This is a genomic window from Chryseobacterium piperi (genome assembly GCF_002285635.2).
In the GTDB taxonomy this organism is placed as follows: Bacteria; Bacteroidota; Bacteroidia; order Flavobacteriales; family Weeksellaceae; genus Chryseobacterium; species Chryseobacterium piperi.
Map to the genome: position 1 here is coordinate 2,652,881 of NZ_CP023049.2, position 461,373 is coordinate 3,114,253.

Consider the following 461,373-nt stretch of genomic DNA (forward strand, 5'->3'; position numbering starts at 1 on the left):
AATTTTATTGATAATTCTGAATTTGACGAATGTAATGAGTGTCAGAGAACTCAGTTTGCAGATCCGGATGAGAAAATATTGATTCATGTTTCCAACCTTCGACCGGTAAAACGTGTTGAAGAAGTTCTACAGATTTTTAAAAATGTCAATAAGAAGGTAAAATCTAAATTGATTATTATCGGAGAAGGACCTGATATGGAAAAAGTGAATCAATTCTTAGAGGAAAACCCTGAACTCATCTCGAAAATACGTTTGCTTGGAAAAGTAAATGACCTGTACAGAATTCTTCAGCTTTCCGACGTCTTCTTACTCCCTTCCGAACAAGAAAGCTTTGGTTTGGCAGCACTGGAAGCTATGGCAGCATATACTCCGGTGATCAGCTCTAATGCAGGTGGAATTCCGGAAGTAAATATCCAGGGAGAAACAGGATATCTTGCGGAGATAGGAAATGTAGAGGCGATGAGCAATTACACCATTAAATTACTGAGCAATGATGAACTTTTAGCCAAAATGAAAATAAATGCGAAAGAACAGGCTATAAAATTCGATTTGAAAAACATTCTTCCTATATATGAAGAAATGTATAAAACAACCATAGAAAATTTTAAAAACGAGTTGTCACGGGTATAATAGTTCTATTATATTTGTGATACACTCATGACGGAAAAATTACTTCAATATCTTTGGAACTTTAAGGTTTTCAAAAATTTTGACTTCAAGGATATTGAAGGAAATCCCGTTGATATCATAAATTTCGGACAATGGAATACCAATGCCGGACCGGATTTCCTACACGCAACCATCAAAGTTAATTCTATTACTTTAAATGGTCATATTGAGCTCCATACCAGGGCTTCCGATTGGATTTTCCATCATCATTCCCACGATCCCAATTATCAAAATATAATTCTGCATGTTGTTTATGAAAATGATATGGAGATTGAAGAGCTTAATTCCAGAAATATTCCAACACTGGAGTTAAAGAATTTTATTGATGAAAAGATCCTATGGAAATATGAAAAGCTAGTCGATGAAAGCCAGTTTATTCCATGTGAAAGCATATTTATTAAAGATAATATTCCAATCAACTTTCACGAAGAAAATGTTTTAAAAAAGCTGGATGCTAAATCGATGGAGCTGGAACAAAGTTTAGAACAGTCTAAAAATAATTTTGAAGCAGTTTTATTCCACAGTCTCGCCTACTCTTTTGGACTTAAAGTCAATGCATTGCTTTTTAAACAGATTGCAGAAAGTATTGATTTTACAATCATCAATAAACTCCGGCAAAACAGAACCCAGCTTGAAAGTTTACTCTTTGGGATCTGCGATTGGTTGGAAGATCCGCAGGATGAACAAATGGTACTTTGGAAAAGGGAATTTGATTTTGTAAGAAGAAAATATAACATCCCGGATTTAAAATTTCATCCTAAGTTTTCAAGATTAAGACCTCCTAATTTTCCAACCATCCGTATTTCTCAACTGGCCGGTCTGTATCATGAGCATCAGAATTTATTTTCAAAAATTATTCTTTCAAAAAAAATTGAAGAGATCTTTGATCTATTCCGGGAGATAAAAGCTTCAGACTATTGGAATGATCATTTTAATTTCGGAAAGATATCAGCTGTCAGCCAGCCTAAAATGTTCAGTAAGGAATTTATTGAATTGCTTATTTTAAATACTGTTCTCCCTTTCAAATACACCTACCATAAATATCATAACGAAGAAATAGCTGATGAGATTCTGGAGTTTTATAGAGGACTTACTCCCGAAAAAAATTCGATTATTTCTTCCTGGAAAAAACTTGGAGTAGAGATAACCGATTCACTAACCACACAAAGTCTTATTTATCATTTCAAAAACTGCTGTGAAGAAAAAAATTGCTTAAATTGCGGGATTGGATTTAAACTTTTAAAAGATTCTTCAAATGCTTGATAATATCCGTCATAAAATGGAAAGAGAATGGTTTGGTGTTCTTACAAGAATGGGAGCCAAATTGGGAATTCCCGTCTCTAAACTTAGAGTATTTTTCATCTACTCTACTTTTGCTACAGCCGGCTTTTTCTTTCTGATCTATCTTGGCTTAGCTTTTACATTATGGATTAAGGATATTTTCATCACCAGAAGACCCAGCGTTTTTGATTTATAATTATGGAATTTTTACTTATTACCTCACCTGAGGACTATAGAATAAAAGATATTTATCATTCCTACTCCTCTACTTTTCCTGAAGAAGAAATAAGGGATTGGGATCAGTTTATTAAATTATTTACAAACCCACATGCAAAGGTGATTTCTGTATTACATGAATCAAAACCCATTGGCTACCTCATCATTTGGGAACTGAGCCATTATATTTTCGTAGAGCATTTTGAAGTTTTCGCCGAATTCAGAAACCAGAAACTGGGATCTCATATTACCGGCTATCTCTTTAAAAATTATTCAAGAATAATTTTGGAAATTGAACCGGCTGATGCAGGAGAAGATGCTAAAAGACGGTATTCTTTTTATCAGAAAAATGGGTTCAGCTTAGTCGATGAAATGTATGTACAGCCTAGCTATGGCGAAGGAAAGAAATCTCTAAACCTCTGGCTATTGGCTAATTATTCGCCAGAAAACATCAAAGAGATTAAAGATGAAATTTATAACATTGTCTACCATTAAAATAACAAAAAAGCTGTCTTATTTTGAGACAGCTTTTTTGTTATTTTAGCTTACGAATACGTGAATGTTTTTTATAAGTTTTTCGCCTTTGATACGGACACTTCTTTAGTTATTATCAAACTAATTAGTTAACCTCATATTCCAGTTTTATGGTAATACTCGCTTCTTTCTCTTTGGAAGAGGTATTGAAAGTTCCTCCATATGAATAATCTTCATTAGAGTTGGGTGCAGTGATCTGAATAACACCCATGGTTGCCTTTTTAAGGTTTCCAAGACTACTTCCTGAATTTTCTGCAATTTTTTCTGCACGCTCCTTAGCATCTTTAGTAGCACTGGCAATCATTTCCTGTTTTACGGTAGCTAACTTTGTATAAAAATAAGAAGGCGAAGATGACGTGAACTCAATTCCCCTGTTAATAATCTCCGTTATATTCCTTGAAAGATCTTCAATTTTAGCCACCTCCTTACTTTCAATAGAAACCTTTTGAGTTAGGTTATAGCCTGAAAACTCACCCTGAACATAATTCCCATTAGAATCATTATAGCTCCTAAACTGTTTTTGAATATCTACTGAAGAAAATACAATTTCATTTTGCTTAGAGTCTGTTTAAATTTTATTCAGTAATAATTTTATGGCGGATAATTTGACCATGTTTTCAGAGGATTCCATTAAGAGTTCATAATTTCTGCATAATCTTCTATCGTTATCAAACCAAGCAAATGTACGCTCTATAATCCATCGTTTATGAATTGGCTCAAACCCTTTTACTTTTTTGTCACTCCGCATTACGATCTGAATGATATAATTAAACTTAATTCTTATTTCCTCAATAATCTCTCCTCTATAACCTCCGTCCGCCAGGATTACCTGAAGCGGAATTAGTAAATATCGCAGTGTTTTGATCAGTAACAATGCAGCCTTACTCTCATGAACATTGGCTACACTTACCATTACGGCTAACAAAAAACCATTTTTGTCTACCACAACGTGTCTCTTGATTCCTTTTATTTTTTTACCTCCGTCAAAGCCATTGAGTGAACGGTTATTTCCCCAACGAACACTTTGACTGTCAATAATTCCTAAACTTGCCTGCGCTTTCTGACCCCTGTTTCGTCGTACTTCCTCTCTCAATTTTGATAATAATAAATCGAAAATCTCCAGATTTGACCATTTTGAATAATAGTAATAAACCAATTGCCATTTGGGAAAATCATGAGGTAAAAGTCTCCATTGACAGCCTGTTTTTACTAAATAACTGATAGCATTCCAAATGACAACCAAATCATATTTTCGTTTTCTGTCATCAAAATCTAATGCTTTTTTTATAAATTGCCACTGAGTTTGGGTTAAGTCCGTTGGATACATTGATGTTTTTTTCTTTTGCAACTCTAAAATGACAATTTTTATGCAACTTTTAACCCTTACTATTTTTTATTATTACTTTTTTAAACAGGCTCTTACAATCATATTCCTCAAACTTCAGAAGAAAGATTCTCCAATAGACTATTTGTAAGTTTAATATTTATAATTTTTTAAATATATCCAATATTTATGATTTAATTATTAAATAATACACGTATTAATAAAATATATTTTTAAATCAACGTAGTATATATTTATTTTATTAATTAAAAACAAACATAAAACCCTGAAAACGTAAATGTTAAAGTTCATCTTATTATATTTTCATATTCCTATTTTTATTAATTTCATATTCTTAAAAAACAGACCAAATGACTAAAAAAATTTTACTTTTTATGGTATTACCGTTGGCAATATCCGCACAGGTAGGTATTAATACTTTAGAACCTACAAAGACATTTGACATCAATGGGGAGTTAAGAGTGCGCACTTTAAATCAGGGAGAACCGACTGATGAAATACTATCAGTAGACTCTGATGGAAATGTTAGAAGAATCTCCAGAGATGAATTTGGTGGTGGAACTTCCGGGTTTAATTCTACCATTTTAGGATATGATCCACAACCCTCTGCTAACAGGCCACAACCTCCTGGAGCTGTTCCTGGTGGAGGAACAGCTACTGAATTAGGCTGTAAACAAAGGCCTGAAAATAATCATATCTATTGTGCTTATCAGCTTACCCAACCCATTAATTGGTTTAATGCATTTGATTTTGCCAAACAAATGGGCGGCTATCTGGTAACAATGCCAGGGGATGCCGAAAGAATATGGGTCAACACCAATATTGTAGCTTCGGGAACAGGTTATGACCTGAACAATAGTATTTGGATAGGTTTCAATAAAATCAGAAGACCAGGAAATCCTGATCAATTACAATGGATTACCGGAGAAGAATTTAGAATAAACTGGTCTACCAATCCGGCTACAACGGAAAACTGGTTTGCACCAGGAGAACCCAATAACTCTGGTCAAAACGAAGGAGCTACCCATATACTATCAGGGGGAGAAAGAAGATGGAATGATTTAGCAGGAACAGTAACCAGTTCCAACAACCGTGCAATGGACCAACTCATTGTTGAGTTTAATGAATAATTGAAACGCCATCCAATATATAAAGCTCAGAAATTTCTGAGCTTTTATTTTAATCGAAAGCTTAATCCTTTTCAACGTCAAGGATAAGACTTTTTAAAATATCACTCGTAGAATCTTCACTATAATGATGAATCGATTGCCCCACCCAGATGTTGACAAAATCATCATTCTCATTCACTTTCGCAGCCTTTCTTAATTCACCGGTTAATTTATTATGGTAAGGATAAGGCAAAATATAGTCCGAATCTTCTATAGCCTCAATAAACCTATTTTTGATCCCTCTGGCATAACGTCCGGAAAAGCTTTTGGTTAAAAGTATATCTTCTTCCTGTACTCTTTCCAGTCTGCCTTTTTCAAATGGTTTCATCGCACTTTCCTGAGATGCGAGTAAAACACTTCCTACCTGAAAACCTTGCGCACCCAATTTCTTTGAAGCCAATAATGTTTTAGCGTTATAAAGGCCACCGGCATACATTAATGGAACGCTCACGGCATCATATACCTGTGATAACAAAGATAGCCCTCCGATTTGTGGAATAGATTCAGTATCGAAAGTTCCTCTGTGTCCTCCTGCTTCAATTCCTTGTACACAGATCATATCAATTCCTGACTTTTCAAGCAGTAGCGCTTCTTTTACAGACGTGCAAGTCCCGATAAGCACGACTCCATTTTCTTTTAGTTTCTGAATACTCTGACCATCCAGATTTCCAAAAGTAAAGCTTAGTATTTTACAACCTTCCTCAATAATAATATCAATTTGCTCATGATAAGTATTGATCTTAAGATCTTCAAAATTCGGAAGATGAACTTCAAGAGAGTTCTCTTTGGCAAGCTCTTCAATAAACTCTTTGACTTCAATGAATTTTTCTTTTAAAGAATCTGTAACCTCAGGAATCTGATGAACAAAAATATTGACTGCGAATGGTCGATCTGTTAGTTGTTTCGTATTCCTGATCAATTGTGCAGATTGGTCTGGCGATAAATCGGCTAATGCCAAAGACCCTAAGCATCCTCGGTTGGATGCTGCAGAAGTCATAGCTGGTGTACTTATCCCAAACATCGGAGCCTGTATAATAGGATATTCTATACAAAGTCTTTCACTTATCGCATTTGCCCAAAACATAATACCATTTTTGATTTAAAATTTACAAAAAATGGAGTAAATACTACCACGATATTTGAAATACATTTTATTGATGTAGTCAATTAAATCAAGCAAAATATTATTCTTTCAATTAATTATACTGAGTTATCCAAATAAATTCTGTATATTGTTACCAGAACCTGAGCTATATGGAAATATTTAAAGGTCAAAATCTTATCAACTTTGGAAAAGTCTTCCCAGATGACGATTCATGTCTGGGTTATTTGTTTGACTTGAAATGGAAAGACGGCTTTGTTTGTACGAAGTGCGGTAATACCTCAGGCTGTGAAAAATCAGGCCATAAATATCATTGTTATAGCTGCAATCATGTAGAAAGTGGCACAGCAGGGACGTTATTTCATAGGGTTCGATTCGGTTTACACAAAGCCTTTCATATTGTTTTTGAAATGGTAAACAGTAGTAAAGGGATCTCGAGCATTCAGGTAGGCCTTCGCTATGGCATCCGCCAACCCACGGCATGGACATTTATGCATAAGGTAAGAAAAGCCATGGAAAGCAGTAAGAAATATCCGATGTCTGATTGGGTTCATGTAGACGAATTTGTGGTAGGGGGAATGGAAGAGGGTAAAAAAGGCAGAAGCTATAACACACAAAAAACCAAAGCTGTTGTGGCGGTTGAACTTAGCGAAAAGCATCAGGTGAAACGTGTTTACATCAAAGCCATTGATGATTATTCTGCTAAATCCTTAACGCCTATTTTTGAGCAGCACATCAGTGAATCAGCCAAAGTGGTGACCGATAAGTGGAAAGGATATCTTCCCTTGAGTAAAAAGTATAACATTGAGCAAATCTCTTCAGATCAAGGAAAGTATTTTAAACAATTACACCTGATTATCCACCAGATAAAGTCTTGGATTCGAACCATACCCACTCATGTAAGTAAAAAACATGTAGAAAGTTATTTTAATGAATTTTCATACCGTATTAACCGTTCACAAAATAGAAATACCATCTTTCATAACATTATCCAAAGAATGCTTAATGCAAAACCTTTGAATTACGATAAATTAATACGGAAATTAAGCGTATAACTCGATAATTATAATTTCAATGAAAATTAAAATTTGTCAATAAAAAAAGTTAAAAAAAACTTATTACCTTAGAGTCTGTTTAAATTTTATTCAGTAATAATTTTATGGCGGATAATTTGACCATGTTTTCAGAGGATTCCATTAAGAGTTCATAATTTCTGCATAATCTTCTATCGTTATCAAACCAAGCAAATGTACGCTCTATAATCCATCGTTTATGAATTGGCTCAAACCCTTTTACTTTTTTGTCACTCCGCATTACGATCTGAATGATATAATTAAACTTAATTCTTATTTCCTCAATAATCTCTCCTCTATAACCTCCGTCCGCCAGGATTACCTGAAGCGGAATTAGTAAATATCGCAGTGTTTTGATCAGTAACAATGCAGCCTTACTCTCATGAACATTGGCTACACTTACCATTACGGCTAACAAAAAACCATTTTTGTCTACCACAACGTGTCTCTTGATTCCTTTTATTTTTTTACCTCCGTCAAAGCCATTGAGTGAACGGTTATTTCCCCAACGAACACTTTGACTGTCAATAATTCCTAAACTTGCCTGCGCTTTCTGACCCCTGTTTCGTCGTACTTCCTCTCTCAATTTTGATAATAATAAATCGAAAATCTCCAGATTTGACCATTTTGAATAATAGTAATAAACCAATTGCCATTTGGGAAAATCATGAGGTAAAAGTCTCCATTGACAGCCTGTTTTTACTAAATAACTGATAGCATTCCAAATGACAACCAAATCATATTTTCGTTTTCTGTCATCAAAATCTAATGCTTTTTTTATAAATTGCCACTGAGTTTGGGTTAAGTCCGTTGGATACATTGATGTTTTTTTCTTTTGCAACTCTAAAATGACAATTTTTATGCAACTTTTAACCCTTACTATTTTTTATTATTACTTTTTTAAACAGGCTCTTAATTCCTTTTGAAATAAGATAATCATTAATAACTTTCCGGTCTAATGCAAGCTCATCATAAGCCGATTTTAAATCAGAATTATTTTTAGAAAAGCTTCCCGACCATGTAATAAGATCAGAAGCAAACTGCTTCGTTCCTAATCCAGTTACTGAAATTGTATTTTCAGATTTATTCCTGTTTTTAATGGCACTTCCCAAAAGACCAAGGCCAATAATGAAGCCTACTGCTGCAATGGCAATGACTATAATATTTTTATTCATAAAATTTGGTGAATTTGATTAATTTATCATTTAAAAATTGAGTGTTAATGAAATTATTATATCAATTTTCATTCCGAAATTTTAAGATTTTTTTAACAAAACTAGGGCTTAGATATTTTCAGTCTTTCTCTGAATACAGGTATTATTTCTTCGAGTTTCAACAAAACTCCCGATAAGTTTTTTGCTCTCACATAAGTTCGTACCTGAGGCTTGAAGGAAAAAGAAAACTCAATAAATTCTGAGATTCTTTCTGAAGGAATTCCTGCATCCGTAAAGTAATCATCTTCTACCCTTTTTCGCACCCATGCAATATGCTCCTGCAAATCATCGTACCTATATTCACGCTTTTGCCTTCTTGCTCTTCCACTAATCAAATCATATGTTCCCTGAACGTCCAGAGAGCCTAAAAGTACCGGAAGTAAAACTTTCTTTACTTCTGCCGGCTTTGCTCTCATTTTTCCTATAGGTTGTGGAAGTCCGACAGCCTGCTTAACAAGTTCTCCTTTATCTAATGTTGCCACACTTCTGGAATCTTTTGTCAGATCACCAGATAGCTTTTTTACGGTAACTTCTTCTATATCTTCAGGTATTTTCACCAGAATAACAAATAATAGAGGATTATTATTTCCTAGCAGCACTCTTTTCGAGGCCCTTTCGTAGCCTGATCTTACAAATCTCAATTCATCATTTTCTGAGGCTTCAATAGAGAATTCACCTAAAGAGTTAGTGTATGTTTTCTTATCTGTAGACATATTCACTACTGTAACCGCAGGCAAATTAATATCATTATCATCTGTGATTCTTCCTCTTACCATTTGTTGAGAATAAAAAGCCTCTCCTACCAATAATAAAATCAATAACAGAACCCCTTTCATAGCTTACTTTGTATCTTTAAACACCAATGATTAATACGTTGCTTTCTAATAAGATGAATTCTCATAAGCATTATCTTTGAGTCTGTGGTGCACGATAGGATGAAATTCTGGCAAGAACTGCCCTTTGAAACCTCATTAAGTCTGCATCACTACAATATCCGTATTTTAGGATTTTCTTCCTTTCAAAACCACCTCTTAAAACATAATAAATAAAATGCTGAATTTGTGATTTCTCTATTTTCAGGTCTGCAAAATATTGTTCTCCTAAACTGGCACTCAGGTAATTCATAAGGTCAACATCATCCCATTGGTCTTTTACCTTACCTATGCTAAACCCCTCTCCTTTGGGTTGTACAAATTCACCTCCTTTTGCCGCTAGAACCCTTGGATCAGATTTTTGACGCATATACTTAGCGAGACCTTCTGTGAACTTATCTACTTTTTTAGGCCTGTCCAGATTTTTGGAATCTATTTTTAAATCTCCGGTAATTCCCTTTTTGATTTCTACTTCAGGAATCAATGTTGCCTGACGTACGAGAACCATATTAATAGGGGCTCCTACATTCTCTTTTGTGATTTTCTTATTCATCCTTTCATAGCCGTTTTTGACAAAACGGAGCTCATCTCCCTGACGACCGGAAATCATAAAGTGTCCATCTGAATTAGTCAGAACACGTTCATCTGTCCGAATATTGATTACGGTGACCTCAGGTACTTCAATACGTTCTTCAGAAGCAACTTTACCAAAGAGATACTCCTGCGCATGAACCTGAATAAAGAAGACAAAAGATAAAAGAAAGAATAGTCTTAATTTCACGGATAGATATTATAAAGCAAATCTAAAATTATTTTTAATGTATACCACAAGTTTAACCACAGTTAACGCGTTTTAGCATTTTTTTTGGAATTTCCATTTCCCATTTGTTAAATAGCGAATTACAATTGTTAAAATTTCACTTAAATTTTAGCTAACTTGCAATCTCAATTCATTTTAAAAATGCAAAATTCTTATACAGTAATCAATGCTTCTGCTGGTTCAGGGAAAACCTATGCTCTGGTTCAGAGGCTTTTGATGATCTGTCTTCGTTATCCTAATCAGCAGCAGGCCATCAGAAATATTTTAGCACTCACTTTCACCAATAAGGCGGCCAATGAAATGAAGGAGAGAATTTTGTCATGGCTGGGCAATTTCTCAGCAAGCAATTTTGCTGATAACAATGATCTGAAAAACATCCAGAAAGTCTTCAAAGAAGAAGGCATAAAAATTACCATTGACGAGTTACATGTTCGGTCTAAAAAACTATTGGATTACGTTCTTCACAACTACTCCACTTTAAACATAGGAACCATTGACCGTTTCAATTCTCGTCTGGTACGAAGCTTTTCTTATGAACTGGGACTGGCAAAAAATTTCAATCTTGAAATTGAAGCTGAGCCTTTCCTGATAGAAGCCGTAGATAAAATGCTGGATCAGATTGGAGAAAATGACACTATTTCCAATTCCTTTATGGATTATGTGGATTATAGTCTTGAAAATAATGAGCGGATTAACCTCAATAAGAACCTGTATGATTCAGCGAAAGAATTTGTAAAAGATATTCATTACGAGCAACTGAAAAGCAATCATAACTTTGATGATACCAATTACGAGGATATAAAAAATACGATCCGTAAAGAGATTGTACTGAATAAAAAAAGTTCTGTAGAAATTGCTTCTGCATCGGTTGAATTATTCAAATCCAGAAATATTGAGATTGAAGATTTTGCGCAGGGAAAAAATGGAATTGGTGGCTTTTTCACCAAAGTCCTGGATTTTTATCACCAAAAAAGAGCAGGATTTCCTTTTCCGACTACACAGGAGGAGTCTGTCGTAAATAACTACAGAAAAGGATCCTCTTCGAAAGCTAAAAGTAAAGAAACAGATATTTTTGAAATTCTTGAAACTCTTTTAGAGAATCGAATGCAGCTTATTCTTCTCTACATTGAAACTCAGAAAAAAGAGAAGATTCTATCTGCATTGCTTCCCCTCAAAGTCAATAAAGATATTCAGAATGAATTAAAGAAAATTGAAGAGGAAAATGATCTGGTCTTGCTTTCAAAATTCAATATTCTGATCAATGAAAATTTAAGAAATGAACCTTCAGCCTTTATTTATGAAAAAGTAGGCTCTCAGTTTCAGCACTATTTCTTTGATGAATTTCAGGACACCTCTGAATTACAGTGGCAAAATTTTATTCCTCTGAGAAATCACAGCGTATCCACAGAAAATACGTCTTTTACTTTGGTTGGCGATCCTAAACAAAGTATTTACCGTTTTCGGGGTGGAGAAAGCAAATTGATGCTGGATATCATTAACAAAAAAGAAATTTCACCCAAAGAAGCAGAGCTGCTTGTATTAAAAGATAACTGGAGAAGTGCAAAGAACATCGTTTTATTTAATAATGAGCTCTATCAATATCATTCCAGAGATCTGGAGGAAGAGCATAAGAATATCTTTGGGACCGATGCTGAACAAAGTCCAAAATCAGCAATTGATGGCCGGGTAAAGGTGAATCTTATTGAAAACCTTACCAATGAAGATTTCTATAATGATACTTCGGAAAGAATGCAAAAAGATATTCAGGAAGCGCTGGACAACGGATTTAAATTTTCCGATATTACGATACTTTGCCGGGGCAATTTTGACATTTTCAGCTATTCTCAAAAGCTGGGAAATCTAAAGGTTAATTACCGAAGTGAAGAAACCAATATCAAAACGATTTCCGATAAAGGTTTAACATTAGAACTTTCTAATACATTACAAGCTGTCATTGAATTTTTAAAGTGGGAAACCAATCCTAAAAATAAACCTAATTTAATCATGATGATGTATTATCTGAATAAGTTAGGAAGAGTGATCATGCCGGACTTCACATTAGAAATGAAAGAAATCCTGGAAATCGAATCTCATGAGGAAATCCTTCAATTTATTCAGCATAAATATGCATTACAACTCAGACAAGATCATTTCCCAAGATTCAATCTATACAATTTTGTAGAATATTATGTCAATGAGTTTTCTTTTGAGAATAAGGAAACCGATTTTTTACTCAACTTTCTGGAAATGCTTTTCAACTTTACCCAAAATGCAGGAGCAAGTACAAAGGAATTTTTGAAATATTGGGATGAAGAGGCGTCTACCTACACCATTCAGGCTTCGGAAAACATTGATGCTATCCAGATTATGACGATTCACAAAGCAAAAGGGCTGGAATTCCCTATTGTCTTTATTCCAATGATGAATAAAAATCGTGATGCAGAATTTACCAATTGGTTTGAGACCAATAACAACGAGGCTTTAAAGTCTGTTAACATCAACCAGTTCAATAAAAACTTAGAGGCTTACGACAAGGAAATTGAGAAATTCAATAAACAAAATTCTTACAAAAACCTAATTGATAGATTATGCCTGCAATACGTTGCTACAACACGACCTGTAGAGCAACTATATTTTTATCTCCAAAAGCCCAATAAAACATCCAATAATCTTGAACTTTTAGAATTTATCCAAACCAAAAATACAGAACAAGCAGACGAGTTCGATCTGTATGAAGTCCATCCTGAAATGCTAAAAAAGCATTCCAAAGATAAAACCTCATCTTTTAAGACAAAAGATATCCGAAACCTAAAAAACATCAACGAAAAAAGTACTTCCATTAAAATTGCAACTCCTTCTAAAAACTATCAGGTTCGAAATGAGAAAGTAAGAATAGGGCTTTTCGTTCACGAGCTCCTTTCAAAGATCAATACTGAAAAAGACATTAAAAAAATACTCGAAAGTTATGTTCTGGAAGGGCAGATTACGCTTACTGAAAAGAATGAAATTCATGAAACTTTACAACAAATTGTCAATACCTATTCTGAATTTTTTGATGAAAAATGGGAAGTAATCAATGAAAAAGACATTATGATTTCAGAAAAAGGAGAAAGCCGGATTTACAGGCCTGACAGAATTTTAAAGAATGATGAAGGCTATATTATTGTAGATTTCAAAACCGGAGAGGTCTCTGAAAAGAATGACAAACAAATAGAAACATACCGAAAAGTATTGGAAAGTCTGGGAAGAAAGGTATTGAAGACACAACTTATTTATTTGTAATCATAAGCTCAACAACTTTATTTATTTTTTCTTATCTTCAGTCTCTAAACTAATTTTAATATGAATCGTATTGTAAGCTTTATGAGCATTGGAGCCTTGCTACTTGCCAGTTGCAGCTCCCCAAAAAAGACCTCTATGGACAAGACACAAGACACAAAAAATGTTAAGATCGAGTTCACAGGTACGGATAATTTTATGATAAAAAACTCTAAGCTAAAAGTAAGCTTGTACGGAGTTCCAGCTAACATCGCTGATGTTCCGGCTACATTAATTACTGAAAAGGAATTTACTCAGGAAAAGGTTCCCTTCAGTGTTGAACTTCCTTTGCCTGAAAATCCAGAAAGCCTTATAGAACCTAAAGTAGATAAGGGGGCTGCAGTAAAATACTACGTTACTATCAATTGGGATGCTAACGGAAGTGGCGTGGAAGATAAAGGGGATATCGTTATCGATTATGATAAGAAGTTTCCTACCGTTACTATTGATGGAAATTCACAACAGATTTATTTGAAGGAATCAAAATAAATTTGTCAAGGTATATTAATTAAATAAGCGATCTCACTTTTGAGATCGTTTATTTTTTTATTTAGCTACTAGTTCATTAATATGCAGACTATCCCCATTATTAATATAGTAAAACTACTACAAGATATCGTAGAATTACTACATAAAATAGTAGAAACACTACAAAAAATGAAACTTATAGCCAAAAGTTTTTATGGATTTTTAAAGAGGTATATATTTGCTGTACAATCACTGAACATAAAATATTAACGATTAAAATTCATCAATTATGGCAGCAAACTCAAGAGGAATCTTAAAATTCAACGGAAGCGAAGGCCAGAAGCTTTTAAAGCTTAACTACAGCGTATCAAGGTCCACCGACGTTTCAGGGCGGGTAGCTTCAGATCCATCCAACGCAATTATCAAATTAACGATTGAAGCTACAGAAAAATCTGAAATTCTGGAAAGCTTATTGAACGGAAAATACAAACCCACAACAGGAGAAATTACTTTTAACAAATCCCACGAAGAAGGAACACTAATTACTTTAAACTGGGAAAACGGATATGTGATCCAACATCAGGTAAATTTCGATGCAATAGATGACAACAGTATGTTGATCAGCTTTGTGGTAAGCGCAGAGAAAATTAACTATGGTAGTGCAGCCTATGAAGGTGTATGGCCAGGTAAATAAATTCCATTTGCTAAAATTTATTGAAGGTCACCTTTATGGTGATCTTTTTGTTGTTAAGATCATATAAGAAGTAAGAAGACAGCATAAAAAAAACTCCAAAATATGATTACAATATTTTGGAGTTTTTAATTCAGGGTACGTTGATCCTGAATTAGTAATCAGGAAAACCTTAAGCTGTCGTATCTGGAGTAAATACTCTTTGCGACAATTCCTGATCAAAAAGATATAATGCTGATGGATTATCACAAACCATTCTGATTTTAGTAACCAATTGAGATGCACTTGCTTCTTCTTCTACCTGCTCATTAATGAACCATTGTAAGAAAGAAGTTGTAGCAAAGTCTCCTTCATCATTAGCATTTTTTACGATATTAAAAATACTTTTTGTTACTTTTTTTTCGTGTTCCAATGCCTTTTCAAAAATGTCAGTAGCATTTTCGAATTCGTGAGGTGGTTTTGCAATTTCACTGATAATGATCTCTCCTCCTACATCATTTAAATAGTCAAACATTTTATCTGCATGCATTAACTCTTCTTTGCTTTGCACTCTGAAATAGTTAGCTATTCCGTCAAGATCCTTACTTGAAAACCAAGCAGACATTGAAAGATAATATTGTGCAGCATATTGTTCGTGACCTATTTGTTCGTTAATTAATTTTGCAATTTTTTCGCTTACCATAATAAAAAGATTATATTCAAAAATACGGAATTAAACCCCGAATTCAAAAGATTTAATAAAATTTAATACAAAAAGGGCGGAATTACTTCCACCCTCAATACATTAAAAAATCAAAATTACAAACTATTAATTTGCAGCAGGAGCCATAGTATGCATAGGTTTCTTCATCATTTTTTTATCTTTCATCATCGCCTTTCTCTGCTCCATTTTCGCTTGTCTGTCAGCTTGCCACTTAGTATACTGCTCAGGGGTCAGGATATTTTTCATATCTGCATCCATCTGTGCTCTCTTAGCCTTCATCTGCTCCATCTTTGCTTGCCTGTTACCTTTACTCTTTTCAAAGCTAGCCATCATTTCAGCTCTTCTCTTAGCATGAAGATCTTTGATTTGGGCAACCTGCGTCTGATTTAGATTCAAATCCTTCTGCATCTTTTCCAAATGTTCCTGTTCCTTTTGCTGCATCTTCTGTTGCATCTCTGCTCTTGTAGCTTGTTTCTCTTGAGGAGTAGTCTGTTGTGCCATGGCAAAACTTCCCATTCCTATAAATGCTATTGCTAAAACTAATTTTTTCATGTTTTTAAATCTTTAATTAATTGTTATACATCTTTTTGATTATCAATTAAAAACAATGTTAAATACGATCATTCATAAAAAATGTTAAATTATATTATTAAAAACACAATATTAAATCAAAAAAAAAGGACAGGTCATAAAAACCTGCCCTTCACACCACTTAAATATAATATATGAAAATTAATTATTCGCTAATTTTTGTCTGAATCCGGAATTGCTACGGTTTTCATTTCCGTTGTTATTCTGTTGTCTTGGAGCTAAGTTCTCAGTTCTTTGTTGTCTGAATCCACTATTTCCATTATTCCTGAATCCTCCATTATCTTCTCTGCGAGGTGTCACTTCTCTTCGAACATCACGACTCCCGCTATTTCTAAATCCTTCATTTCTGGGTCTTTCCACATTTCCATTACTTCTGAACCCACCATTATTATTTCTTACCCCATTATTATTGTTTTCAGAATTCCTGAAACCACCTTGATTTCTAAATCCATTATTACTTTGACCTCTGTTATCGGAATTTCTGAACCCTGAATAATTTCTGGTAGAAACCACTCTTAAAGTAGGATTATCCTGACGGCGGAATCTGCTTCTGTCTACTCTGTAAATATTGACATTTACACTTCTATAACGAGGCATTACCCTATATCTTGGAACATAGTATGTTCTTCTGTAATTCTGAAAATAAACTATAGGACTCGATCCATGATAATAATTATTCTGGAACACAACAAACACTCTTGGTCCTAGTATTCTTTGCATAGCATAAAACCTGTCATAATACCATCTGTCCGGGTTATATCTATAGAAATTATTCCATGCTGAAAAACTTGAATATAAATTGTTCAGATATAAAATCTGGTCTATCTGCCAACGGTTTAATCTGTTTTGTGCAAAGAAAGAATTCCAATTGATATTTACGATACTGTTTCTATAATCATTATAATAGCTTTGATAATATCCGGTAGGATAATAATCCTGAGGGTAGTCATAATAGTAATCATCGGGAAAATAATTTTGATCGTCCTGATCATAATATCCATTATTATTTCCATACCCATCATCTCCCCAACCATTATTCGGGTACTGCTGAGCAAACGACAATGTCGCAAAACCCAGTACTAATCCTAAAAATATTTTTTTCATCTGATAATCGTTAATTGGTTAGTATATAGCAGAATATCGCTATTCTTATTCTTTGATATCAATAAAAAAAAGAAGTTAAATCCTTCGATAAAACTTCTTTTAAAATATTATTAATTCATTGATAATCAAATGTTAAATTATTATAAACGACCGCTTCCTCTGACCCAGTCACTTATTTTCTGATTGAAAACCTTCTTTTCTTTTAAATCTTCTAAGTTCAGATGCATTCTGTACCTCCAGTAATGAGGAAAAACAGCTGGATTATTGATTCTCTCATTATCTATTTTTGGATTAACAAGTTCTCTATCGGTTGCCAAAAATTCCTGTATGGGAAACACAGCCAACATGGCGTCATTATAGAGATGCTGTTTCATAATGATTTCCGCTAAATCCTCATTCAGCTCTTCAGGAGCTGACCCGTACTGACCCAATTGCTGATTAAAATACTTCTGAGTGAGAGCTGGATCTTCTTTCCACCATTGCCTTAACGTTGAACTATCATGTGAAGATGCCGTAACAACATTGAGGTAGCTTGCATTTTTAGGATTGTAGAATGGAATATTTTCAGCAGGCATACGCTGAACTTTCAATGCAACAATAGCCAGCTCATCCATCACCACAGGAACACAAGCAGGAACCATTCCTAAATCTTCACCACAGATAAGCATTTTGGTCGCATTCAGAATAACCGGAAGCTTTTCCATTGCTCCTTCATACCAAAGCTGATCCTGTCTTCTGAAGAAATAATCATGGTATAAATCGTAAATCGCTTTTTTCTCCCAGTCTGATAAATAATGATATGAATCCGTACTATACACATTAAACCTCAGATGATAAACTACTTCTCCATTTATCTCTTCCGTTACAAAGAGAACATTCGCGCAGAGTGAAATCAGTTTTTCTTCCAGAGCACCCTGCGGGTTTTTCTTGAAATAATCTGAAAGTTTTCTTTGGGAATCAAATTCCTCTTTAAATGAATAAGTTCCGTCAAAGTTATTATTAAGAAATTCTAATGCCTTACTGCTTTCTTCTCCAAAATAATTCCAGAGAATCTGATCATTGATAAAAGGCTTGCAATACCTGTCAAAATTAAAAGGAATATTCCACGCTTTAAATTCGTCTGCAACGATAGGAACAGCAGGATAAAAATATCCCAGAATACCCTGGGTTGCTGAAATAGGCATTCTCCATATTCTGAAAAAACCTAGAATATGATCGATTCGCATAGCATCAAAATATTGCTCTAGTGCCTTGAACCTGTTTTTCCACCATCTGTAGTCATCCTCTTTCATCGCCTCCCAGTTATAAGTTGGAAACTCCCAATTTTGGCCTAATTCAGTGAATTGATCCGGCGGTGCCCCAGCCTGGAAGTCCATCCCAAATAATTCAGGCTCTGCCCATGCTTCAACAGAATACCGGTAAATACCAATCGGAAGATCCCCTTTAAGAGAAACACCTAAACTATGAGTATAATCAACAGCTTCTTTTAATTGTTTATGAAGTTGGAACTGAATCCACGCATGAAGCATTGAGCTATCATACTCTTTATTTTTTACAGAAAAGAATGGAGAGATTTTTCCAGCAATATATTTTTTATGAGTTTTCCAATCATTAAAATTGGGCGTTTTATACTTATCTCTTAATACACAAAATGCACAATATGGAATGAGCCAGCTATCATTATCTTTTATAAACTTTTTGAAATTTCTATCTTTATAGATCTTATCTTTTTCAAGATTAAAAACGGCTTTCAGATATTTCCATTTCCCAGAAATCATTTTTTCATAATCAATGAGATCCAAAGCATTTAATGCATTTTTTTCTACGCGATACTCTTCAACTAAATCCTTAGGCAATGGATAATCAAGATTTTCAAGTGATAGGTATTGTGGATGCAGAGCGTATACAGAAACTGCAGCATAAGGATAAGAATCTGTCCAGGAATAATTAGCTGTAGTATCATTGATTGGAAGAATCTGAATAATGCCAAGATCAGTCTCTTTCGCCCAATCTGCCAGGAGTTTTATATCCGAAAATTCACCAACACCAAACCCATTTTCACTTCTTAAGGAAAATACGGGAACTGCTACTCCAGCATCGTGGTACATCTGATACAATTTGAACTTAAAATAGTGGTTGGAAACAATTTGTAAAACATCTTGCTGTAGATTCGGTACCGTAAATCTGTTTTCCCCTGTTTCTACGTCAACAACCTTATCTACACTGGTATCATAAAGGCAGTATTTAAATTGTATAAATTCATTTTCCGGGATCTCAACTGATGCTTCCCAAATTCCAAAATCAATCTGAGATAAGTGAATCACTTTTTCATAATCCCAATTCCCTAGCGATGCTGTACTTCCAAAGAGAACCACCTTCCAGTCGGAGTTATAAACCGGAGCCTCTATTCTGAATACATGCGTATGCTTCTTTAAAACTGTTACCTTTTCAGGAACAAATTGATTAAGTTTATGATGTAGAATTTTATTGTTAAGATAATTTTCCGGAAAATTTTTATTGTTCCACTCATCGAAAATTAAAAACTCTTTATAGTTATGAGGAAAATTAAGATGATGGGAAACAAATTCTTCCCTTAAAACAAGTCCTCTTTCATCGACCAACTGATATTGATAAGAAATAATTTTTGAAAAATAATCTACCTCACATTTCCACAAACCATTCTCTGCATAAAGCATTGTATGAGTTTTAGGTGCAGCCCCTTCTTCATTGATCACCACCTGTAAACATTCTCCAATTTTTGCGCTGTAACCTATATTAAAGTATAATTTCATCTTTAATTTTTTATAAAAATACATTTTAATCTCGAAAAACAAAACTTAATGAATGTCAAATATTCATTAAAAAAACCTTCTCAATATACTTGAAAAGGTTTTTATGTTTTGATAATTTGAGGGTATTAATCATTCACAATAATCTTCTTACTCAATATTGCTTTTCCTGAATGGTCAGTAATATTTACTATATAGGTGCCATTTACGAGATTACCTAAGTTTATCTGCTGACTGACACTACCATCTTTTACTGCTAAATTCTGTTTTAACACATTTTTACCTGACATATCCAATATCATTAGAGAAAGATTTCCCTTTATCGTTTTATCATTGCCCATGATATTGATTACCCCATCATCAACTCTTGTCGGGAAAACATCCAGCTTTGATAAGACATTTCCTTTTACTCCCTTATCATTCGCAAAATATTGACTCGCCAAATCATAGATGGGAAGATTCAAATTCCCCGGAAGCTGTTTTGCGATCAGAGTCTTTAAGTCCACTTCATATAAAGGAGCTCCTTTTGCACTGGCAACAACAACCCTTCCGGCAGCATTGACAGCTGAACCATTAACAGAATAATTTTCAGGAATACCAGTAACCTTTCCAACAAACTTCGCTTTGAGTTCTTTTGTCATTACTTTAAAAACATTTCCGGATGCTGAAAACACATAGAAATTATTTTCTGCGTCAGATATCATATCACTATCATATCACCGCCAAAACCCGTTTCCAGAGTAGTGAATGAATTCTTTCCATTGGAAATATCATCTTTTATGATGCCAAGGTCATTAACAACATATTGATTATTTTTTTTGCTGATTTGCAAAAATTGTGTTCCGGCATTATTGATCGCATAGATATTTCCGTCATATCCTGCGGTCATTCTTGTCATGTGCGAATTGATGTCGCAGGAAGTTGCTTTTGCAATATTGTTTTCAATTAAAGTAATGGTTTTAGTCTTAGGGTTTAAGACATAGATATTGGAAGAAAACATAGGCATATAAACCAGGCTGTGATCACGTACATCATAAGCCATTGCTGCCATTGTCGCTGCCTGAGCATGATTGTAAGAATTTCTATCCTCTGTAACAGAACCATTTCTTGACTGTGAAAACACTTTTGCCGAAGCGTCTGCAGTAAGAACAGTTTCACCGGAAGTTCCGTTGATAACATCAATTGCACGGAAATCATTAAAAATAATACTAGGTGTATCCTTTCCTGTAAGTGCAAAAAAATCCTGCTGTGCATAAGCTTCAACACCTATAAGCAGAAAGAATAAAGGGAATAAATGTTTTTTCATAAATATTGGATTTAGATCGTAATAGGTTTATTACTACTAAGTTAATTAATTTTCACATTGAATAATCAAAATCCTATTATTAAATTCATGAAACCTAGAACTCCATTTTTGATGTTTAAAAAATTTTTGCAGCTTGGGCTTTTAACCACAGGCTACTATGATTTACACAAATGTTTATGATTATTTTCACTCTTGCAGATTCGGCAGATTACTGAGTTCTGAATAATCAATTCAAATACAAAAAAATCTCGCAGATTTTAAAGATCCAACAGATAATTTTATTTTAAAAATCTGTGTAATCTGTAAAATCTACGAGAGATTATTATTTAAAAAGTTTGAACTTTATTTTAATTTAAAACATAAGTTGTTCCATCCCTTCCATCTTTTAATTCAATACCTTCAGCAAGCAGCTTATCTCTGATCTGATCTGAAAGATCAAAGTTTTTAGATTTACGGGCCTGATTTCTCAGCTCGATTAAAACCTGTAAAGTCTGATCCAATTTTTCGTTATTATTTTCTTCAATAGCCTGTAATCCCAGCACCTCAAAAATAAAAGCATTTAAAAGTGACTTTAACTCTTCTAAATCTTTTGTTGAGATGGTTTCTTTACCATCATTTAAAGCAAAAATAAACTTCACAGCCTCAAATAAATGAGCAATTAAAATCGGAGAGTTAAAATCGTCCGTTAAGGCATCATAACATTTTGCCTTCCAATCCTGAAGGTTAAAGTCTGATTTTTTATCATCGTTTGGCGTGATAGAATTCAAGATCTTCACAGCTTCCATTAATCTGAGAAAGCCTTTTTCACTTGCAATCATAGCATCATTGGAAATATCCAACACGCTTCTGTAATGAGCCTGTAGGAAGCAAAAACGCACAATAGTCGGATGAAACGGTTTCTCGAAAAAATCATTTTCGCCTGTTACCAACTGCATTGGCAAAATATAATTTCCGGTTGATTTACTCATACGCTGACCGTTCATAGTCAACATATTGGCATGCATCCAATAATTTACAGGTTCTGTATCATTGCAAGCTTTTCCCTGAGCAATTTCACACTCGTGGTGTGGGAATTTTAAATCCATTCCTCCTCCATGAATATCAAACTTTTCGCCCAGATATTTAGTACTCATTGCTGTACACTCCAGATGCCATCCGGGAAAACCTTCTCCCCAAGGCGAATTCCAACGCATGATATGAGCCGGGGAAGCTTTTTTCCATAAGGCAAAATCCTGTGGATTCTTCTTTTCTCCCTGTCCATCCAAATCACGGGTATTCGCAAAAAGTTCTTCTATATTACGTTTTGAAAGTTCTCCGTAATTCAATCCTCTTTTGTTGTATTCAAGAACATCAAAATATACAGAACCATTACTTTCATAAGCAAAACCTCTTTCAATGAGCTTTTGAGTTAATTCAATTTGTTCAACAATATGTCCTGTCGCTGTAGGTTCAATATTGGGAGGCAGTAAATTAAACAGGTCCAAAACCTTATGGAAGTCAACTGTATATTTCTGTACGATTTCCATGGGTTCCAGTTTTTCAAGACGAGTCTGTTTTACAAACCTGTCATTTTCAACATTTCCATCATCTGTAAGGTGACCTGCATCAGTGATATTTCTCACATATCGTACCTTATATCCCAAATGCATTAGGGTACGGTAGATAAAGTCGAAAGAAAGGAAGGTTCTTACATTTCCCAAATGTACATTACTGTATACTGTAGGGCCACAAACGTACATTCCTACATTTCCTTCTAAGATGGGCTTAAATATTTCTTTTTCCGCTGTAAGCGAGTTATATATTTTTAATTGCATTGATGTTAAATTAAAAAATTTAATGATTAAAAGATTCAAAAATTAGTTAAAAAATTTTATCCCAACAAATAATGGTCATGATGAAAATCGTATATGAAGCTTTTTTAAATTTTATCATAAGTAAATTACTTTTAAATACTTCCAGATTACCCCAATGTCGTATGAGTTCCCACATAATGCAAGAATTCCTGTCTTGTAATTGGATTCGTTCTGAAAATACCACTCAATTCAGCCGTAATCGTAGAACTTGCGGTATCTTTGATCCCTCTGCAGTTGACACAAAGATGCTTCGCATCAATGATACATGCAACATCTTTTGTTCCCAAAGCTTCTTTCAAAGCATTTACAATCTGCATGGTCAGCCTTTCCTGTACCTGAGGTCTTTTGGCATAATAATCAACAATCCTGTTAATCTTTGAAAGCCCAATCACCTCACCATTCGAAATATAGGCAACATGTGCTTTTCCAATAATCGGTAAAAAGTGATGCTCACAAAATGAATATACTGTGATATCTTTTTCTACCAACATTTGTCGGTATTTATACTTATTAGAAAAGGTAGAAATTCCCGGCTTATTCTCAGGGAGTAACCCTCCGAAAATTTCATTGACGTACATCTTTGCAACACGCTTAGGAGAATCCTTTAATGAATCATCGGTCATATCCATTCCCAATGTTTCCATAATCTCCCCAAAAAGCTGAGTAATCTTTTCTATTTTTTCCTGTGGCGATTTATCAAAAGCATCTTCCCTTATAGGCGTATGTTCTTTTCCTGTGAAAATATCATCGTCGTTATCAGTAAAATCAACCATTTTTATTTAATTTGCAACAAAAATACGGATAATATCTATTCGTTTATTTCAATTGAAACTAAAAACATTATCTTTCACCCCCTATTTTTATAAATTTTATGGTTATTGTTGAAGAAGTACAGAATGAAAAACAGAAAAAGGAATTTTTAGATTTCCCTACCCAACTTTACCAACACGACAAAAATTTTATCAGACCTTTGGATAAAGACATCGAAGAGGTATTTGATCCTGCTAAAAATAAAGTTTTTAAAAATGGGGAATGCACCCGGTTCCTATTTAAAAATAAAAAAAGAGAGATTGTCGGAAAAGTAGCTGTTTTTGTAAATAAGCTTTATCATCAGGATCAACCTACAGGAGGGTTTGGTTTTTTTGATTGTATACAAGATCAGCCGACTGCTAATTTCATTTTTGATCATTGTAAAAAATGGCTTCAGGAAAGAGGAATGGAAGCTATGGACGGACCCATTAATTTCGGGGAAAGAGACAAATTCTGGGGCCTGCTTATCGAGGGATACTCTTCTCCCCTGTATGGAATGAATTACAATCCTTCTTATTATAAAGAGCTTTTTGAGAATTATGGTTTCCAGATATATTTTGAACAACTCTGTTTTTCAAGACCCATTTTCGCAGAAGTTTCCAGAGTCTTTACTGTGATGCATGCCAAGCATAAAAGAAATCCTGCAATTTCTGCCCAACCCATGAAAAAAAATAACCTCCCAAAGTTTGCTAAAGATTTTACCGAGGTTTACAATAAAGCATGGGCAACACACGGTGAAGGAAAACGAATGGAGGAGGCAAAAGTTCTGAAAATGTTCAATACCATGAAGCCTATCATCAATGAACACATTTCATGGTTCGTCTATGAAAATGAAAATCCTATCGCCATGTGGATGAATATTCCGGATCTGAATCAGTGGGTTAAATACCTCAACGGAAAATTAGGCTGTATTGGAAAATTGAAATTTTTATGGTACAAAACGTTCAAGAAGAATGAAAAAATGGTTGGGTTGGTTTTTGGCGTTGTTCCTGAATGGCAGAAAAAAGGTATTGACGGCTACATGATCTGGGAAGGTACCCAACACCTGAGAAAGCATACCGATTTCAAAGTTACTGAACTCCAATGGATTGGTGACTTCAATCCTAAAATGATCAAAATTGCAGAAAATCTTGATACTACTGTCACAAGAAAGTTAGCCACTTACAGGTATTTGTTTGATAGGGATAAGACTTTTGAAAGGCATCCTATGCTTTAATCACTGGTATAACACTTTTAATTTTAAAGAATACCGATTGAATACTCTCCATAGTTATTTGGGGAAATAAACCACGTATTTACGACTCCTTACATCACAAATAGTCTGACCCTATTAGAATATTTTCAAATAAATTGAAAATTTAGATTATTTTTTTTCTTTACTTTTTCATCAAAATCACAAATACAGCTCAGAAAATCAATTTATTACATCTTTTAATTCTACTTACAGTGAACATTTGATATGTTTGTAAAAACACAAATAAAATTTGATCACTGTATGAAAAAATAATTATTCTCTATACATTTTACATCCCGTAACACATTATATATTTTTCAATGTAAGAAAAATGTATTCTTGATGACTTCCAGATTTATTCTTTCATTTTTAAAAGAATCCTGATTCAAAGTTTCAGAAGTGTCTATTAAACACTATAACTAAAAACATATTCAGACTTGGTGAATATTCTATCATAATAAAAAATAAACCTAATAATGAAAAAAATTTTACTCACTGGTATTATTCTATCCACTCATCTAAGTTTTGCCCAACAGGCAGCCAATTTAACGGTCCATGATACTAGAAATACTAATGACTTACCTTCTGCATATACAAGAGAGCTTAAAATTGAGTTTAAAAGAAGAAATGCCATTGATGTCCCGGGAATTGGTAATCATTCAAGTACATTAACAATTGCTCCGTGGGCCAGGACTGATAATTCTGGAAATAAGAATCATCAACTCAACTTTAATGATGGAGGTATCTTCTACAGAAATGCTTTCCCCACTGACAACCAATGGGGGAATTGGGGCAAGCTTCTTATGGAATCAAGTGAGGGAACAGTAGCCATTGGGGGGCCAACAGATCCTAAGATTTCTTTTAAAAACTATGGCAGGGCCCAATTTTATACCAATGTTAATAGTGATGCCATTCAGGTAAGGAGTATGGTTCAAAATGTCAGTTCAGGAATGGATATGATGTGGCTTGTTTATGATCATTATCAACCTAATGATGTGGGATTACTTACTCTTTCTTCTCCCCATTCACAAGGCGATTGGGCAAAGCCCGTATTCACGGTACGAGCAAATGGTAAAGTCCTTATTGGAACTTCATGGAATAATACAGCGCTTTCCACTTGTAATGACTGTAATGAGTATCGATTGTTTGTCAAAGACGGAATAAAAACAGAAAAAGTAAAAATCGAAGTCCCTTCTACCAACGGATGGGCAGATTATGTTTTCAAAAAAGGATACCAACTCAAATCATTAGAAGAAGTAGAACAACATATTGAAGAAAAAGGACATTTGCCTAATATTCCTTCTGCAGAAGAAGTCGTAAAGAATGGAATCAATGTAGCAGAAATGGACGCAAAACTTCTGGAAAAGATTGAAGAGCTAACTCTTTATTCGATCGAACAAAATAAACAACTAAAATCCCAATCTGAAAAAATAGAGAAATTAGAAACGCAATTGGAATCTCTTCTTTCAGAAAAAACTAAATAAAACACAATGAAACCCGATAGGGTTACATCTGTCAGATAACAACAATAAAAAATATCCAGATGAAAAGAAAATTACTTTCTCTATCCTCATTATTAATAGGATTCTTTGGTTTTTCTCAAACCGTAGTTTATTTCAAATATGATGAAGCTGGAAATCAACGATACAGGGGTCCTAATATCAATGCTAAAAAAGCTCCGGAAGAACTAAAAAAGGAAGCTCAACCTGAAACTCAGGAGAAACCAGTTGCTTCTATACAACAGAATACAGCGATGGATGAAAAAACATTCTGGAAACAAGTCAGACTCTACCCTGTTCCGGTTAATGATTTTCTTACCATAGACTGGACTGACGAAGCAAATGAATTGATAGAATCTGTTTCGCTTTACCAGCATAGTACGGTCCACTGGAAATTTCAGCAGCAAAACATTCCAAGCTTAAATAAACAATTAAAAATCAATATGTCTGGTTTTGAATGGGGTGTTTATGTTCTTCGTTTCACCTTGAAGGACGGAAGGATATTCAGCAGAAATATTACGAAGAGATAGCAGATGTCAGGTTGCAGGTTGTAGGTAACAGGCAGCAGGAATATTGAGACCTACCGTCAGATCGAGTGAAATTTTCGCAGCGTAGCGAAGAATAATTTTGTATCGAGATCTGATTGTATTACCAAAGGACACCATTATCATACCATCATAATTATCAAAAAACTTATGAAATTTTTATATTCATTCATCATATCATTAAGCTCAGTTTTAAGCTTTTCACAAACCATACTCTACCAGCAGGAAAGTACGTCACGAACAGTACAAGACCCACAGGCAGTAGTATTGGCACAAGGATTCAAAGCTACAGCCAGTACTTCCAACCCATTTATAGCTAAGATTGGTACTGCCACAGAAAATCAGGGAGGGGGCCCTACAAATTCTAATGCAGGAGCAACTAACCCATCGGGAACAACAGCGCCGGATGGACAAAGCTTTCATGATACCCAAGGAAATATTGAGGTTTCCGAAGCAGGTCAATTACAATTTACCTTACCAATTGCCTTACCTCCGGGGATAAAAAGCGTGGCTCCTCAAATCAATCTTGTCTATGCCAGTGGAACAGGCAATGGTATTGCTGGATATGGATGGAACCTTTCTGGGATTACAGCCATTTCAAGAATAGGAAAAACGATTGAAAAAAATGGTGAAACAAAAGGAGTTCAATTAGATTACTCAGATTATTATAGTTTTAATGGACAACGACTTATTTTAAAATCAGGAGAATATGGCAAAGACGGAGCGGAGTATGTGACCGAGAAATATTCTAATGTAAAAATAAAGTCTGTAGGTATCGGACTGTTTTCAGGGCCAGCGCAATTCGAAGTTACTTTCGAAGACGGTTCACAGGCATGGTATGGAGCTACTGATGCGGGGCTAAATAATGCCAAAACTCCTATCGAATATAATATTGTAAAGTGGAAAGATGTACAAGGAAATTATATCACGTATAACTATTTACAATCAGGCCTTTCAAATGTTGCTGTGATTTCAAGTATCCAATGGGGAGGTAATGAAACACTTAATAAAGCGAATTTCAATGAGATTTTGTTTACTTATATTTCGAGAGATTTAGTCGAACAATCTTACGTTGCTGGTGCCGGGTTTATACAAAATAGTTTACTAAAGGAAATAAAAGTAAGTTCAAGTGGTAATCTATTCAAAAAGTATGTGATTGAATATGCTAATAATGATATAAAATATAAATTTGTTGAAAGGATAACAGAATATAACGCTAATAATGAAGCGGCTAATCCTATAGTTTTTAAAAATGAATCTAGTCCTGTTGGAACAAATATTATCAATTCGAACTCAAGATACGATGATATTTATGGAGATAATATAATTACAGGTGATTTCAATGGTGATGGTAAATTGGATTTCTTAAAAGGAAATACATTAATGCTTGGAAGACTGGATGGAAATAGTAATTTTATTAATGTTTCTTATGAAGGCAGTTTTTTATCTGTAATCAATACTCCTAAAAATAATGTTCTTCTAGATAGGCAATCATTTGCAACTTCTGTATATGATTATCAGAATAAAAAAATTATAATAAACTATTATGCGTTAAACTCGAGTAATATACTTGAAAAGTATAATTCTTTTGTATTAGATAATATCCCTCAAAGTATATTTGCTGAGGCACCATGTTATCCTGCTTATAATCAAAACATGTGTAATTCTGGTTTTTCAGTTGGAGTCTCAGCAAAAGAAGGCGATTTTAATGGAGATGGAGTTTCTGAATTGCTCCTTCTAGTATATGGTTCAACAAGCTGTGATTGCGAAGATTATTATGGATCTAATCAAACACGCACAAATACAAGTAGTGGAGAAGCTTATTTTTATGTTGATACAAAAACCAATTTCAACAAAAAATCTACATATGATCCTATATTATATACTGTAGGTGATTTTGACGGGGATGGAAAATCCGATTTGATAAACTTATCCGGTGGAAGCAACATATATTCATTTAATGAAACTTCAAAAGATTTTGAATTAAAAGTACAGTCTTCTGTCCAAATTAAATCTGAAGGAAGAAAATTTGGAGATTTTAACGGGGATGGGAAAATGGACATTTTAGCACCTGTAGGAGTTGGCTCTTCAGATTGGAAAATGTATATTTCAACAGGAAAGGGTTTCAAAGAGTTTTATTATTCTAATTTATATTTATATCAGCCTAGAACACAAGGAGCACTAACAAAAAGAAGAGTCACATTAAGGACATATTCTACATCTGATTTTAATAAAGACGGAAAAAGTGACTTAATGATCTTTGAATCACAAGTTTGGTTTAGAGAATGGGCTATCAACAATCCAGATTCAAGTTATGGTTTTAATTATTTAAGAAATGAAGGCGTTGATACAGCTGGAAAGCCTATTTTTTTAAATGTTTATAATATTGCACCAAAAGAGGCCACTGCATGGGGGGATCAAAATTCTGAAGACATCAATTATTCTAACTATGGAGAACATTATATTCCTTTATTCGGATCATTTCGTATAGCCCAACTCAATACAGAATTTGTTATTATTCATAAAACCAAACTCATCACTTGGGATCTTGGAAGTAAGATAGATAAAATTTCAAGGATAAATTCTATCACTCAAGGAGGCATAAAAACAGATATAGAATATTCCCCTTTAGTCAACGAAGGAAATATCTACAGATCTTACCTGGATGCAAACCCTCTAATGTACCCTTATGTCAATGTAAGGGAAAATTTGAATTATTATGTTGTTTCTAAATTGATTCAGGATCAAAGAAAGCAGGAGTTCAGATATAGGGATTTAGTGGCTCACCTTCATGGAAAAGGAACTATTGGATTCAGGCAAACAGCCAGATCTACCTTCTTTGCCAATGGTCTTGAAAATACGAAGATATGGACAGGATCGGAAATAAATCCTTTAAATGAAGGGCTTCCCTATAAAGACTGGTCGATCAGAACAAATGATGAAAATAAAGTATTTCCTGCAGATATTTCTTTAAATAATACGCAGTTATTATCATTTAAACAAAATGAATATAAAATTGATCGACTTTTAAATGGAAGTATTGTTTCTTCTACAGTAGCCAATACAAATAAATCAAAAATAGTCACCTCAATTAGCCCTGACACGACTACTTCTAAAGATTTTTTAAAAAACATAACAACTGTTCATAAAGTTGAGGCTTATGATAATCTGTATTTACCTAAAAAGTCTGTTACCAAAATTAATGATGGATTTGCAGTTTTAACCTCTGAATTAGAATACTATCCCCCTAATCTTACTCCAGGAACTAACTATAGTATTGGTAAGCCTAAGATCAAAACAGAAGTAATACAAGCATATGGCGATACTAAGTCATCTAAACAAGAGTATATCTATGAAAACAACCTGGTAAAAACTCAGATTACCTGGAACAGAAACAATTCCGGATCTATAACGGAAACTTATAATTATGATGGTTTTGGAAATATCACCAAAAAAGTAACCCGTAATAGTGTAGATGCTCAAACCCAAACTTCCGATGCTTTATATGACTCTAAAGGACGTTTTGTCGTAAAGAAAAAAAATAATCTGGGTCTTGAAACCAATATCATTTATAATGACTGGGGACAAATTGAAAAACAAACCGATCCGTTAGGTAATACATTAGATAATAAATATGATGAATGGGGTAAACTCTTAACCTCCAAAACCAACCTCAGCGGAACGACTTCTTACCAGTACGAAAGGGATAGTAATGCCAACCTTATTATAACTCAAAATGATCCGGATGGGAATATTTCTAAAAAATATACCAATAAACTTGGACAGGAATATAAAACCTCTACCAAAGCATTCGGACAGGGTCAATATATTTCTAAGCAAACCCAGTATGATGTACTCGGTAGAAAGATCAAAGAAAGTGAACCTTATTTTGAGGGACAAACTGCCAATCAATGGAATAGTATTGAGTATACGGATACCGTATTTCCTACTAAAATAACAGTCTCCTCATTCAACGGTCACAAAGCCGAAACTACAGTTTCAGGCCTGACAACCACTGTAAAAGAACTGAATGGTTATGCAAGAACTACTTCCAAGAGAACTGATGCTCTGGACAATGTAATTGCATCCACAGATAAAGGGGGAACGATTAACTTTTCCTATAATGCAGCGGGTGAACAAATCAAAGCCCAGTATGCTGAGAATAGTGTAACTACAAAATATGATGTATGGGGGAGAAAGTCAGAATTTAATGATCCGTCGAATGGAATCTATAAATACGAGTACGATGGTTTTGGGCAACCTAAAAAGATCATTAGCCCTAAAGGAACCAAAGAATATATTTATAATACTAAGGGACAACTTATCTCTCAAAGGGAACTATCCACTACGGATGCTGGAGAAGCCACCAACAAAACTATTTCTTTTTCTTATGATGATAAAGGAAGAGTCATTTCAAAATCAGGAACCTCAAAAGGACAAGCCTACAGTTCAAGTATCACTTATGATCCACAAGGAAGAGTTTTATCTTCATCTGAAAGCAGTAACGGAAAGTACTTTATCCAAAAAGGAATTACTTATGATGATAAAGCCAGGGTAACTACATACGAAAAGCAGTTGTATTCTTCAGGAACTTTAACTAAAGTACAGATAGAAAACCTGTACAGCAATTGGAGTGGAGAACTGTTCCAGGTGAAGGATAAAAATACAGGGAGAGTATTATGGCAGCTTCAGGAAACCAACGCTAAAGGACAGGTACTGAAAGCAAGATTGGGTACAGCCAATATTACCAATACCTATGCTCCTGATGGTTTCTTAACAAGTGTGAACCACTCTTCTACTGCCAAGCCAAGTATATTGCAGTTATCCTACTCTTTTGATGCCATTAAAAATGAGCTGAAAAGCAGAACTACCGGTGGTGATTTTAACATCATTGAGTCTTTTGATTATGATGATAACAACCGTCTGGTGAACTGGACCAATCCGGTTACAGGGGTCAAACCTAATGCTAACAGGAATGTATATGATGTGAAGGGAAGAATCCTGGAAAATGACCAGGTAGGAAGCATCAAGTTCCAAAACAACCAGAAAATCTACCAACCGACCAGTATGGTTCTTAATGCAACCGGAACACAGAATTACAATAATGACCTGATTCAAAGTATTGTCTACAATGAAAACAATGATCCAATATTCATTGATGGTGAAAAAGGAGATGTAGCGTTCCAGTACGGACTGACCAGTATGAGACAAAGGGTTTCTTATGGAGGAAATTTTGCAACTGATGGAGAAGGAAAGTTCACGAAGTTTTATAGTGAGGACGGAAGCTTTGAAGTAATTAAAGATAATATTACAGGAAGAGAGAAACACATCTTGTACATTGGTGGTAATCCATATGACAGCAATATTGTATATTTGAAAGACTATACCCAGAGTAGCGGTTCTTTTAGGTTTTTACATAAGGATTATATTGGAAGTGTATTAGCGATTAGTGATGAAGCAGGAAATAAACTGGAGCAAAGGCATTTTGATGCATGGGGGAATTTTACGCATTTAAAGATTGGAAATGCAGCTACTCTCACAGGAAATGCGCTCAACCAGCAACTTTCAGCCAATAATTTACTGATCGATAGGGGTTACACCAGTCATGAACATTTTGCTGAAGTAGGAATTATCCATATGAATGGCAGGTTGTATGATCCATTACTCAGAAGGTTCTTAAATGCTGATGAGAATATCCAGGATCCCACCAATACCCAGAATTATAATAAGTATGGATATGTAATGAATAATCCACTGATGTATAATGATCCGAGTGGGGAGCTGATCTGGTTTGTACCTTTAATTGCAGCTGCGGTTTCTGAGTTTTTTACAATGTATTATACTCAGACCCCTTTTGATCCGCTACGCTTAGCAGGAAATGCTGTAATTTCATACATAAGTGCAGGAATAACTGGAGTCATAGGGGGGGGTGTTTAAAATATCTCCGGGAGCAACAACCCTTGTTAAACTGGGAACCCTTGCAGCAAAAGCTGGGGCACACTCTTTCACCCAAGGTGTTGTTTCCACAGTACTGGGAGGAAATTTCTGGTCTGGAGTATTAAGTGCTGCATTTACTAGCGTATCTAATGATTTATTAGGGCTAGCCGGGGAAGGAAGTATATTAGCAAGCAATGGATTTGCATTATTTAGCGGAGCTGTGACTGGGGGTGTTGGTTCGGTACTCGGAGGAGGAAACTTCTGGATGGGGGCTGGACAAGGGCTAATTGTAACTGCTTTCAATTTCCTTGCTCATAAAGAAACTACTGTTGTTGAGGAAAATAATACCGATGGAGATTGTTCTACTTGTCCAAAAAATGCAAAAAATGGACAGTTCTATACAGAGGATTATACGATATTCGACAAAGAATTCTGGACTTGGGATAACATTAGTAATGGACGCAGATCTTATTCCTATTGGAATGATGAATGGAAGGAAATTAAACCTTTCGCAGGTACAGTTCCAATTGGTCCTGCAGGTTCATTTAATATATTAAAATTAAAGTCTTTGAAATCTGCATTATCATTATTCAAAGGAGGAAAATTAACTAATGCTGGACGCGCAGTAACAAAACATCCTGAATATTTTGGATTTGAATCTACAGAAGCTTTAATGAAAGTATTTAGAAGTCCAAGTGCTATAAATAATTTAGGAGCAACTACGGTAAAAAATATTTTACGTAATGGTGTTAGAACTACTGGGTCAGGAGGAAGGTATCCTCAAGGTTGGGTTACTTATACTTTACCAAATGGAAATGCCGCAAGTTGGACTGTAGACGGTATATTTATTGGATTTAGGGGATTAAAATAAATTAAATATGAAAAAGAATATTAGAATAGAAGAAGTCGGAGATATTAATTCAGACTATCCTTATTTAGAAGTCTTTTTAGAAGGAGATACATCACCTTTTTTAGAAATAGCAATTAATAATAAAGAATTATTATTTAAAATTTACACTCTTAAACAAAATATTCTATTAAGTTATGAAGAATGGGAATATATTCAAAAAGTCGCTAATGATTTTTTGCCACGAGCTTTAAAGGATGAGGATGATTACCTTAAGTGGTAATATCTCATTTATGATGATTTCAGATCTTAAAGCTATACCCGGTATTCCCCAGCTACCGCACGAATCTTTTCGTGTGGTGAGAAAATAATAAGCAAAACGGTTGCATACTGCAGCCGTTTTGTTATTTAAAAGACTTCCAATAGAACTACAGATTCGTGCAATAGATGTTCTTTATAGACAGCTAAATTCCTCTCAAAAGAATATTTTTAATATTCTGTTTAAATATATTAACCCAGCTACCGCACGAATCCTTTCGTGTGGTGAGAATAATAAGCAAAACAATTGTAGTCTGCTACAGTTTTTTAAGACCCCAAGCTGGTGCGAGCATCTTGCTCGTACCGTTCTTGAGAATGCACCCCATTTCTCAAGGAACTTTACCTACTCTCCAAAGTTTATAATGAAAACAATGATCCAATCCAATATTCATTGATGGTGAAAAAGGAGATGTAGCGTTTCAGTATGGATTGACCAGCATGAGACAAAGGGTTTCTTATGGAGGAAATTTTGCTGCTAGTGGGGAAGGAAAGTTCACGAAGTTTTATAGTGAAGATGGAAGCTTTGAAGTAATTAAGGATAATACCACAGGGAGAGAAAAACATATCTTGTATATTGGTGGTAATCCATATGACAGCAATATTGTATATTTGAAAGACTATACCCAGAGCAGTGGTTCTTTTAGGTTTTTACATAAAGATTATATAGGAAGTATCTTAGCCATTAGTGATGAAGCAGGAAATAAACTGGAGCAAAGGCATTTTGATGCATGGGGGAATTTTACGCATTTAAAGATTGGAAATGCGGCTACCCTCACCGGAAATGCTCTCAACCAGCAACTCTTAACTATGAGCCTAGTAATAGATAGGGGCTACACCAGTCATGAACATTTTGCAGAAGTCGGGATTATTCATATGAATGGAAGGTTATATGATCCACTTTTAAGAAGATTCTTAAACGCAGATGAGAATATCCAGGATCCTTCCAATACCCAGAATTATAATAAGTATGGGTATGTATTGAATAATCCACTCATGTATAATGATCCGAGTGGGGAGTTTGCTTTTTCAGTTTTTGTAGCATTATTATCTAAAGCCGTATTCTCTGCTACAATAATAAAAGCCTTTACCTATACAACAACTTCTTTGATTAATAAGAATTTTAGTGTCAACGGCTTTTTCAGGTCTGTTTCATATTCTGCAGCATGGTCGATACCAAGCTTTATTCTTACTTTTGGAATAGGAGAACTTTTACAGATTTCCAGCATTGTAAGTGCTTTGGGGCCTGACGGAGTGAGCATAGCCAGAGCAGGACTACATGCAGTAAGCATGGGAACGTTATCTACTTTTAATGGGGGCAATTTTTTCAATAACGCATTAAGTTCTGTTTTTGCCAGCCTTACAGGAGATCTTTTAAAAGGAACAGGAGGTTTCTTAGGAAGTGATTTAGGGCAGATGTTAAGCGGCATAACAACAGGAGGTGTAGGAAGTGTATTAGGGGGTGGCAATTTTTGGGAAGGGGCAATGAATGGATTTTTTATTATAGCTTTTAATCACTTGGCTCACTCAGAAGACATGCAACCTGATAATGGCTACGATAAAAATGGCAAGAAAATAAATGATAATGGAGGAGATACGACGGATTATCTATATGATGATCAAGGTAAAGTAATAGGATCAACAAGTGTAAAAATAAGTAACTTCCAGGGTGGAGAAGTAAGCTCCAATATGGAAGGTTACGGATACAGGATGAGAACTAGTGGAACCGGGGGAGCTTTATATGATCCGAGTTTTGACATGTTTACCGAATATTATCTTCCAGGCAAAATTGTTGGTAGAATTTGGTCAGGAGCAAAATTCATTTTTAGCACAAAGGTAGGAGGACAGTTTAGTCTGGGATGGCTTGACAAGCCTACTAAATTTATGATTAGATTTGAAAAACATAGCTTACCCAAAATAGGAGGAGGAAGAGGATATCCTATACATTTTAATATTGAAAAGATGGGTAAATTCAATAAACACATTTTTCCAAATCCTAAAGATTGGGGAAAATATAAAGTTCGTTAATTATGAAAGTTATACTATTACATATAATCGAATATCTTAATAAGAGAAATTACATATTTGATAAAACATCAATTGTTAACAATTCAAATATATACATAGAAAAGGAAATAGATGGAAAATTACTTTCTATAGATTTAAGGAAAGATTTGATAAAAATACAATTTAATCTTATTGAGAACTATTTTTTTGAAGATATTGAAGAAATTTTCACTAGTTTTTTTGAAGGAAAATATGTTATAAAATATTATTACTCTAAAGAGAAAATAATTTTTTCTAAATTAAAGTGGTTAAAAAAATCGAGCATATTGCAACAAAATAATATAAAAACAAAATATAAACTGTTTGATTGCTCATCTGTCAATAAAATAGAAAAAGATATTGGCATAGACTGGATGCAAAAAGATAATTCGATCTCTTAAATTCCCCCAGCTACCGTACGAATCCTTTCGTATGGTGAGAATAATAAGCAAAACGGTTGCAGACTGCAGCCGTTTTGTTATTTAAAAGACTTCCAATAGAACTACAGATTCGTGCAATAGATGTTCTTTATAGACAGCTAAATTCCTCTCAAAAGAATATTTTTAATATTCTTTTTAAATATATTAACCCAATGTTTTCTAAAAAAATTGTTAAATGAAAAACATAATATACTTGATTTTATTATGGAGCTGTAATCAGAATAATAAGGTTACCTCAATTTCATATGAAATTGAGGTAACTAAAAAACAATCTATTGAAATAAAAATATCAAACAATACAGACAAAAATTATTTTTTTACTCATCCTAAATTATTTTTTATAAAAACAAACAATAGAAGTAAGAACATATTAACGGAAGATATAATTACTGAGGCTAAATATAATTATGATGATTTTATATTTTTAGGAACCAAAAAATCCAATTCATTTATAACCGTCCATAATACCTTCCATAATTGTAATTCAATCTTTTTTCTATTAAAAAAAGGAGAAAATATAAAATTAAAGTACAACATTAAAAACAGTGAAGATTTATCATTTGGAAGATACTCTGTTATTATAAATGATTTAAATTGCAATACAGATCTGATAAAAAAGAAAATTCCAGCAGATTTTATCTACTACAAAGATTCATTATCAATTCCTCACGAAATAAATATTAAATAACAAGACTTTAGGCTTTTCTATTCTAGCAAGACTTAAAAAGTCGAGCTTTTTTAAAATACTTTGTTGATGTAAAACAATAATAACACAGAATTTACTCACCAAAGAAATTTTCTAGAAAAAGCCCCAGCTACCGCATGAATCCTTTCGTGCGATGAGAATAATAATATAAACCGAGGATTATGTGTAAATTACACCTATGAAAAGGCATCATGCTTCTTTTTAAATAGAACCATACGAAAGGATTCGTGCGGTAGAAAGAGGCTCGCGCTTTACACACATTATGGTATGGTTTTAATCTATATCCTTCTAATCAGATATTGGCTATGCCTATTTATAGTATTGAATATAAAAATAGATATAAATGGTTAAAAAAATAAAAATTTTCAAAAGTTTTCTATTGATTATAATAATTCTCGTAAGCTGTGTTTCCAATGAGACAAAGTTTCAGATAACTATCTCATCATTGCAAGAGGCAGATAAACCTTACCCTATAATTATTTTAACAAATAAGAGGAAAAATGACGAACCGAAATTTCCCGAACATTATTACCAGATACATCAAAGAGATTTAAAAAAAATTGAAAAAAAATGTTCAGTTAAAAGAAAATTGGGAGAACAAAAATTATTATTAATTGAAATAAATAAGAATAACAAAAAAGAAAAATATTTTTTTAATAAGAAAGAAAGTATTGACATTCTTAAAGATATCCAAAAGTTTACTTCTGGTTATGATAATGAAAGCCTAACAGAAGATCTTTTATACCTTCAAAAAGTGACTGAAAATTTATCTTCTCTATCATCCTCGAACAATGAATAATATGAAGTACTTATTAATTATTTTATTACTTCTTCTTTCAAATAAAGAAATTAACGAGGTAAACACTATCACAGATATTGCAATTTATTATGAAGGAGATATGGATAAACCATTTCCTAAAATAATTTTTTGTAAAAGTTGTAATGATAATATTGATTTTAGAATTTATCAATTTAAAATGGATGATGATTTTTTTAAAACCGTAAATATTTTTTTATTATCAAGCAAACATACTGAAAAGAAAGAGGGGAATACTGTCTTATCAGTAACTATCAATAATAATGGTAAACGGTTTTTAAAGAAAAATGATGCAAGTTCACTTATAAAGATTATAGAACCATTTGTGTATTCTAAAAACAGCAAATTATTAAATAGTCAACTTAATAAGTATGATAAAATACTCAATTAATAAAATAATTTTGAACTCCCCAGCTACCACACAAATCCTTTCGTGTGATGAGAATAATAAGCAAAACGGTCGCAGACTGCAGCCGTTTTATTATTTAAAAGACTTCGAAGTATTAATGATAACCATTATACTTTAAATTTCAAATATATTTTGTCAGTCTTACAGTTGTAGGCTGGCTTGATATTTTTACAAGAAACATCAAAGACTTCTAAGGAACTATACGAAAGGATTTGCGCGGTAACGAAGGGGGATTAAAACTTTTAGATTGGGCGGCAAGTAGAATTTCACCTTTTTTAATGACACCAATAATGCAAATAAATCAATAATCTACTTATCAAAAGAAGAACATAGTTATGGGACTAGCAAGAGTTATTCAAGAATTTAGTAAAGAAGAAGAAGAAGAAGTTCTTCATAAAGAATATGAATTAGAAATTACATCAACACAGCTACTAGAAGAACTAGGCAATTTAATTCTTAACGAAGATGATTATAAAGATGAAATTTATGATCAATATAGTTTAACACAGCTACAAGTTCAAAAACTAAAACCTTTTTTAAAGGAATTACTAAAGGAAGATTTTGAAAAATATACGTACGAGCTAGGTTGTTATGAAGAAGAATAAAGTTTAACAATGTATTTCCCATATCGTCTCAGAGAGTGTCATGTTGTACAAATTTTATGACTCTGTGCTGAGGAATATTAGACTATGGTAATTTTATAGTAAAAATTAATAGAACAATAGGCCAGCGACAAGCAGTCTTTTTTGAAGACGTTAGATCCTGTATACTATATCCAAACTGAAAAAGGATTTATCAAAAACCTAAAAATCAAAAAGATATTGTACAACAATTTCCTTCTTAATCAATCATAAAAAAAGCTTTGTAAACCTACAAAGCTTTTTTTATTTTTAGAACAGCTCACCTGCCACTTTCTTTATATTATCACTTTTTCCCATTGAATAGAAATGTAAAACAGGAACTCCGAAATCAAGCAATTCTCTGCATTGATTAATCGCCCACTCTATTCCTATCTGTCTCACCACCTCATTGTTTTTAGCACTTTCAACTTCATTAATCAATTCTTCAGGTAAATCAATTTTAAATACTTGTGGTAAAAGCTTTAAATGTTTCTTCGTAGCAATAGGTTTAATCCCGGGAATGATAGGTATGGTGATTCCCATCTCTCTTGCCTTTTGAACAAATTCAATAAATTTTTTATTATCGAAAAACATCTGGGTTACAATATAATCTGCTCCGGCATCTACTTTCTGTTTCAGCCATTTTAAATCGTAATTCATGGAAGGGGCTTCTATATGTTTCTCCGGATATCCGGCTACTCCAATGCAGAATTTGTTGAGTTCATCACAAATCTGATCTTCATTATGAAGATATTTTCCACGTCCGAGATCGTTGATTTGATGCACCAGATCCATCGCACTTTCATGTCCTCCGGGAGTTGCCTCAAAATATTGATGCCCTTTCATAGCATCTCCACGAAGTGCCATAATATTTTCAATTCCCAAATACATACAATCTACAAGAAGGTATTCAGTCTCTTCTTTTGTAAAGCCTCCACAAAGCAAATGGGGTACTGTATCTACATTATATTTATGCTGAATCGCGGCACATATCCCAAGCGTTCCGGGACGCATTCTCGTGATTCTGCGTTCCATTAAACCATTTCCTTTATCCAGATAGATATACTCTTCCCGTGAGGTGGTTACGTCAATAAAAGGTGGTTTAAATTCCATTAAGGGATCTATATTCTTATACAGGTCTTCAATTCCGATCCCTTTTTGTGGCGGAACAACCTCTAAAGAGAATAAAGTTTTTCCATTTGCCTTTCTGATATGTTCTGTAATCTTCATGTTTATTAATCTGCTAAATTAGGTGATAGCCATTTCCTGGCTTCCTGGATGCTACAACCTCTTCTTCCGGCATAGTCTTTCAATTGATCTTCTGTTATTTTTCCCAGCCCGAAATATTTTGCATGTGGACTTCCAAAATAATATCCTGATACGGATGCTGTTGGAAACATGGCTAAACTTTCTGTAAGATAAACTCCAATATTTTCTTCCACTTTTAAAAGATCCCAGATCGTTTTCTTTTCTAAATGATCTGGGCAGGCCGGATATCCTGGCGCTGGACGTACTCCTTTATATTTTTCTGCAATGAGGTCTTCGTTGGTCAAGTCTTCCTGCTTGGCATATCCCCAATATTCCGTTCTTACTTTTTTATGCAAAAATTCGGCGTAAGCTTCTGCAAATCTGTCTGCAAGTGCTTTTACCATAATGGCATTATAATCATCATTGGCTTTTTCATATTCTTCTGCTAGTTCATCAGTTCCAAAACCTGTCGTAACACAGAAAGCCCCCATATAATCTGTTTTACCGGATTTTTGAGGAGCAATAAAATCACTCAATGCCAGGTATTCCTTTCCTTTGGATTTCTGAAGCTGTTGTCTTAAGGTCAAAAACTTAGCTTGTTCCTGGTTGTTCTCATCAAGGATGATAATATCATCACTTTCATTAGCATTAGCTTTAAAAACACCAAAAATAGCTTTGGCTGTCAATAGCTTTTCATCAAGAATTTTTTTCAAAATCACCTGGGCATCTTTAAAAAGCTCTTTGGCTTGTACGCCTACTACCTCATCTTCAAGAATGTTTGGGTACTTTCCATGGAGATCCCAGCTTCTGAAAAAAGGAGACCAATCGATAAAAGGTACCAGTTCATATAAATCCTGATCCTGAAAAACCTGTACTCCGATGTTGTTCGGAGTAAAAATCTCTTCGTTCTCCCAATCTATTTTAAAATGGTTTTTTCGGGCCTCTTCAATAGAAACATATTCTTTATCTACCTGTCTGTTCAGGAATTTTTCACGGAAATCAGAATATTCGCTTTTTAGGTCGTCTACGTATTCTTTATTACGATCTCCAAGCAAAGAACTTACTACATTTACAGCTCGGGAAGCATCATTAACGTGAACGACAGCATTTTTGTATTTTAAATCTATTTTCACAGCAGTATGGGCTTTAGATGTCGTTGCTCCTCCTATCAATAGAGGAAAGTCCAGGTTTTGTCTTTCAAGTTCTGCAGCGATATAAACCATTTCGTCCAGACTCGGCGTAATCAAGCCACTTAATCCGATAACATCCACTTTTTGTTCAATAGCTGTCTGAATAATTTTTTCAGCCGGAACCATTACCCCCAGATCTACAATTTCATAATTATTACAACCCAGTACAACACTCACAATATTTTTACCAATATCATGAACATCCCCTTTAACTGTGGCCATAAGTATTTTACCATTCGCCGGCCTGGATCCGTCTTTTTCAGCTTCGATATAAGGCTGTAAATAGGCAACGGCTTTTTTCATAACCCTTGCAGATTTTACTACTTGCGGAAGAAACATCTTTCCGCTTCCAAATAAATCTCCTACCACTCCCATCCCCGTCATCAAATTGATTTCAATAACGTGCAATGGCTTCGCCGCTTCTTTTCGTGCTTCTTCAACATCTTCTTCAATAAAACGGTCAATTCCTTTTACTAAAGCATGAGTGATTCTTTCCTGTAAAGTTTTTTTTCTCCACTCTAAATCTTCAACTTTTTCCTTTTTTACAGATCTATGTTTTTCAGAATAATCGAGAAGTCGCTCTGTTGCATCTTCTCTCTTATCAAGAATAACATTTTCTACAAGCTCTAACAGCTCTTTATTAATCTCATCATATACCTCCAACATAGCAGGGTTTACAATCCCCATATTCATTCCGGCCTGGATTGCGTGATATAAGAAAACAGAGTGCATCGCTTCCCTCACTGTATCATTTCCACGGAAAGAAAAAGAAACATTACTGACTCCGCCACTCACAGAGGCATAAGGTAAATTCTGTCTCACCCACCTGGTAGCATCAATAAAGTCCAGAGCATTTCTTCTATGCTCATCCATTCCCGTAGCTACCGGAAAAATATTTAAATCGAAAATAATATCTTCAGCCGGGAACTGGAGCTGGTTGACAAGGATATCATAAGATCTTTTTGAAATTTCTATTCTTCGATCTAATGTATCCGCTTGTCCCAACTCATCAAAAGCCATCACAATAACGGCAGCACCATATCTCTTAATCGCTTTGGCTTGTTTTATAAATTCTTCTTCCCCACCTTTTAAACTGATGGAATTTACAACACACTTTCCTTGTGCAACCTGAAGTCCGGCTTCAAGAATTTCCCATTTGGAAGAGTCTACCATAATTGGAATTCTTGCAATATCGGGCTCAGAAGCGATCAGGTTAAGAAATTTAATCATGGAAGCCTTTCCATCGATTAACCCATCATCAAAATTAACATCAAGAATCTGTGCACCACCTTCAACCTGATGACGTGCAATATCCAATGCTTCAGAGAATTTCTCCTCTTTAATTAATCTTAAAAATTTTTTAGACCCCGCAACATTAGTTCTTTCACCAACGTTGATGAAATTACTCTCCGGTGTTATGATAAGAGGCTCAAGGCCTGACAATCTTAAATATTTCATCAATTTTTTATTCTTCTAAAATGTAATATGCATTATTTGCATTCTGCCTCAGCAAGTCCACATGCTTGCCCAAGGCTGTAAAAATTGGAAATCTTTTATATGCTAACCCATGTTCTTTCGCAAACTCTTCTATTTCCTCCGTAATCTCATTATAGTACATATAACTGTAATTGGGGAATAGATGATGCGCTACATGAAAATTGAAATTTCCCAGTACATTTCTGATCAGCCAATTGTTATTGGACAAATCATTGGTGACTTCCAATTGGTGTCTGATCCAACTGAATGGAAGCCCATTTTCCTTATCTAATTTAGGGAAGGCATTATCCGGAAGCGGATGTAATGGTAATAAAACAAATAATGCAAAAATACTTGCAGTGATTATCTGCAAAAACCACGCTCCCAACGCCAGGCCTATCGATACTTTAAAAAACAGAACAGGAACGACAATCTGGTAAAAGAAATAAAACAGTTTATAAGCCACCATTTTCACTTTTTCAACTACCGGAATGGCACCCTGGGTTTTTAAAATCACCCTATTATTATCAAAAAAATCCCTGAAATCTCTGATAAACATCCAATTAAATAAGTATAACGGATATACCAAAAAGAAAAACAAATGCTGGTATTTTTGAATCCCTTTTGCTTTAATCCATGGAATAATCAGCAACAATCCACTCTGTTCAATATCCGTATCCCATCCGTCTACATTAGGGTATGCGTGATGGCTTGCAATATGTCTTTTTTTCCAGATATAAGAATTAGCTCCCACAAAATCAAAAATTTGCAGAACCATCCCATTTAGTTTTTTATTTTTGAATATGTTATTATGTGCCGCTTCGTGAATTAAATTCAGATAAATCAAAACTAAAGTGATTCCCATTAGAATGAAACTTAAAATGTAAATCCATGATTTTTCAGAATTAATTAAGGCAAAAGCGTAAAGCCCAATGTAAACAAGGGGCAATAAAACAGCTTTAATCTGAACATAAATATCTCTGTTCTCAGAAATATTTTCAACTCGTTGGTTCACCTTTTTTCTCAATTCGTTAAAAAGCTTTGTATCTTCTGTACTCTTTAAATAACTAGGCTTTTCCATATGATCAATTTTAGTTTAACTTAAAATTAACAATACCGGCCCATTTTTTTATAACTGATTCAATAAAAAAAATCTATTAAATCATACAAATTCTCTCAATTTTCTTGGCTCATACTTGTCTACCAGATCAGCGATGGCATTGATATGATCAGGGGTTGTTCCGCAACATCCACCAATAATATTGATCAATCCTTTTTCTACATATTCCCTTATTTGTTCCGCCATAAATTCAGGAGTTTCATCGTATTTACCAAACGCATTCGGTAATCCTGCATTCGGATAAGCTGAAACATAAAAATTCGAATTATGAGCAAGCGTTTCCAAATACGGCGTCAATTGATTAGCTCCTAAAGCGCAATTGAAACCTACGCTCAATAAGTTCAGGTGTGAAACTGAAATTAAAAAAGCTTCTGCGGTTTGTCCGCTTAACGTTCTTCCTGAGGCATCCGTAATCGTTCCTGACACCATTATTGGTATTTTAATTCCTCTCTCATCCTGAATTTCATCAATCGCAAATAAAGCAGCTTTTGCGTTCAAGGTATCGAAGATAGTTTCCACCAGCAAAATATCTGAACCTCCATCTAAAAGAGCCTCCGATTGTTGCTTATAAGCAATTCTTAACTCATCAAAAGTAATCGCACGGTATCCCGGATCATTAACATCCGGACTCAGGCTGGCTGTTCTGTTCGTAGGACCAATAGATCCTGCTACAAACCTTGGTTTATCAGGATTTTTTGCTGTGAATTCATCACATGCTTTTCTCGCAATTCTTGCAGATTCATAGTTCAGCTCATAGACCAAATCCTCCATATGGTAATCTGCCATAGCTATTGTCGTCCCGGAAAATGTATTCGTTTCAATAATATCCGCCCCTGCTTCAAGGTATTTTTTATGAACTTCTTCAATAGCCTGTGGCTGGGTCAGGGAAAGTAAATCATTATTTCCTTTTACCAAATGAGGATAATCTTTGAAACGTTCACCACGGTAATCCTCTTCTTCAAACTTATATCGCTGAAGCATTGTTCCCATTGCTCCGTCAAGAACTAAAATTCTTTTCTGAAGTGCTTTATGTAATTGTTCTAAACTTTTCATTTTATAGGTTTTGGCTAAAGCCCTTATAATTATTTTTGATAAAATGGGCTAAAGCCCATTCCAATTGAATCAATCCAAAGCCTGCTTCAGATCGGCAATGACATCTTCGACGTTTTCCAACCCTACGGAACAACGAACAAGACCTGCAGTAATTCCCACTTCATTTCTTTCGTCATCAGTCAGTTTTGAATGCGTTGTAGAAGCCGGATGGGTCACAATAGTTCTGGTATCTCCAAGGTTTGCAGAAAGAGAACACATTTTTATTTTATCTAAAAAATTTCTGCCTCCTTCTATTCCTCCTTTTATTTCAAAGGCTACAATATTCCCTCCTAGTTTCATTTGTTTTTTAGCTACCTCATAGCTTGGATGAGAAGGTAAAAAAGGATATTTGACTAAGTCTACATTAGGATGGCTTTCCAAAAATTCAGCAACCTTTAGAGCATTTTCACAGTGCTTTTCTACTCGTATCGCCAAAGTCTCCAGACTTTTTGATAGTACCCACGCATTAAAAGGAGACATTGCCGGTCCGGTATTTCTGGCAAAAAGATAAATTTCTCTGATCAGATCTTCTCTTCCTACTGCCACACCTCCTAAAACTCTTCCCTGACCATCAATTAACTTTGTTGCGGAATGCACCACAACATCCGCTCCATATTTAATAGGCTGCTGAAGATAAGGTGTTGCAAAGCAATTATCTACAATAAAGATAAGATTATGTTTTTTAGCAATATTCCCAAAAAATTCCAGATCTAAAATTTCGATCGCAGGATTTGTCGGAGTTTCCAGATATAGAATTTTGGTATTAGGCTGAATGAGTTTTTCTACGTTTTCAGCATCTTCAGCTTTAAAATAAGTAGTCTCAATATTCCATTTAGGAAAATACTTCGTAAATAAAGTATGGGTAGATCCAAAAACCGACTGACAGCTCACAATATGATCTCCTGCATTTAATAAGGTTGCAAACGTAGAGTAAATCGCTGCCATTCCGGTTGCAAAAGCATATCCTGCTTCTGCTCCTTCCATTTTTACAATCTTATCCGTGAATTCCGTAACATTTGGGTTAGAGAACCTGCTGTACAAATTCTTAGGCTTCTCTTCCGCAAAGCTAGCTCTCATATCTTCAGCATCCTGAAAAATAAAGCTGGATGTCAGATACAAGGGAGTTGAATGCTCATCAAACTGGGTTCTCTCAGTCTGGGTTCTTATAGCATAGGTTTCAAAATTTTCCATATAGTTTTAATTCGTTAATCTAACAATCTATCAGTTTAACAATGTACCAATTGCTAGACTGTTACATTGTTAAACTGTTACATTATTAATATTATTTAGTTTCACTTACTCTTAAAATATCACCGAAAACTCCTCTAGCTGTCACCTGCGCTCCGGCTCCGGCTCCCATGATAACAATTGGATTTTCACCATAGCTTTCCGTATAGATCTCAAAAATTGAATCTGATCCTTTCAATTGTCCCAATGCAGAGCTGGCAGGAACAGAGACTAGTTTTACATCAAGCTGCCCTTTTTCTTCCTGTAAATCACCATGTAAATCACCTACATAACGTAATACATGATCCGGTTCCTGATTATCCTTTATCTTCTGGTATTCTGCATCAAGCTCTTCCAATCTTGAAATAAATTCATTTTTATCTACTGCCAAAAGGTCTTCCGGAATAAGATTTTGGATATTAATATCACTGAACTCATTGATAAGATCCAGTTCTCTTGCCAGAATCAAGAGTTTTCTTGCCACATCATTTCCAGAAAGATCTTCACGTGGATCCGGTTCCGTAAAACCTTTTTCCATAGCCTCGCCGATGATGGTTGAAAACTGATCATTTCTCACAGAAAAATTATTAAAAATATAGCTCAAAGAACCGGAGAACACTCCTTTTATTCTTGTAATATTCTCTCCTGAAAGGTGTAATAATTTGATGGTATCAATCAAAGGCAATCCTGCTCCAACGTTAGTTTCATACAGGTAACGTCTGTTGTTTTTATTCAACGTATATCTTAGTTTACGGTATTCTTCAATCGGGAGAGTATTGAAAATTTTATTGGAAGACACCAGATCGAATCCGTTTTCAGCCAAGGCATGATAGTTTTTAACAAAATCTTTACTTGCTGTATTATCCACTACAATTAGATTTTCCAACTGGTTTTCTTTTGAAAAACTAATCAGCTCTTCTACATTGGATGGATGCTCTGCTACAGAGACCTCATCATTCCAATTGTTATCAAAACCTTTTTTATTAAATGCAATCTTTCTCGAGTTAGCCACTGCTACCACTTTAAGATCAATTTTCTTACGTCGCTTAATTTCTTCTGAAGATTCTAACACCTGGTCAATTAATGTTTTTCCAACATTTCCGTGCCCAATAATGGCTAAATGAACTGTTTTAGGTTTCTTAGAAATTTCAGATTCAATGATATTTTTAGTTTTTTCATCCTGAGATGAAGTCACCACAATATTGACCCGCTTTTCACTCGCTATCTGGTTAAGCAGCAAAGGAAAAACATTATTTCTCGCCAGCTCAGTAAGTACTTTATTAAGATCTTCAGCGACAAATCCTAAAACAGAAACATTGTTAATACTGTAAATCTGGGATACTTTCCCTGACTTTCTTTCTGCTTCAAATTCATCGATCAGACAATTCACTGCTTTTTCAGAATCATTTTCGTGGACAAGAATCGAAAGTCCGTTTTCGATTGCTTGCTGGGAAATTACCCCAACACTGATTCTCGCCAAAGTAAGTGCTTTAAAAATTCTTCCGTCAATACCGATTTCTCCTAAGAAATCTTCTCCTTCAAATTTGATGATTGATCTGTTTTTTAAAAATTTTATTTCGTTAGCATTTTTCATCTGTTCATTCTTTATTGTTTAGTTTTTTATAAAATGGGATTTCATTTAAGTTCCATTTCATAAAATGTTTTTAATGATGTTATTTAATTGTTTATATTCCATTAGAAAGGCATCGTGCCCATGAATTGATTTGATCTCGTGATAGAAGATATCTTCTTTGCTCTCCCGTAATTTTTCAAAACACATTCGTATTTCAGAAGCCGGGAAGAATAAATCTGTATCAACGGAGATCAAGTGCATTCGTGCTTTAATTTTTCCCAGTTCTTTTTCTTCTCCGCTAATGTTCATCAGCAAATGATTCATTAACTTATAAGACTCTAAACTAAATCTTTCATTAAGGGCTTTACCATGATAGGTTAACCAATCTTCCGATTCAAGCTTTTGTTTTTCCGAATTATATTTATTTTGAAATCTGTCGTTTAAGGACTGAGGTGTTCTATAGCATAACATGGCATGTATCCTTGCTTTTTGTAAAGGTTCATCATTTCCGTTGAGCAAAAATTTCTGAATAAGACATTGTGCATGCAGCCAGTCATGGGTTTTAAAATCACAGGCAATAGGAATGAACACCTCGGCGAGTGAAGGCTTTTTAATCAGCATCTCCCATCCTATTCCTCCTCCAAGAGAGCCTCCGATAATCGCATGTAAGCGTTCAATATGAAGGCTTTCAAGTCCTTTTAAAAATATATTGGCAATATCTGAGGGAGTAAAATCCTCATATTCATCAATTAAAAAGTCATCATATCCGTTTCCGGGGATATTGAAACATAAAACAGTAAAGGCATTAATATCAATCACCCCATTTTCGCCAACCAATTGTTGCCACCAGCCATTTTCTCCTGAAACATTAGAGTTTCCGGTTAAGGCATGATTAATTAAAATAATGGGGCTCGTAAACAGGTCTTTCCCAAAGATCTGATAGCTCAATGGGATATGATATTCCTTTCCGGAATTCGTTTGATAAAAAAGTTTAATATGTTTTAGTTCTGTTTTCAATTCTATTATATATTTTATAACACAATTGAAAATGCCATGAGAAATGGCTGAAGAACTTCAGTAAGTTATCTGTCCAAAATAAATTATTTGGTAGAACGTAGCACCTTCTTCGCTTGCACAAAGGGTTGCTAAGGTTTCATAGGGTCTAATCCCTCAACCTTTCTTGATAACATTTTCAATATTTGAATGATCGAATGGTGCAAAGATAGCTATTTTAATTTTAACTTTTTAATAAAAAAATAATTTAATGTCAAATTTCCCGTAAACAAAAGAGTTACAATGATATGTTAAGAATTATTCAGATAGAAAAAATTGGAATTATTTTTCAAAAAAATTACCTTCGTATAGAAACGTATAGAAAAATGATGAATTATGAATGTTGAAAAACAAAGATTACAAGATAAAGACTGGAAAAACTGGGGCCCATATGTAAGCAACAGGCAGTGGGGAAACGTTCGTGAAGATTATAGTCCCGATGGTAATGCCTGGGGCTCAACGACGCATAATAAAGCGGAAAGCTATGCTTACCGTTGGGCAGAGGAAGGGATTGCCGGAATCTCCGATCAAAAGCAGCTTTTTTGTTTTGCTCTATCTTTCTGGAACAAGAAAGATAAAATGGTAAAAGAGCGATTTTTCGGATTAAGCAACCATCAGGGAAACCATGGTGAAGATATCAAAGAAATCTTTTACTATTTAGATAATACGCCTACCCATAGTTATATGAAAATGGTGTATAAATATCCTATCAATGAATTTCCTTACGATCACTTGTTGGAAGAAAATGGAAGACGGAGTAAGAAAGAAGATGAATATGAGATTATTGACACCGGCATTTTTGACAATAACGAGTATTTCGATATTTTCATTGAGTATTGTAAGGCTGATTACAATGATATTTTAGTGAGGGTTACCGTATGTAATAGAAGCCAGCACGAAGCACCTATCGTCGTTATTCCAACAGCATGGTTCAGAAATAACTGGAAATGGGGCTACAATAACTACAAAGGACAATTAAGCGCTTCAGGAGAAGATTCTATTGATGTTATTCATGATAGTATTCCTATCAAGAAGTTCTACGCCAGAAATGCAAATGCAAAAAGTGCTTTTTGTGAAAATGAAACCAATACTCCCAAATTATACGATGCTCCTTATATTGAAAATACCTACTTCAAAGATGGTATCAATAATCATGTCATATATAACAGCAACACCGTTAACCCGGAAAAGAGGGGATCAAAGGCTTCTTTTATCATTGATGAAGTGATTGGAGCAGGACAGTGTAAAACTTTTGATTTTAGACTGTCTCCCCATGAAACAAACGAACCTTTTGATCAATTTGATGAAATTTTCAATACGAGAATTGCCGAGGCTAATGAATTTTACAACGAAGTACAACAGGACGTAACCCAGGAAGATGAAAGAAATGTTCAAAGACAGGCTTTTGCAGGACTGCTTTGGAATAAACAATTTTATCACTACAACGTCGGAAAATGGTTAAAAGGAGATCCTAATTTTGAGGCTCCAAGAAATTTTAATCATTATGTAAGAAATACGGAGTGGAATCATATGCACAATAAGGATATTATTTCCATGCCGGATAAATGGGAGTATCCGTGGTATGCTACCTGGGATCTGGCATTCCATTGTGTTCCCTTTGCACTGATTGATGCTGAGTTTGCTAAAAACCAACTTCTTTTATTAACCAAAGAGTGGTATATGCATCCTAACGGACAGCTTCCGGCCTATGAATGGAACCTGAGTGATGTGAATCCTCCTGTACATGCCTGGTCATGTTTCAGGGTTTTTAAAATCGATGAAAAAACCAATGGAAAACCGGATTTGTTATTTCTGGAAAAAGTTTTCCAAAAACTGCTTCTGAACTTTACATGGTGGGTAAACCGTAAGGATAAAAATGGTAAAAATATTTTTGGTGGTGGTTTCTTAGGACTCGATAATATTGGTGCTTTTGACCGGAATATGGAACTGAAAGATGGAGAGCATCTGGAACAGGCAGACGGAACGAGCTGGATGGCCATGTATGCTTTAAATATGATGCGAATTGCGATGGAACTCGCTCAATATTATCAGGTTTATGAAGATATGGCCATTAAGTTTTTTGAACATTACCTTTATATTGCAGAGGCGATGGAAAATATGGGAGATGGCAAGGAAGGTTTATGGAACGAAGAGGATGGCTTTTTCTATGATGTACTACAATTAGGAAACGGAGAGAGTGTGACCCTCAGACTAAGAAGTATTGTTGGGCTTATCCCTTTATTTGCCGTAGAAATTATTGACCACAGCTTATTGGAAAAAATGCCTAATTTCCAAAGAAGAATGGAATGGGTCTTGAAAAACAAACCTGAGCTTACTAAACTGGTTTCTCATTGGGATGAAGAAGGCCAAGGCAGAAAACATTTGATGAGTATCCTGCGTAAAAACAGACTGACAAAAGTACTTACTAGAATGCTTGATGAAAAAGAGTTCTTAAGCTCTTACGGAATTAGAGCTATGTCTAAAGTTTATGAAGAAAACCCTTTTGTTTTCTCTGTTCATGGTACTGAAAATGTAGTTTATTATACTCCTGCAGAAAGTGACAGCAGGATGTTCGGAGGAAACAGTAACTGGAGAGGTCCAATATGGTTCCCAATCAACTTCCTGATTGTGGAAAGCCTTCAGCGTTTTCATTTTTACTATGGAAACAGTTTAAAAGTAGAGCTTCCAACCGGAAGCGGAGATAAGAGAAATCTCGATGAAGTAGCTCAAAATATAAGCAATAGGCTTTGTTCTATATTTTTAAAGGATGAGAACGGGCAAAGGGCTTTCAACGGCGGAAATAATAAATTCAATTATGATGAGCACTTTAAAGATTATATTACGTTCTATGAATATTTTCATGGAGATAATGGTCGGGGTGTAGGAGCCTCTCATCAAACCGGATGGACAGCAACCGTAGCCAAACTGATTAAACCAAGGCTTACGTTTTAATGAGTAATGAGTAATCAGCAATAAGTAATAAGTAATAAAAAAAACCGGATATATCATCCGGTTTTTTGTTTTTAAATACTCTATATCTTCTATAGATTTATATTTTTTCTCCGTTCACATATACTTCGTAGCCAATTTCCACATTGGGTTCTAATGTTTTAGAAACGGAACAGTACTTTTCAAAAGACAGATCCGCTGCTTTTAATGCTTTTTTAGGATCTATATTTCCTTCTAAAAGGAATTTAACCATAATTGATTTAAAAGGCTTGGCATCTTCTACAGCAATTCTCTCGCCCTCTACCTCAGCTTTAAAACCTGTAATCTCTTGTCTTTGTTTTTTCAATATTGAAACTACATCTATCCCACTGCAACCTGCTACAGCCATCAAAACACTTTCCATAGGAGACACTCCTTTAGCTCCGGGCTGTGAAGTATTATCCAAAAGGATTGAATTTCCCTGGGCATTCGTACATTCAAATAAGAAGTCGTCGTTTATTCTGTTTAGTGTTATTTTCATTGTCGTATTTATATTTTTTAAGATTATTAGGACGAACCTTTGGTTTAAAGGTTTTCAGTACGCTTGTGAATACAAAATTATAAAATTCCCCGCGCTTTTATCTCTAGGTATTTATTGATAACGTCGATATTTAAATTTTCAGGAAGAGTATATACTGTATAAATACCATATTTGCGGAGTTCCTGTATAATTAATTTCTTTTCAAACTCAAATTTCTCAGCGATAATTTCATCATAAATCTCCTGCATACTTTCCGGGTTTTTATGAATCAAATGCTGAAGCTCTGAGTTTTTGAAAAATACCACCACCAATAAATGATTTTTTGCAATTCCACGCAGGTATTTCAATTGCCTGTTGAGTCCGTCTAAAGTTTCAAAATTAGTAAAAAGCAGAATAAGAGTCCTCTGATTGATTGAATATTTCACATCCTGATACAATCTATTGAAATCACTTTCAAAAAAATTGGTTTTGATATTATAAAGAGATTCGGAAATCTTCTTTAACTGTCCTGACTTATTTTCAGCAGCTATTTTATTTTCCGTTTTCTTTGAAAAGGTCAACATGCCTGCCCGGTCTCCTTTTTTTAAAATAATATGGGATAAGGCCATGGTTGCATTAATAGAATAATCCAGAAGGCTCAATTCTTTAAAAGGCATTTTCATTGTTCTGCCGGTATCAATCAACATAAAAATACGCTGTGATTTTTCATCCTGAAACTGATTCACCATTAAACGATTGGTCTTTGAGGTCGCCTTCCAATTGATAGTCCGTATATCATCTCCCGGAACATAGTCCTTGATTTGTTCAAATTCCATGGTATGTCCCAGTTTTCTTATTTTTTTAATCCCACCTAACAAGAATTCACTCTGAAGTGCCATCAATTCATACTTCCGAAGATGAATAAAAGATGGGTAAGAAGGTAAGGCCGCGTCTTTTTGGAACCTGAACCGTTTGGAAACAAAACCTATTGGAGAAGACACATAGATATTTAAACTCCCAAAATGATACTCCCCTCTTTCTTTAGGCTCCAACGTATATTGAAAATAGGTATTTCTTCCCGGTTCTATTTCTTTACGAATTAAAAAATCTCTTTTTTGAAACTGAAATGGAATTTCATCAATAATTTTAGTATTAATTTTGAAACTGTAATTATTCCTAATATCTATTTTTATCGGATTTTCATCTCCATTTGATAATTTCTCCGGCAGGATTCTCTGCGCGAAAACCCCATCTTTCTGATTAAATACTAAAAGGTAATCAACCATGATTGCTAAAAAGCACAGTAACATTACCAAATGGGCAACCATCATTAAGAATGGAAAGAAAAATGCCAGGACATAAAGCATTCCCACTCCAATGAGTGTTAAGAAAAAACGGGTATTGATGTATAGGTTTTTCATTTTCAGGTTGCAGAAGATGACAGGTTATAGGTTGTAGCTCTATAAGTTTACTGCAAAGAATTAATTAATCCGTTCAACATTTTTGAAATTTCTATAATAGCATTATTTAATTTCATGTATTCATTTTCCTTTAGAAAATTTAGATTTTTAGAAATAAGCAATTGGGTTTCAATTTCCGAGCAACTTCCTCCGGATATTTTTAAAAACTGAAGATAGTCTGGTTTGCTTCTTCTTGAGTTTCCTTCTGCAATATTTGATGGTACCGAAACAGAAGCTCTTCTGATCTGTGAAGTCAATCCATACATTTCATGCATAGAAAACGTATCTGAAACTCTATAAATTTCAGTAACAAAATCAATAGATTTCTGCCAAACTAGTAATTCTTTAAAATTCGCCATACTAATATTTACTTTTCATTACCTGCTACCTATCACCTATTATCTGCTACTTATCTAGGTATCTCTATTCCTTCTAAAATCTGACGAATAATTTCATCAGCCGTTAGACCTTCCATTTCTCTTTCAGGCGATACAATCACTCTGTGTCTTAAGACTGCATAACTTGCTTCTTTAATATCTTCAGGAGTGACAAAATCTCTGCCTCTTAAAGCAGCAAAAGCCTTTGAAGCCGTTAGAAGTGCTAAGCTCGCTCTTGGAGAAGCTCCCAGATATAAAAACTGATTTTCTCTTGTATTTACTATGATTTTAGCAATATACTCCATCAGCTGCCCCTCAACAATGATCTCTTTTACCAATTGCTGGTAATTTTTGAGCTGCTGCGCTGTAATTACTTTATTTACAACTTCTGTTTTATCTTCTTTTCTGCTTTCATGCTGATTTTTAATAATACTGATTTCCTGTTCCAGATTAGGGTATCCTACATTAATCTTAAAGAGAAAACGGTCTAATTGGGCTTCAGGAAGTCTGTAGGTTCCTTCATGCTCTATTGGATTCTGTGTAGCTACCACCAAAAACGGCTCTTCCATTGTGTAACGGTTTCCGTCCATGGTAATCTGTCTTTCCTCCATCACTTCAAATAAGGCAGCCTGGGTTTTGGCAGGTGATCTGTTGATTTCATCAATCAAAATAAAATTGGAGAAAATAGGCCCCTTTTTAAATTCAAATTCAGAGTTTTTAACATTGAAAATAGAGGTTCCTAAAATGTCTGAAGGCATTAAATCCGGAGTAAACTGAATTCTGCTGAAACCTACATCAATAGTTTTTGCCAACAACTTGGCAGTAATGGTCTTTGCAACTCCCGGAACTCCTTCAATCAAAACATGTCCATTGGATAAAAGTGCCGCCAGAAGATGTTCTACCATACTTTCCTGACCTACAATTACCTTAGCAATTTCAGATTTCACTTTTTCAAGGCTCACCCTAAGCTCAATCATATCAATTCTCGATTGAAAATCACCTTCTTTTTTATCAAGGTTTACAGAACTTTGATCGTCTATATTTTCATTTTCAAGGTTTTCCATAAATTTTAATTTATCAATTTACCAGATAACAATGTACCAATTTAACAATGGATTATACAACTATCATTCTTCACTTCGTTCAGAATCTCATACTGGTACATTGCTACATTATTAGATTGTTACATTATTTTAATATTATCTCATCTAAGATTTTATTCATCCTTGCCAGGTCTTCCTTCATTACACTTGCATATGGATCCTGTGCTTTTCGGATGAGTTGTATCGCTTCCTGAATCAACTCAACAGGCTTTCCTGTCTTTAATTGCAATTTTTTAGCAAAATCATGATCTAAATTCTGCGTATCAATAAGAAGGTCCATTCTTACCCTATTCAGAAAATACTGGGCTTTTTTAGCCATCATATCATGAAAGTCTCCTTCCTGAAGATAAAGGTTTCCTATACTTTTCACGAAATCTACAGAAGTATTTTTAAGAGGTTCAATGATGGGAACAATCCGCTGCTTTCTCTTTGCATTGAAGAAAATAAACAAAATAAGACCTCCTAAAAATATCCACCATGCATATTTTAATGCAGGTTTGGATAAAATAAATCTCATGAAAAATTTGGAAGATGCTTTTGTATCATCAGCTTCAACAAACCAAAGTGTTTCTCTGTCATTAAGATATGAAAAAACATCTTGTGTATATTTTATATTCTCCGGCTTTAATAAATAATAGTTGGTTAAGAAAAGAGGCTCACTGTGAACATAAATATTCCCTTTCCCGAATTTCGCTTTTATAAAATTAGCCTGATCAGCATTATCCTTCTCAATTGTTTTTCCCAGTATTTCAATACCAGGTTTAAGATAAGAAAAACCTCTTCCTGATGGAAATTTATCTAAGTTAATAAAATCATTCTTATATTTTTGATCAGTAAGTTTTAAAACATTCTGTTCGTTAAAAGAGATTTGTGAATCATAATAACCAATACTGTCCGAAATTTCTTTTGGAATCCTGCTTACAATCAGCATTGCATCTGAGCCTTTGGAAACTTCAGTCAATATTTTCCGCCATGACTCTTTATCAACCTGCTTCTCAATAATCAATATATTATGAACCTCCTTTTTATTTTGATTATAATAATCATAAGGTGTTTTGTCTATTTTCTTTAACTGACTTTTAAAAAGGTCTTTTGATTCTTTATTAAATACAAATAACCCAAAAGGTGATTTTTCATTGGGATCAAAATTCTTACGCCAATCTGTAACCTCTTTTTTATTAACTTCAAGCAATGCCAGGATCACCATGATAATGATGAAAATAATAGCATATATTTTGAAAGTTTTATTCATTCGTAGAAAATTAATTAAGGTTTAAATGCCTGATATTGGTTTTTAAATTTCAGATAATCCTGTTCATTAATTTCAAATTCCCCGTACCAGACATAATCAAAAATATGAGATAAATTAGAAAATTCATTTTTCAAATGGGATGATTTTAACTCTGCCACATAGTCTTTGTTTGTCTTTTCCGGATTCCAAATGATAATTTTTTTATCACTGGCTTTCTTAAGGGTATATAAAAACTGATACCGAACAGCTGATCGATAATCTTTAGCCTGTTCAAACTTGGCGATGCTTTCAGGAAAATTGATCTCATGAATATTTTCATGGAGTTCCTCGTCTTTAATAATTACTTTTTTATTCTTTTTCCCAAAAAAGAAACTTCCATCTTTTTCGATCAGATATTTAACGATAAAATATAATAAAAAGCCAACAAGAAGAATTGCAAATATGCGCATCACAATTGTTGTAATTTGGGCAGAAGTCCCAAAACTGTTTTCACCGAAAATACTCGCTATAATCTTAGCTATTTTTCTTTGCAGTTTCTGCCAGAAAGACTCTCTTGGCTTTATTGTGGTATAATCAAATTCATTTCCTTTATATCTCGACTTAAGGTTCTGTTTGAATTGTTTTGGATAAACAACATTATCAGAAACAGGATTTTTCATCAGCACAGAATCAGCACGGTACATATTTTTGTAATGTCCCATACTCAACGAATCTTCCAGATACTCTTCAGAAATAGGCGTATTATCGTCATTCTGTGCATAGGTGGATCCGATAGAGAAAAAAATCAGTAAGAAAAAAAGAATTTTATTCATTAATACCGATGGTTTCTATTTCTTCAAGTTCTACTTTTTGATGCAGGTCTGTTCTGCTATCATAATACATCAATCCGGAATTTATATATAGAATATTCGAAAGGAAAAATGACAATAGCATAGATATTCCATAGATCACAAAAAACAATACTCCCATAGTCCCTGTAAAAGGGTTTTGTTCAAACTGCCCATCAGGTGCTGACGTAAGAAGTGATCCGTAAAAAAAGATCATAGGGATAAATGTAAAAACTGTTGTGATCACATACATGATAAGGAAAACAATTGTGGTAGCCCCCCAATATTTCCAATACGGAGATTTCTCTCTTCCATTAGGATAAGAAAACTGAGATCTTATAGCATAGCTTAGGCTTTCAAAAAAACCTCTTTTACTGTTAAAGTAATCATACATTAAAAAGGTAACCACGTTAAATAATGTAGGGTATACCAGTAACATGATAAACAATCCAATAATGATCAATATCAACGCATATGATATTCCTGCAATAATAAAAGCTAAAGGGGTAACGATAAAGATCATTCCTAAACAAAGGATACCTATCCTTCCTGCATTTGTTTTAAAATCACTTAAAATATCATCTGTCTTTATCTTAATCTCACCCTGGGAAAGCCTTTTCATATAAAACACTGGATAAAGATAATTAATGATCATAAGCAGTAAGAAAAGTAAAAATGTAATGATCCCTACCACAAACAGCTTCCCAAAATTATCACTAAAGTATTGTTGAAAATAATAACTTTCTCCATTGATATTAGATCCAAACAACTGTGAAAAGAGTTCTCTATATCCAAAAACAACAATAGTAACCATTAAGATTAACAATAATCCGTTGAGCAGAATATAATTTTTTAAATAATTTTTACCGTATAATTTAAAGAAATTGAAACTGTCACTTATAAACGTTCCAAAATCTCTTTTTTTATAAAATTGCATCATGTATGTGTTTATTAATTTTTTTATTGACAATAGATGGATAAATAAAATAATAATACCCGATTACTGCTAGTGATCCCAAAATAATGATAAAATTTAAGATAATGGGCATTTCTAAAGCATGTCTCGTAATATACCCTTCTATAATTCCGGCACAAACCGTAAAAGGAATCGTACTTAAAAATATTTTAAATGAATCTTTAAAACCATTTTTAAAAGAATTAAATCTGGATAATGTTTTAGGAAATAAGATGGATGCTCCTAAAATAAGACCACACATAGCTTCTACAACCATTGCAAAAATTTCAAAAACCCCATGGAGCCAGATTCCTCTTGCGCTGTCTTTCAAAGCACCGTAATCATAGAAAAAATACTGAAATGCACCAAGCATTATACTATTGGAAAGTAAAGCGTATAAAGTCCCTACTCCTCCAAAAACACCATAAATATACAGTTTTGTTCCTACTCCTATATTATTAAAAATAATTCCTACCGTACTTCCCCAGGTAGATCCGCTCTGGTATACACCTACAGCATTTCCTTTTTTAATATTCTCTATTGTTTCGTTCACGTAATTCTCACCCAAAATAATGTTTACAAAATCCTTATCATAAATCGCGGAAAGAACACCTATTGAAGTAAACAGGATAAAAAATAAAAAAAGCATACATAAGATAGCGTCTGTATTGGTACACCAGCAAAGGAACTTCTGTTTTAAAAAAAATAGAAAATTCTATTTTCTTCTACCCTTTTGGTCTTATAAATTTTTTGAAATATCTGTGAAGACAGATGATTCAGATAGATGGTTGTATTGCTTTTAGGGTAATATGTCTGCGCAAAAGAAAGGTCATTGATGAGGTTAACATATAGTGAAGACAGGTCATCCGGATTTTTTTTTATTTTCCCTTGAATAACCTGTTCAATTCCCAACCATTTTTCTTTATTTTGTTTTATGAAATAAACTTCTCTCATACGCTAAGGCTAAAATAATAAAAATTATGTCTCAAATTGCGATTAATACCTCACAAAATGTAAATATTAACTTCAACATTGCCAGTGTTGGAGAAAGGATGCTTGCATTTATAATTGATCTCCTGATCAAGGTAGCTTATGCCGTGATTATTTTCTATATTTTTTTCAATTTCTTTGATTTGGGATATTTATTAAATGGTCTGGATCAATGGTCTCAAATGGCTATTTATATCGCGATCACTTTTCCCATTTATATTTATCCTGTTGTTTTAGAGAGCTTAATGGAAGGTCAGACGCCAGGTAAAAAAGTAATGAAAATTCGTGTTGTAAAAATTGATGGCTACCAGGCAAGTTTCGGGGATTATATGATTCGGTGGGTATTCAGGTTAATCGATACTTCTTTTGCAGGAGTAATAGGACTGGTTTCTATGATTGTTTCTAAAAATAATCAGCGTCTGGGTGATATCGCTTCTGGTACAGCAGTTATCTCGTTAAAAAATAGTATTAATATCTCCCATACTATTCTTGAAAATATTCATGAAGATTATATTCCGTCTTTCCCACAGGTCATCGCCTTAAGCGATAATGATATGAGAATCATTAAAGACAATTATACGAAAGCATTGAGAGTGGATGACCGGCAGATTATCAATAGACTTTCTGACAAGATCAAAAATATACTGAAGGTAGAAGTAGACCCTACAAAAATGACGGAAAGACAGTTTATCAATATTGTGATCAAAGATTATAATTATTACACGGGAAAAGATAATTAAGAGCTTACTCTAGATCGTAACTACCAAACTTCTTCACAAACAAACATCAGGTCGGTGCAGTTTTTGCAGACTTATTAATCTTAAGCTTTTAATTATGAAATTTGAAAACAATAAATCCGGAAACGGCGGGGTTCTTACATTAAATAACGAAGTAAAAGAGATTGGCAGACTAACTTATACTATTTTCCCCGAAGATCATAAATTTATCATATCATTTGTATTGGTTCACCCTGAATTTGAAGGCCGTGGAATGGGAAAATATTTGGTAGAAGAAGCCATTAAATTTGCCAGAGAAAATAACTGGAAAGTATACCCACACTGTTCTTACGCAAGATCTGTTATGATGAGAATGAGCGATGTCGATGACATTTTTCTAAAGAACTAATACTTCATTCAATAATATCTCCTCAATATCATCCGGATAGCTGACCTTCAGATGTTGGTCAGAAGCTACCCATGTCATGATCTCTTCCAGCTTTAATATTTTAGAATTGGGAATTCCCATTGCATCCAGGGCACAAGCGTTGCATTCTTGTTCGTATTGGTTATGGATAGGAATAACAAATAGTTTTTTATCCATAAATAATGCTTCAGCTGGTGCTTCAAATCCTGCATTGCATAAAATCCCATCACAATTCTCAAAATATTTCAGATACTGAACCTCATCCACAGGGAAAACTTCAACATTCTTAATTTTAACCTGGACTTTACTGTATTTTGAAAAAACTTTCCATTGAACCGGAATTTGTCTTAAGACCTTAATGATGTTCTCATCTGAAAAGCTAGGTAAATACACAAGGTAATATCCTTTCTTATCCGGATTAAGGTTTCTGATTTTATGCCGTATCACCGGCTTTTTTATTTGAGGATGATAATTCTCGAAATGAAAACCTATTTTTCTTTTACTGGGCACATAATATTTGAGAATAAGCTCTCCCAAAAAATCTTTTTTTTCAGGCTTTGGCGTTTCAGGAAAGCTCATAGATGCCTGATGGCTTAATTCGATCATGGGCAAGCTCTTCAACCTGGAAGCCCAACCTGTTAAAGGTTCGTAATCATTGATGATTAGATCATACTGCTCTAGCTCTAATTCCCTGATTGTTTTTACAGCATCAAAAAATTTATTTTCCGTAAATGTTTTTCGATAGGATAAACCGCCTGTTTTATTGTAAAGCAAGGAAATACCCCTATATTGAAAGTTAACATCAAAATCAGCCTTTAATTGAGATTGGTGACCACTTATCAAAGTATCCACTGAGGCATATTTTTTAAGAATAGGAATAATCTCCTGTGCCCTTGCAACATGTCCGTTTCCAGTACCCTGGAATGCATACAAAATTTTCATTCGGAAAAATTGGTTACTATTTTCAAAAGCTCGGATGTATTGATATCCAGAATCTCTTCCGCTTCATCATCTTTAAGCAAATCTTTATGATCATCATAATAAAAAATTTTCCATTCTTTATTGTGATACTCCAGAGCAGATAGGTTTTCTATCCAGTCTCCGGAATTAAGATAAGTACAAGAGCCTTTTTTATTAACAACTTTTCGGATTTGAGGCTGGTGGATATGTCCGCAGATTACATAATCGTAGTGGTTGTCAATGGCTAGTTCAGAAGCTGTCAGTTCAAAATCGCCAATATATTTAACCGCTTTTTTCACATTATTTTTGATCTTTTTAGAAAACGAGTACTTTTCTCTTCCCATCTTCTCCAAAGCCCAGTTTACAATATTGTTGATTACAATAAGTAAATCATACCCCTTCCCTCCAAGTTTAGCAATCCACTTGGAATGTTGAACAGATGCATCAAATACATCCCCGTGAAAAATCCATGTTTTTTTATGATCGATATCGAGACAGATTTTGTTACAGACTTTAAGTTTACCTAACTCAAAATCAGTAAACTTTCTGAACATTTCGTCATGATTACCTGTGATGTAGTACACATCCGTATTTTTAGTAGCAAATGAAAGAATCTTTTTGATTACTTTCAAATGAGGTTTAGGGAAGTAAGACTTTTTGAATTGCCAGATATCGATAATATCCCCATTCAAAACAAGAGTTCTTGGTTGAATTGAATTCAAATATCTCAATAACTCTTTAGCCTTACATCCATAAGTTCCCAAATGAACATCCGAAATAACAACTAACTCAATGTCTCTTTTCATTCGTATCTTTTTCAGCTTTTTTAAATTTGGCCGAATGGAACGCCAATGCGTTTCATAGTTTATACAAAGAAACTAATTGAAAGTTAACTATATATGAATGTTATATTATTTTTTATAACGAGTTCATCAACTCGTCAGTGATTTCCATGTTATGATAGACGTTTTGCACGTCATCGTCCTCTTCAAAACGGTCAAGCATTTTCATGTTGGCTTTGAATTGTTCTTCAGTAACTTCTTTTGTATTGTTTGGAATCCTTTGAAGTTCCGCACTTGTAACCTCTATTCCCAACTCGTCTAATTTATGCGATAATGATCCAAAATCTTCAAAAGCCGTCGTGATCATTACTTCTTCTTCGTCTTTATCAATATCTTCAGCACCACCGTCAATCATTTCCATTTCAAAATCATCCCACTCCATTTTAATTTTAGAAAGATCGATATTGAAAATACCTTTTCTATCGAAAATAAATGCCAACTCTCCATTTTTACCAAGGTTACCGTCAAACTTATTAAAAACAGCTCTCACATTGGCAACAGTTCTTGTGGTATTGTTGGTTGTACATTCAATAAAAAATGCAACACCCCCTTGTCCATATCCTTCATATGTAACTTCTTCGTAGTTTTCGGCATCAGCTCCGCTAGCCTTTTTAATTGCTCTTTCTACGTTATCTTTAGGCATGTTTGCACCTTTTGCATTCTGAATACATCTCCTTAAAGCAGGATTGGATTCAGGATCAGGGCCACCTGCTTTTACCGCTAAGGCAATGTCTTTACCAATTTTAGAAAAAGTTTTGGCCATTTTATCCCAACGGGCCATTTTAGAAGCTTTTCTATATTCAAACGCTCTTCCCATTTTATTTTTAAATTTTCAACAAAATTACTTAAAAGTCAACGAAAAAAAAATACCTCCAAAAAATTTGGAGGTATTAATTATTTAGAAAATTAAATTATTTTCTTCTTTTTTTAGCTGGAGCTTTTCTCTTAGCTGGAGCTTTTCCTTTCTTGATTACAGTTTTCTTCTGTACTACTTCAAGATCAGATTTTTTAAGTGCATCCCAAGCAGCACCGTTGATAGCTTCTACTTCAACTTTTCTGTCTACCATTCTTTCAGCATCAGATGCTTTTACAGAAACTTTAGCGTCTCTAGAACCAACACCTACTGATTTCAATTGGCTTCCGTTAACTCCTCTAGCTTCAAGGGCAGCAACTACAGAAGCAGCTCTTTCTCTTGAAAGTTTCAAGTTGTAAGCAGCAGCACCTTTAGCATCAGTATGACCAGTTACTAAGAATGTACCGTCGTTAGACTGCTTAATGATTGTTGCAGCTTGATCTAATTTACCATTAGATTCAGGTCTGATTGTAGCTTTGTTGAAGTTGAACAAGATATCTTTAAGAGCACCTGTAGCTTCTTTAGCGATTACGTCTTTTGGCTTAGGACATCCGTTGTACTCTGGAAGACCTGGAACAGTAGGACAAGCATCATCTTTATCTAAGATACCGTCACCGTCTGTGTCTGGCCAAGGACAACCGTTGTTTTCAGCTGGACCTGCTACTGTAGGACAAGCATCATCTTTATCGATAACACCATCACCGTCAGTATCTGGCCAAGGACAACCGTTGTTTTCAACTGGTCCTGCTACGTCTGGACATTGATCGTCTTTATCTGGAACTCCATCACCGTCAGTATCAGGACATCCTTGGAATTCTGGTAAACCTGGTGTATCAGGACAAAGATCGTCTTTATCTAAGATACCATCCTTATCTCTATCTCTGTTACCAAATCTAAAGTTCAAAGATGCAGAAGCTTGCCAGAAGTTAGCAACTGTAGATTTATCACCTGGAGTTGAAACATAATCTCCTTGAACTCCTAAACCGAAGTTTTTAGTTACCCAGAAGTTAATACCAGCACCAGTAGAAACTGTAAAGAAGTTAGCTTTACCATTTTCGTTACCGTTGCTACCATTAGTAACAACTTCACCATTAACATCAGTTCTTGGGAAAGCAAGAGCTGTATAATCGTGTCTAAGGTAGTTTGCACCTACTCTTAAGTATGGGTCAAACCAAGACTCTTCGTTCCATAAAAGACCCGCCGCCTTAGCTTGGAAACCAAGACCAGTCATTAGGAAAAATTCTTTTCCTGATTCGAATCTTTTATTACCAACATTCCCTACTGAAGTCTGCCAGTCAATTACTAAACCTTTACCGATATTTCTAGCAACAGTAAGTTTAGATAAAGGAGGAGTGATAGAGAAGTTGTTCACATTGAACAAAGTCTTCGTTAAATTTCTTGCAGCAAAAGTATTACTAAAGTTGTTTCTCTGAGCTGTATGGTTCTCCGCGTGAGCACCAACCCCGATCATCCACGGATTGTTGGTAGTCTGAGCGAATACAGTAGAAGCAACCGTAAGTGCCAATGCTGAAATTCCTAATTTTAGATTTTTCATAGAATTAAATGATTAAATAATTGATAATGCAAAATAAATATAATTTTTCTTTATATACAAAGTTTTTTAAATGATTTTTAACTTTTCTTTAATATTCTATCCAGGGTACGTTTATTTTCTCTATCTTTTATCGCTTCCCTTTTATCAAAAAGCTTTTTCCCTCTAGCCAACGCTATCAGCACCTTTGCTTTTCCCTTGTCATTGATATATAACTTTAAAGGTATGATAGTGTTCCCTGCGTCTTTTAACTTTTTCTCGAATTTCTGTAATTCTTTTTTGTGCAAGAGCAATTTCCGTTCCCTTTTTGTCTTATGATTGTAAAAAGTTCCTAATTTATACTCATCAATCATCATATTAATGATATATAATTCCCCATCAATAAACTGACAGAAGGATTCTGCGATAGATGCTTTAGAGGAACGTAAAGATTTTATCTCGGTACCGGTTAAAACCATTCCTGCCTCTACTTCTTCTATAATTTCATACTCGAAACGGGCTCTCCTATTTAATATATTGACTGTTTTCTCGATCTTCATTATTTTAAAATTTCATTAATGAAATATACAAAAATACCTTTCATTTAAAAACTTGACTATTACATTATTATAAAATACCCAAATTCTTTTCGTATTTTTGCGCCAAATTTACAAAACTATATGTTAACAGTATCTAACTTATCTTTACAATTCGGGAAAAGAGTTCTTTTTGACGAGGTAAACATCATGTTTGCCAAAGGAAATTGTTACGGGATTATCGGAGCTAATGGAGCAGGAAAATCAACATTCCTTAAAATATTAACTGGAAAACAAGACCCAACGACAGGAAGTGTATCATTAGAGCCTGGAAAAAGAATGTCTGTTTTAGAGCAGGATCACTTTGCATACGATCAATATAATGTTCTGGAAACAGTACTAAGAGGTAACAAAAAGTTATTTGAGATAAAGGCGGAAATGGATGCGTTATACGCAAAAGAAGATTTCTCTGATGAAGACGGTATTAAAGCCGGAGAACTAGGCGTTATTTATGATGAGATGGGAGGATGGAACTCAGAATCTGATGCACAGACCATGCTTTCTAACGTAGGGATCAAGGATGATATGCACTGGCAGATGATGAGCGAACTTGAGAACAAGGACAAGGTAAAGGTTCTTTTAGCTCAAGCTCTTTTCGGAAATCCTGATGTATTGATTCTGGATGAGCCTACCAATGACCTGGACATTGAAACGATTGCATGGCTAGAAAATTTCCTTGCAGATTATGAAAACACAGTAATTGTTGTTTCTCACGACCGTCACTTCCTGGATACCGTTTGTACCCACATTGGTGACCTTGATTATGCGAAACTTAACCTTTATACAGGTAATTACTCTTTCTGGTATCAGGCATCTCAATTAGCAACAAGACAAAGAGCTCAGGCTAATAAAAAAGCTGAAGAAAAGAAAAAAGAACTTCAGGACTTCATTGCAAGGTTTAGTTCTAACGTTGCAAAAGCTAAGCAGGCAACTGCAAGAAAGAAAATGATCGACAAGTTGAATATCGATGATATTAAACCTTCTTCAAGAAGATACCCGGCAATTATTTTCGAAATGGAAAGAGAGGCTGGTGATCAGATTTTAGATGTAAAAGGTCTTGAAAAAACGAAGGATGGAGAATTGCTTTTCTCTAATATTGACTTAAACCTTAAAAAAGGGGATAAAGTTGCTGTACTTTCAAAAAACTCTTTGGCTATTACAGAATTTTTTGAAATCTTAGCAGGAAACGTTGAAGCGGACAAAGGAACTGTTGCCTGGGGTGTTACTACTACTCAGTCTCATATGCCTTTAGATAACACTGATTTCTTCCAGGAAGACATCAATCTGGTTGACTGGCTAAGACAATTTACCAAGAATGATGAGGAGCGTCATGAAGAGTTTATGAGAGGATTCTTAGGAAGAATGTTATTCTCAGGAGATGAAGCTCTAAAATCTTGTAAAGTACTTTCCGGAGGTGAAAAAATGAGATGTATGTTCAGTAGAATGATGCTTCAAAAAGCGAACGTTTTACTTCTTGATGAACCGACTAACCACCTAGATCTTGAAAGTATCACCACATTAAACAACTCTTTATCTAACTTTAAAGGAAATCTTTTATTAGCGTCTCATGACCACGAAATGCTTCAAACGGTTTGTAACAGAATCATAGAATTGACTCCTAAAGGAATTATCGACAGAGAAATGAGCTACGATGATTATCTTGCAGACAAAAAGGTAAAAGAATTAAGAGAAAAAATGTACTCATAATTTTTGAGCTTATACCATATTAACAAAAAATCCTCAAATATTTTGAGGATTTTTTGTTTTTCGCCAACTCTATTCTGGTTGTAAATCAACGAGATATCATTTTAACTAAAAAGTCCTTTTCCGGAAAAATCACAGAAAAGGACCTACACTTAGTATTTAAAAACCACATTATACAATAAACAAAGATGCAATTGCAGTTGCATCACTGCCACTTAAAATTTCATCATATGCAGCAGAGCCTGCAGCAGCTCCAAATGCGTTAGCCGTATTAAATCCAGCCTGATTGATATTATCTTCTCCTTTGTATACAGGATCAGTAGCAGACGGCATATTTCCTCCATTTGCCAGCTCGATCCATCCTTTATTGGCTCTCATTCTCCTTACCTGAGAAGCATGACGTGCTTCTACCGAGTGAATTTGTAAGGCAGCCTGTAAAACTACTTTATTAGACATCACATTACCTGCCTGTCCCTTATATGCCCTCACACCAGTATCTTCAAAGGCTTGTGCAAGCACAAGAAATTGATTATAATCTGTAAAAGGCGCAAAATTACCATTTGCTGTAAAGTCAAAATTAGGTTTTGCCCCAGGTGTCACTCCCAATGATGTTAATGTGTTTTTTAAGAAACTAACGTGGGCAGACTCGTGTTTGGAGATCTGCATAAAAACAGTACGGTCTGCATTAGGGATCAGACCAGCTTTACCAAGTCCGATGCTATAATATTCGCTTTCCAGATATTCCAATGTCAGAGCTAATTGTAAAGCATCTGTCAAAGCACTTTTTAAAAAGCTTCCCGGAACCGCAGCCCTTGTAGTTTCAGCCTTTGCAGGAGTTGACATAGCTACTCCTAGTCCTAAAGGTACAGCGGCAACCGCTGCTTTTTTCCCCAACAATGAAATATTGGTGAGTGTTTCTAATCTCGAAGCTTCTGATGTAAAAAATTTATCATCAGAAAATTTATCTAATAATTTAAGAATGTTCATAATAATACGTTTTAAAAGTGAATAATTTAGTTGATACCTCTTTCTTTCCAGGTAAATGAAGTTTTTATAAACCCTCCTGCGGCCATCACCACATCCTTAGGTTCTTTGGCTACATCCAATCCATTGGCATCAACCACATCATCTCCGGAAAAATCTGCCGATCCCGGATTAATCAGATTTCTGATTGCAGAAGCGTGTCTTGCTTCTACCGAAACTATTTTCCCGGCAATAACTAAATAATCGGGATTGGTTATATATTTTCCCGCAGCATTATAAGCAGCAACACCGGTATCTTCCAAAGCTTTTGCTGTTGCTAAAACAGAGCTTCTGTTGCTAAAATTCACATTCGGGTATTGAAACTCAAGCTTGGGTAATACGTTTGAGGTCACACCAGTTATAGCAGCTTTAAAAAAATCACGATGAATTACTTCATGATGATATAAATCTGTAAATAATTCTTTTTCAGCATTTGAAATGCCTGTATAAAAATTATTAACCACTTTTGTATAGAAATCTGCTTCAAGTTGTTCCAGAGCATAGGCATAATTAAGAACGCCTACATCACCTGTTCCCAAGTCAAATACCTGATTATCCACTGTTTGGAAATCATCATTATCATCACACCCGACCAATGCAAGCCCTGCCATCGCAAGACCAATGCCGCCGAGTTTTAAGAAATTTCTTCTTCCTGTATCCAGAGATGCTCCCTGGCTGTTAACATTGATTGTCTTTTTCATAATATTAATCTTTTAGAGTGTTTAGTTATTTAATATCATTTACGACAATCTATTTCGTTTGGTTTTACAAAATCAAAATTTTTATTAATTTTTATTAAAATTTCATTACAATCACCACTAAACAGTTAAAAACCAACACAATAAATATTTAACTTAAAATTAAGAACAATTATCTTTTTTCATTTCTCAAATACTTTGTTTTATATGATTATATTAATATTTTATCATTACTTTTTAAAATATATTTTCCCTATTTTTGTGAAATGAGTCAAAAATGGATTTACAAGCCCGAACCCGACGAGGAAGTTGTGGACAGATTAAGTTCGTCACTTGGTTTTGGAACATTTGAATCTAAACTTCTCGTTCTAAGAGGAATTGACAATTATCAGAAGGCCCGGGAATTTTTCAAACCTAATCTTACTGATATTCACAGTCCGTTTTTAATGGCGGATATGCAAAAAGCCGTAGAGCGAATTGCAACAGCCATTGAAAATGGAGAAAAAATATTAGTATACGGGGATTACGACGTAGATGGTACGACTGCCGTTGCATTAATGTATCTCTACCTCAGCAAAATAGTCGAAAAAAAATATCTGGATTATTATATTCCGGACAGAAATTCTGAAGGGTATGGAATTTCAACTGAAGGAATTGATTTCGCCAAAGAGAATGGCTTTTCATTAATTGTTGCTCTGGATTGTGGAATCAAGGCTATTGATATGATTAATTATGCTAAAGATTTAGACATTGATTTTATCATTTGCGACCACCATTTACCTGGAGAAGAAATACCCAATGCTGTTGCTGTTCTGGATCCTAAAAGAAATGACTGCAGATATCCGTTCAAAGAACTTTCCGGATGTGGAGTCGGCTTTAAATTATGTCAAGGTCTTAACACTATCTATAAACTTCCGGAAGCTGAATTATTTGAATTAACAGATTTGCTGGCCATTTCTATTGCTGCAGATATTGTTTCTATGACCGGAGAAAACAGAGTTTTAGCCAAAATGGGATTAAAAACTCTTAGAAAAACAAGAAATTTAGGATTAAGATTATTAATTCCTGAAGATAAGCTATCTCATTTCGAAATTTCAAATATTGTTTTTGAAATTGCGCCCAAAATTAATGCTGCAGGGAGAATTTCCCATGGAAAAGCCGCTGTAGAGCTTATGGTTTCTGATAACTTAAAGCATGCACATCAGATTGTCAGTGATATAATGGGGCTGAATGATGAGAGACGTGAACTGGATATGAACTCTACCCTTTCTGCCTTAAATCAGATTATCGAATCCCAGCAGGAAACAAAATTGACAACTATCGTCTACCATCCGGAGTGGAATAAAGGAGTTATTGGAATCGTTGCATCAAGACTTATAGAAACTTACTATAAGCCTACTTTGGTTTTTACAGATGGTAATAACGGGGAAATGGTTGCTTCAGCAAGATCCGTTTCCGATTTTGATGTACATGAAGCATTGGATCTTTGTTCTGAATATTTTCTGAAATTTGGAGGACATCATGCTGCTGCCGGACTTTCTATGGAGAAGGAAAAATTTGATGCTTTTAAAGAAAAGTTTGAAAAGATCGTTGCTGAAAAAATTAAGGAACACCAAAAGGAACCTTCTATCACAATAGATTCTGAAATCGAAATTGACGAGATCAATAGAGAGTTTATCAATTTTCACAGGAAACTTGCTCCTTTCGGTCCGCATAATATGAAGCCTATTCTGGCATTAAAAAATCAAAAGCTTTCCGGTTATATAAAAACAATGGGAAAAGACAACAACCACGTTAAGTTTTATATCAAACAGGAATCAACAGGCAGAAATATTGAATGCGTTGGTTTTAAGCTTGGACAGTTTTCCGAGGATTTCAGAAACAAACATTTCGATTTGGTATTTACTTTAGAGGAGAATCACTGGAAAGGTAATGTAACGCATTATCTGAATATCAAAGATGTTAAGTTTAGGGATTAGAAATGAGGGCTTAGGATTTAGGGCTTAGAAACTAGAGAATAGGAAATATGGGAAACTATAAGGAATTAATTGTTTGGCAGAAATCTGTTGATCTTGTGACAGAAGTATATTCTTATACCAAAAATTTCCCTAAAGAAGAAATGTATGGTCTTACAAACCAAATCCGACGTTCTTCAATTTCAATTCCATCAAATATTGCTGAAGGCCATTCAAGAAGATCACAAGCCGACTATATCCAATTTTTAAAGATAGCAAGAGGAAGCTGTGCTGAACTGGACACTCAACTCATTATTTCTAAAAATCTAAGAGCCTGTTTAAAAAAGTAATAATAAAAAATAGTAAGGGTTAAAAGTTGCATAAAAATTGTCATTTTAGAGTTGCAAAAGAAAAAAACATCAATGTATCCAACAGACTTAACCCAAACTCAGTGGCAATTTATAAAAAAAGCATTAGATTTTGATGACAGAAAACGAAAATATGATTTGGTTGTCATTTGGAATGCTATCAGTTATTTAGTAAAAACAGGCTGTCAATGGAGACTTTTACCTCATGATTTTCCCAAATGGCAATTGGTTTATTACTATTATTCAAAATGGTCAAATCTGGAGATTTTCGATTTATTATTATCAAAATTGAGAGAGGAAGTACGACGAAACAGGGGTCAGAAAGCGCAGGCAAGTTTAGGAATTATTGACAGTCAAAGTGTTCGTTGGGGAAATAACCGTTCACTCAATGGCTTTGACGGAGGTAAAAAAATAAAAGGAATCAAGAGACACGTTGTGGTAGACAAAAATGGTTTTTTGTTAGCCGTAATGGTAAGTGTAGCCAATGTTCATGACAGTAAGGCTGCATTGTTACTGATCAAAACACTGCGATATTTACTAATTCCGCTTCAGGTAATCCTGGCGGACGGAGGTTATAGAGGAGAGATTATTGAGGAAATAAGAATTAAGTTTAATTATATCATTCAGATCGTAATGCGGAGTGACAAAAAAGTAAAAGGGTTTGAGCCAATTCATAAACGATGGATTATAGAGCGTACATTTGCTTGGTTTGATAACGATAGAAGATTATGCAGAAATTATGAACTCTTAATGGAATCCTCTGAAAACATGGTCAAATTATCCGCCATAAAATTATTACTGAATAAAATTTAAACAGACTCTAAATTACTTGAGCATTAACGAATTCGAGACTTTAGCTAAAACAACATCTGAAATTTCAAAAATGCTCAATGCTATTATTACAAAGCTTCAGACCAACCCTAATCCCTAAAGCCTAATTGCTAATCCCTCATTATGAAAAAAATCGGTTTATTTTTCGGTTCCTTTAATCCAATTCATATTGGACATCTTATTTTGGCCAATTATATTTTAGAGAATTCGGATATGGATGAGCTTTGGTTTGTTGTAAGCCCTCAAAATCCATTTAAAGATAAAAAATCACTACTGAAGGACCATAACAGGTTGGATATGGTACAGCTCGCTGTAAAGAACTATCCTAATATGAGAGCTTCTAATGTTGAATTCTCTCTGCCGAAACCTAGTTATACCATTGATACCCTCACTTATCTTAATGAAAAATACCCTGAGTATTCTTTCAGTTTGATAATGGGAGAAGATAATTTAGTCAGTCTTCATAAATGGAAAAATTCGGAAACATTGATTAAGAACTACCATATCATTGTTTATCCAAGAGTTTTTGAAGGAGAGAAAAAAGATTCAGACTATTTACAACATGAAAATATTTCTCTGATAAAAGCACCGGTTATCGAAATATCTGCTACAGAAATTCGTAATATGATTAAAGAAGGCAAAAATGTGAGACCGATGCTTCCTCCAGAAGTTTTTGAATATTTGGACGGAAGTAGTTTTTATAAGTAATTTTGCAAACTAGAAATGAGAGGTTAGAAACTAAAAGTTAGAAAAAGGACTCTTACCTTTTAACCCTCAACTTACAACTAAAGAAATGAACTTCATCGAAAAATTTTTCTCAAAATATCCCCAGGAAAAAATCATTAAATGGTTTAAGCAAATCTGTGTAGCGGAAGCAATTTCCTGTTTTCTTCTTTATGGAGTAGCAATGATCTGGAAAAGATATGATGATGAAGGTTTACTTCCTACCATTTTTATTATAGTTGTTGGAAATATTCATGGTCTTTTCTTTACGCTCTATCTTTTACTGTGTTTACCTGTAAGAAAAATCTTTAAATGGGACGATGAAGATTTTGTCTTTGCATTACTTTCCGCTTTTTTCCCTTTTGCAACCATCTGGGTTGATAAAAAGCTAGCCCGCTTCGACCGGGAATAAGTATCTTTCTTTTTTGTACTAGTCTATATCCTATTTTACTTATAGGATATACATACTTGTGTTCAAAATAAACCAAAACTTTTACAAAAGTAACTTCAATACGGCTCCAAAATTTTAAATTTTTATGTTAAATTTTTAGAATTTTAAGTTTCAATGTAACAACTTAGACTGTCCAGTTGTCTAATTAAATAGCAAACCAAAGTAATAAGAAAATTTTTAATTAAAATTTTAATACCTGATAATCAGTCAATTAAAATTATGAAAGAAACATTTTAAGTACTTTGTATTGCATAATACTAAATTTATTATATATCTTTGCTATGTTAAATAATAACAAATACAAGCTATTAACAGATTAAGAAACTAAAATCATGAAAACTCATATACTTTTTGCAGCTTTATTTTTCAGTGGATTTGCTTTTTCTCAACAGAAATCAGATACTTTGAAAACTAAAAATATAGAGGGAATTAATTTAAAGAAACAAGTCTTTAAAAAACAAAGTGATCGATTCATCTACGATGTGGCTTCTTCTCCAATTGCTAAAGGAACCAATACATTCAATTTATTAAAACAAACTCCGATGATTTCGAGTATTGATGGCAAGACCTTAAAAATCATGGGGAAATCAGAAGTGGTTATCTACATCAATAACAAAAAAACGAATATGGATTCGGAAGCATTAATTGAAATGCTGAAGAATACTCCATCAGAAGATATTCAGAAAATTGAGGTGATTACCGTTCCAGGAAGTGAATTTCAGGTTGAATCCAATGACGGAGTGATCAACATTGTCATGAAGAAAAGCAGAAATAATGGTTATAATGGAACTCTTAAAATGCAAAATGAACAGAGCTACTATAATAATCCTTCTGCCGGAGCATCCTTTAATTTCAGAAAAGATAAGCTGGCTGTTAATACCAATTTCAATACAGGAAGCTGGACAGAAAGAGAAAAATACAGACTTTCAAATGGAGATTCTACTTTCAGAAATGAGTCTTATGGCTTCAATGATGATCCTAATAAAAATTTCGGAGGTAGTGTCAATATCGATTATGAAATCAATAAAAAGCAAAGCTTAGGCTTTACTTACAATATGAGATATAACAAAAGTTTCAATTCGATCCTGGATATCACAAACATTCAGAATGGTGTATTGAAAAACAGAACAGTAAATGATGAGGATGCACAGACAAGGAATCACTCTTTCAACTTAAACTATGAGATAAAAACGGATTCATTGGGAAGCAAGTTGACATCTAACATTTCTTACCTATGGTTTAACAGAGATAAATCAAGCATCAATGAAACGTTTCCTTTCATCGTTGATGAGAATAATAAATATGGAGCTTTTAAACAATGGGTTCCGCAAATCATCAACAATTACGCCGCGAATATTGATTATATCAAAAAGACCACATCAGGAAATTCCTGGTTAATGGGAGCCAGCTATAACAATACCAAAACTGATAATGATACCAGACAAGAAATTTATACTCCTAATGGATTCATTAATGATTTCGCTCAGACCAACCACTTTATTTATAAGGAAAACATTCTGGGACTTTATCTGACTTACGAAAGAAAACTGAATGAGAAACTATCAGGTAAAATAGGAGCACGTTATGAGATGACCAAAAGTAATGGTGAAATTTTAGGAAAAACCAGTTTTGAGAGAAACTATAACAACCTGCTCCCTTTTGTTAATTTAAACTACACCATTAATCCGGACAACAATATCACTTATACTTTTTCAAGCAGGGTGAGAAGACCTAGATTCTGGGAGCTTAATCCGGCAAGAACCTATTTCACCCCTGACAACTATACTCAGAATAATCCTTTTGTACTGGCCTCAAAGTATTACAATCAGGAGATCAATTATATGTTTAAAAATGCTTTCTATGCTAACCTTAGTTTTAATTATGTAGAAGATGCATCAAGCCAGCTGCCATTGCAAGGATCTTTGACAAAGCCTGTAAAAGACAAAAATGGAAATATAATTATAGGCAGTGACGGAAAGCCTCAAATGGCCACTACTAAGTTTCTGAGATATATAAGAACGAATTATGGTAATAATAAGCAATTGGGATTAACCTTGGGAATGAACAAATCATGGTTTAAAGAAATCTGGACAACCAACTACTCTATTAATTTAGCTTACGCCATGTACTCGGGTAAGGTTAGTGAAGACCCTACTTCAATGCCTGTTCCCGGACAAACAGAAGTCCTGTCCCCTTATATTGTAGATGTAAAAAATTTCAATTTTTCGGCACAGTTCAATAACAGCATTCGCCTTTCTTCTAAAAAAGACTGGTTTCTGGGAATCAACTACTTCTATGCAAGTAAAAGTAAAATGGAAATCGGAGAACTGGGAACAAGACAAAGCTTGGACCTTAGTGTAAAAAAGATAATGGGTAGCTGGACCTTCTTAGTAGAACTCTATGATGTGTTTAATCAGAATTTCAACCAGATCAACGGAGTTCAGCCTGATGGAAGCTTTAATAATGTAACCAATTTTGGATATCCCAGAATCTTTAGTGTAGGAGTTACTTATAATTTTGGAAATCAAAAACTAAAAAAGACACGAGAAATGAAATCAGCGAATGATGCTGTAAAATCAAGAACGTAATAAAAACATACCCACTTAAGAATTATTAAATCAATAATATCATGAAAACGCCACTACTTATCGCAGCCCTATTCTTTAGCGGATTAGCTCTCGCACAGGAAAAGAAATCTGACACTGTAAAAACTAAAAATATAGAAGGGATAACTTTAACCAAACAAGTATTCAAAAAACAAAGTGACCGCTTCGTTTATGATGTTGCAGCATCTCCTGTTGCCAAAGGAAATACGACATTTGATATTTTAAAGCAGACTCCGCTTCTTTCAACTACTGATGATAAAACACTGAAAATTGCAGGAAAGAATAATGCTCTTATCTATATTAATGGCAGAAAAACAAATATGGACGCTGAGTCCCTTGTACAATTTCTTAAAAATACTCCTGCAGAAAATATTCAAAAAATTGAAGTAATCACTGTTCCCGGAAGTGAATTCCAGGTTGAATCTTCTGACGGAATCATTAATATCGTTTTAAAGAAAAAAATGAGTGATGGTCTTAATGGAAACATGAGAATGGCCAACACTCAAAATAAATACAATGCAAGTTCAGCCAGTTTCTCTGCCAATTACAGAAAAGATAAATTAGGAATCAGCGCCAATCTTAATGGCGGAGAAAACATCCAACCTCAATCTTATATTCTAAGAAACGGAACAGATCAGCTAAAGAATGAGTCGGTAGGTGATATTGATGATCCTAATAAAAACCTTGGTGGATATCTAAACATTGATTATCAGCTAACCGATAAAAGTAACCTGGCATTATCATGGAATTCCTGGGCGAACAGAAGCTATAATTCTACTATAGACCTATTCAATACCATGACACAGCCTGATGATACAGGAGCAATGGTTACATCATTTACCAGAACAAAAAACAGAGAAGACGCAAGAAATTACAATAATTCCGTAAACTTAAACTATGAAATAAAACTTGACTCCCTTGGCAGTAAATTTAATGCTAATGCAGCATATCTCATCTACAAAAGATTTCAGTTTTCACGAAACAATACCATGCTTCCAGACAAAGTAGGCGGTTATTCCAGATTTGGAAAAACAATTACCCAGAACATCCCACAAGTCATCAATAATTTTTCCGGAACAGTCGACTATATTCAGAAATTTAAAAACGATTTTACCATTTCTCTTGGTGGAAATTTTAATAGAACTAAAACAGATAACGATACCAAGAACTTTACTTATCAATTCGTAGACAAAAATGGCAATGATATTAAAGATCCTCAGCCTACACCGGACTTCAACCATTTCATATATGATGAAAATATATATGGAATGTATCTGACCCTTGAAAAGAAATTTTCAGATAAGTTCTCAGGAAAAGTAGGAGCTAGATACGAGATTACCAATAGTCTGGGGACAGCAGATAGCCCGACCAATCCAATAGAAAGCCAAAGACAGCAGAGAATTGAGAGAAATTACAATAATTTCCTGCCCTATCTAAGTTTCAATTATGCGATTAATGATAAAAATAATATTTCTTATTCATTTTCCAGTAGAATGAGACGTCCAAGTTTTTGGGAACTTAATCCGGTAAGGAATTATATTACAGAGTTTAATTATACCCAAAACAATCCATTTGTAAAGGCCTCTTCCACCTATAATCAGGAATTGACCTACATGTATAAAAATTCTTATTTCCTTATTTTAAATCACTCTTATTTCAAAGACCAGATCACTCAGGTTCCTTTACAGGGTTTTATAAAATCAGCTGACGGTAAGATTGGGACTCAAAATGTATTACGCTATATCAGAACAAATTTTGGAGATAAACAGGAAATGTCTGCAATGATTGGAATTCAAAGAAGTTTCTTCAAACAGTATCTAACCTTGAATTTTAATGCCGGAGTCCAGCACAATATCAATAACGGTTCTTTGGCTGAAGATCCAACCACAGGAGATACTTTCGTAGATAAAGACGGAAAACCTCTTGTATATACAAACACAGTAAAGTCAACTAGTATAGTAATTACAAGTAATAATACAATTCGTTTGGATAAGAAAAAGACATGGTTTTTAGGAGTTAATTATTTCTTTGTTGATAAGCAGCAAATCGAACTGGGAATGTTAAAAAACCTCATGAGCTTAGATCTAAGTATAAAGAAAAACTGGAACGACTGGACCTTTGCACTGAACGTCAATGATGTTTTAAGAACCAATATTGTAGAGATCGAAGATTATCAGGCTAACGGAAACTATAACTATATCAGAAATGATCAATACAGAAGGGGGATGACGTTAAGTATCACTTACAATTTTGGAAATCAAAAACTGAAAAAAGTAAGAGACATTGAGGGTGCTTCCGATGCTATTAAGAGTAGAACAAAATAAAAACAATCATTCTTCATATCAATTATTTTTAGCAAGCTCACTGATTTCTCAGCGGGCTTTTTATTTTAATATTAATGAATGAATGAATGTGTAATTACCCCATTCAACTGTTGGTTTATGGGAATTCTAAAAGATATTTATAGTATTTTTTTAATTAAAAGACCCGTTACAGGATGTGTAACGAGTCTTATATTAAATATTAAGTTCTAATTAATTACAGGTAATTCTGAAACATCTTCCAAAACGATTCATACATTCAAGCCATTTACAACCTCCACCATAAATTGGCATATCACTTCAATAAATGTTTTTTAATAAATCTATGTTTAATTTCATTTAATTTATAGTTTCATAATAATTAAAGAAATAACAAAATTTATTTCTTAGGCAAAAAAACTTCCGCCAGCATACAACGTGCACTTCCCCCGCCATTTACCTCGATTGTATTAAGATCGGAATAAATAATCTCGCAATATTTTTCAATCGCAGAAATTTGTTCTGATGTTAAAGACTCATAAGCCGTCTGACTCATTACCAGAAACTTTTCACCTTGCTTATTTTGAACCTGAAGCATATTTCCAGCAAACTGATGCATTTGTTCTTCGGAAATTTCAATAATTTCTTTTCCGGAGTTTTTAATGGTTTCGATTACTTTACTTCTCTCCAATTCATTATCAATACAGTCTAAACAGATCACTACAAAACGATCCGCTACACACATCATTACATTGGTATGGTATATTGGAAGTCTTTCAGAGCCTACTGTTTGAAATGAGTGAAAAACAATCGGAGTAAAACCGTATTTTTCACAAAAATCTCTGAATAATTTTTCATCCAGCCTTAAAGAAACAGAACCATAAGCAATTTTATTGTCATGATCGAAGATCATACTTCCGGTTCCTTCCAAAAAATGTCCCTGGATTTCCGGAAATGACCAGTCGTCAATTTCGGTTATTTCAAAACCTTTATCTTTTATCTTCTCCAGAATATCTTCTCTTCTTTCTACTCTTCTATTTGAGGCAAACATAGGATATAAAACTACTTTACCATCATTATGAAAACTTACCCAGTTATTGGGAAAAATAGAATCAGGAGTATGAGGATCTAATGTATCTTTAATCGCGATGACATTGATTCCTTTGTTTCTTAATTTCTCAACGAAAATATTGAACTCTCCTAAAGCTTTAGCCTGAACATCAGAATCTTTCTGTTCAACCTGAAAGTAATTATTTTCTGCGGTTTCCGCATTATAGCCGAAAGCGATCGGCTCTATCATTAATACTGTATCTGTTGTTTGCATTATTTTAAGTTTGAGAATATTAGGGTTTGAGAGTTTGAGTGTCTTAGCCTGCTTGAAACTAGAAATTATTTTCTTCTTGATTAAAAGATGAAAATGAACACCATTTTTCTGACTGATTGATCATACTAACTAACATTCCAATTATTTGATTATACTGATTATTTAAATTATTAAATTGCTCTTCATTAATGTATTTACATGCTAAGGAAAATTGCAACCAGGTTTGAGTTTCTCTAGCCTCGCCTTCTGAGTCTGTAAGCTTTGCTACAAAAGACTTTTCATATTTTCTTTTTCCCCACGCTTCACTAATATTAGCAGAGACTGATCTTGATGACCTTCTGATTTGGTCTGTAAGCGAGTAAAGTTCTTCCTTTGGAAAAGATTTTGAAAGTTCATAAATAGTCATCGCCATTTCAAAAGATCTTTGAAAAACTTTTAAATCCTGATGAAACTTAACTGTTGACATAATTTAAAATTACACATTATAAGTAAAATCTTTCTCACTCTCCTACCCTGAAACACGCCCACTCTCTTACTCAGAATTACTCTCTTACTAATGGCATTGTAGAGCAACGTAGAAGCCCACCCATTTTAGATATTTCACGGTATGGAATTTCTTCTACTGTCATTCCCCACTCATTTCTTAAGTGATTATTCATTCTCGTAAATGCTTTGTCTGAAACAATTATCTCAGGAGAAATTGAGAAGATATTAGGAAACATTTCAAACATTTCTTCATCAGTAACGTGGAAGCAGTTTTCTTCTCCGAAAATATCAATGATCAAACGATAATCACTTTCATCTACAAAACCTTTTTCATAAATGATGCATTTATCATTTCCAACGGGATTAAATGTACAGTCCAAATGCAGAATACCTTCAAAAGGATTCTTGTCATTTTTCTTTAGCTCAAGATCAATAATTCTCTTTTTAGGAAAATATTCCTTGAGAATTTCGATGGCATATTCATTGGTTCTTGCTGTTTTATAGTTTCTGTAGTCTTCACTGAAGCAGGTCCCTATAAAGAGAAAGTCACCCCAAACAATCACATCTCCGCCTTCAATATGAGCTGTTTCCGGAAGATTGATAATTTTTCTCCAGGCTACTTTTTCAAAAACTTTTTTATATGCATCCTGCTCATCTGCTCTGTCAGCAATAACATTTGAAATAATCATTTTATCGTCGATTACAAAAGCAACATCTCTTGCAAAAACCTGGTTGTAGTCTTTAATAATGCTGGGACGCAAAACTTCTACATCATGTTTTTTCAGAACAGCCTCAAAAGCGTTCATTTCGTCGATAATATCCTCTTCTGTAGGATATATATTATTTTCGATTGAGTAGTATGATTTGGCATCATAACTTTCCTCAAGTGTAGGAACCGGTCCCAGGGAATTAGGTTGGCCGAGAACAACTGATTTTAGCCTTCCTGTTTCATTTTTAATATTTAGTTTCATAAAGATTTATGCAATATACAAATATAAGTAAAGGTCTCTATTTGGAAAACTTTTGAATTACTTTATACAAAGAATTAATAGTACTATTCCATCTTCTATAGTTATAAAGACAAAATCGCTGATTTTAAGAGCTTGTCATTTAGACGGTAAGAGAATACTCAGATTGGAACAGATAAATTGAGCTGATTTAACGACTCTCATGTCATTGTACTATAAACAACATCAACACAAAATAAGAATCTATAAACCATTGGTTATTATATTATTTATTTCAAAAAAAAAAACAAAATTTAAAATAAACTTCATAATTTAGTGATATAATTTTCAAAGAAAATTAAAACTTAACCATTAACATCAAATACCAAAAACATGAAAAAAACCAATTCTGTGCTAAAACATGCACAAAAATTAGGAAGAGACCAACAAAAATCAATTATCGGAGGTGCAGGCCCAACTAAGCCAAGATACTGCTGTGAATGGAATGACGACGGAAGCTGTAGAATCTGGACATGCGGAAACTGTGTCTGCCCATAATACTAAAAACAAAAACCTGCTAACTTTATAGCAGGTTTTATTTTTTTAATAATCTCATAAATTTATATTTTATGAATTGTTTCCTATAAAAAATCCCAAAGTAAACTTTGGGATTTAATTTATATTAAGCAGATATTATCTGTTTACCATAGCAATATAGTCTCTTTGCTGAGCGCCTTGGTATACTTGTCTTGGTCTTCCGATAGGATCTCCTTTCAATCTCATTTCTTTCCACTGAGAAATCCATCCCGGTAGTCTTCCTAACGCAAACATTACGGTAAACATTTCAGTAGGAATACCTAATGCTCTGTAAATAATACCTGAATAGAAGTCTACGTTTGGATATAGTTTTCTTTCGATGAAGTATTCATCTTCAAGAGCAACTTTTTCTAATTGCATTGCAATGTCTAGAGCTTTATCCTGAATTCCTAATGCAGTAAGGATATCATCAGCAGCCTTTTTAATAATTTTCGCTCTTGGGTCGAAGTTTTTGTAAACTCTGTGTCCGAATCCCATTAGACGGAAGTTATCATTTTTATCTTTTGCTTTAGCAACGTATTTAGATACATCACCGCCATCTTTTTCAATTAACTCAAGCATTTCGATTACTGCCTGGTTAGCTCCACCATGAAGTGGTCCCCAAAGAGCAGAAACACCTGCAGAAATTGAAGCAAAAAGTCCTGTGTGAGCTGATCCTACCATTCTTACTGTAGAAGTAGAACAGTTTTGTTCGTGATCAGCGTGAAGAATCAATAATTTATCTAAAGCATTAACTACTACTGGATTCATTACAAACTCTTCATTTGGTAATCTGAACGCCATTTTGTAGAAATTCTCTACATAGTTAAGGCTGTTATCTCCATGGTTAAGAGATAAACCTTGTGTTTTTCTATAGGTCCATGCACAAAGGTGAGAGAATTTAGCAATCATCATTTCTGCTGCATGATCCATTTCTTCTTTAGAATTTACATTTACTGCTCTAGGGTTAAATGCAGTTAATGCAGATGTTAAAGATGATAAAACGCCCATAGGGTGAGCAGAACGAGGAAAAGCATCGATGATCTTTTTCATCTCTTCTGCAATGAAGTTATATTGTTTAATGTTTCCTTCAAAAGCTGTGTACTGACTTTGGGTAGGTAATTCTCCATTTAACAAAAGATACATTACTTCTGTAAAATTAGACTTCTCAGCAATTTGTTCGATAGGATATCCTCTATAAAGCAATTCTCCCTGATCTCCATCTAAGTAAGTGATGTCGCTGATAGTTGCACCCGTATTTTTATAACCTAAATCTAGGGTGATAAGACCTGTTTGGTCTCTTAGTTTTGAAATATCTATCCCTCTGTCTCCGATAGTACTATCCACGATTGGATATTCATATGAATTACCGTCGTAATTCAATATAACTTTGTTGTCTGACATTATTTATTTTTTTATAAATTTACTAAAATTCCATAAAAAAACAGCAAACAAAATATCGTTTGCCGTCATTTATATTTTCAATTATCTTTTAATCTTAAATGCTTCCATTCCTGGAAAAATTGCAGTTTCACCCAACGCTTCTTCAATTCTTAATAGCTGATTGTATTTAGCCATTCTATCTGATCTTGAAGCTGATCCTGTTTTAATCTGTCCACAGTTCATAGCTACTGCTAAATCTGCAATGGTAGAGTCTTCAGTTTCTCCTGATCTGTGGGACATTACAGAAGTATATTTATTATGCTGAGCCATTTGTACTGCTGCCATTGTTTCAGAAAGAGATCCAATCTGATTTACTTTAACAAGAATTGAGTTGGCGATACCTTCTCTTACCCCTCTTGCTAATCTTTCAACATTGGTTACGAATAAATCGTCTCCTACAAGCTGAACTCTGTCTCCAATTTTATCTGTCAACATTTTCCAACCTTCCCAGTCATTTTCCTGCATACCATCTTCAATAGAGATAATTGGATATTTAGAAGCCAATTCTGCTAAATAAGATACTTGTTCACTACTTGTAAATTGTGCAGAATCCTGAGTCTGGAATTTTCTGTAATCATAGATTCCATCTTTATAGAATTCCGATGCAGCACAGTCAAGTGCCAACATGATATCATCTCCTGGCTTATATCCTGCTTTTTCGATAGCCTGAAGTAATGTATCCAAAGCATCTTCCGTTCCTGCAAAAGTAGGAGCAAAACCTCCTTCGTCACCTACTGCTGTAGATAAACCTCTTGAATGAAGAATAGATTTTAAGCTGTGGAAGATTTCAGTTCCTTTTCTCAATGCGTGAGAGAAAGAATCTGCTTTTACCGGCATAATCATAAATTCCTGAAACGCGATAGGTGCATCAGAATGTGAACCACCATTAATTACGTTCATCATCGGAACCGGTAATGTGTTAGCATTAACCCCTCCAACATATTTATATAAAGGCATTCTCAATTCAGTAGCTGCCGCTTTCGCTGCTGCTAAAGAAACTCCAAGAATAGCATTTGCCCCAAGGTTTCCCTTATTATTACTTCCGTCAAGGTCGATCATGATCTGATCTAAAAGATTCTGATCAAAAACTGGAAGCCCTACTAATTCAGGTGCAATCACCTCTCTTACATTTTCAACAGCCTTAAGAACTCCTTTCCCCATATATTCCGAACCTCCATCACGTAATTCTACTGCTTCATGTTCTCCTGTAGAAGCTCCGGATGGTACCGCAGCACGTCCCATTGCACCACTCTCCGTAAATACATCTACTTCAACTGTAGGATTCCCTCTTGAATCCAAAATTTGTCTCGCTTCTATGTAAGAAATGTAACTCATTTTTTGCTTATTTATAGTTTATACAAATTTAATCAAAACAAAACGGATAAGGAAAAATCTCATCTATTATTTTATCCGTTGAGCAATAATATTTATGGTTTTACTAGTTGATCCAAGACAGGAATTTTAACAGTTGAAACAGTAGTTTGCACCTTCTGATTCAGCTGATCAAAAATAATAATCTCATTTTTTCCTTTCTTAAGCCATACACCAGGAATATAAAGGGTTTGTTGTGGCCCCACTTTCCAAAAGCGACCAATATTTTTTCCGTTGATGAAAATCACTCCTTTACCCCAGTCCTTCATATCAATGAAAGTATCTCCAACTTCGCTTAATTCAAACTCACCCTGATAAAGTGTTGGTACATCTTTCAACTGAGCCAGCTTTCCTGTATCTACTGGTTTCGTCTTAATAGTTGATGAGAACTGATCAGGGAAGGGCAGCTTAGTCATTTCCCAATTTCCTGTAATCTCAGTATCTCCTATTTTTACAGGTGAGATAATACCTTTGGTATTTTCATTAATACGGGCTCCATAATTAATCCTTCCCCAATTCTCAACTAAAATTTCTAATGTAGAATTGAAAGGAATATCAATTGGCATTGTATACTGATTATAGTATCTGTTCAGCTCGCCTACTTTTTCACCATTAATATAAATCGTTGCAAAATCACGAAGACCACTCAGGTCTAATGTTCCGCTTGCCGGCTGATTAAAATGGCGACGATAAAGCACATAGCCATGTCCTTGATTCAAATCCTCGAAAGATTTAGGTGTATCACTTTTCACGACCTCTTGTCCTTCAGCATAATTGAAAAAGTTATAAAGCTTATTCAACTTAATATTTTTGATATCAATTACTTTGATCGGTGCAGGTACTTCAGGAAGCTTTGCTTTTGTATGCTTTGAAATAACAGTACGCAACGAGTCATATTTTGGAGTTCTCCAGCCTGCTTCAGTTATTGGAGCGTCATAATCATAAGAGGTTAAATCAGGTTGGATGTCATGATTTTTGTCGTAGTTGGCTCCACTGGTAAATCCAAAATTAGTTCCTCCATGTACCATATAATAGTTAAAAGAAACATTATTCTTCAGATACTTATCGGTTTGTCTGGCTACTGCTCCTGCATCCACTCTTGGAAATTTCTCTGCCCAATGCGAAAGCCAACCAGGGTAAAATTCAGCGACCATATAAGGTCCCTGATTATTGTTATATTTATTAACAGCTTTTTTCAAATTCTCAATATTATCTTCACCATTGGCAGTAGGCAGTGCCCCTTCAACACTTCCTCCTTCGAATAACGATGACCCGTCAGAAGTAAACATGGGTACCTTAAGCCCTGTTTCTTTAAGTTGTTTAACAATTTTAGCATTATAATTACGGTGGCTAGCGAGTGGAATATCTTTACGCTGCACTACGAATGATCCGAATTCATTTTCTGCCTGAACCATAATAACAGGGCCTCCATCGTTAATTTGCAAATCTTTTATCTGATCGTATAGCTGTGTAATATATTTTTTGGTCTCAGCCAGAAATGGTTCATTATCCTCTCGAATCTTTAACCCTTTAATATTCTGTAACCACCATGGATATCCACCAAATTCCCATTCTGCACACACATAAGGGCCAGGGCGAATAATAACATACAATCCAACTTCTTGTGCTGTTTTTATAAACTTTCGTAAATCTTTTTCTCCTGAAAAGTTCCATTTTCCAGGCGATTCTTCATGATAATTCCAGAAAACATAAGTCGTAACGGTGTTTAGCCCCATAGCTTTCATCATTTGTAAACGATGCTTCCAATATTCCGAAGGCACTCTGGGGTAATGAAGTTCACCTGAATGAATCATAAATTCTTTCCCATTCAGTAAAAAATGTCCGTCTTTAATTTCAAATTTCCCTTTTTGGATCTGTGAAAAGATTGAATTAATGGACAATACAAAAATAATAACGTACAAATACTTAGAATAAATTTTCATATGATAAGGCATGATTTTTGTAAAAATAAACAATAAAATCAAAGCTTAACATTAAACGGAAAGAATCATGAAAAAAAGTATCATTTTACTAAATACTATACTTATATTAACAGCAATTAGCTGTAAAAAATCAACTGACAGAAACAAAAGTGTTTTAAAATCTGATAGTACGGAGACTACCATTGTTGATAATAATGGCAAGATCGACTCTTCAACAGTTCATTCATCTACTGTTGAGGTTAATGGCCAAAAAACGGAAAAAACAGATTTTGTTTATAAAGCAACTGATGGATCTTTGGTAAAAGTTGTTTTTAAACATGATCCAAAAGAAAGTACCGTAGCCATTACCAGCAATAAAAAAACCTTTACTTTACCCAAAGCAGAAACTAAGGGTGATGAAACCATCTATAAAAAAGATGATATGACAGCCAGAGTAAAGGGCGACAGTTTGCATCTGGAGCAGGGAAATAATGTTATAGAATTGAAGAGAACAAAGATCTAAAATGAGATACGGGGTCACGAGATTCGAGATTGATTGTAATCAATAACCTATTGATCTCTCTATAAAAGCAAAAAACCATCCAGAATTTGGATGGTTTTTTTTATATATCTGAATGAATATTATTCTTCAGTTTTTTCCTCTGTAGAATCAGCTGCTTCAGCCTTTGGAGCTTCAACTTTTTCTTCTACTGCAGGAGCTTCAGCAACTACAGTTTCTGCTTTTTTAGCAGTTGTAGCTCTTCTGCTTCTTCTTGTAGTCTTTTTCTCTTCAGCATTAGGATTGTAAAGCTCATTGAAGTCTACTAACTCGATAAGAGCCATATCAGCAGCATCACCTTGTCTGAAACCAGTCTTGATGATTCTTGTATAACCGCCGTTTCTCTCAGCGATTTTTGGAGCTACTGTTCTGAATAATTCAGTTACTGCTTCTTTATTTTGAAGATATGAAAAAACAATTCTTCTATTGTGTGTAGTATCTTCTTTTGCTTTTGTTAATAGGGGCTCAACATATACTCTTAAAGCTTTCGCTTTAGCTACAGTAGTGTTGATTCTTTTATGCTCAATTAGAGAACAAGCCATATTAGAAAGTAAAGCACTTCTGTGAGAAGCTGTTCTTCCTAAGTGATTGAATTTTTTACCGTGTCTCATTATTAATTATTTATCAGCGTCTAACTTATATTTTGCAACGTCGAAACCGAAGTTAAGACCTTTTGAATGCACTAATTCTTCTAGTTCTGTCAAAGATTTTTTACCAAAATTTCTGAATTTCATCAAATCAGACTTACTGTAAGAAACTAATTCTCCTAACGTTTCAACTTCTGCAGCCTTCAAACAGTTTAGAGCTCTCACTGAAAGATCCATATCTGCTAATTTAGACTTAAGGAGTTGTCTTGTATGAAGAGTTTCTTCATCATATTGGATAGATGCTTTTACAGCTTCTGTTTCAAGCGTGATTCTCTCATCAGAGAATAACATGAAGTGATAAATTAATATCTTAGAAGCTTCTGTTAAAGCATTTTGAGGACTGATGGAACCATCAGTTTCTATATCTAATACAAGTTTTTCGTAGTCTGTCTTTTGCTCTACACGATAATTTTCAATGCTGTATTGTACTTTCTTAATTGGCGTGAAAATAGAGTCAATAGCAATAGTACCTACAGGTGCATTGTTTGACTTATTTTGTTCAGAAGGAACATACCCTCTACCCTTTTCTACATTGAAAGTAATTTCGAAAGTTACATCACTGTTTAGGTTACAAATAATCAACTCAGGATTTAAAATTTCAAATCCGTTGATTGATTTACCTAAATCTCCAGCAGTAATAATCGTTTGACCCGAAACTTTGGCAACAACCTGCTCATTAGACTGGTTTTCTGCCGTAGCTTTTAATCTTACCTGCTTAAGGTTAAGAATAATTTCGGTAACATCTTCGATTACTCCTGGAATAGTTGAAAATTCGTGCTCTACACCTTCTATTTTGATAGATGAAATAGCGTATCCTTCCAGAGAAGAAAGCAACACTCTTCTCAAAGCATTACCGATTGTAAGCCCGAAACCTGGTTCTAAAGGTCTGAATTCAAATTGACCTTTAAATTCATCAGAGTTAAGTAAAATTACTTTATCGGGTTTTATGAATTGTAAAATTGCCATATTATTGGGTTGAGCAAAAATTTGATTAAAAAATTATTTAGAGTAAAGTTCGACGATAAGCTGTTCCTTGATTTCCTCCGGAATTTGGATTCTTTCAGGTGCAGATACGAAAGTACCTTCTTTTTTCTCATCGTTGAATTGTAACCACTCATAGTTTGCTTTAGAAGCTAATGCATCAGTAACAACTTCAAGAGATTTAGATTTCTCTCTTACAGCGATTACATCACCAGCTTTTACTAAATAAGAAGGAATGTTAAGGATCTCACCATTCACAGTAATGTGTCTGTGAGAAGTTAACTGTCTTGCACCAGCTCTGGTTTTAGCAAACCCTAATCTGTATACAACGTTATCCAATCTTGATTCACAAAGCTGTAATAGAACTTCACCTGTTACACCTTTACTTCTGTGTGCTTTCTCGAATAAGTTTGCAAACTGTCTTTCTAAAATACCATAAGTATATTTAGCTTTTTGTTTTTCAGCTAACTGAACTGCATATTCTGATTTTTTAGCACCTCTTCTCTTGTTAGGACCATGTTGTCCTGGCGGTTGGTTTTTTCTTTTCTCGAAGTTTTTATCATCTCCGTAGATTGCAGCACCAAACTTTCTAGCAATCTTAGTTTTAGGTCCAATATATCTTGCCATAATGGGTAAATTCTAAAAATTAAACTCTTCTTCTTTTTGGTGGTCTACATCCATTGTGTGGCATAGGAGTCACATCAATGATTTCGCTAACTTCAATTCCTGAATTGTGAATAGTTCTGATCGCAGATTCTCTACCTGCACCTGGACCTTTCACAAACACCTTTACTCTTCTTAACCCAGCTTCATGAGCAACGTTAGAGCAATTTTCAGCTGCCATTTGAGCAGCAAATGGAGTATTCTTTTTAGAACCTCTGAAACCCATTTTACCGGCAGATGCCCAAGAGATAACTTCTCCGCTTTTATTTGTTAAAGAAATGATGATGTTATTGAAAGAAGCTTGAATATGTGCTTCACCAATAGCTTCAACTTTTACTTTTCTTTTTTTAACTACTTTACTTTGTTTTGCCATAATTCCTAACGATTATTTACTTGCCTTTTTCTTGTTAGCAACAGTTTTTCTCTTTCCTTTACGGGTTCTAGAGTTGTTTTTCGTTCTCTGGCCTCTTAAAGGTAGTCCTAGTCTGTGACGTATTCCTCGTTGGCATCCTATGTCCATCAATCTCTTGATGTTCAATTGCACTTCAGAACGTAATTCTCCTTCTACTTTAACGTTTTCAGAGATATAAGTTCTAATTGCAGCCAATTCATCGTCATTCCATTCGTTGACTTTCTTGTCTTCGCTGATACCGGCATTTTTCAGGATTTCAGAAGAAGTATTTCTTCCTACTCCATAAATATAAGTTAAACCGATAACGCCTCTTTTGTTTTTTGGTAAATCAATACCTGCAATTCTCGCCATAATTTAATATTAGCCTTGTCTTTGTTTAAATTTTGGGTTCTTCTTGTTGATTACAAACAGTACACCCTTTCTGCGTACAATCTTGCAATCAGCACTTCTTTTTTTAATTGATGCTCTAACTTTCATTTGATAGTATTTATTTTTTAACAACAGCCAAATGGAGATCCGAAGATTCCATTTGGCAGTTTGTTTAATATCTAAATGTAATTCTCCCTTTTGTTAAATCATAGGGAGACATTTCTAGTTTTACCTTATCACCAGGTAAAAGTTTAATATAATGCATTCTCATTTTCCCAGAAATATGAGCAATAAGTATATGCCCATTTTCTAGTTCTACACGGAACTGGGCGTTCGAAAGTGCTTCCGTAATCACGCCGTCTTGTTCAATATGTTTTTGTTTTGCCATAAATTAATATCCAGTCGTTCTTGACAATTTAGACTGCATTAAGCCATCATAATGATGGTTCAGCAGATATGTATTAATCTGTTGAACAGTATCTAAAATAACTCCCACCATAATTAATAGTGATGTTCCCCCGAAAAATAGGGCGAACGCATCCGTCTGAACGAAGCTTCCATGCACAATTGCCGGAAGGATTGCAAAGATAGACAAAAATATTGCACCTGGCAAGGTTATTTTTGATAAAATATCATCTAAATAATCAGCAGTTTCTTTTCCGGGTCTTACTTTCGGTACTAAACCTCCGTTTCTCTTCAAATCATCAGCCATTTGGTTCACCGGAATTGTAATTGCAGTATAGAAAAATGAAAAGATTATAATCAGCAAAGCGAACAATACATTGTACTGCCAGCTAAAAACATTCTTGAAACCTGCAAGAAAAGTATTAGACTCATCGAATTTTGTTAATAAACCAGGTACGAACATCAATGCCTGAGCAAAGATAATTGGCATAACTCCGGCAGCATTAACTTTCAATGGGATCCATTGTCTTGCTCCTTGCATAAGATTTCTATTTACACCTCCTCTTGCTTGAGCTCTGCTTACATATTGAATTGGAATCTTCCTTACAGCAACAGATAATACTACTGCTAAAAGAACAACCAACATCCAGAATATCACTTCAATAAGGATCATAATAGATCCCATTCCTCCTTTTCCGTTCTGCACGGCCATCTCCTGTACGAATGCCTCAGGTAATCTTGAAAGGATCCCCACCATAATAAGGATAGAGATACCATTTCCGATTCCCTTGTCGGTAATCTTTTCACCTAGCCACATTGCAAATACTGAACCGGCAACCAAAATCACAATACTTGGTAACCAGAACATAATAGAATTTGGCTCTACATAGTATGCAGACTGGAATTGAGCATACGGTAAGAATAATTGAGTAATAGAAGTTAAATAAGAAGGTGCTTGTACTAAACAAACTCCGATAGTCAACCATCTAGTAATTTGATTCAACGTATTTCTACCTGACTCTCCATCTTTCTGAAGTTTCTGAAGATAAGGAATAGCCATTCCCATCAACTGAACAATAATAGAAGCTGAAATATAAGGCATTATACCTAGTGCCATAACGGAAGCGTGACTGAAAGCCCCCCCCGTAAACGACGAAAGCAAGCCAAGGAGACCTGCTCCTTGCTTGTTACCGCCTTGACTTTTATAATGCTCTAAGAGATCTCCTACTTGTGCAAGGTTAATTGCAGGTAGAGAGATATAAGATGCGAATCTATACACAAGGATAATTCCTAAAGTGAAGATAATTTTATCTCTAAGTTCTTTAAGACTCCAAATATTTTTAAGTGTTTGTATAAATTCTTTCATTAGTTACTATTATAATGTAATTGCTTTTCCACCTGCTTTAGCAATAAGCTCTTCAGCAGATTTAGTAAATTTATCAGCAGAGATTGAAACCGCAGATTTCAATTCTCCTCTACCCATAATTTTTACTAATTCGTTTTTAGTAGCTAGCCCGTTTTGTACTAAAACTTCTTTTGTAATATCTCCTGTAATAGATTTATTTTCAATTAAAATTTGAATACTGTCTAGGTTGATCGCTCTAAATTCTTTTCTGTTTACATTTTTGAAACCGAATTTAGGTAATCTTCTTTGTAAAGGCATCTGTCCACCTTCGAAACCGATTTTCTGAGAATAACCAGCTCTTGCTTTTTGACCTTTATGTCCTTTCGTAGCAGTACCTCCTTTTCCACTACCTTGCCCTCTACCAATTCTTTTAGAATTATGAGTTGCACCTGCAGCAGGTTTTATGTTATTTAAATTCATTTTAATTTTTTTTTAAAATTATTTTTGAACTTCAAGTAAATGACTAACTGCAGCTATCATCCCTAAAATAGAAGGTGTAGCTTCATGTTCTACAACTTGGTGAAGTTTCTTAAATCCTAATGCTTCAAGCGTTCTCTTTTGGGTTTTTGTTCTACCAATAGCGCTTCTTACTTGCTTTACTTTAATTGTTGCCATTGTTTATTTATTAACCGTTAAACACTTTAGTTAGAGAAACTCCTCTCATTCTTGCAATTTCTTCAGGTCTTCTGATATCTAACAATGCTTTGAAAGTAGCTTTCACAACGTTGTGAGGGTTAGAAGATCCTTTAGATTTTGAAAGGATATCGTGAATACCAGCAGATTCCAATACTGCTCTAACCGCACCACCTGCGATCAATCCTGTACCGTGAGAAGCAGGTCTTAAGAAGATATCTGCACCACCGTATCTAGCAGTAGTTTGGTGAGGAATTGTATGGTTCATTACAGGAACTTTCACAAGATTTTTCTTAGCATCTTCAACTGCTTTAGCAATTGCAGAAGCAACCTCTTTAGATTTTCCTAAACCGTAACCAATAACTCCTTCTTCATTTCCAACAACTACGATAGCAGAAAAACCGAATGCTCTACCACCTTTAGTTACTTTTGTTACTCTGTTTACAGCTACGAGACGATCTTTTAATTCTAATCCTCCCGGTTTTACTCTTTCTATATTATCTAGTCCTAACATATTTTCCGAAATTTAATGATTAGAATTTAAGTCCTCCTTCTCTCGCACCATCAGCTAGAGCTTTCACTCTTCCATGATATACGAATCCGTTTCTATCAAACACAATAGTTTCAATTCCTGCAGCAACTGCCTTAGCAGCAATAGCCTTACCAACAGCAGCAGAAACTTCAATCTTTGTTCCTTTAGCATCAACACCTTTCTCTCTTGAAGAGGCAGATACTAAAGTTTTACCGTCTTTATCGTCGATTAACTGAGCGTAAATTTCCTTATTACTCTTATATACCGATAATCTTGGCAATTCAGAAGATCCAGAGATTTTTCCTCTTACTCTTCTTTTTATTCTTATTCTTTTTTCTAATTTACTTAATGCCATAATTCTTATAATTTATTAAGCAGATTTACCAGCTTTACGTCTAACATTTTCACCAACGAATCTCACACCTTTTCCTTTGTACGGTTCAGGCTTTCTGAATGAACGGATCTTTGCAGCCACCATTCCAAGAAGTTGCTTGTCGTAAGACGTTAAAGTAATAATTGGATTTTTACCTTTTTCAGTCAATGTATCAATTTTAACTTCACTTGGAAGTTCTAATACGATACCGTGAGAGAATCCTAAAGCCAACTCAAGTTTTTGACCTGAGTGAGAAGCTCTGTACCCTACCCCTACTAGTTCTAGTTTCTTTTCGAAACCTTCATTTACACCAACAATCATGTTGTTGATTAACGCTCGGTATAAACCATGTAACGCTCTGTGTTGTTTAGAATCAGACGGTCTGCTAAATGTAAGCTCACCATCTTTTTGTTCTAAAGTAATTCCATCTGTAAGTTCCTGAGAAAGTTCTCCTTTAGGACCTTTTGCAGTTACCACACCGTCTTTTTCAGTGATAGTAACCCCAGCTGGAATTGTTATAATTGCTTTACCAATTCTTGACATTTTCCTTTGATTAAAAATTAATAAACATAGCAGATTACTTCTCCACCTACCTTTTCTTCTCTAGCTTTTTTATCTGTCATTACCCCTCTAGAAGTAGAGATAATAGCGATACCCAAACCGTTCAATACTCTTGGAAGTTCAGTAGAACCTTTGTATTGTCTTAGACCTGGTCTTGAAGCTCTTTGGATAGACTTGATTGCAGGCTTGCTAGTTTGCTTGTCATACTTCAAAGCTATTTTAATCGTTCCTTGAACAGCGCTATCTTCAAACTTGAAGTTTAAGATATACCCTTGATCAAATAAGATTTTCGTAAGCTCCTTTTTGATTTTCGATGCAGGAATTTCCACCACTTTGTGGCCTGCGCTTTGTGCGTTCCTTACTCTTGTTAGGAAATCTGAAATTGGATCTGTTACCATTTTTCTATTTTAAATTATTGGTTGAAGAACAATCAGTATTGAAAAGACTTGAAGATTAAAATATCAGACTTCAGAAAATCTTAGGTCTGATATTTTGTTCTTTAGTATCTAGACAACTTAATTGTCCCGATTAATTATTAATTGTTACCAACTAGCTTTTTTAACTCCCGGGATAAGTCCGTTGTTTGCCATTTCTCTGAAAGTTACTCTGGAAATACCAAACGTTCTCATATATCCTCTTGGTCTACCTGTTAGTTTACATCTGTTGTGTAATCTTACAGGAGAAGCATTTTTAGGTAATTTCTGAAGTCCTTCATGATCACCTGCTTCTTTTAAAGCTTTTCTTTTGTCAGCGTATTTAGCAACTAGTGCTTCTCTTTTGCGCTCACGCGCTTTCATTGATTCTTTAGCCATTTCTTAGTTCTTTTTAAATGGTAAACCGAAGTGAGTTAATAATGCTTTCGCTTCTTTATCTGTTTTTGCAGTTGTAACGAAAGTAATGTCCATTCCTTGAATTTTCTTCACTTTGTCAATTACGATTTCAGGGAAGATAATTTGCTCAGTAATACCTAAGTTATAATTACCTCTACCATCGAAACCATCAGCTTTGATACCAGAGAAATCTCTAATACGTGGTAAAGCAGAAGAAGTAAGTCTATCTAAGAATTCGTACATTTTAGCAGCTCTTAGAGTTACTTTAGCACCTACAGGCATACCTTTTCTTAGTTTGAAGGCAGCTTCATCTTTCTTAGAGATTGTACCTACAGCCTTTTGACCAGTAATGTTTGTAAGTTCTTCTACAGCATAATCAATGATTTTTTTGTCTGCAGTAGCATCACCTAATCCTTGAGATAAGATGATTTTTTCTAATTTAGGCACCTGCATTACAGATTTGTACCCAAATTCTTCCATCATTGCAGGAACAATTGTTTCTTTATATGCTTTCTTGGGTCTTGCTATATATTCCATGTGTTATTTAAAATTATAAAGTTTCACCCGTTTTTTTGTCGATTCTTACTTTCTTATCTCCTTCAGTTTTGTAACCTACTTTTGCAGCTTTACCGTCTTTACCAACTAAAGCTATGTTTGAGATATGAATAGAAGCTTCCTTTTCAGTAATTCCTCCTTGAGGATTTGAAGCTGAAGGCTTAACGTGTTTTTTAACGATGTTAAGTCCTGCAACGATTACTCTAGGGTCTTTTCCTTCTTTTTTGATCACTTCAATAACTTCACCAGTTTTACCTTTGATATCTTTCTTACCAGTAGTAATGATTACGTTATCTCCTCTTTTTATTTTTAACTTTGACATTTTCTTATAAAAATTTTAAAAATTAAAGTACTTCAGGAGCTAATGAAATGATTTTCATATATTCTTTGTCTCTCAACTCACGAGCAACTGGTCCGAAAACACGCGTTCCTCTCATTTCTCCTCCAGCGTTAAGTAAAACACAAGCATTGTCTTCGAATTTGATGTATGAACCATCTTTTCTTCTTACTGCTTTTTTAGTTCTTACTACAACTGCTTTAGATACCTGACCTTTTTTTGCGTTTCCTGATGGTGTAGAATCTTTAATAGTAACTACGATTTTATCACCAACTGAAGCATATCTTCTTCTGGTTCCTCCCAGAACTCTGATAACCAATACTTCTTTAGCACCTGTGTTATCAGCAACTTTTAATCTTGATTCTGTTTGTAACATTACTTAGCTTTTTCAATGATTCTTACTAATCTCCATCTTTTACTCTTGCTTAAAGGTCTAGTTTCTTGGATAAGAACTGTATCTCCTTCTGTGCATTCGTTGTTCTCGTCGTGTGCAGTATATTTTTTCGTTTTTAATACGAATTTACCGTACATCGGGTGTTTCACTCTAGTAGTCTCACTTACAACAATGGTCTTTTCCATTTTATTGCTGGAAACTATTCCGATTCTTTCTTTTCTTAAGTTTCTTTCCATAATGTATGAAAATCTTATTGTTGTTTAGTGGTTAACTCAGTATTCAGTCTTGCAATTGTCTTTCTCAAATCTCTGATTTGAATTGGATTTTCAAGCGGGCTAATTCTGTGAGCCAATTTCATTTTAGTGAACTCAGCTTTAGCTTCAGCCAATTTAGCTTGAATATCTTCTGCGCTTAGATTTTTAATTTCAGCTTTTTTCATTGTATTCAAAGATTATAGAGGTTTAACAAAATCATTAGCAACTACAAAATTGGTAACTACCGGTAATTTTTGTGCAGCAAGTCTTAATGCTTCTTTAGCGATTTCGTAAGATACTCCTCCGATTTCGAATAAAATTTTACCTGGTTTTACTACAGCTACCCAATATTCCACAGCACCTTTACCTTTACCCATCCTTACTTCGGCTGGTTTTTTAGTAATCGGCTTATCCGGGAATATTTTGATCCATAGTTGACCTTCTCTCTTCATATATCTTGTCGCAGCGATACGAGCAGCTTCAATTTGTCTTGCAGTGATCCAAGCTCCTTCCGTAGCTTTGATTCCGAAAGTTCCGTAAGCAAGTTGATTACCTCTCTGAGCAATCCCCTTCATCTTCATCTTATGAACTTTACGAAATTTGGTTCTTTTTGGTTGTAACATAATTTCTTAAATTTTAGATTTTAGAATTTAGATTTTAAAAAAGTAACGGTCATTTAAAAACTATCCTCTAAAATTTTATTAATTATTTTTTTTATCTCTTGAAGGTCTTCTGTTATCTCTGTCTCCTCTATTTCCACCTCCTGAAGGTCCTTTTTTCTGTTGTCCCACTAGTGGAGAAAGTTCTCTTTTACCGTAAACTTCACCTTTCATGATCCAAACTTTTACTCCAAGTTTACCATATTGAGTCAATGCTTCACCAATATGATAGTCGATATCAGCTCTGAAAGTAGACAATGGAATTCTTCCGTCTTTGAAAGATTCGCTTCTTGCCATTTCAGCACCGTTCAATCTACCAGAGATTTGAACTTTGATACCTTCTGCACCCATTCTCATTGTGCTTGCGATCGCCATTTTAACAGCTCTTCTGTAAGAAATTCTGTTTTCAATTTGCTTAGCAATGCTATCAGCTACTAATACTGCATCAAGTTCAGGTCTTTTGATTTCAAAGATGTTGATTTGAATATCCTTTTTAGTCAATTTCTTCAACTCTTCTTTTAATTTATCAACTTCCTGACCTCCTTTACCGATGATAAGTCCCGGTCTAGCAGTAGTAATTGTAACTGTTACTAATTTTAGTGTTCTTTCAATATAAATTTTTGAAATACCACCTTTAGATAATCTAGCTTCAAGGTATCTTCTGATTTTGTAGTCTTCAGCGATTCTGTCTCCATAATCGTTTCCACCAAACCAGTTAGAATCCCATCCTCTGATGATACCTAATCTGTTACCAATTGGATTTGTCTTCTGTCCCATACCTTGATTAATTTTCTTTATTACCTAAGATTAATGTAACGTGGTTAGATCTTTTTCTGATTCTATGACCTCTACCTTGTGGAGCTGGTCTTAGTCTCTTCAATTGTCTTGCGCTATCCACGAATATTTCTTTAACGATAAGGTTTGCTTCTTCAATATCTGCACCTTCGTTTTTAGTCTGCCAGTTTGCCATAGCAGAAAGAAGTAATTTCTCTAACTTGTTAGATGCTTCTTTTTTAGAATATTTTAAGATATAAAGAGCTTTATCTACCTGCTCTCCTCTAATGATATCAGCAACTAATCTCATTTTTCTTGGAGATGATGGGCAGTCATTTAATGAAGCTTTTACTACGTCTTTGTTAGCTTCTTTTCTTGCGATTGAACTATCTTGTTTTCTTGATCCCATGATTATCTGCTTCCTTTGTTTTTGTTACCACCATGACCTCTAAAAGATCTTGTTGGAGAAAATTCGCCTAACTTGTGACCAACCATGTTTTCAGTAACATATACAGGGATAAAAGATTTCCCGTTGTGTACTGCAATAGTTTGTCCTACAAAGTCCGGAGAGATCATCGATGCTCTAGACCAAGTTTTAATAACTGTCTTCTTACCAGACTCTATGTTTGCCTGAACCTTCTTATCTAAAGTATATGCGATGAACGGTCCTTTTTTAAGTGATCTTGCCATAATTATTTTCTTTTAGATACGATGTAACGGTTAGACACTTTGTTTTTCTTTCTAGTTTTGTATCCTTTAGCCGGCATACCATTTCTAGATCTTGGGTGACCTCCAGAAGAACGTCCTTCCCCACCACCCATTGGGTGATCTACTGGGTTCATTACAACCGCTCTTGTTCTTGGTCTTCTACCTAACCATCTGCTTCTACCAGCCTTACCTGATACAGTTAATTGGTGATCAGAGTTAGAAACAGATCCAATCATTGCATAACATTCAGTAAGGATCATTCTAGATTCTCCTGAAGGCAATTTGATGATTGCATATTTTCCATCTCTTGAAGTTAATTGAGCTGAAGAACCAGCACTTCTTGCTAAAATTGCACCTTGACCAGGCTTCATTTCAACACAAGAAATTACAGTACCCAATGGAATATTTTTCAATTTCATTGCGTTACCTACATTAGGTTCTACGCTTTCTCCTGAAACCACTTTTTGATCAACTTTGATACCGTTTGGAGCGATGATGTATCTCTTCTCTCCATCTGCGTACTCTAATAAAGCGATAAATGCAGTTCTGTTTGGATCGTATTCTACAGATTTTACAGTTGCTTCAACGTTTGCTTTGTTTCTTTTGAAGTCAATAATTCTGTATTTCTTTTTGTGTCCACCTCCGGTGTAACGCATGGTCATTTTACCTGTTTGGTTACGTCCACCTGACTTTTTAATACCAACTGTTAGAGACTTCTCTGGTTTGTTGGTAGTAATTTCCTCAAAATTGTTTACAATTCTGAATCTCTGTCCCGGGGTGATAGGTTTTAATTTTCTAACAGACATTACTATTATTTATAATTAATAATTAATTTACAGCGAAAATATCGATTACTTCTCCTTCAGCAAGAGTAATAATCGCCTTTTTCAATTTGTTTGTCTTTCCTACTTGAAGACCTTTTTTAGTGTATTTCGAAGAAACTTTAGGCGCATAAATCATGGTTCTAACGTCTGCTACTTTTACACCATAAGTCGCCTCTACAGCTTTCTTAATCTGGATTTTATTCGCCTTAGTATCTACCAAGAAAGAATAAGCACCTCTTAAATCTGTAAGATAGTTTGCTTTTTCTGAAATAACTGGTTTAATAATAACTGACATGATCTATTTCTTTAAATTTTCCTGGAATTTTTCAACTGCACCTTCTAAGAATACGATCTCACCTGCGTTGATTAAGTCATATGAACTAATTTCATTGAACTTCATCACTTTAGTTTTAGGTAAGTTTCTTGAAGATAAATACACATTCTTATTAGTGTCAGGAAGAATGAATAAAGACTTCTTGTCATTCAATGCTAGTGCATTCAAGATCGTGATGAAATCTTTAGTTTTAGGAGCAGAAATGCTCAATCCTTCCACAATTCTAATGCTGTTATCTCTCATTTTCTGAGAAAGAACAGATTTCTTAGCTAATCTCTTAAGAGCTTTGTTCAATTTGAATCTGTAATCTCTTGGTTTTGGTCCGAATACTCTACCTCCACCTCTAAATGTAGGAGATTTAATATCACCATATCTAGCAGATCCTGATCCTTTTTGCTTCTTAAGCTTTTTAGTAGAAGCAGTAATTTCGCTTCTTTCTTTTGCTTTATGAGTCCCTTGTCTTTGTGCAGCAAGGTACTGTTTAACTTCTAAGTAAACCGCGTGCTTATTTGGCTCAATTCCGAATACTGATTCGTCTAGAGTTACTTTTTTTCCGGTCTCCTTTCCTGATGTATTTAATACTACTAGTTCCATTTTCTGATAATTACATAAGAATTTTTAGCTCCCGGAACAGCACCTTTTACTACTAAAAGATTTTGTTCTTGATCCACTTTTAATACTTGAAGGTTTTGAACAGTTACCTGCTTACCTCCCATTCTACCCGCCATTCTCATTCCTTTGAATACTCTCGAAGGATCCGATCCAGCACCGATAGAACCTGGAGCTCTAAGTCTGTTGTGCTGACCATGAGTAGCTTGCATTACACCTCCAAATCCGTGTCTTTTAACAACACCTTGGAAACCTTTACCTTTTGAAGTTCCTGTTACGTCAACATATTCACCTTCAGCGAATAAATCAACTTTTACTTCTTCTCCTACTTTTACTTCATCAACGAATTCTCTGTAGAATTCTACTAATTTAGCTTTAGGAGCAGAACCAGCCTTTTTAAAATGGCCAGCTAACGCTTTACCAACGTTCTTCTCACTCTTGTCATCGAAACCTAACTGAACTGACTTGTAGCCGTCCTTTTCTACGGTTCTGACCTGTAAAACCGAGCACGGACCGGCTTGAATAACTGTACAAGGAATGTTTTTTCCTTCTTCGTTAAACAAAGACGTCATACCGATTTTTTTACCAATAATACCTGACATTGTTTATGTTATAATAAAATTTATCCTTTATTTATTTCCCATTTTTAGGAGGTCTAAAGTAATTTCTACTTCTGATATAGGCATACTACGCCCCTAAAATGAGTGTGCAAATTTATGAATATTTTTATAACTGACAAATATTTTAGACAAAATATTTTGATTTCTAGAAAGTTAAAGCGAATCAAAGATTGAAAAGCTTTTATTTTTTTTAAATGATCAATCCTGTTTGAAGAATTAAAAGAGATTGATTTAGATTGTATCCCTACTTCATTTTCTCCTTTGCATAAGGCTCCAGCCCGCATTAACCCACAACAAATCCATCTGTCGTTGAGCTTTGTTCCTGAAAATGAATCAGATTATTTTGTAATAACATTCACTCCAGCTTCTTCCAGCTTTTGTTTATCTTCATCCAAAATACTTTCATCTGTGATCAGATAATCTATTTTTTCTAGAGACGCAATTTTCCCAAAGCCCTTTTTATTTAGCTTTGAAGAGTCAGCCAATATCATTACCTTATCAGAGCATTCAATCATCAACTGGTTTAAATGAGCTTCCGCAGCATTGGAAGTACTAATCCCAAACTCCATATCGATTCCATCTACTCCCAGAAATAATTTATTGCATGAAAATTGACTAAGAATCGTTTCAGATATAGATCCCACTATTGAAGTTGAACTTTTTCTTACTTCTCCACCCAGTTGTATAATATTTATATTAGGATTATTACACAGCTCCAGTGCCACTCTCAATGAGGAGGTAAGGACGGTTAAATGTCCAAAATTCACCAGCATACGGGCAAGATAGTGCATAGTTGTTCCGGAGGCCAGAATAATGCAGTCATTTTCCTGAATAAGCTTCAAAGCAGCTTTAGCAATGCTTTGCTTCGCCTCTACATTGATGTTCTCTTTTTCATCTACGTTTTTTTCATAGGCATATCTCACATGCTTGCTGGCACCGCCGTGATTCCGAAAAAGCAAACCTAAACCTTCTAAATAATTCAGATCCTTTCGGATCGTAACCGAAGAAACATTAAGCCTTTCACACAATTCCTGTACCAGAACATAGCCCTTTTTATCCAGCTCATGCAGTATCTCATTATGCCTTGGTATTAACTTTTCCATTCTATTTCTTTCCCCAAAGTTATTATTTTTTTTCATGACATTAAAATTTCACTTATTTTCTTTTTAGTTTCATTTTTAATTATTAGCTTTGAATTCGAAACATAACGAAACATTATGAAACGGATTGAAGAATTAAATAAATTAGCCAGCACCCGTGAATGGGACTTTATTATTATAGGAGGTGGTGCCAGTGGCTTAGGTTCTGCTCTAGATGCAACGACCAGAGGATTCAAAACATTGCTTTTAGAATCTCATGACTTTGCAAAAGCAACATCCAGCAGAAGTACAAAACTTGTACATGGTGGAGTGCGATATCTTGCGCAGGGAGATGTAGGATTAGTAAAAGAGGCTTTAAAAGAAAGAGGATTACTTGCTAAGAATGCAGCTCATATTGTAAAAAATCAATCATTCATTATCCCTAATTATACATGGTGGGGAGGTATCTATTATAAAATAGGATTATCTGTTTATGATTTTCTTGCCGGTAAACTAAGTTTAGGTAAAACACAATATATCAGTAAATCTAAAACTGTTGCCAAGCTTCCAACTATAGAACAAAATCATCTGGTAAGTGGAGTTGTTTACCAGGATGGACAGTTTGATGATTCCCGTTTGGCGATCAATTTAGCACAAACCATTATTGAAAAAGGAGGATGTGCAATCAACTATATTAAGGTAGTTAACCTACTTAAGAACGAGTCCGATACCGTGATCGGTGTTGTAGCTGAAGATCAACTGACTAAGAAACAGTACGAAATCAATGCAAAAGTCGTGATCAATGCAACCGGTGTATTTACCAATGATATTCTTAATATGAATAATCCAAAACATGGTAAACTGGTTGTTCCAAGTCAAGGGATTCATCTGGTATTGGATAAATCTTTCCTTAAGAGTGATGACGCTATTATGATTCCTAAAACTTCAGATGGCAGGGTTCTGTTTGTTGTGCCTTGGCACGACAGAGCTTTAGTAGGAACAACGGATACACTCTTGAAGGATGAAAGTTTTGAACCTCGTGCTTTAGAAGAAGAGATCAATTTTGTTTTAAATACAGCCAGACAATATTTAGCTAAGAAACCAACCCGCGAAGATGTAAAATCAGTATTCGCAGGACTCCGTCCTCTTGCAGCTCCTAAAGATGGCAGCAAAAGCACAAAAGAGGTTTCCCGAAGCCATAAGGTGATCGCTTCCGAGACTGGATTAATTTCTATCATTGGAGGAAAATGGACTACCTACCGTAAAATGGCAGAGGACACTGTGGATGAAGCCATGAAAGTACACAGATTAGGGAACACCCCTTCTAAAACAGAGCATCTTTCTATCCATGGAAATGTAAAGCCTGACCAGGTAGACAGAAGTAATCATCTATACGTTTACGGATCTGATATTCCAGCCATAAAAGCTTTGCAGGAAAGCAACCCTGAATATGCGAAAAGGATTCATCCTGATCACGCATTTACGGTAGCAGAAGTGATATGGGCTGTAAGAAATGAAATGGCAGAAACCATAGAGGATGTTCTGGCCAGAAGAGTGCGTTTATTATTTTTAGATGCGAGAGCTGCAATAGACAGCGCACATAAAATAGCATCTATTATTGCAGAAGAAAAAGGATTTAATGAAGAATGGGCGAATCAACACGAAAAAGAATTTATTGAATTAGCAAAAGGGTATTTACTTGCCCCTTACTCACCTAAAACAATCAACCCTTAATTATAAAATCCACATCATGAGTGAAAAATTAATTTTAGCTCTGGATCAGGGGACTACTTCCTCAAGAGCTATCCTATTCAATCACAGCGGAGAAATTAAATACATATCTCAAAAGAATTTTGAACAAATATACCCGACCCCAGGCTGGGTAGAACACAACCCTAATGAGATATGGTCTTCCCAAATTTCAGTTGCTGCAGAAGTTATTGCAAAGGCAGGTATATCCGGATTAGAAGTTGCAGCGATCGGTATCACCAATCAACGTGAAACAACCATCGTATGGGATAAAGAAACTGGTGAACCTATTTACAACGCTATTGTATGGCAGGACAGAAGAACCTCCAAATATTGCGATTCTCTGAAAGAGCAAGGCTATACGGACATGATTAAAGAGAAAACAGGCCTTGTTTTAGATGCCTACTTCTCAGCTACCAAACTGAAATGGATCCTGGATAATGTGGAAGGAGCCAGAGAAAAAGCAGAAGCTGGAAAACTATGTTTCGGAACAGTAGACACCTGGCTTGTATGGAAACTTACGCGCGGAAAAATGTTCATAACAGATGTTTCTAACGCCAGCAGAACCATGCTTCTCAACATCCAGACATTGGAATGGGATCAGGACCTTTTGAAATTATTCAATATTCCGGAGTCTATTCTTCCTCAGGTTAAACAAAGCAGTGAGGTTTATGGAGAAACAGCTACTACACTATTTTCTACCAAGATTCCTATCGCCGGTATAGCAGGAGACCAGCAAGCTGCTCTTTTCGGACAAATGTGTACATCTCCGGGAATGGTAAAAAACACATATGGAACAGGATGTTTCTTACTAATGAATACTGGAACAGAAGCCGTTCATTCTAAAAACAACCTTTTAACTACTGTAGCCTGGAAAATAAATGGCGAAGTGAACTACGCTCTGGAAGGAAGTGTTTTTGTTGGAGGTGCTGCAATTCAATGGCTAAGAGACGGACTTAAATTAATTAATTCAGCCGAAGAAGTGAATAGCCTGGCTGAGACCGTAGAGGATAATGGAGGAGTTTATTTCGTCCCTGCCCTTACTGGTCTGGGAGCTCCATATTGGGATCAATATGCAAGAGGTACTATTGTAGGTGTTACCCGCGGAACGACCAACGGACATATTGCCAGAGCAACATTAGAAGGAATTGCATTCCAGGTATATGATATTGTAAAAGCTATGGAGGCCGATTCCGGAACAGACAGTCTTGAATTAAGAGTAGATGGCGGAGCTTCTACAAGTGATCTATTAATGCAAATCCAATCTGATTTATTCGGCTTTAAAATAACAAGACCTAAAACACTTGAGACAACAGCACTTGGTGCTGCCTATCTTGCAGGGCTTGCTGTCGGATACTGGAAAAATATTGACGAAATCCAGTCACAATGGATTATAGACAAAGAATTCCATCCGAAAGTGGATAGAGAAAAAGTTGATAAAATGGTCCATTTCTGGAACAAAGCTGTGACACGTGCTCAGCACTGGATAGAAGATTAATCTCCAACATAAAAAAATAAACTTATGACTCCATTTATAGCAGAAGTAATTGGTACCATGCTTCTTATATTATTAGGTAATGGTGTGGTAGCCAATGTTGTTTTAAAAGGCACAAAAGGTAATAATTCCGGATGGATTGTTATTACGACAGCCTGGGCATTGGCCGTTTTTGTAGGTGTTACTGTTGCCGGCCCGGTAAGCGGAGCCCATTTAAACCCCGCAGTAACTATCGGATTAGCTGCCGCAGGAAAATTTTCCTGGGACATTGTTCCTTCTTATATTGCCGCACAAATGATAGGAGCCTTGTTAGGAGCCTTTTTAGTATGGCTGTTTAATAAAGATCATTTTGCCATTACGGAAGATGAGGGAGCAAAATTAGCATGCTTTAGTACAACACCAGCGATTAGAAATACTTTTTCAAATCTTATCAGTGAAATCATCGGAACTTTTGTTCTTGTATTTGTTATATTTTATTTTGCTGGCGCGAGTATTTCTTTAAACAATGATCCTACTGCCAAAATAGGATTAGGTACTGTAGGTGCATTACCCGTAACACTATTGGTTTGGGTTATCGGTCTGTCTTTAGGAGGTACCACCGGATACGCAATCAATCCCGCCAGAGATTTAGGTCCACGGATCATGCATGCACTTCTTCCTATAAAAGGGAGCAGTGATTGGGGGTATGCCTGGATTCCCGTTATCGGGCCGATCCTTGGGGCTCTAATAGCCGCTGTTTTATTTGTAGCCTTAAATTAATTACAAATGAAGAATATTGTAACAGGAATCTGTATCCTGGTTTTTGGACTGGGAAAGCTTTTCGCTCAGGAAAGCACAGAAATCAAAGATGACAGTCGTCTAGACTTCACAGCAAATATTCAAAACAACCACCTATGGAGAGGATTAATTATTACAGATAAGCCTGTAGTAATGGGAAATCTATCTTATGCTTTAGATAAAGAAAAGAAATGGAAAGTGGGAATTTGGGGAGCTTCCGCCTTAGCCGATGACAAGGATGGCACCCACTACAAAGAGATCAATTATTATGTTCAATATTCCGACGGACGTCTTTATATTGCATTATGGGATCTTTTCAATGCCCGCAATATCAATACCGCTGTTGCTTCTGATGATATTTTCAATTACTCAAACAGAAGAACAGCCCATATTATTGATCTGCGTACCAATTATACTTTCGGACCGGCTTTTCCTTTAAATATTGAAGCAGACATTATGCTTTATGGAGGTGCTAATGCAGGAGAAGTAATATTGGAGCCTGATGGAAGCTATAAGAAAAACAGGTATTCTACCTATGTACAGGTAAGTTACCCTGTAATTGCCCACAAAAAAGTAAATCTGGATGCTTTTGTCGGCGGAGGATTTGCACTTAATTCCAGTAGTTTCTTATATGGAAATGGGAAAAACAGCTTTGACATTGTCAATGTTGGCATAAGAGCCAGTAAAGCCCTTAAAATTACGGAACATTATACGCTCCCCGTTTCTATGATGGCGATGTGGAATCCTTCTAATAAATTTGCGAGAATCCAGCTCGCTGCAACTGTATTTTAACATTCAATTTTTATATTTAACAAAAGACCATTCCAAGCAGGAATGGTTTTTTACTTAAAAGACAAAAAAACTTAAAAAAAAATATAATTACCGGGTTTTTACGGTTTAATTTTTGTATCAATAATTTTAATTTTGAGAAAAAAAATATGAAAAAAGCGCTCTGCTTGTTTATTTTATGCATCAGCATTCTCTTTTTCGCTCAAGTTAAAGCTCCTTTTACAGGTAAAAGAAGCTTTACTATTATTGAGGGATATAGCGGCACCGGTACGCCAGCCTACTATCTTGACATCAAAAAAAACGGGGATGTGCACTTTGGCTATGTTCAGGTTAATCAGGCAAATGGTGAAGAAACTACCGAAGAAATGAATGCCGGAAAATATAATTCCAAAGCAATGAAAGTACAATTCAAGAAATTTAATGAGACTTTTCTTGTAAAGTTCGATAAGGAAAATATTTATCTTACCGACGAGAACGGCACTATTCAAAAATCAGAAGACTGTTGTTCCGTTTTGGAATCGGATAAAGAAAGTTGTAATTGTGATAGCACACTGTACCTATGATAAAGTATCTTAACATATTATTCCTCCTTCTTATTGTTTCTTCGTGTCACAAAAAAGAGGTTCATCCCTATACGTTTTATTATTGGAAGACGAAGCTTTCTTTAAATTGGGAAGAGAAAAAAGCTTTGAGCCAGGCGACAGCTCCTTATTTATATACCCGGTTTTTTGATGTTGATAAGATCAATGGAAAATTTCAGCCTGTTGCTGTAACTACTAAAGACAAAAACTTTCAGGCGGGCAAAGCTATTATCCCTGTTGTCTTTATTACCAATCAGGCCTTAGTAGGTATTTCAAAAGATGAAATTACATTTCTGGCTGAGAGCATTAGCCATCTGATCCAAAAGAAAATCACAGAATTTCAATTAAAGGCCAATACCGAAATTCAGATTGACTGCGATTGGACCGCAGGAACAAGGGATGATTATTTTAAATTTTTAAAAGAATTAAAAAAAATCTCCGGAAAAGAAATAAGCTGTACACTACGACTCCATCAGGTAAAAGACAAAGCCCAAACAGGGATCCCACCTGTACAAAGAGTATATTTGATGTGCTACTCTACTTCATCTCCATTGGAAACATCTGACAAGAATTCAATTTTAGATGTCAATATTCTGAAAAGCTATCTTTCGAAACTAGAAGACTACCCTATCAAGAAAATCGAAGTAGCATTACCTATTTATTCCTGGGGAATTATTACCAACCATCTGGGAAAACATAAGCTCATTAATGCTTTATCAAGAAAAGATCTGGAAAATGAAAATTTTAAAAAACTTTCGGAAAACGAAGCTGAAGTTTTAAAAGACGGTTTCTATTTTGGAAGCTACCTAAGCAAAGGCTTCAAAATAAAGGTTGAAGAAATTTCAGATGATCAACTTAAAGATGTCATCACTTTTTTAGATAAAAAAATACCTCAGTACAGTATTATTTATTATCAATTAGACAGTAAATTTGTTAGTAATCAAGACTTTAAACTCATTTCTAAATTCCAAGGTGATTTTTAAAATCACAGGACAATATCAATATCACACCCCCTCTATGAAAAAGTATATCCTTTCTCTTGCCGTTGCTTCTCTTTTTTACACGAAGTATGATGCATGCGCATGGTCTGATCCCGATTATGAATACTTTAATCTATTTACTCAAAGTATCATAAAAGATAAAGCTTACCTTCCTTTTCTTCACAGCTATTCGACAAGATTTTATACTGACTTTAAACCATCGCAGGTTCCGGATGAAAATATCGGAGCCTGGAAAAAATACTTCAATAATCAGCTTAACTATGCCGAGACAGAATACCTGGTGAATAAGGTAAGCATGAACGATCTTAATGAACTGAAAAAGGGGACCCCCAACAACCAGCTATTAAAAAAATTAGGCCCCGGCTTTTATCAAAAATACCATGAAGGAATTGACTACCTCATAGAAGCTAAATATCTTGAACCCTATATGCGAATCAATTTTGTCGCTAATCCGGATTCTTATTTTTATGAAAGAGCGGAGGGAGATAAAAATGCAATGAAGCTAGATTATAATAAAACCATTGCTGCTTTAACGTCTTTATACCATGCAGCTAAAAATCCTGAAATCAAACAACGTTATGGCTATCAGCTGGTACGCTTCAATCATTATACAAGAAATTATGACGCTGCTCTTCAGACATTTAAAACTTACGTAGAGCCTGTCAGAATGAAAAGTGTTCCATACTTTATGGCTTTGGACCAGTTGGCAGGAGCACAACGGGGACTTCATATGAATAGCGATGCCAACTGGAACTTTTTCCAGGTATTTATGAACAGCAGCAGTCGAAAAGAGTCAGCTTTTGTATCTATGAAACTTTCAGATACCGCTTCTTTCAATAATATCCTTAAAAGAGCCGGTACAAGTGATGAAAAGAATATGGCCTATTTTCTTTTAGGGTATGAGGATTTCACGAATCCTATTCCCATCATGGAAAAGATGTATGACATCAATCCTGATTCTGAAATACTGAAAGTAATGGCCGTAAGGAGTATTAATGAGTTAGAAAGAAATTATCTCCCAACCTATTATTATAATTCAGATGATATTGATAATACAGCAACCGCTCAAACTGCAGACTCTAAAGCATCTTCATCGGATAAAATCAAAACAGAGACACCAGCAGTAAAAGAAAAGGAGTTATCATTCTGGCAAAAGATTGTAAGGTTTTTTAAAAATCTTTTCGGCGGATCAAAATCAGATAAAACAGCAAATGGAGATAAGGCAGACCAAAGTGATGATGAACTGCTTGACAACCCAAACAGGCTTCCTTTCTTCTCAAAAAACCATAGTTACTATTGGTATGGAGATGAAAAGCAAAAAAACTTCATCGATGATCTGGAAAAATTCACTGAAAAGACAAAAGAAAAATCTAAAGATGAATACTGGCAAATTGCAGATGCTTATCTAAAATTTTTGAAAAAAGACTATAAGACAAGTACTAAAATTTTAGAGGATATTAAAACAACCAATCCGGAGTATCTTGAGGAAATAAAGAGAATGAAAGTCCTTAATGATATTGTATCCCAGCCCAAAATTACTTCTGAATATGAAGGTCATTTAATGAAGGATTACCCTGAGTATTTTATTGAAAAAGAAGTAAAAAAAGACAGTATCGCCAGTGATTATGATAACTATTATGGACCTGTTCCTTCTACAGCATCATTCCTTAAAGATGTTTTGGCTAACCGTTACTTCTTACAGGGTGAGGATGGAAAATCGTTCTTGATGAGCAATAAGCTTTCCGATCTTCAATACAACCCTAACTCTAGCTTGGTCAAAAGTGTTGAAGATTTTTATAGAAAACCCAACAAGAATCAGTTTGAGCAGCAAATCATCGCCAAAAACATGGATGATGTGGGGAATATTGAAGCTTTCTTCAGCCTTATTTATGGTGATCGTGCGATGAGATTAGCGGACTTCGAAAAAGCCAGATCATACTACCAAAAAGCACAGGATTTTGTTGGAATTCCAAGAATTAATTATGACTGGGTTTCCGAACAACAACCTAAGGTCCCTCATCAATATAAGGCAAATGAATATAATGGCTTCAGAAATATTCCAAGCTATGTTTTCGGACATAACGTTTGGGAGAGCTATCAAAGCGATCCTGCGACCAGTATGAAAAATGAAGATTATTCCCAATTCCCATTCATTAAACCCAATATGAATAAACTGGAATTAGCAGACGCTCTTATTCAGCTCAAGAAAGCAGGCAACGGGAAAGACGAGAAAGCGGCAAAGGCCAACCAACTTATTGGAAATGCATTGTATAATACTTCTATTCTCGGATATTACAGACAGTTATTTGTAATGGATGTCGATAATAGCAATGGTGGAAAATATGATTTCTGGAATACGGATAAAAAGACCCCTTATCAATATTATTATAAAAATTTCCTCGATCGCTCTTATATGGAGCCGGATAATTTTGACCTCGCCATTAATTATTACAAGAAAGCATTAGACCTTTCAACCCAAAAAGAGGAGAAAGCCAGAATACTATTCCAGATGGCAAGTGCTGAACAAGGAAAATATTATCAGTATGAAGCTAAGCATCCTTCTCATATCAGCTATTCTGATCCTAAATATTCAGAGAAAAGTGATGCTTATCAAAAGCAACTGGACGAAACTAAAAACCAAAAATTCCGTACTTATTTTGCTTTGCTGAAAACACAGTACGCGGATACTGAAACGACTAAAAGCTTAATGGGAAGCTGTTCTTATTTCAGTTACTTTATGAAGTAATTATCATGCTTAAATAATAAAAAAGGAATCATAATGATTCCTTTTTTTGTTGTTGCTTCCCTAGCCACTCTTCATGTTTTCTTTTGAAGAACTCATGCTTATAATCCTGATTTCTTTTAGCAGCATCAATAGAATGAGAGGTATGAATATCAACATCATCTTGTGCAAAGTCAGCCAGTTTCTCATAATAAATATGCAATTGATCTAATTCTTTTTCGGATAGATCTTCTATATCTACAATCCGGTTACTTGCTTTTTCATGTGCTGCAATCAGTTCATTAAGCTTAATTTGGATTGCTTTTGAGTCCTTATTTTGAGCTTTTTGGATAAGGAAAACCATTAAAAAAGTGATAATAGTAGTTCCCGTATTAATCACAAGCTGCCATGTTTCTGAATAATGAAAAACGGGACCCGACAGTGCCCAAATGACAACAATTGCAGTGGCTCCAATAAAAGCATACGAACTTCCTGTGAATTTTGTTGCCCAATCCGAAAATTTTTCGAAAAGATTATTTTTCTTATGACTCATTGTTAATCGTATTTTTAATGAATAAATTTATTAAAATAAATAGTTATCCAGATAAATAAAACAACAAATACCAATATTACTTTATTTTTTTCACTCGATGCCACCAAATTAAAAATCCGGTAATGGGTAGAGAGCATCCGATGAGACATACCACAAAATACAGAATAATACTTGGTAGTCCCATTATTTCTCCGGTATGAAGTGGTTTCACTAAAGCAGTAAACTGTTTATTAAGTGGCTTTTCCGAAAATAATTCTTTGGTTTTGAACACCCCTGTCTTATCGAAACTTATTTCATCGGGAAGCATCATTCCCAATAAATTATGAGTATTGGTTTTAATAACAACATATCTGGGATTATCTTTATTGGGCATTTCAATACGGGTTGTTGCATGGTATGGAAGATACTTATCAGACGATACTAAAATCCGATCGATAGATGCTACTTGTGAATTCCTCAAATTCTTTTTTTCATTCTGCTTCTCCAGCATATCCTCAAGAAGGCTTCCAAAAGCATCATTACCATCTTCTTTTTCATTGGCAACAGCTTCTATTGATGAACCGCCTAACGAAATAATCAGTGCATTTTTCACCCAGGGATAAGTCACATAAAGACCGGTTATCGAAATGAAGAAAAGTATTAAAAAAGTGTAAAACCCAAGGGTATTATGGAGATCATAATTCAGTCGCTGAAATTTCGCATTCAGTTTTACCGTTAATCCCTGTTTTAAAAATTTGAGTTTCTTAGGCAGCCAAAGGATCAATCCGGAAATCAATAAAATACAAAACATCAAAACTGAGGCGCCTACAATTTGTCTTCCAACATTTCCCATCATTAGATTTCTATGGATATCAAGAACCATATCAAAAAATCGATTCGCTCCAACATCAGCCTCCCCCAATATCTTTCCGGTATACTGATCATAATAACCGCTTTTATCAAGCTGATTTTCTTTATAAGAAATTACATAACTCCGGCCTTGATGATCCGGGATCAATAAAGAAGTAAGCTCTTTATTATTTCTCAGTAACTCTGCTTTGATCTGATCAGGCTTTATGGGAGACTTTCCATTTGAGTGGATATATACTTTATCTCTATTTGAAAAATCGATGACCTGATTTTTGAAAGCATATAAACATCCTGTTAAGCACATAACAAAAACAATGATACAGGATAAAAGTCCGAGCCACATATGGATGAGCCACATCAGATATTTAAGAATGGACTCCTTCTTTCTTCTTTTTCTATACAGGCTTTTTATTAATGGGGTCATGGTATGAAATAACAAAAACATTAAGACAGTAGTGCTGCCTTAATGTTTTCTAGCTAAAATTAATATGAATGTGTATTTTATTATTTTCGCCCTTTAAACTGAACGTCTTTTACAATTTCTTCAAACTTCGCATAATGCTCCGGACTTAATGCATTTTGAATAGCAGATTTTCTTTGAGTATCAAACTTCTCCCAGTACTCTTTAGCAAGATCATTATTCCCATGATACACATCATGAGCATCACTAAATGTTTTTTCAAACGCATCATTTGCAGCATTAACCACCTTAAACTCTTCTTCAGATAAACCTGCTTCCACTTTAATCTTTTCAAGTAAAGCATTATCATATCTTGGTCTCTTTCTTGAGTTTTCGTTCACAAAAGTTTTAAACTTTTCCATTTGTCCGGCATCTAAAATTTTTGCCATATCAATAGACTGCTGGTTTCTCAATTCTTCATTTTTGATTCCTAAGCCCACTCGATCCATATTTCCTCCCTGCGCTTTTGCTGCCTGGAAATTCTGTTCCTGTAGTTTTTGATATTTAGCCGTGATTTCATCAAAGTTTTTCTCCTGGTCCGGGGTCAATGTCACCTCTTTTTTAAATTGATTATAATCAACTCCCTTTTTCTTATCTCCTGAACATGACATCACCAACAAAGTGGCCAACGCTACTACAACAGTTTTTAAATAATTGTGATTCATTTTTATTTGTATTAAAGTTTTTAAATTTTAGAAGAAATAATTGGCTCCAAACTGATATCTGATCCCATCAATTCTGAAACCGAAATTTGTGGAAGGGTCAGTATTATCATTTCTTATATTCTTATCTAGTAGATTATATACTCCAAATGTGAAACGGACATTCTTATTCAGCTTGTACACCGTTCCTAAATCCCATAAAAAGTATGCTGGTATCGGATATTCTTGCGCTCTTCCTCTGGAAACTCCTGGCTGACTCTCGCTTCTATAATTTCCTCTGGACCAAAATTCAAAACGATCGGTTGCTTTCCATGAAAGGTTGGCGTTAACCATGTGTTTAGGGATTCTGGCATAAGGTTTTTTGTAGAGTTGAGGAATTTCATTGGAGGTGATTTTTGTATCGGTATAAGTATAGTTTGTTCTCAATACGATATCTTTAGAAACATTTATTCCAAGGTTCGCTTCCATACCTATACTGTTTGCCTTACCCAAGTTTTCCCTTGTTGAAATGAAGTCATAGACGTGGTTATATAAACTTTCAAATGGTGCACATTCTTCACTATTATTACATTTTCTGATTTCTACCAATTTGTTTCTAAAATCAGTATTAAAACCAGTAACGCTTACGTTGATTATTTTTTTATCATCTTCAAACATCACAGTAACTTCCTGGTTAAAACTTTTCTCTGGTTGAAGATCTTTATTACCGATAATAACTCCATCTTGAGATCCTCCACCCGTTACTTGTCCCCAAAAAGGATTTACAGCTCTCAATCCAGGTGCTTTATATCCCCATGAAGCTCCTCCTTTTAGGGTAAAATTATTGGTAACATTCCACACCAGATATCCTCTTGGTGTAAAATTAGCTCCGTAATTCTGATCATTATCTAAACGCGCTCCTGTAACTAAGTGAAGTCTTTCAATTAATCTCCAGTTCCCCTCAGCAAAGGCTGACCAGTTCCAACGGGTTAACTCGCTTACCACATCATTTTCTGATTTCAGTTTATTTCCCAAATCATTCAGCCTTTCATATCTATATTCCGCTCCAAAACTGATCACATGTTGTTTTATATTGAAATTGTTAAGACTATAGGCCACAAAAGTCTCATACCTCATATCCCTGTTAGGGTTATTGGTATTATCGTATTGTAAATAAGAATTGGTATGAAAATTAGAATAGTCTCCTCTATGGCTTAATGACAGTACATTTCTTTCATAATTATTTCGTGAACTCTTAGCATTGGCAGCTAATGAATATCCTGGATTCTGATTTCTCTCCTGACGGTTATAATCATAATTTAATTTGAATATATCTTTTTTACCAGGAGTAAGGCTAATCTCCGTACCAAAAGCTTTAATAACTCTTTCTGTAAATCCACCTACGAATTTATCTTCATTTCTATCAGAGTAACTTCCGGTAATCTTCATCTGAAGCATATCTTTTACCAGTGCCCCTGCAGTATAGCCATCAATTTGGTAGGTATTCCCTGATTCTTTGTGAACTTGTTGTATTAAGCTGGTACCTACGGACCCTCTCCAATTACTTGTGAGTTTTTTAGTAATAATATTGATCACTCCTCCCATAGCATCTGAACCATATAAAGAAGACATAGGACCTTTAACCACTTCAATTCTCTCGATCGTTTCTAATGGCGGCATCCACCCCTGTTCAATTCCGGGGCCATCAGAGTTTGGTCTTGTTTCTCTTGTATTAATTCTTTTTCCGTCAATTAAGACTAATGTCTGGCCTGATTCAGCTCCTCTTATTGAAAAATCACTAGTACTTCCTCCTCCTGTAATAAAAACTCCCGGAACATCTTGCAATGCGTCGGTAATATCTCTATAAGCTCTCTTTTTAAGGTCCGCCTGAGTAATAACTGAGATTGTTGCTGGGGTATCTCTGATTTTCTGAGCATATCCCGATCCTGTTATCACCACCTCGTCAATATCATTACTCTTTAAAGTATCTTTAATTTTTTGAGCATTTATTAAAGTCGTTCCTAAAACGAGTAAAGAAAAAGATACGATTCTATTCATCAATAATTTTTTTGCAAAACTATTATTTTTAATAATTCTAAATAAATAATAGAATGTGATATATCTCATTGCCAAGAATTACCAATTATAAAATTCTTTCATCCCTTCCGGATTAATAAAGAAAATTATAATCATAAATCCTTTGAACTAATAAATAAAAAATAAGCAACTAGTTAGTTACTTATTTTAAAATTCCAATCTGTATTTTTTTCTCAAAGAGAGATCATCAATCATTTTATATTGATTCAAACTGAATAAATATATTCATTATAGCATGGCATTATGAAAATTTTATTCCTGAATAGAGATGTTCGTCTTTGAGATTCATTTCTAGTAAAACCCGTTTTGTAGAGGATATTAAATATTTCTTGTCATTTACTACATTAAAATTTATAATTAACCTGAACCGAAAAATTCCTAGGTTGAATCTGATCTATATAACCTCCTCTGAAATATGAATTATAGCCTACCGCATCAAAAATATTATTGAAAAATACTCTCAGTCCAAGTCCTCTTTTGAAAGTATAACCTACTTGTGCATCTACTGTTGTATAGTCAGGCATATTAAACGGTTTTTCGCCAAGCTGAGTGCCGTTAACATAAGCATTTGCAGCAGCAGCATATTTATAGTCATCAACAGGTCTTGTCCCTACATAATAGATTCCTGCACCAACATCCAATCCACTTAAAGCATCTGTATCAAATCTGTAATTTAGCCAAGCATTAGCCGTATTCTTAGGGGTATTAAGCGGAGCTGACCCGCTAACAAATGAAGGACTGTTCCTATATTGCGCATCCACATAAGCCCATCCTGTCATAACTTGAAGGTTTGGAAGTATTTTTCCTATCAATTCCACTTCTACTCCTTTTCTTTTTAGCTCTCCTGCTATAGCATATTTTCCAGTTCTGGTTCCTGCCCCTGCCCCGGTTCCTCCAGCTAATATTTCATATGATAAATTATCCGTGTTAATATTGAATAACGTAACATTGAATCTTAATTTTTCATTCAGCCAATCCGATTTGATCCCGGCTTCCCATTGCTTAGTAGTAGAAGGACCTACTGTCCCACCATCGAATAACGGATTATTAGCAAGTCTTAAAGAAGTAGTACTGGTGTAAGAACCAAAAACATTCATGTTCTCAATCGGTGAAATCATAATTCCCAAGGATGGATTCCAAGCATAAGTAGCCTCCTTATCCGACCCTATTAATCTGCTGTATCGTATCCCTAAGTGAGCTTTGATATATTTATTAAAAGTAATAACATCCTGAGCCATTAAACCCATTGTTGGGGTAACAGCAACTACTGGCTGTCTATTATTTAATAACTCAAAGTTTTTCCTATCAATCGTAGACGGAAGGATATTATTAATTTCATTCAAAACATTAATATCATCAACCGTTTTAGCTCTATAAGCAGTTGTTGTAACATTAGACTCTCTCCAATCAAATCCAACCTGAAAGGTATGTTTCATAAACCCGGTCATTACATCCGCGCCAATAAAATCAAACTGAAGTACTTTGTTTAAATCCTCCCTATCAGATCTAGCCAATGTTCTTTTACGGAATTCATTTGGATTCTTTATATCTATTGGCGCCAGAGCAGCACCTATAATTTCTGACTGATAAGAAGAGCTCATGAAAGCAGCTCGTAATTTTAATTTATCAGTTAACTTTCTTGTTGCTGTGGTAGAAAAGTTAAATGTCTCAATCCTTGCATTATCAGTAGAAAAACCAAGAAATTTTCTGCCTGGCATTCTGTATATAGCCTCAGTATCACCTTTTGCCAAGTTTACAGTTCCCCTATCCGGCGTTGTATTGTTAAGCATATAATCCATCTCCATCACAATCTCAGTTTTATCATCAGGACGAATCGCAATAGACGGATTTACATAAATACGATCTGTATGAACAAATCTTCTGAAACTATTGTTGTCCTGATAAGCTGCATTCAATCTTACCGCTACTTTTCCTTGAGCATCTAAAACCCTTTGGAAGTCTATTGTTGGTCTATAAAAATCCCAACTTCCATATCTAAATCCTACATTAGTCTGATCAATGAATTTTGGAACCTTAGTTACTACATTAATCACTCCTCCTGCTGCTCCCAGTCCGTCTCCGATCCCCTGTGTCACAGCAGCCGAACCTTTAATTACCTGAATACTTTCCACTCCTTGCATATCGGTCAACATGGAACCTGTACGGAAATCAGAATCCACCTGAACACCATTCTTTAGAACTGGGACTCCTCTATATCCACGTATTGACATACTTTCTCTTATCCCTCCATAACTTCCGAACTGAGTAACCCCAGGAATATTTTTGGCAACATCAGTAACCGTCAATCCCCCTAACTCTTCTATTACTTTATAAGAGATTACAGAAATACTCTGGATCTGATCCCTCGTTTTAAGCGGCAATCTTGTGATCGCTTCTAAACCTTTAGGTTGTTGTTTTCTTTCACCAAACAATTCTATCTCTTCAATTTTACTTTCTTTTTTAATCGAATCATTCACTCGCTGCGCGTTTGCTAAAGCCCCGCCCAATGCAAGCAGTGAAAAGGATACAATTTTTTTCATCAAATATAAGTTTTGATAAAAATATTATTTTTATTAATTCTAAATAACAAATAATCAATGACATATCTCATCAGATAAAATTATCATTTGTGAAATTTAAATAAAACACCATCATAAAAAATAAATGAATAAACATAATTTATTTTATGCCTTAAATACTCTAAATAACAATCAACATTTTGTTGATCTATTAATAAAAACATCTACTATATCCTTTTTAAGATCTTTTATAAACTTATTAAATTCAACCCATTAATATGAAAATATATAATTTTATACTTTACATTAAATCAATTGAATATATCTCTGTGTAAAAACATTAATCTTTATTTACAAACATTTAATCAATCCTATAGTATCTGACAAATAATAAAAAATCCGCTCCTTAAAAAGGAACGGATTTTTATATAATCACGGCTTAAGTGCACGTTATCACACTTTAATTTCTACGTCAACACCGCTTGGTAACTCTAATTTCATTAGAGCATCCACAGTTTTAGAAGAAGAAGAATAGATATCCATCAATCTCTTGTGAGCAGATAATTGGAACTGTTCTCTAGCTTTTTTGTTAACGTGTGGAGATCTCAACACAGTGAAGATTCTCTTATTTGTAGGTAATGGAATTGGTCCGTTTACAACAGCACCAGTAGCCTTTACCGTTTTTACGATTTTCTCAGCAGACTTGTCTACCAAGTTGTAATCGTAAGATTTTAGTTTTATTCTGATTCTTTGTGACATTTCTTTAATTTAAAAATTAACCTTTTGCTTTAGCAATGATTTCTTCAGCAACGTTTTGTGGAGTTGGTAAATACTTCTCTAATTCCATAGAAGAAGTAGCTCTTCCTGATGAAAGTGTTCTTAGAGTTGTTACATAACCAAACATTTCAGAAAGTGGAACAGAACCTTTGATTACAACAGCTCCATTTTTCTCTTCCTGACCACTGATTGTACCTCTTCTCTTGTTAAGGTCACCAATAATGTTACCCATATATTCTTCCGGAGTTACAACCTCCAATTTCATAATAGGCTCCATGATTACTGGTTTCGCAGCTTTACCAGCTTCCTTGAAACCAAGCTTAGCAGCTAATTCGAAAGAAAGTGCATCAGAATCCACCGCGTGGAAAGATCCATCTTTAAGAGTAACTTTAATACCTTCAACTTCGAAACCAGCCAAAGGACCGTTCTTCATTGCAGCTTTAAAGCCTTTTTCAATTGCAGGAACAAATTCTCTAGGAACGTTACCACCTTTGATCTCATTGACGAATTCTAAACCAATTTTACCTTCGTCCGCAGGTCCAAGTTCAAATACAATATCAGCAAATTTACCTTTACCACCAGATTGCTTTTTGTAAACTTCTCTGTGGCTTGCAACTTTTGTTAAGTTTTCTTTGTACTCTACCTGAGGCTGTCCTTGGTTTACTTCAACTTTGAATTCTCTTCTCATACGATCTACAATGATATCCAAGTGAAGCTCACCCATACCAGAGATAATCGTTTGTCCAGAAGCTTCGTCAGTTCTTACAGTAAACGTTGGATCTTCTTCAGCCAATTTAGCTAAAGCGTTACCCATTTTATCCTGGTCAGCTTTAGTTTTAGGCTCAACAGCGATACCAATTACCGGATCAGGGAAAACCATCGATTCAAGAACGATTGGGTTTTTCTCGTCACACATAGTATCACCAGTTTTGATAGATTTGAATCCTACCGCTGCACCAATATCACCAGCTTCAATATATTCTACTGGATTTTGCTTGTTAGCGTGCATTTGGTAAATTCTAGAGATTCTTTCTTTATCTCCTGAACGAGTGTTCAAGATATAAGAACCTGCATCTAGTCTTCCAGAGTATGCTCTGAAGAATGCTAATCTTCCCACGAATGGGTCAGTAGCAATCTTAAATGCTAAAGCCGAGAAAGGCTCATTTACGTCTGGTTTTCTTGTAATCTCAGCGTCTGTTCTTGGATCAGTACCTTTGATATCATCTTTATCCAATGGAGAAGGCAAGTATTTACATACTGCATCCAACATAAACTGTACTCCTTTATTTTTGAATGAAGAACCACAAGTCATTGGGATAATAGATAAATCGATAGTAGCTTTTCTAAGCGCTTCGTTGATTTCTTCTTCAGAGATTGAATCCGGATCTTCGAAGAATTTCTCCATCAAAGTATCATCGTAGTCAGCAACAGCTTCTACTAATTTCTCTCTATATTCAAGAACTTCAGCCTTCATGTCTTCAGGAATTGGCACTACTTCGAAAGTAGCTCCTTGTCCCGCTTCATCCCAGATGATAGCTCTGTTTTTAATTAAGTCAACAACACCTTTAAAGTCTTCTTCAGCACCGATAGGTAAAACGATTGGAACTGCATTAGATCCTAACATAGTCTTAACCTGGTTTACCACGTTAAGGAAGTCAGCACCTTGTCTGTCCATTTTGTTTACAAATCCCATTCTCGCTACTTTGTAGTTGTCAGCAAGTCTCCAGTTTGTTTCAGACTGAGGCTCTACTCCATCTACCGCAGAGAATAAGAATACCAATCCATCTAATACTCTTAAAGATCTGTTTACTTCTACTGTGAAGTCAACGTGTCCCGGTGTATCGATGATGTTGAAGTGATAAGGTTTAGTATCTGCAACAGGTTTTCCTTGATCCGTTGGAAAGTTCCAAGAACAAGTAGTAGCAGCAGAAGTAATAGTAATACCTCTTTCAGCTTCCTGCTCCATCCAGTCCATTGTAGAAGCACCATCATGAACTTCTCCAATTTTGTGGTTTACTCCTGTATAGAATAAAATCCTTTCCGTAGTGGTAGTTTTACCAGCATCAATATGCGCAGCAATACCAATATTTCTTGTAAATTTAAGATCTCTTCCCATTTCAGATTAGAATTTAAAGTGTGAAAACGCTTTGTTAGCTTCCGCCATTTTGTGAGTATCACTCTTTTTCTTGTAAGCAGCACCTTCTTCTCTTGAAGCAGCTACTACTTCGTTAGCTAATTTCAAAGCCATAGACTTATCATTTCTAGCTTTAGAATATTTAATTAACCATTTCATTGCCATAGAAATTTTTCTGTCAGCTCTGATTGGCATAGGAATTTGGAAGTTAGCTCCACCTACTCTTCTAGAACGTACTTCTACGTGAGGCATTACATTTGTAAGTGCATCTTTCCAGATTTCAAGGGCAGTCTTTTCAGTTTCTCCTTTTTTATTTTCTACGATTTCTAATGCATCATAGAAAATTTTGAATGCGATAGACTTTTTACCGTCTAGCATTAAGTTGTTTACAAATCTTGTTACCAATTGATCATTAAATTTTGGATCTGGTAACAACGGTCTTTTTTTCGCTTTTGTCTTTCTCATTGTTTCTGTACCTTATTTAATGATTATTTTTTCTTTCCTTTAGCTGGTGCAGCTGCTGCTTGACCTGGTTTAGGTCTCTTAGCTCCGTACTTAGATCTTCTCTGCGTTCTTCCATTTACACCTGCTGTGTCTAATGCACCTCTTACGATGTGGTAACGTACTCCCGGTAGGTCTTTCACCCTTCCGCCTCTTACCAATACTATCGAGTGCTCTTGAAGATTATGTCCTTCGCCCGGGATGTAGGCGTTGACTTCTTTACCATTAGAAAGTCTTACCCTTGCAACTTTTCTAAGTGCAGAGTTAGGTTTCTTAGGAGTGGTAGTATATACTCTCGTACATACACCTCGTCTTTGTGGACAAGAATCAAGGGCAGCCGATTTGCTCTTCTTGGCAAGCGTGGCTCTTCCTTTTCTTACTAATTGTTGAATAGTAGGCATTTAATTGCTTTTTATTTTAAGCTGCAAAAATAAGAATATTTTTTTAATTAGCAAGCAGTTATATATTTATTTGTATCAATTTAGGAAACTCAAAACGATTATTTGAAGATTTCCCGAATCACTTTTCCTTTTGCATATTGCAGTTGAAAGCCCAAAAGTTCAGCCATTGTACTTGTGATATCAATTTGTCCGTAATCACCTGTACTCAATGTCATATTTTTTTTAAAATCAGGTCCCATGGCAAAAAATTCAATATGTCTGCATCCCTCACAACTATCTCCGTGATTAGCAAACCCTCCTCTTGAATCTATGTGTCTGCCGTGATCATTGGATACAATAAGTGTTGTTTTGTCTTTATAAGCAGGAAGCGACTGAACATGATCCCAGATTTCCTTAATGGATGCATCTGTAGTTTTTATAGCATTAATATACCCGTTCCAGTCATTTGCGTGCCCTCTGGAGTCTACATCTTTCAAATTAATGACAATGATATTCGGTGAATAGGTCGTCATCACAGATTTTACATTCGATACAGTTACTGCATCCTCGCGATACCCTGAACCATTTCCACTAATACCACAATCAGCACTAGGTTGAAATTTATTTTTCCAGTCTGCCTGTTTGCAGTTATTAAGTACCTCAAGTTTATCTTTGGAAGAGATAATCCATGCTTTTGTTTTAGCAGCCCCTGAATATTTTAGCCACTGCTGCATAACAGAAGGAAAGCCCGGTAGCTCTGTCCCATCATTTTTAATACTCTCATATACTCCGCTACACATCGCACTGTGTCCCGGATTCGTGTTGGTAGTTCCGTTATTTTTAAAGTTATCAATAAATACTCCTTCTTTCAAAAGGCTCACCCTGTTCGGAATATTTGCTCTCGAAGCCGAATTCCAGGTTTCGGACATACGCGGTCCGTCTACGACTAATAAAATAACATTTTTGGTTTGATATTTTTCAACATTCGGGGTTGTGCTTTCGCTGTCATTACCCGCACATGAAAAAATCAAAAATAAAAACATACAATAAGATACAATTTTTCTCATCTTTTAAAAATTTGTGGATTAGAGCGTAAAGCTAGGGAAAGGGAGGGTGAAGTAATATTAATAGAACATTACTTATTTCTTAAGAATTATTTAAATAGGCTTATTTAAGAAAACAACCTGGTTACAGCTATTGTATACAATTAATTATTACTCAATGATGCTTACCTGAACATTCTTGTTCCAGTTAAATCTTTTGATATTTCGTTTCAGCTCTTCCAGACCGGCTGGGTTAACAGCATATATAGTAACTTCTTCTTTTGCCACTGTTACTCTATTATTTATTTTAAGTATGGCTGCCTTTCTCCATGTTTCAGGAGCAAATCCCTGAAGCCAGTTCTCATACACTATAGCAACTTCATAGTTATGTTCAGAACCATATTGTGTTAGAAAATCTTTGAACTTCTGATCAAAAAGCTTTTTATTTTCATTAAAAGGAATCATTTCTGTCGAGCCCAACCCTGCAATATCTAATAAATGTATATCTGTATAATAAGTAATCGCTCCGATATCATTAGCCACTACTTTGGAGTCATTATAATAAGTATGTAAAAATCGAGCAGATTGTATTTGTTGCTCATAGATATTTTTACCCCCATCACTTAAGACAGTATGCGCCATGAAACCTTTATAAAAGAAAAGCAAAATATTCATAGCCACTAACAGACTAATAAGCTTCTCCCTCCTTATATAATTATTAAAATCAAAGATCAGCCTTGTTATTTTTGGAATAAGTACCATCGAAAATCCCGTAAGTATATAAGCTTCATAACGGAACATTCCTTTCAGATCAGCAAACATGCTATGACATATCATCAACAATGAAAAAACAATGAGAAAAAAATTATCATGAACAACTTCTATGAAGTTCTTAGTTTTCAAATCTCTATAAATAAAAACGGCACATAATATAATGGGGAAAAAACCAATTTTATAAAAGCTTATATTGAATATGAAATTATCTACCAAGATCATTTTAAGTTGTGAAAAGATATTGGAATCTAAACTTAATTTGGTACCCTTTACCTCTACCGAGTTAGGAAAAAAATAGCCATCCTGTTGATAATTAAAATAACAAAAAATCAAAATCGGAATAAAGCCAAGAACCAAAACGCCGATAGCATCTTTCCATTTTTTTATCAACATCAAAACAAAAGCAAGGATGACAAAATAAAACATGCTCTCAAAGCGAACCAACCCCATTAATAACAGGCTAAAATAAAACCCGAAAGCCACTAATCTATTTTTATCCCGACGATAAAAGCAGAAAATATTAACAACAAAGAGAAACACTTGAAAAATATGTTCCATACCAGACAACAATTGTACGTGCAAAACAGCAAAGAACAAAGTGAACAACACTACTAAAACCGTCTTCTTCACATCTTTAAAAGTTTCAGCGAAGTATATTGACAGGAAATACACAATTCCTAAACTAAAGAATATATTAAAGTACAGCGGTATTTGATCATTGTTTCCAAACATTTTAATGAGGCAACTCAATAGAAAAGTAAATAATGGTGAAGAGGAAGTAGAGGAAAATTGATATTTTGTAATTCCCCACAGATCATACAATGCAAAGTTTTTAGCCATAGCAAGATGAATGTAAGTATCGTCGATAGGATATACATAATGACCATCGGTTTTTAAAACTGAACCTATATAATACAGGAGACAGATTCCAAAAAATACGATGAAGCAAGAAAAAAAACTCTTTAAACCAATATTCCGGGATGACACCATTTTAAGATAAATTATAAAAATACCAAAGATAAGTATCATCAATCATGAATAGGTAATTTCGGCACAATATTTACTGCATTTACAACATAAAAAATAAACTTATGAAAAATGCGAGTATTATCGGTTTAAAGGAAGCCGACTGTAAAAACATTTCAGAAAAACTTAATGTACTGTTAGCTAATTATTCAGTATTCTACCAGAACACAAGAGGTTCTCACTGGAATATTAAGGGAGATCAGTTCTTTACATTACATCCTAAATTTGAAGAACTATATAATAGCCTGGTATTGAAAATTGATGAGATTGCAGAAAGAATCCTAACATTAGGAGCAACACCGGCACATAATTATTCTGAGTATTTAAAAGTAGCCACTATAAAAGAAACGAAAGAAGTAAGCGACGGAACGAAAAGTGTAGAAAACATTTTAAGCTCTTTTAAAGTCGTGTTAGATTTGCAGAGAGAGCTTTTAGATATTACTGATGCAGCAGGTGATGAGGGAACGAATTCTCAAATGAGCGACTATATTACCGAACAGGAAAAAGAAGTTTGGATGTATAATTCCTATTTAGGAAAATAACCAAACAAAAATCATCGATATTTTTGAAAAATCGTCTTACATTTAGACGATTTTTATTTTTATTTATTTAAATTGCGTTAAAATTACACAATATGTACGATGTTCGTTTGAAGTCTATTCTCGATAATGATTTCTACAAGATAACCATGCAAAATGCTGTAGTCAAATTATGTTCTGACTCAGTTGTAAAATATGAATTTATCAATAGAGGGAAACACCACTTCCCCGAAGGATTTGGTGCTGCATTAAGAGAAGCGGTGGCTAAAATGGCAGAACTCAAACTTACCAAGGATGAGAAAAAGTTTTTAGCAATAACGTGCCCTTATTTAGGTTTGCCTTATCTGGACTTTCTGGAAGGATATCATTATGATCCGTCTGAAGTAAAGATCCATCAGGAAGGAGCAGATCTTTCTGTAACCGTTGAAGGGCTTTGGTACAGAACAATCCTTTGGGAAGTACCTTTATTGGCATTGATCAGCGAATTGCACTATGAGATGAATCATATGGAGAGGGATTCGAATGAAATTGTAATGGGTAGAACGATTGAAAAAGCAGACTCACTCAACAAGCTCGGAGTTACTTTTGCAGAATTTGGTACAAGGAGAAGACATTCTTATAAAGTTCAGAATCTGGTTATGGAAGCGCTAACCCAAAGAAAAGATTCTACATTTATAGGAAGTTCTAATGTTCATTTTGCCATGAAATACGGAGTAAAACCAATAGGCACCCACGCTCATGAGTGGTTTATGTTTCATGGTGCTGAATATGGTTTCAAAATGGCCAATGAATTGGCTTTAGAACATTGGGTAGATGTATACAGAGGAGATCTTGGGGTAGCTCTTTCCGATACTTATACAACCGATGTATTCTTCCAGCAGTTCGACAAAAAGTTCGCAAAGCTTTTCGATGGAGTGCGCCATGACAGTGGTGATGCCCTCGAATTTGCAGACAAGACTATCGCCCATTACAAAAGCAACGGAATCAACCCATTATTTAAATATATCATTTTCTCTGATGCCCTCAATCTTGAGAAAGTTGCAGAAATCACCAATTATTGCAAAGGGAAGATCGGCGTTTCATTTGGAATTGGCACCAATCTCACAAACGACGTTGGACTAAAACCAATGAACATCGTGATGAAATTAATAGGAGTACAAGCCCCTAACAAGGAATGGATTCCTACCGTAAAACTTTCTGACGAACGCGGAAAATATACCGGTGATCCGAAAATGATTGAATTGGCAAAAGAGTTTTTAAGGATAAAAGATTAGCTTTTAGATGTTAGATATAAGACTTTGGCTTATCACTTAATAAATCATTATTATGAAATTAAAAATTTATTTTTCTCTTAGTCTTTTGGCAGCAATTCTATCTTTTGCTCAGGAAAAAAAAGTAGAAAAACCAAAATTCAATCAGGAATTGGCAACTTCTCTGGGAGCAGATCAATATGGCATGAAAGCTTATACTATGGTAATGCTGATGACTGGCCCCGTTAAGATTGAAGATAAAGTAAAAATGGGAGAACTTATGAAAGGCCATTTAGCCAACATCGGTAAGCTGGCAGACGAAGGTAAAATTATTGTAGCAGGACCTTTTTTAGAAAAGAATAAAGAAAACTATCGAGGTATGTTTATTTTTAATACCCGTTCTAAAGAAGAAGCTGAGCAATGGGTAAAAACTGATCCGGCTGTAGAGGCTGGTGTTTTCAGTTATGAACTTCTACCCTGGTACGGTTCCGCAGCTCTGCCTTTATATTTAAAACATCATAAAGAAATTACAAAGGAAAACCCATAACCATAAAGATTAATAAAAAATCCCTCAGCTGAGGGATTTTTTTTATTAATCAATACAAAAATAAGGTCTCTTCGGTGAAAAACAACAATAGGGATTACTACAGAATATGTAACCAGCGCTACAACCACCATCTATTGGCGGTTCACAGGTACCTACAGTACCTCCCAAAAAGTGTTTCAATTCTTTTCTGTTTAAGCTTTTTAAATTTTTCATAGTTATTTTGTTTAGTATTAGCTTCCTACTCTTTAAGATTTTCGGATATCTCTATATTAATATTAAGGAGAATTAAATATACTACTTAATTGTAAAAGAATAAATTACAAAAAAAACTTACATCAAAATAAAGCAAATCTTTTCCGGTCATTTAAATTAATTAGTAATTATCATTTACCCTATTTATAATGTATATTTATACTATACCTTAATAAATAACATTCTGTCATTTCGAACGTAGTGAGAAATCTCTTAATAGCCTTAATAACTTATTATTTCTTAATGTTTTAATATTAAGATTTTTCACTACGCTGTACCAGCTACCTTCTGAAATCGAAGATTAGATGTAGTCAATGACAAATGACTGTGGTAATTATCGTAATTATCTTTGGCTAAGTGAAACGACTTTGCGCCTTAAAACACACTTTACTTTTAAAATTCTTTGTGTTTATTGCGATTGACTACATTCTAGTTGTTTTTTTTACTCTCGCAGATTAGGCTGATTTAGCAGATACCAAAGATTATCTCTTTTCAGTCGATGAATTCCATTTTAGATAGTCAATGATAACCCTATATTGTATTGGAGCTTTTCTGAATTAAAAAATTCTTACGTAAAATAAAAATTGCCGGAATCCTCATTTCCGGCAATCAAAACTAACACATAAAAATTGAAAGAATTATAGTGTTGCTTTATATTTTTTACGATAAGCATAATAGAAAATCACAGGCAGGACGGTAAACGATAATATCATACAGATAATCAGTCCCCCTACAATCATAATAGCTAAAGGCTTTTGAATCTCTGATCCCATTCCATGAGATATTGCTGCTGGAAAAAGTCCCATGGAACCCATTAAAGCAATCATGACAACAGGACGGATTCTGCTTTGAACTCCCTGCGAAATGGCTTCTTTAAGAGGTATTTTATTCTGCAAATTTTCTTTCATTACTCCAATAAGTACAATACCGTCAATCGTAGCTACTCCAAAGAGAATAATAAACCCTATTCCTGCTGAGATCCCGAAAATAGTTCCTGTGAACCAAAGGGATAAAAATCCGCCGATGAATGCAAATGCCAATGTAATGGAGGAAATCAATGTATCCTTGATATTTCCAAAATTGAAATATAGCAACATCAGAATAAGTACCAATGAGATAGGAACTACCATAGCTAACTGCTTTGCAGCCCTTTCCTTACTTTCAAATTCACCAGCCCACGTCATTTTATGATTCTTCGGAATGTGTACTTCTTTTTCAACTTTAGCTTTAGCGTCTTTAATCGTACTTCCCAAATCCCGTCCTTCAATATTAAAACCGACACCAATATATCTGCTGTTTCCCTCCCGATAAATAAATGAAGGTCCCGTATGATAATCAATCGTTGCAATTTCTTTTAATGGCACTTTTTTATTATCCTGAGTAGGAATCAGGATGTTCCCTATTTTCTCAGGATTATCACGGTATTGCTTTTCAAATCTCAGCATCACGTCAAACATTCTTTCTTCTTCATAGAATTTTGTTGCGGCCTGTCCTCCGATCGTCATTTCGATCACAGCTTGCGCATCAGCAGTTGAAACTCCATATTTAGCCATTTTAGAATCGTGAAGTTGTATTCTTAATTCTGGTAGCCCAATATTTTTAAAAACATTGACGTCGGAAATTCCCGGAACTGTTTTAATAGATTTAGCTACCTGGTTTGCATAGTCCTCAAGTTGGAATAAATCATTTCCAAAGATCTTGATCACTAAAGGAGCTTTTACTCCGGCCACATATTCTTCCACATTATCCTGAATCGGCTGACTGAAACCAAAATTAATTCCCGGATATTTTTCCAGAGAAACCCTCATCTCTTCAAGAAGCTCCTCTTTCGATATTTTTTTCTTCCATTCATTTTCAGGCTTTAGCTGGATGTTAAACTCTATATTAAAAAAACCTGTAGGGTCTGTTCCATCATTAGGACGGCCCGTCTGCGTCATAACAAAATCTACTTCATCATATTTCGTCAGAATCTGTTTCATCTCTTTAGTCAACCTGACAGACTCATCAAGGTTTACACTATTGGGCAGGGTTGCACGAACATAAATCGCTCCTTCATTAAGTTTCGGCAAAAATTCTGATCCGTAATTTGAAAACCTCCATCCACAAACAGCCAACAACACAACAAAACCAATCATAAATCCTTTTTTATGTCTTGCACTCAGCTGATATAATTTAAAGATATTAACTCTGAAAAATCTGGAAATAAAATTTTCTTTTTCTTCTATATTTTTTGTCAGTAAAAGTTTACACATTGCCGGAACATAGGTTAAACTCAAAATCAAAGAGCCTAACAAAGCATATCCTAGCGTAAATGCCAGAGGAGAAAACATCTTTCCTTCTACTTTCTGGAAAGAGAAAATAGGCATTAAAGCAACAATCAGAATCAGTAATGCAAAGAATATATAGCTCGCTACACTACCTGCACTCTTTTTGATGATTCCCAGTTTGGACATTTTATTGAATCGCCTCAATCCTACTTTTTTAGCTTTCTGCTCGAGGGCCACAAAGACATGCTCTACGATCACTAATGTTCCTTCCAGGAGTAAACCAAAGTCAAGCGCTCCCATAGAAATCAAATTGGCAGGTAATCCCTGAATTCTCAGCATAATAATTGCGAAGAGGAAAGCCAGAGGAATAACAGACGCTACGATAAAAGTCGTTCTCCAGTTGTATAAAAAGATAAATACAATAATAGAAACCAGGATTACTCCTTCTACCAGGTTTTTAGACACTGTATGAACCGTCGTATTAACCAATTCAGTACGGTCAATAATCGGAACAATTTTAACATCACCCGGCAGTTCACCACCGTTAAGCTCAGTAATTCGATCTTTTAACCTAGCAATAACATCACTCGGATTTTCTCCACGAAGCATGATAACGATTCCTTCTACAACATCATCTTCTTTATTATAGCCAACCTGTCCTAGTCTTGGCTTTGCAGAAACTTTTACCTCTGCAACGTGTTTTACCAAAATAGATGTTGATCCTTTTACTTCAATCTTGATATTTTCAATATCATCTTTACTTTCCAAAAGACCTATACCCCGGACGACATACGCCTGATCTCCTTTTGAGACCACATCTCCTCCTACATTAATATTACTTTTAGAAACGGCTTCGTAAACATCTAATGGAGACAGATCGTAATTATGCAACTCTGTAGGATTGATTCTTATTTCGTAGATCTTTTCTTCTCCTCCAAAACTTACAACATCTGCTACTCCGGGAACTGCAAGAAGCTCCCTCTCAATAACCCAATCCTGGATAGAGGTAATTTCTTTAATAGGTAGTTTGCTTTTAATAATATACCGGTAAATTTCACCGGTTGCCCCGGAAGGAGGCTCTATACTATAATCAGCACCCTCGGGAAGCTTAACATTCCCCAACCTGTTGGATGCATATTGCTGAGCATAAAAATCATCTACATGATCATCAAAAATAACCGTTACTACCGATAAGCCAAATAGAGAAATCGACCGCACTGAAGTTTTATTCGGTATCGTATTCATCTCCCTGGATATAGGTAAAGTAACAAACTTTTCAATCTCCTCCGCACTTCTTCCCGGCCATTGTGTAATTACCCTTACTCTGGTGTTGGTAACATCAGGAAAAGCCTCAATCGGAGTATGGACATAAGAATAAATTCCCCCTGCTAATAATAGGAAGGTTCCCAAGAGAACAATCAAGGAATTTTTTAAAGAAAACGAAACAATACTCTGGACAAACTTTCTCATTACTTAGCAGAATTAGAGGATTGGTTTTTCATATTTTCATAAATCAGCAGCCCGTTAGAAGCAACGACACTTTCCCCCTGTTTCAGATCTCCTTCTACATAAATATATTGACTATTAGAAGCCACTTCAGTTACAGCTCTCACTTCGAGATCACAATCTTTTTTATAGACAATCACATAGCTCTGGTTATTATCAAAAATCACAGCTTTTGCAGGAATTGCCAGCGCAGTTTTATCCTGAGCATTAATTGGCAATACAATATCCGCCGACATTCCAGGTCTCAATTTCATATTATTGTTATCCATGATAATTTTAGCCTTCAAAACCCTTTCATTTTCATTAAAAACCTGAGAGATGGAATTAATTTTTCCGGAAAAACTTTCATCCGGATAAGCCAACGTTTTTACTACAACAGGCTGATTAACGTATACATTTCTCATATTGGTAGCATATACATTAGCCATTACCCAAACCTTATCCAGATTGGAAATCGTAAAAAGCTGATCACCTCCTGCGGTAACAGGCATTCCGTTTGAAATATTTTTACTGATCACATATCCATCCGCAGGTGATTTGATTTGAATGTTATTACTGCCGGCTGAGTACAGCTGCATATTCTTTTTTGTTTTCGAAATATTCGACTGTAGAATCTGAACCTCTGATCTTGCTTCTTGTAAGTCTTTTTGAGAAGCGATATCGTCTTTATACATCGCTTCTACTGACGACAATTTTCTTTTTGCCACCACAAGCTGAGCCTGTAGTGTTTGCGTATCATCCTGCATTTCATTTAATGAAACACTTTTTACACTTGCCAGAACCTGCCCTCTTTTTACATAATCTCCCAGTGAGAAAAATGTTTCTGTAACGACTCCATCTACAAGACTTACAAAAGGAACCGTTTTATCAGAATTACTTTCGACTTCACCGGTAAGTGTAATGCTTTCTTCTACAGAAAGTAATTCTGCTTTAGCCAACTTCAAATCTTTTCTCAATTCTTTGCTGATACAGTAGGTTTTCGATTCCGTATTTTCATTCTGTTTTTTATCGGAACATCCCGTTAATGCCAATGCTACAGAAAAATAAAGGGCTGCAATATATTTAGTCGTATTCATTTTCATATTTATAAGTCTTGTCCTACAACATATTGCAGGTTTTCATAATATTGATTAAGTTCTTTTTTGGTATCCAGAATGATCATTTTATTCCCAATATAGGTTTCCAGAAAATCCATATACTCCAGCATACTGATATTTCTCAATCTGAAGTTTTTCTCATGGCTCGTCAGTAGGCCATCTAAAGTAGTTTCATAAGATTCATCAAGCTCCTGGGAAATCTGCTGGGTTCTGGTGTAGTTATGAAATACCGAAACAATTTCGTTTTCGGACTTCAGGATACTCTTACGGGTTTCGTAGTTTGTTTTTGTAATTTCAAGCTTAGCTTCCTGAATATTCCCTTTATTGCGATCGAAAACCGGAAGGTCAAATGACACTCCCAATCCTACGAAGTCCCTCATGATATTTCCACCCCGGTCATATCCCAGGGAAAGAGCAATATCAGGAGTTTTCAATGCATTCTGCAGCTCCAGATTTTTCTGAGCATATTTTTCTTTATTCTTTGTGGTTAAAATATCAGGACGATTTTCTTTAGCGATCTCCAGCCACTTGGGCAGTTCCAATTCTGAAAGCTGCTTTTCAGGCATTTCCAAAGGATCTGAAATTACTACATAAGACTTTGAAGGAACCATTAATAAGGCCTTCAGCTCAACCTGTTGTTCTTCGATCTCCTGATGTAATGAAATAAGCTTTTTCTTGAATTCTATTTCCTGTGCCTTCAGACGGACATACTCAGATTTACTGATATTACCAAGGCTTAATTGATTGCTATAGGACTTTGTCAATTTCTCAATAGAAGAAATTTGTCCTTTATATAGTTTCTGTTGTTCCTGATTATATACCATTTCGGTAATGGTATTTCGTAAGAGCTTCTTTAATTCCCGCAACACTTCCTGCAGTTCATATTTTTCTCCATCTACTTCTATCTTCTGAAGCTCAATGTTCTTACGTCTTTTTCCTGCAGTCTGAATCACCTGTTCAATTTCAGCGGAAATCTGGGTGCTCTTTCCCCAATTGCCGATAAGAGTAGGTTGTTCTTCTATACCGGAGGTACGCCATAAATTAACTTCACTAATACTTAATTTGGGATTAGGCCAAAACTTAGCTTGAACCACCCGTGCTTCAGCCTGGGAAATTTCTAATTTCTGGGCAATAATGTCCAAATTATTGGTAAGGAAAATAGATTCGGCTTCCTTTCTGTTGATATGTAATGTATCTACAGTTTGTGCCGAAAACAAGCCAAAAAGATGAATATAAAATAAAGCGAAAATAATTTTCTGCATGGTCCCACATTTAAGACCACAAAGCTATTTTCTAAACATTAAAGCCAATTTCAAATTAAATTAAGATTCAGTTAGCCCAACATTAGAATTCGATTAGAACAGTTTTTTTGACACACAAATATCATTATGTTTTCACAATTATCACAACAACGTTTTACAAATGAATCATGCTCAATGATGACATCTGTGCAAATCTGTGAGAAAAATAATTAACCACAGATGAACACGGGTCCACATAGATATTTTAATATAAGCTATAGCTAATCCTGCTAGACAGAATAATAGATATGATTATAAATTGTTTGAAAACACGAGAAGAACTTTAGTTCCGATATTTACTTCGGAATCTATTTGCATTTGAATATGATGATGATCAAAGATACTCTTAGATAAAGAAAGCCCAATCCCGCTTCCTTTGACATTGTCAACATTTTTCCCTCTGTAGAATGTTTCTGTAACTTTTTCAAGATCATCTCTGGAAATACCTTTTCCGTAATCTTTCACCTCGATAAGTAGCTGCTCATCTTTTTCAGACAGCGTAATTTCAATAGGATTTCGATGGGAATATTTAATGGCATTTTCCACAATATTATACAGCGCCAGGTATAACAAGGTTTCATTTCCGGGAAATTCTAATAAACCCGGTCGTGTAACCTGTAAATTTATTTTAATAGACGATTCTGCTTCCTGAGCTTTGGCATTTAATTTTTCATAGATTTTCCAGATAAGTTCATCCACTCTTATCTGTTTATGGGACTCCTCTAGTTTAGCAAAGCCAGACATCAACAGAAGGTTATTCAGAATATTTTCAATTTCATAGACATTTTCCAACGACTCTTTAACCACCTTCTTATATTCGTCCGGGGTTCTGTCTTTTTGTGCAAATACTTCTAAATTCCCGGAAATCGCAGCCAAAGGAGTTTTAAACTCATGGGAAACATAATTGATAAAGTTCTGCTGTAATAAAATACTTTCAGAAAGCCTGCCTAACAGTTTATTATAAGATTTGATAAGCTCTTCAATCTCATCATGAGTATTGGTTGAAGTTATTGCACTGGAGATATTCGTATAATCTACATTATTGATTCGTTCAACCACATTGGAAATGGGTTTGTATACAATTTTTGACAGGTATCGGCTTAAGAAATAAATAGCAAGCAGTCCCAGAATTAAGACGAAGAGCATAATAACAGAAAGCCGGATGATCTGGGATTGAAACGAATCACTGGAAGATTTCACAAATACAACAAAATCACCTTGATTATCGGGATAAAAAATGCCATAATAAAAGTTATTATCAGACATAAACTGTACACTCTTATTATTTCTGGCTGTTTTTAAATGTAATGCCTTGATGTTTTTATCATCCAGATTCTGCCCAAAAGTAACTTCATTATATTTATTATATACTGCTACTTTCTTATTTTCAATAACATGATTGTACTCTTCTTTGATCTGAGCATGCCTGTTTTTGGGAAGCTCATCTTTTTCCAGATAGTAGATAGCAGAGATAAGAGCCGTATTCTGAAGCTTTTCAAAATATGAAATTTTTGTACTGTCATAATAAGCAAAAAATATCACCGCAAAAGTAATGATAGAAACAATGCCAAATGAAAGGCTGGAAATTAATGTAAATCTGTTTCTTAAAGTCATTTTAATCCTTGATCAGATATCCTGTTCCTTTAATAGTATGGATAATTTTTTGTTCACTTTCATCAATTTTATTTCTTACATATGAAATATAGACATCCACTACATTCGTGGTACTGTCAAAATTAATTCCCCAAACATTATGTAAGATCTGAGTTCTGCTGAGAACTTTATTTTTATTTTCCATCAGGAAAGTGAGAAGCTTATATTCTGTAGGAGAAAGCTCTATTTCTTTATTGTTCTGACATACCTTATGAAGATCCGTATTAATGGTAATATTTCCACATGACAAAAGCTCATTTTCTTCCTGGTAGCTTAGTTTGTTTCGTCTCGTAAGAGCTTTGATTCTTGAAATTAATTCTTCAAAATGAAAGGGTTTAGAAAGATAATCGTCTGCTCCCAAATCAAGCATTTTTATTTTGTCATCAGGGCTGTTTAATGCACTCAGAACCAGAATCGGTGTATAATTTTTTTTGAATCGGATAATTTGTGTCAGCTGCATTCCGTCAAGACCGGGAAGCATAATATCCATTAAAATAATATCAAATTCATAGGTATTAATAAGATCACGTGCTTTTTCGCCAGAATCTGCAAGAACCATATGATATCCGGCTTCACCAAGCCCTTTTACCAGGAATTTACTTATCCTTTCATTATCTTCTACTAACAAAATATTCATCTGTTCTGAAATTTCCCATAAATATAAGTATTCTTATTCATAAAGGATACTGGAAGAGAGAAGTGATTGAGCTTCATGGAGCAATTTCAGGCCATTTACTTTTTGTTAAAGCAGATTTTAAGAAAATGATCCATTCTTATCTATCCAAGGATATTCCCTATTCCAGCTTCCAGCCTTTTTTCATAATTTTGAAGAATGGAGATGACATATTTAGTTATTGGCTTTATTTCTGGCGGCATGTTAGGTGCGGTTATTTTATTTTTCATCCTGAAGTCTTCTATGATTTCAAGATCTTCTTATGATGAAATGAATACCAGATATATTAAAAGTAATGCCGATCTGGAAAATTCTTATCAGAAGATCAGGGAATTACAGCAAGGTATGGAGCATGAAAAAGAAACAACCCAACAACAAGCGGATCTTCTCAATGATCTTAAAAATGAATATGCAAAAATATCTGCCGAATATTCTTCTTTAAATATCCAGTTTCAGGAACAAAAAAGTACGATAACCAAACTGACTTCTCAGATTGAAAATCTCTTAGCGGAAAAACAGCATATTTTTGCCCGTAATTCAGAACTCTCCGCGATTAATGAAAGTTTACAGAAATCGCTTGAAACTCAGAAGGAGGAAATCATTAAAATTCAGGAAGATTCGAAGAATCAGTTTGAAAACCTAGCGAATAAGATCCTTGAGGAGAAAACAGAAAAGTTCACAACGCTGAATCAGAATAATCTTAAAAATATCCTGGAACCCTTTCAGGAGAAAATCACAGATTTAAAAAACAGGGTGAATGAGGCCTATGAAAAAGAAAATAAGGAGCGTTTTTCTTTAGCCGAAAAGGTAAAAGAACTTGCCGAATTGAATCAACAAATATCTGAAGATGCCAAAAAATTAACCCGAGCTTTAAAAGGAGAGAGTAAAACACAAGGAAACTGGGGTGAAATGATTTTAGAAAGCATTCTTGAAAAATCAGGTTTGGTAAAAGGAAGGGAATATTTTCTTGAACATGAATTGCGGGATGAAGATAATAAAGCTTTATTTTCAGAATTCTCCGGAAAGAAAATGCGCCCTGATGCCGTTGTTAAATATCCGGACGAAAGAAATGTTATCATTGATTCTAAAGTATCCCTTACTGCATTTACGGAACTCGTAGATGAAACAGACTCAGAAATTTATGCCATCAAGCTACATCAGCATTTATCTTCTATAAAAAATCATATCAATCAGCTTAGCCAGAAGGCTTATGATGATTATGGCAAATCTTTGGATTTTGTCATGATGTTCATTCCAAGTGAACCGGCTTATATAGCAGCCATGCAAGCCGATCAAAATCTCTGGAATTTCGCGTATGAAAAAAGAATTTTACTTCTCAATCCAAGTAATCTGATCACTTCCTTAAAGCTTATTGCCGACCTATGGAAACGTGAATATCAGAACAGAAATTCAATGGAGATCGCAGAGCGTGGTGCCAGATTGTATGATAAGTTCGTAGGTTTTGTAGAAAATCTTGAAAAAGTTGGAAAGAATCTGGATCAGGCCAAAAACGTATATAATGATGCTTATAAACAGTTATCAACAGGTAATGATAATTTAGTAATCCAAACACAGAAACTGAAATCACTCGGAATTAAAAATAAAAAAGAGCTTCCTCAAAGCTTAATTGATCAGTCTCAAACATTACCTATCCCTGAAGAATAGCCCTTTTCCTGAAAAGTAGATAAATTCAATCATTAATTTTGTATAATTTTGCAGCATGCTAATAGAAAGTTTCCAAAACGATAAAATTAAACACGTTACCAAACTCCTTTCTGACAACCGGTTTCGAAAAAAATCTAATGTTTTTGTAGTCGAAGGTCAACAGGAGAATGAAAGAGCGCTGAAATTTGATTTCGAACCTGTAGAATTTTTCATTTGTGAGAATATTTTCAAAGGAAATATTCCCCAGGGAAGAATTCATTATGTGAGCGAAAAGATCTATGAGAAAATTGCTTACCGTGGAAGCAGTGAGGGAATTATTGGAATTTACAAAACCAAAGAATCTGATCTTTCTTCTTTCAAAGCTAAAGAAAACTCCACTATCATTATTGTAGAAAGCATTGAGAAACCTGGTAATTTAGGCGCAATTCTGAGAAGCTGTGAGGCATTTGGAATAGACGCTTTAATTATTACGGATGTAAGAGCCGACTTTTATAACCCTAATGTGATAAGGTCAAGCGTTGGCTGTCTTTTCGGGATGAAGGTATTTCAGGCTGAAAATAAGGAAACACTGGATTTCCTGAGCCAAAATCAGTTCAACATCTATACAACAATAATGGATGAAAGTTCCGAAGACCTTTATAAAAGAGATTTCACAAATAAGTCAGCGATCCTTTTTGGAACTGAGCATTCGGGCTTAAGTGAATTCTGGAGTGGTAAAGGGCAAAATACGTTAATTCCTATGACTGGAAGTATTGATTCTCTAAACCTGAGTAATGCTGTAGCGATTACTTGCTATGAATCTTTGAGACAAAAAAAGCTTAAATAGCCTGATAGAACTTATAATCTAATGATCCCTGAATTCCCATAATTATATAGCATATTATATTCAGGTAAAGACATAAAAAAACCGTTTCGCTGGGCGAAACGGTTCTTTTATTTAGTAACGTACTAATTATTTTTTAGCAGCGTCTACAGCGTCTTTAGCATCTTTAGCAGCACCTTTAGCAGCATCAGCAGCACCTTTAGCAGCGTCAGCAGCAGTAGTAGCAGCTCCTTTAGCAGCGTCAGCAGCAGCAGCAGTAGTTGCAGCAGCAGCATCTTTAGCAGCACCTACAGTAGCAGTAGCAGCAGAATCAACAACTTGAGCAGCAGAATCAGCTACAACAGCAGCAGAATCAGTAGCAGCGATAGCAGCAGAATCAGCAGTACCTTCAGTAGAAGTAGCTTCAGTTTTTTTACAAGCAACTAGAGAGATTGCAGCGATAGCAGCTACGAATAATGACTTTTTCATAATAAATTAAATTTAATTTTGTTAATATTGTTATCTAAAATTTTCTTCTGTTCTGTTATTTGAACAAGACAAAGGTAGAGCAGTTAGAAAATTTGTCTATGAAAAATAATTGTAATAACTTTGTAAAACAGTTTTACAAATAAATATAACTGATAACCAGTAATTTAATCACTTTATATCAACTTGACAGATTTAGACCTATTACACTTTGAGCAGCTAAAAAAGGATGTACAGGCTCAATATTTAAAAGAATACACCCCTTCCTTTGATGATATTTCAAAATGGAAAGGAATTGACATTATATATTTTCAGGAAGATCTTCGCAAAAAGGCTAAAGGAAACATTAGCGAAAAATCGTTTTATACTTATTTCAAAAATGCTCCGGTTACCAAACTCCCAAGAATCGACATGCTCAATTTATTAAGTATTTATGCAGGTTACGACTCATGGTATGAGTTTAAAAAACAACATCTTTTTGCCGGAGAATTATTACAGGATGAAAAAGATCTCAGCGAGGAAGAAATAAAAGAATTAGAAGAATCACTGGCTCATTTACCAGAAAGCATCAATTCTGAAATTCAGCCACAAAAAACGCTGAATCCTGAGCACAAAAACGCTAATTTACAAAAAACAAATACTGAAAATCAAGAATTTACAAAAAATAACAACAATAATACTTCTCTAGAAAAAACACCATCCGAACCTAAGAAAAAATTCCTGCAAAAGAATGCCTGGGCAATTGTCACTACTATTTTAATTATGATTACCGGTGTTTTAGGTTTTAAAGATGAAATTTTTTCTAAAGAATACAAATATTGCTTTACAGATGCAGACCGCGGAGTTGCTGTAATCAATACACTTGAAATAAAAGTGTTTAAAGAAAATGAATCTCCAATCTTATTTAAGATAAATCCGGGGGAATGTTTTAGATACTCTACCAAAGATAAAATTCTTAAAATGCAGATCAGTGCTCCATTCTACGAGCCCTTAACGGTCAACAGAAGCCTTGAAAATGCCCCTAAAGAAGAAATGATAGAAATGAAGCCTGATGATTATAAAATGGCGGCTTACTATTTCTCTATAAAAGATGTAAAAGGAGGAAACCCTGAGGAACAATTTGCTCTCATCAAACAAAAGAGAAAACAATTAGAGAATTTAATCAGCAATAATGCTATCATTTATCAGGTATATGATAACAATACCTACGGAATTGAAACATTAGACAAACAAAAATACATTACACTCGTAACAACACCTACAACATCCCTGAAGAATTTACGGGTGATTGAAATGAAAAAAGACGATAAAGGTAAAATAATATCTATAAAATTTAAAATTGCAAATACTGATGAAAAGAATAAGTAATTTTTTTGTTGCCCTATTACTGCTCATTGCTTTTGTTTCCTGCAATAACAAAAAGACTGAAGTAAGTGATTTGGACAAATTAAGAAATAGTAACAACACAAAAACCTACCCTGCTGTACAAATGGATAGCATGCAGGCGATCAATTCTATAACAAAACAAAAAGTACAGGAATTATTGGATCTTTCTACGCTTTACTTATCCGGAAACCGAAATACGGAAATAGATACTGTAATCTACTCGCAAATGGAAAGCTACTTCCATAAACCAGACAGCCTAACATTTAAAAGGCTATTCAAAGAATTAGATAGTTTAAAGGTAAAATCTGTGAAAGTCAACAGCCTGGCAGTACATAAAGATTATTATAAAAAAGACACGCTGGATTACGCTAAATTCAATGTAGAATATTTTGATGACAAAAACAGATCTCTCGGAACTTTTGAAAAGAGTGCCCAATATACCCTGCTTTCAAAACCAATCAAATTTAAGAAAGAGTTTAAATTTTATTTTTTGAATTTTTATACACCTTCACCTGTAAAAAAAGACAGTACTTCTGCAGGAGTTACTAAATAATCTAAAGCGATATCATTTTCCCAGGTATCGTCAATCAACTCATCGGGGCTGAAGTAATTCACTCCGATTTTTTTTGTGACCAAAGGAAGACTTTGAAAAAAACCGTCATAGAATCCTTTACCATATCCTACTCTATTACCCATGGGATCACAATATAATACGGGAGTTATCACAAAATTAAAATCTTGCTCTCCGGAGTCCTGATTAGAAACAGGCTCTGAAATTCCCCAGGAACTGGTCTCAAACTTTGTATCCGGAAATATTTCAACAGAAATAAGCCTCTCCCCGACCACTTTCGGAACAAAAATACGGATACCTTGTTCCAGACAGTACTGAACAAATGTACGGGTATCAATCTCCTTAAACTTTTCAATAGGAAGAAAAATATGAATTTTCTGACCTATTGAAGGCTTAAAGTATTTAATCAAATTTTCGAAAATTCTTTCAGATAAGAAGAAAGCCTCATCAGTCGACAAGGCTTTTCTTTTTTGCATATATTTTTTTCTAAGGTCAGCTTTTAACATAATCGTTACGCGTTTTCAGCCTGAAGAACTTTATATAATTTGTCTGACAAACGTACTCTGAACGGAAGCTCAAAAGTAATTTGATCTCCTTTTCTGGCCTTTTCACTAGGTGCTCCATTTACAAAGATTTCAGTAATTGCCACCTCTTGCTCACCTGTTGTAGGTCCTGAAATCAACACTTTATCTCCTACTGAAAGTTCTTTGTTTTCAATTAAGAACTGGGCAATTTTTGATTTGGTATAATAATGCTCTGCTTTTCCAAGCAATACTTTTTTAACTGTTATTTTTTGACGAATATTCTTTGTTTCAGCTTTTGCTAAGGGTTTAGCTGGTAAATCACCTGAATTTTTAAATTTCAAAGCATCAGATTTTCCTTTTCTAAAAACCTTATTTCCAACCTGTAATCCTTTTCTTAATTTTATTTGCTCATCCCAAGGTAAATGTATTGTTTCTAAACACTCAGTAGAACAACAGTTCTCCATCGTGGCCTTACATTCATCACATTGAATAAATAACAAATGGCAGGCATCATTAGAACAATTGGTATGATTATCACATGGTTTACCACACTGATGGCATTGTGATATGATATCATCGGTAATCCGCTCCCCTAATCGGTGATCGAACACAAAGTTTTTACCAATAAATTTACTCTTTATCCCTTCTTCTTTTATTTGACGGGTATATTCAATAATTCCGCCTTCTAACTGATAAACATTTTTAAAACCCTGATGTTTGAAGTAAGCACTGGCTTTTTCACAACGGATTCCTCCTGTACAGTACATTAAAAGGTTCTTATCTTCCTTAAAATCCTGTAATTGTTCGTTGATAATCGGTAAGCTTTCTCTAAAATTTTCTACATCAGGAGTAATAGCTCCTTCAAAATGACCAACCTCACTTTCGTAGTGATTTCTAAAATCGACAACAATCGTATTAGGATCTTCCAATAAATTATTAAATTCCTGAGCTTTTAAGTGAATTCCTTTATTCGTCACATCAAAAGACTCATCATTTAAACCATCTGCAACAATCTTATGTCTGACTTTGATAGTCAATTTTAAAAAGGAGTGATTGTCTTGCTCAACCGCAACATTCAAACGAATTCCTCTCATAAACTCGTAGTCTTCCAGGGTAGTACGAAAAGCTTCAAAATTGTCCGCAGGAACACTCATCTGAGCATTGATTCCTTCATGTGCAACATAAATACGGCCTAAGGCATCAAGTGCATTCCAGGCAATAAATAATTCGTCGCGAAATTTTTTGGGATCTTCAATTTTGGCATACGCATAGAAAGACAACGTAAGGCGTTCCTTACCAGCTTCATCAATAAGTTGAGCTCTTTCTTCTGCGCTTAAGGTGTTATACAGTTGCATGCTATAAACGTTTTAAGTGAGAAAAATTTTTTGCAAATATAGTGATTTTTCAATTGAGTCTATTTTTAGAGGAGAAAGGTAATCTCAATAACGGCAAAAACAAACACAGCCAAAACGTGATTATTTCTTATTGTTAATCGTTAATTACGCTTAATAATTGAAGGAAATATTTTTTATTTTAATAATTAGACTTAACTTTAATGACAATACAACCATCTATATGTCATAATATGACATATTGTCTTTAATAATTTTTTAAGATCCGTTAATTGAGGATACGTAAATTATAGTATAATATATAAATTATCGCAATTGCTGTTAAATTTTAGTTAAAATTGAAACATTCCATTTCAATCGCACACCTATTTAGCATTAAATTTGTTTACTGTAAAACGAATTAATTTTAATCATAAAAATAAAGAAGATATACAATGAAGAGTACTTTAAAAAAACTATTACCATTTGCTGTAGTAGGAGTTATTTCAGGAGCTACTACCGTTGGCACAATACAATACTTTGGTCATACCTCTAACAATGGGGACCAATCTTATTTTACTTCTGCAGCCAAAACTTCATTCGTAGGAATGAATACGGCTTCTACAGGAGATGATTTTGTCAAAGCTGCGAAAACAACGGTTCCTGCAGTAGTTACGATCAAAAACTACCAGACCAGAACATCAAGCAGAGCTTCAGAGCAGGATTTGTTTGACTTTTTCTTCGGAGATCCTTTCGGGGGCAGAGGAGGCCAACAAAGGCAAAAACAGCAACCTCCTGAAAACATGCCTTCAGGAATGGGATCGGGAGTGATCATTTCTCCGGATGGATATATTATTTCCAATAACCATGTGGTAGCTGGTGCTAATAAACTGGAAGTAGTCTTAAGCAATAAAAAATCATATATCGCTACATTGATAGGAACAGATCCAAATACCGACATTTCCTTATTAAAAATAGAGGAAAAAGGATTGCCTTATCTGAACTTTGCCAATTCAGACAATATTGAAGTAGGTCAATGGGTACTTGCAGTCGGAAATCCGCTTGGACTGAACTCAACGGTAACAGCAGGTATCATTTCTGCTAAAGGAAGAGGAATTGGCATTCTAGGATCTCAAGGAAAAGCAAGCAATCCAATTGAAAGCTTTATCCAAACAGATGCTGCCATTAACCCTGGAAATTCAGGAGGAGCATTAGTGAATGCTAATGGAGATTTGATCGGTATCAACTCAGCAATTCAATCTACTACAGGTTATTATCAGGGATATGGATTTGCCATTCCGTCTAACCTGGCAAGAAAAATCATTGAAGACATTAAGAAGTTTGGAATTGTACAAAGAGGATTTCTAGGAGTAGCTTCTTTAGACCTTTCGGACGACCAACAGGTTGCTATGTACAACAGACAGAAGAAAGCCAATATTAAAGTAGGTTCCGGAGTTTATGTTACGGAAGTTACAGACAATAGTGGTGCAGAAAATGCAGGAATTAAAAACGGTGACATCATTACTAAAATTGATGGAACATCTATTACTGATTTTGCCGACTTATCTATGGCTGTAGGAAGCAAACGCCCTGGTGATAAAGTTCAGGTTACTTATCTAAGAAATGGTAAGGAAAACACAACAACTGTTACTTTAAAAGATCAGAAGGGAGGCACTTCAACAAGAACAAAAGCTGATCTGAGTGTCACTGAAAAAATCGGAGCTGATTTCGAACCATTGAGCGATTCATTCAAAACAAGCTATGGATTAAATAGCGGTGTTATTGCAAAAAATGTTTCAGAAGGAAGTGAAATGGCTAAGATCGGAGTAGTAGACAACTATATCATTATAGAAATAAATGGTAAGCCGGTCAACTCCCAAAAAGACGTAGAGAAAATTTTAGACAAGTACCAAGGAAATGTACAAGTGAAATTTGTAGATGAATACGGAAGAATTTATACAAAAGGATTTAAAATGCCTTAGTAGAATTTTTCTAAAACATAAAAAACGCTGCATCGTATGCAGCGTTTTTTTATTTAGCGTTGTTCATTTTTTCAGCAATTCTCTTTTTCTTATTCCTTTCATAAATTATCTCTACTATTTTACCTCCAATCCATGAAAAAGGGAAAAAGGTAAGAAAGATAGATATTTTATAGAATGTAGGATGATAAGGAAATATAATAACATCAAGCATCGCTATGAATAGCATGATGAAACCGATAAGAATAGCATAAGCTACTTTTGCATACTTTACAATAATAGCTGTCGCAACTCCACCTATCGTTGTTCCTAATCCGGAAATAAATAATAAAAAACCAAAGAAAGCCTCATCATTTCTCATACTGTAGAGGAATCTTTGCCAATGCTCAAACGGAGCAAAAGCCTCAAAAGTAACCCACTGCGGAAAAACTCTAATTCCAAGAGTAATAATAAGCCCGGCAATACCCAGACCTACCAAAACCGCAAATGTATTTCTTATAAAACTCATTAATCCTGGTGTGCAATCATCGAAATTTCAATATCAACATTCTTAGGCAGGCAAGAAACCTGTACCGTTTCACGAGCAGGATAGCTCTCAGCACTCAGATATGATGCGTAAATATCATTCATAACAGCAAAATCATCCATACTTTTAAGGAAAATACTTGCCTTTACAACATTTTTAAAAGTCATTCCAGCTTCTGTAAGGATCGCTTCAAGATTCTTCATCACCTGATGCGTTTCTTTTTCAATTCCCTCTACCAATTTACCTGTTGCCGGATCTACAGGAATCTGACCTGATATGTATAAAACCCCGTTTGCGAGATTAGCTTGTGCATAAGGTCCGATTGCTGCAGGAGCATTAACTGTGTTGATTATTTGTTTCATATGTGGATATTTATTTTTTTCTGAGGTCATATGCAATCACCTCTACTCTATTCATCTTTTAAAAGATTTCGTTAGCAGTGATTTCATTAAATTTATTTCGGGTGCAAATATAAATTTATATTTTCAAATGTCAACCAATCTTAGAAAGGTGCATTAGGCTGGGTAAAACTTCTGTCTTTATACTTCAGTGCATCACTTAAAATATTAGCTTTTATCCCTATAAAAAAGTCATATACCTTGTATTGTCCAAAAGGTACCCAGTTAAAATTAATAGTAAAACTTCGCTGATCTCTTGAAAAACCAATTCTCGTATATGCCAATTGTTTAGTTACCATATCATAATGGGTACTCCCATTGATATTCCAGTACGGAGTAAGTTTAATACTTCCGTCTAATCCCAAAGATGCAATTTTATTACCAAAACGTGATAAACTTTTTGAATAAGCATAATTCGCATTAACATTTAATGTCCATGCCTGATCAAAATGAGCATAATTATCATCATCAAAATAATAATTTTCATTTCTGATCTCTCCTTTAGACTGATATTTTTTTCCGTAATCTGTTTTTTCTCCAAAAATTTCACTGCTTAAAGGATACGATAGCTGGATATTGAATCCCTGTACACTAAAACCTCCAAACTGCTCAGTTCTGATACCAGTATCAGATCCGGGAACAAAAAGAATTTTATATGGATCAAGTGATAAGCTCGTATTTACGCTCAGCTTATTCTCGAAGAATGACGATTGACCATTAATGGTAAAGATTGACCATGGATGACTTGGAGCTGCAAAATTATAGCTTCCATTAAGACTTAAAGATTCAAATATCTTAATTTTTTTAACTCCTGTAGAATCCTTCTTGGATTTTACTTTCATTTCAATATTGTTTCCAATATTAAATCCTAAAGACCCTTGCATTCCGCTTGGAGGTGAACCAACAATTCCTTTTTCAAAAATAGAGTAAGGTGTTAAAGCTCCATTGGCATCATAATAGTTTCTATAATAGCCAAAGTTAGAACCTCCAAAGTCTGGTGAATATGTAAATGAAAGACTTGGCATCATCATATGCCTGATCGCTTCTACGGTAGATCCTTTTTTGAAATTAAGCATTCCATAAAGCGTAGTCTGCAAGCTAGCAGTACTTGAAAACGTCGAATATCCTGCTACCTTTTTATTTACCTGATCTACAATTTTATTGGGGTTATTGCTCAAAGGGTCGTAAAATCGAGTCAGAGTTTTTGTAGTTAGTGCATTATTTATTGTCGTTCCCAAACTGAATGTGAAATATTTAGCAACTGTAGTATTGGTAGCTAGTGCAATATTATTTGTCAAACCTGTTTGAAGCTTATCCCACATGGCTTTTGTAAAAAGCTCTCCTTCGTTGGTATTCACAAAGTTCGTCAAGTTCAACGCCGTATTTACCGTAATATTTTCCAACAAGCCCTGTCTTACTCCCGTTTTCGATTTAAACAGATAAAACTGATTAATGGCAACGTTCATCTGAGGAAGACGAAGATCAGATAACCCCGTAGCAAAATTCTGAGAATAAGACGCCGTTCCTGTGATTGTAGCAGGTAGCTTCAGGAATCTTTTAGTAACAGTTACCGTTGAATTCTGCTGAGTGTTTAATACATTCTGATTAAATATATAATTGTTATTGATCGTATTATTATAGAATCTGTTGCTTACAATATCTACGGAAGCCGAGAAAGTAAGGAACGGATTTGCCTTTGCATCTTGTGTATGCCTCCATGCAATTCTGTAAGTACTGTTTTTAGAGTAGTCGTCCAGTCCTTTAATTCCCCTTATAGTAGTTCCGATATCTGCGGCAAAATTCCCGGAATAACGATACTTTTTAACATAATTCATTTCAGGTCTTAAGTTCCAGCTTCCTTTAGTATAAATATCTGCAAGTACCTTCACATCAAAGTGTTCTCCTATCGGCTGATAGTATCCTATTCCATTTAGAAAGAATCCTACATCTTGTCTTTCCCCGAAGCTGGGGATCAGAATACCTGCTGATCTTTTACTTGAAAAAGGAAGAATGGCAAACGGCATAATAAGAGGTGTTGGCACCTGCTCAATATACATTTGAATAGGTCCGGTAATGATCTGAGATTTTTCTTTAGTCTTTACCAATTTGATATTGGAAGCTAGCATATGGTAATCTGCAAGGGTGTCCTTTTTCTTAAGAAAATACTCATCTGTTGTATACAGGGCATTTCTCATCGCGAAAACGGAGTCGCTATATTTCTTCGTTTTGCTGGCAATAATTACCCCTTCACTTTCCTCAGTTCTGGCATTATAGGCAATAGCCTGTCTTGTTTTATAATTATAATTAAACTGATCGGTTTCATATTTTTTACCGGCCTGCGTCGTCACCACCGGTTCAATAAATTTTTTACCCAAGGAGTCTTGCTTTCCCCGTGCATAAATTAAATTTTTCTGCTCGTCAATGGAAATATAATCTGCATCAATCTGCATATCCTGATACTTCACCTGAGCCTTTTGGTTCAGATAGATCATTTTTTTCGGGAAATCTCTACGGATATTATCTGCCTTTGTTTGAAGAATATCATCTAATGCCTCTTTCTTTGCAACAATGGTATCCTTTTTGGAAATAGTATCATTAATTACCGCATCTTTAGGCAATTTTTCAGGAGTTTTCTGTGCTAAAAAATTGTTAAAAATTAGGATAATTAAAATTTGTAATATATTTTTGAGGACGGTTTTGGCCAATTTTATTATATATAATTAAGGCTCAAAATTAATATAATTTTTAAAACTGTAAGATGTACAAACAAAAATTTAAAATAATTTTATCATTTCTTCTCATCCTTTTGGGTAATTTTATTCTTTCACAAAAAAAATTTACTATCGTTTTAGATGCTGGACATGGGGGAAGTGATTCAGGAGCCAAGAGGACTTATAGTGATATTGGTCTTCTCGCAGAAAAAGACGTAACCCTCTCGGTTGTGTTAAAATTAGGAAGAATGCTCGAAAAAAATAAAGACTATAAAGTAATTTATACCCGAAAATTTGACGAATACCCATCTCTTTCAGATAGAACCAATCTTGCCAACAGGAGCAAAGCGGATCTTTTTGTTTCTGTACACTGTAATTCTGCACAAAGATCTACAGCCTACGGAACTGAGACCTATGTGCAGGGACCTGATCAGAATAACACCAATCTTGAGGTTGCAAAAAGGGAAAATGATGTAATTTTTCTGGACGAAAAAGATAGACAAACTTTTGGTTCTTACGATGCCAACTCACCGGAATCTCTGATCGCCTTAAAATTGCAGCAAAGCAAATACCTGGAATCAAGTCTTTTATTAGGAGGCTTGGTAGAAGACAATTTTGTGAATAAAGACAAAAGATTCTCTAGAGGGGTTTTCCAAAAAAACTTACACGTTCTTCGTATGAATGCTATGCCCTCGGTTCTTATCGAAACCGGATTCATCAACCATGCAGAGGAAAGTCATTATCTGGCTTCTGACAGAGGACAGGGTGAAATTGCGGAAAGTATCTATCAGGCTATTATCGACTATAAGAAAGCGATCGACCGAAGATCTGGAGGGGCATCCATAATAGCTAAAAAACCTGAACCTGAAAAACCAACAGAAGTTGCCTTAAAGAATGATTTCAGAATTCTCTTAATGAGCTCTCCTACTAAATACAATGATGGAGATCCTGCTTTAAAAGGATTGAATTATATCCTACCAATCAAAGAAAACGGACTGTACAAATACTACTACGGAGTTGCGAATATGGCATCTGTAAGAGACATCAATCTTCGAACGGCTAAAGATGCAGGATTCAAAAATGCATTCGCCGTAGGATTCATGCCTAATCAAAAATTAAGTACCGGATATTATACCATAGAGTTGTATACCGGTGATAAATTGAATGGTAATTCTTTCATCCTTCAAACCCTGAAAGATGTAGATAGGAACAAAGAAAATGGAGTTTTCTATTATACTCATGGAAAAGTATACACTTTGGAAGATGCTGTAAAACTTCAGAAAAGCATTGAAGCTAAAGGCATTAAGAATACCACCATCCAAAAAGTTTACAGATAGTATAAAAAATAATTTTGAAGTTAAGAAGTTAATTATTACTTTTGCGACCTCAAAATTTGGCCTATTCGTCTAGTGGTTAGGACTCAAGATTTTCATTCTTGCAACAGGGGTTCGATTCCCCTATAGGCTACCAAATTTGATATCATGCCGGATTTAAAAATTCAAGAAGCGACATTGCTTTTTAAGAAGATCCACTCTAACCCAAAAGGTTACGACTTAAAGGTCAATGAAGATGGGATAACAGGCAGAGATGATAAAATAAGTTTCAGGCTTTACAGGTACGGAGAAAGGGTAGCCTTTGAAGTAACCATAGATGAACTTACCTTCACCAATACCACTGGAGAATGGAACAATGCAATGATAATGTTGGGAAATATTATCAAGAAAATAGATAAAGAACAAGAAAATTTAAAAATAGAACAAGCAATAGACAAACTAAGAAAATATTTATCTGAAGAAAATTGATTTTTTTTGAAAATAAATTTGGCAGATAAAAAAAAAGTTTTTACTTTTGCACTCACATTTGAACGATATGGCAAATCATAAATCAGCACTAAAAAGAATTAGACAAAACGAAGTTAGAAAAGTTCGTAACAGATACTACCACAAGACTGCTAGAACAGCAATGAAGGTATTGAGAAATGAAGAAGATAAAGCTGTAGCTGCAGAGCAATTGCCAAAGGTTATCTCTTTGTTGGATAGATTAGCTAAGAAAAACATCATCCACAAAAACAAAGCGGCTAACTTAAAAAGCAAATTAACTAAGCACGTTAATAAATTAGCGTAAGGGATATAGTTGGCCCGTTCGTCTATCGGTTAGGACCTCAGATTTTCATTCTGGTAAGAGGGGTTCGATTCCCCTACGGGCTACTAATAAGAGTTGTAAACTTATAAAAACAAAAATCTAACACATTAAGAAATTAATGTAATGGTAGATGGCCCGTTCGTCTATCGGTTAGGACCTCAGATTTTCATTCTGGTAAGAGGGGTTCGATTCCCCTACGGGCTACTTGACAGGAGTTATAAAGATTTTCTTTATGGCTCCTTTCTTTTTTTCTTCTTAATTGTCTGTTAATCAAAAAAATATAATCAGCTACAATATTCCTTTTTGTCGTTCGATATGTCGTTCCATCAAATTCAAGTTTTTGGGGATATATCGAACGAATAATTTTACGTTTCACCTCTGTATCTCCTTGGTGATAGAGCATTGAGATGTTTGTTATGGCATCTAAGTGTAGAATCCTTCAAAATTGACCATCTCAATCCTGTGAAAATGATCAGTTGATTCCTGAGCAAATTGACCATGGTATTCCTGAGCAAATTGACCACCAAAAAAAAGTCAGAAAACGTGTCTTGAATAACTTAGCCAAAAAATACCAAATGGCTAACAAAAGAATAGACATGTTGAACATTAAACAATTATTACGATTATACACCCAGGGGGTAAGTAAATTGCGGATAAGCAAACAACTGGGTATCTCACGCAATACTGCTAAAAAGTATATCAGCCTGTTCCATGAACACCAGCTTACATATGACGAGCTGATAGAGCTGAGTGATGAAGATTTAGATGATTTATTCGAGACTCCGCCAACCGATATAAGGGATAAGGCCAATATTAAAAAACAACTTGAATCGTTGTTTCCTTACATATCCAAAGAACTAAAACGTGTTGGGGTCACCCGTTATCTGCTATGGGAAGAATACATAGATAAATACCCTTCAGGCTACCAATATTCCCGCTTTTGCCATCATTACCGGGAATGGTGTAAAAAGGTGAACCCTTCCATGCATATTGAACATAAGGCTGGGGATAAACTTTTTGTGGATTATACAGGAAAAAAACTTCACATTATTAATAAAGAAACAGGAGAACAACAGGAAGTTGAGGTCTTCGTATCCATACTTGGAGCCAGTGGCATGACCTTCGTAGAAGCTACAAGAACCCAGGGGAAAGAAGATTTTCTTGGAAGTCTTACCAAAACCCTGCATTATTATGGAGGAGTTCCCGCAGCTATTGTTACCGATAACCTGCGTACAGCCGTAAAAAAGAGCCATAAGTACGAACCTGTCATCACTGATTCTCTTCTGGATTTTGCTTCCCACTATAGCACTACAATACTTCCTACGCGTACCTATCATCCCAAGGATAAGGCTTTGGTTGAAAATGCGGTACGCATTGTGTATACCCGCATTTTTGCTCCATTGCGTAAAGATCACTTCTTTAGCCTGGAAGCATTGAACAAAGCTATAGAAAACCTGCTGGAAGGATATAATGAAGCTCCCATGAAAAGAAAGAAGTATTCCAGGGCTGATGTTTTCCGTGAGGTTGAAAGACATGCATTATCCCCACTACCAGCTATGATGTACCAGCTCAAGCATTCTGCACGTGCTACCGTTCATAAGACCAGCCATGTATATTTAAGTAAAGACCAGCATTATTACAGTGTTCCGTTCAGCTATATTGGTAAAAAAGTAAACATTATTTTTAGTAAAAATACAGTCGAGATTTACTATGACCAGCGCAGAATAGCATTCCATAACAGAATCCTGGCTAAATATCAGTATACGACTGTAAAAGAACATATGCCTTCATCTTATCAGTTTATGACTGAATGGAATCCCTCCCGGTTTATCTCTTGGGGAAGGTCTGTCGGGGAATATTGTGAGCAGTACATCATCAAAATCCTGGAAAAGAAACAGCATCCTGAGCAGTCCTATAAAACCTGCCTGGGAATCCTTTCATTATCAAAAAAGATCGGCAACATAAGACTTGACAATGCCTGTAAAAGAGCGTTGGGATATGAAAAATACAGCCTTGCCATGATTAAAAGTATTCTGGAAAGAGGGCTGGATAATCTAACCGATGACGATGCATTTTTTGAAGAAAAGAAACTGCCTAAACACAAAAACATAAGGGGCGGAAAATACTATCAGTAACATCTACAATCATTAACAATTAAATCATTAATACAAAACCTATGAATCAGGCAACATTAGAAAAAATGAAACATTTAAAGCTCCACGGGATGCACAGGGCGTTTTCCACAACAATGGAAACAGGAAGTATCTCCTATACCAATGATGAACTTATAGCCTACTTGATTGAATCCGAGTATGACGACAGGGAAAGCAGAAAGGTAGAAAGATTGATTACCACAGCTAAGTTCAGATACAGGACATTTATGGAAGAGATTACGGCCTCTTCTTCCAGAAATATTGATAAGAATACTATTGGAAGATTATCTTCCTGCGATTTTATATCACAGAAACAGAATATTCTTATTACAGGCAGTACAGGAGTTGGAAAAAGTTTTATCGCAACTGCCATTGGATACAAAGCCTGTACAATGGGATATAAAGTCATGTACTTCAGCATCAACAAACTCTTCTCAAAGCTTAAGATGGCTAAGGCAGACGGATCTTACCTTAAAGAGATAGACCGAATAGAAAAGCAGGATCTTATTATCCTTGATGATTTTGGATTACAATCCCTGGATAATCTTAAACGTCAGGATTTTATGGAGATTATAGAAGACAGACACGGAAAACGTTCCACTATTATTGCTTCGCAACTGCCTGTAAGTGCCTGGCATGAAGTCATTGCGGAACAAACAATAGCCGATGCAATACTTGACAGAATGGTTCACAACTCCCTGAGAATAGACCTTAAAGGAGAATCGATGAGAAGAAAAAAAGCTGATCAGAAAATCAGCTCAGAGTAAAGATTTATTTTATATTTTTAAACCATCTTTTAGACACCTTTTTTGACTTCATTCTTAGTGGTCAATTTAATCAGGAATTAGGTGGTCAATATCACTGGAATTTACAGTACTGTCGTTCTTTTGCACCAAATTAAGTACAATATCATTAAAATTATATAGTATCGCTGTATCAGGACTGTAATGATCTTTGCGTCGGTATTGGGTATTACTAAACCGAAGGCTATCGGCTTCAAGCGACGCTTGTACTGCTACGCTATCCGTCCCTTCCTCTGTCCAGGTACCTGTTAAGATACCATTATTATCTGCAAGGTGGAGGTTGAGTGATTTACTATCAACAATGTTCTGACCACTCCAGTCGTATTGCAAGAGATAACCATTGTAATCACCCGTAATAATGGATTGACCAGGTAACTTGTGTTCTATTCTTACATAGTGATCAAGTATGGCATTTGCTGGTAAGGCAGCATTTTGGATTTGGGCAGCAAGGGCTTTGGCAGCAACATTGCTATTTTCACCCACTTGCATCTTTAGCTCCTCTATCGCTTGTTTATAACCCATGTCGGCAGCTTTTTGGAGCCAATATTTTGCACTGTCTTCATTAGCCGGTATTCCGTAGCCGTTTCTGTAAATAAGCCCAAGAAAGTACATACTATTATCTCTACCTGCAAGAGCACCTTGTTTAAAAAGGCCAGCTGCCTTGACATAATCCTGCTGGCAACTAAGACCTTTAAAGTGCATATAAGCTAGCGAGTAAACGCCTTGGGGATAATTTAGTTGTGCAGCTTGGCTAAAATAATCGTAGGCTTTTGCGAAGTCAATGTTTTTACCGTCGGTTCCATTTTTATAACTAAGTCCCTGTTTATATAATACATCAGCGGAACTATCTTGTTGGGCGCTAAGATTAGGCACGCCCGATAGGGCTAATAAAATAGCCAGTAAAGCAGTGAGATAATGTTGATTCATGTAAAATTATTTATCGATAAAAACAGTTTTTGGGTAATGAAATGATTTCCATGCTCGCTTACCTGTCGTTAACATTTGGTCTCGTCTACATCAGTCTTTTAGTCACTTTCTTAATGGTAAGATGCAATGTTAGATAATATTCCATAATTTCTTAAATTATTTTTTAATATTTATGATTTCTTAATCATCACAAAGCTAAAATCAATAATTTTGAGTGTATTTGCTTTAAACGCAAAGTTTTTGCCTTAAAGGAAAAATTTTTGCATTTAATGAAACTTTATGAACTAATAGTTAATAATGACCATTATGACCCAAATCGGCCAAAATATTAAAGTAATCCGGGAGCTCAAGAACCTCACACAGGAATATGTTGCTGAACGGCTGGATATGCCCGTAGGAAATTATTCCAAAATTGAGAATGGGAAGACAGATATTACGCTCTCTAAACTAGAAAAGATTGCTGAAGTGCTACAAGTAGATTACCAACAGATATTAAGCCTTAACCCAACTCAATTTTTTAATAATTGTATTACAAATGGTTATAATGGTATCAATAATCATAATATGTATGCTAGCGTAAAAGATAAGGAAATTGAAGCCAAGAATGAGCAGATTAAAAGTCTGACTTTGCTTTTGGAAAAGGCACTTAAAAGCTAGAGCTGTTGGAAGACGTAAATGCATTAAACTCTACTTTGACTTATCAGCTTGTATGAAAACCGGCTTACATCTTTAATTAATTATAACACTAAAGTGATTTTTAGTTATCAAAACATGATAACAATTTATTTTTCAACTAGTTAATCTAGTTAACAACTCTAAATCTTTTAAAAAATCGTTCGAGTTTGCTCCTGTTAAGACTACGGAAGCTTAAAATCAGAGCTTACTAAAACTGCAAACTTGGTTTGCAGTTTTTTTATTTTAATATACCTCTCCTTTTCTATATGTGTCTTATTCTTAAAGAGATTATTTTTCTTATATAATTGCTTTTATCTTTTTCAAACAATAAGAATCACATTTATTCCTGAAATATTTACAAAAAAATAATACCTTTGCAATCATCAGATGATAAGATGTATATGGCACAAATACAAAAAAAAACATTAGCTGAAGAAGTTGCAGAAAGGCTTACGGAAGGAATACTTAATGGTCAATATGAGATTGGTGAAAAGCTCCCGACAGAGCCTGAGCTGATGAAGATCTATGGGGTGGGCCGCTCCAGTATCCGTGAAGCGATTAAAATATTATCGATTAAACGAATTTTGAGTGTACAACAGGGTGTCGGAACTTTTGTTGTATCTCATAATGTTCAGGAATCTCTGGAAGCCCAGATGAACAAAGCAGAAATAGAGGAAGTGATTGAAGTACGATCGCTCCTGGAATCAAAAATAGCTGCCAGAGCAGCTTTACACCATACAAAAGCTGAACTGAAAACAATCAAAACTTATCTGGACCTGAGAGGCCAATATGCTGAAGAAAATTTAGCCCTAGAGTGCTATCAGGCAGATATTAATTTTCATGTATCTATTGCTGAAGCATGTGGCAATAAGCTTTTGAAAGAAATTTATAAAATAGCGAGCGGGCAGGTCCTGGGGGTTTTTGAAAGCAGTCATAAGAATAGCACGGATACTTTTAAAGCTTCACAGAAAATACATGCAGAACTTTATGATTATATAAAAAGCAGAGATGCAGAGAGTGCAGCTGCTACCGCATTAAAGATTGTTCAAAGACAGTTTTACATATAATAAAAATAAACGCATCATAAAATTCATCAGATGATACGATGAATCACAAACTCTTATACTATGGAAAATATACAGACTAAAACAATTGACACGACTAAAATTGTTTATCCTATCCTGTTCATGATCAGCTTTTCCCATTTTCTGAATGACCTGATCCAATCTACAATTCCTTCACTCTATCCTATCTTAAAAGGAGAATTTAAATTATCATTTGCTCAGATCGGAATGATTACCTTGGTATTTCAGCTTACCGCTTCGATCTTACAGCCATTTGTAGGTATTTATACCGACAAGAAACCTAACCCCAGGTCACTTGCTGTAGGAATGACTTTATCCATGGCTGGCTTACTGCTTCTCGCAGCAGCGCATCAATACTATGTAATTCTTATGGCAGTGGCATTAATCGGAATGGGTTCTTCTATATTCCACCCTGAAGCTTCAAGGGTTGCACAGCTCGCCTCAGGAGGGCAAAAGGGATTAGCTCAATCTATTTTCCAGGTGGGTGGTAATTCCGGAAGCGCCATCGGGCCTTTACTGGTAGCACTCATTGTACTTCCTTTAGGACAAGGATATGTTGGATTGTTTGCAATAGCTGCCTTTATCGGAATTATTCTGTTATGGAGAATTGGGAACTGGTATGCAGAAAGGCTATCCATCAGGAAGGCAGCAAAGCATAAGGACATCGTGGTGAATATACAGCTTTCCCGAAAAAAGGTATTATTTTCCATCACCATTCTCCTGGCTTTAGTATTTTCTAAATACATTTATTTAGCATCGATGACGAATTATTTCACATTCTTTCTGATTGATAAATTCCACATTTCCGTAAAAGATTCACAGCTGTATTTATTTATGTTTCTTGCTGCTGTTGCCATAGGAACTATTCTAGGAGGAAAATTAGGTGACAAATACGGAAGAAAAAAAATCATCTGGATTTCTATTTTAGGAGCTGCACCGTTTACCCTATGTCTCCCTTATCTTTCACTGGTCTGGACCATTATATTTGCCGTTTTGATCGGGCTGATTATTGCTTCTGCATTTTCTGCCATATTAGTATACGCAACAGATCTTATGCCTGATAAAATCGGTCTAGTAGCCGGATTATTTTTCGGCTTTATGTTTGGAATGGGAGGAATTGGTTCCGCAGTATTAGGAGCATTAGCCGATGATACCAGTATAGAATTTGTATTCAGAATTTGTGCTTTTTTACCTTTGATAGGAATCATTACTGCATTCTTACCGAATATCAAAGCAAATAAGAAGGCGTAACTATTTTATTAATCTTATTGTTATATATCCTTTGCTATTATGGAATAGCAAAGGATTTTATTTTACCGTTGATTAGCAAATCAAAAAATATCAAAAGTTTTTACTTTATTCAGATATTTTTTGATTTGCTATAAATGATAAAATTTTTTATTTGAAAGCCTTAAAATTAAAATCATATTATCAAAATCACTTAAAAAACTGATATTAAATTAATTGGAAAAAACATTTTCTATTATTTCTTGTTTATTTAGATTAAATAAAAATAATATATTTTTGCTTCACAAAAAACACATAACATATGAGGAAGACTATATTTCCGCTTATCTTACTAAGTTTCTCATCGTATAGTAATGCACAAGATTCCATTCAGGCATCGGGTCAAATTCACCATTTGGAAGAAGTTATTGTATCACCTGACGCTACAGTAGGAAGTAAATTCAAAGCAAAGAATATAGCGGGATCCACCTACTATATTTCACCTAAAGAACTGAAACAATTTAATTACGGAGATATCAACAGAATTCTTCAATCTGTACCTGGCGTTACGGTAGTTGATGAAGAAGGCTTCGGACATCGTCCTAATATAGGACTGAGGGGAACAAGTCCTACCAATACGGCAAAAATCACTCTGATGGAAGACGGCGTATTAATTGCTCCAGCACCCTATACTGCTCCTGCAGCCTATTATTTCCCAACGGTAAATAGAATTCAAGCTTTTGAAATATTAAAGGGCAGCAGCCAGATCCAGTATGGCCCATTTACTACAGGTGGTGCCATCAATATGATTTCAACACAAATTCCTGATGATTTTAAAGGAAGAATACGACTGAATTATGGAAGCTTCAATACCAGAAATGCCTATATGAATGTTGGAGATTCCGGTGAAAACTTTGGATATGTGGTAGAATATAATAACCGCGCTTCTGATGGGTTTAAAAGAATTGATCATAGTTCTAAAAAAACAGGTTTTGAAGGAAGTGATTATATGGCAAAATTCAGAATCAATACGAATGCTAATGCCAAAGTATACCAATCTCTTACATTAAAAGCACAATATTCAAAGGAAAATGCCGACGAAACCTATCTGGGACTGACGGATACTGATTTTAAAAATAATTACAGAAGAAGGTATCTTGCATCAGAAGCGGATAATATCGGCACGGAACATTTTCAGCTCATGTTGACTCATTTCATTAAACCCGCTCAAAATATTACGATAACCACCAAAGCTTACAATAATAATTTCAGACGAAACTGGTACAAACTCAATGATGTCCGATATGAAGGAAAAAACTATTCTCTAAAAGAAATTCTGAATGATCCGCTTAAAAATAGTGCTGCCTATGAATTACTAACCGGCGACATGGATGGCAGTGACAACTCTCTTCGTTATAGAGCTAATAACAGAAAGTATAATGCAAAGGGAATTCAGACCGTAGCTAATATTAAGTTTAACGGACAGAATACCACCCACGATCTGGATGTTGGGATTCGCTATCATAAAGACTCCGAGGATCGTTTTCAATGGAATGACGGATATGCTATCAGAAATAATAATTTATACAAAACGTCCAGCGGTGCTCCCGGTTCACAAGATAACAGAGTTGCTGAAACCAATGCTTTTGCAGCACATGTTTTATATAATTTCGGGTATAAAAATCTTAGGATAACTCCGGGGATACGCTATGAAAATATCAATATAAAAAATACCAACTATGGAACCAGTGATCTTGGAAGAAATGGTAGTGATGCCTTAAGGTTATCTGAAAATAAAGTTGATGTATTCATCCCTGGTATCAGTGCATTATATGCTTTCTCAAAAGATTTATCTGTTTTCTCAAGCTTACATAAAGGTTTTTCTCCTCCTGGAACTTCTCCGGGCCAGAAAGCTGAAGAGAGTTTAAATTTTGAGGTGGGAACAAGAGGTTCCATCAAAGGATTATCCGGGGAAGTCATTTATTTTAATAACAATTACAGGAATATGCTGGGGTCCGATGCCAATGCTGCCGGAGGTACCGGGCAAGGGGATTTATTTAATGCAGGCAAGGCCTCAGTTTCCGGGCTAGAAGTATTATTATCTTATAACCCATTGTTCGAAAACAGCACAACTAAACTTCCTATATCTTTTAGCTATACTTATACTTCTACCGAACTAAAAAGTAATTTTAGTAGCCGTGTAGAAGCATGGGGTAATGTAAGCGTGGGAGATGAGATTCCCTATATCCCAAAAAATCAATGGGCAATGAGTGTAGGTTTGGAGCATAAGAGATTGAGCATTTATGTGAACTCAAGATATAACGGCCAGTTCAGAACACAAGCCGGACAGGGAGCGATCCCGGAGCAGGATTTGGTTAAGAGATTCTTTGTAATGGATTTTGCCACAAATTATCAAATAAGCAGACGTTTCACCCTAAGCTGTAATCTACTCAACGTGTTGAATAATAAGTATGCTGTATCCCGCGTTCCTTCAGGACTGCGTCCGGGATTACCTTTTGCAGCCAATGCCGGTGCTTCGTTTGACTTTTAAATACGGAACTTCACCAGTTCAATTTTTCTAAAGCCCTTTTTTAACATTGTAAATAAATCCAAGATTGTCTATTCTCAGTCAATACATATTATTTCGATGAAGGTTTAATTGGTTTTTTCAATTGTATTTATGTTGATAATTGAATCGATGAATCAACATTCTCAATTGGTTCACATAAAATTCAAATTCAAATATAACTCCCCTATTTTTTATTATTTTAATAAGTCCCATAAAAGTCTATTTTTTCATGATGAATAGGGTATTATTTTAAATATATCTTTTATTCATCGATATTTTTCTTTTATTTTAAATAAAATTAACATTAATTAATCACACAAATATGAAATAAATACCATAACATAATCTTTTTATGTGTAAATTTATAAAAACTAAAAACCTAATATTCAATATATGAAAACTAATCTATTAGCGGGCCTTTTGACAAAAACAATAGTCGGGGCTTCTTTAATGTTCATGATGAACACGATGTCTTTTGCACAAATCGTTAAAACGTATGCAAGCAGCCAAACCAACCGAGCTTATGGTATTTGCGTAGCTTGTTTTGTACAAAACCCAGAAAATGCAGTGGGTAGTAACGAAGATGACTATTCCACCCTACTTGTCCCTGTAGGTCTACTAGGAAGAACGGAACAGACTCTGATATTCTCTTTAACAAACATTGCAGCTGATACTAACAAGCTTGTTATTGGTATTGGTACAGACCAATCTATCCTAACTGCCCAATTAATAGGCGGTGTATCTGTAGAGACATTCCTTGGAGATGTTTCTAATAATGATTATACAAGTATCAATAATGACATTCTTAAACTTGGTGGTACAGATGCAAGCAGAGGAGCTCTTGAGCTTACTATGAATAAACCTTATGACCGCGTTAAAATAAGCCTTAATTCCGGTCTGCTTAACCTTAACGGAGGATTCCGTATTTATTACGCATACCAATACAAAGATCCATTCATTTCTTTCATGGCTCATAACGAAGACGGACAGATTACCCTTAGCGGAAACATTCCTGTAGAAGGATCGGAAGTTACCTTAGTGAATACTTCAGGAAAAGAAGTTTATCGTACTAAGCTGAGATCAAAAACGTTTGAAGCGAATCAACCAACAGGAGTTTACATTATGACCCTTCAGACTAAAGAAGGAAAAATTTACTCTAAAAAAATTATGATTAAATAAAAGTCACACATTTCCTAATGGAATCCGGCAGGCTATTAGCCTGCCGGATTTATTTTATAACCTATCCAACATCTGCATTATTTAACATGAACCCGGATTAGGAATACTTGAATGTAATACCTCATCTTGGGTAGGTATTTGTAAAAACCACATCGGGAAGTCTATTGTTTTAACAGATCGCGATCCATCTTTCTTCTGAATTAGTTTACAGACATTCAGTCTGTATTGTGAAAAACAATCCATGTAACGACTGAGTCTCTTTTCCGAAACCCTGGTTGTTTACAATCCTTCAGTATTGACCTATACACTATAAAAAACAAACCCCTTCCGTTATGGAAGAGGCCTGCATCTAATTATTAAAAATGATTGGAGAAATTAATTTTTAATAAACTTCTGTTGATAAACTACTTTATCCGTAACCACTTTTAGAATGTACATTCCTTTAGGAAGCATACTCACATTCAATTGTCCACCGTTTAACTGAGCATTAACCGATTTTCCGGAAATATCATAAATAGTAGTATTCAATACTTTATCCTGAGTTTTAATGTTAAGGATATCAGTAGTTGGGTTTGGATAGATTCCCAGTTCAAGCTTTTTAACCTCAGCAGTTCCTAAAGTAGCCATACTTGCATTTACGATAAGTGATTTTTCTACCAGTTTTCCATTTGAATTGAAACTGATCACTACAGTAGCTGTTCCTGTACCTTGTGGCGTTAAAACCAAAACATCATTCGCATTAATTACTGCTTTAACAATACTAGAATTACTATTAGACTTTACCGATTTAACAATAGCTACTGATAAATTATCCATATCGGAAACTACCGTTTTTAGATCAATAGTAGTGGTATTATTCACTGTAGTCTGCGAAGGAAATGCATTACTTACAACAGGAGCGTTGTTATCCGGGAAAACTGTTATTGCCGGGAACCAATAATAGTCATTTAATGTCTTGGTATTGGTTAATGCTCCTGCGTTACTGAAAGTGTGTATCCAGTTTTTCTGGTAATGAGCACCATATCCGCTCTCTGTTGTGTTTAGAATCAGTTCATCAGTTACAGGGTTCACACGTAATGCAGCTCCGTAAGGAATTTGTTTATATGTGCCATCCTGGCCCGGTAATGTTGCAAAGTTTTCATTAAATGTCTTAGAGGTCGCATCAAATTTTACAATCTTGGTTCCCGAAGCAAATGAACTTATAGAGTTGATCCAATATAAAGCATTCTGCTGAGTACTGTAGGTAAGCCTTCCTGCATACCACGCTCCCCAGTCACCGATATATTTCGTTGTAGGAATCGCGTATTCTGTCGTGGCAAAAGTCGCAGGATCGATATTAACCAATTTCTGCTGCTGAATTGCCCAAATGCTACCGTCTTTCGCCTGTACAATAGAATAGAAAGCCCCTGCAATTGTCTGAACTATCGCATTAGTGTTAGGATTAATAACCAGAATTCCTCCATTCTGTGTTACGGCATATACATGCTGAGAAGTGCGAATCATATTTCCGATCTGTCCTTTTCCATTAGTACCTGCAACCAAGCTTCCCACTTGTAAGTTATCGATATCAAATAAGAAAATTCCGGTAGTAGTTCCTATATATCCTTTATGTTCATTAACCCCAAGAAAGGATCTTCCGTCTCCGCCGCCGATCGCGTTAAATCCGGCAATTTTCTGCATCGTTGTAGCATTAGCTACGACAAGTCTTCCTCCAGGTGTATATTGAGTATCCCCGCCGTCAGCAGCTTGTTTTGAAATAAAATAAAACTTATCCCCATAGATCGTACCATACTGTGTTGTTGCTCCAAAAGCCTGATTATTATTAGCGTTACTATATACACGATAGTTAATCTGTCCATTGTTATTTATAAAATTCACAGAACCATTGGTATGCCCAAACCATTCTTCATTCACCATAAAATAACCGTTGGTAAAACTAGTCGGTGCTGAATAAGCTGATACTGGTGTTAATGTTGTTGAAATAGGATGATCTGCCATTCCCGGAGAAAAATTCCAAACATCCCATGAACCATTTTCCAAAACACGGTTGCTGGCTCCTAAACTCGAATATGCAAAATCAGTATCTGTAGGGTTCTTTACCCAATAAGACCAGTATCCGGTTGTCCAGCCTGATTGCCAGTGGTCACTAGCAGCATCCGCAGCTGTGTAGCTGTCAAAATCATAGGCTGTCGTATTGATAATACCATTCACAGGATACAAAGGATAGGTAGCATTTGCATTTTTATAAAGAGCATTTGTACCCTGACCGTTCAGGTCAAAGCCAAGCCCTCCGACAGCAGTTCCGAACGAAGTTCCCTGGTAAAGCAAGGAAAAAAAACGGTGATCTGCCTGCGCAATAGCTTTCAGCATATCTTCTCCGGTAGCAGTTCCGTTCCACCTGAATCCCCAAACCAGGGCATCGGGGGTTTTGCTATCATTCCACTGTACCACAAAAGCTGCTTTATTAGTTCCTGTTCCTACCCAATACTGGATAGCAGAAAAATCAGTCACTGCTGCTGTTGTAGTTTTAAGTTGGTTTTTTAATACCGTACCCTGTTTAATATCATTTCGGGGTACTCCCTGAACCGTTATTTGTGCATTGGTGAAAAATGCAAAAAATAAGAGAAGGGTTAAAAGATAGATCTTTTTCATTTCTAAATAATTTAATACGTTTATTGTTGAATTTTATTTTAAGTACAGATCGTAAGCTCCGGCGACTTCCGTAGAAACCTCACCTAGCCAGCCGGCTTCCTGATTAATCCCCGTGTAAACTTTTATAAAATCTACTCCCGGAAGTTTTACATAATTTCCACTCCTGTCAACCGCCCAAGAAATATCAATATTGGAAGCATCATCATTGTTAGGCGCATTATCAGCATATCCGAAATCGTAGGACTTTCCTATCCAGTAAGATCCAGTTCCACTCTGGTCAATGAAATTATTTTGAATTTTTGTTCCCGTAAAAGCATAAGAAGTATCCGGTATCCATAAAGGAAAGAAACTATGATCATGAAAAGCATTTTTTGTTTTAAATCCTGTATTTCCAAGATTATCCTGCCATTTGATATATTCAATATCTGCCTGCCAAGGATCAGCTCCCGGAACAGGAATTTTATTTTTATTAGGCTTGAAATAAGTAATCGTATAGTTTTTAACAGTCGTGTTTTTAAAATACTCGCTCCCAGCGATTTCATACCATTCATTATCGTCCGGTTTTCCATTTTTATTCCGGTCATAAGCCACCATAATAATTCCCGGCTCACAAGATCCTGATCGGGGCTCATTGGCATTATTTCCCCAAAATGCATTTCCAAGGATTTTAAAATCTCTTCCATTCATATTAGGAATCGTATGATCAAAACCAAAAACCACATAGCCTCCAAAACCACCTAAGCTTATCATTGTAGGATTTGAGCCAATCAAAGATTCTCTTGCTTTTTGTAGCATATTGGCTGCTGTATTACCAGCTTCATATTCCGGAATTTCATTGGTAAACTGTCCTACGGCCGGCCGAAAATCCAATACCGTGGATATGTATTTACTGTAAGATCCGGCTTCTTTATCGACTATAATTTTAGATTGGTATGTTTTCACCTTTCCATTTTGGTCAATCTTTAAAGTCAGGGGATAGGTTTTAGCATAAGGACTGATAAAGTCCAGTTCCGAACTTTCAGAGATAATAGAGTCATTAACACTCCAGGTCATTTTCCCGGAACTATTCGCTGCAATATTTAATACTTTAAAGCGACTGATGGTATATGACTCTTCCAGCCCTTTAAATGGGACTTCTTCATCTCTGTCGCTTTTACATCCTGTTATTCCTATCAGAAGAAAAAGAACAAGTACAGCTTGTGAAATTTTTAAATTACTTCTTTCCATATCATGAATTCAATTATTTATATAAAAAAGCAAAATGAGCCGGGATATTCCCGCCCTCAGTTTTCCACTTAAAGCGTCCATTTTTATTGAAACAATAGACGTAGCCTGTGGATACATAATTCCGGGCATCAGTAAGGTAAATGTCTTCCGTTATAGGATTTACAGCAATACCATAAGGAGCCTTAATAGCATCTACATATTCCTGGTCAATAATTTTATTGGAAATAACCTGTTCGGTTTTTACATCAATAATCCCGAAAGTCTTGGTGTAAGAATGGGTGTTATAATTAAACTCATTTCCATAATAGTACAGCTTGTCATTAACAATGGTCATTTCACTCACTGCCACATGAAAATCTTTTTTCACGGTTCCCGTAGCAGCATCCACCAAATACAAGCTTGACGGAACATTGTAGTAATCTCCTCTGGAGCTGACATACAAGTCTCCATAATTATCCTTTTTAAGACGGTGGAGATTGATCGCTACATTGATTTTCTTCGTCTCCGTAAAGTTGGTAAGATCTATTACAGAAACAGTCTTATCATAGTTCGGAACCATATATCCCCCGGAATTGGCAACAAATAATTGGTTTCCTACGATCTCCATTTCTTCGGGCTGATACCCTACAGTAACCTCTCTTTGTATGGAAAGTGATGTAGTATCGATTTCTACGACTTTCCCTTTAGGTGCATTGGGATTAATATCAACAGGACCGGCATAACTGCTTGCATAAGCCTTTCCCCCTTTGAATTTAATATACCTGCAATTCTGTAACTGAATCGTTTTAATACGTTTAGCTGTTTTAGCGTCCAATACTTCGATTTTATTGGATACATTCACAACTACATACAGCTTGCTTCCATAGATTTGCAGATCATTGCCGACATCTCCCAGCTCCTTTACCACATTCGGGTTTATCTCAGCATAGATATTTCTCCGGTAGCTTCCCGTGGTATAATCAAAAAAGTCCAGGGTGCATTTATTGCTTCCCATATTCCCTTCATTCAGAATATAAAAGCCTTTAATGGCAGTATTTTCCGGCAGTGCAATACCGGTTTCCGTTTCTTCTTTCGGGACGTACTCATCTGTTCTGCATGAAAACAGAAAAAATAAGACAAAAGCAAGAAGGTAAAAGTTTATTTTTTTCATAATGTATAGCTTACAATAAGTTTAAAATTTCTTCCAGGCATAGGATAGTTTCTTACCACATCATAGTGTTGATTCAGAGTATTATTGACTTCCAGGCTTGCTTTCAGCTGATGTGATCGCCAATAAAATGTTCTCTGAACGGATAGATCATGAGTATACCAGGGCCTAACAGCATTGTATTCAATATTGTTTTGTTGAGCATCATATCGTTTCCCGGTATACATGAAACTATAATTAAAACTCCAATCCTTATAATCCGCCATCATCGTAAAGGTTCCTGAATGCCATGGTACATAAGGGATCTGATCCCCGTAATAAGATTCCCCCTTTTCTGTAAAATCCCGCGCACTCTGGTATGTATAACTTACCAAAGGCTTTAATTGCACCTGCCCTAGCTGCAGTTGTGCCTGTACGTTGACATCAGCACCTATAATCTGTACATCCCCCAGGTTCGTCATCATCCATCTGAAAAGATTGGTAGTGGGTACGGCGATAATCTTATTTTCAACCTTGTTATAGTAACCGTCTACTTTTACATAAATATTTTTTAAAACAGGTTGGTTAAAAGATTTCTGATAAGTAAAACCCAAATCATATTGGTTGGTAAATTCCGGTTTAAGAAAAACATTTCCAATCATTGTATAATACAAATCATTAAAGGTTGGCATCCTGAAGATCCTTTTATAAAAAGCCCTTATCATAAAATCTTTGGAAGCCAATGGCTGGTAGCTTAAAAATGCTGAAGGAGTCCATTCTCTTTTATCCGGGGATTTCGAATTACGCTCTACTTTCTCCTGAATAAAGGTTCCTAATACACTTCCTAAAAATTTAAACCGTTTCCATTGGTATGTTGTTGCAAAGGCAACCAACGAAGTATAGCGCGTAGGAAAAGAAAACAGTTTTAAATTCGAATCCAGGTTATTATATTGAAAATCAACATTCGCGCTCACATCCCAATTGGATGTAATGGAATACATATTTGATGATGACAGGTAAACTTCCCTCTGGATGTACTTATTATCTGTCTTTAAAGCTGTTTCTGCTACATTTACCGTGTCCAGATACCTGGTATAGTCATAGGCAAATTTGGCTTTAATCTGTGTTTCCAGCTTTGGAAATATTCTCTTTCTAAAACTGGTCTGCACAAAATAATTCTTATCCAACAGCTTCTGCCCTTTTGGTCCAAAACCATTATTGACGATAGCTGAAGGAATTCCACGATCAGAAATATATCCATATCCCCGGATATTCCAGCTTCCGTTATTCAACAAACCCTGCAAACTGGTTTCAAAACGCTTTGCCGTAATATAAGAATCATATCTTGTGGCCACAGTATCGTTGGCAATGGAACCATCAGGATGTTTTTTCTGATACGTATATTTATATCTCCCATCACTTTGTATAAATTCGGAACTGAAACTGGCAGAGACTTTATTCGAAATTTTTTGCTCCAGGCGAAAAGACGGATTAAAGAGATCTATAGAACTGTTTTTTATCCTGAGAACAAGATTGGTTTTCTTTTTTCCATAAAAGACCGGAGTTTTGGGCTGCAGGTAAATAGAACCCGAAGACCCAAAGTCCTTAGCAGGCTGGAAAATTTCACTTTTCTGACCGTTATACAATGAAATCTCCTCAATATCATCCAATGAAAACTTTCCCAGGTCAATGACTCCATTTTGAGCATTTCCCAACTGGATTCCATCATAAAAAACGCCTACATGCTGGCTTCCCATACTTCGGATATTCACTGTTTTCAATCCACCAATTCCTCCGTAATCTTTGATCTGCACTCCTGAAAAATACCGCAGTGCATCAGCAACAGACTGGCTGTTAAGCCGTTCCAACTGCTCTCCGGAAAGCGTTTGTGCAGGCAGAATTTCTTTAAAATCTTTTTTATAAATATGAACCGGAAGAATAGCTTTTTCCTTTATACTATCTTTTGATTGAGAAAAATACAATTGAGTAACCAGCACAAGAATTGTGATTATTATGTTTCTGGTTGTATTAGTATATTTTGATTCCATTAGCTCCCTGAGAATAATTGTAACGCTAATGGATATAAGAAAGCAGCAACGGTATAGCACAGCAATATACTGTACAAAATCGTTGTTGTCCTAAGCTTTATTCCACGAAAGCGTCAAACTTTAATATTTCCGGCAGGTCTTCTGACTTACTCCATTTTTGAAATCCTTCCCATTAAAAAAACAGTGGATGTATTCTTCAAAAACTTTGGTTTGGAGCTTACAGCAGCGGGTCTGTTCCGGATTTACACCGGATTCCCTTTTAAGAGCCTTTTACAGCTCACCAGATTGCGGCAAAGATAGAAAATTCCCGTAAGAAACAATACTCCATCTAACAAAATGATAATCAACCTGATAAAACAAAACATCCCGTTACAATGTAACAGGATGCTTGCTGATATACCCTTTAAATTCTACAATGGGTAAATTGGATTTACTTTCCTACAAACTTACGGTCACTCAATGTCTTCATAAATAAGATAAGATTAACCTTTTCCTGCTCCGTCAGGGGAATTCTGTTTCCATTGCTCTTAAGGATCGGATCAAGGTTATTGGCATCTAAAACTCCATTATCCAAATAGTCAAGAACAGCTCTCAATGTCGCGAACTGTCCGAAGCTTCCGTAAGGAGCAGTATATTCTACATTTCTTAGAGAAGGAACACGGAAACTCATATAATCTACCGGAAGACCTGTAACCCTGCCGCGCCCAGCTTCATTAGTATCAGGATTCAATGGGAATCCAATATTTCTAAAGCTCTGATCTGTAAATAAAGCAGTACTATGACAGCTGGAACATTTTTGCTGAAAAGTCTGATATCCTTGTGCTTCATTTTCTGTGAAAGAAATCCCTTCATTCCGTTTTACCTGATCATATTTACTATCGGCAGAAATAAGCGTATACTCATATTGAGCAATACTTTTATATATCCTTTCGGGGGTCATCACTTCATCTCCAAATGCTTTTCTGAATAAATCTTTATATGTGGAATCGCCTTTAATTTTACCAATAACTTCCAGAATAGATGACCCCATTTCTTCATGCGTGATAATAGGAACCAATGGTTGTTTTTCAAGCTGGAGTATATTCCCATCCCAGTTATAAAACTTCATAAACAACATGTTTTGGATAGGAGGTGTATTCCGGATTCCTTTTCTCCCCAAAATACCTATTGCTTGTGCATTGGTATCAGCAAAAGCATTAGCCTGAATATGGCAACTGGAGCATGAAACCGTATTATCTGCACTGAGTCTTTTTTCGTTGAATAGCTTCTCTCCCAACTCAACACCATATTTTGTAGGCCTGTTTGAGTTCACCGAATTATTTAGTTCGGGAAAACCTGATGGAATATTCAAAGAGATGTTGGGGTTATCATAAGCAATCGGTTCATAATAGTCATTATTGCATGATATCAACAGTATGACAACCGATAAAATACTTAATATTCTTTTCATTTTAAATGAATTTATTTATACCAACCTGAAAAAGCTTTTTCTTTAGTCCTAAGTTTCAGCTGATGTGGAGATATATTTAGTTTTCTACTTTACTGATCGAAAATATTCCGGTAATATCGCTTGCTCCATTTCCGCCCAGATTATCCACAAATTTGACCATCTGAGCGGCCGTATGAATATTAGGAGTAGCATTTCCATCCATCCCGGTTCCTGTTTTCAGTGTAATCGTATTCGTCTTCCCGCTCAGCAGTTTATCAAAATCTGCTTTAATGATAATTTTAGGAGCTTTATCTCCTACGATTGCATTGGTAGAAAGGCTAAGTGTAATATCTCTATATGCATCGACGCCTTGTGTATAATTACCTTCAGTACCTTTTATGGTGCTTCCTGTATGAATAGACATCTGCTTGTTATCAGTATCAAAGAAGCCTTCGAGTTTTGTAAAGCGATAGCCAGCTCCCCACTCCCACATCATTTGTGTATCATTGGCGCCGGCCTTTGCATAGAATCCTGGAAACCTCACTTGGTCTAAGGTGTTAAGCTCTTTCTTAATTCCTAAACCAAATTTGATGGCCTTATACCCCCCAACAGGTATATCATTGAGAATATAGGCCAGACTTTCCGGTTTTGATTGGTCTATCACTGTTGCCCCTTTATCCAGATCGTTTACTTTATATGGAACCTCATTTCCGTCTGCTTTGATAAGTCGAATATTACTGATGACATATTTCAGTTCTGAAAAATGGTGAACCTGCCCCATTGCTGAAGTGTTTGTTGTTGCTGAAGCAGAAGCTGCACCTCCAAGAACAATAGGAGTATTTTTGAATGTATTATTGAATTCCAACGTCACATTGTTAGCAACAGAATTACGATCACTCCCCTGACAGGAAAAGAGGAACAGTGAAAAAACAGATCCTAGTGACCATAATAAATATTTGTTTAAATTTTTCATTTTAGTTAAATTTTAGTTTGTTATAATAATGTATTGAATAGTAGAGCACCTCATCATCGCATTAAAAACTGAATTTTAAAGACGTAAAGATGTTCCGCCCCATCCTGGGGATATTTCCCCAGTCGGCATAAGTGATGTAGTATTTGTTTAAAAGATTTTCTGCACCAATCTGTAGAACAGTTTTAAATTTGTTGATTTTGAAGGTATAATCTGCGGACAGATTCCATATGGTATAGGCAGCTGTCTGGTCTTCTCCATATTCAGGACTGTAATTGATCTGCATAAAATCACCATTCACGGAAGTCTGGAATCCAAAATCTCCATGTGTAAGATGTACGGAAGTTTGATAACTTAACGGGCGAATGAAAGGTAAATTTCCACCTTTATCATCGGTTCCCCTTGCATAGGTAACAACTCCTTTCCAGTGCAGATTTTGCAAAATATGGTACTCCGCATTCAGAGACATGTTGAAGAGTGTTGCGTAATCCAATGAAGTATATCCCTTCACTCCCACCGACTGATAATTCATCGGACTTCCCATACTTAGAATTCTGCCAATGATATAATTTTGAATATAGAAATAATTTACTTTTGCCTCAATTCCTAACTTCTCATTTTTAAAACCCGCACTCGCGTTGGTTTCATATGAAATTTCATTTTTTAAATTAGGATTTCCTATATAATCGTACCGGTCAAAGCTATTGTAAATGTAATATCCGTAACCTTCCGAAACAGAAGGTGCCCTATGACCATAGCCCGTTCCTATTGAAAAATTAAAATGATCAATATTCAATTGATATCCTGCATGAAGGTTTGGCAGAAATCTCGTTTTTTCCTGAGGTGCTCCTGGATGAAAGATCCAATTGAACTCCACATATTTGGACTTATTGTAATTTAAACCTAAGGATCCTCCGAAATTGAATCGGCTGTGATCTGAAATATCCCATGAATTATTCATAGAAAGGCCGGCATAACGAGTAGTAACCCAAGGCCAGCTATAGGCAAACATGGTCCTCTTACTTCGGTCTTGGGGATACATCCGCATTTCTGCTATAGATAAATTATTATACACATTAAGCTGGATTTCCGAAGAATACTTCTCATTTTTCAAATTCATTTTAGAAAGCAAACCATAAGTTGTACTCCAGCCCGGCATATCCATATGAACCAAATTTTCAGGACGTGCCGTATCATCCATATAGTGCTCAATAGCGTTGTAATAGATCTTTGTATCCCAGGATTTTACCAATCCATTTTCAAATAGCTGCTTATAGGAAGCTGAAGTAATCACTGCCCTGGAAAGCCATAAATCCATCGGCAATGCAGGAAAGCCAACATTTTTCGCCATATCAAAAATAGCATCTACCCTTACAGATGATAATCGGCTTGTTTTATACGCTGCTCCTAATGAAGTATTGAATTTATTATATTGTGAGTGACGTACTTCATCGTTATTCCCATCATAATAATTTCCTGCTTTTCGGAAAGAAATACTTCCATCAGCCACAAGTTTGCTCCCTGAATACGATACATTACCCAAATTGAAAAACTGTTTGTTATTAAACTCAAAACCGGTTTGATATGCCCCACCCCATTTCTTCTGAAGACCAAATGGAGTATTCTTTCTTTTCAGATCAATACTTCCGGCAACGGTTGCTCCATTCAAACTGCCTGCTTGCCCGGATTTTATATCAATCGCAGAAAGGTTATTACTTTCCATATACGAGGTAACGGGATCCATTTTATCTGTACATGCTCCGAAAATATGCATCCCATCAATGGTAACAGTAGAACGCTCTGTACCCATATTATTGAGAAGTGGTTCCCATGCATAAGCGCCCCGTTTTATGAAACTTATCTGATCGGAAGATGCAAGAAACTCATCCACTGAAACGGTTTGTTTCATATTAGTTTCTATCCCCTTTTTGACACTCCCCACTTCTAATTCATCCAGCGTCGTAATACTCTCTCTGGATACCTTTCTGTGTTGAGCATTACCCAAGACTCCCCAAAAAGCCAATGTTATTGCAATCTTTTTCATGGGTTAGAATAGGATGTCAATATACAGTTCACTTTTTGTCCCTTCAACTCCAGGAGTAAAATCAGTTGAAACTTTGGTACCCTTTACAATTTTCCCGTTTTGGTTCTGCATGATAAAGTTTAAAGTCCAACCTCCTGTCATCGTATAATTGACAACGCCATGATACAACCCGTCACTTTTTTGTATCAGATCCTGATTATTAGGTGAGGAATGGTTTCCCATTGAAGGTTCGGGCATTCTGGGATCCAGCAATAAGGTATAACCGCTTACTTCAGCGTAAGAAAACTGTGAAGGATCAGGAAAAGCTCCAGCTGGTCCTGTGGGTTGATTATATTTGTAGATTCCCGCCACCAATTGATTTTCTGCAACTTTTGGTCTTTGTGGTGACACTAATGCAATAAAGTATTGTTCACCGTCATTCCCTTTAAATGCAGTCATATTCAGATTTTTGTTGCTTTGCACTTGTACGGAAATATCTTTATTTACCTTATAAGTTTGATTGTTAGCCGTGAAACTGATATAGAGTTTCCAACTGGACATGGTGTTACTTTCGTTTGTAAATACAGAATAGCCCGAGTAATATTGACTCGTAGGTTTATATTCCAAGTTATATTTGTGAGGGCCTGATGTTTTACTGCCATCGGAATGAGTCATGACAGGCAAAAAGGTCACTTTCGATGAACTTACCTTTTCATTGGTCTGGGTATTGATAATTTTCAGACGGATTTCGTTATAGCCTTTATAAAAGGTTCCGTTTAATGTTTCAATACTTATTGTATAATTCCCGCTATTAATAACGACTACCTCTTTAAAATCATAATGTTCCGTAACTACTGTGCTTATTTCAGCTTCGTAATCCGTCTTATCAAGAGTACAGGAAATAGCCGTGAAAAATATTCCAATTATAAAAAAATTAAAAATTTTCATTGTTGATTTTTTAAGTTGAATAAAGATTGGGACACAGAAATTCAGTCTGAACTTCTGTATATCCAAGTTTTTGAGCCTCAAAAGCAATCGTTTTTTACCACTTTAAAAAACTAAAGTGAATAACAAAGCACGATAAGAACTTTAAATGTATTTAAAGCCTTACCTCTTTTCAGGTCAAGATTTATAGAAAACTTAAAAAACCGGGGGTCTGAAAATATGTTTCAGAAACAAAAAAGAATAATTTGTTTCATAGATAAAACTGAAACGGGTATGATATTTTGTATTTGTGTTCTTTATCTCAGTGATTTCGGGAAGTATGTAGATATCCAGAACCTTCTGTCCTGAACTTTTCCCCTTAGAAAATGGAGTAGATTCTGTATCATTGGTCTTGGCCAATTCTTTACTCAGATAGCATTTACCATTACAGTGAATCTCGGGTTTATCTTTATTGATACATAAAGTCTCAACGATATAATTATAATTTGCAACATACTCCATAATGGGGATCAGAGGCCTGAACACCATATAAAAAGTAAGGAATATGCTGCAAATTAAATTCATGAATTATTTCTTGCTTACAGCATTTTCATATCTTTTGCTTACTTCTTTCCAGTTCAATACATTCCAGATAGCAGTAAGATAGTCAGCTCTCTTATTTTGATACTTCAAATAATAAGCATGCTCCCAAACATCAATTCCTAGAATCGGAGTTCCTTTTTCTTCTACTACATCCATCAAAGGGTTGTCCTGATTCGGAGTTGAAGAAACAAATAATTTTCCGTTCTTATCTACAGAAAGCCATGCCCATCCGGAACCGAAACGATCTGCTCCTGCCTTGCTCATCTTTTCTTTAAAAGCATCCATGCTACCGAAAGTTCCAGTAATAGCTTTTGACAGTTTTGCAGAAGGCTGTGTATTTTTTTCCGGCGTCAACATTGTCCAGAAAAGCTCATGATTGTAGTGCCCACCTGCATTATTTCTAATGGTAGGACTCAGGGTAGAAACTTTAGAAAGAATTTGGAATAAAGTCTCTTTTTCCTGAGGAGTTCCTGCAATAGCCTTATTCAAATTACTGACATATCCTGCTGCATGTTTTGTGTAATGAATTTCCATTGTCTGCGCATCAATAGAGCCTTCTAAAGCATTGTACGCATAAGACAGTGGAGTCTGTTTAAATTGCGCAAAAGCAAATTGCGCCGCTAGTACTGCACTTAAAGCAGCTATTTTCATAATCTTCATAATGTTTTGTATTTATGGTTTAACAATGTTTTTTTATTCGGTTGGAAGAGGGAAGATGGATGCTGGAAGTCATTTGCATCAAAGTATCAGTTCTTCAACTTCTATTTACTTTTACATCTAAATCAAAAAAACTCTAGAGCTTCATAATCCGGAATCACTTCCTGCCTCTCTCCTCCTTATTTCAATAATTTCTTAATATCTTCAACCAGTTTTTCTCTGTCGGGGTGGTATTTCCCCGTAAGCTGGGCTATTTTTCCTTCAGGATCCTGATAATTAAGCCCTGAGTAATACAGAATCGGCATATTATCTTTATTGTATCTGCATCGGATATTTCCATCCTGGTCTACCAGTGCAATCATTCCGCTATGGTTAAGACTTTCTCCTTTATCTTCTTTATCTCCTACGTAAATATTAAATTGATCCGCCAGATTTCCTATATAGGTTCTGTCTCCTGTAAGAAAATGCCAGTTGGGAGACTTCACTCCAATTCTTTTAGCATGTTGTTTTAAAGTTTCAGGAGTATCGTTTTCAGGATCGATACTTATTGATACAATCCCAAATTCAGGATTGTTGATTTCTTCTTCAATGGCCTTCATATTGCTGTTCATTACAGGACATATAGTAGGACATTTACTAAAGAAAAATTCTACGAGGTACACTTTTCCCAACATATCTTTGTTGGTTATTTTTTTATTGTTCTGATCCGTCAGTTCGAAATCAGGAACCTTCATTACCGTATAAAGGTTATTTTTAAAGTAGCTCATCCCAAATCCAACTCCCAGAAAGATCAATGCAATTACAGCAATTGGAATTATAATTTTACTTTTAGTATTTTTTGTTGGTTTTTTATTCTTGGACATACTTTTCAGGATTTTTATTGAACTCGTCCTTACAGTAAGCACTGCAAAAACCATACTCCTTATTTTTATACGTTGCAGTAAACTTTAAATAATCTGCAGTCTTCATGTGGCATACAGGATCTTCAGCGTTCACCACTTTTACGTTTTTCAGATTTTCCTTTGGGGTGACCATACTTTTACTATGCTTTACTTTAGGGGTTTCCTTAGCACAAGAGAATAATGATATAGACAGAAGAACTGCCAAAATGAGTTGATGTTTCATCGGATTGAAATGAAATTAATAATGATACGAAATACATCGGGGCAAAATTAAACGATAGAAAATCACTGAATCATCTTATAAACATTCAATAATGAATGCAATAAAAAGTCAGTAAGGGCTATCGTTTTATCGTCATTATCCTAAAGGAGGGTGGAATACTCTTGAAAAATATTCTGAAGGGTAAGAATTACAATAGTTTGAATTGAAAGTCTTTTTTAAAAAGTCAAATCCTCTTCCCCCTGAAAATGAAAGAATTTCATTGGAAAGAAAAACATCCAGGACAGAGATCTTAATTGTCTGCGGACCAGACTGTTTTTCGGTCTTTGCCAGTTCTTTTTCAACGTAGCATTTTCCTTTACAGGTAGATTGAAGATTAGCTCTGTTTTCACATAAATTCTTCACAATGTAGTCATAATTGACTGCATAATTAATCAACGGCAATACCGGACGTATTGCTATTGTAAAAATAATGAATATGGATATGAAAAATTTCAATTCTTAAATCTCTCCCACAAATATACTACTCAAAATGATCATTTGCTTAATTTATGATGAAAGTCATTGATAATTTTTTGAAAAAATAAAGACTCTGCTAAAATTAGCAGAGCCTCTATTTTGAAATTGTATAGTTAGCTTTAAAGTTAATTAATGGCAGTTAACTTTTTTGCTTAAGCTATTAAAATTTCATCCTTTGTATTCTTACGGCATTTAAAATCGCTATTAAAGAAACCCCTACATCTGCAAATACTGCCTCCCACATCGTTGCCAAACCACCTGCTCCAAGAATTAAAACAATTCCTTTTACCACAAATGCTAGAATGATATTCTGCCATACAATCTGCTTAGTTTTTTTCCCAATATTGATTGCCATTGGAATTTTACTTGGCATATCATCCTGGATTACCACATCGGCAGTTTCAATCGTTGCATCACTTCCTAGTCCACCCATTGCAATTCCTACATCACTCAGTGCTACCACCGGTGCATCATTTACTCCATCTCCAACAAAAGCAACGGTTTCGTTTTTTGCTTTGATTTCTTTTACTTTATTTACCTTATCTTCAGGAAGCAAATCTCCGTAGGCATTCTGAATTCCCAAAGTGTCTGCTACGTATTTTACTACTGAACTTTTATCACCACTCAACATCGTGGTTTTTATATTTAACGCTTTTAACTTGTTGATTGTTATTTGCGCATCTTCCTTAATAGTATCTGCGATAGTAATGTATCCGACAAACTTATTATCATAACCCACAGCAATCAGGGTATAAACAATATTATCAGGATTGATATCGTATTGGATATTAAACTTATCCATTAGTTTAAAGTTTCCAACCAGCAATTCTTTTCCGTTAATCGTTGCTTTCAATCCATGCCCTGCAATCTCTTCTACATTTTCCAACGGAACCGAGTGATCTATTTCTCCCACATATTCATGAATAGCAGTAGCTACCGGGTGGGTACTCTGACTTTCCAGAACATTAACAAGTCTCAATATTTCAGGCTTATCAAATTCAGGCTTAAAGTCTACTTCCTGTACCTGGAAGACTCCTTCTGTCATCGTCCCTGTTTTATCCATTACCACGTTCTGAATACTGGCAAGGGCATCTAAGAAATTACTTCCTTTAAACAAGATCCCATTTCGGCTTCCTGCTCCGATTCCTCCAAAATATCCTAATGGGATAGAGATCACCAAAGCACATGGACAAGAAATTACCAGGAATACCAAAGCTCTGTATAACCAGTCTTTAAATTGATAATCTGCTACAAAAAAGTATGGCAGTAAGGCGATCGCTATAGCAAGTACTACAACAATCGGAGTATATACTTTTGCGAATTTTCTAATGAATAACTCTGTAGGCGCTTTCTGAGCTGTTGCATTCTGAACCAGCTCTAAAATTTTACTCAGTTTACTATCCTGATAAGCTGTAGTCACCTTTACCTGACTTACAGTGTTCAGATTAATCATCCCTGCCAGAACAGTATCTCCTTTTGCTTTGGTATCAGGCTTACTTTCTCCGGTAAGTGCAGCTGTATTAAATGAAGCTGATTCTGATAGCAGTTCACCATCCAAACCTAGTTTTTCACCGGATTTCAACTGAATGATTTCTCCAATTCCTACTTTTTCTGCTTTTATCGTTTGGGGTTGACCATCTTTTATAATGGTAACCTCATCAGGACGCTGATCAAGCAAAGATTTGATGTTACTTTTTGCTCTTGTAACCGCCAGGGTCTGAAAAACTTCTCCGACTGCATAAAACAACATTACTGCTACTCCTTCAGGATATTGGGCAATAATAAATGCACCTATCGTTGCAATTCCCATCAAAAAAAACTCTGAGAATACATCACCTTTGGTAATGCTTTCGTATGCTTCTCTTAATACGGGAAGTCCTACCGGTGCGTATGCCGCGGAATACCAGACAATACGAGCCCATCCTGTAAACCATTCCGTTTTTATGTAATTATCTAAAATAACTCCTATAATCAATAAAACAAAGGAAATAATAGCAGGAAGAAACAACTGGAACATTGTTTTATCTGAAGAATCATGAGAGTGACCATGGTCATGACCATCTCCTTCAAAGTGGGCCTTCTCTATTTCCTGAGATTTTATATTACTATTTTTTTCCATAACTTATAATTTTCATCAAAAATAAACTTAAAATACATGCAACACTATTGCAAATTCTCGAGACAGCTTTCACAAATACCCTTTGCAAAAAGTCTTACCTCATCAATCCTGAAATTGGTCTTGATATTTGAAGGAAATGAGATATCTTCTTTGCAAGTCGTTTGCTTACAGATTTTACAATAAAAGTGCAAATGCCAGTCTTTATGTGTTTTTTCATCGCAATCATCATCACAAAGCCTATACTTGGTTGTCGTATTTTCCTGTATGCTGTGAACAATTCCTTTCTCCTCGAAGGTTTTCAGCGTTCGGTAAATTGTAGTACGATCTGCATTCTCAAAATAATCTTCAATTTCAGATAATGACAATGCCACTTCCTGGGAGCTTAAAAAGTCATACACCAGGATCCTCATACTTGTAGGCTTGGTATTCTTATCAATGAGTTTATCTTCGATGTGTTTCTTCATTTATATTTATATATTGTATTTAAAAGTGCACTTCACCTTCTTTATATCCTTCTTCTTCGATCTGAAAAGTAGTATGGGTGATTTTAAAATTGTTGACTGCCTCATCGGTCAAATTTTTCAACAATTCATTATGAGCAGAGGAATTGTCTCTGACAACATGTGCACTCATTGCATTAACCCCGGATGTAAGTGACCAGACATGCAGATCATGTAATCCTTTCACCCCTGGAACCTGTTCTAATGATTGACGTAATTTATTAATATCCACATCTTTGGGTGTACTCTCGAGTAAAACATCGATTGCTTCCCTCAGAAGACGCCATGTCCTTGGAAAAATCAACAATCCGATTGCAGCTGAAATCAGTGGATCTGCATAATACCAATTAGTAGTGAGCATAATAACCCCGGCAATCATTACCCCAACCGAGGTAAGCATATCTGAAAGCACCTCGAAATAAGCTCCTTTCATATTAAGACTCGCTTCTGAGTCTTTCCTAAGGATCAGCATTCCTACAACATTTACCAACAGACCTATACCTGCTACAATCAGCATTGATTTGCTTTGTACTTCCGGTGGATTCTGGAATCGTTGATAAGCTTCATACAACACATATAAGGAAATACCTAACAATACTACAGCATTAATGACTGCAGCTAATATTTCCGTCCGGTAATAGCCATACGTTTTTTTAGGATTTGCTTTCCGTTCTCCAATCTTTATTGCAATAAACGCCAAAAGCAAACCGACAACATCAGTAAGCATGTGCGCAGCATCGGCCAGTAAAGCGAGGCTATTGGTAAGGATCCCACCGACAACCTCAGCAATAAGATAGGTTCCGCTTAGCACAACTACAATCAAAAGATTCTTCTTGTGCTTACTTGCTGCAGAAAGGGTTTGAGTGTTTTTTTCGTTCATCATTCACAGTTATTTGTATTATATTACATTTCGTAGTATAAAGGATTTTCCGGCTTCATCGGGACATTTTGTTCCCCTATCATTTGTCTTAAATTAATTTCTATCGTTTGTGCCAATGAAGTCATCGGTGTATCTACAGGACTATTTTCAAATGGATCCTGCATGATAATAGAGGTTCTTTCTATAGCAATAAACATAGTAGGAACCAAAAATGTGATCACCACTTCTACAATCAGTTGACGATCGTCTAATCCAAAAGGCAGGATCGCAGCAAACACATAGATTAAAATGTGTACCAAAATACTGTATGATCTAGGGAAAACCGTATTTTTTAATCTTTCACATTTCCCCATACTATCGCATAATTTTGTAACCGCCTCGTTTAACTGCAATTGTTGAAATTCCGTAATTGATTTTGAAGCCGTAATTTCTCTAATCTGTTTGGAGTGTTCATCCAGCAATGCATTGGGAATATTTAATGCTGAAATTTTATGAGTATCCAAATATTCCTGTACCCGTGGCGAAAAAGGAAGCCTCCTTAACGATTCGCCGAGAGCATAATTCCAAATGATCTGTCTTTCCGCGAATTCTTTTACCGCTTTGCCATCCCCATCCGGAAGAAATTGTGTGACTAATCTCACAAGAGTCCGCGAATCATTGACGATCGCTCCCCATACAATTCTTGCTTCCCACCATCTTTCATAAGATTGCGAGGTCCGGAAGGCTAATAGTAAAGACACTGCTGTTCCTATAAGTGCCGGAATATTTAACGGAAGTGATATTTTACGAAATCCGGGAAGTAAATCTAAAAGTCCTATACATACGGCAAATAAACCAACAAATAAAACCTGCGATTTTATCTCATTGATGAAATACCAAATGGATACCTTTTTATTTAATAACATAAATTTCTTTTTTTAAATTTTTAAACTATTAAGATCTGTTGTTTTCTGAAAATTTAGTTTGCATTTTAAGAACTACATTCATCATCATTGTTATGATGCTTCCGAAAAATTATAGCAACTCTAAGTTAGGAATAAAAATGATCCCTTATCCGTCAAGGTTATATATTTTCTCAAAAAAATCCTTTCCGGAAGTTGCTCTTTGCATCTATAATCCTCTCATAATAATATAGTTGTTACAACAGTCTTTAATTTGGTTTGTATAGAAACAACTCAACCGATAAATAAGATACCTATCGGTAAAGTGCTTCTATATTTGAATAGCCGTTTCCCTGTTTTTCAAGTTCTTCTTTTTAAGCCATTTTACCAAATATTAAAATATACTGACGCTTTTGTGTTTCTTTTTATTGGCCCTGTTTACTAATCATGTTCTCCTCCATTGACCAATTTAGCATTAATAAAGAATGCACTCTTTACTACTATTTTTGTGCCTGGTGCAATGTTAGTAACCGGTGTTATTGCCGTATATCCCATATCTGAAGATCCTTTTACCACTTCTGTTTTTTCAAAATTTATGGTTTTAACCTCCTTTTTGGGTTGGGCTGGTTTGGCTTCTTCTTCGTCATGATCTTCTTCCGGCTTTTTATCAGTCTCTACGAAAACATAAAACTTCCCGTCCGCCTCTACAATAGCTTCATTCGGAACGGCAGGAGTAGTTGTTTGTTCAAGACTCACAATTCCGGTAATGCTCATTCCGTCTATTAAGCCTGCTCTATTTCCTATCACATTGCAGTGTACGGAAATTGTTTTACTTTCATTTTCAAAAGATGAGCCTATGCTGTACACTTTTGCATCATATTCTGTTTCAGGATTGTTGGTCAGATTAAAATGAACAATTTGTCCTACTCTCATTTTCGGAAGATCTTTTTCATACACCTGTAAATCCAAATGGATGGATTGATTATCAATTACTTCAGCCACAGGGGATGAAACATCTACATAACTTCCTATTTGTGCAGAAATGCTGCTGACAGTTCCATTGATCGGAGATGTTATCACCAAACCGGATCTCATGTTCGTATTGTTAACAGCACCGGGGCTTATTCCCATCATTTGAAGTTGTCTCAATAACGAAGCTCTTCTCGTTCTTAATGCTTTTAGCTCGGCATCAGAACTCTGTAAATTCTTCTTTGCTCCGGCATCATTATCAAAGAGTTCTCTTTGTCTTCTGTATTCCTGTTCTGCAAAAGTAATTCTGCTATTGGTCGTAAGATAGTCTTCCTGCAACCTAATAAATTCCGGATTGGCAATAGTAGCAATCACCTGCCCTTTCCTTACCTCACTTCCTACCTGCACGGTAAGCGTCTTAATAATCCCCCCGTACAAAGAGGTGATCCTGGCTTTACTATTATTGGGAACACTTAGGGTACCATTGGCTTTAACCGTAGAAGTTAAATCCTTCATTTCAACGGTTCCCATCATAATTCCAACGGCTTTTATTTGTTCCTCCGTTAATGAAGCGATCATTTGAGGAGCATCTGCCGGTTTCTCGGCTTTTTGCACTGTTTTCTCCGGAGTTTTTTCAGCGGTCTCTTCTTTTTTCCCACAGCTAATGGCTAATAAAGAAAGAGTGATACAATATATGATGATATGTTTTTTTCTCATTTTATTTATTAATTATTGAATTAATAGTTACTACAGATTGGTTTACCTGCTGGATAGATTCCAGGTATTTTAATTGAATGTTTGTCGCAGTTTGTAAGGCAAAAAGATATTCTACGTAAGTAATCTCTCCTGTTCTATATCCTAATTGAGCTGCTTTTACAATTTTCTCAGCATTCGGAATAGCCTGTCCTACATAATAGTTATATTGTTGGGTATCCTGTTGGTACTGAGTCAATGCATTTTGTAACTGAGTAGACAACTGATCTTTTTGATATCTCGCATTGGTTTCTGCTACCTGCTTTTGGTATTCCAAAGACTTTATTCTTGCCTTTGTAGCTCCAAAAGTGAGTGGGATAGCAACACCAAGGTTTACAAAACTAAAACGATTACCTGAATTATAGAACACCTCTCGCCCACCTACAGGATAAGACCCCGTTAAAGACTGATTGGTATATCCTAAACTAAATTCCGGAAGCCCCTGTGCCTTTTCCACCTTCATATTCCTTTCTGCAATCTCCATTTCCTGATAAAAAGCCCTGATTGTAGGATTATTATCTACCACTTTATTATCCAATATATTTCCGGCTTTGAGCGGCTCGTAATTTCCGTTAAACGGAACTTCAAGATCCTCAGCAGTGTTTAAAAGTGTTTTCAGGTTTTTATACGCATTATCCAGAAATACCTGATTTTGATTAAGCAAAAGATTAATTTCTCCTTGTTGCGTTTCAGCAGTACTGATCTCAATTTTTTTGATATCACCTGCCTTAAATCTCACTGTTGCAATACGGATAAAGTCACGGTAAAGGCTATCCAGATTCTTTAGCTGCGCTCTATTATATTGCAGATATTCAATCTGATAATAATAGGAACGAACCTGTTTTACCAATTCATTAGCCGAAACTTCTTTATCGATCTGTCTACTCTTTATGGTTTCAGTAATCAATTCTTTTCTTGCCTTAAATATGGTAGGAAAAGGAATACTTTGCGAAATTGCAAAAGACTGATCAAAAGTAGGACTGTTATATTGCCCAAGTTGAGCATTAAAATTCATTTTCGGAAGTTCTTTAGCAGTAGGCTTTAAGGCTACTGCAGACTCAATACTCAGGTCTTTGGATTTTAGGGCAAGGTTATTCGCTACAGCAGTTTCTACCGCTTGTTCCACAGTCAATGTTTTAGATTGAGCATTAGCCAGCTGTCCCATCATTAAAAATCCAAGAATAATCACAGGAGTCAATGGTTTCACTTTTATCTTCTTCAATGGAATTTTTGTATTAAAGATAATATATAACATCGGCAATACAAATAGTGTTAAAAATGTAGCACTAATTAATCCTCCAATAACCACTGTCGCCAAAGGTTTTTGAACCTCAGCTCCGGCTCCTGTAGATATTGCCATCGGTAAGAATCCTAAAGAGGCTACGGTAGCTGTCATCAATACAGGACGAAGTCTTGTTTTCGTTCCTTCTATTACTCTTTTAAAAATATCTTTTTCTCCTTCTTTTTCTAATTCATTAAAGGTTCCAATCAATACAATTCCATTAAGAACGGCTACCCCAAATAAGGCAATAAATCCAATTCCGGCACTAATACTGAAAGGCATTCCCCTTATCAGAAGGGCAAATATCCCTCCAATAGCACTCATAGGAATCGCTGTAAAAATCAAAGCAGCCTGTTTCAGAGAGTGGAAAGTAAAATATAATAATAAGAAAATCAACAATAATGATATTGGTACTGCAACCGTAAGACGCTGTGTTGCTTCCTGCAGATTTTCAAATTGTCCACCATAGGTAAAATAATATCCGGCGGGTAATTTAATATCTTTTTCAAGTTTCGCCTGAATATCTTTAACCACACTTTGCACATCACGCCCTTTTACATTAAATCCGACTACAATTCTACGCTTTGCCTGTTCCCGGCTGATTTGTGCCGGTCCTAATTTATAACTAACATTGGCTACCTGCGAAAGTGGAATCTGCGCTCCTGTTTTGGTGTTAATCATCAGATTATTCACATCATCAATATTAGTTCTGTTCAGACTATCTAAACGAACGACCAAATCAAAACGTCTTTCGTTCTCAAAAACCTGCCCGGTGCTTTTCCCTGCAAAGGCAGTACTTAAAGCATTATTGATATCTTCGATATTCATTCCGTAATTAGCAATCCTCGTTCTGTCATAAGTCACATTGATCTGAGGAAGCCCACTTACTCTTTCGATTTGTGGAGCGTTCGCCCCATCAACAGTTTGGATTACTTTTCCCACTTTCTCTGCATAAATTGCAAGAGAATCAAGGTTTTCTCCAAAAATTTTAACGGCAACATCTTGTCTGATCCCAGTCATCAATTCGTTGAAACGCATTTGAATCGGCTGATTTCTTTCAAAATATACCCCCGGAATAGCTTCCAGTTTTGCGCTGATTTCATCTCCTAATTCCTCATATGATTTCTTTGTCTTCCATTCACTTTGTGGTTTTAGCACAACAATGATATCAGATGCTTCAGGAGGCATTGGGTCAGTAGGTACTTCCGCTGATCCTGTTTTGCCCACGACCAATTTCACCTCATCGAATGACTTAATGATCCTGGAAGCCTGCATGGAAGTTTCCAAACTCTGGCTTAATGAGCTTTGCTGTGGCAAAATACATTGAAATGCATAATCTCCTTCCTGTAATTGTGGAATAAACTCTCCTCCCATTCCTCTGAATATAAGAACGGCAATAATAAAAATAGAGATCGTTATAGAGACAATCAAAAACTTCAAACGAAGGGCTTTTTGTAACAAAGGTTGATAAACTCCTTGAAGGAAGTCCATGATTTTGTCACTGATTGTTTTTTTATGGCTAATATTTTTTGACAGGAACAATGAGCTTACCATTGGAATATAAGTAACAGATAAAATGGTAGCTCCGATAATAGCAAATCCTACGGTTTTTGCCATCGGCGTAAACATTTTACCTTCTACTCCTGCCAAAGAAAGAATCGGAATATAAACGATAAGAATAATGACTTGTCCAAAAATAGCACTATTCATCATTTTGGATGCCGCAGTTCCTACTTCTTTATCCATCTGGACTTGAGTAAGCCTTCCTTTATTCTTATCATGCAATAAATGCAATGTTGCTTCTACAATAATAACCGCCCCATCGACAATAAGCCCAAAGTCAATTGCACCCAAACTCATAAGATTGGCGCTTACTCCGAAAACATTCATCATTCCCAACGCAAATAATAAAGAAAGTGGAATCGCTGACGCCACAATAAGTCCGGCTCTAAGATTCCCAAGAAAAACAACAAGGACGAAAATCACAATTAATGCCCCCTCTACCAGGTTCTTTTCTACCGTTTTCATAGCTCTTCCAACGAGATCAGTCCGGTCAATGAAAGGCTCAATCACCACATCATCCGGAAGAGATTTTTGAATCGTTGGTATTTTAGCTTTCACATTGTTCACTACCTCGTTACTGTTGGCTCCTTTCAACATCATCACTACTCCACCCACAGCATCTACTTTTCCGTTATAGGTCATCGCGCCATATCGAACGGCACTTCCAAAACGAACATCTGCTACATCTTTTATATAAACAGGAATACTTCCGGTTTCATTTTTCACCGCAATATTCCTGATATCTTCTAATGACGTGACCATCCCGACTCCCCGAATAAAGTAAGCATTCGGCTTTTTATCGATATAGGCTCCTCCGGTATTCTGATTATTTTTCTCTAATGCGGTAAAAATATCAGAAATACTAACTCCCATCCCTTTCAAACGGTTGGGATTAATCGCTACTTCATACTGCTTTAACTCACCTCCAAAACTGTTGATTTCTGCAACACCCGGAGTTCCGTTAAGCTGTCTTCGAACAATCCAGTCCTGCATCGTACGCAGATCTTTGGTACTGTATTTTTTCTCACTCCCTTTTTTCGGGTGCAAAATATATTGATAGATTTCTCCTAATCCTGTACTTACAGGAGCCAGTTCCGGAATTCCCACTCCTTTCGGAATTTCTTCCACAGCCTGTTTTAACTTTTCACTAATAAGCTGCCGGGCAAAATAGACATCTACATCTTCTTTAAAAACTACGGTAATAACGGAAAGTCCAAATCTTGAAATACTTCTCATATCCTGAATATCAGGAACATTGGCAATACTCTGCTCAATGGGAAAAGTAACCAATTGCTCTACTTCCTGGCCAGCAAGCGTAGGGCACACTGTAATAATCTGCACCTGATTATTTGTAATATCAGGCACTGCGTCTATGGGTAGTCTGGTAGCACTCCACACTCCCCAAATAATCAACAACAAGGTCATGATACCTACAATGAACTTGTTTTTGATACTGAATTTTATGATTTTATCTAACACAAATAAGATTTATTTTTATTGAAAATACATGCACTGGGGCATTTTAAATGTCATGTGCAAAAATATCATGAAGTTCCTTGCAATGGAATTGCAAAGTTTCACGTAAGCTCAGAAAGCATTACTTTCTAACGTCAACAAAAATTAAATTTTAGGGGGCTGCCAGATATGGTTGTATACCTGATAAGCAAAATCGTGTTTCTGGAAAAGGATCTTTTTTGAAAAATATGCGTGAACCTGCTCCGGAATACTTATCGTCGGTTCCATTTTAAAAGCTGTAACTGCTATTTGACAGCAGTTGCAAATACATAATGGAGAGCATACATCACCTTCATCTTTTGAATGAGACTTTTCAATACTTAATGAAAAGCTCGTTTTAGACGACCCCGATTGTTTATGCGCATCTTCGCATGGCACCATCGTTAATGCCATAAAGTAAAATGCTAAAATCAATCTTAAAAAGTTCATTTTGACAAAGGTAGAGTTTTTTTATTAAAAAAATATTAAATCAAATGGTTCTAAACCAGTTTGGGGAATAAGTATTCCCACATCTTACCTGTTCTCCTTACAAATACCACTCCATTATCAGAATATTTTAAAATAAAATTAATTTTTTTCTATCTTTTTTAGATAACAACACAAATACAGCTCAGAAAATCAGCTTAATATATATTTCTAATTCAATTATCTTCCTAAGCATTTAAATTATTTATTATCATAAAATATGATCTCTTTATTATTAAGTTTCAATAATTTTACATTTGAAAACATCATGATGATTCTCTTTTGAATATGAATAATAAATCCACGTTCCAATTAGTACTAAGTATTTTATTTTTAGCAATAATCTACATCTTGTCAGTTGCCAGCGATCCCTCTTTAGGGGATAGTCTCATTTTCACCATACAAGGCTACCATGGATTCAGCTTTGATTCAAATGCAACGAATCATTTACTATTTTCTAATTTTTTAGCATTCATTCATATACTGCTTCCTTTTATTAATGTTCATTTCCTTTTTGTTGGGGTCAGTATATTATCTGGTTTATTATTCCTTTTCTATTTGCAAAAACTATTAGAGATTTCAGAGGTTTCATCAAGGTCTTCTATCCTATGTATTTTACTCATGGGATTGTCATTTACCTTTTGGAGACAATCAATAATTACTGAAGTCTATACCTTTTATCTGCTATTTGTTGTTTTATTTCTTATTCACGTATTCAAATTCATTCAGGAAAAGAAATCAAAACATTTTTATAGAGTCTCTTTTTTCTTTGGTCTTCTTTTTTTAATACACATTCAAACCATTCTTTTTATACCATTGTACTGTTATTTAATTTTTAAGAATTCAAAAACTCTTAAAAATCATCTTTTATATGGGCTATTGATCACCATAGGTTTATTTTTAGTTTTATTAATCCCTCCATTATTAGGGCATCATTCGTTTATTGCTATATTCACTAATCCCGACTATACAGAATCTATTTTTAATCTTGATTTAAAAGTCATCTCTAAAAGCATCCTAAAAAATTCAGGTATTCTAATATATAACTTCCTATTTTTCATCATCTTTATATTTTGGGGATTTAAAAATAAAAAACTTCTGGATTATTTCATTGTAGGCGCTTTACCTTTTATTGCCTTCTGCATAAAACATAATGTATCAGACATTTATGTATTCCACTTGGTTCTCTATATTTTCATTCTCATCTTAATAGGAAGAGGATTAGATCGATTCCCCAAAATATACGTAGTAGCTCCATTAATACTACCGTTAATATATTTCCTCTCTTATAAAATCGTAAAAGAAACTCCTACTGGTGAACAATTAGAAAAAGAAAAAGAATATAAAGGAGGAGTCAGATATATGCTATTTCCTCCTCTTAATAAAAATCCCGACTTGAATTACTTTATTATTAAATACAAAGAAGATTCATTATATAAAGACCCTTTCTTAAAAAGCCTATACTCAGATGTTATTGAATGGGAGAAAATTAAAAATAACTATAGCAAAAAGTAGGGCGTTTGATTTACTTTTCTAAAAGTGAAGTATAATATAAGTAGTATTTTCTATATCAATATCTGCTTTTTATATATCATGTTATAAACTCAATTTGGGAATAATCGGCCTACATCCTCTTTCTTTTTCCATATCGAATAAACCCTACTAGAATATTTTTCAAAAAGAATAAGATTAATGTTGATTTTTTTCTTTTTTAGTTAAAAAAAACACAAATACTATCAGAAAATCAAATTATTACACATTTTAATTCCACTTACAGTGAACATTTAATATTTTTGCAAAAAACACAAATAAAATTTGATCACTGTATGCAAAATAATTATTCTCTATTTATAACCCTTAATACATTCTCATTGTAATACTTTGTATATTCCTGATGGGGGGGGGATTTATTCTTTTCATTTCTATTAAGATCTAATCTTTTTGATCATCCTAATCCAAAACTTCAGGACTACAATACTTTATCCATATAAATAATTAAAAATATAAATCTATATAAATGAAACAAATTTTACTCACTGCTCTTATTCTATCTGCTAATCTAAGTTTTGCTCAAGTAGCTACCTCCTTAAGAGTCCAAGATGCCAGAGACACGAATAATCTGCCATCTACTTATAATTTTGAGGTCAAAGCAGAATTTAAAAGTAGAGATGCTATCAATGCACCAGGAGCTGGTAGATTTTCAGGTCTGTTAACTATTGCTCCATGGAAAGATAATACCGGAAATAAGCATCATCAATTAAATTTTAATGATGGTGGAATATTTTACAGGAATGCTCTACCGAATGACCCACAATGGGGGAATTGGGGTAAATTGCTTATTGAATCAAGTGAAGGACAAGTAAGAATAGGGCAAAATGATACTGATACGAATAACAATTCTATTGCTGCATTGAGAATTTATAGAACTGAAGGTGCTGCGTTAGAAGTTGCTAATTCTTTGGGAGTATTTCAGATTGGGAAGTCCTCTTGTAATGGATGTTTCTCTCCTCATGCAGAGCCTGGTGATACTGTATTGAGAAATTTAGGAAATACTCATAATATCATTATTGCTATGCCCAATAATAGAAACGATGGAAGTTCATACATAGGACTTAATGATGGAGCGAACGGAACATGGATTAAATTTTTCAATAACGGAATTGCCAGATTTAATGGTAAAATATTAGCTAAAGAAGTTGAAGTAAAAGCCAATGTGTGGGCAGATTATGTTTTCAAAAAAGGATATCAACTTCGCTCTCTGGAAGAAGTAGAACAGCATATTGAAGAAAAAGGACATTTACCCAATATTCCATCTGCGGATGAAGTCGTAAAAAATGGGATCAATGTAGCAGAAATGGACGCAAAACTCCTGGAAAAGATTGAAGAACTTACGTTATATTCTATTGAACAGAATAAACAGCTGAAGTCCCAGTCTGAAGAAATTAAAGAACTTAAAAAACAAGTTCAGCAGCTTATTTCCATTCAAAAATAATCTACCCCGACATGAAAAGAAAATTACTTTCCCTATCCTCATTGTTAATAGGATTCTTTGGTTTTTCTCAAACTGTAGTTTATTTCAAATATGATGAAGCAGGAAACCAAACATACAGAGGGCCTAATATCAATGCTAAAAAAGCTACGGAAGAACTAAAACCTGAAATACAAGAAAAACCAGCTTCTATACAACAGAGTACTGCAATGGATGAAAAGACATTTTGGAAACAGATCAGGCTCTACCCTGTTCCGGTTAATGATGTTCTTACCATAGACTGGACTGACCAAGCAGATGAATTGATAGAATCTGTTTCACTTTACCAGCATAGTACTGTTCACTGGAAATTCCAGCAACAAAATATACCAAGCTTAAATAAGCAATTAAAAATCAATATGTCCGGTTTTGAATGGGGGGTCTATGTTCTTCGCTTTACCTTGAAGGACGGAAGGGTATTCAGTAAAAATATTACGAAGAGATAGCAGATGTCAGGTCGCAGGTTATAGATAACAGGCAGCAGGAATATTGAGATCTACCGTCAGATCGAGTGAAATTTTCGCAGCGTAGCGAAGAATAATTTTGCATTGAGATCTGATTGTATTACCAAATGACACCACCGTCACACAATCATAATTATCAAAAAACTTATGAAATTTTTATATTCATTCATTATATCATTAAGCTCAGTTTTAAGCTTTTCACAAACCATACTCTACCAACAGGAAAGTACATCACGAACAGTACAGGACCCACAGGCAGTAGTATTGGCACAAGGATTCAGAGCTGCAGCCAGTACTTCCAACCCATTTATAGCTAAGATTGGTCCTGCTACAGAAAACCCAGGAGGAGGGCCTACAGATTCTAATGCGGGAGCAAATAATCCATCGGGAACAACCACACCTCCAAACCAGAGTTTTCATGATACGAAAGGAAATATCGAAGTTAATGGAGCTGGGCAATTACAATTTACTTTACCTATTGCTTTACCGCCCGGTGTAAAAAGTGCAGCTCCACAGATTAATCTTGTTTATTCAAGTGATTCTGGAAACGGGGTTGCGGGATATGGTTGGAATTTATCTGGGATAACTTCTATTTCCAGAACTGGAAAAAATATAGAAAAAGATGGAGAGGTAAAAAGCATCCAGATTGATTATTCCGACTATTACAGCTTCAATGGTCAAAGATTGATTTTAAAGTCTGGAGAATATGGAAAAGATGGTGCAGAATATGTTACAGAGAAGTATTCCAACATCAAGATTAAGTCCCTGGGCAACATGCCAAACTGGAAGCAGCCAGAATATTGGGAGGTAACCTTCGAAGATGGCTCTCAGGCCTGGTATGGGGGAACCGCTCCCGGTTTGAATAATGCCACTAACCGTTTAGGGTTTAGTATAGTAAAGTGGAAAGATGCACAGGGAAACATCATCAATTATAGCTATGATCAGGAAAATAATGTCAACATAATAAAATCTATAACCTGGGGTGGAAATGAAAACCTAGGAACTGCTTCTTTTAATGAAATCATATTCAATTATAGTGATAGAAATATTTCTGAAGGAGCGTACATCAATGGCCCCGGAACTTTGTTTACCCAAACAAAGATTTTAAAAGACATTATTGTAAAAACAAATGGACAGCTCTTCAAGAAATATGTACCAGAATATATAACGGATTCTATAGGATACCAGTACGTTAAAAAGATTACTGAATCTAACTCAACAGGCGAGTCGGCAAATCCAATTGTATTTGATTATCCCACTCAAAACCCAGCTTCCATCAGCGGTTGGAATATAGATAGCCAGGCTTTGTTTGATAAAATTAAATTTACGGGAGACTTTAATGGAGATGCCTACCTGGATTTTGTCATGACTGACGGGACTATAAAACTGGGGGTTTTTAATGATGATTTTAATGTTGTTCAAACCAATAAAACATTCAATTCCAGCTCGATAGTTGTTAACACATTCCTAGATGAAACAAAAAAAGTAGTTAATGGTAACGGGATTGCAGAATATGAAGACGGTAAGATTTCTGTATATACTTTTAGAAACAATACTTTTATCAAAGTATTCGAAAAACTGATTTATCAAACAACATGTACAACATGTGAAGCTACATTAAATGAGGGAGATCTAAATGGTGACGGTATATCTGATGTCTTTCTTACTTTATCAGGATCTGGGGTTGTAGAAAACTATATCATAGATCTGAGCAACCCAAGGAACACTGCTTCTACTTATACTTTGGATAATGGGATTAATGAAAGCTCATATACAGATCAAAAATATATGGATATTGACAGTGATGGAAAGGTAGACATAATTAATGTATCCAACACTGCATATACTATATTTGAATTTGTAAAGACAGCACCCGATGAATACCTAAAGAAGGTTAAGTTTTTCGGAAATTTAGAAGAAACCAAAGGGAATGAGTTCCCTGTATTATTCGGAGATTTCAATGGGGATGGAAAGCTTGATTTTGCCCTTCCTATCACAGAAGGTAAAATTGGTAAAGATGACTGGAAATTTTACATAGGAACAGGAAAAAGTTTTAATACAGCTTTCAAACCTAACTTTTTAATGTATAAAAATGAAAGTACACAAAATAATGGAGCTTGGTTAAGATTTAGCAGAACCATGTATTCCATTTCCGATCTTAATGCAGATGGGAAATCAGATATTGTTCAGGTTCATTCCTATTCCAACTTATTAAACTCAAATTCGAGAACAATAGGCGTTGTTGTGAATGGCTTGATTTCGAAAGGATCTCCTGTATTAGGATCCATAGATTTTGAAACCAAGAATATTTATACTTTTCCTACCCCACCTCAATTTACCATGGTTCGACCTTATGATGATCTTTCCATCTATCAGCCGATAACCAATGTGATAAGATCCAATAATAATTATTATAACGTTTTCTTATTCAGAAAAAATAATGTCCTTAAAATTAAGGCACCTACAGGGGTAGATGAATTAAAAAGAATACAGTCTGTTACTCAAGGTGCAATTACCACATCTGCTACATATTTGGAAATTGTTCCTGATAACGTATCTACTCCTAATTTTTATAAAAATACAAAAAGTGAGTTGTATCCCTATTTCTCCTTAAATAGAATAGACAGAGGGTATGCTGTTTCACAACTTCAGCAGGCAGATAGAAAACAAGATTTCCGATACAGAGGGATGACTATACACATGCAGGGAAAAGGGATGATAGGGTATCATCAGACCGCACGCTCTTCTTGGTATGCTGATGGCTTGGAAAACACAAAGATATGGTCTGGAACAGAAGTAGACCTTCAGAATGAAAGCGTTCCCGTAAAAGAATGGAGTATCAGAACTAATGATGAATCAAACATTTTTCCGGCTAATCTTTCTGAAAATAATACTCAACTTTTAAGCCTCAAATCTACTGTTTACGAAAGACATCAACTTGTAGACGGACAGATTACGGCATATACTACCACTTTAAATCGACATAAAGCAGTGGTCGCAATTATGCCGACCAGCAGCAGAACGAAAGATTTCCTAACGAATACTACGACGTCCAACACGATCACCTATAATAATTATTATCTACCCGAAAAGAGCGAGTCCAGAATTAATAATAACTACGCTGTAACTACTTCAACGGTTGACTATTATCATAATCCATCAGGAACCGGATCCAATTACTATATCGGTCGCCCGAAAATTAAAGAAGATGTTGTACAGTCCTATGGTGACACAAAATCTGGCAAAGTAGAATATACCTATGAAAATAACCTGTTAAAAAAACAGATCACCTGGAACAGAAACAATTCCGGATCTATAACGGAAACTTATAATTATGATGGTTTCGGAAATATCACCAAAAAAGTAACCAGTAATAGTGTAGATGCTCAAACCCAAACTTCCGATGCCATCTATGACCCTAAAGGACGTTTTGTCGTAAAGAAAAAAGATAACCTGGGGCTTGAAACCAATATCATTTATAATGACTGGGGACAAATTGAAAAACAAACCGATCCGTTAGGCAATACCTTAGATAATAAATATGATGGATGGGGTAAACTCTTAACCTCCAAAACCAACCTCAGCGGAATCACTTCTTACCAGTACGAAAGGGATAGTAATGATAATATTACCATTACTCAAAATGATCCGGACGGAAATATTTCTAAAAAATACACCAATAAACTTGGACAGGAATATAAAACTTCTACCAAAGCATTCGGACAGGGACAATATATTTCTAAGCAAACCCAGTATGATGTACTCGGTAGAAAGATAAAAGAAAGTGAGCCTTATTTTGAGGGACAAGCTGCTAATCAATGGAATAGTACTGAGTATACGGATAGCGTATTTCCAGCTAAAGTTACAGTCTCCTCATTCAACGGTCACAAAACAGAAACTACAGTTTCAGGGTTAATAACCACTGTAAAAGAGCTCAATGGCAATACAAGAACCACTTCCAAAAGGGGCGATGCTCTAGGAAATGTAATGGCATCCACAGATAAAGGAGGAACAATCAATTTTTCTTACAATGCAGCGGGTGAACAAATCAAAGCCCAATATGCTGAAAATAGTGTAACCACTTCTTATGATGTATGGGGAAGAAAGTCAGAATTTAATGATCCGTCGAATGGAATCTATAAATACGAATATAATGTTTTTGGGCAACCTAAAAAGATCATTAGTCCTAAAGGAACCAAAGAATATATTTATAATGCTAAGGGACAACTTATCTCTCAAAGGGAGCTATCCACTACGGATGCTGGAGAAGCCACCAACAAAACCATTTCTTTTTCTTATGATGATAAAGGAAGAGTCATTTCAAAATCAGGAACTTCAAAAGGACAGGCTTATAGTTCAAGTATCACTTATGATCCACAAGGAAGAGTTTTATCTTCATCTGAAAGCAGTAACGGAAAATACTTTATCCAAAAAGGGATTACTTATGATGATAAAGCCAGGGTAACTACATACGAGAAACAGTTATACTCTTCAGGAACTTTAACCAAAGTGCAGATAGAAAATCTATATAGCAATTGGAGTGGAGAACTCTTCCAGGTGAAGGATAAAAATACAGGGAGAGTATTATGGCAACTTCAGGAAACCAACGCTAAAGGACAGGTATTGAAAGCAAGATTGGGTGCAGCCAATATTACCAACAACTATGCTCCTGATGGTTTCTTAACAAGTGTGAACCACTCTTCTACTGCAAAGCCAAGTATTTTACAACTTTCCTACTCTTTTGATGCCATTAAAAATGAGCTGAAAAGCAGAACTACGGGTGGTGATTTTAACATCATTGAGTCTTTTGATTATGATGACAACAATCGTCTGGTGAACTGGACCAATCCGGTTACAGGGGTCAAACCTAATGCTAACAGAAATGTGTATGATGTGAAGGGACGAATCCTGGAAAATGACCAGGTAGGAAGCTTCAAATTCCAAAACAACCAGAAAATCTACCAACCGACTAGTATGGTTCTTAATACAGCAGGAACACAGAATTACAATAATGACCTGATTCAAAGTATTGCTTATAATGAAAACAATGATCCAATATTCATTGATGGTGAAAAAGGAGATGTAGCGTTCCAGTATGGGCTTACCAGCATGAGACAAAGGGTGTCTTATGGAGGGAATTTTGCTACTGATGGAGAAGGAAAGTTCACGAAGTTTTATAGTGAGGACGGAAGCTTCGAAGTGATTAAAGATAATACTACAGGAAGAGAGAAGCATATCTTGTACATTGGTGGTAATCCATATGACACCAATATTGTATATTTGAAAGACTATACCCAGAGCAGTGGTTCTTTTAGGTTTTTACATAAGGATTATATTGGAAGTATCTTAGCCATTAGTAATGAAGCTGGAAATAAACTGGAGCAGAGGCATTTTGATGCATGGGGGAATTTTACGCATTTGAAAATTGGAAATGCAGCGACCCTCACCGGAAATGCGCTCAACCAGCAACTCTCAGCCAATAATTTACTAATCGATAGAGGCTACACCAGTCATGAGCATTTTGCAGAAGTCGGGATTATCCATATGAATGGAAGATTGTATGATCCACTTTTAAGAAGATTCTTAAATGCAGATGAGAATATCCAGGATCCAACCAATACCCAGAATTATAATAAGTATGGGTATGTATTGAATAATCCATTGATGTACAATGACCCAAGTGGGGAGTTTGCATTTGCAGCTTTGGTAGCGGTAATGGCTAAAGCAGCTTTTTCTGCAGTCGCAATAACTGCTGCTACTTATACTGCCACAGCATTAATAAAAGGTAATTGGACAGTTAGCGGATTTTTCAGGTCTATTTCTTCATCTGCAATAACCGGAATGGTCAGCGGAGCACTGTCTTTTGGGATAGGAACCTTATTTCAGGTTGCACGTATTGCCAATTCTTTAGGAACGACAGGTGTCGTACTTGCAAGAACAGGATTACATGCCGTAAGTATGGGCGTTCTCTCATCTGTTACCGGAGGTAGCTTTTGGAGCGGAGCTGCAAGTGGTGCATTTGCAAGTTTAACGGTGGATTTGTTGAAAGCTCCTAGTAATGGTCTTTTTGATTTTAGTCCTCTCAGGAGTGATGTTGGAAAGTTAATCACTGGATCTATGTCGGGAGGGATAGGAAGTGTATTAGCTGGAGGCAACTTTTGGCAGGGAGCGATGAATGGATTTTTTGTGACAGCTTTTAATCATTTGGAGCATCAGATTCAAAGAATGTCTCGACAGCAATCAATACAGGCTATTAAGAAACAATATCCGAGGCTTTATGAAGTATTATCAAAATTACCTCAATTTTTAAGCGAAAATCCTCAAATTTTGAATACTTTATCTGAAGATACAGGACTTACAACTGGACAAATCCTTAAATTTATGGATATCAATAGCTCTGAAGGACAGATTATTAAACTCGGACAAATGAAAAAACTTGGACTTTCTATTTCTCCTATAAGCTATATACAAGAAGATTTGGTTAAAACATTTGAAGGACTACAAAATGCTGCATTTATACAAGGTACTTCATTTTTGTTGGCCATTACTGTTTTACATGAGTTTGTGCATTGGGGAAGAGTATATAATATTTTGCCTTCTGATTCTCCAAAAGGATCGAGATATTCAGATTATGGAACACAATGGGAGTATAAAACCTTTGGGACAGTTACAGGAATAAATCAAGAAACAATTAATTTATCTTATAAATATGGCTGGAAATTTTAAAATATTATATCAAATTTTGTTATTTGGATTCTTGTTTTCATGTTCATCAAATAAGAATGAAAGTGTTGGTAAAGAAATAATAAACCAAAACTTTAACTCCTTTTTGACCGATTTACCTATATTTCCGTCAAAAGAGAATCCTGATGGTGTTCTTCCAATAATCGTTTCGGATAGTATCAAAATAAATTATTTTATCAACAATTATTGTAGAGAAGATTGCTTTGATAAGATTAATAAGGAAGGATTTAATATTAATGAAAAAACGAATTATCTTATTTTTCGAATTACAAAGCTTCCTCAAAATATTGAATATCAAAAAATATACTTAAAGCACTCCAATAAAAAATTAAAAATCAATGATTATATAGAGATTAATTTTTCTAACTTCTATTTTAATAAAGAAAATAATAAAGCATTTATAATTGTTGAAAAAGATGAACACGGAAGTAAGGGAGGTAAAACAGAAGTTTACTTTTTTGAGAAGAAAGTTGATGGGTGGAAACTTTACAAGAAAGAACTATTAATGATTGGATAAAAGGTCTCAACCCATTTCCTAGCTACCGCACGAATCTTTTCGTGTGGCGAGAATAATAAAACGGTTGCAGACTGCAGCTGTTTTATTTTATTTGAAAAAGAAATTATAGGAAAACTCATAAATTGTTAAACGCATGGAAATTTTGAGGGAGCATTAATCCTAAAATAAAAATGAAATAATTGATGAACGAGGTAGGCAGTATCGATTTGGAGGGGCTTATGTTGGCTGGGGAAATTATCGAGTGCGAATAAATTCCGATAGATATGTAAGACATGCAATACAAAATAGATTAGCCCACACATTCATTTCCCCTCAACCAGGTTTTAGAGTTTTGTCTAATACTATAAGTCCTTATTTACAATATCAAACGCGTAATAAATTCACATCATGGTAAGAAAAATTATTTTATCAATAATATTGTTATTGGTATATTCTTGTGCAAATACTCAAACTTTGGGAGATGGTAGTAAAACCCTTACAAAGAAATATAAAAATCGGGGGAAATTTAATTCTAAAATATTTGAATTAATTGATAATAATTTCTTTTATAAGGAAATTGATTCTTATCTAGTAGATAAAGATTATGTAAAAACAAGACAAATTGGAAGCAGCAACATATTAAACTTTCTTCAGTTTTATGATGATGGAAGTATTCGATTTTTGTTATATAAAGAGCCTAATCCAGAAATTACAGGTAGAAGAGGTATAATTTATTTAAAAAATAATAATCTAAAAATAGATACGCAATTTACAAATCAAGGGGGAGCTATTTCAAAAGGGACATATAGTGTCAAAGTAGATGGAAATAAATTATATCTTTTTGATGATAACTCATTAGTGCCTAGATCGGAATATATTTGTTTGGTATTCGAAAAATCCGAAAAAATCCCTGAAGACTGGAAGAAGTATAAAACGGATTGGTAAAAGAAAATCATAAAAAATTTTTGAGGATAAAATAATTGTAAAATTATCGTTAACACAATAGAAATAATACAACAGCCATTGCTTATGCAATGGCTGTTGTTCGGTTAAAAAACTGGAATTATAGATTGGGATTATTTTCTATTTCCTTCTGCGGAATTGTAAATAAATAATACTTACTATTCGGAGCAAACGCTGACTGGTCAGGAAAAGAGAATATAGAATGTCCTCTTCCTCCAACTGTTTTTACGGTTCCATCAGGTGTTGTTATCTGAACCTGTATCGGTTGTCCATTGGCAGTAGTATATGGTTTTCTTGCCACCGTTCCCTGAGTACGGATGATATCAGATAATGAAAACCCCTCACCGAATAACTCTTTTCTTCTTTCGATCAGGACTTCTTTAATAACTTCATTTTGTGATAAAGATCCATTATAAGCATTAGCATTTCTTGCTGTCTTCAATTGATTTAAAACCGCCACAGCATTCGCTTCATTTCCATTTCTTGCTTCAGCCTCAGCTTCGATCAGATACATTTCTGCTGATCTCATGAAGACAATGTCTGCAATAAGATTCGCTTTAAACTTAAACTTCGCATACCTCAAAAGCCCCTCTCTTCCCGGAAGTCCATCCCACTGAAACAACTGATATCGAATATCGTGAGTGTCGAATAAATCTTTAAAATAAGGATCGGCCATAAAACTGTAATAATAGCTTCCCGAAGAAGAAACATCTAAGTAATGAAATGCATAACTTTCTCCTGATTGTTCCTGTGTCTGACCATGACCCCAAATCCATTCCCCATTACCAATATCATTAAATCCATCCTTATATTTTTCGGGAGCCATTAAAGGAAAACCTGTTTTGGCTATTTTTGCAGCTGTAATAGCTTTGGCCCATTCACCCGTATTTAAATAAGTCCTTGCCAACAATCCATTAACCACAGAACGGTCAATCTTATCTTTAATATTTCTTGTATAGTTTTGTAATAAATGGTCGGCTTCAGATAAATCATTTTTAATCAGCGTATACATTTCTTCAAGGCTTGCCCTTTTCTTCCCTACCGAATTCGTTGTCGTTGGTTCAGTATAAATAGGAGCTACTAAGGCATTCTTATCTTTTAAATAGCTAAACTGATAAAAGCTGGCCAGATTTAAATAACAAAAAGCCCGTAAAGCTTTTGCCTGACCTTTAACCTGATCTTTTTTCGATTGGCTTCCCTCTACTCTATCAATACGGCTGATGACATTATTCATATTATTTATTGTGGAATACAACATACTCCAGATAAACTGTGAGCGTCCACCTGTATTATTAACCAGATCAGTAAATGCATAGGCTGAAGCAAAACCATATTTATTGGTTAAGACTGCGACATCACTTCCCATTGCATCACTTGTTCTAAGTACGGTAGAATAACCAATATTAGCATAGTTAGTTCCATCATCATTGAATTTCGCCCAAGCTCCGTTGATCACCGTTTCTGTACTTTCTGCAGTTTTGAACACTTCATCTTCATTGGCCTGATTTGTAGGAGCAGTATCCAAATCATTGGTACACCCTGTAAAAGATAATGCCGCAATCATGACAAGGGATATATATTTTAATTTTTTCATTGTTTAAATTTTAAATGATTAAAGAGTTGCCTGAAGACCAAAAGTTATCGTTCTCATCGCAGGATACCTGTAGTAAGTTGTTCCATCTATACTTTGTTCAGGATCCATTCCTTTGTGTCCATAGAACGTAAGGAGGTTTTCTGCCTGTAAGTAAATTCTAAATTTCTTTAAACCTAATTTTCCAAAATAATCGGAAGGCAACGTATACCCAATACTTACATTCTTTACTCTCGCATACGTTCCCGAATACAAAAATCTTGAAGACACTGAGGTCCAGTTATTTGTTTTCGTACTTAAAGCCGGGACGTCGGTATTTGGATTTTCAGGAGTCCATCTATTGAGCATCTCAGCACTCCATGATGCTCCTGCATTATTTCCGTTAGACATCAGCATCGTATAGTCTGTATCAAGGATTTTTCCTCCAATACTAAACGTGACCAATCCTGAAAAATCAAAATTTTTATAGTTGATACTCGTAGTAACTCCACCGGAAACTTTAGGTAAAGAAGAGCCTTGCAATGTTTTTGTTGCTTTAGCATATTCCGAAGTGGTACCTTCTACTGTATTTCCACTGGCATCCTGGTAAATATACTTCCACAAAGGAGCTCCATTACTCGGATCTACTCCCATCCATTCAGGAATGAAAAAGTCATATACCGAACCTCCGACCTGCAGTAATTTACTTCCGGTAACGATCGACCCTTTAGGAAGCTTGGTAATTCTGTTTTTTAAAGTACTTAAGTTAACATCTACATCCCAGTGAAAATTATCTGTTCTGACCGGAGTTGTAAATAATGAGAATTCAAATCCTGTATTTTTAAGCTCTCCGATATTGGCAGAATAACCACTGAAACCTAAAGATGGAGCTAATGGCATCTCAAATAAAAGGTCCTGACTTGTGCGCTGAAAATACTCTATATTTCCTTTGATCCGGTTGTTAAGGATCGCGAATTCCAGTCCTACATTCAAATTAAGATTAGTCTCCCATTTCAGATCCTCTGTAGGCAGTCTGTTAGCAACAGTTCCACCTTCTCCAAGGTTATTATAAAAGGCATATAAGCTTTGGTAAGCATAATAGATATTTTGATTTCCTTTCATTATTTTATCATTTCCTTGCCCACCATAACTTGCCCGAAGGGTAAGCTGATTAAAGAAATTTAAATCTTTGATAAAGGCTTCGTTAGATGCTTTCCAGGATCCTCCTACGGACCAAAAAGTTCCCCATCTGTTTTGAGGTGAGAACCTTGAAGAACCATCAGCTCTTACTGATCCGGAAATAAAATAAGTATTTTTAAAATCATACTCCGCTTTTCCTAAGAAACTCAGCAATCCTACCCTGTCACTATTTCCACTAAATCCGCCTAATAAAGCAGCTGCATCCGGTTCATAATAATAAGGAAGCGAAAATTGGCTCCTATTTCCCGATATGGTCTGATATTCATAATGATAAAATTCTTGCCCGCCCAAAATATTAAAATGATGTTGGTTGAACTTTTTGTCATAAGTCAGGATATTACTGGTAGTGTATGAAAGCATTCTTGAATTTGTTTTTGTCACTGAACCACCAATCTCACTTCCTTGCCCTAGTAAAGGATTAGAATAATAGTGCCCATTATAATTTACCAAATCGACAGAGAAGCTGGATTTGAATTTTAATTCAGGCAAGAAAGTAAAATCCAAATATCCTTTTCCGGAAAAGTTATCTTCCCTGTTTTCATTTTTATCTAATGGTAAAGTTGCAGCGGCATTCTGATTCTGTAAAGCACTTGTTGGCCTGTATTTTCCAAAATCATAAATTGTATTTCCATTAGCATCAAGTCTGTAACTTCCATCTGCATTTCGCTCATAATAAGGATAAAAAGAAGGAATTACTCTTGCTGCATTAATGATATTATCCTGTCTTGAATCAGAAGAAGGTGGGGCTTCCTGAAGACTATTGGTATAACTTAAGTTAGCTCCTATCGTCAACCACTTTTTGACCTCATTGTTGATCTTTAGTCTTGTACTGTATTTCTTAAAGCCTGAACCGATAGCAATTCCTTTATCATCAAGATATCCCAGTGAGAAAAAGTAATTCCCTTTTTCATTTCCACCACTGAAATCAAGATCTACCTGATTTCTTGAAGCCACTCTCTGCAGAATATCCCTCCAGTCATCATTCCATAAAGCTCTTGCCCCTGGTATTAGTTTGCCATCTGTTCCTACAGGCTTTGCATAATTAAGTCCATAGGGGTTAATTCCTAAAATATTCACCAGATTATCTGTAGCCATTTGAGCGGCCTGTTGCGAGGAAACCTGACCTGATCTATATCCATTTCTCATGGCTTCCCAATATAATTGAAAATACTGATCAGTATTCACCTGCTCATAATCTTTTACCGCTCTGCTGGAAAAACCCTGGCTGATATTAAAATTAATTCTTGATTCCCCTTTTTTTCCTGATTTCGTAGTTACCATGATAATCCCATTGGCACCTCTGGATCCATATAAAGAGCTTGCTGTAGCATCTTTCAGCACACTGATCGATTCAATATCATTGGGACTGATGGAATTAATATTTCCGTCAAAAGGAATTCCATCTACCACAAATAAAGGGCTGCTTGAAGCACTTACCGATCCGATCCCTCTGATACGAATTGTTGCCGTAGCTCCCGGTTGTCCGGATGCGCTCACTGCTTGTAAACCTGCAACCTGACCTTCCAATGCTTTCGTAATATTAGTAACAGGTCTATTGTTAATTTTTTCACTAGAGATTGTTGCTACAGATCCAGTATAACTTGTCCTTTTAGCTTTACCGTATGCTACAACCACAACCTCATCAATATCCTTTTCACGAAGTGTATCTTTTTTTGATTGGATTTCCTGCCCATGAACCGTCACTAATCCTAATAAGAATACAGCGCCAGTAGGAATCCAAATTTTGGCATTAAATAGTTTTTTATTAGCCATAATCAATTTTGTTTATCAAATATTAAAAAATAACCCTTTGCAGAAAAGTCAGCAAAGGGCATCAAGAAATTTGATTAACCAAATGCTTATTTTTCCTTAAAAGGCTGAATGTAACACCTTACTTTACGCAGGTTGTCAAGACTTCACAGGGTCAGTTCCCTCCATCTTTCTTTATAAGCCGATCGAAATATGGTTGCAAATCTAAAAACAAATAGTCTATAAAACAAGTAGACTATTTGTTTTTTTATTTTAAATTCTCAAAATTTAACTTAATTTTTACATAAAAAACCGATAAATAGGCTTTTATGAAAATTACTAAATCATTAAACATGACAAATATCATTATCAATTATTCAAAACTACTATCCAATTATGAACAAAAAAAATGACGCTTAAAAGCGTCATTTTCAACTATTTTGATTCCTACCTATTCCAATTTTATTTGTAAACAAAAATTTTCTGTAGAAATGATGGTATTTAAATTTATAACATCCCAAACGGCCTATCTTACATATTCGATCGCAATACTAAATAGGTTACAAAAGAATTTCGCGTTAGGACTTTCTGTACAGCTACTTCCTTCGCTATAAAATTTATCTGTGGATTCATAATTGTAAAATAAATTTACATCAGTATAAACTAGTACATTACCATCTAAAGTTCCCGCAGCTCCACCTGCACTGTCTTTCATAAATAATTTGGCAGTAGCTGGATATTGTGTTAGTCTACCCATATAACGGTTGGTTTGTAGCTTCGTATTTTCTGGTAAATTCCCAAATATCCCACTGTTTGGCCCCTGAGAGCCCGTGGTAAAAAATGATCCCGGCCTTTGAGAATTAATATACTGTGTAGTATAACCTATATTCAACTTATTGATTGGGCTAAGATTTTGATGCTCTGCATCAATAACAAAGAACTTCTTCTTTTCCTGAATTTTCTGCTTCAAAACAGCGATAGACTGATCAGAAAAATAACTGGTATATACGTAACCAATCCAAATAATATCAGCATTATCTATTGCCGTTGCTAATTCAGAAGGAGTCGCAGTTCGGATATTAACTGTTTCAAAAATAAAATTAGACATTACCACACTTCCATTCGGTCCGAAATTGCTAGGGTTAGTTAATTTAGAGCGGGCAACAGATGAATACGTCCCATTGGAGTCTGTTGATAAAGTTCCATTCCATGCATCAGGAATTACTGAAAGGATCTTAATTACCCTTCCAGACGGTTGATTTGTTACTGTAACATTAAAAGTACAACTTTCATTTCCTCCTGGATTAATAATAGAGTAAGTATAAGTTCCTGTTTGTGCTGGAGTCCCTTCTGCTGAAAGAATGACATATTGCTCTCCTGTATTCTCAAAATTCCCTTCTCCATTAAAACTCATTCCATTAATGGTAGCTGTATTAATTTTATATTTACCTGGGCTGCTCACTGTAACTTTAATTCTTACAGATCCTGCAGCAGGGGAACCGGCATAAAAATTTCCATTAACAACAGGTTCACAGTCGATGGCATATACCGCAGCATTTCCCTGGCACATATTAATCCATTCCATGCTATTCCAAAACTCAAGACAGTGAACTGTTTTATTGTAGATCACCATACCCTCGGAACTTTCATCCGGAGCACCCGAAGTAATAAGAGCATCTCTCTGAGAAGTTGTTAAACGCGGTGGAAGGAAGCCTTTGTCATTAGAAAAAACTTCTAGCGCTGATTTAGAATGCGGGCTAGGAGTATTAATCCCTACTTGTCCATATATTAATAAAAATGGAGCTAGAAAAGATACTAGCCTTAGTAAGTTTTGTTTAATCATCATGTATTGTGTTTTAAAATTATTTACTATGAATATTTGTGTTAGTTAATGGTGAATTTAATGAGCTATATAATTATTTCAACTTTTATATTCTCTTAAACTATTTTATATTTTTAAATAAGGTTTTGTAAGCATTACTATAATATTTAGAATAGAAATGTCTTCTTCCATTTCGCTACAGTATTTCTACTTATCTTAAATTGATTAGATATTTCGGTATTACTATAACCATTTTTCTGCTGAAGCTCTAAAATTCTTGTGATCGTAAGCTTATCATAAGATCTATGTCTTTGATTAAACCGCTCTGTTTCCATATCTTTTAAACCAAAAATAATTTGGTTCAGTTCAAGCACATCCAGTACTGCTAATCTTTTTTTCTGTAAGATCGTTCTACAATTTTCAAATTTATCCGGGTACTTCATCTGAATCATATCCATATAAATTTGTTTATAATCAGGACCTTGTTCTTTCATAAACTCTTAATTATTATTTGAACTTACTAGTATTTAAAAAATTTTGGCTCAATACCAAAATTTAATTAAGATTTCCATTATACCTACTAATCCATTTATAGAGTGTTGTCCTCGGAATTCTATATTCTTCTATTATCTGAAGTTTTGTTTTTTGCCCTGTGTTTATAAGTTCCAAAATAAAATCGATTAGCTCTTTTGTATATATGTTTTTTCGGAATTGTGGCAAAACAAACTTTTGCTTACTATCCACAGTATTAAATTGAGCATTACCCAGAGGAGCAAAAATAATCAGATGCTGGGTATAAATTCTAAAAAAATCATACTCTAAAAGCTTGCTATACTTAAGAAGAAGCTCGGTAGGGAGCTCCTTTTGTCCCAATACTTTATATACCTCATCTTCGCTAGTATTAAGAAATTTACAGATACGAACAATAGAAATATCTATTTCTTCAATTCTTTTCTTAATACATTCTCCTATGTGGATATCTTTAAAATCAAAATTCATTCTTAAAACCTTAACATAAGTTAGATAGATCTTCAATCAAAAAATTTGCTTTATTTTCTATCAAAAACAACAACGCCCCTCATTTGTCTTTCAAAATCAATCCGGACATAGATACCAAATACAATAGCAGATTAAAAAATATTCTTTTTTAAACAAAATATTAATCATCATTTGTGTTCTTTACTCTAATAATAACATCGTATGAATATTTAGTTATATTAGAAATATCTTGCATTCTTAATTTCCTCATACAAAACATTCAAGATCAACTAAACACACAACAATAACTCCACAAAAAAGATTTGGCATTTTTTAACCTGCCATACATTTTTTTTATATAATTTAGCCAACGAAAATAAACTATTGATGGAAGATGTTTTACTTAGTTTTCACTTTTTTTGAAGTTCTGTTGCAAAGTTATTATTTATAAGTGCAGAAAAAATTAAATTGTAAATGAGAATCCATAAAATGACTTACAATCAGTATACAACTGTAAAACAGATAATTAAATAAGTGAATTACCAAAAATCAATTATTTAACCTGTCTAAAACAATTTAAACAGCTGCATTGAATGCAAAAAAAAGAACAAATAAAAAAATTAAAGCTAGAGTTGATGGATAGATATGTTGCTATCATGACTTTCATATTAGCTGCTTATGTTATCATCTTTACATTTTTGACTCCAGACAAAATAATGTCATGGTATATAGCACTCGGTTTAATTCTTTTAGGTGGTCCTTATTTATTTACGCGAAAAAGATTTTCACCTGATTTCCTTGTACACTTCTTTCTAATTTCTGTTCCTATATATAGCTTTTATATTATACTAGCCTTTTGGGAAAACTCTGTAGCATGTTTTTCTATATTGCTACCCATTCCATTAGGTGCTTATATATTCTTTTCTAAAAAAGAAGTCTTATTATACACATTGTATGTTGTATTGACCATCATTACCATTAGCATAGTAGCCAACAATTTCAATTTCAATTTTCCTAAGCATACACAAGAAGAGATTAAATTTAATGATACGCTTCTCTTTATTTCAAATATTTCAATTGTCTTTTTATTGATTTATTATAAAGATAAAATTAAAAGACCGGAAGCATTAGACCACCCTACCCCACCAGATTCCCTTGTATTGTCCAAAAATGAAAATGTAAGTAAGGTGGTCATCAAAACAACACCTGATCCTATAGATGCTGAGGCCTTTGAAAAGTTATTTGAAAAAATAGAAACGATAATGAGCCAGGACATGCTTTTTAAAGATCCTAAGTTTAATCTTTCAAGACTAAGTGTAGTTTTAGAGGTTAACAGTTCTTATATTTCCAAAGCTATCCGCTATAAAGGGTATCCAAACTTCAATACCTTTCTTAATAATTATAGGATTAATTATGTGAAAAAATTATTCACAGAAATTGATTTCCAAAAAGCTACCTTAATGTACATTTATACTGAATCCGGCTTTTCAAATCAATCAACATTTAACAGAGTCTTTAAACAAATCGAAGGAATAACCCCGTCAGAATATATTCAACAGAATCTATAATTCATAACAATTTATATGAATTATATGCAGGTCTGTAAAAGACGGATTTCTGTCTGTTTATCAATTGAACAATTTTGAAATCCTAACACTATTCGATATATTGACCGATAAACAAGCACTGAATGAAAGAGGTGCTATTAAAATATTTACTTCTTAAATAGCCTCCCCTTCTTCTTCATTGCCGGATATTCCAAAAATTGTGTTTTTTTAGGCCTCAATTCAGAATTTACTAGAATCTGTTTTTCTTTTTTAAAGTCCTATTGCAAAGTTATTCTTTACAATTTCAGAAAAAAATTAATCATAAATGAGAATCTAGAAAATGGCTTACAATTAGTATACAACTGTCAAACAGCTAATTAAATGATTGATTTTTGATAATTCATTTATTTAACCCATTAAAACAATTTAAATAACCACATTGAATGCAAAAAGAAAAACAAATAACATTCTCTTTCCGTTCCATCAATATTTAACAGAAATCTCCATACGAAATGTATTCGTCAGAATCTATAATTTATAGCAGTAATAGTCTAAAGAAATATTTATCTTTGAGTAAATATTTTCTATGAAAGTTTTGATTATAAATGGGCCTAATCTTAATCTCTTAGGTACCAGGGAACCTGAAATTTACGGTTCTATATCGATGGAAGAGTATTTAGAAAAATTAAAATCTGAATTTCCTTCTTATGAATTGGGGTATTATCAATCTAATATTGAAGGTGAATTGATTAATAGGTTACAAGAAGATAATTTTGATGCTGTAGTAATTAACCCGGGAGCCTTTACACATTATTCTTATGCAATCGCTGACTGCTTAAAAAACATTCAGAAACCTAAAATAGAAGTGCACATCAGCAATATCTACAAAAGAGAAGAATTTCGCCAGAAGTCTGTGACAGCTACTTATACAGATGCAGTACTATCAGGGTTTGGATTACAAGGATACAGATTAGCATTGCTCAGTTTTTAAATTACAATTGATATACACATAAGAAAAGCCTCATCAATGATGAGGCTTTTTTTATCTTTATATTGTTTGTTCTTGTAGTTGAGGACCTGAAGGAATTAGTTTTTTCCCTTCCTCAGTATTACAATACTGTTCAAAGTTTTTGATGTATCTTGAAGCTAAATCTTTAGCTTTTTCTTCCCATTCAGAAACTTCATTATAGGTATTTCTAGGATCTAAAATCCCTTCAGAAACATTCGGTAATGAAGTTGGAATTTCTAAATTCATGATCGGAACTTTTGTTTTAGGAGCCTTTTCTATTGATCCATCAATGATGGCATCGATAATTGCTCTTGTATCCTTCAAAGAAATTCTTTTTCCGGTACCATTCCAACCTGTATTCACTAAATAAGCTTTAGCACCGTGTTCTTTCATTTTACCAATTAATGTTTTTGAATACATTGTTGGATGTAATGTAAGGAAAGCTTCACCAAATGCTGGCGAGAATGATGGTTGAGGAGAAGTAATTCCTCTTTCAGTTCCTGCCAATTTAGAAGTATATCCACATAAGAAATGGTATTGAGCCTGATTTTCATCTAAAATAGAAACCGGAGGCAATACGCCGAAGGCATCCGCAGAAAGATAAACAATCTTCTTAGCATGTCCTGCTTTTGAAGGCAAAACAATTTTATTAATATGATAGATTGGATAAGAAACTCTGGTATTTTCAGTGATAGATCCGTCTGTATAATCAGCAATTCCATCATTCACAACAACATTTTCAAGAAGTGCATCTCTTTTTATTGCTCTGAAGATATCTGGTTCTTTTTCTTCTGATAAATCAATTACTTTAGCGTAACATCCTCCTTCATAGTTGAATACCCCGTTATGGTCCCAACCGTGCTCGTCATCACCAATAAGATATCTTTTCGGATCTGCAGACAATGTTGTTTTTCCTGTTCCGGAAAGGCCGAAGAATAGAGCAACATCTCCTTCTTCACCCACGTTAGCAGAACAGTGCATTGATGCCATACCTTTCAATGGAAGGTAGTAATTCATCATTGCAAACATTCCTTTTTTCATTTCTCCTCCATACCAGGTACCACCAATAATTTGCAATTTCTCAGTAAGATTAAACATTACAAAATTTTCAGAATGCAATCCTTGTGCTTCCCAATTTGGATTCGTCGTTTTAGAACCATTCACTACAGTGAAATCTGGTTCTCCAAAGTGTTCCAGCTCGTAATGAGATGGACGGATGAACATATTAGTAACGAAATGCGCCTGCCATGCAACTTCTACAATGAATCTTACTTTAAGTCTGGTATCTGCATTTGTCCCACAAAAAGCATCTACAACATAAATTTTCTTAGAAGAAGAAAGTTGGTCTAGCACTAATTCTTTACAAGACTGGAAGATTTCCGGTGTCGTAGGTAGGTTTACTTTACCATCCCAGAAAATTGTGTCTCTTGTAACATCATCCTGAACTATATACCTGTCTTTAGGAGAACGGCCAGTAAAAATTCCCGTTTTTACTGATACTGCACCTGATTCTGTAAGTTCAGCTCTCTCAAAACCCTGATTTTCAGGAGAAACTTCGGCTTGATATAATTCTTCGTAAGAAGGATTATAAATTACTTCATAGTTTCCTTTAATCCCTAATTTTTGTAAATCCTGGATGATTTTAGCGTGTTTCATTTTACTTATATTTTCTATTTCTTTATTTAGTCCAACAAAATTAAATATTAATTAATTGTTAAAGGTGATTAAATATAATGATATAAGTCAGAATGACAAAGAAAAATGAAGAGTTGTAAATTACTGTTTATGAATTAATTATATCATCCCATTCGAAAATAGTAGTAAAACCTTTTCCCCAAAAATAGTCCCTAAAGCCCCTGAATTTGGTACTCATCACAAAATCTCCACCCCAGGCACCCAAACTTTTTACAAAAACTGGACAGTCAGTGAAAATTTTTTCCTTAACTGTAGGAATTTCTAAAAAATCAGAGATTTTTTGTTCATGAAAGGTCATTAATTGCGAAAAATTATCCAATTCATTACATAATAAAATTTTTCTTGTAAGATTCGAAAACTCTTCTATAAGATATGGAGACTTTATTTTTGACTTGTACAGACTTATCGCTTCTCTACTGTTTTGCTTTTGGTTTAAATGGATAAAAATCAATTCATTTTTGAATTCAGGATTAAAATTTATCTTTTCATACTGAATTTCCGGTTTGCTTTGATAGAGAATTGCTGACTTTTCTTTTGCGACAGCAATATCATACCCACTTCCTCCTAAACTGATATTATTTAAATGAAAAGGATCTATTCCAGACCATTCCGCCAGATTATTCATCAAGGTAGAACTACTGCCAAGTCCATAGTCGGCAGGAAACTGAAGATTTGTTTTTAAATGATATGAAGAAGAGGATTTGAATCTGGTCTCCGAAAGGGACTGAACGTTTTTTAAAGTTTTTAAAATAAATTCAGCACTTGCCTGGATATTGGTTTCCAAAATTTGCCAGTGATGATAGTCAATGACAGCCTTCAGCCATAATTGATTTTGATGATAGGCTTCCCAGTAAACCAGAGATCGCCCATCTTTTGATTCTTCAAAGAAAAACTCTTGTCCCAGCCTGGTAGATACCGCTAAGACAAGAGCTCCATCGATAGCGAAATATTCTGAAGTAAGCATCAGCTTTCCCGGTGAAAATATCTCGCCCATATTTTTTTATTAGATTGCAGAAGCTACAGCTACAGAACTATCAATTTTTTTGATTAATCCTTGTAATGTTTTTCCAGGTCCAACTTCTACGAAATTGGAAGCTCCATCTTTGATCATATTCTGAACAGATTGTGTCCATTTTACAGGACCTGTCAACTGTGCAATCAGATTTTTCTTAATTTCATCTGGATTGGTAACCGCTGTTGTTGTAATATTCTGGTAAACCGGAATAGTTGCTTTTCGGAATTTAGTAACCTCAATAGCCGCTGCCAGTTTCTCTTGTGCCGGCTGCATCAAAGGCGAATGAAATGCTCCATTAACCGGTAACAATAAAGCTCTTTTAGCTCCAGCTTCTTTTAGTTTTACGCAAGCTTCTTCTACAGCTGCTGTTTCTCCGGAAATCACTAATTGCCCAGGGCAGTTATAGTTTGCCGGAACTACAATTCCGTTGATTTGAGCACAAATCTCTTCAACCTTAGCATCTTCAAGACCTAAAATTGCTGCCATTGAGCTTGGATTGGCATCACAAGCTTCTTGCATTGCTTTGGCTCTTTCGGATACTAACTTCAGCCCATCATCGAAAGATAAAACACCGTTAGCCACCAATGCTGAAAATTCTCCTAAAGAGTGCCCTGCAACCATTTCAGCTCCAAGACCATTTACTGCTTTCAAAGCAGCCACTGAATGTATAAAAATAGAAGGTTGGGTAACCTCTGTTTTCTTAAGATCATCATCCGTCCCATTAAACATAAGGGACAAAATATCAAAACCTAAAATTTCATTGGCAGATTCCATCAAATCCTTTATGTCTTTTCGAGAATCATATAATTCTTTTCCCATCCCAACGAATTGAGAACCCTGCCCAGGAAATACAAGTGCTTTCATGTATTAATTTAAAATATTATGCAAATATAAGTATAATGATAAGATATTCTTTGGTTCAGCCAGTCCCTAATTCTAAGGGACTAGTCTGATTACGCGGTACCCTGTATTAACATAGGCACCGTTTGCTTTAGATTTTACAAATTCAAATTTCGTAGCAAGTTGAGTCTGCACTTTATTCATCTGCTTAAAGATCTCCCCTCTTCGGTTTTCTCTTGTCAACATATCGTTAACTACATCAAACCCAATAATTGCATATTTTGGAGGAGTCTTACAGTACTTACTTTTATAAGCCGCTAAAATTTCTTTTTCAAAGCTTCCATCAGTATTTATCTTTCTATCCATCAGATAAACTAAACTTGCCTGACTAAGGTCATCCACTTTTTTCTCAAAACTTGGGGCATAGTACATACTGAACGCTTTAATACCCTGTACTTCTTTTGACAATGCAATAACCTTATTTGAAAAAGCATCTCCTGCAGCAGCGTCACCACTTGCTAAAATTGCAATCACAGGTGCAGACTGACCGGTCATCAGATTTTCATCAGATTTGATATCTGCAGGTGAATTAACAATAATTATATTCGGATTTTTAACTGCTTTCTCAAGACTGTTCTTAATGTAATTGGCATTTTCTTTCTTGCTATCCGCAACAATATAAATCTTTTGATCTGAATATACCGCTTTTACTTCGTCTACAATTTTATCTGCATATGCCTGATCATTGGTTTCAATGATGACCAGATTACTGTAGTTATATAGTTCCGGAGAATTGGCAAATGGTGCCACAACCGGAATTTTCTGAGCTTTTGTAAAGTCTAAAACATCAATAACGTTAGACTTAAAGAATGGACCAATGATAAGGTCCGTATTATTAGGGTTGATTTGAGTCAATGAGTTTCTAAATGAAGCTTCATTTCCTGAGTCAACAATTTTAATATCTAGTTTTTGTCCATTTCTGGCATTTCTTTCAACAGCTAATTTTGCTCCTGTAAGGAAATCCATTGCCATTGATCTATATTGAGTCTCATTAGTGCTATATCCAAAAGGAAGCATCAATACAACACTTAACGCATCACCACTTTTCTTCACATAAGCAGGATCCAGTTTTTTGATTTTTAAAACCATTCCTGTTTTTAAACCATGTGACAAATCCGGGTTCAAAGCAATTAAGTCATCAATAGAAATTCCATATCGGTTAACAATAGAGAAAACCGTATCTCCTTGTTGTACAGTATACGTTACATATTCATCAGTCGCTTCATTAGCCCCATTTGATGAACTTACAGAAGATTTTTCATTTCCGGAATCCATCTTCGTTTTAGAATTAACCTGCTCTGTCACCACAGCAGATCCCATCTTCTTAACTTTTATAGACTCACCAGGTTTTAATCCTTTTTCTTCCAATCCAGGATTTAAAGCAAAAAGCTCCTGCTGGCTGATTCCGAATTGTTTTGCAATTCTGTAATAATTATCTTTCGGCTGTATGGTATAGTTTTCCGCGTTTTCTGTAACAGTAGACTTCGTGGATACTTCAGCCGGCACTTCAGTTGGCTTTGTAGCAATTACTTGTTGCTGATCTCCACCATATTTTTTAATGCTATCAAGAGGCAACGTAATTTCATCTCCGATTTTCATATTCGAATCCAGTTCAGGATTAAGCTTTCTTAAATCGGTTTCAGAAATACGGTATTGTTTTGTGATGCCATAAATAGTTTGTTTAGGCTGCAAAACAATTTTTCCAACTTGTGCGTTTGATTTAGCTTTTTCTATAATAGCTGCTTTGGAAACTGAAGTAGTTGCAGTCGTTTTATCAGATTTCACAGTTAAAACATCTCCAATTGCCAACTTCCCATCTTTAAACTTTGGATTGAGTTTCAGCAATTCATCTACAGTCATGCCGTATTTTCTAGCAATATTATACGGATTGTCACCTTTTATTACGGTGTGCGATTGCTGAGCGGAAACACCCAAAATCATACATAAACTGGATAGAATAAAAAACCTCTTTATCATAGTCGATAATTATAATTTACAAAAATACTCCTTTAAAATTAAATGGCAACAATTATTAATTTTGATTCTTGAACCACCATCTCTTCTAAACAAGTTTCAAGCCATGAATATCCATAATCTGCAAAGAATACGCTAAAATTATAAACCCTTTCCTGCCAGGTTTTAGAAGGGTGTACTTCTAAAAACAATTTTTCTAATCTTTCAAGCAATTCACTTTGTTTTATTTTTTCTGCATGCAACAGACGTTTTTTCATTCTTTTAAAAGATTTAAGCTGTCTTACTTCTTCAGCTTTAACCATATTTCCAAAAGATTTCTCTGTCGTTTCAGCGATCGTCTGCAGCTCCGAAAAATTGTTTATTAAAAGCTGCTCTTTCTCTTCAAGCAGTCTAAGAATAGTGTGATCTTCTAAAATCTTACTATTGGTGATGCTGGTAAAGTTTTTAAAGAAATCTTCAATTTTTAAATGAAGCTTCTCCATCTTCCTCATTGTCTTTTCTTTTAAAAAGAGCATAGAGTTCCTTGGTATTAAAATAGGAAAAGGAATATTAATTTTTGAAAAATAATCTTTAAGCTCCAGCCAATACATAATCTCAGCATTTCCTCCAATATAAGCCAGATTAGGCAATACCTTTTCCTGATAAACCGGACGCATTAAAGCATTAGGACTAAACTTTTCAGGAGCATTTTCCAATTCATTTAAAATTTCCTCCTTAGTAAATTGAATTGGTGTATCTACAATAGTATACTTCGTTCCGTCAAACTCTATTCTGTCTCTCGTCTCCGAAAGATAGAACAGGTTAATCTCACGAGGGTTCACCTGCACTTTACCGTATTTTTCTGTAAGAAAATCTACTTTTTCTTTGGATACCTTGAATAATTCGGAGTGAAGCAATTCCTCTTTAAAAATATCTTTTACCTGATTCTTTAATTCTTTAGAATCCCCGTCAATAATTAATAACCCAAAATTGGAAAAGAGTCTGTTGACTAAGATTTTAATGGCTTCCGTAAGAGTATTTCCAAGCTTGTATGCTTCTTTTAGCATCAGGATAAGCTCCGTCCCAAAAACAGAATCCTTAAACTCCCGCTCAAATTCAGATATGAAAAAAGTATCAGTTACAGGTATTCTTCCAACAGGGCCGCCCGACTTTTCATTGATCTCATAATAATTGCATTCAGTTTTAAAATGATTAATTTCCGCAAAATCATGATCTTCTGAAGCCATCCAATATACCGGAACAAAATTAAAATCAGGAAAATTGGATTTTAAATAAGAGCAGGTTTTAATTGTCTGTAAAATTTTATAAACAAAAAAAACAGGTCCGGAAAACAAATTCAACTGATGCCCAGTTGTAATTGTAAATGTATCCGGAAGCTTTAAATTATTTAAGTTTTCTTTTTGTTTTGTTGACAATACGAGACCTGAAAGCTGATGTTCAAATGCCTCAAAGAGAACAGTTCTTTGTTCTGATGTAAAAGACTCCTGTTTTAAGTGAATCTGTTTTGTAAAATGATCTAAAGAAAATGTATTTTCTTCAAAACCCTCAATTTTATGATCTAAAAAATCTTTGATCAACTGAGGGATACTTTCTATATCGTTAAATGATATTTTATTAATTGTTTTCAACTGTCATTACGCTTTTAGTTGAACAAATACCAAACAATTCCAAGATTCAGTCTAAAGTCATAAACCGGATAGTGTGGAAAAGCATAGGCTTTATTTGATGAAATAAGAGTCCCTATCTGCTGTCCTTCAATAAAGAAGAACATTTTTTTCACTTTCATATTAATATAAATATCGGCAATAGGCTGTCCACCGATTGAAAATGAATTGGCATTAGGTAATATATATTCGTTAAGAATCGGGAAATATTCTCTGGAAGCAAATTTCGAGAAATAATATACTTTTAACCCCGCCTGTATTTCAGCTGCATTTTTAAATGCTTTGGTCTGATAAAAGAAGTTAGCTCTACCAATAAAACCAGGCATTGGATACAATTCTTTATTCGTCAATGCATTCTGAAACTGCACTCTCGTATTTAAATGATATTTTCCAAAGCTGAACGTTGCATCACCTCCTATCTGAGAAATATTCAATGAGCTTTGGCTTTGTCTAGGCATTGCCGCAGCATCTAAATAAGTATAATTATCAATTCTGAAATAGTTTACAAATAATTCGGTCTTAAACCATTTTAAATTGATATTCCCACCAATTTCAGTAATAGACTGATTTTTGGCATCCCCAAGGTAATAATTAAAATTATTGTATACCGATGTATTTAAAATGTAATTAAATGATGGATAAGCACTTTGAAAGTTTACTTTAGCATTCACAAAATAATCTTTAATCGGCTCGAACTTTAAATTATTGGTTGTTTTTATATAACTTCCAAACTGGCTCCCATTTGAAAATTCAAGAAATGAGTTTAGCTGGATCTTATTTAAAAGTTTTACCTGGAGATTTCCTACTGCCCCTATCCTGTTCTCTTTAATTTCATTAGGAATTGCTAAAATAGGTAAGTTAATTTGTGTCGCTCCAAATTTTATCATCTGATAGCGCACACCAACATCTAGTTTGAATTTTTCATTATCCCAGACCAGACTTACGGTATTGCTTAAATTATTGGAGTACTTTTTGGTTGAAAGGGGAAAGTTACCCACAATTTCAGCAGGTGAATCAAACCAATAATTCTCTAAACCTCCCTGAGCATAAAAATATTTATTTCCTTGATTAGAAATTGTATGACGTATTCTAAAAGGAAATTTTTCTGAATTGAATGGAGTAAACTGATGGCTTAAATAATACCTCCTATACGCAAACTGCGAGCTTGATCCTGCAAGATTCACCTGCATATTTTGCCTGTTTCTGGAGTTGCTGTCTCCGTTTTGAAAAAGACTATCAACTGCTATCCCTCCATTTTCCTGATTGTTTACATTTTGATGCAGGTAGTGGGCAAATAATTCGTAATTTCCACTTTTACTGACATAATGCCCGGAGAATAAAGTATTATTATTAGCGGCCAATGAATTTCTGTAAAGGCCTTGTGAACGAAGTCCCATATATTCTAAAGCAAAATTAAATCTCTTCCCAATATTTTGGGTATAGGTCGATTTTAGCGCAGCACCATTTCTCATTGAATTATGATAAACGAATGTCGCTGTCGGTGTTTTTACATCATAATACTTAATATCATCAATCCCCAGAATTCCGTAGGATTTATTAGAAGGAAGTAAAGATAAATTTTGTTCTGCATTGACTTCGTAAGAAAGAGGATTAAATCCTGCTCCTATATTCGGAAGCTGGGCTCTCCCAAAATTATCCCTGTTATTATATTGCGTGAAGACATAAGTCTTATCAACAGTCATGACCGTATCAAATATCTTTTTCTCAGAAAATTGAGTCTGATACAAATAGTCATTGATTGTAGGCTTAAATATCTTTAAAGAATCTTTTTTCCCTGAGTCGATCACTAATGTATCTTCCGGTTTTTTCTCAAGCGTATTAGCGTCCGTTTTATTAACTACCTGTGCTTTAGAAAGACTACCAAAGAAAAGGATTATAAGAAATATGTATTTCATTATCTGATTTTGTGAGACAAAAATAAGAAATAAAAGGAAATAAAAAGCCCTGCTTCGAGCAGGGCTTTTAGATTATATTTTTATGGATAATTAATATCCGGGGTTTTGCTGAATGACTTTATTTACATTAATTTCATCCTGAGGAATTGGAAGTGTCCACTTATAGCTACTCATCGGAAGGTTGGAAGGGTTACCCGCCGGATAGTTTGCAGAACTGGAAGAATAATCAGCAGGATCCCGATCAATTCCAACTCCAGCCAAAGTACCAAGTCTTTTCAAATCGATGTACCTGTATCCCTCATATGCAAACTCAATTCTTCTTTGCTTAAGAATTTCTCTCCAGGCTTGTGTCGCATTTGTAAATGCAGGCACCATCTGAGGAGTTGAAAAACGAGCATCCAACAAAGTCTTGACAGCTAAAGCCGCTCCTGCTAAATCTCCTGCTGCCGTTCTGGCTTCTGCTTTAATCATATACATTTCTGACAATCTCATTACTTTGATGTCATTATTAAAACCATTATTAGCAGTAGTTGCAGCAGTTTGAGTTCCTGATTCTACCCCGCCGTGCTTGTTGATAATTAATCGATCACTATTTCTGTAATCCGGGGAAGTTGCATAATTTGGATCTACAACTGATGACGGAGCAATAATAACATTTGCTCGAACATCAGGCAAGGTTCTTATTAAAGAATCCCGTAAATTATTGGGATTTAATAAATTATGTAAGGATCGACCCACTTCATAAAAAGGAGAACCTGCCAAATTGGGTCTTATGGAGCACCATCCATTATGAAGATTATTGGCCTGAGAATTTTGATTATTTGTTCTTTTAAATTTAAAAATCACCTCAGAGTTTTCGGGTTGCGTATCGTTAAAAAATAGTTTTCGGTACTCATCTTGAGTCGCTAAAGTAAGCCCCGAGCTTGTGATTACCGTATCAGCCCAAATCTCAGCATTCGTATAGTCTCCCTTATAAGCAAAAGCTCTTGCTTTTAATCCTCTTGCAAAGTTGATATTGGCATAAATATTTACAAAAGCAATACTATTATTTGTAAATATAGAAATCGCATTGTTTAAATCTTCGTGAATAAATGAATAAAACTCACCATTCGTTGCTCTTGGATTTTGCTTTTCTTCTAACAAAAATACCCGATTGGCTAAAACAGCAGCAGGTGCATTCTCATCTTTAAGGTTCGTAGAAAAATATGACATCAACTTTAAATGACAATATGCCCTCACCGTTAATGCCTGAGCCTTCAAGTTAGCAATTCTCCTTGCATCTGTAGTATTTACCGGAGTAATTTTATCTACATATGAAAGAACTCTATTAATCCTTGCAAGTGCAAAATAAGTTTCATTCCATAGCCTTATGGGACTTGATTGTCCGGAATTCATAAAGAAAATATATTCAGTGGTAATGCCCTGACCTCCATTGGCATAACCTATCCCTACTTCATCCGTAAAAACAGATGCGAAAACAGACTCTGTTCTGTCAGTAAGCAACAGATAGGCTGAGTTCATAACCAGACTAATATCATTACTTGTGGTTAATGCTTCTTCTTCCTCTAGAGAGCCTGGTGTATATGGTTCCAACAAATCGTTTCTACAAGAAACTAAAAATAGGCTACTCACTAAAATTACTGCATTTATTATTTTTTTCATTTTTTTATTATTAGAATTTGACATTAACACCTAAGGTGTACGTTCTTGGGGTTGGGTACTGATAGAGATCAGCATTCCTGCTGCTTTCAGGATCAAAACCTCTCCATTTTGTCCATGTGTAAATATTTTCACCTTGTAAGATGATAGAAAGATCTTTGATAAAAGTACCCTGAATAACACTTTTAGGAAGCCTATATCCCAATTGAGCATTTCTCAATCTTACATATGATGCATTGACCAGGAATCGATCTGAATTAACATCAGCCGCTAGATTGGCTGCATTCAGCGCCGGCACATCCGTATTTCTGTTATTGGGAGTCCAGGCATTCAGCAAATCTCTTGATACATTGAATGTTCCTAAATTTGAAGGATCCATAGCATTAGCTAAATCATCATCAAATCTCGATACATTGGAAACAAATGTAAAGGTTGTACTAAGAAAGAACCCTTTCCAATCAAAATCAAATCCGAACCCTCCTTGGTATTTTGGAAAATAATTATATTTCGCCAGTTTTCTATCGGCATCAGTAGGGTTTTCAGTAGGATTTCCATTAATATCTTCAAATAAAAGATTTCCGTTTTCAGGATTTACACCCAGGTAACGATATACATAAGGCAAATAAGGCAAACTTCCATTTTGAGAACGGTAAATTGGGTTAGCTCTATCATTTAGCCTTGTATCTATTAATCCCAGCGGATAATTATCAAATGTTTGTTCGTTCATTGCAGCATTAGCCCTTACTGTTAAAGTAATATTCTCATTTTTTAGGATATCAAAAGCTAAATTAAGTTCTAATCCCTTGTTGAGCATAGTAGCATCTGTGTTTCGGATTATAGACCGAACGCCTAAAATCGGTGCAGTTGGATCTGGCATAAATAAATCAATCGTTTTTTTATTGTAATAATCAAAAGATCCCCTAAACCGTCTCTTATACAATTCCCAATCCAATCCAATATTATAGGTTTTAGTCGTCTCCCATCTTAATTGAGGATCTCCGAACGAAATATTATAAGTTTGTGAACCATTATAAGTACTGCTAGCTGCTGAAGGGATTGAATATATATCGGTATATCTTGGTGGATTTAACCCTGCGAAAACAGTTCCCTCAACAATCCTCTGATTTCCAACTGTTCCAATAGACCCCCTGATCTTTAATTCATTAATAAATGAAACATTTTTCAGAAAATTCTCTTCACTTATATTCCATCTTCCCCCTAGAGACCAGAATGTTCCCCATTGCAAATCCCCAATAAACCTGCTTGTTCCATCTCTTCTTACCGTAGCAACAAACCCATACTTCTTTTTGTAATCATAATCAAAATTCCCAAAATAAGAAATCAGATTATATCTAATCTGTCCTGAAGAAATTATAGGAACATAAAAATCATTAGTAGACATATCGCCAACATAGCCTGAACCTGAACCTGGAACAAATGTTTTTGGATTGAGTCCTCTTTGCCTCATATTATCAGTCTGTAAATTGGCAAAATTATACTCTAAATTTCCTGATACATTGAAAGTATGATTTCCAAATACTTTAGAATAATCTAAACCTACCAAATTATTATATGTAAATTCTCTTCTATTATTAATATCCTCAAACCCTGTAAATTCTTGACCAGATGCCTGAAATAATAAAGCGTTAAAAGAGTTTGGAAACTCAGATTGGGTGAACCTTGTACTTAATAGTTGAGCATTGACTCTCATTTTAGCGGTAAGGTCTTTCACTATTTTATAAGAAACTTCCGATGTAAAATCCAGCCTTGTCTCATCAGTTAAATTATAATATTGGGTTAATTTATCTACCAACATTAAAGGCGTATACAGCAAAGTCCCGTTAGCCTGATATAACTGGTGCAACTGTCGCGAATTCTGATATTGGGAAGGAGAGACATAAGGAGCCCCTAAATAAGCTCCTGTAACGTAATTCCTATTAATGGCTCCAGTTCCCAGGCTAGTTGCTTCATTATTTTTTGAAAAACCAGCTGCAATACCAAGATAATACTTAAACTTATTATTTTCTGATCTTCCGTTAATATTAGATCTCACATTAAACCTTTGCAAACCTGTGGTTTCCAAAAGACCATCTTGATTAAGATAGCCCACAGAAGTATATGAGTTGAAATTTTGACCTCCCGTTTCAACTCCCAATGTATGGCTTGATAAAATAGCAGGTCTAAAGAAGTAATCTACCCAGTTCGTATTAATCCCAAAATTGGCAATAGCATCATCTGACATGGTTGACCCCTGACCAATTCCATATCTCTTTTCTAATGTCAACAACTGCTTGGAATCAGCATAATTATATCTTTGATTTTGTAGAAAGGACACTCCAAGCTGACTTGAATAATTAAAATTTAATCTTCCTGCTCCATATCTTCCTTGCTTGGTTTTAATCACTATAACACCATTGGATCCTCTATTTCCATATTCAGCAATTGAAGTGGCATCTTTAAGCACCTGCATGCTTTCAATATCATTCGGATTTAAAGATCTGAAAGAATCACTATTCGATGGAAAGCCATCAATAACATATAACGGATCTGTATTTGCTCCGTACGTACCTACTCCTCTAATAACTACCTGAGGCCTTGCTCCAGGTTGCCCCGAACTTGCTGTAATATTAACCCCTGCAAGCTGCCCTTGAACAACATTCATGACATTTGCATTGGGCCTGTTTTCTATTGTCTCGCTACTAATAGATGCGGTCGAGGTTACAGCCGTTTTTTTAGTAACCGTTCTGTACCCCTGCACAACAACTTCTTCAATCTTAGCCTCCCTTTGGAGGGTATCATTTTTTGCCCTTTGGGCAAATAGTGTTGAGCCGGTAAAAAATAAAGCTGCAACACTAAACACATGTAGTTTTACATTCATATTAACAATTTTTAGGTTATTTATGAAAATAAATATATTAATAACAATTAACATATACATAATATAAATAACTAAAAACCAATACATTAAATAATTATCTATATCACAATTTCAGAAAAATATAAATATATATACGCTGAAATTGTTAATAAAATATTTAAAAAAATAAAAAATACAATATATAATTACCAAAACTTCGTTAATAAAAAAAACGAGATATTTAGAACCATTCTAAATTAAAGACTCCTTTTAAATCCTAATTATTACCCCTATCTAATTAAACACAAAAAAAAGCCCTGCTTATAGCAGGGCTTCATTATTATATGATTATCGTTAATTAATAACCAGGGTTTTGCTGAGCATTTGGATTTGCAGAAGTCTCCTTAACTGGAATAGGTAAGGTATACTTATAGCTATTATTCGGAAGGTTGGTAACCGGAACCGTATCATCAATAGCATTTCTATCCATAGTTACACCTGCAATTGTCGCAAGTCTTTTCAAGTCGATATAACGGTGACCTTCTAAAGCCAACTCTATTCTACGCTCTTTTAAAATATCAGCGTATGCAAATTGTGCACTTGAATAAGCAGGGGTTGTTGCAGTTCCCGCATAATTTCTTGCAACTCTTACTTTCTGAATTAAATCGTGAGCTACTGAAAGGTTACCCTCAGCAGTTTCAGCCTCAGCTAAGATAAAATACATTTCAGACAATCTGAATACTTTAAGGTCATTTCTTGTAGCCGTACTCGTTTTACCTGGGTATTTATCAATAATTATAGCATCATCTAAAGGATCCTGATTTGGATCTTGGTAGTTCGGATTCGGCTCTGAACTTGGATCTACATAAGTGTATTTTCTTATATCTCCTGGAATATTCTGGAATAAATTATATAAATTTCTTCCCCAAACCCACATTGGCACTCCATTTATATTAGATTGATTCGTATTCCATCTTGATCCAATAGTTTGACCAGCTCCTAATGGAAGTCTGTTAAGTGAGAATATAATTTCACCTCTTGAAGAATCATTCCATAGGTTTCTATACGGGTTAAAAGAAGACGCAGTAGCATAAAATGCAGAATTCCATGCAGCAGATCCAATTGCAGGAGGATTATCACCTGCAGGTTGAGCCGGATTAGCCTCAGTAAGAGCTAAACCTGAGTTATCAATTACATCTTTAGCATATTGTTTTGCCAAAGCATTATTCCCCCTGTATAAATTGAAACGAGCAGAAAGCGCATTTACAAATCCTTTACTTACAGAATACCTTGAAGCAGCAGAAGTATTATATGATAATATTCCTCTTGCATAATCTAAATCAGCATTGATAAAATCATACACATCCTGATTTTTAGACCTTGGTAATTTCGCATCAGTAGCAGGTACATCTTTCAACAAAATAACTCCTAAAGCATTAGCATCTTTCATATTCGTTGAAAAATAAGTTTCCAACTGAACATAACAGAAAGCTCTGATTGCTCTTGCCTGAGCAAGGATACCGTTATACGTTGCCTGTTCTGCAGGAGAAGTTGGCGTCACATTTTTTGCACCTTCCAACAATCTGTTTACTCTATTAATAACTCTATAGTTATTCAACCAGATCCCATCACTTGAACCAGTACTTACTGTACCCCCTCCAACAACAGCCGTAGCTGGATCTAGAAAGTACCTGTGCAATTCAAACTCCTGACCTCCACTTCCAAAACCAGGCTTTACTTCGTCAGTAAATACACCTGTAAAATATATTTCGTCAATTGGATCTAGCTGTCCATAAATAGACCCATTTAAAACTTCATTTAAGTTTGAAACACTTGTATAAACTCCATCCTCCTGTAATTCTCCAGGCTGTGTTATATCAAGCGCATCCTGACAACTGTTCAAAGCAAATCCTGCTACTGATAAAGTTGACACAATTAAAACTGTATTTATAATTCTTTTCATAATTCTTTAATATTAAAAATCAACATTTACCCCCACAGATACTGTCCTAGGGTTAGGATATACATTTAATGAATAGTTAGTAACCGGTTCTGGATCAAATCCTTTCCAATCGCTCCATGTGTATAAATTTTCTGCCTGAACAAATAATTTAATTCCTCTTACAGGCAATTTACCTAACTGCTCTTTCGTAAAGCTATAACCTAAAGAAACATTCTTAAGTCTTATGAAATCTGATTTATATAAAAATCTATCCGAAGATCCATCCAACCCAGCGTTTGCAGCTCTTAATGCAGGAATATCAGTTCCTGTATTTTGTGGCGTCCAAGCATTTAACAAATCCGAAGATACATTAATATTATTAAGCGCATAGTTAGGATTCATCACCCAAGAATACAAGTTGTCATAGATATATCCACCTTGCTGGAATGAGAATAAAGTATCCAAGAACCATCCTTTATGTTGGAAATTAAATCCAAAACCTCCTGTAAACTTAGCATAAGGAGACTTACCTGTCAATCTTCTATCTGCTGATGTTGGAGTTTCTGTTGTATTTCCATTTTTATCAAGGAATAACATATTTCCATTCGCTGAATTTACCCCAACATACTGATACAAGTGATATTGGCTAGCAGGTCCTCCAATTGCATTAACGATGTCATCTGATAAGTCCTCATTACTCATAGAAACAATTTTGTTGGAATTGTATGCTCCGTTAACGAAAATGGATAATTTAGTATTCTCTGTTTTAATAGCGTTATATCGGATTAAACCTTCAACCCCTTTATTGTCAAGAACACCGTCATTACCTCTGATAGAATACGTTCCCGTAACCGCAGATCTTTGCAAATCATTGAACATTCTTGTAGTTCTCTTTTGGTAATAATCCAAACTACCTTCTATTATCCCCTTAAAATTAAAGTCAACTCCTACGTTTGTTTGCTTCACTTGCTCCCATCTTAAATATGGATTTGATAAGTTTACAAAGTTATATCCTAACAAATTCTGATATCCTGAAATACCGGAATATAAATCAAGGAAGTTATTTGGAAGCAAAGCCAATGGGTTTTGGTTATTAAGTGCAATTCCTAAGTTTTGATTACCCGTAGTACCAATCGAAGCTCTTAGCTTAAGTAATCTGAATCCAGAATCAGCCATGAAATCTTCTTTGTCGATATTCCATCTTGCAGCCGCTGACCAGAAAGTTTCCCATCTGTTAGTAGGCAAGAAACGATATGAACCATCTCTTCTTACAACTCCACTTACTCCATACTTATCTTTGTAATCATAATCCAATGTTCCAAAATATGCCAGAGTACCCGCAGTCACTTTTGAAGCACTTACCGTAGGTCTGTAGATATTTGGTGTATCCGGATTAAATGGAATATACCCTGTTCCTGCACCGAATGACCACTGTAAAGGATTCAATCCATTTTGCTGCTGCTGGTTAGTCATTACATGAGCTTTAATATAATCCATGTAAGCTGCTGCTGAAATGGTATGATCTCCAAACGTTTTGTTAAATGTAATATTTGTAATATTATTAAACGTCAAATCTTGAGTAGTAGTAAACTGTTCAAAACCTCCATATTTAGCACCTTGTCCTGTAGCTACAGAAATAGCTAAATAACCTAGCGGAGATCTAGCAAAGATTCTTTCATACTCTTTATATTCAATACCCGTTCTATTTCCAACGCTTAACCAGTCTGTTAGCTTATAATTAACGTTAGCATTAGCAGAAATACTTAGCTCCGTGAACCTGTTTCTAATACCACCGTTGATATTATCCTGAAGAATATAAGCTCTGTTTCCAGCACTATTTTGGCCAATAGCATTAAACAACTGCTGTCCATTAGAATATGGAGAAGGAGCTACATAAGAAGGAGAAAGCACTCCTCCAAACAATGGATTCTGTAATACGTTTCCAGCAATACCGGTATTAGTTTCATCATCTAATTGATTTCTTTTAGAATACCCTAAACCAATAATAGAACCGAACGTTAATTTACCATCTTTAGATTTTCCGTTTAAGTTATTTCTTAGTGTAAATCTTTTAAAATCAGTAGACTTCACAGTCCCTTCACTATCTAAATATCCTAAAGACAAATAGTTATTAATATTTTCCCCTCCACCAGTAATAGCTAAATTATGTTGTTGAGAAATACCAACCTGAGTAAATTGTTTAGTCCAGTCTGTATTTATACCCCAATTATCAATCTGATCTTGTGTCAGGGTATTTCCAAAACCACTCTTCAAGTTCTTTTGAACTTGTAACATCTGTCTTCCGCTAGACATATTATAGTCAGGCTTAGGCATTGTAGAGAACGACGTTAAAGCATCATAAGACACTCTTAATCCAGAATTGAATCTACCTCCTTTTGTTGTAATAACAACAACTCCATTCGCAGCTCTGTTACCATAGATCGCAGTCGCTTGTGCATCTTTCAAAATACTGAAAGTTTCAATATCGTAAGAGTTAAGGTTTCTGAATTGAGAACCAGAAGTGATAACACCATCTACTACATATAATGGGTCTGTAGAACCATTTAATGAGCTCATCCCTCTAATCAAAATATTGAATTTTCCTGAACCAGGAGAACCAGACGCTGAGTTAACAACGATACCTGGAGCAGTACCCTGGATTGAGTTCAAAACAGAAATATTGGGTCTATTCTCCAATGTTTCTGCCCCTACAGTTACTGATGAGGTTGTAGACTTAGCTTTTGTAGAAGTCTTACTATACCCCAAGACTACTACTTCCTCGATTTTAGTTTCTCGATTAGTAGTATCCTTTGTTTTTTTCTGAGCAAACACAGCCTGTCCTGTAAAAAACAAAACACCAGCTGTTAATACACGCAATTTCACATTCATATTAACAAATTTTAATATATTTAAGAGAGCAAATATGTTAATAATTATTAATACTGGCAACTTTTTTTAATGAAAAATTATAACATTTACAATCAATTACGATTAATAAAACAATATAATAATTAGAATTTGATAAAAAATTAACAATCAACATTTTAATAAAACAAAATACATAAATATGAAATATTTTAACAAAACTTTATTAACTTAAAAAATATTATTTAGAATCAATATAAATTAATTTAATTAAAAAATCACTTTATATTGAATTTTTAAAACCAAACTATCAAATTATCTTAAAGTTTATCAACTACTCTTAAATAATATTTATACTTTTGAAAATAAAATTATCAATCATATAACGTTAAAACAATGAAAAAAATAATCGCAAGTATTTTACTATTGACAAACATATCTTTTGTCTTCGCTCAACAAACTTTATCAGTTAATCAGGTTCTTGGAGATCATTCCGTATTTGATGGTTTTAAATCTCCATCTGGTAAAGCATTAAAGTATGAAGAGATTTCAGGGACTCCTTATCTTACTAAAAATTTTAGTAATGCAAAAATAGCGGACAGCTATGAACAGGTACCTGTAAGATACAATAGCTACAGTGATGAAGTAGAGTTTCAAAAAAACGGTCAAATTTCAGCATTACTCAAAGATTCCAAATTTTCCAGAATAGAAGTACTTTCCCCTAAACAGACTATTGTATTACTCGATACATCCGATGATTTGAGCGGGTATTTTTTTGAGATTGTAAATAGCAAAAATGCTCTTTATAAAAAAATTAAAACGAAATTTACCGATGCTGTTCCAGCAGCTAACTCCTACGCAAGCGATAAACCTGCTGCTTTTAGAACATTGGATCCTGTTTACTATATCAAAACAGATACAGGCTTTATAAAAAAACCAAAAAATCAGAAAGACATTATAGCACAGTTTCCCGATAAAAAAGAAAGCCTAAACACTTTCTTTAAGTCTAACAAAATTAAATTTGACAAAGAAGAAGACCTAATAAAGTTAGTAACTTTCCTCAACCAGAACTAACAAAAAAATCCACTTTTTACAAAGTGGATTTTTTTAATTATATAAGAAAGAAATTTATTTCAATTTCTTCTTCACTGCAACTTCTTCGTAAACTTCAAGAATATCGCCAATTTCAATATCATTATATCCTTTTAAATTCAGTCCACATTCGTAACCTTTAGTTACTTCCTTCACATCATCTTTAAAACGTTTCAAACTTTCAAGTTCTCCATCAAATTTAACGATTCCATCTCTCAAAACTCTTACTTTTGAGTTTCTTGTTACTTTTCCTGAAAGAACCATACATCCGGCAATACTTCCGACTTTAGAAATTTTGAATACTTCTCTAATCTCAACATTACCAATAACCTGTTCTTTAATTTCAGGAGAAAGCATTCCCTCCATTGCTTCTTTCACTTCTTCGATAGCAGCATAGATGACAGAATACGTTCTGATTTCAATCTCTTCTTTATCTGCAAGTTCTTTTGCATTACCACCAGCTCTTACATTAAATCCTATAATAATAGCATCTGAAGCAGTAGCAAGGTTAACATCAGATTCTGTAATCTGACCTACCCCTTTATGCAAGATATTTACGTTGATTTCTTCAGTAGAAAGTCTTTGTAACTGATCTGATAATGCCTCAACAGAACCATCCACATCTCCTTTAAGGATAATGTTTAATTCTCTAAACTCACCAAGAGCAATCCTTCTACCCAATTCTTCAAGAGTAGTATGCTTTTTAGTTCTTATCGAAAGTTCTCTCTGAAGCTGCTCTCTCTTATTAGCAATAGTTTTCGCTTCACTTTCATCTTCATATACTTTAAACTTATCACCTGCCGTAGGCGCTCCATCAAGACCTAAAATAGTTACCGGAATCGAAGGACCAGCTTCTGTAAGATTTCTGCCTCTTTCATCAAGCATTGCTTTAACCTTACCGTGGTTTTTACCTGCAAGTACATAATCTCCAACTTTCAAAGTTCCTGATTGTACTAACATGGTAGCAACATATCCTCTTCCTTTATCTAACGAAGCTTCAATAACAACCCCTTGTGCATTTCTATCTGGATTAGCCTTTAAGTCAAGCATTTCAGCCTGAAGTAATACTTTTTCCAATAAAACATCCATATTATTACCAAACTTAGCTGAAATTTCCTGTGACTGAACATTTCCTCCCCATTCTTCTACTAAGATATTCATCCCAGAAAGTTGTTGACGAACGTTATCAGGATTTGCTGACGGTCTATCAACTTTATTCAACGCAATAATCATTGGTACACCTGCAGCCTGCGCGTGAGAAATTGCTTCTCTTGTTTGAGGCATTACATCATCGTCTGCAGCAATTACAATAATTGCAATATCCGTGATCTGAGCACCTCTGGCTCTCATCGCTGTAAACGCTTCGTGACCTGGTGTATCTAAGAATGTTATTCTTTGTCCGTTTTCTAATTTTACATTGTATGCTCCAATATGCTGTGTAATACCTCCTGACTCACCAGCAATAACATTTGTTTTTCTGATGTAGTCAAGTAAAGACGTTTTACCGTGATCTACGTGACCCATTACCGTTACAATAGGTGCTCTTGGAGAAAGATCCTCCTCTGTATCCATATCCTCTTCAGCCTCTATTTCTTCAAGATCAGCATCTGAGAATTCTATTTTATAACCAAATTCATCTGCAACCAATAATAAAGTATCAGCTTCCAATCTTTGGTTCATGGTAACCATAACACCTAATGAGAAACAAGCAGAAATAACCTCTGTAGGGGAAACATTCATTAAACTAGCCAACTCACCTACAGTAATGAACTCAGTAACCTTTAATGTTCTGTCTTGAGCATCGATCTCTTGCTGACGTTCATCCTGCTCTCTACGGAATGTTCTTTTATCTTTTCTGTGTTTAGCAGATTTAGATTTACCTCCTTTATTGGTTAACTTTTCAAGAGTTTCCTTAATTTGGTTTTTAACTTGTTCATCTGTTAACTCAACAGGCATTGTTCTTTGACCTGGTCTGTTATTAGGACCTTTTTTAAAGCCACCACCCTGACCTGGCGGACGATTTCCTTGATTGTTACCATATGGACGGTTTCCTCCAGGACCACCCTGACCTTGAGGACGGTTTCCTTGTCCACCTTGCCCCTGAGGACGGTTTCCTCCAGGACCACCTTGACCTTGAGGGCGGTTTCCTTGTCCACCTTGGTTATTATTTCCAGATTGTTGATTATTACCAGAGTTTTGTTGGTTAGGACCACCCCCTGGTTTTTCAATTCTCTTTCTTTTCTTTTTTGCACCAGAATTAGGCTTCGGAGCAAATTGAGTTAAATCAATTTTTTCTCCGACAATTTTAGGACCATCTAATTTTTGATAAACTGTCTCAATTTTCTGAGGCTCTTGAGGTTGATCATCATTTTTCTGAGGTTCTTCTTTTACCTCAACAACTGGTTTAGTTTCAGTTTCAACAACTGGTTTTGGAGTTTCTTTCACAACTTCAATTGGTTTTTCTTCAGCTTTTTTCTCCTCCACTTTTGGTTTATCTTTTTTAACTGGTCTATTTCTCGATTCTATTTGAGATAGATCTATTTTATCCAAAACTTTAAATTCCTGTTTTTCGGGAGTTGATTTAACTTCAGGTTCCGGTATGATCTCTTCTTTCTTCTCTTCAATCGGTGCCACAGGAACTACAGGTACCTCAGGAGTTTCCTCAACTTCAGGTTTTTTAGAATCCAAATCTATTTTACCTAAGATTTTAGTTTCTGGTTTATTAGCTTTAGCTCTTATTACTTCAGGGGTTTTCTTTTCTTCAATCTCCAGCTTTTCTTCCGGAACCTTTGTGATCACCACCTCATGGGAAGCTTTACGTTGTTCGCCATCCTTAGCAAACTCAGCTTCCAATGCAGAATATGCCGCTTCTTCTAATTGAGCGTTAGGATTGCTTTCAACTTCGAAACCCCTTGACTGTAAAAACTCTACTAATCTGGACATCGAAATGTTGAATTCCTTAACCGCTTTATTTAATCTTATTTTTGGCATTTATATTATTTACTATTTTTTAATTCTTAAAATTAAAGTATTTCTTTTTTACTTTTTATTAAAATTTATTTAAAATCTTAATCTTCAAATTCTTCTCTCAGAATGCGCTTTACATCTTCAATAGTTTCCTCTTCCAAGTCTACCATGTTTAAAAGACTTTCAGTATCTTTATCTAATACCGATTTCGCAGTAGTAAGACCTACTTTCTTAAATTCATCCAAAATCCACTGCTCGATATCGTCATTAAATTCTCTTAATTCAACATCGTCATCCTCGCTAGATTCTCTATACACATCGATTTCATATCCTGTCAACCAAGAAGCGAGTCTGATATTCTGACCTTGCTTTCCAATTACTTTAGAAATCTCTTCTACAGGTGTATAAACTAATGCATAACTACTGTTCTCGTTGATGTCAATTTTATTGATCGTAACATTTCCTAATGCTCTTTTCACTAAAATTTCAGGATTTTTAGACCACTGAATAACATCAATATTTTCATTTTTCAACTCTCTGACAACACCATGAATTCTGGATCCTTTAACTCCCACACAAGCTCCTACAGGATCAATTCTGTCATCATAAGCATCTACTGCAATTTTTGCTTTCTCTCCAGGAATTCTTACTACTTTTTTCAGCATAATCGTTCCATCCTGGATTTCAGGAATTTCAAGTTCTAATAATTTCTCCAGAAATTTAGGTGCAGTTCTTGAAATAATAATTTGTGGCTTAGAGCCTTTAAAGTCTACTGTTTCCACAATAGCTCTGATGTTCTCTCCTTTTTTAAAGAAGTCTGAAGGAATCTGATTTTCTTTTGGCAATATAAATTCATTACCTTCATCATCCAGCAAAATTACATGCTTGTGACGAATATGGTGAATCTCTCCTACAACAATTTCTCCAATTCTATCTCTAAACTGCTCATACAACATTGCATTGTTATGCTCTTGTAATTTTGTAGCTAAAATCTGTTTCAAAGTTAAGATATTTCTTCTTCCTAACTGCGCAACAGGAATTTCCATTGTGAAATCTTCTCCTACTTCAAAAGTCGGGTCGATTTTCTTTGCTTCAGAAATTTCAATTTCCAAATCATCATCTTCCGACATTTCATCTTCTACAATTGTTTTATTTAAAAATATCTGAAAATCTCCTTTATCAGGATTCACAATCACATCAAAATGATCATCTGAATCAAATCTTTTTCTCAAAAGAGTTTTCAGTGAGTCTTCAATAATTGCCATAAGATCAATCTTACTGATCCCTTTTTCGTCTTTAAAATCACCAAAGGATTCAATCAACGCTATATTATCCATTTATTCTTTTTTCTTTTTAAAATTTAATTGCTACTAATGCTTTTTTAATCTCAGAGTAAGGAATTTCCTTTTCCTCTTCCACATCTACTTTACCCTTTCCAATATCTTTTGGTTTTCGGTAACGTAAAATAAGTGTGATTTTCTCTTCATCTACTTTTGACAATTCACCTTCTATTTTAGAAGAGTCTTCAAGTACAACCTCAATATCTCTTCCCAAATTTTTATTAAATTGTCTTGGAGTTGACAATGGTTCACTTAATCCGGCAGACATTACCTGAAGGCTAAAATCATGCTCTTCACGATCCATATTGAATTCTATAGCACGACTTGCATCAAGACAGTCTTGCAAAGAAACTCCATTATCCCCATCTAAAATCACTGTAATATCATCCCCTGCAGAAAACTTTAAATCAATAAGAAATAAATCTTTTCTGGTCTCAAGGAATTCATTTAATAATTCTTCAATTTGCTTTCTAAACTCCATAAATTTTATCTTGGTCTACCCGTACGAAAAAAGGCTTTCTTCCGAAGCCTTCCCATTTTTTTCCGTAAATCCTTTGCAAATATAATATTTTTTTTCTAAAAAAGCAAAATCATCTTATTATCAGGTCAATAACCTTACAATCTATTAACAATAATTTAGAGAGACATGAAAGTATTTTTATTATTTTTGTCCTGAATTTTAAAAACATACATTTTGAATATAACAATTGTAGGAACAGGTTATGTAGGACTGGTTACAGGAACCACCCTGGCGGAACTTGGCAATTCAGTATACTGTGTTGATATTGATGAAAAAAAAGTAGAAGGAATGAAAAATGGCATTGTTCCCATTTACGAGCCGAATCTTGAGGAAATGTTCCATAGAAACATTCAATCTCAAAGATTATTTTTCACCACTAATTTAAAAGAAGCTCTGGACAAGAGCGAAGTAGTCTATCTTGCACTACCTACTCCTCCCGGAGAAGATGGCTCAGCAGATCTTTCCTATGTATTGAAGGTGGCTAATGACATTGGAGAAATGATGACTGAATACAAGGTCTTTGTTAATAAAAGTACAGTCCCTGTAGGAACAGCAGATAAAGTAAAAGAAGTAATATCTTCAAAAACAAGTATCCCATTTGACGTAGTTTCTAATCCCGAATTTTTGAGAGAAGGTTTTGCAGTAGAAGACTCCATGAATCCTGCAAGAGTAGTAGTCGGATCAGGTTCAGAGAGAGCAAAGGAAATCATGTCTAAAATTTACCAGCCCTTTACCAATACAGGAATCCCTATCATTTTTATGGATGAAAAATCCTCTGAACTTACTAAATATGCAGCCAATTCTTTTTTAGCAGTGAAAATCACATTTATGAATGAGATTGCCAACTACTGTGAAAAAGTTGGAGCAGATGTAGACAAGGTAAGACTGGGAATGGGAAGTGATGACAGAATAGGACACCGTTTCTTATTTCCGGGAATAGGATATGGAGGAAGCTGTTTCCCAAAAGATGTAAAAGCTTTAATAAAATCCGGAAAACAGGAAGACTTTAATTTCCAGATCCTAGAAGCAACTGAAAATGTAAATATTGCTCAAAAAGTAATTCTCGTTTCAGAAATTGAAAAATATTTTAATGGGAATCTAAAAGGAAAAAAAATCGCTATATGGGGATTGGCTTTTAAAGCTAACACCGATGATATAAGAGAAGCATCTTCTTTAGACAATATTAATTTATTACTGAAGAAAGGAGCAGAGATTATTGCTTACGACCTGGTTGCGGAAGCCAATGTTCAAAAATTAATGGGAGACCAGATTCAATATGCAAAAACAATGTACGAAGCTTTAGAAGGAGCAGATGCATTATTTATTGCAACAGAATGGCCAGAATTTAAAAACCCGAATTTCGAATTAATGGCTAAAAAAATGAACAATAAAGCTATTTTCGACGGAAGAAATATGTACCCATTAGAAATACCTGAGCAAAATGGATTTTACTATAAGAGTATAGGAAGAAAAACAATCTCCAAATAACTGATCTACAATTATCAAATCATAGAAATTAAATTACTCTGATCTGTTTATATTATATTTTATTAATAAAAAATGTAAATACAAAAACAAACAGAATCCTTTATTTTAATATAGAGTATTTCTTTTTATTATGAATACTTTTAATATCTTTAACACTAACTTCTTTTTCAAAATATTAAAATGAAAAATATAATTATTACAGGAGGAGCCGGTTTCATCGGCTCACATGTTGTAAGAGAATTCGTAAAAAATAATCCGGATGTTAAGATCATCAACCTAGATGCTCTTACTTATGCCGGAAATTTAGAAAACTTAAAGGATATCGAAAACGAGCCTAATTATGTTTTCGAAAAAGCTGACATCACAAAACCTGAAGAATTAAGACCGGTTTTTGAAAAGTACAGACCAGACGCAGTAATACATTTAGCAGCAGAAAGCCATGTTGATAGAAGTATAACAGATCCCATGGCATTTATCAATACCAATGTCAATGGTACAGCTAATCTTCTTAATCTATGCAAAGAGTTCTGGACATTAAATCCAGATCACACTCATGGAAGATTTCCAAATGAGCCTCGAAAAAATTTGTTCTATCATGTATCAACTGATGAAGTTTACGGAAGCTTAGGCGAGACAGGTTTTTTTCTAGAAACAACATCATATGATCCGCAGTCTCCATATTCTGCTTCTAAAGCAGCCTCTGATCATTTAGTAAGATCATATGGAAATACCTATGGAATGCCTTTTATTGTATCAAACTGTTCCAACAATTACGGCCCTAATCACTTTCCGGAAAAATTGATTCCACTTTGTATTTCTAATATCATTAATGAAAGACCATTACCAATTTATGGTGATGGAAAATATACAAGAGACTGGCTATTTGTCATTGATCACGCCAAAGCAATTCATCAAATATTTAACGAAGCAAAAACAGGGGAAACTTACAATATAGGAGGTTTTAACGAATGGCAGAATATTGATTTAGTGAAAGAACTTATCACGCAAATGGATGCAAAACTTGGTAAACCTGCAGGCTATTCTGAAAAATTAATCACTTTTGTAAAAGACAGACCAGGACACGACAAGCGCTACGCTATTGATGCAACCAAACTTAATCACGATTTAGGATGGAAGCCATCTGTAACATTTGAGGAAGGTTTAGGAAAAACAATTGAATGGTATCTTGATAATAAAGAGTGGCTAGAAAATGTCACAAGTGGAGATTATCAGAAGTATTACGAAACACAATATAATTAAAACTAATATCCAATAAAAAAATAAACAGATGAAAGGTATCATACTTGCCGGAGGTTCCGGAACAAGACTCTATCCCCTTACCATTGCTGTAAGTAAGCAGTTGATGCCGGTTTATGATAAACCGATGATCTACTACCCTCTTTCAACATTATTATTAGCGGGAATAAAAGATATACTTATTATTACAACTCCTCATGATCAGGAAGGCTTTATTAAGCTTTTAGGTGATGGCTCCCAAATTGGATGCAATATAGAATATGTTGTACAGCCAATTCCGGATGGTCTTGCACAAGCATTTATTTTAGGAGATTCATTCATTGGGAACAATTCGGCAGCCCTGGTATTAGGTGATAATATTTTCTATGGGTCAGAAATGGGAACATTACTGAAAAATAAAACCAATCCAAACGGTGGTGTTGTTTTTGCTTATCACGTTTCTGATCCTGAAAGATATGGTGTTGTTGAATTTGATCAAGAGCTTAAAGCTGTATCTATTGAAGAGAAGCCTACTCATCCAAAATCAAATTATGCTGTTCCAGGTCTATATTTTTATGATAATGAAGTAGTTGAAATTGCTAAAAACATACAACCTTCCGCACGAGGTGAGCTTGAAATCACAGATGTTAATAATGTTTATCTAAAAAAAGGTAAACTTGAAGTGGGTGTTTTAGATAGAGGAACTGCCTGGTTGGACACCGGAACATTTGATTCTCTTCACGATGCATCAGAGTTTGTAAGCGTTATTGAAAAAAGACAAGGCTTTAAAATTGGATGTATCGAGGAAATTGCTTTCAGGAATAAGTTCATTAATGAAGAAAAACTATTGGAAACTGCGCTAAAGTATGGAAAAAGCGGATATGGTGAGTATTTAAAAAAACTCGTCGGCAAATAACAATGTAATTTATAAATTTCATACACTAGCAATATTTCAACTAATAATTTTTATGTATAATATCAAATATATTGATATTTATTATTATTTTACTGTTTATATGAATAATATTTCACAACACCCAAAACCAGGAATCAAATTAATTATTATAAATTTGAAAAAAATCTACTTTGAAAACCGTAGTTTACACATCTGATAAAAAAACACATTTTTTCCAAGAGCTCAAATCAATTTACAGAGATATTAAATCCTCTAATTTTTTAGCCTATCAAATGACTAAAAGAGATATACAATCTCAACATAGGCAATCTTTATTAGGGTTCTTTTGGATATTAGCACCGGTAATTATCAATTCTCTAATCTGGCTATTTTTAAATGGCTCTGGAGTAGTAAATGTAAATATACCAGGAGGAATACCTTATCCTGTTTTTGTTATTTTAGGCACCACAATATGGAATATCTTTGCCGAAGCAGTCCAGACTCCGATAAACTCAGTAAATGCAGGAAGAGCAATTATTTCCAAAATAAACTTCCCAAAAGAAGCCTTATTAATGAAAGGGTTGTACACTACTCTTTTCAATTTAGCGATAAAAATGATACCTGTTATTGGCGTTTTAATTGTATACCAGATTGTACCTTCATGGAATTTGCTTCTTTTTCCTTTTTATATTATAGCCTTAATAATTTTTGCTTTTGCTATTGGAATAATTATTACTCCTTTAGGATTAATCTATACAGATATAAGTAAAGTACTCACTACTGGAGTTCCTTTTTTAATGTATCTGACACCCGTTGTATTTGCCACACCTAGAGTAGGATTTTTTAAAGTCTTGTTCAAACTAAATCCTTTAACCTATCTGATTAATGATACTAGAAATACATTAGTGGGAGTAGAAGTACAATCTTTGGTATTCGCAATCATTTTAACAGCTATCAGCTTTATTGTTTTATTAATCGGCTTGGTTATTTTCAGAAAATCAATGCCGATAGTTATTGAGAAAATTGGAGGATAATGAAAAAAGATAAAGAAATATTAGTATCAGTACAAAATGTATCTAAAAAATTCAGTAAAAACCTGAAAAAGTCACTTAAATATGGAGCTTCGGATATTATCCGTAGTACACTGGGATTATCAATAAATAAAGAACTCCGTCCACAAGAATTTTGGGCAGTAAGCGACGTCAGCTTTGAGCTAAGAAGAGGGGAATGTATTGGTCTGATTGGTCATAATGGAGCTGGAAAATCTACACTTTTAAAAGTTCTTAACGGCTTATATACACCTGATAAAGGACAGATTATAATGAAAGGAAAAATAGGAGCCCTAATAGAATTAGGCGCTGGCTTTAATCCAATACTTACAGGTAGGGAAAATATATATAACAATGCCTCTATTTTAGGATTTACTAAAAAAGAAGTTGAGGATAAAATGCAGTCTATAATCGATTTTTCAGAGATAAGAGATTTTATAGACACATCTGTACAAAATTACTCTTCAGGAATGAAAGTACGTTTGGGATTTGCTGTTGCAGCCCATCTTGAACCGGATATATTGATCATCGATGAGGTATTAGCAGTTGGGGATCTAGGCTTTGTTTTAAAATGTTTTAGTAAAATTGATGAATTACTCCCCCATACCGCTGTTATCTTTGTATCTCATAGCATGCCAATGATATCAAGGATATGTAATGAAATAATCCTAATGGATCATGGTAAAGTTGAATACCAAGGAAAAGAAATAGGAAAAGGAATACAACTTTATTACAATAAATTTTCAAACAATAGTCAAAATAAAGTGTATGATGATGAAACTTTTGCATTAAGTGCTGTGCAAACAGATCTTTTAAATAACCAAATACATCGTCATCAGGACTTCAGCCTCACTTTCGAATTCAAAATTAACAAGCCTTTCACAGAATTACCTATGTTATATATGGAGTTCAAGGATAAAGAACAAAAACCAATTGCAGGAATTTTTGTAAAAGAATATAAAGAGAATATAGATCAAGCCACAAAAATCACTTACAAAACTGTGATTAAAAATCCTCTTTTTACACTTGGAAAATATATCCTGGATGTAGGATTATATGAACCCACTACAGAATCACCTTATCTTCGGATTAACAACATTCTTGAATTTATGGTAAGTGGAGAAAAAGAGCAATGGATACCATTTGAGCTCGATAGTGAAAATATCATAACTTTACACTAAAAAATTTATTATGATTCCTATTACCCAACCCTTTCTTCCGCCGAAAGAAGAATATAATCAATATTTAGAAGGTATCTGGAAAAGGAACTGGCTTACCAATATGGGGCCTTTGGCCAGCCAACTGGAAATGGAGCTTAAAGATCATCTCAAATTAAATCATTTATTATTTGTTACCAACGGTACAGTTGCAATACAAATGGCTATCAAAGCTCTCGAAATTACAGGAGAAGTAATCACAACACCATTTTCATTTATAGCGACTACCAGTTCTATTGTATGGGAAGGTTGCACTCCGGTCTTTGTAGATATAGATCCTAAAAGCTTATGTATAGATCCTTTAAAAATTGAAGCTGCAATTACAGAAAAAACAACTGCAATTCTTGCCACTCATGTATACGGAAATCCTTGTGATGTTGAAGCAATAGATATTATTGCCAGAAAACATAATTTAAAAGTAATTTATGACGCTGCTCATGCTTTTGGGATAGAAATAAATGGGAAGTCTATTTTTGAATATGGTGATATTTCCACTTGTTCTCTTCACGCAACTAAACTTTATCACAGTATTGAAGGTGGCTTAATTGTTACAAAAAATCCCAAGTTATTAAAAAAACTGGCACATATCAGAAACTTTGGAATTTCTGGATTCGATTCTTTTTCCGAATTAGGATTGAATGGTAAAAACTCTGAATTTCATGCTGCTATGGGTTTAGCTAATCTAAAATATATCAGCCAAATACATAAAAAAAGAAAAGCTCTTACTGCTTTGTATGATGAAAAGCTTAAGACTCTAAAGGCTGTCAAGCCTCTTTGGCATTCTAAAGCTACAGAGAATTATTCTTATTACCCTATTGTTTTAGAGAGTGAGGAACTTTTATTAAAACTAAAAAAAGAAATGGATAGTCAGGAAATCTTTACGCGAAGATATTTTTATCCCAGTTTGGCATCTGCTTTACCTTATCTTCCAAAATTAGAATTACCTATTACTGAAGATATTGCTAAAAGGGCTTTATGTCTTCCTCTTTATTATGATATGACTTTTGAAGAGGTTGAACTTATTGCTAGACTGCTGTTAAGAATCCAAAATAATTAAGATTATGTTTAACAATATTTTAGTGATTTCAGATAATGCATTTCTGTGTAAAAAACTAGAAAATATACTTATAGAAAAACTAAACGATGAACAAAATGTAAATTTCGCCATCAGCCCTTTTTCTACAATTAATGACTTTAAGGGCTTTATTAAGTCTGAGGTATTTATTTTGGATTTAAAAAATGAAAATGACATTCATCATATTACAGACAAATATGATCTTGTACTATCAATCCATTGTAAACAGTTTTTCCCCAACAATCTGATCGATCGAGTTAAGTGTATTAATATTCATCCAGGATATAATCCCATAAATAGAGGCTGGTATCCACAAGTTTTTTCTATTCTTCATAATCTTCCTATAGGAGCCACAATTCATGAAATAGACAATAAACTTGATCATGGCCCTATTATTGACAGAGCATTTGTAGAGAAAAGTATTGATGATACATCCGGAAGTTTATATGATAAGATTCTGGAAAAAGAGATTGAATTGTTTAATAAGAATGTAGAAGCTATATTAAATAATACGTACGAAACTTTTTTTCCAGAAAACGAAGGAAACATTTTTTTAAAGAAAGACTTTAACAATCTCTGTAAGATTGACTTACAAGAACAGACAACTACCGGGCAATTTATAAATAAACTGAGAGCTCTTTCTCATAAAAGCTTTAAAAATGCTTACTTTATTGATCCTAAAAGCGGAAAAAAAGTTTTCATATCAATTAATATTGAAGCTTCTAAAGATTAAATACAAAATGAAAAAAGATTTTCTAGTTACTGTCTCAATGCCCAACTATGGCCAAGAAAAATTTATTTCAGAAGCTATATTAGGGGTTTTATCTCAAAAAGCAAATTTTGAAATAGAACTCATTGTAACTGATGATTGTTCTCCGGATAATACTAAAGATGTTGTTCAGAACATTATAGAAACACACCCTAATGGACACTGGATCAAATATATAAGACACACTAAAAATAAAGGTGCTATTCCCAACTTTGCATGGACTATCTCTCAAGCAAAAGGCAAGTATATAGCAGTTTGCGAAGGGGATGATTATTGGACAAACCCTTTAAAGCTTCAAAAGCAAGTTGATTTTTTAGAGCAAAATCCTACATATAGTATCACATTCCATAAAGTACAAGAAACAGGTGGTTCTGAAAATGAAATAATAAGCAGTCCTTCAAAAGAAGAAACATATACAATATTGGATTTAGCAAAAGGTAATTTTATACATACTCCTTCAGTTGTTTTCAGGAAAAATTTTGAAGAACTTCCTGAATGGTTTAAGTACTCTCCCATCGGAGACTATCCTCTGCACCTACTTAATGCTGCTTATGGTCTGATAAAATATTTCCCAGATGAAATGGCTGTGTACAGAGTTGGAAGCGGAATTTGGAGCTCTAAAAGCACAGTCTATAAACTTATAAATACTATTTTTTCCTTAAAATTCCTTTTGGAGTACTTCAAAGAAAACAAACCAGTTTTTGAAAGCCTAAAAAAACAATATGACAATTATTATGCTGCTATTATAAAACCTATTGAGGCAAAAGAAATACTAGAATCTAATATAAAAGACTATAGATTTTTGGAAAAGATAATTAGTTTTAGTAGCATTTTAAAAATATTGAAAATCAAGCTTTGCAAAAAGATAGGAATAGCAAACTCAAGATAAATTATCATGAAATTATCCGTAGCATTATGCACATATAATGGCTCTCGCTATATAGAAAAACAATTACTAAGCATTATCAATCAGACTATTGTTCCTGATGAAATTATTATTTGTGATGATCGGTCAAGCGATAATACAGTACAAATTATAGAAAATTTCATTAAAACACATCCTGATATAAATATTAAAATTTTTATTAATGAGAGCAGCCTTCGCACCATTAAAAATTTTGAAAAAGCAGTATCTCTTTGCAGTGGTGATTGGCTTTTTTTATCTGATCAAGATGATATGTGGAAAAAAAACAAAGTAGAAAAAATGCTGAATTTTATAGCTCAAAATTCTGAAACACTACTACTTTTTACAGATGGACAGTTAGTTGATGAAAATGATTCCAATCTAGAAAGCTCTTTGTGGGAAAAATGGAAATTTAATCCCGAAATAAGAAAAAAGTGGCTGAATAATGAAAATGCTTTTGAAGATTTGGTACATAACAAAAACTACGTAACGGGAGCCACTGTAATGATCTCTCGAAAACTATTAAAAGATACTTTACCATTTGATATACCTAAAGGTTATTATCATGATTGCTGGCTTGCAGTAAATGCTGCAGGATTAAATGGGCTTAGATATATGAATGAATGTCTAATTGATTACAGAATACACCAGCAACAACAGGTAGGAATTACATCAGGAGGCAATGATATTTCAAATATTATGATAGAAACAAATATTTCTCAAAAACAGTACATAAAAAAACTATATAGAAAATACACTCCTAAAAAACTGAATTTATTTCAACGACTTATTTCAAATTTATATAAATAAACGCAATATGAAATTAAGACCAATTGCCATACACTTACCTCAATTTCATCCATTCCCGGAAAATGATAATTGGTGGGGAAAAGGCTTTACAGAATGGACTAATGTAACCAAAGCTCGTCCTCTTTATGAAGGGCATTACCAGCCGCATCTTCCTACAGATCTGGGATTCTATGACCTTCGTCTCGCAGATTGTAGATTGGAGCAAGAAAAACTGGCAAAAGAATATGGTTTTTATGGTTTCTGTTATTATCATTATTGGTTTAATGGGAAACTCCTAATGGAAAGACCTATAGAAGAAAAATTAAAAAATCTGGAAGAAGACTTTCCCTTCATGTTATGCTGGGCTAATGAAAACTGGACAAGAGTATGGGATGGTGGTGAAAAAAATGTATTGATGGAACAAGATTACAATATGGAAGATCATATTGCTCATATTCGATACCTTATCCCTTTCTTTAAAGATAAAAGATATATAAAAATTGACGGAAAGGCTGCTTTTGCAGTTTATAGAACTACTAAAATTCCCAATTTTGATAAAGTGGCAGAAATCTGGAGAGAAGAAGCAAGAAAGCATGATGTAGAACTTTATATTACCAGATTTGAAAGCTTTGGTGAAAGAGGCGAAAAATATATGTCAGAAAATATTGACGCAAGTATTGAGTTTCAACCTCATTCCGGAGTTAAAATTTTAAGTGACTCTAGGCGTCAAGAGTATTTAATTAAAAAGCAGAATTATAAAACTTTAAGAAATGAAATCAGTCTTGCTACAATTAAACAAAGTTACGACCATTGGTCTAAAAAATTAAAATTCAAAAAAACAGTAGGACAGGAAAAACCGAGTGGGGATATTATAGAATACTCAGATTTTATTGAAACAGATATTACTTATGACAAAGCTGACAAAATAAATTACAAATTCTATAGATGTGCTTGTCCAGGCTTTGACAATACAGCCAGAAGGTCTAAAGATTATCTCATATTAAAAGACTCAACACCTGAATTATTTAAACATTGGATTAAAGAAAAATTAAAGTTATTCAAGCCTTACAGTAAAGAAGAAAACCTATTCTTTATAAATGCGTGGAATGAATGGGCAGAGGGTAATTATCTGGAACCTAGTAGAAAATGGGGAAGAGCTTATTTAGAAGTGATCAAAGACATTTTTAAATAACAGAAATTGTACTTTCTAAAACCGAATAGAGTATTAAAGATTATAAAACTTTAAAAATACATAACATTTTACCCAAAGGAGAGTATTATTTCAAATAGCCATAACAATACAATATATAAAAGTGAAAATTTTCTTGTCATTACATTAAATTATACATTATGAAGAATGTTATTGTTATTCCAATTTACAAAGTCAGATTAACTGAGTATGAAATTACCTCACTCAAACAGTGTTTCAAGATATTAGGGAAACACCCTATAAAATTTGTAGCTCCGAATAACTTAGACCTTTCTGTTTATAATAATGTATTGGAAAAACCTATTGAGGTAGAATATTTTAATTCTCATTTTTTTAAGAATATTTCTGGTTATAATCAATTGATGCTTTCTAAAGAGTTTTATGAAAGATTTAGTCATTATAATTATATGTTGGTCTACCAATTAGATTGTTATGTTTTTCGTGATGAATTAGACTTTTGGTGTCTTAAAGGTTATGATTATATCGGAGCTCCCTGGCTAGATTATCGTTTTTATAGTATGCGTAAAACCGAAAAATTGAAATTTTTAATTAAAAGATTAGCCAATAATAAAGTTTTAGGAAAAAAATATGTTAATAAAGATACCTTAGTATATAATGTTGGTAATGGGGGCTTTTCGTTAAGAAAGATATCAAAATTTTTAGAAACCTTACGATTTACTTCAAAAGATATTATTGAAGATTTCAGCAAAAGTAATGAGCCTTCAGAAATTAAGAATGAAGACATTTTTTGGAGTTTCGAAGCCAAGAATATCAAGAAACCTAACTACAAAATAGCAGCAAAATTTTCACTAGAGCAACATCCTTTTTTAGGTATGAGACTCAATAGCAACCAATTACCATTTGGCTGTCATGCGTGGGATAAAAAATACAGTTTCTGGAAAGATTATATAGATTTAGCACAATGAAAAAAATTTTATATGCCTACGATCTTGTAGAGAATGATAATGAATATATGGAACGTATGGTTGAGATTTCTAAAACAATAGAGAACTTAGAAGTAGTCTCCTCTTTAAATGAGTTTTGGAAACCAACCACACACTACAATGCTATTGTAATCAATTGGCCAGACTATTTATTTAGATGGAAACGTAACATTTCTGATTCAGAGGTAGAAAAACTACAAAGCCTTCTTGAATATTATAAAAAATGTGGAACTAAAATAATCACAGTGTTACACGATGAATATGCACATCGTTCCAGATCAGAAAATAGAAATCTTATTTTTGATATTTGTTTCCAAAATTCCAATATTTTAGCTCATTTGGGTGAGTTTTCCCAAAAAGAATATTCTGAAAAATTTAAAAACTTAAATATTAAACATAAACTATTATATCATCCAAAATATAAATATTTTAATTTTGATTTAAATAAAGAAAATGTACGTAAAGCTTTTGGCTTCAAACCAAAAGACTTCATCATCATTGTCCCGGGAGGCATACGGCATCAATATGAAGAAGATTATGTCAACAAAATTTTCAATAATATAAAAATCAAACATAAAAAACTAATTTACTTAAGAGCAACACATATAGATAAGCCTATAAAAAAAATAACATCTCGTCGTTTCATCTTTTTCAAACTCAAGGAGCGATACATTCAGTTATTTCATAAAAGAGTTTATAAATACAAATTTTTAGACTCCAAAATATTGTCAGAATATTTTACAGCTGCTGATTTGGTTATTTTACCAAGAATTGATATCCTAAACAGTGGTAATGTTATTTTAGGAAGCCAATTCAACAAGCTTATTATTGGTCCAAAAATTGGAAATATTAATGAATGGCTTTTAAAATTTAATCATATTTCTATTCTCCCTAGCTCTGTAGATAATAAAAGCTTCTCAGAAACAATAACAACAGAGATCAAACATCATTTGGAAAATCAATCTAAACATACTGAGATCTCATACATTACTGATCAATTGATAGCACAACAGCTCTCAGATATTTTATTCAACTAAATTTAATTTAGCATTTTAATTATCTTAATGATTGCTATATTCTATCCAGCAAAAAAGAGCACATAGCTATAATGTTTGATTGCTTAACTCAGTAGACTTATTAATCAAAACTAAGCCTTAAGTTTTTGAAAAAAACGTAATTTAAAATAAGAATAATTTAGTGAAAATGGAAAATTAAAAAAAGTTTTTATCTTCGACTGCTTAGTTTTTAAGGCAATATCCCAATAATTTTTAGTGATCATTTTTTTTTCATCACGAGATTTTGCCATTATAAGTTTTGTTTTTAAAGCCAGCATTGCATAGTTGGGGTTGTCTAGAAGTCGTTGATATAAATTCTGGCTCAAACCATCTTCCAAATATTCGCCAAAAGCTAAAATATGATCAGTGTAAAGAATTTTGTAATTTTTAATAATAGGGATAAGCTGAACACTTTCCTGACAAAATTTTTCATTTTCAAATACAGGAAACGGGTATTTTCGGATGATTTCCATTTTAAATGCATACACCATTTCCCCTGCAAAATCCCATTCATAATTACTATCAACCCGTTTATTTGTATTATTTATTTTATCTTTTCCATACATTTCTTCAGGTGCATGAATAAAAGTGAAACCACCAAATTCTTTGTTTTCTGCCTCTAATGCCAAGTTTTGGCAAATTTCTAGGGCATTTCCCCCAAGAAAATCATCACTATCAATTGGTAAATACCATTTTCCCTGGGCATTTTTTATTCCAGTATTAATTGCAATGTGCTTACCTTGGTTTTTTTGTTTAATATATCGAATAGGAAAATCCGCACTTTTCGTAAAATTAGTAATTACTTCTTCTGTATCATCGGTTGAACCATCATCAACAATTAACCATTCGAAATTACGAATAGTTTGATTGCACAAACTTTTAAAAAGACGATCTAACAAGATACTTCGATTGTAAGTAGGTGTGAAAATGGTAAATAATTTCATTTAAATTTTTTATTTGCACAAATATAAAGCATCTTTAATTATTTTCTAATCTATACATAAGTGAAAAATAATATATTTGAGCTAAAATACTTTGCAAATAAAATCAACCCATTAAACCATTAGAAGAGAATATATACATAGTTTTTTTATTTTAAATTAAATGTGAATTCATTGAAATATTTTAAAATCTAATTTGCTATTTTTACAGTTATAATTTGACATAGAAACTATTCTCTGATTTTAAAAAACACACTAATGAAAAACGGGTGATTTTTTAGTATGTGTCGTATAAAATAATTTTTTTAAAGAAGTTAAAATGCTAGGAACTTTACTATGGAGATTGCAAGAAGCTTTTGCGGTAATCACGGGAAAAAAGAAAACCCAAGAAACAAAAACAAACAAACAGCCAATCAAGGAGTGGCAATCTCCTGAACAATATTTAATTGAAAATAGGGATTTGCAAAATTTGATTGATTCTGTGTCAATAGAGTTTCTTTTTAGTGAGTTTGGTGAAAACAGAATTAATTCTGGCGGAAATAATTTCTCATCAATCTCCAGATTAGACCCAACGCTTTCCTCTCTTAAGAAATATTTTCCGAATGCAAAATATACCGTTTACTCTGACTTCGAAATTAATATTCCTGGTGTTAATGTAATAAAAGTTACATCACCAATTAATGATCATAATCATCCTCGCCATTTATACAGAACTGCGGATTATTTTAAATTTATAAGTCTCATTAGCTCAGATGCAGATTTTAAATGTGTTATAGACTCTGATATGTTCATAACCTCACCAGAAGTATACACATTAGTGTACCTCACTAAAACATTTGGTTTTTGTGCGCCTTCCAACCCAAGGAATTTACTGAAAAAAGACATGAAGGTTTCTATGGATACTTTCAAGATAAATGATCTGAGTGGAGGATTAGGACATTCATACAATCAAAGTCCGATGACCTTGTGGAAAAATGACAAAAACGGAATTTCTTTTTTTAAAAAATGTGCAGGGATCATGGAAAAAGAACCCTCTAGAGCGTCTTTAGTGATGTGGAAAGTAGCAAGAGATCTTGGTATTTCTCCTTATTTATTACCAAAAGAGTGGTGTGTATGCGGCGAAGATGTAGGAATTGGAGATGAAGTTATTTTACACAAGGGCCACTCCAAAGTTGAACAGTATTATAATACTTTATAATGAAAATTTTACCTATCGTCTTCACATGTGATGATCATTATTTTAAATATGCAAGTGTTGTTATTAGCTCTATTATTAAAAATAGTAATAAAAACACGAAATATGAAATTAATATTTTATCTGAATTTATTTCAGAGGAAAATAAGATTTTAGCAAATAAAATCATAAAAGCACATTCTAATTTCTCTATATCATATCATATTCTAAAAATTGAAGATCCCGAAAAGTACCACTTAAATTCTTACATGTCTTTAAGTACTTACTATCGTTTTTTCATATTTGATTTACTGAAAAATTATGAAAGAGTACTTTATTTAGATAGTGATTTGATTGTTGATAATGACATCTCTTTTTATGCCACTCTAGATTTTGAAAATAAACTGGCCATAGCTAGCCCTAGTATATATGTTCAAAATTTACTGACGAAAGATTTGGAAAATGCTTTCAACAGGGATTATTTTTCAAATGTATTATTAATGACGGATTATAGTGATTACTTTAATGCTGGTGTTATTTTATTTAACATTAAATTAATCAGAGAACAGAACATAGATCAAAAGTTTTTTGAAGCAATCAACACTATTAAAAATCCAATATTTCAAGACCAAGACATTCTCAATTCTGTTATAAGTAATAATGGTGGTGTCAAATTAATTTCCAATGAATACAATTTTACAAAAGGAATAAAAATCACTTTGATGAGATTGTTTTACAATGCTTTTTTATATAAATTAGGAAATAAAAAAAGAAATAAATGGTTTACAATTTATCATTATGTTGGTAAAATAAAGCCTTGGCAACATTACGACATAGATTCTTCTTTATTTTTCTATTATGCATATAAAACTCCTTTTACGAAGCATATACTTCAGTCAAATAATATTCACATTAATAATTTTCAAAAAATAATGCTTTGGTTTATTAGTAAGTTTTAATAAACGACCCATTAAAAAATGAAATTAAAAAAGACTTAATGAATACCGGACAGCTCACTTTTACCAGGTTTATTGCAGCTAGCTTTATCGTTTTTTACCATTTTGCTAGTAATTTATTTCCTAGTAATTCTGAATTTGTACAAGTCATTCGAGAAAATTTTTCTTTGGGTGTAAGCTATTTTTATGCCTTGAGTGGTTTTGTAATGGTTCTAGCCTACGGTAACCAAAATCGCGTAGAGCCAAAAAGATATTTTATAAATCGATTAGCAAGGTTATATCCCTTACATCTTTTTACATTGGGCTTAACAATTATTGTTTCTATTTTCGTTGCGATTAATTATTTGGGAGATTACAAAATAGACCCTATTAGCCTTATCCTAAACCTTACTTTGATACAAGCTTGGTTTCCTGCTTATAGCTTAACATTTAATGTGCCCTCTTGGTCAATTTCTGTAGAATTATTTTTCTATTTGGTATTTCCTTTTATTTTTAACCAAGTCTATAAAAAATTAAAACTTTCCACCTTTGCGGTGATTGTTGTGCTCTTTTGGATAATTTGCCAGGTTGCAATGAATTTATTTTATACTTCTACTTCTTATGGAGGAGAAAATTCTTTGGATAGATATTTTCTTCATTATAATCCTTTTTTTCATTTAAATACTTTTTTGGTTGGGTTGCTTTTTGCGGGTATTTTTAAAAGATATGAATATAAATTATCTAAAAACTTTGATTTTTTAATAATCTTAATGATTCCAACTATAGCTATCATGATTTATCTTTTCAGAGATTATCTTTTGCATAATGGACTTTTAGCATTTAACTTTGGGGCTTTAATATTGCTTATTGCCGCAAACAAAGGGCGAATCACTACCCTTTTTAATCATAGAATATTAATTCATCTAGGTAATATCAGTTTTGCAATGTATCTTTTACAGAATCCTATTTTTATTTTTTCCAGAAAAATATCCAGTGTATTAAATGTACAAAATGAATATCTGCTTTTCATTATTACTTTTCCCATATTATTAATAGCTAGTCACATCACTTATCGATTAATTGAAATCCCCTGGCAAAAAAAAATACGTGGAATGTACGCTTAATCGAGAGTCTAAAGAAAATAAATGTTATTACAGACAACCTTTACTTGAGATATTTCCTAAAAAATTAATGTATATGAAAGAAAGCGAATATCACAGATCCAAGAACTGGTTTTAAACAATTTTGGTTATAGACATTCACATTTGTATAACTGAATCTAAAAAATGGCTTATAGAAATCTCTTTTTCTTTTTTGTAACCACACCCAATAATTTTTTAAATTATTATCTTTGTTATATTGGAAAATTCAAAATATAAATGATTATAGGTAATGGATTAATCGCATCGTTGTTTGCAAATAATGACAAAGAAAATTGTATTTTCTTTGCTTCAGGAGTATCAAATTCCCTTGAGACAAGTGACGAAGCATTTCTAAGAGAAGAATATCTAATTAAATCTACTATTACTAAAGCACCAGACAAGATATTCATTTACTTCTCTACTTGTAGCATTTATGATTCTTCTAAAACTGAAAGCCAGTATGTCCTCCATAAGTTAAAAATGGAACAGCTAATTAAAAGCTCCTGCGAAAAATTTCTTATCTTAAGAGTAAGCAACGCTGTAGGAAATGGAGGCAACCCCAATCTACTCATGAATTATCTGATACGTTCAGTGAATAACAATGAAACTATTAATGTTCACACAAAGGCAACCAGAAATCTCATTGATGCAGAAGATATTAGAAATATTACATTCCAGCTCATAGAGAGACATGAACGAAACAAAATTATCAATGTTGCTTATATTCAAAATTATGCAATTATTGAAATCTTAGAAATTATAGAACGGTTTTATAACAAAAAAATTAAATTAAATCTCATTAAGGATGGTTCTGGCTATGACATTAATGTTCCAGACGTAGAAGAATATTTCAAAAAAAATAGACTGGCCGACAAAGAGTCATATCTTTGCAGAATACTAGAAAAATACTATCCCTTAAGGGACACTATTATAGAGTAATTGATCTGACTATATATGTTTCCGCTTGTTAAAGCCAATCTTTATCGGATTTTCAATTTACTGTAAAAAAATCATTGCCAAAAATTGTACAATCTATCTACCTATTAAATCTCCATCGAAAAAATGGATATCCAATAAACAAAGGTAAGCGATAAAAAAAGTCTTGCTTTTTTAATTTTAAAGAATATTCGGAAGAAAAATAATCTAAAATATCTAGCATTTTCATTGTAGAATAAGCTTTATAACTTTTCTTCCATAGCACTTCATTTTTCTGAGCTTTCCAGTTCATTTCCAGAGTTGAGGCTTTGAAACTAACAAGGTATTCAGTGATCATCTTTTTCTTATAATCATCTTTTTCTTCATGATAAGCCTTGTCCATAAAAGAAGCAATCGTAATCCAGTTTCCAAAATGTTTTTCTCCTCTGTTATGGATGATAGATGCTCCGTGAAAGTAATAGAAATAGGTATCTTCTCTCAGGAAAGCAATCTTTTCAAATTTCAGCATACTCTGGAAGCTCCACAAAACATCCTGAGAAAATAGATCTTTTACAAAATAAAGTTTGTGTTTCATCAGAAAGTCCAATCTCACAAGCTTATCACAGGCCATCACTGGATATTGTTCCTTTACAAAATTCCAGACTATATTTTTATTTCCTTCAAGAACATCTTTTTTAGAACGAATAGGAAAATAATTTCTTCTCCAGTTCTCTTCTTCATTAATGCACACACTTTGTCCTAAAACCATTTCTGCATTGGTTTCTTCAGCCAATTTCACCAAATGATCAATGGCATAATCTGTTATTTCATCATCACTATCAAGAAAATAAATATATTTTCCTTTAGCTAGGTCTATCCCGGCATTTCTTGCCATAGAAAGCCCTTGATTCGTGGGTTGATTAAAAACAATAAAATTGAAATCTGGATTATTAAGAATAAAATTTTCTGCAACTTCCATTGATGAATCCGGAGATACATCATTGATTAAAATACATTCAATATTTTTGTATGTTTGCTTTATAACAGAACTTAAACATCTTTCGATGAATTTTTCTACCTTAAATACTGGGATGACAATACTAACTAAAGGATTCATTTTCAAAATTTATTTAATAACAAAAGAGGGTTTCTATTAAAATATTTTCACAAACGTCCTACCTAGTCTAAATACATTTGTTATCTTGAAAGGCAAGCTACAGGCCTCTTAAAAATATTCAAAATTTCACTCATTCATTTATATTTTCCAAAAATAAGGAATTTGCTTTGAATGTTTATATTTGTAATATTATAATAATGGAATTTAGCCCACAAATATTACCCTCATACAGTCTATTATAAAAAAACAACATCAATCTATAAAACTAGGAGAGTTAGGAAACCAATCTGATATAAATAAACTTTTCAACTTTGTAATACGAGTAACCACACTTATTAATCACTTCATAGAAAATATTAAAGTTTCCACAAAAAAATTGGAATAAAAGCTAAAATTTTATCTTTGTATCAAAATGATGTAAAAAAAAGAAGACATGAAATCAACATTAGGACTATTGTTTATTAAAATAAAAAGTTTTACTAACCTATGTATTGTAGCCAACCAGCGCAGCCTCTTTTTCAATAAGAATAGTTTTGTACATAAGAGCTTCCGGATAGGATCTAATAACTTTTTTGATATATCTCCAAATGCACAATTTCATATTGAAGAAAACGTAGTGATTAATCAATCTAATTATATTACTGTAAAACCTAATGCTAAACTGAGTATAGGCAAGAATACTTATATAACAAGGGCTACCATATCATGTCTTGGCGAAATTACTATTGGTGAAAACTGTATTTTAGGGGAAGGAATGAAAATATTTGACCATAATCATCAATATACAAAAAAACCTTTTTCTGTCTCTCAAACAGCATTCAACATAGGTAGAGTAACCATTGGAAATAATGTTTGGACAGGTGCTAACGTTATTATTTTAAAAGATGTAACGATTGGAGATAATGTTATTTTGGGTGCCGGCTGCGTTATTCACAAAGACGTACCAGATAATACGATTATTGTAAATAAACAAGAATGGGCTATCAAATAAACTCCTAATTATATAGTCTAATTAATTAGAAAAAAGGAACAAACAACTTAAAAAACCTTCAAAGAAAATTTTAGTAATGGATATTTTAATCAAGTCATTCAATCGCCCTTTTTACTTAGACCGATGTATTGCATCGATTTACCAAAATATTTCGGGCAATTTCAAAATTAAAATTTTAGATGATGGCACTCCAAAAAAATATCTTGATAAAATCAAAACAAAATATCCTGAAATAGAAATATACCTTTCCGACAATTACGAAAAAAAGACAAAAGCAATTAATGAAAACTTAGCTTCAGGAAAAAATATTAATGGTTTCGAGATTCCAACAAAATTCTGGCATAAAATGGTTGAAAATTCTTCGAAATATGTCATTGTTACAGAAGATGATGTATGGTTTACTTCTCCTGTTAATACAGACAACTTAATAAAAGATGCAGAAAAGCACAACATCAATCTTGTAAAATTAGGATGGCTTGGTAATCAATCTGATCTAAAAAATCTTACTATCCAATCCATATCCGAAAATCTAGAATCTTCGAAGCCCCAAAAATTATTGTTACTCAATGAAAAACTAATGACTGCATTTTTCTATAATAAATACAAATTCTTTAGTATTTTATATAAATTAGGAAAAGTTGACAACTATACTCAAGGGAAATACTGGGCACTCAACTCTATATTAATGGGTTTTTTTAACAAGGAATATTGGTTAGCAATCTGGAAAGGTATGGAAGGTAGAGTCGATGAAAAAAAACAACTAATCAACGCCTCTGTTTACTATAAAAAGCATCAGAGTAATCCCTTTTTCATTTCCAAACTAAAAGTAGAATCCATGAAAACTACTTTTCAATCTTCAGCTACTAATTCTTACCACAAATATGGATTTGATTTTGATGTTAACCTATTTAATCATATAATTAATGAAGCTTGGTTTAAGAACGACTTTGATTCAATGGAAAATTATCCAAAAGATTTTTCTTTAGATTACTTTAAAAACTTTATTTCAGAAAAAATTAATGTATCTGAATTTGAAAAATGGACCACCAGATTCCGCAAACAGTATGAAGAAATAGGATGTATTATAGAATAAGTATTTTATTTTATGAAAACACCTACATATTTACCTTCAAATTCAACAACTATACTTTCTATATTATTTTTTTCACAAAAATCCTGATACGCAGAGTTATCACCAATATCATCACTAATAAACACTCCTCCACTTCTTAAATGTTTGTGTAACTCACTATACGCCCACATTCTGCCATCATAGCTTTTATCAGAGTCATAATGAATAACATCGAAAACCTGGTTTTCATTAAAAATTTTAGGTAAAGATTCTTTATCAGCAAAACGGAATAACTTCCAAGATTGTTTTAACCCCTCAGGCACTACATACCCTACATATTGATCTCCGTTCTGACCTAAATAAGGCATATCAGAACTATATAACGTACCTCCTCTTTTTTCAAGTGACAGCAATGAGGCTAACGAAGACCATCCATAAGCGACTCCAGTTTCTATTACACTTTTTGCCTGTGAAAATTCACATGCATAATATATTAGCTCCAGTGCACCAGGTCCTCCCATCTTTATAGGACATTCTTTTTCATTTTGTTCTGCAATGCTTAAAACTTGATGATATTCCTTTCTAAACGAATCTATATTTGTTCCAAAAAGTTGAGCAACAGCCTCTTTTTGAGAGATCGCCTTTGATTCTGCCCAAGAATTTGTTTTTTCTTTTCCTTTAAAAGCATTATTTCTATTGATGATATTCTTCAAAATCTTCCTCCCCAGCTCAGGATAAAGATCAGGCCTTTTCAGATATCCCATAAACGTTTTAAATACTCTTCCTAATTCATTCATTGTGCTTATTTTGTTACAAAAATATATATTTTTTTTGACTACATTTGTTTAAAAGTAATATCTTTTTAAGTGTTTAATATAAAAATATGATTAAATAAGCATTTTCCAATTTATATAAGAATATTAAAAAATGAAATTCTCAGTTCTCATCGCACATTATAACAATGCAACCTATTTTAAAGACTGCTATGAAAGCCTTCAAAAACAAACATACACAGATTGGGAAGCAATTATCATAGATGATTGTTCTAGTGATGCTGAAAAAGAAATGGTGAAATCTATAATAGCCAATAATAGCAGATTTAAATTCTTCGAAAATCAAGTAAATAAGGGAGTTGGATATACAAAAAGAAGGTGTATTGAACTTGCAACCGGAGAGATCTGCGGATTTGTAGATCCTGATGATGCAATTCTTCCTACAGCAATTGAAGAAACAATAAATGTATTTAATTCTAAAAAAGATATAGTCCTTACCTATTCCCGGCTTTCAATCTGCGATCAAAATTTGAAGCCACTTTACCCTTTTAAGGCTTCCAGCCAGGTACTCAATAACGATCCTCTTTTTTTTAATTATCCAATTCAAATCGCACATTTTGTTGCATTTAGACGAGATACTTACATGAAAACCATAAAAATAAATCCAGAACTAAAAATTGCTGAAGATCAGGATTTATATTATAAATTATATGAGGTAGGAAAAGTTTACTTTATAAATAAGACGAATTATTTATATAGAACTCATTCTGGAGGAATCTCCCAAAATAATAACAAAAAAAAATCTCGCGAATATTATGCTCTTGTAATCTGGCAAGCCATGCAGCGAAGAAACTTAAAAAAAATCAATGGGATAGAAATTCCTGAGACTTTTAGTAACGCACAGGAAATTTTTAATTTATTGGAGTATCAAAATAAAATATCCTATAGAATCAAGAAAAAGATATTAATCATTTTACAAAAATTTTCACAACAATGAGCCATAACAAAAAAGTAAAAGTTCTTTTCAGGCATCGTTCAATGGAAATGGGAGGTGTGGAAAAAGTGATTCTAAGTATGCTTAATCATCTCAACAAAGATCAGTTTGAAATAACAATATGCCTCAATATGAATCAAGGTGAGTTGCGTAATGAATTTCCAAATCATGTAAGAAAAGTATATCTTACTAAGGGAAAAGAAGATTTCTCTAAAAATCCTATTATTCATAAAGCACAGTTGTTGAGCAGAAGATTCAAACTTCGAAAAGCTCAAATAGATTCTAAAGTTGCAGATAACCTATTAAATGAAAATTATGATGTGGAAATTGCAGCAACTTATTCAGATTTCAGCCCTGTTTTAAACTCCTCAAATAAAAAATCAAAAAAAATAGGCTGGTTCCATTCAGACATTACAGTTCCAAAACTTCAGCCGATAGTCCCCCGAATTCTACGTCAAATTCCACAATTTGATTATTTTATTTTCGGGTCCCAGCAGACTAAAGATATATTAGTCGAGACTTATCCTGATTTGAAAATACCTGAAAATCAAGTTATTTTAAATGCCATTCCTATTGAAGAATTAAAGCAAAAAGCAATAGAATTTACTCCAGAATTTCCTAAAAAACCTGTTTTTGCTTCAGTAGCTAGACTGCATACCCGAAAAGGATTTCATAAGCTTATGGAGGCACATGCTCAATTATTGAAGGACGGTTTTGATCATCACATCATCATCATTGGTGATGGAGAAGAGCGCGCAAACTTAAGCAAACAGGCAGAAAATCTTGGAGTAACTAATAGTTTCCAGCTTTTAGGATCCATGATAAACCCTTACCCTTTTGTAAAAAACTCAGATTTTTTCATTCTTCCTTCTGAGTCTGAAGGGTGGCCATTAATTATTGCGGATGCATTAATACTACAAAAACCTATAATAGCAACCAATGTAGGAGGAATTCCCGAAATGATTACTCATAAGGAGAATGGTTATCTTATCAATTACGAAGTTGATGATATGTACGAATCGATGAAGGCATTTCTTACGCAACCGGAATTAGTTTCTGAAATAAAGATAAATTTAAAGGATATTGAAAAACAATTTGACAACCAAAAGATTTTCGATAGTGTAGAAGCAATTATCACCGATTTGGTGAAGTAGAAACTTTAATCAATAACAATGAATCTATTATACAGACTTATCCTAAAAATACATACAATCTGGAAAAGCATTTATGACAGGGCATACATTGAAATTTGCAAATCCAGAGGTATGAAGGTAGGAAAAGATGTAATTTTTATTGAAGCTCCTGCTTTCGGTTCGGAACCTTATCTTATTGAAATAGGTACTAGAACTAAAATTACAGCAGGATGTACTTTCATTAACCACGATGGTGCAATGTATGTCATCCGAAGTATGGAAAAATACAAAGACGCCAGAAACTTTGGCAGGATAAGGATTGGTGAAAACTGCTTCGTAGGAAATAACTGTACTTTTTTACCAGGATCACAAATGGGAAATAATTGTATTTTAGGAGCAGGTTCGGTTCTGAATTCTTCAATGCCCGATAACTCAGTCTATGCGGGAGTTCCTGCAAAGTTTATATGCACCATTGAACAATACGGAGATAAATCATTGGAAAACAACACCATGTACCCTCGCGAATTAGAAACAATTCGTCCACACCTTGATGAGTATATTTCAAAAAATTTACCTTATACTTATAAACCTGTAAAGAAAACGAATGACTGATAAGAAGAAAATCCTTATCCGAATCGGCTCTCTTCGCCATGGAGGAGCCGAAAAAGTACTCGCTACTTTTTTAAAGAACCTTCCCTCTGATCAATATGAAATTGACCTGCTTTTAAATCTGTATTCAGGAAAATATTTATCTGAGATTCCGGACTGGATCAATATCATCTATCTTAACAAAGGGGAAATGATTACCACAAACCGTATTCAGGACATTCTTCCAAAAGCAAAAAGAGTTATCTATCAGAATATCTTAAAAAGATTTCCCACTCTACTTTATAAGGGTAAATTAAAGAACAAAAAATACGACATAGAGTTTGCAGCCATTCATGGAATGCGCGACGAGATTTTGAACTCACCTTTGCAATCTTCAAAAAAAGTTGTCTGGATTCACAATGACTTATCTGAAGTAAAAGGATATTCAGATGAGGAAATCAAAAAATTTTTCAACTTTGATAGAATACTGGTTATTTCTAAAAAAATTGAAGATCTATTTTATGATCTCGCTGAAAATGATTTTGAAAAAAGAAAGGTGATAAGAATTTACAATCCTTTGGATACACAAGAAATTGTAAGCAAAGCTGAAAAACCTGTTATAAATTATCATTTTGAAGAAACTGTACCGACATTTGTTTCAGTAGGAACCGTCTTCCCTCAAAAGGGCTTTGACAGGCTTTTAAGAACTCATAAAAAGCTACTTGATGAAGGCTTAAAGCATAAAGTTCTGATTATAGGAGATGGCTATGATTTTGAAAATATCAAAAAATTAAAATCCGAGCTAGGTATTGATGAATCGGCTACCATGTTAGGATTCACAGACAATCCGTATCCTTATTTCAAAAATGCTTCATTCTATATATTGAGTTCGAGATATGAAGGCTTTCCCACAGTTCTTTTTGAAGCTATTACTTTAAAGAAAAAAATCATTGCTACAGAAGTTTCCGGCGTAAAGGAAATGTTGGATAATGGAGAATTGGGACTGATTGTTGAAAATTCAGAAGATGGCATTTATGAAGGAATGAAAAAGGCTTTAGAAGAACCAATCTTTTTTTTAAAATACCAGGAAAATCTCAAAAATTACGAGATGCCTTTTAATCTTGAAAATTCAGTAAATAAAATAAGTCGTATTTTAGACGAGCTGTAATTACATCCGTCATTTTTAAACCGGTTCAAATCAAGATATGTCAGAAAAACGCACTACCATTCAAAAAGATTTCCATAGAGAAAATGGGAAATGGCTTTCCACCCTTGAGATTTGGGCAAAATGTGTTAATCCTAATCTTCATTTTATTTACCTTCTAAGAAAAGCTCAGGAACATAAGAAAAAATCAATATTAGGGATTTTCTGGAGATTCATTTTAAGGCATCACCAGATAAAATATGGTTTTCAGATTTATCCGGAAACTCAGATTGGGGAAGGACTTTATTTAGGACATTGGGGAAGTCTGGTAATCAATCCCAATACTCAAATCGGAAAAAATTGTAATATCGCGCAAGGTGTTACTATAGGCCAGCAAAATCGTGGAAAAAATACAGGAATCCCTACCATTGGTAATGAAGTATGGATCGGTGCAAATGCAGTAATTGTAGGAGGTATTACTGTAGGAAATAATGTTTTGATTGCTCCTAATTCTTATGTCAATTTCGATATCCCGTCCGATTCCGTTGTAGTTGGAAATCCTGGCAAAATCTATCCGAAAGAAGATGCTACAGAAGGCTACATCAATAATAAAATATAAACAAAACCTTTAGATCCGTTTATTTATTTTAAGAATATTTTAATTATTATATTATTCCTTTATAATTAAATAGTTTGTAATTTTATCCCGTTATTTATGAGCTAAAATTACCACACCGCCCTTGATTTTACAATAAAAAACAATATCATTGACAAGTTTTAAAAGTAAAATATGATTTTATGTATATTTCAATATTAAACTTTGTTAAAAGAGATCAACCTTTCATCAAAAATTATATTTTTGCATGATTATTGATTTAATCTATTAGATTTGAAAATAATTTAAACGAAATAAATAATTATAAACCCTTAAATTTATTTTATGTCTCAATCGTATGAAGTTATTTTCGAAAACAATAGAAAATGGGTAGAATCCAAAATTTCTCAGGATCCAGCCTATTTTGAAGAATTAGCGAAGACTCAGCATCCTGACTATCTGTATATCGGATGTTCAGACAGCAGAGCTACAGCTGAAGAATTAATGGGGGCTAAACCTGGAGAAGTTTTTGTTCACAGAAACATCGCTAATGTAGTTAATACTTTAGATATGAGTTCGACAGCTGTTATCCAATACGCTGTAGAACACTTAAAAGTAAAACACATTATTGTTTGTGGGCATTACAACTGTGGTGGTGTAAAAGCAGCGATGACTCCTCAGGATTTAGGATTGTTAAATCCTTGGTTGAGAAACATTCGGGATGTTTACAGATTACACCAGGGTGAGCTTGATTCTATTCAGGATGAAGGTAAACGTTATGACAGACTTGTTGAACTGAATGTTCAGGAGCAATGCATTAACGTTATTAAAATGGCTTGTGTACAAGAAAGATACATTTTAGAAGAGTATCCTATTGTTCACGGCTGGGTATTCGATCTTAGAACCGGGAAAATTATTGATTTAGAGATAGATTTCGAAAAAGTTTTGAAAGATATCCAGAAAATCTATAACCTTACGGAATCTGATTGGGTAATGAACAGAAAAACAACGTAGTTTTTCTAAAAAGAATGTGAGATGAAATTCTGGAGTATTATTGTTTTAACGGTTTTCCTCAACTTTACAGCACTGCCAAGCATTGCTGTCATAGCTGGTTGGGATTTACTGAGAACAAATATAATAGTAAATGAAGAAGAGCCACATTCTCATCCTACCACTTTTACTGTTTACGAAAAGACACTTCCAAAAACTTTGGATGTATTCGATTTTCTTAAATTTTTCGAACCTGATCCAAAAGACAGGTCTTTTGTTCTGATAGATGATTCCTTTCATCTGTCGCCTCTATTAACGATATTCTCTCCTCCTCCGGAAGCCTAATCCTGATAGTTAGATTTTTTTGATAGTTTACACACTACTGTATCATTTTTTGATATGGAACACACACGCCTTTTAAAAATTAAATTTTTAATCTTTTACAACTGATTAGACAGATAAATCGATTGTATTTCACAGCTTACATCATGAAAAAGACATCATTAATAGGAGGAATCAAGGAAAATTTCCCTTCAGGACTCGTTGTATTTTTAGTAGCTCTTCCCTTATGTTTAGGGATTGCTTTAGCCTCAGGTGCTCCGCCCTTATCCGGAATTATTGCGGGTATTGTAGGAGGGCTCGTAGTAGGAACAATTAGTAATTCAAACATTTCGGTTTCTGGTCCTGCCGCAGGATTGACAGCAATAGTTTTAACAGCTATTACAGACCTTGGCGCATTTGAACTTTTCCTTTGTGCGGGGATTGTTGCTGGATTTATTCAGCTTGTCCTTGGATTTGTCAGAGCTGGGAGTATTTCTAATTATTTTCCTAATAATGTTATTGAAGGGATGCTTGCAGCCATTGGTATCATTATTATTTTAAAGCAAATCCCCCATGCATTAGGATTTGACAAGGACTACGAGGGACACGAGTCGATCTTTGATAATGGGCTAAATTTTAATTATTTCACCGAGCTATTTGATGCTATACATCCGGGAGCTATTATTGTAACTATTGTTTCAATAAGCCTTTTGTTAATCTGGGACAAAGCTCCTACTCTAAGAAGGATGAAAATGCTTCCCGGAGCATTGGTTGCCGTAGTTGCAGGAATCTTATTGAATGAAGTCTTTAAAGCGACAGGAAGCTCATTGGCAATAAAAACAGAACACTTGGTTTCTTTACCTGTTCCAAAATCTATTGAGGATTTTAAAAATTTAATTACATTTCCTGACTTCGGTGGATTTACAAACACGAAGGTTTGGATAGCAGGAGCAACAATTGCGATTGTAGCTTCTATTGAAACGCTACTTTGTATTGAAGCATCGGATAGATTAGACAGACAAAGAAGGATAACAGATACCAACCTGGAACTTAAAGCACAGGGAATTGGAAATCTTGTAAGCTCATTTATTGGAGGACTCCCGATGACTTCTGTAGTTGTAAGAAGTTCAGCCAATGCAAATGCAGGAGCAACCTCTAAGCTTTCGGCTATGATCCACGGTGTCCTGCTCTTGGTGTGTGTACTTACAATTCCGTTTTTACTCAATCTAATCCCTCTCGCTACATTAGCAGCGGTATTGATTTTAGTCGGATATAAACTTGCGAAACCTGCCACTTTTAAACATTTCTGGCGTTTAGGAAAATTTCAGTTTATACCATTTGTAGCAACCGTTGTAGCCATTGTGGCAACAGATTTACTAAAAGGAGTTGGAATAGGGCTTGCTATCTCTATTTTCTATATTCTTCAGGGAAATATGAAAAGAGCTTATTATTTAAGCAGAGAAAAGTTGGATGATGCAGATGGAATCACGATTAAACTGGCAGAAGAAGTTTCATTTTTAAATAAAGCAGCCATCAAAAAAACACTTAAAAATATTAAACCTAATTCTATGTTAACCATTGATGCCAGAGATACTTCATACATTGCGACGGATGTTCTGGAAATGATTCAGGATTTTGCTAATATCCGGGCAAAGGAAGAAGATATCAATGTAGAACTATTAGGTTTTAAAACATCATATAGAGATTATGAGAAAGATGAAAATTCACATATCATAATTACTCATAAAAGAGCAATGTAAGCTCATTCAAAATAAAATTTTTTTTTAACTTTAAATTTGTAAAACAATTAAATTATATGAAAGCACATACGTATGAAACACAGTCTACGATTACTCCTGAAAAAGCATTAGACTTTTTAAAAGAAGGAAATCAAAGATTTGTAAATAACCTTAAAGCCAACAGAGACCTTCTGGAGCAGGTAAATGACACACGTGAAGGACAATGGCCTTTTGCAGTGGTTTTAAGCTGTATCGACAGTCGTACATCTGCGGAGCTTATATTCGATCAGGGATTAGGAGATGTTTTCAGTATCAGAATCGCTGGTAACTTTGTCAATCAGGATATCCTTGGCTCAATGGAATTTGGCTGTAACGTTGCCGGTTCCAAACTTGTTGTTGTTTTAGGACACACTAAATGTGGAGCTTTAAAGGGAGGGCTTGACGCAGCACAAATTGAAGGCATGGGAATGGATAACCTTAACCACCTTATCAATCATTTTGATCCAATCATCAATGACATAATTGAAGAAAATGAAGAACGCTCATCAAAAAACAGCGCACTTCTGGAAAGGCTTAATCAGCAAAATGTGAAAAAAGCGATCGAAGATATCCGTAAACAAAGTTCAACGCTTAGAAACCTTGAAGCCGAAGGTAAAATTAAAATCGTTGGAGCTAACTATGATGTTGAAACAGGTGCTGTAACCTGGTTATAATAAATGATTAGTTGCATATTTTAGATCAAAAGGAACTATTCAATACTCCAAAGACCATCGAAATTCGATGGTCTTCTTTATTTAAACCATCATTAAGATCTTGTTTTAGCAAAGTTTTAACAAAGTGCCTGACATTACAGGTTTAGAAAAATACTTACATTTGATACTCGAAATGATGTTACCAATATACTTATGAAAATACAAATAAACATTCTTCTGATTGGAGCTCTACTCTTCTTAAATGGTTTTTTAAAAGCTCAAAAAACAGTCAGTGATACTCTTGCCTATGCCAAAAAGTTTGAGACCAATAAAGAAAAATATATTGGAAAAGCTTTTTCTCTTTTGCTAAAGGATATGGTTCAACTACAACCCAAAACAGCAAAATCTGATATTCAAGAAAATGTCAACAATCCTTTGCCAAGTACATTATTTAGATTTTCGGACAAGGATATGAATTCCGGTAATGAAGTCACTTTAGTCATCAGGTGGAAGCCCGATAACTCACCAACCACTCCAATAGAGTTTTTTGAGCAGGAGCACAATTATCGATTTACCGTAAGTGAAAAAAACTTCTTTGAAAAGAAAATAATAAAAGACATTACAGTCTACAAATAACAAAGCCTCCATTTCAGGGGGCTTTAATTTATATGAAACTCAAGTTTATTTACCATTAAAAGCAGACATTGTATTATTAATACCAGCAAAGACAAATGACAAACATGCTTTTGAAAACTTGTCAATTCTTTCGGGCAGCTTCTCTCGCTCCTCTTCATTCCATGTCCCTAAAACATAGTCAACCTGTCGGCCTTCTGAAAAGTCTGCAGATATTCCAAACCGGAGTCTTGCGTAATTCTGAGTTTGTAATACTTCATTAATATTTTTAAGCCCGTTGTGTCCGGCGTCAGATCCTTTCATTTTCATCCTAAGGGTTCCAAAAGGCAATACCAGATCATCGGTTACAATCATTATATTTTCCAAAGGAATATTTTCTTTCTGCATCCAATACTTTACGGCATTTCCGGAAAGGTTCATATACGTGTCCGGCTTTAAGATTAATACTTTTCTTCCTTTATATTTACCCTCTGCCATCCATCCAAAATTAGTGGTATTGAAAGAAGCGTCAAGTGTTTCCGCAATTTTTTCCGCAACTTTAAAACCTATATTATGGCGTGTATTTTCATATTCGGAACCTTTATTACCAAGACCGACAATTAAATATTTCATGTAGAAAATTTTTGCAAAATTAGAGATAAAAAATAAAAAACTCAATCCGATAAAGAATTGAGTTGTATGTATTGTTTAAAAACTTTTTTATAAAGGCTTATAAATATAGTTGATTCCAAATCCTTTGGTCACATAAGTCTGAGGATCATAATGATAATCTGTACTGAATATAGCAGGCATCGGAATAGGTGTTGTAAGATCTGTAATTGCCATTCTCTTAGGGCTATTCGGAGACAATGTCAAGCTTCTTCTATCATTGTATTTGGTTGATAAAATCATAGATACTTTATACGCAAATGGTAATAAAGAATAAGCACTTATCTGGCTATCGAAATTAGTATAATCATAGCCCAGTTTTTCAGTAGGAGCTCCATGCACATTGTTAGTCATCGGCCCATAGTGCCTTACTACCCTGGCTACATTATCTCCCAGATAAGTATACCCTGTATTTGAATATTCTGTATAAGCAAATGCCCCTGGTATATCATCTCCTGTTTCCATAAGAATAGAATCAAGTTTGCTTGTAGCAGCAGCATATTTTAAATTATAAAGAGTTTTTGTTTTTTTCAAAAGAGTTTGTGGTCCCGGAGTCGTAGCGGGAGGTACAGGATCCGGTCTTCTGTAAATAGACCGGTTTTCAGAAATTTTTTCTAATCTGCCTGATACACCATAGGTGAAGATCTGAGAGTAAGATATACTGTCTTTATCAAGTTTCCCATTATTATCTAAATCCAGAAAACCTCTAAAATCAATTTTACTTACTTTATCTCCACTATACATTACGTCTGTAATAGAAGCACTATCTGTAAGTACTCTCGATAGAAGCAGACCATTATAATGATACTCTGCAATAGTATCCGCATCAGTAATTTCTCTGTATAGCGCTCTCGGGCCAATTAATCCTGTATTATTATTTAGGTCGATAAGAGGGTTACCATCCTCATCAATAAGGTCTTTACAAGAATGGATGGAAGAAAAACCAGCAAACAGTAAAATAAAATAGAAAAGTTGTTTCATTTCTAAAGGGGATTATTTATTTTTTCACAAATATAATTTTTTTTTAAATAAAAAGTATATATTTATTTATATTATAATAAAAACGACAATTCAACTGAACAGTTCTAAAAATTTCCAAATACACGTCTCAGCAAATCCAAACCCACGACATATACAATTAAAAATCAGATACATAAAATAATAAACAGCAGCTTCTTCTAAAAAAATAAAAAAGCATACATCAGACATTTAACTCGATCGTAATTCCGAAAGTGATAAGCTATCTCCATAAAAAAAATCTAAAAGTTTCACTTTTAGATTTTTTTTATTTTGGGTTAATCTTGTAAATTAATAAGGCTGTAGTACCTGAGTTGTCAATACAGACTGCGCCATATCATCATTTAAAAAAGTAGTGTTTACAGCTTTTCCGGTTCCTAAAGTTCCTGAGTTCAAATTTCTCTTTGTACATGCAACTTTTACACTATAGTTATTCTGAGGTGTAAGGTTAGTCAGTGTGGCATTAAGATTAAAAACCTTATTAGTTCCGTCACCGCCTACTAAAACGTCAGTTCTCACGGCCTTAAGCATATTATTTACGAAAATACCACATGCATAACTTATAGAAGAGTTAGCATTAGTTGTTTTTTGAGTTGTGGTTTGGAAGGTAAATACCACTTTGTTAGTTGCATTTGTAGTAGAGAAAGTATCTACAGCTCCTGCCAGTACAGTCCATGTCGCATCCAGAGCAGCATTTTCAGCATACGGAGCTGTTGAACCATTTGCCCCGCTAAAAGTAGCTCCCGTTTTATCGGAAACCGTATTCATAGAAAACAAAGCCATACTCCCCTGCCCATCAGCTATTTTTATACTTTTCCAATCATTCACTGACAAATCAGAATTGTTATGCAAAATATCCCCTGCATTTCCGGCAACTCCTTTTACATTATTAGTTCCTCCTGTTCTCAACTCCTTATTGATATTCAAATCTCCATTAATATCCAACATATTTACCGGAGTCGAAGTATTTATACCCACCTGAGCCTTAGCTAGACCAACACCCAATAATAGTATTATTAAAAATATTTTTTTCATGACTTAATTTAAAATTGGGTTAAACACTTGCGGCACTTCATACACATCGATTTTCAAAGAAGACTGAGCAATAAAGCTATCAATGTTGGTAGCAACATTAATCCCAATTCCCAAAGTAGCATTATTGGTGTTATACGACTTTAGTCTTGAGCAAGCAACACTAATGTTATGGGTTCCCTTAGTAAGGTTTTCTGCAATTCCTATCTGATTATGCGTTAAGAATGTGCTAGCGGCACTACTTGCCTTTATATTCCCTTGTCGAAGGTTCACTAATTTATCATCTACAAAAATTCCGCAGGCGTAGTCGATTGCCGTATCCGGATTACCGTTTGCCGGAAAGTTAGTATGAATTACCGTTTCAAACTGAAAATAGGTTTTACTATCTGTACTGTATACCTGGAAAGGCTGTGATAAAGCAGTAATTTTCTTAAAATTATTAAAGGTGCTGAATGCAGCTCCTTTCACAAAGCTGGTAGATCTGGTAGATGCTGTACTGGATTCTTCAGAACCTGTAAAAGTAACACCCGTTCTGTCTGAGAAAGAGTTATTAAAAATCAAATAAAATTTATTCACTTCATATTCAGGAATTCTAAGCGTTTTCCATACCGGAGGGTATCCTTCGCCCTGAGAAACTAAAACCTGATCATTAGTTCCTTGAGAAAGGCTGTTATTTGTAGTGCTTAGTAAAACAAGCTTATTGCGGAGATTAATATCTCCATTAACGTCTAATTTTGCTCTGGGAGTTACTGTTCTTATTCCTATCTGCGCAGATAAAGACAGCCCTACTGATAAAAACAGGATAGATAAAATATTTTTCATGGATTAATTGCCTTTGTAGGTTATATATTCAATAATATCAATCTTTAGATCTGACTCTAAAGTGAATGCATTGGATGCTGTATTCGTATTCGAAATATTACGCCCAATGGCAAATTGACTATTAACATCTGATGTTGTAATTTTCCTACAAGCCACTTCTAGTTTCTGATTACCCAGAGGAACATTCTGCTCGGTATAATTAAGGGTAAAAATATATTCTTGGATTCCGCCTTTATCGGAATTATTGTTTGAAGAGATTTTATCAGGGCGGATAGCAACAAGTTTCCCTCCTCTAAATACGCCACATGTAAAACTAATATTCTGTGAGGTTGTTGCTACAGGAGCCTTCATTTCAACTCCTGTCTGAAATTGATAGGTGACCCTGTTTCTCGCGTTTTTTATTTTAAAACTGTTTTCAAGACCTTCAATCTTTACCCACTTTCCTTTTCCGGTATCCGTAATATTATCTCCAACACTATTGGTGTAAACATTATCACCCGCAACTCCATTCGATAAGCTAGTAATTCCTTTTTGATCTAATGATAAATACGAATTAATCAATTTATACTGTCCTTCCTCCATAAAGGACACATTGATCGATTTCCAAATTGGAGGTAAGTTTGGGCCTTGAGAAACCAAAACCTGGCCGTTTAATCCGGCATTTCCGACTTGCGACGAAGTACCGCCTACTCTTAGCTCTTTTCTTAAGGTAGTTTTCCCGTTAACGTCGAGAGCAGCATTGGGTGTACTTATCCCAATTCCCACCTGGGCGTGCGCATAGATTGAGCAAAATCCGATAACGCAGCAGTAAATAGTTTTTTTCATAATAAGGGCTGCAAAGGTACATTTTTTTTATATAAAACACTATTGTTTAATTATTTATACTATAGAAATATATCTAATAACTAATAGAATTCTTTATACAAAAAAGTAGAATTATTTTTACAGCCAGCAAAAACTCCTTCTATAAAGCCAAAATCGACTTTAATAAAAGATTAACCTCATCTACATTTTTTACTTTATCTTTTCGCATCATCAGGTTATTTCCTTCTTTCCCTATTTTTTCCTTAAGCTGTGCTTCTGAAGGGTTTTGGGTTAAATAACTAATAATATGCTTAAACTTATCGGTCTGATAAAACTTATCCTGTGGATTACTTGGAAAATATCCTAAAAAGACTCCATTTTTCATAACAATCTTTTCAAAACCAATATCAGCAGCCAGCCACTTCAAGGATACACTTTTTAAAAGATTAACAGCCTCTTTTGGCAAATCACCAAAACGATCAATCAGTTCATTTTCAAATTTTTGAAGATCTTTTTCATTATCTATTTCAGCAATTTTCTGATAGAGTGATAACCTTTCTTCCGTATTAGAAATATAAAAATCAGGAAGCATAAGCTCCAGGTCGGTATCTATATTTACATCTTTTACCGATTTAAAGAGTTTTTGTCTATCCTCTTCATTATCAAATAAATTCTCAAAATCCTCATCATCTTTTAACTCTTCCAAAGCTTCCTGCATCAGTTTTTGATAGGTCTCAAACCCCATTTCGTTGATAAAACCACTTTGTTCCGCTCCTAGCAAGTCACCTGCTCCGCGGATCTCAAGATCTTTCATGGCAATTTGAAAACCACTTCCTAAATCTGAAAACTGCTCAATAGCTTCCAATCTTTTTCTTGCATCAGAAGTCATCATATCATAAGGTGGTGTGATCAGATAACAAAAAGCTTTTCTATTGCTTCGTCCTACTCTCCCTCTCATCTGGTGAAGATCTGCCATCCCAAATCTCTGGGCATCATTAATAAAAATGGTATTCGCATTAGGAACATCAACACCACTTTCAACAATTGTCGTAGAAACCAGAACATCATATTTACCCTCCATAAAGTCAAGTACATTTTTCTCCAGCTGCTTCCCTTCCATCTGACCATGCCCGGTAATCACCCTTGCATCAGGAACTAATCTCTGAATCAGCCCGGCAATATCTTTCAGGTTTTCTATCCTGTTATTAATGAAATAAACTTGCCCATCCCTCTGTAGTTCATAGGATACAGCATCACGAATAATCTCTTCATTGAATCCTACAATCTGTGTATCAACAGGCTGCCTGTTGGGAGGTGGTGTTTTTATAACCGAAAGATCCCTTGCCGCCATTAAAGAAAACTGCAAAGTTCTCGGAATTGGCGTCGCTGTTAAAGTCAGTGTATCTACATTACTTTTAAGGGTTTTTAATTTATCTTTTACAGAAACTCCGAATTTATGTTCTTCATCAATAATCAGTAAACCTAAATCTTTAAATTTCACACTGGCGCTAGCCAGCTGATGTGTTCCTATAATAATATCTACCTTTCCATTTTTCAAGCCCTCTAAAGCTTCAGATTTTTGTTTTGCTGTTCTGAACCTATTTACATAAGATACATTAACTGGGAAATCCTTTAGTCTTTCTTTGAAACTTCTGTAGTGCTGAAATGCAAGAATAGTAGTCGGAACCAGAACAGCTACTTGTTTACCGTCAGTCGCGGCTTTGAATGCCGCCCGAATAGCAACCTCTGTTTTACCGAACCCCACATCACCGCAAACCAATCGGTCCATTACGGTACTGGATTCCATATCCTTTTTCACGTCAATCGTTGCTTTTTCCTGATCTGGAGTATCTTCATAAATGAAACTTGCCTCCAGCTCATTTTGCAAATAAGAATCCGGAGTAAAAGCAAAGCCTTGTGCTGTTTTTCTTTGAGCATATAATTTGATCAGGTCAAAAGCAATCTGTTTTACCTTTGCTTTTGTTTTCTGCTTCAAGGATTTCCATGCCGGTGAACCCAGCTTACTCAGAACAATCTCTTTTCCATCCGGCCCGTTATACTTGGATATTTTATGCAGTGAATGAATACTTACATACAACAGATCTCCATTTTTATAAGTCAGTTTAAAACATTCCTGGATTTTCCCATCATTATTCACTTTCACCAATCCCATAAATTTTCCTATTCCATGGTCGATGTGAGCAATATAATCCCCTACTTTCAGAGACATTAGGTCTTTCAGGGTCAGTTGTTCAGATTTTGCAAAAGTATTTTTGGCTTTATATCTCTGATACCGGTCAAAAATCTGGTGATCCGTATATACTAAAAGTTTATGATTATAGTCTACAAATCCCTCGTGCAGTTCCGACTTAAAGCTTTTGAAAAAAGCCTCATGTTCCAATTCTTCAAAAATGGATTCCAGCCTTTCTTTTTGCTTTTCCGTCGAAAAAGAAATCCAGGTATCAAAGCCTTCACTTTGTTTTTCTTCAAGATCCTGAATTAATAATTCAAAATTCTTATGAAAAGATGGTTGAGCAGTTTGCTCTATGGTAATATTAAATGTTTCGAGCTCTTCTATTCCGACACTGCTGAAATCGATTGTTTTAAATTTTTTATAATCGAATAAAAATTCCTGATCAGAAATAAACAGTTCCTGCGGGGTTCTATGTGCAATATCTTTACTCAGAGTTTCATATTTTTCCAGTGCTTTCTCGTAAAATGATTTGATTTTCTGAAGTCCTACAACTGCATTTTTAGAGACAACAAAACTTTCTTTAGGCAAAAGCTGCAGCAAGGAAACCCTACTCGCTGAAACCGAAAAGTTCATATTGGAAACCAACTGAAATTCTTTTATTTTATCAATAGAAAGCTGTGTTTCAATATCAAAAGTTTTAATGCTTTCTACTTCGTTTCCAAAGAAAGTAATTCTGTAGGGTTTCTCATAAGAATAAGAAAAAACATCTACAATCCCACCCCGTACAGAAAATTCTCCCGGCTCTGATACGAAATCCGCTTGCTGAAACTGATAATGTGAAAGCAATTCGTCCACAAAATCGAAATCCAATTGATCCCCCACCTTAATATGATGAGAGATGGCCTTAAAATCCTCTTTCTTTAAAACTTTTTCAGATAATGCCCCGGCATAGGCAACGATCACTTTCGGAGATTTGCTAGAGTTAAGTTTATTTAAAACCTCTGTCCTCAGGACAAGATTTGCATTCTGTGTTTTTTCAACCTGATACGGCTCAAGATGAGTTGCAGGAAAGAATAGAACTTTGTCTTTTCCCAATAAATCTTCTATTTCCGTATTAGCATATAGGGCTTCTTCTTTATCATCAATTAAATAAAGGATATTCTTTTTCTGTGTCAGGAAAAGTTCCGCTACAAAAACAGAAGAGGAAGACCCTGCATTTCCTTTAACGGAAATATGCTGATGAGCTTCTAACTGGGTGAAAATTTCTTTACCAAATTCTTTTTGCAACAAATCTGGAAGAAACTTTTCATTAATGGCTTTTAACTGCATAGATAATGGTGGTATAAACGACGAAATCGATTTCGGGGGTTTCCGAAATCGTTATCACATCTTAACAAAGGTAAATATATTTTTCCCAACTCACCACAACGAACATTATACAATAAACAAAACTAACAGAAAACAACAATATTAATAATAAATTTCAGCCAATTCATTTAATTAAACGTTAAAAAAATCATCATTTTATTACATGGCATAGTGTTTGAAAATTCCATTGATACGAAACATTAAATAATAATATTATGAAAAAAGCAATCAAATTTTTAGGAGTTTTTATGTTGGTCTTTTTTACGGCCATCGCAATTTCTTCGTGTAGCAGAGATGATGATCCTGCCAACAATGACTTCTTTGCAGGAACATACCGGGGAAGCGTATCATATAATGATGGATCCACAAACACAAGCACTGATGACGGAAGTGTATTTGTAACTAAAATCGCCAGTGGTACAAAATATAATTTTGCCTTTTCAAACGGTATTCCCGCATTGAATGGAATTCAGTTTGAGCAAAAAGGAGACAATACACTGGTAATGGTTGGATCAAATGCTACTTCATACATCAGAATCGATAACAACGAATTAAAAATCCTGTATGCTAAAGATGGCAAAACATGGACTGCCAATTGTACACGATAAAAAATAATTACCTCTATAAAAAAACCTGTTCCTTACTTACGGAACAGGTTTTTTTATAGAAAATAAGGGACAGATTTAAGCTTTTTTTAATCTGTAATAAACTTTAGTTAAGTTTCTAAACGCTAGATTTTTCAGCCTGATTTTTGTATATCTTTACTTAACAAAACCAAAGTAATATAATTCCTATGAAAAAACTATTATCAGCAATGTCACTAATGCTAGGATTAGGACTTGCTACAGCTCAGCAAACGGCACCGGCAACAGCTGCTAAAACCGTTCAGCAAGCTCCAAAAACTGTGAAAGCCGCTGAAACTAAAATGGCAACAAAATCTGCCACAGCATCAACCGCTGGAATGAAGATGAAAAAGGATGGAACTCCAGATAAAAGATACAAGGCAAACAAGCGTCTAAAAAAAGATGGCACACCTGATAAAAGGTACAAAGCCAACAAATAAACTCAACATATAGTTGTTATTTTCATAATCAAATTTCGAAGAACCGATGAACTCATCATCGGTTTTTTTATGGTATATCTCTTAAAAACACCATTAGATTCTTTAGTTATTAGTTATTTTATAAATTTGAACCATGTTAAGCTTTCTTAAAAAAAATATAGCGTTGCTTTGGGCAAAAAAACACGTCCAAAAAGCCGAAGAATTTAAAAAAAATGCTGAAAAGGATCAGGAAAAACTACTCTTGTCCTTAGTTAATTCTGCAAAAAAAACTCTTTTTGGAAGAGAGCATGAATTTGAAAATATTCACTCGATCAAAGATTTTCAAGATAAAGTATCTGTTGCTGATTATGAAGATCTAAAACCCTATATAGAAAGAGTAAAGAAAGGACAATCTAATATTCTATGGACTGACACTCCTGAGTACTTTGCAAAAACATCCGGCACAACTTCCGGTTCAAAATACATTCCCATTTCTAAAGAAGCAATGCCTTATCAAATCAAAGGAGCACAAAGTGCCCTCTTTCACTACATCGCTCAAAAAGGTAACGCTAATTTTGTCAACGGAAAAATGATTTTCTTACAGGGCAGCCCGGAGATGGAAGAAGTGTACGGAATCAAGACAGGACGCCTTTCAGGAATCGTTGCTCATCACATTCCGAATTACCTTCAAAAAAATCGTCTGCCGAGTTGGGAAACCAATATTATAGATGATTGGGAAGCCAAGGTTGACAAAATCGTAGAAGAAACAGAAAAAGAAAACATGACCCTGATTTCAGGAATCCCACCTTGGTTGATCATGTATTTTGAAAAGCTGATCGAAAGACACGGAAAAAAGATAAAGCAAATTTTCCCCAATCTTCAGCTTATTGTGACGGGTGGGGTAAATTACGAACCTTACCGTGACAAAATGGAAGATCTCTTGGGTGGAACAGTGGATATTATTCAAACATTTCCAGCTTCAGAAGGCTTTTTCGCATTCCAGGATGATTTCACCAAGGAAGGTCTTTTGCTTTTAACAAATCATGGTATATTCTATGAATTTATTCCATTGGAAGAGTACGGAAAACCAACAGCAAAAAGATTAACCTTAAAAGATATTGAACTTAATAAAGACTACGCCTTAATACTAACCACGAACTCAGGACTTTGGGCATATTCAATTGGTGATGTGGTAAGGTTTATCAATAAAAACCCGCATCGTGTATTGGTAAGCGGAAGAACAAAACATTTCACATCTGCTTTTGGTGAGCACGTCATTGCATTTGAAGTTGAGGAAGCAATGAAAGCAGCTTTAGAAAACTACCCTGCTCAAATTACAGAATTTCATCTTGCCCCTCAGGTAAACCCAAGCGAAGGACTCCCTTATCACGAATGGTTTATTGAGTTTGAAAAAGAACCTGCCGATCTAACAGGCTTTAAAGATGAACTTGACCAACAGCTAAGAAAACGCAACACCTATTACGATGATCTTATTTCAGGAAACATCTTACAAAAACTGCAAATTACACGGCTTAAGAAAAATGCTTTTCAGGAATATGCTAAATCACAAGGAAAGCTGGGTGGACAAAATAAGATTCCAAGATTAGCAAATGACAGAAAAATCGCAGATTTATTAGAAATCTATAAATTTTAATTACTTTTTTTCAATTCCAAAAACATATATTCAAAAAAAATTATAAATTTGGAAAACTAAATAAAAATAATGAAAGTATCTGTACTCCTAAAATCCTCTTTTTTAACCTCTTTATTTTTAATCTCATCATGTGCTACCACAAAATATAGTGAAGATGTTTCAAAAAACAATTATTCTAACCTGGAAGCAGGAAGAGTATATATTGTTACGATGAAAGATGGCTCTAAAAAGCAAAAAATGCTATTTCGTAACGTGCAAGGTGATAATATCGCAGGAACGACAGGAAAAAAAGACAGTACAGAAGTAATTATTCCTAAAGCAAATGTTGCTGCGGTGAAAGACCGATCAAGAGCAAGGGTAACAGCAGGAGCTGTTGTGATAGGAGCAGCGGCGGCGGCGGCCATTGTAATCAGCGCATCAAGAGCAGACTAATAGACCCTATCTTTTAAAAAGTATTTGATTTATCATTTGAAAAATCAACCTCCCAACAGTTTTAAATCAATATTTAGAGCTATTTTTGCGTATGATTTCCTTTACTCCGTTAAAAACATTGAAAAATGTTGAATTCAGAAATCTTCTTACAGGAAGATTTTTTATTGTTTTAGCCTTTAGAATGCTTGCTACCTTACTCGGATGGTGGGTATATCAACTAACAAAGGACCCATTTTCAATAGGATTAATAGGATTATCTGAAGTCATTCCAGCTGTTAGTTGCGCTTTGTATGCCGGACATGTTATCGATATGAACGAAAAGAAGAAACTTCTTCTTATTTGTAATTATGCATATATCTTCCTGATAGGTTTGTTGCTTATTCCTGCTTTTTTTGATGTAGAAATGCATTTTTCAGGACACCAGATCACGTATTTCATTTATGGGGTTATTTTTTTCACAGGAATCGCAAGAGCTTTTATCGGGCCTATCATCCCATCTATGATTCCTAAAATTGTAAAAAAAGAAAATTTACCCAATGCCGTAACTTTAAATCAGGCTACCTTTCTGATCTCTTCTGTTTGCGGACATGCCGTAGGCGGTTTTCTGATCGGATTCTTTGGTGTAAAATGGACATTAGTAGTTATTATATTACTCATCTTCACCGCATCATTGTTTTTCTGGCAACTCCAAAAACAGTATTCCGAATACAAAAAAGATTCTGTAAAAATAGTAGAGAGCATGCGGGAAGGGATTTCTTATATATTTAAAACCAAAGAAATTCTGGGTGCTCTTTGTTTAGATATGTTTGCGGTACTTTTTGGGGGAGCTGTTGCCATGATCCCAGTATATGCTACGGATATTCTGAAAGTAGGCGCAGAAGGATTCGGATTATTAAACGCTGCTTCAGATATTGGAGCTATGTGCATCATCACAATTCTATCCATCATTCCATTAAGAAGAAACCAAGGCAAGATACTATTGGGGGTAGTAACCGGATTTGGACTCTGCATTATAGGATTTGGACTCTCGAATATATATTGGCTGTCATTTATGTTTTTGGTATTGAGCGGAATGCTAGATGGAATATCCGTTGTTATACGAGGTACAATTGTACAGTTAAAAACACCGGACCATATAAGAGGGCGCGTTCTCAGCGTCAATTCAATATTCATTATGTCCAGTAATGAAATGGGACAGTTTGAAAGTGGTCTTTCTGCAAAGCTTCTGGGGGTAGTTCGTTCGGTAGTTTTCGGGGGTACGATGACCGTTCTTATCGCCTTACTTGTAGGAACTACAAATCCTAAATTAAGAAAAATGCAATATTAAACACATATTCACCGTTCTATTAAATAAATCTTAAAAACATTAATTGAAGGTTAATAATTTTTTATATTTGTCCTATAAAATCCCCCTTATGAAAAAAATACTATTAGCTTTTTGCTTTGCCTTATTTGGCGTACTTATATCTGCCCAGAGCAGCTATGAGAAGACGCTGAATCAGAAAGCAGAAAAGATATCTACAGCAAAGACCATTGCTGATTACGACAAGCTTTTTAAGGAATTTTCGGAACTAAAAAAAACAAAAGATCCCTATAAGTGGAAAGCTTATTATTACGCAGGTCTTATGTTATATAACAAAACCGAACTTCTTTTAAAAAATAACAAAAAGACAGATATACGGGAAATCAATAGCCTTGCTGAAAAGTATGTTTTAGGTAGCTTAGCTGCGGAACCTGACAATAAAGAGAACAATGATTTATTGAATCTCATTAGAGAGCAAAAGACTAAATCTGAAGTTGGCGGAACTATTTTAGCCAATAAAAAATAGTTTAAAACAGATTTACTTCTAATAACTTTAAAAAATCATTCTATGAAAAAAGCATTACTCTTTATAACTTTTTTGGTTTCTCATTTCTTTTTTGCACAAAATAATGACTGTGTTACAGCAATTCCTATTTGTAGCAATGCCAATATTACTCAAACTCCCAATGGTATTGGGGATCATGATGAAGGAAATGCAGGCTGTTTAAATGGTGAAAACAATTCAATCTGGTTTACATTTAGCACCCTGAGTGCCGGTACTTTAACTTTTGAGATCAATCCTGTGAATAATGTCGATTATGACTGGGCGCTTTACGGACCCAATAATAATTGTACTGAGATCCAGACTATAGATCCGATAAGATGTTCTTATGACGCTCCATCTCCCGGCCAATATGTGACAGGACTTAACCTGACTTCATTGGATACTTCCGAAGGCGCAGGAACCGATAACTTAGGAAACCCGTCAGACGGAATGGTTAAATATATTGATGTATTGCCAGGTCAGGTCTATTATTTACTTATCGATAACTTCTCCCCGACTATTTCACAGTTTTCTTTGACATTCGGAGGATCGGCAGGGTTACTTACTCCATTTGGAGATCCTGTTCTTCAGCCTTTCCCATTTGTTGTACCAGGTCCTAATCACGATGGAGTCCTTACAATATGTGACTTAAATTTCGATTTCTCCACGTTAACATCCGGAATACTCAACGGAAATCCTAATTTCGTTGTAAAATATTACAAAACAGCTACTGATGCATTGGATGATGCCAACCCAATCACCAATCCAATTGCAGTAGACCCAACCAACACTTATAGCTATGTAATTAGTTATTCGGATCCTACGAGTCCGGCCAGTTTCTTAAATAAATGTAAACAATTCGGAACTATCAAATTTATTGATAAATCATTTTCTCTGACTCAGGGAACCCTTATATCCTGTAGTAATAATAATTCAGGAACGGGAACCTATGATCTCACCACTGCAGATGTGGGTGCCGGAGCAATTCCCAACCTAACATTTCAGTACTACCCTTCGCTTCCTGATGCCAATAATGGCACCAATGAGATCACTAACCCATATGTATATATAGCTCCTGCAGGATCTGCGTATGTGAAAGCAACGAATGAATTCGGCTGTACTTCTATAGCAGAAATCAAACTTAACTTCCATCCGATAGTAACCGTATTGGAGCCTTCTATAAGGTCTTGTTTTATTGAAACCAACCCTTCTACAGCATTATTTGATCTTACAGGCATTGCTGTAACAACACAGACCGGGACCACTAAAAAGTTCTATCCATCCATGACGGATGCCGTTAACGCAACAAATGAAATCCTTACACCAGACAACTATATTGCTCCGAATGGATTGGTATTTGTCAGAGTATCGAATGCCAACGGCTGCTTTACCGTTGCTAAAATTACTTTAGTTGTATTACCACCGGTAAAATCTACAGTCCTTGCCGACAAGATTATTTGTATGGAAGATACTACAACCCTTGATGCAGGCCCTGGATTCTCTGCTTACGAATGGAGTACGGGCGCTACCACGCAAACCATTACCAATGTCAGTGTGGGGACGTATTGGGTGAAATTAAAAACCGGAGAATGTTTCACCAAACAAACCGTAACGGTTTATCCTACTGAACAACCGGTAATCACCAACGTAGATGTTTCTACCAACACATTAACAGTGAATGTAATTGGAGGAACTCCACCTTACAAGTATTCATTGGATAATATCAACTGGCAGGATTCTAATGTATTCAACAATGTACCAAGAGGAGACAGCCATATTTATGTAAAAGATGCTTATGATTGTGATCCGATTGACATTATCGTGGTAGTCCCTAATTTAATTAATGTGATTACTCCTAACAATGATGGGATTAATGATGTTATTGATTATTCCGCATTGGCACACAAACAAAATCTAGTAGTAAGTATTTTTGACAGATATGGTGCTCAGATTTTCCGTGCCGATAAAACGAATGGATACAAGTGGGATGGCACAACCAACGGAGGTAAAAAAGTGCCTACGGGAACTTACTGGTATTCTGTAACCTGGAATGAGAATGACAAGAGAAATACTCCTTTCAAGTTCTCAAGCTGGATTATGGTAAAAAACAGAGAATAAATAATATTTTTTAACAAAAACCGCTTTTAAAGGCGGTTTTTGTTAATTTTATGCTATAAATAATAGTGTTATTTTGTTATTTTAGCTATTTTTGTTACATAAAATTCATTTCAAAATGAGAAAACTACTACTTCTTTTTATTTTATTTTTATCCCAACTATATTTTTCACAATCCGACTGTATTACAGCGATTCCGGTTTGTGGAAACTCCAATATCTCTTATCAGCCTACAGGCTCCGGAACTGTCGTTGATATTCCCGGGCCACCCAATCCTGTTCCTCCAGATCTTTGCCTTAAGGGAGGAGAACATTATTCGGTATGGTATTCATTTTCTATAGCTACTTCAGGTACATTAACCTTTGAAATAACTCCTAACACCAATCCCAATTTACCACCGGATGACCCAGCTAATGATGCTGCGGATTACGACTGGGCAGTATGGGGACCCAGCCCTACTTGCGGAAACTTAGGAGCTCCTGTCGCTTGTAATTTTGCCCCAAGAACCGGGCCGTGGCCTTATCCGACCGGATTAGCAACCAATCCCCCTAACTCAAGCTACGGACCTCCAATGAATGTAAATGCAGGCGAGACTTATGTTTTATTGGTAGACAACTACAGTACAAACTCATTCGGGTTTTCTTTAACATGGGGCGGAACCGCTACTTTAGCTTCAGCGTTCAATGATCCGGTACTGACTCCACATCCGTTTGTTACTCCTGGAACTCCCGGACCTACTCCGGATTCCCCTAATGAAATTTTAAAATGCGCATTACCTGGTCCGTTTAATTTTACTACTCTTTCTGCTGGTATTGTTAATGGCAATGCTAATTTCTCAGTTACTTATCATGATAATAACAATGATGCTATAACTGGAAACAACGCTCTTCCTAATCCAACAATTGTAAACGGAACAACAGTATATTATTATAGAATCATGTATACGGATCCTAATGATCCCAATAATCCGATTAATAAATGTTTCATAACCGGTAAATTTAAATTCAGGCAGGGTAATATTATAGCCAAGGATGACACCATCTATTCCTGTAATAATAATGGAGCCGGAACAGCAACATTCAATCTGACTTTAGCAGATACATTTAATGATCCGACTGCCATTAAGAAGTATTATCCGACGCTTAATGATATGAATGCCGGAACCAATCAGATTACCAACCCCGCAGCATATGTTTCAGGTGAAAAAATAGTATATGTAAAAGTTACATCATTAGAAGGATGTTCAGATGATGCTACCATTACACTGAAGTTCCATCCGGTAGTCGTGGTAAAGGATGCGCTTATTGAATCTTGTTATATAGATACGAATATCAATACAGCATCTTTTGACTTAACAACTGCTGATGTTACCAGTCAGGCTCCGGTCACTAAAAAATTCTACACGACAATGGCCGATGCTTTGAGTGGAAATAATCCAATCGCCAATCCTACAGCATACGTAGCTATGAGTGGAGATGTCTATGTCAGGGTAATTAGCGCCAATTTATGTTATGCCATTGCAAAAATTACCCTTAAAGTATTACCTCCGGTAAAATCTAACGTCCTAAAAGATGTAACCATCTGTATGGAAGATACTACTACTTTAGATGCCGGACCTGGTTTTGACGGATATGAATGGAGCACTGGTGCAACCACTCAATCCATACAAAATATAGGAGTCGGTGCATATTGGGTAAAATTAAAAACCGGAATCTGCTACACCGTGCAGGAAGTACACGTATACCCTTCTCAGCAACCCGTTATCAGCAGTATAGATATTTCAAACAATACTATTACGGTGAATGTTTCGGGTGGAAAATCACCTTATAAATATTCTCTGGATGGTATTAACTGGCAGGATTCTAATGTGTTTACCGGGCTTCCAAGAGGAGAAAACAAAATATATGTTATTGACTCTTTTGATTGCAGACCTATTGACGTTCAGGTAACGGTTCCTAATCTGATCAATGCTATTACTCCTAACGGAGATAACATCAACGATTATGTAGATTATTCAGAATTATCATATAAGAAAAATTTAGTTTTCATTGTATATGACAGATATGGAAACAAACTATATGAAGCGGATAAAATAAGAGGATACAGATGGGATGGTACTTCCGGTGGTAAAAAAATAGTCACTGGTACCTATTGGTATACGATTTCATGGAATGAAAATGATAAAAACAGTACACCAACCAAATACAGCGGCTGGATTCTGGTAAAAAACAGAGAATAGTTAAAATTATAAATCAAATAAAAAAATCACCTCAAAATTGAGGTGATTTTTTTATCAACATGTTTTATCTTTTATTGATCGTATTTTTGTATTCATTAAACATAATTTGTTGAATACTATTTTTTAATTATTTTTTAAATAAGCTATCTTTGCAACATGGCGCAGAAAGAAACATTATCATCTCTTACGCACGGAAACTTTGCGAAAGAATTGTCAATTGCAGATGGAAAAATGCCTCCTAATGCAGTAGATTTTGAAAGACTGATCATCGGAACTTTTTTAATAGATAAAAAAGGGCTTGACCACTCTATTGATTTATTGACTCCTGACGTTTTTTATGATCCTAGGCACCAGGTTATCTTTACTACTATTTTAAAGCTATATGAAGGTAACCACCCTGTTGACCTTATGACTATTATACAGGAATTAAAAAAAGAGGAGAAACTACCTTCAGCTGGTGGTGACCATTATATTATAGATCTTACGATGGGGGTAAGCTCCTCCGCACACATAGAATACCATGTTCGTGTAATTCTTGAAAAATATATTTTAAGAAGTTTAATCAACGTTTCGGCTAACGTAATTGACTCTTCATACAAGGAATCTACGGATGTTTTTGAATTATTGGATAAAGCTGAGCAATCATTTTTTGAAATTACCAACGGAACCATTAAAAAAGGATTTGATACAGCTAATTCATTGGTAAAACAGGCTATTGATACAATCAAATCATTAAAAGACAAGGAAGGTCTTTCAGGAGTTCCTTCAGGATTTCGGGATGTAGATAAAGAAACCGGAGGCTGGCAGAATTCCGACCTTATCATTATTGCCGCCCGTCCCGCGATGGGTAAAACAGCATTCCTGCTATCTATGGCAAGAAATATAGCCGTAGGACATAAAATCCCAATGGCCCTTTTCTCTCTCGAGATGGCATCGGTACAGCTTATCACCAGGATGATTGCTTCTGAAACAAGAATTTCTTCCGAAAAATTAAGAAAAGGAACTTTGGATGATGAAGAATGGCAGAGATTATTCTCTAACGTGTCTGAATTGGAAAATGCTCCACTTTATATTGATGAAACTCCTTCCCTCTCCATATTTGACTTCCGTGCGAAATGCCGAAGACTGGTAATGCAGCATGGTGTACGACTGATCATGGTCGATTATCTTCAGCTAATGACTGCCGGAGGTGGTGGAAAAGGAGGCGGAAATCGTGAGCAGGAAATCTCCATGATCTCCCGTTCATTAAAAGCTATTGCGAAGGAATTAAATGTTCCCGTTATTGCACTTTCCCAGCTTTCAAGAAGTGTGGAGACCCGTCCGGGAAAACGACCTCAGCTTTCCGACCTTAGGGAATCCGGAGCTATTGAGCAGGATGCCGATATCGTATCCTTCATCTTCAGACCTGAATATTATAAGATTGCCGTTTGGGACAATGATGAAGAAGGACAAGAAACCTCAACGGAAAACCAGGCCGAGCTCATTATCGCAAAACACAGAAATGGTGCGACAGCAGACGTAAGGTTATCGTTCCTGAAACATTTCGCCAAATTTGGAGATGTTGAAGCTGCGCTTGGAGGAGCTCCGGGATACCCATCTAATTTCAATTCCGGTGAGCCAAGTGGCTTTGATAAGATCAAGACTACTATTCAACCGGGAGCGGCATTTGATCTTCCGGATAGTTCTCAACTCTCAGGATCTTCAATGAATGATTTTGATGACGACGACGATTTTCCTTTTTAAACATTTTACTTAAATACATCTTACTATTCTTATACTTCTGTATCTGAGAATAGTAAGATAACCAATATCCTAAATTTTGAGAATTGAAATTTACACTGATGGAGCCTGCAGTGGCAACCCGGGAAAGGGTGGCTACGGAATTCTCATGCGCGTTCCTGAAAAAAATTATCAAAAAACTTTTTCCAAAGGCTTTCGTAAAACAACAAATAACAGAATGGAACTTCTGGCTGTCATTACAGCTTTAGAAAAATTGAAGTCTCCTGAAAATGACATTCATGTATTCACAGACAGTAAATACGTAGCCGATGCTGTTAATCAAAACTGGATAACAGGATGGATAAAAAGAGGATGGAAAAATGTAAAAAATCCTGATCTCTGGCAGAAATTCATCGTGCTTTACAACAAGCACAATCCTAAGATGCATTGGATAAAAGGACATGCAGGTCACTTCGAGAATGAGTTATGTGATAAGCTGGCTGTGGCTGCGGCAGCATCAAATAACCTGGAAGTAGATACCTATTTTGAAAATCTTGAAAACAACTCTCTCTTTTAAGGATTTCAGTCTAAAGCAACGACTACAATTCATCAATACCAAAATTGATTATTTCGCTAGACAAATTAACTTTCATTAAAAAATAATTAATATTTTTCGGAAAATTAACACTAAATACATATTTATTATTTAGGATTTAATATATTTACATGTACAATCTAAATATCCTAAATTAATGAGTAAAAAACTACTGTTTTATTTTACCCTAATTTTATTCTGTCTATCCGGAGAACTTTTATCACAAACATATCAGCTTACCGGCAATCCCGTGAACACTACTGGCTGGACTGTTGTTCCTACAGCAGCTGTAAACGGAGATTTTGTAATGCTTACCGATGACCTTACCAATAAGTCGGGAGCAATAAAGCTTAATGATCCTATTAATCTAAAATATTGTGATAAGTGGAGAATCGAATTTGACTTCAGAATTGATGGAAATGGCGCTTCCCTTGGAAGAGGAGATGGTTTTGCATTCTGGTATCTTGCTAATCCTCCCATCACCAGCCAGCAAGGATCAGGCTTAGGAATCCCTCAAAATGCAGTAGGCCTTATGATTGGTTTTGATATTTACAACAATACCACTGGAGGGCAGATGAGTAAGGTTCATGTTGCATATGGTGTAGTCCAAAACACTACTGATACAAACAATATAGAATATTTTAACACAGCCGGAAGTTCATTCCATTCTCCTGACCTCAATCCTACCCAGCCATTCGTTGGTCCTACTTATAAGCATGTGGAAGTAACCGGCGAAGTAGATCCTGCCAACATTGCCAACTGGATCATTAAAATTAAAATTGACGGCGTATCTATTGCGGACCAGTCTTTTGCACCAGCAGGAGCAGCAGCAAGTATGACTCAAGGATATTTTGGTTTTTCAGCATCGACAGGAGCCGCATCTGCAAGAAGTTCTATTAAAAATGTAAAAATCTATACCGATAAAGTTGCTATTCTACAGAATTCAGTTGCACAGTCCTTTTGCCCCAACCCTTCAACGGGAAGTGGATCAGTCAATCTAACCACATTCAATTCTCAATTTGTTAATACGCCGGCAAATTATACTTTTACTTATTATGTTTTAGGCAGCTCCACTCCTATAGCAAACCCTGTTAATTATCAGTTTAACAGTAACACTACAGTCTCAGTGGTGATTAAAGATAATGCCGGAATTCTGTGTGATAACCCTGATGGAAAAATACAGCTAACTCTCGCTCCTTTCACAGCCAATAACGTCACTATTTCCGAATGTAACAATAATAAAGCAGGAACAGCAACTTTCAATCTTGATACAGCAAATGTAACAGGTGTACCTGGAGTTAGCAAGAAATACTATAAAACCCTGGCAGACCTTAATGCGGGAACCAATCCAATTACAAATACAACCAGCTACGTATCAGCACCCGGAATCGTTTACGTAAGGGTCACAACACCCCAAGGCTGTACAGGAACGGCACAGATCACCTTAGCATTTCTCCCTGAAGTTGTTACCAATGATGACACCCTAAGAGCTTGTTTTATCGAAAACAATCCCACCAGCGCGGCATTTGACTTAACCTCCGCCAGCGTTACAATCCCGCCGGCTACTAAAAAGTATTATACAACCTTAGCTGATGCCATAGCCGGAACTAATGAAATTGCCAACCCGACAGCATATGTTTCCACGAATGGTATCGTGTATGTCAAAGTAATCAATTCGACCAATTGTTATGCAATTGCTAAAATCAATCTTTTTGTTTTAAGTCCGGTGCAATCCACTGTTCTTAAAGACAAAACAATTTGCATTGATGAGAAAACAACTTTAGATGCCGGGCCCGGTTTCGATGGTTACTTATGGAGTACCGGTGCTACGACTCAATCTATTGACAATATTCCTGTTGGAATCTATTCAGTATTATTAAAAACAGGAAGCTGTATCACCACACAAATTGTAAGGGTTAATCCAGCTCCGGCTCCTACTATTGCAAGTATCGATATCACCAATAATACCATTACCATCAATGTCAACGGAGGTACCCTGCCATACAAATACTCATTGGATGGTATTAATTGGCAAGACTCTAATACATTTACCGGGCTACCGAGAGGAGAAGTTAAGGTATTTGTGAAAGATGTTTATAACTGCCCTCCTATTGATGTTCAAGTCACTGTTCCTAATCTGATTAACGCCATTACTCCTAACGGAGATAATGTGAACGATTATATTGATTATTCTGCTCTGGCTTACAAAAAAAATCTTGTATTTATTGTTTACGACAGATATGGAAACAAATTGTATGAAGCGGATAAAATCAGAAATTATAAATGGGACGGAACCTCCGGTGGTAAAAAAGTAAAAACGGCTACTTACTGGTATACCATTTCATGGAACGAAAACGATAAAAACAATACTCAAACAAAGTACAATGGTTGGGTATTGGTAAAAAACAGAGAATAATAAAAAAAGATCACACCATTAGGGATAGTGGTCTTTTTTTTAATTTTTGGTTAATGAGCGAATTGCTTAAACCTATAACCTAATGAAAAACAAATGAAATTAGATCAGTTGATCGTTAACAATTTAATTCACTTCACCTCACATGAAAAAAGCTTTACTCTCCTTTCTTTTGATTATTTTAATGAACCTCTCCCTCTCTTCCCAAACCTATCAACTTACGGGAAATCCTGTAAATACAACAGGATGGGACCTCGTCTCAAGTGCCAATGTTAACGGAGACTTTATTCAGCTTACAGCAGATCAGGGAAACTTATATGGTGCTATAAAACTGGCAGACCCTATTAATCTCAGATATTGTGACAAATGGAAAGTTGAATTTGATTTCAGAATTGACGGAAACGGAACTGCTCAGTTCGGCAGAGGAGATGGATTTACCTTCTGGTATTTGGCTAATCCCCCTACAGGATTCGTTTCAGGGGGAGGACTTGGAATTCCAGCCAATGCATCAGGTTTAATGGTCGGTTTTGATATTTTCAACAATACCACGGAAGGACAGATGAGTAAAGTGCACATCCTGTATGGAACCAATAATTCAACCAACAATAATATTGAATATAATAATACTCCCGGAAGTACTTTTCACTCACCGGACCTCAACCCTACCCAGCCATTTGTAGGTGCCACCTACAAACATGTAGAAGTAAACGGAGAAACTGATCTCACCAATCCAACGAACTGGATTATTAAAGTAAGAATTGATGGAGTACTTATTGTAGACCAGTCTTTTGCTCCTTCAGGTGGCGCTATAGGAATGACTCAGGGATATTTTGGATTTTCAGCGGCAACAGGAGGAGCCAGCGCAAGGCACTCTATTAAAAATGCGAAAATTTTTGTGGATAAAGTTCCTATTTTACAAAACACCATCACTCCCTTTGTCTGTGTCAATCCTGCAACAGGAAATGGTACTGTAGATCTGACTTCTTATAATTCCCAGTTTGTTAACAATCCTGGAAATTATCTGTTTACTTACTATCTTTTAGGAAGTTCTACCCCTATTGCCAATCCAACAAGTTTTCAATATTCGGGCAATACAACAATCACAGTGGTTGTAAGAGATCCTTCATCCACCTTGTGCGATAACGGAGATGGTGTTATTCAGTTGAATCCTACCCCCTTTGCTGTAGATGATGTTACATTAACAGGCTGTAATAATAACAATGCAGGAACAGCTACATTTGATTTAACTACCGCCGCAGTAACTACTGCTCCGGGAGTAATCAAGCAATACTACCCTTCATTGAACGACCTCAACGCAGGAACTAATGAAATTATGACCCCTAACGCTTACGCCTCGCCCGCAGGTTCAGTATTTGTAAAAGTAACAACTCCTCAGGGCTGTGTAGATACAGCTCAAATCACATTAAATCTCCATCCTGTAGTAGTCGTTAGTGACGCAGTCTTACGATCATGTTTTTTAGAATCAAGTCCTGCAACCGCTTCTTTCAATCTCACTATTGCTCCGGTAACCAGCCAAACAGGAGTTACTAAAAAGTATTACCCATCTCTAACAGACGCGATAAACGGAACCAACGAAATTACAACACAAAATGCCTACATTGCTCCCAATGGGGTAGTCTATATTAAAGTGATCAATGGAAACGGATGTTATTCTGTAGCTAAAGTGACACTCGTTGTTCTTCCTCCTGTACTTTCTGCAGTTTTAAAGGATAAAACAATTTGTATTGAAGACAAAACAACATTAGACGCAGGTCCCGGCTTCAACTCATATGAATGGAGCACAGGAGCAACAACTCAATCGATTACAGACGTGCCCGTGGGGACTTATTGGGTAAAACTAAAAACGGGTGAATGTATTGCAACCCAAACCGTAAACGTTTATCCTTCGGAGCAGCCTGTAATTACCAGTGTTGATATTTCAACAAGTACCATTACCGTCAATGTGATAGGCGGAACACCGCCCTACCAGTACTCCCTGGATAATATCAACTGGCAGGCTTCTAATGTGTTTACCAACATCCAGAGAGGAGAAAGCACCATCTATGTAAAAGATGCGTACGACTGTGATCCAATTCATATTCTGGTAACTAATCCAAATTTAATTAATGTGATCACCCCTAACGGTGACGGAATTAATGATGTTATCGATTATTCGGCACTAGCGGGTAAACAAAATTTAGTTTTCAGCATTTTTGACAGATATGGAGCAAAAATTCACCAGGGTGACAAATTCAATAAATACCGATGGGATGGAACCGTAGCCGGCAGAAAAGTCCCTACTGGAAGCTATTGGTTTACCGTTAACTGGAATGAAAAAGACAAAAAAAATACCGCTTTCAAATATTCCGGATGGATATTGGTGAAGAATAGGGAATAATAAAAAACCATCATTATATAAAAAGGATTGCTTCATTTTCGAAGCAATCCTTTTTTTGCACTATTTATAAAGAGATATTTAATGATAAATCTATTTTATTCATATTCAATTCTTAAATTTGTCCTATGAATTATTTGGAAGCTTTAAGCAAAAGATATTCTGTAAAAAAATTCAACAGAGAAATTATTCCTCAAGAAATACTTCATAATATTCTTGAGTCAGGTAAACTATCTGCCAGCTCTCTTGGGCTTCAGCCTTATAAAATCCTGGTTGTTGAAAGCGAAGAAATGAAACAAAGGCTGATTCCGGCTTTTTATAATCCGTCTCAGATTTCCACATGCTCCCATCTTATTGTTATTATTTCAAAAAAAACAATTGATGAAAGCTACATCCGGGGTTACTTTAATCACATTTCCGAGGTAAGAGACATCCCGTTGGAACAGCTTGACCTTTTCAAAAACAGCATTAGCCAGCATATTACCCAAAAATCTAATGATGAAATTTTCAATTGGGCAGAAAAGCAATCTTATATTGTTCTGGCCAATTTGATGTATGCCGCTGCCATTGAAAACATTGACAGTTGTCCTATGGAAGGGTTCCGTCAGGATCTGATAGAAGAAATTTTGGGACTCAACCCGGAGACGGAAAAAGTCACTGTCACTCTTGCTCTAGGATACCGATCTGATGAAGATGCCTTCCAACACATGAAAAAAGTACGAAAACCAGACGAAAAATTGTTTAAATTTATTTAATCTTAGACAATGTCTTAAAGCAAGCATATGATAAAAGCGGATGTATTAATAATTGGTTCTGGTATTTCAGGACTTTCCTATGCCATTAAAGTTTCTGAACAGCTTCCTGATGCCAAAATAATCATTGTTACAAAGTCCGATGAGGACGAAAGCAACACTAAATATGCTCAAGGCGGTTTGGCTGTCGTTACTAATTTCAAGAAAGACAATTTCGACAAACATATTGAAGATACGATGCGTGCCGGCGACGGAGAGAATAAACACGATGTGGTTGAAATGGTGGTAAAAGAAGCTCCGGCAAGATTCAATGAAATTGTGGAATGGGGAGCAAAATTCGACATGAAAAATGGAGAATTTGCTTTAGGCCGTGAAGGCGGACATACGGAAAACAGAATTGTACATCATAAAGACATCACAGGATTTGAAATAGAAAGAGCTCTTTTAGAAACTGCTAAAAACAGCCCTAATATTGAAATACTTGATCATCATTACGTTATAGATATCATCACACAGCATCATGTTCCCGGAAAAGAATTAAACGAGGGAGATATTCATTGTTATGGAGCTTATATCCTTGATGAGAAATCTAAGGCTATAAAAAAAATCACTTCTAAAATCACATTAGTTGCCACAGGAGGCGCAGGACACGTTTACAAAAATACGACCAATCCCACCATTGCTACCGGTGACGGCATTGCTTTTGTTGCCCGTGCAAAAGGTAATGTATCCAATATGCAATATTACCAATTCCACCCAACGGCATTATATAGTAAAATTGACGGAATGTTATTTTTGATTTCAGAAGCCGTACGTGGAGACGGGGCTAAATTAAGAACCAAAAGAGGTGAAAAGTTCATGCATAAATATGATGAACGAGAAGAGTTAGCCTCAAGAGATATTGTAGCAAGAGCAATCGATAACGAAATGAAAATCTCCGGTGATGAATATGTTGGATTGGATTGCCGGGAAATGAATAAAGAAAAATTCCTGGATCACTTTCCCAATATTTATAAAAAGTGCAAAGACGAAGGAATCGATCCTTTTACCCAACTGATCCCGGTTGTTCCCGCCTGTCATTATTTAATGGGCGGTATCGAAGTAGATAAAGACGGACAATCTTCAATCAAGAACTTATTTGCTGTGGGAGAGTGTACCAACTCAGGACTTCACGGAGCCAACAGACTGGCTTCAAATTCTCTATTGGAAGGATTGGTTTTTGGTCACAATGCAGCTATGAAAACAACCGAACTACTGAATAAGAATAACTTTAATTTTGATGATCTAAAAGCAGTCCCTGAATGGAATGAAGAAGGAATGAAGATTATGGACGAAATGGTTATTGTTAGTTATCTCAGAAAACAGCTGCAGGAAATGATGAGCGATCTGGTCGGTATTGTACGAAGCAATAAGCGTTTGAAAATGGCCTTACAAAAGCACCAGGAGATTGCCGCCGCAGTCAATGAAATATACCACTACTCTATTCTTTCTCCTCAGTTATCAGAATTAAGAAATCTAACTACCGTTGCCTACCTCATCATTACCCAATCGATGGAAATGACGGAAAATAAAGGAGCATTTTATAATAAAGATTTAGCCTAAAGCATACAGAAAATGAAAAAACCAAGCTACGTAACCGATAAAGCACTTAAAACATTTATAAAAGCAGCTCTGGAAGAAGATATCCAGGAAGGCGACCACTCAACACTTTCTACCATTCCTAAAGATTTGAAGCAAAGTGCAAAACTTTTAGTTAAACAAAATTGTATTCTTGCAGGAGTTGAACTGGCAGAGATTATTTTTAAAGCTTTTGATAAAAATTTAAAAGTAGAGACCTTCATTAAAGATGGACAACCGGCCAAAGTTGGAGATATCGCTTTCATCGTGACCGGAAGTGCGCAGTCTATACTTTCTACTGAAAGACTTATCCTTAATTGCATGCAGAGAATGAGCGGAATCGCCACCCTCACCCATGATTGGGACTCAAGATTAGTAGGAACAAAAACAAAATTATTAGACACCAGAAAAACAACACCGAATTTCAGGATATGTGAAAAATGGGCTGTTGCCATTGGTGGAGGTACCAACCATAGATATGGCCTCTATGATATGATTATGCTGAAAGACAATCACATTGATTACAACGGAAGTATTACCAATGCCGTAAAAATGGCAAAAGATTATATCAAAAAAAATAAGAAAAAGCTAAAGATAGAAGTGGAAACCAGGAATCTGGAGGAAGTTCAGGAAGCCATCAAAGCAAAGGTAGATAGAATTCTTCTAGACAACATGGATGTAAAAACAATGAAACAAGCTGTCGATATGATCAATGGATCTTGTGAATCTGAAGCTTCAGGAGGAATCACCAGAGATGCCCTCAAAGAAATTGCAACCACAGGCGTAACCTATATCTCTGCCGGAGCCCTTACCCACTCTGCTGAAAATATAGATTTAAGCCTCAAAGCAGTGAAATAGCATTATATTTTTAACAAAAATAATCCCTATTTTTTGCTAATTAAACAACCTTGTTTTTTAACACAAAAACAAGCAACGAAGTCAAACAGTTGTAAACCAGCCTTTTAAGTGTTGTTAAAATTCGTTAAAAATTAACATTAAGTTAATATTAGTTAAGTTTTATTTATCGACTTTTGCATAAAAATTAAATCTAACTATTACTAACGATTATGAAATTAATCAACAAATCGATACTGACTGTAGCTATTACCCTTTCTACGGCTAGTGTTTATTACGCTCAAGAAACACAGGACACGATTACAACAACAAAGTCCAAGGACATTGAGGAGGTAATTTTACAAGGTGTTACAGATATCGCTAAAGATAGAAAAACACCGGTGGCAGCTTCTACAATCAAAGCAGCACAAATTATCGAAAGATTAGGAAACCAGGAAATTACTGAGATTTTAAATACGACACCATCTGTGTATGCTACGAAATCAGGAGGAGGTTTCGGAGACGGTGGTATTACGATGAGAGGTTTCGAATCCCGAAACATCGCTGTAATGGTAAATGGTATGCCTGTAAATGATATGGAAGGAGGTAGTGTATACTATTCGAACTGGACAGGTTTAGCCGATGTAACAAGTTTCGTTCAAGCTCAAAGAGGATTAGGTTCTTCTAAATTGGGGATCGCTTCTGTAGGTGGAACAATTAATTTCATCACACGTGCTGCTGATATGAAGAAAGGAGGTGTTATAAGATTAGGCGTTGGTAATAACGATTTCTTAAAAACATCATTTGCATACAATACAGGAAAATCAGAAAACGGTTGGTCCACTTCATTTTTAATGAGCAGAACAGCTGGTGGTACATATATTGAAAATACAGACTTCGAGGCATACGCTTATTATTTTGCTTTAGGGTGGCAGCCAAACAAAAAACATAACTTCCAGTTTATGTTGACTTCTTCTCCGCAATGGCATGATCAAAGAACATTTGCTCCACAAATTCAAAATTATATCAATTATAACCCGGATCAAGATGGTACCCCTTACAGACAGTATAATTCAGACTTTGGTTATTATACTGACGCTAATGGGAGGAGAGTCGCTTTAGCTAACAGATCTAACTATTACGCTAAACCGGTAATGATGCTGAACTGGGACTGGACCATGAATGAAAAGTCTAAATTAAGTACTGTTCTATACATGTCTAACGGTAGAGGTGGAGGAACAGGTGATATAGGAAGAGTAGGACCAGGAAACAGAAATATGCAAAATTTCGTTGACAATACCGGTCATTTTAATTATGATGACATTTTTGCTGCCAACCAGGCTGTTGACCTAAACAACCCTGCTACTACTGCAAGAAGCACTTTAATTCGTAGAGCAAGTGTAAACTCTCATAACTGGTATGGTATATTAGCAAACTTTCAACACAAAATCAATGACAACTGGAATTTCTCAGTTGGTACAGATAACAGGTATTACTATGGGTATCACTATCAGGTCGTTTCTGATCTTTATGGAGCGTCTGGATATAAAGAAGATGGAAACAAGAACGTAGCCCCTTACGTAGCCAATAATATCTATGATTACAAACAGCTTTCTTGGAATCCTTTCGGAGGGCGTACAGCTCCAATAACAGACCAAATAGGCTACAGTAATGATGGTGAAGTACTTTGGTATAGCGGTTTTGCTCAAGTTGAATATGCTAAAGACAATTTTTCAGCTTTTGTACAAGGATCCATTTCAAACCAAGCTTATCAAAGAATCGATAATTTCGTAAAGGATGGGGTAACAAGACAACCTAATCCAACGACAGGACAGATCGTTAATACCAAATCAGGATTCCAGAACCTATTCGGATACAATGTTAAAGGGGGTGCTAATTATAACCTCGATGAGAAAAACAACGTTTTTGCCAATATCGGATATTACAGTAAACAGCCTTTCCTGAATTCCGTATTCCCAAGCAACTTCCAGGTTGTTAACCCATCTTTAACCAATGAGAAAATATTTTCTGCAGAAGTTGGGTATGGTTTCAGATCTTCAAAATTCAATGCAAGTGTTAACTTGTATAGAACCGAATGGAGAGACAGATGGTTAAGAAGAGGTAGCCAAGTATTTGATGTTGCAGACCCTTCCGCACCTGGTGGAATAGCAAAAGTAAATGGATATTCAGAAGTAAGCGGTATCACTCAGGTTCACATGGGAGTAGAAGTAGAGGCAACATACAAGCCAATCCAACTAATAGAATTCCAAGGGATGCTATCCTATGGTGATTACCGATATAAAGGAAACGCAACAGGGACATCTTTTGACGATAACAACAATCCTGTAACCCCTGTAGGAACAGGTGGTAATGGTACTTTATATTTAGATGGTGTAAAAGTAGGAGGAAGCAGCAACAACAGTATTCCACAGGTTACAGCGTCTTTAGGAACAACGATCAGACCTGTTAAAAACTTAAGTGTTTATGGAACTTGGAGATATGTAGGAAAAGTATATTCATCATTAGATGCAGCAACATTCACTACGATTGCTAACCAGGAAAGAGGAGCTCTTCAATTACCTGACTTCAACCTGTTTGATGTAGGAGCATCATTTAAAATTAAATTAAAAGATGTATCTCAATACTTCACGGTAGGATTTAATATTTACAACCTACTTGATACTACTTACATCCAGGATGGTTCTACTAACATTTTTGGTAATGATAAAATTACTGCTAATAACGATCCGGATAAAGGTAAGACTTATGAAGAAGCTGGTAGAATGTATAAAGGTATAGCTACAGCAAACCGTGTATTTTTTGGTTTCGGAAGAACATGGGCTGCTAATCTTTCATTCAACTTCTAAGAAAAAACTTTTTAGATTTTATAAATATCAATCCCGGCAAAAGCCGGGATTTTTTTATATAAGAGACATAACAAGTTTTAGGAAAATAAGAACAGAATAGTTAACACCCCCCCCTATCCCAGCCTATTCATAGGTGTAACAAGAAAATAATTACAATCATTCAATGATTTTTAAAGTAGCTGTAGCAAACAAGCGCACGAACCTTGAAACAGTTAAAATTTTCTCTGTACTATGATATATATATATTTTTTTTAATATATTTATAAAAAAAGTTATGCGTTTATTTTTGATTCAAACACTAGGTATAGTCCTAATTTTAGCTTCTTTAACTTCTTGCAAAACAAGAAGCAAATTTACTTCTAACTCAATAAGTATTGGAATGACCAAAGAACAGGTGGTATCAAAATTTGGACAGCCGTATAAATCTGCATTTACAGAAAATAAAGAAACAGGAGAGATTAAGGAAACTTTATATTATAGAGAAAACCTCTGGATCGCAGGAAATAATTCAATAACCAATATTTTAGTTTTTAAAGACGGAAAATTAGTTTCTCTTGAACAAGGGCAGGAAGCTAATACTAGCTCCCCTACAATTTTAACTCAGCACCCTTAAACTACATCGCTTTTTGGGGTTAAATGATTTGTGGGATTTTAAAATATTTATCCCACAGATTTCTGATATAACAAAGATAGCTGTTAAAGAGATTTCTCCTTCGTCGAAATGACAAGCAACAGTCAACTTTTACAGTTTTACAAATCTGCGATTTCACAATTCTGCAATTTCCCTATTTTACCTTTAACCTTCAGCTTATAGTTAATCTAATTTTTATATTAATGCCCCCGGGATTTTTGTTATATTTGTACCAGAAAAATAGAAAAATTAGAATATGGATTTTTACAAGATTTTACTGAGCGCTCATAAGGGATTTGGGTATCTGGAGCTTCTTTTAGTAGCATTATTTATTATTGCACTTTTAGCGACCATGTTTGGTTTCAGTGGTAAAGTGAATAAATTTTTAAAGAAGACCACACTCTTCACCATGATTTTCTTCCACGTTCAGTTTTTAATAGGGATCATTATGCTGATCACTAATTTTACAAAAGGCTTGGATATGGGAGCCGTGATGAAAAATGCTGATCTGAGATTTCAGTATGTTGAACATCCATTTTCTATGCTGATTGCAGCAGTATTGATGACCATCATCAATAAAAAAGTTAAATCCAATGATACCATTTCTTTAGGAATTGTAATTATGGGATTAATTGCAGTTGGTTTATTTGCATTCGCGTTCCCGTGGACCAGAGTCTTCGGGGCATAATATATTAACTTTAAATAATAGTATTCATTAAGATGAAAGTAGCTGTAGTAGGTTCAACAGGAATGGTTGGACAAGTTATGCTTAAAGTATTGGAGGAGAGAAACTTTCCTATAACCGAGTTAATTCCGGTAGCTTCGGAAAAATCTGTAGGTAAGAAGGTGAAGTATAAACAGGAAGAATATACGATTGTAAGCATGAATGACGCTATAGCTGCCAAACCTGATATTGCTATTTTTTCAGCAGGAGGTTCTACCTCTCTGGAATTTGCACCTCAATTTGCAGAGGCAGGAATTACAGTAATCGACAATTCTTCAGCATGGAGAATGGATCCTACTAAAAAACTAGTAGTGCCGGAAATCAATGCTAATGTATTAACAGCAGAAGATAAGATTATTGCTAATCCTAACTGTTCAACAATTCAACTGGTCATGGTTCTAGGCCCACTTAACAAAAAATACGATCTGAAAAGAGTCGTTATTTCTACTTACCAGTCTGTAACAGGAACCGGAAAGGCAGCAGTTGATCAGTTAAATTCTGAAATTGAAAGTGCCGTAAATAAAGAAGATAATAACGTAGCAAAAGTATACCCTTATCAAATCTTTAAAAATGCATTACCTCATTGTGATGTATTCAGTGATGATGATTATACCAAAGAAGAGATTAAATTAATGAAGGAGCCTAAAAAAATCTTAGGCGATGATACCTTTAATTTAACAGCAACTGCGGTAAGAGTACCTGTTCAGGGAGGACATTCTGAAAGTGTAAATATTGAATTTGAAAATGAATTTGATCTTGATGAAGTAAGAAAGATTTTATCAGAAACTCCCGGAGTAGTTGTTATTGATGATGTAAAAAACAATCAATATCCGATGCCACTCGATTCTGAAGGAAAAGACGAAGTCTTTGTCGGGCGAATAAGGCGAGACCTCTCTCAGCCAAAAACACTCAATCTCTGGATTGTGGCTGACAATCTGCGAAAAGGAGCTGCTACCAACGCAGTACAAATTGCAGAATACCTTGTAGCAAACAACTTAGTATAAACTAACAAAATAAAAAAGAGTCTCAAAATTGAGATTCTTTTTTTTATCAAACTATGAAGATTCAAAATACAAATAAAGATAAGATAGGATTTCAAAGGTGGATTGCAGCTTTTGGGATCATCCTGTTTATTGGAAAAATAATAGCCTGGAAACTGACCAATTCGGATGCGGTTTTTTCTGATGCTATGGAGAGTATTGTTAATGTAATTAGCGCATTTATGGGGCTCTATTCTTTGCATCTGGCTGCCAAACCTAAGGATGAAGACCATCCTTACGGGCACGGAAAAGTAGAATTCGTAACCTCCGGGATAGAAGGAGCTTTAATTGCTATTGCCGGAATCATGATTATTTATGAAGGGGTTCATAGTTTAATTGTCGGCAAAACTCTTGATAAATTAGATTGGGGAATTGCTATTATCGCTGCAACAGCAGTGGTTAATTATTTGTTAGGATACATTTCTATTAAAAGAGGAAAAGCAGAGAGTTCTCTGGTTCTTATCTCCTCTGGAAAACATCTGCAGTCTGATACCATTACAACACTTGGTGTTGTAATGAGTTTAATCGTAGTATATTTTACCAAAATTTATTGGCTAGACTCTGTCGTTGCTCTTATTTTTGGGGCGTATATCATTTTTGTAGGATACAAAATTGTTCGAAAATCATTAAGCGGTATTATGGACGAGCAGGATCCTGAAATTTTAAATCATATCGTTCAGATCCTTGAGAGTAACAGAAAAACAGAATGGATAGATGTCCACAATATGAAAATTCAACAGTTTGGGTCCTCACTTCATATTGATGCTCACATTACGCTTCCCTGGTATTACAGCCTACGTGAAGCCCATAAAGAAATGGAAAATGTCATTCTTCTTTTAGCTAAAAATGTGAAGCGTAATATAGAATTCAACTTTCATATGGATGACTGCAGAACAGTTTCTTGTCCGGTTTGCCAGATTAAAGATTGCCCGGTTCGCGAAAGGGATTTCGTAAAAAGAGTGGAATGGACTCCTGAAAATGTCACCCTTGAAATTAAGCATACGGTGGAATAAAGGAGGGAATTTGTTCTGGAGGGGTTTTTAAGGGCGAAATCGCAGAATCGTGAAATCGCTGATTTGTAAAATTGTAAGTAACGGGTGTTTGTCATTTCGACGGCAGGAGAAATGTCCTGATATCTTATTATTCTTCTTTACATTTCAATTTATTCTATTCAGATCTGTATGCTTCCTATAGTAAAACAGTGGAATAATCAAAAGTAAAATCAACGGTTGAATAACGAATCTTCTCATATAAAAAGAAAAAAGATAGCCAATTTCAAACCTATCCCCAATACAATAAAGATAAATAGGGAAAGTGATCAGGAAAACAATAATGATTAATACCGCTCCCTGAATAGTCCAAAGCTTATTTTTAAATAAAAAATGAATAATAAGACAAGAAAAAAATAGATTTAAAATAAATCTGAACAAATGCCCAAGAATCAGTTTTCCCCATTCAAATGACGGAAAAGAAATACTCTTATCTGCTTCATGAAAGTAACCCAGGAATGGATCATAAAAAATCCGGTCTTCAAAAATCCGAACGCTTATGAGTCCAAAGATTCCGATAATAACTAAAAACCAATTAAGCATTTTCATTTTTCAAAGCAAAAAATTTAATCCAGATTAGCCAAAGTACCACTACTGTTCCGTAGATCACGGCAGGGAAAATAAAATCATGCGAAATCTTTTCATAGGATCTAAAATCACTTACGACTATATTCAGACCTACAATTCTCAAAACATTCATAATATAGAGTATAACCAAGCCCAAGAAGGCAAAAACAAAAGTCTTGGCACCTTTATAAAAGGCAAAAACAAATGATAGAAATAAAATCATCACTGAAATCGCATTACAGCCTTCTACCATTCGGGTTACATAGGTAGTTCTTACATAAAACCACACCTGCTCCTTAGGAATATCGTTATAAAGCTGGGTTGGATAATTAAATGAATTCTGGATATGCCTCACCTGTTCGGCAATCATCCGTGAAAAAGGATCCAGCCCCGTCGTTTTAAAAGCGTTAAGATATAGCTGATAGCCCAAAAGCAGCACCAGATAAATGGCGATGAATCTCAATAGAATACTTAAAACTGGCTTAAAATCCTTTAGCATAATACAAAGATAAAAATTAGACTGTAAAATAGACCGAAATCTGAATAAAGTTATAGCTCTTATGCTTTTAAAGGCAAAAATAGTGAAATCGCTAATTTGTAAAACTGTAAAATCAATGAAGCTTGTTATTTCGACAGGCTATAAATCTCAGAATCTAATATCTTAACATAGAATTTACGATTTGTCACGAATACATGAATCTTTTCTCTTTACATGGTGAAAAATGTAGAATCTGCATAATCTGCGAGAAAAACAAGAAAACAAATTTTGCATTATTTTTTATTTAATTTTTAAACATACTCCAGGATTTCTCTTCTCCAACGTCGCGATTATTTGCTTATTAAAATTAGAAATATCCACTATAAGCAAACTCAGCTTAATTTATTATATTTGTTTCCATATTATGACTTCTGAAAACGCACAACGATTTTTTGAAAAGTACACTGGTAAAAAATCTTCTGAGTTCGTCACTTTGGCTCAAAGCGGTTCCGCGAGGGTGAATTTTTGGGCAAAAACAGATAATAAAAAGTACATTATTACCTATAATGAAAATGTTCAGGAGAATGAAACTTTTATTTATTATTCAAAAATTTTCTCACAGCTAAACCTTAATACTCCTACGATCTATATTATTTCTGAAGACAGAAAATTATATGTCCAGGAATTTCTTGGAGAAAATACCCTTTCTGAAATCATCTCAAAAGAGGGGTTGTCTCAAAAGGTACAGACTTTGGTCAAGCAAACCCTGGAAAAGCTTTATCAACTACAGACTCAAACAAAAGATAAGATAGATTTTACAAAAACTTTTGAATATGAAAATTATGATGAACTTCCTGTGATTCATGATTTGTATTATTTCAAAAACTTTATAGCCGATGTCCTGGAGCTGGAATACCATAAAGGTACGCTCTTAAAAGAATTCAAAAAAATTGCAATACTCATTGAAAACCTTGAACCCAAAGGAATTATGATCCGGGATTTCCAGGCCAGAAACATTATGGTCAATGACAATAATCACGTTTCATTTATCGATTATCAATCGGCAATGAAAGGACCTCTGATCTATGATGTCATCTCTTTTCTATATCAGGCTAAAGCCAACTTTCCTGAGGATTTTAAAAATAACATGCTTGAATATTATATTCAACAATTTGACAATGAAGAAATTCAGAATCAACTAAAAGACTCGGTAAAGCCAATTCAAATGATGAGATTTATTCAGGTTTTGGGAGCTTATGGATTTAGAGGTCTGATTCAGAGAAAACAACATTTTATAGCAAGTATTGAAAGGGGGATAGAAAATATAACACAATTTGCTCAAAATTGGGAGAATATGAAAGATTACCCCGAGCTTAAAAATGTTATCCAGCAATTAGTCCTAGAGAAAACTACCTTAAAAATTAATGAAATTTTAAACCATTAAGAATCTTTTAAGAAGTTGTAAAGGCGAAATCGTGAAACCGTAAATTTGTTAAACTGTAAAATCAAAGAGTATTTGTCATTTCGACGAAGGAGAAATCTCTTAATCAACTTAATACTTACTTAATAGTAAAAAAAACAATAAATATAAATATGCTACACATCGATATACACAGCTTTTCGTACAAAAAAGGAGGAATACCCAAGGATAACACCGGAAATGGAGGCGGATTTACATTTGATTGCAGAGGGATTCTTAATCCTGGAAGAGTCGAGGAATATAAAAGTCAAACCGGAAACGATATTGGTGTTCAGGAGTTTTTAGAAACTCAAACTGAAATGCCAAAATTTTTAGAACTGGTGGAAAACCTTGTGTCTATCAATATTGATAATTATCTGGCAAGAGGGTTCGAAAATCTTCAAATTAACTTCGGATGTACAGGAGGCCAACACAGATCTGTATATTCTGCTATAAAAATTGCTGAGTTTATTCGTGAAAAATATCCTGAAGGTATAGAAATCAACCTTCATCATGATGAACAGCACCACCTTAACATCAGTAATAAGTAATGGGTAATAAGTAGTTTTATACAACACGCATTACCCATTACTTATTATCCATTACTTATATTATTATATGAAAGCTTTAATTTTCGCAGCAGGAAAAGGAACACGCCTTAAACCTTTTACAGATCATCATCCTAAAGCGCTGGCTAAGGTAAACGAAGTTCCTTTATTGGAAAGAAATATCAAATACCTTAAAGGCTTTGGAATTAGAGATTTTGTAATTAATATTCACCATTTTGGGAATCAAATTGTTGAATTTCTTCAAAAAAACAACAATTTCGATTGCAATATTGAAATCTCTGATGAGACCAATGAGTTGCTGGAAACCGGGGGTGGTTTAATTTTTGCTAGAAGATTCCTTGATCATGGGGAAGATTTTTTAATCATGAATGCTGATATCCTAACCAATATAAATATTGATGATTTGGTTATATATCATAAAAAGATAAAAGATTTTGCTACATTAGCCGTATCAGATAGAGAAAGTTCAAGAAAATTGCTCTTTAATGATGATATGGTATTAAGAGGATGGCTGAATGTACAAACCGGAGAACAAAGGCTTGCTGAATTTAACAAAGGATTTAAGGCACTGGCTTTTAGTGGCGTACATTGCATCAACCCCAATATCTTTAATAAAATAAAAAGAACAGGTAAATTCTCAGTTATGGAAGAATATCTGGATCTTATGCAAACCGAACATATACACGGTTTTGTGCACGACAGTCTTTTGATAGACGTCGGGAGACCAGAGTCTATAATTGAAGCCGAAAAACATTTTAAATAATTTACAATGGACATGGAGGGAACCAGAGATGAAAGTTTAATCAATCCGGAATTTGATGTTAACGAAACAAAGCTACAGAATAGTTTAAGAGAAAAAACTTGGGATGAAATCGTCACCAAAGACAGCTGGATGATTTTTAAAGTTATGGCTGAATTTGTAGACGGCTATGAAAAATTAGCTAAAATAGGACCATGCGTATCCATTTTTGGTTCGGCAAGATTAAAGCCGGATACCAAATACTACGATATGGCCGTAGAAATTGCAGAAAAAATAACTAAAATAGGATTTGGGATTATTACGGGTGGTGGTCCCGGGATCATGGAAGCCGGAAATAAAGGAGCCTTCAATGCTGAGGGTAAATCTATTGGTTTAAATATAGACCTTCCTTTTGAACAGCATTTCAATCCTTATATCAATAAATCATATTCAATGAACTTTGATTACTTCTTCGTAAGAAAGGTAATGTTCGTTAAATACTCTCAGGGGTTCATCGTAATGCCTGGAGGATTTGGTACCCTGGATGAGCTTACCGAAGCCCTTACCTTAATCCAGACGAACAAAATAGGAAAATTCCCTATTGTTTTAGTAGGATCTGAATTCTGGAGTGGACTGCTCGATTGGTTTAAAGCAACTTTGCTAAAAGAAGGAATGATTGCTGAAGAAGATCTTGATCTTTACAGAGTGGTAGACACTGCGGATGAAGCCGTAGCCCACATTAAGGGATTTTATGACAAATATGCGGTGAACGTAAACTTTTAATTGGCATATTATTTGTGACCTATAACTAACAACTATGATTGTAAATCTATTAATTAAGATGAAAAAACTTTTATATATATCAGGAATTTTAACATTTTTTGTGTTAATGAGTTTTATGTATGTAGACTTTTTCTCTTCAATGACAAAAGTTGATTATATTGATGGAAGCAAAACATTGAAGTTCACCACAAAAATGAATACAAGTCATATTTCCGATGCTATAAAAATCAATCCCAATACGGCAGGATTTGAAGCTGAAGTAAAAAAATATGTAAATAATAATTTTGATGTGTACGTCAACGGCTCTCCTAAAACAATAACATTTACGGGAAGTCAGGTAAGCGGAGAAACTGTATGGGTATATTTTGAGACCGGAGGCGTTTCAGATATCAATACCTTAAAAATTAAGAATACAATACTTTTAAGCGCTTTTCCTAAGCAGATTAACCTGGTTAATATTGCTTACAAAGGAAGTCAGAAAACAATGAACTTCCAACGAGGGAAAGAAGTGAATGAAGTTTCTTTTTAAGAAATTAAATTTAAAAACAAAAGGCCATTTTTACGATTCGTAAAAATGGCCTTTTGCTTTTAAGCATCTATTTAGATAATGTTTTTTGTCAACAAATTATTTATAACTATTTTTGTTTTAAACATAAATTGATGAGAAAAATTCTATTTTTTCCACCTATTTTCCCCGTGACTTTATTTCCTGACCAATATGGTGCGGAGCCCTTATTTATTCTTAATGATCAAAACAAAACGGTTCCCCTTATTTCTGGGCTGCAAAATCAGATTCTAACGACTCTATCTAAACAAACTAGAGATTATAGTTTTGAATATATTCCTGATTCATACCTCATTAACTTAAATGAAATAAAACCCTTCAATAAAAATATTGATGGATTTGTCATATCAGATTATTCAAAACTTAAAGTTTTGCAAAGAAAAAGAAAGACGACAAAGCATTATAGAAAGATTATAAAATCTAAACAAATTATTTAAAAAAATTACATTCTTATAATTATTATTTAACTAAAAAACACACAAGTATGAAAAGTAAACTATTCTTTATGATACTGATTCTTTTTTCTCTAGGAGTCAGATCACAGAACCTCAATTTCCCGGATGCTAATTTTAAAGCAATTTTATTATCTTCCTCTTCAAGCAATGAAATAGCAAAGAATCTCAATGGGAGCTACTTTGCCATTGATGCAAATGGAGATGGAGAAATCAGTTTGTTAGAAGCTCAGAATGTCAAAGAACTTAAAATACAGCCCAAATATCACCAAACAGGAAATATTTTAGAAGTGGATTTAAATGAAAATGATCCAATTTTGAATTATGAAGGGATTAATAATTTCACAAATGCAACTTCCTTCTCAATAGAAAGAGTTAATGTTCCTACCCAGGAATTAAACATTTCAGGAATTAATACATTAAAAAATCTTTCTATTATTTTCCATTCTAGCGATCTTCATTCTGTCAACATAAACAACTGTCTCAATCTGGATACTTTAAAACTTTCCAGCGTTAGGCTTACCAATGGAAATATTCTTCGGCAAATCAAGAATCTCCAACTTGATTATATTCAGCTTAGCTATGAGTTTTCAGGAGACAGATTTCTCTTAACCGATATAGAAAATGCCACCCAATTAGAAAATTTAGAATTGACTTCATATCATTACAGTAGTTCTAGTCCTGATTTTTCATTAAATCTGAGCAATAAAAGTAATTTAAAATCAGTTCTAATTGATGGAATCGGATTCAACGATATCAATTTAAGCAGTTGCCCACAATTGCAATCCGTATCTATAAACCCTAAATTTTCAATGGCTTACAATCTATTACAAATAGGGACCTTAGATATCAGCAATTGTCCTCTTTTATCAACTGTGGATTTTGGAAATGATTATTCTGGTTCCGGCATCACCAATCTTATTGCAAATAATTGTATAAGCTTAAAAAAAATCAACACGCTCTCTAAATTTTTAAATACAATACAGGTTAACAATTGCCCGGTCCTGAATTCTATAGAACTTTATACCGCGTCTGATATACAGATGAGTAACATCCCAAATCTCAAGAAAATTTCGGTAGATCTCTTTACTGGAAATTCTTTTGATGCAAGTGTAGCAACTAACCTGGAATATTTGAAGCTAAATCATTCACTACCAACCCAACACTTGCATCAACAAAGTATTGGGAAATTAAAGAATATAAAAGTAAAAGATAATTTAGCATTAAAAAAGTTAAGTATCAACAACCAGCCAATACAAAATTTAGATGTTAGTGGTTTATCCAATCTACAAGATTTACAAATCGGGATTTATTATCAAAATCCTATTGAAGAATTAAACTTTTTTAAAGATTTTTTACATTATTTGAATGCCGAGAATTGCACTGCTCTTACTGATGTTAATATTTACAATCAGGTAGGATTAATTGATGCTAATTTTAAAAATGCATACTCATTAAAACGTCTGTCTTTAGACACCAGTCCTTATGTCTCTTCAACAAAACTACTAGAAAAACTCAATCTTGAAAACTGCTCTTCAATGGAAGAGTTGATCATATCTAATGCAAAGCTTAATGATCTTAACATCAAGAATTGTACTGCTTTAAAAACATTAGAAATAGATAACAATAATCTGGATCAGTTAGTTTTTGATAACAGCCCAAAGCTTGAAACGGTCTCTCTACAATCTAATAAATTCAGCACTTTGGATTTTAACAGCTTAACGAACCTTAAGACATTGAATTTTAAAGATAACTCTAATCTTCAATCACTTTATCTAAAGAATGGTTCTCATGAATTAATTGATTATTACAATGGATTCTCGGGCTTAAATAATCTTCAATATGTCTGTGCAGATGATTTTCAAGTGCAAGAATTAAAAAGTTTGGCTAATAGACAGGGAATTTCACCTAACATTAATTCTTATTGCGGAGAAAATATAGCCAATTTATCCACCGGAATAGATTCAAATAACAGTTTCATAAGCATTGATAGCGATGAAGACGACTGGAAGGGATATGATGCGAACGGAACAGAAATTACCCCAAAAGTAAGAGCCACTTATTCCGGTTGGGGAAGTGCAGATATAGGAACAGGAGTCAACAGTCGATGGATTACCCTTGATAAATTAGCCGGAAATTATACCTATAAAAGCAAAGAATTTATTATCCCAGACACCGCAACAGATGCTAAACTGAATTTAAGGTCGTTATCTTTTATAAGAAACTGGACCTATTTAGTGAAAATAAACCCGGACGGAACGGAAGCGGATACCGAAATTACAAGGACTTCATGGATGAGAGACGGAGCCAAAGGCTGGCTAAACAGCAGAAGCCCACTTGTAGAAAACTACACCCTATCTCCCGGAAAATATTACATCAAAGTAGTTGTATTTTCTAACAATAACTCGATAAGGAATGCAATAGATGTCAATGCAATTGTAACATGTTCTGAAGGGATTCTATATCCATCCAATAAAATAGCTCAAAAGAAATTAGCTTTAAATACACAGAAGGCTATTGAGGAAAATACTTCTTTAGATTCAAACTCAAAAGTAAATGTATATCCAAATCCTACAAAAGAGACAGTTAACATCAGTTCGGAAGATAATATCGAAGGCATTGAAATTTATGATTCCATGGGAAGGCTTATTCAAACCCAAAAGAATATCTCGACTTCCAAAGATTTAAAAATTGATATCAAAGGATCCAACGGAGCTTATATCTTGAAAATAAAAACAGCAAAAGGAATAATTCTAAAAAAGATTATTAAACAATAAAAACAAAAAAGGTATCTCACCACTCAACGATGTGGGTTAAAAATTGTTTAAACGAGAACATTTCTCGTATAGAAATACAGAAAATTTTCATAAAAAAAAGCCGTTTTCACGAGTTGTGAGACGGCCTTTTTCATTTAATCATTTCGAGCCTAAAACATATTTCAAAAGCGGAATAGAAGAATCTAACATTAAGACATTTATAAATAGTAATAAGTTGAGATTTCTCCTATTGTCGAAATGACAAACACCTTTTGATTTTACAGTTTAACAAATTTACGATTTCACGATTCTGCGATTTCACCATTTTGCTTTTAAAAAACATCCATTACCTCATCCCACATCAATTCCCTAACACCCTTATATTATCAATCTGCCATGTTGCAGCTGCTGACGTTGTAGACGTATACTTGAACGCTATTGAAATATTTTTATTGACATAAGCATCTAAGTTAATATCTCCTGAATTAGTCCATGTATTAAATGCTGAGGCATCTGGATCTAATATGGCTGATAAAGGCATCCAAACTGTGGTAGCTGGATCTCCAGTATAATTTTCAGTAACAAAGACTTCAAGAGGGTTTCCATCACGTCTTACATCCGTGTCAAATGATACTGTCGCAGAGCTTAATCCTTGTAAAGAAATAGGCTTTGAAATCAACCAATCTTCATTAGCATTATTGCCTCCGGCGAAACCATTCATCACGACACAGGGTTTAGGGTTTCCAAACTGCTGAATATTCCAAACCTGTGCTCCGGTTACATTTACAGTAAACCAATTATCCAGATTCCCTCCGTCAAACCCTTCAAAGAAAAATCTCTTTCCACCAAGCTTAACATCATTCAATCCTCTTATCAACATCTGCCAGGAGGAATTAAAACGACTCACTATAAATGTTAAGTCTCCCTTCCCTTCCGGAAGCAGTGTTGATCCGAATGCTGAAAAAGCAGAATTTCTCAATACACTGGTATTTCCACTGGCATCAACCATACTTCTGCTTGTATCCACGCCTGCTCCAGCAACATAATTAAGGTATGTCTTTCCCAACTCATCAACGGAAAACTGGACATTAGGAACCTTAACGAGCATATTTAAATATTGTGTATCCTGTGCAAGCTTAAAATTAGCCAATTCCAAAGGTTTTATATCAACAATATCTAATCCTGATCCATTACAAACTCCCGAAAGGTATCTGTTTAATAAAACTCCCGGAATTCTCCCGATAGGAAATGTTTTATCCACAGCACCAATCTTTACAACTCCTCTATCAACTCCCAGTCTGAGCCCTTTTGCATTTATCCTGATATGGGCTCCTACAGGAAAATCGGTATAGTTATTAGACCGGTCTACTTCAATTTGCAATCCTGCTGTAGGATTTTCCGGTTTATCTTGAAAGGAAATGGTCTTAAAGAAATTTCCATTTTCGTCCGAAGATACCACATAGCCATCAAAAATCTGATCCGTATCAATAGAGATATAACCGCTCTGTGGTGCCTGGGCTTTAAAATCAGCCATGGTCATGGTCGCTTCAGGGAATTTATTTGTACATTGAATGGGAGGAGTTTCCCAGTCGTCTTTTTGTACACAAGAGGCAATAACAACCACAACAAAGACTGCTATTATCCATAAACTAAAGTATTTTTTTATATTCATCGATGTCATTTTAAAGAGTTAGTAATTAAAATCTGAGTTGCAGATTAACAAAATAGGACCTTCCCTGGGTATACCAGTATCTTGGACCAAATAATGTGAATTCTCTGTCATTATCTTGTGCAAAGTCAGGAAATTTTGCATTTCTGGGCTGTTCAAAACCTGCTGTTATATACCTCTTATTATTCAGAATATTATTAACAGTAGCAGATAACAGAACATAATATTTGCCTATAGCCCAGGATTTCCCCCCATTAGCATTGATAAAAAATGATGAGGGTAGCTGATTAGGCGCTAGTACCCTTCTCAGTTCAGATTCCGTAAGGTTATGATAAGGCGTTGAGGAATTATTATTCTGAATAAACGATTGCGTTCTTACTAAGGCCGACGGATCTAAATAGTGATCATCAAAATAATTCCAATTGCCACCAAACCACCAATACTTAGGAGAATTATATCTAAACCCTAATGAATATGCTTGTTGTGGTGTTCCTCCCTGACGGTAACCTTTAATGTAGGTCTTTCCCAAATTCATATAAGAAAGTCCATTCGAGAAGACACCGGTTGCATCTGAAGCAAAATACGTAACCGGATTATTTTGATACGTAAATTGTCCATAGCTTATCAACCCCTGTAAAGATAAAGTAGGAAGAATTTTTACATCAATCCCAAGCTCTGCTCCCATATTTCTTTTTTTAACATCCGTCATGATCTGGGTAACAAATGCACTTTGTACTAATGTTTCATTTCCTTGTTCATCCGCATTATTCAGTTGGATACCATCAGCAAAAAAACGTTGTACTGTAGTTTCATTGCCTGTATCGACAAGATACCCTGTTACCCGCAGCTTTAAAAATGGAGAAGATATAATATAACTAACGTCATTGGCATTTATTACCATGTTTCTGATATTGGGAGCCACAGATCCATTAACCCTCGGATTTATGAAGAGATCTTCCAAAAAAGGAGATTGAGAATAATAAGCTCCGTTGTATACAAAAAAATGCCTTCCGTTAAGTTTATAAATAATTTTTCCCTTCAGTCCATAGTTCCAGAAATTATAATCATTGCTTCTTCCTTTAGAATCTTTATATAAATAATGATTAAATAATCCTTCTCGGCTGGAAGTGGAGTATCCCATCAATGCTGAAATAAATACATCGAACTTGCCTGTGGTCAGTTTCAATGACGGATTTACTTTTATTTCCTGTCTTCTAAAGATATAATCGTACGTCATTTTGTCTCCCACCCTTTTAATAACATCGTTCTCACCGTCATTAAATAAACCGGATTTTCCGGGTTGATTAGTCGCAGCAAAAGGATCCCTGTTCAAAACAAAATCAGCTCCTAAAAGATCATTGACTTCCCGGTATTGTTCTGAACGATAGTTTTGATAAGAGGCATTGAAAAGAAATTGGGTAGTATCATTAAAATTATGGGTAAAATGGGTGACTACATTAAAGATTTGATCATCCCTGACATCATTGACCAGATAGTATAAGGCTCGTTTCCCTGTTTGTCCATAATAAATCCCCGAAGGCTGCTGTCTGTTTCTTCTGTAAAGCTGATCCCAGTTTAGTTGAGTGATATTGGGATCTCCGGAAGTCCAGGCATTTCTAAAGCTCTGAAAAGCTTCCTGAGCAGTCGTCATGATGCCATCAGAACCTATAGGAATCGAAGCATCAGCATCCAAAGCTCCATAATAACTAGGCAAATTTCTATAATAGGTAGGAGAAGGATTTTGTACGTTCTGCCAATCCAGACGAGAGCCTTTATCTTTCCCAAATTGATACGATACTGAAGTCCAGAGACTGGATTTCTGATCAATCTTCCAAAAATCCTGAACTTGGAACATAGGCTGAAAACCTTTTCTTACTCTTTCGCTTCTTTGCTTTCCATCCTGATATCCCCAATAAGAATTATAATGCACCCCTCTGTAATCGTATACTTCCTGCGTACTTGGACTAGCGGTAGATCGTCTGTATGGAGCTCCTATAAAATTCAATGTCATGCTGTGTTTGTCACTGAATTTCTTCTCTATACCCAAATAGGCTCCATAAGCATCATAAAATGTTCCCTCCTGTATTCCTTCTTCTGCCCACCTTCTTGCTCCCATAAACGTAAAGGCCCAGCCCTTTTTATTCATTCCCGAGCTATACCGCAAAGAAGTTCTGTTTCGGTAATTTCTATTCGTTAAAGATTGCGTAAACTGAAACCCTTTTCTGTATTCGCTCGCTCTGGTATTTTTATAAATAACAGAACTGTTTCCTCCAAATGCATATTCTGAAGGTGAATGGTTGGTAGAGATTTCCGGATATCTGGTAATTTCATTAAGGCCACCCCAGTTTCCAAAATCTACATTTCCATTATTGGGTCTAATCATGGAAATTCCATTGAGCATAATTTCTCCTGACCTTCCGTCTATTCCTCTCGGTCTAAACCAATAAAACCCCAAATCAAATGCAGCAATTCTACTGAACACGTCCTGAGAAGACTGTAATAGTCCAACCGTGGAAGTTTGGTTATTATCGTCATCATTATCATCTCCGTCAATGATAGCTAATCCCTGGTCTGCAATAAATACACTGGAATAAAGTGTAATGATTCCTAAATCCTTTCTTTTTTCTTCGGCGCTGATATCAAACGCTACTACTTTGGTTTCGTAATTAGGTTTTGTAATCACAATCTGGTAATGACCCTGTTGTAAGTCTACAAACTGGAAGTATCCAATTTTATCGGCCATTACATTTTCATACCCTTTTAAATCTACTTCTACCCTTTCAATAGGCTTTCCATCAACATCTTTAAAATAAGCAAAAACGGTAGTTTGTGCTAAATAATAAGATGTAGGAAATAAAGTAGACCAAGAGATCAATAATAATTTTCTCATCATAAGCATCTGTGTTTTTAATCATTTGTTCTTAAGTTTTGTTTCTTTTAAAACTTAATGTATTATAAATTTAATAAAATTTTGGAATGCTATTTCATTTGAATGGGAATTATATGGCATAAAAAATTTGTTTATCTTTAAGAATAAAGAAGCACAAGTGAATCACCTTAAAACGTATAGGTATGAAAAAGAAATTATTTTTTATCAGCCTCTTTTTTTCAATGTTCATCTTTGCACAGCAAGGCAAATTGAGAAAAGTAGCTGCTATAGGTTTCTTAAATGTAGAAAACCTTTTTGATACAATCCGTTCAGCGGATTATATTGACGGAACAAAAGCCATCACCAACCCTTCATTCCACCGAAGCATTCCTATGGACTCCATCCAATTTCTGGAAGCTGAAAAATATAATGGCCCATGGAGCAATGAGCTATTAAAAGGAAAAAAAGTAATCCGATATCAAAGTGGATCCACTGAATTTACCCCACAAAGCCCTAAGAATTATAACACTAAAGTTTATAGAACCAAACTGGTGAATACCGCTAAAGTAATTTCCGAACTGGGATCACAATACACAAAGACAGCTCCCGTTGTTGTTGGATTGATCGAGGTTGAAAACAGACAGGTCATTGAAGACCTCATCAAAGAGCCCGTTCTGGCAAAATATGATTATGGAATCGTTCATTACAACTCTTACGATTACAGGGGAATTGATGTTGCTCTAATCTACCAGAAAAGAAGATTCACTGTAACCAATTCATTAAAAAAAGAACTGGTCATCTATCGTGAAAAAGGAAAAAGAGAATATACCCGAGACCTTTTGGTTGTTACCGGATTTCTGGACAATGAAAAAGTAGCTTTTTTTATGAACCACTGGCCTTCACGAAGAGGAGGTGAAGCTGTGTCCCTTCCGAAAAGAAATGCAGCGGCAGTGCTTTTAAAACAACAAATGGATAGTATAAGAACCACAGATCCTTCTACTAAACTTTTTGCGATGGGAGATTTTAATGATGATCCGGTAAGCGCAAGCTTAAAAAATCACTTAAAATCAGTGGGCAATCCTAAAGATTTAAGTGAGAATACTCCATATTTAAATCTGATGTATCCTTTGTACAAAAGGGGAATTGCATCTTTAGCTTATCAGGATGCTCCCAATTTATTTGATCAGATCATTGTTTCAAAAAATGTAATTTCAGATCAGGTAACCAAAGAATACTCTCTATACAAAACCGAAATCTACGCCCCTCCTTATCTGATTAATAAAGAAGGAAATTACAAAGGCTACCCTTTCCGTTCCTGGAATGGAGATCGGTTTACAGGTGGTTACAGTGATCATTTTCCAGCTTTTGTCGTTCTCCAAAGAGAACCGTAACATAGAGTCATCAAAATAGAGTATTTTTTTATGTAACTTTATAAGTATGAAAAATTTAATTCTCTTATTACTCTTATCCTGCATCCCTTTCAGTTGTTCCTCACAAACCCATCCAAAGAATGAGCAGGAAAAGTCGGAAATAAAGCCATTAAAAAATGATGATGGAGAGTGGGACCTCACTGTACTGGATACTCAGTATGATTATTTTTTGAATGCAGTCGCTAAACCCATGAATCAATATTCAGAATCTTTTTTAAAATCACGCAATGCCATTCTGGTCAATGAATGGAACTCTTATTTCAGCTCAGGAAAATACAGAAATGTTATTGAGTCATCTATAAGCTATGATCCCAGAGAAAATTACGGATTAAAATTTGAGTACAAGCTCTATCAGGTTTTCGCTTATGTCAACTGGAAATACGGACTGCGAATGAATGGTTTGAGTGGCAGCGATGTTACAAGGTATTAAATAAAAAAGGTTCAGAAATTTCTGAACCTTTTTTATTTTTATCGTTTTGAAATTATTTATTAAATAATTCTTCAACTTTATCCCAGTTTACTACATCAAAGAAAGCAGAAACATAATCAGGTCTTCTGTTCTGGTAGTTTAAGTAATATGCATGTTCCCAAACATCTAATCCTAAAACCGGAGTACCTTTTACATCAGCAACAGGCATTAAAGGGTTATCCTGGTTAGGAGTAGAAGAAACTGTTACAGATCCATCTGCATTTTTAACTAACCATGCCCATCCTGAACCGAACCTTGTTTTAGCAGCATCTGCAAAGTCAGTTTTGAATTTTTCAAAACCTCCATAGTTTTCGATAGCAGCTTTTACGTTTCCTACAGGCTCTTTGCTTCCTCCCGGAGTTAAAATTTGCCAGAATAGAGAGTGGTTAAAATGTCCTCCACCATTATTTCTTACTGCAGGCTTATCTGTTCCGATTTTGCAGATTTCTTCAATAGTTTTTCCAGCTAGGTCTGTGCCTTCAATCGCTTTATTTAAATTATCTATATAAGCTTGGTGATGCTTTGTATAGTGAATTTCCATTGTTTTCGCATCAATAATTGGCTCTAATGCATCATACGCATATCCTAGTTTTGGTAATTCAAATGACATAATTTTAATTTTTAATGTTATAATTCAAAGTTAGCCAATAAATGGGCTATTATCAAAAATAGCGTATTATTTTAATAAATCTTTAACATTGATAGATTAGATTCCCAAAAAGACCTTTTATAAAAAATAAGAAGCACAGATGTAGATCATCTGCACTTCTTACTTTAACAATATTAAATTAATCTATTTACTTATTCATAGACATCAGGAATTCCTCATTATTAAGAGTTCCTTTGATGTTTTTGTTGACAAATTCCATCGCCTCTACAGGATTCATTTCAGAAAGATACTTTCTAAAGATCCACATTCTCTGCGATGTAACTTCATCAAGAAGCAGATCATCTCTCCTTGTACTGGAAGATACCAGATCAATGGCAGGATAAATTCTTCTGTTAGCAATTTTTCTATCCAATTGAAGTTCCATGTTTCCGGTACCTTTGAATTCTTCAAAGATCACTTCATCCATTTTGGAACCTGTATCAATAAGAGCCGTAGCAATTATGGTTAAAGATCCTCCACCTTCAATTTTCCTTGCAGCACCAAAGAATCTTTTTGGTTTATGCAATGCATTGGCATCCACCCCTCCGGAAAGAACTTTTCCTGAAGCCGGTGTCACCGTGTTATATGCTCTTGCTAATCTTGTTATAGAATCTAGTAAGATCACCACATCATGACCGCATTCCACCATTCTCTGAGCCTTTGCTAATACAAGATTGGCAACTTTCACATGCTTTTCAGCAGCTTCATCAAATGTAGAGGCAATTACTTCTGCGTTTACACTTCTCTCCATATCGGTAACTTCCTCAGGACGCTCATCGATAAGAAGTACCATCATGTATACTTCAGGGTGATTTGCTGCAATAGAATTGGCAATATCTTTTAGCAACATTGTTTTACCTGTTTTAGGCTGTGCAACAATCATTGCTCTTTGTCCTTTTCCAATAGGGGCAAAAAGATCTACAATTCTTGTAGATAAAGTAGCATTATTACCTGTCAGATTGAATTTTTCCTCAGGGAAAAGTGGCGTTAAATATTCAAATGCCACACGATCTTTAATAAATGCAAGATCGCGTCCATTCACTTCTGTTGGTCTTAATAATGAAAAATATTTTTCACCTTCTTTTGGAAGTCTTACAATACCTCTTACTGTATCTCCTGTTTTCAGACCAAAGTTTCTGATCTGTGCAGTAGAAACATATACATCATCCGGAGACGAAATATAACTAAAGTCCGAAGAACGTAAAAATCCATAATTATCCGGTAGAATCTCCAGAACCCCTTCAATACTAACCATTCCATCAAAGTTAAATTCTTTTCTGGACTCATGGTGCTCTTCCTGCTTATCAGAATGTCTGTTTTGATTCTGATTTTGCTGGTTCTGATTTTGATTCTGGTTTTGATTTTTATGAGAGTTTCCACCGTTCTGTGGATGATTGTGATTTTTTTGAGGTCTCGCCTGGGATTGAGGGTTATTAGGCTTTTCTTCTGTAGGAGCAGATTCTTGAGACTCTGTATTTTTTGGCGTTTCCGCCTTTTCCTGAATAGGAGCTTCCGTATTGCTTGCGTTGGTGGTAACTCTTTTTCTTTTTTTCTTAGCTTGAGATGAAGCGGAATTCTCTTCTGTAGTCTGAGGCTTTACTTCCTCTTGTTTGGGTGCTTCAGAAACAATTTCTTTTTCTTCTGGCTTCTCCTCAGCTATTACTTGCGTTTCTGCAGGAGCCTTAGCCTCCACTTTAGGTTTTGCGGTCCTCTTTGGAGCCGCTTTTTTGACAGGAGCTTTAGGTTCTTTCTGCACGGTATCATCTTCAGTATTCATACTGACTTCTGTCGTGTTGAAATAATCTTTTGCAACTTTAGGGTTAGAAGCTTGAAAGTCAAGAATGGCAAAGATTTTATCATTTTCAGTGCTATTTCTTGCAACTTTAACGCCTAAATCTTTTAAGATTTTAGTCAATTCCGTTACGGATTTTGACCTTAACGTTTCAATGTTAAACATATTTATGTAAAAATGTAATTAATTGTGAGTAAGAAAAGTAAGTCCGGTGACTTTTGTTTTCAAGTACATTGTATAATGCAAATCTACACTTATTTTTGAATTGTGCAAAATTTATGTTATTTTTGCCTAGAATTTAATATTCAATGCTACAAAGAATACAGACTATATGGATTTTTCTGGCAGTTTTAGCTGCTGTTTTTCTCTTCATAACAGGAGAAGATGTTGATGTTTTCGGGAATATTCCTGTTTTAGATAGTGCATGTATTGTACTGGTTTTGGTTGGATTACTGAGTGTATTCAGCTTTAAAAACAGAAAAAGACAAATTTTGCTGAATACCATCAGCATCATTATAAACGCTTTGTTGATTGGTGTATTGGCTTACTGGCTACTCAACTTATCCGGAGGAATTCAATTTCCTGAGAAGGGTATTGAGCCACTTTTTCCATTGATCGCGATTATTTGTTTGTTTATTGCAAACACATATATCCGCAAAGATGAGAGGCTCGTAAAATCTGTAGACAGACTCCGATAACCTTACAATGATTTTTTTGAGTAAGAACAGCTTCTTTTAGGAGCTGTTTTTTATTTTATTTTGATATCAGTGCAAAGCATCTATTTCAGTACTATTCTTCTGTTTTTCAAAAATTCTTCCCCCTTGTGCAACATTTCCAATAAATCTGCGACCTATATTTGTATAAATAAATTTGGATTCAATGAAAAAAATAGCCTACCTCACCTTATCACTTTTCTCTATCATAACATTGGCACAGGAAGTTCCTGTAAGCAAAATCACCACTGTCCTTTCAACATTGGCTTCAGACGAAATGAAAGGCCGTGAAATAGGAACCCCTGAAAATGATCATGCAGCGAATTACATCGCGAAGCTTTTCAAAGAAAATAATTTGGAATACTGTACAGGAACCTCTTATCTCGTTCCTTTTGACTATAAAGGAAAAACCGCTTATAATGTATGTGGCATAAAAAAGGGAAAAACCGATAAGTACCTTGGGTTTTCAGGACATTTTGATCATATTGGTACAAGCAATAAAAGTGGGGATAACATTTACAATGGTGCTGATGACGATGCCAGCGGAATCACTACCCTTGTTGGTATTGCCGATTATTTTAAAAACAAAACTCCGGATTTCTCCATGGTATTTATAGCCTTTAATGGTGAAGAGAAAGGAATGCTTGGTTCAAGAGCTATTGCAAATGACAAAAACTTAGATCCTATATATAATAATCTGACCGCTCTTTTCAATTTTGAAATGGTAGCTACAGAATCGCAGTTCGGGAAAAATGCACTTTTCATGACCGGAGATGAGTTTTCTGACCTTGACGAATTATTGAATAAAAACGGAGCAAACGGACTAAAGATATATCCGGACCCTTACGCTTCACAGCAGCTGTTTTACAGATCAGACAACGTAAGTTTTGTAAAGAAGAAAATTATTGCTCATTCTTTGTCTACAGTTGATATGACTAAAGCAACACATTACCATAATGAAAGTGATGATGTATCGGTTGTTGATTTTAATAACCTGACCCAAATCATCAATAATTTCGGAAAAACTTTGGAAAAATTATCTCCTAAAAACTTTGCTCCGAAGTATAACGATAAAGTAAAACTGAATTAAGAACGTCTTATCTTTTAAAATTACGTAATTTTGCTATCCAATTTTTTCATTGAATGAACGAATATAAAAAAATACTCAAATTCGCACGCCCTCATCAGAAATACATTTATGGAAGTTTATTTTTCAACATTTTGTATTCTGTATTTCAGATAGCTTCCTTAGGAACTATTTTGCCGGTGTTGGGAATGCTTTTTGGCACTATAAAACCTGAAAAATATGAGTCTCCTCCTACGTATTCAGGAGACATTTTGGATCTTTTTTCATTTTTAAAAGAATATTCTAATTATTATGTTCAAAGCTTAGTAACAGATTATGGCCCGCTGAAAGTACTTGCATGGCTATGTATCGTGACTGCTTTTACATTTCTATTGAGAAATATATTCCGATATCTGGGTTCTTTCCTGTTAATTAATTATCGTGTAGGGGTTACCAAAGACCTTCGTGGAGCAATGTATCGAAAAATACTTTCTCTGCCCGTTTCATTTTTTACAGAAAGCAGAAAAGGTGATCTCATGTCCCGTATGTCCAATGACGTAGGTGAAGTTGAAGGCAACATATTAGGCAGCTTAGTCGAGCTTATTAACGCTCCGTTTATGCTTATCAGTACGCTCGTCACTCTGTTCTTCCTGAGTACTGAGATGACGCTTTTTTCTCTGTTGGTTTTACCTGTCATGGGAACAATGATTGCATTGATTGGAAAAAGTTTAAAAAAGGACTCTCATGAAGCTCAAAACGAAATGGGAACTATATTTTCCATCGTTGATGAAACACTTAAATCAACAAAAGTTATTAAGATTTTCAGCGCCGAAAAAATAATGGACAACCGTTTTATGCGGTCGATGAATAGATGGATATCCAGTTCAATAAGATTAGGTAGAAAAAAAGAACTGGCTTCTCCAATGAGCGAATTTTTGGGTTCCATCACCTTTCTTATTATAGCATGGTATGGTGGAAAACAAATTATTGTTGAGCAAAGTATATCTCCGGCTGACTTTCTTGTTTTCCTGGGTATTTTCTTCCAGATCTTACCTCCAATGAAAAGCTTGTCAGCGTCAATTTCTAATGTTCAAAAAGGAGAGGCTTCATTAAAAAGAGTATTGGAAATCCTCGATGCAGATATTAAAATCGACGAAGTCGCAGAACCGGTTTCAATATCAACCCTTCAGAATAACATCCATTTCAAAGACATTGGATTCTATTATGACAAAGACAATTTAATTCTTAAAAACTTCAACCTAACCATTCCGAAAGGAAAAACAGTTGCTTTGGTTGGGCAAAGTGGTAGTGGAAAAACAACAATTGCCAATCTTTTAGCGAGATTCTATGATGTTTCTGAAGGTGAAATTTTAATTGACAATACTGATATTAAGCATTTAAAACTTCAGGAATACAGAAAACTCTTAGGAATGGTAACCCAGGAATCTGTATTATTCAATGATTCGGTTTACAATAATATTTTAATGGGTAAACCTGACGCTACCAGAGAAGAAGTTATTGCTGCAGCTAAAATTGCCAACGCAGATACTTTCATCACTCAGCTTCCTAATGGTTACGATACCAATATCGGAGACGATGGTGGTAAATTATCCGGAGGGCAGAAGCAAAGAGTTTCTATCGCAAGAGCTGTTCTTAAAAACCCTCCTATTATGATTCTTGATGAAGCTACTTCGGCTTTAGATACCGAATCAGAAAAATTTGTTCAGGATGCTCTTGAAAAAATGATGGAAAACAGAACATCATTAGTCATTGCACACAGACTTTCTACCATACAAAAGGCCGACTGGATTGTGGTCATGGAGAAAGGTGATATCGTAGAACAAGGAAGCCACCACGACCTGATTGCCAAGAGAGGAGTTTACCACAAGCTGGTTGAACTTCAAAATTTTGATTAAATCTTTTTAAATTTCAATTTAAAATGAATCCTATACAAGAGTATTTCTACAGAATTGAAGAGCCTGATAGAAGTACTCTTTTGTTTTTAAGGAAAAAGATACTGGAATCTGATCAGGAAAACATTACGGAAACATTTAGCTTCGGACTCCCTTTTTTCAAATACAAAAAGAAAATGCTTTGCTATTTATATTATAGCAAAAAGCATAAAAAGCACTATGTCAGCTTTTATCATGGAGACCGGCTAAATCATCCGGAATTGATCCAGGAGGGTCGAAAGAAATTTAAGATCCTTTTAATCAATGAAGAAGAAGATTTACCTGTTCAGCTTATCCTCAATCTTATCACCGAGGTAAAGCAATTTATTAAAGCCTGATAATTACTTTCTGTTTTCGATCATCTTTGGTTGTATTTTTCATTGAGGAAAGCTATGAATCAAAATAGATCTCCAATACAATAACTTTATAGGAAACACAATCGTCTAAATATTCATAGAATCAAGATTAAGGCACTCCATAATCTTATTAAAAAAACGCAAAAACACCAATGTTATATCTCTATATCATTGGTGTTTTTTTAATATAATAGAATTTGTGTTTAAGGGGTTAGCTATATTAGCTATTGTTATATTTATTGAGTATTTATCCCATTAAATTCGGCTCTTTTGATTGCCCAGGCAAATGCATTAGCCGAAACAATAGAATTATATACATCCTGGCTTCTTGAAGAAGCCCCTCTTCCATACCCTGGTTTTATTACCGGAAAATTATTTCCATCCACCACAAAAGGACAAACGATACCAGATGAGCCTGCACAATTGGAGTTAAAGCCACCATCGCCAAACCAAATAAAATTGAATGTTCTATGTTTAAAAGCAGTTACTCTACCCGCTGTACCTCCCGGTGAAGCTTGCGATAAATCAGAGTCTGTAGAATACACATCAATATCTCCAGCCGGTAATCCAAGTGCAGCAGTTGTTGCTGATGCATCTTCCCCCCATGTCTTTCCTCTGGCATCGCCAAAAGGTCCATTGATCACTTCATCATTGAGAACAGGAAGCCTGTATAAAGCTCCAGCTGCGTTTACATTACTCGTAGTAATACTATTATCGTTAAATACATTTCTAAATAATCTTTGCATCCCTGCAGTCGCTTCATTGTATGCAAGGACAACGCCTCCTTTTACCAAATATTCAGCAATGACATCCGCAGCCTCTTCAGAAGTTGCCCATGAATATCCAATAACCATAATATCAACAGGTTCTGGCCCTAAAAGCCAGTTTTGTAAATTGGCAACACTAGGACCATTTCCCCCATTAATTCTTGTAAACCCTTCAGTTTTTACAATACTTGTGGCTGTAGTCCCGAAATTTGAGGCTGTTGTAATCATTCTTCCAGATGCGGCTGTACCACTAAAATTATAGCCGTACGCATTCTCTGACATTCCTATTGCTAATAATTTTTTAGCAGGTATAACCACAATAACATTAACATTACAAGTTGTTGCAACTCCTCCTTGGCTATTAGAAGTAATTGTTATTTTTTTTACAGATGTAGAAGTAGGAGATCCAACGCCTTGTAAAGTGATATTCTGGTTTCCTGTAGATGTAAATGTCCCCGAACCACTAAATGAAATCCCGTCTACAGTATTGGTGGTAATGGTATAACTTCCTAATGCACTCACATTCACAGGAAGTGTAATTGTGTTAGAAGAAGTAAGTGTCACTCCTACTTTATATACTCCGTTGGGAGTAGCACTACCGCAACTCATTGTATACACTCCGGCAGGGCTCAGTACACTAATAGTAACAGGCGGCGTACAATCTACTGCTAATCCATTTGCAGAAAGTTGTACTGTATCTGTTTGTATTACAGCCGGCACTCCTTGTCCCAGTACCTGAACAGTTTGAATCCCTGTATTCAAAAAAACACCGGTTCCATAAAAATTATAGCCATTAGTTGTTGTCCCTGTAATCGTATAATTCCCGACTTTAGTAACATTCACACTAATATTGAGATAGTTAGAATTTGTTAGCTCTTTTCCCTGGATATATGTTCCCATTGCTTTAGTATCCGAACAGTTTATTGTAAAGACAGATTTTCCCATTTGTCCACATACACTCTTCCATTCATCATCTGCCAAACTCCAGTAATTGTAACAATCTTCAGTCGTATTGTAAATCGTAAGGCCATCGTCATTTGCCTTATTAATGGAAATAGCATTCCTTTGCTCTTCTGTAAGGCGTGGGATAAGTATACCTTTGTTATTTTCACCAGAGACAACATCCAGGACAGAATTTGAGTTAGGAATAGTAGTATTAATCCCAACCGCTCCATTGGTGTTCTGCGAAGAAAGTCTTCCAAATGTCATCAATAAAAGTATAAGCAAAATTCCAATTCTTATTTGCTTTTGCTTAGGTTTTAGGTTCATCATTTTTTGTTTTTTTATTATTTATTATAGTTGTGTTTTATGTTTTATCGTCCCTCATAAACACAAGCGAAGATTCACAAAAATATCACCAATAATGGATTTAATTAAAAAATACAACTACGCAATACTACTCATGAGTAGTAAAACTGATGAAAATGATAAAGAGCCTTATATCTTGAGTATAAAATTATTGATATTGGTATGAGAAGGAATTCCTAATTTTTTTCGTATTCTATACTTTCTGCTTTCAATAGCCCTAACACTGCTATTAGTGCATAAAGCAATTTTCTTAGTATCAAAATTCAGCCTCATTAAAGCACAGATATTAAGTTCAGAGCTAATAAGGTCTGAATTAATCTTCAAAATATTGGGTATAAAGTCAGGAAAATATATTTTGAATCTCTCAAGAAAAATAGGTGACCCATTTTCCGCAAGCTCTAAAATTTCGGAGATATTATCTTCTGTTAAGTTATTCGTCACTATTTGTCGTTCCATCAACTCATTGTTTGCTTTTACCAAATCCTCGATGATGGAATCTTTAATCCGTTTCTCTTCTATCAATCCATAGATCAACTTATCTTTTTGATGCAAAAAGAACATATCCATTAAAAATTTAGTGATGACAAAAATGATATTAATTAACTGTACTATTTTAAAGTCATCATTTTTCATGAATTTGCTTTTGGGCAAAAAGTCTAAATCCCAATATAAGCACCCGATAAAATTAAAAGCAATAATAAATACAATCAATAAAATAGAATAATAATCCTCTTTATAATTGAAAAAAAAGGGCAGAGCGAACAGAATAGAAAAATAAAAATATTCAACCCCGGCAATCTTCGATGTATAGTTATCATAAAAACTCACTATAAAAGTAAGAACTATAAGCACAACAGTAATAGATGTTTTCAGTACTCCGTAGAAGCTGTTAATCTTCCCCTTAATGCCCATTAAAAAAGCAAAAAAAAACGTAATTAAAATTAAAAGCGCTGAACTTACAACATCACCCCAAAAAAATACAGTGAAGATGGAGTAAAATAAAAATAAGAAAAAAAGAAATAAAATATAACGATGGATAAGTTCTAAAAAATGGCTATCAAAGTCATCATTAGCCTCCTCTAAGTTGTTATTCAATGGGTTAGAAAACATCCTACTTATTATCATATGCTAAAAATTTCATTATAAATGCACTTAATGCAATCTAAACGAATGCCAAAGTAAATTTCTTTATGAATAAAATACGCTAATAGGAACACGAAAAGGATCATCTATAAACATTAAAATCCTTGCTATTGTTTGTTAGAAACAACAAATCCATTTGAAATTAAAATACAAATTTTTATTGAGTTCATGTATAAAAAAATCAGGGAGAAAACTGTTAACAATTTTCTCCCTGACTTTTTTATTTGAAATATAATATATCTATTCTTTCATTTTCGCAATAACGTCGAGTCCCCCCTTCGTAATATCACCTATTTTACAGATAATCTCAGTATCTAAAGGTAGAAAGACATCCATTCTTGAACCGAATTTAATGAAGCCAAACTCATGTCCTGCTTTTGCCTGATCTCCTTCATTACAATAGAAAACAATTCTTCGGGCTACATATCCTGCAATCTGTCTGAAAACAACCTTATGGTTTGTTAAACTCTCAATAGCAACTGTTGTTCTTTCATTTTCTGTAGAAGATTTTTCATGCCATGCTACCAAATATTTTCCAGGATGATACTTCTTGTAAATCACTTCCCCTGAAACCGGATATCTGCAGATATGAACATTCAAAGGAGACATAAAGATAGATACCTGAATGGCTTTCCCTTTTAAAAATTCGTTCTCTTCCACTTCTTTGATCATTACCACCTTTCCATCTACCGGTGCAATAACATTTTCTTTATGATCAAGAATCTCACGGTTAGGAACCCTGAAAAACCAAAATACCAGACTGTAAATGACCAATAAGGGCATAATGATTAAAAGTGACCATATTTTAAGGAAATAAATAGCTAAAGCACCAATAATAATAAAAAGTATGGTTGCTACAGTAATCGTTCCTTTTGATTCTTTATGTAATTTCATGAGTTTTTTAAATAAATTTTTCTAAAATAAAGTACAAATATACGACAGGAGCGCAAATTAAAAAACTATCGAGCCGATCTAATACACCTCCATGCCCGGGAATAATGTTTCCACTGTCTTTAACCCCGAAATTTCTTTTCAGCTGGCTTTCTACCAAATCTCCTAACGGAGCAAAAGATGCGACTAAGAAACCAACAACCATCCAGTTGCCACGAAGATCATGCTGATAATGCTCTATAAAGTATGATAAAATTAAAGTTAACACCACTCCACCTGCATAGCCCTCCCAAGTCTTCTTTGGAGAGATTTTAGGTGCCATTTTGTGTTTCCCGAAAAATTTCCCTGTCAGATAAGCAAAGGTATCACTACTCCAGATTAAAATAAATAAAAACAAAACCTCTAAAGAGAATGTATTATCGTAGCTGGAATATTTAGGAAGTCCTAATGCGAAACTAAATGGTAAAGCAACATAGATAACGGTAAAAATAAGCTTCCCGCTGTCATAGTATAATTCGGTAGGATATTTAAATAAAGTGACAATAGCTATGGCTATTAAAGCAAGGGCCAGTATTTCACTCAACCGGAAGTCAAAAAAGAAATCGTGATAAAAATATCTCTTGGAAAACATATAAAAGATAATCAGGATCACAGGAAATACGATCCATTTCTCATATCCTTTTCCAAATTTCATGATCTTCACACATTCCCATGAACCTACAACCAGTAAAAAGGTAATTAACCCATAGTATAGATAGTGCTGCTTAACAAGGTCAGGAGAAATAGAATTAATCAGCTGAGCTCCGAGCGGTGTCGTGCAAAGAATAATAATTGCAACATAAACAATCCCCGAAATAGTTCTTTGAATGAGATTTTTGTCCAAAATGTATAATTTATAGAATTGATGCTTAATCTTCAAGCAACAATAAAAACAGTTTTGTATTGGAATTAGAAGAAGTATCCAGTTTAGACTGATTTCCACTAATTGACGTCAGGTTTTTGATATTCCCGTTCCGTTTTATTTTTCCCATGGCATCATTGAGGTTATTCACAATCTGTGAAACATTTGCCATAATAATAATTTTATCCGGCAGCCTCGAAGAATGGTAATGAAGAATATTATTGTGAGACAGCATAATTCTTCCATCATAAGCGATAAGATACTCACAGGTAATGAAAGCAGCATCATTGGAATGTTCCAATTCTGAAGTATATGAAGTTTTTACAACATTCAAAAAGTTCTGAAGTTCTTTATCCCAACAAAACATATTCTGAATACCTTCTATCTTAGCAATCTGGTTCAAAGTCTGTAGAGCTTCCGCTTCATCTGCACAATAATTAAAAAAACCACCTGAATGCGTAAATAATTGCGCAAACTTATAGTCAAGATCCGCATTTTTCAGCGAGTCTCCAAGCTTTTCCAAACTCTGTTTGTCCTCTTCCTCAGGCTGGTTGGTTAGTTTGCTTACAATTCTCTTAAATAAACTCAACTTAATGTATTTTTAGTCAACTTTATACAAAAATAGAAAATAAATTATAATAGATTCTAAAAATGTAGGTTTAAATATGAAAAAACCTGGCAATTTTGAAATTACCAGGTTTTATATACTCTATTTCTTAAGTGTTTTAAAGTTGGGTCGGGCTTTCCGGAGCCTGAATTTCACTTTCTTCTTCCTTCTCATGAATGGTAATAGAAGGGATCGTATTCGTCACAGGTCTTTCTGTTAATTCAGGATCCCACGCTCTTTTTCCAAAGATATCTTCAAGGTCTTCACGGAAGATTACTTCTTTTTCTAAAAGCTTATTAGCCAGAGCATCCAGTTTATCCTTGTTTTCAGTAAGGATCTGTACCGCTCTCTGATATTGGTTTTCGATAAGTGATTTGATCTCAACATCAATCTTGGTTGCCGTTTCTTCAGAATACGGTTTTCCAAAATTATATTCTGATTGTCCTGAACTATCGTAGTAAGAAATGTTACCGATATTCGGGCTTAAACCGTAAATCGTTACCATTGCCTGTGCTCTCTTAGTTACAGATTCAAGGTCAGAAAGTGCACCTGTTGAAATATTATTAAATATAACTTGTTCCGCAGCTCTACCTCCTAATGTTGCACACATTTCGTCTAACATTTGCTCTGTAGTCGTCAGCTGTCTTTCTTCCGGAAGATACCAGGCTGCACCTAGTGAACGTCCTCTCGGAACAATCGTTACTTTTAAAAGAGGGGAAGCATGTTCTACCAACCAGGAGATGGTAGCATGACCTGCTTCATGATAAGCAACTCTTTTCTTTTCAGAAGGCTTAATCGCCATATTTTTCTTTTCAAGTCCACCGATGATTCTATCTACGGCATCCAGGAAGTCTTGTTTTGTAACTGAAGTATGACTGTTTCTAGCCGCAATAAGCGCAGCCTCATTACAAACATTGGCAATATCAGCACCACTGAATCCAGGGGTTTGTTTCGCTAAGAAATCTCTGTCTACATTATCATCCAGCTTGATTTTTTTCAAGTGAACATCAAATATCTCTCTTCTTTCATGAAGTTCAGGAAGATCCACATAAATAGAACGGTCAAAACGTCCGGCTCTCATTAATGCTTTATCCAGGATATCCGCTCTGTTGGTTGCCGCCATTACAATGACATTGACATCCGTTCCAAAACCATCCATTTCAGTAAGAAGCTGATTCAGGGTATTTTCTCTTTCATCGTTACCCCCTGAGAAATTATTTTTTCCTCTGGCACGTCCGATAGCGTCGATCTCATCAATGAAGATAATCGCTGGTGATTTAGCTTTTGCCTGAGCAAACAGGTCTCTCACCCTTGATGCTCCAACTCCAACGAACATTTCAACAAAATCAGAACCTGAAAGTGAGAAGAAAGGAACTTTCGCTTCACCAGCTACTGCTTTCGCCAATAACGTTTTACCAGTTCCCGGAGGGCCAACAAGCAATACTCCTTTTGGAATTTTACCTCCCAATCTTGTATACTTTTCTGAGTTTTTCAAGAAGTCTACAACTTCCTGTACCTCTTCTTTAGCACCTTCCAGTCCGGCAACATCTTTAAATGTTACCTGAATTCTTTCTTTTTCATCAAAAAGCTTTGCTTTAGATTTTCCGATAGAGAATATCTGTCCTCCAGGGCCTCCGCCACCTCCCATTTTTCTGAAAAGAAGGAAGTAAAACAATCCTAAAATAGCTATCCAGATCAATGCTGAAAATAAAATATCCATAAACGGACTTTTACCTGCACCATAATCTTTTGTAGTCTTGATGTTCGGATTTTCTGCTCTTATCTGATCAAATTTCTGAAGGAAAAGCTGTAAGTCACCATATTTAACAGTGTAATCAGCTTTTGGAGCCATTTCGAATGCTGATAACGGATTATTCTCTTTGTTGTTTTTATTCACCGTTGCTGTTTTAGCAGCTTGGGTCAGGAATACATCAGCTTTTTCAGTGTCTTTATATATAATTACATTCTGAACTTTTCCCGCTTGCATTTCTCTGAAGAAACCATCTTCATCGATAGCTTTCGCACTATTGTCTCCTAGAAAATTGGAGCCAAAAAGTAACAAAAGAGCTATGATTGCAATTGGAAAAAACCAGTTAAATCCTTTATTGTTCATTTATACTTTTTAAAATTAAATTTCATTTTCGATTTTGGTGATTTTAGCATCGCCCCATAATTCTTCAATATCATAGTACTCTCGTACTTGTTTCTGGAATATATGAACGACTACTGTAACGTAATCTACCAAAATCCACATTGCGTTATCAGTACCCTCGACATGCCAAGGTCTATCCTGAAGTTCGTTTCTTACTTTCTTCTCTACACTTCCTGCTAATGCAGAAACTTGTGTGTTTGAGTTCCCACTACATATTACAAACGTTTCTGCCACTGAGTTTTCAATATTGGAAAGATCAAAGATCATAATATCTTCTCCTTTTACATCTTGGATAGCTTCAACGATTTTATCTATTAATTCTTGCTTTTCTATTGTTTTATTCATTAAAAAAATACTATAATCTGCAAATTTATTGTTTTTTCTTTACTTTAGCCTTACTTTTGACTCTTTAAAGTCTTAAAGTTTTCTTAAATGCCCCAACTGTTCTACTTAAAAGAGTGTCCTTCTACTAATGACGAAATATCTCAATTTTTACTTTACGAAGATTCAGATTTTATTGCTCTTCATACATTCAATCAAACTAAAGGTCGTGGCCAGTATGGAAATGTATGGTCTTCCACTGCCGAAAAAAATTTAGCATACACACTGGCTGTTAATACACGGCATTTTATGCTTTCGGATTTTATGTTCAATTATTATACCGCAATTGTTATCAGGGATTTTCTTGCCAATTTGACTGAAACTGATGTGAAAATAAAGTGGCCCAACGATATTATCCTTAAAAGTAAAAAAATCGTGGGAATATTGATTGAAAAAAAGAAAATTAATCAACAAAATTATTTCATCATTGGAGCAGGAATCAATATTCTTCAGGAGCAATTTGATGCAATATCCAATGCAGGCTCGATTTTAACCCAGACAGGGAAGAGATTCGACTTAAATGAATTCACTTTAAACCTCCATGAATTTTTATGTCAAAAACTGACAGATATTCCTTCTGAACAGGAAATAATGAAATTATTCAATCAACACTTGTTCCGAAAAGATGAAATTTCTGTTTTTGAAGTGGACAAAAGGAGACAAAATGGCATTATCAGATTCTCTGATGAAAAGGGCGAAATCTGGATAGAATTAGAAGATGGATTAAGATCTTTTTATCACAAACAGATTAAACTTCTCTACTGATTAGCTCTTCTCAGGTATAAGACCAGAGCAAGAGGGAAAAAGATAATATTCGGAAACCACATCGCTAACCCCGGCGACATACTTTTATTCTCGGAAACCACCTTCAGGGCTTCGAATGAAAACACAAAGATAAAAGCCAGTGAAATACCGATAGCAAGGTTAATCCCAAGCCCTCCTCTTTTCTTTTGAGACGAAAGTGACAGTGCTAAAAACGTTAGAATGACAATAGAAATCGGCATTGACGTTCTTTTATAGAGTTCATTCAAATGCGTATTCAGGTTACTATTTCCTTTTTCCTTTTCTCTTTGAATAAACTTCAAGAGTTCAGGAGTTGTTTTATTTTGTCCTAAAAGTTCGTTAGGGAAAAGCTCCTCAGGAGCATGTCCATAACTTTTCCTCAGCTCAGATCCATCAGCAAGCTTCTCGGAATCATCTTTATTAACCGTTTTTTCAGTGTAATTATTCAGAACAAACTGTTTTTTATCTTTATCCCAGAATACATCAGATGCTTTTAATTCATAAAGCATTTTTCTGTTTTTATCGAATTTCTGAAAGATAAAACCCGATCCTCTTTTTTCCCTTTTGTTCCAGGAATTGATAAAAATATACTCAGTTCTGCTAATCTGTGCTGTAACTGGGCCTGTCCCTAATACCTTCTCCTTATTCGCCGCACTATAGGTGTATGCTTCAAGCTCATTTTTTTTAATATTGGCCCATGGTAATACAAAATGATTGATCACAAGAGAAATCAAAGCAATAAACAAAGAAGTAAGTAGATAAGGTCTTGCAAAACGATGAAAACTAGCACCACTGCTGATTACAGCAACGATTTCTGTATTATTTGCCATTCTGGAGGTAAAGTAAATTACCGAAATAAAGACCAGAATAGACAAAAATGTCATGATCAGGTTGATAATCCAGAAAGGATAAAAGTGAACCAGAAAGTAAGTAAGGTTGAGTTTAGCATCAATAGCCGTGGCATTTTCAATTCTCGGTATTTTCTGCTGGACATCAATAACCAATACAACTATAGACAACAATATGAGCATGAAACTAAAAGTTCCAAGATATTTTTTAATGATGTAGCGGTCTATAATTGTAAACATTACTTTCTTTTTATAGTCTTTGTCTAAGAACAGGAATTACAGATTTTTTCCATTCGTAAAAATCTCCTGCTATAATATGCTCTCTTGCTACTTTCACCAAATCCAGGTAAAAAGCCAAGTTATGAATTGAAGCAATTTGTTTGGCTAAATATTCTCTGGCAACAAATAAATGACGAACATATGCTTTCGAATATTCTCTATCAACAAAACTTGTCCCAAACTCGTCTAAAGGTGAAAAATCCCGCTTCCATTTTTCATTTTTCAGATTCATAACCCCTTGCCAGGTAAATAGCATTGCATTTCTCGCATTTCTTGTAGGCATTACGCAATCCATCATATCAATTCCCAAACCAATAGATTCCAAAATATTCCATGGAGTACCAACTCCCATTAAATATCTTGGCTTATCTTTAGGAAGAATATCTGTTACTTCATCGGTAATTCTGTACATTTCTTCTTCAGGCTCTCCTACTGAAAGTCCTCCGATCGCATTTCCTTCAGCTCCGGCTTCTGAAATCACCTCAGCAGAAATTTTTCTTAAATCTGAATAGGTAGATCCCTGCACAATAGGAAACAACCTCTGTTTATGCCCATACAGCTCTGGATTTTGCTCAGTCCAGTCAATACATCTTTTCAACCAACGGTGTGTCAGCTCCATTGATAATTTGGCCTGATTGTATTCGCATGGGTATGGAGTACATTCGTCAAAAGCCATAAAGATATCAGCTCCAATCTGTCGTTGAATCTCCATTGATTTTTCCGGGGTAAAAAGATGGTAACTTCCATCAATATGAGATTTGAACTTCACTCCTTCTTCAGACATTTTTCTGCTCCCTGAAAGTGAAAAGACCTGAAAACCTCCCGAATCCGTAAGGATAGGAAGATCCCAGTTCATGAATTTATGTAAACCTCCTGCTTCTTGCATAACGTCCATACCAGGACGAAGATACAGGTGATAGGTATTCCCTAATATAATCTGGGCTTTAATGTCTTCTTTTAATTCTCTTTGGTGAACGGTTTTTACACTTGCAACAGTTCCTACAGGCATAAAAATAGGCGTTTGAATCTTACCATGATCAGTAGTAAGTTCTCCTGCTCTAGCTTTTCCTTCAGAGGTTTTTTCTATATTAAAAAATTTCATCCGTATATTCTATTAATTCAGCTCCTCGGTATTTTTTAACTTACCGGATGGAACGCCATTTCTGCATTTTAGTTATTTAGTTATCTTGCAAAAGTGGGCACATTTAGGTTTTTCTTTATTTTATCTTTTACATACTGATCCGCTTTAGGATCTTTCTTCAACAATTTTTTCTGTGCTTCATCAGCAATATCACTCATTTTTTGCTTTACAACATAATATTTGAAACTCTCGACAAAATCATCGGGTTTTACATTGTGAGTTTTAAGAATAAACCTTGTACCGCTTTCCAAATTGGTATTCTGAAACATAAAAGTTGCCTGATCATTAATTGCCATATCAGCAAGAATTTCTGACATCTTATCTTCGGGCACCAGGTTCTTAGGCTGATCGATATAATCACCACAAGAAAACATAAACATCAAAACAAAAAGAAAAATCAGCTTTTTCATTAGTTTATTTTTATATTCTTTATTTAATCGCCTGATTGAACTTCGCATATACATATTTCTCCGTAGCAGAAGAATGAATTATGCTCCGCTTCATAATCTGTTAATTAATGATTTCCATTTTAAATTTAAAACACCAAAAACCGCTTCATGAATAATTCCTCCATTCATTTTACTTTCTCCCAAAATACGATTGGTGAAAATAATAGGTACTTCTACAATTTTGAAGCCTTTTTTAAAAGCTCTGAATTTCATTTCAATTTGAAACCCATATCCTTTTAACCTGACATTGTCCAGATCGATGTCCTGTAGTACTTTTTTTGAAAAGCAAACAAATCCGGCCGTAGTATCATGAATAGGAAGTCCTAAAATGAATCTCACATATTTCGAGGCAAAATAGGAGAGCAAAACTCTTCCCATAGGCCAGTTGACAACATTCACTCCTTTCGAATAACGTGAACCTATGGCCATATCAGCCTTTAGGCAAGCTTCATAAAGTTTAGGAAGGTCATCAGGATTATGAGAGAAATCGGCATCCATTTCAAAAATATAATCATACTGATTTTGAAGTGCCCATTTAAATCCATAGATGTAAGCTTTTCCCAAACCATCTTTTACATGCCTTACAGACAGATGTAAATTGTGGGGAAATCTTCGCTGCAGATCTTTAACAATCTCTGCGGTACCGTCTGGTGAGGAGTCATCCACTACAAGAATATGAAAGTCTTTTTCCAACGCAAAAACTGCGGAAATAATATTTTCTATATTTTCCTTTTCATTATAAGTTGGAATGATGACAAGTTTTTTCATTTCAGTTTGCAAAGATAGTTTATTTAACCTTTTTATTTTATACAAAATATTCTATAATTTTGCAAAAAACATTTTGTTGCTATTATCACAAAACTTTACAAACCATATAAGGATTCCTGAGAACAACGATTGGGTAATTTTTATATTATTGGGCTGCATATTTTTATATCTTTTTATGATGAACATCGTAGAAAGAGGCGCCAATTTAAAAGACTTTCTGCTTCAAAAATATTTTGATGCCAGTAACAACTTAGCCAGTTGGATCATCACCTCCTGTGTCACTGCACTCACCCTTTCGGTTTTATTGTCACAATACATTCCTATTGTTCCAAAATACGTTGCCGATTTACAGGTTTTTGGATATCAATTAAATAAATTCGGTTATTGCCTACTGGCAATCACTCTTTTTTATTTAATAAAATCAACATTAGGGTTTTTATTTTATCAAAGTATAGGTGACACAAAAAAATGGCTTATTTTTTATTTCACCTCCACTAAATTTTATTTTGTTCTGTCATTTTTATTAATAATTCTGTGTATTACCCATTATTATTTCCCCGTTGACAGAAATAAAATATTTTCTTACTATCTGGCTTTCTTTTCTTTTGTATTTATTTTCAAGGTTTTTTTCTATTTATTTCACAAGAACAATGTTTTGCCAGAAAAATGGTATTATAAATTTTTGTATATTTGCACCCTCCAAATCACACCATTATTGTTGCTTTGGAAATTGTTATTTTTTTAATAAAAGTCAATGATGAGAATAAAGTCTATATTGGTTTCTCAACCAGCGCCTAGTGAGTCTTCTCCATATCTGGATATAGCGAAGAAGGAAAAAATAAAGATTGATTTCCGTCCGTTCATCCACGTCGAAGGAGTTGACAATAAAGAACTTAGAACACAAAAAATAGATCTAACGCAGTATACTGGTATTATTTTCACCAGTAAAAATGCGATAGACCATTACTTTAGACTAGCTGAAGAATTGCGTTTTGCAGTTCCGGATACGATGAGATACATCTGCCAGTCAGAAGCAATTGCGAACTATCTTCAAAAACACATTGTCTACAGAAAAAGAAAAATAAGTTTTGGGGAGAAAAATTTCTCAGACTTGTTACCTCTTTTCAAAAAATTCCCATCTGAAAAATATCTACTACCATCTTCAGACGTTTTGAGTCCTGACACCGTTAAAACGCTAGATACCGCCAATGTAGACTGGACAAGAGCAATCATGTACAGAACAGTATGCAGTAATCTAAGTGACATCAAAATTAAAGATTATGATATGTTGATCTTCTTCAGCCCACAAGGAATCAAGTCTTTACAACAAAACTTTGAAGATTTCAAGCAGGATGAAACAAAAATTGCGGTTTTTGGAAATACAACATTAAATGCTGCTGAAGAGGCGGGATTAAGAGTAGATGTAATGGCTCCTACAAAGGAAACTCCATCTATGACCATGGCCCTTGAAAAATATATTAAAAGCCTACATAAGTAGTTTTTAATATCTTAAACCATACAGCCGTCTTTTCAATAAAAGAAAAGATGGCTTTTTTTTAATTAAATTTGAACAAGAATTAATATTGAATGAAAGCTCCACAGCCAAAAAAAATAGAAAAAACACTTGAAATACACGGAGATAGAAGAACTGACAATTATTTCTGGCTCAATGACAGGGAAAACCCCGAGGTCATAAAGTATATTGAGGAGGAAAATGCTTTTGCAGATTTCATGATGAAAGAAACTGAGGATTTTCAGGAGGAGCTTTTCGAAGAAATGAAATCCCGTTACAAGAAAGATGATGAATCTTTACCATACTTTTTTAATGGATACTGGTATATGGTCCGTTATGAAGAAGGAAAAGAGTACCCTATTTTCTGCAGAAAATACAAGAGTCTTGAAAGTCCGGAGGAAATTATACTGAACGTCAATATTCTGGCAGAAGGAGAAAGCTTTTTTGAAGTTGGAAGCGTTGCTGTCAGTCCCAATAATGAATTAGCATCTTTCTCATCCGATAATGTAGGAAGAAGAATTTATTCAATCAATTTTAAAAATCTGAAGACAGGAGAAATTCTACCGGATCAGATATTCAACACTACCGGAAAAGCCGTTTGGGCCAATGACAACGAACATGTTTTTTATATCAGAAAAGATGAGAGCCTACGAGCGTTCCAGGTATACAGACATAAGCTGGGAACCGATTCAGCAGAAGATATTTTAATTTTCCATGAAGAAGATGACACTTTCGATGTGAATGTTTTCAAAACGAAATCGTTAGAATATATTTTCATTGCCAGCTCCAGCACCATTTCTGACGAGCACCGCTTTATTCCTTCTAACAATGTTTTTGCAGAGTGGAAAATCATTCAGCCAAGAATTGACGACCTGGAATATTCTGTGGAACATTATGAAGATGAGTTTTATATCATTACCAACGCCGATGATGCAACCAACTTCAAAATTGTAAAAACCAAAATCGACAATTGCAGAATGGAAAACTGGGTGGACGTGATCCCTCACCGACCGGAAGTTCTATTGGAAGGGTTTGAAATATTCAGAGATTATCTTGTCCTCGAGGAAAGAGAAAAAGGGTTATTACAAATAAAGATTATTGATGAAAAAACCAAGCAATCCTATTATCTTCCGTTTTCAGATCCTACCTATACCACATACATTGGTATTAATTTAGAATTTGACACTGAAGTTTTACGTTATGGTTACACGTCATTGACCCAGCCAAGCTCTACTTATGAATATAATATGAAAGAGAAAACCACTACCCTTCTCAAGCAGCAGGAAATATTAGGGGGAAAATTCTTTCCGGAAAATTATATTTCTGAAAGAATATGGGCAGATTCAAGAGATGGAAAAACCAAAATCCCTATTTCATTAGTATACCATAAAGACACTCAGAAGTCTGAAGATACACCTTTACTTCTATATGGATATGGAAGTTATGGGCATACTGTAGACGCCAGCTTTTCCAATGTAAGGTTATCTCTTTTAGACAGAGGCTTCATTTATGCCATTGCCCACATTCGTGGTGGAGAGTATTTAGGAAGAGAATGGTATGAAGATGGAAAGATGTTATTTAAAAAGAACACTTTCTTCGATTTTATTGATGCAGGAAAATACCTTATTAAGGAAAACTATACTTCTTCCAGGCATCTTTATGCAATGGGCGGAAGTGCAGGAGGATTATTGGTAGGAGCGGTTGTTAACTATGAACCAGGTTTATTTAATGGTATAGTTGCGCAGGTTCCTTTTGTAGATGTGGTGACGACAATGCTGGATGAGACAATTCCTTTGACTACCGGAGAGTATGATGAATGGGGAAATCCTAATGATGAAGAATATTATCATTACATGAAAGATTATTCTCCGTATGACAATGTGGAAGCAAAAAATTATCCGCACATGCTTATTACTACCGGACTGCATGATTCACAGGTTCAATACTGGGAACCGGCAAAATGGACAGCTAAATTAAGAGAATTAAAAACTGACGATCATCTTTTGCTATTCAAAACTGATATGAGTGCCGGACATGGTGGAGCAAGCGGAAGATTTGAATCGCTTAAAGAGGATGCATTGGAATATGCATTTCTATTGATGATTGATAAGCGATAAAATATAATTGATAATTCATAAATGATGAATGATGGATCATAATCCAGACTATAACCAGCTTTTTGCCTTAAAGACCAAACAATTGGCTGTAAGTATTATTAATGAATTATCAAGCCTGCCTTATCAAGAAGCTTTCGCAGTGATTAGAAAACAAATATACCGTTCTTCTACATCCATGGCGGCAAATTATAGAGCTATGTGCAGAGCAAGATCAAAAGCAGAAAGATATTCCAAAATATCAATTGTAATAGAAGAAACAGATGAAACTCTCTTTTGGCTTGAAATGATTGAAGAGCTCAATTATGTCAAAAGTGAAGTTTTAGTAGATCTAAAAAATAGGACTGAAGAAATTCTAAAAGCAACTTCTTCATATAGAAAGATGTTAAAGACATAGTCTTTCATCATTTATAAACTATCATTTATCATTTATAAATTATGATTAACGAATCCGAATATTGGAAAAAAATAGAACAGTTTTTTGAGGACAATTTTGAGACCGAGAAAAATCCACCGATTGAAACATTATTATTTTTAATTGGACTTCAGGAGTTAGGAAGCGGTCAACAAAAATATTCAAAAGACGACAAGCTCAATATCCTTCACATTGCCGTATGCAGATTATTGGAACCTTTTGGTTACTATAAGTTTACGCATTATGAAGATGGGTGGCCTCATTTCGAACAATTGGAAGAGCTTCCTGAATTAAGACCTAATGAGCAATCATTATTGATGAAAAAAGCAATCATTCAGTATTTTCAGGATGAAGAGCTGATTTAATTTGAAAATGACAGAATTTGAAAATGAAAAAATGGAGCTTATAATAAAGAGCGGGCTGAAGCCCACTCCTATTGATGTGATAGGGAAGATAAATCCCAACCACAAAAAATTTTCAAATTCTGTCATTTTCAAATTATCAAATATGCCTATGCCTATTTCAGAACTTCTTCCAATTGACTGAGTCCCATTTTAAACCCTTCTTCAAAGCCCATGTCAATATGATCTTTCATTGCTTCCTCGGATTGAAAATGAATATTAACCGTTATTTTTGTTCCGTCTTCAATACCGGTAAATCCGATCAACCATTGGGATTGTGGAGAATCTTGATTAACCTCTCCTTTTTCATCACAAAAAGCAGCCATCCAGTCAAAACTTCTATGCTTCATGATTTCTCCATATTTTGCCCGTGCATATCTCTTTTCTCCATCAGGACCTACCATAGCGTAGTGCCAGATTCCGTTCTCTTTAAAGTCCATATGCACCGTTTCACATCTCCAGGGTTTTGGACCCCACCATTGATCTATTAACTCTGATTGGGTAAAATAGTCCCACACTTTAGATACATCAGCATGATATACTTTCATGACATAAATGCTCTTAGCATCAAAATCTTTGTTAAAAATGATATTAGATTCCATACGTAATTGTTTTTAACAAACTTACTTCTTTATTTTTGTTGCTAGCTTTTTCAAAGGACAAGTAATTCAATATTTATAAAAAAATGTTAAAAAACATAGTTTTAAGAAAAAAAATACAATTTTTTGGCTCGTTTTTTGTTTATCAAGTCTTAAAACAATTAATTTTAACATTCATCATTCCAAACAATATAAAATAAGATAATGAATAACAAATTCATCCCAATAATTTCAGTGTTTATGACAATCTCACTGATTGTTTTTGTGACACTCCAGTTTTATTGGCTGAAAGGATATTATGGCGCTCTGGAACAGGATTTTTCTAATAAAGTGTATACGGCATTGGAAAATACCGCTAAAAATATCTCGGAAATTGAAGTAGAAAAATACCTGAATGATGATTTTAAAAACTTCAGAAAAAATGTTGTTGCCAATAACAACCAACCTTCTTTAACGACAATTCAGCAGGTTGAAGACTCCGGCACCCAAAGACAAATTATCTACTCCAAAAACATCATTGAAAAAACTCAGCTTCCGATCTCTCAAAAGGGAGATTCTTTAAAGCTTACGACTCTATATACGGATGAAGCAGCCTATAAACTGAAAAGAGATACAACAAACCGCGAACCTCTTACTGCTGATATCAACCAGGATATTGAAAGTGGTGATTATTCCATGAAAGAGTTTGCAAAAGTATATGGAAATAATCTGCCAATCACCAAAAGAGTGGATGATAAAATTCTGGATTCGGTTCTCAGCAAGGAATTGAAAATGAAAGGAATTACGGCAAAATTTGGGTTTGGAGTAACAGATAAAAACAACAACCTCACTACGGTTTTCAATAAAGTTTATAAAGAAAAAAAAGACAGCAATACATACAGCTATCCTCTTTTTACGGATAAAAAAGACCACACTTTATACAGTCTGGCTCTTGTTTTCCCTAAAAAAGAATATTCACTGGCAATGAATAACTGGCCTATGCTATTGGGAACTTTTCTTTCATTACTGACCATTCTGGGAATTTATATTATTTCCATTAATTATATGATGAGACAAAAGAAATTGGCCGAAATCAAAACAGATTTCATCAACAATATGTCTCATGAATTCAAGACCCCTCTGGCTACCATTTCAGTAGCGACGGACTCACTGGCCAATGACAAAATTGCCACGAATCCGGAGAAAGTAAGATACTATTCCAATCTTATCAAGCAGGAAAACCTGAGAATGAAAAAACAGGTGGAGAATGTTCTGAATATGTCTAAGCTTGAAAGAAATGAGGTTAATCTGTTTTTAAAGGAAACCAATGTTAGAGAGCTAATCAAAAAGACGACCGAATCGTTCAATCTTATTGTAACACAGAGAAACGGTTCTCTTACACAGGAATTTACCGCTGATAAATACACATTTAAAATTGATGAGTTCCATATTTCCAATATGTTGGTGAATTTACTGGACAATGCCAATAAATATTCTCCAGAAACTCCTGACATTAAGGTTAAAACAAGAAATGAAGGTAACTTCTATGTTATTGAAATCTCTGATAAAGGAATGGGAATGGAAACGCAGAACAAAACTAAAATTTTTGAAAAGTTCTTCCGGGAAGAAACTGGAAATATTCATAATGTAAAAGGACAAGGCTTAGGACTTTCCTATGTGAAAAAAATTGTAGAACTGCATAAAGGTCAAATTATAGTAGAGTCGAACAAGGGAGAAGGAAGTATCTTTACGATAAAACTTCCAATGACTTAAATAATAAAAAAAGGGAAACCAAATAACAATATATAACGAAGATAGAGTGAGAAAGTTCATTCTTATTATTAATTTTTAATTTTTAAAATTATGAGCAACAGAATATTATTAGTAGAAGACGATCAGAGTTTTGGAGCTGTATTGAAAGATTATTTAACTATAAATAATTTTGAGGTTACTCTTGCCACAGATGGAGAGCAGGGGTTAAAAGAATTCACAGAAAATGAATTCGACATTTGTATTTTTGATGTCATGATGCCTAAAAAAGATGGGTTTTCATTGGCCGAAGATGTAAAGAAAATAGATAAAAATACCCCTATCATTTTCTTGACTGCAAGAAATATGAGAGAAGATATTTTAAAAGGATATCAACTTGGGGCAGATGATTATATTACCAAACCATTTGACACAGAATTGCTTTTGTACAAGATAAAAGCAATCTTACAGAGAAGTTCAACATTGGAAAATGAAGAACAGGAGCAGTTTAAAATCAGCAACATTTTCTTTGATTCTATGCTGAGACAATTAAGAGTAGGTGATAAAGAATATAAGCTTTCACCAAAAGAAAACGAATTGCTTAAACTTCTTTGTATTCACAGAAATGATTTCATGCCTAGAGATTTGGCACTGAGAAAGATCTGGAAAAAAGAAAACTACTTTACAGCAAGAAGTATGGACGTATATATTGCTAAACTTCGTAAGCTTCTGAAAGATGACGAAGGATTAGAAATTATTAACGTTCACGGGGAAGGATTCAGACTTTTGGTTAAGAATTAATTCTAAAACAATACTTTCAATATAAAATTAGCAAAACATTTAAAAATGTTTTGCTAATTTTGTTTCATACGATAGGATATGAAAAATATATTTTTAAGTCTTGTAGCTGTCACTCTGCTGATGATCTCCTGTAAGAAGGATGAAAGAGCAACTTATATCGAAGAAGATGCATCTGTTCAGCAGCCCAGAAAAATTGTGACCCCAAGGACTTCCATTTTGGATCAGGCGGGCATTAAAGCGAATACTCAATATACAGCAGCTCCTTCACCAGCTACCGCATCAGGAATGAATCCTCCTCACGGACAACCGGGGCACCGATGTGATATTCCTGTAGGACAGCCATTAAATGGCAAAGCTCCGGCTCAAGCGACTCAAAATGTTGTGGTAAATAATAATGGATCTCAAACAATCCAGATTGATCCTAATTCTCTGCAACCTGGAAAGTTTACAGTGGATAGCAAAACCGGAAAGGCTATAAAAACAGCACCGGGTATGAATCCTCCTCACGGACAGCCAGGACACCGCTGCGACATTCCTGTAGGACAGCCGCTGAACAGCAAGCCAGATCAGGCACCTCAGCCAGCACAAAATATTGTTCAGAATACGACTCCCGCTCCCGCTCAGCAAAGCCTTGCCAATGGCGAAAAGCCCAAGCTCAACCCTCCTCATGGAGAACCTTTTCATAATTGTTCTGTACAAGTGGGTGCAGCATTACCATAATTTTTTGTAATTTTGCCATCGTGAAGTTATTTCAGATTTTAACTATTATTTTCTGTTTGGGATTTTTTTTGATTCCCAAAGATAACTTGTCCATACAATCGGCAAAAGAAACCTGCTGCAAATCAGAACATTCTGAAAAGAAAGATTGTTGCAAAGATCATCAGTCAACATCTAAAAAGGAACACGAAAAATCAAAATCATCTTGTAATGATGACTGCTGTTCTACTTGTGTAGCTTGCTTTACATTTATAGAAACTCCTTTTTCTAAAGCGTTTCTATTGGAATTATCTTATTACAAAGCCAATAAAAAATTACTATTCGAGTATTGTGATCCTCATCTTTCGGATCGTTTAAAAGAGATTTGGGAACCGCCCAAGCTAGCTTAATTAAATACACGTACGTTCATTAGAGTGCTAATGAACTGTTTTTTAATTAATCTAAATTTTAAACAAAATGAAATTATTTATTTCCAGGATGATTCTTGGATTATGCTTATTATCTGCACCATTTATATTCGCTCAGAATCTTAAAAGCCAGTTCCAGGTAAAAGGAAATTGTGAAATGTGCAAGGAGAGAATAGAAACAGCAGCGAAAAAAGCAGGAGCAAAAGCAGCCAGATACTCAATTGACTCACAGACTCTCACTTTAGAAACCGAAAACCAGACATCAGCGGATAACATTCTTAAAAAAGTGGCCGAGGCAGGTCATGATAACGAAAGATTTAAGGCTTCCGATGAAACTTATGAGGCCCTTCCGGGATGTTGCCATTATGAAAGGAACCTTCAGCTTTCAAACACCAATACAGCCATTCAAAAATCTAAATCAGAACATGAATTTTATGTAAAAGGGAATTGTGCATCATGTAAGGCAAGAATTGAAAAAGCAGCGAAAGATGCCGGAGCCAATTCTGCAGAATGGAGCGCCGAAACACAAACTGTTGTTTTAGATTTTGACAATACCAAAACTTCAGCAGATACAATTTTAAAAAAGATCGCTGACGTTGGGCATGATAATGAAAAATATACTTCAGACGATAGCGTTTACAATAACCTCCCGGCATGTTGTCTTTACGACAGAACCGTCGCTTTAGGAGAAAAGGGTGCCAACGTACATTTTGAGGAAGACAAAAAAGTAGCTTCTCACAAAAATGATTCATCATCAGAAGCTCAGAATGAAGGGAGTTATGAAAAAAAGATTGAGGAGGTAAAGTTATCTGTTTCAAAAGCATCGACTTCATTAAATAAAAAAGAAGCAGGACTGGTTTTCAATATCGATAAAAAGGAACTGCTGAAAGCAGCCTGCTGTAACCTATCTGAAAGTTTTGAAACGAACGCTACCGTAGATGTTTCTTTTAGCAATGCTGTAACAGGTACAAAACAGCTTAAAATGCTAGGCCTTGACCAGAAATATACCAGCTTAACGAAAGAGCTTTTACCGGAAATCAGAGGATTAGCTTCAGCTTATGGATTAAGTTTTATTCCAGGGAGATGGATTGAGAGCATTCAACTGACAAAAGGAGGAAGCACAGTAACTAACGGATATGAAAGTATTACGGGACAAATCAACACTGAACTTCTAAAAAATGCAAAAACTCCTGAAACATCCCTGAATCTATTTGCCGATTTCAATGGAAGAGCAGAAGCGAATATTACAAGTGTTTCTCCTATCAACGAGAAGTGGTCTCAGACTTTCTTATTGCATGGAAACGGAACTTTTGGAAATACGGATATGAATAATGACGGATTTCTTGATCGTCCGAAAGGAACGCAGATTAATGCAGCCTATCTACTTAATTATAACGATCTTGAAAAATCAGGATTTGGATCTCACTTCGGAATTAACTTCGTGAAGGACAACAGAACTGCCGGACAAACCGATTTTGATAAAAGACTGGCTCAGGACAAGCAGAGTCCTTATGGAGTAGGAATTGACATTTCAAGGTTTCAGGTGTGGAACAAAACAGGATATGTTTTTAAAGGAAAGCCTTATCAAAGTTTAGGCTGGATGAATCAATATGTTTACCATCAGCAGGACAGCTTTTTTGGGTTAAGAAATTATTCAGGTAAGCAGAATACATTTTATTCCAATTTAATTTTTGAGAGCATTATCGGAAATACCAACCACAAGTATAAGGCTGGAGCGAGTTTTATGTATGATGGGTATGATGAGACCTACCTCAACACTCCCTATAAAAGGAATGAAATTGTTCCGGGAGCTTTTGCTGAGTATACTTTAACCGGATTGAAATACACATTGGTAGCGGGAGCAAGAGTAGATTTTCATAATCTTGCAGGAACCCAGTTTACACCAAGACTGAATTTCAAATATGATTTCACCCCACAAACCATTTTAAGGCTATCAGCAGGAAGAGGATTCAGAACAGCGTCGGTCTTTGCTGAAAATCAACAATATTTTGCATCGAACCGTACCATTCAGATCATACAAAATGGTGGAGATATTTATGGATTAAAACCCGAAATTGCATGGAATTACGGAGCAAGTTTACAACAGGAGTTTAAAATTTTCGGAAGAAAATCTTCTATCGTTGCTGATTTCTTCAGAACGGATTTTCAGGATCAGGTAATGGTGGACCTTGACAGATCTCCTCAACAGTTGGTATTTTATAATCTGGAAGGAAAATCTTTTGCCAATAGTCTACAGGTACAATGGGACTTCATTCCTTTGAAAAACTTTGAAGTAAAAGTAGCCTATAAGTATTACGATGTACAAGCTGATTATCTTGACGGAAGAAGAGAGATCCCATTTATGGCTAAAAACCGTGGGTTCGTTAATCTTGCCTACAATACCAATAAAAGTGAAAAAGGTGGTTTCTGGAGTTTTGATACAACTTTAAATTGGGTTGGAAAACAAAGGCTTCCTGATACATCCGGCAATCCATCTGAGTTTCAACTACCGGGATACTCTAAATCTTATGCAATTTTGAATGCACAGATTTCAAGAAATTTCAATAAAAAACTGAGAGCTTATTTAGGTGGTGAAAATTTAACATCTTACTATCAGAAGAATGCGATTGTAGATTTTAAAAATCCTTTCGGAAATTACTTTGATGGCGGAATGATCTACGCTCCTATCATGAAAGCCAATTTTTATGTAGGTTTAGATGTGACTTTTTAATAAAACATAAATTACTTCAATCTTATAAAAAACAGCACCGAAATTGGTGCTGTTTTCAGTTTTTAGAAAAAATACCCCTCCTAATACACGTAATCATGATTACCTTTTAGCCAACCTTATTCTTATTTATTAATAAATTTAACCGTTCGTCTTCCTGTATTGTCCGATACAGTCGCTAAATAAATCCCTTTGGGCAGCCTGGAAACATTTACTCTAACCTGCTTATCAGCATCAACCGTAAAAGATCTATTAATATATTCCCGTCCCAATAATGAGCTCACCTGTACCCTCAAGGCTTGTGCCATGGTATTTTCTATTGATAATATCAACAGATTATTAATTACTGGATTTTGAGATACCGTAACATTTAAAGAAGATGCATCAACGTTTATAGTTTTTTCATCTTCAGCTATTCCATTGGCATTGACGGCTTGTAAACGATAGGAAATGTGATGACTATGTCCTTTACCATCCGTAAACCTATAATTACTTTCCCCAGATTGATTATTCGCAGCAATGGTACTTATACGAATAAAACTTTGGCCATTGTCATCACTACGCTCCAAAATAAAACGCTTTAGATTCTCGCCTGAAGCCTTCCATCGAAGCTCAACAGTATTTCGATTCTTATTTCCCATAAAGTTGGTGATAGCAGCAGTTTTGCTTCTATTATAATACGACCATTCAGGTAAAACATTTGGAGCAGTAGCCATATTTCCGTACGGGCCACTAGCATACACCACCCTGCCGTCCACTACTGTAAGAAGCGAACGAATAGCTTTTATCCTTTCTTCAGGAATCGTGAAATAATCTTCTGATAATAAGGTGAAGTCTGCAAATTTCCCAACACTAATGGAACCTTTTTTATCTTCATCCCCTGAAAACCAAGCGCTTCCCAAGGTATATAATTTTAATGCTTCTTCCCTGGTAAGACGCTCATCAGCAGGCAATACCTGAATTCCTCCGGCAGCCTTTCCGGAAACAAGGTAATAAGCCGTAATCCATGGATTAGAACTAGCAATACGAAGGGCATCAGTACCCAGTCCTACCGGAACTCCTCTTCTAACCATTTCTTTTACCGGAGTAATCATTTGTAGAGCAGTTGAAGATCCGTATTGTTGAAGAAACTGCTCTCCTTGAAAATACAAACGCCCCTGAAAGTTTACGCCTCCCCCTAATCGTTTGATTCGATCCATATTATTAACGGATAATGTTTCTGCATGATCTATCCACCAACGAGTAGAAATCGGGGTACTTGCATTCACTTCTTCTATTACATTAAGCAAGCGAGTAATAGTTTCATCATATGCAGCGTGCAGGTTGAAAGACCATCCTCTTTGAATTAATGAAGATAATATAGGTCTCATAGCAGATTCCAGATTAGGAAGATCAGGACGTTCCTGCTGAAAATTAGTCAAATCAAAACCTGCGTATGACAAAATCTCTCCAGCTCCGAATATTCTAAAAAACGGATCTGTAGTATTAATCGGCACAGTATCAAGCCATGTATTAAATTGCTGATTTTCATTCACTCCAATAGGAGGATACAATGTGCCGGCAACACGTAAATTCAATTGATTATCCTGTGCCATTGACATAATACCTTGATAATTTTGAGGATAAGCTCCTGCCCCTCCATCCAGAACACTGGTAACTCCATAACTATTGAGCTGCCATACGTATTGTTTTGTAGAACTTATTATTTCTTCCCGAGAAGCAGGTCGGGGTAATTGTCCCATAGCACCTAAAATCACAGCCCAATCACTTACTGACACCATTACTCCGGTAGGTTCTCCATTAGAATCTCTTTCTATATATCCACCAGCGGGATCAGGAGTACCTCTTGTAATATTTAATGCAGCCAGTCCTGCTTTATTTAAAATCACCCTATCCCACAGATGAGTCACCATTACCGGTACATCAGGAGACACTTCATCTAAATCTGATGGTGTGGGAATCCGTTTTTCGGTAAACTGGGCAGGTGCCCAACCTCCCAATACTCTCACCCATTCCCCTTGTGGTGTTCGTGTCGCTTGTTCCTTTATCATCTGCAATCCACTTTCCAGGCTAGTAAGATTATCCCATCTGATCTCACGATTAAAGGTTGCTCCATAACTCGTCACATGCATATGCGCATCTATAATCCCTGGTATTAAACGGCTTCCCCGGGCATTAATCACTCGGGTACGTTGCCCCCTATGGCGTCTTAGGATATCTCCACTCCCTACAGCAATAAATTTTCCATCTTTAATAGCTACCGTAGTCGCGCTAGTTACTGCTGAATCCAACGTTGTTATTTTTGCATTCATTACAATAAGGTCTGCTTTTTTATGCCCCCTTCTCTCTTGAGAAACCTGAGAAAAAAAAGAAGTTGTAAAGAACAAAAACAAAATAAAAAAAACGAAATTTTTAACTGATACATTGTGTTTCATAAAAGTGCATTTAAATTATTATACATTTAAAAAGCCCACAATTAAAATAGTATTTTAAATACTATTTTAATTTATTCAAAAATAAAAAAATAATTTAACAAAGTACACGATAATTTATAATAATAAATGTAAATTATTATTAAAATATAAAAATAACACAAAATACCATGTAATTTAGAGCCGATTAACTTATAGCAGCTCAACAATAAAATTGAATTAATAGTATTTAAAATACTATTTAAAATTAAAACATAAACGACTTTATCATCACCATTTTAAGAGATTTTGCAACATAAAATTCAAAGACACCCAAACGGAAGACAAAGAAAAGAGTAAGCACTCTTTTTATTATCTTAAGATTTTATACTTATTGCAAAGCCCCCACCGGGAGCAACTTTTATTTTCAGCTTGGTATTTGACTTTACATTTTGTCTTGAAATTTCATAACTTTTAGGATTATGATTCCAGCTCGCATCTTTTCCATCCTTATAAATAACCGCTTCAAATTTCTGGCCTTTTGGAAGAAATGATAAGTCTACGGTTGCTTCTCTTGAATTTTCATCAGTAATACTTCCCACAAACCATTCTTCTTTATTTTTAGCTTTTCTTGCTATGGTAATATAATCTCCAGGCTCGGCTTCAAGAATGTAGGAAGAATCCCAATCCACAGCAACGTCCTTAATAAACTGAAAAGCATCAGGATATTTTTTGTAATTATCAATCAGATCTGCAGCCATCTGAAGCGGGCTGTACATGGTGACATAAAGCGCTAATTGCTTGGCAAGTGTTGTACTTAGCCTGGCTTTATTAGTTCCATAAACGGATAGATCTCCTTCAAATATCCCCGGTGTATAATCCATCGGGCCTCCTATCAACCGGGTAAATGGCAAAATAGTCGTATGATCAGGCCGGTTTCCGTTGAAAGATTCAAATTCTGTTCCCCGTGCCGATTCCTGAGCAATCCAGTTGGGATAAGTTCTGTACAAACCGGTTGGCCGTACTGCTTCGTGTGAGTTAACCATAATATGATATTTCGCGGCTGTTTCGGCAACATAGGTATAATGATTCACCATCCATTGGCTATCATGGTATTCACTTCGGGGAATTATAGGGCCCACATATCCTGTTTTCACAGCACTATACCCATTATCTTTCATAAACTGAAATGCTTCTTTCAATTGCCTTTCATAATCTATCGCAGACGATGTCGTTTCGTGATGCATGATGATCTTCACATTTTTGCTTTTGGCATATGCCTGAAGTTCTTTTACATCAAAATCGGGATATGCTTTTGTAAAACTATAAATATGCTCTTTCCTATACGCCTGATTATCTTCCCAGCCTTCATTCCACCCTTCTACTAAAACCGCATCAAAACCATTTTCTGAAGCGAAATCAATATATTCTTTAACGTGCCTGGTATTGGCCCCATGCCTGCCATTAGGTTTCAGAGTTCCGTAATCCGTTTGTCCAATTCTGATATCCTGATCATCGGAATATGCCCATGTAGAGCCTCCACCTGTAAAATATTCCCACCACACCCCAATATATTTAGTAGGTTTTATCCATGAGGTATCTTCAATTTTACTTGGTTCATTAAGGTTAACAATTAGATTGGAAGACAGGATCTTTCTGGCATCATTACTGATAATCATTGTACGCCATGGGCTTACCGAGCCTGTTTGAACAAAACCTCTGTCTCCATTTTTATCCGGAGTCAGATTAGAAGATAATATAAAATTTTTCTCATCGACATTAAGGGTCATTGCAGGGAAATTTGTTAAGGCCGCTTCATGAATATTGATATAAATTCCATCCTTTGATTTCAACATGAGGGGTGCCTGTACTGCAAGAGTAGCGCTTGGAGCTTTTGCTGCCAATGGTTCTTTCCGGACATCGTCGATCAATTTTGAGATTTCCGACAAGTTCGAGGTCGTTATAGGAAATTCATTGGTATCATAATCAGCAGGAATCCAAAATGCCTTATAATCTTTTCCTAAATTAAAACTGGTCTTTTCACTGCTTATGGTAAAGTGTCTTAAATCCTTTTGAACAGGGAATTCATATCTAAAACCTAAACCATCATCAAAAAGCCTGAACCTGATATCCAGTTTCCAACCGGTCTTATTTTGTACTAAATGAACAAGCATTTCATTATAATGATCAACTATTTCTTTATTAGACCCCCAAACCGGACTCCAGCTTTTATTGGAGGTGGAATAATCAATCCCTTCCACTTTAAATTCGGAGAAATAGGAATACGATGGCTTTAAAACAAATCCCAATTGACTTTCTTTTATAATTGTTTTATCCTTATAGTTCAATGAATAATATGGAACCCCCTCTGCTTCAACCTGAAAGTTTAGTTTTAACTGATTATTGGGCGATGAGACTACTTGCCCATTCGTAATGATTACGAACAGCACACTCATACAAAAGCATACAATATTTTTTTTCATGATAGATTCATCTTAAAAAGCACTGTCCGTCATTCTCTGAGAAAATGGCGGACAGAGATCAATTATACTTAGCGGAATTATCTTCCAAAATCATCCTGTACTCTTACAATATCGTCTTCATCTGACGGATTGGATGCATCTGTATGCTGCCAGATTTCAGCAACAACACCCCAACCCTCTAATCCGATCAACCTATGTCTTTCCCCCTGCTGAAGCTTGATCTGATCTTTCGGATGGTATTCTTTCAGCGCTCCTTCCTCGTCTGTATCACTTTTTTTGACACCTACCTTTCCTTCTACTACCTGCCAGATCTCAGCTCTCCTGTGGTGATACTGCCAGCTCAATCTTGCCTGAGGGGCAACAATCAGAATTTTAGGGCTTAATTTTCCTCCTATTTTTAAACTTTCTACATCAATTCCATCAAAATATTGGTTGGCAAAATCCTGTGCCTGATTTTCATCAATTACAAAAAAACCACCCCAAGGTCTTGTTTCATCTTTAGCTGCAAGATTAAATCCTTGAGCCTTTAACATCTTTTCTACTTTCTCAAATATTTCTTTCTTTTCTGCACTCATCGCTATGCTAATGTTAGTTTATAATTATTCTTTAGACATTGAATAGGGAAAATCTTTTTCCTGCGATCCCCTTTCTTTATTAGGCTGATTATCCATCTTAAAATCTAAAACTGTGCCTTGTATAAGCTCTTTGTGGCTTAGCCAGTTTTTGGAATAAGGTTTACTATTCACATGTAATGACTTTACATAAATTTTTTGATCATTATTTTCCGGGGCTTTTATTTCTATTTTCTTCCCGTTTTCAAGATGAATCGTCGCTTCTTTAAACAACGGAGCTCCTAAAACATATTGATCTGTTGCGGGCGTAACCGGATAAAATCCTAATGCAGAAAAAACATACCATGCAGAAGTCTGCCCGTTATCTTCATCTCCACAATATCCATCAGGCGTTGCCTGATATAGTTTATCCATTACCTGTCTTGCCCAATATTGTGTTTTGTATGGTGCTCCGGCATAATTATACAAGTAGATCATGTGCTGAATAGGCTGATTACCATGAGCATACTGTCCCATATTCACAATCTGCATTTCTCTGATCTCATGTATTACGCTTCCATAATAGCTATCATCAAAAACCGGCGGAAGGGAAAACACCTCATCCAGTTTAGCTTCGAATTTCTTTTTACCACCCATCAATTTTGCCAAACCATCAATATCCTGGAAAACCGACCAGGTATAATGCCAACTATTTCCTTCTGTAAAAGCATCTCCCCACTTAAAAGGGTTAAATGGCGACTGAAATTTACCTTCTTTATTTTTTCCACGCATAAGACCCGTTTCAGGATCAAACATATTCTTATAATTGTATGCTCTTTTTTTATAAATATCAATTTCCGAAGCTGGTTTCCCCAAAGCCTTTCCCAACTGATAAATAGAGAAATCATCGTACGCATATTCCAATGTCCTGGCTGCATTTTCATCAATTTTAACATCATAAGGAACGTAGCCCAGAGTGTTATAATATTCTACCCCTTTACGACCTACTGCATCAATAGGTCCCTCATGATTAGCCCCGTGTTTTACAGCTTGCCAAAGAGTTTCAATATCATAGCCCCGCAACCCTTTAATATAAGCATCGGCAACTACGGATGCCGAATTATTTCCGATCATAATATCAGAATAACCAGGACTGCTCCATTCCGGTAAAAAGCCTCCTTCCTTGTAAGCATTTGCCAAACCTTCCTGCATTTCTACATTAATACCTGGATACACCAGATTCAAGAATGGGTATAATGCACGGAATGTGTCCCAAAAACCGGTTCCCGCAAACATTTTTCCATCCAGTATTTTACTGTTGTAAGGACTCCAGTGCTTTATTTTATTTTGAGCATCGATCTCATACAGTTTTTGCGGAAAAAATAAGGTCCTGTATAAAGAGGAATAAAATGTTCTCATTTGCTGATCAGTTCCTCCTTTTACCTCTATTCTGCCAAGTGTTTTATTCCAAACATCCTTAGCGTTATCTTTTACCTGATCAAAACTTCGGTCTGCTATTTCTCTTTTAAGATTTAATTCTGCCTGTTCGAAACTAATGAATGACGACGCCACTTTTGCATAGACAGATTCTTTATTTTTAAGTTTAAACCCAACCACAGCTCCGGCATGATCACTGGTGATTTCCAATTGATCCCTTACTAATTTATCATCTTTCCAGGTTGTTGTGACATCAAAATCTTTATCAAACTGAACGATAAAATAATTTTTAAAATTCTCATATTTCCCTCTGGCATATTTGGTTGTATACCCTATAATTTTTCTTTGTTTTGGAAGAATTTTAATATAAGAACCTTTGTTCAATGCATCAATTACAACATAAGCACTATCCGTCTTAGGAAAATCAAATTTGAAAAATGCCGCCCTTTCTGTTGGGGTAAATTCTGTAGTGACATTAATATCAGCCAGATAAACACTATAAAAATAAGGCTTTGCAATTTCCGCTTTATGACTGAACCAACTAGCCCGGTCTTCTTCCTTAAATTTCATTTTCCCCACGCCCGGCATAATCGCAAAAGCTCCGTAATCATTCATCCATGGAGAAGGCTGATGCGTTTGTTTAAATCCTCTGATTTTATCCGCATCATAAGTGTAAGCCCATCCATCGCCCATCTTACCGGTCTGTGGTGCCCAGATATTCATTCCCCAGGGAAGCCCGATAGCCGGATATGTATTCCCATTAGATAACGAAGGCTTAGATTGGGTTCCCATTAATGGATTCACATAATCTGCAGGAGATATATTCTGGCTCAGTACCCAGACATTGATCAAAAGAAAAAAAGTTGAAAATAGAGACTTCATTATATTGTTTTTAGTTTACCTGAACTTTCTTCAAAGCATAACCAGCAGCTCCTAAAATAGCGGCATCTTCAAAAATCGCTGAAATTTTAACAGGCAAGTTAATATTATTTTTTGCTAGATTTTCATTAAATTTCTCCTTAAAATAAGGGTAAGCTTTAGCAATATTCCCTCCTATAACTAAAACTTCCGGTCTATAATGCATTACATATTTGATAATAAATTCCGCAAAGGAATCTGCATATTCGTCAAAGATTTTAGCTTGTATTTCTATAGGAGCATCCAACAATTCCTTGGTTCCTAAAATTTTTTCTCCGGTTAATTCAGTATAACGTTTAATAAACCATCTTGTAGCTAAATAATCCTCAGCAATAGAATCCCTGAAAGCTGAGTTCCATAGATCTTCATCAGTAACCGTAGAACCATCATAAAATGTAGTTCCAAGCCCAGTTCCTAATGTGATTCCAAAGGCTCTTTGATACCCCTGAACACATCCTCCGAAAAGCTCTCCTTCCAAAAATGCAGCGGCATCATTCACAAACTGAATCTGCTTATCTGAAATAGATAACCTTTGTGCCAATTCATCTTTAATATTAATTTGATACAAATCAATGAACTTCCCCTGTTGCATTAATGAAGTTCCATTTTCATAATTAAAGGGCCCCGGCATAGCAATACCTATCAAAAGATGATTCTTTATAAGATCATCTGTTCCTTTCTCAATTGTCGAAATCCATTCAGAAAAGATTATTTCTCTCGATTCAAAAGAATCAATATGTTCCCTGACATAAGTTGACTGGATAATCTCACGTTTTTCCGGGTCTATCTGGGCCATGGTGATATGTGATCCTCCAATGTCAATTCCTACTACATTTTGCATAGTTTATTAGTTTATTTTTTTGATACAGATTTCTGCCTCAGTAAGTCCTGTAAAATCTCTCATTTATTTCCCTTCAAAAACAATTACAGTATCAGGATCCTGCTCATTGGCAGCATAAGCATGGCTATCAAATGTCAGAATATTATTCTTAAAAGTATACTTAACCTGTTTTTTATCCTTTAGTAAATAGACAGCATTAATTTTTTTAAATGGAAATTTCTCCAGTGTAATTGCTTTACCTGGATTATTGAGAATATGAACATACATTTTACCTGGCTTTTGGGTAATCGCTCCCCATTCCTGAAGTGATAAATATCCTCCTCTGGTATCATAGATACTCTCTCCATATAGCTTCAGCCAAGCTCCCATTTCTTTAAAGGAATGAATAAAGGGCTCCGGAATTTTACCATTAGGCATTGGACCTACATTCATCAACAAGTTGGCATTGCTTCCGGCCGCATTGACCAGCAGGTGCAAGAACTCTTTAAATGTTTTGTTTTTATTATCCTTCAGATCAAATCCCCAGGAATTATTTAAAGTTTCACAATATTCCAAAGGTAATCGTGAAATCTTCTGATAGTTTAATCCGCTTTTATTCTTTCCGGGGATATCTTTTTCAAACATCTGAAAATCTTCTCCTTCCAAAGGACTGATATGATGATTATTACCTGCAAGGCATTGAGGCTGAAGTTTGTGGATAAGCTCATAAATCTCATTCATTCTCCAATCCACATATGTTTTTTCACTCCTGTTTGCTTTTTCTTCTTCCATTTGGTCCCAATACCCATCAAACCATATCCCTGAAACCTCGCCATAATTGGTTAGCAGCTCCGTTAATTGATTTTTCATAAACTGAATATAGTCATTCCAGTTACCTTTGTCAGTACGTCCGGTTCCTTTACCAGTCCGGCCAGTCCAGTAAGAATAGTCGGTTCTTGTCCAGTCCAGAAGAGAATAATAGAATACTATTTTAATTCCCTGTTTATGGCATTCATCAGCTAATTCTTTTACCAAATCCCTTTTGAAAGGGGTATTCATAATATTGAAATCCGAATACTTTGTGTCCCACATACTGAAACCGTCATGATGCCTGGTCACTAAAGTAATGTATTTTGCACCTCCGTTCTTAGCCATGGAAACATATTCTCGGGCATTAAATCCGATAGGATTAAAGAAGTTTTTTAATTTGTCATAATCATTAACCGGGATCTTATCATTATTCATCACCCATTCCCCTCTCCCAAGCTGGCTATACAATCCAAAATGAATGAACATTCCTAGCTTTTCATTCTGAAATTCAGTCCTTGCTTTAAGATTAGCTTCGGTAGGTTGATAATTTTCCTGGGAAAATCCTACAAGAAAACTTGCCAGCAATACTATTACTATTATTTTTTTTAGCATAATTTAAAATAATTACTTTTTAAATTTAAAAGTATCAGCTTCAATTAATCATAAACGACTTCGAAGCATAGCCTAATAATCGAAGTCGCTTACGTGGATCTTGATGTTTTTTGAAACAGATGATCATTCGTCGCCCCTATCCTTATTTCAAAAATAAAATTGAATTAAAATTGACCTTCTGTACTCTTCTCCAATTCCCGGGCAGATTGCAGAAATTCTTCTACATTCATTTCTTTGAAAAACAATAGCCCGTGGGTTGCTCTGAGGCGAGGGCTTCCATTATCATAGAAATAAGGTTTCCCTAATATCAACTGTACAGCATTTAACTGTTCAACCCAGGTCTGAATTGACAGATGACTGAATTTTCCATTATAGCGATAACTTGGAAAAGAGGCTTCCACCTGGCTTAAATAGCTATTGGTAAAACTCTCATCCATGGTACTCATTGCATTAAGGGATACCGGGAAAACATGGGTAACATCGGCAGCATTAAATTGATACCAAACATTTCGATATCCCCATATTTTAAGTTTGGAAAGATCTTTTTCTTTCCCCCATTCTCTTACCGCTTCTGCAATGGCCTGGAGAACTTTATAATGAGTATCAGGTCCACTACCTTCAGGGTCAAAGGCAAGACTGATTACCGTAGGATTAATCTCTTTTAATTCTTGCAGGATCGGAAGAACATCTCTTTCACGATTCGGCTTTTCTGTAAAGATAGCACCGGTATAGAAACCAAGTCTAAGGTGACTTACATTCTTTGTTCTTACTCCAAAATGAGCCCACACCAGTTCTTCTTCATATTCACGGATCATTCCCTTCAGAATTTGAATTTTAGATTCAGGATTCTGACCATCATAACTGGAGTTAACTGTAGCTATGATTTCTCTGATTTTTTCAGATAAATCCGATTTGCTTTTCAGATCCCAGAGCTCTACAATGCTTCGCACCATTCTGTGGGAAACTGCTCTTGATCTTTCATACTCATCTCCGGAAGCAATATTGATCAGGTAATGATAGACATCTTTGTCTTTTTTATTTTTATATCCTACTTCAAAAAAGTCCGGATAATTAAGCATTTCTACTTCCCCCTTTTCTACAAAAGAAAGTGTATCATTAAGGATCTTTATTAAAAATTTATTTGTAACCGCCGTAAATCCAGAAGTCAGTACTGAATAATAAGAGGTATTGGTTTCATTACGGGACTGATAATGAATATAGGGTAACAGACCCAAAGAAATATCATCGTGGTGAGGACCTGTATGATAAAAAACCTCATTGCTCAGCGACTCAGTTCCTTTTTTTATTTTACTTTCAATAGAATTGATAACACCCTGTACGGTAGCTTCATTAAGACCAGGAATTAATTTTGTATACTGATCTTCTTTCAGGTCATCCAGAGTAAGATGCTCTGCGTATTTATTGATCTTCTGAGTTAGAGACATCACCGCCTTATCTGTCTTTTCCTGAGACCAACTGCCTGATTGGTAGTAGTCATCAACATAATCATTCAGCATGCTTGCAGCTCCTAATGTGAGATAAAATCTACCGTTCGGAAGGTTAGCAAGAACGGAAGCAGGATATAAATTAGAAGGAGGTAATTCCAATGCACTTTTAATCATAGGCGCTTTTGCCTCTCCTGCTGCAAAAATAATGGCTACAGCTTCTTTGTTATAGGCAATGGTTTCCAACCCTATTGTAATCACCAGTCGCTCTCTTGAAATTTCAATCCCTCCAAGATCTCCGGCTGCAACAGCCTGTGTTTCAAAGTTAGTAGAAGTCAGGCGGGTTGTTGAATATGGATCAGAGCCTTTGATGTTAAAAGCAATATGCCCATCCGGACCTATTCCACCAAGGAAAAAACCAATTCCTCCCAGTTTACGGATTTTTTGCTCGTATTCCGAACACCAGTTATCGATAAGGAAAATGGACTCTTTTTGCAATTTTTCCATTGGGTTTTCAGCCTCACGGTACCTTAGTTCAAGGTTTACTTTGCTGTCCGGAAAAACCTCCTCAAAACTTTTACCTTCAGCCAAAGGGATTTTATCACAATTAATAAGCAAGGCATTTTCTTTCTTTAGGCCAAAACCTTCAATATAATATTTGTTGACATAATGATAAAAGCTATTGCCCTGTGATGATTTTATAGGATAAAACTCATCGATCTGAACAAAGTGCAAATCAGCCAGTGATGGCTTTTCTTTGAATAATAATTGATGCTTTTCTCTTAGCTCAACAACGTTTTCTTTTTCCCAGTTTTCAAGGATGTACTTTGTCCAATAAATAAAATATTCAGGCGTCTTTCCCGTAGGAAGACTGATGACCCCTTTAGGGTTTTGGGAAACCCATTCTAAAAAGCGAAATGCTGAAAGCATTCCCAGTTTAGGAAAATTGTCAACCACAATGTAAGGGACATTCACTTGGCTATTTCTTGGAACGTCATTCAAAAAAGTTTGCTCTACTGGCGTAAAAGTTTTATTGTTTTCCATCTTGGAGGTTTTTTATTATGTTGAATATAATATAAAATTCTGAATCTACGCCAGTAACTCAGGATTCTCTTTAAAGGTTTTCCACAATAACTCCCCAAACAGGGTATTAGACCACGCAAACCACGCTCTTGTAAATTTTTTATCATCATCTTTATGGAAAGACTCATGCATAAATCCGGTTCCGCCATGCGTTTTTTGTAATGTTTGTATACACCATCTGATCTCGCCTTTATCTTTTGTGGTAAGTGCTTTCATAATAATACTCATCGGCCAGATCATATCAAGACCAATATGTGGCCCTCCAATCCCTTCTGCCAGTTTTCCCTGGAAAAAGAATGGATTATCTTTCGACCACACATATTTTCTGGTATTCAGGTATACCGGATCGTCTTCTTTTACCGCATCAAGATAAGGCAGCCCTAACAAACTCGGGCAATTGGCATCATCCATCAGATTATAGCTTCCAAAACCATTGGTTTCAAAGGCATATATTTTTCCATATTCCGGATGATCATAAATTCCATATTTTTTGATGGCAGCCTCCACCTCATCGGCCAGACTATTTAATTGTTGAGCTAAAGCTTTTTCATTTTTTATCTGGGATACCATTTCTGCTGCCTGGCGTAAGCTTACCACAGCAAATAAATTGGAAGGAATAAGAAAGGCATAAATCGTAGCATCATCACTAGGACGGAACATCGAATTGATCAATCCAACAGGTTTTGTTGGATAACCATATCCACCCATTGGAATTCCATCAGTAGCCCAGGCTGTTGTACGTTCGAATTTATATGGTCCTAAATCCTTTTTTCTCTGTTGTTCTATAAATGTCTGTAAAGTCAGTTTAATTCCCTGTAACCAATTTTGATCAAAAGGTTGGGTATCTCCGGTTGTCTTCCAGAAATGATAAGCCAGACGAATTGGATAACACAATGAGTCTATTTCCCACTTTCTTTCATGGATCCCCGGCTTCATATCGGTGTGATCATATTCTTTCCATTTACTTATTTTTTGATCATCATTATAGAATGCATTAGCATAAGGATCTTTTAAAATAAATTGTGTCTGCTTGTGAATGACCCCGGAAATAAGTTTATGCAGCTTTTCATCATTTTTTGAAAACTGAAGATAAGGAAAAACCTGGGCAGAGCTATCACGAAGCCACATGGCATCGATATCTCCGGTAATAACGTACGTATCAGGTGTTCCGTTATTTTCTGTATAGAAAACCGTTGTATCTAATGTGTTGGGAAAGCAGTTTTCAAAAAGCCATGTCAGTTCTTTGTTCTTCACTTTCTTTTTGAAAGCCGAGATTGCACTTTCTACCGATTCGCTGGTAAAATGTCTTTTATCTTTAGGAACACGGACAACAGGGAATTCTTCTACGCTTAATCCTTTTGCAAAAGCATTTTGCGCAAATAATAATCCGGCTCCTGCCAGTGCACTTGTTTTAATAAATTTTCTCCTTTCCATTGATACGTTTATTTCGTTATTTTTTATGAATTCTATTTTACGGGTTTATTTCCCATGACAAATTTTAATTCTCCTCCGTTCATGATATCATTGTGGTTCAATTCCCAGCTTTTGAATTCTTTGCCATTCAAAAACATTTTCTGAACGTATATATTTTTATCAGATATTTTGTCTGCAATCACCGTGAATGTTTTTCCATTTTCAAGCTTTAAAGAAGCTTTTGGAAATTGAGGCGCACCAATCGCATAAACCGCTTTTCCTGGGGTAACCGGGTAAAATCCTAAAGAGGAGAAAATATACCAGGCTGACATCTGTCCACAATCTTCATTGTTCACAATTCCGTCAGGTTTTGCTGCGTACATATGATCACGGATGTATTTGACCATTTTCTGGGTTTTATAAGGAGCATCGGCATAATTATACAGATAAGGAACGTGGTGCCCCGGCTCATCACCAAATCCTAAAGATCCAATGAATCCGGAAATATCAACATGCTGCTCTCCCACCATTTTAAGTTCTTCGGTAAATGTTTTATCTAATTTTTGCTCAAATCCTTTCTTTCCTCCGTACAGTGTAATCATCTCATCAATCTGATGCGGAACAAAGAAGTCGTATGCCCAAATATTTCCTGATACCCAGTGTGGCTGTAGTTTTTTCCAGTCATTTAAAGGAAAATCTGCCAGGAATTGCCCGTTTTTCTGCCTTGGCCAGAAGTGGTTATTTTCTTTATTAAATGTATTGAGGAAATTCATAGATCGTTTCTTATAGACTTCCGCATCTTCTTTCTTACCTAATTTTTCGGCAAGCTGCTGGATACACCAATCATCATAAGCATATTCAAGGGTTGCCGAAACAGAAGCACCATTTTCCGATGGGGTATAGCCCAGTTTGATGTAATCATTCAGGCCTCCGCCGCCATCACTACTACTCATTTTATCTGTTAGCGAAGCATCTTTCATGGCAGCAAATGCCTTTTCAGAGTCAATTCCCGGAACACCCTTGGAAATAGCATCCCAAATTACGGATACACTGTGATAGCCTAGCATACAAAAATTATCATAGCCACAAAGTTCCCAGATGGGCATATGATCCTTACGGTCTGTATATCTGCTGATCAGAGAATTTGCAAATTCCTTCGTGTGTTTCTGATCCATAATGGTCAGTAACGGATGTGTCGCACGGAAACCATCCCAATAAGAATAGGTACTATAATTCGTGAACCACTTCGTATTCATATTTTCTTCCGCAGCAACATAATCTCCATTCACATCCATATAAAGATTGGGTGCGATAAACGTATGATAAACGCCTGTATAGAAAATTTTTCTTTGGTCATCTGTTCCTCCTGTAATATCAAATCTGCTGATAAGATCTCTCCAGGTAGTTTGTGCTGTTTCTTTAGCTTTCGCGAAGTCTACATTTTTCGCCTCTGCATCAAAATTCTCCTGGGCCCCTTCCGTACTTACCGGAGATAAGGAAACCTTTACTTCAATGCTTTCATTTTCCTGTGTGGAAAATCTTACAAATGCTTTGGCATCTTTAGCAAGAGCAAATTTTTCATTCTCTTTTATTTTTCCTTCTGAATATACTCCGGAGGATTTAAATGGCTTTGAAAATTCCATAACGAAATAAGCAAACCTTTTACCTCCCCAGCCGTTACTGTAACAATAACCTTTGATCTTATTATTGCCCTCAATACTTACCAGCGTATGATAAATATTTCCGAAGATTTTATTGGTGGGGTCAATGATGATATTAGACTCCTCACTCTTTGGAAATGTGTATTTATGAAAACCCACTCTTGGAGAGGCTGTCAGCTCAGCTTTAATCCCATAACTGTCCAGCATCACAGAATAATAGCCGGGAGATGCAGTTTCTCTTTCATGACTGAATTTAGAACGATACCCACTTTCAGGATTTTCTTCTGTTCCGGGAACCATTTTTATTTTTCCGGTGGTAGGCATTACCAAAATATCTCCAAGATCTGCCCATCCTGTTCCACTCAGATGATTATGACTGAACCCCATAATGGTTTTGCTACTGTAATGATAACCTGAGCACCAGTCCCAGTCACCACTTTTCGTATTCTGATCAGGACTCAGCTGTATCATCCCGAAGGGTGTAGTTGCTCCCGGAAAGGTATGACCATGCCCACCAGTCCCAATAAACGGATCTACCCATGAAAGAATATCATTCTTTCGTTGTTGAGCATTTCCGGTTTGAGAAAGCAGCGTGATTAAAAAATAGATAAGCAGTTCTTTTTTCATAATAGAGAGATCTTGAACATTTTTAAGACAACACAAAAAAATGAAATTTTTATTTTAAAACCGAGAAAATAATGTGTTTCATTCTTATTTTATCCCTAATTTATATAGAATTGTTTTTCATAAAGTCAATAATTTCGGAAATATATCCGAATGCCATAGAAACAACAGTATCTGCAGCACCATAATATACAGTTACTTTATCTCCTTCCGATAAGGCTGCACAAGGGAAAACCACATTCGGAACATCCCCGGTAAGTTCATACACTTCTGCTGGAGCCAACAGGTAAGATTTTGTCCTGAACAATACTTTCGTAGGATCTTCCAGATCGAGCAAAGCAGCGCCCATAGAGTACCTGAACCCTCTGCAGGTGTTGATCACTCCGTGATAAAAAAGCAACCAGCCTTCATCTGTTTTTATAGGAACCGGCCCTCCTCCTATTTTAGTACATTGCCAGGCACTGTCTTCAAATGGAGTAACCTTCATTACACAACGGTGTTCGCCCCAATATTTCATGTCAGGACTGTAGCTGATATAAATGTCTCCAAACGGCGTATGTCCGTTATCACTCGGTCTGCTCAACATGGCATATTTCCCGTTAATTTTTTCAGGAAAAAGGACTCCGTTTCTGTTAAAAGGTAAAAAAGCATTTTCACACTGAAAAAATTCTTTGAAGTCAAACGTATAACCAATCCCAATAGTAGGACCATGATAACCATTACACCAGGTAATCCAGTAACGATCTTCAATGAATGCAACACGAGGGTCATATTTATAATCAGATTCGATCATTTCCGTATTTCCCGCTTTCATTTCAATAGGATCGTGGTGGATATCCCAATGAATACCATCCTTGCTGAAACCTGCAAAAATATTCATCTGCACGGCTTTGTTATCACATCTGAAAACGCCCGCAAAGCCATCTTCAAAAGGAACTACCGCACTATTGAATATGCTGTTTGATGTAGGTATCGCATATCTGTCGATAATTGGGTTTTCGGAAAAACGCCACATAATATCGTGGCTATTCGCCGGACGATCCTGCCAAGGGATCACTGCTGATTGAGGTGTCATAAAGTATTTTTACTTTTATTTAAGTTATTTAATAATGAATTAGTGTTCTTCTTGCTTTTCAGTATGTGGAAAAGGAGCTATCAACGTAACCACAAATGCCGGTATGGTCGCAATGAGAACCCAGATAAAAAACATTTTGTATCCTATCCAGTCACTGATCATCCCACTGAACATTCCAGGAATCATCACACCAAGGTTCATAATGCCTGTTGCAAATGCATAATGTGCTGTTTTATGTTTTCCCGGTGCTATCTGCTGCATCATATACAGCATCAGCCCTACAAAACCAAACCCATAGCCAAAATATTCAACGACCACTGCAATGCTTACAGGAAGAAGAGTATCCGGCTGATAATGAGCTAATAAAGCATATACTACAAATGGAATATTAAAAGCGCAGCATAACCAGATTAACGATCTTTTTAATCCCCGGGCAGAAATAAAATATCCTGCTAAAACAGATCCTAAAATAAAGGCTGCAGAGCCGTAGGTTCCATAAATAAGCCCAATATCCGATGTAGATAACCCCAAACCTCCTGAAGTTCTCGAAGCTTTGAAAAACAAGGGTGCTATCTTGATAGCAAACCCTTCTGCAAAACGATACAAAATAATAAAGAGCACGGACCAGAGAATCTTCTTTTTTGTAAAAAATGAGGTGATTACCTCCACAAGTTCTTTACGGATATTTCCTGTAGTCTTCGCATTTTTCTGCTTTTCCCTATTATTTTCTTTTGGTAAAACAGAGTAATGATAAACACCCAAGATAAAGAATAAAAGCGCATAGACTCCCATAATGATCATCCAGGCTTTAGTAATCCCTTGTGTTTTTTCAAGTACTCCTGCAAAATAAACCAGAACTCCACTGCTAATAATTTTTGCCAGATTATAAAAGGCTCCCTGCCATCCAATATATTTTGCCTGTTCCTTATTTGTCAAAAAATTGATATAAGTTCCGTCTGCTGCAATATCATGAGTTGCTCCACAAAATGCAACAACTGCAAAAAGCGCGATGCTGTATTTGAAAAATCCAGGCAAAGGCAGGCTGAATGCAATTAATGCAAACAAAATCCCAATGGCAAACTGAGTGGCAACAACAAAAAACTTTTTGGTTTTATAAATCTCCAAAAAAGGACTCCAAAGGGGTTTTATAGTCCAGGAAAATAGAATAAGGGCTGTCCAGAAAGCAATCTTAGAATCCGAAACTCCCATGTCTTTATACATAATCCCGGAAACTGCATTAATCGTGACAAAGGGTACCCCCATTGCAAAATACAATGTTGAAATCCAGAAGATAAGTGGTATTGAACGAGTTCCGGAATTGTTTTTTCCCATGTTAAATTGATAGATACTAAAAAGAGGACATCTCAAAAGTTCCATTCCGAATTAAACGAAACATTGTGAGAAATAAAAAAATACTGTAATTTTTTATGCCGGAATGAAAAGCAGGTATCCATACCTTTCATTTGAGACGGCCTCTGTACTTTAAATTATTTATTGAGTTCCTATTATGGTTTTTTATCCCACCAAAGTTTTGTTCCTCCTGTATCAGGCCCATTCAGTGTTTGAAGGGCTCTTTGATAACCTGGGCCATTATTTTCACGGTATTTTAAAGGAATTGGTATTCTTCTGATAAAGCCTTGAGTACTGATCGTTCCTTGGCTGTTATTTATAATATTAGGGAATATTTTAGGATAACCTGTCCTTCTTTGCTCAGCCCATGCCTCAGAACCATTAGGATACAATGATATCCACTTTTGCGTAATGATACGCTCCAGCTTTCTTTCAAAATTTTCTCCATTATTCCATTGAATCGTAATCGTACTCAATATAGGATTACCAAGGTTTACATTGTTGGTTGGATTTTTAGGATCTACATAAGCTTGCTGTATGGAAGTCGCATCATTGATATAAGTGTTGTAGGCTGCCGATTTCCCCCACTCTTCCAAAGATGTTTGTACCCCTCTCTCATAGTTCGTTTTTGCATCTCCTGCTCCGGCATATCCCCTGATGGCTGCTTCAGCTTTTAAAAACCAGGTTTCTGCAGCAGTATATAATTTAGCCAATCCTTGAGTTTGTGAAAAATAATCACCATAAGCTGATTGGGCAATATTATTAGAGAAGCTACCATAACGATCTTTACTTCCTCCTAAGTCTATACCCAAACGGACTCCTATGTATTGATTGGCCACATCCGAATCAGTAGCTTTTGTAATATAGGAAGGAAGTCTTGGGTCATTATAACCATTAAGATAAGACGTTAGAGAAGCTCCCGCCTTACAGTCGGAATAGTTATATATTACAACATACACCGGAGATAGAGAGCCATAACGAACTGCTGCATTCTGCGCATTATTTTCAATAAAGCCAACAGGAGAACTTAATGCTTCTTCTGCGTACATCTTGGAACCAACAGGATCTACATAAGACATACGCATTGCAAGCCTTAACTTAAGAGAATTGGCAAATTTAGCCCACGATAATGGCTCTCCATTGAAGGTCGCATCAGATTTTTTAAGAACCGTTTTGTCCTCTACTCCTAAATTAGACTGTAAAACCTCAATAGCTTTCGATAGATCACGGATAAAGTATTTATAAGCATCTTGTTGCGAATCATAATCTACCGAATAATCGGAGTTTGATTGTCCAAATTTACTATAAATCACAGGGCCGTGTTTATCGGATACATTGGCGGCTGATAAAACTCTTATGATATTAAACACAGCATAACTTCCCTTAAAATCAACATTGGCGTATAGTTTCTTTTGAGTTTGTTCAAAATCAACATATCGCTGCATAGATTCTTCCAGTTGGTTTTTCATAATCCACTCATTCCACCCACTATTCATGAAATAATTATTATTCCAATTCCAACCTCCGGTCGCCGTACTAAAATACCCGCTATAAAAATCAGCGTTTAGATTATTTTGAAGCTGGTACATGTAATCTGTTTGGTAGACAATGTTTCTTTGTGCCAGATTTAGCCTGTTAACTAAGCCGGTAAAATCTGCTTGTAACACTTCATTGGTAACGTTGGCATACTCTGAGTTAATATCTCCAAAATCATTGGTACAAGAGCTAAGTCCAATACATAAGGACAGAGAAAAGCACACTTTTAATATATTGGCTTTCATAATTTTAAAAATTTAGTTTTACAGAACATCCTATTGAACGGGTAATTGGCATTCCATATGCATCTACCCCCACTCCACCTGGAGTAACACCGGAAACTTGCTCCGGATCAAAAGGTGCTTTTTTGTAGAAGAAGAATAAATTGGATCCGATAAGACTTACCGTTGCATCCTGCATATATTTTGAATTTACCTTAAAGGAATAAGAAAGAGAAACCTGTCTCAACCTTACAGCAGTTGCTTTATAAATATAAGCTTCATCTATATTAGGTGCATCCTGGCCACCGATACTTTCATAATATAGTTTAGCATCCGTTTTTCCTGTGTAAGGAGTTCCATCTTGATATACCGCATTAGGTATGCTCACCCCACCATTCTTTCTTGCATCCGCAGATCTTTGGCTTACGCCGGCATAATCGTATGCACCTTCCGAAAGACTCAAAACCTGTCCTCCGAATTTTCCGTCGATTAAGAAGCTTAAATTAATATTTTTATAGGTGAAAGAGTTATTAAATCCAATAATGAATTTCGGATTAGGATTTCCTAAATAAACATTATTATCAATATTCGTTAGCGGAACCCCCTTTTCATTAACGATAATTCGGCCTTCACCATCCCGCATAAATGCTCTACCATAGATATCGCCAAAAGAGCCACCTACTCTCAATTTATTATAAGTACTTCCTGCTAACGTAAATAGGGATTTGCTCGCATCATAAAAATTACCTGGTAGCAATTCTATAATTCTGTTCTTATTAGCAGAAGCATTGATTGTAGAAGTCCAGTTAAACGAAGCTCCTTTGAAAATATCATATGTTAAAGACGATTCAAATCCGGTATTTTGAATTTTTCCGGCATTCATATCGATCAGGGTTCCGGATTGATTACTCAATCCAGGAGCTGCTTCTACTTTTGTCAGATATTGATTAGACACATTAGAATTATAGTAGGTAAAATCAAAACTCAACCGGTTATTGAACATTCTGAATTCTGTTCCCACTTCAAAAGTTCTGTTTAATTCAGGCTTAGGAGTAAGCTCAGGATAACGTTCAAGATCCGGTAGGTTCGCACTGTTTCCAAATACCCCATTGTTAAATGTTGGCTGAGGATTAGCATAGGTAGGCTCTAAGGCGTTCCCAACCGTTGCGTAAGAAGCCCTGATTTTCCAGAAAGAAATATTCTTTGGCAGTTGAATAATATCACTTAGGATAAGATTCGCTCCAATAGATTCGTAATCAAATGCGTTCTGAGAACTTCCAAATAGCGTAGATGACCAATCATTTCGAAACGTCAGATCGATGTAGGCAAATTTCTTGTATCCAAAAGTTGTACTTGCAAATATAGATTTCGTTCTTGCATGCGGATAATAAATCTGGTAAGTATCGTTAGGCAGCCATTGCAAATTGTTCAGCTCAAAATAATTAGCATTCCTCAGATTATTGTTTTGGATTGTCGTAACCTTATCTTTTTTATCATTAATACTCGCTCCAACCGTAAAATCGAAACTTACATTATCCGAAATATGAGGGCTACCTATTAATAGGAAATCACCATACAATGCTGTAGTTTGAACATTATCATAAAACATTTTTCCATTAGGATTAGCCAGAAGACTAGCTGTATTGGCATATAGGTTCCTGCTTGTTTCTGCATTATAATAGGTATAGTTTCCTCTAACTTTGGCAGTCAGCCAGTCATTCATTGCATAGCTAAGTGAAATAGAAGTGTATAAATTCTTGTTATTGGAAACCACTTTATTTCTATTCAGTATCCAATAAGGATTTTGAGAATAAGGTCTGGTACTTCCTTTCGGATCAAACCAGTTTTGAGCTGGGATATATCTTTCCTGATCTAAATATTCATAATCTCTGTAACGGTCAAAATCTACCCCTCGTGGTAACGTATAAAGCTGGAATAATGGATTAAAATAAAGCCCAGGAGCCATTCTGTTTTCCACTTTCTGAATAGATCCCATCAAGTTGGCATCCAAGGTCAGTTTATCCTCCAGAAATTTACTGGAGTTTCTGAAATTAATATTATACTGATCAAATTTGGAAGTAGGAACAATTCCCTGATTCGTAGTATTTGCAAAAGAGAAGAAGTTTGTCGATTTTTGATTCCCTGCAGAAAAAGTCAAACTGTTCGTCCAGGTTGTTCCTGTACGAAGAAAATCTTTCGCATAATCTTTTGAACTTCCTGCCTTTCCCCAGCTTCCTGTAGATCCGGCAGTATTTGTATTTGGATTATAAGGAGTCGTTTGTAAAAATTCATGCTGCAACTTCGGCAGGCTATAAGCTCTGTCGAAGGTAATACTGGAAGAAAAGGAAATACTGCTTCTCCCAATAGCTCCTTTTTTTGTAGTGATCAAAATAGCACCGTTACTTCCCTGAGATCCATATAATGCTGCAGCAGAAGCTCCTTTTAGAAAGTTGATACTTTGGACATCCTCTGGATTAATAGTACTGAAAATATCTCCTGGATCGGTTCCTCCATTGTAAGATCCTGCGACAGGTGTTCCTGGAGACCCTGGAGCTCCACCAATAGAATTGATCACAGGAATACCATCAATAACCAAAAGAGGTGAGCTATTTCTGGTTGATTTATCACCTCTCATTATAACTCTTACTGATCCTCCGACACCTCCGGACGTTCTATTGATTTGCACATTGGAAACTTTCCCGTTGATCGAGTTTAAAAGATTGGGAGTCTTCACTTCCGTTAGCTCATCTCCGCCAATCTGCTGGCTGGAGTACGTCAAAGAACGTGCTTGCCTTTTTATACCCAAAGATGTCACAACAACCTCTTCAATATTGGCTGTTTTTGTTGAATCGGCAGGCTTTTTTTCTTGTGCATATCCAAACACAGAAAAAGCCAATAAAACCGGTATAGCAGTTTTTCTCATAGGTAGATTAAATAGTGTTTAATTTAGAATCGGTATTTTAAAGTCTGCTTTTACTTATAAAGCAAGTCCACTTTATTTTGCTTACTATTTATGCATCATAAATATCAAACAATTAAAGTTTTGTTAAAATTTAATTCATATTGACAAATCTAATTTTTGTGTGCAATCCGATATAATACTATTTTATCATAAAACGATATTATTTTTTCTAAGGTTTTCAAGACAACCTTTCTACATACTGGAATCCAGTACTTTATGACACTTTTCAGAATTTACAATATGAGCAATTTTTAATGTTTTTTATAGTCAAAAAGTGATTTATGCTTATTTTTCATCATTATCCTCATAGATTTGAGACTTAAAAAACAAAATCCGGATACCTAAATCCGGACTCAGAGCCTGTAAAAGCTCTTTTATAAATAAAACTTTATTCGATTTTTTTCACACCCTTGAATTGTTCTTTAAATTCTGTAGGAGTTGTTTTTTTAATGGCTTTAAACACCTTGTTAAAATTAGCTATATTGTTGAAACCTGCTTCAAAAGCTATTTCGGAAATGGTAAGATTTTTTTCCATCAACCACCGGGCAGCATAACTAATGCGGATCTCATTCAGGTAGTTCACAAATGTTTTGCCCGTTCTCTTTTTAATGAACCTATTGAAAGTCACACTGCTCATATTGATTAATGAAGCCACATCATCCAGTGTTATTTTATTCTCAAAATTTTTATGTACGAAATCATGGACAATTTTCATTTTATCATTATCGACAAATGTTTCCAGCTCTATACTATAAGATGATAAAAGTGTTTTATTTTCAGCAGTGGCCAATTCATTAAGAATTTTCATAATCTCGATGAAAGATTCAAAGCTATTCATCTTAGATAAATTAAGAAACGATTCCTTCAGTCTTTCAGCAGTCTCCTTTGAGAACATAATTCCTCTTATAGATTCTTTGATCAGATTGTTAATCGGTTTCAGAATATTTTTCTGCATCAGGGACTGGTTAAAAAAATCCTGATTGAACTGTACTACAATTTCGTATGTCTTTTTGTTCTTACATCTGTAATTTGCCCAACAATGAGGAAGGTTAGGTCCGACCAGTACCAATTCTATGTCTCCAATCTCTCCTGTATGATCTCCGACCATACGGCGGTATCCCTTTCCCTTGTAGATAAAGTTAATTTCGATTTCCGGATGATAATGGTAAGGAAAATCAAATGATGTTTTTATCCTGTCGAATACAAGAAAACTGTCTTCGGGAGATAGTGGAGTTATTTCTCTCAAAATATTTTCTAGACTGTTCATATCATTATCTAAAGGAAATTAAAATTATTCAAAAGTAAAAACACAGAAAAAGAATTCTCGGAAATATATAAATTTTTATGCTTACATTCATGATACGAACAATTAATACAACGGACATCAAGCTTTTTCGTATCTTTATTGTTAAAGTATTTCAATGCTGCCACAAAATTTTGTTTTTGAAGACCCTTATAAAAAATTTGGATACACTATTTTTTCTCAGGAAAATGTGGATACTCTTAAAGAACAGAAGTTTCGTTCCGAGATCAAAGTTTTTTTTGTTCCTGCAGGATATGAGCTCAGCGTGGATTTTAATCACTACAAAACAGAAACTCCCACCTTATTTTTTCTTACAAACCAATATCTGAATGTAACCAAAGGAAATAAAGACGAATCTGTTCTTCTCTATTATAACAGAGACTTTTATTGCATTCAGATCCATGATAAAGAAGTAGCTTGTGACGGGCTTCTTTTTCACAACATTTTTGAAATTCCAAAAGTAGACCTCAGCCATGATGAAGCTCTTATCATTAAAGATCTGCTGAAAAATATAAAGAACGAACTTGAATGGAAACAGTCTTCAAACGAAGAAATGATCAGAACTTATCTGAAACAGATTATTATTCATTCTACACGAAAGTGGAAAAAACAAAACCTGGAGACAGAAGTAGTTCATATTCCACATAATGAGCTTGATATTTTCAGAGACTTCAGCAGAAATCTTGAAATACACTTCAGGGAAAAGCATAACGTAGCCGACTATGCAGAGATCCTGCATATCTCACCCAAAACACTCACCCACAAATTCAAACATCTGAATCTGGATTCGCCGAACCAACTGATCATTAACAGAATATTGCTGGAAGCTAAAAGACTTCTTTTTTATACGGATAAACCCGTAAAAGAAATTGCTTATGATCTGGGATACGAAGACCCTGCCTATTTCAATAGATTATTTACCAATAAGGTCGGTAGTACACCGGCAAATTTTAAAAAAAATTATGCTTCGGGAAAAAAGTACAATATTTAAACCTTTTTATCTATTGAATCCAACCCTTAAACACAATATCTTTGTCATATCAAAATTAATTTAATACAACTAAAAAGCAAAACATTATGAGACGTAACGCAACAGCCGTTTGGAACGGCACCATCAAAGAAGGAAACGGACATTTAACAACACAAAGTACAACATTAAACGAGACTCAGTATTCTTTTAACAGCCGTTTTGCAGATGGCGTAGGAACCAATCCTGAAGAGCTATTAGCTGCAGCCCATGCAGGATGCTTTACCATGAAACTAAGTGCAGAGCTATCTCAAGCCGGTTTTACTCCTGAGGAATTAAAAACCACTTCTGTCATCACACTGGATCCGAGCATTGGAAAAATTACAAAGTCTGAATTGACATTAACGGCAAAAGTTTCTGGGATTTCAGAAGAAGAGTTCCAAAAGTTTGCTAAAATAGCAGAGGAAGGATGCCCGGTAAGCGCTGCTTTCAATTTTGAAATTACATTGAATGCGACTTTAGCTTAGTATTCAATATTTAAATAAATGAATATAAGTCTGGGTATTTTTTGTCCCAGACTTCATTTTTAAATAAAATATACCGTTTGGTATATTTTTGTATCTTTGCTTATAAGTTCATCATGATGTCAAAAGCTGAAAAAACGAAAAAGTTCATTATTGAGACAACAGCTCCTTTATTTAATAAGAAAGGCTATCTCTCAACGACGCTTTCAGATATAACGGAGGCTACGGGATTAACGAAAGGCAGTATTTATGGTAATTTCGAAAGCAGAGATGAAGTGGCCCTTAAAGCATATCAATACAATTCGACTTTGCTAAGTACGAATATGTCTCATACTTTAGGAGAGGAATTTCCTGCTGCTATAGATAAATTAAAAGCTTTTGTCAATTTTTACCGTACAAGCTGGAAAGCTGTTTTTCTTAACGGAGGCTGTCCTCTGATGAATGCTGCTACAGAAGCAGATGATACTTTTCCTGAACTCAAAAAACAGGTAAATCTCTCTTTTGAAGGATGGATAAAAAAAATTTCAACAGTAATCACCGAAGGCCAACAAAATGGGGAATTGAATAAGAATGTAAATGCTGAAGACATCGCATCCTTGTTTATCATGCTTACGGAAGGAGGTATTTTACTGTCTAAAACAACCGGTGACGAATCTTATTTAAATCTTGCTTTAGACCGGGTACTGCTTATTATAAACCAGGAACTTAACATCATTCCATCATAAATTTTACCTTATGGAAACAAAAAAAGTGGCTATCGTAGGATACAACAGAATTCCTTTTGCCAGAATGAATACCGCCTATGCAGATGCAGGAAATCAGGATTTATTGCTTTCTGCATTAAACGGATTAATAGACCGTTATCATTTAAAAGGAAAACTCCTGGGTGAAGTAGCAGGCGGAGCGGTTATCAAACATATTTCTGAAAGCAACCTCATCAGAGAGACTGTCATGAATACTTCGCTGGATCAGGCAACACCTGCCTGCGACCTTCAGCAAGCCTGCGATACAGGAATCGAAGCAGCGATCTATATCGGAAATAAAATTGCCCTGGGACAGATCGAAAGTGGAATTGCCTGCGGTGTTGAAGCCATGAGCAATATTCCTTTCGAGTCATCTGCAAGATTGCGAAAAGCACTGCTTAAAGCCAATAATGAAAAATCCGCGTTTGGAAAATTAAAACAGCTTTTAACTCCCTCACTTAAAGACTGGATGCCTATTCCTTATAAAGGACAAGAACCTAAAACAGGGTTGGTAATGGGTGAGCACACAGAGATCACTGCAAAGTATTATCAGATCTCCCGTGAAGACCAGGATGAGCTAGCCTTTAAAAGCCACCAAAATATGGCAAAAGCTTATGACGAAGGATTTTTCAATGATATGATCACCCCTGCTTTTGGACTTGATAAAGATAATAACTTACGCCGTGACACAAGTCTGGAGAAATTATCCCAGCTGAAACCGGCTTTTGATAAACAAAACGGAACGCTGACAGCAGGAAATTCCACACCTTTTACAGATGGAGCTGCAGCTATTTTACTGGCCAGTGAAGAATGGGCAAAAGCTAACAACCTTCCCGTTTTAGCCTATATCACATTTTCCGAATTAGCTGGAATAGAGTATGTTGAAAACAAACAAAATCTACTTTTAGCCCCCGCCTTTGCAGCGGAAAGAATGCTGAAAAAAGCAGAAATGAACCTGGAAGATTTTGATTATTATGAAATCCATGAAGCATTTGCTGCTCAGGTTCTGGCAACCCTTAAAATTTGGGAAAATGATGATCTTGCTAAAAAATTCGGCCTTGAAAAAGCATTAGGAAAAATAGACCGAAGCAAACTTAATGTCAAAGGGGGCAGCCTCGCTGCTGCTCATCCATTTGCAGCAACAGGTGGTAGAATTATTGCAACACTTGCTAAGTTACTTCATGAAAAAGGAAGCGGGAAAGGATTTATATCCATTTGTGCAGCAAGAGGTCAGGGAATCACTATGATTTTAGAAAAATAAGATTTAAAGATATGGATCGTTTAGAACAGTTACGACAATTCATCGGTAAAGAATTTGATCAGTCTCCATCTCCATTTATGAAATGGCTCAACCCTATCGTTATTTCCGTAGAAGAGGGACAACTGGAGTTTCAATATACAGTAAGGCCTGAGTGGCTTAATCCTATTGGGAATCTTCATGGTGGAGTAACCGTAGCAATCGTTGACGATATTATCGGAGCTACTATGTTTTCATTAAATGAAAATTCTTTTATAACAACGATAAATAATGTGATCGATTATTTCTCAACTGCAAAAGAAAGTGATAATATTGTAGCCGAAACTAAAATCATTAAGAGAGGAAGGCAATTTGTAAATGCCCAATGCGAAATATGGAACGCAGACAAAACAAGATTGATTGCCAGGGGGACCTCTAATTTATTTAAAATTAATAACTAAATATGAAAAGAGTTGTCATTACAGGACTAGGTGCAGTAACACCTTTGGGAAACAATGTCGAAGAATTTTGGCAAAATAGTATTAACGGCGTTAGTGGAGCCGCATTAATCAAGCATTTCGATGCAGAAAAATTTAAAGTGCATTTTGCATGTGAGGTAAAGAATTTTGAGCCTAAAACCCATTTGACTCATAATGAGATAAAAAGAAGTGACCTATTCACGCAATACGCACTTTATGCTTCAGCGGAAGCAATCCAGGATTCAGGCCTTGAGCTTGAAAATATGGACCCTTTTGATACAGGTGTAATATGGGGAACAGGACAAGGAGGAATGCTTACTTTTGAAAATGAAGTAGCAGAATATTATGGTAGCGATGGAACGCCACGTTTCAACCCATTCTTCGTTCCTAAATTTATTGCCAATATGGCTTCGGGAATGATCTCCATGAAATATGGACTTCAAGGAGTTAACTATACAACCGTTTCTGCATGTGCTACCGGAAATACAGCACTAATGGATGCTTTTAATTATATCCGTTTGGGCAAAGCAAAAGTAATTATCAGCGGTGGCTCTGAAGCAGGAATTACCCCCGCATCAGTAGGCGGATTCTCGGGTATGAAAGCAATGTCTACCAGAAATGATGATTTTGCGACTGCCAGCCGTCCTTATGATATAGATCGCGATGGCTTTGTCATTGGGGAAGGTGCGGGAGCACTTATTCTTGAGGAATATGAGCATGCCAAAAGCAGAGGAGCAACTATTTATGCTGAATTGGTAGGGGCAGCAATGACTGCAGATGCTTATCACATGACGGCGCCGCATCCGGAAGGAGCAGGAGCTATTAAGGCAATGAGATTAGCTCTTAAAGAAGCTGGAGTTAATGCTGAAGATATCGATTATATTAACCCACATGCTACCTCAACTCCTTTAGGCGATTTAATTGAATTAAAAGCAATCAGCAGTATTTTCAAGGGAAGTAAAAAGCTTGATATCAGTGGAACTAAGTCTATGACCGGGCATTTATTAGGTGCGGCAGGGGCAGCGGAAGCAATACTTTCGATAAAAGCTATTCAAAATGGTATTATCCCGCCAACTATCAATATGCACACCATTGATCCGAATATTCCAACCGATGTGAATATCGTCTTCAATGAAGCTAAAGAAAAAGATATTACTTACGCATTGAGTAATGCGTTTGGATTTGGAGGGCACAATGCTACCGTAGTCTTTAAGAAATTCAATCATTAATCCGTCTCGCGGATCTCAAATACAATAAAAGCAGTCAAAATTGACTGCTTTTTAATTTTATTCAGATTCCGGAATAAAAAAATCATCCGCACCCTCAGCAATTGGAATATAAAGCCGCTCCCATTTGTCTCCTTCCATGATATCCCAACTATGCCCAACACCATCAGTATCCTCTGCTATTAAAATTATTCCCGGTTTAATCAGAAATGTAGAACCATCACTAACTTTGAATAAAATATTTCCTTTTAATGTCACCACATATTGTCTCCTCGGAGCCGGGTGTACATTCTTTTCCCAATCTTCTGTTATGATACTGATCCAGAAGCTTGTGGTATTCATAGGCGTCAAAGTGGGAATTTTCCCTTGCTGGAAACAACTTCCCCCATCGGCTGTACTCATCAACCTGAATGCAGGAATAAACTCACTTTTAACATCCATAATATTATTTTATAAGAAATGATACAGCTCTTTCAAAACAGCATCATTTGCTCTTTTTATTATTCTAAATTAAGACCTTAACCATTCTGAAGAAGAAAGGTAGTTCTGGTCAGGATAATAAATAAAAAGACAATTTCTTCCTTTAATCGTATTGATAATAGGCATCGTAAGGTCCTTCGGAATAGCCGGACAACCCCAGCTTCTTCCAATCCTTTTATGCATTGAAGCAAATGATTCACTTACATAATTTGCCCCATGCATGACAATGGCTCTTTTATATGCAGCATCATTAAATCCTTTATCCATTCCCAAAAGTCTCAAAGAATATCCGTTATCCCCATTATAGGTAGCATCTGTAATATAGAATCCCATGCTGCTTTGAAGAGAACTTTCGGTATTTGAAAAGTTGGTTGCAAATTCCTCCCCTGTATTTTTCCCGTGGGCAACCAATGAATTGAATAGTACTTTTTTCTCTTCCGTATCAATTACCCAAAGCCTTTTCATATTGGAAGACATAGAAAAATCGCAGATAGTCAATAAGTGCGAATCCTGATTCAGCAATCCTGCCTTTTTCAAATTTTCAAATCCTGTTAAAGCTCTGTAGAACACTTCCTGATTGAGTTCATGTCCCGGTTCAAATGTAATTGATTTATATAATTCTTCTGATGAAGATCCTGTATTGGACGCCTTCCCAGATTTCGTGTCAGCTAATCTTTCAATTTTTTTTGTGCTTATGGTTTCACTTTTTAAATTCCCTTTTTCAGGAGAAAGATAAAACGAAGTGGTGACCATATATGCAAAGCCTAACAGGCTATATAATCCTTTCATTCAATACTATGTAAATATAAATTAGTGGGGCAAAATTATAAAAACATAATTACCAGCAGGTTATAAATCCACAAAGTTTAACTGAATTTAAGAAACTTTAACTTCCTGATTTCGTGAATTAAAGCATCTATTTTTGTGAATCCGGGACGAATTCCAAGCTCACAGAATTCATGCAATACCTCAGCCCTGTCGGCTTCGGTCCATCATCAAAAATATGCCCCAGATGGGAATCACATCTCTTGCAAAGTACCTCTACTCTTTCCATTCCATAACTGGAATCTTTTTTATAATACACCCCTTCTTTATCGGCTTCAAAAAAGCTCGCCCAACCACAGCTGCTTGCAAACTTTGAGGTAGAACGGAACAAATGATGACCACATACGGCACAATAATAGTCTCCTATTTCATCAAATTCATTGTATTTTCCTGTAAAAGCTCTTTCTGTAGCTGCTTCTCTTGCTACTGCATACAGATCGGGAGCCAGAATTTTTTTCCATTCTTCATTGGAAACATTCAGTTTTGTAGTATCAGTTCTAGAATAGTATGGATTGTTTTTTGCTTCTTTATTTTCCATAGGACTGGTTTTAATAGGTTGATGGTTCTGCGAACATGCCTGCAGAAAGATTAATATAATCGTTGAAACTAAAAATCTCATCGTAAATCTTATTTATTTAACCATATAAGTTGAAAATTAAAGCTTAGGTGTCCTTATAATAACAAAACAAGTAACTTAATTAACATTAACTTAAGTGTTAAATCCTTCAGGCTTAAACGCTTTTATTTAAAGTTAAACGGTTTCATAACCAAATTTACTAAATTTGATCATATGAATGATGAAGCTAAAAGAAAACAATTAAGAAAATATAAGGCTTTTGCTACAGGATTATTTGTATTGATGGCGGTTATTTTCGTCATTACCACCATCTTGCAGAAAACCAATACGTCCCATTGGATAGGATATGTCCGAGCCTTTGCCGAAGCTGCAATGGTAGGAGCATTGGCTGACTGGTTTGCTGTAACAGCCCTGTTTCGCCATCCCCTTGGCTTACCCATCCCCCATACCAACCTGATTGAAAACAGCAAGGAAAGGCTTGGAGACAACCTGGGAAGTTTTGTGGTTACAAACTTTCTATCTCCTCAAAATATCCGCCCATACATTCAAAAACTTAAAGTTTCAAATTTTGTTGGTGAATGGCTGACGAAGGAAAAAAACCAGGAAATCCTTATTAAAAACCTTTCAGATATCGTTCTGGACATTTTGAATAAACTAGACGACTCTGTCGTGAGTGGTTTTATCAGTAAAAAAGTTTCGGAAATGACCAATAACATCAAACTCAATGTGATTATTGGAAATGGAATCAATTACCTGCTGGATAAAAATGATCATCAAAGAATCATCACCAATCTTTCAAAACAAATCAAAGATTATATTATTGAAAATGATGATATGATTCAGGATCGTGTCAAAAAAGGAAGTTATTCTTTTATTCCTTCATTTGTAGATAACAAAATAGCTGAAAAAATCGCAAGCGGGCTTTCGGATTTCTTCGGAGAAGTAGAAGAAGATCCTCAGCATGAAATAAGATCTTTAATTACCAAAAAGATTTATGAGTTTTCAATGGACTTAAAGGAAGACCCTAAATGGGAAGATGAATTCAAAAACATCAAAAACGGATTGCTGAAAAATGACAAACTGAATGAATATTCCAATGACATCTGGGTATCCATTAAAAGCACCCTGACAAAAGAACTTCAGGAAGACCAGTCTTCTCTTAAAAAGTATATTTCTAAAAACCTGGAGGAGTTTGCACAAAATTTAAAAACTGACGAACAGCTTCAGAATAAAATAGACCAGTGGGTACGGGTTACCGCTTATAAGTATATTTTAAAAAACACCCACCAATTCGGGAACCTCATCAGCTCCACAGTAGGGAACTGGAAAGGAAAAGAACTTAGTGAAAAAATGGAACTGGAAGTAGGAAAAGATTTACAGTTTATCCGGATAAATGGTACTTTGGTTGGAGGATTAGTCGGTCTGATCATATATACCATCGCTAATTTCTTTATTTGATAAAAAAGACAACAACAAATCCTGCTTATACCTTGGTTGTAGATATTAATAATGCTTCGGTTATAAAATCGAAACAGATTTAAACATAGAAAACTTTTATTTAGCCCCTAAAGGAGAAATCTCTTGCTGTATTATTTAATTATTGGAGGCCATTCAAATCGCAATCTTGTCATTCTGTAGGAATCTAAGCAAAGTTAGAAGCGGTTGCAATTCGTGCTGAGATTCCTACGGAATGACAAAAGGGGATTAGCTTTTGGGATTAATCGTAATCCGATATCATTTCAACGATAAAGAAGTCATAAAAATAAAATAGCCCAACCTCAATATAATTTTTATCTCGGTAATCTGGAAGCCCTTTTCAAAAGCTCCTTATTGATCTCGTTAATCAATTCCGGGCCTTCGTAGATAAACCCTGTATAAAGCTGTATCAGGCTCGCTCCGGCATCCAGTTTCTCAATCGCATCTTTTGCAGAATGAATTCCACCAACCCCAATAATTGGAAATGCCCTACCGCTTTTCTCAGAAAGAAAACGGATGACTTCGGTTGATCTTTTTGTTAAAGGTTTTCCTGAAAGCCCTCCTGTCTCCGATTGGTTTTCAGAAATAAGATTTTCGCGTGAAAGCGTTGTATTGGTAGCAATAACACCAGCAATTTTTGTCTCCTTGACAATATCAATAATATCCAATAATTGATCATCAGATAAATCTGGAGCTATTTTTAAAAGAATTGGCTTTGAATTGGGTTTTTTCGCGTTCATCTTCTGTAAGGTCCCTAAAAGTTGTGTTAAAGGTTCTTTATCCTGAAGCTCGCGAAGGTTTGGAGTATTAGGAGAACTTACGTTCACCACAAAGTAATCTACGTAAGGAAAAAGCTTTTCAAAACAAATTTTGTAATCGTTTACTGCTTCCTCATTAGGAGTTACTTTATTTTTACCGATGTTTCCACCGATCAATACATTTTTATTTTTCTTAAGTCTTTCAACTGCAGCATCTACTCCTTCATTATTGAATCCCATTCTATTGATGATCGCAGAATCTTCTTTCAAACGGAAAAGTCTTTTCTTATCATTCCCTGGCTGTCCTTTTGGTGTCAGCGTTCCAATTTCCACAAAGCCAAATCCAAGATCTGAAAGCTCTTCAAAAAGGACAGCATTTTTATCAAAACCAGCTGCCAGTCCAACCGGATTTTTAAATTTCAATCCGAAAACTTCTCTTTCCAGACGTTTATCTTCAATTGGGTTAGGGAAAAATAATTGGGTTAGAAATCCAAAATTTTTAAGCATTGAAAATGTTAAATAATGAACTTCCTCGGGATCAAATTTGAACAGAATAGGTCTGATGATACTTTTGTACATTGAAAAAAAGTTTGACAAAAATACTCAAATTAAAATCAATTGTCATAATAACTTATGATATTTTATCAAAAAATGAAATCAAACTACCACATGTCAATGGTTAAGAATATGAACTCAAATCGAAATTTAAAATATCTCCTACTCTTTTAAATTCACTATCGACAGTTGCATTTACCGTAATTCTTTGGTTAGAAATAGGGTGATTAAAAACCAATTGATGGGCGTGAAGCGTCATTTTGTTGATGCCAAATGTTTGAAGCCACAACTTATTTTGTTTGTTGCATCCGTGCTTACGACAACCTAGAATAGGGTGTAAAATGTGCTTAAAATGTTTTCTCAACTGATGAAACCTTCCTGTTTCAGGAATGGCTTCAACTAAACAATATCTTGAAGTTTGATGTTTTAAAAAAGGTAATTCTATTTCTGAAGTCTGTAAACGATGATAATACGTAATCGCGTTTTGCCTGACTTCGTTTTCATTAATTAAATCATAATCAATAGTTTCTTCTTCTTTTGCCCAACCACGAAGAATTGCGATGTATTTCTTTTCAACCTGTCGTGTAGCAAATTCCTCACTCATGATTTTCAACGTTTCTTTATCTAAAGTGAACAGCAAAACACCCGAAGTTTTTCGGTCAAGGCGATGTACGGGAAAAACATATTGCCCAATCTGCTTTCTCAATTCCTGGATAGCATAAGTATCTGCTTCCCCAGAATAAAAAGACTTATGTACCAATAATCCGCTTGGTTTATTAATAGCAATAAGATGTTCGTCGCGGTAAAGAATTTCTAACATGGGACAAAAGTAGAAATTTTCGACTGATCTGGCAGTGGATTGTAACGGCATCCTTTTGCCAAGCAAAAATATAATGGAAAACAGCTTTCTCACTCATGATAAACCTCATCTGAAATCCTCATGAATTTTATTATTTTCGCGAAAATTATTTTCATGAAAAAACAACTATTCTTTGTGCTTTTGCTAAGCCTTATTTCACTTAGCTCTTATGCACAGGCGTCTGATTCTATTCAACTAGGCACAACCAATAAAACTCTTTTTATCAAAGGAAATCAAACCTTTAAATATTCTGAATATAAAAAGGTATTCAGTAATCCTGATGCTTTAAAGTATGCAAAAAAAGCACGCTCAAAATCTACTCTGGGAAATATCTTTGGATTCACAGGAGGGGCTTTAATGGGAGCAGGCCTGGTAAAAGCATTACAAAAAGATAAAACGATATACACGAACCTTGGAGATGGTAGGGCAGCTTCCATGACCTATAAAAATAATTATGGAGGATGGGCTCTCGTAGGAATTGGAGCAGGTGTTACTATTGTCGGGATTGTCATTAATTCCGGAACAAAAAAACAACTGAAAAAAGCAATCGATCTTGAAAATAGCTCTGAGACAAAGGATCTGACTTATTATAAGGTGGGATTCATCGGTAACGGAGCCTATTTAAGCTATAACTTTTAGGTAATACATAAGAAAAGGCAGTTTTTTAACTGCTTTTTTTGTTGAATTCCATGAATTTGGAATCCAAATTCATATTTTTGCACATTAGACGTTAAAAAAATTATGGCAAAGCAAGAAGATGTTTTCAAGAAAGTGATTTCTCACGCTAAAGAGTATGGTTTTATTTTCCCTTCCAGTGAGATCTATGATGGTTTATCCGCTGTTTATGATTATGGGCAAAATGGTGCTGAACTGAAAAATAATATCAAACAATATTGGTGGAAAGCTATGGTACAGCTTAACGAAAATATTGTGGGTATTGATTCGGCCATCCTTATGCACCCTACTACCTGGAAAGCCTCAGGCCACGTAGACGCTTTCAATGATCCATTGATTGACAATAAAGATTCAAAAAAACGTTTCAGAGCTGACGTTTTGGTAGAAGACTATTGCGCCAAAATTGAAGACAAGGAAAACAAAGAGATTGAAAAGGCAGCCAAAAGATTCGGAGATTCTTTTGATAAGGCTCAGTTTGAAGCTACTAATCCAAAAATTTTAGAATACAGAGCAAAAAGAGAGGCTATTCTTTCAAGATTAGCAAAATCTCTGGAGAACGAAGATCTTGCTGATGTAAAAGCCTTGATTGAGGAACTTGAAATTGCAGATCCTGATACAGGTTCTAAAAACTGGACTGATGTAAGACAGTTCAACCTAATGTTTGGAACTAAACTCGGAGCTTCTGCAGAAAATGCGATGGATCTTTATTTAAGACCAGAAACAGCTCAGGGTATCTTTGTTAACTTCTTAAATGTACAAAAAACATCACGTCACAGACTTCCTTTTGGTATTGCCCAAATTGGTAAGGCATTCAGAAACGAGATCGTTGCAAGACAGTTTATTTTCAGAATGCGTGAATTTGAACAAATGGAAATGCAATTCTTTGTAGCTCCGGGAACAGAGCTTGAATTCTACGAACAGTGGAAAACCAAACGTCTGAACTGGCACCTTGCTTTAGGTTTAGGAGACAGCAATTACAGATTCCATGACCATGAAAAGCTGGCACATTACGCTAACGCTGCAGCTGATATCGAATTTAATTTCCCGTTTGGATTCAAAGAATTAGAAGGTATTCACTCAAGAACTGATTTCGATTTAAAAGCTCATGAAAAGCATTCAGGAAGAAAACTTCAGTTCTTCGATCCGGAAAGAAATGAAAACTACGTTCCTTATGTAGTAGAAACTTCTGTGGGTCTGGACAGATTATTCCTTTCCATATTCTCTCACTGTTTAAAAGACGAAGTACTGGAAGATGGCTCTGAAAGAACCGTATTATCCCTACCTCCGGCTTTAGCTCCAGTGAAGGCAGCCATTCTTCCATTGATGAAGAAAGATGGTTTGGCAGAGTATGCTGAGAAAATATTCAATGATCTGAAATATGATTTCAACTTATTCTATGAAGAAAAAGATGCTATTGGAAAACGATACAGAAGACAGGATGCCATCGGTACTCCTTATTGTATTACGGTAGACCATGATTCCCTTAACGATCATACGGTAACGATACGAGACAGAGATACAATGCAGCAGGAAAGAGTTCCGGTATCTGAGCTCAGAAGGATCATCGATGAGAAAACCAATTTCAGAAATTTACTTTCGAAAATATAAATATTATAAGGAGGCTGTTTCACTTTTGAGACAGCCTCTTTTTTATTTTGGTGACGAAATTCCCCCATAAAATATTCGGGCATTTATATGGAGAATGATCTATTCTCTAACTTTATCAATCTGATAATCCTATTTTTGGCTTTTGACATCTGTTCTTTTTACTTAATATCAAATAAATTAGTATTTTTGGCAGAATTTGAATTAAAATGATAACCATGAAAAAACTATTTATTTCGTCGCTGGTTTTAGCAGCGATGTCAAGTTGCGGTTCTTCGGATGATACTTTACCTGAAGTAAACAACAACAACAATGGAGGCACACCTCTTCTTTTAACAAAAGCCACTGAAGTTACAGATGACGGACAAACATACACAGTACAGTTTAAGTATGATGGTGATCGTTTAATCGAGTCATACAATAATGTTGAACAGGAGAAAACAGTTTATACTTATAATGGGGATAATATTATCAAAACTGAAGACTATGAGGCTGGTGTCATGAAAATGATGCGCGAATTCACTTATACCAACGGTAGAGTGAGTTCTGAAAAGGTAACCAATAAAAATGCCGGAACGCTGGTATATACAAAAGCCTTTCAATACATAAGTGCAACTCATGTTAAGTTTAACGAATACTCAAGTTCTACGTTTAACCCATCAACAGGGGTACACTCTGATATTAAATTTTCACAGAACGATGTACAGCTGTCATCTGGAGGTAATATTGCAACAATGGTATCTGTTGATAATGGAAGAACAACAACCTCTACCTATAATTACGATACCAAGAACCATCCTATGAAAAATATAAGAGGGTACTTAAAAATAGATTTATTTTATTTAAGTGATGGTGAATTGGGATACAATAATCTACTCAATATGAGCAGTAATTATTCCGGAACAGTTTCCGGAAGTCTTGGGTCTACTGCTACGCATACTTATAATGCCAATAACTTTCCTACAAAAACGGTTATGAACTATACATCTACTACATTCCCTGCAAGTTCAACGACTTATACTTATGAGTATAATCAATAATTTTATGCCGTTTTCAAAATATTTAGCCTTGATTTTTTCAAGGCTTTTTTTATATCCTTTTTTTAAATAGATTTGTTTTTAAACCAATTCCGATATATTTATGGGACTGCTTATTTTGCAAGGCTTTTTAATTTGTATTATCGTGCTGATTATCCTTATGTATATTCTGGGATACGGCTACTTGTTTAATGGGATTTCTAAAACCTACCTGAGGGGGAAATTAAGTGCCAACATTGATGATGGAAAACTCTTTACCAGCAATCCAATTACGACTGAAAGCCCTAGGCTCTGGGAAGAAGACCCTTTGTATAATAAAATAGAATTGCCCAAAAACATTCTTGATGATTTAACTCATTCTAACACCGCTTCCTTTTTAGTCATTAAAGACGGAAAACTAATTCATGAGCAATATTGGAACGGATATACTCAGCTTTCCAAAACCAATTCTTTCTCTATGGCCAAAGCGGTTACAGTAATGCTTTTGGGAAAAGCCCTGGAGGAGGGTAAAATAAAAAATATTGATGAAAAGTTTACCGATTTCTTTGAAGATTTTAAACAGAAAAAATTCGGAACTGATCTGACATTAAAAAATCTGGCGCAAATGGAAGCAGCTCTGGATTGGGATGAGGATTACAAAAACCCTTTTCTTCCCAACGCGAAAGCTTATTATGGAAGAAGCCTTGCCAAAGCAGCTTTTTCCAGAAAGCTTACTGCAGAACCCGGTAAACAATTTGAATATCAAAGCGGAGCTACTCAGCTATTAGGTTTTGCCATTCAAAAAGCGGTTAACCAGACATTGGCAAGTTATCTATCCGAAAAGTTCTGGACTCCATTGGGGATGGAACAAAATGCGGAATGGAGTACGGACGAAAGCGGAATGGAAAAAACATACTGCTGTATTCATTCCAATGCAAGAGATTTCGCTAAGCTAGGGCAGCTATTTCTCGATAATGGAAAGGCAGATGATGTCCAGGTGCTTAATTCCGATTTTATTGAACAAATGAGAACTCCTACCGAAAACTCAGAAGACATTTATGGGATGGGGCTTTGGATTAACCACGACAATCCAATAAAGCATTACTACTTTTTAGGCCTTCAGGGGCAATATATCATCATGGTTCCGGATCACAAGATGGTTATTGTAAGAACCGGAAGCTATGAAAACTTACCTAAGAATGACAGAGGAAGACCTGATCAGGTAAAATTTCTAGTCAACGAAACCGTACAACTATTTCAGTAAAAAGATGGAAAAATACAGCCAAAAAATCGACGAATACATTGAAAAATCCCAGGATTTTGCGAAGCCTATTTTAAATTACATCCGTGAAACCGTTCATGAGTTCTGTCCGGATGTTGAAGAAACGATGAAATGGAATTTTCCTCATTTTATCTACAAAGGAAAGAATCTTTGTGCGATGGCTTCATTTAAGCAACATTGTACTTTTGGATTCTGGTTGGAAAAAGAAATGAAAACGATGCGGGAAACCACCCGGGATATTGAAAAAAACTCGATGTTCAGCCTGGGCAAAATCACAAAAATTCAGGATCTCCCTTCAAAACCTCAGCTAAAAAAAGCGATATTGGAAGCAATGGAACTTAATGATATGGGAGTTACTCTTAAAAAAGCACCTGTTTCCAAAACCGAAGCTATAATTCATGAAGACTTTCAAAAAGCATTAAACGATCATAAAAAAGCATTGGAGGTTTTCCACAACGCCTCTCTTTCTTTCAGAAAAGAATATGCGCTATGGATTTCGGAGGCCAAAACGGAGGCCACAAGAAATAAAAGAATAGAACAGGCTTTGGAATGGATTGCAGGAGGAAAAGGAAGAAACTGGAAATATGAGAAAAAACCTTCTTAACCTAAAATCTTAGTGGAATCTGAAATTAGCTTCAGGAAGCGTATTATTTTTTAAAAAAGTTTCATACTCGGGAGATAGTTTTGCGCGTCCAAAAGTGTTTTCCCCACTCATACTTCCGAGACGAACTTTATCCTTTCCAAACTTTTTATTCATAGCATCCATCGCTCTCATTACTGGCAAATGCTGATTTTGTGTATCTTCTTCAAATAAACTGATCAGCCTCTCGCTTTCAGGAACAAAATCATTGACAATTACTCCGGCTTTCTTATAATGAAATCCTTGTTTATAAATAAGCTCGAAAAGCTCATTCACCACTCTCCCAATAAGAATAGATGAGTTCGTAGGATTGGGAAGAACCTGAGTAATGGCTTTTTTATATTCCGGAAGGTCTTTTCTGAATCGATTGGTCTGTACAAAAACCGTAATCATTTTACAACAGGTATTTTGCTTTCTCAGCCGTTCAGAACAATACATCCCAAAAGTCTCCACCCGCTCTCTTACTTCCTCTTTTTCAGTCAGCATCTCCATAAAACTGCGGGTAACAGCAATAGATTTTTTCGGTGATGCCGCTTCAAGCTCCAGCTGTCGGATTCCTTTTAATTCATTGATCATTCTTATGCCGTGAATTCCCATCACCTTTTTAATCCATATTTCGGGCTTCTGAAGCAAATCCCATGCTTTATAAACCCCGTTATCATTCATTTTCACGCACAGCTTTCTTCCAATACCCCATACATCTGCAATATCAAGCCATTTTAATGCTTTCTCAATTTTTTCCTGCGTGTCCAGGGCGTAAACTCCATTAAATCTTTCAGGATATTCCTTCACTATTCTGTTCGCCACTTTGCATAGCATCTTTGTCGGAGCAAGGCCTATGCTTACCGGAATATGAACCTCCTCCTGAATCTTATTCCTGATTTCAAGACAATACTCTTCTATATTTACATATTTAAAACCGTTCAGATCCAGGAAAAGCTCATCAATACTATAAATTTCATGGTCAGTAACATATGATTTGGCAATATTCATTACCTCCTGACTTTTAAAATTGTATAGTTCAAATTTGGCAGAAAAGCTTTTGACATCATGTTCTTTAAAAAGTGCTTTATATTTAAATGCAGGAGCTGCCATTGGAATTCCCAGAGCTTTGGCTTCTTTGCTTCTTGACACAACACATCCATCGTTGTTAGAAAGTACCACAACGGGTTTGTTTTCAAGAGCAGGATCTAAAGTCCTTTCACATGAAACAAAGAAATTATTGCAATCCACCAGAGCGTACATGATCAGATAATGACTATTTTATTATGCAAAATTATACTATTTAAAGAATAAAATTATGATTTATTTTAAAATTAACATTCATTATAACAAATTGATTACAAGAGTATTAAATTTATTTATATACGTCAAGTTTTGTCGTTCCCCACTCCTACTTTTGTTTTCCAAAAACACTAAAATTGACAATTATGGATCGAGTGACTTTAGAAAGAATAGAAAAGCTTCACCCTTTAGTAAGGGAGGAGGCAAAACAGATTATCAAAGCATGTGATGAAGCTCTTACCGGAAGAGCTAAGATTAGAATAACCCAAGGATTACGTTCTTTTGAAGAACAGGAAAGGCTTTATGCGATCGGAAGATTAACCACGGGAAGGAAAGTTACCAATGCCAAAGCCGGCCAGAGTATTCACAACTATGGGCTTGCTGTTGATATCTGCCTAATCATTGATGGAAAAACAGCCAGTTGGGACACAGCAAAAGACTGGGATAATGATGGTGTAGCCGATTGGTATGAATGTGTGAAAGTTTTTGCCAAATATGGATGGGATTGGGGCGGAAACTGGAAGACATTTAAAGACCTTCCCCATTTTGAAAAAAAGAACATTCCAACCCAAAAAGGTCTTATAAAAACCACTTGGAGAACATTAGCCAAAATGCCCAGAGACAGGAACGGATACATTATATTTTAATTCTCCATTGTTTGAAAATAATTAAAATACGACAAGTTCTGTCGCTTCCTCAGCCTACCTTTGCTTTAGAAGAAAACCCTAAGAATGATGAAATATTTATGACAAAAACATTGTTTCTATTTCAGGATTGTATGTATCCTTTTAATGATTAATTAATAAAAAAACATCCTATGAAAAAGACAACCATTCTTTCTTTAGACGGAGGCGGAATAAGAGGTATCATCACCTGTATTATTTTACGCTACATAGAAGAGCAGCTCCAATATTATGATAAACCAAGCGCAAAACTTGGAGATTATTTTGATTTGGTTGCGGGAAGCAGTACAGGAGGATTAATCGCATCAATTATTCTTTGTCCTGATGAACACCGAAAAGCAAAATACTCTATTCAAAAAGGATTAGAATTATATGCTGAAAAAGGTGGTGACATATTCCAGGTTTCTTTTTGGGAGAAACTGGTCAATCCATTTGGATTATTGAATGAAAAGATTTCACAGGAAGCCCTTCAAAAAAATCTGAATGATTTTTTTGGACATCTTGAACTTAAAGAATTAATAAAACCATGTTTAATTACGAGCTATGATATAGAAAATAGAAGAGCGAAACTTTTCAACTCTTGGGAAGCAAGCTTAAGTACAGATAATTTTTATGTAAAGGATGTTTGCCGGGCAACATCTGCAGCACCTACTTATTTTAGCCCTGTTCAGATCAAGTCAATGTATGGACAGCTATTCAGCCTTATAGATGGCGGTATGTTTGCAAACAACCCTGCTCTCTGTGCTTACGCAGAAGCCAGAAAAATTCCTTTTGCCGAAGTTTTGAAAAATCATCAAAAAGCCAATCATCCGATAGTGAACGATATGATTATAGTATCTATTGGAACAGGAATCGAATCCCGTAGCTATTCGTTTAAAAAACTACAGAAAGCAGGAAAGATTGGCTGGGTGGGGCCAATTATCGATATTCTTATGTCTGCTAATGCAGAAACTGTAGACTATCAACTGTCTCAAATGTTCCAGACTTTAGGGCAAAGAAATCAGAAAAATTACTTTCGCATCAACCCGTCTTTGAAAAATGCGTCGACTGCGATGGATAACGTCAGACGTTCCAATATTGAAAACCTGATACAGGCAGGATTAAGTTATATAGATGATAACAGAGAGATGTTGAACCAAATTGTTCAAAAGCTAATCAGAAACAAAATATAATCTATTTAGCTTATAATTAACCAATATAAGGTAAAAAGCTTATATCAATGATTTCTTTTTAGAAAAAATATTATGCATCTGGCTTCTCGTCTATCAAAATTATCCTCAGTCTATTATATGAGAATCCCTTTTAAATGAAGAAAAATAAATATAATAAGAATTATAACACGACGAGTTTTGACGCCCCTCTCTTGTACTTTTGAAATATAAACAACAACACAAAAACAATCTTTAAAAGCTTTTAAAAAACTATTGAATTCAACATTCTCAAATGCTGGACAGCCAGAAATATGTTCACATTTTAAAACACCAAATATGGAAACACCAAATCACAACCCAGATATAATCTTCGATAAAGAGCCCTACACCATTGAGTGGAGTGACATCGAAAACGTAGAGATCGATTATGAAAATTATCTCAAAGACATTGAACTCTTTTTTAAAGAGGATTTTCAAAATGATATTCTTGAAGAAGACATGTACTAATAATTAAATAACCCCATATAAATCAAGTTCCGCTGTTATCCGGTACCACCTTCTCATTTACCAATCTACCAAACACAGTTATTATAATCTCGTTAGTCCCTGAGCTTACTACTCAATGATATCGGATAACCGGAACTTTTAATTAATACCAAAAGACCAGAAATGAAATGAATTAAAAATCAGAAATTAATGTGAACCCAACCGTAATCACTCAAAAAAAGTACAACAAAATGAAGCAGTATAACAAAAAGAAGTTTCAAATATTAATCTTTTAAACAAATTTGATGAAAACAAAACAAGAACTCAAACAGTATTTTAAAAATGGGGACATTCCCAATCAGGAACAGTTTTGGGCATGGCAGGACTCGTATTGGCATAAAGATGACAAGATCTTTATAGAGCATGTTGAAGGCTTAAAAACAACATTAAACAACAAATTAAATAAGCCTTCCGGAACAGGCTTTTATTTTCTCAGTCAGAACGGAGACATCAGTAATTTTCAAAAAATAGATATCCAATCTTATTATCTTTTATATTGGAACGGTTCCAACTTCGCCAAAAGTAATATTTATTACAACAATGATAAAATAGGGATAGGAACCAACACAATTCTTACTGAAGCATTAGAGGTCAATGGAAACATTAAGACCACTGGGCTAATTGCAACCGGGCTATCTAATGAACAAGGAAACAGTGACTTCAATAAAAACATTATTGCCAAAGCTGATGGAACTTTGGCCTGGGAAGATAAAACTATAGGCAGATTACCGTTTTACTCCCCTCGCGAACAAGCTACCGGAGAAAAGTGGATCGATAACAAACCTATTTATAGAACGACAGTCTCCTTCGACAGAATACCTTCTAATGGAGAGATTAATCTTTTAAAGAATTTCAGTGATAATATTGAAACAATCGTTTCCAATCAAATGTTTACCAAATGGTTAGCTAGAGACATTAAATTCGCTGGCAATCAATGGCAAGGGCAAGTGTTCATTACCGTTCAACCCGATATCGTAAAAATCAAGGATGTAAGAACAACAGATTATGACTACTCCCTTATTGATTCATTCATCCTTACTCTTGAGTACACAAAGAAAACAGACTAGTAAATACAAGCACACAATGGCAACAAATAATAAAAGTAATGATGCACAAACTCTTTTCAGGTTTGTAAGCATCAGAAATCCACAGTTAACAGAAACTAAAAAAGAAAACCTGGGCTTTATCCACAGACCCAGTAACATCAAAGGTTACTTTGATGATAAGATTAATCCCAATGATACAGCATTAGCAAAATTCCAAACCCTTGAAAGAGCTTCTAAAGGATTCAATTCAACAGAATACCAAAGTGAGTTACAGATTGAAGCCGGAAATTTATCTGAAGCCCTTAAGCTAGGCCGTAAAATAGCCAAGAAGCAAAAGCTTTCTTCCAGTGATGAAAATATGGCTAAAACGTTATACAACAATAGTGATATCAAAGCCAAACTTAAAGAAATCTGGGATAATTTAATCTATCAAACAGTTACAGAAAATAATTTTTACGTAAAAGAAGCCTTAGTTCATATTCTAAAAGCACTTCATTTCGGATATGCCTGTGATTCAGCTGTAACACCAGAATTGGCAAAAATCAATGGAACCGATTTAAAAGCTAAAGCATTAGAAGCCAGAATTGTTCTACCGATGAGATTTTTTGGTGATGGATATGAAGGAGAAAACCCAACGATAACAAGTGGTAATGCCTTTCAAGTTAATGTATCAAAAATTGGAGATGGTGTCATTAACGGTTCGGGCCTTTCCTCATCTACGCAGGAACAGCTAAAAGCCGAAGGGAAAAGAATCTCCGAACTATCCAACCTTTATTTTGAGAAAGGGGCTTTAGAGAAATTAAAAACAGAATTAGAAAAAATTCAAAGTTTTTATATTAAAGCTAAAAACAAAGCGTATGAATCCGCTTATGCAGCTTATATGGCTGAACATGGACAAAAAATCAGTGACTATAATATCAAATTAGCTGAAATCAGATCTCAGATCAAAGAAGGCATGACCCCTGAAGAGATTGAAAAATTATATGCAGGATTAAAAGAGCTGGATGTTCCACCTTTTACTTTTACCTATAAAAATGAATTGAATTTTGAAGATTTTAAGGCAAAGCTTTCACTAGATTCACTCAAACTATTTGTTACGATTTTTACCCACTTAGAAAGTGGAGAAATGCCGGCAGAAGGACTTGATTTTTCTTCCATAACTGTAATTTCAGACAGAAAATTACAAGTAGGCCGTGTAACGGTTGAAATGACTGAAGAATATGATACCTACCCTGAGCTTTTTGATCGCTTGGATGATGAAAGCTTATCAAATACAAAAGAATTATTTAAAAAATCGCCTCTACAGGAGCAGGTTTATCTTAATCTGGGAAATGTCCTGGTTCCGGTTAGCAATTCCTCAAACAGGCTTTCTCAGGTTATTTCAAGGACGTATTATCTTATAGCGAATTACAATCCTTTGCACTCCAGAACTCCAGCCTCTTTCACTTTTTATTACCAGGCAGAAAGTAATTCCTGGGGGTTAGGAACTGCAAAAATAACGGCTACTACAGATTTTGGAAGTTTTGAAGAAACATTCTCAAATATCAATATTGTAGATAATAAAATAACCTTGCCTCCATTTTTAGTGGATAAGTTTGGAAAATCAATCAAATATCTTAGAATCCAAATTTACTTTAACAATGGTCAGGAGGCTACTTTAACACTTTCAGATGTAGTCATTAACCAATCATATACTGGTATTTTATATACTGAAAAAACCGCAGATGAACCTCAAGATCCGGAGGAAACCAGCTCAGCGCCTCAATCCGGAACGTTTTATCCTAAACATTTCGGTGTAAAAAGACTAGGTATTGCCGATTATCTTAAGGTGGTACAGAGCACCCATGCCTATGTTCCGGGAGAGGTTACTCATATTGAGAATGTAATGGCCAAAGAGTTTAAGCAGAAGTCTACAAGAAGATTAAGAAGAAGTGAAATACAAACCACGACCTCAAAATCTACAGAAAGAGAAAACCTAAGCGATACAACAACAACGACCAGAAATGATATGCAGTCTGAGACAGCCAATGTTATTCAGCAGTCAATCAGTACAGAGGCTCATTTCAGATATGGAGGAATGGGGAAACCCTTCGAGGTAGGAGGAAGCTTTGCATCCAACAATGCCAGAGAAAACAGCACCCGACAAGCTGTAGCCAAATCTCAGGAAATTACTGAAAAAGCTACAGAAAGAATTCTCACAAAGGTTGCGGAGGAAAGAATTGACAAGATTATCGAAGAATTTGAAGAAAATAATGCACACGGTTTTGATAATAGAGATGGAGATAAGCATGTAGTAGGGATTTACAGATGGGTTGATAAGAAAATGAAAAACCAGATCTACAATTATGGAAAACGAAGCATGTTCGAATTCATGATCCCGGAGCCGGCAAAATTACACACGCTAGCAACAGCTGCCTCTGTAACAGAAACCTTAACAGCACCAATCGATCCAAGGAATGCTCCCCAGCCAAGAACAATGAAATCTCCGAAGGAGGCTACAATGGAACAACTCCAATACTGGGCAGGTATATACAATATAAAACTGACGGAGCTTCCTGAGGTTACTAAAAAAGTCTCCATCGGACTGCAATGGATAAAATTGAATGGAGACAACGGATATAAGCAGCTTGCTTTGGGAATTCCAGACAATTACCAGGCCAGCCATGTAAAAATGTGGTATGGTTTTGAAAGAAACAGAGCAGGAACAAGCACCTTATACACAAGTAATTTTAATGGAGGTATGGCTCCTTTTTCTACAAGAAACAGATCTATAGACGGTATTGCAGAATTTAGTCCGCAGAACGTTACCGGCTCTTACAATTTCGTGTATCAGGGATCCAACATAGATTCTGTCAATTTTAGTTTTGAAATTACCTGTAAACTTTCAGATGCTTTTATGGAGGTATGGAAGCAGGAAAACTTTGACGCTATTATAAAAGCTTATGAAGAAGCTTATGCCTTATTTCTTGAAAAGCAAAAAGAATTTGAGGAAAAAGCAAAAGAACAGGAAGAGCAAAACAAAGAAAAGCTTTCCAACTTTTACCGTGATATGGAAAGGGTTGTTCTTAAGCATAACTGTATTGCATTTTTACTTCAAGATTATTCTGCATTAGGGAAAAATCTTACCAACAATGGAAAAACCATGCAAGATTTCAGCATCATTCTGGATGGTAGTCTTGATCAGTATACTGCATTAGCCAAATTTATAGAGCAGGCATTTGAATGGAGTATTATGGATTATACCTTCTATCCTTATTATTGGGCTAATCGTAATGAATGGCAGAAAATGTATTTGTCCGAGAGCGCAGACCCATTATTCAGAAGTTTCTTACAGGCAGGTATGGCTAGGGTCATTGTAACCGTAAACCCTGGGTTTGAAGATGCTGTACAGTTTTTCCTTTCAACCGGAAGAATCTGGAACGGTGGCGAAGTTCCTGTAATCGGAGACCCTATGTATATGAGTATCGTTGATGAAATGCGCGAACCCGTTGGATTAAAACAGGGCAAAGCCTGGATTACCACTTTACCTACCTCTCTTAATATCCTTCAAGAAGGTTCCGCAGGCTTACAAACCCTCACAGCATTGCCATTTACTGAAGAAAATCCGGAGGAGTTTGAAGTTCCATCCGATGTTGTAACAGAAGACGTCCATTTTAAAAAGAACAATAACCTACTTGGAGTTCAGGGACCTGGCACATCTTCGGAAAAAATCATCTCAGGAGACTGGGAATAATATCTAACTATATAAGCTTGAGATCGTTTTAAGAGATTATAGAAGCTTGAAGCAGGAAGCTAGAGGTTATTATTGGACTGATAATCTCCGAGAGTTATCCTAAATTTTGATGAAGTTTCCTTAAAAAATCAATAAAATTAGGCATAGCTATTCTTTCGGACCTCAATAACTTCCTTCTTCCAGCCTCAAGCTCCCCAACTCTCTTATAAAGATTGAAATTTCTTAACCTGAACTCAAGTCAACTATAAATCAACCAAATACTAAAAAATAAACAAATATGTCCAATATAGGAAAAATCATAAGGGTGAATGCATTACCTCCCGAGGGAGAAAGACAAAAAAATGTTATTTACCAGGTAGCTGAACCAGGGTCAACTACTTACAAAGACTATGCTATTGATGAAAGCGGAGATATGAAAACTCCAACAGCAGGTGTGCAGCCAGAAGACCTGAAAGATACTCTGGTTAATATTACGGACCCTGATTTATTAACAGCAGGAATTACCACTCAAAAAGAATACAATATCCATACCGGAGAAAGGCTGAAAAACAAAATAGATCAACCCTCCACAAATGGAAACGTTCAGGATTATCCAAGTGTTCTAGGATTAGACCAGAATGGAAATACAGCGAAACTTCCGGCAGGAGATTTAGGGAAAAACATTGCCAATTCATCTTTAACATCAATACCAGGTGCTGGATTGACATTAGGAGCAGACTGGGTAATTAATACTACCGGACTAAACTATTCAATCAAAGGATTAGCAGATGTTTCCAATGATTCATCGTTTAATATATTATTAGCTCAAAACTCTAATGGACGTGTAAGTAGATCTAATGGAAAACAACCTTTTCAGGCTCTTCCGGCATCATTAAATGATAATGAAAAAATTTCATGGCGAAACGGAATGCGTTTGTCGACTGAGGTTTACTCGACAGGGCAGCCAAGAATTGATAGCGTTATTCTTCCGTTCGTAGATAACTCTTTAACTTTTACCCAGTATATCACTCTGATTGGTTTGAATTTGTTTGTAGACAATCAGACCCCCAATGCCAGTCTTGTTATGAAACGAGTAAAAGATATTAATGGTAATGCTTTAACAACCCCTGAAGAATATAAGATTAATAATTTCAACGTTCTTCAAAACATGCCTAATATGCTAAACTTTGGGTTAAACTGGAGTACATATCCTCAGGGATACTACCAATTCTTTTGTACTCATAACTTACTGACCAATCTAAGTAGCCCAGAGCTTTTGGTAAAACAAGGAATTACTTTTACAGCTTTAACTCCTGTATGGCAAGATTTAGCAGGGGGGGCCAGCGTAGACAGTAGCAATAATATTGTATTAGGAAGTGCCGGCTCTGCACGAACAAATGTTCTGATCGATACTTCACAAATGACCAATGGCTTTGTAGTAAAATGTTCTGTTGCAACTAGTGTAGGTTCTAATGGAGCTAACTTCGCGGGGCATACTCGTTTTACCATGAAGGGTGATGATGGATTAGAGTATGGAGTTACATTAACTGGAAATTTAGATTTTTACCCTAATACAGTAGGGGGATTTACTACCAAAGTGGATGTATTATACATCTCCTATTATAACGGTTTGCTAACCTTAGCAGCCGAGGTCAATGGAAAGACCAGAGTATTTGCCGTTACCTCTATTCCCTCCACACCTCGATATTTTTATGCTCTTCGACAAGGTGGTGGAATCGGCTCATTTGTCGCAAAACCAACTGAATTATTATTACTATAAAAATAGTATGAATAACCATTAAAAAAGGCAGAGCCTAAAACTCTGCCTTTTAATTTTTAAAATTATTAAAATGAAAAACACAAAATACCAAGATGTTTTTGATTTTGGTGCAGAGGCTTTGTCGATAGAAAATAAATTTAATGGCTTCAATTTCCCAAACTCCCAAAATGCTCACAAAATTGGAGAAACGATAAGGGGAATGAGTAATGTAAGCCCATTGGCTACCGTAAAACTCTTCAACCAAACGTCTAAAGATCTTGTAACGAAATATTATCCGGATGCAAAAAAACTGCAGACTATAAATAGTACTTTGATTCTTGATGATACTATAAATAAAAATGGATTCTCTTTTTATAAATATGAATTTTTCTCAGATAGAAATAGAAATAATTTCATTAATAGTGGCGAAGAACTGGCTTTCAAATTATTATTATTTGTTTCCACTGATGGTAACAAGGTTAAAGAATGTTATGAAGCAGTAAAACCTAATGATGATGAAATAATTTTTTTCATAGAAACTGATGATGATACGTTAAGTAACGATGTCCTGTATGGAAGAGTTTCTGATAGTATAAAAAAAGCATACACCGATCAATCTTCCGGTAAACTATACAAGGCTTTCTTTGATGGCGATATCATGGAAACCATAAATAAATACGCAAGTAATGTTAATAAAGAGATTATAGAAGAGTTATTTCTTAGAGGTTTTATTGAAAAAAAAGGGGTTAAAGAAGGGATTTTCAATTTTCTTAGATATATTGTTCAAGGTATTTCTGCACCAGCAAAAATCTTAGGATGGATTCTTAATAAACTCGGTAATGGAATTGATTTTCTTCGTATTCCTGATTCATTATGGGATACAGAAAATCCTGAATATTTTTTCCAGAAAGATAAATTAATTCAGAGTTTAAGCATCCCAAAAGACAAGATAGAATTAATAAGAAATCTTTTCACAGATAAAAAAGGATTCGATTTATCTGATCTTAATCCCAAAGTAGTAAACGAAATAATTTTAAATCAAGTTTCAGTAATGGGAGATTTCGTTGAAAATTATAATAGTTATGTAAAAAACGAGATTGAAGATATTTTTAAGACACTTGAGTCTCCACAAATGCAAGAGCAAACAGATAATCTTGCGGAAAAAGTAGCTTTAATTTGTGGAATTTGGAATGGATTAATAGATTTTATTTCTTCCGTATTTAAGTTCTTTGGAAGTCTATTAGAAGCTCCTTTTAGTATCAGTAAAGATTTTCAACAAACTTTGGAAATGATTGACAATTTTTGGGATATCTTAAGAGATAAAAATCTTGTAAAAAATTTAAAAAATGCCATAAATGATGGAATAAAACAAATAGTAATATATCTAAAAAAACAGAACTTAGATGATATCAACTGGGTTAGAGTACATTATATTGGAGGCTTTACTATTTCCTTTGCAGGTACATTTTTTATCCCCATTGCAGATATTGCTAAAATTGGAGAAATTGGAAAAGTAGGGGAAATTTTAACAAAAATAAATTCAGAAATTGGTAAAACTATTAGTCAAACTGCTAAATTTGTAAAGATTGAAACAGCCCAAGCTTATCAAAAATCAAGTAAAGCACTAGAAAATTTATTAGCCCTTTTTAATGCTGGAGGCAAGAAGCTTCAAGATTTTATAAATAATTTATGGAAAAAAATAGCTGATTGGTTTTTGAAGAATAAAAAATTAGTTGAAGCAACTTGGATAAAAGCACAAAAAATATTTTCGAAAGAATCTAAATATGATGCTATATACAGAGATATTACAAAAAAATTCTTCATTCAAAATGTTGAAGTAATGTCTGAATCACAATTCTATAAATTGGCATCAAAAATAAAAGAAGCTTTTAAAATAGATATGTTAATTGTTGATAGAAACAATGAAAAATACAGTGAATTATTTAAACTCTGGCAAAATAACCCCATCTATGCTGTTTTTCATGAAAAAACCTTTATAAACACTCGCTATGGATTAGAATTAGAAGGTCCCGCTGTTTATTTTTTTAAAGGAATAGCAAGAGGATCCCATGTTGTGGAAATTACTGCTTATACAATGCAACATGAATTATTACATTTAAAATTATGGCATAAAATGGTAATAGAATTTCCAGAATTGACAAATTTATACCGAAAAATGCCACGTGTATTAGATGAGTTAAATGTAGTGGGTGAAATGTTAAAACAAAATACAAAAAAAGTTGGGAAATGGTCTTTAGAAGATATTCAAAATGACATTAATGTTATCAATGATACCCCTAAATGGAAACCTCACCTAAAAGAATATTTTGGCAAAGAAAATGTAGAAATCAACGATTTTAAAAATTGGGATTTAAGTAAATATTTAAAACAAGTAAAAGAATGATACATACGAAAAAACAAATTGAAGATCTAGTCCGCAAATTAATGAAAGACGTAAAGAGAAACTATTTGGAAAAAAATGAGATTTATATAAGTTTTGAAACAAATCATAAAATTCCTGTGTTAAACAAAGTTGTTAATAATTGCTGGCAAATTGCAGTAGATGTTCATGATGATCAATCTAACAAAGATGAGCCTGCTTCAATTTTACTTTATATAAATGATACCACGCTAGATTTTGAAGGATATCTAGACGGCTCTATGGGAAGACCTATTCCTTTATTGCCTAAAAAAGATTCTGACGGTATATTTTATTTAGATAAGTTTTAAGCTTTTTTAGAAGCATTACCTATTTTACTACATTAAGAATCCATAATTATCTTACAGTATTATGGATTGAAGAGAAATTTCCCCTAGCAAAATAAGATTAGCAAATCCTCTAGTTATGTGTTCATAGCTAGAGGACTTTTTATTTAATTTGAGCCACCGTTCAAGATAAATAGACCACTCTACACAAACCACAATTCAAAAACACTTCCCCGCTCCTGCTTTCGGAAGGTAATATAACCATGATGGGCATCCATAATACTTTTGGTTAATGTAAGTCCAATTCCGGAGCCGTTGGTTCTTGTCGTGAAGAAAGGAAGAAATATTTTGTCTGAGATCTGTTCATTAATCCCAATCCCGTTGTCTTCTATACGAATTACAGTCCTTGTATTCTGCTGATCAGTATGGATTATTATTTTTCCGTCATCTATTTCTTCAATAGCATGTAGTGCATTGGTAAGCAAATTAATCAGGCTTCTTTCCAGCATTTTTTCATCGGCCATGATCTGATACTCTCTGATGTTGGTAGTAAGTGTGATCTTTTTATTCTGAAATTCACTTTCCATCAGTCGCAAGACCTTTTCTATAACAGGTTTAATGAAAACTTTCTGAATCTTTGGTTTAGGGAGTTCAGCAACTTGACGGTAATTATTAACGAAAGTCAGCAACTGTTCGGACTTGTTATTCACAATTCTCAGGCTTTCTTTCATTTCATCCTGATCATCTGTGGAAATACTCTCCTGATCCGTAATATATTCCATGTTTCGTATCAGGCTGTTGATCGGCGTTAGTGTATTCAGCAACTCGTGGGAAATTACTTTCATCAGGTTATTCCACGCCATTTTTTCTTTACGTTCTATAATTCTTTGTACCGATTCCAGCGAAATAATATAAAAATCTTCCCGTGGAGTTTCCAGACGTGTGGTTCTTACAGAATAGGTCTGAAATCCTGATTGATTAATGGAAACTTCCATAAAGTCCTGGCTTTCCCTAAAATTTGTCTCCTTTATCAATTTAAAAAAATCCGGAATTTTCTCTTCATAATAACTCCACTTATTGTATTTGGGAACTTTCAGGATTTCTATGAATTTCTGATTAGAATAGAAAATCTCCCAGTCATTACGATCCTCCTTTAAGATCATAATTCCGATGTCTAACTGATTCAAAATATTTTCATACAGAATCTTAAAAGATAACAAATCAATATTCTTTTCTTTTTCCTGATAGTAGAGATTAACAGCCTGCTGTTTCAAAGGATGTTTTTGCTTTTTGTCCGGAAATAAGGAAAAGTCTTTATGTTCAATAGCATCTAAGATTTGCTTCGCTTCTTTTCCGAACCGTTGAGAATGCTGTATATTCAAAACAATCATAGAAAGTGAAAGAGAAAAAAGGAGTAACGCTGTCATCCATTTTTTCGATTCATAGAAATCAAAAGCTAAGATCCCAAAGACAAGGCATAGCAATAAAATAATTACTTGAAAAAAATAAAATTGTGTTTTCATCAGATTCCGAATTTTTCCATTCTGCGATATAATGCGGCACGGGAGAGTCCAAGATCTTCTGCTGCAGAAGAGATATTTCCCTGGTGCTTTTTTAATGCTTTTCTGATCAGAATTTCTTCCATTTCCTCTATATTCAGGACATCAGGAAGTACCTGCGAATCATTCTCCATAAGTTTAGGCAGCGATAATTGTAGGGTTCCCTGATCAGAAAGAATGACACTTCTTTCCATTGTATGTTCCAGTTCACGAATATTCCCGGGCCAATGGTAACTGCATAATTCTTTAATCCCATCATCAGAAAGAGATAAGGTTTTATGATATTTATTTTGATATTTGGCCAGAAAGTATTGAGTAAATAAAAGCATATCCTCCAGACGCCCCCGCAAAGGTGGAATCGTAATTTCAACCGTATTAATCCTGAAATAGAGATCCTGCCTGAATAAAAATTCACTCACCTTTTGCTGAAGGTTTTCATTGGTTGCAAAAATAAAACGGACATCCATTGGGCGTTCTCTTGTTTCTCCAATACGGGATAGCTTCTTATTCTGAATAAGAGTAAGTAGTTTAGCCTGCAGATGAAGCGGCAGATTTCCGATCTCATCCAAAAAAACAGTTCCTCCCTGAGCATTCTCTATTTTCCCGGCAGTATCAGCTCCCGCATCCGTAAATGCTCCTTTTTTATACCCAAAGATTTCTGCTTCAAAAAGTCCCTCAGAAATACTTCCCAAATCAATATGTACAAAAGGTTCTTTATTGCGCAGAGATTTCCGGTGGATTTGTTCAGCCAAAACATATTTTCCGGTACCATTTTCACCTAACAAAAGCACATTAGCATCAGTAGGCGCAATTTTATCAATGGCCTGGAGAATATCCTGTACAGCTTTAGAGTTACTCTCCAAAATATAATTTTGGTCACTTTGCTGAATGTTTTCCCATTGGTGCAGCTTTTTATTTTTTCGGGAAACCTCAACAGCCAGATTTACGGAAGCATACAATTTTTCATTATTCCACGGTTTCAGAATAAAGTCGGAAGCGCCTAACTTCAATGCTTCTACAGCAAGTTCTACTTCGCCATAAGCGGTCATCAGGATAATAGGCATTTCAGGAGAAATTTCCTTCACCTCACTCATCCAGTATAAGCCATCCTGTCCGTTTTCAAAACCTTTTCTGAAATTCATATCGAGAAGAACCACATCGAACACCTCTTCGGAAAGTGCAGGAAGGATTTTTTTTGGATTATTTAATGTTTTTACATCTGTGAAAAACTTTTTCAGCCACACTCTTGCAGAGAAAAGGATGTCTTCATCGTCGTCAACAATTAATATTCTGGCTGTTTTCTTTCGCATAGGTGTTCAGTTTTGTACATTGAGTGTTCGATTTCGGACACTTTTGTTTTACTTTCAATTCTTTACTATTTAGTTTTCAGTCTCTTACCAATGTATTCTTTTCGTGGCACATTTGTCGTGTATATTATTGAAAATCAAATAGCTGTAATGGATACGAAAATAGAAAAAAAAAGATCTAAACTCAAAATTATTCTTCCTGTGATTGCCGGAATTGCAATCCTCGGATTGTTTTTGAGCTATTTTTTCCAGCAGAAAAAGACTTTCAATGTAAAAGAAGAGGATATACAAATTGAGAAGGTCACCAAAGGTAAGTTTGAAGATATGATGATGATTACAGCACAGACACAATCCTTAAACTCATCTTTGGTCAATGTAATGGAGGGTGGAGCCGTAAAAGAAGTCTATACAGAGGATGGGAAAATGGTGACTAAGGGAGAGCCTCTCGCCAGAGTCTATAACCCGAATACCGAATTCAATTTTATGAGTCAGGAAACGGGAATTATGCAGCAGATCAGCCAGATGCGAAATACTTTGTTAGAACTGAAAAACCAGGAGTTCACCCAAAACAAAGAAATCCTGCAATCACAAAATGATTATAATACGGCATTACAAAATTATAACCTGCAAAAAAGATTATATGATGCTGAAATAGGCAGGAAGACAGATTATGATATGGCGCAGCAGAATCTGGCCTATCAACAGAAAAGAAAACAAATCGTGGAACAGAACATCCTCAATGAAAAGCATTCCCGTGATTCACAGATTGCTGCAGTCAATACTTCTATTAGTCAAATGGAAAAAAGCCTGAGTGTATTGAGAAATAATAAAAACAACTTCTTGATTTTAGCTCCTGCTACCGGAAGGCTATCTTCCTTTACGATCTCATTGGGTCAAAGTCTCACGACAGGACAAAGCATCGGAAAGATAGACCTGATGGACGGATATAAGCTTATAGCTAAAGTCGATGAATATTACATCAATAAGCTTCATATCGGAATTAAAGGAATATTGGAGAGCAATGGAAAAGAATATAAAGTGATAGTCTCTAAAGTTTTACCGGAAGTAATACAAGGCCAATTTTCTGCTGAACTTAATTTTACAGATGACAAACCCAATGACCTAAAAATAGGGATGACCTTTGGTGTCAAACTAAAACTTTCGGCAGATACACAAAATTTGATGATTCCTAAGGGAAATTTCTTTAAAGACACCAATGGAAAGTGGATCTTTGCAGTAGAAAAAGGTAAAGCGGTTCGTAAGAGTATCAGCCTGGGTAGAGAAAACCCATTGTATTATGAAGTTGTATCCGGTCTAAAGGAAGGAGAAATGGTGATCGTATCAGATTATTCTGATTATAAAAAATATGAAATACTGGATATAAAAAAATAAATTAATATATTATTAAAGCATTAAAATCATGAAAAAAATACACCTATCATTCATCATAATATGCAGTATTATAACATTTTGTACAACTGTAAAAGCAAACGATAATAACCATACCGACAGAAATCATTTCTACAATCGAGAGATATTGGAGACTAAAACCTTCAACATACAAAATTTTAGCGGTGTAAAAGTTTCGCAAAACATAAAAGTGGAGATTATAAAATCGGATATAGAAAAAGTAGTAGCAACCAGTAAGTATATACAATACCTGAATCTGGAAGTAAAAGATGGTGTACTCAATATATATTATGACAACACAAAGAATCTCAAATTGAGTAATACCAGTACTAAAATAGTAATCTATGCAAGAAAAATAGAAAGCCTGGAAGCTTCCAATTCGGGACACATTAAAGTACCCAATGCATTTTCCAGTAATAACCTTCAGATTACGTTGAGCAGTTCCGGTAAGATATCAGGTGACTTTACAAGTAAATCTCTAAACATTGACGCCAACAGCGCCGGAAAGTTTGAAGGAAATATCAGCACACAAAACCTGAATGGAACAGCCTCTTCTGCAGGTCAAATTATATTGACCGGAAAGACCAGGTATGCGAAACTGGAAGTCAATAGTTCCGGTAAAATAGATGGAGACGACTTTGAGGCTGGAGAGATCACTGCGCTGGCATCATCCACCGGATATATTTCGGTGATTGTAGATCAGAAAATTACGGCCCATGCTTCATCCAATGGTAAAATCCGTTATCAGGCTCTTCATGGTATTGATGTAGTAGCCCAAATCAATCAAACCTCAGGAGGAAGTATCAATCCTTTTTAAAAATACAACTCATAAAAGAATTGAAAATTATTATCACTCAATTTGAAAACTCAGAACTCATAACTGACAACTTATAACTACGCGAAATTATGATAACATTAAATAAAATATCTAAAGTATACCGAACCGAAGATGTACAGACCTCAGCGCTCAGCCAGGTTGACCTTACCATTAGCAAAGGAGAATTTTTAGCCATAATGGGACCTTCGGGCTGTGGAAAATCTACTTTACTTAATATTCTTGGATTACTGGATTTTTCCACCTCCGGATCTTATCAGTTCAATGAACTGGAAATTACCAGCTTATCCGAAAGAAAAAAATCTGAAGTAAGGAAGCAAAACATAGGTTTCATTTTCCAAAACTTTAATCTGATTGATGAACTGACAGTATACGAGAATATAGAGCTCCCTTTAATTTATAATGGAATCTCCTCATCCGAAAGAAAGAAACGAGTAGAAGAAATTATGGAGAAAATCAATATCAGACACCGTGCAAAACACTATCCTCAACAATTATCCGGAGGACAGCAGCAAAGAGTGGCTGTCGCCAGAGCCCTCGTTACCAAACCTAAACTTATCCTGGCCGATGAACCTACAGGAAATCTGGACAGTACTAACGGAAATGAAGTGATGAACCTTTTGGCAGAACTTCATCGCGAAGGCTCAACCATTGTAATGGTAACCCACTCTTCTTATGATGCCAGTTTTTCTTCCCGTATTGTGAACATGAAAGACGGAGAAATATTTAATGAAGAATATGCCGTAAAAAGGACAGATGTTTTCGATAAGGCAAAGCCTGAAGATTATGCCGTAAATGAATAAAGACATTACTATTCAAAGTTTGACTTCCTGACCCTAATTATTCATCAAATTAATTTAAAGCATTATGGTACGCAACTGGTTGAAAATAGCACTCACTAGTTATAGAAAGAACTGGCTTACTACGGTAATCAACCTATTAGGCTTATCTATCGGGTTAACGATATTCCTGCTGGTTTTTCTAAACTGGCAGGATGACAAGTCCTATGAAAAATGGGTTCCCCAGGGGGAAAATGTTTACTATCTGGAACGACAAATAGATAAAAACTTTTATAATTCTGTCTCAAGCTATCCTATGTTAGAGACCTCGCATAAATTGTTTCCAGAAATCCAGGAATTTTCTGTTATTAATTTTTGGGACGTCAACAAATCTCGCTTACTTGCAGAAGGACGCTCGAGCTATGCGAGCAACGGAGGGGTAACAGAAGGCTTTTTTAAGGTACTCCCCTTTCCTTTAATTGCAGGCAGCTATCAAAACATTTTTGCAGATGATCATTCTGTTGCACTTTCTGAAGATGTGGCAAAACAACTTTTTGGTGAAGGTTATAAACAAAGCATTGGGAAAATAGTCTTCAGGGAAGAAGGCGGGAAAAAACTTGTTGTACAGGCAGTTTATAAGCTTCCTAATGAGAAAGAAAATACAATTTTTCGTCCGGGGTTTCTAACAAGAGAAACCAATGTCGATCCCAACAAGCAGACCTGGAGTAACAATAGTTTTTTTGGATTTTTCCGTATAAAGCCTGGTACCAACATATCCGTGTTAGAAGACCAACTTTCTAAATTACAAGTCCAACAATTGAATATAGAATTAGCCAAAGATGGCTGGCCCCAGGTTAAGTCCATAAAAATAAGACTGGTCAATATCCGGGATATGCGATTAGATGCTAAAAGTGGCGGTTTAGAAGGAAGTGATAAAAAGTCAATTTTGATATTATTATCCCTGGCGGTACTTATTTTATTGCTTTCCGGGATCAACTTTATCAATCTTAATACAGCCCAGGCATCACAAAGGGCCAAAGAAGTTGGTATTCGAAAATCTTTGGGAAGCTCTAAAGGACAGCTTATTTTGCAGTTTTTACTCGAAGCATTGCTGCTGTACATTACTGCATTCCTTATTTCTATGGTGCTGATAGAATTACTCTTACCCATATATGGGAAGTTTTTAGGCAAAACGATCCGAATAGAAGGCACACAACTATATATCTATACGCTACTGATTGTCCTGGGATTTGCTTTCGTTTCAGGAATTATTCCGGCAGTTTATCTTGCTAACTTTAAACCTATACAGACTTTAAAAGGAAATTTCACCAGAAGTAAAAATGGCATATGGTTGCGAAATTCTATTTTAACGCTACAACTGATTATTTCTTCTTTCTTTATTATTTCATCTCTAATTATCTATAAACAAGTGGATCATATGATGGAAAAGGACTTGGGATTCCATGGCGATCAGGTGTACCAGATTAATTTTAAGAAGATATCCTGGGATGATAATTTCAATATGCGAAAATATCAGTTATATAAAGAAAAAATAAAGACTTTCCCCGGAGTGATAGACATTACAGGCTCATCTCAAACGATAGGGAATAGAGTGAATAGCACCTCGTCTGTCAAATACAAACGAGATTCAACCAAATATGTAGATGCGGGAGTAGGTGCAATAGATCTTAATTTTATGAAATTCTATCAAATCAAGTTCTTAGCCGGAAAAGATTTTAATCCCAATATTACCAGTGATACTACACGCGGCATCGTCGTTAATGAAGCTTTTATTCGAACAATAGGATGGCCCCAGCAAGAAGCTATTGGAAAAGAAATGTCCAGTGGGATGGATGACAAATCACATAGTTTGATGATTATAGGAGTTGTAAAGGATTTTTATTACGGGGGCGTAGAAGATAAAGTACCACCAATGATGTTTTTTAACTATGACCGATATTGGACCAGAAACAACCTCACCAATTTACAAATTAAACTTTCCGGAGACCATATTGCCGAGAATATAGAACGTATTAAACAGTACTGGGAAAAAGAAGTAGAACCCGGATATCCTTTTGAAGGAAACTTTGTCAATAAAAACTTTGAGAGAAACTTTGATAAATTTAAAAAGCAGCGGTTATTATTTTCTATTCTCAATTCAGTAGTACTCATCGTGGCACTTTTAGGATTGTTTGCTCTATCCTCATTAATGATTGAACAAAAACTGAAAGATATAGCCATTAAAAAAACATTAGGTGCATCAGATGGAATATTAATCAAAGATTTAACCCAAAAGTTTCTCTGGATTACACTGTTCGCTGTATTTATAAGCATTCCGATCAGCTATTACTTTATCAATGAATGGCTGAAAGACTTTGCCTATCGTATAGAAATGCCTTGGTGGCCTTATGCCTTAAGTATGGTGATTCTTTTACTGTTAACGTTCTTGGTGGTAAGTATCAAAGCCTATAGAGCGACCAAAGTTGAGATGATCAAGTATTTGAAGTATGAATAAATCGAGATTAGAAATCTGAAAATTCCTGTAAAGACCATTTATTATACGATAGTAAATAGTCAATAAATTAAAGAATAAGACTATGTTAAAAAATTGGATTAAAATATCACTAACCCATTATAAAAAGAACTGGCTTACCACAGTAATCAACCTTTTAGGACTGTCCATTGGTTTAACTATATTTCTGCTGGTTTTTCTAAACTGGCAGGATGAAAGGTCCTATGAAAAATGGATTCCCAATGGGGATAATGTATATTTCGTGGAAATACAAAACGGAAAAGACAGCTATGTTTCTCAAGTCAATTATCCTCTTTTGTATACTTCGCCTAAAGTATTCTCCGAGATCAACAATTATACGGTAACCAATATATGGCCGGAAATGAAAAGTAAATTAGTTGTAGACAATCGTTCTGTATATACAACCCCCATTATTGCCACTGAAGATTTCTTTAAAGTACTCCAATTCCCTAAAATAGCGGGAAGCTATGAAAATATCCTGGTAGATAATGTATCTACAGCTCTTTCTGAAGATACAGCCAAACAGCTTTTCGGGAAAGATTATCTCCATAGTATCGGGAAAACAATAGTATCAGATAGTGACGGTAGCAAATATGTAGTACAGGCAATTTATAAACTGCCTACGGAAACAGAAAATACGGTATTTCAAGGCGGTTTTGTAATTCGCGACCCTTTTATTAATGATAGTAAAGAGAACTGGACCAACTATAATTATTGTGGTTTTTTTAAAATAAAACCCAATACAGATATTGCTAAGCTGGAAGAAAAGCTTTCTAAATGGGATAATGATAATGAAAGACTTGAAAATAAAAAAAGCGGATGGGCTGTTGATGACAGGGATCCTATTAAAGTTCATTTAACCAATCTTCGGGATATGAAACTGGATGCTAAAGGTTCCGGAATAATGAAAGGTGATAAAAAATCCATTATAATTTTGATATCCCTGGCAGGCCTCATTCTGCTATTATCGGGAATCAATTTTATTAATCTCAATACAGCACAAGCCTCACAACGAGCTAAAGAGGTTGGAATTCGTAAAGCCTTGGGCAGTTCTAAAGGAAAATTAGTTACACAGTTTTTATTAGAAGCACTCATGATGTATGCCGCTGCCTTTATCATTTCTATGGTTATATTAGAATTACTCTTACCATCATATAGTAAGTTTTTAGGAAAAGAAATTAAGGTAGAAGGTTTCCAGGTCTATGTCTATGCAACTCTTATTGTACTAAGTTTTGCTCTTATTTCCGGGATTATTCCAGCAGTTTATCTTTCTAGTTTTAAGCCTATTCAGACCCTAAAGGGAAACTTTGCCCGGAGCAGGCATGGGATCTGGCTCCGAAATATAATTCTATCATTACAGCTTATCATCTCTTCATTTTTTATTATCTGCTCACTGATTGTCTATAAACAAGTGAATTATATGATGGAGAAAAACCTAGGATTTAATGGAGACCAGGTTTTTCAGATCAATTTTAAAAAGACCAATTTTATTGATGGAAACTATAACCAAAGAAAATACGAACTATACAAAGATAAAATAAAACATTTCCCTGGCGTAGTAGACGTTACAGGTTCAACACAGAGCATAGGCGACGGTCTTAGAAATTTTTCTGGAGCCAAATATAAAAGAGATTCTACAAAAACTACAGGAGCCGGAATCGGAGCCATAGACTTTAACTACTTAAAATTTTATAACATAAAATTCGTGGTCGGCCGGGATCTTAATCCAAAAATGACCACCGATACAATGAGAGGTTTAGTGGTTAATGAAGCCTTTGTGAAAAGTATGGGCTGGAATAATACTGAAGCTCTAGGCAAAGAGATCTGGAGTGGCATAGCTCCTAATAGTACTGACATGCTGATTACTGGAGTGATAAAAGATTTCTATTACGGAGGAGTACAAGACAAAGTCAACCCGGTAATGTTCTTTAATTATCAAAGATACTGGACCAAAAACCAAATGACCAATTTACAAATTAAGCTTTCCGGAGATCATATTGCCGAGAATACAGAACGTATCAAGAAATATTGGGAAACAGAAGTAGAACCAGGCTATCCTTTTGAAGGAAATTTTGTTAATAAAAATTTTGCCAAAACCTTTGACAAATTTAAAAAGCAGAGATTATTATTTTCTATTCTTAATTCAGTAGTACTCATCGTGGCGCTTTTAGGATTGTTTGCTTTGTCTTCTTTAATGATTGAACAAAAGCTAAAAGATGTAGCTATTAAGAAAACCCTTGGAGCATCAGATGGAACACTAATCAAAGACCTCACTAAAAAGTTTCTTTGGATTACTCTATTGGCTGTGTTTGTGAGCATTCCGATCAGCTATTATTTTATCAATGAATGGCTGAAAGATTTTGCCTATCGTATAGAAATGCCGTGGTGGCCATATTTCTTAAGCCTGGTCATTCTTTTATTGTTAACATTTCTTGTCGTGAGTATCAAAGCATATCGGACAACCAAAGTAGAACTGGTAAAGTATTTAAAATATGAATAAGGCAAAGTACAACGTACGAAGCACAAATTATTACCCAGAAAAATCATGTTAAAAAAGCTCATTTTCCTCAGTTTTCCTACGATACTGTTTGCCCAGCAGACAGAAGAATGGAACCTGCAAAAAACACTGGAATATGCAACCACTAAGCACCCTACTGTTCAGCAAAGTATTCTGAAAGTAGATCAGCGTAAACAAGAAGTTATTGCTTCTAAAGGAATGTTATTGCCTTCTGTAACTGCAGGAACGAGTCAGAATTATAGTTTTGGATCTACCATCAACCCTGGAACCAACCAACGGGAAACCCTTAATGTCGGAAATACAGAATTCTCCGCAAGAGCTAACTGGGAATTATTTAACTGGAGAAATTTTATGAATATTTCTCTGAATAAGATGAATAAGGAAAGTTCTGATTATCGCCTTAAAGCAGTACAAAATGATATTGCACTCAATGTCATTCAGCTATTTTTCCAGTATCAAAATGATAAAGCATGGCTCGATGTACTGAAAACCCAGTTGGATGGTGTAGAAGAACAAATTAAAAGAACAGAGAAAGAAGTAGAAATCGGCAACCGCCCCAAAAGTGATGTTTATGATATAAAAGCCAATATGGGAACGCTACAGGAACAATGGGTTTCCGCCAAGAATCAAAGAGAGATTTCTAAAAATAGTCTACTCAATGCACTGGCCATTAATTCAGACACTATAGAGTTTATTCAAAATACTTCCGATACTCCTTCTGTATTGTCTTTTTCGGATGAAAATTTCATAAAAGAAATGCTGGAAAAGAACCCTGCCTACATGGCTATTCTGAAAGAAATTCAGGTTTCCGAAGAACGTATTAAGGTTGAGAAAAGTGGCTATCTGCCAACCCTTAATGGCCTGTATGCATGGTCAACCTTTTACAGCAAAGTTTTAGGAGGAAATCAGGCAGCTACTCCATTCTCAGATCAGTTTAATCAGAATAAAAATCAACAGGTCTATTTTAACCTCAACATTCCGGTATTTAATAAGCTTCAGATAAAATCTAATGTGGAAATTGCAAAACTTAGTAAAATCAATGCTGATCTGGAAAAAGAAAAAACAGTCAGCAATCTGGTTACGGCTTTAAAATCCATCAAAATTCAATACCTAAATTCAGAAGAAAAATACAGGCTTCTACAACAGAACTTTGAAAACCAAAAACGCTCTTTCGACAAATCAGAAGAAAAATACAAAGAAGGATTAATGGATGCCTATACCTTTTTTGTGGTTCGTAATAATTGGCTCCAGGCGAATTATAACCTTATCAAAAGCCGAAATGATCTCATTTTGCAAAGAGAGCTCTGGGAAATATACAACAGGTAGCTCAATATTTCTATTCCCTCAACCAATCAGCATTTTTTTGAAAAATCTGACCCCTCTTTTTTGAGAGTGTTAATCATAAAACTTATCCACAAAAATAAAACACGACACGTTTTGTCGCATTAAGAATCTATATTTGTTACAGAAAACTAAACCATGAATTGTCTTAAAGTAATGAGAAATGTAAAGGACATTCCATTCGACAAAATAACTGCTGGTAAACTGCAACATAAAAATATATCCGAATGAAAAAAGATTTTTACCTGACAAGATATGCTTTGATCATCAAAAGATTGGAAAGCTCTCCGGCTACCTATTCGCAGCTGGAGGATTATCTTTTGAACTCTTTTGAGTTTCAGGATGCGGATATCAAAAGCTATTCGATCCGTACTTTGCAAAGAGATATCCGTGAGATTTCGGATCTTTTTAATCTTTCCATTCATAACAAGAAAAAAGGAGACAACCGATATTATATCGAAAGCCGCCCCATTATGGAGGTGGATGAATACAACCAGAAATTATTGGAATCTTTTCAGGTAAGTAATGCATTAAACCTTCATCCTGATTTTTCAAATTTCATTTTTTTTGAATCCAGAAAACCAACAGGGGTTGATCACTTCTACGACCTTTTCTTCGCCATACGTAACAAAAGAGTGGTTTCTTTTGAGCATTATAATTATAAGAATAAATTGATGACTTCACGTAAGGTCCATCCTTTGGCCTTGAAAGAGTCTAAAGACCGCTGGTATCTGATCGCTATTGATACCAAAGATAAAATTTTAAAATCTTTCGGATTAGACAGAATTAATTATCTGGATGTAAGCAAAAATAAATTCCGAGAGAAATACTCTTATAACTTTAGAGAACATTTTAAAAATGCCTTTGGAGTGATGAATTTAGCGGAGCAAAAACCTCAGAAAATCACTCTGAAATGCACCCGACATCAAGGAGAATACATCAAAAGCTTTCCGCTTCATCAGTCACAAAAAGAGATAAAGGAGACTCCGAATGAAATTTATTTTGAGTTTTTCCTCCATCCTACTTATGATTTTATGCAGGAAATCCTTTCTTATGGTAAAGAAGTACGGGTTTTAGAACCTAAATGTTTAGTTGATGATATTCGCAATCATTTACAGGAATCTTTAAATAGTTATCTTGAAGAGTAATTAGGCACTGTTTAATTTTATTTTTTTTTGAGTATTTTTACATAAACATACCATCATTGAAAGCCCTATTTCTTTATTTATGCTGCTTATTTTCTTCCTTTTTCTTTTCACAACAAAAAGAAGAATTCAGACTTGTGAAAACATATTACAATCAGCACCGCAGTATGCTTAATAATGAATTCAAGAAAAAATTTGATGCAGAACCCGGAACTTTCCAAAAGGCTTCTATCAAGCAAGACTTTCTATTTTTTATGAAAAAAATGGATAGTATTGAAAATGTAGCTTTAATAGGAGCTTTATTAAAGACAAAAAATATAGAAGACCTCCGTAGATTACAACTGGAAAACAAAATGACCTCCCCTGAAAAAGCTCCCGAAATCTTCCCTGTTACGGATAAACCGGCAGATTACCCTGGTGGCATCAATGCATTAAGACAGGAGGTTGCCAATCTTTTTTATATTGACGGTGTTTATTCAGAACTTAAAATGGTTAAAGCGAACGTTGCATTTATTGTAGAGAAAGATGGAAGCATCAGCAATGTAGATGCTCAGGGAGAAAATTTTACATTTAACAGGCAAGCCCAAATTGCATTATATTCTCTTTCAGAAAAATTTTCTCCTGCTATAATCAATGGAGATCCTGTAAGATACCGTTTCAAACTTCCATTAACAATGACTATTGAATAAATAATACAATGTTTACAGACGAATATTTTATGAAGATGGCTTTTCAGGAAGCTGAAATTGCTTTTGAAAAAGATGAGGTACCTATCGGATGCGTGGTAGTATCTAATAACCGTGTTATTGCCAGAGCCCATAATCTTACGGAAACCCTTAATGATGTTACAGCTCATGCAGAAATGCAGGCCATTACTTCTGCCGCTAATTTTTTAGGGGGGAAATATCTCATCAATTGTACCCTGTATGTGACCATGGAACCTTGTGTCATGTGCTCAGGAGCGCTTTCCTGGTCACAAATTTCTAAAGTGGTTATAGGAGCCCGGGACGAGCAAAGAGGATTCATCAACAAACACCTTTCTCTTCATCCAAAAACGGAGATTGTCACAGGAATTATGGAAAACGAGTGCTCCAGTATTGTAAAAGAGTTCTTTCAATCAAAAAGGTAGTTTCTGTAATTTCTATGTTTTATAGCGGTGAAAATGCTGATTAGCGAAATCGCGGAATTGCCAGATTATAAAATACTCTGTCTGGCGACAACTTCTCTTATTCTAAATTACAGGTATTTATTCTTAAAAATAGAATACATAGGAATATCAAAATACTCCCCATCTTTTTTGAGGTGCTGTTTTAAAACCGCTTCCTGCTGCATACCTATTTTTTCCATAATTCTGCCTGAAGATGGATTGTGGAAAAAGTGCGTCGCAAAAATTTTATTATATCCCAGTTCTTTAAATGCAAATTCAACAACAGCTAATGCCGCTTCGGTAACATAACCTTTATTCCAGAAAGGAACAGCAAGCCAATACCCCAACTCAGCCTTATCATCTCCCCTGTCGTGAACTCCGATAGTCCCTATTATTTTTCGGCTTTTATCACGGATCGCAAAAATATATCCTGATTGATTTTCGAAAGCTTCCCGAGACGATTTTAGCCAGAACTCCGCATCCTTTTCAGAATAAGGGTATGGAATATTAGCCGTAAGTTTAGAAAAAACTTTTTCCTGAAGATATTCAACAATATAGGGAAGATCAGTTTCTTCTAATTGTGAAAGAACCAGTCTTTCTGTTTCTATAACCGGAAATTCTCTCATTTTATAAATCTTTTCCTAAAAAATATAGCCCTTTTAAGGTATGAAGCCTGTCTGTTATATGTATTTTAGTCGTCAGCGGTTTATACACGTGGGAAACACCTCCTGTAGCAATTACAAAACAATCATCATTGACTTCCTCATTAATTCGATCAATAAACCCTTCTACCATTCCTAAAAAGCCGTACACCATCCCACTCTGCATACAGGTCACGGTATCCAGTCCCAGTACTGATTTGGGCTTTTTCAATTCAATTTCAGGAAGCTGAGCCGTATGGCTGATTAAAGAATTTAATGAAGTTACAATTCCCGGCGCAATAATCACCCCCAGAGTTTCACCAGTTTCAGTAACACAACTTGCTGTAAGTGCAGTTCCGAAGTCTATAATGATTTTCTTACGATCAGGATACATCGTATGTGCCGCTACAAGGTTAGCATAAATATCCGTTCCCATTTGCTTAGACTTTGCCTGAACCCCCGATGGAGTACTTCTATCAACAATCACAGGAGAGATACCATGTATCTTTTTTATAGCTGAACCAATCACTTTAGTAAGTTGAGGTACAACCGAACCTATAATAACTTTAGTTATTTCTTTGGGCTCAATTTTATAGGTCTGATAAAGCATTAACATCTGAACATATAGTTCATCTGCTGTTCTGTATGGCTTCGTATTGATCACCCATGAAACATCACAATTGTCATCATCAAAAAGACCAAACCTGATATTGCTGTTTCCTACATTAATTACGATAGAGTTCATTTAATTTTTTTAAGAAAAATAATTGTAAAAATAAAGTTTTACGTTTAAAAAAGAGGATTTGAAATGAAAAATATCTGAATGAAGCTGATTCAATTTTTCTATATCAAATCCGGATGTATAAAATTACATTTAAAAGATATAAATATACACTTACTAGTGCCGGATAAACAGCTGCTGTTTCTTACTTTCTGCCAACGATCTATTATTCTAGATTTGTCAGTAAAGAAACCAACCTAAACAAAATCAATATGAAAAATTTAAAAAGACTTTCAAGAAATGGATTAAAATCTATTCAGGGAGGAAATGTAAACTGTCCTATTCCAGGCAGCAGTGTCCCTGCCATATGTCCGGGAACCAAATGCCCTGCCAATCCGTGCACTGCACTTAATTGCATAATTCCTCCTTCGTGTGCCCCCAACCTTTGATAAAAAAATGGGGAGTATTTTTCAACACTCCCCATTTTTTATTTTATTTAACTTCTATAAAATTATTTTCCATATTGATATCCGCCAACCTCTGACTGAAATCTATTCCTAACACTTCCAGCTGGGATTTAGTGTAAGGAATAGTCAAAGTATACTCCTTTTGTGTCCATGGCCAGTAATTTACTGTTGTAAAGTCTCCATAGGCATCTTTCTTCTTCCAGGTATGGGTAAGATTCGTTGGAATCTGGTAGGTCACGATTTTCTTATCTTTTGTCATGATGCTGAAATCAATCGGCATAGGAACCTGTCCATTATTAATTAAAGTAACCGTAGTGGATTTTGCATCATATTTCACATCTTTAATTCCATAATCAATAGTCTTGGTAGTATTGATCCAATAATGATGGAACCACTTCAGATCCATTCCTGAAACCTTTTGAGCAATATGAAGAAAATCACGATCCGTAGGATGTTTTAGGCTCCAGGTATTAAAATACTGTTTCATGATTTCTGCCAGATTCTCTTCTCCTACGATATATCCTAACTCAACAAGGTACAATTCCCCTTTTACATAAGTAGAATATGTATATGATGTTCCGTTATCGTGGTGATCCCCCAACCATACCGCAGGTTCTTCAATCCCTTTTTTGATAAAGTTTCTGTAACCGTCTAACGTTTTAACGAAAGGGTTAGGAAACTTATTCTGTGGCGGAAATAGCTGATACATCACGTAACTTTCTGCATAGCTTGTAAATCCTTCATCCAGCCATGGACGTACCGATTCATTTGTAGCAAGCATCTGCTGATACCATGAGTGAGAGCCTTCATGAGCCATTAATCCCATTAATCCTTCTATATCTTTTGCTTCTCCTAAAATCATGGTACACATTCCGTATTCCATTCCACCATCTCCACCTTGGATAAACGCGTATGTCGGATAGGCATATTTTCCAAAATGGGAATTCATGATCTGAAAATATTGGGTAACATAGGGTTGAGCCTCTTCCCAAACCTTGGTCTTATCATTTTTCTGGTAAACCAGATATACTTTCGGACCATTAGGAACATCAAATCCCTTAACTACATAATCACGGTCTGCACTCCATGCAAAATCAAGAATATTTTTAGCAGTCCACTTCCATATCGCTTTCTTATTTTTTTCTGTTTTGATTTTTGCATTCGCATCATACCCTTTTACTTCTGTAGGGTTAGCTAGAATTCCTCCAGCACCTATTACATAGTCTTTATCAATTTTAATGGTAACATCAAAATCTGAGAAAGGGGCATGAAACTCTCTTCCGATATAATCAAAAGTTGCCCATCCATCATAATCGTATTCAGAAATTTTTGGGTACCATTGAGTCATGGTCATATCCACTCCTTCTTTATTATTTCTTCCACTTCTTCGGATCTGTTGCGGAATTACCGCATCCCATTCCATGGTGAAAGATGTCGTCGAATTAGGCTTAATCGGTTGGTTTAAATAAACCTTCATAATTGTTTCCTGGATTTCAAACTTCAGGTCTTTTCCATTTTGTTTAATCCAATGAATATTTTGAGCTCCTTCCTGATCTTTAGGAATAGAAGCCAATCTTGAAATTCCATCTTTCTGCAATCTTGAGTCACCATTCTTACCCTGACCTCCAACTCTTTGGTCCATCATAGAATTCGGTTTAAAAGCATTCCAATATAAATGGAAATAAACCACATTCAGTTCATCCGGAGAGTTATTGGTATATTCTAATGTTTGATTTCCCTGGTAAGTAAATTTTTCTGCATTAACATCAATATCCATTTTGTATTTGGCAGCCTGCTGATAATAAGGAGTTTGCTGCGCTTGAAATTGTGAAATGATAAACGCAAAAATGATTGCAATCGACTTTTTCATTTAAAATTTATTTTTTTTAAAGGTAGGTAATTTAAGTAAACCTCAAAAATGTGGAGTTATGTTCAATATTTATATTGTTTAAGTAAACTATAGCTGATTTATCTTCCAGCAAATTCTTCAAATATCCACACATTATAATCTGCTTAATCTGTAAAACCTTCGAGAGGTAAAAAAGCTATGGTTGCGCATCCAGTAATTTTCTGATCAGATTAATTTTTGTCTTTCTCAAGATAATTAATTTAGAGTTCTATGATCTCGCAGATAACGCAGATCTTTTTTTAACACTAATAACACCAATGCTTACACAATTTTAACAACAAATATATTGGTACTATTTGTAAAGCCAATTAGTGGCATTTGTTTTTAACAAATAAAAAAGCCTCAAGTTTTTACACTCGAGGCTTATATCTAACTGAAAGTAAGATTATTTTTTAGCAGAAATTTCTTTTTTTCCGCTTTGTAAGATCTTTTCAAGGATCTTCAACGTAATCAGATAAGTTGGCTTTACACCTGTAAGTCCTAAACCTCCTGAAGAAAGTGTACTTCCCGTTTCCAAGGGATTATCTGAAGCATAATAAGCATAGCAAACAAATAGATCCGGTGCAATATGATGTCTGATTTTAGAGGCCACCTGAATAGCTTTCTGGTAGTGAGCGCCTTCCATTTCAAGACCGATTGCTTTCCATGAAGTATTCATGAAATAAGACAAAATATCTCTGTTCTGAAGTGATGTTCCTAAAACCGTGATCATCGTTCCTTCAAAAGCTTTTAATTCATCATCCTTAAAATCATCCAGTTTCAATGCATTTTCAAATGGATAGTTATCAGCAGTTCCCTCAAAAATATGGGAGGTTGGGATCATAATATCCCCTTTTTCTCCGGTTAGAATTCCTGCTTTACCCATGATAGATACAGATTTCACTTTCATCATATACACCTCTCCTTTATGTTCGAAAGGTCTAAGAAGTTCATCCATAACCTCAAATGCCTGCTCTCCGAAAGCATAGTCAAAAACCATGATGACATCATCTCCGGAATATTTCGTCTGGCTAAAAGGCGTGTTTTTAAGATCAGTTTTGCTTAAATCAATGATCTGAACATCTATATTACTTCCACTTTTATCATCAATATAGATCAATCCCTGATCTAAAGCATATTTAGAGACTTTATCACGAAGCTCTTTTTTATCAGAAATTTCCCCGTATAATTTATAGTCAACTTCCTTGTGGTCTTTTTTCTTTAATGCATCATTAGCATAAAGCATATTTTTCACCGAATGCATATTAGCTGAAATAATATGCAACGGACGCATATGAAGATTGTTTTCAAATAAAACCTCTTTCACCTTATGAGCCCATTTTTCACCAAAATAATGATGTCCTACTCTTTCTTTTAAAATAGCACTGAAATGAATTTCCCTTTCTCTGCTTTGCTTCGCATCTTCTAAACTTACTCTTCCCAAGTTATAGATGATTTTGAATAAACGGTCAGGATTATCATCATCCCCAAACGTATTGTAAGCTCTTAAAGTTTCATCAAATGTTCTTCCTATTAAAGAAGAAAGGTGAATCAATGCAACTTCTTTTTCTTTTCTGCTGAATTTCTTCTCTCCCTTTACTACTTCTTCTATAATTTTAAAAGCACGCGTGGGCTTCCAGTTTTCATCCTGAATGAAAGCCAGGTTACGGATTTTATCCGCTTCTATAAATAAGAATGTTAAGTGGGTAAGAATATCATAAATTTCTGAACGTCCTAAAAGAACTTCAATATTCATCTGGTGTTCGTCTATTCTATAGCAGTTTCTTCTTCTCTTTTTGGGAACAATAGGTTCGAAACTTCCTTTATCAAAACCCTCATCTGATGTAAGGTGAATAAAAGCACATTCTTCAATTCCTTCAGGAAGCCTGTCTAAAACATACATCAACCCATCCAGTTCCAGCTTATTAGGAACATTCATGGTGCCATAAATTTCGGGATTGATGGTTTTCAACAAACTTCTTATACTTTCTCCTGAAACACCAGCCGGTTTGAAAAACCCTCTATAAAATAAGTGTCTCATAGAAATGTATAGTCTTTCAATTGCCTCTGTTGTTTCTCTTGCTCTAGAATTTGTCATAAAATAAATTTCACACAAATATACGACTCTTCCATCAATTTTATTTTAAGTATCTTTTAACAAGCTATTTAAGGGCATTATTTTTTTTAAGCGATAAAAACACCGCATCAATTCTTTAAAAAATTAAATTTTTCGACTACACCCCTATATTTTTTAGGGTTAAAATGTTTTCGATTCATTTTTTTTGTAAATTTGCCCTGTAAAAATTAACCTTATTATGTCAACTTTAAGATTCAAAGCGTTAGAAACATTACCATTTAAGGACTTTAGAAAAGATAATTCTATCGAAGTGCCTGCGAAATTGTCAGAATTATTCTGTCAAAATGTTTTCTCAGAAGAAACAATGAGAGAATATTTAACGAAAGAAGCATTCAATTCTATCATGGATGCTATTAAAAAAGGAACTAAAATCCAAAGACACATTGCAGATCAGGTAGCCGTAGCTATGAAAGACTGGGCAATGAGTAAGGGAGCAACACATTATACTCACTGGTTTCAACCTTTGACAGGAACGACTGCTGAAAAGCATGATTCTTTCTTCACTCCAATAGAAGGAGGCAGAGCTATTGAAAGATTCAGCGGAAACTTGCTTATCCAGCAAGAGCCGGACGCTTCTTCTTTCCCGAACGGAGGAATCAGAAACACTTTTGAAGCAAGAGGTTATACAGCCTGGGATCCTACTTCTCCGGCATTCATTATGGGAACTACACTTTGTATTCCTTCCATCTTTATTTCTTACACAGGCGAAACACTAGATTATAAAGCGCCTCTTTTAAGAGCATTAAATGCTGTTGACGAAGCTGCAACAAGCGTTATGCAGTATTTCGATAAAAACGTAACAAAAGTAACTCCTACTTTGGGGTGGGAACAAGAATATTTCCTGGTTGATTCTGCATTATTCCAATCCCGTCCGGACTTGGTACTGACAGGAAAAACTCTATTAGGACACTCTCCTGCGAAAGGACAGCAATTAGATGACCACTATTTCGGATCTATTCCAACAAGAGTTATGAACTTCATGAAGGAGCTGGAAATAGAATGTATGAAATTAGGTATTCCTGTAACCACAAGACATAACGAGGTAGCTCCTAACCAATTTGAGCTGGCTCCAATGTTTGAGGAAGTGAACGTTGCTGTAGACCACAACTCTTTACTGATGGACATCATGGCTAGAGTTGCTCACAAGCACCACTTCCACATTTTATTCCATGAGAAGCCATTCGCTGGAGTAAATGGAAGCGGAAAGCACAACAACTGGTCTCTTGCAACTGATACTGGGGAAAACTTATTAAGCCCAGGAAAAAACCCTAAGAAAAACTTACAGTTCTTAACATTCTTCGTTAACACGATTAAAGCAGTACATGAATATGCTGACCTTCTAAGAGCAAGTATCGCTTCTGCAAGTAATGACCACAGACTAGGCGCGAACGAAGCTCCACCGGCCATTATCTCCGTATTTATCGGAAGCCAACTGTTCAGAGTTTTAGAAGAACTTGAAAAAGTAACAAGCGGGAAATTATCTCCTGAAGAGAAAACAGAATTAAAATTAAATGTAGTTGGAAAAATCCCTGAAATCTTATTAGATAACACTGATAGAAACAGAACTTCACCATTTGCATTTACAGGAAATAAATTTGAAATCAGAGCCGTAGGTTCTTCTGCAAACTGTGCAGAATCTATGACAGTAATGAACACTATTGCTGCAAAACAACTTAATGATTTCAAAAAAGAGGTTGACGCTTTAATTGAAGGCGGTTTGAAAAAAGACGAAGCGATCTTCAACGTTCTAAGAGAGTATATTAAGCAATCTAAGAACATCATGTTTGAAGGTGACGGATATTCTGAAGACTGGGCAAAAGAAGCTAAGAAAAGAGGATTGAATAACCTAAAAACAACTCCGGAAGCTTTAAAGCAGGAAATGGATAAGAAGTTTTTAGATTTATATGAGGAAATCGGAGTATTCACTCACAGAGAGGTAGAAGCAAGAAACGAAATTAAACTTGAAAAATACTCAACAGTTATTGATATTGAAGCAAGAGTTCTAAGTGATATTGCAAGAAATCACATTATCCCTTCCGCTTTAAACTATCAAAACAGACTTATTGAAAACGTTAAGGGTCTTAAAGAAATTTTCAGCGATAAAGAATTCAAAGTATTGGCAAAAGAGCAAATGAGCCTAATTACTCAAATTTCCGAGAATGTTTCTAAAATCAAACTAGGAGTTGAGGATCTTATCAAAGCCAGAGAGACAGCAAAAGCTGTTTCAGATAGCCAAAAACAAGCAGAAGACTATTGTAATAAAGTAATTCCTTTATTTGAAGGAATCAGAGAAGCTTCTGACAGCCTTGAAATGATGGTGGATGATGAGCTTTGGCCAATGACAAAATACAGAGAAATGTTATTTACAAAGTAACATTTGTAAAGTCCATATTAGTGAAACTCTCCGAATTTTTCGGGGAGTTTTTTTATTATCCAGCTTCTCGTTTCAAAACCTTTGTTAACACTATCCAATTATTATATCTGTTCTCATCATCGAATAAATCAAAAGGTATATTTAACGGACCACATTCCACTTGATCTACATTAACTCAAGTTATTCCAAAATAGCCAACACACACCACAACACAAAGAGAAACAAGCACTTACACATCCTCAAAAAGTCGAAAACACGATTACTTAAATAGCTTAGATCTTAATAGGCTGTTAAAGACATATTTTTTCTCTTTTTTAATCAAAGTATTAAAAAAATACCAACAATAAAGGAAAGCCTGAACACTTTGTTAAAGAATCTTAATAAAAAAAACCGCATTATCACCAAAAAAGGGATGTAGCGGTTTGTTTTTCTTTAACATACGTAAATAATATGTTAAAATGTGTTAAAGTAAAGACCTGACATTAATCATATCGAAGGTCTTTTAGTGGGAATCTCTACTTTTGTAATGCTTTTGAAAAATAAATATTCCTTATTTAACAACGGATAATCAAATATATATGAAGAAAAGAGTTTTGTCTTATTTAGTTGCTTTAGTCTCTACTGTGTCCATGCAATCTTGCGCTACAAACTACGTAGTATCAAAACCAGCAACTTACACTAAAGAATACAAAACAGATGCCAAACTAGCTTCTATTGATACCAAGAAAATGGAGCAGGATAAGAAGCAATTGATCAATTCTTTTATCTCAGAAAAGGCAGCCGTTTTATCCAATGCGAAAAATACATTAAAGAATTCTGAGATTGCCAAAGCAATCAAACATAATAAAACCATCGACAATATTCTAACTGAAGCTGAAACATACCTAGGAACTCCTTACAGATATGGAGGGACAACAAGAAACGGTATAGATTGTTCAGCTTTTGTTCTTTCTGTATTCGGAGCAGCAGCAGGTCTTAGCTTACCAAGAGTAGCCGCTTCTCAATCTCACGAAGGAGAAAGAATCGCAAAGGAAGACTTACAGAAAGGAGATTTAATTTTCTTTTCTCACGGAAGAAGAATTTCTCACGTAGGTATTGTAGAAAGTGTTTCTGAAGAAGGTGAGATAAAATTCATTCATGCAGCCACTTCAAAAGGAGTGATGATCTCTTCACTTAATGATTCATATTGGGGTCCGAAATTCAGATTCGCAAAAAGGGTAATCAATGAATATGGTGATGCATATAATAACCTAGCTGCAACAACAGCATCAACATCTACAAGTTTTTAATTTTAAATAATTGATTTAAATAAAGAAAGCCATCAAAATTACTTGATGGCTTTTTTATTGAATTATTCGATAGCTTTAAATTTTTAAGTAACAGTAATGGCGAAATCGTAAAACTGCTGATTTGCTAAATTGCGAATTTCAGGAGTGGTTATCATTTCGATAGGAGAAATCTTTCATTTTTCAAGTACTTATGTGAACTTTTAATGCGTTATTCTAGCTGTTAAAAATCTATTAAGTGTTCTTTTGTGACTTTTGTGGTTTAATTTTTTTCACCACGGATGGCTGAGACTTGCACAGATGCTTACGTTATTCTTAAACAGATTCTAACAAATCAGCTATTTCTATCTATTTCTATATCGAGTCTATACAAGAGACCATAAACTTCAGAAAGTGAAAATTTGGCCTTCTTTAGCCTGTTTGTTTCAGGATTAATAGAATAACTGAATGAAGTTCTGAAATCCGCTTTCTCAAGATTGGTATTTTCAAAGATTGCACCAGATAAATCACAATTCATAAAGACTGCATTCGAAAGATCACTCCCTTCGAAATCAACTTCGTTAAGTCTTGAGTTTTTAAATATCGTTTTCTTAATCGATGTTTTATAAAAGACAGAATTATTCAGCGAACAATCTTCAAACCTAAACGAAAGCCCAAACTCGTTACAGTCATTAAACTGCAACCCGAACATTTTACATTCCTTGAAGATGACATCCCGAAAAGCTGTCGAAACAAGTTTGACCATACTTAAATTGCATCCTATGAATTCACAATCATTAAAGCTGAAAAACGAAAAATCTGCATATTCTAAATTACAGTTGCGGAACGTACAGTTTTCATATTCTCCTTTTTCAAGTTGTGAAAAGGCAGTGTTTTCGAAAGTTTGATCCAAGACATATGCTTCTTTCATAAGATTTTATGATGTAAGTATGATTTTTTAAATAAGATTAAAACAGAACGATTGTAAACTTCTACACTAAACTATTTTTATCGAAGTAGTTCAGTTTAAAAAAGATAAAAGTCATTGTAGAAAAGGCTAACAGGGAGCTTCCTCCATAACTAAAATAAGGCAACGGAATCCCAACGGTCGGGAAAAGCCCCATAACCATCCCTAAATTGATGGAAAAGTGCATCAGCAGTATCGAGGCAAAGCAATAGCCAAAAACCCGATTAAAAGTGGACTTCTGCTTCTCAGCCAGGTAGTAGATCCTTCCGATATATAACATATAGCACAATACCAGAGCTGCACTTCCTACAAACCCCCACTCTTCACCCACTGTACAGAAAATATAATCGGTACTCTGCTCAGGAACAAATTTCCCCTGAGTCACTGATCCTTCGCGATATCCTTTTCCTAAAAGCCCACCTGAACCAATTGCCGTTTTAGAATAAAGCAAATTGTATCCAGATGTATCTCTAAACGCTTTTTCTCCTTTATAGAGAACTTCAATCCTTTCTCTCTGGTGCTTAGGAAGCTTTTCCAGAATATAAGGTGTTGCAAATGCTAAACCACATAACAACAATATAGACCCCGCTATACTTGAAATAGAGATAACATCCCAGGACATTCTATAATAGTTCAGTGCAATTAAAATTCCGGCAATAACCACGATAGCAATAACCACATAAATAGGATCCACTGCTAGTGATACTAAAAATACCGAGGCAAAAAGAAACCCGATACCAAACAAGAAGCCACTTAAGCCTTCTCTGTATAAGGCAATAAAAAAGGCTACAAAAACCAACAATGACCCTACATCAGGAATCGCCAGTACAACAATTCCAGGAATTCCTACAATAGCCAAAGAAGTTAGCAGTGATTTTTTATTATTCAAATTAAAATCAGGACTGGAAACGTAATTAGCTAACATCAGAGCTGTTCCCAATTTGGCAAATTCTACAGGCTGCAAACTCAGAGGGCCGAATTTATACCAGTTCTTCTGACCAAGCACTTCTTTCCCAAATGGAAACAGACCTATCAGCAAAAGAACACCTACAATATAGATGATCCCTGCCATATTTTCGAAGAATTTAGTTCTGGTAAAAAAAATAATAATCCCCACAAAAACAGAAACTCCAAACCATACAGCCTGTCTCGTTCCACTTGCAGGTTCCACACTATAGATATTTGCTATAGCAAATATGCAAAGCAAGAAATATAAACCAAGACCTAATTTATCTAATCCTTCTGTCCATTTCATTGCTCTTTGGTTTTTTGAGGGGTTGTTTCTGCTTCTATTTGCTTCTTAAGTTGTTCTTTTTGTTTTTTAATAAAATCCAGGCTGTCTTGTTTTTTCTTAAGCTTTATGGAATCTAATTTAGGATCTTTATATAAACCTTTACGTTTTAAGTCCGCAACCCATTGCCTTTTATATTCAGGCATAAAGCTTGCGTTTACCATTTTCTTATAAAGATTTTCTCTTTTTAAGTCTCCCGTAATATACTTCTCAGCAATAACCGTAGATGCCGGTCCTGCCCAGGTAGCTCCAAATCCAGCATGTTCCATTACGGCTACCACTACAATTTTTGGTTTATCAGCCGGAGCAATCAATACAAAAATAGAGTTATCCTTTCCTTGTGGAACCTGCGCTGTTCCTGTCTTTGCCAACTGTGTAAAATCATTTGATTTTAGACTTCTTGCAGTACCTCTTAGAACCACCGCTTCCATTCCTTTTAAAACAGGATCGAAATGTTTAGTATCTACTAATGTCTTATGTTTTTTCTTAAATCTTGGATCAGGGTTTGGTTTTCCATCTACAGACTTAACAATATGTGGTGTATAATACCAGCCTTTATTAGCAATTGCTGCGACAAAGTTGGCTAATTGCAATGGAGTTAACAGAACATCACCTTGCCCCATTCCATTAAAAACAGCTCCTGTTGAAAGTGGGCTCCAGTTTTTAGTTTTAGCTCTCTTTTCATACATCTCCCCACTAGGAATTCTACCTTTAGACCCTACTGCTAAATCGTTGTTTAAAAATTCTCCAACTCCAAAACTGCTCATGATTTTTTTCCATTCATCAACCCCTCTGGATGGATCTCCAGGATACTTATTGACAATCGCCAGATAGGCATAGGAAAAATAACAGTTACTGGACACCTGTATTGAAGGGATTAAAGGGACAGCTCCCCCATGACCTTTGATTCTTAATCCTTTATAATTAAAACCTCCTCCACATGGAAAAATTGTATTTTCATCCATAACACCCATTTGCATTCCGGCTAGTGCTGTCAAAAGCTTAAACGTAGACCCCGGAGGATAGGCTGCCTGAAGTGATCGGTCAAATGTAGGCTTGTTTTCGTAAAGAGTATCTTTCCCTAACCTATATAGGTTTCTGGATTTATTAGGACCAGTGAAAAGATTAGGGTCAACATCAGGTCCGGTAGCCGCAACTAAAATCTCTCCGTTATTAGGATCAATGGCAACAATAGCCCCATGTTTATTAACCAACATTTCTTCTGCTGTCTTTTGTAGGTCATAATCGATGGTAAGGGTAACATCTTTTCCGGTGATAACATCTTTATCCAAAGCCCCATCTTTATAAGAGCCTATGTTTCGAAGTCTGATGTCTTTTTGTATATACTTTATTCCCTTTACCCCGCGAAGCTCCTTTTCATAGGATTTTTCTACTCCAGATTTTCCAATGAAGTCTCCCGGTAAATAATAAATAGAATCTTTTTTGATATCCCTTTCATTCACCTCATTGGTATATCCCAATAAGTTTCCGGATGTAGAAACCTCATATTGTCTTTGAGGTCTTGAAACAATACTGAAAGCTGGATATTTGAAAATAATTTCCTGAACTCTTGCAATATCTTCTCTGCTGAGGTCCTTCATGAATGTCATCGGAGTCAGTTTCGAATAATATTTCTCTTTCGTAATGGTATTGATTCTTCTAATGAAATCAGGTTTTGTAATTTTCATTAAACTACAAAAAGCCAATGTATCAAAGTCAGGCTTCATCAATGCCTGAGTAAAAGAGATTTCATAGGCAGGCTGATTGCCTACCATAATTTTCCCATTCCTATCAAAAATTACTCCCCTCTGAGGAATAACATATTCAGTTTTAATTGAGGTATTCGCCGCGTTGAGGGCATATCGATCCGTAAATAATTGCAAATAAGCAAGCCTTGCTACAAAAATAAGAGCAATAACGGCGACAACGGCAAAGATTTTTAAATAACGTGTGTTCAAACTTTTTGTTTGATTTTAAATATTAGTGCGTAAATAACTATAAATATAAAGGAAATTATACTTGTTACCAACACATTAAACAATATTTCAAAAAATCTGCTAAACTTAAAGAACTCTATATACTGTACTATAAGCTGATGCAGGAAAATACTTGAAAAAAGAAACAGTAAGAACTGTGCCCATTGAAGGGATTGAAAAGAAAAAAAGTCAGTGGATGTATCGGTAGACGTCCTGAAAATTATTGTTCTGAAGTAAGCAATAAGCGTCGTAGCAAGCGCATTGATCCCCCAGGAATATAAAAAGGCATCAATGGAAAGACCGATTAAAAAACTTAACGCTAAAAATTGAAATCTATTTCTGAAGAAAGGATAGAACATGACAAACACCGGGTACAATACCGGCGTATATTTTCCGAATAACATGATCCTGTTCAAAACAAAAATTTGTAATGCAACAAGAAAAATCATGATTAAAATATCCGTAAATAATGTTCTGCTAATCATTTTCTTTTTTTATTACTGCTTGTAATGTATCCTGAATCTTCTGAACCTCAGCTTTTTTAAGGCTTTTAACCACATATACTTTGCTCAAAGAACCCATCTTTTCACTCAGTTCTACGGATATATCCCAAAATCCAGTCTTATTATCTACAGAGTATCCCGCAACAGTCCCAATCATAACTCCCTTTGGAAAGATTGCTGATTTCCCATCGGTAACAATAGTATCTCCTACCTTTAAAGCAACATATTTTGGAATATCAGCCAAATGCATGACTCTGGAATTATCTCCATTCCAGGTTAAGGTTCCAAAATATCCCGATTTTTTTAAAGATGCATTGATCCGGATTCTGTTTACACTTAAAACCGACTGGACTAATGCATAGCTATCTGTAGAGTTGATTACAATCCCTGCAATTCCTTTAGGTGCCATAACCCCCATTTGAGGAAATACGCCATCTCTCCGGCCACGATTGATTGTAAAATAGTTGTTTCTTCTGTTGATACTGTTGAAAACAATTTCTCCATCTACAAATGTATAAATCTGTCCTCCTCCTAAAGTATCGTGAACTTTTCTGAAAACTGGTTTTTTGGCACCGTCTTTTCCATACAGCTCAACCATTAAGGCTTTATTCTGAGCAACAAGATCTTCATTGATCTGCTTAAGCTTCAGATAAGAAACCCCTTCATCGATATATCCGGAAACCCATGAATTTAATGCGGCTGATTGGCCGGCAATCCAGGATTTCTGCATGGCATTCTTAGAGAATATCAGAACCAGAGCAATAATTTGCAAGAAAATAAAGAAGACAAAAAGAGCGTTCTTCGAAAATAATCTCAGCAAAAATCCCATTCAGATAGAGTCGTAAAAAGTTAAAATTATTTAATTAAGAAATTGAATTTATCCATATTCTTAAGTGCAATACCAGTCCCGCGAACTACCGCTCTCAACGGATCTTCAGCTACAAAAACAGGAAGACCTGTCTTCTTGTGTAATCTGTCCGCCAGACCTCTCAACAATGCACCACCTCCAGCAAGATAAATACCTGTTTTATAAATATCAGCAGCCAATTCAGGAGGCGTTAAAGAAAGCGTCTCCATAACTGCGTCTTCAATTCTGATAATAGATTTATCCAATGCACGGGCAATTTCTTTGTAGCCCACCATGATTTCTTTTGGTTTTCCTGTAATAAGGTCTCTACCTTGTACCGGAATATCTTCAATATCAACGTCTAAATCTTCAACAGCAGATCCCACTTCTATTTTCACTCGCTCAGCTGTTCTTTCACCAATATAAAGATTATGGTGAGTTCTCAGAAAATATGCGATATCATTTGTAAATACATCTCCTGCAATTTTCACAGATTTGTCACAAACAATACCTCCTAAAGCAACTACTGCAATTTCAGTAGTACCACCACCTATATCGATGATCATATTTCCTTCAGGTTTTTGTACATCTATCCCAACTCCTATTGCAGCTGCCATCGGCTCATAAATCAGCCTTACTTCTTTTGCATTTACTTTTTGTGCAGAGTCTCTTACCGCTCTTTTCTCAACTTCGGTAATCCCGGAAGGAATACAGATAACGATTCTTAGAGCAGGTTGAATAAATTTACCTTTGATCCCAGGAATTTTCTTAATAAATTCTTTGATCATGTGCTCAGAAGCATGAAAATCCGCAATAACTCCATCCTTCAAAGGACGGATGGTTTTGATGTCTTCATGGGTTTTCCCCTGCATATGTTTAGCCTGTTCCCCTACAGCTATCGGCCTGCCAGTAGAACGTTCAATCGCAACGATTGACGGCTGGTCTATAACAATTTTATTATTATGGATGATAAGTGTGTTAGCAGTTCCCAAGTCTATCGCAATTTCTTGCGTAAACATATCGAATAAACTCATATTTTTCTTCTGATTTAAGTTTACAAAGATATAAATTAAACAGTACTAATAAAATTTGATAAGCATATAATTTGGTTAAAATTTGGTTAAAATTTAAAATAATTTATAAACAGTTAACTTAATTTTTTATAATACTATTCGAAACAAAGATCCACAGCGGATTTATAGTTTTTTACGATAACAATCATATACAATTTCAGAAACCGTTTAATTAAAAAAAGCGTAAATTTGCCGTTGCTTATGTTACAGTATTCTAATATACATCAGACGTCAAATTTCGCAGTACTTTCTATAAGCTACGAGAAAGCGGATGGAGAAACACGTGGGAAATTTGCGTTTTTTGATGAAAATATAAAAAGTTTTGTTACCCGAATTCATGATGAAAATTTAGGGGATGCTTTTGTGGTTTCCACCTGTAACAGAACGGAGATTTATACCACTACCCCCAATTACCTTTTGGTTGCCGAAGAGTACTGCAAAACAATCGGGGTAAATATCACAGACTTTCTTCAGTTTGCCAATATCTTAACCAAAGAAGAGGCATTGAAACATTTGTTCAGGGTAGCTGCCGGTCTGGAAAGCCAGATTATCGGAGACTTTGAAATTATCGGACAAATTAAAAAGGCCTATAGCCGATTTAAGAAAGAAAGACAGAATTCGAATCCTTATTTAGAACGAGCCATCAATTCTGCCATCCAGATTTCAAAAAGAATCAAAAACGAAACGGGGATCTCCAATGGCGCTGCTTCTGTTTCCTACGCAGCAGTTCATTACATCCTTAATAATCAAAAAAGAATTACCGAAAAAAACATCTTGCTTTTAGGAGTAGGAGAAATCGGACAAAATACGGTTGAAAATTTAGTAAAACATGTCTATCAGCCAAAAATAAAAATCGCTAACAGAACTCAGGAGAAAGCAGAGAAAATTTCCCAGAAATATTCAATTCCTCATGTTGATTATGCTGATTTTGACGAAGAACTAAAAAATACGGACATCCTTATTGTAGCAACAGGAGCAAAACATCCTATTGTAAACCAATCCCATTTCCCGAATGGAAAAGAAACTTTAGTGATCGACCTTTCTATTCCCCATAATGTTGAAAAAGATGTTACCCAAAATAAAAATGTAACCCTGATTGATGTGGATGAGCTTTCAAAACAAATTCAGGAAACCATCCAGCAAAGGGAAAAAGAAATTCCTAAAGCAGAACTCATAATCAAGGAAATGACAAAAGACTTTCTCGAATGGGAAAAAAAGAGAAAACTCGCTCCTAACATCCACCATTTCAAAGCAGTTCTTAAAAATATGGAACGTAATGAAATGCACCAGTTTTACAGAAAAAACAAATACATCAATATAGACGATATGGCGCTTTCTGAGAAAATGATTCAGAAAATCACCAACCGTTTTGCAAAATACATCATAGACAATCCTTGGAAAGCCGAAGAAATTAGTAAATTAATGCACGAAATATTAGTTGAACAACCAAACAACGAATTCAATGAAAAGCATTAGAATAGGAACAAGAAATTCAGCACTTGCTCTTTGGCAGGCAAGAGAAGTTGCAAGATATTTGCAAAACAATAATTACATGACAGAGATTGTGCCCATCGTTTCTTCGGGGGATAAAAATCTCAATCAACCATTATATTCTTTAGGAATTACAGGTGTCTTCACAAGAGATCTCGATATCGCATTATTAAACGACGAAATAGATATTGCTGTACATTCTTTAAAGGATGTACCTACTCAGCTGCCTCAACACATTGAGCTTATTGCTTACCTGGAAAGAGATTTTCCTCAGGATGTCTTAATAAGAAAAGAATCATCCAGAGATAAAGAATTCCATGAACTAAAACTAGCGACAAGTAGCTTAAGAAGAAGAGCCTTCTGGTTAAAGTATTATCCCGACGCTACTTTTTCTGATATTCGTGGTAATATTCAGACCCGACTTCAAAAATTAGAGGAACAGGATTTTGATGCCACTATCTTATCTTTAGCAGGCATTAAAAGAATGAAGATGGATATTGATTATGAAATGCTTCCATTAATGATTCCGGCACCATCTCAGGGAGTCATTGCTGTTGCGGGCCATTCTGACAAAAAAGAAATCAACGAAATCGTTAATCAAATCAACCATAAAGAAACACAAATCTGTGTTGAGATTGAGAGAAACTTTCTAAGCACTCTTGAAGGAGGTTGTACTGCTCCCATAGGAGCCTTTGCTGAAATATTCGATGATCAGATCCGTTTTAAAGCTGCCCTTTGCTCTTTAGATGGGAAAAACTGCATTGCTACTGATGAAAGCTTCATCTACAATGATTCTGAAAATTTTGGAGAAAAATACGCAAAAATCGTTCTTGAAAACGGAGGTAAAGAATTGATGGCAGAAATCAAAAGTCAAATCTAATTTAACTTCTTACCTTTACTTCACCAACCTTTATAAAATGAAAATCTTATTTACCAAAAATATAGACCCATCTGTTTTATCCAAAGAAATTGGAGAGCATGTTACGGCTGACTGTATTGAGGTAATTAAAACGATTCCGTTACAGGTTCATCCATTTGATCTGAAAAATTATTCTCTCATTTTCACAAGTGCTAATGGAGTAATTGCTTTTTTTAAAAATCAATTCAAACCCAATGAGGATTTTACAGCAAAAAATTACAATAAGATTTATTGTGTCGGAGAGAAAACAAAAAGAGAGTTAAGAAAAAATGGATTCGGCACTTTCAAGGTTCTGAAAAATGCAGAAGCATTATCTTCATTCATTATCGGACACTGCCCGCATGAACAATTCCTGCATTTTTGCGGAAATCTGGCTCTCGATGTTCTCGACTGCGATCTGCCGCTGCAAAATATCAAATATAAGAAAGTAACGATCTACAAGACAGAGGAAATTAATCCTTTAATAACTGAAAAATATCATGCTGTAGTTTTTTTCAGTCCAAGTGGAGTTCGTAGTTTTGCAAAACAAAATTCACTGGAAGGCATTCAGCTTTTCTCGATAGGAGAAACTACTTCCGGTGAGCTTAAAAAATACACACAAGAACAAATTTTCACTTCTGAAGGCAATACATTGACATCCATTATGGATCTCATCAGAAGAGAACTTAAAAATAACCAGTGAAGCACCAATTGCCCGGCAATTTGACTGCTGTATTATTTTAAATAAATTATGATTAAAAACGACCTATATTTAAAAGCACTTCGTGGGGAAACCGTAGAAAGACCTCCAGTCTGGATGATGAGACAAGCAGGAAGATATCTTCCCGAATTTATTGCTCTTCGTGAAAAATATGATTTCTTTACAAGATGTCAGACTCCAGAATTGGCCGCTGAAATTACAGTACAACCAATCCGTAGATACCCTTTGGATGCCGCTATCTTATTTTCCGATATTCTGGTAGTTCCACAGGCAATGGGGATTGATTTTAAAATGAAAGAATCAGTTGGTCCCTGGTTGGATAATCCCATCAGAACAATGGAGCAGGTTCAAAATATCGAAGTACCCAATGTAGATGACACATTAGGTTATGTTTTTGATGCTATAGAACTTACATTATTAAAGTTAGATAATGAAATTCCATTAATAGGTTTTGCCGGATCACCATGGACAATCCTTTGTTATTGCGTAGAAGGAAAAGGTAGTAAGGCTTTTGATATTGCCAAATCTTTCTGTTTTAAGCAGCCGGAAGCCGCCCATTTACTTCTTCAGAAGATTACAGATACCACGATTGCTTATTTAAAAAGAAAAGTGGAAAAAGGGGTGTCTGCAGTACAGATTTTCGATTCGTGGGGTGGCATGCTTTCTCCTGAAGACTATCAGGAATTCTCTTGGCAATACATCAATCAGATTGTTGAAGCCTTAAGCCCACTTTCTCATGTTGTAGTATTCGGAAAAGGATGCTGGTTTGCTTTGGAAGATATGACCATGTCCAAAGCTTCTGCTCTTGGAGTAGACTGGACGATCAAACCTGAATTTGCCAGAACACTGACCAATCACACAATGACCCTACAGGGAAATTTTGATCCTGCACGATTGCATTCAACTCCTGAAACGATTAAGAAAATGGTTAATGAGATGATCAACCGTTTTGGAAAAGACCGATATATAGCAAATCTAGGGCATGGGATCTTACCTAATATTCCTTTGGAAAATGCTGAAGCATTTATTCGTGCGGTTGTCGATTGGAAACCCAATATTTAATAATACATAGATAATCTATCTCTCATGAGATATAGAAAAAATATAAACTCCCTTTCAGCAATTGAAAGGGAGTTTTTGTTTGAATCAATAGTTAAGCGTTAAAAGTTTATTCTTTTATAATTCTTTTACTTATTATTTCTTTCTTATTATCTATCAAAATCAAATAGCTTCCTTTTGGTAGATCTGAAAGATTATATCCATCAGCCTCTCCTGTAAAACTCTTCACTTTTCTACCTGCCATATCGAGCACCGTGATCTTGGAATCAAATTTCAAATTACCTGACCGGATATATATATAATCCTGCACCGGGTTTGGATACACTCTCATCTTATCATTAAAAGAGACTTCTGATGTTGCTAAAGCTCCCGAAGTAACGACAACATCATCAACAACTACTCCATAGGAGTAATCCCCTGCATCATCATATACGAATCTCATTTGAAAATTAGCATTCGCATAGGGCGTGAGATCAATATCAGTTGCTCCATCATAGCTTACAAGTACATACTGAAATGTATTCAGGTCTAAATCCCAGGTTCCGGAGTCTCCGGAAGAAGTAAATACCTGAACCCATGAGGTACCATTAAAAACCTCAACTTTTAACGTGGAATCGAGGTCAGAAATCATATTGGCATATTTAAAGGACAATTTAGGATTGGAAATAGCTGAAATATCGATAACGGGAGATATTAGTCTTGCATTGGTATTAATACTATTGAATCCTGCTGCATCATCGTCAAAAAAAGCAGCTCCGTTAGGAAATGAGGCAAATCCATTTTCAGTACCTACATCCCAATTATAAGAAGTATCCGGATTGTTGGTTGTCCACCCTGAAGGCAGTGCACCTCCATCAAAGTTCTCAGAAAATACTTGTGCATGATACATCCCACAAGCCACTAGAAAAAAAAGTAATAATCTCATCATGGTATTTTGTTTTATTGGTCACATTAAATTTAATAATTAACACTCATAAAAAGAAAACATTTAACATAAAATACGTTCTTGATAAATTATATAAAACAATGCAAGACCGAAATATTAATTAAATTCACAGTAATTGGCGTATTTATATAAAAAACCCCACCTTTAATTACTAATACTTTAATTATTTAATATGAAAAAGCTAAACAAAGAAAAATGAAGACAATCCTAGCAGGAGGCGAGATCTGTCTTGAATGTGCTTACGGATATTATCAGGTTATTATCCAAGGAAGGTGCTACTGCGTAGCCTGGGAATAATGATTAATAAAAAAAGCAGTTTTTCAACTGCTTTTATTTTTTATCTTAACATCTTCTGAGCCTTTTTTACTCCTTCGACCAGTAAATCAATTTCCTGAAACGTATTATATACTGCAAAGCTTGCTCTCACTGTTCCTGCAATATTAAAAAAGTCCATAATAGGCTGAGTACAATGGTGTCCTGTTCTAACGGCAATCCCCATTTTATCTAGAATCATCCCTACATCAGAGGAAATCCCCACTCCTTCCAAATTAAAGGAAACAACCCCTACTCTCTTGGCTTTCTCTCCATAAATTTTAAGATCCTCAATTTCCAAAAGTTGTCTCTGAGCATAATCTAAAAGAGCATTTTCATGTCTCTGGAGATTTTCATACCCTACCTTTTCAATGAAGTCTACTGCAGCTCCTAAAGCAATATTTCCTCCGACATTGGGAGTTCCTGCTTCGTATTTAAATGGTAATCCTGCATAAGTAGTTCCATCAAATGAACAGGTAGCAATCATTTCTCCACCACCATGAAATGGAGGAAGGGATTCCAGAACTTCTTGTTTTCCATATAAAATACCGGTTCCCATCGGGGCATACATTTTATGTCCTGAAAACACAAAGAAATCACAATCCAGTTTCTGAACATCAATTTTGAAATGAGGAGCTGACTGTGCGCCATCTATTACAATATAAGCATTGGATTTTTGTCTGGTTTTTGCTATAATCTCTTCAACAGGATTTACAATTCCCAAAGCATTAGAAACCTGGTTTACAGAAACAACTTTTGTTTTTTCACTCAGATACTGATCCAAATAGTCAAGCTGTAAAATACCATTTTCATCGATAGGAATTACCCGAAGCTTTGCTCCGGTTCTTTCACAAAGCAATTGCCATGGAACAATATTAGAATGATGCTCTAAGTAAGAGATAATAATTTCATCGTCCTTTTTAAGTTCCTGGGTTAAGATATATGCGATGAGGTTTAAACCCTCTGTAGTTCCTTTTGTAAAGATGACCTCAAAATCATGTTTTGCGTTAATGAATTTTTGAATCTTCCTTCTCGAAAGCTCCATTTCTTCAGTTGCAAGCTGGCTTAATGTATGAATCCCTCTATGAACATTAGCATTAAGCTCTGTATAATATTGATTCCAAACTTCTAAAACAGAATTAGGTTTCTGAGATGTTGCCGCATTGTCCAGATAAACCAATGGTTTACCATTCACCAACTGATTTAATATAGGAAACTGACTTCTTATTTCTTGAATGTCAAACATTGATTAAAAATTTTACAAATTATAGCGTTCTTATTTAGAACACTTCAAATTTACAGCTTTTTTTTGAAAGGCTGCAGAATGAAAAATATGATAGATACAATCTAAAAAATAAAAACCTGTCAAAAAATTGACAGGTTTTATATTTTGATAAATTTCTTTGAAAGATCTTATCCTTCGAAAGATTTTTCTTCTGTTGTTGGAACATCAGGAGATTGTGTCTTCACTTCTTCTGCTTCTGCTTCATCCTCTTCATCTTCTGCTGCCGCACCTCCCTTCATTGCATTTCTAGACATCTTAACAGCTACAACAACTGCATTGTCTGGGTGCATGAAAGAATATCCTTCAGCTTTGATACCTCCTACATAAATTTTGTTACCAATTTTAAGTGGAGTAACGTCGATAACAACTTCATCCGGCAAGTTTGCAGGAATCGCCTTAACTTTTAGTTTTCTGAAAGACTGACGTAAAGCACCACCCGCTACAACACCTTTAGAACGACCAGTGATTCTTACAGGAACTTCCATAACTACTGGCTTATCGTCAGATAGCTGATAGAAATCTGCATGAAGAATTTTGTCTGTAATTGGGTGAAACTGAATATCTTGAAGAACTGCTGGAATTGTTTGTCCGTCAACTTCAATAGATACCGTGTGTGCTTCAGGAGTATATACCAAACCTTTGAAAGCTTTCTCTTCAGCAGAGAAGTTTAAAGGTTCCGTCCCTCCATAGACAACACAAGGAACTAATTCAGCATCACGTAAAGCTTTTGTAGACTTTTTGCCCACGCTTTCTCTTTTTGTACCTTGAATTGTAATAGATTTCATTTATAAAAATTTAAAATTTTGTTTAAAATATATTTTGCAAACCGCAAATAATCAATTAGATAACGAATTTACTACTGATTGATTGGTGCTCATGAACCATCTTCATAACGTCTGCAAATAATGGGGCGCAAGATAGCACTTTTATTTTAGATGACAAATTATTTTTAACAGGAATTGAGTCAGTTACAATGACTTCCAACAATTGAGATTTCTCAATATTCTCGTAAGCCTTTCCTGAAAGTACTCCATGAGTAGCCATCGCTCTTACTGTTTTTGCTCCTTTCTCCATTAAGATATCTGCCGCCTTACAAAGTGTTCCTGCCGTATCGATCATGTCATCAATAAGGATAACATTTTTACCTTCTACATCTCCGATAAGGAACATCTCCTCCACCACATTCGCTTTCTTTCTCTCCTTATACGCAATTACGACTTCAGCACCTAAATGCCCTGCATAGTTTTTAGCTCTCTTAGCCCCACCCATATCCGGAGAAGCAATCGTAAGATTATCTAAATTCAATGAAACAATATAGTCTACAAAAACTGTAGATGCATAAAGATGATCCACAGGAATCTCAAAGAACCCTTGAATCTGATCCGCATGTAAATCCATTGTCATAATTCTTGTAGCTCCGGCAGCAGTTAAAAGATTCGCAACCAATTTAGCACCTATCGGAGCTCTTGGCTTATCTTTTCTGTCCTGTCTTGCAAGTCCAAAATACGGAAGTACAACAGTAATACTTTTTGCAGAAGCCCTTTTTGCAGCATCAATCATTAGAAGAAGCTCTAAAAGATTATCTGCCGGAGGGAATGTAGATCCTATTAAAAAAACCCTTCCACCTCTTACTGATTCGTCTAAAACAGGTTCAAATTCCCCGTCACTAAACTCCTGGAAGTTTATTTTTCCTAGTTCCTGCCCATAATAGTGAGCAATTTTCTCTGCCAAGTCCTTACTCGTCCTTGTACTAAATAGATAACTTAACTGATCGGCCATTTTTACTTTTTAAGATTTTGCAAATTTAAAAAAAAACCACAAGAATTACTCTTGTGGTTTCTAAGTTTTTATTTCCTTACTTTAATTAAGGGAATTTTACTCCCGAATAACTATTAGTATTTACTTGTGGTAGCGTAGATTTATACTTAGCGTTAATAGATTTAATAAATTCATTCGCAACAATAGCATATCCTCTTCCCGTCAGGTGTACCCCATCCAGTGAGAAAGATCCTCCTGTTAGAAATTTAGCAGTATACTTTACTCCATCAAATGAAATTCCAGACTCCCCATTTAATTCAACCATTTTTTTATTAGCATCTACAAATGCCAATCCATAAGCGTCAGCCATTGCTTTAATAGAACCATTATAAGCATCTACTGCAGTTTTTACATTAGCTGCTTCTTTTTTCGTCAAAACATGCTGATTTTGCAAAGGATAAGAAATACCATATACGTTTACCGCTGCTGGAGCGCCAGGCGCAGGTGTATTAATTACAGCACGGGTTGTAAGAAGAATATAATCATCAGAAGTAGATTGTCTTGCCTGACCAAAAATCTGACCAAATGCTGTTGCTGTAGGAAGTCCTAAAGAAGGAGTTAACGCAGCAGTGAGCTGAGCAGACAGGTCCTGAAGCGAAGCATCTTTAATTAAAACAGGGTTCGCTGAAGTAGTTGAAAGTAAATTAATTCTATCTCCAGCCCCAAAAGCAGTTAATGCTTGTTTAAGCGGACCATAAAGGCTCGTGTTAAGTGTATTTAGATTAGCACCCAAAGCCGCTGGTGTCAATGGATTATAAGGCACTGTTGTGAAATAAGGAATAGAGGTTACATAAGGAATATTAGCAATCACTCCTTTCGTAGCTCCTGCAGCTTTCATAGTTTCTAAAACAGTCTTAATAGAACCTGCCACAACGTTTGGATCTGATATATCATTGGATCCATAAGTCGTTGGATTAGTATTACCAGTCTGATTTACACCTAGTCCTCCACTTGTAGCATAGCTTAAAACATCATTATTACCAATCCATAGTGAAAAGAATGTTGGTTTTTTCGCTGCGGCATCCCCTACAACAGTTGAGGTTGCACTTGAAGAAAACCTAACATAATAAGGATTTGCCGTTCCTGCTACTACTCCGGCTATATTTCCATATCCAGGTGCTATTAAATGAAATGATTTTGCTCCCGGAACACCAAAGTTATTGAGTGGTCCTGTAATCTTATTAGCTATATTAGTAGTTGGAGCAGCAGCTACATTAGTAATATTCGGAGAGCCATTTGTAAAGGACTGAATATATAGTTTGGTAGCCTGAATCGGAGTAGATCCTAATAATAGACCTCCATTATTGTCTGCCATTAAAGGCTGAACAAAGTTGCCGCCTCCGGCTAATTTCATTTGTCCTGCAATGATGCTTGGATATGATTCATTTTGCCCGTCAATATACAAGGCATTATCTCTGAACCCAGAGGTCAATGAGTTTCCTAAGGAAATATAATTAGAGAAATTGGCTTCACCTTGAGTTACCTGGATATCTTTTACATCCGTATCAAAATCATTTTCGCAGCTCGTCGTAAAAAAAAGAGCAGAGACAGCGATTGTAGAAATTATAATTTTTTTCATAGTCTTCAATTAAAAAGGGTTGTAAGATAAACCTAGACCAAAATAGAATGCTGTAGCTTTAGCCTGTCCGTAAAAACCAAGGTTTGCATTTTTGACATCTCTGGCCTGAGGCATAGCATAACCTCCTGCGATATCAACTCCAAATTGCTTTAATTTAAAGCCTACCCCTCCTGTCACTACATATGTATTAAATGAAGGTGTTTCAGGAATGAAGTTATTATCCGAATAAGGAGATTCATCATAATAAGCCCCAAGACGGCCATAGATCATATCACTAAATGCATATTGTGTTCCTAACCTGAATGTTTTAGAATTTCTAAAGTTTTTAGGAGCAACAACAACTGTCGGATCTGCCTGGTTTCCAATCGGAGCAGTTGCAAAATCCAATGTCAGCCTGCTGTATCTTTCCCATCCATGATAATTGAAGTCAGCAGAAACCAACCATTTTGGAGTTATTTTATACGTTAATCCAATTGTATATTCTTCTACTAAAGGCAATGTTGCCGTAAAGCTATCTTGTCCGGATGCCCCTAATCCCAACAATGCATAAGTAGATTGTGATGGAAATTTAAAGGTTGCAGTCCCGTTTTTAGCTTTCATATCAACAGGCGAGCGGTAGGCAACACTCACATCAAGCTTTTCATCGGGCCTAAAGTAAAAACCAAAGCCATATCCGTGACCGGTTGCTTTGCTATCTTTGAGGTTAAGATCACCTCCAAGCTGGGTAACAGCCCTATCCCAATTTACAGATCCTCTCGCATAAATATAGCTTGCCCCAAAAGACAACCATGGTGCTAATTTTACAGAAACCATTGGCTGGAAATAGAAACTCTTTAATTCAAGTCTCTGAACCATTTCTCTTCCTTCCCAATCATTTGGCCACTCAATGGTACTTCCAAAAGGTGTTGAAAAGCTAAAACCAACTGATAAATTCTCTAGTGGCTTATAAGCAATTGCTGCATAAATGGGTGTTCCGGTAGGATTATTCGTTTCTGTACTTTGTAAAGTATTTAAATTCTGAAAAGTAACTTTATTACTCGCTCCAAATCCTCCCGCCACTATACTTAGTTTCGAAGGGATGAATGACATACCCGCAGGGTTAAAAAATGCCACACTTGCATCTTCAACATGAGCACTAGTATGTGCCATTGCCAATTGTCTTACCCCTTGCAATGAAACCCTGAAGCCCCCTGCGTAAGATAAAACACCCGCCAATAAAGCAGTTGATACTAATATTTTTTTCATAGACTATTATTATATAAGCCAAATATAAAATTATTTTGAATACAACTGTTAATATTTCTTAATATTTTAAACATTATCATAAAAGAAAATTATGTTTAAAATAGTACTTTAGAAAAATATCACTTTAAAAGCATATATACTAGCACATTGATAATATTTCATCCTTCTAATATGATTCCCGTTTAAGATTAAACAATGAAGTTAATGAATATTTGAATTTTTTAGAATTACATAAAGATAAAAATATATAAATTTGCAAGATTAAATAATAGTTATATGAGTTGTGGATGTAAAACATCCGGCGATTCTGCGCATTCTTGCGGACCCAAGAAATCCGCGAATGGTTGTGAAAGTGTAAATACCTGTGGTAATAGTTATAAATTAAGTGTTTTCGACTGGCTATCTAACATCAACAATCCCGCATCAAACAGATGCGATTTTGTAGAAGTTAGATTTAAAAATGACAGAAAATCGTTTTATAAAAATGTAAATAATGTTCCGTTACATATAGGTAGTGTAGTCACCGTAGAATCAAGTCCCGGACACGATGTAGGTGTGGTAAGTCTCACCGGCGAATTAGTGAAAATTCAGATGAAAAAGAAAAAATTCTCTGAAGAAGCGTCACTAAAAATATATAGATTAGCCAATCAAAAAGATATAGAAGTTTGGCAGGAAGCTAGAAAAAAAGAAGATAGCGTAAAGATACAGGCACGAAAGATAGCCCACAGTCTTGGGCTTGAAATGAAAGTCACTGATGTAGAATATCAGGGTGATGCGTCAAAAGTTACATTTTATTACACTGCTGATAATCGAATCGATTTCAGACAGCTAATTAAAGATTATGCTTCTACGTTCAGAACTAAAATCGATATGAAACAGATCGGCTTCAGACAAGAGGCTGCAAAAATCGGTGGTATCGGGTCATGTGGAAGAGAGCTTTGCTGTTCAACCTGGCTTACGGATTTCAGATCCGTAAACACCAATGTGGCAAGATATCAGCAACTTAGTATCAATCCACAGAAACTGGCAGGACAATGCGGAAAATTGAAGTGCTGTCTGAATTATGAATTAGATAGTTATCTTGACGCGTTAAGCCACTTCCCGTCTTCTTCAACAACATTAGACACTGAAAAAGGAAGAGCTTTCTGTATCAAGATTGATGTTTTCAAAAAGAAAATGTGGTTTGCCTATGTAGACAGCTCTGTCGCGTGGTATGATTTCGACATTGACCTGGTAAAGAAATTCATCTCTAAAAATAAACGAGGAGAAAAGATTTTACCTCTCGAAGAATTAAAACAGCCTGACACTCCGTTACACAGTATCGATCTGATTCAGGAAAATAATGTTGACAGATTCGAGAAAAAGAATAAAAATTTCAATAAAAACAGAAATCAGAACCAAAGTCAGGGACAGAATAAACAAAACTCTAATCAAGGGCAGAAAAAAAACAGACCTGAGAGAAGTGATAGACCTGAAAATACAAATGCTAATTCTAACCATAATACTCCAAAGCAGCAAAAGCCTCAACAGCCTAAAGCTCAGCTAGAAAAAGCAGAAGCATCATCAGATTCTGATAAAAAACCACAACAAAGTCCTAATAAGAAAAAGTTTAAAAAGAAATTTCCTCCAAAAAAAGACAACAATGCATAAAATTTTAGGATTACTATCCTTTATCCTTTTCTTAAGCTGCAGCTCCCCGGGAGAAAATGTGACAATGAATTCTGTTGATAACAAATGGAATAAGAAAAGTGAACAAAAATTTAATCTTGAAATTTCGGATCCGCAGAATCCTAAAAATATTATATTTGTTGTAAGAAATAACAATAATTACCCTTACAGTAACATAAGGTTCATTGTTAATTTCACCAATCTTCAGAACAAGAAAAAAGAAACGGACACATTGAATTATGTTCTGGCAAAACCCAACGGAGAATGGCTGGGAACAGGTTTTGGAGATACAAAGGAAATTCTTTTTCAATATAAATTGAATTATAAATTTCCGGAAAAAGGGAAATATGAAATCAGCCTTGTACAAGCTATGAGAAATGATTTCCTTCCCGGAATTGAGGACATTGGAGTAAAAATAGAAACGGCTAAACCGTAATCATAAATGGAAGAAAACAAAAAAAACACTGGAAACAAGGGAAAAACATTCCCCCTTCCACCTAAAAAAAATAATAAAAATACCTCTTGGAAAAAATGGGTTACCTTTATTTGGCTTGGACTCATTGTTGTTGTTTTAGGAATTTCAGGAACTTTTTTTGCTGTTTCTCAAGGTTTCCTTGGCGAAATGCCTGATGTAGAAGAACTGGAAAATCCGGATATTTATGTTGCCTCTCAGATTTTTTCATCTGATGGTGTATTGCTGGGCAAATTTGAAAAAGAAAAAACCCAGCCTATTATCTATAAAGACCTTCCGCCATTTCTTGTATATGCTTTGCAGGCTAAAGAAGATGAGCGTTTCAAGGAACACTCAGGAATTGATGTCCAGTCTATTGCAAGAGCTGTTGCTTATGGAGGTAAAAGAGGTGGGGGTTCCACAATCACCCAACAGCTGGCCAAGCTACTTTTCACAGGTAGTGCTTCTCAAAACAAAATGGCAAGAGCATTCCAAAAACTGAAAGAGTGGGTCGTTGCTGTGAGTCTTGAAAAAAGATACACCAAAGAAGAAATTGTAACCCTATATTTCAACAAGTTTGATTTTTTATATAATGCAAACGGAATTGAAATGGCTTCTAAAATATATTTCAATAAAACAACTAAAGATCTTACACTCCCTGAAGCAGCTATGTTTGTTGCTATGCTGGAAAATCCGGTAAAGAACAACCCAATGCGTAATGAAACCCGAGCAAAAGCAAGAAGAGATGTTGTTTTAGAACAAATGCAAAAAACAGGATATATTGACCAGGATACGTATAATAAAGCAGTAGCAACCCCTATTGCTCTGGATTATCATCCTATTAAAAATATCAACGACGATTTTTCGGCTTACTATAAATTCTATTTAAAGAAAGAAATTGATACTTATCTTAAAGAACACGAAAAAGAAACCGGTAAAAAATTAAATCTCTATAAAGATGGTCTGAAAATATATGTAACTCTTGATTCTAAAATGCAAAAGTATGCTGAAGAGGCAATTAAAGAACATTTAACAGATCTTCAGAAAAGATTTGATGCAGAACAAAGAGGTAGAAAAAATAGACCTTTCTATTATTTAACAGATAAGCAGATTAGTCAAGTAATGACTCAGGCTATGAAAAGAACAGGCCGTTACAAACAGTTAAAAGCTGCTGGAATACCTGAAGATTCTATTTTAATGGAATTTAAAAAGCCTATTAAAACTTCACGCTTCACATGGAATGGCGAAGAAGAAGTAGAAATGTCACCTTGGGACTCTATCAGATATCACAAACAAATTGCGCAGGCCGGATTGATGGCCATGGTGCCGGGAAGTGGTGAAATCAAAGCATGGGTAGGAGGTATCGACTGGCAACACTTCCAGTACGATCATATCAAACAAGGAAAAAGACAGGTAGGTTCCACATTCAAGCCTTTCGTATACGCTACTGCGATTATGAAATTAGGAATGACTCCATGCTCCGTAGTTTCAAACGGAACTTACGATCATAAGGGATGGCATGTTCCTGGTAGAGGTGGAATGTTAACCTTGAAAGATGCTTTAGCTCACTCTCAAAACCCGGTGGCAGCACGTCTTATTGAAATGACAGGTGTTGATGCTGTAATTCAAACAGCAAGAGATCTGGGAGTAACAGAAGAAATACCAAGAAACAATACCATTGCTTTAGGTTCCTCGGATATTACTATCTATGAAATGCTTGGTGCTTACAGTACTTTTGCAAATTATGGAAACTATAATAAACCAGAGATGATCTGGAGGATTGAAGATGCCAACAGCAGGGTAATTAAAGAGGTTAATGTAGAGCCAAAAGAGGTTATGAACCCTCGTTACGCTTATACCATGATTGAGCTAATGAAAGGTGTAGCTCAGTTCGGTACCGCTTCCGGAGAACTTTCAAGAAGAGGGATTTCAAAAGCAGTGGAAATTGCAGCGAAAACCGGAACAACGCAGAATAACTCCGATGGTTGGTTCATGGGAATTACTCCCAAACTGGCAGCCGGAGCATGGGTTGGATGGGAAGACAGAGCAACCCACTTCTTTGGAACAGGAGAAGGACAGGGAGCAAGAATGGCTTTACCAATCTGGGCACTCTTTATGAAAAAAGTATGGGCAGATAAAAATCTGGGAATTTCTCCTGATGATAAATTTGTGAAACCATCAGACTGGAAAGACGGATGTAGCGACCTTAAAGGTATCAGTGGCGGTTATGGTGATGATGGAGGTCTTCAGACCATCGATCAAATCAAAAACCCTAAACCGGTACAACCTGCTCCGAAGACTAATTCAAACAAAAAAGAGGAGAACGTCAATGAAAACCTGAACAAAGGTGATGACATAGATTTTAATAAATAAATTCTCTTTTAAAAATACATGAGACCTTTCAAGCAATTTGAAAGGTCTTTTTTTATTATCGTATCTTTGATTTATGAATATCGAGAGTATCACACAGCCTTTTATAAAAAAGTTTCCTGGAGATTTTTCAGGAAATACGATGCAAAGAATGACACCTAAGGTTTTATTTTCCACCATCAATCCAGCCGGCTTTGAAAGCCCAAAACTGATTGCTTTCAACGAAGAGCTTTCCGAGGAAATCGGATTGGGAAAATTTGAAGATAAGGACATCAGCTTTCTGGTAGGTAACGATCTCCCCCCAAATGTACAGCCTTATGCAACTGCTTATGCAGGACATCAGTTTGGAAACTGGGCAGGTCAATTAGGTGACGGAAGAGCAATTCTGGCTGGTGAGATCACCAATAACTCCGGAAAGAAAACAGAGATTCAGTGGAAAGGTTCCGGAGCTACCCCATATTCAAGACATGCAGATGGTAGGGCCGTACTTAGATCTTCCGTTCGGGAATACCTTATGAGTGAAGCAATGTACCACTTAGGAGTTCCGACGACAAGAGCATTGAGCTTATGCCTTACAGGAGAAGATGTAGTAAGAGATATGATGTATGATGGAAACCCTCAAAAAGAAAAGGGAGCTGTCGTTATCAGAACTGCTGAAAGCTTTCTGCGTTTCGGGCATTTCGAATTGATTTCAGCACAGAAAGAATATAAAACCTTACAAGAACTGGTTGATTTTACGATTCAAAATTATTTCCCTGAAATTACATCAACTGGTGATGAAAGCTATAAAGACTTTTTCAAAAACATTTGCATGAGAACCGCCAATCTGATGACCGAATGGTTCCGGGTAGGATTTGTTCACGGGGTTATGAATACAGATAATATGTCAGTTCTTGGGTTAACCATTGATTATGGGCCTTACTCCATGATGGATGAATATGATTTAAACTTCACACCCAATACAACAGACTTACCGGGAAGAAGATATGCCTTTGGAAAACAGGGACAAATTTCGCAATGGAATTTATGGCAGCTAGCCAATGCTCTTTTCCCATTAATCAAAGATGAGCAGTTTTTAGAAGACACGCTTAATCATTATGGAAATTATTTCTGGGAAGCTCACGATACAATGTTGTGCAAAAAATTTGGCTTTGATCAGTTACGAGAAGGGGACGAGGACTTTTTTAGTAATTGGCAGGGATTAATGCAGGAACTCCAACTTGACCACACTTTATTCTTTAATCAGCTGGGAAAAATACATGAGATAGATGATCTGAAATCTGCGTTTAGCCCAATTTCATATATTCCCCTCACAAATGATATGGTGGGGAAACTTGAAGACTTTATCCAAAAATATAACGAAAGGCTTTCAAAGAATACAATAACAAAAGAAGACTCTCTTGATTTAATGCAAAAAGCAAATCCAAAGTTTATTTTAAGAAATTATCTTTTATTTGAGTGTATTCAGGAAATTGATAATGGAAAAACTGAGATGCTGGAAAAATTAACCCGGGCATTAGAAACCCCCTATCAGGAAATTTATCCTGAATTTTCTGCTAAAAGGCCGTCTGGTTATGATGATATTTCAGGATGTTCTATGCTTTCATGCAGCTCGTAAAACCAACTATTTCTTAATCCAACAAAAGGAGAAATAACCATTATACATACAACTCACCAAATTGGTGAGTTTTTTATTTTACTTTTGCAAAAAACTTTAAACAGGTGGCTCTTAAAACTAAATTCATTAATTTTTTTAAACTGGTTTTCCCTTCAACATTAACTGAACTATGGGTCTTTCTATTTTTTATTATTTGTTATGGAATTCTAGGATCAAATATTGCACTCAATTACAGGATCATTTTTGATGAAAGAATACCCTGGGATGCTTATTTTAGTTTTGATAACCGCTCTATTGTAATGACTGGCGGTAGTTTTGAAAGACACCCCTTATCTTATTATTTTTTCAACTGGATAAGAGAGGTGGCACTTTTCATATCAGATGGGAAAAAAGATGCTACTTTCCGCTTGACATTAGCCTGGTTTAGTAATATTGCGGTAAGTTTAAGCCTTATTCAAGTATTTAAATATTTGAAAAATATCATCAGCCTTCCTTTAACTATCAGTTTATTATTAATATTGTTTTTCGGATTTTTCTCAACAAGCATATTACTTTCTTTTACTCCGGAAAACTTCACCTACACCTTATTTTTTCTCTGTTTATATAACTATTATGCAGCTATAAAATTAAAGAAAGAGGAAAAAATACCCGCCTTAGCACTAACTCTTGCCGGCATCTCAATAGGCGGGCTTACCATTACTAACATTGCAAAAGTTTTTATTCCTGTTGCCTTTGAAAAAGGTATTTTTAGAAATTGGAAAAAATTCGGAAGTGCAGCATTAAGAGTAGTAATCACATGTATTTGTTATGCTTTACTCTATTTAAACCGGATCGATTTTAAATACAACAGCATCTTCAATAAGACTAGTGAACAGTATGAAAAATTCTCCAATGTGAAGTCCACACCGACCTGGGATATGATACTTTCCTATTTTTTCGGAGGGAATATATTGTTTTCAAATTTCATCATCCGGGATAAAAATAATATGAAAGGATTCAATTTCAAGGGGCTCATTATGGATGCTTATTCTTCCTGGATTCCTTATGTTTTTGTTATCAGTCTCCTCATTCTGATATTTTGGAGTTATTTCAGGAATTTTAAAAATAAGCTTGTGCAGGTTATTATGATTTCGTTCATCATCGATATCATTATTCATTGCATAATGAGATTCGGACTACACACCGCATATATTTATGGCGGACACTTTACTTTTGTCTATCCTCTGCTTCTGGGTTGGCTATTTTATTCTTATAAATCATCACCCAAAATATTATCATTTCTCATGATCATTATGGTATTTTTATCCTTCTATTTGATCATCAATAATTCCATCAGGGTGTCTGAATTTTTCTGGTTTTTAAACCACTATTATCAATAAAAAAAGCTGAGAGGAAAAATCTTCTCAGCTTAGTTTTTTTTTACTAATATAAACTCTATTTAGCTTCAGCACAGAAGATTCTGTACTGTACTGCAAATGCAGATTTAAAGTATTCTCGTATTCTGGACAGATCAGAAGCAGCACTTTGTTTTGTAAAATAACTACCTGCTAAGATCTTATAATTGGGTCTTAACGAAGCATCTGTTTCTACTTTCAGATTAGGGAACCTTTTTCTGAAATAAGATTTAATTTCATTCGCTTCATCATTACTTTTTACTGTAGTGATCTGAATCTTATATCCTAAAATCCTAGGATTTTTTCTACAAATTTCCGCATTGGTCAATTCCCTGTTAGGAACATAAATTTTTGTGGGTTTTGTATAAGATTCCTCATTATTGTCTCGAGTAGGTGTCGTGGTTACAACTCGTGAACATTTGTCTTCCAAACTCTCTAAAGCGTCTTTTACTTTAGGATCCATCGACATAATAAGCTCCGTTCCGGACAAAGTGTCTTTCTTTACAACCTGCTGGGCTTCAATAGTATAAAAACCGAATACAGATAATATTGACAATAATTTGATCAAATTTTTCATTTAAACTTGTTTCAGCAAATTTATACAAATTAAAAAATTATACCAAACAGAGTTATTTAGAATCAATACAAATTAAACGTAAATGATATTTTCCTGTTTCCTAAAGCCGTTAAATTCCTGTTAAAAATATTATTTTTGCGGGATTGATTGAATGTTCAATATTTTACTAACATAAGATAATTTAAATGATTAGTTGGAGAAAGCATTATAAACAAACGTTGATCGCAATAGGCTTATTGCTATCAACCAGTGCTTCATTTTACGGGCAAGACGGCGATCCTAAAAACGGTGAGAAACTTTTCAAAGCGAATTGTACTGCATGTCACGCGCTGGATAAACAAGTTATTGGACCTCCATTAAAAGGGGTTGTAGAACGAGTAAAGACAGAGGGCGGTGTAGGCAGAGATTGGCTTCATAAGTGGATCACAGATAATAAAGCTCTAAGAGCTTCTGGAGATAAATACGCCAATGAAATTTTCGAAAAATATAACAAAGTTGAGATGCAACAGTTTCCTAATCTTTCAGAGAAGGACATTGACGATATCTTAGCCTTTACAACTAATCCTCCGGCACCGGAAGAGAAGAAACCCGAAGCAGCACCTGCGACAGACGCTAGTGCAGCACCAGCGGACAAAACCACTACAAACATTGTAATTATTTCACTTTTAGCAATTGCAGCTTTATTGGTTTGGATCTTAATCAAACTGAGACAATTAGTTAAATTAGGACAATCTGAGGATCTTGCAGGGCTTAACGAATCAAGAGTTCGTTCTTTCAGTGAAATCTACCAAAAATACCACTATATAGGTAAAGGAGCTTTGGTTATTTTAGCCATTCTTGCTACCTATGGAATCTGGAACTGGTTAATGTGGATCGGTGTTTACAAAGGGTATAAGCCTGAACAGCCTATCTACTTCTCACACAAAATCCACGCTGGAGAACAAAAAATTGACTGTCAGTTATGTCACTCTAGTGCTAAATATGGTAAGGTATCTGAGATCCCCTCTATGAACGTTTGTATGAACTGTCACAGAACGATCTCTGAATACAACGCAAACCATTATATGGAGCCTGGAAAAGATAAGGCATTCTATGACGGGGAGATCCAGAAAATCTACGCAGCAACAGGATGGAATCCTGAAAAACAGCAGTACACTGGTAAAACTCAGCCTGTAGAATGGACTAGAATCCACAACATGCCGGATTTCGTATACTTTAACCACTCTCAGCACGTAGTAGCAGGTGAACAAGCGATCATCAATTCTTTCAACAAGAAGAATCCAAATAACAAAATTGATGTTGTTTGTAAAGCTTGTCACGGAAAAATAGATACAATGAATGTTGTTCAAATGGCTAATGACTTCACTATGGGATGGTGTATTGAATGTCACAGAACTACGGAAGTTGACATGAACAACGGTTATAATAAAGAGTACTTCAAGAATCTACATGACAAGTTGAAAAAACAATACCCTAAAGATGGTGGTAAGATTACTGTAGATGCAATTGGAGGTCTTGAGTGTGGTAAATGTCATTATTAATAACTAAAAATTAGAAGTATAAATGGCTTCAAACAAAATACAATTTAGAAGTATTCATGAACTTAAAGACCCAGCTTTAAATAATAAGCTGGCTCAGAAAGAGTTTCAGGAAGAAATTCCGGTAGAAGATTTCCTTGGAGATGCTGAACAAAACGGATCAAGTACTTCAAGAAGAGATTTCTTAAAGTTATTAGGATTTTCTACAGCAGCGGTAACACTAGCGGCTTGTGAAGCTCCGGTAATTAAAACGATTCCTTATGTGGTAAAACCTCATGATATTATTCCGGGGGTTCCTAATTACTACGCTTCAACATATTTCGATGGTTTCGATTTTGCTAGTGTTTTAGTAAAAACCCGTGAAGGAAGACCTATTAAAATTGATCCAAACCCGGCAGCAGGTGATTTAGGTAAAACTAACGCAAGAGCTCAGGCAAGTGTACTTTCTCTTTATGATAATGATAAAGTAAAACAGCCTAAGTTAGACAGTAAAGACGAAACTTTCGATAAAGTAGATGATTTCGTTCTTAAAGGTTTAGCAGAAGCTCAGGCAGCTGGCAAAAAGATTGTTCTTTTATCTCAGTCTTTTGCATCACCAACTTTCAAAAAGTTGTTTGCTGAATTCAAAGCTAAATATCCTACAGCTGAGCTTGTAACTTATGATGCTTTCCCTTACTCTGCTGCATTAGATGCTGCTCAGGAAGTGTTCGGACAAAGAGCATTACCGGTTTACGATCTTAAAGGTTCAGAATTGGTTGTTTCTTTCCAGGCAGATTTCTTAGGAGATTACAATGCTGCAAGTTTAGAAACTTCTTATGCAGAAGCTAGAAAACCGGGAGCAAGCATGTTAAGACACATTCAGGTTGAATCCAATATGTCTTTAACAGGAGCTAACGCTGACTCAAGATACAGACTAAAACCAAGTGCAGTAAACAAAACATTAGTTGAGGTTTATAACGCTATTGTAGGTGGAGGTGCTGCTTCTGATAAAGTGGCTGCTGAAATCGTTAAAGAATTACAGGCTAAAGGCAGCAAAGCTGTTGTATTAGCTGACGGTTCTAAAGGAGCTCAGGTTCTGGCACACTTAATTAACCAAAAATTAGGTTCAGTAGCTTTCACAGGTAAAGCTAACTTCTTAAAAGAATTTGATAAAGCAAGATACCAGGAATTCTTAGGATGGGTAAACGCAGGACAGGTTGGTGTATTGATCACAAACAACGTAGATCCTATTTACTCTCATCCAAAAGGAGAAGATTTCAAAAAATCTTTAACTAAAGTTCCTTATGTAATTGCTGTTGCAGATAAGAAAAATGAAATGTATAAGGCAGCGAAAGCTGTAATTCCTGTAGCTAACTGGCTAGAGTCTTGGGGAGATATGGAACCTCAGACAGGAGTATATACATTAATGCAGCCAACTATCCAGAAAATTTATAAATCAAGACAGATTGAAGAATCTTTATTGGTTTGGAAAAATGGTAAAAACAATGCTGCCAATAATTACTATGACTATTTAAAAGGAAGTGCAGCTTCTATCTTAGGAAGTACTTCTTTTAACAAGGCCTTATATAATGGTATTGTTCCTTCAAATAACGCAACAACGTTATCTTATTCAGGAGGAAATGCTGCTCAGGCTCTTGCTGAATTAGGGAATTTTAAAGCTTCTGATTTAGAATTAGTATTATATACTAAGACTTCTATCGGAGATGGTACTCAGGCAAACAACCCTTGGTTGCAGGAATTACCGGATCCATTGACTAGAATGTCTTGGGATAACTATTTGACAATTTCACCTAAAGACGCAGAAAGATTAGGAATAGAAAACGATCTTAATGCTAGAATGCAGTTAGATGGTTCTATTGTAAATCTTACAGTAAACGGCGTAGTAATAAAAGATGTTCCTGTATTTATCCAACCAGGTCAGGCAGACGGATCAGTAGGTCTTGCACTTGGATATGGTAAAAAGAATTCCGGAGCTACTGCTGATACAGGAGTAAATGCATATCCTTTATTTGATGGTTCTAATTTGGTGATATCAAACGCTAAAATAGAAAAAACAGGTGAAGATCATGAGTTTGCGGGTATCCAGCTTCAGAACACCCTAATGGGTCGTTACGAAATTGCTAAAGAAGTTCCTCTTACAGAGTACCTGAATGTAGCATTCGATGACGAGCACAAAGGATGGAACAAGCCTTTGGAATACCAGACAATCAGTGGAGCTCTTCCGGCAAGAAAAATTGACCTTTGGGATGCTTTTGACGATACAGACGGTCCTCACTTCAACTTATCTATCGACTTAAACTCTTGTACTGGTTGTGGAGCATGTATTATTGCTTGTCAGGCAGAAAACAACGTTCCTGTTGTAGGTAAAGAAGAGATCAGAATGTCAAGAGATATGTACTGGTTAAGAATTGACCGTTACTACTCTGCTAAAGAAAAAATTGAAACAAAAGAAGGTATTGAGAGAGGATTAAATGTTCCTAACTTATACGATATTCTAATTGAGCCTAATGAAAGTCCTGATGTCATTTTCCAACCGGTAATGTGTCAGCACTGTAACCACGCTCCATGTGAAACAGTATGTCCGGTAGCGGCTACTTCTCATGGTAAGCAAGGTCAAAACCATATGGCATACAACAGATGTATCGGTACAAGATATTGTGCAAACAACTGTCCATACAAAGTAAGACGTTTCAATTGGTTTACATATAACCTAAATGACAAGTTCGATTTCAATATGAATAACGACCTTGGAAGAATGGTACTAAACCCGGATGTTGTTGTAAGAACAAGAGGGGTTATGGAGAAATGTTCAATGTGTATCCAGGAGACTCAAGCTACAATCTTAGCTGCTAAGAGAGAAAACAGAAAAGTAACTGACAATGAATTTAAAAATTCTTGTGCTTGTGCTGCTGCTTGTTCTACCGGAGCAATGACGTTTGGAGACATGAATGATAAAGAATCTGAAGTAAGAAAATTATATTCTAGCAACAGAAGATATTATTTACTTGAAGAGATCGGAACCAAGCCAAATGTGTTCTATCACACTAAAGTAAGAAACAGAGTAGAAAAATAAAGTTTAAATAATAAATAGGTAAAAAATGTCAGGACATTACGAAGCTCCGATAAGGGAACCTCTAATTATTGGTCACAAAACTTATCACGATATCACAGAAGATATTGCACGACCTATCGAAGAAAGAGCAGGTAAATTATGGTGGGTATCACTATATGCAGCACTAGTTCTATTCATCTATGGATTCGGGTGTATCGCTTATACTATCGGAACAGGTATTGGAGCATGGGGGCTTAACAGAACTATTAACTGGGGTTGGGATATTACCAACTTCGTATGGTGGGTAGGTATTGGTCACGCCGGAACCCTAATCTCAGCAGTATTATTATTATTTAGACAGCGTTGGAGAATGTCTGTAAACCGTTCAGCTGAAGCGATGACAATCTTCGCAGTTGTACAGGCGGCCATCTTCCCTGTAATCCACATGGGTAGAGTTTGGGTAGGATACTGGGTATTCCCTCTTCCTAACCAGTTTGGTTCTCTTTGGGGGAACTTCAACTCTCCTCTACTTTGGGACGTATTTGCGATCTCTACGTATTTCTCAGTATCTACGGTATTCTGGTTCATGGGATTAATTCCTGACTTTGCAATGATCAGAGATAGAGCAAAAACTCCTTGGACAAGAAAAATTTATACATTCCTAGCATTCGGTTGGGGTGGTAAAGCAAAACACTGGCAGAGATTCGAAGAATTATCTTTGGTATTAGCAGGTTTGGCAACTCCACTTGTATTCTCAGTACACACTACCGTATCTTTTGACTTCGCAACTTCGGTTATTAAAGGATGGCACTCTACAATCTACCCTCCTTACTTCGTTGCCGGTGCGATTTTCTCAGGATTTGCAATGGTACAAACACTATTGTTAATTGCAAGAAAAGTTTGTCACCTTGAAGACTACATTACTATGTATCATATTGAAATTATGAACATCGTAATCGTTGTAACCGGTGGTATGGTAACTGTAGCTTATGCAACAGAATATTTCATCGGATGGTATTCAGGATCTAGATTTGAAGACTTTACATATCTATCTCCAGGTGCTGCAACAGGACCTTACTGGTGGGCTTTCTGGGCTTTAATTACTTGTAACTTAATCATCCCAGCTTCTTTCTGGTTCAAAAAAGCAAGAACGAATATTATCTGGACATTTATTGTTGCATTAATCATCAACATCGGTATGTGGTTTGAGCGTTTTGATATTATCGTTATCAACCTTTCAAGAGATTACTTGCCAGGATCATGGACGATGTTTAAGCCAACGATTATTGACGTGGGTGTATATTTAGGAACAATCGGATTCTTCTCTGTATTATTCTTATTATACGCAAGAACATTCCCTGTAATTGCACAGGCTGAATTAAAATCGATTTTGAAAATCTCAGGTGAAACTTATAAAGCAAAAGAAGGAGATGAGCACCACTAAAATTGTATACGGACTTTATGCGGACGACGACGATTTAATGAACGGCGTTAAAGCATTCAATGATAAAGGAATAACGATAAACGAAGTTTATACTCCATTTCCTGTTCACGGACTAGACAAAGCTTTAGGTTTAAAGAAAACCAGAATCTCTGATGCAGCATTTATCTACGCCCTTTACGGTGTTACAATCGGTGCAACAGTAACCTGGTATGTAATGAATCATGACTGGCCTCAAAATATTGGTGGTAAACCAGCTTTTGATTGGGGACACAACATGCCGGCATTCGTAGTTCCAATGTTTGAATTAATGGTATTCTGTGCAGCTCACATGATGTCTCTTACTTTCTTAGTAAGAAATAAGATGTATCCAGGAGCTCCTGCACAAAACCCGGATCCAAGAACTACTGATGATAAGTTTATGATGGAATTTGTAACTGAAGATGTAGAATCAGTAAAACAGTTGCTTATTGAAACTGGAGTTGAAGAAATAACTGTTAAAGATGCTTAAAATGAAAAAGAATGTATTAAGAATTACAGCAGTTTTAGGTTTAACAACGATTTTACTTAATTCTTGCGGACCAAAAGACAATGCACCATTGGTATATTTTCCCGATATGTATTTTCCAGTAGCTTATGATCCATTGATGAAAGCTCAGGATGCTTATTCAGATCATGAAAACGAAATTCCAGCATTTGTTAAAAATAGTTTTGCAACAGGACTTGCTCCCGTAGAAGGGAGTGTAGCTCAAAATAAAGACGGAATTTTTGAAGAAGGTTTACTTCCGAGAAATGTAGATGAATATAATACAGGATACGATGCATCAAAAAAAATGACAACCTCTCCCCTAAATCCTGCTAATGCAGCAAAGGATATAGAAAGAGGACAGATGTTATTTGATCGTACTTGTGCAGCATGCCACGGAACTGGAGGTGATGGACAAGGACCAATCGTACAAAGCGGTGCTTTCTCTGGTGTACCTAACTACGCTGATAGAGAACTTACTGTTGGATCTGTTCATTATGTATTAACAAACGGTAGAAATGCAATGGGTTCTTATGCAGGACAATTAAACGCAGGAGACAGATGGAGAGTTGCTATGTATGTAATGAGTGCCTTTAAAAAAGGTGCAGCAGCCCCAGCAGCAGCTTCAGCAGCAAAAACAGATTCTACCGCAACTAAAAAATAAGAAAAGAAATGTATAGTTTTTCACCAAAATTAAAATCAACTTCTATAATACTGCTTGTTGTAGGTTTAGTTCTATTTGGTATTGGTTTTTTCTTGAATAAAGGAATCAGCACGGAAAAGATTGAACAGATGATGGAAGCTGTTCACGCTTCAGGTCATAATGCTCCTACACATTCAAGTGAGATGGTAGGTCCTCAGGATCATGCTGCTCATTTAGAACATGCAGAAATGCAAGTTCACAACCAACCTTTAGCATCACTACACTTTGTAGCTGTATTTTTCTTTGGAGTAAGTTGTGCAGTATTGTTTTTCTATTGTATTCAGCATGCTTCTCATGCAGGTTGGCCAATTATTATTACAAGAGTAATGGAAGCTATTGCTTCTTATATTCCATATGGAGGTGCTATTCTGATCATCCTTATGCTATTGAATATTACGCATAATGGTCACCTTTTTCACTGGATGGATCCCGAGTTAACCAACCCGGACTCTCCGAAATTTGATGTGATCTTATTTGAGAAGAAAAAGTTCCTTAACATTCCTGCTTATGCATTTAGAACTTTCATATATGTAATCGGAGCATCTTTCTTTGCATGGAAATTGAAAGCTCAATCTAAAAAAGTAGATGAAACGAAGTCTAAAGTAGACTATCAGATGCTTTACAGATGGGCAGTAGGATATATCGCTTTCTTCGGGTTTGCTTCTGCAGCTTGGGCTTGGGACTGGTTGATGTCTATTGACCCTCACTGGTATTCTACAATGTATATCTGGTATTCAATGGTTAGCTGTCTGGCTAGTGGTATTGCCGTGATCATTTTGATCAGTGTATACCTTAAGAAAAACGGTTTCTTACCTCAGTTCAATGATAACCACTTACACGATTTAGGAGTATTCCTTTTCGCAACAAGTATGCTTTGGACATATACATGGTTTGCTCAGTTTATGCTTTACTGGTATGCTAACGTACCGGAAGAGGTTAACTACTTCTTCGGAAGATTCCAGCACTATTCGCCAACATTCTTGCCAATGCTTATTGTAAACTTCGTATTACCGTTATTGGTATTAGTAAGTAGTAGCATCAAGAGAAACTACAAAGTAGTTACTGTAATGGCTGTAGTAGTTCTTTTAGGACACATCTTAGATTACTTCAATATGGTGATGCCAGGAACGGTAGGACCATACTGGAAAACTCCTGAAGTATTCTTATTGATATTAGGTTCTATCCTATTTATAGTTGGGTTATTTATGTTTACCGTAATGTCAGCATTATCTAAACTGAAATTGATTCCTACAGGAAACCCTTACTTACATGAATCTGAAATTTATGAGTATCCTTTCTAAGGACTTGTAACAAAATAAAACTCTAAAAGACTGATTATTAAATAATCAGTCTTTTTTTATGCCACCAATCTATATCTTCATACAAAACATCAAAAACAAATGATCATGAAAAAATTCTTCCTTTTACAAATCTTATCTATCTTGTTGTTCCATTTTACGAATGCACAAACCATTACATTTGTTTCCGAGAAGGATAATAAACCATTACCCAAAGTTTCTGTCTTCGGAAAGGACGGAAGTATTTTAGCCTTCTCCAATATAGAAGGTAAAATAGATAAACAGACATTGACTCCGGCCCAGGAAAAATTTCAGTTGGTTTATGATAATTTTGTAGTAGCCACCCTCTCCTATTCTGACTTTAACAACGACATTATAAAAATCAATGATCAGGTAAAAGAAATTGAAACGGTAGTTATTAAAAACAATAAACCTGCAAAATATATTTTCATAAAAGGCAATTTTAATTCTTATGTCACCGTAAATAATAAACTGAACGGTTATACGGATGGAATCGTTACTTATATTTTTGATAATAAAACCAAAAAATTAAAAAGCACCAATGTCCAACAATACAGGATTTACAGAGTAGAGGATCCTAAAAATGAAAAGAAGCAGACTTCAAGTTGGGATTATGGAAATTCTTTAAAACTTCCAAAACTTAAAAACCTGGGAAATCCTGAAGAGTATAAAACAAAAATAAATACGATTAAAGAACTGAAGGGGAACAGAAAAGATGAAATAGAAGTCTCCGGTGCATTATTGCAGGAAAAAGAATTTGCTTTTTTAGGCTATCGGTTCTACGACATCAGAACAGTTTTACATCTTTCCTTTGAAAAAGACTCTCAAAAAACATTGAAAGATTTTTTAGAATATAATGAACTTACTTTCGTTAAACTAAAACACAAAAGTGAACCTGACTATAATCAGATTCAAGTATACTCCAATTTTTATCCAACTGAACTTTCGTTTGAAAATGATAATGATGTGCAAAAGGTAAAATTCGACAAAGACAACAGTAACTATACAACTAAGTTCTGGCAAGACCCTTCTTTTCCAAATATGCAAAGTATTTTCAGTTCTTTTTTCAAAGGAAATCTAAAAGAACAAGAAAATAAAAAATAAAAAATTTCTATTAATAAAGGTTTTACTAAATTTGTAGCAAACCGAATAAAATGAAAAAGTTTTCTCTTCTACTAATTTGCAGTTTATTGCTTTTCACAGCATGTAAGAAAGATCATGTAGATGCTACGAGTACAAAAACTTTGCAATCAAGTATCAACGATATGGCCTCCAGCCTTTCAACCATTAAACAAATTAAGTTTAATGAGGCACTCTATATCCTTAAGACTTTTGGAGTAGAGGCAGAAGGTGATGTCAATGAATTGAAAGCTCTAGGTCAGCTTATCAATGGAAAAAAAGTTCCTGAAATCTTAACAATGGCTGACGAAGTCGCTCAAAAAAATGGAATTGAATGGGCAAGTACGGCCCCTCCTTCATTAGGAGAAATGAATATTTTTGGAGACGAAAAAGCAAAAGAAAGTGACCCGAATGATGTTAAAGCCAATTCATTAAGTATTACGACTACCCCATCGGCAGACGATGGTAACGGAGCTACCGCTATTCAGATCATTCCGAGACTTGTTGATAATGCAGGAAATCCTGTTTCATTTACCGGTGCCGGCTTAGAAACCACGCTAGAAGTATTTAGTAATGGGGTAAAACTTTCTACCGCAAAAAATCTGATGATAGATAATAATTTTAAAGGGTTTAATTTAAGGTTTTCATCTCTTCTCGCTTCAAAAGTAGTTGATAACAAAATCGACATTACTGTTTCGGTAAAAACGACTGCAAAAACTTTCAAAATGTCTAAAATTGGACTAGAGGTTAACCCTTCTGCTTTGAAGGTTCCTGCTCCTCCTAAAATAGATTCTGTGACCGCAAGTCAGGAACCAAGTGCAGTAGTAGATCCTAATAATCCAACCGGGGTTTCTACTCCTCCTACAACCACAGAACCAGCAGTGACTGCTCCGGCAACACCAAAACAACCGGCAGCCGATCCTAAAAATACAGTAAGTAAATTTTTAAATAACGTCAGCTCACAAAATCTTAAAGCTGCATTTGAAGCATCAAACAATCCAAACTGGGGAAGCTATGAGTCTTTCTCTAATCCTACTTCCGGATTTGGATCTGTAAAAAATGTAAGTGTTAAAAACATTACTGCTAATGCGGCTAATGCCAATAGCTCAAGCGTCAATGCAACCTATGATGTAACTGACAAAAATGGAAAAGTAACTTCTTTGAAAGTAACTTTCGGACTTAAAAATGTAAACGGAGACTGGAAAATTTCCAGTTACAAAATCAACCCATAAATTAAATGGCTTCACAAGAATTAATTCATCAACTAGAAAATACCATTGAAAATATCCCTGATTTTCCCATTCCGGGAATACAGTTTAAGGATATCTCTCCCATTTTCCTAAATCCTAAGCTGTATGAAGAGGTTATAGAAGATCTGGTGAAATTCAGTAAGGGAAAAGTAGATGCCGTTTGCGGGATTGAAAGCCGTGGATATCTTTTTGGAATAGCCATTGCCGTTGCTTTGGAAGTTCCATTTATCCTTATCAGAAAAAAAGGAAAGCTACCACCGCCAATTATTTCAGAAAAATATGACCTGGAATATGGAAGTGCGGAAATCGAAACCCGTGAAGGACAGATTAAAAACGGCCAGCGAATACTCATTCATGATGATTTACTTGCAACCGGAGGAACGACAGAAGCAGCTGCAAAACTTGTTGAAAAACAAGGGGCTAAAGTTGTCCAGTTTAGTTTTTTAACTGCCTTAAAGGATTTAAACGGTGATGAAAAATTAAAAAAATTCAATGCCGAGATCTATCATATTTTAGAATATTAAATAATACATTCAAAGTATTTTGTAAATCCCTCAGAAACAATTAAATTTGCAATTCAATTTTTAACAATTTATGGCAAAACTTGCAAAGAATGCTCAAAAAGAGCAAGAAGGTAAAGAAACAGTAGAGTTTTTTAAGGACCTGGACAGAGAGGCTTTAAATACAGAAAAATTCCTTGAAAAATATTCAAAACCACTAGGTATTGTTTTTGGAGCTTTGATTTTAGGAGTTTTAGGATTTTTTGCTTACAAACAATTTGTTGTAGCTCCTCAAAATGCTGAAGCAGTAAAAACTTTCCTTGCCGCTCAAAAAAATCTTACTGAAGGTAAAGATAAAGAAGCGCTAGGTGGTAAATCTGCTGCAAACCCAGGTTTTGTAGGAACTTATAATGATTTCTCTTCTACAGATATTGGGAAGCTTGCTGCTTATAATGCAGGTTTACTAAAATTTAAAGAAGGAAAATTCCAAGAAGCTTATGATCTTTTAGATAAGTTTTCATCTGATAATAAGACATTAATGGCAATGAAGTATGGGGCTATGGCAGATGCTCAGTCAGGTCTTAATAAAAATGATGATGCCTTAGCTTTATTAGATAAAGCAGCAACTGCTTCATCAGATCCTTATACTACTTATTATTTTACAAGAAAAGCAGGTATTGTAGCATTAGGATTAAAGAAAAATGCAGATGCTAAAAAGTACTTCTCTACAATTGATGAAAAATATCAGGACTACGATAACGGAATGTCTGATTCTTATATTGAAATGACTAAATATTATTAAAAATGGCAACAGTTAATCTTTCGGATTACAAGCCACTTAATATAAACAATGCCGAAGATTTTTCTATCGGCATTGTTTTTTCTGAGTGGAATGATTTTGTAACCTACAATCTTCGTGATGCAGCTTTAGAAATCCTTAAAAAAGAAGGAGTAAAAGACGAAAACATAAAACTTTTTACCGTGCCTGGTGCATTTGAATTAAATTATGCGAGCATGCAGTTGTGTAAAGAGCGAAAATTTGATGCCGTGATTGCAATAGGATGCATCATTAGAGGAGAAACGCCTCACTTTGATTTTGTATCATCTGCAGTTGCACAGGGAATCAAAGATTGCAACATTTTAACCGATACACCAACCATCTTCTGTGTTCTTACAGACGATACAAAAGAGCAGTCTATTGCACGTAGTGGTGGTGATTTAGGCAATAAAGGAGTAGAGGCTGCCGTTACTGCATTAACGATGATTGATTTTAAAAAGAAATTATCAGATAAAAAAAGCAATATCGGTTTCGGAAACTCTTAATACTTAACCATTATGTATCCTAAAAAAATCAAGCCTTTTATATACCTGGGATTATTCTATCTTCTCGTATCATTAATTTTAAGAGTAGTATTCTTTTTTCATCCGATAACTACTTCTGGTTTTGGATTTTTAGAGATACTGAAAGTATTATTCATCGGGGTTATTAATGATGCTTTTGTGTTTGTATTAGCCAGCTCATTTTTAGCCTTATACTTTTTATTTCTTTCAAATGCTAAGTATAAAAGACCTTATGGACATATAATATTAGGAGCCTTAGTGCTCCTTTTTCTCTATATACTACTGATTCCCAATAATATATTTAAACAATATGGAGGATCTATAGCCGAGATCGCACTTACTTTTATTGGACTGAAAACATTATTTTTTGCATTAATGCTTTTTCTTCCTTCCAAAAGAATTAAAATACGGAATACGCTTTACTTCATTACTCTGTTTTTATATGTACTCCTAATTGTATTTAATGCTGTAAGCGAATACTTCTTTTATAATGAATTTGGCCTTCGGTATAATTTTATAGCAGTAGATTATCTTATTTACACCAATGAAGTCATAGGAAACATTATGGAAAGCTATCCGGTTATTCCTTTGTTTTTAATCATTGCTGCTATTACATTTGGAATTACATGGTTCATTTATAAGAAAACAAAAGATGAGCTTATAGATCTACCTAACCTTAAGCAGAAAGCAGTCTTATTGGGTACTTTTATTCTACTTGTTGTCATTAGCTTAACAGGCTTAAGCTTTACAACACAGATAAAGTCTTCTAATGTATTTGCTGAAGAAATTGAGGCGAATGGACTTCCTAAGTTTTACTGGGCGTTTACCCATAATGAATTGGATTATTTCCAATTCTATCCTCAGATTGATCAAAAGACCGCTGAAAAAGAATTTTTAAGTCAATATGCAGAACCTGTTTTATCAAGAAAAATCACGTCTGACCAACCGGAACTCAAAAAAAATGTTGTCCTTATTTCCATTGAAAGCTTATCTGCTGAATTCATGCAACATTATGGAAACGATCAGAAAATAACTCCATTTTTAGACAGCTTGGCTAATCATTCCCTGATGTTTACCAATCTGTATGCAACAGGAAACAGAACGGTTCGCGGATTAGAGGCATTAACGCTCTGCATTCCCCCTACCGCTGGAGAAAGTATTATTAAAAGGGAAAATAATAAAAATAAATTCACAACAGGAAGTGTCTTTAAATCTAAAGGATATGATGTGAAATTCTTGTATGGTGGTTACAGCTATTTCGATAATATGCAGGATTTCTTTGAAGGTAACGGATACGGAATCGTTGACAGAAATAACTTTAAACCTGAAGAAATTACGTTTGCTAATGTTTGGGGAGTAGCAGATGAAGATATGGCCAAAAAGGCAATACAAACCATGAATGCTGAGTCAAAATCAGGAAAGCCTTTTTTCAACCATTGGATGACTGTTTCCAATCACAGACCATTTACCTATCCTAATGGCAGAATAGACATACCGGGAGATGCCAAATCAAGAGAAGGAGGTGTAAAATATACCGACTACTCACTCCGTAAGTTTTTTGAAATGGCAAAAAAACAAGACTGGTATAAAAATACAGTATTTGTGATTATTGCAGATCATTGTGCATCAAGTGCAGGAAGCACAGCGTTGCCAATGGATAAATATAGAATCCCGGCAATGGTATTTTCTGATGGCTTTATACAACCTCAGAAGTTTGATCAACTGATGTCTCAGATAGATGTTATGCCTACGGTATTAGGATTACTTAACTTTAATTATCAGTCTAAGTTTTTGGGACAGGATGTATTTAAAAAAGAATTTCAGCCTAAGGCATATATTGCAACATACCAAGATCTGGGATTTGTAAAAGATGGATTTCTGACCGTGATCTCACCAGTGAAAAAAGTGAAACAATATTCACTTTCTCAAAAAGCGAATCAACTGGCTCCTGAATTTAATATTTACTATGATGAGACTCCTGTGAAGAATACCAATCAAAAAATTACAGATCAGGCTATCTCAGCATATCAATCAACCTCATACTGGTTAAAAACCAATCAGCTTAACCGTTGAGATAATTAATTTCCGGGAGGTTTGAAAAATAATAAGGCAATATCAATATTAGTTTTAAATTTACATATAAAAATTACTTACTATGA

Annotated in this window: 393 protein-coding genes, 3 tRNA genes, 2 pseudogenes and 3 riboswitches (2 of these 401 only partly in view); of the genes and pseudogenes, 198 read left to right on the forward strand and 200 right to left on the reverse strand. The window is 35.1% G+C overall.

Annotated elements, in window-relative coordinates; all coding sequences use genetic code 11:
- The 4 genes in view from bshA to CJF12_RS11580 are tightly spaced (at most 27 nt apart) and all read left to right on the forward strand, a layout consistent with a single transcriptional unit that may run on beyond the window.
- Positions 1-630: the 3' portion of an N-acetyl-alpha-D-glucosaminyl L-malate synthase BshA gene (gene bshA, locus CJF12_RS11565; protein WP_034687838.1), read on the forward strand. 519 nt of this gene lie to the left of the window's left edge; 630 of the gene's 1,149 nt are visible here — the last part of the coding sequence; the start codon falls outside the window, past its left edge; it ends in the stop codon at positions 628-630.
- A gap of 27 nt (positions 631-657) precedes the next feature.
- On the forward strand, positions 658-1,932 hold the full coding sequence (locus CJF12_RS11570) for a DUF2851 family protein (RefSeq protein WP_034687837.1): 1,275 nt from the start codon (positions 658-660) through the stop codon (positions 1,930-1,932).
- Positions 1,925-2,146 (forward strand): PspC family transcriptional regulator, encoded by a 222-nt coding sequence (locus CJF12_RS11575; protein ID WP_007839346.1) that lies wholly within the window; start codon positions 1,925-1,927, stop codon positions 2,144-2,146. The genes CJF12_RS11570 and CJF12_RS11575 overlap by 8 nt, the downstream gene beginning before the upstream one ends.
- Before the next feature lie 2 nt (positions 2,147-2,148).
- Positions 2,149-2,661, forward strand: a complete 513-nt coding sequence (locus tag CJF12_RS11580) for a GNAT family N-acetyltransferase (protein WP_051887408.1) — start codon at positions 2,149-2,151, stop codon at positions 2,659-2,661.
- Between the two features lie 124 nt (positions 2,662-2,785).
- Here the strand turns inward: CJF12_RS11580 and CJF12_RS20490 are convergent.
- Both CJF12_RS20490 and CJF12_RS20495 read right to left on the reverse strand, forming a co-directional pair.
- Positions 2,786-3,259: pseudogene (locus CJF12_RS20490) on the reverse strand (SIMPL domain-containing protein); the annotation flags it as partial.
- Between the two features lie 9 nt (positions 3,260-3,268).
- A complete protein-coding gene (locus CJF12_RS20495) occupies positions 3,269-4,027 on the reverse strand; it encodes an IS5 family transposase (protein ID WP_034681491.1) in 759 nt (252 codons plus the stop codon).
- 368 nt (positions 4,028-4,395) lie between these two features.
- Between CJF12_RS20495 and CJF12_RS11595 the strand changes: the two genes are divergently transcribed.
- Positions 4,396-5,175, forward strand: a complete 780-nt coding sequence (locus CJF12_RS11595) for a C-type lectin domain-containing protein (protein ID WP_034688360.1) — start codon at positions 4,396-4,398, stop codon at positions 5,173-5,175.
- 61 nt (positions 5,176-5,236) lie between these two features.
- Here the strand turns inward: CJF12_RS11595 and CJF12_RS11600 are convergent, their stop codons facing one another.
- Positions 5,237-6,298, reverse strand: a complete 1,062-nt coding sequence (locus tag CJF12_RS11600) for an NAD(P)H-dependent flavin oxidoreductase (protein ID WP_034688362.1) — start codon at positions 6,296-6,298, stop codon at positions 5,237-5,239.
- A 170-nt stretch (positions 6,299-6,468) separates the two neighbouring features.
- On the opposite strand from CJF12_RS11600, the gene CJF12_RS11605 reads away from it, so the two are divergent.
- The gene (locus CJF12_RS11605; protein ID WP_095591146.1) at positions 6,469-7,371 is read left to right on the forward strand and encodes an IS1595 family transposase; all 903 of its coding nucleotides are present in this window, start codon (positions 6,469-6,471) and stop codon (positions 7,369-7,371) included.
- Positions 7,372-7,450: 79 nt separating this feature from the next.
- Here the strand turns inward: CJF12_RS11605 and CJF12_RS11610 are convergent, their stop codons facing one another.
- The 4 genes from CJF12_RS11610 to CJF12_RS11625 all read right to left on the reverse strand — a co-directional run bounded on the left by CJF12_RS11610 (position 7,451) and on the right by CJF12_RS11625 (position 10,256).
- Positions 7,451-8,209, reverse strand: a complete 759-nt coding sequence (locus CJF12_RS11610) for an IS5 family transposase (protein ID WP_034681491.1) — start codon at positions 8,207-8,209, stop codon at positions 7,451-7,453.
- A 49-nt stretch (positions 8,210-8,258) separates the two neighbouring features.
- A complete protein-coding gene (locus CJF12_RS11615) occupies positions 8,259-8,564 on the reverse strand; it encodes a hypothetical protein (protein WP_228379103.1) in 306 nt (101 codons plus the stop codon).
- A gap of 101 nt (positions 8,565-8,665) precedes the next feature.
- A complete protein-coding gene (locus CJF12_RS11620) occupies positions 8,666-9,439 on the reverse strand; it encodes a carboxypeptidase-like regulatory domain-containing protein (RefSeq protein WP_034685597.1) in 774 nt (257 codons plus the stop codon).
- Positions 9,440-9,509: 70 nt separating this feature from the next.
- Positions 9,510-10,256, reverse strand: a complete 747-nt coding sequence (locus CJF12_RS11625) for a hypothetical protein (protein WP_034685595.1) — start codon at positions 10,254-10,256, stop codon at positions 9,510-9,512.
- Between the two features lie 180 nt (positions 10,257-10,436).
- Here CJF12_RS11625 and CJF12_RS11630 point away from each other — a divergent pair, with 180 nt between their 5' ends.
- The 3 genes from CJF12_RS11630 to tssD all read left to right on the forward strand — a co-directional run bounded on the left by CJF12_RS11630 (position 10,437) and on the right by tssD (position 14,775).
- Positions 10,437-13,577, forward strand: a complete 3,141-nt coding sequence (locus tag CJF12_RS11630; RefSeq protein WP_034685593.1) for a UvrD-helicase domain-containing protein — start codon at positions 10,437-10,439, stop codon at positions 13,575-13,577.
- A gap of 60 nt (positions 13,578-13,637) precedes the next feature.
- Positions 13,638-14,102: a hypothetical protein gene (locus tag CJF12_RS11635; RefSeq protein ID WP_034685592.1), complete on the forward strand. Its 465-nt coding sequence runs from the start codon at positions 13,638-13,640 to the stop codon at positions 14,100-14,102.
- Positions 14,103-14,370: 268 nt separating this feature from the next.
- Positions 14,371-14,775 (forward strand): type VI secretion system tube protein TssD, encoded by a 405-nt coding sequence (gene tssD / locus CJF12_RS11640; RefSeq protein ID WP_034685591.1) that lies wholly within the window; start codon positions 14,371-14,373, stop codon positions 14,773-14,775.
- 169 nt (positions 14,776-14,944) lie between these two features.
- Here tssD and CJF12_RS11645 read toward each other — a convergent pair whose 3' ends face one another.
- The 8 genes from CJF12_RS11645 to folE form a co-directional block, all read right to left on the reverse strand.
- Positions 14,945-15,454, reverse strand: a complete 510-nt coding sequence (locus tag CJF12_RS11645; protein WP_034685589.1) for a ferritin — start codon at positions 15,452-15,454, stop codon at positions 14,945-14,947.
- A gap of 126 nt (positions 15,455-15,580) precedes the next feature.
- Positions 15,581-16,027 (reverse strand): hypothetical protein, encoded by a 447-nt coding sequence (locus tag CJF12_RS11650; RefSeq protein ID WP_034685587.1) that lies wholly within the window; start codon positions 16,025-16,027, stop codon positions 15,581-15,583.
- A gap of 180 nt (positions 16,028-16,207) precedes the next feature.
- On the reverse strand, positions 16,208-17,170 hold the full coding sequence (locus CJF12_RS11655; RefSeq protein ID WP_034685585.1) for a hypothetical protein: 963 nt from the start codon (positions 17,168-17,170) through the stop codon (positions 16,208-16,210).
- A 140-nt stretch (positions 17,171-17,310) separates the two neighbouring features.
- Positions 17,311-19,962: a 4-alpha-glucanotransferase gene (locus CJF12_RS11660; RefSeq protein ID WP_034685607.1), complete on the reverse strand. Its 2,652-nt coding sequence runs from the start codon at positions 19,960-19,962 to the stop codon at positions 17,311-17,313.
- A gap of 125 nt (positions 19,963-20,087) precedes the next feature.
- Positions 20,088-20,663 carry a T9SS type A sorting domain-containing protein gene (locus CJF12_RS20210; RefSeq protein ID WP_228379101.1) on the reverse strand — a complete coding sequence of 192 codons (576 nt, stop codon included), beginning with the start codon at positions 20,661-20,663 and terminating at the stop codon, positions 20,088-20,090.
- Positions 20,660-21,265: a hypothetical protein gene (locus CJF12_RS20215; protein WP_228379100.1), complete on the reverse strand. Its 606-nt coding sequence runs from the start codon at positions 21,263-21,265 to the stop codon at positions 20,660-20,662. Before CJF12_RS20215 ends, CJF12_RS20210 begins: the two co-directional genes overlap by 4 nt.
- A 347-nt stretch (positions 21,266-21,612) precedes the next feature.
- Positions 21,613-23,079 carry a cysteine--tRNA ligase gene (gene cysS, locus CJF12_RS11670; protein WP_034685582.1) on the reverse strand — a complete coding sequence of 489 codons (1,467 nt, stop codon included), beginning with the start codon at positions 23,077-23,079 and terminating at the stop codon, positions 21,613-21,615.
- Positions 23,080-23,225: 146 nt separating this feature from the next.
- On the reverse strand, positions 23,226-23,891 hold the full coding sequence (folE, locus tag CJF12_RS11675; protein WP_034685581.1) for a GTP cyclohydrolase I FolE: 666 nt from the start codon (positions 23,889-23,891) through the stop codon (positions 23,226-23,228).
- A 98-nt stretch (positions 23,892-23,989) separates the two neighbouring features.
- Here folE and CJF12_RS11680 point away from each other — a divergent pair, with 98 nt between their 5' ends.
- The 12 genes from CJF12_RS11680 (at position 23,990) to CJF12_RS11735 (ending at position 39,328) form a co-directional block, all read left to right on the forward strand.
- A complete protein-coding gene (locus tag CJF12_RS11680) occupies positions 23,990-25,144 on the forward strand; it encodes a hypothetical protein (RefSeq protein WP_034685580.1) in 1,155 nt (384 codons plus the stop codon).
- Between the two features lie 494 nt (positions 25,145-25,638).
- Positions 25,639-26,646 carry a hypothetical protein gene (locus CJF12_RS11685; RefSeq protein ID WP_051887321.1) on the forward strand — a complete coding sequence of 336 codons (1,008 nt, stop codon included), beginning with the start codon at positions 25,639-25,641 and terminating at the stop codon, positions 26,644-26,646.
- Positions 26,647-26,705: 59 nt separating this feature from the next.
- Positions 26,706-27,191, forward strand: coding sequence for a T9SS type A sorting domain-containing protein (locus tag CJF12_RS11690; protein WP_034685579.1), 486 nt, complete (start codon positions 26,706-26,708; stop codon positions 27,189-27,191).
- 165 nt (positions 27,192-27,356) lie between these two features.
- Complete coding sequence (locus CJF12_RS11695) at positions 27,357-33,143, forward strand: FG-GAP-like repeat-containing protein (RefSeq protein WP_051887320.1); 5,787 nt, start codon at positions 27,357-27,359, stop codon at positions 33,141-33,143.
- On the forward strand, positions 33,136-34,014 hold the full coding sequence (locus CJF12_RS11700; RefSeq protein ID WP_034685578.1) for a hypothetical protein: 879 nt from the start codon (positions 33,136-33,138) through the stop codon (positions 34,012-34,014). The genes CJF12_RS11695 and CJF12_RS11700 overlap by 8 nt, the downstream gene beginning before the upstream one ends.
- A 7-nt stretch (positions 34,015-34,021) precedes the next feature.
- Positions 34,022-34,273 (forward strand): hypothetical protein, encoded by a 252-nt coding sequence (locus tag CJF12_RS11705; protein WP_034685576.1) that lies wholly within the window; start codon positions 34,022-34,024, stop codon positions 34,271-34,273.
- A 473-nt stretch (positions 34,274-34,746) separates the two neighbouring features.
- On the forward strand, positions 34,747-36,333 hold the full coding sequence (locus CJF12_RS11710) for an RHS repeat domain-containing protein (RefSeq protein WP_034685574.1): 1,587 nt from the start codon (positions 34,747-34,749) through the stop codon (positions 36,331-36,333).
- A gap of 2 nt (positions 36,334-36,335) precedes the next feature.
- Positions 36,336-36,752: a hypothetical protein gene (locus CJF12_RS11715; RefSeq protein WP_034685572.1), complete on the forward strand. Its 417-nt coding sequence runs from the start codon at positions 36,336-36,338 to the stop codon at positions 36,750-36,752.
- Between the two features lie 214 nt (positions 36,753-36,966).
- A complete protein-coding gene (locus CJF12_RS11720) occupies positions 36,967-37,479 on the forward strand; it encodes a hypothetical protein (RefSeq protein WP_034685571.1) in 513 nt (170 codons plus the stop codon).
- A 361-nt stretch (positions 37,480-37,840) separates the two neighbouring features.
- Positions 37,841-38,296, forward strand: coding sequence for a hypothetical protein (locus CJF12_RS11725; protein WP_034685569.1), 456 nt, complete (start codon positions 37,841-37,843; stop codon positions 38,294-38,296).
- Between the two features lies 1 nt (position 38,297).
- Entirely contained in the window at positions 38,298-38,705 is a 408-nt protein-coding gene (locus CJF12_RS11730) for a hypothetical protein (RefSeq protein WP_131329550.1), read from the forward strand.
- Between the two features lie 353 nt (positions 38,706-39,058).
- Entirely contained in the window at positions 39,059-39,328 is a 270-nt protein-coding gene (locus CJF12_RS11735) for a DUF7683 domain-containing protein (RefSeq protein ID WP_034685566.1), read from the forward strand.
- Positions 39,329-39,613: 285 nt separating this feature from the next.
- Here CJF12_RS11735 and metF read toward each other — a convergent pair whose 3' ends face one another.
- The 7 genes from metF to CJF12_RS20505 all read right to left on the reverse strand — a co-directional run bounded on the left by metF (position 39,614) and on the right by CJF12_RS20505 (position 49,286).
- A complete protein-coding gene (gene metF / locus CJF12_RS11740) occupies positions 39,614-40,573 on the reverse strand; it encodes a methylenetetrahydrofolate reductase [NAD(P)H] (protein ID WP_034685565.1) in 960 nt (319 codons plus the stop codon).
- A gap of 5 nt (positions 40,574-40,578) precedes the next feature.
- Positions 40,579-43,239 carry a methionine synthase gene (gene metH / locus CJF12_RS11745; RefSeq protein WP_051887319.1) on the reverse strand — a complete coding sequence of 887 codons (2,661 nt, stop codon included), beginning with the start codon at positions 43,237-43,239 and terminating at the stop codon, positions 40,579-40,581.
- A 7-nt stretch (positions 43,240-43,246) separates the two neighbouring features.
- Complete coding sequence (locus tag CJF12_RS11750) at positions 43,247-44,338, reverse strand: fatty acid desaturase family protein (protein WP_034685564.1); 1,092 nt, start codon at positions 44,336-44,338, stop codon at positions 43,247-43,249.
- Between the two features lie 81 nt (positions 44,339-44,419).
- Positions 44,420-45,430 carry a homocysteine S-methyltransferase family protein gene (locus CJF12_RS11755; RefSeq protein WP_034685563.1) on the reverse strand — a complete coding sequence of 337 codons (1,011 nt, stop codon included), beginning with the start codon at positions 45,428-45,430 and terminating at the stop codon, positions 44,420-44,422.
- Between the two features lie 69 nt (positions 45,431-45,499).
- The gene (locus CJF12_RS11760) at positions 45,500-46,660 is read right to left on the reverse strand and encodes an O-succinylhomoserine sulfhydrylase (RefSeq protein ID WP_034685562.1); all 1,161 of its coding nucleotides are present in this window, start codon (positions 46,658-46,660) and stop codon (positions 45,500-45,502) included.
- Positions 46,661-46,751: 91 nt separating this feature from the next.
- Positions 46,752-48,290, reverse strand: a complete 1,539-nt coding sequence (locus CJF12_RS20500; protein ID WP_034685560.1) for an ACT domain-containing protein — start codon at positions 48,288-48,290, stop codon at positions 46,752-46,754.
- Between the two features lie 57 nt (positions 48,291-48,347).
- Positions 48,348-49,286, reverse strand: coding sequence for an alpha/beta fold hydrolase (locus CJF12_RS20505; protein WP_034685558.1), 939 nt, complete (start codon positions 49,284-49,286; stop codon positions 48,348-48,350).
- 62 nt (positions 49,287-49,348) lie between these two features.
- Positions 49,349-49,459: riboswitch (SAM riboswitch) on the reverse strand.
- 199 nt (positions 49,460-49,658) lie between these two features.
- Here CJF12_RS20505 and CJF12_RS11770 point away from each other — a divergent pair.
- Entirely contained in the window at positions 49,659-52,274 is a 2,616-nt protein-coding gene (locus CJF12_RS11770) for an MGH1-like glycoside hydrolase domain-containing protein (RefSeq protein WP_034685555.1), read from the forward strand.
- Between the two features lie 97 nt (positions 52,275-52,371).
- On the opposite strand, the gene CJF12_RS11775 is transcribed toward CJF12_RS11770, so the two are convergent.
- From CJF12_RS11775 to CJF12_RS11810, 8 genes and pseudogenes are all read right to left on the reverse strand, one after another.
- On the reverse strand, positions 52,372-52,791 hold the full coding sequence (locus CJF12_RS11775; RefSeq protein ID WP_034685553.1) for an OsmC family protein: 420 nt from the start codon (positions 52,789-52,791) through the stop codon (positions 52,372-52,374).
- A gap of 77 nt (positions 52,792-52,868) precedes the next feature.
- On the reverse strand, positions 52,869-54,191 hold the full coding sequence (locus CJF12_RS11780; RefSeq protein ID WP_034685551.1) for a DUF58 domain-containing protein: 1,323 nt from the start codon (positions 54,189-54,191) through the stop codon (positions 52,869-52,871).
- A 47-nt stretch (positions 54,192-54,238) separates the two neighbouring features.
- Positions 54,239-54,589 (reverse strand): four helix bundle protein, encoded by a 351-nt coding sequence (locus tag CJF12_RS11785; protein WP_034685550.1) that lies wholly within the window; start codon positions 54,587-54,589, stop codon positions 54,239-54,241.
- A 50-nt stretch (positions 54,590-54,639) separates the two neighbouring features.
- Positions 54,640-55,671, reverse strand: coding sequence for an AAA family ATPase (locus tag CJF12_RS11790; protein WP_034685549.1), 1,032 nt, complete (start codon positions 55,669-55,671; stop codon positions 54,640-54,642).
- A 124-nt stretch (positions 55,672-55,795) separates the two neighbouring features.
- Positions 55,796-56,962: a hypothetical protein gene (locus CJF12_RS11795; protein WP_034685547.1), complete on the reverse strand. Its 1,167-nt coding sequence runs from the start codon at positions 56,960-56,962 to the stop codon at positions 55,796-55,798.
- A gap of 14 nt (positions 56,963-56,976) precedes the next feature.
- Positions 56,977-57,774 (reverse strand): hypothetical protein, encoded by a 798-nt coding sequence (locus tag CJF12_RS11800; protein ID WP_034685545.1) that lies wholly within the window; start codon positions 57,772-57,774, stop codon positions 56,977-56,979.
- On the reverse strand, positions 57,767-58,729 hold the full coding sequence (locus tag CJF12_RS11805; RefSeq protein ID WP_034685543.1) for a DUF4013 domain-containing protein: 963 nt from the start codon (positions 58,727-58,729) through the stop codon (positions 57,767-57,769). Before CJF12_RS11805 ends, CJF12_RS11800 begins: the two co-directional genes overlap by 8 nt.
- Positions 58,713-59,698, reverse strand: a pseudogene (locus CJF12_RS11810) (stage II sporulation protein M). Before CJF12_RS11810 ends, CJF12_RS11805 begins: the two are co-directional and overlap by 17 nt.
- 26 nt (positions 59,699-59,724) lie before the next feature.
- Here CJF12_RS11810 and CJF12_RS11815 point away from each other — a divergent pair.
- Positions 59,725-60,474: an RDD family protein gene (locus CJF12_RS11815; protein ID WP_034685539.1), complete on the forward strand. Its 750-nt coding sequence runs from the start codon at positions 59,725-59,727 to the stop codon at positions 60,472-60,474.
- A gap of 94 nt (positions 60,475-60,568) precedes the next feature.
- A complete protein-coding gene (locus CJF12_RS11820; RefSeq protein ID WP_034685538.1) occupies positions 60,569-60,859 on the forward strand; it encodes a GNAT family N-acetyltransferase in 291 nt (96 codons plus the stop codon).
- Here the strand turns inward: CJF12_RS11820 and CJF12_RS11825 are convergent.
- The 5 genes from CJF12_RS11825 to smpB form a co-directional block, all read right to left on the reverse strand.
- Complete coding sequence (locus CJF12_RS11825) at positions 60,848-61,819, reverse strand: glycosyltransferase family protein (RefSeq protein ID WP_034685536.1); 972 nt, start codon at positions 61,817-61,819, stop codon at positions 60,848-60,850. The two genes, CJF12_RS11820 and CJF12_RS11825, sit on opposite strands and share 12 nt — an antisense overlap.
- Positions 61,816-62,643 carry a UDP-2,3-diacylglucosamine diphosphatase gene (locus CJF12_RS11830; protein WP_034685535.1) on the reverse strand — a complete coding sequence of 276 codons (828 nt, stop codon included), beginning with the start codon at positions 62,641-62,643 and terminating at the stop codon, positions 61,816-61,818. The genes CJF12_RS11825 and CJF12_RS11830 overlap by 4 nt, the downstream gene beginning before the upstream one ends.
- Before the next feature lie 112 nt (positions 62,644-62,755).
- The gene (locus CJF12_RS11835; RefSeq protein ID WP_034685534.1) at positions 62,756-63,496 is read right to left on the reverse strand and encodes a YebC/PmpR family DNA-binding transcriptional regulator; all 741 of its coding nucleotides are present in this window, start codon (positions 63,494-63,496) and stop codon (positions 62,756-62,758) included.
- 94 nt (positions 63,497-63,590) lie between these two features.
- Entirely contained in the window at positions 63,591-65,087 is a 1,497-nt protein-coding gene (locus tag CJF12_RS11840; RefSeq protein WP_034685533.1) for an OmpA family protein, read from the reverse strand.
- Positions 65,088-65,164: 77 nt separating this feature from the next.
- Positions 65,165-65,623 (reverse strand): SsrA-binding protein SmpB, encoded by a 459-nt coding sequence (gene smpB, locus CJF12_RS11845; RefSeq protein ID WP_034685532.1) that lies wholly within the window; start codon positions 65,621-65,623, stop codon positions 65,165-65,167.
- Between the two features lie 120 nt (positions 65,624-65,743).
- On the opposite strand from smpB, the gene CJF12_RS11850 reads away from it, so the two are divergent.
- Positions 65,744-67,366: an ABC-F family ATP-binding cassette domain-containing protein gene (locus CJF12_RS11850; RefSeq protein WP_034685531.1), complete on the forward strand. Its 1,623-nt coding sequence runs from the start codon at positions 65,744-65,746 to the stop codon at positions 67,364-67,366.
- Positions 67,367-67,534: 168 nt separating this feature from the next.
- Here the strand turns inward: CJF12_RS11850 and CJF12_RS11855 are convergent, their stop codons facing one another.
- Both CJF12_RS11855 and CJF12_RS11860 read right to left on the reverse strand, forming a co-directional pair.
- Positions 67,535-68,350: a ferritin-like domain-containing protein gene (locus tag CJF12_RS11855; RefSeq protein ID WP_034685530.1), complete on the reverse strand. Its 816-nt coding sequence runs from the start codon at positions 68,348-68,350 to the stop codon at positions 67,535-67,537.
- Between the two features lie 26 nt (positions 68,351-68,376).
- Positions 68,377-69,087 (reverse strand): ferritin-like domain-containing protein, encoded by a 711-nt coding sequence (locus tag CJF12_RS11860; RefSeq protein WP_034685529.1) that lies wholly within the window; start codon positions 69,085-69,087, stop codon positions 68,377-68,379.
- Between the two features lie 263 nt (positions 69,088-69,350).
- On the opposite strand from CJF12_RS11860, the gene recJ reads away from it, so the two are divergent.
- From recJ to CJF12_RS11895, 7 genes are all read left to right on the forward strand, one after another.
- The gene (recJ, locus tag CJF12_RS11865; RefSeq protein ID WP_034685528.1) at positions 69,351-71,063 is read left to right on the forward strand and encodes a single-stranded-DNA-specific exonuclease RecJ; all 1,713 of its coding nucleotides are present in this window, start codon (positions 69,351-69,353) and stop codon (positions 71,061-71,063) included.
- Between the two features lie 47 nt (positions 71,064-71,110).
- Complete coding sequence (locus tag CJF12_RS11870) at positions 71,111-71,389, forward strand: four helix bundle protein (RefSeq protein ID WP_084675658.1); 279 nt, start codon at positions 71,111-71,113, stop codon at positions 71,387-71,389.
- 72 nt (positions 71,390-71,461) lie between these two features.
- Positions 71,462-72,220 carry an IS5 family transposase gene (locus CJF12_RS11875; RefSeq protein WP_095591055.1) on the forward strand — a complete coding sequence of 253 codons (759 nt, stop codon included), beginning with the start codon at positions 71,462-71,464 and terminating at the stop codon, positions 72,218-72,220.
- Between the two features lie 141 nt (positions 72,221-72,361).
- Positions 72,362-72,946, forward strand: coding sequence for a nicotinate (nicotinamide) nucleotide adenylyltransferase (gene nadD, locus CJF12_RS11880; RefSeq protein ID WP_034684894.1), 585 nt, complete (start codon positions 72,362-72,364; stop codon positions 72,944-72,946).
- 85 nt (positions 72,947-73,031) lie between these two features.
- Positions 73,032-73,373, forward strand: coding sequence for a DUF3817 domain-containing protein (locus CJF12_RS11885; RefSeq protein ID WP_034684891.1), 342 nt, complete (start codon positions 73,032-73,034; stop codon positions 73,371-73,373).
- Positions 73,374-73,744: 371 nt separating this feature from the next.
- Positions 73,745-76,000, forward strand: a complete 2,256-nt coding sequence (locus CJF12_RS11890; protein ID WP_051887283.1) for an outer membrane beta-barrel family protein — start codon at positions 73,745-73,747, stop codon at positions 75,998-76,000.
- A 41-nt stretch (positions 76,001-76,041) separates the two neighbouring features.
- Positions 76,042-78,342, forward strand: a complete 2,301-nt coding sequence (locus tag CJF12_RS11895) for a TonB-dependent receptor domain-containing protein (protein ID WP_034684889.1) — start codon at positions 76,042-76,044, stop codon at positions 78,340-78,342.
- A 376-nt stretch (positions 78,343-78,718) separates the two neighbouring features.
- Here CJF12_RS11895 and ctlX read toward each other — a convergent pair whose 3' ends face one another.
- The 3 genes from ctlX to CJF12_RS11910 form a co-directional block, all read right to left on the reverse strand.
- A complete protein-coding gene (gene ctlX, locus CJF12_RS11900) occupies positions 78,719-79,642 on the reverse strand; it encodes a citrulline utilization hydrolase CtlX (RefSeq protein ID WP_034684887.1) in 924 nt (307 codons plus the stop codon).
- 58 nt (positions 79,643-79,700) lie between these two features.
- Positions 79,701-80,108, reverse strand: coding sequence for a four helix bundle protein (locus tag CJF12_RS11905; protein WP_034684884.1), 408 nt, complete (start codon positions 80,106-80,108; stop codon positions 79,701-79,703).
- Positions 80,109-80,184: 76 nt separating this feature from the next.
- A complete protein-coding gene (locus tag CJF12_RS11910) occupies positions 80,185-81,099 on the reverse strand; it encodes a dimethylarginine dimethylaminohydrolase family protein (protein WP_034684880.1) in 915 nt (304 codons plus the stop codon).
- A 369-nt stretch (positions 81,100-81,468) separates the two neighbouring features.
- On the opposite strand from CJF12_RS11910, the gene CJF12_RS20035 reads away from it, so the two are divergent.
- A complete protein-coding gene (locus CJF12_RS20035) occupies positions 81,469-81,633 on the forward strand; it encodes a hypothetical protein (protein WP_165569118.1) in 165 nt (54 codons plus the stop codon).
- Positions 81,634-81,768: 135 nt separating this feature from the next.
- Here the strand turns inward: CJF12_RS20035 and CJF12_RS11915 are convergent, their stop codons facing one another.
- The 3 genes from CJF12_RS11915 to CJF12_RS11925 form a co-directional block, all read right to left on the reverse strand.
- Complete coding sequence (locus CJF12_RS11915) at positions 81,769-83,055, reverse strand: citrate synthase (protein ID WP_034684876.1); 1,287 nt, start codon at positions 83,053-83,055, stop codon at positions 81,769-81,771.
- An 81-nt stretch (positions 83,056-83,136) separates the two neighbouring features.
- The gene (eno, locus tag CJF12_RS11920; RefSeq protein ID WP_034684872.1) at positions 83,137-84,429 is read right to left on the reverse strand and encodes a phosphopyruvate hydratase; all 1,293 of its coding nucleotides are present in this window, start codon (positions 84,427-84,429) and stop codon (positions 83,137-83,139) included.
- A 92-nt stretch (positions 84,430-84,521) separates the two neighbouring features.
- Positions 84,522-86,408, reverse strand: coding sequence for a glycoside hydrolase family 35 protein (locus CJF12_RS11925; protein ID WP_034684913.1), 1,887 nt, complete (start codon positions 86,406-86,408; stop codon positions 84,522-84,524).
- Positions 86,409-86,475: 67 nt separating this feature from the next.
- Here CJF12_RS11925 and CJF12_RS11930 point away from each other — a divergent pair, with 67 nt between their 5' ends.
- Positions 86,476-86,910 (forward strand): hypothetical protein, encoded by a 435-nt coding sequence (locus CJF12_RS11930; protein WP_034684869.1) that lies wholly within the window; start codon positions 86,476-86,478, stop codon positions 86,908-86,910.
- 119 nt (positions 86,911-87,029) lie between these two features.
- Here the strand turns inward: CJF12_RS11930 and rplQ are convergent, their stop codons facing one another.
- From rplQ to CJF12_RS12075, 29 genes are all read right to left on the reverse strand, one after another.
- Positions 87,030-87,557, reverse strand: coding sequence for a 50S ribosomal protein L17 (gene rplQ / locus CJF12_RS11935; protein ID WP_034684866.1), 528 nt, complete (start codon positions 87,555-87,557; stop codon positions 87,030-87,032).
- Between the two features lie 6 nt (positions 87,558-87,563).
- Positions 87,564-88,559: a DNA-directed RNA polymerase subunit alpha gene (locus CJF12_RS11940; RefSeq protein WP_034684864.1), complete on the reverse strand. Its 996-nt coding sequence runs from the start codon at positions 88,557-88,559 to the stop codon at positions 87,564-87,566.
- Between the two features lie 33 nt (positions 88,560-88,592).
- Positions 88,593-89,201 (reverse strand): 30S ribosomal protein S4, encoded by a 609-nt coding sequence (gene rpsD, locus CJF12_RS11945; RefSeq protein ID WP_034684861.1) that lies wholly within the window; start codon positions 89,199-89,201, stop codon positions 88,593-88,595.
- A 19-nt stretch (positions 89,202-89,220) separates the two neighbouring features.
- Positions 89,221-89,610 carry a 30S ribosomal protein S11 gene (rpsK, locus tag CJF12_RS11950; protein WP_034684858.1) on the reverse strand — a complete coding sequence of 130 codons (390 nt, stop codon included), beginning with the start codon at positions 89,608-89,610 and terminating at the stop codon, positions 89,221-89,223.
- Positions 89,611-89,622: 12 nt separating this feature from the next.
- The gene (gene rpsM, locus CJF12_RS11955; RefSeq protein ID WP_034684857.1) at positions 89,623-90,000 is read right to left on the reverse strand and encodes a 30S ribosomal protein S13; all 378 of its coding nucleotides are present in this window, start codon (positions 89,998-90,000) and stop codon (positions 89,623-89,625) included.
- A 9-nt stretch (positions 90,001-90,009) separates the two neighbouring features.
- Complete coding sequence (gene rpmJ / locus CJF12_RS11960; protein ID WP_007839480.1) at positions 90,010-90,126, reverse strand: 50S ribosomal protein L36; 117 nt, start codon at positions 90,124-90,126, stop codon at positions 90,010-90,012.
- Positions 90,127-90,190: 64 nt separating this feature from the next.
- Positions 90,191-90,406: a translation initiation factor IF-1 gene (gene infA / locus CJF12_RS11965; RefSeq protein WP_034684855.1), complete on the reverse strand. Its 216-nt coding sequence runs from the start codon at positions 90,404-90,406 to the stop codon at positions 90,191-90,193.
- A gap of 3 nt (positions 90,407-90,409) precedes the next feature.
- Positions 90,410-91,789 (reverse strand): preprotein translocase subunit SecY, encoded by a 1,380-nt coding sequence (gene secY / locus CJF12_RS11970; protein WP_034684852.1) that lies wholly within the window; start codon positions 91,787-91,789, stop codon positions 90,410-90,412.
- Positions 91,790-91,798: 9 nt separating this feature from the next.
- Positions 91,799-92,248 (reverse strand): 50S ribosomal protein L15, encoded by a 450-nt coding sequence (gene rplO, locus CJF12_RS11975; RefSeq protein WP_034684851.1) that lies wholly within the window; start codon positions 92,246-92,248, stop codon positions 91,799-91,801.
- 18 nt (positions 92,249-92,266) lie between these two features.
- Complete coding sequence (gene rpmD / locus CJF12_RS11980; RefSeq protein ID WP_007839493.1) at positions 92,267-92,443, reverse strand: 50S ribosomal protein L30; 177 nt, start codon at positions 92,441-92,443, stop codon at positions 92,267-92,269.
- 10 nt (positions 92,444-92,453) lie between these two features.
- A complete protein-coding gene (gene rpsE / locus CJF12_RS11985; protein WP_007839495.1) occupies positions 92,454-92,975 on the reverse strand; it encodes a 30S ribosomal protein S5 in 522 nt (173 codons plus the stop codon).
- Positions 92,976-92,994: 19 nt separating this feature from the next.
- Positions 92,995-93,348: a 50S ribosomal protein L18 gene (rplR, locus tag CJF12_RS11990; protein WP_034684849.1), complete on the reverse strand. Its 354-nt coding sequence runs from the start codon at positions 93,346-93,348 to the stop codon at positions 92,995-92,997.
- A gap of 15 nt (positions 93,349-93,363) precedes the next feature.
- Positions 93,364-93,909, reverse strand: a complete 546-nt coding sequence (gene rplF / locus CJF12_RS11995; protein WP_034684846.1) for a 50S ribosomal protein L6 — start codon at positions 93,907-93,909, stop codon at positions 93,364-93,366.
- A gap of 17 nt (positions 93,910-93,926) precedes the next feature.
- A complete protein-coding gene (gene rpsH / locus CJF12_RS12000) occupies positions 93,927-94,325 on the reverse strand; it encodes a 30S ribosomal protein S8 (protein WP_034684844.1) in 399 nt (132 codons plus the stop codon).
- Positions 94,326-94,469: 144 nt separating this feature from the next.
- A complete protein-coding gene (gene rpsN / locus CJF12_RS12005) occupies positions 94,470-94,739 on the reverse strand; it encodes a 30S ribosomal protein S14 (protein WP_034684843.1) in 270 nt (89 codons plus the stop codon).
- 3 nt (positions 94,740-94,742) lie between these two features.
- Entirely contained in the window at positions 94,743-95,294 is a 552-nt protein-coding gene (gene rplE / locus CJF12_RS12010) for a 50S ribosomal protein L5 (RefSeq protein ID WP_034684842.1), read from the reverse strand.
- Positions 95,295-95,307: 13 nt separating this feature from the next.
- Positions 95,308-95,634 (reverse strand): 50S ribosomal protein L24, encoded by a 327-nt coding sequence (gene rplX / locus CJF12_RS12015; protein ID WP_034684840.1) that lies wholly within the window; start codon positions 95,632-95,634, stop codon positions 95,308-95,310.
- Positions 95,635-95,656: 22 nt separating this feature from the next.
- Positions 95,657-96,025 (reverse strand): 50S ribosomal protein L14, encoded by a 369-nt coding sequence (gene rplN, locus CJF12_RS12020; RefSeq protein ID WP_034684837.1) that lies wholly within the window; start codon positions 96,023-96,025, stop codon positions 95,657-95,659.
- The gene (gene rpsQ / locus CJF12_RS12025) at positions 96,025-96,282 is read right to left on the reverse strand and encodes a 30S ribosomal protein S17 (RefSeq protein WP_053073319.1); all 258 of its coding nucleotides are present in this window, start codon (positions 96,280-96,282) and stop codon (positions 96,025-96,027) included. The genes rplN and rpsQ overlap by 1 nt, the downstream gene beginning before the upstream one ends.
- 11 nt (positions 96,283-96,293) lie before the next feature.
- The gene (gene rpmC / locus CJF12_RS12030; RefSeq protein ID WP_034684831.1) at positions 96,294-96,482 is read right to left on the reverse strand and encodes a 50S ribosomal protein L29; all 189 of its coding nucleotides are present in this window, start codon (positions 96,480-96,482) and stop codon (positions 96,294-96,296) included.
- A 12-nt stretch (positions 96,483-96,494) separates the two neighbouring features.
- Positions 96,495-96,920 (reverse strand): 50S ribosomal protein L16, encoded by a 426-nt coding sequence (gene rplP, locus CJF12_RS12035; protein WP_034684830.1) that lies wholly within the window; start codon positions 96,918-96,920, stop codon positions 96,495-96,497.
- Between the two features lie 78 nt (positions 96,921-96,998).
- Complete coding sequence (gene rpsC, locus CJF12_RS12040; protein WP_034684829.1) at positions 96,999-97,733, reverse strand: 30S ribosomal protein S3; 735 nt, start codon at positions 97,731-97,733, stop codon at positions 96,999-97,001.
- 7 nt (positions 97,734-97,740) lie between these two features.
- Positions 97,741-98,139 (reverse strand): 50S ribosomal protein L22, encoded by a 399-nt coding sequence (rplV, locus tag CJF12_RS12045; protein WP_034684828.1) that lies wholly within the window; start codon positions 98,137-98,139, stop codon positions 97,741-97,743.
- Between the two features lie 2 nt (positions 98,140-98,141).
- Positions 98,142-98,420, reverse strand: a complete 279-nt coding sequence (rpsS, locus tag CJF12_RS12050) for a 30S ribosomal protein S19 (protein ID WP_027387215.1) — start codon at positions 98,418-98,420, stop codon at positions 98,142-98,144.
- Positions 98,421-98,422: 2 nt separating this feature from the next.
- Complete coding sequence (gene rplB, locus CJF12_RS12055) at positions 98,423-99,244, reverse strand: 50S ribosomal protein L2 (RefSeq protein ID WP_034684827.1); 822 nt, start codon at positions 99,242-99,244, stop codon at positions 98,423-98,425.
- Positions 99,245-99,266: 22 nt separating this feature from the next.
- On the reverse strand, positions 99,267-99,557 hold the full coding sequence (gene rplW, locus CJF12_RS12060) for a 50S ribosomal protein L23 (RefSeq protein ID WP_034684826.1): 291 nt from the start codon (positions 99,555-99,557) through the stop codon (positions 99,267-99,269).
- Between the two features lie 3 nt (positions 99,558-99,560).
- The gene (rplD, locus tag CJF12_RS12065) at positions 99,561-100,190 is read right to left on the reverse strand and encodes a 50S ribosomal protein L4 (protein ID WP_034684824.1); all 630 of its coding nucleotides are present in this window, start codon (positions 100,188-100,190) and stop codon (positions 99,561-99,563) included.
- Positions 100,181-100,807, reverse strand: coding sequence for a 50S ribosomal protein L3 (rplC, locus tag CJF12_RS12070; RefSeq protein ID WP_034684822.1), 627 nt, complete (start codon positions 100,805-100,807; stop codon positions 100,181-100,183). The genes rplD and rplC overlap by 10 nt, the downstream gene beginning before the upstream one ends.
- Positions 100,808-101,163: 356 nt before the next feature.
- Positions 101,164-101,928 carry a DeoR/GlpR family DNA-binding transcription regulator gene (locus tag CJF12_RS12075; RefSeq protein WP_034684911.1) on the reverse strand — a complete coding sequence of 255 codons (765 nt, stop codon included), beginning with the start codon at positions 101,926-101,928 and terminating at the stop codon, positions 101,164-101,166.
- A gap of 114 nt (positions 101,929-102,042) precedes the next feature.
- On the opposite strand from CJF12_RS12075, the gene CJF12_RS12080 reads away from it, so the two are divergent.
- The 7 genes from CJF12_RS12080 (at position 102,043) to CJF12_RS12110 (ending at position 111,042) form a co-directional block, all read left to right on the forward strand.
- Positions 102,043-103,638, forward strand: coding sequence for a glycerol-3-phosphate dehydrogenase/oxidase (locus CJF12_RS12080; RefSeq protein WP_034684820.1), 1,596 nt, complete (start codon positions 102,043-102,045; stop codon positions 103,636-103,638).
- A gap of 16 nt (positions 103,639-103,654) precedes the next feature.
- Positions 103,655-105,151: a glycerol kinase GlpK gene (gene glpK / locus CJF12_RS12085; protein ID WP_034684818.1), complete on the forward strand. Its 1,497-nt coding sequence runs from the start codon at positions 103,655-103,657 to the stop codon at positions 105,149-105,151.
- A gap of 24 nt (positions 105,152-105,175) precedes the next feature.
- Positions 105,176-105,907 carry an MIP/aquaporin family protein gene (locus CJF12_RS12090; protein ID WP_034684815.1) on the forward strand — a complete coding sequence of 244 codons (732 nt, stop codon included), beginning with the start codon at positions 105,176-105,178 and terminating at the stop codon, positions 105,905-105,907.
- Between the two features lie 6 nt (positions 105,908-105,913).
- On the forward strand, positions 105,914-106,717 hold the full coding sequence (locus tag CJF12_RS12095; protein ID WP_034684813.1) for a hypothetical protein: 804 nt from the start codon (positions 105,914-105,916) through the stop codon (positions 106,715-106,717).
- A 146-nt stretch (positions 106,718-106,863) separates the two neighbouring features.
- Positions 106,864-107,277 carry a hypothetical protein gene (locus CJF12_RS12100; RefSeq protein WP_034684811.1) on the forward strand — a complete coding sequence of 138 codons (414 nt, stop codon included), beginning with the start codon at positions 106,864-106,866 and terminating at the stop codon, positions 107,275-107,277.
- Positions 107,274-108,278 carry a hypothetical protein gene (locus CJF12_RS12105; RefSeq protein ID WP_051887282.1) on the forward strand — a complete coding sequence of 335 codons (1,005 nt, stop codon included), beginning with the start codon at positions 107,274-107,276 and terminating at the stop codon, positions 108,276-108,278. The genes CJF12_RS12100 and CJF12_RS12105 overlap by 4 nt, the downstream gene beginning before the upstream one ends.
- 34 nt (positions 108,279-108,312) lie before the next feature.
- Positions 108,313-111,042: a hypothetical protein gene (locus CJF12_RS12110; RefSeq protein WP_034684810.1), complete on the forward strand. Its 2,730-nt coding sequence runs from the start codon at positions 108,313-108,315 to the stop codon at positions 111,040-111,042.
- 28 nt (positions 111,043-111,070) lie between these two features.
- Here the strand turns inward: CJF12_RS12110 and CJF12_RS12115 are convergent, their stop codons facing one another.
- The 11 genes from CJF12_RS12115 to CJF12_RS12165 all read right to left on the reverse strand — a co-directional run bounded on the left by CJF12_RS12115 (position 111,071) and on the right by CJF12_RS12165 (position 124,586).
- Positions 111,071-111,571, reverse strand: a complete 501-nt coding sequence (locus tag CJF12_RS12115) for a low affinity iron permease family protein (RefSeq protein ID WP_034684807.1) — start codon at positions 111,569-111,571, stop codon at positions 111,071-111,073.
- A 76-nt stretch (positions 111,572-111,647) separates the two neighbouring features.
- Positions 111,648-112,844: a PepSY-associated TM helix domain-containing protein gene (locus tag CJF12_RS12120; protein ID WP_034684806.1), complete on the reverse strand. Its 1,197-nt coding sequence runs from the start codon at positions 112,842-112,844 to the stop codon at positions 111,648-111,650.
- Positions 112,845-112,924: 80 nt separating this feature from the next.
- Positions 112,925-113,545: a hypothetical protein gene (locus tag CJF12_RS12125; protein WP_034684805.1), complete on the reverse strand. Its 621-nt coding sequence runs from the start codon at positions 113,543-113,545 to the stop codon at positions 112,925-112,927.
- Between the two features lie 27 nt (positions 113,546-113,572).
- Positions 113,573-115,579: a TonB-dependent receptor domain-containing protein gene (locus tag CJF12_RS12130; protein ID WP_034684803.1), complete on the reverse strand. Its 2,007-nt coding sequence runs from the start codon at positions 115,577-115,579 to the stop codon at positions 113,573-113,575.
- Positions 115,580-115,962: 383 nt separating this feature from the next.
- Positions 115,963-118,158: a TonB-dependent siderophore receptor gene (locus CJF12_RS12135; protein ID WP_034684801.1), complete on the reverse strand. Its 2,196-nt coding sequence runs from the start codon at positions 118,156-118,158 to the stop codon at positions 115,963-115,965.
- 432 nt (positions 118,159-118,590) lie between these two features.
- Positions 118,591-118,896: a 30S ribosomal protein S10 gene (rpsJ, locus tag CJF12_RS12140; protein ID WP_002661363.1), complete on the reverse strand. Its 306-nt coding sequence runs from the start codon at positions 118,894-118,896 to the stop codon at positions 118,591-118,593.
- Positions 118,897-118,912: 16 nt separating this feature from the next.
- Positions 118,913-121,030, reverse strand: a complete 2,118-nt coding sequence (fusA, locus tag CJF12_RS12145) for an elongation factor G (RefSeq protein WP_034684799.1) — start codon at positions 121,028-121,030, stop codon at positions 118,913-118,915.
- Positions 121,031-121,036: 6 nt separating this feature from the next.
- Entirely contained in the window at positions 121,037-121,513 is a 477-nt protein-coding gene (rpsG, locus tag CJF12_RS12150; protein ID WP_034684795.1) for a 30S ribosomal protein S7, read from the reverse strand.
- 23 nt (positions 121,514-121,536) lie between these two features.
- Positions 121,537-121,950 (reverse strand): 30S ribosomal protein S12, encoded by a 414-nt coding sequence (rpsL, locus tag CJF12_RS12155; RefSeq protein ID WP_002983146.1) that lies wholly within the window; start codon positions 121,948-121,950, stop codon positions 121,537-121,539.
- 98 nt (positions 121,951-122,048) lie between these two features.
- Positions 122,049-122,996 carry a sulfatase-like hydrolase/transferase gene (locus CJF12_RS12160; RefSeq protein ID WP_034684793.1) on the reverse strand — a complete coding sequence of 316 codons (948 nt, stop codon included), beginning with the start codon at positions 122,994-122,996 and terminating at the stop codon, positions 122,049-122,051.
- A 147-nt stretch (positions 122,997-123,143) separates the two neighbouring features.
- Positions 123,144-124,586 (reverse strand): hypothetical protein, encoded by a 1,443-nt coding sequence (locus CJF12_RS12165; RefSeq protein WP_157759856.1) that lies wholly within the window; start codon positions 124,584-124,586, stop codon positions 123,144-123,146.
- Positions 124,587-124,837: 251 nt separating this feature from the next.
- Between CJF12_RS12165 and CJF12_RS12170 the strand changes: the two genes are divergently transcribed.
- The 3 genes from CJF12_RS12170 to CJF12_RS12180 all read left to right on the forward strand — a co-directional run bounded on the left by CJF12_RS12170 (position 124,838) and on the right by CJF12_RS12180 (position 127,108).
- Complete coding sequence (locus CJF12_RS12170) at positions 124,838-125,314, forward strand: Dps family protein (protein WP_034684790.1); 477 nt, start codon at positions 124,838-124,840, stop codon at positions 125,312-125,314.
- Positions 125,315-125,406: 92 nt separating this feature from the next.
- The gene (gene pncB / locus CJF12_RS12175) at positions 125,407-126,585 is read left to right on the forward strand and encodes a nicotinate phosphoribosyltransferase (RefSeq protein WP_034684787.1); all 1,179 of its coding nucleotides are present in this window, start codon (positions 125,407-125,409) and stop codon (positions 126,583-126,585) included.
- Positions 126,586-126,637: 52 nt separating this feature from the next.
- Positions 126,638-127,108 (forward strand): YciI family protein, encoded by a 471-nt coding sequence (locus tag CJF12_RS12180; RefSeq protein WP_034684786.1) that lies wholly within the window; start codon positions 126,638-126,640, stop codon positions 127,106-127,108.
- 890 nt (positions 127,109-127,998) lie between these two features.
- Here CJF12_RS12180 and CJF12_RS12185 read toward each other — a convergent pair.
- The 5 genes from CJF12_RS12185 to CJF12_RS12205 all read right to left on the reverse strand — a co-directional run bounded on the left by CJF12_RS12185 (position 127,999) and on the right by CJF12_RS12205 (position 135,821).
- The gene (locus CJF12_RS12185) at positions 127,999-131,097 is read right to left on the reverse strand and encodes an efflux RND transporter permease subunit (protein WP_034684785.1); all 3,099 of its coding nucleotides are present in this window, start codon (positions 131,095-131,097) and stop codon (positions 127,999-128,001) included.
- Positions 131,097-132,209: an efflux RND transporter periplasmic adaptor subunit gene (locus CJF12_RS12190; protein WP_228379092.1), complete on the reverse strand. Its 1,113-nt coding sequence runs from the start codon at positions 132,207-132,209 to the stop codon at positions 131,097-131,099. The genes CJF12_RS12185 and CJF12_RS12190 overlap by 1 nt, the downstream gene beginning before the upstream one ends.
- An 8-nt stretch (positions 132,210-132,217) precedes the next feature.
- Positions 132,218-133,492, reverse strand: coding sequence for a TolC family protein (locus CJF12_RS12195; RefSeq protein WP_034684782.1), 1,275 nt, complete (start codon positions 133,490-133,492; stop codon positions 132,218-132,220).
- Between the two features lie 291 nt (positions 133,493-133,783).
- Positions 133,784-135,145: a sensor histidine kinase gene (locus CJF12_RS12200; RefSeq protein WP_034684779.1), complete on the reverse strand. Its 1,362-nt coding sequence runs from the start codon at positions 135,143-135,145 to the stop codon at positions 133,784-133,786.
- Position 135,146: 1 nt separating this feature from the next.
- Positions 135,147-135,821, reverse strand: coding sequence for a response regulator transcription factor (locus CJF12_RS12205; RefSeq protein ID WP_034684777.1), 675 nt, complete (start codon positions 135,819-135,821; stop codon positions 135,147-135,149).
- 195 nt (positions 135,822-136,016) lie between these two features.
- Between CJF12_RS12205 and rmuC the strand changes: the two genes are divergently transcribed.
- Together rmuC and CJF12_RS12215 are read left to right on the forward strand one after the other, a co-directional pair.
- Positions 136,017-137,522, forward strand: coding sequence for a DNA recombination protein RmuC (gene rmuC / locus CJF12_RS12210; RefSeq protein ID WP_394336989.1), 1,506 nt, complete (start codon positions 136,017-136,019; stop codon positions 137,520-137,522).
- A gap of 55 nt (positions 137,523-137,577) precedes the next feature.
- Complete coding sequence (locus CJF12_RS12215; RefSeq protein WP_034684773.1) at positions 137,578-138,348, forward strand: TrmH family RNA methyltransferase; 771 nt, start codon at positions 137,578-137,580, stop codon at positions 138,346-138,348.
- Positions 138,349-138,474: 126 nt separating this feature from the next.
- Here the strand turns inward: CJF12_RS12215 and CJF12_RS12220 are convergent, their stop codons facing one another.
- On the reverse strand, positions 138,475-138,813 hold the full coding sequence (locus CJF12_RS12220; protein WP_034684772.1) for a hypothetical protein: 339 nt from the start codon (positions 138,811-138,813) through the stop codon (positions 138,475-138,477).
- Between the two features lie 183 nt (positions 138,814-138,996).
- Between CJF12_RS12220 and CJF12_RS12225 the strand changes: the two genes are divergently transcribed.
- Both CJF12_RS12225 and CJF12_RS12230 read left to right on the forward strand, forming a co-directional pair.
- Positions 138,997-140,178: a hypothetical protein gene (locus CJF12_RS12225; protein ID WP_034684769.1), complete on the forward strand. Its 1,182-nt coding sequence runs from the start codon at positions 138,997-138,999 to the stop codon at positions 140,176-140,178.
- Positions 140,162-140,749 carry a hypothetical protein gene (locus CJF12_RS12230; RefSeq protein WP_034684766.1) on the forward strand — a complete coding sequence of 196 codons (588 nt, stop codon included), beginning with the start codon at positions 140,162-140,164 and terminating at the stop codon, positions 140,747-140,749. Before CJF12_RS12225 ends, CJF12_RS12230 begins: the two co-directional genes overlap by 17 nt.
- On the opposite strand, the gene CJF12_RS12235 is transcribed toward CJF12_RS12230, so the two are convergent.
- Both CJF12_RS12235 and trhO read right to left on the reverse strand, forming a co-directional pair.
- On the reverse strand, positions 140,695-141,243 hold the full coding sequence (locus CJF12_RS12235; protein WP_262485044.1) for a 5-formyltetrahydrofolate cyclo-ligase: 549 nt from the start codon (positions 141,241-141,243) through the stop codon (positions 140,695-140,697). The genes CJF12_RS12230 and CJF12_RS12235 overlap by 55 nt on opposite strands.
- A gap of 35 nt (positions 141,244-141,278) precedes the next feature.
- Positions 141,279-142,646 (reverse strand): oxygen-dependent tRNA uridine(34) hydroxylase TrhO, encoded by a 1,368-nt coding sequence (gene trhO, locus CJF12_RS12240; RefSeq protein WP_034684756.1) that lies wholly within the window; start codon positions 142,644-142,646, stop codon positions 141,279-141,281.
- Between the two features lie 431 nt (positions 142,647-143,077).
- Between trhO and CJF12_RS12245 the strand changes: the two genes are divergently transcribed.
- A complete protein-coding gene (locus tag CJF12_RS12245) occupies positions 143,078-144,604 on the forward strand; it encodes a Do family serine endopeptidase (RefSeq protein WP_034684753.1) in 1,527 nt (508 codons plus the stop codon).
- 49 nt (positions 144,605-144,653) lie between these two features.
- On the opposite strand, the gene CJF12_RS12250 is transcribed toward CJF12_RS12245, so the two are convergent.
- The 3 genes from CJF12_RS12250 to CJF12_RS12260 form a co-directional block, all read right to left on the reverse strand.
- Positions 144,654-145,109 carry a hypothetical protein gene (locus tag CJF12_RS12250; RefSeq protein WP_034684750.1) on the reverse strand — a complete coding sequence of 152 codons (456 nt, stop codon included), beginning with the start codon at positions 145,107-145,109 and terminating at the stop codon, positions 144,654-144,656.
- Positions 145,109-145,489: a Rid family detoxifying hydrolase gene (locus tag CJF12_RS12255; protein WP_034684900.1), complete on the reverse strand. Its 381-nt coding sequence runs from the start codon at positions 145,487-145,489 to the stop codon at positions 145,109-145,111. Before CJF12_RS12255 ends, CJF12_RS12250 begins: the two co-directional genes overlap by 1 nt.
- 140 nt (positions 145,490-145,629) lie before the next feature.
- Positions 145,630-148,230: a putative LPS assembly protein LptD gene (locus CJF12_RS12260; RefSeq protein WP_034684748.1), complete on the reverse strand. Its 2,601-nt coding sequence runs from the start codon at positions 148,228-148,230 to the stop codon at positions 145,630-145,632.
- Between the two features lie 53 nt (positions 148,231-148,283).
- Between CJF12_RS12260 and CJF12_RS12265 the strand changes: the two genes are divergently transcribed.
- From CJF12_RS12265 to istB, 8 genes are all read left to right on the forward strand, one after another.
- On the forward strand, positions 148,284-149,573 hold the full coding sequence (locus CJF12_RS12265; RefSeq protein ID WP_051887281.1) for an N-acetylmuramoyl-L-alanine amidase family protein: 1,290 nt from the start codon (positions 148,284-148,286) through the stop codon (positions 149,571-149,573).
- A 58-nt stretch (positions 149,574-149,631) separates the two neighbouring features.
- Positions 149,632-149,706: transfer RNA gene (locus CJF12_RS12270), tRNA-Glu, on the forward strand.
- Between the two features lie 11 nt (positions 149,707-149,717).
- On the forward strand, positions 149,718-150,038 hold the full coding sequence (locus CJF12_RS12275) for a hypothetical protein (protein ID WP_034684746.1): 321 nt from the start codon (positions 149,718-149,720) through the stop codon (positions 150,036-150,038).
- A gap of 67 nt (positions 150,039-150,105) precedes the next feature.
- Complete coding sequence (rpsT, locus tag CJF12_RS12280; RefSeq protein WP_034684744.1) at positions 150,106-150,360, forward strand: 30S ribosomal protein S20; 255 nt, start codon at positions 150,106-150,108, stop codon at positions 150,358-150,360.
- Between the two features lie 11 nt (positions 150,361-150,371).
- A tRNA-Glu gene (locus tag CJF12_RS12285) sits at positions 150,372-150,443 on the forward strand.
- A 67-nt stretch (positions 150,444-150,510) separates the two neighbouring features.
- Positions 150,511-150,582: transfer RNA gene (locus CJF12_RS12290), tRNA-Glu, on the forward strand.
- Positions 150,583-150,854: 272 nt separating this feature from the next.
- Positions 150,855-152,513 carry an IS21 family transposase gene (istA, locus tag CJF12_RS12295; protein ID WP_228423500.1) on the forward strand — a complete coding sequence of 553 codons (1,659 nt, stop codon included), beginning with the start codon at positions 150,855-150,857 and terminating at the stop codon, positions 152,511-152,513.
- A 41-nt stretch (positions 152,514-152,554) separates the two neighbouring features.
- Positions 152,555-153,298 carry an IS21-like element helper ATPase IstB gene (gene istB, locus CJF12_RS12300; RefSeq protein WP_034681199.1) on the forward strand — a complete coding sequence of 248 codons (744 nt, stop codon included), beginning with the start codon at positions 152,555-152,557 and terminating at the stop codon, positions 153,296-153,298.
- A gap of 66 nt (positions 153,299-153,364) precedes the next feature.
- On the opposite strand, the gene CJF12_RS12305 is transcribed toward istB, so the two are convergent.
- Entirely contained in the window at positions 153,365-154,261 is an 897-nt protein-coding gene (locus CJF12_RS12305) for a tetratricopeptide repeat protein (protein WP_034680293.1), read from the reverse strand.
- A gap of 306 nt (positions 154,262-154,567) precedes the next feature.
- Here CJF12_RS12305 and CJF12_RS12310 point away from each other — a divergent pair, with 306 nt between their 5' ends.
- The 5 genes from CJF12_RS12310 (at position 154,568) to CJF12_RS12330 (ending at position 160,996) form a co-directional block, all read left to right on the forward strand.
- Positions 154,568-154,918 (forward strand): helix-turn-helix domain-containing protein, encoded by a 351-nt coding sequence (locus CJF12_RS12310; protein WP_034680846.1) that lies wholly within the window; start codon positions 154,568-154,570, stop codon positions 154,916-154,918.
- A gap of 419 nt (positions 154,919-155,337) precedes the next feature.
- The gene (locus CJF12_RS12315; protein WP_034680848.1) at positions 155,338-156,003 is read left to right on the forward strand and encodes a FadR/GntR family transcriptional regulator; all 666 of its coding nucleotides are present in this window, start codon (positions 155,338-155,340) and stop codon (positions 156,001-156,003) included.
- A gap of 60 nt (positions 156,004-156,063) precedes the next feature.
- The gene (locus tag CJF12_RS12320; RefSeq protein ID WP_034680295.1) at positions 156,064-157,272 is read left to right on the forward strand and encodes an MFS transporter; all 1,209 of its coding nucleotides are present in this window, start codon (positions 156,064-156,066) and stop codon (positions 157,270-157,272) included.
- A gap of 298 nt (positions 157,273-157,570) precedes the next feature.
- Positions 157,571-159,799 carry a TonB-dependent receptor family protein gene (locus CJF12_RS12325; protein ID WP_034680298.1) on the forward strand — a complete coding sequence of 743 codons (2,229 nt, stop codon included), beginning with the start codon at positions 157,571-157,573 and terminating at the stop codon, positions 159,797-159,799.
- 411 nt (positions 159,800-160,210) lie between these two features.
- Positions 160,211-160,996, forward strand: a complete 786-nt coding sequence (locus CJF12_RS12330) for a T9SS type A sorting domain-containing protein (protein ID WP_034680300.1) — start codon at positions 160,211-160,213, stop codon at positions 160,994-160,996.
- A 375-nt stretch (positions 160,997-161,371) separates the two neighbouring features.
- Here the strand turns inward: CJF12_RS12330 and CJF12_RS12335 are convergent, their stop codons facing one another.
- The 20 genes from CJF12_RS12335 to CJF12_RS12430 all read right to left on the reverse strand — a co-directional run bounded on the left by CJF12_RS12335 (position 161,372) and on the right by CJF12_RS12430 (position 187,187).
- Positions 161,372-163,648, reverse strand: coding sequence for a T9SS type A sorting domain-containing protein (locus CJF12_RS12335; protein ID WP_034680302.1), 2,277 nt, complete (start codon positions 163,646-163,648; stop codon positions 161,372-161,374).
- A gap of 33 nt (positions 163,649-163,681) precedes the next feature.
- Complete coding sequence (locus CJF12_RS12340) at positions 163,682-164,875, reverse strand: hypothetical protein (RefSeq protein ID WP_034680305.1); 1,194 nt, start codon at positions 164,873-164,875, stop codon at positions 163,682-163,684.
- Positions 164,876-164,888: 13 nt separating this feature from the next.
- Positions 164,889-166,025, reverse strand: a complete 1,137-nt coding sequence (locus CJF12_RS12345) for a YncE family protein (RefSeq protein ID WP_034680307.1) — start codon at positions 166,023-166,025, stop codon at positions 164,889-164,891.
- A complete protein-coding gene (locus tag CJF12_RS12350; RefSeq protein WP_051887125.1) occupies positions 166,022-168,049 on the reverse strand; it encodes a TonB-dependent receptor plug domain-containing protein in 2,028 nt (675 codons plus the stop codon). The genes CJF12_RS12345 and CJF12_RS12350 overlap by 4 nt, the downstream gene beginning before the upstream one ends.
- 114 nt (positions 168,050-168,163) lie before the next feature.
- Positions 168,164-168,349, reverse strand: a riboswitch (cobalamin riboswitch).
- A 130-nt stretch (positions 168,350-168,479) separates the two neighbouring features.
- The gene (locus CJF12_RS12355) at positions 168,480-169,499 is read right to left on the reverse strand and encodes a cytochrome-c peroxidase (RefSeq protein ID WP_034680310.1); all 1,020 of its coding nucleotides are present in this window, start codon (positions 169,497-169,499) and stop codon (positions 168,480-168,482) included.
- Between the two features lie 76 nt (positions 169,500-169,575).
- The gene (locus tag CJF12_RS12360) at positions 169,576-170,451 is read right to left on the reverse strand and encodes an MbnP family protein (protein ID WP_034680314.1); all 876 of its coding nucleotides are present in this window, start codon (positions 170,449-170,451) and stop codon (positions 169,576-169,578) included.
- Between the two features lie 61 nt (positions 170,452-170,512).
- Complete coding sequence (locus CJF12_RS12365) at positions 170,513-172,492, reverse strand: TonB-dependent receptor plug domain-containing protein (RefSeq protein WP_034680316.1); 1,980 nt, start codon at positions 172,490-172,492, stop codon at positions 170,513-170,515.
- A 3-nt stretch (positions 172,493-172,495) separates the two neighbouring features.
- Positions 172,496-173,419, reverse strand: coding sequence for a hypothetical protein (locus tag CJF12_RS12370; RefSeq protein ID WP_034680320.1), 924 nt, complete (start codon positions 173,417-173,419; stop codon positions 172,496-172,498).
- Positions 173,420-173,611: 192 nt separating this feature from the next.
- Positions 173,612-173,980 (reverse strand): hypothetical protein, encoded by a 369-nt coding sequence (locus CJF12_RS12375; RefSeq protein ID WP_051887126.1) that lies wholly within the window; start codon positions 173,978-173,980, stop codon positions 173,612-173,614.
- A gap of 3 nt (positions 173,981-173,983) precedes the next feature.
- Entirely contained in the window at positions 173,984-174,658 is a 675-nt protein-coding gene (locus CJF12_RS12380; protein WP_034680323.1) for a superoxide dismutase, read from the reverse strand.
- A 176-nt stretch (positions 174,659-174,834) separates the two neighbouring features.
- Entirely contained in the window at positions 174,835-175,518 is a 684-nt protein-coding gene (locus CJF12_RS12385; RefSeq protein WP_228379024.1) for an SCO family protein, read from the reverse strand.
- Positions 175,505-175,780, reverse strand: a complete 276-nt coding sequence (locus tag CJF12_RS12390) for a YHS domain-containing protein (protein WP_034680325.1) — start codon at positions 175,778-175,780, stop codon at positions 175,505-175,507. The genes CJF12_RS12385 and CJF12_RS12390 overlap by 14 nt, the downstream gene beginning before the upstream one ends.
- A gap of 135 nt (positions 175,781-175,915) precedes the next feature.
- Complete coding sequence (locus CJF12_RS12395) at positions 175,916-176,275, reverse strand: hypothetical protein (RefSeq protein ID WP_034680327.1); 360 nt, start codon at positions 176,273-176,275, stop codon at positions 175,916-175,918.
- A 181-nt stretch (positions 176,276-176,456) separates the two neighbouring features.
- A complete protein-coding gene (locus CJF12_RS12400) occupies positions 176,457-178,415 on the reverse strand; it encodes a heavy metal translocating P-type ATPase (protein ID WP_034680330.1) in 1,959 nt (652 codons plus the stop codon).
- A 44-nt stretch (positions 178,416-178,459) separates the two neighbouring features.
- A complete protein-coding gene (locus CJF12_RS12405; protein WP_034680331.1) occupies positions 178,460-178,879 on the reverse strand; it encodes a Fur family transcriptional regulator in 420 nt (139 codons plus the stop codon).
- 19 nt (positions 178,880-178,898) lie between these two features.
- Positions 178,899-179,795, reverse strand: a complete 897-nt coding sequence (locus tag CJF12_RS12410) for a cation diffusion facilitator family transporter (protein ID WP_034680852.1) — start codon at positions 179,793-179,795, stop codon at positions 178,899-178,901.
- Positions 179,796-179,818: 23 nt separating this feature from the next.
- Positions 179,819-180,700 (reverse strand): bestrophin family protein, encoded by an 882-nt coding sequence (locus tag CJF12_RS12415; protein WP_034680333.1) that lies wholly within the window; start codon positions 180,698-180,700, stop codon positions 179,819-179,821.
- A 417-nt stretch (positions 180,701-181,117) separates the two neighbouring features.
- Complete coding sequence (locus tag CJF12_RS12420) at positions 181,118-182,362, reverse strand: efflux RND transporter periplasmic adaptor subunit (protein ID WP_034680336.1); 1,245 nt, start codon at positions 182,360-182,362, stop codon at positions 181,118-181,120.
- A 1-nt stretch (position 182,363) separates the two neighbouring features.
- On the reverse strand, positions 182,364-186,722 hold the full coding sequence (locus tag CJF12_RS12425) for a CusA/CzcA family heavy metal efflux RND transporter (protein WP_084675572.1): 4,359 nt from the start codon (positions 186,720-186,722) through the stop codon (positions 182,364-182,366).
- A gap of 141 nt (positions 186,723-186,863) precedes the next feature.
- Positions 186,864-187,187, reverse strand: coding sequence for a DUF6660 family protein (locus tag CJF12_RS12430; protein ID WP_051887127.1), 324 nt, complete (start codon positions 187,185-187,187; stop codon positions 186,864-186,866).
- Positions 187,188-187,511: 324 nt separating this feature from the next.
- Here CJF12_RS12430 and CJF12_RS12435 point away from each other — a divergent pair, with 324 nt between their 5' ends.
- The 7 genes from CJF12_RS12435 to CJF12_RS12465 all read left to right on the forward strand — a co-directional run bounded on the left by CJF12_RS12435 (position 187,512) and on the right by CJF12_RS12465 (position 198,900).
- Positions 187,512-188,738: a protein O-mannosyl-transferase family gene (locus CJF12_RS12435; RefSeq protein WP_034680339.1), complete on the forward strand. Its 1,227-nt coding sequence runs from the start codon at positions 187,512-187,514 to the stop codon at positions 188,736-188,738.
- A gap of 502 nt (positions 188,739-189,240) precedes the next feature.
- Positions 189,241-190,215, forward strand: coding sequence for a hypothetical protein (locus CJF12_RS12440; RefSeq protein WP_051887128.1), 975 nt, complete (start codon positions 189,241-189,243; stop codon positions 190,213-190,215).
- An 11-nt stretch (positions 190,216-190,226) separates the two neighbouring features.
- Positions 190,227-190,697, forward strand: a complete 471-nt coding sequence (locus tag CJF12_RS12445; RefSeq protein WP_034680342.1) for a T9SS type A sorting domain-containing protein — start codon at positions 190,227-190,229, stop codon at positions 190,695-190,697.
- 165 nt (positions 190,698-190,862) lie between these two features.
- A complete protein-coding gene (locus tag CJF12_RS12450; protein ID WP_051887129.1) occupies positions 190,863-197,441 on the forward strand; it encodes an RHS repeat-associated core domain-containing protein in 6,579 nt (2,192 codons plus the stop codon).
- Positions 197,425-197,976: a hypothetical protein gene (locus CJF12_RS12455; protein ID WP_034680345.1), complete on the forward strand. Its 552-nt coding sequence runs from the start codon at positions 197,425-197,427 to the stop codon at positions 197,974-197,976. The genes CJF12_RS12450 and CJF12_RS12455 overlap by 17 nt, the downstream gene beginning before the upstream one ends.
- A gap of 178 nt (positions 197,977-198,154) precedes the next feature.
- Positions 198,155-198,370 carry a polymorphic toxin type 23 domain-containing protein gene (locus CJF12_RS12460; RefSeq protein WP_228379031.1) on the forward strand — a complete coding sequence of 72 codons (216 nt, stop codon included), beginning with the start codon at positions 198,155-198,157 and terminating at the stop codon, positions 198,368-198,370.
- Positions 198,364-198,900 carry a hypothetical protein gene (locus CJF12_RS12465; protein WP_034680347.1) on the forward strand — a complete coding sequence of 179 codons (537 nt, stop codon included), beginning with the start codon at positions 198,364-198,366 and terminating at the stop codon, positions 198,898-198,900. Before CJF12_RS12460 ends, CJF12_RS12465 begins: the two co-directional genes overlap by 7 nt.
- 118 nt (positions 198,901-199,018) lie before the next feature.
- Here the strand turns inward: CJF12_RS12465 and CJF12_RS12470 are convergent, their stop codons facing one another.
- The 5 genes from CJF12_RS12470 to CJF12_RS12490 all read right to left on the reverse strand — a co-directional run bounded on the left by CJF12_RS12470 (position 199,019) and on the right by CJF12_RS12490 (position 206,294).
- Positions 199,019-200,512, reverse strand: a complete 1,494-nt coding sequence (locus CJF12_RS12470; RefSeq protein WP_034680351.1) for a RagB/SusD family nutrient uptake outer membrane protein — start codon at positions 200,510-200,512, stop codon at positions 199,019-199,021.
- 18 nt (positions 200,513-200,530) lie between these two features.
- Positions 200,531-203,461, reverse strand: a complete 2,931-nt coding sequence (locus CJF12_RS12475; protein ID WP_034680354.1) for a SusC/RagA family TonB-linked outer membrane protein — start codon at positions 203,459-203,461, stop codon at positions 200,531-200,533.
- Positions 203,462-203,544: 83 nt separating this feature from the next.
- A riboswitch (SAM riboswitch) is annotated at positions 203,545-203,641 on the reverse strand.
- A 322-nt stretch (positions 203,642-203,963) separates the two neighbouring features.
- Positions 203,964-205,283 (reverse strand): hypothetical protein, encoded by a 1,320-nt coding sequence (locus tag CJF12_RS12480; RefSeq protein ID WP_034680357.1) that lies wholly within the window; start codon positions 205,281-205,283, stop codon positions 203,964-203,966.
- Positions 205,284-205,426: 143 nt separating this feature from the next.
- The gene (locus CJF12_RS12485; RefSeq protein ID WP_034680362.1) at positions 205,427-205,753 is read right to left on the reverse strand and encodes a transposase; all 327 of its coding nucleotides are present in this window, start codon (positions 205,751-205,753) and stop codon (positions 205,427-205,429) included.
- A 61-nt stretch (positions 205,754-205,814) separates the two neighbouring features.
- Entirely contained in the window at positions 205,815-206,294 is a 480-nt protein-coding gene (locus CJF12_RS12490; protein WP_228423502.1) for a transposase, read from the reverse strand.
- A 536-nt stretch (positions 206,295-206,830) separates the two neighbouring features.
- Here CJF12_RS12490 and CJF12_RS12495 point away from each other — a divergent pair.
- A complete protein-coding gene (locus CJF12_RS12495; RefSeq protein ID WP_034680370.1) occupies positions 206,831-207,805 on the forward strand; it encodes a helix-turn-helix domain-containing protein in 975 nt (324 codons plus the stop codon).
- Between the two features lie 565 nt (positions 207,806-208,370).
- Positions 208,371-208,775 carry a type II 3-dehydroquinate dehydratase gene (locus CJF12_RS12500; RefSeq protein WP_034680373.1) on the forward strand — a complete coding sequence of 135 codons (405 nt, stop codon included), beginning with the start codon at positions 208,371-208,373 and terminating at the stop codon, positions 208,773-208,775.
- A gap of 57 nt (positions 208,776-208,832) precedes the next feature.
- Here the strand turns inward: CJF12_RS12500 and pckA are convergent, their stop codons facing one another.
- From pckA to CJF12_RS12550, 10 genes are all read right to left on the reverse strand, one after another.
- Positions 208,833-210,449, reverse strand: a complete 1,617-nt coding sequence (gene pckA / locus CJF12_RS12505; protein WP_034680374.1) for a phosphoenolpyruvate carboxykinase (ATP) — start codon at positions 210,447-210,449, stop codon at positions 208,833-208,835.
- Positions 210,450-210,576: 127 nt separating this feature from the next.
- A complete protein-coding gene (locus CJF12_RS12510; RefSeq protein WP_034680378.1) occupies positions 210,577-211,482 on the reverse strand; it encodes a GYDIA family GHMP kinase in 906 nt (301 codons plus the stop codon).
- A 9-nt stretch (positions 211,483-211,491) separates the two neighbouring features.
- Entirely contained in the window at positions 211,492-212,367 is an 876-nt protein-coding gene (gene fabD / locus CJF12_RS12515; RefSeq protein ID WP_034680381.1) for an ACP S-malonyltransferase, read from the reverse strand.
- A gap of 72 nt (positions 212,368-212,439) precedes the next feature.
- Positions 212,440-214,380 carry a LysM peptidoglycan-binding domain-containing protein gene (locus tag CJF12_RS12520; RefSeq protein ID WP_051887130.1) on the reverse strand — a complete coding sequence of 647 codons (1,941 nt, stop codon included), beginning with the start codon at positions 214,378-214,380 and terminating at the stop codon, positions 212,440-212,442.
- A gap of 38 nt (positions 214,381-214,418) precedes the next feature.
- Positions 214,419-216,005 carry a bacillithiol biosynthesis cysteine-adding enzyme BshC gene (gene bshC, locus CJF12_RS12525; RefSeq protein WP_034680385.1) on the reverse strand — a complete coding sequence of 529 codons (1,587 nt, stop codon included), beginning with the start codon at positions 216,003-216,005 and terminating at the stop codon, positions 214,419-214,421.
- A gap of 14 nt (positions 216,006-216,019) precedes the next feature.
- Positions 216,020-217,957: a putative porin gene (locus tag CJF12_RS12530; protein ID WP_034680389.1), complete on the reverse strand. Its 1,938-nt coding sequence runs from the start codon at positions 217,955-217,957 to the stop codon at positions 216,020-216,022.
- Between the two features lie 90 nt (positions 217,958-218,047).
- A complete protein-coding gene (locus tag CJF12_RS12535) occupies positions 218,048-219,619 on the reverse strand; it encodes a RagB/SusD family nutrient uptake outer membrane protein (protein WP_165569107.1) in 1,572 nt (523 codons plus the stop codon).
- 10 nt (positions 219,620-219,629) lie between these two features.
- Positions 219,630-222,494, reverse strand: a complete 2,865-nt coding sequence (locus CJF12_RS12540) for a SusC/RagA family TonB-linked outer membrane protein (protein ID WP_157759857.1) — start codon at positions 222,492-222,494, stop codon at positions 219,630-219,632.
- Between the two features lie 337 nt (positions 222,495-222,831).
- Positions 222,832-224,436: a RagB/SusD family nutrient uptake outer membrane protein gene (locus CJF12_RS12545; RefSeq protein ID WP_034680395.1), complete on the reverse strand. Its 1,605-nt coding sequence runs from the start codon at positions 224,434-224,436 to the stop codon at positions 222,832-222,834.
- 12 nt (positions 224,437-224,448) lie between these two features.
- The gene (locus CJF12_RS12550) at positions 224,449-227,304 is read right to left on the reverse strand and encodes a SusC/RagA family TonB-linked outer membrane protein (protein WP_034680397.1); all 2,856 of its coding nucleotides are present in this window, start codon (positions 227,302-227,304) and stop codon (positions 224,449-224,451) included.
- A gap of 372 nt (positions 227,305-227,676) precedes the next feature.
- On the opposite strand from CJF12_RS12550, the gene CJF12_RS12555 reads away from it, so the two are divergent.
- On the forward strand, positions 227,677-228,354 hold the full coding sequence (locus CJF12_RS12555) for a hypothetical protein (protein ID WP_034680400.1): 678 nt from the start codon (positions 227,677-227,679) through the stop codon (positions 228,352-228,354).
- Between the two features lie 54 nt (positions 228,355-228,408).
- Here CJF12_RS12555 and infB read toward each other — a convergent pair whose 3' ends face one another.
- The 3 genes from infB to rimP all read right to left on the reverse strand — a co-directional run bounded on the left by infB (position 228,409) and on the right by rimP (position 233,160).
- Positions 228,409-231,363 carry a translation initiation factor IF-2 gene (infB, locus tag CJF12_RS12560; RefSeq protein ID WP_034680403.1) on the reverse strand — a complete coding sequence of 985 codons (2,955 nt, stop codon included), beginning with the start codon at positions 231,361-231,363 and terminating at the stop codon, positions 228,409-228,411.
- Positions 231,364-231,440: 77 nt separating this feature from the next.
- Positions 231,441-232,676 (reverse strand): transcription termination factor NusA, encoded by a 1,236-nt coding sequence (nusA, locus tag CJF12_RS12565; RefSeq protein WP_034680405.1) that lies wholly within the window; start codon positions 232,674-232,676, stop codon positions 231,441-231,443.
- A gap of 16 nt (positions 232,677-232,692) precedes the next feature.
- Entirely contained in the window at positions 232,693-233,160 is a 468-nt protein-coding gene (gene rimP, locus CJF12_RS12570) for a ribosome assembly cofactor RimP (RefSeq protein ID WP_034680408.1), read from the reverse strand.
- A 213-nt stretch (positions 233,161-233,373) separates the two neighbouring features.
- Here rimP and CJF12_RS12575 point away from each other — a divergent pair, with 213 nt between their 5' ends.
- The 12 genes from CJF12_RS12575 (at position 233,374) to CJF12_RS12630 (ending at position 245,812) form a co-directional block, all read left to right on the forward strand.
- Positions 233,374-234,687 (forward strand): UDP-glucose dehydrogenase family protein, encoded by a 1,314-nt coding sequence (locus CJF12_RS12575; protein WP_034680410.1) that lies wholly within the window; start codon positions 233,374-233,376, stop codon positions 234,685-234,687.
- A gap of 180 nt (positions 234,688-234,867) precedes the next feature.
- On the forward strand, positions 234,868-235,947 hold the full coding sequence (rfbB, locus tag CJF12_RS12580) for a dTDP-glucose 4,6-dehydratase (protein WP_034680412.1): 1,080 nt from the start codon (positions 234,868-234,870) through the stop codon (positions 235,945-235,947).
- Positions 235,948-235,975: 28 nt separating this feature from the next.
- Entirely contained in the window at positions 235,976-236,839 is an 864-nt protein-coding gene (rfbA, locus tag CJF12_RS12585) for a glucose-1-phosphate thymidylyltransferase RfbA (protein WP_034680415.1), read from the forward strand.
- A gap of 170 nt (positions 236,840-237,009) precedes the next feature.
- Positions 237,010-237,852, forward strand: a complete 843-nt coding sequence (locus CJF12_RS12590) for an ABC transporter permease (RefSeq protein WP_051887132.1) — start codon at positions 237,010-237,012, stop codon at positions 237,850-237,852.
- On the forward strand, positions 237,852-239,048 hold the full coding sequence (locus tag CJF12_RS12595; RefSeq protein ID WP_034680418.1) for an ABC transporter ATP-binding protein: 1,197 nt from the start codon (positions 237,852-237,854) through the stop codon (positions 239,046-239,048). The genes CJF12_RS12590 and CJF12_RS12595 overlap by 1 nt, the downstream gene beginning before the upstream one ends.
- Positions 239,049-239,058: 10 nt before the next feature.
- The gene (locus tag CJF12_RS12600; protein ID WP_034680421.1) at positions 239,059-240,141 is read left to right on the forward strand and encodes a DegT/DnrJ/EryC1/StrS family aminotransferase; all 1,083 of its coding nucleotides are present in this window, start codon (positions 239,059-239,061) and stop codon (positions 240,139-240,141) included.
- Positions 240,142-240,145: 4 nt separating this feature from the next.
- Positions 240,146-240,892, forward strand: coding sequence for a dTDP-4-amino-4,6-dideoxyglucose formyltransferase (locus CJF12_RS12605; RefSeq protein ID WP_034680426.1), 747 nt, complete (start codon positions 240,146-240,148; stop codon positions 240,890-240,892).
- 7 nt (positions 240,893-240,899) lie between these two features.
- Complete coding sequence (locus CJF12_RS12610) at positions 240,900-241,817, forward strand: glycosyltransferase family 2 protein (RefSeq protein ID WP_157759858.1); 918 nt, start codon at positions 240,900-240,902, stop codon at positions 241,815-241,817.
- Positions 241,818-241,823: 6 nt separating this feature from the next.
- Positions 241,824-242,642, forward strand: a complete 819-nt coding sequence (locus CJF12_RS12615; protein ID WP_051887134.1) for a glycosyltransferase family 2 protein — start codon at positions 241,824-241,826, stop codon at positions 242,640-242,642.
- 7 nt (positions 242,643-242,649) lie between these two features.
- A complete protein-coding gene (locus CJF12_RS12620) occupies positions 242,650-243,813 on the forward strand; it encodes a glycoside hydrolase family 99-like domain-containing protein (RefSeq protein ID WP_034680430.1) in 1,164 nt (387 codons plus the stop codon).
- Between the two features lie 158 nt (positions 243,814-243,971).
- Entirely contained in the window at positions 243,972-244,757 is a 786-nt protein-coding gene (locus CJF12_RS12625) for a DUF5672 family protein (RefSeq protein WP_034680435.1), read from the forward strand.
- Positions 244,754-245,812, forward strand: coding sequence for a glycosyltransferase family protein (locus tag CJF12_RS12630; protein WP_034680439.1), 1,059 nt, complete (start codon positions 244,754-244,756; stop codon positions 245,810-245,812). The genes CJF12_RS12625 and CJF12_RS12630 overlap by 4 nt, the downstream gene beginning before the upstream one ends.
- A 110-nt stretch (positions 245,813-245,922) precedes the next feature.
- Here CJF12_RS12630 and CJF12_RS12635 read toward each other — a convergent pair whose 3' ends face one another.
- Positions 245,923-246,774 (reverse strand): glycosyltransferase family A protein, encoded by an 852-nt coding sequence (locus CJF12_RS12635; RefSeq protein WP_034680444.1) that lies wholly within the window; start codon positions 246,772-246,774, stop codon positions 245,923-245,925.
- A 316-nt stretch (positions 246,775-247,090) separates the two neighbouring features.
- Here CJF12_RS12635 and CJF12_RS12640 point away from each other — a divergent pair, with 316 nt between their 5' ends.
- The 4 genes from CJF12_RS12640 (at position 247,091) to CJF12_RS12655 (ending at position 250,961) form a co-directional block, all read left to right on the forward strand.
- A complete protein-coding gene (locus CJF12_RS12640) occupies positions 247,091-247,969 on the forward strand; it encodes a hypothetical protein (protein WP_034680447.1) in 879 nt (292 codons plus the stop codon).
- Entirely contained in the window at positions 247,969-248,904 is a 936-nt protein-coding gene (locus CJF12_RS12645) for a glycosyltransferase family 8 protein (protein ID WP_034680450.1), read from the forward strand. The genes CJF12_RS12640 and CJF12_RS12645 overlap by 1 nt, the downstream gene beginning before the upstream one ends.
- A gap of 38 nt (positions 248,905-248,942) precedes the next feature.
- A complete protein-coding gene (locus CJF12_RS12650) occupies positions 248,943-250,004 on the forward strand; it encodes an acyltransferase family protein (RefSeq protein ID WP_051887135.1) in 1,062 nt (353 codons plus the stop codon).
- A 255-nt stretch (positions 250,005-250,259) separates the two neighbouring features.
- The gene (locus CJF12_RS12655) at positions 250,260-250,961 is read left to right on the forward strand and encodes an NAD-dependent epimerase/dehydratase family protein (RefSeq protein WP_034680454.1); all 702 of its coding nucleotides are present in this window, start codon (positions 250,260-250,262) and stop codon (positions 250,959-250,961) included.
- Between the two features lie 97 nt (positions 250,962-251,058).
- On the opposite strand, the gene CJF12_RS12660 is transcribed toward CJF12_RS12655, so the two are convergent.
- Positions 251,059-252,054, reverse strand: coding sequence for a glycosyltransferase family 2 protein (locus CJF12_RS12660; RefSeq protein WP_034680457.1), 996 nt, complete (start codon positions 252,052-252,054; stop codon positions 251,059-251,061).
- A 433-nt stretch (positions 252,055-252,487) separates the two neighbouring features.
- On the opposite strand from CJF12_RS12660, the gene CJF12_RS12665 reads away from it, so the two are divergent.
- Both CJF12_RS12665 and CJF12_RS12670 read left to right on the forward strand, forming a co-directional pair.
- Entirely contained in the window at positions 252,488-253,045 is a 558-nt protein-coding gene (locus tag CJF12_RS12665) for an acyltransferase (RefSeq protein WP_084675576.1), read from the forward strand.
- Positions 253,046-253,121: 76 nt separating this feature from the next.
- Positions 253,122-254,138: a glycosyltransferase family protein gene (locus tag CJF12_RS12670; RefSeq protein WP_034680460.1), complete on the forward strand. Its 1,017-nt coding sequence runs from the start codon at positions 253,122-253,124 to the stop codon at positions 254,136-254,138.
- A 5-nt stretch (positions 254,139-254,143) separates the two neighbouring features.
- On the opposite strand, the gene CJF12_RS12675 is transcribed toward CJF12_RS12670, so the two are convergent.
- Positions 254,144-254,914: a class I SAM-dependent methyltransferase gene (locus tag CJF12_RS12675; RefSeq protein ID WP_034680463.1), complete on the reverse strand. Its 771-nt coding sequence runs from the start codon at positions 254,912-254,914 to the stop codon at positions 254,144-254,146.
- Between the two features lie 130 nt (positions 254,915-255,044).
- Here CJF12_RS12675 and CJF12_RS12680 point away from each other — a divergent pair, with 130 nt between their 5' ends.
- From CJF12_RS12680 to CJF12_RS12725, 10 genes are all read left to right on the forward strand, one after another.
- On the forward strand, positions 255,045-255,887 hold the full coding sequence (locus CJF12_RS12680) for a glycosyltransferase family 2 protein (protein ID WP_034680466.1): 843 nt from the start codon (positions 255,045-255,047) through the stop codon (positions 255,885-255,887).
- Positions 255,884-257,038, forward strand: a complete 1,155-nt coding sequence (locus CJF12_RS12685) for a glycosyltransferase (protein ID WP_034680469.1) — start codon at positions 255,884-255,886, stop codon at positions 257,036-257,038. The genes CJF12_RS12680 and CJF12_RS12685 overlap by 4 nt, the downstream gene beginning before the upstream one ends.
- 111 nt (positions 257,039-257,149) lie before the next feature.
- Complete coding sequence (locus CJF12_RS12690) at positions 257,150-257,629, forward strand: acyltransferase (protein WP_228423504.1); 480 nt, start codon at positions 257,150-257,152, stop codon at positions 257,627-257,629.
- Positions 257,622-258,773, forward strand: a complete 1,152-nt coding sequence (locus tag CJF12_RS12695) for a glycosyltransferase (RefSeq protein ID WP_034680478.1) — start codon at positions 257,622-257,624, stop codon at positions 258,771-258,773. The genes CJF12_RS12690 and CJF12_RS12695 overlap by 8 nt, the downstream gene beginning before the upstream one ends.
- Before the next feature lie 37 nt (positions 258,774-258,810).
- Complete coding sequence (locus CJF12_RS12700; RefSeq protein WP_034680482.1) at positions 258,811-259,368, forward strand: serine O-acetyltransferase; 558 nt, start codon at positions 258,811-258,813, stop codon at positions 259,366-259,368.
- 321 nt (positions 259,369-259,689) lie between these two features.
- Positions 259,690-260,358, forward strand: coding sequence for a carbonic anhydrase (locus CJF12_RS12705; RefSeq protein ID WP_034680484.1), 669 nt, complete (start codon positions 259,690-259,692; stop codon positions 260,356-260,358).
- Positions 260,359-260,379: 21 nt separating this feature from the next.
- Entirely contained in the window at positions 260,380-260,679 is a 300-nt protein-coding gene (locus CJF12_RS12710) for a hypothetical protein (protein WP_034680485.1), read from the forward strand.
- A 143-nt stretch (positions 260,680-260,822) separates the two neighbouring features.
- Complete coding sequence (locus tag CJF12_RS12715) at positions 260,823-262,415, forward strand: SulP family inorganic anion transporter (protein ID WP_034680486.1); 1,593 nt, start codon at positions 260,823-260,825, stop codon at positions 262,413-262,415.
- 56 nt (positions 262,416-262,471) lie between these two features.
- Positions 262,472-263,107, forward strand: coding sequence for a carbonic anhydrase (locus CJF12_RS12720; RefSeq protein ID WP_034680487.1), 636 nt, complete (start codon positions 262,472-262,474; stop codon positions 263,105-263,107).
- A 192-nt stretch (positions 263,108-263,299) separates the two neighbouring features.
- A complete protein-coding gene (locus CJF12_RS12725; RefSeq protein ID WP_034680488.1) occupies positions 263,300-263,722 on the forward strand; it encodes a hypothetical protein in 423 nt (140 codons plus the stop codon).
- A 45-nt stretch (positions 263,723-263,767) separates the two neighbouring features.
- Here CJF12_RS12725 and pth read toward each other — a convergent pair whose 3' ends face one another.
- From pth to mfd, 6 genes are all read right to left on the reverse strand, one after another.
- Entirely contained in the window at positions 263,768-264,331 is a 564-nt protein-coding gene (gene pth, locus CJF12_RS12730) for an aminoacyl-tRNA hydrolase (protein ID WP_034680490.1), read from the reverse strand.
- Positions 264,332-264,418: 87 nt separating this feature from the next.
- Complete coding sequence (locus tag CJF12_RS12735) at positions 264,419-265,348, reverse strand: hypothetical protein (protein WP_034680491.1); 930 nt, start codon at positions 265,346-265,348, stop codon at positions 264,419-264,421.
- A 327-nt stretch (positions 265,349-265,675) separates the two neighbouring features.
- Positions 265,676-266,419, reverse strand: a complete 744-nt coding sequence (locus tag CJF12_RS12740; RefSeq protein WP_034680493.1) for a hypothetical protein — start codon at positions 266,417-266,419, stop codon at positions 265,676-265,678.
- A gap of 3 nt (positions 266,420-266,422) precedes the next feature.
- Positions 266,423-267,238 (reverse strand): hypothetical protein, encoded by an 816-nt coding sequence (locus CJF12_RS12745; protein WP_034680494.1) that lies wholly within the window; start codon positions 267,236-267,238, stop codon positions 266,423-266,425.
- Between the two features lie 3 nt (positions 267,239-267,241).
- Entirely contained in the window at positions 267,242-268,063 is an 822-nt protein-coding gene (locus tag CJF12_RS12750) for a hypothetical protein (RefSeq protein WP_034680495.1), read from the reverse strand.
- Positions 268,064-268,202: 139 nt separating this feature from the next.
- On the reverse strand, positions 268,203-271,565 hold the full coding sequence (gene mfd, locus CJF12_RS12755; RefSeq protein WP_034680497.1) for a transcription-repair coupling factor: 3,363 nt from the start codon (positions 271,563-271,565) through the stop codon (positions 268,203-268,205).
- Between the two features lie 254 nt (positions 271,566-271,819).
- Here mfd and CJF12_RS12760 point away from each other — a divergent pair, with 254 nt between their 5' ends.
- The 20 genes from CJF12_RS12760 to CJF12_RS12855 all read left to right on the forward strand — a co-directional run bounded on the left by CJF12_RS12760 (position 271,820) and on the right by CJF12_RS12855 (position 297,533).
- Positions 271,820-272,212 (forward strand): hypothetical protein, encoded by a 393-nt coding sequence (locus CJF12_RS12760; protein ID WP_034680498.1) that lies wholly within the window; start codon positions 271,820-271,822, stop codon positions 272,210-272,212.
- A 185-nt stretch (positions 272,213-272,397) separates the two neighbouring features.
- On the forward strand, positions 272,398-272,667 hold the full coding sequence (locus CJF12_RS12765; RefSeq protein WP_034680499.1) for a hypothetical protein: 270 nt from the start codon (positions 272,398-272,400) through the stop codon (positions 272,665-272,667).
- Positions 272,668-272,800: 133 nt separating this feature from the next.
- A complete protein-coding gene (locus CJF12_RS12770) occupies positions 272,801-274,300 on the forward strand; it encodes a GH3 auxin-responsive promoter family protein (protein ID WP_034680501.1) in 1,500 nt (499 codons plus the stop codon).
- Between the two features lie 69 nt (positions 274,301-274,369).
- Positions 274,370-274,732: a hypothetical protein gene (locus tag CJF12_RS12775; protein WP_034680504.1), complete on the forward strand. Its 363-nt coding sequence runs from the start codon at positions 274,370-274,372 to the stop codon at positions 274,730-274,732.
- 91 nt (positions 274,733-274,823) lie between these two features.
- The gene (locus tag CJF12_RS12780; protein ID WP_034680505.1) at positions 274,824-276,059 is read left to right on the forward strand and encodes an MFS transporter; all 1,236 of its coding nucleotides are present in this window, start codon (positions 274,824-274,826) and stop codon (positions 276,057-276,059) included.
- A gap of 88 nt (positions 276,060-276,147) precedes the next feature.
- Positions 276,148-276,561, forward strand: a complete 414-nt coding sequence (locus CJF12_RS12785; RefSeq protein ID WP_034680507.1) for a hypothetical protein — start codon at positions 276,148-276,150, stop codon at positions 276,559-276,561.
- A gap of 42 nt (positions 276,562-276,603) precedes the next feature.
- Positions 276,604-278,697, forward strand: coding sequence for a T9SS C-terminal target domain-containing protein (locus tag CJF12_RS12790; protein WP_034680510.1), 2,094 nt, complete (start codon positions 276,604-276,606; stop codon positions 278,695-278,697).
- A gap of 115 nt (positions 278,698-278,812) precedes the next feature.
- A complete protein-coding gene (locus CJF12_RS12795; RefSeq protein ID WP_034680512.1) occupies positions 278,813-280,933 on the forward strand; it encodes a T9SS type B sorting domain-containing protein in 2,121 nt (706 codons plus the stop codon).
- Between the two features lie 156 nt (positions 280,934-281,089).
- Positions 281,090-282,676, forward strand: coding sequence for a replicative DNA helicase (gene dnaB, locus CJF12_RS12800; RefSeq protein ID WP_034680514.1), 1,587 nt, complete (start codon positions 281,090-281,092; stop codon positions 282,674-282,676).
- Positions 282,677-282,752: 76 nt separating this feature from the next.
- Positions 282,753-283,229 (forward strand): ribonuclease HI, encoded by a 477-nt coding sequence (rnhA, locus tag CJF12_RS12805; RefSeq protein WP_034680516.1) that lies wholly within the window; start codon positions 282,753-282,755, stop codon positions 283,227-283,229.
- A 175-nt stretch (positions 283,230-283,404) separates the two neighbouring features.
- Positions 283,405-285,663 carry a T9SS type B sorting domain-containing protein gene (locus tag CJF12_RS12810; RefSeq protein ID WP_051887136.1) on the forward strand — a complete coding sequence of 753 codons (2,259 nt, stop codon included), beginning with the start codon at positions 283,405-283,407 and terminating at the stop codon, positions 285,661-285,663.
- Between the two features lie 142 nt (positions 285,664-285,805).
- On the forward strand, positions 285,806-288,058 hold the full coding sequence (locus CJF12_RS12815) for a T9SS type B sorting domain-containing protein (RefSeq protein WP_084675577.1): 2,253 nt from the start codon (positions 285,806-285,808) through the stop codon (positions 288,056-288,058).
- Between the two features lie 125 nt (positions 288,059-288,183).
- Positions 288,184-288,810, forward strand: a complete 627-nt coding sequence (locus tag CJF12_RS12820; protein WP_034680519.1) for an NAD(P)H-dependent oxidoreductase — start codon at positions 288,184-288,186, stop codon at positions 288,808-288,810.
- Positions 288,811-288,837: 27 nt separating this feature from the next.
- Entirely contained in the window at positions 288,838-290,409 is a 1,572-nt protein-coding gene (gene nadB, locus CJF12_RS12825) for an L-aspartate oxidase (RefSeq protein WP_034680521.1), read from the forward strand.
- A gap of 12 nt (positions 290,410-290,421) precedes the next feature.
- The gene (gene nadC / locus CJF12_RS12830) at positions 290,422-291,282 is read left to right on the forward strand and encodes a carboxylating nicotinate-nucleotide diphosphorylase (protein WP_034680524.1); all 861 of its coding nucleotides are present in this window, start codon (positions 290,422-290,424) and stop codon (positions 291,280-291,282) included.
- Positions 291,283-291,491: 209 nt separating this feature from the next.
- Positions 291,492-294,125, forward strand: coding sequence for a TonB-dependent receptor (locus CJF12_RS12835; RefSeq protein WP_034680528.1), 2,634 nt, complete (start codon positions 291,492-291,494; stop codon positions 294,123-294,125).
- A 274-nt stretch (positions 294,126-294,399) separates the two neighbouring features.
- Complete coding sequence (locus CJF12_RS12840) at positions 294,400-294,738, forward strand: DUF2845 domain-containing protein (protein ID WP_034680530.1); 339 nt, start codon at positions 294,400-294,402, stop codon at positions 294,736-294,738.
- A gap of 274 nt (positions 294,739-295,012) precedes the next feature.
- A complete protein-coding gene (locus CJF12_RS12845) occupies positions 295,013-295,444 on the forward strand; it encodes a hypothetical protein (RefSeq protein ID WP_034680532.1) in 432 nt (143 codons plus the stop codon).
- A 32-nt stretch (positions 295,445-295,476) separates the two neighbouring features.
- Positions 295,477-296,484: an aspartate-semialdehyde dehydrogenase gene (locus CJF12_RS12850; protein WP_034680534.1), complete on the forward strand. Its 1,008-nt coding sequence runs from the start codon at positions 295,477-295,479 to the stop codon at positions 296,482-296,484.
- A gap of 53 nt (positions 296,485-296,537) precedes the next feature.
- Positions 296,538-297,533, forward strand: coding sequence for a cation diffusion facilitator family transporter (locus CJF12_RS12855; protein ID WP_034680536.1), 996 nt, complete (start codon positions 296,538-296,540; stop codon positions 297,531-297,533).
- A gap of 144 nt (positions 297,534-297,677) precedes the next feature.
- Here the strand turns inward: CJF12_RS12855 and CJF12_RS12860 are convergent, their stop codons facing one another.
- Together CJF12_RS12860 and xrtF are read right to left on the reverse strand one after the other, a co-directional pair.
- Positions 297,678-298,118: an exosortase F system-associated membrane protein gene (locus tag CJF12_RS12860; RefSeq protein ID WP_034680538.1), complete on the reverse strand. Its 441-nt coding sequence runs from the start codon at positions 298,116-298,118 to the stop codon at positions 297,678-297,680.
- Positions 298,105-298,635 carry an exosortase family protein XrtF gene (xrtF, locus tag CJF12_RS12865; protein ID WP_034680539.1) on the reverse strand — a complete coding sequence of 177 codons (531 nt, stop codon included), beginning with the start codon at positions 298,633-298,635 and terminating at the stop codon, positions 298,105-298,107. Before xrtF ends, CJF12_RS12860 begins: the two co-directional genes overlap by 14 nt.
- Before the next feature lie 403 nt (positions 298,636-299,038).
- Between xrtF and CJF12_RS12870 the strand changes: the two genes are divergently transcribed.
- From CJF12_RS12870 to CJF12_RS12900, 7 genes are all read left to right on the forward strand, one after another.
- Positions 299,039-300,058: an aminoglycoside phosphotransferase family protein gene (locus tag CJF12_RS12870; RefSeq protein WP_034680540.1), complete on the forward strand. Its 1,020-nt coding sequence runs from the start codon at positions 299,039-299,041 to the stop codon at positions 300,056-300,058.
- Between the two features lie 149 nt (positions 300,059-300,207).
- A complete protein-coding gene (locus CJF12_RS12875; protein WP_034680541.1) occupies positions 300,208-300,624 on the forward strand; it encodes a RapZ C-terminal domain-containing protein in 417 nt (138 codons plus the stop codon).
- A gap of 67 nt (positions 300,625-300,691) precedes the next feature.
- Complete coding sequence (locus CJF12_RS12880; RefSeq protein ID WP_034680542.1) at positions 300,692-301,405, forward strand: nucleotidyltransferase family protein; 714 nt, start codon at positions 300,692-300,694, stop codon at positions 301,403-301,405.
- A 6-nt stretch (positions 301,406-301,411) separates the two neighbouring features.
- Positions 301,412-302,164, forward strand: a complete 753-nt coding sequence (locus tag CJF12_RS12885) for an LOG family protein (RefSeq protein ID WP_394336990.1) — start codon at positions 301,412-301,414, stop codon at positions 302,162-302,164.
- Between the two features lie 58 nt (positions 302,165-302,222).
- The gene (locus CJF12_RS12890; protein WP_228379025.1) at positions 302,223-302,693 is read left to right on the forward strand and encodes a DUF6702 family protein; all 471 of its coding nucleotides are present in this window, start codon (positions 302,223-302,225) and stop codon (positions 302,691-302,693) included.
- 131 nt (positions 302,694-302,824) lie between these two features.
- Positions 302,825-303,166, forward strand: a complete 342-nt coding sequence (locus tag CJF12_RS12895; protein ID WP_034680546.1) for a hypothetical protein — start codon at positions 302,825-302,827, stop codon at positions 303,164-303,166.
- A gap of 47 nt (positions 303,167-303,213) precedes the next feature.
- Positions 303,214-305,958 carry a T9SS type A sorting domain-containing protein gene (locus tag CJF12_RS12900; RefSeq protein WP_034680548.1) on the forward strand — a complete coding sequence of 915 codons (2,745 nt, stop codon included), beginning with the start codon at positions 303,214-303,216 and terminating at the stop codon, positions 305,956-305,958.
- 340 nt (positions 305,959-306,298) lie between these two features.
- Here the strand turns inward: CJF12_RS12900 and CJF12_RS12905 are convergent, their stop codons facing one another.
- Both CJF12_RS12905 and CJF12_RS12910 read right to left on the reverse strand, forming a co-directional pair.
- Entirely contained in the window at positions 306,299-307,609 is a 1,311-nt protein-coding gene (locus tag CJF12_RS12905; RefSeq protein ID WP_051887137.1) for a DUF5689 domain-containing protein, read from the reverse strand.
- 25 nt (positions 307,610-307,634) lie between these two features.
- Positions 307,635-310,499, reverse strand: coding sequence for a TonB-dependent receptor (locus CJF12_RS12910; protein WP_034680551.1), 2,865 nt, complete (start codon positions 310,497-310,499; stop codon positions 307,635-307,637).
- Positions 310,500-310,678: 179 nt separating this feature from the next.
- On the opposite strand from CJF12_RS12910, the gene CJF12_RS12915 reads away from it, so the two are divergent.
- Together CJF12_RS12915 and CJF12_RS12920 are read left to right on the forward strand one after the other, a co-directional pair.
- Entirely contained in the window at positions 310,679-311,866 is a 1,188-nt protein-coding gene (locus CJF12_RS12915; RefSeq protein ID WP_034680552.1) for an endonuclease/exonuclease/phosphatase family protein, read from the forward strand.
- A 46-nt stretch (positions 311,867-311,912) separates the two neighbouring features.
- Positions 311,913-312,335, forward strand: coding sequence for a DUF6146 family protein (locus tag CJF12_RS12920; protein ID WP_034680554.1), 423 nt, complete (start codon positions 311,913-311,915; stop codon positions 312,333-312,335).
- A gap of 52 nt (positions 312,336-312,387) precedes the next feature.
- On the opposite strand, the gene CJF12_RS12925 is transcribed toward CJF12_RS12920, so the two are convergent.
- Positions 312,388-312,984, reverse strand: coding sequence for a superoxide dismutase (locus tag CJF12_RS12925; RefSeq protein WP_034680557.1), 597 nt, complete (start codon positions 312,982-312,984; stop codon positions 312,388-312,390).
- Between the two features lie 187 nt (positions 312,985-313,171).
- Positions 313,172-314,980 carry a transcription termination factor Rho gene (gene rho, locus CJF12_RS12930; protein WP_034680560.1) on the reverse strand — a complete coding sequence of 603 codons (1,809 nt, stop codon included), beginning with the start codon at positions 314,978-314,980 and terminating at the stop codon, positions 313,172-313,174.
- A 143-nt stretch (positions 314,981-315,123) separates the two neighbouring features.
- On the opposite strand from rho, the gene CJF12_RS12935 reads away from it, so the two are divergent.
- From CJF12_RS12935 to CJF12_RS12950, 4 genes are all read left to right on the forward strand, one after another.
- Positions 315,124-315,513 (forward strand): DUF4293 family protein, encoded by a 390-nt coding sequence (locus CJF12_RS12935; RefSeq protein ID WP_034680563.1) that lies wholly within the window; start codon positions 315,124-315,126, stop codon positions 315,511-315,513.
- Between the two features lie 181 nt (positions 315,514-315,694).
- The gene (locus CJF12_RS12940) at positions 315,695-316,618 is read left to right on the forward strand and encodes a M28 family peptidase (RefSeq protein WP_034680566.1); all 924 of its coding nucleotides are present in this window, start codon (positions 315,695-315,697) and stop codon (positions 316,616-316,618) included.
- A 53-nt stretch (positions 316,619-316,671) separates the two neighbouring features.
- Positions 316,672-318,510 (forward strand): ABC transporter ATP-binding protein, encoded by a 1,839-nt coding sequence (locus CJF12_RS12945; protein ID WP_034680568.1) that lies wholly within the window; start codon positions 316,672-316,674, stop codon positions 318,508-318,510.
- 23 nt (positions 318,511-318,533) lie between these two features.
- Positions 318,534-318,884: a DUF1801 domain-containing protein gene (locus tag CJF12_RS12950; RefSeq protein ID WP_034680570.1), complete on the forward strand. Its 351-nt coding sequence runs from the start codon at positions 318,534-318,536 to the stop codon at positions 318,882-318,884.
- Between the two features lie 254 nt (positions 318,885-319,138).
- Here the strand turns inward: CJF12_RS12950 and CJF12_RS12955 are convergent, their stop codons facing one another.
- The 7 genes from CJF12_RS12955 to rsfS form a co-directional block, all read right to left on the reverse strand.
- Positions 319,139-320,941: a hypothetical protein gene (locus CJF12_RS12955; RefSeq protein ID WP_131329466.1), complete on the reverse strand. Its 1,803-nt coding sequence runs from the start codon at positions 320,939-320,941 to the stop codon at positions 319,139-319,141.
- A gap of 165 nt (positions 320,942-321,106) precedes the next feature.
- On the reverse strand, positions 321,107-321,610 hold the full coding sequence (locus CJF12_RS20230; RefSeq protein WP_228379026.1) for a helix-turn-helix transcriptional regulator: 504 nt from the start codon (positions 321,608-321,610) through the stop codon (positions 321,107-321,109).
- A 750-nt stretch (positions 321,611-322,360) separates the two neighbouring features.
- Complete coding sequence (locus tag CJF12_RS12965) at positions 322,361-323,014, reverse strand: phosphatidylserine decarboxylase family protein (RefSeq protein ID WP_034680574.1); 654 nt, start codon at positions 323,012-323,014, stop codon at positions 322,361-322,363.
- 7 nt (positions 323,015-323,021) lie between these two features.
- Positions 323,022-323,894: a phosphatidate cytidylyltransferase gene (locus CJF12_RS12970; protein WP_034680906.1), complete on the reverse strand. Its 873-nt coding sequence runs from the start codon at positions 323,892-323,894 to the stop codon at positions 323,022-323,024.
- Between the two features lie 25 nt (positions 323,895-323,919).
- On the reverse strand, positions 323,920-324,501 hold the full coding sequence (locus CJF12_RS12975; protein ID WP_034680576.1) for an LUD domain-containing protein: 582 nt from the start codon (positions 324,499-324,501) through the stop codon (positions 323,920-323,922).
- 136 nt (positions 324,502-324,637) lie between these two features.
- Positions 324,638-326,632: an ATP-dependent zinc metalloprotease FtsH gene (gene ftsH, locus CJF12_RS12980; protein WP_034680579.1), complete on the reverse strand. Its 1,995-nt coding sequence runs from the start codon at positions 326,630-326,632 to the stop codon at positions 324,638-324,640.
- A 15-nt stretch (positions 326,633-326,647) separates the two neighbouring features.
- Entirely contained in the window at positions 326,648-327,016 is a 369-nt protein-coding gene (gene rsfS / locus CJF12_RS12985; protein ID WP_034680582.1) for a ribosome silencing factor, read from the reverse strand.
- Positions 327,017-327,103: 87 nt separating this feature from the next.
- On the opposite strand from rsfS, the gene CJF12_RS12990 reads away from it, so the two are divergent.
- Positions 327,104-327,817 carry a biotin--[acetyl-CoA-carboxylase] ligase gene (locus CJF12_RS12990; RefSeq protein ID WP_034680586.1) on the forward strand — a complete coding sequence of 238 codons (714 nt, stop codon included), beginning with the start codon at positions 327,104-327,106 and terminating at the stop codon, positions 327,815-327,817.
- On the opposite strand, the gene CJF12_RS12995 is transcribed toward CJF12_RS12990, so the two are convergent.
- The 4 genes from CJF12_RS12995 to CJF12_RS13010 all read right to left on the reverse strand — a co-directional run bounded on the left by CJF12_RS12995 (position 327,811) and on the right by CJF12_RS13010 (position 331,320).
- Entirely contained in the window at positions 327,811-328,923 is a 1,113-nt protein-coding gene (locus CJF12_RS12995) for an LptF/LptG family permease (RefSeq protein ID WP_034680589.1), read from the reverse strand. The two genes, CJF12_RS12990 and CJF12_RS12995, sit on opposite strands and share 7 nt — an antisense overlap.
- A 10-nt stretch (positions 328,924-328,933) precedes the next feature.
- Positions 328,934-330,064, reverse strand: a complete 1,131-nt coding sequence (gene tgt, locus CJF12_RS13000) for a tRNA guanosine(34) transglycosylase Tgt (protein ID WP_034680592.1) — start codon at positions 330,062-330,064, stop codon at positions 328,934-328,936.
- An 80-nt stretch (positions 330,065-330,144) separates the two neighbouring features.
- The gene (locus CJF12_RS13005) at positions 330,145-330,513 is read right to left on the reverse strand and encodes a DUF4296 domain-containing protein (protein ID WP_034680595.1); all 369 of its coding nucleotides are present in this window, start codon (positions 330,511-330,513) and stop codon (positions 330,145-330,147) included.
- Positions 330,514-330,603: 90 nt separating this feature from the next.
- Positions 330,604-331,320, reverse strand: a complete 717-nt coding sequence (locus CJF12_RS13010; protein ID WP_034680599.1) for a polyprenol monophosphomannose synthase — start codon at positions 331,318-331,320, stop codon at positions 330,604-330,606.
- Positions 331,321-331,498: 178 nt separating this feature from the next.
- Between CJF12_RS13010 and CJF12_RS13015 the strand changes: the two genes are divergently transcribed.
- The 5 genes from CJF12_RS13015 (at position 331,499) to CJF12_RS13035 (ending at position 335,727) form a co-directional block, all read left to right on the forward strand.
- A complete protein-coding gene (locus CJF12_RS13015) occupies positions 331,499-332,065 on the forward strand; it encodes a DUF4271 domain-containing protein (protein ID WP_262485061.1) in 567 nt (188 codons plus the stop codon).
- A gap of 12 nt (positions 332,066-332,077) precedes the next feature.
- Complete coding sequence (locus CJF12_RS13020; RefSeq protein ID WP_034680908.1) at positions 332,078-332,818, forward strand: uroporphyrinogen-III synthase; 741 nt, start codon at positions 332,078-332,080, stop codon at positions 332,816-332,818.
- A gap of 89 nt (positions 332,819-332,907) precedes the next feature.
- Positions 332,908-334,950: a S9 family peptidase gene (locus tag CJF12_RS13025; protein ID WP_034680605.1), complete on the forward strand. Its 2,043-nt coding sequence runs from the start codon at positions 332,908-332,910 to the stop codon at positions 334,948-334,950.
- 31 nt (positions 334,951-334,981) lie between these two features.
- On the forward strand, positions 334,982-335,344 hold the full coding sequence (locus tag CJF12_RS13030) for a four helix bundle protein (protein ID WP_034680911.1): 363 nt from the start codon (positions 334,982-334,984) through the stop codon (positions 335,342-335,344).
- 41 nt (positions 335,345-335,385) lie between these two features.
- Positions 335,386-335,727 carry a hypothetical protein gene (locus CJF12_RS13035; protein WP_034680608.1) on the forward strand — a complete coding sequence of 114 codons (342 nt, stop codon included), beginning with the start codon at positions 335,386-335,388 and terminating at the stop codon, positions 335,725-335,727.
- A gap of 152 nt (positions 335,728-335,879) precedes the next feature.
- On the opposite strand, the gene CJF12_RS13040 is transcribed toward CJF12_RS13035, so the two are convergent.
- Entirely contained in the window at positions 335,880-336,365 is a 486-nt protein-coding gene (locus CJF12_RS13040) for an SRPBCC family protein (protein ID WP_034680611.1), read from the reverse strand.
- A 201-nt stretch (positions 336,366-336,566) separates the two neighbouring features.
- Here CJF12_RS13040 and CJF12_RS13045 point away from each other — a divergent pair, with 201 nt between their 5' ends.
- The 5 genes from CJF12_RS13045 to CJF12_RS13065 all read left to right on the forward strand — a co-directional run bounded on the left by CJF12_RS13045 (position 336,567) and on the right by CJF12_RS13065 (position 342,746).
- Complete coding sequence (locus CJF12_RS13045; RefSeq protein WP_034680613.1) at positions 336,567-338,114, forward strand: sensor histidine kinase; 1,548 nt, start codon at positions 336,567-336,569, stop codon at positions 338,112-338,114.
- A 90-nt stretch (positions 338,115-338,204) separates the two neighbouring features.
- Positions 338,205-338,891: a response regulator transcription factor gene (locus CJF12_RS13050; RefSeq protein ID WP_007842513.1), complete on the forward strand. Its 687-nt coding sequence runs from the start codon at positions 338,205-338,207 to the stop codon at positions 338,889-338,891.
- Positions 338,892-338,969: 78 nt separating this feature from the next.
- The gene (locus CJF12_RS13055) at positions 338,970-339,611 is read left to right on the forward strand and encodes a hypothetical protein (RefSeq protein ID WP_034680615.1); all 642 of its coding nucleotides are present in this window, start codon (positions 338,970-338,972) and stop codon (positions 339,609-339,611) included.
- A gap of 20 nt (positions 339,612-339,631) precedes the next feature.
- Positions 339,632-339,997: a hypothetical protein gene (locus CJF12_RS13060; RefSeq protein ID WP_084675580.1), complete on the forward strand. Its 366-nt coding sequence runs from the start codon at positions 339,632-339,634 to the stop codon at positions 339,995-339,997.
- A gap of 67 nt (positions 339,998-340,064) precedes the next feature.
- A complete protein-coding gene (locus CJF12_RS13065; protein WP_034680616.1) occupies positions 340,065-342,746 on the forward strand; it encodes a TonB-dependent receptor domain-containing protein in 2,682 nt (893 codons plus the stop codon).
- A 122-nt stretch (positions 342,747-342,868) separates the two neighbouring features.
- Here CJF12_RS13065 and CJF12_RS13070 read toward each other — a convergent pair whose 3' ends face one another.
- From CJF12_RS13070 to CJF12_RS13135, 14 genes are all read right to left on the reverse strand, one after another.
- Positions 342,869-345,178, reverse strand: a complete 2,310-nt coding sequence (locus CJF12_RS13070; protein WP_051887140.1) for an amidohydrolase family protein — start codon at positions 345,176-345,178, stop codon at positions 342,869-342,871.
- A gap of 353 nt (positions 345,179-345,531) precedes the next feature.
- Complete coding sequence (locus tag CJF12_RS13075; RefSeq protein ID WP_034680617.1) at positions 345,532-347,637, reverse strand: glycoside hydrolase family 97 protein; 2,106 nt, start codon at positions 347,635-347,637, stop codon at positions 345,532-345,534.
- 77 nt (positions 347,638-347,714) lie between these two features.
- Entirely contained in the window at positions 347,715-348,212 is a 498-nt protein-coding gene (locus CJF12_RS13080; protein WP_034680618.1) for a cupin domain-containing protein, read from the reverse strand.
- A 24-nt stretch (positions 348,213-348,236) separates the two neighbouring features.
- Positions 348,237-350,507 carry a GH92 family glycosyl hydrolase gene (locus CJF12_RS13085; RefSeq protein ID WP_051887141.1) on the reverse strand — a complete coding sequence of 757 codons (2,271 nt, stop codon included), beginning with the start codon at positions 350,505-350,507 and terminating at the stop codon, positions 348,237-348,239.
- Between the two features lie 10 nt (positions 350,508-350,517).
- Positions 350,518-351,384 (reverse strand): ROK family protein, encoded by an 867-nt coding sequence (locus CJF12_RS13090; RefSeq protein WP_034680619.1) that lies wholly within the window; start codon positions 351,382-351,384, stop codon positions 350,518-350,520.
- Between the two features lie 63 nt (positions 351,385-351,447).
- The gene (locus CJF12_RS13095) at positions 351,448-352,785 is read right to left on the reverse strand and encodes an alpha-L-fucosidase (protein WP_034680620.1); all 1,338 of its coding nucleotides are present in this window, start codon (positions 352,783-352,785) and stop codon (positions 351,448-351,450) included.
- A 164-nt stretch (positions 352,786-352,949) separates the two neighbouring features.
- A complete protein-coding gene (locus tag CJF12_RS13100; protein WP_034680622.1) occupies positions 352,950-355,274 on the reverse strand; it encodes a glucosamine-6-phosphate isomerase in 2,325 nt (774 codons plus the stop codon).
- A 45-nt stretch (positions 355,275-355,319) separates the two neighbouring features.
- The gene (locus CJF12_RS13105; RefSeq protein WP_034680624.1) at positions 355,320-356,747 is read right to left on the reverse strand and encodes a glycoside hydrolase family 125 protein; all 1,428 of its coding nucleotides are present in this window, start codon (positions 356,745-356,747) and stop codon (positions 355,320-355,322) included.
- A 32-nt stretch (positions 356,748-356,779) separates the two neighbouring features.
- Complete coding sequence (locus CJF12_RS13110) at positions 356,780-359,014, reverse strand: GH92 family glycosyl hydrolase (RefSeq protein ID WP_051887142.1); 2,235 nt, start codon at positions 359,012-359,014, stop codon at positions 356,780-356,782.
- 100 nt (positions 359,015-359,114) lie between these two features.
- The gene (locus CJF12_RS13115) at positions 359,115-360,086 is read right to left on the reverse strand and encodes a glycoside hydrolase family 130 protein (protein WP_034680625.1); all 972 of its coding nucleotides are present in this window, start codon (positions 360,084-360,086) and stop codon (positions 359,115-359,117) included.
- A 39-nt stretch (positions 360,087-360,125) separates the two neighbouring features.
- Positions 360,126-361,418 carry an MFS transporter gene (locus tag CJF12_RS13120; RefSeq protein WP_034680627.1) on the reverse strand — a complete coding sequence of 431 codons (1,293 nt, stop codon included), beginning with the start codon at positions 361,416-361,418 and terminating at the stop codon, positions 360,126-360,128.
- Between the two features lie 173 nt (positions 361,419-361,591).
- Positions 361,592-363,217, reverse strand: a complete 1,626-nt coding sequence (locus CJF12_RS13125; protein WP_034680631.1) for a SusD/RagB family nutrient-binding outer membrane lipoprotein — start codon at positions 363,215-363,217, stop codon at positions 361,592-361,594.
- Between the two features lie 4 nt (positions 363,218-363,221).
- Positions 363,222-366,116, reverse strand: coding sequence for a SusC/RagA family TonB-linked outer membrane protein (locus tag CJF12_RS13130; protein ID WP_228379027.1), 2,895 nt, complete (start codon positions 366,114-366,116; stop codon positions 363,222-363,224).
- A gap of 427 nt (positions 366,117-366,543) precedes the next feature.
- Complete coding sequence (locus CJF12_RS13135; protein ID WP_034680633.1) at positions 366,544-367,422, reverse strand: AraC family transcriptional regulator; 879 nt, start codon at positions 367,420-367,422, stop codon at positions 366,544-366,546.
- A 154-nt stretch (positions 367,423-367,576) separates the two neighbouring features.
- Here CJF12_RS13135 and CJF12_RS13140 point away from each other — a divergent pair, with 154 nt between their 5' ends.
- The 6 genes from CJF12_RS13140 to fabF all read left to right on the forward strand — a co-directional run bounded on the left by CJF12_RS13140 (position 367,577) and on the right by fabF (position 372,637).
- Entirely contained in the window at positions 367,577-368,449 is an 873-nt protein-coding gene (locus CJF12_RS13140; RefSeq protein WP_034680636.1) for a helix-turn-helix domain-containing protein, read from the forward strand.
- Between the two features lie 86 nt (positions 368,450-368,535).
- A complete protein-coding gene (locus CJF12_RS13145; protein ID WP_034680638.1) occupies positions 368,536-368,952 on the forward strand; it encodes an OsmC family protein in 417 nt (138 codons plus the stop codon).
- 113 nt (positions 368,953-369,065) lie between these two features.
- A complete protein-coding gene (locus CJF12_RS13150) occupies positions 369,066-369,674 on the forward strand; it encodes a TetR/AcrR family transcriptional regulator (RefSeq protein WP_228379028.1) in 609 nt (202 codons plus the stop codon).
- Between the two features lie 10 nt (positions 369,675-369,684).
- Positions 369,685-370,953, forward strand: a complete 1,269-nt coding sequence (locus CJF12_RS13155) for an acetyl-CoA C-acetyltransferase (RefSeq protein ID WP_034680641.1) — start codon at positions 369,685-369,687, stop codon at positions 370,951-370,953.
- 11 nt (positions 370,954-370,964) lie between these two features.
- On the forward strand, positions 370,965-371,390 hold the full coding sequence (locus tag CJF12_RS13160; protein ID WP_034680642.1) for a PaaI family thioesterase: 426 nt from the start codon (positions 370,965-370,967) through the stop codon (positions 371,388-371,390).
- Between the two features lie 2 nt (positions 371,391-371,392).
- On the forward strand, positions 371,393-372,637 hold the full coding sequence (gene fabF / locus CJF12_RS13165) for a beta-ketoacyl-ACP synthase II (RefSeq protein WP_034680644.1): 1,245 nt from the start codon (positions 371,393-371,395) through the stop codon (positions 372,635-372,637).
- A gap of 57 nt (positions 372,638-372,694) precedes the next feature.
- Here the strand turns inward: fabF and CJF12_RS13170 are convergent, their stop codons facing one another.
- From CJF12_RS13170 to msrB, 3 genes are all read right to left on the reverse strand, one after another.
- Positions 372,695-373,075 (reverse strand): cupin domain-containing protein, encoded by a 381-nt coding sequence (locus CJF12_RS13170; RefSeq protein WP_034680647.1) that lies wholly within the window; start codon positions 373,073-373,075, stop codon positions 372,695-372,697.
- Between the two features lie 69 nt (positions 373,076-373,144).
- Positions 373,145-373,903, reverse strand: a complete 759-nt coding sequence (locus tag CJF12_RS13175; RefSeq protein WP_034680650.1) for a murein L,D-transpeptidase catalytic domain family protein — start codon at positions 373,901-373,903, stop codon at positions 373,145-373,147.
- A gap of 127 nt (positions 373,904-374,030) precedes the next feature.
- Positions 374,031-374,477, reverse strand: a complete 447-nt coding sequence (msrB, locus tag CJF12_RS13180; RefSeq protein WP_394336991.1) for a peptide-methionine (R)-S-oxide reductase MsrB — start codon at positions 374,475-374,477, stop codon at positions 374,031-374,033.
- 252 nt (positions 374,478-374,729) lie between these two features.
- Between msrB and CJF12_RS13185 the strand changes: the two genes are divergently transcribed.
- The gene (locus CJF12_RS13185; RefSeq protein ID WP_034680656.1) at positions 374,730-375,974 is read left to right on the forward strand and encodes a DUF445 domain-containing protein; all 1,245 of its coding nucleotides are present in this window, start codon (positions 374,730-374,732) and stop codon (positions 375,972-375,974) included.
- Positions 375,975-376,306: 332 nt separating this feature from the next.
- On the opposite strand, the gene CJF12_RS13190 is transcribed toward CJF12_RS13185, so the two are convergent.
- Together CJF12_RS13190 and CJF12_RS13195 are read right to left on the reverse strand one after the other, a co-directional pair.
- Positions 376,307-377,329 (reverse strand): quinone-dependent dihydroorotate dehydrogenase, encoded by a 1,023-nt coding sequence (locus CJF12_RS13190; RefSeq protein ID WP_034680659.1) that lies wholly within the window; start codon positions 377,327-377,329, stop codon positions 376,307-376,309.
- Between the two features lie 100 nt (positions 377,330-377,429).
- Positions 377,430-378,125: a pseudouridine synthase gene (locus tag CJF12_RS13195; protein ID WP_034680663.1), complete on the reverse strand. Its 696-nt coding sequence runs from the start codon at positions 378,123-378,125 to the stop codon at positions 377,430-377,432.
- A gap of 153 nt (positions 378,126-378,278) precedes the next feature.
- Between CJF12_RS13195 and CJF12_RS13200 the strand changes: the two genes are divergently transcribed.
- The 5 genes from CJF12_RS13200 to CJF12_RS13220 all read left to right on the forward strand — a co-directional run bounded on the left by CJF12_RS13200 (position 378,279) and on the right by CJF12_RS13220 (position 383,346).
- Positions 378,279-378,803 carry a hypothetical protein gene (locus CJF12_RS13200; protein ID WP_051887143.1) on the forward strand — a complete coding sequence of 175 codons (525 nt, stop codon included), beginning with the start codon at positions 378,279-378,281 and terminating at the stop codon, positions 378,801-378,803.
- A gap of 102 nt (positions 378,804-378,905) precedes the next feature.
- A complete protein-coding gene (locus CJF12_RS13205) occupies positions 378,906-380,447 on the forward strand; it encodes a glycine--tRNA ligase (RefSeq protein WP_034680666.1) in 1,542 nt (513 codons plus the stop codon).
- A 215-nt stretch (positions 380,448-380,662) separates the two neighbouring features.
- Complete coding sequence (locus CJF12_RS13210) at positions 380,663-381,484, forward strand: hypothetical protein (protein WP_034680669.1); 822 nt, start codon at positions 380,663-380,665, stop codon at positions 381,482-381,484.
- Between the two features lie 100 nt (positions 381,485-381,584).
- Positions 381,585-382,724, forward strand: a complete 1,140-nt coding sequence (locus tag CJF12_RS13215) for a serine hydrolase domain-containing protein (protein WP_034680672.1) — start codon at positions 381,585-381,587, stop codon at positions 382,722-382,724.
- 4 nt (positions 382,725-382,728) lie between these two features.
- Positions 382,729-383,346, forward strand: a complete 618-nt coding sequence (locus CJF12_RS13220; protein ID WP_034680674.1) for a YdeI/OmpD-associated family protein — start codon at positions 382,729-382,731, stop codon at positions 383,344-383,346.
- 9 nt (positions 383,347-383,355) lie between these two features.
- On the opposite strand, the gene CJF12_RS13225 is transcribed toward CJF12_RS13220, so the two are convergent.
- Complete coding sequence (locus CJF12_RS13225) at positions 383,356-384,627, reverse strand: Y-family DNA polymerase (RefSeq protein WP_034680678.1); 1,272 nt, start codon at positions 384,625-384,627, stop codon at positions 383,356-383,358.
- A 185-nt stretch (positions 384,628-384,812) separates the two neighbouring features.
- On the opposite strand from CJF12_RS13225, the gene CJF12_RS13230 reads away from it, so the two are divergent.
- The 8 genes from CJF12_RS13230 (at position 384,813) to CJF12_RS13260 (ending at position 396,293) form a co-directional block, all read left to right on the forward strand.
- Positions 384,813-385,313 carry a M15 family metallopeptidase gene (locus CJF12_RS13230; RefSeq protein ID WP_034680681.1) on the forward strand — a complete coding sequence of 167 codons (501 nt, stop codon included), beginning with the start codon at positions 384,813-384,815 and terminating at the stop codon, positions 385,311-385,313.
- A 170-nt stretch (positions 385,314-385,483) separates the two neighbouring features.
- Positions 385,484-386,521: a patatin-like phospholipase family protein gene (locus tag CJF12_RS13235; protein ID WP_034680683.1), complete on the forward strand. Its 1,038-nt coding sequence runs from the start codon at positions 385,484-385,486 to the stop codon at positions 386,519-386,521.
- Positions 386,522-386,836: 315 nt separating this feature from the next.
- A complete protein-coding gene (locus CJF12_RS19940) occupies positions 386,837-387,007 on the forward strand; it encodes a hypothetical protein (RefSeq protein WP_157759859.1) in 171 nt (56 codons plus the stop codon).
- A gap of 284 nt (positions 387,008-387,291) precedes the next feature.
- The gene (locus CJF12_RS13240) at positions 387,292-388,113 is read left to right on the forward strand and encodes a hypothetical protein (RefSeq protein ID WP_034680685.1); all 822 of its coding nucleotides are present in this window, start codon (positions 387,292-387,294) and stop codon (positions 388,111-388,113) included.
- A gap of 16 nt (positions 388,114-388,129) precedes the next feature.
- Positions 388,130-391,825, forward strand: a complete 3,696-nt coding sequence (locus CJF12_RS20235; protein ID WP_228379029.1) for a hypothetical protein — start codon at positions 388,130-388,132, stop codon at positions 391,823-391,825.
- A 277-nt stretch (positions 391,826-392,102) separates the two neighbouring features.
- Complete coding sequence (locus tag CJF12_RS13250; RefSeq protein WP_034680687.1) at positions 392,103-393,584, forward strand: hypothetical protein; 1,482 nt, start codon at positions 392,103-392,105, stop codon at positions 393,582-393,584.
- Positions 393,585-393,654: 70 nt separating this feature from the next.
- Positions 393,655-395,967 (forward strand): hypothetical protein, encoded by a 2,313-nt coding sequence (locus CJF12_RS13255; RefSeq protein ID WP_051887144.1) that lies wholly within the window; start codon positions 393,655-393,657, stop codon positions 395,965-395,967.
- On the forward strand, positions 395,964-396,293 hold the full coding sequence (locus CJF12_RS13260) for a hypothetical protein (RefSeq protein ID WP_034680690.1): 330 nt from the start codon (positions 395,964-395,966) through the stop codon (positions 396,291-396,293). Before CJF12_RS13255 ends, CJF12_RS13260 begins: the two co-directional genes overlap by 4 nt.
- A gap of 179 nt (positions 396,294-396,472) precedes the next feature.
- On the opposite strand, the gene CJF12_RS13265 is transcribed toward CJF12_RS13260, so the two are convergent.
- Positions 396,473-397,792 carry a sensor histidine kinase gene (locus CJF12_RS13265; protein WP_034680693.1) on the reverse strand — a complete coding sequence of 440 codons (1,320 nt, stop codon included), beginning with the start codon at positions 397,790-397,792 and terminating at the stop codon, positions 396,473-396,475.
- A complete protein-coding gene (locus tag CJF12_RS13270) occupies positions 397,792-399,138 on the reverse strand; it encodes a sigma-54-dependent transcriptional regulator (protein ID WP_034680694.1) in 1,347 nt (448 codons plus the stop codon). Before CJF12_RS13270 ends, CJF12_RS13265 begins: the two co-directional genes overlap by 1 nt.
- Before the next feature lie 147 nt (positions 399,139-399,285).
- Here CJF12_RS13270 and CJF12_RS13275 point away from each other — a divergent pair, with 147 nt between their 5' ends.
- From CJF12_RS13275 to CJF12_RS13315, 9 genes are all read left to right on the forward strand, one after another.
- On the forward strand, positions 399,286-400,527 hold the full coding sequence (locus tag CJF12_RS13275) for an efflux RND transporter periplasmic adaptor subunit (protein WP_034680928.1): 1,242 nt from the start codon (positions 399,286-399,288) through the stop codon (positions 400,525-400,527).
- A gap of 28 nt (positions 400,528-400,555) precedes the next feature.
- Positions 400,556-401,362, forward strand: coding sequence for a head GIN domain-containing protein (locus CJF12_RS13280; RefSeq protein ID WP_034680695.1), 807 nt, complete (start codon positions 400,556-400,558; stop codon positions 401,360-401,362).
- 89 nt (positions 401,363-401,451) lie between these two features.
- The gene (locus CJF12_RS13285; protein WP_034680696.1) at positions 401,452-402,183 is read left to right on the forward strand and encodes an ABC transporter ATP-binding protein; all 732 of its coding nucleotides are present in this window, start codon (positions 401,452-401,454) and stop codon (positions 402,181-402,183) included.
- Between the two features lie 64 nt (positions 402,184-402,247).
- Positions 402,248-404,674 carry an ABC transporter permease gene (locus CJF12_RS13290; RefSeq protein ID WP_034680698.1) on the forward strand — a complete coding sequence of 809 codons (2,427 nt, stop codon included), beginning with the start codon at positions 402,248-402,250 and terminating at the stop codon, positions 404,672-404,674.
- 82 nt (positions 404,675-404,756) lie between these two features.
- Entirely contained in the window at positions 404,757-407,192 is a 2,436-nt protein-coding gene (locus tag CJF12_RS13295) for an FtsX-like permease family protein (protein WP_034680700.1), read from the forward strand.
- Between the two features lie 45 nt (positions 407,193-407,237).
- Positions 407,238-408,536 (forward strand): TolC family protein, encoded by a 1,299-nt coding sequence (locus CJF12_RS13300; protein ID WP_034680703.1) that lies wholly within the window; start codon positions 407,238-407,240, stop codon positions 408,534-408,536.
- A 242-nt stretch (positions 408,537-408,778) separates the two neighbouring features.
- The gene (locus CJF12_RS13305) at positions 408,779-409,699 is read left to right on the forward strand and encodes a helix-turn-helix transcriptional regulator (protein ID WP_034680707.1); all 921 of its coding nucleotides are present in this window, start codon (positions 408,779-408,781) and stop codon (positions 409,697-409,699) included.
- Positions 409,700-409,833: 134 nt separating this feature from the next.
- A complete protein-coding gene (locus CJF12_RS13310) occupies positions 409,834-410,385 on the forward strand; it encodes an energy transducer TonB (RefSeq protein WP_228379030.1) in 552 nt (183 codons plus the stop codon).
- An 8-nt stretch (positions 410,386-410,393) separates the two neighbouring features.
- Positions 410,394-410,825, forward strand: a complete 432-nt coding sequence (locus tag CJF12_RS13315) for a nucleoside deaminase (RefSeq protein WP_034680708.1) — start codon at positions 410,394-410,396, stop codon at positions 410,823-410,825.
- Between the two features lie 107 nt (positions 410,826-410,932).
- Here the strand turns inward: CJF12_RS13315 and CJF12_RS13320 are convergent, their stop codons facing one another.
- The 5 genes from CJF12_RS13320 to CJF12_RS13335 all read right to left on the reverse strand — a co-directional run bounded on the left by CJF12_RS13320 (position 410,933) and on the right by CJF12_RS13335 (position 416,658).
- Positions 410,933-411,469 carry a GNAT family N-acetyltransferase gene (locus tag CJF12_RS13320; RefSeq protein WP_034680712.1) on the reverse strand — a complete coding sequence of 179 codons (537 nt, stop codon included), beginning with the start codon at positions 411,467-411,469 and terminating at the stop codon, positions 410,933-410,935.
- Position 411,470: 1 nt separating this feature from the next.
- Entirely contained in the window at positions 411,471-412,229 is a 759-nt protein-coding gene (locus tag CJF12_RS13325; RefSeq protein ID WP_034680715.1) for a type III pantothenate kinase, read from the reverse strand.
- Positions 412,230-412,521: 292 nt separating this feature from the next.
- Complete coding sequence (locus tag CJF12_RS19945; RefSeq protein WP_157759861.1) at positions 412,522-412,689, reverse strand: hypothetical protein; 168 nt, start codon at positions 412,687-412,689, stop codon at positions 412,522-412,524.
- 8 nt (positions 412,690-412,697) lie between these two features.
- A complete protein-coding gene (locus CJF12_RS13330; RefSeq protein ID WP_034680717.1) occupies positions 412,698-414,542 on the reverse strand; it encodes a M1 family metallopeptidase in 1,845 nt (614 codons plus the stop codon).
- Positions 414,543-414,966: 424 nt separating this feature from the next.
- Complete coding sequence (locus CJF12_RS13335) at positions 414,967-416,658, reverse strand: DUF6909 family protein (RefSeq protein WP_034680720.1); 1,692 nt, start codon at positions 416,656-416,658, stop codon at positions 414,967-414,969.
- Positions 416,659-416,875: 217 nt separating this feature from the next.
- Here CJF12_RS13335 and CJF12_RS13340 point away from each other — a divergent pair, with 217 nt between their 5' ends.
- Positions 416,876-419,071 carry a glutamine synthetase III family protein gene (locus tag CJF12_RS13340; RefSeq protein WP_034680723.1) on the forward strand — a complete coding sequence of 732 codons (2,196 nt, stop codon included), beginning with the start codon at positions 416,876-416,878 and terminating at the stop codon, positions 419,069-419,071.
- A 578-nt stretch (positions 419,072-419,649) separates the two neighbouring features.
- Positions 419,650-420,360 (forward strand): C40 family peptidase, encoded by a 711-nt coding sequence (locus tag CJF12_RS13345; RefSeq protein ID WP_034680727.1) that lies wholly within the window; start codon positions 419,650-419,652, stop codon positions 420,358-420,360.
- A gap of 331 nt (positions 420,361-420,691) precedes the next feature.
- Here CJF12_RS13345 and CJF12_RS13350 read toward each other — a convergent pair whose 3' ends face one another.
- The 6 genes from CJF12_RS13350 to CJF12_RS13375 form a co-directional block, all read right to left on the reverse strand.
- Positions 420,692-421,267 carry a pentapeptide repeat-containing protein gene (locus tag CJF12_RS13350; protein WP_034680730.1) on the reverse strand — a complete coding sequence of 192 codons (576 nt, stop codon included), beginning with the start codon at positions 421,265-421,267 and terminating at the stop codon, positions 420,692-420,694.
- A 61-nt stretch (positions 421,268-421,328) separates the two neighbouring features.
- Positions 421,329-422,558 carry a rod shape-determining protein RodA gene (gene rodA, locus CJF12_RS13355; RefSeq protein WP_034680734.1) on the reverse strand — a complete coding sequence of 410 codons (1,230 nt, stop codon included), beginning with the start codon at positions 422,556-422,558 and terminating at the stop codon, positions 421,329-421,331.
- Positions 422,555-424,552 carry a peptidoglycan D,D-transpeptidase FtsI family protein gene (locus CJF12_RS13360; protein WP_034680738.1) on the reverse strand — a complete coding sequence of 666 codons (1,998 nt, stop codon included), beginning with the start codon at positions 424,550-424,552 and terminating at the stop codon, positions 422,555-422,557. The genes rodA and CJF12_RS13360 overlap by 4 nt, the downstream gene beginning before the upstream one ends.
- A complete protein-coding gene (locus CJF12_RS20240) occupies positions 424,549-425,055 on the reverse strand; it encodes a hypothetical protein (protein WP_034680741.1) in 507 nt (168 codons plus the stop codon). The genes CJF12_RS13360 and CJF12_RS20240 overlap by 4 nt, the downstream gene beginning before the upstream one ends.
- Positions 425,048-425,902, reverse strand: a complete 855-nt coding sequence (gene mreC, locus CJF12_RS13370) for a rod shape-determining protein MreC (protein WP_034680743.1) — start codon at positions 425,900-425,902, stop codon at positions 425,048-425,050. Before mreC ends, CJF12_RS20240 begins: the two co-directional genes overlap by 8 nt.
- Before the next feature lie 26 nt (positions 425,903-425,928).
- Positions 425,929-426,954: a rod shape-determining protein gene (locus CJF12_RS13375; protein ID WP_034680746.1), complete on the reverse strand. Its 1,026-nt coding sequence runs from the start codon at positions 426,952-426,954 to the stop codon at positions 425,929-425,931.
- Positions 426,955-427,194: 240 nt separating this feature from the next.
- Between CJF12_RS13375 and hemA the strand changes: the two genes are divergently transcribed.
- From hemA to hemE, 4 genes are read left to right on the forward strand one after another with little or no spacing between them, the layout of a single operon-like run.
- Positions 427,195-428,469 carry a glutamyl-tRNA reductase gene (gene hemA, locus CJF12_RS13380; RefSeq protein WP_034680749.1) on the forward strand — a complete coding sequence of 425 codons (1,275 nt, stop codon included), beginning with the start codon at positions 427,195-427,197 and terminating at the stop codon, positions 428,467-428,469.
- On the forward strand, positions 428,456-429,364 hold the full coding sequence (hemC, locus tag CJF12_RS13385) for a hydroxymethylbilane synthase (protein WP_034680753.1): 909 nt from the start codon (positions 428,456-428,458) through the stop codon (positions 429,362-429,364). Before hemA ends, hemC begins: the two co-directional genes overlap by 14 nt.
- A 37-nt stretch (positions 429,365-429,401) precedes the next feature.
- Entirely contained in the window at positions 429,402-430,085 is a 684-nt protein-coding gene (locus tag CJF12_RS13390; protein ID WP_034680756.1) for a uroporphyrinogen-III synthase, read from the forward strand.
- Between the two features lie 48 nt (positions 430,086-430,133).
- Entirely contained in the window at positions 430,134-431,165 is a 1,032-nt protein-coding gene (hemE, locus tag CJF12_RS13395; protein WP_034680759.1) for a uroporphyrinogen decarboxylase, read from the forward strand.
- Positions 431,166-431,271: 106 nt separating this feature from the next.
- Here the strand turns inward: hemE and CJF12_RS13400 are convergent, their stop codons facing one another.
- Positions 431,272-432,090: a T9SS type A sorting domain-containing protein gene (locus CJF12_RS13400; protein ID WP_084675581.1), complete on the reverse strand. Its 819-nt coding sequence runs from the start codon at positions 432,088-432,090 to the stop codon at positions 431,272-431,274.
- Between the two features lie 213 nt (positions 432,091-432,303).
- Here CJF12_RS13400 and CJF12_RS13405 point away from each other — a divergent pair, with 213 nt between their 5' ends.
- Positions 432,304-432,405 carry a GNAT family acetyltransferase gene (locus tag CJF12_RS13405; protein WP_084675582.1) on the forward strand — a complete coding sequence of 34 codons (102 nt, stop codon included), beginning with the start codon at positions 432,304-432,306 and terminating at the stop codon, positions 432,403-432,405.
- A gap of 40 nt (positions 432,406-432,445) precedes the next feature.
- Here CJF12_RS13405 and CJF12_RS13410 read toward each other — a convergent pair whose 3' ends face one another.
- The 5 genes from CJF12_RS13410 to CJF12_RS13430 all read right to left on the reverse strand — a co-directional run bounded on the left by CJF12_RS13410 (position 432,446) and on the right by CJF12_RS13430 (position 438,347).
- Entirely contained in the window at positions 432,446-433,666 is a 1,221-nt protein-coding gene (locus CJF12_RS13410) for an aminotransferase class V-fold PLP-dependent enzyme (protein WP_034680766.1), read from the reverse strand.
- A gap of 167 nt (positions 433,667-433,833) precedes the next feature.
- Complete coding sequence (locus tag CJF12_RS13415; protein WP_034680770.1) at positions 433,834-434,490, reverse strand: 50S ribosomal protein L25/general stress protein Ctc; 657 nt, start codon at positions 434,488-434,490, stop codon at positions 433,834-433,836.
- Positions 434,491-434,545: 55 nt separating this feature from the next.
- Positions 434,546-435,484 carry a ribose-phosphate pyrophosphokinase gene (locus CJF12_RS13420; RefSeq protein ID WP_034680774.1) on the reverse strand — a complete coding sequence of 313 codons (939 nt, stop codon included), beginning with the start codon at positions 435,482-435,484 and terminating at the stop codon, positions 434,546-434,548.
- Positions 435,485-435,569: 85 nt separating this feature from the next.
- Positions 435,570-437,102 carry an SGNH/GDSL hydrolase family protein gene (locus tag CJF12_RS13425; protein WP_034680777.1) on the reverse strand — a complete coding sequence of 511 codons (1,533 nt, stop codon included), beginning with the start codon at positions 437,100-437,102 and terminating at the stop codon, positions 435,570-435,572.
- 9 nt (positions 437,103-437,111) lie between these two features.
- Positions 437,112-438,347 carry an OmpP1/FadL family transporter gene (locus tag CJF12_RS13430; RefSeq protein ID WP_034680778.1) on the reverse strand — a complete coding sequence of 412 codons (1,236 nt, stop codon included), beginning with the start codon at positions 438,345-438,347 and terminating at the stop codon, positions 437,112-437,114.
- Positions 438,348-438,623: 276 nt separating this feature from the next.
- On the opposite strand from CJF12_RS13430, the gene CJF12_RS13435 reads away from it, so the two are divergent.
- The 5 genes from CJF12_RS13435 to CJF12_RS13455 all read left to right on the forward strand — a co-directional run bounded on the left by CJF12_RS13435 (position 438,624) and on the right by CJF12_RS13455 (position 445,833).
- Positions 438,624-439,997: a PSP1 domain-containing protein gene (locus tag CJF12_RS13435; protein ID WP_034680780.1), complete on the forward strand. Its 1,374-nt coding sequence runs from the start codon at positions 438,624-438,626 to the stop codon at positions 439,995-439,997.
- Complete coding sequence (locus CJF12_RS13440; protein WP_034680781.1) at positions 439,990-440,451, forward strand: gliding motility lipoprotein GldH; 462 nt, start codon at positions 439,990-439,992, stop codon at positions 440,449-440,451. Before CJF12_RS13435 ends, CJF12_RS13440 begins: the two co-directional genes overlap by 8 nt.
- 6 nt (positions 440,452-440,457) lie before the next feature.
- On the forward strand, positions 440,458-442,839 hold the full coding sequence (locus CJF12_RS13445; protein WP_034680782.1) for a transglycosylase domain-containing protein: 2,382 nt from the start codon (positions 440,458-440,460) through the stop codon (positions 442,837-442,839).
- Positions 442,840-442,912: 73 nt separating this feature from the next.
- The gene (locus CJF12_RS13450) at positions 442,913-444,454 is read left to right on the forward strand and encodes a protein adenylyltransferase SelO (protein ID WP_034680785.1); all 1,542 of its coding nucleotides are present in this window, start codon (positions 442,913-442,915) and stop codon (positions 444,452-444,454) included.
- A gap of 104 nt (positions 444,455-444,558) precedes the next feature.
- Positions 444,559-445,833 carry a DUF6080 domain-containing protein gene (locus CJF12_RS13455; protein WP_034680786.1) on the forward strand — a complete coding sequence of 425 codons (1,275 nt, stop codon included), beginning with the start codon at positions 444,559-444,561 and terminating at the stop codon, positions 445,831-445,833.
- Positions 445,834-445,888: 55 nt separating this feature from the next.
- Here CJF12_RS13455 and CJF12_RS13460 read toward each other — a convergent pair whose 3' ends face one another.
- Complete coding sequence (locus CJF12_RS13460; protein ID WP_034680788.1) at positions 445,889-446,425, reverse strand: SPOR domain-containing protein; 537 nt, start codon at positions 446,423-446,425, stop codon at positions 445,889-445,891.
- A gap of 185 nt (positions 446,426-446,610) precedes the next feature.
- Between CJF12_RS13460 and CJF12_RS13465 the strand changes: the two genes are divergently transcribed.
- From CJF12_RS13465 to ypfJ, 13 genes are all read left to right on the forward strand, one after another.
- The gene (locus CJF12_RS13465; protein ID WP_034680791.1) at positions 446,611-447,966 is read left to right on the forward strand and encodes a c-type cytochrome; all 1,356 of its coding nucleotides are present in this window, start codon (positions 446,611-446,613) and stop codon (positions 447,964-447,966) included.
- 22 nt (positions 447,967-447,988) lie between these two features.
- Positions 447,989-451,036, forward strand: coding sequence for a TAT-variant-translocated molybdopterin oxidoreductase (locus CJF12_RS13470; protein ID WP_034680793.1), 3,048 nt, complete (start codon positions 447,989-447,991; stop codon positions 451,034-451,036).
- 25 nt (positions 451,037-451,061) lie between these two features.
- Positions 451,062-452,459, forward strand: coding sequence for an NrfD/PsrC family molybdoenzyme membrane anchor subunit (gene nrfD, locus CJF12_RS13475; RefSeq protein WP_034680795.1), 1,398 nt, complete (start codon positions 451,062-451,064; stop codon positions 452,457-452,459).
- Positions 452,446-452,967, forward strand: coding sequence for a DUF3341 domain-containing protein (locus CJF12_RS13480; protein ID WP_034680798.1), 522 nt, complete (start codon positions 452,446-452,448; stop codon positions 452,965-452,967). The genes nrfD and CJF12_RS13480 overlap by 14 nt, the downstream gene beginning before the upstream one ends.
- The gene (locus CJF12_RS13485) at positions 452,960-453,646 is read left to right on the forward strand and encodes a c-type cytochrome (RefSeq protein WP_034680801.1); all 687 of its coding nucleotides are present in this window, start codon (positions 452,960-452,962) and stop codon (positions 453,644-453,646) included. The genes CJF12_RS13480 and CJF12_RS13485 overlap by 8 nt, the downstream gene beginning before the upstream one ends.
- Before the next feature lie 8 nt (positions 453,647-453,654).
- A complete protein-coding gene (locus tag CJF12_RS13490) occupies positions 453,655-454,986 on the forward strand; it encodes a hypothetical protein (protein WP_034680804.1) in 1,332 nt (443 codons plus the stop codon).
- Positions 454,987-455,091: 105 nt separating this feature from the next.
- A complete protein-coding gene (locus CJF12_RS13495) occupies positions 455,092-456,108 on the forward strand; it encodes a hypothetical protein (protein ID WP_034680807.1) in 1,017 nt (338 codons plus the stop codon).
- Between the two features lie 50 nt (positions 456,109-456,158).
- Positions 456,159-457,355, forward strand: a complete 1,197-nt coding sequence (locus CJF12_RS13500) for an NTF2-like transpeptidase (RefSeq protein WP_034680810.1) — start codon at positions 456,159-456,161, stop codon at positions 457,353-457,355.
- Positions 457,356-457,360: 5 nt separating this feature from the next.
- Positions 457,361-457,897, forward strand: coding sequence for an adenine phosphoribosyltransferase (locus CJF12_RS13505; protein WP_034680813.1), 537 nt, complete (start codon positions 457,361-457,363; stop codon positions 457,895-457,897).
- A gap of 70 nt (positions 457,898-457,967) precedes the next feature.
- Complete coding sequence (locus CJF12_RS13510) at positions 457,968-458,675, forward strand: YfgM family protein (RefSeq protein WP_034680816.1); 708 nt, start codon at positions 457,968-457,970, stop codon at positions 458,673-458,675.
- Between the two features lie 2 nt (positions 458,676-458,677).
- Positions 458,678-459,196, forward strand: a complete 519-nt coding sequence (gene ribH, locus CJF12_RS13515) for a 6,7-dimethyl-8-ribityllumazine synthase (protein WP_034680819.1) — start codon at positions 458,678-458,680, stop codon at positions 459,194-459,196.
- 12 nt (positions 459,197-459,208) lie between these two features.
- The gene (locus tag CJF12_RS13520; RefSeq protein ID WP_034680821.1) at positions 459,209-461,287 is read left to right on the forward strand and encodes an LTA synthase family protein; all 2,079 of its coding nucleotides are present in this window, start codon (positions 459,209-459,211) and stop codon (positions 461,285-461,287) included.
- Between the two features lie 82 nt (positions 461,288-461,369).
- Positions 461,370-461,373, forward strand: partial view of a KPN_02809 family neutral zinc metallopeptidase gene (ypfJ, locus tag CJF12_RS13525; RefSeq protein ID WP_034680823.1) — the beginning only. It continues 854 nt past the right edge of the window; 4 of the gene's 858 nt are visible here — the first part of the coding sequence; the start codon lies at positions 461,370-461,372; the stop codon falls past the right edge of the window.

Coding starts and splice junctions, on each gene's coding strand:
- CJF12_RS12775 (WP_034680504.1), top strand. CDS start 274,370: ATGAAAGTATCTGTACTCCTAAAATCCTCTTTTTTAACCTCTTTATTT.
- CJF12_RS13275 (WP_034680928.1), top strand. CDS start 399,286: ATGGATACGAAAATAGAAAAAAAAAGATCTAAACTCAAAATTATTCTT.
- CJF12_RS13335 (WP_034680720.1), bottom strand. CDS start 416,658: ATGACAAATTCTAGAGCAAGAGAAACAACAGAGGCAATTGAAAGACTA.
- CJF12_RS12355 (WP_034680310.1), bottom strand. CDS start 169,499: ATGAAAAGAATATTAAGTATTTTATCGGTTGTCATACTGTTGATATCA.
- CJF12_RS12790 (WP_034680510.1), top strand. CDS start 276,604: ATGAAAAAAGCATTACTCTTTATAACTTTTTTGGTTTCTCATTTCTTT.
- CJF12_RS11930 (WP_034684869.1), top strand. CDS start 86,476: ATGAAAAAAAGTATCATTTTACTAAATACTATACTTATATTAACAGCA.
- CJF12_RS13035 (WP_034680608.1), top strand. CDS start 335,386: ATGATTAACGAATCCGAATATTGGAAAAAAATAGAACAGTTTTTTGAG.
- rpsD (WP_034684861.1), bottom strand. CDS start 89,201: ATGGCAAGATATATTGGACCTAAAACTAAGATTGCTAGAAAGTTTGGT.
- CJF12_RS13320 (WP_034680712.1), bottom strand. CDS start 411,469: ATGAGAGAATTTCCGGTTATAGAAACAGAAAGACTGGTTCTTTCACAA.
- CJF12_RS13100 (WP_034680622.1), bottom strand. CDS start 355,274: ATGGAAAACAATAAAACTTTTACGCCAGTAGAGCAAACTTTTTTGAAT.
- hemA (WP_034680749.1), top strand. CDS start 427,195: ATGTTACAGTATTCTAATATACATCAGACGTCAAATTTCGCAGTACTT.
- CJF12_RS12235 (WP_262485044.1), bottom strand. CDS start 141,243: ATGCAAAAAAGAAAAGCCTTGTCGACTGATGAGGCTTTCTTCTTATCT.
- CJF12_RS11615 (WP_228379103.1), bottom strand. CDS start 8,564: ATGAATAAAAATATTATAGTCATTGCCATTGCAGCAGTAGGCTTCATT.
- CJF12_RS12500 (WP_034680373.1), top strand. CDS start 208,371: ATGAAAGTTTTGATTATAAATGGGCCTAATCTTAATCTCTTAGGTACC.
- rplF (WP_034684846.1), bottom strand. CDS start 93,909: ATGTCAAGAATTGGTAAAGCAATTATAACAATTCCAGCTGGGGTTACT.
- CJF12_RS13290 (WP_034680698.1), top strand. CDS start 402,248: ATGGTACGCAACTGGTTGAAAATAGCACTCACTAGTTATAGAAAGAAC.
- CJF12_RS13020 (WP_034680908.1), top strand. CDS start 332,078: ATGAGAATAAAGTCTATATTGGTTTCTCAACCAGCGCCTAGTGAGTCT.
- CJF12_RS12770 (WP_034680501.1), top strand. CDS start 272,801: ATGTTAAGCTTTCTTAAAAAAAATATAGCGTTGCTTTGGGCAAAAAAA.
- CJF12_RS12600 (WP_034680421.1), top strand. CDS start 239,059: ATGATTCCTATTACCCAACCCTTTCTTCCGCCGAAAGAAGAATATAAT.
- CJF12_RS12670 (WP_034680460.1), top strand. CDS start 253,122: ATGGATATTTTAATCAAGTCATTCAATCGCCCTTTTTACTTAGACCGA.
- CJF12_RS12685 (WP_034680469.1), top strand. CDS start 255,884: ATGAGCCATAACAAAAAAGTAAAAGTTCTTTTCAGGCATCGTTCAATG.
- CJF12_RS13505 (WP_034680813.1), top strand. CDS start 457,361: ATGGCTTCACAAGAATTAATTCATCAACTAGAAAATACCATTGAAAAT.
- rplV (WP_034684828.1), bottom strand. CDS start 98,139: ATGGGATCAAGAAAACAAGATAGTTCAATCGCAAGAAAAGAAGCTAAC.
- ribH (WP_034680819.1), top strand. CDS start 458,678: ATGGCAACAGTTAATCTTTCGGATTACAAGCCACTTAATATAAACAAT.
- CJF12_RS12390 (WP_034680325.1), bottom strand. CDS start 175,780: ATGAAACATCAACTCATTTTGGCAGTTCTTCTGTCTATATCATTATTC.
- CJF12_RS12965 (WP_034680574.1), bottom strand. CDS start 323,014: ATGAAATTACATAAAGAATCAAAAGGAACGATTACTGTAGCAACCATA.
- CJF12_RS11685 (WP_051887321.1), top strand. CDS start 25,639: ATGAAAAAAATTTTACTCACTGGTATTATTCTATCCACTCATCTAAGT.
- CJF12_RS13120 (WP_034680627.1), bottom strand. CDS start 361,418: ATGGGAAAAAACAATTCCGGAACTCGTTCAATACCACTTATCTTCTGG.
- CJF12_RS12625 (WP_034680435.1), top strand. CDS start 243,972: ATGAAGAATGTTATTGTTATTCCAATTTACAAAGTCAGATTAACTGAG.
- rho (WP_034680560.1), bottom strand. CDS start 314,980: ATGTTTAACATTGAAACGTTAAGGTCAAAATCCGTAACGGAATTGACT.
- rplN (WP_034684837.1), bottom strand. CDS start 96,025: ATGTTACAAACAGAATCAAGATTAAAAGTTGCTGATAACACAGGTGCT.
- CJF12_RS12915 (WP_034680552.1), top strand. CDS start 310,679: ATGAAAAAGAAATTATTTTTTATCAGCCTCTTTTTTTCAATGTTCATC.
- CJF12_RS12850 (WP_034680534.1), top strand. CDS start 295,477: ATGAAAGTAGCTGTAGTAGGTTCAACAGGAATGGTTGGACAAGTTATG.
- CJF12_RS13030 (WP_034680911.1), top strand. CDS start 334,982: ATGGATCATAATCCAGACTATAACCAGCTTTTTGCCTTAAAGACCAAA.
- rpsJ (WP_002661363.1), bottom strand. CDS start 118,896: ATGTCACAAAGAATCAGAATAAAACTAAAATCTTACGATTACAACTTG.
- rmuC (WP_394336989.1), top strand. CDS start 136,017: ATGGAGATGACATATTTAGTTATTGGCTTTATTTCTGGCGGCATGTTA.
- CJF12_RS12945 (WP_034680568.1), top strand. CDS start 316,672: ATGAACGAATATAAAAAAATACTCAAATTCGCACGCCCTCATCAGAAA.
- CJF12_RS13075 (WP_034680617.1), bottom strand. CDS start 347,637: ATGAAAAAAAATATTGTATGCTTTTGTATGAGTGTGCTGTTCGTAATC.
- CJF12_RS12330 (WP_034680300.1), top strand. CDS start 160,211: ATGAAAACTAATCTATTAGCGGGCCTTTTGACAAAAACAATAGTCGGG.
- CJF12_RS12130 (WP_034684803.1), bottom strand. CDS start 115,579: ATGAATAGAATCGTATCTTTTTCTTTACTCGTTTTAGGAACGACTTTA.
- CJF12_RS11695 (WP_051887320.1), top strand. CDS start 27,357: ATGAAATTTTTATATTCATTCATCATATCATTAAGCTCAGTTTTAAGC.
- nrfD (WP_034680795.1), top strand. CDS start 451,062: ATGTCAGGACATTACGAAGCTCCGATAAGGGAACCTCTAATTATTGGT.
- CJF12_RS12365 (WP_034680316.1), bottom strand. CDS start 172,492: ATGAAAAAGATTGCAATAACATTGGCTTTTTGGGGAGTCTTGGGTAAT.
- rplX (WP_034684840.1), bottom strand. CDS start 95,634: ATGTCAAAGTTAAAAATAAAAAGAGGAGATAACGTAATCATTACTACT.
- CJF12_RS12955 (WP_131329466.1), bottom strand. CDS start 320,941: ATGATGAACCTAAAACCTAAGCAAAAGCAAATAAGAATTGGAATTTTG.
- CJF12_RS13155 (WP_034680641.1), top strand. CDS start 369,685: ATGGAAACAAAAAAAGTGGCTATCGTAGGATACAACAGAATTCCTTTT.
- CJF12_RS11635 (WP_034685592.1), top strand. CDS start 13,638: ATGAATCGTATTGTAAGCTTTATGAGCATTGGAGCCTTGCTACTTGCC.
- pckA (WP_034680374.1), bottom strand. CDS start 210,449: ATGAAACACGCTAAAATCATCCAGGATTTACAAAAATTAGGGATTAAA.
- CJF12_RS11825 (WP_034685536.1), bottom strand. CDS start 61,819: ATGAAAATTTTGTATGCATTCCAGGGTACTGGAAACGGACATGTTGCA.
- CJF12_RS12205 (WP_034684777.1), bottom strand. CDS start 135,821: ATGAATATTTTGTTAGTAGAAGATAATGAAAGGATAAGTAAATTCCTG.
- CJF12_RS20035 (WP_165569118.1), top strand. CDS start 81,469: ATGAAAAAAACCAATTCTGTGCTAAAACATGCACAAAAATTAGGAAGA.
- CJF12_RS12200 (WP_034684779.1), bottom strand. CDS start 135,145: ATGACTTTAAGAAACAGATTTACATTAATTTCCAGCCTTTCATTTGGC.
- CJF12_RS11610 (WP_034681491.1), bottom strand. CDS start 8,209: ATGTATCCAACGGACTTAACCCAAACTCAGTGGCAATTTATAAAAAAA.
- CJF12_RS20210 (WP_228379101.1), bottom strand. CDS start 20,663: ATGATATCTGACGCAGAAAATAATTTCTATGTGTTTTCAGCATCCGGA.
- CJF12_RS12630 (WP_034680439.1), top strand. CDS start 244,754: ATGAAAAAAATTTTATATGCCTACGATCTTGTAGAGAATGATAATGAA.
- CJF12_RS12115 (WP_034684807.1), bottom strand. CDS start 111,571: ATGAGTCATAAGAAAAATAATCTTTTCGAAAAATTTTCGGATTGGGCA.
- CJF12_RS12120 (WP_034684806.1), bottom strand. CDS start 112,844: ATGACCCCATTAATAAAAAGCCTGTATAGAAAAAGAAGAAAGAAGGAG.
- CJF12_RS12695 (WP_034680478.1), top strand. CDS start 257,622: ATGACTGATAAGAAGAAAATCCTTATCCGAATCGGCTCTCTTCGCCAT.
- CJF12_RS12890 (WP_228379025.1), top strand. CDS start 302,223: ATGAAAAAACTTTTATATATATCAGGAATTTTAACATTTTTTGTGTTA.
- CJF12_RS11725 (WP_034685569.1), top strand. CDS start 37,841: ATGGTTAAAAAAATAAAAATTTTCAAAAGTTTTCTATTGATTATAATA.
- infB (WP_034680403.1), bottom strand. CDS start 231,363: ATGCCAAAAATAAGATTAAATAAAGCGGTTAAGGAATTCAACATTTCG.
- CJF12_RS11870 (WP_084675658.1), top strand. CDS start 71,111: ATGGGAAACTATAAGGAATTAATTGTTTGGCAGAAATCTGTTGATCTT.
- CJF12_RS13140 (WP_034680636.1), top strand. CDS start 367,577: ATGCTGCCACAAAATTTTGTTTTTGAAGACCCTTATAAAAAATTTGGA.
- CJF12_RS11605 (WP_095591146.1), top strand. CDS start 6,469: ATGGAAATATTTAAAGGTCAAAATCTTATCAACTTTGGAAAAGTCTTC.
- CJF12_RS13315 (WP_034680708.1), top strand. CDS start 410,394: ATGTTTACAGACGAATATTTTATGAAGATGGCTTTTCAGGAAGCTGAA.
- CJF12_RS12835 (WP_034680528.1), top strand. CDS start 291,492: ATGAAATTAATCAACAAATCGATACTGACTGTAGCTATTACCCTTTCT.
- CJF12_RS13410 (WP_034680766.1), bottom strand. CDS start 433,666: ATGTTTGACATTCAAGAAATAAGAAGTCAGTTTCCTATATTAAATCAG.
- metH (WP_051887319.1), bottom strand. CDS start 43,239: ATGAAATATTTAAGATTGTCAGGCCTTGAGCCTCTTATCATAACACCG.
- CJF12_RS20235 (WP_228379029.1), top strand. CDS start 388,130: ATGGCAACAAATAATAAAAGTAATGATGCACAAACTCTTTTCAGGTTT.
- CJF12_RS11820 (WP_034685538.1), top strand. CDS start 60,569: ATGAAATTTGAAAACAATAAATCCGGAAACGGCGGGGTTCTTACATTA.
- CJF12_RS12640 (WP_034680447.1), top strand. CDS start 247,091: ATGCTAGGAACTTTACTATGGAGATTGCAAGAAGCTTTTGCGGTAATC.
- CJF12_RS13175 (WP_034680650.1), bottom strand. CDS start 373,903: ATGAAAGGATTATATAGCCTGTTAGGCTTTGCATATATGGTCACCACT.
- CJF12_RS11940 (WP_034684864.1), bottom strand. CDS start 88,559: ATGGCAATTTTACAATTCATAAAACCCGATAAAGTAATTTTACTTAAC.
- CJF12_RS13340 (WP_034680723.1), top strand. CDS start 416,876: ATGTCAACTTTAAGATTCAAAGCGTTAGAAACATTACCATTTAAGGAC.
- CJF12_RS11850 (WP_034685531.1), top strand. CDS start 65,744: ATGTTAACAGTATCTAACTTATCTTTACAATTCGGGAAAAGAGTTCTT.
- ftsH (WP_034680579.1), bottom strand. CDS start 326,632: ATGAACAATAAAGGATTTAACTGGTTTTTTCCAATTGCAATCATAGCT.
- secY (WP_034684852.1), bottom strand. CDS start 91,789: ATGAAAGAATTTATACAAACACTTAAAAATATTTGGAGTCTTAAAGAA.
- rfbA (WP_034680415.1), top strand. CDS start 235,976: ATGAAAGGTATCATACTTGCCGGAGGTTCCGGAACAAGACTCTATCCC.
- CJF12_RS13185 (WP_034680656.1), top strand. CDS start 374,730: ATGAATGATGAAGCTAAAAGAAAACAATTAAGAAAATATAAGGCTTTT.
- CJF12_RS12370 (WP_034680320.1), bottom strand. CDS start 173,419: ATGAAAATTTTTAATTTTTTTATAATTGGAATATTTTTCACGGCTATT.
- CJF12_RS11785 (WP_034685550.1), bottom strand. CDS start 54,589: ATGGCGAATTTTAAAGAATTACTAGTTTGGCAGAAATCTATTGATTTT.
- CJF12_RS13430 (WP_034680778.1), bottom strand. CDS start 438,347: ATGAAAAAAATATTAGTATCAACTGCTTTATTGGCGGGTGTTTTATCT.
- CJF12_RS12420 (WP_034680336.1), bottom strand. CDS start 182,362: ATGAGAAAAAAACATATCATCATATATTGTATCACTCTTTCTTTATTA.
- CJF12_RS13235 (WP_034680683.1), top strand. CDS start 385,484: ATGAAAAAGACAACCATTCTTTCTTTAGACGGAGGCGGAATAAGAGGT.
- CJF12_RS12710 (WP_034680485.1), top strand. CDS start 260,380: ATGAAATTCTGGAGTATTATTGTTTTAACGGTTTTCCTCAACTTTACA.
- CJF12_RS12415 (WP_034680333.1), bottom strand. CDS start 180,700: ATGTTATTAAATAAAAAGGTATCCATTTGGTATTTCATCAATGAGATA.
- CJF12_RS12250 (WP_034684750.1), bottom strand. CDS start 145,109: ATGAGTTTTATAAGAAATACATTTGCGGTTTTGGTAGGTCTGGGTATT.
- CJF12_RS12100 (WP_034684811.1), top strand. CDS start 106,864: ATGAAAAAAGCGCTCTGCTTGTTTATTTTATGCATCAGCATTCTCTTT.
- CJF12_RS13250 (WP_034680687.1), top strand. CDS start 392,103: ATGTCCAATATAGGAAAAATCATAAGGGTGAATGCATTACCTCCCGAG.
- rpmJ (WP_007839480.1), bottom strand. CDS start 90,126: ATGAAAGTTAGAGCATCAATTAAAAAAAGAAGTGCTGATTGCAAGATT.
- CJF12_RS12510 (WP_034680378.1), bottom strand. CDS start 211,482: ATGGGCGAGATATTTTCACCGGGAAAGCTGATGCTTACTTCAGAATAT.
- CJF12_RS11715 (WP_034685572.1), top strand. CDS start 36,336: ATGAAAGTTATACTATTACATATAATCGAATATCTTAATAAGAGAAAT.
- CJF12_RS12310 (WP_034680846.1), top strand. CDS start 154,568: ATGACCCAAATCGGCCAAAATATTAAAGTAATCCGGGAGCTCAAGAAC.
- CJF12_RS12605 (WP_034680426.1), top strand. CDS start 240,146: ATGTTTAACAATATTTTAGTGATTTCAGATAATGCATTTCTGTGTAAA.
- CJF12_RS11710 (WP_034685574.1), top strand. CDS start 34,747: ATGAGACAAAGGGTTTCTTATGGAGGAAATTTTGCTGCTAGTGGGGAA.
- CJF12_RS13220 (WP_034680674.1), top strand. CDS start 382,729: ATGGAAAAATACAGCCAAAAAATCGACGAATACATTGAAAAATCCCAG.
- CJF12_RS20230 (WP_228379026.1), bottom strand. CDS start 321,610: ATGAAAAATGATGACTTTAAAATAGTACAGTTAATTAATATCATTTTT.
- CJF12_RS13115 (WP_034680625.1), bottom strand. CDS start 360,086: ATGACACCTCAATCAGCAGTGATCCCTTGGCAGGATCGTCCGGCGAAT.
- rpmC (WP_034684831.1), bottom strand. CDS start 96,482: ATGAAAAAAGCTGAAATTAAAAATCTAAGCGCAGAAGATATTCAAGCT.
- CJF12_RS20500 (WP_034685560.1), bottom strand. CDS start 48,290: ATGAAAAATGCTAACGAAATAAAATTTTTAAAAAACAGATCAATCATC.
- tgt (WP_034680592.1), bottom strand. CDS start 330,064: ATGAAATTTTTTAATATAGAAAAAACCTCTGAAGGAAAAGCTAGAGCA.
- CJF12_RS12550 (WP_034680397.1), bottom strand. CDS start 227,304: ATGAATGTGAAATTGCGTGTATTAACAGCTGGTGTTTTGTTTTTTACA.
- CJF12_RS12400 (WP_034680330.1), bottom strand. CDS start 178,415: ATGGAAAAAAATAGTAATATAAAATCTCAGGAAATAGAGAAGGCCCAC.
- rplD (WP_034684824.1), bottom strand. CDS start 100,190: ATGGAACTAGTAGTATTAAATACATCAGGAAAGGAGACCGGAAAAAAA.
- CJF12_RS13435 (WP_034680780.1), top strand. CDS start 438,624: ATGAGTTGTGGATGTAAAACATCCGGCGATTCTGCGCATTCTTGCGGA.
- ctlX (WP_034684887.1), bottom strand. CDS start 79,642: ATGCAAACAACAGATACAGTATTAATGATAGAGCCGATCGCTTTCGGC.
- CJF12_RS12750 (WP_034680495.1), bottom strand. CDS start 268,063: ATGAAAAAAACTATTTACTGCTGCGTTATCGGATTTTGCTCAATCTAT.
- CJF12_RS13050 (WP_007842513.1), top strand. CDS start 338,205: ATGAGCAACAGAATATTATTAGTAGAAGACGATCAGAGTTTTGGAGCT.
- CJF12_RS12195 (WP_034684782.1), bottom strand. CDS start 133,492: ATGCAGAAAATTATTTTCGCTTTATTTTATATTCATCTTTTTGGCTTG.
- rplO (WP_034684851.1), bottom strand. CDS start 92,248: ATGAATTTAAATAACATAAAACCTGCTGCAGGTGCAACTCATAATTCT.
- CJF12_RS13480 (WP_034680798.1), top strand. CDS start 452,446: ATGAGCACCACTAAAATTGTATACGGACTTTATGCGGACGACGACGAT.
- CJF12_RS12170 (WP_034684790.1), top strand. CDS start 124,838: ATGAAAAATGCGAGTATTATCGGTTTAAAGGAAGCCGACTGTAAAAAC.
- CJF12_RS12700 (WP_034680482.1), top strand. CDS start 258,811: ATGTCAGAAAAACGCACTACCATTCAAAAAGATTTCCATAGAGAAAAT.
- CJF12_RS13285 (WP_034680696.1), top strand. CDS start 401,452: ATGATAACATTAAATAAAATATCTAAAGTATACCGAACCGAAGATGTA.
- CJF12_RS12190 (WP_228379092.1), bottom strand. CDS start 132,209: ATGAATACGACTAAATATATTGCAGCCCTTTATTTTTCTGTAGCATTG.
- fusA (WP_034684799.1), bottom strand. CDS start 121,030: ATGGGAAGAGATCTTAAATTTACAAGAAATATTGGTATTGCTGCGCAT.
- CJF12_RS12105 (WP_051887282.1), top strand. CDS start 107,274: ATGATAAAGTATCTTAACATATTATTCCTCCTTCTTATTGTTTCTTCG.
- hemE (WP_034680759.1), top strand. CDS start 430,134: ATGATTAAAAACGACCTATATTTAAAAGCACTTCGTGGGGAAACCGTA.
- CJF12_RS12895 (WP_034680546.1), top strand. CDS start 302,825: ATGAGAAAAATTCTATTTTTTCCACCTATTTTCCCCGTGACTTTATTT.
- CJF12_RS12380 (WP_034680323.1), bottom strand. CDS start 174,658: ATGAAGATTATGAAAATAGCTGCTTTAAGTGCAGTACTAGCGGCGCAA.
- CJF12_RS13145 (WP_034680638.1), top strand. CDS start 368,536: ATGAGACGTAACGCAACAGCCGTTTGGAACGGCACCATCAAAGAAGGA.
- CJF12_RS13280 (WP_034680695.1), top strand. CDS start 400,556: ATGAAAAAAATACACCTATCATTCATCATAATATGCAGTATTATAACA.
- pncB (WP_034684787.1), top strand. CDS start 125,407: ATGTACGATGTTCGTTTGAAGTCTATTCTCGATAATGATTTCTACAAG.
- CJF12_RS12080 (WP_034684820.1), top strand. CDS start 102,043: ATGAAACGGATTGAAGAATTAAATAAATTAGCCAGCACCCGTGAATGG.
- rplW (WP_034684826.1), bottom strand. CDS start 99,557: ATGTCAGTTATTATTAAACCAGTTATTTCAGAAAAAGCAAACTATCTT.
- CJF12_RS12180 (WP_034684786.1), top strand. CDS start 126,638: ATGAAATTAAAAATTTATTTTTCTCTTAGTCTTTTGGCAGCAATTCTA.
- CJF12_RS12445 (WP_034680342.1), top strand. CDS start 190,227: ATGAAAAGAAAATTACTTTCCCTATCCTCATTGTTAATAGGATTCTTT.
- CJF12_RS13210 (WP_034680669.1), top strand. CDS start 380,663: ATGAAAAAACTATTTATTTCGTCGCTGGTTTTAGCAGCGATGTCAAGT.
- CJF12_RS12485 (WP_034680362.1), bottom strand. CDS start 205,753: ATGAAAGAACAAGGTCCTGATTATAAACAAATTTATATGGATATGATT.
- CJF12_RS11875 (WP_095591055.1), top strand. CDS start 71,462: ATGTATCCAACAGACTTAACCCAAACTCAGTGGCAATTTATAAAAAAA.
- CJF12_RS12320 (WP_034680295.1), top strand. CDS start 156,064: ATGGAAAATATACAGACTAAAACAATTGACACGACTAAAATTGTTTAT.
- CJF12_RS11645 (WP_034685589.1), bottom strand. CDS start 15,454: ATGGTAAGCGAAAAAATTGCAAAATTAATTAACGAACAAATAGGTCAC.
- CJF12_RS12265 (WP_051887281.1), top strand. CDS start 148,284: ATGTACAAACAAAAATTTAAAATAATTTTATCATTTCTTCTCATCCTT.
- CJF12_RS13345 (WP_034680727.1), top strand. CDS start 419,650: ATGAAGAAAAGAGTTTTGTCTTATTTAGTTGCTTTAGTCTCTACTGTG.
- cysS (WP_034685582.1), bottom strand. CDS start 23,079: ATGCAATTAAAAATATATAACTCGCTTACAGCGGAAAAAGAAATATTT.
- rpsM (WP_034684857.1), bottom strand. CDS start 90,000: ATGGCGAGAATTGCAGGTATTGATTTACCAAAAAACAAAAGAGGCGTT.
- CJF12_RS13095 (WP_034680620.1), bottom strand. CDS start 352,785: ATGCTAAAAAAAATAATAGTAATAGTATTGCTGGCAAGTTTTCTTGTA.
- rplE (WP_034684842.1), bottom strand. CDS start 95,294: ATGGAATATATAGCAAGACCCAAGAAAGCATATAAAGAAACAATTGTT.
- CJF12_RS12715 (WP_034680486.1), top strand. CDS start 260,823: ATGAAAAAGACATCATTAATAGGAGGAATCAAGGAAAATTTCCCTTCA.
- CJF12_RS12815 (WP_084675577.1), top strand. CDS start 285,806: ATGAAAAAAGCTTTACTCTCCTTTCTTTTGATTATTTTAATGAACCTC.
- CJF12_RS13420 (WP_034680774.1), bottom strand. CDS start 435,484: ATGGCCGATCAGTTAAGTTATCTATTTAGTACAAGGACGAGTAAGGAC.
- rplC (WP_034684822.1), bottom strand. CDS start 100,807: ATGTCAGGTATTATTGGTAAAAAAATCGGTATGACGTCTTTGTTTAAC.
- CJF12_RS12535 (WP_165569107.1), bottom strand. CDS start 219,619: ATGAAAAAAATAATAAATGCAGTAATTTTAGTGAGTAGCCTATTTTTA.
- istB (WP_034681199.1), top strand. CDS start 152,555: ATGAATCAGGCAACATTAGAAAAAATGAAACATTTAAAGCTCCACGGG.
- CJF12_RS11705 (WP_034685576.1), top strand. CDS start 34,022: ATGAAAAAGAATATTAGAATAGAAGAAGTCGGAGATATTAATTCAGAC.
- rpsN (WP_034684843.1), bottom strand. CDS start 94,739: ATGGCTAAAGAATCAATGAAAGCGCGTGAGCGCAAAAGAGAAGCACTA.
- CJF12_RS11580 (WP_051887408.1), top strand. CDS start 2,149: ATGGAATTTTTACTTATTACCTCACCTGAGGACTATAGAATAAAAGAT.
- CJF12_RS12405 (WP_034680331.1), bottom strand. CDS start 178,879: ATGAAGAAACACATCGAAGATAAACTCATTGATAAGAATACCAAGCCT.
- CJF12_RS11855 (WP_034685530.1), bottom strand. CDS start 68,350: ATGAACATTCTTAAATTATTAGATAAATTTTCTGATGATAAATTTTTT.
- CJF12_RS13330 (WP_034680717.1), bottom strand. CDS start 414,542: ATGAAAAAGTCGATTGCAATCATTTTTGCGTTTATCATTTCACAATTT.
- folE (WP_034685581.1), bottom strand. CDS start 23,891: ATGGTTGATTTTACTGATAACGACGATGATATTTTCACAGGAAAAGAA.
- CJF12_RS11655 (WP_034685585.1), bottom strand. CDS start 17,170: ATGAAAAAAATATTTTTAGGATTAGTACTGGGTTTTGCGACATTGTCG.
- CJF12_RS12335 (WP_034680302.1), bottom strand. CDS start 163,648: ATGAAAAAGATCTATCTTTTAACCCTTCTCTTATTTTTTGCATTTTTC.
- CJF12_RS12905 (WP_051887137.1), bottom strand. CDS start 307,609: ATGAATATAAAAAAATACTTTAGTTTATGGATAATAGCAGTCTTTGTT.
- CJF12_RS12665 (WP_084675576.1), top strand. CDS start 252,488: ATGAAATCAACATTAGGACTATTGTTTATTAAAATAAAAAGTTTTACT.
- nadB (WP_034680521.1), top strand. CDS start 288,838: ATGATAAAAGCGGATGTATTAATAATTGGTTCTGGTATTTCAGGACTT.
- CJF12_RS12855 (WP_034680536.1), top strand. CDS start 296,538: ATGAAGATTCAAAATACAAATAAAGATAAGATAGGATTTCAAAGGTGG.
- CJF12_RS13125 (WP_034680631.1), bottom strand. CDS start 363,217: ATGAAAGCCAATATATTAAAAGTGTGCTTTTCTCTGTCCTTATGTATT.
- CJF12_RS11815 (WP_034685539.1), top strand. CDS start 59,725: ATGTCTCAAATTGCGATTAATACCTCACAAAATGTAAATATTAACTTC.
- CJF12_RS12620 (WP_034680430.1), top strand. CDS start 242,650: ATGAAATTAAGACCAATTGCCATACACTTACCTCAATTTCATCCATTC.
- glpK (WP_034684818.1), top strand. CDS start 103,655: ATGAGTGAAAAATTAATTTTAGCTCTGGATCAGGGGACTACTTCCTCA.
- CJF12_RS12655 (WP_034680454.1), top strand. CDS start 250,260: ATGATTATAGGTAATGGATTAATCGCATCGTTGTTTGCAAATAATGAC.
- CJF12_RS11885 (WP_034684891.1), top strand. CDS start 73,032: ATGAACTTCATCGAAAAATTTTTCTCAAAATATCCCCAGGAAAAAATC.
- CJF12_RS13460 (WP_034680788.1), bottom strand. CDS start 446,425: ATGAAAAATTTGATCAAATTATTGTCAATATTATCTGTATTCGGTTTT.
- CJF12_RS12990 (WP_034680586.1), top strand. CDS start 327,104: ATGCCCCAACTGTTCTACTTAAAAGAGTGTCCTTCTACTAATGACGAA.
- CJF12_RS12555 (WP_034680400.1), top strand. CDS start 227,677: ATGAAAAAAATAATCGCAAGTATTTTACTATTGACAAACATATCTTTT.
- CJF12_RS19940 (WP_157759859.1), top strand. CDS start 386,837: ATGGAAACACCAAATCACAACCCAGATATAATCTTCGATAAAGAGCCC.
- CJF12_RS12595 (WP_034680418.1), top strand. CDS start 237,852: ATGAAAAAAGATAAAGAAATATTAGTATCAGTACAAAATGTATCTAAA.
- CJF12_RS13215 (WP_034680672.1), top strand. CDS start 381,585: ATGGGACTGCTTATTTTGCAAGGCTTTTTAATTTGTATTATCGTGCTG.
- CJF12_RS13270 (WP_034680694.1), bottom strand. CDS start 399,138: ATGCGAAAGAAAACAGCCAGAATATTAATTGTTGACGACGATGAAGAC.
- mreC (WP_034680743.1), bottom strand. CDS start 425,902: ATGGGATTTTTGCTGAGATTATTTTCGAAGAACGCTCTTTTTGTCTTC.
- infA (WP_034684855.1), bottom strand. CDS start 90,406: ATGGCAAAACAAAAACATATTGAACAAGACGGCGTGATTACGGAAGCA.
- CJF12_RS12110 (WP_034684810.1), top strand. CDS start 108,313: ATGAAAAAGTATATCCTTTCTCTTGCCGTTGCTTCTCTTTTTTACACG.
- CJF12_RS13495 (WP_034680807.1), top strand. CDS start 455,092: ATGAAAAAATTCTTCCTTTTACAAATCTTATCTATCTTGTTGTTCCAT.
- CJF12_RS12540 (WP_157759857.1), bottom strand. CDS start 222,494: ATGAATGTAAAACTACATGTGTTTAGTGTTGCAGCTTTATTTTTTACC.
- CJF12_RS12860 (WP_034680538.1), bottom strand. CDS start 298,118: ATGAAAATGCTTAATTGGTTTTTAGTTATTATCGGAATCTTTGGACTC.
- rpsK (WP_034684858.1), bottom strand. CDS start 89,610: ATGGCAAAACAAAGTAAAGTAGTTAAAAAAAGAAAAGTAAAAGTTGAA.
- rodA (WP_034680734.1), bottom strand. CDS start 422,558: ATGAAATGGACAGAAGGATTAGATAAATTAGGTCTTGGTTTATATTTC.
- CJF12_RS12680 (WP_034680466.1), top strand. CDS start 255,045: ATGAAATTCTCAGTTCTCATCGCACATTATAACAATGCAACCTATTTT.
- CJF12_RS20495 (WP_034681491.1), bottom strand. CDS start 4,027: ATGTATCCAACGGACTTAACCCAAACTCAGTGGCAATTTATAAAAAAA.
- CJF12_RS11660 (WP_034685607.1), bottom strand. CDS start 19,962: ATGAAATTATACTTTAATATAGGTTACAGCGCAAAAATTGGAGAATGT.
- CJF12_RS13105 (WP_034680624.1), bottom strand. CDS start 356,747: ATGGAAAGGAGAAAATTTATTAAAACAAGTGCACTGGCAGGAGCCGGA.
- CJF12_RS19945 (WP_157759861.1), bottom strand. CDS start 412,689: ATGGGGAGTGTTGAAAAATACTCCCCATTTTTTTATCAAAGGTTGGGG.
- CJF12_RS13205 (WP_034680666.1), top strand. CDS start 378,906: ATGGCAAAGCAAGAAGATGTTTTCAAGAAAGTGATTTCTCACGCTAAA.
- CJF12_RS11755 (WP_034685563.1), bottom strand. CDS start 45,430: ATGAAAAGTTTAGAACAATTACATAAAGCACTTCAGAAAAGAATTTTA.
- CJF12_RS12935 (WP_034680563.1), top strand. CDS start 315,124: ATGCTACAAAGAATACAGACTATATGGATTTTTCTGGCAGTTTTAGCT.
- CJF12_RS12345 (WP_034680307.1), bottom strand. CDS start 166,025: ATGAAAAAAATAAACTTTTACCTTCTTGCTTTTGTCTTATTTTTTCTG.
- pth (WP_034680490.1), bottom strand. CDS start 264,331: ATGAAATATTTAATTGTCGGTCTTGGTAATAAAGGTTCCGAATATGAA.
- CJF12_RS13260 (WP_034680690.1), top strand. CDS start 395,964: ATGATACATACGAAAAAACAAATTGAAGATCTAGTCCGCAAATTAATG.
- CJF12_RS12450 (WP_051887129.1), top strand. CDS start 190,863: ATGAAATTTTTATATTCATTCATTATATCATTAAGCTCAGTTTTAAGC.
- CJF12_RS12470 (WP_034680351.1), bottom strand. CDS start 200,512: ATGAAAAAATTAAAATATATATCCCTTGTCATGATTGCGGCATTATCT.
- CJF12_RS12340 (WP_034680305.1), bottom strand. CDS start 164,875: ATGGAAAGAAGTAATTTAAAAATTTCACAAGCTGTACTTGTTCTTTTT.
- CJF12_RS12660 (WP_034680457.1), bottom strand. CDS start 252,054: ATGAATCCTTTAGTTAGTATTGTCATCCCAGTATTTAAGGTAGAAAAA.
- CJF12_RS12745 (WP_034680494.1), bottom strand. CDS start 267,238: ATGAAAAATATTTTATCTATCCTGTTTTTATCAGTAGGGCTGTCTTTA.
- CJF12_RS11730 (WP_131329550.1), top strand. CDS start 38,298: ATGAAGTACTTATTAATTATTTTATTACTTCTTCTTTCAAATAAAGAA.
- CJF12_RS11905 (WP_034684884.1), bottom strand. CDS start 80,108: ATGTCAACAGTTAAGTTTCATCAGGATTTAAAAGTTTTTCAAAGATCT.
- CJF12_RS12780 (WP_034680505.1), top strand. CDS start 274,824: ATGATTTCCTTTACTCCGTTAAAAACATTGAAAAATGTTGAATTCAGA.
- CJF12_RS12430 (WP_051887127.1), bottom strand. CDS start 187,187: ATGAACTTTTTAAGATTGATTTTAGCATTTTACTTTATGGCATTAACG.
- rplQ (WP_034684866.1), bottom strand. CDS start 87,557: ATGAGACACGGTAAAAAATTCAATCACTTAGGAAGAACAGCTTCTCAC.
- CJF12_RS12880 (WP_034680542.1), top strand. CDS start 300,692: ATGAAAGCTTTAATTTTCGCAGCAGGAAAAGGAACACGCCTTAAACCT.
- CJF12_RS13425 (WP_034680777.1), bottom strand. CDS start 437,102: ATGAAAAAAATTATAATTTCTACAATCGCTGTCTCTGCTCTTTTTTTT.
- CJF12_RS12255 (WP_034684900.1), bottom strand. CDS start 145,489: ATGAAACAAATAATCAACACAGTTAATGCTCCTGCAGCAATCGGACCT.
- CJF12_RS13085 (WP_051887141.1), bottom strand. CDS start 350,507: ATGAAGTCTCTATTTTCAACTTTTTTTCTTTTGATCAATGTCTGGGTA.
- CJF12_RS13170 (WP_034680647.1), bottom strand. CDS start 373,075: ATGGATGTTAAAAGTGAGTTTATTCCTGCATTCAGGTTGATGAGTACA.
- CJF12_RS13465 (WP_034680791.1), top strand. CDS start 446,611: ATGATTAGTTGGAGAAAGCATTATAAACAAACGTTGATCGCAATAGGC.
- CJF12_RS13150 (WP_228379028.1), top strand. CDS start 369,066: ATGATGTCAAAAGCTGAAAAAACGAAAAAGTTCATTATTGAGACAACA.
- fabD (WP_034680381.1), bottom strand. CDS start 212,367: ATGAAAGCACTTGTATTTCCTGGGCAGGGTTCTCAATTCGTTGGGATG.
- CJF12_RS12610 (WP_157759858.1), top strand. CDS start 240,900: ATGAAAAAAGATTTTCTAGTTACTGTCTCAATGCCCAACTATGGCCAA.
- CJF12_RS13255 (WP_051887144.1), top strand. CDS start 393,655: ATGAAAAACACAAAATACCAAGATGTTTTTGATTTTGGTGCAGAGGCT.
- CJF12_RS11650 (WP_034685587.1), bottom strand. CDS start 16,027: ATGAAAAAATTAGTTTTAGCAATAGCATTTATAGGAATGGGAAGTTTT.
- CJF12_RS20215 (WP_228379100.1), bottom strand. CDS start 21,265: ATGAAAAAACATTTATTCCCTTTATTCTTTCTGCTTATAGGTGTTGAA.
- CJF12_RS12305 (WP_034680293.1), bottom strand. CDS start 154,261: ATGAATCAACATTATCTCACTGCTTTACTGGCTATTTTATTAGCCCTA.
- eno (WP_034684872.1), bottom strand. CDS start 84,429: ATGAGTTACATTTCTTACATAGAAGCGAGACAAATTTTGGATTCAAGA.
- CJF12_RS11835 (WP_034685534.1), bottom strand. CDS start 63,496: ATGGGAAGAGCGTTTGAATATAGAAAAGCTTCTAAAATGGCCCGTTGG.
- CJF12_RS12615 (WP_051887134.1), top strand. CDS start 241,824: ATGAAATTATCCGTAGCATTATGCACATATAATGGCTCTCGCTATATA.
- nadD (WP_034684894.1), top strand. CDS start 72,362: ATGAAAAAAATCGGTTTATTTTTCGGTTCCTTTAATCCAATTCATATT.
- CJF12_RS11800 (WP_034685545.1), bottom strand. CDS start 57,774: ATGAATAAAATTCTTTTTTTCTTACTGATTTTTTTCTCTATCGGATCC.
- CJF12_RS12125 (WP_034684805.1), bottom strand. CDS start 113,545: ATGAATCACAATTATTTAAAAACTGTTGTAGTAGCGTTGGCCACTTTG.
- CJF12_RS13300 (WP_034680703.1), top strand. CDS start 407,238: ATGTTAAAAAAGCTCATTTTCCTCAGTTTTCCTACGATACTGTTTGCC.
- CJF12_RS13160 (WP_034680642.1), top strand. CDS start 370,965: ATGGATCGTTTAGAACAGTTACGACAATTCATCGGTAAAGAATTTGAT.
- CJF12_RS12185 (WP_034684785.1), bottom strand. CDS start 131,097: ATGAGAAAGTTTGTCCAGAGTATTGTTTCGTTTTCTTTAAAAAATTCC.
- CJF12_RS12455 (WP_034680345.1), top strand. CDS start 197,425: ATGGCTGGAAATTTTAAAATATTATATCAAATTTTGTTATTTGGATTC.
- CJF12_RS13400 (WP_084675581.1), bottom strand. CDS start 432,090: ATGATGAGATTATTACTTTTTTTTCTAGTGGCTTGTGGGATGTATCAT.
- CJF12_RS12090 (WP_034684815.1), top strand. CDS start 105,176: ATGACTCCATTTATAGCAGAAGTAATTGGTACCATGCTTCTTATATTA.
- tssD (WP_034685591.1), top strand. CDS start 14,371: ATGGCAGCAAACTCAAGAGGAATCTTAAAATTCAACGGAAGCGAAGGC.
- CJF12_RS12475 (WP_034680354.1), bottom strand. CDS start 203,461: ATGGCTAATAAAAAACTATTTAATGCCAAAATTTGGATTCCTACTGGC.
- CJF12_RS12160 (WP_034684793.1), bottom strand. CDS start 122,996: ATGAGAAAAATTGTATCTTATTGTATGTTTTTATTTTTGATTTTTTCA.
- CJF12_RS12385 (WP_228379024.1), bottom strand. CDS start 175,518: ATGTCCAAGAATAAAAAACCAACAAAAAATACTAAAAGTAAAATTATA.
- CJF12_RS12480 (WP_034680357.1), bottom strand. CDS start 205,283: ATGATGATTAAACAAAACTTACTAAGGCTAGTATCTTTTCTAGCTCCA.
- CJF12_RS13070 (WP_051887140.1), bottom strand. CDS start 345,178: ATGAAACACAATGTATCAGTTAAAAATTTCGTTTTTTTTATTTTGTTT.
- CJF12_RS13305 (WP_034680707.1), top strand. CDS start 408,779: ATGAAAAAAGATTTTTACCTGACAAGATATGCTTTGATCATCAAAAGA.
- CJF12_RS13440 (WP_034680781.1), top strand. CDS start 439,990: ATGCATAAAATTTTAGGATTACTATCCTTTATCCTTTTCTTAAGCTGC.
- CJF12_RS12920 (WP_034680554.1), top strand. CDS start 311,913: ATGAAAAATTTAATTCTCTTATTACTCTTATCCTGCATCCCTTTCAGT.
- CJF12_RS12360 (WP_034680314.1), bottom strand. CDS start 170,451: ATGAAAAATTTAAACAAATATTTATTATGGTCACTAGGATCTGTTTTT.
- CJF12_RS12495 (WP_034680370.1), top strand. CDS start 206,831: ATGCAAAAAAAAGAACAAATAAAAAAATTAAAGCTAGAGTTGATGGAT.
- rplR (WP_034684849.1), bottom strand. CDS start 93,348: ATGGCATTAAGTAAATTAGAAAAAAGAATAAGAATAAAAAGAAGAGTA.
- CJF12_RS12375 (WP_051887126.1), bottom strand. CDS start 173,980: ATGAATTTAATTTGCAGCATATTCCTTACTTTTTATATGGTGTTCAGG.
- CJF12_RS11630 (WP_034685593.1), top strand. CDS start 10,437: ATGCAAAATTCTTATACAGTAATCAATGCTTCTGCTGGTTCAGGGAAA.
- CJF12_RS13045 (WP_034680613.1), top strand. CDS start 336,567: ATGAATAACAAATTCATCCCAATAATTTCAGTGTTTATGACAATCTCA.
- CJF12_RS12910 (WP_034680551.1), bottom strand. CDS start 310,499: ATGATGAGAAAATTATTATTGATCTCTTGGTCTACTTTATTTCCTACA.
- CJF12_RS12900 (WP_034680548.1), top strand. CDS start 303,214: ATGAAAAGTAAACTATTCTTTATGATACTGATTCTTTTTTCTCTAGGA.
- CJF12_RS13240 (WP_034680685.1), top strand. CDS start 387,292: ATGAAAACAAAACAAGAACTCAAACAGTATTTTAAAAATGGGGACATT.
- CJF12_RS13110 (WP_051887142.1), bottom strand. CDS start 359,014: ATGAAAAAAGAACTGCTTATCTATTTTTTAATCACGCTGCTTTCTCAA.
- CJF12_RS13055 (WP_034680615.1), top strand. CDS start 338,970: ATGAAAAATATATTTTTAAGTCTTGTAGCTGTCACTCTGCTGATGATC.
- recJ (WP_034685528.1), top strand. CDS start 69,351: ATGAGTCAAAAATGGATTTACAAGCCCGAACCCGACGAGGAAGTTGTG.
- dnaB (WP_034680514.1), top strand. CDS start 281,090: ATGGCGCAGAAAGAAACATTATCATCTCTTACGCACGGAAACTTTGCG.
- rplP (WP_034684830.1), bottom strand. CDS start 96,920: ATGTTACAACCAAAAAGAACCAAATTTCGTAAAGTTCATAAGATGAAG.
- CJF12_RS11805 (WP_034685543.1), bottom strand. CDS start 58,729: ATGATGCAATTTTATAAAAAAAGAGATTTTGGAACGTTTATAAGTGAC.
- CJF12_RS12760 (WP_034680498.1), top strand. CDS start 271,820: ATGAAAAAAGCAATCAAATTTTTAGGAGTTTTTATGTTGGTCTTTTTT.
- CJF12_RS12840 (WP_034680530.1), top strand. CDS start 294,400: ATGCGTTTATTTTTGATTCAAACACTAGGTATAGTCCTAATTTTAGCT.
- CJF12_RS12350 (WP_051887125.1), bottom strand. CDS start 168,049: ATGGAATCAAAATATACTAATACAACCAGAAACATAATAATCACAATT.
- CJF12_RS11860 (WP_034685529.1), bottom strand. CDS start 69,087: ATGAAAAAGACAATCAATGTTAACAGCCAGGGAGCATCTCTGGATACA.
- CJF12_RS12785 (WP_034680507.1), top strand. CDS start 276,148: ATGAAAAAAATACTATTAGCTTTTTGCTTTGCCTTATTTGGCGTACTT.
- CJF12_RS11790 (WP_034685549.1), bottom strand. CDS start 55,671: ATGGAAAACCTTGAAAATGAAAATATAGACGATCAAAGTTCTGTAAAC.
- nusA (WP_034680405.1), bottom strand. CDS start 232,676: ATGGATAATATAGCGTTGATTGAATCCTTTGGTGATTTTAAAGACGAA.
- fabF (WP_034680644.1), top strand. CDS start 371,393: ATGAAAAGAGTTGTCATTACAGGACTAGGTGCAGTAACACCTTTGGGA.
- rpsG (WP_034684795.1), bottom strand. CDS start 121,513: ATGAGAAAGACAAAAGCGAAAAAAAGACCGTTGTTACCAGATCCAAAA.
- CJF12_RS12995 (WP_034680589.1), bottom strand. CDS start 328,923: ATGTTTACAATTATAGACCGCTACATCATTAAAAAATATCTTGGAACT.
- CJF12_RS11770 (WP_034685555.1), top strand. CDS start 49,659: ATGAATGTTGAAAAACAAAGATTACAAGATAAAGACTGGAAAAACTGG.
- CJF12_RS13325 (WP_034680715.1), bottom strand. CDS start 412,229: ATGAACTCTATCGTAATTAATGTAGGAAACAGCAATATCAGGTTTGGT.
- CJF12_RS11760 (WP_034685562.1), bottom strand. CDS start 46,660: ATGGAAAATTTTGAAACCTATGCTATAAGAACCCAGACTGAGAGAACC.
- CJF12_RS12740 (WP_034680493.1), bottom strand. CDS start 266,419: ATGAAAAAAATATTTTTAATAATACTATTATTGGGTGTTGGTCTAGCT.
- CJF12_RS11830 (WP_034685535.1), bottom strand. CDS start 62,643: ATGAAAAGAGACATTGAGTTAGTTGTTATTTCGGATGTTCATTTGGGA.
- metF (WP_034685565.1), bottom strand. CDS start 40,573: ATGAAGATTACAGAACATATCAGAAAGGCAAATGGAAAAACTTTATTC.
- CJF12_RS12820 (WP_034680519.1), top strand. CDS start 288,184: ATGAATTATTTGGAAGCTTTAAGCAAAAGATATTCTGTAAAAAAATTC.
- CJF12_RS12530 (WP_034680389.1), bottom strand. CDS start 217,957: ATGAAATACATATTTCTTATAATCCTTTTCTTTGGTAGTCTTTCTAAA.
- CJF12_RS11570 (WP_034687837.1), top strand. CDS start 658: ATGACGGAAAAATTACTTCAATATCTTTGGAACTTTAAGGTTTTCAAA.
- CJF12_RS12075 (WP_034684911.1), bottom strand. CDS start 101,928: ATGGAAAAGTTAATACCAAGGCATAATGAGATACTGCATGAGCTGGAT.
- CJF12_RS13190 (WP_034680659.1), bottom strand. CDS start 377,329: ATGTACAAAAGTATCATCAGACCTATTCTGTTCAAATTTGATCCCGAG.
- CJF12_RS13520 (WP_034680821.1), top strand. CDS start 459,209: ATGTATCCTAAAAAAATCAAGCCTTTTATATACCTGGGATTATTCTAT.
- CJF12_RS13025 (WP_034680605.1), top strand. CDS start 332,908: ATGAAAGCTCCACAGCCAAAAAAAATAGAAAAAACACTTGAAATACAC.
- CJF12_RS12215 (WP_034684773.1), top strand. CDS start 137,578: ATGCTAATAGAAAGTTTCCAAAACGATAAAATTAAACACGTTACCAAA.
- CJF12_RS13490 (WP_034680804.1), top strand. CDS start 453,655: ATGTATAGTTTTTCACCAAAATTAAAATCAACTTCTATAATACTGCTT.
- mfd (WP_034680497.1), bottom strand. CDS start 271,565: ATGCAGTTAAAAGCCATTAATGAAAAGTTTCTTCCAGATTTGTTGCAA.
- CJF12_RS13450 (WP_034680785.1), top strand. CDS start 442,913: ATGAATATCGAGAGTATCACACAGCCTTTTATAAAAAAGTTTCCTGGA.
- CJF12_RS11750 (WP_034685564.1), bottom strand. CDS start 44,338: ATGGAAAAGCCTAGTTATTTAAAGAGTACAGAAGATACAAAGCTTTTT.
- xrtF (WP_034680539.1), bottom strand. CDS start 298,635: ATGCTAAAGGATTTTAAGCCAGTTTTAAGTATTCTATTGAGATTCATC.
- CJF12_RS12690 (WP_228423504.1), top strand. CDS start 257,150: ATGAAGGTAGGAAAAGATGTAATTTTTATTGAAGCTCCTGCTTTCGGT.
- CJF12_RS11795 (WP_034685547.1), bottom strand. CDS start 56,962: ATGAATAAAACTTTCAAAATATATGCTATTATTTTCATCATTATCATG.
- CJF12_RS12950 (WP_034680570.1), top strand. CDS start 318,534: ATGAATCCTATACAAGAGTATTTCTACAGAATTGAAGAGCCTGATAGA.
- CJF12_RS12095 (WP_034684813.1), top strand. CDS start 105,914: ATGAAGAATATTGTAACAGGAATCTGTATCCTGGTTTTTGGACTGGGA.
- CJF12_RS11595 (WP_034688360.1), top strand. CDS start 4,396: ATGACTAAAAAAATTTTACTTTTTATGGTATTACCGTTGGCAATATCC.
- CJF12_RS13405 (WP_084675582.1), top strand. CDS start 432,304: ATGAAGACAATCCTAGCAGGAGGCGAGATCTGTCTTGAATGTGCTTAC.
- CJF12_RS13080 (WP_034680618.1), bottom strand. CDS start 348,212: ATGAGTGCAGAAAAGAAAGAAATATTTGAGAAAGTAGAAAAGATGTTA.
- trhO (WP_034684756.1), bottom strand. CDS start 142,646: ATGCAACTGTATAACACCTTAAGCGCAGAAGAAAGAGCTCAACTTATT.
- rpmD (WP_007839493.1), bottom strand. CDS start 92,443: ATGGCAACAATTAAAGTAAAGCAAGTAAGAAGCGCTATTGGTAGAACA.
- CJF12_RS11680 (WP_034685580.1), top strand. CDS start 23,990: ATGGTTATTGTTGAAGAAGTACAGAATGAAAAACAGAAAAAGGAATTT.
- CJF12_RS12245 (WP_034684753.1), top strand. CDS start 143,078: ATGAAGAGTACTTTAAAAAAACTATTACCATTTGCTGTAGTAGGAGTT.
- CJF12_RS12315 (WP_034680848.1), top strand. CDS start 155,338: ATGGCACAAATACAAAAAAAAACATTAGCTGAAGAAGTTGCAGAAAGG.
- CJF12_RS11600 (WP_034688362.1), bottom strand. CDS start 6,298: ATGTTTTGGGCAAATGCGATAAGTGAAAGACTTTGTATAGAATATCCT.
- CJF12_RS11575 (WP_007839346.1), top strand. CDS start 1,925: ATGCTTGATAATATCCGTCATAAAATGGAAAGAGAATGGTTTGGTGTT.
- CJF12_RS12925 (WP_034680557.1), bottom strand. CDS start 312,984: ATGTCATTTGAATTACCAAAACTAGGATATGCGTATGATGCATTAGAG.
- CJF12_RS13010 (WP_034680599.1), bottom strand. CDS start 331,320: ATGAAAAAACTTGTCATCATTCCAACTTATAATGAAAAGGAAAATATA.
- CJF12_RS12720 (WP_034680487.1), top strand. CDS start 262,472: ATGAAAGCACATACGTATGAAACACAGTCTACGATTACTCCTGAAAAA.
- CJF12_RS13015 (WP_262485061.1), top strand. CDS start 331,499: ATGAACATCGTAGAAAGAGGCGCCAATTTAAAAGACTTTCTGCTTCAA.
- CJF12_RS12165 (WP_157759856.1), bottom strand. CDS start 124,586: ATGGCTAAAAACTTTGCATTGTATGATCTGTGGGGAATTACAAAATAT.
- CJF12_RS13375 (WP_034680746.1), bottom strand. CDS start 426,954: ATGAGTTTATTCGATATGTTTACGCAAGAAATTGCGATAGACTTGGGA.
- CJF12_RS12275 (WP_034684746.1), top strand. CDS start 149,718: ATGCCGGATTTAAAAATTCAAGAAGCGACATTGCTTTTTAAGAAGATC.
- CJF12_RS13510 (WP_034680816.1), top strand. CDS start 457,968: ATGGCAAAACTTGCAAAGAATGCTCAAAAAGAGCAAGAAGGTAAAGAA.
- CJF12_RS13485 (WP_034680801.1), top strand. CDS start 452,960: ATGCTTAAAATGAAAAAGAATGTATTAAGAATTACAGCAGTTTTAGGT.
- CJF12_RS12645 (WP_034680450.1), top strand. CDS start 247,969: ATGAAAATTTTACCTATCGTCTTCACATGTGATGATCATTATTTTAAA.
- CJF12_RS12650 (WP_051887135.1), top strand. CDS start 248,943: ATGAATACCGGACAGCTCACTTTTACCAGGTTTATTGCAGCTAGCTTT.
- CJF12_RS12465 (WP_034680347.1), top strand. CDS start 198,364: ATGGTAAGAAAAATTATTTTATCAATAATATTGTTATTGGTATATTCT.
- CJF12_RS12520 (WP_051887130.1), bottom strand. CDS start 214,380: ATGATAAAGAGGTTTTTTATTCTATCCAGTTTATGTATGATTTTGGGT.
- CJF12_RS12725 (WP_034680488.1), top strand. CDS start 263,300: ATGAAAATACAAATAAACATTCTTCTGATTGGAGCTCTACTCTTCTTA.
- CJF12_RS11780 (WP_034685551.1), bottom strand. CDS start 54,191: ATGAAAAACCTATACATCAATACCCGTTTTTTCTTAACACTCATTGGA.
- CJF12_RS13470 (WP_034680793.1), top strand. CDS start 447,989: ATGGCTTCAAACAAAATACAATTTAGAAGTATTCATGAACTTAAAGAC.
- CJF12_RS12940 (WP_034680566.1), top strand. CDS start 315,695: ATGAAAAAAATAGCCTACCTCACCTTATCACTTTTCTCTATCATAACA.
- CJF12_RS12870 (WP_034680540.1), top strand. CDS start 299,039: ATGACTTCTGAAAACGCACAACGATTTTTTGAAAAGTACACTGGTAAA.
- CJF12_RS12230 (WP_034684766.1), top strand. CDS start 140,162: ATGAAAAGAATAAGTAATTTTTTTGTTGCCCTATTACTGCTCATTGCT.
- CJF12_RS12795 (WP_034680512.1), top strand. CDS start 278,813: ATGAGAAAACTACTACTTCTTTTTATTTTATTTTTATCCCAACTATAT.
- rplB (WP_034684827.1), bottom strand. CDS start 99,244: ATGTCTGTTAGAAAATTAAAACCTATCACCCCGGGACAGAGATTCAGA.
- rpsS (WP_027387215.1), bottom strand. CDS start 98,420: ATGGCAAGATCACTTAAAAAAGGACCGTTCATCGCATATACTTTAGAT.
- rpsC (WP_034684829.1), bottom strand. CDS start 97,733: ATGGGACAGAAGACAAATCCAATTGGTAACAGATTAGGTATCATCAGA.
- rpsE (WP_007839495.1), bottom strand. CDS start 92,975: ATGTTAGGACTAGATAATATAGAAAGAGTAAAACCGGGAGGATTAGAA.
- CJF12_RS13130 (WP_228379027.1), bottom strand. CDS start 366,116: ATGAGAAAAACTGCTATACCGGTTTTATTGGCTTTTTCTGTGTTTGGA.
- CJF12_RS13415 (WP_034680770.1), bottom strand. CDS start 434,490: ATGAAATCTATTACAATTCAAGGTACAAAAAGAGAAAGCGTGGGCAAA.
- CJF12_RS12845 (WP_034680532.1), top strand. CDS start 295,013: ATGGATTTTTACAAGATTTTACTGAGCGCTCATAAGGGATTTGGGTAT.
- CJF12_RS12705 (WP_034680484.1), top strand. CDS start 259,690: ATGTCTCAATCGTATGAAGTTATTTTCGAAAACAATAGAAAATGGGTA.
- rimP (WP_034680408.1), bottom strand. CDS start 233,160: ATGGAGTTTAGAAAGCAAATTGAAGAATTATTAAATGAATTCCTTGAG.
- CJF12_RS13350 (WP_034680730.1), bottom strand. CDS start 421,267: ATGAAAGAAGCATATGTCTTGGATCAAACTTTCGAAAACACTGCCTTT.
- CJF12_RS12735 (WP_034680491.1), bottom strand. CDS start 265,348: ATGAAACAACTTTTCTATTTTATTTTACTGTTTGCTGGTTTTTCTTCC.
- CJF12_RS12765 (WP_034680499.1), top strand. CDS start 272,398: ATGAAAAAACTATTATCAGCAATGTCACTAATGCTAGGATTAGGACTT.
- rfbB (WP_034680412.1), top strand. CDS start 234,868: ATGAAAAATATAATTATTACAGGAGGAGCCGGTTTCATCGGCTCACAT.
- CJF12_RS11775 (WP_034685553.1), bottom strand. CDS start 52,791: ATGAAAATAACACTAAACAGAATAAACGACGACTTCTTATTTGAATGT.
- rpsH (WP_034684844.1), bottom strand. CDS start 94,325: ATGGTAACAGATCCAATTTCAGATTTCCTAACAAGAGTAAGGAACGCA.
- CJF12_RS13065 (WP_034680616.1), top strand. CDS start 340,065: ATGAAATTATTTATTTCCAGGATGATTCTTGGATTATGCTTATTATCT.
- CJF12_RS20240 (WP_034680741.1), bottom strand. CDS start 425,055: ATGATTAGCAGAACATTATTTACGGATATTTTAATCATGATTTTTCTT.
- CJF12_RS12325 (WP_034680298.1), top strand. CDS start 157,571: ATGAGGAAGACTATATTTCCGCTTATCTTACTAAGTTTCTCATCGTAT.
- CJF12_RS11915 (WP_034684876.1), bottom strand. CDS start 83,055: ATGTCAGACAACAAAGTTATATTGAATTACGACGGTAATTCATATGAA.
- CJF12_RS12135 (WP_034684801.1), bottom strand. CDS start 118,158: ATGAAAAAAATTGTATCCTTTTCACTGCTTGCATTGGGCGGGGCTTTA.
- CJF12_RS12875 (WP_034680541.1), top strand. CDS start 300,208: ATGCTACACATCGATATACACAGCTTTTCGTACAAAAAAGGAGGAATA.
- CJF12_RS11925 (WP_034684913.1), bottom strand. CDS start 86,408: ATGAAAATTTATTCTAAGTATTTGTACGTTATTATTTTTGTATTGTCC.
- CJF12_RS12635 (WP_034680444.1), bottom strand. CDS start 246,774: ATGAAATTATTTACCATTTTCACACCTACTTACAATCGAAGTATCTTG.
- nadC (WP_034680524.1), top strand. CDS start 290,422: ATGAAAAAACCAAGCTACGTAACCGATAAAGCACTTAAAACATTTATA.
- CJF12_RS12545 (WP_034680395.1), bottom strand. CDS start 224,436: ATGAAAAGAATTATAAATACAGTTTTAATTGTGTCAACTTTATCAGTA.
- CJF12_RS11735 (WP_034685566.1), top strand. CDS start 39,059: ATGGGACTAGCAAGAGTTATTCAAGAATTTAGTAAAGAAGAAGAAGAA.
- CJF12_RS13195 (WP_034680663.1), bottom strand. CDS start 378,125: ATGTTAGAAATTCTTTACCGCGACGAACATCTTATTGCTATTAATAAA.
- CJF12_RS12885 (WP_394336990.1), top strand. CDS start 301,412: ATGGACATGGAGGGAACCAGAGATGAAAGTTTAATCAATCCGGAATTT.
- CJF12_RS12810 (WP_051887136.1), top strand. CDS start 283,405: ATGAGTAAAAAACTACTGTTTTATTTTACCCTAATTTTATTCTGTCTA.
- rpsT (WP_034684744.1), top strand. CDS start 150,106: ATGGCAAATCATAAATCAGCACTAAAAAGAATTAGACAAAACGAAGTT.
- CJF12_RS13500 (WP_034680810.1), top strand. CDS start 456,159: ATGAAAAAGTTTTCTCTTCTACTAATTTGCAGTTTATTGCTTTTCACA.
- CJF12_RS11890 (WP_051887283.1), top strand. CDS start 73,745: ATGAAAACTCATATACTTTTTGCAGCTTTATTTTTCAGTGGATTTGCT.
- CJF12_RS11910 (WP_034684880.1), bottom strand. CDS start 81,099: ATGAAACTAAATATTAAAAATGAAACAGGAAGGCTAAAATCAGTTGTT.
- rpsL (WP_002983146.1), bottom strand. CDS start 121,950: ATGCCTACTATTCAACAATTAGTAAGAAAAGGAAGAGCCACGCTTGCC.
- hemC (WP_034680753.1), top strand. CDS start 428,456: ATGAAAAGCATTAGAATAGGAACAAGAAATTCAGCACTTGCTCTTTGG.
- CJF12_RS11840 (WP_034685533.1), bottom strand. CDS start 65,087: ATGAAAAATCTAAAATTAGGAATTTCAGCATTGGCACTTACGGTTGCT.
- CJF12_RS11895 (WP_034684889.1), top strand. CDS start 76,042: ATGAAAACGCCACTACTTATCGCAGCCCTATTCTTTAGCGGATTAGCT.
- CJF12_RS11690 (WP_034685579.1), top strand. CDS start 26,706: ATGAAAAGAAAATTACTTTCTCTATCCTCATTATTAATAGGATTCTTT.
- msrB (WP_394336991.1), bottom strand. CDS start 374,477: ATGGAAAATAAAGAAGCAAAAAACAATCCATACTATTCTAGAACTGAT.
- CJF12_RS11720 (WP_034685571.1), top strand. CDS start 36,967: ATGAAAAACATAATATACTTGATTTTATTATGGAGCTGTAATCAGAAT.
- CJF12_RS12675 (WP_034680463.1), bottom strand. CDS start 254,914: ATGAATGAATTAGGAAGAGTATTTAAAACGTTTATGGGATATCTGAAA.
- CJF12_RS12410 (WP_034680852.1), bottom strand. CDS start 179,795: ATGAACGAAAAAAACACTCAAACCCTTTCTGCAGCAAGTAAGCACAAG.
- CJF12_RS13200 (WP_051887143.1), top strand. CDS start 378,279: ATGAAAAAACAACTATTCTTTGTGCTTTTGCTAAGCCTTATTTCACTT.
- CJF12_RS11620 (WP_034685597.1), bottom strand. CDS start 9,439: ATGAAAGGGGTTCTGTTATTGATTTTATTATTGGTAGGAGAGGCTTTT.
- CJF12_RS12440 (WP_051887128.1), top strand. CDS start 189,241: ATGAAACAAATTTTACTCACTGCTCTTATTCTATCTGCTAATCTAAGT.
- rsfS (WP_034680582.1), bottom strand. CDS start 327,016: ATGAATAAAACAATAGAAAAGCAAGAATTAATAGATAAAATCGTTGAA.
- CJF12_RS13040 (WP_034680611.1), bottom strand. CDS start 336,365: ATGGAATCTAATATCATTTTTAACAAAGATTTTGATGCTAAGAGCATT.
- CJF12_RS13265 (WP_034680693.1), bottom strand. CDS start 397,792: ATGAAAACACAATTTTATTTTTTTCAAGTAATTATTTTATTGCTATGC.
- CJF12_RS12220 (WP_034684772.1), bottom strand. CDS start 138,813: ATGAAAAAGTCATTATTCGTAGCTGCTATCGCTGCAATCTCTCTAGTT.
- CJF12_RS13090 (WP_034680619.1), bottom strand. CDS start 351,384: ATGCAAAATGTAGTAGGAATTGACATTGGAGGATCACATATCACCATG.
- CJF12_RS13390 (WP_034680756.1), top strand. CDS start 429,402: ATGAAAATCTTATTTACCAAAAATATAGACCCATCTGTTTTATCCAAA.
- CJF12_RS13230 (WP_034680681.1), top strand. CDS start 384,813: ATGGATCGAGTGACTTTAGAAAGAATAGAAAAGCTTCACCCTTTAGTA.
- CJF12_RS13295 (WP_034680700.1), top strand. CDS start 404,757: ATGTTAAAAAATTGGATTAAAATATCACTAACCCATTATAAAAAGAAC.
- CJF12_RS13135 (WP_034680633.1), bottom strand. CDS start 367,422: ATGAACAGTCTAGAAAATATTTTGAGAGAAATAACTCCACTATCTCCC.
- CJF12_RS12435 (WP_034680339.1), top strand. CDS start 187,512: ATGAATAATAAATCCACGTTCCAATTAGTACTAAGTATTTTATTTTTA.
- smpB (WP_034685532.1), bottom strand. CDS start 65,623: ATGAAGATCGAGAAAACAGTCAATATATTAAATAGGAGAGCCCGTTTC.
- CJF12_RS13005 (WP_034680595.1), bottom strand. CDS start 330,513: ATGAAAAAGCTGATTTTTCTTTTTGTTTTGATGTTTATGTTTTCTTGT.
- CJF12_RS13225 (WP_034680678.1), bottom strand. CDS start 384,627: ATGTACGCTCTGGTGGATTGCAATAATTTCTTTGTTTCATGTGAAAGG.
- CJF12_RS13445 (WP_034680782.1), top strand. CDS start 440,458: ATGGAAGAAAACAAAAAAAACACTGGAAACAAGGGAAAAACATTCCCC.